The sequence below is a fragment of the Catellatospora paridis genome (assembly GCF_009720365.1).
GTDB lineage: Bacteria > Actinomycetota > Actinomycetes > Mycobacteriales > Micromonosporaceae > Catellatospora > Catellatospora paridis.
In genome coordinates this window covers 296591-757963 of sequence record NZ_ML769313.1, presented here as the reverse complement: position 1 = coordinate 757963, position 461373 = coordinate 296591, and the positions used below count along the sequence as shown (strand labels likewise).

Below are 461373 nucleotides of genomic sequence, written 5' to 3'. Positions count from 1 at the left end.
GGTGGCGGTGCGGATGACCACGGCCAGCGGGCAGGGCACGGTGACCATCTCCGTGGCTCCCACCATCGCCTTGCCCGATCAGCAGCACTGCGTCCGGCTCGCCATCTGCCGACTGTCCAGCGTCACCGAGGAGGGCTGGGTCCTCGAACAGTACGGCGTGCACGAGACGCCGGAGGCGCGGGCGGCCGGACACCGCCTGGGCACGGACGCGGACTGGTGGTCGGTGGCGGCCTACACCGGTCACAGCCTGGTCCTGGTGACGATCACCAACACGCCGGACGTCCGCGCGGCGCTGCCGGCCAGCGCCCAGTACACGCCGCTCGGCGAGCAGGTGACGACGCTGGCCACCGATCCCAGGCTCGCCGTGTTCGACCCGCCCGCCTCCAGTCCACCGCCCGCCACGGCAGGTCCGGCGGCTGGTTGAGCGGCCGTCAGTGGACCTGGAACTCGTCGTACGGGAGGCTGTCCCACAGCGTGTGCGCGCGTTCGCGGACGATCCCGAACACGGGCCGGGTCAGCACGACGTCACCGGCCCGCTGCACTCGGATGAGCAGCCCGAGCTCCTCGGGCGCCAGGTCGCCCTCCGGCGCATACCGCGGCGCGATGCCGCGCGGCAGGGCGTAGGCGAGGAAGTCCGCCTCCCACTCGGACGGCACGCGGCCGACGAGCCGCAGCCCGTCGAGGGTGACCTGCGGCCCGCACCGAGCGTCGACCACCACGCAGTACAGCCCCTCGACCCGGCTGTAGTACGCCGTCACCGCGGGCTGGACCGAAGGGCGGTCGCGCACCGAGCGAAACTCGGCTTTACGTGTGTCGTCGCGCTCACGGAACGTGCCGTCGACGACCACCGCGAACCAGTCCATCACCACGGCCGCCTCGTCGTGGCTCATGCCGAACCGCAGCGGCCCCACGCCGACCGACGGCATGAACGTCCACTGCTCGCGCTCGACGTCGGCCAGCACCTCCCACAACGACATGACCTACCGCTCCTGTCCGGCGATCGCTCGTCAACGCGATGAGCCTAGGCTTCGTCGAGTCTCGCGGGCCGCCCCGAGGCGTCGACAGCAGCTGCGCGGCTCAACCGTCACTGAGCCGGTCGTAAGGCAGGCTGTCCCACAACGTGTTCGCACGCTCCCGGACGACGCCGAGCGCCGGCCTGGTCAGGACCGCATCGCCGACCCGCTGGGTGCGCATGATGAGGCCGAATTCGTCAGCTCCCGGTTCGCCGCTGGGCGCATACTGCGGCGTGATGCCACGCGAAAGCGCGTAGGCGAGGAAGTCCGCCTCCCATTCCGACGGCACCCGGCCGACCAGCCGTATCCCGTCCAGGTTGACCTGCGGCCCGCACTGCGCGTCGAGGATCACGCAGAACAGGCCCTCGGACCCGGCATACCAGGCGGTCACCGCCACGTCTTGGCGGAGGCGGTCGGCAAGCCGGAACTCGGCCTGCCACGTCTGCTCGATGGCCCGCCGCGCGAGGGCGAGTTCGCCGACGAAGCCATCCATCACCGCTGCCGCCTCGTCGTGGCTCATGCCGAAGCGCAGCGGCCCCACGCCGACGCCCGGCGTATAGGTCCACTGTGCTCGTCCGGCATCGGCCGGCACCTCCCACGCCGTCATGACCTGCCTGCTCCCGTCTGGTGCACCGCCTCCACCGCGCGCCGACCCTGGCCCTGATATGCATCAAGCCACTGTCATGCACTCCGTCGGCGGGAAGCGAGGCTCAGCTCAGCGGGAGGACCCGCGCGATCCGGATCGACCTGCTGCTGCCACCCGCGGCGGGGTAGGCGGCGCTGCCGTCCGAGTATGCCTTGAATGCCTGGTAGTCGTGGTCCCGCACGTTGACGGTGAACTTCGCGCCCACGGCCTTGCCGGTGGCGGCGTCGTACACCTGCGCGGCGAGCGAGGAACCCGACGCCCAGGCGAGCAGCATCCGGCCGGTCCCGTAGCTCACCAGGTGCGGATGGCTCGACTTGGCCGCGGTCTTGACGGTGAGGTTGGACTTGCCGGTGGTGAAGCGCTCCAGCCGCACGCCGCCGCTCTGGCTCCACGCGGTCCAATAGCCACTGGTCGGGGCTAGCACGAGGTCACCGCCGAACAGGCTGCCGTCGCAGGCGCCCGCGGCCACGGTCCGGTACGGGTCCGGCTGCGCGATGCGGCATGCGTTGTCGGTCGCGCAGACCATCGCGTAGTGGCTGGTCCGCGGATCCCACACGATGCGGGTCGTCCAGCTGTGACTGCACCCGACCTCGAAACTGTCGCGGTGCCCGGACACCAGCTTGCCGTTCGCGTCGACCACCTGCATCCGGTCGCCCTCGTGGATGTCGACGCAGGAGCCGTTGCGCACGGTGATGGCGACGCCGAAGTATGCCGCGTAGTTCTTGCCGTCGGTGGCGAGCCGGCCGTGGTGCTGGTACCACCAGACGAACCGCGCGCCGTCGTCGTAGCCGGTGCGGCTGCCGCCGAGGTTGGTGACCTGCCGCTCCCAGACCTGGCGGCCCGAGTCGTCGAACCGGATCATGTGCATGGTGTTGCACGGACTCGACGAGCCGCCGCACAGCTTCCCGCCGCCGCAGTCGCCCTTGCGGGTCAGCAGCACGACCCCGCCGGTGCGGTCGGCGTGCACGTCCTGCAGGTCGATGCCGACGAAGCTGGTGGGCGTGCCGACGAGCTTGTCGTCGCAGTCGAGCCGGCCGAGGTACACCCGCCCGTTCGTGCCGAGCCACGCCAGCCAGGAGCCGCCCGCGGGCCGCTCCGCGAGGGCCATCGGCAGCGGCTCGGTGTCGCCCTCGCGCCCGTAACCGGTGACGGCGGTGCTCATCTTGACCTCGGTCACCTTCACGACCGGCTGGGGCCCCGCGGGACGGGCGCAGGGCCCGACCGTCGGCGCCGACGCGGACGCGGCGGGGCTCGGGGTCGCCGACGCCGACGGGCCCGGGGCGGCCGAGCCCTGTGCCTGCGGCGGGGACGGCGGGTCGGACCCGAACCAGGTGCCCGGACCGCCCGACGCGACGGTGAACGCGGCCGTGGCCAGCACCGCGGCCGCGAACAATCCCGCCACGACGAGCACCAACCGACGCTTCGACGCGCGGCTCCGCTGCCGCCCAGTGCTGGATGAGGCAGTGTCGCCGATGCTCATGAGTTTCCTCGCGTGACAGTCCGCCGCCGACCGAACCGGGCACGGGTCCGGGGCGACTCTACCGGTGGCCCGCACGGTGTCCACACCGGACAACCGATGGCAGCGACCCGAACGGCGGCCCGACAGACATGCAACGGCCTTCGCCACGGCAGGCGCCACAACCACCCGGTGAACCTGCACGCCCGCGGCGGACGATCACGGTTCTCGCGGTCGATCGCGGTGACAATTTCGCGAAGACATCTCCGCTTACGGGCGGTTTTTACTAGTCTGCCGTACATGAACAGGTTTGCGCATTCAGGGCAGCGTCTCATCCTCGCGGCCGCCACCGCGGCGCTGGCGATCCCCTTCATCGCCGCGTCGCCCGAGGCCGCGGCGGCTCACGCCGCGCGGACCGCGACTGTGCCCGCGCATACCGTCACCTGGCGCGTCGCGCCCTGCCCCAAGCCCGCCGGGCCGCGGGTGTCCGCGCCGACGCGCCCCTCGCCGCCCTCGGCCGATCCCGTCCTGCGTGCCGTCGGCGGCGACGAGCTGGCCACCGCGGGCCTGGCCGTGCCCGCGTCCGCCGGCGCGCCGCCCGAGGTGACCGCCACCTCGTGGGTGGTCGCCGACCTCGACACCGGCGCGGTGCTCGGCGCGTGCGGCGCGCACGAGTACGCCACCCCGGCCAGTGTGCAGAAACTGCTGCTCGCGGCGACCATGATCTCGCGGCTCGACCCGAAACGCGTCGTCACCATCACCCGCGAGGACGTCGACATCGAGCCGGGCAGCTCGTCGGCGGGCCTGATCGAAGGCGGCCGGTACACGGTCGAGACGCTGTGGCTGGGGCTGCTGCTGGCGTCGGGCAACGACGCCGCCAACGTGCTGGCCCGCCTGGGCGGCGGCACCACCGAGGCCGGCGTACACGAGATGAACGAGGTGGCGGCAAAGCTGGGCGCGTTCCAGACGCACGCCGTCACCCCGTCGGGCCTCGATGCGCCCGGCCAGTTCACCAGCGCCTACGACCTGGCCTTGATCATGCGCGCGTGCCTGGCCGAGCCGCTGTTCCAGAAGTACGCCCTCACCCGGTACACGCAGATCCCGGACCAGGGCAAGCACCACAAGGGCTTCCAGATCCAGAACCAGAACCTGCTGATCGACAACTACCCGGGTGCGCTCGGCGGCAAGACCGGCTACACCGACCTGGCCCGGCACACCTACGTCGGCGCGGCCGAACGCGACGGGCGGCGGCTGGTCGTCACCCTGCTCGGCGCCGAGTACGTGCCGCTGCGCGGCTGGGAGCAGGGTGCGGCGCTGCTCGACTGGGGCTTCGCCCAGCCCGCGGACGCCTCGGTCGGCCGTCTGGTCGACGCGGGCGCGACGGCGGCGAACCCGTCGGCGGCCGCCCAGGCGGCCGACACCCCGGGCACGGGCACGAACGCGCTCGCGGACGCGGGCGGCACGGGCACACCGTCCCTGCTCGCCTTCGGCGCGGTGGTGGCGGCGGCCGGTCTCGTGCTCTCCGCGGCCGCCCGCCGCCGCCGCGGCAACCACGCCCGGCGCTGACCGGATCAGCGAAGGCTCGCCTGCTCCGTCGGCGCGGGGCGGACGAGCCTTCTGCGTCAGCAGCCGGGGTGGAGTTTGGCCTGCACCGCCTCGGGCACCTTGACCGCGCCGTCGCATACGCCGTCGGAGCCGAGCCCGACCGGAATCCACTTGCCGGTGTTCGGCTCGTACTTGAACAGCACGACCAGCGGGTCCGCGTTCTTGACCACGGTCATCGCGGTCGACCAGCCGTCGGCGCACTTGGGCTCGCCGATGCCGGTGACGCTCTTGTCGATCTCATTGAAGACGGCGGGGGTGGCCTTGAGCCACTCGTACATGAGGTTGACGTCCGGCGGGCAGCCGTCGTCAGCCGAGGCGGCGGGGGCGGGCGAGTCCGCCGGGGCGGAGACCGCCGGGGCCGAGGTCGGGGCGGCAGCTTCGGGCGTATCGGCGGCCGGCGCACAGCCGCCGGCGGCGGCCACCACGGCCGTCGCCACGAAAAGGAGTCCCAAAAGATTGTTGCGCTGCGGAATGAATGTCACCGGGAACTAATACCAGCCGACGACCGCGATGACCTAATTGGACTGTTGATCACGACCGGACACGTTCGCGTACCGGTCACAAAGGCGTCCCGGTGCGCGGGCTGTACCCCCGGGCACCGGGACGGGTCAGGTGAGCCTGTCAAGGCGTCGAGCATCGGTCGGCGAAGTGGGGTGACGCCGCGCGCAACACGGGCCCGGGGCATACCGGCGGCGCGTCCCGCCATCAACACACCGTGCCGATGTGGACCCCGGACGCGGTGGCCCTTCGCCCGATGCCGTCGCGGAACGGCTCTGCGTCTGCCCGAGCCGTGGAAGCGCTCCCGCCCACTGCGACTTCATATTAAGGCAGGTCTATCCCCTTGGCAATGACCCCGGTGGGGTCAGGCGGCCGCGGGGTGGCGGGACAGCGCATCGCTCAGCGCGCCCAGCAGCGCGGCGAGCTGATCGCGCTCGCCCTCGGGCATGGCCAGCTCAGCTATGCTCCCCCGCACCTGGGCGGCGATGCGGTCGTGCAGCTGGCGGCCGCGTGGGCTGAGGTAGGCGCGGATGCGGCGGCGGTCGAGCGGATCGACCCGGCGGTACACCAGGCTGTGCTCGACGAGCTGGTCGACGACCTTGGTCAGGGTGCCGGGCGGCAGGAACGCGCCGTCGGCGACCTCCGTCATCGGGCGTCCGCCCTCGGCCGCGAGCAGCGCCAACACGCGCCATGCCTCGGGCGGGCACTGCTCGGCGCGCAGGATCGCCGACAGCCGCCGCTGCAGCAGGCGTTCCGCGTGGGTGATCAGCTGCAGCAGATCGGGCGTCGGACCGTGGGGCGCTGGGGCGGGCAAGGTCCCTCCTCGGCCGGTGGACGTGACTCATGCTACAGAAGGGCCACATGTTCGGGAACCGTCTGGAGATCATGACCGATGCGGGAGAACATGTGCCCATGCCCGTACCGCCGCAGCGGTTACCCGGCCTGGTCGTCCCCGGACTGCCCGGCCGGCCCACGGGCACCCTCGGCGAGTCCGTCCACGTGGCACTGGTGTTCCCGATGCAGGGCCCGGCCGGGATCTTCGGCCCGACCTGCGAGCTGTGCGCGCAGCTCGCCGTGGAGGAGGTCAACCGCAACGGCGGCGTGCTCGGCCGCGAGCTGAGCCTGGTGCCGGTCGACGGCGGGGCCGCCCCCGAACGGGTCGCCGCCGAGGTCGAGGCCCTGGTGTCGCTCGGCGCGGTGCACGGGGTCACCGGCTGGCACATCTCCTCGGTGCGCCAGGCGCTCGCGCCCCGGATCGCGCACCGCGTCCCGTACGTCTACACCGCCCTGTACGAGGGCGGCGAGCGCACCGAAGGCGTGTTCCTGACCAGTGAGACGCCCGACGAGCAGCTGCTGCCCGCGATGCGGCTGCTGGCCGGGGAGCACCGGGTGAAACGCTGGTTCATCGTCGGCAACGACTACGTGTGGCCGCGCCGGACCGCGGCGGCCGCGCACCGGTACGCGGTGGAGTCGGGCACGCAGGTGTGCGGGCAGGCGTTTTTGCCGCTGGGCGTGCACGGCTTCGCCGACGTGCTCAGGCGCGTCGAGCGCAGCGCCGCGGACGCGGTGCTGATGCTGCTGGTCGGCAACGACGCGGTGCGCTTCAACCGGGCCTTCGCCGCATCCGGGCTGGACCAGCGCTGCCTGCGGCTGAGCACGCTGATGGACGAGAACATGCTGATGGCCAGCGGCGCGCACGCCACCCGTGGCCTGTTCAGCACCGCCGGCTTCTTCGCGACGCTGGTGACCCCGGAGAACCTCGACTTCCACGGCCAGTACGCGCGCCGCTTCGGCATCGAGGCGCCGCAGCCGGGCAGCCTCGGCGAGTCCTGCTACGAGGGCGTGCTGCTGCTCGCCGCGCTGATCAACCGGGCGGGTTCGCTGGACGTGCGGGCCATCGGGTCGGGTGCCGACGCGGTCACCTACGAGGGGCCGCGCGGGGCGATCGCGATGCGCCGGCGGCACGCCCGCCAGCGCATCTACCTCGCCGAGGCCGACCGGCTCGATTTCAACGTGCTCACCCAGCTGTGACGGGCGCGCTCGCGATCAGGTGGAACAGCCGTGCGGTCAGCGGGAACGGCATGCGGTCAGACAGCGCTATCTCCAGGCGCTCCAGCTCGGCGAAGAACGACGCGTCGTACTTGCGCTCGTCGTCGGGGATGTAGTCGCACACCGAGCGGATGCCGTAATGGCCGAGCACACCCGCGCCCAGGCGGCGCAGCGCGGTGCACACCTCCTCGGCGGTACGCGGGTAGACCGGGGTGTTGAACGTGTGGGTGAACCGTTCGGCGGCGTCGAGGGTCTCGTACGCCGCGGTCAGGTCCATGTCGCGGATGGCCGCGCGCAGCGGCTCGGAGTGGGCGTTGCCGGCGATGATGCTGAGCAGGCCGCCCTCGGCCAGCGGCGCCATGACGGTGGACAGCGTGGACTCCACGTCGGCCACGTACGGCAGCAGGTTGTGGCACAGCACCAGGTCGTAGCCGCCCTGCTCGACGACGTCGCCGAGCTTCGCGACGTCGGACTCGATCACGGTGACCCGCTGTGCCACGCCGGTGGACTCGGCCAGCGAGCGCGCGGAGACCAGCATCTGCGGCGAGTAGTCGACGAGGGTGATCTGGTGCCCCGCGGCCGCGTAGCGGACCGCCTCCACGCCGTTGCCGCCGGCCACGTCGAGGATGCGCAGGCGGCGTCCGTCGAGGTGGCGCGCGATGTTGTGCTCGGCGAGGGTGTAGCGCAACCGGCCCCAGGGCGCGTCCTGCCACTGCCGCCAGGCGGACACCTTGTCGTCGAACACGTCACGGGTCACGTTGCTCATGGGTTCGACCGTAACGGTTGTTAAGCCGCCGGGCACCCCGGAACACGCGTTTACTCCATACGACGTCAGGTGCGGTTTTTCGGTCGTGCTCGGGCGCGGCGGCGGCGCTCGCGTGCCACGGCGGCGAACGCGCAGGCACGGCCGCACCGGCACCGTCCGGTCACGACGGTGCGAGAATGCAGATCGCGCCTCGCTTAAGGAGAAGACTCGATGACGACGGACCCGCAGGCCCCGAGCACCGCCCGGATGATCGACTACTGGCTGGGCGGCACCCGCCACTACCCGATCGACGTCGCCGCCGCGCACGCCTTCGAGGGCGCGTACGGGCCGTGCGCGGAGATCTTCCGCTCGCTGCGGGCGTTCTCCGGCCGGGCGACGCGGCAGCTGGCCGCCGAGGGCGTGAACCAGTTCCTCGTCTTCGGCGCGGGCATCCCCGCCCAGGGCAACGTGCACGAGACCGCGCCGGACGCGCGGGTCCTCTACACCGACGTGGACCCGGAGATCGTCGCGGCCGGCCAGGCACTGCTGGGCGACCGTCCCGGCGTGGCGTACGTGCTGGGGGACGCCGCCGCGCCGCGGAGCATCGACGCCGCCGCGCTCGACCGGGCGCTGCCCGACCACGCCACCCGCCCGGTCGGGCTGATCTTCCTGGGCCTGGCCGCGTTCCTCGACGACACGACCCTGGCCCGCGCGCTGGACGCGATGTACGACCTGGTCCCGGCGGGCAGTCGGCTGGCGTTCGACTTCGACGCCATGGAGCTGGCCGCCTACCCCGCGGCGCTGGCGATGATGGGCCCCGGCTTCCACATGCGCGAACCCGCCGACTTCGGCAAGCTGCTCGGCCGCTGGCAGGTCACCGCCGACGGCATCGTCCCGGTCGCCGACTGGCGCCCCGACGGCACCCCCGAGCAGGTCCCCGACGCGTTCTGGGGCGGCGTCGCGACCAAGTGACCCGCCCATGATCGCTCGACCTGCCGGGCACCTGTGCGTATCTTGAGCGCGCATCAGCCCACCTGCCTGGCAAGTCGAGCGATCATGACGCCCGGCCGGGGCCGGACGCGGCGGAGCGCTTGACAGCGGTCGATGGGAGCTTGATCCTTGGTGCCGGGTGCGGCGGCGCGCTCCCCTGACCGATCGTCTGCCGATCAGGAGCGTCCCATGCCGTACACCCGCCGCCATGTCCTGCGCCTGGGCACCGCGACCCTGGTCGTCGCCGCCGTCCCGGCCGTCTCGCTACCCGCCCTGGCCGCCGCCGTCGTCACCGCGGACCTGGTGATCTACGGCGCGACCTCGGCCGGCATCGCCGCTGCGGTCACCGCGCGGCGGCTGGGCCGCAGCGCGCTGATCGTCGAGCCGGGCTCCCACGTCGGCGGCCTGTCCACCGGTGGCCTCGGCATGACCGACAGCGGCGTCAAGACGGCCATCGGTGGCCTGGCCGGCGAGTTCTACCGCCGGGTGTACGCGAAGTACAACGGCACCGCCGTCACGCCGACCTCACCGGCCCGGTTCACGTTCGAGCCGCACGTCGCCGCCGTGATCTTCGACGAGCTGCTGGCCGAGGCGGGCGTGCCGGTCTACCTGAACACCCGGCTGACCGGGGTGACCATGGCCGGCAACCGGATCAGCGAGCTGGCCTGCGACAGCGGGCAGGTGTTCCGGGGCCCGATGTTCGTCGACGCGACGTACGAGGGTGACCTGCTGGCGCGGGCCGGGGTCGGCTGGACGGCGGGGCGCGAGGCCAACAGCGTGTACGGCGAGACGATCAACGGAGTGCAGTTGCGCAGCGGGCACCAGTTCAACCGGTTCGTCGACCCGTACGTGACCCCGGGCAGCGCGGCCAGCGGGCTGCTGCCGGGCATCTCGGCGGCCCCGGTCGCACCGGCGGGCAGCGGGGACGGGCGGATCCAGGCGTACAACTTCCGGATGTGCCTGACCCAGGCGGGCAACCGGATCCCGTTCGCCAAGCCGGTGGGCTACGACGCGATCCGCTACGAGCCGCTGGCCCGTTACGTGCAGGCCGGGTACACCGGGCCGTTCTTCACCACGCACCAGGTCGGCGGCGGCAAGACCGACTCCAACAACGACGGGGCGTTCTCGACCGACTTCATCGGCCAGAACTACGGCTACCCGACCGCCTCCTACGTCGCACGCGCGAGCATGGTCGAGGAGCACCGCGTCTACCAGCAGGGACTGATGTGGTTCCTCGCCAACGACCCGCGGCTGCCCGCCTCGATCCGCAGCGCGACCGCGTCGTGGGGGCTGGCCGCGGACGAGTTCACCGGCAACGGCGGCTGGCCCACCCAGCTGTACGTCCGGGAGGCGCGGCGGATGGTCTCGGCGTATGTGATGACCGAGGCGGACTGCCGCGGCGGCCGCCTGCCGAACGACTCGGTCGGGCTGGCCAGCTACACCATGGACTCGCACAACTGCCAGCGGGTCGTCGTCGCGGGCGGGCTGAAGAACGAGGGCGACGTGCAGATCGGCGTGCCACAGCCGTTCCCGATCAGCTACCGGGCGATCACCCCGTACGAGTCGCAGTGCGCGAACCTGCTCGTGCCGGTGTGCCTGTCGGCGAGCCACATCGCGTACGGCTCGATCCGGATGGAACCCGTGTTCATGATCCTCGCGCAGTCGGCGGCGACCGCCGCACACCTCGCGATCACCGCCGGGTCGGCCGTGCAGCAGGTGCCGATCGCCGCCCTGCAGGCCCGACTGCGCGCCGACGGCCAGCTGCTGACCTGGCCGCCGACCGCGCCCGGCGAGATCATCCTGGACAGCTCGACCTCGGCCGGGGTCACCCGGGCGGGCGTCTGGCTCAAGTCCACCTCGATCGCCGGGTATCACGGGCCGGACTACGAGCACGACGACAACACCGGCAAGGGCGTCAACCGGCTGCGGTTCACCCCGACCATCCCGGTGACCGGCTCCTACCAGGTGTTCCTGCGCTGGACCTCGCACGCCAACCGGGCGAGCAACGTGCCGGTCGACGTGTGCGCGGGCGGCACCGTCACCACCCGGACCGTCGACCAGCGCACCGGCGGCGGCCAGTGGGCGTCGCTGGGCACGTTCACGCTGCCCGCGGGCTCCTCGCCGGCCGGGGCGAGCGTGCTGATCCGCACCGAGGCCACCGACGGGTACGTGGTCGCCGACGCGGCCCGCTTCGTCCCGGCCTGACGCGACGCCCGCCGGTCCGTCCCGAGCAACCCCGTCCGGGCGGGTCGGCCGCCATGAGAGGATCGGCCGCGTGACGACTCCCCGTCTCGGCCCGGTGTCGCGGGTCGCGGTCCTGGCCGACGTGCACGGCAACGTGCCCGCGCTGATGGCCGTGCTCGACGAAGTCGCTGCCGTCGGTGTCGACCTGATCGTGTTCCCGGGCGACCTGAGCTGGGGACCCGAACCGCAGACCACTGTCGACCTGGTGCAGGAGCTGGGACGGCGGGCGGTGTTCGTGCGTGGCAACGCCGACCGCGCCGTCGTCGAGCTGGCCCGTGGCGAACGCGAGCACGCCCGTCCGCGTGATCCGTGGATGGTCCGGCAGCACACGCCCGAGGCGGTCGAGTTCCTGGCGACGTTCCCGCTCAGCATCGTCGTCGAGGTGGCAGGCCTGGGCGCGGTGCTGTTCTGCCACGGCTCGCCGCGCGACGACACCGAGTGCGTGACCCCGCGGACGTCCGAGGAGCGCTTCGCCGAGCTGTCCCGCGACGTCGCCGCGCAGGTGATCGTCACCGGCCATACCCACCTGCAGTTCGACCGCCAGGTCGCCGGGCGGCGCAGCGTCAACCCCGGTAGTGTCGGCCTGCCCTACCACCTCGGTGCACCCGGCACGGCGTACTGGGCGCTCCTGGGACCCGACGTCGAGCTGCGCGAGACACGCTACGACGTGCAGGAGGCGGTCGACCGGTGCCGGACGACCGGCGACCCCAGCGGCGACACGGTCGTGCGCTACCTGCTGACCCCGCCGACCCCGGACGAGGTCATCGCCGACGCCGAGGCCCGCGTCTTCGCCGATTGATCAGGCGCGGCAACCCGTGCCGGCGCACCAGGCTGATCGGCTCGATCGGACCGCGCCTGCGGGAACGGCGCCGGCACGCGCCGTTCCCGCAGGCTGCCGTCAGGCCTGGGCGGCGACGGCGCGCAGCTGGCCGAGCGTGGTGCGGAAACCCTTGCCGGACGCGGCCGGGTCCTCGGCGAGCAGGCCGCTGACCGCCATCGCCTGCGAGCGCGTGGTCGCGGCGGCCGCGTCGTCGGAGCCGGTCACATCGAAGACGCCGAAGTCGCCGCTGAGCGTCGCGAACGCGTCCGCGGCCGCGTCCTTCGCCAGGTAGAGCACGACCGTCTGGCCGGGCTCCAGCTTCGACATGTGCGCCATGTCGACGGTCTGGCCGTTGAGGCCGGTGAGGGTGATCCGGTCACCGGCCTTGGCGGAGGCTCCGTTCGCAGCGCGCAGCACCTCGTCGACCCGGAACCCGTTCGCCTCGACCTGGCCGCGGGCGACGAGGTCGGCGGCGGCGGTCAGGTCCTTGACCGTCGTGTACCCGCGCAGCTTGCCCTTCACCGGCGGCGCGGCAGGCTCGCTCGGCGCGGCGGCCGCGCTGGTGGCCGGAGCCGCCGCCGGGGTGGCCGGGTCGGCGCTGCAGGCGGCCAGCCCGGCCGCGGCGAACAGGGCCGCGGCCGCCGCCAGAGCGCGGGTGCGGTGGGGGTGGTCGATCCTTGCCATGGAACGCTCCTAGCGTCTCGGCGCCGGCCCGTGCGGTTCCCGCCCGGACCACGGCGCTGCTTTCGCCATGTATCTGTGCGCTCCCGCCGCCGAGTTCCCGAATTCCGCCGCCGAATTTCTCAGCCGCGTTCGCGGGCGAGGGCGCGCAGCTCCGCCAGCGTCGCGGTGAACCTGCGGTCGCGGGCGGTCGCGTCCTCCTCCCGCAGGCCCGTCACCGAGAACATCGACGAGCGCGCCGTGGCGCTGTCGCCCGCGACGTCGAACACGCCGAAGTCGCCGCTGAGCGGGGTGTAGGCGGGCAGAGCCGCCTGCGGGTCGTCGGCGGCGAGGTAGAGGACTGCGTGCTGACCGGCGGCCAGCCCGGACATCAGCGACATCTCGGGCACTCGCAGGGTGATGACGGCGGTCGCGGGCAGCTGGGGCAGCCGGTAGAGCACCTCGGCGACCCCGAACACGGCCGTTCGGTCGGCGCCGGCGCCGTCGACGCGCAGCACGTCGCCGCGCACCACCAGGTCGGCGGTGTCGGTGAGCTGGCGGACGGTGCCGTACGCCCGGATCTTGGCGGACACACCGCCGCCGGTGGGTTCCGCGGTCGGCGTGGAGGCACCCGGCGTCGGGATCGCCACCACGGGCTCGTTGTCGCCGCCGGTCGCGATCACCGCCGCGACCGTGCCCGCGACGGCGACCAGCGCGGCCGTCGCCAGTACGGGCCGCAGCAGGCTCCACCGGGGCGTCCGGCGGGCCGGCACGACGGCACGCTCCGGCTCGGTGATCGCCGACAGCAGGCGCGCACGGTGCAGCTCGTGCCGGCCCGGTGGCAGCTCGCGGTGGCCGGGGTCGGGCAGCAGCTCGGCGAGCTCCGCCCACTCGGACGGATCCAGCGGCGGGTGCTTCATCGGTGGCCCTCCTCTGCCAGACGAACGGTGTTGTCCTTCATCTGTCCGGCAGGACCGGCCGGGTTCCGGGTCGCCCGCGGTCTCTCGTCGACGAGCTGCCGCAGCTTGGTCCTCGCCCGCGAGAGACGGGACCGCACGGTGCCGACCGGGATGCCCAGCGCCTGCGCCGCCGACTCGTAGTCCAGGCCCTCCCACAGGCACAGCGTGATCACCTCACGCTCCTGGCGGCGCAGCGACGCCAGCGCGTCGATCGCGGCGGTGATCCGGCCGCTGTCGTCGAGCCGCCCGGCCACCTCGTCGGCGTGGTCAGGCGCGGTGAACTCGGCCGCGTGCAGCGCCGACGCCGCCGCGCGGTAGCGGCGGTTGCTGCGGGTGTGGTTGCGCGCCTCGTTGGTGGCGATGCCCAGCAGCCACGGCCGCAGCGACCCGCCGTCGTCGTTGATCCGCTCGCGCGAGCGCCAGGCCTGCAGGTACGTGGCGGCCATGACGTCCTCGGCGGTGGACCAGTCGGCGGTGAGCCGGAACGCGTGGTTGTAGACCGACCGCGCGTACTGGTCGAACAGCTCGGCGAACGCGCTCGCATCACCCGCCCGGATCCGGGCGCGCAGACTCGACTCCATGACCACTTCTCTGTCCGGCGAGCCGCACGAGTTCCTGTGATCCAGGCCACTGCCGACGCATCGCTTGGTACCCGCCGACCATATCCACCTGCGGTCCCGGCCCGCCACCAGCGCGTCGGGAGCGAGAGCCGCCGATCGCCGATCGGCTCGACGTTGCCTGGACGCGTGGAGAGTCAGTCCCATATCGACCGTGGGACGGACGGTGAGACACCACTGACAGTCATCGCGTGTTAGCTTGCCGACAAGCCGCGGTCGGGGAGGGGCGAGTTGGCTGGTCTGTTCGATGGCAGCCTTGAGGATGCCGAACGCCGCATCGACCGGTGGGAGATGTCGCTGGAGCAGCGTGCCGCCAATGCTCGCCTCCTTGCCGAGCGGCTGCACGATCTGCAGGTCACAGCGGAGGTTGCCGACGGCGCGGTGAAGGCGACCGTCGACACCGCAGGTCGGCTGGTGGCGCTGAAGCTCGGGGATGCGGTCAAGGCCTGGTCGCCGGAGAAGATCGCGGCTGGTGTGCTGGCCGCCACCGGACGGGCAAGCGTGCTGGCCACAGCGGAGATCGCTCGTATCCGCGCCGAGGTGACGGATGGCCGTTGACCCGGGCGCAGGCACCGGCGTCGAGGTCGTCTCCGACCAGTTGCGCCGCCATGCCCGCACACTCGACGACCTGAGCGGCCACGAGGAACGCGTACGGAACGCGGCTGAGCACGTGACGCTCGACGCCGACGCCTACGGGCAGATGTGCCAGTTCATGCCAACCCTGTTCCGCCCCCTCCAGGAAACCATCGTCAAAGCGGTGAAGCAGACCACGACGAGCCTTTCCGCGACCGCCGCCGCACTACGGCACGCTGCCGACGAGTACGACCTGACCGACAAGGCGGCCGCCGACAGTCGCCAGACGCCGCGATGACCGACGATCTCATCGCGCCCCGAGTCGACTCCACGACCTGGTATTCCGGCGTCGGCATCGCCGAGAGCTTCGACGGCCTCCGCCAAGGCGTCGAAAGCGGGAACTGGATCGACATCGGCATCGGCGGCGTCGCCACCGGCCTGGAAGCGCTCAACTGGGTGGTCAACCCCTTCGAATCGGTGCTCGCGGCCGGCCTGGGCGCGCTCATCGAGCATGTCGGCCCGCTCTCGGACGCGCTCGAATGGCTGGCAGGCGACCCCGATCAGATCCGGGCGTACGCCGAGACATGGCGCAATGTCGCACGCGAGCAGGCTGTCCTTGCCGAGGACCTGATCGGCGCCGTACGCAGCCAGATACCCGACTGGTCCGGCAGCGCCGGCAGCACGTACACCGCTCACGCCCAACGCACGAGCGACCTGCTGGACGCCCTGTCCCAAGGGGCACAGACCATGGGCACCATCGTCGAGACGTCCGCGCTGCTGGTCGCCCTGGTCCGGGAGATGGTGCGCGATCTTCTCGCCGAGTTCGTCGCGGCGCTGATCGTCCTCGCCGCCGAGGAGATCTTCAGCCTCGGATTCGCGACACCGCTGGTCGTGGCTCAAGCGACCACGCTGGCCGCGAAATGGGGCGGAAAGATCGCACGGCTGCTGCGCCGGCTGATAACCAGCCTCCGGAACCTGGTGCCGGTCGTACGCCAGTTGGACACGGGCATGGGCACGATCCTGGTGCTGATGCGCCGGCAGGAGCCCGACCTTCCTGGCGGGGGCGGCGGAACGCCCACCGGCTCGTCCGGCTGGAACGACCCGTGGGTGCAGTCGAGCCCGTGGCCACCGCCGCGGGCCGACCAGATCAGCGTCCCTGCGGGCCGCCGGATCCACATTCTGGATGGCGACGGCCTGGGCAACGGTGGCCACGCACCGGGAACCGGCATCCCCGGCAAGACGGAGTTCCCGGAGTCATGGGACGACGACAAGATCATTGACGAGATCCTCGACGTCGCCAGGAACCCGGACAGCATCCCACCGCCGACCCGCCAGGACCACGGCACATGGATGGTGACGGGCACGCGTGACGGCGTGAAGGTTACTGTGATCATCGGTGATGGCGGCGAGGTCATCAGCGGCTTCCCCGAGAGCGGGCCTGGCGTAGTGAGGAATCCCGACTGATGGACGTCGAGCGCTACCGCGCATTCACGGCACTGGCCCGCGACGTCGTCGGCCGTTTCGGCAGCCGGGTCGACGACCGCACGATCCGCTACCTCGGCTCGCTGGCCCAGGGCGGCGAGTGGGGCCTCGCGGTCGCCGGGCTCGCTGCCGCGATCGATGCGCAGCAGATTCCGATCACCGCCGCCGACTATGCCGATTTCGAGAAGCTCTTCGCCTTCCTGGAGCCGGAGCGGCACTGGCTCGACAAGTTGGGCGAGCACGTCGTGGCGAGCTGACCGGTCCAGCAACTGCCCACCATTGCCCGAACTACCGGCCGCACCAGTGCGGAGGCCGCTTCTGGGCGAATGCGCTCGCGCCCTCGCTCGCGTCCGCGGACTCCGCGACCGGCAGCACGAGCGGGTCCTGCATGGCGAAAGCCTCAGGCAAGGCCGCTCCCTCGGTCGATGCCACGATGCGGCGGGTGGCGGCGACGGCGAGGTCACAGGCCAGCGCCAGTTCGCACCCGCCGGCCACGGCGTAGCCCTCGACCGCGGCGATGAGCGGTTTGCCGCGGTCCGCGCGGGTCAGCCCGGCCAGCCCGCGGTCGCCGACGAACGGGAAGCCCTCGGTCAGGAACGCCTTCAGATCCATACCCGCGCAGAAGTTGCCGCCAGCACCGGTGAGCACGCCGGCCGACAGATCGCGGTCGGCTTCCAGGCGGTCCACTCCCGCGCTGATTCCCGCCGCCACCGCCCGGTTGACGGCGTTGCGGGCCTCCGGCCGGTTGATCACCAGCACCAGCACCCCGGCGGTGACGTACGAGTCGACCGCGAGTTCTTCTACGAACACGGTGTTCCTCCGCTAACCGAGCATGACGGGAAGCCGTTCCAGGCCGCGCATCACCCGCGACGGCCGCCAGCGCAGGTCTTCGACCCGGAACGCGAGGCTGACCCGCGGGCAGCGCGCCAGCAGCAGGCCGAAGGCGACCCGGGCCTCCATCCGGGCCAGTGCCGCGCCGATGCAGAAGTGGGGACCGCGGCCGAAAGCCAGGTGATCGTTGGGCTGACGGGCCAGGTCCAGGCGGTCGGGTTCGGCGAAGTAGCCGCCGTCGCGGTTCGCCGAGCCGATGAGCAGGCTGACGATCGCTCCGACGGGGATCACACCCCCGGCCAGCTCGACGGGCGCCGTGCTTACCCGGAAGGTCGCGTCGCGTACGGGCGAGTCGTAGCGCAGCAGTTCCTCGATCGCGGTCGGCATCAGCTCGGGGTTCTCGCGCAGGCGCAGGAGCTCCACGGGATGGCGCAGCAGCGCGAGCATGCCGTTGCCGATCAGGTTGACCGTGGTGTCGTGCCCGACGAGCAGCAGCAGGTAGGCGGTGCCGATCAGCTCCTCCTCGCTGAGGTGGTCGCTGCCGTCATGGGCCGCCACCAGCGCGCCCAGCAGGTCGACCTCGGCCAGGCCCGCAGCGGCGTGTGCCCGCTTGTGCGCGACCAGCGCGAGCAGGTAGTCGCGTAGCTCCTGCTCCTGCACGGCCCGCTGGGCGGCGTCGGCGGAAGGCACGACCGTCGCGGCGAGGATCTGCCTGGTCCGTGCGGTGTTGAGCTCGTCCGGGACGCCGAGGATCGTGCAGATCAGGTTGAAGGTCAGCGGCATGGCGAACTCTTCGATCAGGTCGACCACACCGAACTCGGGCAGCCGGTCGAGCAGGCCCTGCGCGGTCCGCGCGATCAGCGGCTCCAGCGCGGCGACCCGGCGCGGGATGAACGCCGCGTTGACCAGCCCCCGCAGCCGGGTGTGCTCGGGAGGGTCGGCGTGCACCAGGTGCCGGTTGAGACCGGCGGGGCCGGGCACGTACGTGGGCACCAGTTCCGGGCGCTTGCTGAGCCGGGCGTCGGACAGCAGTGCCCGGACGTCGGCGTAGCCCGCCACGTGCCAGACCGACAGGCCGCTGCGCTTGCGCTCGTGCAGCAGCGGCGCGCTGCGGCGCAGCCACGCGAAGAACGGGTACGGGTCGCTGTGGCGCATCTGCAGCAGGTGCGCGGGGACGTCCTCCACCGCTGCCCACGGCTCTGCCGCGTCCCGCACATAGGCGTCCCCGGGTGTCAGACCCATGCGTTCCCCATCTCGATCAAGCCGCTGACCTGCGCAAACTCGGCGATCGTATACACAACGGGCACAGCTCTCAGAGCGGGCGATAGACGGCGAAACGCCGACTATGATCATCGTCACATTCCTCACCGCGCCGACGACAGAACCGAACACGAATACACAGAGATCCTCATCGGATGATCACTGCATCGACACGTGTCGAACGCCGATAAGTTTCGGGAAGATGACGCGCAACCCTTGTGAGCGTTCGCCTGACGCCCTAACCTCAGATCCACGGCGAGTCCGGGATCGTCGACAACCGATCCCGGGCAGGGTTGGGACACCGCAGCCACCCAGCGCCGCAGCACCGGCGCAACGCCCGTTCACGTGCCCCGCAGGCTCCGCTTCCTGCCGGGAACCCTCCATATCGCACGACCCTGTTCTCCAGCCAAAAATGTGAGCGCTCACAAGGAGCCGAACAGCAGAAAGCAACACAACACCACGCACACCAACAGGACCGGCACCGACGGCGCCGGGCCCGACCACGCCTGTGCCCGCATCCGGCAGCCGCCCGGCCGCGCCGCGGACACGGCACCGCTCCCCGGAAGGACCACCATGACCACCAGACGCGAGCTGCTGACCGGCCTGCTGTCCACGGCCGCGGCCACCGCGACCGGCGGGCTGGCCATCGCCGCCGCCGGCTCCCCCGCCCAGGCTGCCGGGCCGCTGACCGGATACGTGATGGGCTACTTCACCGAGTCGCCCAACCGGCTGGCCAACAACTACGGCCTGCACCTGGCCGTCAGCACCGACGGCCTGAACTGGACCCCGCTCAACCAGAACAACCCCGTGGTCACGCCCACCGCCGGCACCGGCGGCCTGCGCGACCCGTTCATCCTGCGCAAGCGCGACGACACGTTCGTGGTGCTCGCCACCGACCTCGCCGGCACCGACTTCACCCAGCCGAACCAGTACATCCACGTCTGGGACTCGGTCGACCTGCGCACCTTCACCGGCTACCGGCGGGTCCGGATGCACACCATGAACACGCACACCTGGGCGCCGGAGGCGTTCTGGGACAACGCCCGCGGCCAGTACGGCATCGTCTACTCGGCCTACAACGGCACCCGTGACGTGTTCATGGTCAACTACACGAGCGACTTCGTGAACGTCGGCGCGGCGCAGGTGTTCTTCGACCCCGGCTTCAACGTCCTCGACGCCACCATGCACCTGGGCAGCGGCACGAACTACCTGTACTACAAGAACCTCGCCGACGGCAGGCTCTACGGAGCCCGCTCGAACAGCCTCAACCCCAACAGCTTCAGCACGTACACCAGTGGCATGGTCAACGGCGGCATCGAGGCGCCGATCGTGGTCAAGGCCAACGACCGCAACGAGTGGTGGCTGTGGGGCGACTCCTACAGCCCCGTCAACGGCGAGTTCTACGTCTGGCGCAGCGGCGACGTCAACGCCAACGCGTGGACGGCGCTGGACAAGGCCCAGTACACCCAGCCGCTCAACGCCAAGCACGCCACCATCGCGGCGATCACCGCCACCGAGCACGCCAACCTGCTCACCCGCTGGGGCGCGCCGGCCTGGAACCGGATCAAGTCCTACAACTTCCCGGACCGGCTGATCCGCCACGCGAGCAGGGTCGGGCGCATCGACCCGTATCCGTTCGACCCGTACGCCGACAGCCAGTGGCGGCTGCGGCCCGGCCTGGCCAACTCGGCCGGGGTGTCGTTCGAGTCGGTGAACCTCCCCGGCAACTACCTGCGCCACAGCGGCTACGTGGTCGGGCTCGCCGCCAACGACGGCACCGCGCAGTTCGCCGCCGACGCGACCTTCGCCCGCACCGCGGGCCTGGCCAACAGCGGCTGGGCCTCGTTCCGCTCGCACAACTTCCCCGACCGCTACCTGCGCCACAGCAACTACCTGCTGCGCATCGACGTGCTCGGCACCGGCTCGCCCGCCGCCGACCGGGCCGACGCCACCTTCCAACTCGGCTACTGAGAGGACCCGGACATGCCCCCGCTCCCCGAGAAAGAAGCGATGCGGCGCTGGTGGCGGTTCGCCGCCATGACGGTGCTGTGCGCGCTGGCCGCCACCGGCCTGCACGCCTCCGCAGCATCGGCCGCGCCCGCGGTGAACTACACCAACCCGCTGGTCAACCAGCGCGCCGACGCGCAGATCTACAAGCACACCGACGGCTACTACTACTTCACCGCCACGGTGCCCGAGTACGACCGCATCATCCTCCGCCGCGCCACCACCCTGCAGGGCCTGTCGAGCGCCCCGGAGACGGTGATCTGGCGCAAGCACAGCAGCGGCATCATGGGCGCGCACATCTGGGCGCCGGAGATCCACTTCATCGACGGCAAGTGGTACGTCTACTTCGCCGCCGGCGCGACCAACGACGTCTGGGCGATCAGGATGTACGTCCTGGAGGGCACCGGCGCGAACCCGCTGACCGCGAGCTGGGCCGAGAAGGGCCAGATCACCACCCCGTGGCAGACGTTCTCGCTCGACGCGTCCACCTTCGTCGCCAGCGGCGTGCGCTATCTGATCTGGGCGCAGGCCGAACCCGGCATCGCCACGAACACCAACCTCTACATCGCCCGGATGTCCAATCCGTGGACCATCACCGGCGCGACCACCCGCCTCACGGTGCCCACGCTGGCCTGGGAGACCCGCGGCTACAAGGTGGCCGAGGGGCCGACCGTCATCCAGCGAAACGGCAAGCTGTTCATGACCTATTCGGCCAGCGCCACCGACGCCAACTACTGCCTGGGCATGCTCACCGCGACGGCGGGCAGCAATCTGCTCAGCGCGTCGTCCTGGACCAAGTCGGCGAACCCGGTGTTCGCCAGCAACTCGGCCACCGGGCAGTGGGGGCCGGGCCACAACTCGTTCACCGTGTCCGAGGACGGGGCCAGCGACATCCTGGTCTACCACGACCGCAACTACCGGGACATCAGCGGCGACCCGCTCAACGACCCGAACCGGCGCACGCGCCTGCAGAAGCTGTACTGGAACGCCGACGGCACTCCGAACTTCGGCATCCCGGTGCCCGACGGCGCGACTCCGGTGCGGCTGAAGTCCTACAACGTCCCGGACCGCTTCGTGCGCCACTGGGAGTACCGGGCCCGCCTCGACGCCAACGTCACCAACCTCGCCGACTCCCAGTTCCGGATCGTCACCGGCCTGAACGGCGGGGGCAGCGTGTCCCTGGAGTCGACCAACTTCCCCGGCTACTACCTGCGCCAACGTGCCAACGGCGAGGCGTGGGTGGACCGCAACGACGGCTCCGCGGCGTTCCGCGCCGACGCGAGCTTCTTCAAGCGGGCGGGCCTGGCCGCCTCGTCGGCGGTGTCGTTCGAGTCGCAGGCGTATGCCGGCCGCTACCTGCGGCACAGCAATTACCTGCTGTACGTCCAAGCGGTTACCGACACGGTCGGACGCGCCGACGCCACCTTCGTCCTCGAGTGAAGCCCAAGGAGTGACCATGATGCTGACCTGGCCACGTGCCCTCACCCGACGAGCCCTGTCGCTCGCCTTCGCCATCCTGCTGGGCGTGTCGCTGGCCGTCGCCGTCCACCCCGGACGCGCCGACGCCGCGCCCGGCCCGACGTTCCGCAACCCGGCCGTCGACGTGCCCAACAGCGGCGACCCGACGCTGACGTACTACAACGGTTACTACTACTACGTCGCGACCACCTGGTCGTCCGACGTGGTGATGCGCCGGGCCCGGACCATCTCCGCGCTGCGCGGGGCTCCTGAGCAGGTCGTGGTGCGCACCGGCGGGACGACCATGTGGGCGCCGCACCTCGAAATGATCAACAACCGCTGGTACCTGTACTACTCCGTCGAGCAGAGCGGCGGCGCGCGGCGCACGCACGTCGCCGAGAGCGCCGGGACCGACCCGCTGGGCCCGTACACCATCCGGGGCATCCTCAACCTGATGCCCAACAACGGGTGGGCCATCGACGCCGCGATCCTCAAGCTCAACGGCGCGAACTATGTGATGTTCTCGGCGTTCCACCCGAGCGACAACCTGCAGTCGCTGTACATCTCCCCGCTGACCAACCCGTGGACGGCCGGGGCGTTCGGCACCCGGATCTCCGCGCCGACGCTGTCCTGGGAGACCCAGAACGGCGCGGTCAACGAGGGCGCGTTCGCGTTGCAGCGCAACGGCCGCACCTGGATCACGTACTCGGCCAGCCACTGCAACGGCCCGAACTACAAGCTCGGCATGCTCGAATACCGCGGCGGCGACCCGCTGGCCGCATCCTCGTGGACCAAGGCCGCCAACCCGATCTTCCAGCGCAACGACGCCAACGGCGTGTACGGGCCGGGCCACCACTCGTTCTTCACCTCACCCGACGGCACCGAGACCTGGATCGCGTACCACGCCAACAGCTCCGCCTCGCAGGGCTGCGGCACCACCCGCACCACCCGCGTGCAGAAGATCTCCTGGAACTCCGACGGCACCCCCAACCTGGGCGTGCCCGTATCGCTGTCGACCGTGCTGCCCGGACCGGCCGGGGAGACCGGCGCGACCCCGGTGGAGATCCGCAACCGGCACAGCAACCTCTGCCTCGACGACTACAACCACGTGACCACCCCGGGCGCCGAGGTGCGGCAGTGGACCTGCAGCACCGCGACGGTGCAGGACTGGTATCTCACCCCGTTGGCCGACGGCTATTACCAGATCAGCAACCGCAACAGCGGCCTGTGCCTGGACAACAAGGACTGGGGCACCGCGGCCGGCTCACCCGTACAGCAGTGGACCTGCAACGGGCTGGCCGTGCAGCAGTGGCGCACGACCGACGCCGGCAACGGCTACGTCACCCTCGTCAACCGGCACAGCGGCCTGTGCCTGGACGACTACAACTGGGCCACCGCTCCCGGCGCGGAAGTGCGCCAGTGGACCTGCCTGAACAACAACGCCCAGCACTGGCGGATCGCCTAGTACGGGCAGCGCGGGTGCCGGCGCGAATCCCGCGCCGGCACCCGCCACGCCGTGGCGTCAGGGGGCGCTGCGGGCGATCTGCATGAGGAACTCTGCGTTGCTGCCGGACTTGCGCAGCCGGTCGACGAGCTGCTCGCCGGTCTGCTGGCTGTCCATCGTGTGCAGGGCCCGGCGCAGGCGGCGGACCAGGTCCAGCTCCTGTGCGCCGACCAGCAGCTCCTCCCGGCGGGTGCTGGACGAGTCGACGTCCACGGCCGGGAAGATGCGCCGGTCGGCCAGGCCGCGCAGCAGCCTCAGCTCGGCGTTGCCGGTGCTCTTGAACTCCTCGAAGATGACCGTGTCGCCGAGCGAGCCGGTCTCCACCAGTGCAGTGGCGATGATGGTCAGCGAGCCGCCTCCCTCGATGGTGCGGGCCGCACCGAGGAAACGCTTGGGCGCGTGCAGCGCGCCGGCCTCGATGCCACCGGACATGACGCGGCCGTTGGACGGCGCGGCGAGGTTGTAGGCGCGGCCCAGGCGGGTGATGGAGTCCAGTAGTACGACGACGTCGCGGCCCTGCTCGACGAGGCGCTTGGCGCGTTCGATGGCGAGTTCGGCGACCGCGATGTGGTCGGCCGGCGGCCGGTCGAAGGTGGACGAGACCACCTCGCCGCGCACGGTGCGCCGCATGTCGGTGACCTCTTCCGGGCGCTCGTCGATGAGGATGGCCATGACGTGCACGTCGGGGTGGTTGACCGCCAGCGCGTGGGCGATCGCCTGCAACACCATGGTCTTGCCCGCCTTGGGCGGCGACACGACCAGGGCGCGCTGGCCCTTGCCGATCGGGGTGAGCAGGTCGATCACGCGGGTGGTCAGCACGTGGGGCTCGGTCTCCAGGCGCATCCGCTCCCGCGGGTAGATCGGCGTCAGCGCGTAGAAGTCGGGCCGTTCGCCCAGGTCCTCGACGGGTGCGCCGTTGACGGTGTCGATCGCGGTGACGGTGGGCCGCTGGGCCCGGCGCGCGTCGGCGCGCTCGCCCGTGCCGGTCCGCCGGTTCGCGGCCGCCTGCGCCGCGACGCCGGTGACGACGTCGCCGCGGCGCAGGCCGAGGCGCTGCACCAGACCCGGCGGCAGGTACGGGTCGCCCGGGTCAGGCAGGTAGCCGTCGAGCCGGACGAAGAAGTGCTTGTCGCGGGCGTCGACGACGCCGTGGACGGCCGTCGCCGGAGCGGCGCTGGTCGCACCCTGCTCGGCGTCGTCGTGCTCAGCGCGGTCCGCCGCGTTCGGGCGGGGACGCGCGGCGACGCGGCGTCGGCGGGTGGAGGTCGCTGGTCCCGTCGCGCCGTTTCCGGCGGCGGGGTTCCCGGTTGCTGCGGCGGCGGGCCACAGGTCGAGATCGGTCATGGGTACTCCTCGGAGACGGTGCGCCAGGGCACGGGCGTGCTGGGGCGCGATGGGCACCGAGCGCCTGTTCACGAAAGCCGAGCGCGGATCGGGAAACGTCGCGATTCACTCGGCCGCTGGGGCAGCGGTGCGGTGGGAAACCGATCCCGGCGGAACGCGGACGCGTCGCCGATCATCGGGGAAAAGGACATCCTCGGGGCGGGAACTCCACGCCTGCATCGAGAGATGCTTGATCAAAGGTACCCCACCCGGCCGGTTCCGGCAAGCGGGGTGCCGAGGCTCCATGATCGTGTCGCGTCCGGCGCGGGTGGACGCGCGACCGACGCCGGGTGACCGCCGGTGGGCGCGTCACAAGGAGAGCGGCCTCGGGCCGCTCCCCTTGTGCCCCCGTTACGCCGCTGTGCAGGCACTCGCCCCCGAACGCCTGCCTTGCCCGCGCTGAGCCGCGGCCCGCGCGGTCCTGTTCGTCCAGACCCCTAACGCCGGCGGCGCACGGCTTTCGGCCGTGCTCGCAAAATTGAGTCTGGGACCTCGACAGCATAGGCTGTCGACTATGGATTATGTCAACCACAGCTAACACTTCTGTGGTTGGCGTCAGCTGCAGATGACTGAGGGGCGTCATGGGCGAGAACAGCGGCCCAGGAACGGTCGCCGAGCGCTTGACCAGGCTCTTCGACACCGTCACCAACCCGCGCACGGCGAAGCGCTACACCGACCGGGAGGTGGCCGCGGCAGTCGGCTGCTCCCATACGCTCATCTTCGACCTGCGTAAGGGGAATACCCCGCCCGAGAAGACCCAGGCGGGCATCCTCATGCGGCTGGCCAGGCATTTCGGGATGGACGACAATCACCTCATGCCGGCCGGCTCCGGCTCGGTCGACCCGGAGGTATGGTCCTTCGCCATGCGTGTGAAGACCATCTCGCCGGCGGGTCTGGCGATGCTGAACGGTGTCCTGGATCACATCGCCGAGCTGGAGGCTCGCGCGGCCCCCCGGCCGAGCGCGATCGATGACGCATCGATCTAGACTGTCGCCCTATGCCACCCAGCCGCGCGGTCCTCGCCGAGTGCAGCAGTGCGCTCGAGGGACTGGCCATTCCCGACCCCTGGGACGTGGTGGCGCTGGTCGAGTGGCTCGGGCAGCAGCGCGGTCGCCCGATCATCCTGATCCCGTGGCCGACCGCCGGCGGTGTCACGGGCTGCTGGGTGGCGGCGGCCCACCAGGACTACATCGTCTACGAGCGCACCGCCACCCCGCTGCACCGGTCGGTGATCGTCTGCCACGAGGTCGCGCACATCTGGCTGGGCCATCGCGGACACTCCACGACCGCCCTGGCGCACGAGTCCGCGCTGCCGCACGACTACCGCGACGACGAGGAGATCCGGGCGGAGACCCTGGCCGAGCTCATCCTCGAGAAGGCCGCCCTGCCCGCCCCCAAGGTGCCGGCTGACGTGCTGAGGGTGATGAAGACACTGGATCAAGGAGTGACCGTTGATTCCCTGGCTGACCAGCGGGGCGTTTCTGCTCGCCGCCGTCGTCGTTGGCTCGGTCCTCGCACGTAGGCCGCAGGCGCGCACCCCCGCGGGCAAGGCACTGCTCACGTGGAACCTGTTCGGCGCCGTGGCGCAGGTCGCGACGATCCATCCCGTGTACCAGGCCGTCAGCTCGCTGGTCGGCCACCACAACACGGCCATCGTGATCAGTCACGGCCTCGGGCTGGTCGCCGCGTTCTTCGCCGAGATCATGATGCTGTGCTGGACCCGGGGCGCCGACGGTGCCCGCGCGGCGGCCCGCTACCGCGCCGCGATCACCGGCGGGGCCATCGCCGTGCTCGCCGTGCTGTTCGCGCTCACCCCCGAGGTCGCCGACACCCCGTCGAGCTGGCGGCTGGACAACATCGAGCGGCCCACCGTGGCCCTGTACTCGGTGGCGTACGCCCTGGCGTACTCCTGGGTGCTGCTGGACCTGTGCCGGCTGAGCGTGCGCTACTCGCGCATGGTCGTCACGCCGCAAACCAGGATCGGTCTGCAGCTGTTCACGGTCGGCACCGCGTTCGGCCTGGCCTACCAGCTGATGGCCGCGGTCGACGGGCTGGTCGGCGTGACCGGGCACCGCTTGCCCGCGCACACCCCGCTGAGCCTGGCCCTGGTCTGCATCGGGGTGGTGTTCCTCTGCCTCGGCGCGGTCGTCCCGCTGGTCGCCACGGCCGTGATCGAGTTCGCGCGGCGCTGCCGGCAGGCCTGGCTGTGCCACCGGATGGAACCGCTCTACCGCGACCTGGCGACCGAATACCCGCAGGTCCTGAAAGGCCCCGTCTGGTACGGCACCACGGGCTGGCTGGTCAACTGGTACGGCAACGGCCGCCGGTTGATGCAGCGCACCATCGAGATCCACGACGGGCTGTCCGAACTGCGGCCCTGGATGGACGACCTCGCGTACCGGGTCGGCGCGGCCGAGGCGATGAAGGAGGGCTTCGACGCCGAAGCCGTGGCACTCGTCGCGCAGTCCGTCCAGGTGGCCGACGCCCTGCGGACCAGGCGCGGCGGCGCGCCGGGCCACCGGATCCACGTGGAGATGGTCGAGGTGGCCAAGGACCACGAAGCGGTGTGGCTGGCGCGGCTGGCCCAGACCTACCGCACGCGCCTGGTCGGACATACGCTCGACGCGCTGGCGTCCCGGCGCGACCCCGCGGGCCAGCAGGCCGTGCGGAACCCGTCGTGACCTCGCCCGCGGCCCGCGGCACGGGCCACCCGGACCTCTCGGCCGAACACCTCGCCGTCTACCGGCGCCTGGCCCTGCGCGAGTTCGGCGCCGACCTGCGCATCGGCCTGAACCTGGCCTTCTACCGCACCTTCGCGGTGCCGGCCATCGCCCGGCTGCTCGTCGACACCGGCGAGATGACCGAGCGGACCCGCAAGCGCGCCGACGACACCGGGCTGATGATGTACGAGCTGATCGCCCACGGCCCGCACCATCCGCGCGGCCGCCAGGTGATCGCGTCGCTCAACCGCATCCACCGCGTCTACGACATCACCCCGGACGAGTACCGGTACGTGCTCGGTACGTTCGTCTTCATCCCGACCCGGTGGATCGACCGCTACGGCCCGCGCCGGCTGCGCCCGCACGAACGCGAGGCGACCTGGCACTTCTGGTGCGAGGTCGGCCGGCTCATGAACGTGCGCGACGTGCCGGACACCTGGTACGGGTTCGAACAGTGGTTCAACGCGTTCGAGCAGGCTAACTTCGGCCACGACGACGCCGCCACCCGGCTCATCGACGCCACCCGCGATCTGCTGGCGACCCGTTTCCCGAAGGTGCTGCGCCGGTGGGCCGGGGCGGCGAGCGACGCCCTGCTCGACGAGGACGTGCGCCTGGCCCTCGGCGTGCCCGCACCCGCCCGCACCATCCGGATCGCCGTACGCGGTCTGCTGCGGGTCAACGCGTTGACCCGACGGTTCAAGGCCCTGCCCCCGGAGTTCTTCACCCCCGGCCAGCCGACCCGGCACTACCCCGCCGGGTACGCGCTGGACGAGTTGGGACCGGACCCGGTGCGGCCCGCTCCCCGGCGCTGATCAGAGACCGAGCAGCCGGGCGACGGCCGGCGCGTGTTTGCGCCGGGAGACCCGCGCGTACGCCACCCTGGCGTGCGGCAGCAGCCCGGGATGCTGTCCGAGCTCGGCCTTCAGCACGGCATGAGCGGCGGTGCGCACCTCGGGCACCCAGTCGACCGCGCGTTCGATCAGGAACGGCACGTGAGCCGTCCGCAGTCGGCGGGCCATCGCGACGACGGCGGCTTCGCGGACCCGGCCGTCCGGGTGCAGGCTCGCCAGCGGCGGGACGAGCACACCGGCGCCCCACCGCCCGAGGCGGTCCGCGAAGGCCGCGACGCTGATCTGGCGACGTCGACAGTGCACGAGCAAGCCGTTCATCAGCTGTTCGTCGGCCGCGATCGCGTCCAGCGTGATCCGGCCGCGCCGACGGGACCAACGCGGGAGGCCCTCCACGTCTGCCAGCGTCCGCAGCAGCCAGACGTAGCCGTCGACGTTGCCGCGCCTGAGCTGACGCAGAAAGGGCCCGATGCGGGCGCGCGCCTTCTCGTCCACCAGTGCTCGCCGTCCGGCCTCGGTGCCTACCAAGCCGAAACCGAAGAAGAGCCATACCAGAATCGCCATGACGGAAGGCTCCACGACGAGGATCAGCGTCGAGGCCGCGGTCATCAGGTAGCAGCAGAACAGCGGGACATAGACAGTGAGCATTCCACTTTCGGAGGAGTCCGGGCGGTACTCGGCAGGCAGCTTGTGCACCGGCGAATGATAGACAGTCCACCCGTCCTCGGCTGGACGACGCCGGGCAGGCCGAGGAGCCCTGCCGCAGGGCAGGGCTCCTCGGGAGGTCCGGTCAGGCCGGCATCTTGTAGGTCAGCAGGTCCACCGGATTGATCTTCGGTGGCGGATCGAACAGGTCCGCGCGGGCCTCCAGACCCTGGCGCACCTTTCCGGCCAGGTGGAACTGCCTGTCGTCCTCGTTGTTGAAGGCGTCGAAGATGCGGAACGACGTCGGGCCGACCTGGAAGGCGTACCAGACGATCGTGCCGGGTTCGGCGTCCACCAGCGCTTTGGCCTGCCGTAGGAATTCGGCGACCTCGCCCTCATGACCGGGCTTGGCTTCCATCTCGACGAGAAAACCCAGTGTGAGCACGGGTTGCTCCCCTCCTGCCGGACCTGGGTCAGCCCTTGAGGAAGGCGAGCAGGTCGGCGTTGAACTCGTCCTGGTGGGTGGCGAACAGGCCGTGCGGTGCGCCCTTGTACACCTTGAACGTGTTGTTCGGGATGAGCTTCGACGACTTCATTCCGGACGCGACGATCGGCACGATCTGGTCGTCGTCACCCTGGATGATCAGCACCGGGACGTCGATCTTCTTGCAGTCCTCGGTGAGGTCGGTCTCGGAGAAGGCCTTGATGCAGTCGTAGGCGGCCTTGAAGCCCAGCGTCATGCCCTGGAGCCAGAATTGGTCGCGCAGGCCCTGACTCACCTTGTTGCCGTCGCGGTTGGCGCCGAAGAACGGTGCGCTGAGTTCCTTCCAGAACTGCGACCGGTCGCGCTCGACACCTTCGCGCAGCCCGTCGAAGACGCTGCGGGGCAGGCCCTCGGGGTTGGCGTCGGTCTGCAGCATCAGCGGCGGGATCGCGCCGACCAGCACGGCCTTGGAGACCCGGTCGGTGCCGTGCCGGGCCATGTAGCGGGTGACCTCGCCACCGCCGGTGGAGTGGCCGACGAGGACGATGTCCCGCAGATCGAGCTTCTCGATCACGGCGGCGAGGTCGTCGGCGTACGTGTTGAGGTCGTTGCCGTCCCACGGCTGGCTGGAGCGGCCGTGCCCGCGGCGGTCGTGCGCCACGCCGCGGAAGCCGTTGGAGACGACGTACCACATCTGGTCGTCCCAGGCGTCGGCGGTGAGCGGCCAGCCGTGACTGAAGACGACAGGCTGTCCCGTGCCCCAGTCCTTGTAGAAGATCTGGGTCCCGTCCTTGGTGGTTGCCATGCCGGTGCTCATGGGGCGACTCCCTGCTTCGAAAGGCTGGAAACGAGTACGTCGCGGCACACCGTCGGGCCGACCCTCCGAAGCTAGCATCACGGGCTTATCGGACTTGTCGGTTTAGAGATGAAACAACCTACCTGTTCTTCTGCCACATTTCAGGGTTTTTCGCCCAGTTTCACGCACCGTGGCACACCGCGGGCAAGGCTGCCGATCAGTGGCCTCGCCGGACCGGCGTCACGGACGCGCGGCAGCCGGCTAGCGTCAGCCGTTCGGTTGGTCATTATTTCCCAATTCGGGCATATGTCTTGTATACCGAGGCCCCGCGTAGCAAACCCTTGAAAGTCTAGCGGATTAGTGGGATATTCGTTTCGTGGTCGTCCGGATCACGTCCCCACCGGGCACCCACCGGAGGTCGTGGCATCGGAGCCCGACGTCGCACGTGCCGGCCGACCATGCCCCACCACAGAACTGCACCCCCAAACATTGATGATTACCGATCACGCCGGACTCTCGGCGTTATTCGGTGTGCGCGTTTGCGCCCGAGGAGGACAGGTTCCGCATGAAGAACCGGATCAGAGCAGCCGCCGTACTCGCCGTCACCGCCGTCCTGGCGCTGTCGGCCTGCGGTGGAACTGACAACGGCGGCACCACGGGATCGAGCACCACGCTGAACATCGTCGGCTTCGCCGTGCCGGAGGCGGCGAACAAGGCGATCGCAACCGAGTGGAACAAGACCGACGCCGGCAAGGGCGTCAAGTTCCAGACGTCGTACGGCGCGTCCGGCGACCAGAGCCGCGCGGTCGTGGCCGGCCTGAAGGCCGACTACGTGCACTTCTCGGTCTCCAGCGACGTCACCCGGCTCGTGGACGCGAACCTGGTGGCCAAGGACTGGAACGCGGGCCCGAACAAGGGCATCGTGTCCTCCTCGATCGTGGTGCTCGCGGTACGCCAGGGCAACCCGAAGAACATCCAGGGCTGGGACGACCTGATCAAGCCGGGCGTCCAGATCGTCACCCCGAACCCGGCGTCCTCGGGCGCCGCCCGCTGGAACGCGCTCGCCGCGTGGGGCCACGTCACCGCCAACGGCGGCACCGACGCGCAGGCCACCGAGTTCCTGACGAAGCTGTTCGCCAACGTCGTCGCCCTGCCTGGCAGCGGCCGCGACGCCACCACCAGCTTCCTGGGCGGCACCGGCGACGTGCTGCTGGCCTACGAGAACGAGGCCATCCTGGCCACCCAGGCGGGCGAGAAGTTCGACTGGGTCGTGCCCTCGACCACCATCCTGATCGAGAACCCGGGCGCGATCCTGACCAACGCCGACCCCAAGGCCAAGGACTGGCTGAGCTTCGTGCTCAGCAAGGACGGCCAGCGACAGTTCGCCCTCAAGGGCTTCCGGCCGATCATCGAGGGCGTGGACACCACCGGCATCGAGGGCGCCAAGGACCCGGCCAACCCGTTCCCGACGCCGCAGAAGCTGCTCACCGTGTCGAAGGACTTCGAGAGCTGGTCGGCTCTGTCGAAGAAGTTCTTCGACGAGAAGGCGGGCATCATCGTCAAGGTCATCGCAGCCTCGGGCAAGGCTAAGTGACCTCGACCGCGCTCTCCCCGGACCGGCCGGCGACCTCTCGCCGGCCGGTCCGGTCCGGCCGCCCGCTGACCCGAGTCTCCGGACTCGGCCTCGGCGTGGCGATGATGTGGTTCAGCCTGCTCGTGCTCATCCCGCTCGCCGCCGTGGTGGTCACCGCGTCGGCGGGCGGGTGGAGCACGTTCTGGCAGGCGGTGACCAACGAGCAGACCGCCGCGGCGATCGAGCTCACCGTGGGCACCGCGTTCGCCGTGACACTGGTGAACATCGTCATGGGAACCATGATCGCGTGGGTGCTGGTCCGGGACCGGTTCTTCGGCAAGCGCGCGCTCGAAATCCTGATCGACATCCCGTTCGCGCTGCCCACCATCGTCGCCGGGTTGGTCCTGCTGTCGCTGTACGGCAGGAACAGCCCGCTCGGCGTCGACATCGCCAACACCCGCCCCGCGGTGTTCCTCGCGTTCCTCTTCGTCACCCTGCCGTTCGTGGTCCGCACGGTGCAGCCGGTGCTGGCCGAACTGGAGCGCGACGTCGAGGAGGCGGCGATGTCGCTGGGCGCGAGCCGCTTCACCGTCTTCCGGCGGATCATCCTGCCCAGCCTGACGCCCGCGATCGCCGCGGGCGCCGCGCTGTCGTTCGCCCGCGGGGTAAGCGAGTACGGCTCGCTGGTCCTGCTGTCGGGCAACCTGCCGATGAAGACGGAGGTCACCTCGGTGCGCATCCTCAGCAGCATCGAGAACGACAACCTGGACAGCGCGGCCGCGGTCGCCACGATCCTGCTGGTCATCTCGTTCGCCGTCATCGTGCTGCTCGACGTCATCCAGCGCAGGATGGTGCGCCGTGGCTAGCCACCCCAGCACCCGTACGCGCCGCGGCCCGGTCACCTACCTGGTCCGCCTGCTCGTGATCGCCTACCTGTTCCTGCTCGTGGCGTGGCCGGTGTACCTGGTCGGCAAGAACACGTTCGCCGACGGCATGGACAACATCAACGGCATCCTCGAAGACCCCGACATCGTGCACGCGATCAGCCTCACCGTGCAGGTCGCGATCATCGCGGTGATCATCAACACGCTGTTCGGGGTGGGCATCTCACTGCTGCTCGTCCGATACGACTTCCCGGGCAAACGGCTGCTCAGCGCACTGCTGGACATGCCGCTGTCGGTATCGCCGATCGTCGTCGGCCTGGCCCTGGTGCTCGTCTACGGCGGCCGCAACGGCTGGTTCGGACCCGGCCTGGAGAGCATGGGCTTCCAGGTCATCTTCGCCACCCCCGGCATCGTGCTGGCCACCGTGTTCGTCGCGCTGCCTTTGGTGATCCGTGAAGTGGTGCCCGTACTGGAGGAGGTCGGCGAGGAACAGGAGCAGGCCGCCCGCAGCCTGGGCGCGAACGCGTGGCAGACGTTCCGGCGGATCACCCTGCCGTCGATCAAGTGGGGCGTCGTCTACGGCGTCGTGCTGAGCCTGGCCCGCTCGCTGGGCGAGTTCGGCGCGGTGAAAGTCGTGTCGGGCAACGTGCTCGGCGAGACCCGCACCGCCACCCTGGTCGTCGAGGAGAAGTACCTCAACTTCGACAAGGGCGGCGCGTACGCCACCGCGTTCCTGCTCGCCCTGGTGGCGGTGGCCTGCATCATCATCGTCTCAGTCATTCGGCCGAAGGAAGACCGTTGAGTATCGAGATCGTCAACGTTTCCAAGCGCTTCGGGGATTTCGTCGCACTCGACAACGTCTCCGTGAGCATCCCGTCCGGGCAGCTCACCGCCCTGCTCGGTCCGTCCGGCGGCGGCAAGTCGACGCTGTTGCGCATCATCGCCGGCCTGGAGACTGCCGACAGCGGCCGCATCGAGATCGAGGGCGTCGACGCGACGAAGCTGTCGCCGCAGAAGCGCAACGTCGGCTTCGTGTTCCAGCACTACGCCGCGTTCAAGCACCTGTCGGTCGCACGCAACGTCGCGTTCGGACTGGAGATCCGCAAGCGGCCCAAGGACGAGATCCGCGAGCGGGTCCACGAGCTGCTCAATCTCGTGCACCTGTCCCAGTTCGCGGACAGGCTGCCCTCGCAGCTGTCCGGCGGCCAGCGCCAGCGCATGGCACTGGCCCGCGCGCTCGCCGTGCAGCCGACCGTGCTGCTGCTCGACGAGCCGTTCGGCGCGCTCGACGCCAAGGTCCGCAAGGAGCTGCGCGACTGGCTGCGCCGGCTGCACGACGAGGTCCACGTGACGACGGTCTTCGTCACACACGACCAGGAGGAGGCACTGGAGGTCGCCGACGAGATCGTGGTCATCAACGAGGGCCGCGTGGAGCAGATCGGGTCGCCCGACGAGCTCTACGACTCCCCCGCCAACGACTTCGTCATGCGCTTCCTCGGCCCGGTCACCGAGCTGGGCGACCGCCTGGTGCGTCCGCACGACCTGCAGCTGCTGACCGGCGGCGGCGAGCCGGACGCGGTCCCGGGCCGCATCACGCGGATCACCCGGGTCGGCTTCGAGATCAGGGTCGTGGTCGCCGTGGGCGAGCAGCTGGTCACCGTCACCCTCACCCGCAACGAGTTCCTGTCCCTGGACCTGCAGGTCGGTTCCGAGGTGCAGGTGCGCGTCGCGCCCGAGGTCGCCGCCACGGTCGGGCAGCCCAGGCTGCTCGGCGCGGTCTGACGCCGCAGCATGGGGGCCTCCGGGCGGTATGGCACGGTCCTAACGCGCCATCACCCGGAGGCCCCCGTGCGCGGTGGTCCGCCGCGCCACGGTCATGAGCGTTGCCCCGTGGTGCCGTCTGCCGCGGTGTCGCGATCGGTTGGCGGCCCGGACCCCTGACCGTCGCCGAGCAGGTCGAGCAGCGTGGTGCTGTCCAGCAGGTCACTGGTGAACGTGTGGACCGACTGCCAGAGTCCGGGCAGCGCGACGGCCGCGCCGGTGTACGTGATGGTGTGCGGCGGGCGGCCGCGGACGCTGGCCAGCGCCCCGCTGACCGCCCGCATGATGTCGCCGACGCTGATCTGCTCGAGCTGCCGGGCCAGGCTGAACCCGCCGTCCGTGCCGGGCCGGCTGCTGAGCAGCTCGGCGCGCCGCAGGTCGGCGAGGATCGACGGCAGATAACTGGCGGGTATGCCCTGCATGACGGCCAGATCGCTCGTCTTCACCGGACCGCCGCCCGCCGCGGCGATGGCCAGCATGGCCTGCACCGCATAGTCGTGTCGCGCTGAGATGTGCACGGCCCCATGGATTCCTGCTCGTGACGGCGCGGCCGGCAGCAGGCGCGCAGCGTGCGATGTCCGCCTAATCCTATAACTTCGATAGATAATATAGGGGATCACGGGTCGGGGCAATGCCGGTCACGATCCGATCTCGACACCGGCTCAGGCGGCACCCTTCGGCTTCGGCCGCGCCCGTAGGTGCGCGCGTTCGCCCTGGGTGCCGAACAGGCTGAGGAATTCCACCGGCTCGGAGCCGGCCGCGCCGAACCAGTGCGGCACGCGGGTGTCGAACTCGGCCGCCTCACCGGGCACGAGCACCAGATCCTGCTCACCCAGCACCACCCGCAGTTTGCCGTTGAGCACGTACAGCCATTCGTAGCCCTCGTGGGTCTTCGGCTCCGGGGTCCGGCGTCGGCTGTCGGCGGGGATCACCAGCTTGTACGCCTGGATGCCGCCCGCCCGGCGGGTCAGCGGCAGCATGGTCATCCCGTGCCGGCTGACCGGGCGCAGGTGGATGCGCGGGTCGCCGGTCGGCGGGGCGTCGACGAGCTCGTCCAGCGTGACGCCGTGTGCCCTGGCCAGCGGCAGCAGCAGTTCGAGCGTCGGCTTGCGGGAGCCGGACTCCAGCCGGGACAGGGTGCTCACCGAGATCCCGGTCGCCGCCGACAGGTCGGCCAGGGTGGTCTCCCGCTGCTGGCGCAGCGCGCGCAGCCGGGGCCCGACCGCACCGAGGGCTTGATCAAGGTCGTCGTCCATGCACCCACTTTGCCAGATCAGCAACAGGATTTGCGAATGTGGCCGCTCGCCTCGCATGGTTGTCACCTGGCCACGGCCCACCGTGACCAGGGTCGAGGCAAGCGCGGAAGGGACCGGAATGACCGAGGAGTTCAGCAAGGCGTACTGGGAAGGCCACTACCACGGCCCCGCCGCGGGCCATCCGAAGCCGCCCAACCCGCACCTGGTCGCGGAGGCCTCGGCGCTGACCCCCGGCACGGCGCTGGACGCGGGCTGCGGCGAGGGAGCCGAAGCGATCTGGCTAGCCTCCCAGGGCTGGCAGGTCACGGCGGTGGACATCGCCGACGGCGCGCTGCACAAGGCACGCGCGCACGCGCAGGCCGCCGGCGACACGGTCGTCGCCCGGATCGACTGGCTCCAGGCCGACCTGTCCGACTGGGCCCCGCCCGTGGCACGGTTCGACCTGGTCTGCTCCCACTACGCACACCCGACGTCTTCCCGCGAATCGCTGGTCGACCGGCTGGCGGCCGCGGTCGCGCCGGGCGGCACCCTGCTGATCGTCGGCCACCACCCGTCGGACCCGCGGCCCGGCGTGTCCCACACCGCCGCCCGCGATGTTCACTTCACCGCCGACGACGTCGCAGCCGGACTCGACCCCGACCGCTGGGAGATCCTCGTCGCCGAAGACAGGCACCGCCCGATCACCGGACACCACGACCACGCCCACAGCCTCCACGACACAGTCCTACTCGCCCGCAAACGCGACTGACCACCCACCTGCGAAAGGGGTTGTCGAGCCGGTCGGGCGCACCGGGTTCATCCGGCCACGCGAGCGCGCTCCAGCGAGCGTATGACCTCCGCTTCGGCCTCCGCGCGGCCCGCCCAGACGCCGCCCTCGGTGTCGGCGCTCTTTCCCGGTTCGAGATCCTGGTAGACCTTGAAGAAATGCTCGATCTCGAGCTTGTGGAAGTGTTCCAGGTCGGTGATGTCGACCAGCTGGGCCAGGCGCGGGTCGGCAGTGGGGACGCACAGGACCTTGAGGTCGGGTCCCTTCTCGTCGCGCATGCGGAACATGCCGATCGCCCGGCACCGGATGACGCAGCCGGGAAAGGTCGGCTCCTGCACGAGCACCAGGGCGTCGAGGGGATCGGTGTCCTCGCCGAGGCTCTGCTCGATGAAGCCGTAGTCGGCCGGATACTGCGTGGCGGTGAACAGGGTGCGATCCAGCCTGATCCGACCGGAGCGGCGGTCCATCACGTACTTGTTGCGAGTCCCTTTGGGGATCTCGACGGTGACGTCGAACTCCATGCCCGCGATCACCCCAGCGGACGCCGGCGAGGGCGCGGCGACGTTTCCGCCGGATGCAGTGGACATGCTCGTCCTCGTCCAGGACCGCATACCCCGATCGCGCAGGCAGTCCCTGGTAGGTAGATGTTGCGGATTGCGGCCACCGAGGTCCTGAGCGACAGGCCAAGCGTACGCCCATGCAATCGGACCCGGCACAGCCGCGTCTGCCCGGGCCCGGGGCAGCCGCAAGCTGCCCGCCATCGGCGGCATGGGGCGGCGGCCGCGGGATTGAAGGTCCGGGGCGAAGGGTAGACAGCAGGTACCGGCGAAGGAGCAGCATCGATGACCGACATCATCCATTTCACCATCGCGACCGTGGCCGAGCAGAGCGCCGACTTCCGGCGCGTGCTGTGGACCGGCGGGCACACCCAGCTCGTCATCATGACCATCCCGCCGGGCGGCGAGATCGGCGACGAGGTCCACCCCGGCACCGACCAGATCCTGACGTTCGTCAGCGGGACCGGCGAGGCCGACGTCGCCGGGCAGACGCGGCCCGTGGCGCAGGGCGACCTCGTGGTCGTGCCAGCCGGCACCCGGCACAACTTCCGCAACACCGGGGCGAACCCGCTGGTGCTCTACACCGTGTACGGCCCGCCCGACCACGCCGACGGCGCGGTGCACGCCACCAAGGAGCAGGCTGAGGCCGCCGAGGAGGCGGGCCGGGACGAGCCGCCCACGGCCTGACCGGCAGACGTTGACCGCGGCGAATACGGTGGGAGCATGGCAGATGGCTGGAGCCGGTTCTTCTGGGCCGCGGCAGGACTGTTCATCTTCTACTGGATCGTCCGCAACGCCGTGGCGCACGGCATGTGGGACGCCTGGGAGCGGCGCGCCAAGCACGAACGCAAAGCCGTGCACCAGGCCGCGATCCGCGCGTCCGGAGACGTGCCCGACCCGGCCGCCCCGCAGGCTGTCGAGTGAGTCGACAAATGCAGCGGTAGCCGCGCTGCCAGGTCCGCTCAGGGCGGCGGCATCGTGGACAGCAGCTCCGCGGCGGTGGCCAGCAGCTGGTTGGCGCGGACAGCGAGCGTCGTGGCCAGGCCGTGCGCGGTGCCCCCGGCGGTCTCGGCCAGCGCCCGCAGCGCGGTCAGGTCCTGGTCCAGCCGGGCAAGCGCGCCGACCAGGTCGGCCGCCCCCGCGCTCTGCAGGTGTGCCGCGATGTCGTCGAGGGCCATGCCGCTGGACTCCAGCCGCTGCACGGTCGCGATCTGCTCGACGGTCGCCGGGTCGTAGAGCCGGAAGCCGCCGGTGGTGCGCGAGGCAGGGGTGATCAGACCGAGGTTGGTGTAGAAGTCGACGGTCCGGTTGCTCACGCCCGCGGCAGCGGCGAGCTCGCCTATCCGCATCAGCGCCATGAGCAGCCTCGTTCCAGCAACCGTACAGTTTCACGTGTTAGTGTCAACCTCGTGGCTGATCATACCGCCGGCCGCCGCGAACGGCACCGGTCCCGACCGCCGGCGAGGAGCCCGCGGCTGAGGCGAGGAGCGCCGGCATCGCCGTGCTGATCCCCCATCGAGGCGGCCACCGCCCCCGACGGCCTGATCGCCGGCCGCCCGGCAACTGCCACCGCCGCGGCTGACGCCGGGCGGCGTTCCACCAGGAGAGGAAGCACATGGTCTTCAAGAAACTGCTCGCCGGACTCGGGCTGGGCGGCGTCGAGGTCGACACCGTACTGTCGTCGCACCCCGCGGTCCCGGGCGGCTCACTGAGCGGCCAGGTGAATCTGCGCGCCAAGTCCGACACCGAGATCACCGCGATCTCGCTGCTGCTCACCGCGACCGGGCCGGCGGGCGAGCTGGAACTGGCCCGCTACCAGGTCGCGCAGCACCTTCGGCTGCCGTCGGGAACCAGCCAGGCCGTCCCGTTCTCGGTGACGGTCCCCGCCCACGCCCCGTTCACCGCGCTGTACGGCCGGGCGCTGCCGGGTGTCTCGATCGGTGTGCGCACCGAGGTGTCGGTCGCCTCGGGCAGCGCCAAGGGCGACTTCGATCCCGCCCGCATCGACGCCTCCCCGGCGCAGCAGCAGATCATGGACGCGCTCGGCGCGATCGGGTGCCGATTCGTACGCAACGAGCTGCGCCCCGGTGGCATGGCCGGCCTGCCCGTGCCCGCCGCGCAGGCGATCACCTGCTACGCCCCGCTCCCCGAGGGCGGACAGCACGGCCCGCACATCCCGCTGCTCACCTTCACCGTCGCCGCGGTCGGCGAGGGCCTCGTCGTGCTGGCCGAGCTCACGGGCCGGTTCGGCGCACCCGACCGCCACGACCTGTCGGCTGCCGACCTGCAGCGGCTGGCCGCGACCGAGGGCGGCTGGATCGCCGAGGTCGACCGCTGGCTCACCACCGCCCTGGACAAGCTCGCCTCGCCCACGGCGGCACCGGGAGCGTTCCTGCAACCGCCCGCCCAGCCCGGCTACGGCCACGCGCCCGGCGGCCACGGCCACGGCCACGGCCACGGCCAGCAGGGATACGGGCAGCAGGGATACGGGCAGCCGGGGTACGGGCAGCAGGGCCGTCCGGGGTACGCCTACGGCGGCCACGGCGGGCAGCACGGCGGCTACAAGTACGGCGGCTACCGGGGCAAGCCCAGCATGGCCGGCGCGATGGCAGCCGGGGTCGGCGGCGCGGCGCTGGGCTTCCTAGGCGGCATGGTGATCGGCGACATGATCGGCGATGCGATGGCCCCTGACCTGGGCGACGCCGCGTCCGCGGCCGGACTGCCGGACACGGGTGCGGTCGACACCGGTTTCGACGACTTCGGCGGCGGGGATTTCGGAGGCGACTTCGGGGACTTCTGACCGCCGAACCGGGTGGTGCGGGCCTGTCCTAGCCGGAGGCCCGCACCACCCACCCCTCACGCACACCGCCCGTAGACGAAGGAGACCCTGAGTGAAGTCCTCTAACCCGGTGCTCGGGCGGATCACCGCCGCCGCGCAGCAGCCGACCTACAGCGTGCCCGGCGGCCAGCCCTACAGCTACGGCGGCCAGACCTACCAGCAGCCCGCCGGGTACGGATACCCGGAGACCGTCCAGTCGTCCCGTGACGTCATGACGATCGACGACGTCGTGGTCAAGACCGTGTCCCTGATCGGCGCGGCGGTGGCCGCGGCCGCCGCGACCTGGATCCTGGTGCCGACGCAGGCGCTGGTGCCGACCTGGATCGCCGCGATGCTCGTCGGGCTCGTGCTGGGCCTGGTCATCTCGTTCGCCCAGATCACCAACCCGGTCATCCTGTTCACGTACGCGGTCGTCGAGGGCGTGTTCCTCGGCGCGGTGTCCAAGGCCTTCGAAACCCGCTGGAACGGCATCGTCCTGCAGGCGGTCATCGCGACCCTGGGCGTCTTCTTCATCATGGCCGCGCTGTACCGGGCCCGGATCATCCGGGCCACGCCGAAGTTCATGAAGGTCGTGATCGGAGCCGCCGCCGGGCTGGCCGTGGTCATGCTGGTCAACTTCGGCATCAGCCTGTTCACCGGATCGGCCGGGCCGCTGCGCAACGGCGGCACCATCGCGATCATCTTCTCGCTGATCTGCATCGTCGTCGCGGCCCTGATGTTCGTGATCAGCTTCCAGCAGATCGAGGACGGCATCGCCGCCGGGCTGCCCCGCAAGTACGGCTGGCTCGGCGCGTTCGGCATCCTCGTCGAACTCGTCTGGCTCTACCTGGAGATCCTGCGTCTCATCTCCTACTTCCAGGAAGACTGACGCCGGCCAGGCGGCCCGGGCGTCCTCCCCTGCCCGGGCCGCCGCACGGAATGCCGTCATTGACCGGGTATGGCATCCTTCCCGCCCCGATACTGATCGTTGGACCAGGTCCGGCCTCGGCCGTGCCTGCGACGACCACGGAACGGGGAGACCCATGCGAGCCACGTTGATCTACGGTGCCGGTGACGTACGGGTGGAGGACGTGCCCGACCCGGTGCTGCGCGAGCCCACCGACGCCCTCGTACGCGTGCTGCGCTCCTGCATCTGCGGCAGCGACCTGTGGCCCTACGGGTCACGACCGGCCAGCGAGCAGGGCGACCGGATCGGCCACGAGTTCCTCGGCGTCGTCGAGGACGTCGGCGCGGACGTCTCCGGGCTGAAGAAGGGCGACGTCGTGGTCGCGCCGTTCGTCTGGGCCGACAACACCTGCGACTTCTGCCGCGAGGGCCTGCAGACCTCCTGCCGCCACGGCGGCTTCTGGGGTGCGAACGGCGTCGACGGCGGCCAGGGCGAGGCGGTCCGCGTGCCGCAGGCTCAGGGCACGCTGGTCAAGCTGCCCGTCGGCGAGGATTCGGCGTTGCTGCCTTCGCTGCTGTCGCTGTCGGACGTGTTCCCGACCGGCCACCACTGCGCGGTCACCGCCGGAGTCGGCCCGGGCACGACGGTGACCGTGATCGGCGACGGCGCGGTCGGCCTGTGCGCGGTGCTGGCCGCCAAGCGGCTCGGCGCGGAACAGATCATCCTCATGGGCCGCCACCAGGGGCGCACCGACCTGGGGCGCGACTTCGGCGCGACCGACGTGGTGGCCGAGCGCGGCGACGAGGGCGTCGCGAAGGTGCTGGAGCTGACCGGCGGCGACGGCTCCCACGCCGTGCTGGAATGCGTGGGCCTGCTGACCGCCATCGAGACGGCGCTCGCCGTGGCCCGAGCCGGGGGCAAGGTGAGCCGGGTGGGCGCGCCGCAGTATCCGGAGGTGCCGCTGGGCCTTCCGGTGTTCTTCCGCAACGTCACGCTCACCGGCGGCGTCGCCCCGGCCCGCGCCTACATCGAGCAGCTGCTGCCCGACGTGCTCGACGGCAGCGTGGAGCCCGGCCGGGTGTTCGACACCACGATCGGCCTCGACGGGGTGCCCGGCGGCTACCAGGCGATGGCCGACCGCAAGGCGCTCAAGGTGCTCATCCGCCCATGATCGTCAGGGCAGCATGCGCGGGTCGGCGGCGAGTCCGGCCAGCCCGGCCTGAGTGAACGTGGCCGCGTCCACCGCGGGACGGCCGCCGCCGTCCAGCACCGTCCACGGCTGGGCGCTCGCCGACGGCGACACGGTGGACCAGGTCATGGGGCTCCACCGGATGGTGAGGTACCCGCCCGCCAGGAACCGGGTGGCGGCGACGGCCCGGTCGGCGGTGGTGTCGACGCGCACCGCCGCACCGCCGACCGACATCACGGCGCAGGTGCCGGGCCCGGCGGAGCTGTACTCGGCGAGCCGGTCGGTCACCGCGGCGGCGCAGAGGTCACCGTCCGGCACGGCGTGTCCGTCGCCCGCGAACGCCGCCGACAGCACCCCCTCGCCCGCGCCGTCGGAGACGATGAGCCGGGTCTGCGAGATGTAGCGGGGCGTCGCCGCGGTGTCCAACCGCCAGGTGGAGGTCGCGTCGGCCGGCCTGCTCGTGTATCCCGCCGGCACCGCGTCGGCCAGCAGCTGGGCGATGCGCCCGCCGTGCGCCTGGGCGGCGTCGGGCCCCGGCACCGGCGGCACCGCCGCCGCGGACACGAGGGCGGTGGCCGACGGAGGCTGCGCGACGGGAAGTTCCCCGGTGGTCCGGGGCAGTGCCGCCGTCACCACCACCGCGGCCACGGCGGTGCAGGCCAGTCCGCCGACCGCGGCGGTGAGCCGGGCGCGCCGCTGCGCCGCGTGCCGGGCGACGGCCAGCACCTGGGCGCCGTCGCGTAGCGGGGGCGCGGGCTGGTCGAGGATCCGCTCGCAGAGGTCCTTCACGTCGTTCATCGATTCCCCCACGGATGTCCGTCGGTGCCGACAGTGCTGTCGCCGAGCAGTTCACGCAGCTGAGCCAGGCCGCGGGCGGTCTGACTCTTGACCGTGCCGGTGGAGCATTCCATCGCCTCGGCCACCTGCTCGACCGACATGTCCGCCCAGAAGCGCAGCACCAGCACCGCACGTCGTCGGCGCGGCAGCCGGACCAGCGCGGCGTGCAGCGCGGAGCCGTCGTCGGCGTAGGAGTCGCGCACCGTGCTGTCCAGCGCGGCGCTGCCGGGTTCGGTGGCGTACTCGCGCCGCCACGGCCGCCGCCGCTCGTCCAGGAACGCGCGCAGCAGCACCCGACGCGCGTACTGGTCGAGTGCGTCGTGCCGGTCGATGCGATGCCAGGCCCGGTAGAGCTTGGTGAACACGGTCTGGGTCAGGTCCTCGGCCAGGTGCCAGTCCCGGCACAGCAGGTACGCCGTGTTGCGCAGGTGGTCGCCGCGCTCGGTGTAGAACGCGACGAAGTCGGCCTCGTGGGCGCGGCGGTCCCGCCATCCCAGCAACCCCACCGCGTGCCACCTCACGTTCCGCGTCGCGCCGTCCCTGACCGCCCCCATGGGCGGTGCGCGGGTAAGACACGGAGCCCGGACCCCGCCAGGTTGCCCGGCGCGCTATGACCACCGCCACAGCCGCTGCGCTCCGGCACCGGGCAACCCGCTGGGGCGAGCGCTACGTGTCTTGCCCGGCGCGGAACCCACCGCGCTTTCGGAGAGGACCATAGACGATGCGTACACGCAGGTGGAGCGCGGTGCTGATGCTGGCGATGCTGGCGAGCGGCTGTTCGGGCGGCGACGCCTCGCCGGGTGTCGCGACGGCGGGCACGCCCGGCGCGAGCGCCCCCACCGCCGCGCCCAGCGGGCCGTCGGACGATCCCGTGCAGCGCGAGCTGGACTTCGTCGCGTGCATGCGCGCCGCGGGCGTGGTGGACATGCCCGACCCGGTGCCCGGCGACAAGTCGGGCCGCAGCGCGCTGCTGCACGCCATGGACGACCTGGGCATGGGCCTCAAGGACTCGTTCCAGACCGCGCTGGACGGCTGCACGAAGTTCCTGCCGCCGGCGGCCGAGCCCAGTCCCCGCACGCCCGACGACGTGACGAAGCTGCGGGCGTACGCCCAGTGCATGCGTGACAACGGCGTCGCCGACGTGCCCGATCCCGACCCGGTGACGGGGCAGCTGAACCACTGGCTGCGGCAGGACGACAAGGCCGCCATGGCGGCGCTGGAGAAGTGCCGCAACCTGCTGCCGCCCGCCCCGACCGCGGCGCCCAAGCCGTGACCGGCTCCAACCGTGGCGCCGACCCGGCCGGCCGCGACCGCACCGGCCTCGACCACAGTGGTCTCGAACTCGCCGGTCTCGGTCGCGGCGGGCGCGGCACGCGCGGGCTGGGGCGGGTTCGGGTCGGCAGGCGGGCCGTGCTCGGGTCGGTGGCCGCCGGGGCGGTCGGGATGGTGACCGGGTGCGACGGCGAGCCGGCCCCGGCCGGAATCGCGTCGCCGCCGCAGACGGTCGCGGTGACCCGCGGTGACCTGGTCGACTTCACCGACGTCGAGGGCGAGTTCGGCTTCGGCGAGGCGGTGCCGCTGCGTTACGTACGCCCGGCGGCTGACGGCGACGCACCGGCCGACGGTGCGGGCGGCGGTGGGCTGGGCCTGGTCACCTGGCTGGCGCCGGTCGGGTCGACGGTGGTCCGCGGCCGGCCGCTGCTGCGCGTCGACGACCAGCCGGTGGTGCTGCTGTACGGGGCGCTGCCCGCGTACCGGAAGCTGATCACGGGTTGCCGCGGCGGTGACGTGCGGCAGCTCGAGGCGAACCTGCGGGCGCTGCGGATGGGTGACCTCACCGTCGACACGGCGTTCACCCCGGCGACCGCGGCGGCGGTGAAGCGCTGGCAGCGGTCGCTGGGTCTGGCCGACACCGGCACGGTGGAACCGCAGCGGGTGGTGTACGCGCCGGGGCCGGTGCGGATCGCCGCGCACGCGCTGCGGGTGGGCGACCCGGCCGACGGCGAGGTGCTCAGCCACACCGGCGCGACCCGCTCGGTCACCCTGCGGCTGACGGAGCAGCGGCGGCAGCTCGCCGTGCCCGGCACCGAGGTGACCGTGCGCCTGGCCGCCGGGGCGGAGGTCCCCGGCACGGTCGACCGGGTGGGCCTGCCCGCCGAGTCCGACGGCGGCGAACCGGCGATCGAGGTGTACGTGCTGGTCGCCGACCAGTCCGCGGTGGACGGCGCGGCGGGCCGGGTGACCGTGCGGTTCACCGCGCAGCGGCGCGACGGTGTGCTCACGGTGCCGGTGACCGCGCTGGTCGCGCTCGCGGAGGGCGGCTACGGGGTGCAGGTCGCGCAGGGCGGCACGACGCGCTACGTCGCCGTGCGGACCGGCCTGTTCGCCGGCGGGCGGGTCGAGGTCGTCGCGGGCGAGCTGGCCGAGGGCGTTCAGATCGTGGTGCCGCGATGACCGCCGTCCTCCAGCTCGACGGGGTGACCAGGACCTATCCCGGCGGGGTCACCGCCATCGACGGGGTCGACCTGACCGTGGACCGCGGCGAGCTGGTCGCGGTCGTCGGCCCGTCCGGTTCGGGCAAGTCCACCCTGCTGCACCTGGTCGGCCTGCTCGACCGGCCGACCGCGGGCACCGTTCGGGTGGCCGGGTTCGACACCGGCGCGCTGCGCGACCGGTCACTGTCGGCGCTGCGCGCCCGCGCCATCGGGTTCGTGTTCCAGCAGTTCCACCTGGCCCCGGGCGTACGCGCGCTGGACGCCGTCGCGGACGGCCTGCTCTACACCGGAGTCCCCCGCGCCGCCCGGCGCGCCCGCGCGGCGCAGACGCTGCGGCAGGTGGGCCTCGCCGAGCGGCTCACGCACCGCCCGCACGAGCTGTCCGGCGGCGAACGCCAGCGCGTCGCCATCGCCCGTGCCCTGGTCAAGCAGCCGGAGGTGATCCTGGCCGACGAGCCGACGGGCAACCTCGACTCGGTGTCCGCGGCGGCGGTGCTCGACCTGCTGCGGCAGTCGCACGCCGCGGGCACCACGGTCGTGGTCATCACTCACGACCAGGGCATCGCGCAGAGCCTGCCGCGCCGGGTGGAGATGCGCGACGGCCGGATCACCCGTGACACCGCCGACCGGAAGGCGTACGCCTCATGACTCTCATCGCACCCCGGCCGGCCCGGCTGCGCGGCACGGATCTGCTGCTGCTCGGCGGCAGCGGACTGCGCACCCGGCCACTGCGGGTGGTGCTGTCCGCGCTGGGTGTCGCCATCGGCATCGCCGCGATGCTCGCCGTGCTCGGCATCTCCGCCTCGTCACGCGCCGACCTCGACCGCACCCTGGCCAAACTCGGCACCAACCTGCTCACGGTGTCCCCGGGCGAGGGCGTGTTCTCCGGCGAGCCCGCGGCACTGCCCGCCGAGGCGGTGCCGATGATCCGCCGGATCGGCCCGGTCACCTCGGCGAACGCCGTCGGGCTGCTGCGCCAGGCGCGGGTGTACCGCAACGACCGCATCCCGGCGCAGCAGTCAGGTGCGATCGCCGTACTGGCCGCCGACCTGGGCCTGCTCGACACGGTCGGCGGCCGGGTCGCCGCGGGCGCGTGGCTCAACCCGGCCACGGCCGACTTCCCGGTGACGGTGCTGGGCGCGACCGCCGCCGAGCGCCTCGGCGTCGCCGACGCCGGCGCCCAGGTGTGGCTCGGCGGGCAGTGGTTCACCGTCGCCGGCATCCTCGACCCGGTGCCACTGGCCCGCGAGCTCGACTCCGCGGCGCTGGTCGGCGGGCCGGTGGCGGCGTCCCGGCTCGGCTACGACGGGCACCCGACCACCGTGTACTGCCAGGCCGCGCCGGATCAGGTGCTCGCGGTCCGGGCCGTGCTGGCGGCCACCGCCAACCCCGCGGACCCGCTGTCGGCCCGGGTGTCGCGCCCGTCGGACGCGCTGGCGGCGCAGCAGGCGACCGACCGCGCCTTCACCGCGCTGCTGCTCGGGCTGGGCGCGGTGGCGCTGCTGGTGGGCGGCGTCGGCGTGGCCAACACGATGATCATCTCGGTGCTGGAGCGGCGCGGCGAGATCGGGCTGCGCCGGGCGCTCGGCGCGACCCGGCCGGCCGTGGCCGTGCAGTTCCTCATCGAGGCGCTGCTGCTGTCCGGCCTCGGCGGCGTCGCCGGGGCGCTCCTCGGCGCGGCGGTCACCGCCACGTACGCGACCACGCAGGGCTGGCCGGTCGCCGTGCCAGTCTCGGCGCTCGCCGCCGGCCTGGGCGTCACCGTCGTCGTGGGCGTGCTCGCCGGTCTCTATCCCGCGCTGCGCGCCGCCCGCCTGTCCCCAACCGCCGCCCTCGCCACCCAGTAGTCCGCCTGCCTTTGCCGAGCCGTCTCGTGTCCTGGTTTATGCAGTTTCAACGAAATTGCATAAACCAGCCGGGTATAACAGCAATTTCCCCGAAATCGCATCAACAGCCGCTCGGCGCACTGACGAAGGCAGTCGCCGCAGTACGCGGAAGTGCCGGGTCGAAGGTCGTTCGGCCGTTAGCCTTACAACCGGTACAAAACGTGCAGAGTAGCTGGCGGGGCTGGTGACGCAGTGAACCAACCGCAGGACGGGTCCACCGAGCTCGACCGGACGGTGACCAAGCGGGCCGTCTATCCGGTGTTCCAACCGGTCATCTCGCTGCGCAGCGGCCGGGTCGCCGGATACGAGGCGCTGGCCCGCGGCCCAGCCGGCTCGGAGCTGCGCAATCCCGCCGAGCTGTTCGCGCAGGCGCAGCGCGCGGGTCGGCTCACCGAACTCGACTGGGTCGCCAGGGCGGCGGCGTTCCGGGCCGCGATGGCCGCCGGCCTGCCGTGGGACGTGCCGCTGTTCGTCAACGTCGAACCGTCCACCATGGGCAGCGCCTGCCCGGCCGGGCTGACCGACACCATCGAGACGGCGAGCCGCGAGCTCCAGGTCGTCATGGAGATCACCGAACGGTCGCTGAGCGACGACCCGGCCGCCCTGCTCACCTCGGTGGCCCGGGTACGCGGCCAGTCCACCCGCATCGCCCTGGACGACGTCGGCGTGAACCCGGCGAGTCTGTCCCTGCTGGCGCTGCTCAGCCCCGAGATCATCAAGCTGGACCGGCACGTGGTGCAGGGCCGCCCGACCCACGAGACCGCGCAGGTGGTCAACGCGGTGCTGGCGGAGTCCGAACGCACCGGGGCGATCATCCTCGCCGAGGGCATCGAGACCGAGCGCCACCTCGCGGCCGCGATCTCCATGGGCGCGACCCTCGGCCAGGGCTGGCTGCTGGGGCGGCCGGGTCCGCTGCCTTCGGATTTCGAACGGCCGGACACCGACCTGCCGTACAGCACGGCCCCGGACACCGGGGCGCGCACGCCGTTCGAGGTCGCCCGGCGGCGACGCCGGGCCACCCGAGCCACCAAACGGCAGCTGATCCCGCTCAGCAAGCACCTGGAGAGCATGAGCGAACACGCGCCCGAGGCCACGGTGCTGCTCGGCGCGTTCCAGGGCGCCCAGCACTTCACCGAGCACACCCGCCACCGCTACCTGTCCATCGCCGGCAAGGGGGCGCTGACCGCGGTGTTCGGGCACGGCATCGCGCCGCAGCCCGCTCCCGGCATCCGCGGCGGCCCGCTCGCCGACGACGATCCGCTGACGGCGGAGTGGACCGTGATCGTGCTGGGCAGCTACTTCTCTGGCGGGCTGTTCGCCCGGCAGCTGCCGACGACGTGCGAGCGCGAGGCCGACCGCGAGTTCGATGTGATCATCAGCTACGACCGGTCGCTGGTCGCCGAGGCCGCCCGCACCCTGCTGAGCCGGCTCGCCCCGGTCTCCTGACCGTCCGGTCCGCGGACCTCCGTGTCGCGGGGCGGGTCAGAGCAAGGCCGCCAGGCGGGTGAGGATCGCGGCCGCCGGTTCGGCGGTGGCCTGGCGGAAGCCGGTGCCGGCCCACAGGTGCACCCGTTCGGCGTCGCCGGCCGCGGCGGCCGCCCGGCGCAGACCGGCTGTGAGGTGGTGCACGGCGGGATAGCCGTACGGGGCGAGGTCGCCGTACCGGTCGATGAAGTCGTTGCGCAGCGCCCGCGCGGGGCGGCCGGTGAACGCGTGGGTGACGACCGTGCCGGACCGGGCCGGGTCGGCCAGCGCCGCCCGGTGCACCGCCGAGGTGCCCGCTTCGTCGCACCGCAGCAGCACGGTCCCGACCGCGACGGCGGCCGCACCCGCCCGCGCCGCAGCGGCGACGTCCGCCGGGTTCGCCACACCCCCGGCTGCGATCAACGGCAGGTCCACCGCATGCCGGATCGCGGCGACGAGGTCGGGCAGCGTCGTGTCGGGCACCGGCCGAGTCGGGGTCAGCGTGCCCGAATGACCGCCCGCGGCCGGGGCCTGCACGGCGAGCGCGTCGAGGCCGGCCTCCGCGGCGGCCTTCGCCTCGTCCACGCCGGTGACCGTCTGCACCAGCAGCGCACCCGTGGCACGCAGCGCGGCCAGGTCGTCGCGACCCGGGATGCCGAAGGTGAAGCTGACCAGGGGCACCGGATCGGCGCGGAGGACGTCGAGCTTGTCGTGCCAGTGGTCGTCGTCCTCGACGGGCGCCGCGGGCAGCGTAACGCCGTGCCGCTCGGCCTCGACCGCGAGCAGTTCGGCGTAGCGCCGGTAGGCCGTCGGGTCGACCGGCACGGGGTTGGGCGCGAACAGGTTCACGCCGAACGGCACGGACGCCGCGGCGACCGTCACGATCTCCTCCGCGAACGCCTGCGGTGTCTTGTACCCGGCGGCGAGCAACCCGAGCCCACCGGCGCGCGCGGCCGCGATGACCAGGGCCGGTGTCCCCGCGCCGCCCGCCATCGGCGCAGCGATCAGCGGCAGGCTCACGCCCAGCGCGCGGGTGAATGCGATGCTCATCAGTGCTCTCACTCCCACGTGGATGACGATCTGTCACGCCGCCGTGCTCGGCCGTGCCGGGTCAGCTTGCTCGACCTGCCAGGCCGCCATGCTCGGCCGTGCCGGGTCAGCTTGCCCGGCCGCGCCAGAGCGGCGTGCTCGGCCGTGCCAAAGCGGCGTGCTCGGCCGTGCCGGGTCAGCGTGGCGGCTGGCCCGGGTCGTTCGGGTGCGGCGTCAGCGGCGTGACGTCCTCGGTCCGCCAGGCGCGCAGCGGCATGGACGCGAGCACGGTCTCCAGCTGGTCCGCGTCGTCTGCGCGGAACAGGCCCCAGGTCCGCCACTCGCCCGGGGCCAGCGGCGGCCGCCACAGCCGCAGCAGGTTGCCCTGCGCCACCAGCTCTGCGGCGCGCACCGCCTCGCGCCGACGCATGTCGGCGACCTCCTCGTCGGTAGTGCCCGTCGGCACCGTGGTCCGCATGTCGACCATGTATTCCACCGCCGCGCCCCCTTCCCGCTCACCCGGCCACCGCCCGCACGACCGCACGACCGCACGACCGCACGACCGCCAAGAGCATCGGACTTGCCTGGCACCTGTGCGTATCAACGCTCAAGATACGCACAGATGCCAGGCAAGTCGCGCGATCTTGGCGGCGGCGCGTGGGCGACGGCGCGTGTCGGGCCGGGGCCAGGAACGGGCGGGGCGGGGGCGGGCGGGGCGGGAGCGTGAGCGGACGGGTCAGGGTTTGCGGGAGCGGAGGCCGAGGATGCGGCGGCCGGCGGCGAGCAGGTGCCGGCGCAGCATGTCGGCGTCGTGGTGCTGCATCACCGGCGACGAGGCCGTGGTGGCGATACCGGCCAGCGCGAGCGTCGCGTTGATCTCGGCTTCGGCCGAGTCGTCGAGCGCCATCAGCTCGCCGGGGCGGCGGAACAGCTCCACCACGTCCGGGTGGCTCTGCAGCGCGCTGGTGACGCCGGGGTCCGTACCGATCATGGCGATGAGCCCGCGGTGCTTGACGGTCAGGTCGACCAGGCCGGACAGCATCGCGTCGGCCCGGGCGGACGGGGTGCGCTGCGCCTCGGCGGCCGTGATGATGGCGTGCATCTCCTCGATGGCCGGCTGGATCACCGCGGTCAGGATGTCGTCGCGAGTCTTGAAGTGGTGGTAGACCGCGGCCTTGGTGACCCCGAGGGTGTTCGCGATCATCTGCAGCGAGGTGCCGGCGAAGCTGTGCATGGCGAACAGCCGGCAGGCCTCGTCGAGTAGGCGCTGCCGGGTGCGTTCCGGGCCGCGCGAGTCAGCGTGTGTCGCAGCTCTCACGGCACCCTCCTTACCAGATCATCGACGGCGGGGGAAGTCACCCGTCCTGAGCAAATCTAGCTGATCAGCGGCCATCCGCCTAGCCGGTCGACAAGCTGGAAACCAGCCGAACGACTAGCTGAAAACTTGCCGATCGACAGGTTCACTCCTTGCCGATCGGCTTGCTCACTCCTTGCCGAACGGCTAGGGTCGGCCGTGGTGCGGCGACCCCTGAACAGGCTGGTGAACAGCATGTTTCGCCGCGATGACAGCCACCCATCCCTCGTTTGGAGTACTCGACGTGGCGACATTCCTGTACCGGATCGGCCGGTTCTCGTACCGCCGACGCTGGATCGTCCTCGGCCTCTGGGTGCTGCTGCTCGCGCTCGCCGGGGCCGGCGCGGCGACGATGTCCGGCAAGATGTCCAACGATTTCAGCATCCCGGGCACCGAGGCCCAGCGGGCCATCGACCAGCTCACCGAGCGCTTCCCCGAGGCGCATGCCGGCGGGGCGGGCGCCCGGGTCGTGTTCGTGGCGCCCGAGGGCAAGACCGTCGCCGATCCCGGCGTGCAGGCGGCCATCGGCCAGGTGGTGGGCGCATTGAACGGCGCGCCGCAGGTCGCGCGGGTCGTCGACCCGTACACCGCGAAGTCCATCTCCCCCGACGGCCGCTACGCCTTCGCTCAGGTCACCTACGGCGTGCAGGGCATGGAACTGACCGATGCCGACCGTGACGCGCTGCAGGACGCCGCCGCCCTCGGCCGCGACGCGGGCCTGACCGTGGAGATCGGCGGCGACGCGCTGCGGGCCAACCCGAAGACGGGCGTCGTCGAGGTCATCGGCATCGCCGTGGCTGCCCTGGTCCTCATCATCACCCTGGGCTCGCTGGTCTCCGCCGGGCTGCCGCTGCTCACCGCGGTCGTCGGGATCGCCATCGGACTGGCCGGAGTCGCCATCGCGGCCCGGTTCGCCGACATCAACTCCAACAGCCTGATCCTGGCGCTGATGCTCGGCCTGGCCGTCGGCATCGACTACGCCCTGTTCATCGTCTCCCGGTTCCGGCACGAGCTGCTGGTACGCAAGGACGGCGCCGAGGCGGCCGGGCGCGCCGTCGGCACGGCCGGCTCGGCCGTCGTCTTCGCCGGGCTCACCGTGATCATCGCGCTGGCCGCGCTGGCGATCGTCGGCGTCCCGCTGCTGGCCGGTCTGGGCCTGTCCGCTGCGGCGACCGTCGCCGTGGCCGTGCTGGTCGCGGTCACGCTGCTGCCCGCGCTGCTCGGCTTCACCGGCGACCGGCTGGTCAAGGGCCGCCTGTTCGGCCACGCCACGCCCGACCCGGAGTCCGACTCGGGCCCGGTCCCGATGGGCGAGCGCTGGGCACGCTTCGTGGTCCGGTTCCGGGTGCCCGTGCTTATCGTGGCCGTCGCCGCGCTCGGCGTGCTCGCGATCCCGGCCGCGGACCTGCGCCTCGGCCTGCCCGACGACGGCATGCAGGCCACCGACACCACCCAGCGCAAGGCGTACGACATCGTCAGCACCGGGTTCGGGCCCGGCCTGAACGGCCCGCTGGTGGTCGTGGCCGAACTGCCCGCCGGGGCGGACCCGCAGGCCACCCTCGGCCAGCTCGTGACCCGCCTGTCCGGCATGGACAACGTGCTCTACGCGGCGCCCAACGGGATGAGCGGCGACGGGCGCACCGCGCTGCTGGCCGTCATCCCGAAGACCGGCCCGAACGACGTGGCCACCGCCGACCTCGTGCACACCATCCGGGAGCGGAAGGCGGCCATCACGGCCGGGACCGGGGCGACCATCGCGGTCACCGGCGTCACCGCGCTGGCCATCGACGTGTCCACGCGCCTGGACGAGGCGCTGCTGCCGTACCTGGCGGTCGTGGTCGGGCTGGCGTTCCTGCTGCTGCTGCTCGTGTTCCGGTCGGTGCTGGTGCCGCTGAAGGCGACGCTGGGCTTCCTGCTCAGCCTCGCCGCGACGTTCGGCGCGGTGGTGGCCGTGTTCCAGTGGGGCTGGCTCGGCGACGTGTTCGGCGTGCACGAGACCGGTCCGATCATGAGCATGCTGCCGGTGTTGCTGATCGGCATCCTGTTCGGCCTGGCCATGGACTACCAGGTGTTCCTGGTGACCCGGATGCGCGAGGACTTCGTGCACGGCGCGACGGCGCGGGATGCGGTCGTCACCGGGTTCCGGCACGGCGCGCGGGTGGTCACGGCCGCCGCCATCATCATGATCAGCGTCTTCGGCGGCTTCGTGTTCTCCGGTGAGACGCTCATCCAGTCGATCGGCTTCGCGCTGGCGTTCGGTGTGCTGGTGGACGCGTTCGTGGTCCGCATGACCATCGTGCCGGCACTGATGTCGCTGCTGGGCCGGGCGGCGTGGTGGCTGCCCCGCTGGCTGAACCGCATCCTGCCCAACGTGGACGTGGAGGGCGAGAAGCTGCACCAGGCGCAGGAGCCGGTGCGCGAGCCGGTGACCGCCGGCGTCTGACCGACGGCGAATGACGAGGGGGTGCAGGCTCTTGCCTGCACCCCCTCGTCATTCCCTGCGCCGGAAGCCGTCGCGCGCCGGCGGGCCGCCTGGGAAGACGCTCTGCCAGGCCGCCGCAGTCCGGCGAGGCGGACTGCCGCCCGCTCCCGTCAGCTCCGCCGGACTGCGATCAGGACGGCGTCGTGAATGGTGACCGGGTTCCCGTCGGGGTCGGTGACCTCGCGGGCGGGCGTTTCGGCCCGGATCTCCCAGTCGCGCTCGTCCAGCGTGGCCTCGACCTGCTCCGCGGTGAACATCAGCTCCGGCAGCCGCGGACGGCCGAGGGTGGTCTCCAGGTCCGAGGGGTGATGCCCGACGATGAGCAGCGTCCCGCCGGGACGCACCGCCGCGGCCAGCCGCCGGTGCAGCGCCTCCAGCGCGGGCCGGGGCAGGTGCATGAACTGCGCAGACACCAGGTCGTACCGGGCGGGCGCGGGATCCCAGGACAGCACGTCGACCTGTTGCCAGGTGATGCGCTCGGCAACCCGTTCGCCCCGCTCCGCGGCATGCGCGGCCGCGCGCCCGAGCGCCACCTTGGACACGTCGACACCGGTCACCTGCCAGCCCTGGGCCGCCAGCCAGACGGCGTCGGCGCCCTCGCCGCTGCCGACGTCGAGCGCGTCACCCGGTGCGAGCCCGGCGACGGTGGTGACCAGATGCGGGTTCGGGTTGCCGCTCCATACCCGGTCGGTCGAGCCGTATCGCTCGTCCCAGAACTCCGCCGTGAACATGATCTCGGTTGCCTGCTGGGTCTCGGTTGCCTGCTGCGCGTGCGCGTCGGTCATGGCGACCACCTCCACCGCCACCCTGCCGCCGCCGCCCGACCGCACGCAAACTACCTTGCCGTTCCAGCAAACCAGGAGCCCGGAGCGGGTGACGGCTCGTCAGCCACCACCGCGCCCCGGGCTGCGGCCACCACCGCGTCGATCATGAAGTTGTGTCACCGACACACCGTCGAGCCGTGCCACAAATTCATGATCAACGCAGGGGTGGGGGGTGCGGGTCAGAAGTCGTCGGGGGTGCGGATGCGGTCGCGGATCCAGGTGCCGGCGGGCTTGAGGCGGGTGGTGCCGGAGAATTGGCCGGTGGCGCAGGTGCCGGTGGTGAAGACGGCGCCGGAGCGGAAGTCGTCGGAGAAGTTCCAGTTGGTCCAGCTGACCTTCTTGGCGGCCATCAGGTCGAGGTAGCGCTGGGCGTTGGTGAAGTCGTTCGGGCCGTCGCCGGTGGCCTGCTGGGTGCCGAACTCGGTGACGAACATCGGCAGGGTGTCCACGGCCTGGGCGAAGGTGTTGTAGTACGCGTTGCCGTGCGAGGCGGCGTAGAAGTGGAAGACGTACATCAGGTTGCCGGCGGTGACCGGGTTGGCGGTGATGGTCGCGACGCCGTTGCCGTCGCCGGACACCGACAGCGAGGACCAGTCGGGCGTGCCGACGAGCACCACGGCCTCCGGGTCGCGCTGGCGGATCACGGGGATGACCTGGTCGGCGTAGCTCTTGATGGCGGACCAGCTGACCTCGCTGGGCTCGTTGGCGATCTCGTACAGCACGTTGACCTTGTTCGCGTGCCGCTGCGCGATCTCGGCGAAGAAGGTCTTCGCGCGGGCCAGGTTGTAGTTCGGGTCACCGGGGTCGAGCATGTGCCAGTCCACGATGGCGTACATGCCGCGGGCCGTGGCCAGCTCGATGTAGTTGTGCACCAGGTCGGTGAAGCGGCGCGGGTCGGTCTCGTAGCCGTCCTCCTGGATGTACATGGAGATGCGCAGCACGTCGGCCTTCCACTCCTGCGCCAGCACGTCCAGCGAACCGGCGGTCGCGCAGCTGGCGTACCACTGGATGCCGTGCGTGCTCATGCCGCGCAGCTGGATCGCCTTGCCGTTCTTGTTGCACAGCTGCCGCCCGCACACCCGCAGCTGGCCGTTGGCGGCAACGGGAGTGCCGGGGTTCGCGGTCGGGCTGGTGCTGGGGCTGGCCGACGGCGGGGTCGACGGTGCCGCGGAAGGCGACGGCGGCTTCGAGGGCGAGGCGGACGGCGACGGCGGCCGCGGCGTCGAGGCCGACGGGCTGGGCTGGGTGCCGCCGGCGCACGGCTGGCCGTTGAGCAGGCAGCCGGTGGGGCTGCCGGAGCCCGTGCCGATGAAGCCGAAGACGACCGAGGCGCCGGGGGCGATGGTGCCGTTCCAGGACAGGTTGGCGAAGACCACCTGCTGGCCGCTGCCCGAGCGGGCGGCGTCCCAATGCGAGCTGACGGCAGTGCCGGCCGGCAGGGTGAACGACACCTGCCAGGAGTTCATGGTGCTGGTGCCGCCGTTGGTGACGGTGTAGCGGCCCTCGAACCCGGAGCCCCACTCGGACACCTTGGTGAACGTGGCGGTCGGCGTGGTGGCAGCACTGGCGGAGCCGACCGCGACGGCCAGCGACACCGCGGCCAGCACGGACACCGCACCGGCGACCAGGACGTTTCTCAGCTTTCGTGACATGCGCGCCTCCACGGGGGCGTCGTGTGCGGACGTGGCGGGCGGCATCGAAAGCCGACCCGGACATCTGTTAGGAAGATTAACTTACTATCCATCACCCTAAGTTCATCAATGGGACGGCGTCAAGGCGGGGCGAACTTAATGATCGCTTAAATCAACCTTCACCTGCCACGCAAGCAGATCCACGCCACGCAACCGCGCTCCACATCGGACGGCGGGGCGGTTGAGGCAGGTGCCGGTCCTGCCGGGGGGTGTTGACAGCGATGCCCGCAGACTCGATCCTCGACGCAATAGTTAGTCAGTCTTCCTAACAGTGTTGCGGTCTTCGGGGAGGCCGTCGCGCCGCCGGCACCGTGACATGCCCTGACGCGGCGCCGATTCGACAGCGAAGGAGCCTTTACGTGTTCACCACCGATGAATCCCGACGCACCACCGGCGCGCGGCCGCGCGCACCCCGGTTGCTGGTGACAGCACTGGCGGCGGGGCTGCTGGCCACGGCCGCCTGCACCCCGGGCGAGCAGGCCGCGCCGCTGGCCAGTCCTGGCGTCGAGGCGTCGGGCGAGGTCGAGCTCTGGCACTTCTTCACCGACCGCGAGGCGAACGCGATCGCCGAGATCGTCGAGGACTTCGAGGCCGAACACCCCAAGGTGAAGGTCACCGTGAAGGGCGGCCAGGACGACACCAAGATGCTGCAGGCCATCGGCGCGGGCCAGGGACCCGACGTCGGCCTGAGCTACTCCACCGACATCGTCGGCAAGTTCTGCTCCTCCGGCGCCTGGACCGACCTGACGCCGTACCTGCAGCGCGACGGGATCGACCTGAAGCGCTACCCCGAGGTGATCCGGTCCTACACGGAGTTCCGGGGCAAGCGGTGCGCCATGCCGTTCCTCGCCGACGTGTACGGCCTGTACTACAACAAGAAGATCTTCGCCGAGGCCGGCGTCGCCGGGCCGCCGAAGACCCTGGCCGAGCTGACCGAGCTGGCCAAGAAGCTGACGGTACGCAAACCCGACGGCACCATCGAACGCGCCGGTTTCCTGCCCTCCTTCGGCTTCTACGAGAACTCCCCGTCGCACCTGGCCCCGACGGTCGGCGCGAACTGGCTCAACGCCGACGGCACCTCGGCCATCGGCAGCGACCCGAAGTGGCAGGAGCTGATCCGCTGGCAGAAGGACCTGGTCGACTGGTACGGCTACGACAAGCTCGAGAAGTTCCGGGCCGGCCTGGGGGACGAGTGGTCTGCCGACAACGCCTTCCACAAGGGCAAGGTCGCCATGAACGTGGACGGCGAGTGGCGCATGGCGTTCCTGCGCGACCAGGCCAAGGACGTGTCGTTCGGCGTCGCGCCGCTGCCGGTGGCCGACCCGGCCCGCTACGGCGGCGGTTACGTCACCGGCAACGTGATCGGGGTGTCGCGCACCGCGAAGAACAACGAGGCGGCCTGGGCCCTGGTGCGCTTCCTGACCACCGAGACCAAGGCCATCGTGAAGCTGAGCAACGGCATCCGCAACGTGCCCAGCACCACCGACGCGCTGACCAGCAAGGAGCTGGTGGTGGACCCGGAGTTCCAGGTGTTCCTGGACATCTTCGCCCACCCCGCCACGGTCACCACGCCGCCGAGCGCGATCGGGGCGGCATACCAGGAGGAGCTGTCCGGGTTCCTGCAGTCCTATCAGGCCGGGACCACGACCGACCTGGCCGGCGGGTTGACGAAGGTGGACCAGCAGATCAACAACCTCGTCAAGCTGGCGGGCTGATGTCGCTGCCGCTGCTCGGGGGTGCGGGCACGTCCCGCACCCCCTCCCCCAGGCTCACCCGGCTGCGGCGGCGGCTGACGCCGTATGTCTTCGTCGCGCCGACCCTGGCCGGGCTCGCCCTGTTCCTGGTCTACCCGCTGGTGTCGGCGGTGTACTTCTCGTTCACCCGGTTCAACCTGATCCAGGCCCCGGAGTGGGTCGGGCTGGACAACTGGCGCTTCCTGTTCGAGGACGACAACGTCGTGCGGGCGGCCAAGAACACGCTGTGGCTGGTCGTGGTGATGGTCCCCGCGCGCATGCTCGGGGCGCTGCTGACCGCGCTGCTGCTCAACCAGGTCAAGCGCGCCCGCGGGGTGTACCGCACACTGTTCTACCTGCCCGCGCTCGCCCCGCCGGTCGCCGCGACGCTGGCGTTCGTGCTGCTGCTCAAGCCCGGCACCGGCCCGGTGAACACGGCACTGTCGGCGCTCGGCGTGGACAACCCTCCACTGTGGTTCAACGACCCCGCCTGGGCCAAGCCGTCGCTGGTCGTGCTGGCCATGTGGGGCATCGGCGACCTCATGATGATCTTCATCGCGGCGCTGCTCGACGTGCCCGCCGAACTGCACGAGGCCGCCGCCCTGGACGGCGCGGGCAGCTGGCAGCGCTTCCGGTACGTGACGCTGCCGAGCATCTCTCCGGTGCTGGCATTCGCGGCGATCACCGGGATCATCGGCACGCTGCAGTACTTCACCCAGGCCGCGGTCGCCGCCAGCGTCGCCTCCGGGCAGGTCACCGGTGGCGGCGGCATCTCGGACACGTTCGGCTACCCCGAGGGCTCGACGTTCACCTATCCCCTGTGGCTGTACGTGGTCGGCTTCCGCTACCACGTGCTCGGATACGCCAACGTGCTGGCCGTGGTGCTGTTCGTGGTCTCGATGACCGCGACCGTGCTGCTGCTGCGCCGGTTCAAGGAGTTCACCCGATGACGCGACGGACCGTGCTGCTCTTCGTCGCCCGGCACGCGGTGGCGATCGCGCTGTCGGTGATGTTCCTGGCCCCGGTGGTGTTCCTCGGGCTCACCTCGTTCATGACCAGCGACCAGACGCTGACCTCGCAGCTGTGGCCGACCTCGTGGCACCCGGAGAACTACGCCGAGGCGTTCGCCAAGGCCCCGCTGCTGCGCTACCTGGTCAACACGCTGCTGTACGCGGCACTGGCCACCGGCTTCATGCTGCTGGCCAGCGTGCCCGCCGCGTACGGGCTGGCGAAGCTGCGCTGGCGCGGCCGGTCGGTCACCATGGTCGCGATCGTCTGCATGATGATGCTGCCGCCGCAGGTCACCACCGTGCCGCTGTACCTGTTCTGGGCCGACGCCGGGTTGACCGGGTCACTGTGGCCGCTGATCCTGCCCATGCTGGCCGGTGACGCGTTCTCCATCTTCCTGCTGCGCCAGTTCCTCGTCACCATCCCCGACGAATACCTGGACGCGGCCCGCGTCGACGGCGCGGGCGAGTGGCGCACCCTGCTCAAGGTCGTCCTGCCGATGGCCCGCCCCGGCATCGCCGCCGCCGCCATGTTCCAGTTCTTCTACGCCTGGAACGACTACTACGGGCCCCTGCTCTACACCAGCGAGAACGAGCAGAACTGGACCGTCTCCCTGGGCCTGGCCAGCTTCCGCAGCATGCACCACGTGGAATGGCACCTGGTCAGCGCCGCCACCATGCTCACGATGATCCCGGTCGTGGTCCTGTTCTTCTTCGCCCAGAAGGCTTTCGTCCAGGGCGTCACCCTCACCGGAGTCAAAGGCTGACGGGGCCGTGGATCCATCCTGGCTGCCCTAGGATTCGCTGATCAACTTCGGCTCCATCGATGGGAAGCACGTGGCCTTGCACAAGCGCAGGATCTATCTGAGTCTGGTGGTGTCGGCCGTTTCCGCCCTGGCCGTGTCAGTCACACCGGCCGAGCCCGCGGCGGCGGTGACGACCACCAAGACGCAACTGCAGTACTTCCTCAGCCCGCACCCGGACGACGTCTTCATGGCCTGGTCACTGGTGCAGAACTCGACCGCCAACTATCCGGTCTTCATCACCCTCACCAAGGGCGAGTCGACCGGCTACTGCAAGGGCACGTACGCAACCCCCATCACCATCGCGAACTGGGGAACCTACGACCGGGCCATCGCGGAAGACTGCAAAGCCGCTCGAATGGCCAGTCTGAACAACTGGTTCGACGATCAGTCGGACGCCGACTCCAATCTGAACGACTACTCTCGCGCCGCCGGCCACACCTCCGGCTACCTCATGGTTCCGGAGACCGTCGAGGCGCCGGCCGGCGGCATCGACACCGGCGCACCCACCCCGTCGGGGATGGGCGGTTGCGCCCCGACCTGGGGCAGCGGCTCCTGCGCGGGCGCCAATCCCAACGTGGGCAGGCCGATTCCCGACAACTTCTCCACAACGGGCGACCCGTCGCAGGCCCGCCAGGTCACCTGGTGGGTCGGCGAGACGTCCGCGCGAGTCGAATTCGATCTCGGCGACGGCAACCTCACCAATGCCGAGGTCATCTGGGCGTTCGAGTACGTCCGCGCCAATCGGGCCGAGAAGCTGCCGCTGACGACCGAGTACGGCGTGGTCGCAGCGGGCTTCTCCAACCTCGGACAGCACTACACGGCGTGCACCGACTACAGCCACCACGACCACCGGGCCATCCACGAGGCCGTCCACGGCACCGACCTGATCCCCGACGAGGGCAAACACCCCCAATGGGGGGCGACCTGCGGCAGCCGGACGACGACCGTCGGCATCGACACCGAGGCGCTCCCGGCCAACGGCGGCCGGGCCGATGAGATCACGCCCGCCTTCTACAACGCCAACATGGCAGGCTCCTCGGCGTACTTCCAGAAACGGTTCGGCTGGCTGCGCGGCGGCAACCTGTGGCCATCCGGCACAGACCCGACCCACCCCGTCATCTTCGCCCGCTGGAACTACTTCTGGCGCCGCTTCTAACCCCCGCGACGATCTTGCGCGAACCGTGGTGACGACACACTCCATCCGGGCGTATCGGCAACAGTTCGCGCAAGATCGTCGCGATCTTCGCCCGCGGCGACAGTGCCGCGCGGACAGTCAGCGCAGCGCTCTGACCTCGGCCAGGTTCAGTGCGGTCGGCGTGCTCGTCACGAGCTGTATGCGCACGTATCGGCCGCTGCCACCGACGGTGACCGTGGTCGGTCGAGCGGCGGTGCCGGTGTGGCGATATGCGGTGACGCCCGGTTGGGCGAGCACGGCGGCGAGCGTCCCGCAGCCTGCGCATGACTCTCCTTTGAGCAGCTTGCGCGGAGTTCCCCGGCCGCCGGGCGACGGCTGGGGTCGAGCACTGTAGCGGAGGCGCGGTCGAGGGGCGATCAGGTGGCGCGTCGCGGTCTTCGCCCGCGGGACGGCGGCGTCAGGACCGACGGCGCCGCCCCGCAGGGCCACTCAGGCGGCGGGGGTGAAGGCGGCGAGGTCGTCGAGGTCGTACCGGGTGGTGCCGAGGGTGAGCAGGTGGCCCTCGGTGGTGGCGACCGGGGGCGTGCCCGCGCCGACGGCCAGCACGATGCGGAAGTCGGCCGCCGTGCCTTCCTGGCGGACCTGCAGCGCGCCGTTCACCGTGGCGAAGGTGATCGCCTCGCCGCCGACGACCCAGCCCTTGAGGTAGGCGTCGCCCTTGGTGAGCAGGAACGTCGCCGCCCCGTTCTCGGTGGCGCCGTGGCTGATCTGTACGCCGGGCTCCGGTGACAGTTGCCAGGCGTAGGCGTGGCTACGAGCGTCGGCGAAGGTGTCGTGGAGCGCGAGCACCGTGTCCGCGCCGCCGACCGGGCGCAGGTCGACCGCGACATCGCGGCGGGCCGTGGCCAACTGGTAGTTGCCGCTGCCGTCCAGGGACAGGAACCCGCCGTGCTGCCCGGGATAGCAGCGCGAGGCGAGGGTCACGCCTCTGCCGACGGCCGGCTCGACCTTGCCGTCGACCAGCGGCTTGGAGAACAGTTCCAGCTTGGCGTAATCCTTGGCGGGCTGCCGCGCCCACGCCGTGCCGTGCCCGATCAGGCCCAGGCCGAAGGTGTCGGTGCCGTTCCAGCCGAGGTGGTGGGCGTTGCGGTTCTGCAAGCCCACCAGCACGTCGTCGGCGTCGGAGTGGCGGCTGCGGAACTGGTACGCCCCGGCATGGTCGTCGTACAGCGGCGCGGTCACCTCGGCCGGACCGAGATCCGGGTCCTGCTCCCGGACGCCGACCGGCCAGTACAGGATCGCGGACAGGTCCTGACTGCCGCCGACGCGCGGCACCGGGGCCAGGCGGCCGACGGTGCGCTCGTAGTGCCACAGGTACGCGGGAAGCTGCGCGGACGGGGTATTGGTGAAGAACAGCGGAGCGGCCGCGACGGTGCCGTTCGCAACGCCGACGCCCCACTGCAGCCGCTGCTGGCCGGGCGCGGCCGACATCGAGTGCATGAGCAGGTTCGCGAACTGCGGCCGGTGCCAGGACGCGTCCAGCGCCCCGATGCCGGCGTCGAGCGAGCCGATGATGCCGGGCACCGCGATGGTCAGGCCGTAGCTGAGGTAGTCCAGGCCCTCCTGGTCCCAGCCGGTGTCGGCGTACGCGGTGTCGAGGTGCTGCCGGAGCTGGTCCACGAGGCCCGCGATGCGCCGCTCCTGGAGCCCGAACCCGCCGTCGCCGCGCACCGCGAGCTGCATCGCCAGTTCCGCGCCGCGGATGACGGCGACCCAGTTGCTGGCCCTGTCCGGCAGGTCGATGTTGGGGTGGTGGCCGACCTCGAAGAAGGCCTGCGCCCGCTGGAAGGCCTCGATCGCCTGCGCCCGCTGAGCTTCGGACCACGCCGGGTAGGACCAGTCGTAGATCTGGGCCAGGCGCGCGATGCAGTTGGCGGACTCCAACAGGTTGGTCGTGGTCAGGTACGGCAGTTGCCGCTCGGACTCGGTGAACGCCGTGAAGCCCGCGCGGCGTACGCGACGTCCCCGGTGACCTGGTACGCGAAGGCGGCCTCGGCGCCGTGCTGGCACCAGGCGGCGTACCCGGTACCGGTGGGACCGGCGGCGACGCGGGCGAGCAGGGCCTCCCACAGCAGCTTCGGCGTGCCGTCCTTGATCGCTTTGCGGGCGTCCTTGAGCCGGTCCTTCGTCGCCTCCGAGCGCGGGTGGGCGAGCCCGGCCGGGCTCGCGGTGGCCAGCACCGTGCCCGCGGCGTCGGTCAGCGCGTAGTGCTTCGAGCCCTTGCGCTGGTTCGGGGCGAGGGTGACCCCGTCGGCCGTGGTCGCGAACACGCCCAGCGCGCGGGCCTTGCGCAGGTCGCTGTCGGACAGGTCCTGCTGGTCGCCCCAGAGGGTCACCGGCCCGGTGGTGCCGGCCGCGAGGCGCCACGCGACACGCACGTCGTGGCCGAGTCCGGTCGCCGAGAGCACGGTCGTGCGCTGGTCGTCGGCGAACGTGGCGGGCAGCGTCACCGCGCCGGGCACGGTGACGCCGAGCTGCGCCCCGGCGGGGTCGAGCGCGACCACCTTGTAGAAGTAGGACGCCGACGGCTGTGCCGTGGCATCCTCGGCCTGGGTGAAGCCGGTGAGCGTACGCAGCAGCGTCGCCGGGCCGGGCACGAAGTCGGCCGCGCTCCCCCGGTGAATCTCGTAGCGGTGCGGGGTCAGCCCGGCGAAGTTCCAGCTCAGCTCGACCTCGCCGGTCGGCTGGGCGCTCGCGGTGACCACCCCGGCGGCGTCCACCGCGGCGATTTCGAGGTTGTCGATCAGGTAGCGGCCCTTGGCGCTGTCGAGCATCGGCTCGATCGACAGCTGGGTGGTGCCCGCGGGCGCGGCGACGTACTCGGTGACCTGCCGCCAGTCGTGGGTGCCCGAGGTGCGGGCGGCCAGGGTCAGCGGCACCCCGCCGTTGACGTACTGCACGCGTACGGCGGCGGCGTACCCGCTGATGTTCTCGGCCTTGACGTCGACCGAGACCCGGAAATAGCGCACCCGGGACGGGTCCGGGTTGTCGATGCGCTGGCCGACGGCGGTGCGGTCGTCGGTGGAGTCGTTGAGCAGTTGCAGCGCCCGGCTGCCGTCCGGCCCCTCGGCCAGTGAGATGACGCCGTTGCCGGCCGGCTTCCACGGGCCCCAGCCCTCCGGCTGCCCGGTGGCGGTGACCCGCTCGAAGTCGCCGTTGATCAGGGCGGTGGCGGCGAAGGCGGGCGCCTGCGCCCCCGTCGCCGCCAGCACCGCGGCCGTCGCGGCGAGCGCGGTGGCGCGTTTGAGCACACGCATGGCAGGTACTCCTTCCGAAGGGGACGGTCAGCCTTCGCCGTGGCCGCGGTAGAGGTCGAGTTCGCCCTCCAGCTGCAGCGCCAGGACGGTGGCGTAGGGGTCGACAGCGGTAGGGGCGTCGATACGGACGACGCCGGGCACGTTGCGGCTGGGGAAGCCGCCGACGACGCGATGGCCGAGCTGCTCGCCGGTGCCGAGCACCCGGATGTCGCGGACCTTGTTGTGCAGGCCGCGCAGCTCGACGAACTCCCGCGGGGTGTCGAAGCAGAACAGGTAGAGCGTGCAACGGTCGGCGGACAGGGTGGACGGGCCGTAGTGGTGGCCGTACGGCAGGCCCGCGCCGGTCGGGTACACCGCCTCGTCATGCCGGGCGATCCACCCGCCCAGGCCTTCCAGCCGCTCGACGTGCTCGGGCACGAACGTGCCGTCCTCGCGCGGGCCGACGCTGAGCAGCAGGTTGCCGCCGCCGCCGATGGTCTCGGAGAACACCCGGACCAGCTCGCGCACCGACTTGACGTTGACGTCGTCGGGCCGGTGGCCCCAGAAGTCGCCGAGGGTGTAGCACAGCTCCCACGGCACGTCCGGCGGATTGATCGGCACGCCCAGCTCGGGCGTCAGGTAGTCGCCGTGGCCCATCATGCGGCCGTTGAGCAGGATCTGCGGCGAGTGCTCCCGGATCTGCCCGGCCAGCTCGCCCATCCGCCACTGCTGTTCGTCGCGCTCCCAGGAGCCGTCGAACCACAGCAGGTCGGGGTGGTAGCGGTCGAGCAGCTCCCCGACCTGGGCCCGGTGCACGTCGGTCAGGTAGCGCTCGAACGCGGCCGGGTCCTCCTCGCCCGGCGCGGGCATCGCGAAGCGGTTGTCGACCCACGGCCGGTGCAGGTGCGACGGGCGCACGGTCGGATAGTCGGGGTGGCTCCAGTCGTTGTGCGCGAAGTAGAGGCCGACGTGCAGGCCGCGTCGGCGCAGCGCGTCGGCGTATGGGCCGACCAGGTCACGGGCCGCGGGCGTGCGCTTCACCACGGACAGGTCGGTGGCGGCGGTGTCCCACAGCGCGACGCCGTCGTGGTGCTTGGTGGTGAGCACCGCGTAGCGGGCCCCCGCGCGGGCGAACAGGTCCGCCCAGGCGTCGGGGTCGTAGTTCGCGGCGGTGAACCGGTCGAGCTGGGCGAGGTACTCGTCGCGGGTGAGTTCGCCGGCGTAGAACGACCACGACTCGGCCACGCCGTCGACGGCGTAGACGCCCCAGTGCACGAAGATGCCGAGTTTGGCCTGGGTGAACCAGGGTTGCATGGTCATGGTGAAACGGGCTCCTAGCGAGAGTGGGTCCCGGCGGCGGCCGCAATGACACCGCCGGGACGGTCCGGGGGTCAGGCGAGTGTCACGGTGATCTTGTGCAGGCGGCCGTTCCTGCCGCTGGTGTCCACCCGCAGCTGCAGCGAGGAGCCGCTGCCGAGCACGGTCACGGTGGCGTCCTTGAACACCACGGCGGCGACCGGGCGGTGCCAGGTCACGTCGATGCTGGTCTGCTGCTGGGTCGGGTTGGCGATGGACAGCGTCGCACTGTTCCCGCTCTCGCGGATCATGACGCTGGCCGGGCCGACGGCCAAGACGCCGCCGACAGTGCCGTTGCCGAAGAAGTTGACCGCGGTGTAGCCCAGCGACGGGATGCGTACGCCCTGCTGGACGGCGCTGTTGGCGAGCACCTGCAGCCAACCGGTGTCGGCGGCCCGAGCCGCCGTCGCGGCGATGTCCGCGCCTGGCATCAGGATGTACGCGTACCCGGCTCCGGACGGGTTGACCCCGTGGTCGAACCACAACGTCAGGTAGCGCCGGGTGTGCTGGGTCGTGGAGCCCATCAGCGCGTTGATGTCGTGGTAGGAACCGGTGCGCTGCGAGCGCAGGGCCTTGACCGTCGCGCCGCCGGGGAACACGTAACCCGCGAAGCCGGCCAGGTTGGCCCAGCCGGCCCCGGTCAGGGTCGCCGACCAGCCGGTGGTGGACGGCTGCGCCACGCCGTCGACGGTGAGGGTGTGCGTGCCGCCCGAGCCCAGGTTGCGGTTCTCGACGATCGACTCGACGCCGGTGCCGTCGGCGCAGCCGATGCCCGCGCCCAGGCACACGATCGCGTCGTCGACGAAGAACCACGACTTGCGCCCGCCCAGTGTCGACTGCAGGCCGCGGATGTCCATGCCGGCCACCGCGAACGTGCCGTCGCCCGCCCCGCCGACCCAGCTCGACGTCGGGCACGGCGCCCCGAAGTCGCCGCCCGCGCCGTCGGCGAGGGTCTTGGCCGACACCGTGGTCCCGGGCAGCCGGTAGGGGTCGACGGTAGGCCAGAACGCGTCGCTGAACTGGCCGAGCGTCTGCTCCTTCCAGTGGTAGAGCATGCCCGAGCCGGTGTGCCAGCCGCGTTTGTTCTCGGTGTTGCCGTATGCGTAGAAGGAGATCCGGTGCGAGCTCATGCTCAGCCCGGCCGCCCAGCCCGCGCGCCGGTGGGTGACCCGGTCGGTGGCCGGGAAGACCCGGTTGGCGACGGGCTCGGCCAGCGCGGTGACCGCGGGGTCGGCGACGATGGCCCGCAGCCGGGCGAGGGCGGGCACGCCGAGGTTGGCGTTGCTGGTGTACGGCAGGTAGTAGTCGCGCTGGAGCCAGCCCTTGACCAGGCCCTTCCAGCGGTTGCGCTCGGCCGCGCCAGCCCCCTGGGCGAGCACCGCGATGGAGTCGATGATGCCGTGGCCGCGGACATGGTCACCGGTCTCGCGGCTGATCGCGCGCCCGGAGACGCCGTCCATCACCAGCCCGCAGTAAAGGAAGGGGGCGAAGGTCTTCTCGACCGCGTCGAACACGAGCTGCCGGTTCGGGTCGGTGACCGCCCAGGTGGAACCCGCCAGCAGCGCGAACAGGTTCGCCAGACCGCCCAGCAGCACCGCACCGTAGGAGCCGGCGTACGGGTGGCGCACGTGCTGGATGAACGAGCCGTCGGCGTAGAAGCCGTCGCTCGTGGTGACGAGCGGGAACACCGGGGACAGGGCGTCACGGGCCAGTGTCATCTTGGCGCTGTTCTTGACCAGCAGCCCGGCCATGAGGATCGAGCGGCACAGGTCGACGCGGTTGGCGCTGGTGCTGGTGCCGCTGTAGGTCGCCACCCGGGAGTCGGGCACGAAGTGGAACACGGCGTTCGTGTAGTTCGCCAGCTGGGCCGCCGACAGGTGGTCGTACATGATGACGGCCAGGTCGGTGAGGTGGTGGGCGGAGCCGATCTGGGTGTTCCACCACCAGTTGCCGTTCGGGTTGAACGACGCGTTGTAGACGTTGGCGTGCACGTGGTCCAGGCCCGCGACGATCTCCACGGCCAGCGCCGGGTCGCCGGTCAGGCCGGTGCCGGGCTGCGCGTACGCCATGGCCATGGTCTTCAGCCGTGAGTAGGTCGCGCTGACCTGGTCGCCGTTGGAGGCGGTGTAGGGCAGGTCCGGCCAGAGTGAGGCGCTGGTCGGGGCCATGGTCGAGCGGAATGCCGCCGCGTCGGCGCCGCGCGTGGCGAGCCGTCCGGCGTAGAGCGGGTCGGCCGGGTCGTAGCCGGTGCCCAGGAGCATGTCGCGCCAGCGCAGGCGCAGGGTGTCGTACTCGTCGGCGGCGTGGGCCGGGCCGGGCAGCAGTGCCCCGGCGCCGGTCGCGGCGGCGGTGACGCCGGCGGCCTGCAGCAGCCGGCGACGGGACAGGGACGGATGTGCCATGGGAGCTCCCAACATCTTTGTCAGGCGGGGGTATGGCGGTGCGGCCGGTGCCTGGCCGGACGGCGGGCTACCGTCCGGCCGGGCACCGGTGTCTAGCTCTTGCTGCGTTCACGCGCCCCCGTGCGGGCCGGGCCTACTCGCCCTGGGCCGCCGAGTACTCCTTGGCGAACTCCTCGGCCGCGGCCGCGCCGCCGATGCCGTTGAAGTCCTTGACGATCACGTCGAGGTCGGACACCGGGCGGCGGCCCCAGCCGATCGCGGTGATGCCGTCACCGATGATCTTGTTGAGGTTGCCGGCGTTCTTGCTCCACGACGCGGAGATCAGGCCCACCGACGGGTCGGGTGTGCTGGTGGGCAGCGTCGCCTTGGTGAAGTCGTACAGGCGCTGCGCGGCCTCCGGCTGGCCCGGAATGAAGATCGGCCACGGGGCGTCGGCGATGTAGCGCACGCCGAGCGCGCTGGGCACCTCGGTGGTGGTGGCCAGGTCGGTCGGCTTGATGCCGATCGCCGCGTCGCGGGTGAAGTGCACGCCCTCGACGCCGTAGTGCGACAGCTCGTACTCCTTGGTGCCGAACGGCGCGGCCAGGTAGTCGCAGACGCGCAGCAGCAGCTTGATCCGGTCGGCGGAGGCCTTCTTGAACACGGTGAAGCCGAAGATGCCACCGCTCTGCCAGTTCGCGCCGGTGCCGTAGGGCAGCGCGTAGTCGATCTCGAACCGGCCACCGATCTTGGTGATGGTGTCCAGGCTGTACCCGCCGAAGCCCCAGAACTTGGCGGCCACGGTGCCGTTGATGAAGTCCGCGGCGGTGTCCTTGGACAGGCTGTCCGGGTGGAACGAGCCCTGCTCGACGGCCTTGCGGTAGGTCTCCAGCGCGGCCTTGAACTGCTCGGTGGCGATGCCGGGGACGAACTTGTCGCCCTGGCGCACCCACGCGCCCTTCACACCCTCCGAAGCCGCGTAGTACAGCGCCTGGCCGTAGGCGGTCAGCTCGCCCTGCGACGTCGAGGTGCCGTACTTGCCGTTCCCGGACAGCGCCTTGAGGCCGTTGAGGAACTGCTCGCGGCTGGCCTGCCGCGGCACCCCGGCCGCGTCGAACGCGGTCTTGTTGATGAGCAGGCCGCCGGGCGACAGCGGGCGGCCCACCGGGACGCCGTAGATGCGCCCGCCGATGCGGCCCATCTTCTGCCAGGTGACGGTCGGGATGTTGGCCAGGTTCGGGTAGTCCTTGACCGCGTCGCCGGACAGGAACTCCGACAGGTCCGCGCACTGCGACAGGATGAACTCGTTCTTGCGCGGGATGTCGTTGCTCATGATGATGTCGGGCAGGTCGCCGCCCGCGGTGATGGTGGCGATCTTCGCCGCCCAGTCGGCGGCCGGCACGATGGTGAGCTTCAGGTTGACGCCCAGCGCCTTGTTCAGCTCCTGCCACAGCTTGTTCTGCTCCACCGGCGAGGGCGGCGTGCCGTAGGTCAGGTAGACGGCGGTGACGTCGGAGCCGTCGCCGACCTTGTCGTGCACCGACTGCGCGAGCTGCGCGGGGTAGCTCTTGTACAGCGGCTGCAGGCCGGTGGCGTCACCGGGCGCGTCCGGGGTGGGGCCGGCGAACGGCACGTACGTCGGCCACGCGGCGAGGTCCTTGCCCGCATTGCCGGCGTCGCCGACGTCACCGGTGGCGCAGCCGCTGAGCAGTGACGGCGCGGCGACGGCGGTGGCCGAGACGCCGACGGCCTTCAGCAGCGTCCGGCGGTGGAAAATGGTCATGCCAGTTCCTCTCATCGAAAAGTGGTGCGAGGGATTGGTTGCGCTATTTCAGGTGATATCCGGCGCAGGGTGCGCGCCAGTCAGCCGGACCGTCCGGTCAGGACGGCCCGAGGTCGGCTCGGGTCAGGCTTTGACGGCGCCGGTGAGCACGCCCTTGACGAAGAACCGCTGCACGAACGGGTAGACCACCAGGATCGGCACGGTGGCCAGCACGACCACGGCCATCTGCACCGACACCGGCGCGATCTGGCTGCCCGCCTCGCCGGTCGCGTCGGCCACGGACAGGCCGCCGCTGGTGAACGAGCGCAGCAGGGTCGCCATCGGCCACATGCTCGAGTCGTCGAGGTAGATGACGCCGTTGAAGAAGTTGTTCCAGTACGACACCGCGTAGAACAGGCCGACCACAGCGATCACGGCCTTGGACAGCGGCAGCACCAGGCGCAGCAGGATCCGCAGCTCCCCTGCACCGTCGATCTTCGCGGCCTCGATCAGCTCGGACGGCACCGACTGGAAGAAGCCACGCATCACGATCAGGTTGAACGCGCTGAGCAGCATCGGCGCGAACAGCGCACCGAACGTGTTGAGCAGGCCGGTGCCCTGCACCACCAGGAACAGCGGGATCATCCCGGCCGGCATCAGGAACGTGAACAGCACCATCAGCAGCACCGGCTTGCCGCCGAACACGGCCGGGCGGGACAGTCCGTAGGCCAGGCCGATCGTCAGCACCAGGCTCAGCGCCGTCCCGACCAGCGTGACCCCGAGGCTGACCAGCAGCGCCCGCGGCACCATGCCGGCCGCGAAGATCCGCTCGTACGTGCCGGAGGTCCAGTCCGACGGCCAGATCACGAAGCCGCCGTTGGCGACGACCTCCTCCGCCGGGGCGAAGCTCGTGGCGAGCACGACCCACATCGGGAACACCATCAGCGCGACGATGACCGTGATCGCGATGCCCTTGGCCGCGGTGGTCAGCCGGGAGGGCCGGCCCATCCAGGCGGGGCGGTTGGCATGGCTCATCTCGTGTATACCCCCTGCTCGCCCAGCCGGTGCGCGACCTTGTTCGCGGTGTAGATCAGCACCGCGCCGACCAGGCCTTTGAACAGACCCGCGGCGGCGGCGTAGCCCAGGTCGCCGCCTTGGAAGCCGGTGAAGAACACGAAGGTGTCCAGCACCTCGCCGGCCTCCGGGCCGACGGCGTCGCGCTGTAGGAAGAACTGCTCGAAGCCGACCGACAGGATCTCGCCGAGCTTGAGGATCAGCAGCAGCATCAGCACCGGGCGGATCGAGGGCAGCGTGACGTGCCACAAGCGCCGCCACCAGCCGGAGCCGTCCATCGCGGCCGCCTCGTAGAGCTGCTCGTCCACGCTCATCAGCGCGGCCAGGAAGATGATGGTGCCCCAGCCGCACTCCTTCCAGATCATCTGCACGATCACGAGCGGCTTGAACATCTCGGCGTTGCCGATGATCTGCACCGGGTCCATGCCGGCCTCGGCCAGCCAGCCGTTGAGCACCCCGGCGCCGCCGAGCATCTGCGTGAACAGCGCGACGACGATCACCCAGGACAGGAAGTGCGGCAGGTAGACCACGCTCTGCACCCACCGCTTCACGGTGGACCCGGCGACGGAGTGCAGCAGTAGCGCCAGCCCGAGCGCGGCCGGAAAGAAGAACACGATCTGCAGCAGCGAGATCGTCACCGTGTTGGCCGTGGCGTTCCAGAACCGGTCGTCGCCGAACAGCCGGGTGAAGTGGTCGACGCCGAACCACGGCGACTGCCATACGCCCAGGAACGGCACGTAGTCCTTGAAGGCGATCACGTTGCCGAACGCCGCGCCGTACGGGAACACCAGTAGCCAGACCACCGCTGGGATCATCAGAGCCACCAGGACCCGATCTCGCCGCAGCCGCTGCCACCACGCCCGCGGGGCACGCGGAGCCGGAGCGGGGGATGCCGGTTCGGCCGGCGCCTGCGCCGGCGGGTCGTCGACCGCCAGAACCACCATGTCTCTCCTCTCCGCCCGACCGCGCATGGACCGCACAGCCTGCCTGAGCAGGCAATGTGTTGTCACATCGGGTCGGAAAATGTGCGATCTTGCAACTTCGTGTGTGCACGGCGTTGCGGTTGCGTGAAATCTTGAGCGATCGTCACGATCGAAGTCAAGTTTTTCGGAAGACGTTTTCTTTTTGTGATCGCAACTGTGCGGAGGGAGCGTTCTCCGAGCCTCCTCGCGCGTCGAGTCGCGCAACGCCGCGCCGCACCCTGGGCCCAGGCAGGCAAAAGGCCCCGCCGCGCGCCCAGGGGCAGCACGAGCGGGGCCTTTTCGGGGAACCCTGGTTCAGCGGGGCAGCAGCCGCCCGCAGGAGACGCGCAGCCGCAGCTCGGGAAGCAGATCCAGGTGGTAGCGCGGGATGCCCTTGCCCTCCGCGCTGAGCCGTTGCAGCAGCAGGCGGACCGCGGCCTCGCCGACCGCGTGCTTGGGCGGGGCGATCGCGGTCAGCGGCAGGTCGGACAGCGCGGCCACGTCGTCGTCGTAAGCCACGAGGGCCAGGTCCTCGGGCACCCGGACGCCGCGCGCCCGCAGCGACTGCACGATCAGCAGGGCGTCCACGTCGCCGACCACCAGGGCGGCGCTGATCCGGCGCTCACCCACCGCCGCGGCCAGCGTGTCGGCCACCGCCTCGATCCGCTCCGGCACCACGTCACCGGCGTACAGCTCCACCGGCGGCATCGGCGCGCTCAGCCCCAGCGCCGACAGCGCCGCCTCGTAGCCGCGCCGCACCTGCACCTGGGTGGCGCTGATGCCGGACACCAGCGCGATCTGCCGGTGTCCCAGCGAGGCCAGGTGGCGCAGCGCCAGGCCCGCGCCCGCGGCGTGGTCCGAGCAGACCCGATCCAGCTCGGCCGCGATCGTGCCCGGCGTGCCACGCCGTTCCACCAGCGCGGCGGGCACACCCAGCTCGAGCCAGTCGGCACTGCCCGAGTCCTCCCCCGTGATCCAGCTCGGCACTAGGAGCAGGCCGTCCACACCCGCGGCGACCAGCCGCTCGGCCTGCGCGGCATCCTGCGACGGCTGGTAGTTCGTCACGGCGAGCACGAGCCGTCCGCCGGCCGCGGCCGTCGCGTCCTGCGCGCCCCGGATGACGTCCGCGAAGTAGTGCGTGGCCTGCGGCACCACCAGGCCGATCACCGCGCCGGCGGCGGCCGGGGCGATCAGGTGTCCGCGGCCCTCCGGCGTCTCGGCGTGCGGCCAGGACACGGAGCCGCGCACCCGCTCCAGCCTGCCCTGGACCGCCAGCTGCTCGACGTCGCGGCGCAGCGTCACCGTCGAGATGTCGAGCTGCTCGGCCAGCTCGGTGACACGCAACGTGCCTGCGGCGCGGACCAGCTCCAAAATCCGCTCGTGCCGTTCCTCCACGGTGTACCGCATCGACTCTCCCCCAGATCCCTCTGCGCGCCCGTGGTACCACACCACGCGGCGCGCACACCAGCCAGCGGAGTGATCGTACCGCCTTGACGATCGAAACTGCGATCGGTACGTTCGTTTAGCAAACGTTTACTACCGAACGAAGGGCGCCGCCATGCCTCGTCCGCGTGTGCTCGTCGCCATGGATCCTGCCGTGGTGCCGCACATCCTGACCCCGCGCACCCGCGCCGCACTGGAGGCTGTCGCGGACGTCTGCACGCCGGTGGCCGACGACTTCGGCCGGGCCGACGTCCGCGCCGCTCTGCTGCGGGCGGAGGTGCTGTTCACGTGCTGGGGCTGCCCGCCGCTGGACGAAGCGGTGCTGGCCGCCGCGCCGCAGCTGCGCGCGGTCGTGCACGCCGCTGGCACGGTGCGCCACCACGTCACCGAGGCGTGCTGGGCGCGCGGCATCGCGGTGACCAGCGCGGTCGACGCCAACAGCGTGCCGGTCGCAGAGTTCACGGTCGCCGCGATCCTGATGTCGAACAAGGGCGTGCTACGTGCTCGAGACCTCTACCGCGCCCGGCGCGGCGAGCAGGTCGACTGGCGCGGGGAACTGCCGCACGTCGGCAACTACCGCCGCACCGTCGGCATCGTCGGGGCGTCGCGCATCGGTCGCCGAGTGATCGAGCTGCTGCGGCCGTACGACCTGACGGTGCTGGTGCACGACCCGTACCTGTCCGCCGCCGACGCCGCCGGGCTCGGGGTGCACGCGGTCGGCCTGGACGAGCTCTGCGCCGCCAGCGACGTGGTCACCGTCCACGCCCCCGAACTGCCGGAGACGTTCCACCTGATCGGCCAAGCGCGGCTGAAGCTGATGCGCGACGGCGCGACGCTGGTCAACACCGCCCGTGGCTCCCTGGTCGACCAGAACGCGCTGCTCGCCGAGCTCGTCACGGGCAGGTTGCAGGCGGTGCTGGACACCACCACGCCGGAGATCCTGCCCGCGGACTCACCGCTCTACGAGCTGCCGAACGTGTTGCTGACTCCGCATTTCGCCGGATCCATGGGCACCGAAGTGCAGCGTATGGCCGACGCCGCGGTCGCCGAGGTGGCCCGGTATGCCGCCGGCCTGCCGTTCGCCCACCCGGTGCGCCCCGAGCAACTGGCCCACAGCGCCTGACCCATCGGGCGGTGTTCGTGCCGCTCGTCCACCGATATTCGGCCTCCGGCGCAGCGGACCGCGCGGGTGCGCCGGTCGCAGGGCACGGGGGCCGGGCCGCCGGACGTGGGGCCGGCGGGTGGATCGCGACCAGCTCCTCCGGCACAATGATCCGGTGGGAATCGCCAGGAACCGACGGACCGCCGGCCGGATGCATCAGGAGCCTGCCTTCGACGGCGGCGGCACGCCCGTGCCGCAGCCCGACCAGCCCGAACCCGACTCGGCGTTCGACGATCGCCCGGCCGAGGGCGAGCACTGGGGCCCCTTCGCCCGCCGCCTGCAGGCGACGCGGCATCCGCGAGCGCTTCCGGCACTGCTGGAGGCACACGACGCCCTGCGCCGCGAGCCGCGGTTCTGCTGCGTCGGCGCCGTGCGGGCCGCGATCTACGAGGTCGCGACGGCGCGCGAGAACGCCGCCAGCGGACAGGTCGCCGACCTCGTGAGCCGGTGGTGGGATTCGCCCGACGCGTGGGAGGAGATGGTCGCGGTCACCGCCCGCGCGGGCACGCCGGAGGAGACAGAACGACCCGCGCTGCTGGAGAAGGTGCGCTCGGCCCGGCCGGCAGTGGCCACCGCTGCCATCGAAGGCCTGTGCGGCATGTCCGACGCCGCCGAGATCGAGGCGCTACGCGACGTCGTCAGCCGCCCCGACCCGACACTCCGCTGGGCCCACGACGCCGCGTCCCGCCGACTCGCCGAAATCGGCACCCCCGAAGCCCAAGCCGCCCTGACCCACCGCTATATCGACCCCACCGAACACCTCTGGCACAAGACCCAACCCTGACCGCCCGGCGACGATCTTGCGCAAACCGTGGGTACGACAAGCACTATTCGGGCGTATGCCCAACGGTTCGCGCAAGATCGTCGCGATCTTCGCCGGTGGCGGGGCGCCGATCGGCGGCCTGTTGTGGCACATTGTCCGGTATGGATGCCGATAGCAGGACGACCCGCATCGGCGTGACCGGGCACATCGACCTCACGGCCGAAACCGCTGCGCTGGTCGCCGCGGCGCTGGGTGAACTGCTGGCCGATTACCGCCCGGAGGAGCTGGCCGGAGTGTCCTGCCTGGCCGCGGGCGCGGACACGATCTTCGCCGAGGCGGTCGTGGCGTACGGCGCACGGCTGGAAGTCGTGCTGCCCGCCGCCGACTACCGGGACCGGCAGGTCGCCCCGGAGCACGCCGCGGCCTTCGACCGGCTGGCCGGGCACGCCGCGTCCGTGCAGGTGATGCCGCACGCGCAGGCCGGCCCGGCCGCCTACGAGGACGCCAACGCCGCCATGCTGACCGGCTGCGACCTGCTCGTCGCCGTCTGGGACGGGCAGCCGCCCGCGGACCGAGGCGGCACCGCGGCCGTGGTCGCCCGGGCACGAGCACTGGCCCTGCCCGTCGTGGTGGTCTGGCCCGAAGGCGCTCGCCGCACCTGACCCGCCAAGACCGTCCGACTTGCCAGGCAGGTGTGCGTATCTTGGACCGCCATTCGCACACCTGCCTGGCAAGTCCAGCGATCATGCGGCGGCGGGCCGGCAATCGCGAGCACGGGTGGGGGCGGCCCACGATCGGGCGATCTTCCGAGGTGATCCTGCCGGGTTCGCCGTGTGTCGGTGCTTTCGGCGGAGCCGGAGGGGTGCCGCAGGACATACTGTGAGGACTCGGCGCGGTCGTGATGGGACGGTCCGGCCCGGGGAAGGCGGAGGTGGCGGCGTGTACGCGGTGATCGATGTGGAGACGACCGGGCTGCGCACGACCTGGCACGACCGGATCTGCGAGATCGCGATCGTGCACGTCGACGCGTCCGGGCGGATCACCGGCGACTGGTCGAGCCTGGTCAACCCCGAGCGCGACCTCGGCCCGCAGCACGTGCACGGCATCACCGCCGCCGAGGCCCGCCGCGCCCCGGTCTTCGCCGACCTCGCCGGGCAGGTCGGGGCCATGCTGCGGGAGCGGGTGATCGTGGCGCACAACCTCGCCTTCGACGCCGCGTTCCTGGTCGCCGAATACTCCCGGCTCGGGCTGCAGGCTCCGGTCGGGCGGGAGTACGGCCTGTGCACCATGCACCTCGCCGCGCAGTTGCTGCCGTCGGCCGGGCGCAGCCTGCGTGACTGCTGCCTGGCGGCGGGCATCCCGCAGCAGCGGGCGCACAGCGCGCTCGACGACGCCCGCGCGGCCGCCGGGCTGCTGTCGCGTTACCTGCACCGGGTCGGCTCGCCGCCACCCTGGCAGCAGCTGGTGCTCGACGCCGCCACGCTGACCTGGCCGCCGCTGCCCGCAGGCATGGTGCTGCCGGTGGTGCGCAGGCACCCGCACGAGGCCGAGGAGCACTTCCTGACCAGGCTCGTCGACCGGCTGCCCCGGGTGCCGACCCCGCCGCAGGCGGACAGCTACCTGTCGCTGCTCGATCACGCCCTGCTCGACCGGCACGTCTCCACGATGGAGGCGGACGCGCTGGTCGAGGCCGCGTACGCGCTGGGGCTCAACCGGGACGAGGTGCTGGACCTGCACCGGCTCTACCTGCAGGCGCTCGCCGTCGAGGCGGCCGACGACGGCCGGGTGACCGAGACCGAGCGCGCCGACCTGCACACCGTCGCCGCGCTGCTCGGGCTGGGCCGCACCGACGTCGACCGGGCGCTGGAACCGGACCCCGACGATCAGCACCGCCGCACCACGCGGCCGCTGCCCGCCCCGGCGTTCCGCCTGCTGCCCGGCGACACGGTGGTGTTCACCGGGCAGACCGCCGAGCCGCGGGAGCTGTGGGAGGAACGGGCACGCATGGCCGGGCTGGCCGTGGGCCGCGCCGTCACCCGGACCACCCGCCTGCTGGTGGCCGCCGATCCCGACACCATGTCCGGCAAGGCCCGCCAGGCCCGCCGGCACCGCATCCCGATCGTGCACCCGGGCGCGTTCCTGAGCATGCTCGTGGCTCTGCGCGTCGCCGAGTAGCCCACTGTGGTGATCACCACGCCCGGGCCTCCGTAATTGCGTTGAGCTCGGGCGGGGCGGCCTTGCATGCTGGGGACCAGATCAAACCAGCTGCAAGGGGCCTGCCATGCGTCTGTTCCGTGACCTGTGGGCCACGTCGCCCCGCCGAACCTTGGCGGTGCTGGTGCTCATCGTGGCCGGCGCCGCCTCCGCCGCACTGGCCGCGGCCCTAGCGGGCATCGTGCTGGTGGACCGATCCACGCTCGCTTTCACCGCGCTGGCCACGGCGCTGGCCGTGGTGGTGCTCAGCGACCTCACCCTCAGCCTGATCATGGCCCGGCTCACCGCCGACTGGGCGGCCGACGTACGCCGCCGGCTGTGCCAGGTCGCCTTCGGGCAGAGCCTGCCCACGCTGGAGGGCACCCCGGTCGGCGAGCTGCTCGACCGCATCGACGGTGACGTCTACCAGGTGGGCTCGCAGCTGCGCGGCAGCGGGGTGCGCCTGGCCCAGTCAGGTGCGGTGGCGGTGCTGTCCGTGGTGACGGCGTTCGTCGTATGGTGGCCCGCGGGCCTGGCCATGCTGGTGCTGTCCCTGGTGCTCGGGTTCGGGCTGCGCCGACCGACGACCGCGATCGGCCCGGCCCGGATGCACGAGGAGGAGGCCTGGTCGGACCTGGCCGCCGTGCAAGAGGAGTCGGTGCACGGGCAGGACGACGTGCGCACCAGCCTGGGCCGCCCGTACGTGCTGCGCCTCTACGCCCAGCGCTCCCGTGAGGTGCTCACCCGCGGCCGTCGCGTGTGGGCGCTGTCCTCGCGGGTGAGCACCATCGCCTCCGGCGTGACCCGGGCGGGCATCGCCGTGCTCGTGCTCGGCGGCGTGTGGGCGCTGTCGGCGGGCCACCTGGGTGCGGCCCGGCTCACCGGCGCGTGGCTGCTGGCGCTGGCCTTCGGCGGCACCGTCGAGCAGGTCAGCCGGATGCTGCCGGAGCTGCAGCACGCGCTGGGCGCGTGGGCGCGGGTGCAGCTGCTGCGCGACACGCCGCAGGAGCCGACCGGCGGCGCGGCGCCCGCCACCGGCAACATCGAGGTACGCGGGCTGACCTTCCACTACTCCACCGACCGGCGGCGGCCGGCGCTGCGGGAGCTGGACCTGACCTTCGCGCCCGGACGCTCGTACGCCCTGGTGGGCCGGACCGGCTCGGGCAAGTCGACGCTGGCCAAGGTGCTGACCCGGGCCGTGGACGTGCCCCGCGGCACGGTGTTCCTGGGCGGGATGGACCTGCTCGACCTGGAGGTCGAGGCGCTGCGGCGCTGGGTCTCGATCGTGCCGCAGCGCACCGAGATCCTGGCCGGCACGCTGGCGGAGAACATCGCGCTGTTCGACCCGGAGCTGCTCGACGCGGCCGGGCGGGCCATGGACGAGCTGGGTCTGACCTCGTGGGTCGACACGCTGCCCGACGGCCTGCAGACGAAGCTCGGCGAGGGCGGCCAGAAGCTGTCGGCGGGCCAGGAGCAGCTGGTCGCGTTCGCGCGCATCCTGGTCCGTGACCCGCAGGTGGTGATCCTCGACGAGGCCACCGCCCGGATGGACCCGGTCACCGAGTCGCGGGTGCAGCACGCCGCCCAGCGGCTGCTGCGCGGCCGGATCGGCGTGGTCATCGCGCACCGGCTGTCCTCGGTGCGTGACTGCGACGAGGTCGTGGTGCTGGCCGACGGCCGGGTCGTGGAGGCCGGGCCGCTGTCGGAGTCGGCGCGGTTCGCGCAGCTGCTGGCCACCAGCCACAGCAGCGCGGCCGACGGCGAGCTGGTCCTGGCGACCGCGTACGGCCTGGAGTCGACCGGCGAGGGCGCGTCGGGCGACGGGCCGCCGGGTGCCCCCGCGCGGCCCGGGATCCCGGCCGCGAGCACCGGCGGCGTCCCTAGCGCGGACCTGGTCGCACCGGCGAAGGCCGACCCGCCGCCGCTGCCGGCCCCGCAGCGGGTGCGCACCCTGCGCGAGATCTTCCGGCTGACCGTCAACGACTTCCGCTTCGGCCAGGTCTCGGTCGCGCTGTTCACCGTCATGGTGCTGTTCGGCCTGGACGGCACGGTGCTGCCGTGGCTGTGGGCCGACGTGGTCGACGGCTCCGGCAGCCCGTGGTGGCCGGCGGTCGGCATCGTCGCCGGGCTGGCCGTGACCACCCCGGCGGGCTACTTCGCGGGCCTGTGGTATCCGGAGTGGTGGGTCCGGCAGATGCTGCGGATCAACCTGCGGCTGGTGCACGGGCAGACCGGGCCGCGCCGGGTCAGCGCGCACACCCCGGCCGAGGTCGTCGCGCAGGGCGGCGACAACGAGCGGGTGGTGATGCTCGCCGACAACCTGGTCGACCAGACCATCAGCATCGTCATGATCGTCGCGATGACGCTGGTGTCCGGCTCGATCGTGCCCGCGCTGTTCTTCACCGGCACGATGGTGGTCTCGGCGCTGGCCGCGACGGTCTTCGCACCGGTGCTGAAACGCTCGGCCGCGCACACCGTGGCGGCACGGGCCGCGTTCGCCACGTTCCTGGTGTCGTCGCTGTCGTCGGCGCGCACGGTCAAGCTGGCCGGCGCGACCCGGCCGGTGCTGGGCCAGCTGGCCCGGCTCGACGCCGCCCGCAGCGAACGCCAGCGCCAGGAGATCGCCATGCAGGTGTGGGCGCGTTCGACGCCGTCGCTGCTGGCGGGCCTGCTGCCGATCGCGGTGTGGGCCCTGTTCATGGCCGGTGACCTGGGCGCGGGCGCGACCCTGGTGGCGGTGTCGACGCTGGGCTCGGCGCGGTGGTTCGCGTGGACCACGGCCTCACTGGTGTCGCAGCTGCCGTCGGCGCGGGTGTGGACCAGGCGCACCGTGGCGATGGCCGGGGTGGGCGCCTACTCGGCGGCGGTGCCGGGCGTGGACCTGTCCGCAGGCACCGCCCCCGGGCCGGTGGCCGCGCCGCGCAACCCGCTGCACCGGCTGGAGCTGTCGAAGTTCGGCGCGGTGCACGAGGACGGCACCGTCGGCGTACGGGGGGTCGACCTCATCGTGGAGCGCGGTGACCTGGTGCTCGTGCTCGGCCCGGTCGGCTCGGGCAAGTCGTCGCTGCTGCGGGCCCTGGCGGGCATCGTGCACCACGACGGCGAGCTGCTGTGGAACGGTGACCGGGTCGCCGAGCCGGAGGTGTTCCTGCGCCCCAACCAGGTCGGGTACGTGGCGCAGCTGCCGCGGGTGCTGTCCGGCACGGTCGGCGACAACATCCGCCTCGGCCATGACGTCGACGCCGCGCAGGCGGTGGCGACGGCGCAGCTGGAGCACGACCTGGCCGCGGCGGGCAGTGGCATGGAGCTGCTGATCGGGCACAAGGGCACCCGGCTGTCCGGCGGCCAGCTGCAGCGGCTGGCGCTGGCGCGGGCCCTGGCGCCGGGCACCGAGCTGCTGATCGCCGACGACGTGTCGTCCGCCCTGGACGTGACCACGGAGCTGGCGCTGTGGCAGGCGCTGCGCGCGCACGGGCTGACCGTCGTCGGCTCGACGTCCAAGCGGGCCGCGCTCGTGCAGGCCGACCGGGTCGTCGTGCTGATCAACGGCGAGGTGGTCGCGCAGGGCTCGTGGAGCGAGCTGGAGGCGGGTTGGGGCCACCTGGCCGGTTGACCGACACGCAGGAAGCCCCGGCCGGAACGCGGCCGGGGCTTCCTGCTTTCCGGACACGTGCCAACTTGAACGCAATCTCAGTTAAGCGTATTTACAGTTAGGACTGTTTAATTTATGTTTTCGTGAACGAGTGTCGATGTCTCCTCTCACGACACCGGCACTCGTCCCTCCCGGTCCGTCCATCCCGCACAGAAGCGAGGAGGAGACATGCGAAAGCGGATCGTCCTACCCGTCCTGTCCATCTTCACGATCCTGGTGTCCGGCATGATCGCCACTCCGGCGAGCGCGCACGGGTACATCTCGTCCCCGCCCAGCCGCCAGGCCAACTGCGCCCAGGGCCGCGTCGCCAACTGCGGCGACATCGTCTGGGAGCCGCAGAGCGTCGAAGCCCCCAAGGGCTCGATGCAGTGCAACGGCGGCGGCAGCCGGTTCGCGGTGCTCAACGACAACAGCAAGAACTGGCCCGCGGCCTCGGTCGGCAACAACGTCACGTTCAACTGGGTGCTCACCGCCCGCCACCGCACCAGCACCTGGGAGTACTTCGTCGGAAGCACCCGCATCGCGGTGGTCAACGACAACGGCGCCCAGCCCGGTGCGACGGTCTCGCACAACGTCAGCCTCGGCGGACGCACCGGCCGCATCCTCGTGCTTGCCCGGTGGAACATCTACGACACCGCGATGGCGTTCTACTCCTGCGTGGACCTGCAGGTAGGCGGCGGTGGCGGCAACCCCACGCCGCCCCCGTCGTCGCCGTCGCCCAACCCGCCCAACCCGCCGCAGTCCCCGCCGCCGACCAACCCCGGCGGTGGCACCTGGGCCGCAGGCACCGCGTACGGCGTCGGCGCCACGGTGACCTACGGCGGGCTCAGCTACCGCTGCCTGCAGGCGCACACCGCGCTCGCCGGCTGGGAGCCGCCCAACGTGCCTGCCCTGTGGCAGCGCATCTGATCACCGCCTGACCCGGTCCGCGGCTCACCCGAGCCGCGGACCGGCCCCCACGAGATCCCTGCGTCCGGTGCCCGCCACGAGGAGCCACCCGCACATGAAGCGCTTCGTCCTGCTTGCCGTCGCCCTGGTGACCCTGGCCGCCTGCGACGCGCCGCCCGGTGTCACCGCCGGCCCGTCGATCGCGCCGTCGTTCGCGCCGCCGTCCGGGTCGCCGCCGCCGCCGCTCGACGAATCGGGTGGGTACAACGACACCGACGTGATGTTCCTGCAGATGATGGCCGCACAGTACGGCCCCGCGGCCGAGCTGCTCAAGCTCGCCGCCGGCCGCACCCAGAACACGAAGGTGCGCGATCTTGCCTCGGCGATGGACGTGACGCAGGCCGACGAGCTGACCGCGGTGCAGGGCTGGTTGCGCGGCTGGGCCAAGCCGCTCACCCCCGCCGCCGACCCGAACCTGCACGCCGGACACGGCGGCCTGCCCGCAACCGGGCCGGACGAGGTCAAGGCGCTGCGCGACGCCCCCGCCGCCGAGTTCGACAAGGTCTTCCTCAACCTGCTGCTCGGCCACCAGCACCAGGCCATCGAGTACGCCCGGATGGAGCTGACCTCCGGCGTCAACCCGAAGATCCTGGAGTTCGCAACCCGCGTCGACTCCTCCCGCACCGCCCAGGTCACCATGATGCTCGGCATGGTGTCCGGCTAGCCGTCACCGCTCGTTCGTGGACGTCCGTCTCGGCCCCCACCGCCGCGTGGTCCGTGCGATGATCGGTCACCGCAGCCGCCGGGATCGACGCCGAGGAGCATCGTGCAGACCCTCATTCCCGCCAGTTGGGCCGCCGTGGGACACGGCATCCCGAGCGTGTGCAGCCGACACGGACTTCCGCCCACGCTGCGGGCTCGCACCAGGTTCGAGTCGGCCCCGGCCGGGTGGACCTACGCGCTGATACCGCTGGGCCTGCTCGTCTTCCTCATCGTGCGCGCCACCACCCGCCAGGTCGTCGATGCGCCCGTGTGGCACTACTGCGGCCGGTGCCGCACCCGGCGACGCCGGCAGCGGGTGTGGTTCGGGCTGCTCACCGCCGTCGGCTTCGCGGTTCCCGTGGCCGCGGTCACGATGAACGTCGGCGAGCCGGCTGCGCCACTGCTGCTGGCCGCTGCGCTGATCATCGTGATCGTCGGCTACATCGGACTGGTCCGCGCCCGATGGGAGGTCATCGCGCAAGCGCGCGTCACCCGCGACGGGCAGTGGATCGCCGTACGCGATCCCGCTCCCGAGTTCGACGCCGAGTTCACCGCGGCGATGAACGCAGCGCACCAGCCATACGTGCCACCGGCCGCTCTCGCCGCCCAGCCCGCGGGCACGGCCGCTCCCGCAGGCACGGGCTGGACCTCCCCGCGCTGACCACGCCGGACCGGCGGCTCAGGGCAGCACGCGCCGGGCCGCCTCCGCCGACCATTCGACCAGCATCAGCGTCGCGTCGTCGCGGGGCGGGCCGTCGCGGAACTCGGCGACCCGGTGGGCCAGCCCGCGCAGCGTCTCCGGGGCGGGCAACTTCGCCTGCGCCGCCCGCTCGGTGAGGTCGGCGAGCCGCTCGACGCCGAACATCTCCCCGCGCCGGTCGCTCGCCTCGACGATGCCGTCGGTGTACAGCAGCAGCTCGTCCCCCGGCTCCAGCATCTCCTCGGCCACCTCGATCGTGCCGTCGTCGAGCCCCAGCGGCAGCCTATGGCCACCGGTCAGCTCGCCGACGGCCCGACCGCGGCGCAGCAGCAGCGGCGCGGGATGCCCGGCGCTTATGTAGCGCAGCCGTCCGGTGCCGGTGTGCAGCTCGCACAGCACCCCCGTGACGTAGGCGGTGTCGTGGAACTGGTCGCGCAGCGCGTCCTCGGTGGCCTGCGCGATGGCGTACAGGCCTCGGTTGTCGCGGCGGGCCGCGCGGATGGCGGCCAGCGCGGTCACCGTCATGACCGCCGCGTGCAGGCCGCGGCCCATGCCGTCGAGCACGCAGAACCACGCCATCTCGCCGTCGAGCGCGTAGTCGAAGGCGTCGCCACCGATGTCGTAGTGCGGTTCCAGCACCGCGCTGATCACGAGCCGGTCGGAGGTGAACGTCATCGGCGGCAGCGTCGACAGCAGCAGCTCGCCCGCCACCGTCATCGGCCGGGTCCGCCGGACCTGCTGCAGCGAGTCGCCGTACGGCATCTTCACCGCCAGCAGGTGCCCGACCAGGTTCACGTAGCTCTCACACCAGTCCTGCAGCGCCTCGATGTCGCAGTCGTCGCGGCGCAGCACGACGTCCACCACGCCCAGGCGTTCGGTGCCGTCCACCAGCGGCACCCACAACCGGCCGCCGGCGCCGGCGCCCACCCGCTGGGTGTGCACGCTGGTGAAGGCCCGGCCCGCGATCGTGCCCTCCACGCCCAGCGCGTCGGGCTGCTCCCGGCCGCGCTCCGGCAGCGGGCGCAGGTGGCGCTGCTCCTCGTCGACCAGGTAACAGGTGGTCTCCAGGCCGAGCGGGCGCAGCGCCGCGCTGACACACTCGGCGACCTCGTCGTCCTGCGCCTGCTGGGTCAGGTGCAGCAGATCCAGCAGCGCCGCATGCCACGGGTCGTACGTCACCTGGGTCATCCGCGCACCTCGCCGTCCTGTCACCGGCACCGGTGGTGGACGAATCAGTACTTTTCCACCCCGTGCACCCGACATGACGTTCCCCGGATGCCTGCCTGTTCAAACCCTGGGCCGACGGTCGGCCGCATCTGATCCCGTCCCGCCTCGCATCCGTCGCGCCGGGTGGCTATACGGCTCCGGCCTGCCGTGAATGTTCGGGTTCAGGCCGCGCTTCCCCGGCCACGGCCCGCCGCGTTCGAGGCGAGCGCGGGCAGGGTCGCCGCGGCCACGGCCAGCACGAGGCACACGCCGACGGTCGCGGCCAGCGTGCCCCACGGGATCACCATCGGCACCGGGACACCGAGCTGCACGCTCAACCCGCGGGCGAGCGCCGCCAGCGCGGCGACGGCCACGGCCAGCCCCAGCGCCGCCCCGGTGGCCACCACGACCGCGGTCTCCGCGGCCAGCAGGCCCAGCACCTGACCGCGGGTGGCCCCGGACAGCTTCAGCACGCGCAGGTCCCCGGCCCGGCCCGTGGTCGACATGAGCATCGTGTTCACCACCGCCAGCAGGCCGAACCCGGCCGACACCGCGATCAGCAGCGCGGTGAACACCCATACCAGGCGGTCGTCCTCGTCCTGGCTGCTCGCCGCGTAGGCGGCGGCGGACAACGGCCGCGCGCCCAGGCCGCCGAGCGCGCTTTCCGGCACGGGCTGTCCGGAGTAGACGACGACGGTCAGCGCCGACGGGTCCATCGCGCGCACTGCCGCCCGGTCGAGCAGGATGCCGGCCGGCAGTGGTCCACCGGCGAGCACCGCGACGACCTCCAGCGTGATCGGGCGGCCGTCCGGGCCGAACACGGGGTGCGTGCTGCCCGTGACCCATCCCGCCGAGGCGGCGAATCCCTCGGTCACGGCCACCGGAACGACCGGGCCGACCGACCGTGCCCGGCCCGGCCCGGCCGGCAACGGGCGCGGCAGGCCGACGGCGGGTACCGCCTGCTCGGCAGGACCTGCGGCATCCGACGGACGCACGGGCGGGGGCCGGTGCAGGGCGGTCAGGCTGCCGTCGGCGACGGTCAGCAGGACGTGCTCGGCGGGGGTGACGCCGGCCGCGGGCAGCGGTTCGACACCGTCGTACAGCGTGGTCGGCAGGGCGGACAGGCCGCCCGCGGCGGTGACCGCGGCGTCGGACAGGCCCGGCGTGCCGTCGGGCACGACCACGGCCGTGGCGTCCGCGGCGGTGACCCGGTTGAGCCCGTAGTAGGCGGTGGTGGTCTGCACCATCCCACCGATGAGGACGGTGAACGCCACGCAGAGCAGCACCGGCGCGGCGGCCGCCGCGGACCGCCGGCCCGCGGTGGCGACGTGCTGGCGCACCAGCAGCACGGTCGCGCCCCGGCCGCGCGCGAACGGCGCGGTCAGCAGGCGCACCGCGGGCGGCAGCAGCACCGGGGCCAGCAGGCTGCCCGCGGTGACCAGCGCCATCGCCGCGTACAGCGCGTAGGTGCCCAGGTTCGCGCCGGACGCCCGGGTCGCGGCGACCCCGGCGGCGACGGCCGCGGCCAGCGCCACACCACCGGCGAGCATCCGCACCAGGGTCACCGGGCGGTCGTCGACGGCGGCCGCGCGCAGCGCCGCCAGCGGGCCGACCCGGGCCGCGCGGCGGGCCGCGGCCCAGGCTCCGACGAGCGCCACCAGCACCCCGGCGGCCATCGCGGCAACCGGGACGACCGGCTGGTACAGCACGGTGAACGACGCCGGCTCGAATCCGGTGCGCACCAGCCAGCGCGCCACCGGCCCCGCGGCGAGCAGTCCCACCGGGATCCCGACCGCGCCGCCGAGCAGGCCCAGCAGCACCACCTCGCCGAGCACCCAGCGCCGCACCTGCCGCGGCACCGCCCCGAGCAGCCGCAGCAGGCCCAGTTCCCGTTCGCGCTGGCGGGTCGCGAAGGCGAACGTCGACGCCACGATGAACACCGACACGAACAATCCCAGCGCGGACAGGGCGGACAGCACCTGCATCCCGATCCACCGGGTGCGGGCGTCATCGACTGGTTCCGCCGCGCCGCGCGCGTCGCCGACCAGCACGACGCCGTCCGCGCCGACGATGGCGGTCGCCGCCGCGGCAACGCCGGCATCCCTGCCGTCGCCGTCGCCGTCGCCAGCGTCGGCGTCGGCGTCGGCGTCGGCGTCGGCGTCGGCCGAGGTCAGCAAGCCGATCAAGGGCACACCGCCAGCGCGAGCGCCCGCCACACTGTCGGCCACCCAGGTCCCGGCCCCGCGCACCGTCCCGGTGACCGTGAACTGCTCCGGCCCGGCCGCGGTCAGCAGCTCGACCCGCGCCCCCACCGGCATTCCGAGCGAGGCGCCCAGCACAACCTCCCCGGAACCGGCAGGAGCCCGGCCCGTGGCGAGCACGTGGCCGCCGAGCGCTGCCGCGGACCAGTTGGAGGCGTCGCGTTCTCCCGCGACGGGCGCGCCGTCGCGCAGCACCTGGGCGTAGAAGCGGTGCACCGGCACGGCCGCCGACACCCCCGGCACGGCCGCCAACCGTATTGCCAGCGCTTCGGCCTGCTCCTTCGGCCACGGGCGGGGTTCGGTGAACGCCTCCGGGGCAGCCGGCGGCACCGGACGGATCAGCACAGGGCTCGCCGCGTACCGCTCGGGGGCGACCGGGCGCGCCGAGACGAGCAGCAGGCCGCACACGGTGAGCACGGCGACCGCGACGGCGAGGGTCAGCAGCGTGCCCAGCAGGCTGCGCCAGCGTTCCCGCAGCGAGGCGAGCGCGATCATGCGGCCACCGCCCCGGCGGCCAGCCGGGCCGCGATGCGCGCCGGATCCGCGCCGGTGATCTCGTCGACCAGCCGCCCGTCGGCCAGCACCAGCACCCGGTCGGCGACCGCGGCCGCCGCGGGATCGTGGGTCACCATCACGACGGTCTGCCCGTGCCCGTCGACCAGCCGCCGCAGTGCCGCCAGCACCACCGCCGACGACGTGCTGTCGAGCGCTCCGGTGGGCTCGTCGGCGAACAGCACCGCCGGCCGGGTGATCAGGGCGCGGGCGATGGCGACCCGCTGCTGCTCCCCGCCGGACAGCTGCGCCGGGTAGTGCCCGGCCCGCTCGGCGAGCCCGACCTCGGCCAGCGCCTGCGCGACCGCCGCGCCCTGCGGCGCGCGCCGGGCCAACCGCAGCGGCAGCGCCGTGTTCTGCGCCGCGGTCAGCGCACCGACCAGGTTGTACGCCTGGAACACGAACCCGATCCGGTCGCGGCGCAGCAGCGTACGGGCGTGCTCGGACAGCCCAGCCAGGTCGGTGCCATCGACGGTGATCTGCCCGCTGTCGACGGTGTCGAGCCCGGCCGCGCACTGCAGCAGGGTGGACTTGCCCGAGCCGGACGCCCCCATCACCGCGGTGAAGCTGCCCGCGGTGAACTCGGCGCTCACCCCGTCCAGTGCGGTGACCGTGTGCGCACCGGTCCGGTACGTCTTGCGGACCGCGTGCAGGCGGACCGTCGCCGTTGATGTCATGCGACCACCTCACCCGAACACACGGCCCGGCACACTGGTGCGACGGCGAGGATCGGCACTAGCCCCAGCACTACTGTGCGGGCCATCGGTGCAGGTTAGGGTCGTGCGGTGACCCCTCGCACCGCTCTGTCCGCCGCCGCGACCCCGCCCTGGCGGCTGGCGCGTTCGGCCTGGCCGTGGCGGTCCCTGGTGTATCTGGCCGCCGGGCTGGTCCCGGCGGCCCTGCCGATGGCGCTGCTGGTCGCGATCGAGCTGCTGCGCCCGGGGCGCACCGCGCTGATCGGCCTGCTGGTGGCCGCGCTGCTGATCGTGGTGGCCGCCGGGCCGCTGATCGCCGGGTTCGACCGGCGGCGGCTGCGCCTGGTCGACACCCGCCCGCTGCCGGCGCGCCCGCCGCTGCGCCTGCGCGAGCCCGGCACCTGGCGCGAGATCGGGTACGCCGTGCTCAGCGCCTGCGTGGCCTGGTGGCTCGACGTGGCCGTGGTGCTGCTGTCGCTGCTCCCGCCGCTGATGCTGATGTCGGCCCCGCTGCAGCCGTCCGGCCCCGGCGCCGAACTGCCCGCCGGCCCGTGGTTCGCCGCCATGCTGTGCGCCGCCGGGTTCGTCATGCTGCCGTTCGCCGCGTACCCGATCACGGCCTGGGCCGGGGCGCGTGCCGCGATCGCCCGCGCGGTGCTGGCGCCGACCGACACCGACCTGGTCGAAGTCATGCGCTCGCGGGAGCGGCTGGCCGCGGGCTTCGACTCCGAACGCCGCCGCATCGAGCGCGACCTGCACGACGGCGCGCAGCAGCGGCTCGTCGCGCTGAGCGTCACGCTCGGCCTGGCCCGGCTGCAGGTCGCCGACGAGCACGCGGTCGCGCCGCTGCTCGACGACGCCAAGCAGCAGACCGCGGCGGCGCTGGCCGAGCTGCGCGAGCTGATCCGCGGCGTGCACCCGCAGGTGCTCAGCGACCGCGGGCTGGCCGCCGCGATCCGTGACATCGCGGGACGCTCCCCCGTGCCGGTCGAGCTCGACCTGCGCCTGAACGGGCGGCTGCCCGCACCGGTCGAGGTCACCGCGTACTTCGCAGTCAACGAGGCGCTGGCCAACCTGGCCCGGCACAGCAGAGCGGCCGGCGGCCGGGTCGCGGCGTGGACGCAGGACCGGCGGCTCGTGCTGGAGGTCCACGACGACGGCGCGGGCGGCGCCGATCCGGCCCGCGGCACCGGGCTGACCGGCCTGGCCGACCGGGCGGCGGCGGTCGGCGGTCGGCTGCTGCTGGCCAGCCCGCCCGGCGGGCCGACCCTGCTGCGGGTGGAGCTGCCGTGCGAGCGCTGAGGGTGGTGCTGGCCGAGGACTCGGTGCTGCTGCGGGAGGGCCTGACCAGCCTGCTGCGCCACTTCGGGCACGAGGTGGCCGCCGCGGTCGGCGACGCCGCCGCGCTGCGCGAGCAGGTGCCGCTGCTACGGCCTGACATCGTCGTCACCGACGTGCGGATGCCGCCCGGCTTCAGCGACGAGGGGCTGCGGGCCGCGCTGGCGTTGCGCGCCGAACTGCCCGACCTGCCGATCCTGGTGCTCAGCCAGTACGTCGAGCAGACCTACGCCGCGGAGCTGATCGACGCGGGACGTTCCGCGGGCACCGGATACCTGCTCAAGGACCGGGTCGGTGAGGTGAGCGAGTTCGTGGACGGGCTGGTCCGGGTCGCCGACGGGCACACCGTCCTCGACCCCGAGGTGGTCCGCCAGCTGCTGGACCGCCGCCGCGACCCGCTGCACCGGCTCACCCCGCGCGAGCGCGAGGTGCTGGGCCTGGTCGCGGAGGGCCGCTCCAACGCGGCGATCGCCCGCCGCCTGGTCGTCACCGAGGCCGCGGTGGCCAAGCACATCGCGGGCATCCTCGCCAAGCTCGACCTGCCGCCCGACGCCGACGACCACCGCCGCGTCCTGGCGGTCCTCGCCTACCTGCGCGCCTGATCGCGACAGGGCGCGCCGGCCGCCGGTCGATGCCGCGGCTGGTTGCCCCGCCTTGCCGCGCCTCGCCGACGGCGCAGGTCAGTTCCTCTCCGACGTCACCGCTGGAAGCGCAGCATGGGGGAAGTCAGGGCCGCAGCGTGGCCCGGGCGATCGCGCCGGGCTCGGGACCCGCCTGGGCCAGCACGGCGCCGCCGGGCGCCCATACCGCCGAGCCGCCCGCGGTCTGGTCGAAGCCGCCGCCGGTGGAACCCGCGAAGCTCGCCACGGCGACCCAGACACCCCGGTCGGCGGCGACCCGGCGGCCGCGTTCGGCGGCCAGGTGCGCCTCGTGCAGGTGGTCGACGACGGATGCGACGTAGACGTGCATGCCCAGGTCCGCGGTCGCGGCGTCGTGCTCGGGGAACTTGATGTCGCGGCAGATCGCCAGGCCCAGCCGCCAGCCGTCGACCTCGACCACGGCAGGGCCGTCGCCGGAGCTGAACCGCTGCTCGGATTCGTGGACGTGCACCTTGCGGTAGGCGACGCGCGCCCCGGCGCCGTCCACCGCCAGCGTCGCGATGTACGCGTGGCCTGCCCCGTCCCAGGTGGGCGCGCCCACCAGCGCCACCGAACCGGTGTCGCCGCACGCCGCGACGAGCGGGGCCAGCCGCGGGTCGTCGGCGGTGATCGCGGGCGCGTCGAGCTGGTAGCCGGTGAGCGACAGCTCGGGGAAGACGACGACCCGGGCGGCGGCGGCGCGCACCGTGTCCGCGTGCGCCACGGCGTTGGCCGCCACGTCGTACGCCACCGTCGGCGGCTGTGCCACCGCGATCACCAACGGACTGCGTTCCACCGGCACTCCCCGCTATCGAATACCCGTCATACGTGTACGCGGTGCTCATTCACTTCACGACACCGCGGCCCGGCACAGCGTAGTCCGATCAGGTTACGCCGAACGGGGCGATCGACGGCCGTCACGCAGCGCGGTCACGCTCGCACGTGCGGTCACTTAGTCGGCGTACGCTGGATAGTCAAGCGTTGATGGCGTGGATATTCATCGCTTTGACTCTAGGCACACCCAGCAGCCCGCCTCCGGCAAACCCGCCGGACGACGCGGGCTGCCCGAAAGGATGTGCCAGATGTTGCACCTGCACAGGCGGAAGGCTACCCACCGGTGGGGCGTGAGTGTCCTGACGGTGGCCGCCCTGGCGGCGTCGGGTCTGCTCTCCCAGCCGGCCCAGCCGGCGTACGCCGCCGCACCCGGCGTCGAGCCGTCCGCCGTCACCCGCACCCTCCCGCCCGGCGGCTCCGCCACGATCGCCAAGGTCGTGCACACCCCCGCCGTGCCGCCGAACCCCGACATCGTGTTCCTCGCCGACACCACCGGCAGCATGGGCGGGGCCATCGCCAACGTGAAGTCCAACGCCGCCGCCATCCTGACCGCCGTCAGCGGCGCGCAGCCCAGCGCGCAGTTCGCGGCGGCCAACTACAAGGACGTCAACGACACTCCGCCGTTCGCCGTCAACCAGGGGCTCACCGCGGACCAGGCGCTGGTGCAGGCGGGCGTCAACGCCTGGAGCGCGGGCGGCGGCGGCGACATCGCCGAGGACGGCCTCAACGCCCTCTACGAACTCGCCACGGGCGCGGTCACGTTCCGTCCCGGCGGCACCCGCATCGTCGTCATCTTCGGCGACGCGCCCTCGCACGAGCCGAGCCTCGGGCACACCCGCGCCCAGGTGATCGCCGCACTCCAGGCGGCCGACGTACGCGTGGTCGCGGTCAACGTCGGCGCGGGCGGCCTGAACCAGAACGGCCAGATCCAGGCCGTCACGGACGCCACCGATGGCGTGTTCCTGGACAACGTGCCGGCCAACCAGGTCGCCGACGCGATCCTGGCGGGCATCCAGGCCATCGAGGTGACGGTCACCCCGAGCGTGGACTGCGACGATCCACTGTCGGTGTCGCTGTCTCCCGCGTCGCGGACCGTGACCAGCGGTGACGACGCGGCGTTCAGCGAGACCGTCAATGTGGACGGCGAGGCCGCCGGCGGCACCTTCCAGTGCGAGGTCGACTTCCTCATCGACGGCGCCAGCCGCGGGTACGTGCAGACCCTGACCGTGCACGTGCCCGGCCTGAGCGTGTACGACGTCCAGGTCAACGAGGGGGCCGGCACGGTCGACTTCACCGTCACCCTGTCCAGCCCGGCACCGTTCCCGGTGAGCGTGAGCTACGCGACCACCACCGGCACCGCCGGGGCCGCCGACTACACCGCCAAGAGCGGCCTGCTCACGTTCTCGCCGAACGAGACGCTGAAGACGGTCACCGTGCCGATCGCCGACGACGCGATCGACGAGCTCAACGAGACCTTCAAGCTGGGCCTCAGCTCGCCGAGCGGTGCGGCGCTGACCGATCCGTCCGGCGAGGCGACCATCGTGGACAACGACCGCGACGGCGTCTTCACCTGCTCGGCGACCGCGCTGAACCTGGCCGGACAGCTTTCGGCCCAGGCCAACCCGGCCAACTCGCCGTGCGTGGACGCCACCGCGACCGGCCCCGACAACACGCTCAACGCGGGCCTGGTCACCGTGAAGACGACGGGCCTGTCCGCGAGCACCGACCTGACCCCGAACAGCCAGAGCAGCGCACCGGCAGCGGGCGACAAGGCCGTCTCCACCGCGGCCGCGGGTTCCACGAAGATCACCGTCGCGGGCCTGGTCACCATCGAGGTCGGCTACATCAACTCGACCGCCTCGGCGACCTGCGTGGCCGGACCCGGCGGGCTGGTCCCGCAGTTCGCGGGCTCGTCCACCATCTCCAGCCTGAAGATCAACGGTGCGACGGTGACGATCGGCAGCGGCCCCCTCACCATCCCGCTGGTGGTCGGCAGCCTGAAACTCAACAGCACCACCACCACCGCCACCGGCGTCACCCAGCAGGCCCTGCTCCTGGACACCCTGCTCACCGACGTCGTCATCGGCGAGTCCAAAGTCGGCATCACCGGCACCCCCACCCACCCCACCGGCACCCCCTGCCGCGCCTGATGAAAGGAAGGGCACCTTCACATCGCTATAGGTAATGGAAGGTGCCCTTCCTAACACGGCACCACCGGCGAACTGCCGGGACGCTCGGCCGCGACGGCGGTCCGGGCGTCCTGGCCGTCGCGCGGAACCCGGCGGGCCTCCGCGCGGTCGAAGGTAACGTGAAAACCGTGCGCGTAGTGCCGCTGCTGACCGTCCTGCTGCTCGCCGCGTGCGCGCAGCCCCTCGACACCGGTGCCGACGGCCCGCCCGACGACGGCGCCGTCCTGGCCGGGCGGACCTTCCTGTCCACCGCCGTCGTCCGCGACGGCAAACCCTACGACCTGTTCAAGGGCACCCGCATCCGGCTGACGCTGGACGACAAGGGCCATGTCGGGGCCACGGCCGGATGCAACAGCATGGGCGGCGACGCCGACCTGTCCGGCGGCCGCCTACGGATGACCGGCGACGTGAGCATGACCGACATGGGCTGCGACCCGAAACTGCACGCGCAGGACGAGCTGGTCTCCGGCTTCCTGCAGGCCGGGCCGCGCTGGGAGCTCGCCGGGGACGTGCTGACCCTGCGCACCGACACCCTGGAGGTCACCTTGCAGGACCAGGAGTCCGCCGACCCGGACCGCCCGCTGACCGGCACCCGCTGGCAGGTCGACACCGTGCTCGACGGGCAGAGCGCCAGCTCGGTCCCCAACGGCGCGACCGCCTTCCTCGAGTTCGCCGACGGCAAGGTGCAGGGCCACACCGGCTGCAACAACCTCGGTGGCACGGCCGTGCTCGCCGAGAAGACCATCGCCTTCGCCGACGTGTTCACCACGAAGATGGCCTGCGCCGACGACGTCGACAAGCTGGAGCGGGCCGTGCTGGCCACGCTGAAGGGCGACGTTGCCTGGCAGGTCACCGCCGACCGACTGACGCTCACCGGCCCCGCCGGCCACGGTCTGCAACTGCGCGCCGCGCAGAAGTGAACGTCGCCGTCGAGACGTTCGCGACCTGCGCGAGCTGACACGGGTCCGGCCGTGGCGGAACGTCGCCGCCACGGCCGGAGAGTCACCGGCAGTCCGTCAGACATCGGTCGATGCTCCGAGCACGATGCCGTTCCGCCGGGCGCTCGCGGAACGCCGCGAGGCCCCGGCGGAACACGCAGGTCAGGCCGGGGTGAGCAGGTTGCGGGCGCGGACCGCATTCAGCGACAGCGTGCGGTATCCCACCTCGTCGAACAGCACCGTGATCCGGTCGTTCTCCTCACGCATGACCACGCCCGGTCCCCACTCGGCGTGGGTCACCCGCGACTGCACCGGGAAGCCGGTGTCCACGTCGGACTGCGCGTCGGCGGTGCCCGCGGTGCAGGTGTCGCAGCTGCCGCAGGTCTCCACCAGGTCCTCGCCGAAGTAGCCGAGCAGGAACTGGCGGCGGCAGTCGTCGGTCTCGGCGTACCCCCGCATCATCTCGACCCGGGTCAGCTCGATGGTGCGCATCTGCGCAGCCTCGACCGCGGCCGCCGCGACGGCGTCGGCCAGCTCGCCGCCGGTCCACCGCACGCCCTTGCCGGTGGTCAGCACGGCCCCGGCCTCCTGCAGCAGGTTGACCGAGCGGGTGACCCGCGAGCGGGTGACGTCGAGTTCTTCGACCAGATCGTCGATGCGCACCGGGCCGTCGGCCGCGATGACGCCCGCACCGACGCGGGTGAGCAGTTCCTCGTCGACGGTGCCGGAGGAGAAGAAACGCGGCAGGCGCAGGTCCTCGGGCCGGAAGTAGAGCACGGCGGTGGCCTGGTCGCCGTCGCGGCCGGCGCGGCCGATCTGCTGGTAGTACGAGTCCAGCGACTCAGCGGGCGCGGCGTGCACGACGAAGCGCACGTTCGGCTTGTCGATGCCCATGCCGAACGCGGACGTCGCGACGACCACGACCCGGTCGGAGGCCAGGAACGCGTCGTGCACCGCCGAGCGCTCCGAAGTGCTCAGACCCGCGTGGTACGCGTACGCCTCCTCGCCCGCCTCGCGCAGCGCCTGGGCGTACTCCTCGGTCTCGCCGCGGGTCTGCACGTAGAGCAGGCCGGGCGGGTCGAGGGCGATGATGCGCTCGATGATCTCGCGGCGCTTCTCCCGCTCGGTGATCTCGCGGGACACCTCCAGCCGGATGTTGGGCCGGTCGAAGCCCTTGACCAGCTGGACAGCGTCGCGCATGCGCAGCCGCTCGACGATGTCGGCGCGCACCGGCGGCGACGCGGTGGCGGTCAGCGCCAGCACGGTCGGGTGGCCCAGCCGCTCGATGACCTCGCCGAGGCGCAGGTAGTCGGGCCGGAAGTCGTGGCCCCACGAGGAGACGCAGTGCGCCTCGTCCACCACGAACAGCGACGGCTTGGCCTCCAGCAGCTGCGCCACGACCTCGTCCTTGGCCAGCTGCTCCGGCGCCAGGAACAGGAACTCGGCGTCACCGGCCCGGATCGCGTCGAACGCGGCCGCGTTGTCGCGGGCGCTGCGCGCGGAGTTGACCACGTGCGCGTCGGGCGCGCCGCGGTCGACGAGGTTCTTGACCTGGTCGCGCTGCAACGCGATGAGCGGCGACACCACGATCGTCGGCCCGCCCACGACCAGCGCCGGGACCTGGTAGATGGCCGATTTCCCGGAGCCGGTGGGCGACACCACGATGGTGTCGCGGCCCGCGGTCACGTGAGCCATCGCCTCCTCCTGCGCCGGGCGCAGCGCCGTCCAGCCGTACACCTGTGCCGCAACCTCGCGCAGCCGCTGCAGATCTCCCACCTCGTGCTCCTCCCCAGACTCGAACCCGCATCCTCCCACCCGCCGCGCCAGCGCCGGTCCACCGGGGCGCACAGGTCACCGGCGACCGCCCGAAAAGGTCGGAGCGGCAACGAGACCGTGAAGCGCGTGTAACTTCCATGAAACTGATTACCGTCAATGGTTCTGTTTACAGGCACTTCGACGATGGCCTATGGTGTCCGGTGGAAGCGCTCCCAGTCCTGGCACCTCCCGATCTCTCCTCCCCTGCCCAAGGAGTGACATGCACGCCACGACGAGCAGAAAGCATCGCCTCGCGACAGTCGTCTCAGCCATCGCGCTGACCGTCGCCGCCACCGCCGTGAGCCTCCTCGCGGCGCAGCCCGCCCAGGCCGCGACCATCTGCGAGCAGTACGGCACCGTGGTCGCCGGCAGCTACGTGATCCAGAACAACCGGTGGGGCACCAGCGCCACCCAGTGCATCAACACCACCAGCAACGGGTTCAGCATCACCCAGCAGGACGGCGTCGGCAGCACCTCGGGCGCGCCGGTGTCCTACCCGTCCATCTTCCTGGGCTGCCACTACACCAACTGCAGCCCGAGCTCCCCGCTGCCCAAGCAGCTGAGCACCATCGGCACCGCCAACAGCAGCATCAGCTACTCGTATCCCGGCAGCGGCACCTACAACGCCTCGTACGACATCTGGCTGAACGCCGACACCAACGTCTCCGGCGTCCAGGACACCGAGATCATGATCTGGTTCAACCGGCAGGGCAGCATCCAGCCCATCGGCTCGCAGACCGGCACCGCGAACATCGCCGGACGCAGCTGGGCCGTGTGGACCGGCAGCAACGGCGCCAACAACGTGGTGTCCTACCTGTTCACCGGTTCGGTCATCAACTCGCTGAGCTTCGACGTGATGGACTTCGTCCGCGACACGTTCACCCGCGGCTCGCAGTACGGCACCAACAACTGGTACCTGACCAGCGTCCAGGCCGGATTCGAGCCGTGGATCGGCGGCGTCGGCCTGACCGTGAACTCGTTCTCGGCGGCGGTCACCACCGGCGGCGGCACCCAGCCGCCCGGCACCCCGGGCACGCCGGGCGCGTCCAACGTGACCGCGAGCGGCGCATCGCTGAGCTGGTCGGCGTCCTCCGGCACGGTCAGCAGCTACCTGATCGAGCGCGCCACCGGCGCGAGCAGCACCAGTTTCAGCCAGGTCGGCACGTCGTCCTCGCCGTCGTTCACCGACTCCGGGCTGGCCGCCAACACCACCTACCGGTACCGCGTGCGGGCCTCCAACTCGGCAGGCACCTCGGGCTACTCCGGCATCGTCAACGTCACCACGACCACGGGCGGTGGCACGCAGGTCCCGGGCACGCCCGGCACGCCGAGCGCGTCCAACGTGACCGCGAGCGGCGCGTCGCTGAGCTGGTCGGCGTCGTCCGGCACGGTCAGCAGCTACCTGATCGAACGGGCCACCGGCGCGAGCAGCACCAGCTTCAGCCAGGTCGGCACCTCGTCCTCGCCGTCGTTCACCGACTCCGGGCTGGCCGCCAACACCACCTACCGGTACCGCGTACGCGCCTCCAACTCCGCGGGCACGTCCGGCTACTCCGGCATCGTCAACGTCACCACGACCGGCGGCGGGGGCGGCGGCTCCGGCTGCACCACCACGGCGTCGGTGCAGAGCCAGTGGAACAACGGCTACGTCATGCAGGTGACGGTCACCAACACCGGCTCCAGCACGATCAACGGCTGGTCGTCGACCGCGACCCTGCCGTCCGGCCACGCGCACACCGGCTCCTGGCCGCAGGCCGCCGTGGTCAGCGGGCAGAACGTGACCGAGACCAACCAGAACTGGAACGGCAGCCTCGCGCCGGGCCAGACCGCGTCGTGGGGTTTCCAGGCCAGCCGGCCCAACGGCAACACCTCGCTGCCGACTACGTACTCCTGCACCGCCTCGTAAACCGCATACCACCCGATCACGTGCGGCGGAGCCCTCGGCTCCGCCGCACGTCATGTCGGCCCTGGCGACGCGGGCGACCGGATCACCGCCGCGGCGACCCGCGCGGTCCAGCACGGTCGGCCTGCCGCCGGTGTAGGGTCAGGCTGATCATCTTCTTGGGAGGTCCCCGGTGCGCACCGCTCACCTCGCCTGGGAGCGCCACGGCGGCGAGCCGGGGCTGCTGCTCCTGCACGGCTTCTCCGACTCCGGCGCGTGCTGGGATCCGGTGCTCCCGGCGCTGACCGCGCACACCGGCGCGATCACGCTGGACGCCCGCGGCCACGGTTCGTCCGGGCTGCCGGAGGAGCCCACCGGCACCGCCGCCAACGCCGCCGACGCCGCGCTCGTGCTCGACGGCCTCGGGCTGCCGCCGGTCGTCGTGATCGGGCACTCGATGGGTGCGCTGGCCGCGGCCGCGCTGGCCGCCGCCCGGCCCGACCTGGTCCGGTCGCTGGTGCTGGAGGACCCGCCCGGTCCGCACCACACCCTCGCGGCCGACGGCATGCCGTCCTGGCTGGCCGAGCTGCAGACGCTGGACCTCGACGCGCGGATCGCCAAGGGCCGCGCGGACAACCCCGGCTGGCCCGACGCCGAGTACCGGCCGTGGGCGGTCAGCAAGGGCGAGTTCGACCCGCGGTACTACGACCTGCCGTACGAGCCGGGCCCGTCGCTGCTGCAGTCATTGGCCGGGGTCGCGTGTCCCACCCTGCTGATCTACGGCGAGGTCGCCCGCGGCGGCCTGCTGGCGGAGAGCGACGCCGACGACTGCGCCGACGCCGCCGCAGGGCCGTTCACCGCGCTGCGGGTCACCGGCGCCGGTCACTGCGTACGCCGCGACTACCCGGCCGCGTTCACCGCCGCGATCGGCGACTTCCTGTCCTGGTCATGACGATGCCACGGCGGCGTCGAGGTCGAGCTCGCCGTTGACGGCGGCGATCGCCTCCCGGTGGCCGAGCCGGCCGCCGGCGGCGCAGACCTGCTCGTAGCGCTCGTCGCCGAGCGCCGCGCGCATCTGGGCGTGCCGCTCCTCCCGGTGCCGGCGCAGCATCGGCCACAGGTGGATGCCGGTGCGCCGTCGCAACGCGTCGGCCGCGCAGCCCAGCAGGGTCGCCCGCGCGAAATCCCCGTCGTCTGCGGCGAGTTGCGCATAGCCCGCCAGGCACAGGGTGAGACTGCGCACGTTGTTGGTCCGCACGCCGAGCGTGAGCCCCTGTTCGAGCAGGTCGGCGGCCTGCTCCGGGTGTCCGAGCTGGATGGCCAGGATGCCCCGCTGGCTGCGGACCCAGGAGCACAGCCACGCGTTGTCGATCCCGGCCGCCGACTCGTCGGCCTGGGCCAGGTGGTCGGCGGCGACGTCGTGGTGGCCCAGGTTGCACTCCATGGTGCCGGCGGCGGTGAGCACCAGGGCGGTCCAGAACGGCTCGTCCAGGCCGCGGAACAGGTCCAGGCTCGCCAGCGCCTCGCGCAGCGCGCGGTCCATGTCCTCGGCGAGCGGCGCGGTCCAGGCCATCGCCAGGTGCGCCATCGCCTGCAGGAACGGGTCCCCGATGCGGTCCAGCAGCGGCCCCAGGCGCTCGTACGCCCACAGCGCGCCCGCGTCGTCGCCGGTGTTGTCACCGAGCACCGCCGCCGTCCACAGCAACTCCACCCGGGACTCGACGTCGAACGAGTCGAGGTCGTCCCGCAGCCGGCGCACCCAGGGCCGGATCTCCGCCAGGTGCTCCCACAGCGACCAGAACGGCCACAACTGCCGGAACAGGTGCGGCAGCCGGCCCGGGTCGTGCTCCAGGTGCCAGCGCACCGCCGCGGACAGGTTGCCCGCCTCGGTCTGCAACCGCTCCCCCCACTCGTACTGACCGGCGCCTCTGAGCGGATGGTCGGCCCGCCCGGCGAGCTGCCGGAAGTACTCGGCATGGCGACGGTGGACCTCGGGGCCGTCGTCCCTGGTGGACAGCTGCTCGGCGGCGTACTCCCGGACGATGACCAGCAGCCGCGACCGTGGACCGGCCTCGGTGATGTCGACGTGCACGAGACTGTGCTGGTGCAGCGTGTCGATCATTTCGAGCGTCTCGTGCTCGGGCAGGTCGGCCACGTGGGCGGCGGCGTCGACGGTCCAGCCGTCGACGAACACGGCCACGGTCTGCAGCAGTCGACGCTCCGCGTCGGGCAGGATGCCGACGCTCCACTCGACCGTGGCGCGCAGGGTGCGCTGGCGTTCGGGCAGGTCGACGGGCCCGGTCCCGAGCACGCCGAGCGAGTCGGTCAGCTTCTCCAGCAGGATCTCGGGATCCTTGAGCCGGATCCGGGCGGAGGCCAGCTCGATGGCGAGCGGGATGCCCTCCAGCAGCCGGCAGATCCGCACCACCGCGCCGACGTTGGCCTCGGTGAGGGCGAAGCCGCGGCGCACCGCGCGGGCGCGCTCGGCGAACAGGGCCACCGCCGGGGCGGCGGCCAGCTCGGGCAGCGTCATCGTGTCCGGATCGTCCGGCACGGCCAGCGGCTGGACCTCGTACTCCCATTCGGCCCGCAGCCGCAGCACCCGCCGGCTCGTCGCGACGACCATCGTGCGGGGGCAGCGGGTCAGCAGCTCGTCGATGCCGTGGGCGAGGTCGACCTGTTCCACGTTGTCCAGGACGATCAGCCAGCGGCCGTCGCCGAGGTGGTCGCCGATGGCGTCCAGCGGGGAGGGCCCCGCGCCGATCGACGCGCCGACGGCCCGCCCGATCGCGGCCAGCGCCGGCTCCGGCCGGGTGAACTCGGCCAGCGACACGAACACGGTGCCCTCGGTGAACTGCTCGCCGACCCGTTCGGCGACGGCGAGCGCCAGCCGGGACTTGCCGATCCCGCCGGGTCCGGTCAGCGTCACCAGCCGCACCTCGGGCCGGTCGAGCAGGTCCGCCACCTCCTCGATCGCGGGTTCGCGCCCGACCAGCGACGTCGCCCCCATCGGCAGTAGCCGCGGGCCGCGCGTCGGCGCCATCGGTTGGGCACCGGCTGCCGCGGGCCGAGCCTGCGCTGCCGCGGCGGGTGCACCAGCGGCGAAGCGTTCGCTGAGCAGGGTCGCCAGGTCGTCGCGCACGAGCCGGCCGAGTTCGGTCGCCGTCGCGAAGAGGCGGTACGACGTGGCGGCCTCCTGCTCGACGCCTGCCAGCATGTCGGCGAGCCGGGGGTCGCGCTCGGCGGCGGGGGCCTTCACGTACAGCAGGCGGGGTAGATCCCGGGACAGCTCCAACTCGTCCTGCAGGCCGGAGACGGTCATGTCGGGGCCGACCCAGCCGTACTCCTGCCAGTACAGCCCGATGAAGACGTCGCTCTGCGCCAGGTAGGCCCGGTACAGCTGCCGGGGCGGGTGGGGCCGGGCGCCCAGCTCGAACATCACCGGCGTCAGCCGCATCGCGGTGATCGCCCGCTCGACGGCCCGCCGTTCGGCGGCCAGTTCCCGCAGCGTGGAGCTGACGAAGACCCGTAGCCGCTGGTCCGGGGTTCGGATGTGCGTGTGGTGCGCCGCGCCGCCCACCGGAAGGTCCATGACACCATTTTGACCGAAATGCCCTCCCGGCCAGGCCGGAAGGGCATCCCGCGTCAGGCCGCCAGGGTCTGCTCGGTGACCTCCCACAGCCGCTGCGCGGCGGCGGGGTCCAGGGCGTACGCCGCCACCCCGCGCCGGCTGCCCGCCACGTTCGGCTCGGCCTCGGCGCAGTCCTCGAAGTAGCGCCCGCCGACGCCGTCCAGCAGCGGCGACGTCGCCACCAGGACCGAGGTCGCCGCGCCCTGCTCCGGGGTCTTCCACAGGAAGTCCCCGCCGCCCATCTGCGCCCGCAGCCGGTTCAGCTCCTCCTCGGACACGTAGCGCTGCAGGTTGGTCTGGATCGCGCCGGGCATCAGCGCGTTGACCGTGATGCCGTCCGCGGCCCAGCGCCGCGTCCCCTCGACGGCGAACAGCACGTTCGCGGTCTTCGACTGCCCGTAGGCGGCCCAGGGCTCGTACTCGCGCTCGATGAAGTGGATGTCGTCGAACACCACCGGCGAGCGCAGGTGCGCCGAGGAGCTGACCGAGACCACCCGCGCGCCACCGGCCGCGGCGAGCGCGCCGTGCAGGCCGCGGGCCAGGGCGAAGTGTCCGAGGTGGTTGGTGGCGAACTGCATCTCCCAGCCCTGCGGGGTGCGCATCAGCGGCGACGCCATGATCCCGGCGTTGTTGACGAGGATGTGCAGCGGGCCGTCCCAGTCGGCGGTGAAGGCGGCGACCGAGTCCTGGTCGGCGAGGTCGAGCCGGGACACGAAGACGGCCTTGTTGCCCGTGGTGGCGATGATGTCGGCGGCGGTGCGGTCGCCGGCGGCGGTGTCGCGCACCGCGAGGGTGACCTCCGCGCCCGCGCCGGCCAGGGCACGGGCGGTCTCGACGCCGATGCCGGAAGCGCCGCCGGTGACCACGGCCCGTCGGCTGGTGAGGTCGATGCCCTGCACCACCTCGGCGGCAGTGGACGTGGCGGAGAACGGGGTGGTGATACGTACGCTCATGATCTTTCCGTCCTGATCGACGATGCCGGGTCGGGCCCTCCGGTACAGTCAACAACCGGAGGCCCCTCCGTTACGCCCTCCACGCTAACCGGAGGATCCTCCGTTTTGCAACCGCACCGCCGGCACGCACAATGAGCTGCGTCACCACCGGCCGGAAGGAGGAGCCGTGAACCGGCCACTGCGCGCCGACGCGCAACGCAACCGCGAGCGGCTGCTCGAGGTCGCCGCCCAGGCGTTCGCCCACGACGGGCCACAGGTCTCCATGGACGCCGTCGCCAAGCTGGCGGGCGTCGGCATCGGCACCCTCTACCGGCACTTCCCCACCCGCGAGGCGCTGGTCGAGGCGGCCTACCGCAAGGAGCTGGCCCGGCTGTGCGACGCCGCCCCGGGCCTGCTCGACACCATGCCGCCGGACCAGGCCGTACGCGCCTGGATGAACCTGTTCACCGAGTACCTGACCACCAAGCGCGGCATGGCCGACGCGCTGCGCGCCGTGATCGCCTCCGGCGGCAACCCGTTCGCGCAGAGCCGCGACCGGCTGCTCGGCGCGATCAGCACCCTGCTCGACGCGGCCACCGCCGCGGGCACCGTGCGCGCCGACGTACGGCCCGAGGACGTGCTGGTCAGCCTCAGCGGCGTCAGCCTGGCCACCGCCGACCCGGCGCAGGCCGAGCAGGCCGGACGGCTGCTCGACCTGCTCATGGACGGCCTGCGCTACCGTCCGCCCGCCCGCTGACCCGCGGCCGCGCCGTCAGGCGGCAGCGGCGACCGCCCGTGCGGTGTCCTCGGCGACCAGGTCGAAGTTGATGAACGCGGCCGCCCGGGAGCCGCCCGCCGCCGCGTGGATGACCTGCGCGGACAGGTCGGTGATGTTGCCCGCCACCCACACCCCGGGCGCCTCGGTCAGGCCGCTCGGGTCCGCGGCGACGTGCGCGCCGAACGGGTGCTCGGTCAAGGTCACGCCCAGCGACTCCAGCACCCCCGCCCGCGGCACCATGTGCGCGGACACCACCAGCGCCTCGCACGGCACCACCGTGCCGTCGGCCAGCCGTGCCCCGGTCAGCCGGTCGTCGGCCAGTTCCAGCCCGGCGACCTCACCGGACACCAGCCGCACCCCGCGGGCGGCCAGCTGCGCCGACTCCGTCTCGGTCGGTTCGGGGCCGGTGTGGCGCAGCAGGGTCACGTCCGGAGTCCACTGCCGGTAGAGCAGCGCCTGCTGGGCCGCGTGCGCGCCGGTCGCCAGCACGGCGACGGCCTGGTCGCGCACCTCCCAGCCGTGGCAGTACGGGCACTGCAGCACGTCGCGGCCCCACCGCTCGCGCAGTCCCGGGACCGGGGGCAGCTCGTCGACGACGCCGGTGGCCACGAGCAGCCGTCGGGCCAGGACCACCCGGCCGTCGTCCAGGGTCACGGCGAAGCCGCCGTCCTCGCGTACCGCCGAGACCGCCTGGCCCGACACGATCTCGCCGCCGTAGCCGCGCACCTCCTCCCGGCCGATCTTCAGCAGCTCGCCCGGCGGCATCCCGTCGCGGGACAGGAACGCGTGCATCGCCGCGGCGGGCGCGTTACGCGGCTCACCGCCGTCGACCACCAGCACCGAGCGCCGCGCCCGCGCCAGGGTCAGCGCCCCGTTCAACCCGGCGGCCCCGCCACCGATCACCACCACGTCGTACGCCTCAAAGGTCATCTCGACCACCTCCGAGACCACCCTGCGCCGACACGCGCCATTTCGGCAAAGAACGTTGCCGAACCAGCAAGTCAGGCGGCGTGCTACAGCGGGTGACGGGCCTGGAACGCCAGGCGGGCGTCAGCGTCGCGGGCCAGCCGCTCCAACAGGTCGTCCAGGCGCAGGAACGCCTCCCACGGCTGCTCGCCGCTCGCCGCGCACCACCGGGCCGTGACCTCGTCCTCCAGTCCGCGCACCCGTTTGCCCTTCCACACCTTGTCGGCGAGCACGACGAGCAGATCCTCGGTGCTGAGCCGGTCGTATGCCACGGAGCCGTGATCGCGGGCGAACCGGGCCAGGCGCGGCGCGACGCCCCGCGCTACCAACAGCTCGTAACCCGCCGGCTCGTGCGCCGAACCGGGTCCGGACAGTTCGGACGGATGCACGACCTTGCCGATGTCATGCGTGGCCGCTCCGAACAGCACTTCCTCGGCCGACACGGCGAGCCCCGGGCACGCCTCGACCACGCCGGCCACCAGCCGGGCGGCCACGTCGTGCACCGCCCGCAGATGCGCGCCGAGCCGGGGCGGCGCGTCGAGCTCGGCGAGCAGCACGGCGACGCGTTCCGGCAGCGCGCGCAGGTCCGGGTCGGTGGCTTCGGTCAGGGCGCGCTGGAGCGAGGTGATACGCACCCGGCCGAGGTTAACCCCGCGATGTGAGGGATGCCCTTCCTCACTGGAGGGTGGTGAGGATGCGGGTGAGGATCTCGTAGGTCTTGGTGTCCTCGGGGGTGCCCGTGTGCGGCGCGCGGAAGCGGGCGATGTCGACGGCCAGGTCGGCGATGTCCCAGCGCTGCCGGTAGAGGTCGAGCAGCGGCCGGTGCGGCCGGTGGCCGGTGGCGGCGGCGTACGCGTCGAGGACGGTGTCGTCGTCGGCCGCGAGCAGCCACAGGTCGCGTTCGGGCGGGGCGGTCGCCGCGGTGTCCCAGTCGATGAGGCGCCAGCCGTCGGCAGTGAGCATCGTGTTGCCGGGGTGGGGTTCGCCGTGCGTGAGCACGGCCGCGTGGTCCCGATTCTCGGCGACCAGGCGGTCGTAGCGGGCGAGCAGGTCGCGGACCGGTCGGTCGTGTTCGGCCAGCAACCTGGCCAGCGGCCGGGCGTACGGACCGGTGTCGGGAAGGTCCCTGGCGAGCGCGGCGGCCAGCCCGTCGCGGTGCGGCACGGTGAAGTCGTCGGCGGGCGCGTGGCGGCGGGCGGCCGCGGGTGCGGCATGCACGGCGATCACCATCTCCAGCACGGCCTCGCGGTGTCCGGGCACGTCGTATTCGCCCCAGCCGAAACTACGCCCGTCGAGGTGGGGGTGGACGGCCACGGTGTACCGCTCGCCTGCCCTGGCCAGCGGCTCTCCGCCGCGCGGCGCGACGGGCGCCACGACGAACGCCAGGCCGGCCTCATGCAGCTCGGCGGCCGCGCGCAACGAGCCTCGCAGCCGCTGGTACGCCTCGTCGAGGGTCTCCGCCGAGGTGCGGCGCTTGACGGCCAGGTCGTCGGCGGTCAGGAACCAGCGGCCGCCCGCGGCGTCGGTGACCGCCCAGTGGTGGCTGCCCCAGCCGACGGGCAGGTAGTCCAGCGCGGCCACGTCCATCCCCCAGCCGTCGGCCAGGGTCGTGGCAAGTAGTTCCTCGGGCAGGTCGGCGGGAGGTGTCAGCACGCGGCCACGGTACGGGCCGACCGGAACGGGGCAAACCCATTTTTCGTCGACCGCCTGTTCCGGCGGTCAGAGCTGTGCCCAGGCGGCACTGGCCGCAGCCGCGGAAATCCGGTCGTGGGCGAACAGGCCCAGCGCGCTCACCTTGTCGGGATTGCTCAGCAGCTGGATGGCCGCGAGCCGGCCGCGGTCGGTCTCCCAGGTCATCAGCGACCACCGCATGCCCAGCCGCACCAGTGCGGCTGGTCCTCCGTTGACTTCGAGCAACAGCCACTCGATGTCGGTGTTCTTGGCGCTGACCCCGGCCAGGAAACGTGCCACGCGGGGCGCGCCGACGACCGGGTTGACCGCGGCGCGGGCCTTGCCGCCGCCGTCGCTCCACAGCGTGACCTCCTCGGCCAGCATCGCCTGTAGCGCGGCCCGCTCGCCGGTGGCCGCCGCGGCCAGGAACCGCGCGACGAGGGCCCGGTGCTCGGCGTCGTCCACGCTGAAGCGCTCGCGGTCCTCTCCGATCCGGTCGGCGGCGCGGCGGTGCAGCTGGCGGGCGTTGGTCTCGGTCAGCCCGAGGACGTCCGCGATCTCCTCGTACGGCAGCTCGAACGTCTCCCGCAGCAGGTAGACACCCCGCTCGGGCGGCGTGAGCCGTTCCATGAGCCGCAGCGCGGCCAGCGACAGCGTGTCGCGCTGCTGGGCGGTCTCGGCCGGGTCGCCGACCTGGATCCCGACGGGGATCGGTTCGGGCAGCCACGTGCCGGGATAGGTCTCCCGGCGGTGGCGGGCCGAGCGCAGCTGGTCGAGGGCGAGCCGGGTGGTCACCGTGACCAGCCAGCGCCGCGGGTCCGCGATCGCCTCGCGGTCCGCGCCGTGCCAGCGCAGCCAGGCCTCCTGCAGCACGTCCTCGGCGTCCCACCAGCTGCCGAGCATGCGGTAGGCGACGCCGAGCAGCACCGGCCGGTGCTGCTCCAAGACCGCCACGTCCGCCGGACACAGTTCTGAATGTGCCGTCATCACACCGCCGGGTGCATCCGGGTGGTCACGCCGATGCGATTCCACAGGTTGATGGTGCCGATCGCCAGGATGAGATCGGCGACCTCCTTGTCGGTGAAGGCCGCGCGGGCGGTGTCCCACACCTCGTCGGAGACGCCGTACTCACCCAGTTTGGTCACCGCGTCGGTGAGCGCCAGCGCGGCGCGCTCGCGGGCGTCGAAGCCCGGGAACTCCCACCACGTGCTCACGCCCAGCACCTGCCGCATGTCCTCACCCTGCTTGATCAGGTCCATGCCGTGCAGGTCGACACAGTACGCGCAGCCGTTCAGCATCGACGCGCGCAGCTTCACCAGGTCCAGCAGCCGGGCGTCGAGGCTCTTGTTCAGGTACTTCTCCAGCCCCAGCACCGCCCGGTAGCCCTCGGGTGCGATTTCGCCCAGGTTCATCCGCTGATCCATCGTTTTGCCCCTCCGTGTTCCATTGTCACGGCAACCGGCGGTCGCCGCCTCAGGAACGACGGGACAGCCCGGCCCGGACGTGACACTCGGGGCGGTATTGCGACGCAGCACACGTTCGCCGGACGGCCGTACTCAGACCAGCGCCGGTTCGGCCAGCATCTGCCGGCAGGCGTCGCGAGCGGTCTCGCACGCGTCCGCGGCGATCTCGCAGTGCCGGAACCGGTCGGCCTGGCTGCGGCTCTCCTGCGCGCACACGTCGCAGACGGTCGCGCATGCCTCGATCACGGCCCGCGCCAGCTCGGCGTGGTAGCCGCGGAACCGGTCGAGGATCTCGGCCGCGGTTGCGCACATGTCGGCGCAGTCGAGGTTCGTCCGGATGCAGACCACCAGTTCGGCCACCGCCGGGTCGCCCAGGCAGGCGTCCGCGCAGGAGTTGCAGGCCTGCGCACACAGGTTGCACGCCCGTACGCAGGCGGCCCGCACGTCGTGACGCAGATCTTCCTCGTCGCGGTACATCGGAGTCATCGGCTGCATGTCTGGCCCCCGATCAAGAAAGATCAATTCTACGCGCGGCGGTTCGGGCCTCCCACAGGCGACGATATCGAGCGCCGGGACGGGTCATACCCGGTTCGCGGATTGTCCCCAGGCACGCGAAGGGCGCCCGTGCCCATGGCACGAGCGCCCCCCTTGACGCCGGATGTCACTCCACCCGGACGAGCCCGTCCGGGCGGTCGTCGGACTTCGCCGTCGGCTTGGCGCCGCCCTCGGCGGCGGCCTCGCTGCCGAGGTCGGCGCCGTCGGCGGCCGCCGACTCCATGGCGAGCCGGTCCGCGCCGCTCAGCGTGCTCAGCGGCTTCTCCTTGATGAACAGCACCACGACGAACGCCAGTGCCGCGATCGGCGCGCCGACCAGGAACAGGTCCGCGGTGGCCAGGCCGTAGATCTCGGCGATGATCGCCTTGATCTCCGGCGGCAGCGTGGCCAGGTCGGGAACCTGGCTGCCGCTGCTGCCCGCGGGCGCGGGGCCGAAGCGCTCCTCGCTCAGCGCGGTGATCCGGGCGGTCATCACCGCGCCGAGCGCGCTGACCCCGACCGCGCTGCCCATGCTGCGGAAGAAGGTCAGCACCGAGGTGGTGACGCCCAGGTCGTGCGCGGGCACGTCGTTCTGGGCCGCCAGCACCAGGTTCTGCATGAGCAGACCCACGCCGATGCCGAGCACCGCCATGTACACCGACACCAGCGACACGCTGGTGGTGTGGTCGATGGTGCCCAGCAGCAGCATGCCCACGGTCATCACGACGGCACCGACGACCAGGTAGATCTTCCACTTGCCGAACTTGGTGATCAGACCGCCCGCAACGGTCGACGAGACCAGCAGGCCGAAGATCATGGGCAGGCTCATCAGGCCGGCGACCGTCGGCGACTTGCCCAGCGAGATCTGGAAGTACTGCGACAGGAACACCGCGCCGCCCATCAGCGCCAGACCGACCAGCACGCTGGCGATCGTGGTGAGGGTGACGGTGCGACTGCGGAAGATGCCGAGCGGGATGATCGGCTCCTTGGCCCGCGACTCGACGAACACGGCCAGCGCCAGCAGCACCAGGCCGCCGGTCACCAGCAGCGCCGTCCAGCTGGAGGCCCACGCGAACTTGCTGCCGGCCAGCGTCGACCAGATCAGCAGCGTCGACACGCCCGCGGTGATCAGGAACGCGCCCAGGTAGTCGATCTTCACCTTGCCGGGCGGGGTCGCCGGCAGGTGCAGGGTGCGCTGCAGCAGGTAGATCGCGAGCAGGGTGAACGGGACGCCGATGAAGAACGTCCAGCGCCAGCCCAGCCAGGAGGTGTCGACCAGCACGCCGCCGATGAGCGGGCCGGCGATGGTGCCGATGCCGAACACCGCGCCGAAGATGCCCGAGTAGCGGCCCATCTCGCGGGGCGGGATCATCGCCGCCATCACGATCATGGCCAGCGCGGTCATGCCGCCCGCGCCGACGCCCTGCACGACCCGGCTGACGAGCAGGATCTCGACGTTCGGGGTGAAGCCCGCGATGAGCGAGCCGACCACGAACAGGCTGAGCGAGAGCTGGATGAGCAGCTTCTTGCTGTACAGGTCGGCCGCCTTGCCCCACAGCGGGACGGTGGCGGTCATCGCCAGCAGCTCGGTGGTGACGATCCAGGTGTAGACGGACTGGCTGCCGTCGAGGGCGGCGATGATGCGTGGCAGCGCGTTGGCCACGACCGTGCCCGCCAGGATGGACACGAACATGCCCAGCATCAGGCCGGAAAGCGCCTGCATCACCTCGCGGCGCGACATGGGCACCGTGTCGGGGTCCGGTCCGGCGTTCTGCACCGGTATCTCGGTCGCGGTCATTCTCTTCCTCACGTGGTGCGACTACCGGGTGAGGATCACCCGGGGGGAACAGGGGCGCCGGCGCGCGGGCGCGGCGGCGGAATGTCAGGGTCGGGCAGCCCGGCGGCCAGCCCCGAGAACGCCTCGTCCACGAGCGCGCCCAGGGACAGGCGGCCGGCCGCGGCCATCCAGCGGGTGGCGGCGACCCGGAAGGAGGCGCTGGTGGCGGCCACGACGAGCGCTGGGTAACCGTGGGCGATCGGGTCGACGCCGAGGTGCGCGGCGATCTGCTCGGTGGTGGCCCGCTCGGCCTCGGCGTTGCTGAGCACCAGCCTCGGCAGCAGCTGCGGGCTGCGCTGGATGATCTCCATGCGCAGGAACCAGTGGTCGCGGTCGGCCTCCATGGCGGCGACCACCAGCAGCACGGCGCGGCGCACCGCCTCCAGCACCGGCATCGTGGGCAGGAGCACGGCCAGCCGGGCCCGCATCGCGTCGACCTCCACCAGGTGGTCGCCGAGCACGGCGTCCTCCTTGGAGGCGAAGTAGTTGAAGAAGGTGCGTGAGGACACGCCCGCCTCGGTGCTGATGTCGTCCACGGTGACCTGGTCGAAGCCGCGCAGCGCGCACAGCCGCAGCGCCGCGCCGGTCAGCGCGGCGCGGGTCTGCTGCTTGCGGAGGTCGCGCCGACCCAGCGGCGCGTCCTGTTCGATCGGGGTCACGCGCCGATCAAACCTTAAACTTGCAGTGGCTGCAAGTTTATTTACGCCCGTGTCCCCCGGCCGGGCGGCACCGCTACGGAAACCGGGCAACGCGGTTGCCCGGGGACGGAAGCGCCGCTAGGGTCATGCGCTGTGACTGCCGGGTCGGCCCAGTGCCGTGATCAGATGAGGCATCCGGCTGAGCCGTGATCGCCCGGCGGGCCCGTGGCCCGCCCTCCTTTCGTCGACGCCCGCGAAAGCGGAGCCTGCCGAGGAAGGAGGTGATCGCATGTCCCGCTTCGAAGAACTCAACGCCGGTGACGTCCTGGTAGGCCAGGTCGTCAAGATTGTGCCGTTCGGTGCTTTCGTCAGCATCGCCGACGACGCCCACGGGCTGCTGCACGGCGAGACCGGGCCGCAGGTCGGTTCGAGCGTCACGGTACGGATCCTCGAGATCGATCGTGAGCGCAACCGCGCCAGCCTGACGCTGGCGTGATCTCGGCGGGGGAGGCGGCGACCGCCGCCTCCCCCGCTCCCGCCGGTCACCGGGCCAGCAGTGCGACGAGATCGCTGCCGGTCACCACGCCGACGGCCACCCCGCGGGTGTCCACCACCGCCACCGCGTCCACGCAGGCCGTGCGCATCAGGCGCGCGGCGTCCACCACCGCCGCCCCGGTGGCGACCACCGCCGGCGTGCGGTCCAGCACCGACGAGACCCGCCGGTACGACAGCGTGGCCGGCTCGGCGGCCCACGCTGCCACGATGGACCGGTCCGCCAGCACGCCCACGCATCGGCCGCCCTCGTCCGTGACGACCAGATGCCGCAGCCCGTCGCGCACCATCACCGCGAGCGCGTCGCCCAGCGTCGTCGACGTCGCGACGCAGTGCGGCGGCGTGCTCATCACCTCGCTGATCTGCCGCCACGCCAGCCCCGCCGCCCGGTCCGGCCGGCCCTGTGCGATCCGCCTGTCCATGACCCGCTCCTGACCCACCCCGGCCACCCGCCCGGTCCGGCCCGCCTCACGACGGGTGGCGCACCACCAGCACCGGGCAGGCCGCGTGGTGCAGCAACTGCTGGCTGACCGAACCCAGCAGCAAGCCGGTGAACCCGCCCCGGCCCCGCGCGCCGACGACCATCAGCTGCGCCTGCTCACTCAGGCGCACCAGCTCCCGGCCGGCCCGGCCGGTCACCAGCTGCGTGTGGACCCGGACGTTCGGGTGGCGCTTCTGCTCGGCGTCGAGGGCCGCGTCGAGTTCGTGCTGCTCGGCCGAGCGCGCGGCGTCGGCGTCGTAGAGCGCGGGCACCGAGTAGGACAGCGTCGTGGCGGCGTCGTACCAGACCCGCACCGCCAGCAGCTCGGCGTCACGCTGCCGGGCCTCCGTGAACGCCTCCCGTACGGCCGCCGCCGATCCCGGTGAGTCGTCGACCCCGAGCACGATCGGACCGGGCCGCCCCTCACCACGTACCACCAGCACCGGCGTGGTGCAGTGTGCCGTCACCTCCACCGCGACCGAGCCCAGGAGCAGGCCGGTGAACCCGCCCAGGCCCCGGTCGCCGAGCACCAGCAATCGCGCGGCCCGGGCGGCCGCCAGCAGCACGCCCGCGGGACCACCCGTGACCAGGTCGGCCGTCACCTCGACGCGCCCGTTGGCGGCCTTCGCCGCCGCGGTCGCCTCGGCCAGGATGCGCTCGGCGTCGTGGCGCAGCCCGCCCTCGGGCACGGCCTCCGACGCGCGTGTCTCGACATGCATGAGCGGCCAGATGAAGGCGTGCACGATACGCAGCCCGCACCCGCGCCACGCCGCCTCGCGGGTGGCCTCAAGCACCGCTGCCAGGGCCGCCGCCGAACCGTCGACGCCGACCGCGACCACCATCGCCTGCTCGCTCATCGCGTCTCCCCCACCCCATTATCGATCAGGCTGGCGGGACACGCGCTCACACCGTCATCGGGGCCTAGAAGTCGCGGTCGTCGAACCACCGCTCGGCGAGTTCCACGGGCACCGCCGCGATGGCTGCCAGCTCGAAGAACGCGTCACCGGCCTCCTCCCGCCGGATAGTGTCGATCATCTCGTACCGCTCGTCGATCCTGTTCAGTTCCGCGACCAGCCCACGCAGCGCCCGTTCAGCCTGCTCCAGCCCGTCCGGAGATCCCGGCGAGATCGCGTCCACCGCCTTGCGGGCCGTGGCATATGCCCTGCATGCGGCCGCGCCGAAGCGCGCCGAGTCGTCGGCCCAGTCCCGGAACGGGTTCGTGAGGTTGCTCGCCAGCCAGGTATCGGATTTGGCCCCCGTGATCAGGAGCTCGACACCGGATCCGCGATAACGCGCCTCCAGACCCTGGGCGACGCTGCGCCGCAGTCCGTGTATCTCCAGGCGGCGCAACGTCTCCAGGTCGGGCAGGGTATCGGCGTCGAGTCCGTAAGCGTTGTGCAACGCCAGCGTGTGCATCCCGCGATACGCCGACAGGTGCTCGGCCCCGACGAGCACGCCCGGCGGCCCGTCGAAGGTGACCTGGAGCCGGGCGATCCCGGTCAGGGCGGACAGGCCGGACAGGCTGAAGGCGCCGCCGGCGTCGACCTGGACATCGCGCACACCGCCCAGGCCTTCCGGCGCGTCGAGACCTTCCTGCCTGGTTCGCATGGCAAGCCTGAGTCGACGGCCCTCGTCTGCTGCCCGGACCCGCAGACCGCGAGCTGGTTCGCTGAGGTGCAGGGAGCACGCGGCCTGCGCCAGTGCGACCTGCCCGGTCGCCCCCGACAGGCGCAGATCGGTGATCCACGTGCGGGAGAGATCGATGTCCGCAGGCCCGTCCCGCCAGTCGAGGAAGGTGATCAGCGGCCGCTCGGCCACCGCCGCCACCAGCCCGCGATCCGGGCCCCTCCACAGCACGCTGCTCACCCGGGGCAACCGGTCCAGCGCTGACCAGGCCACCGTCCCCGACTCCGGCGCACTCACGAAGCCGGCCCCGGTGAGATCAAGGCGTCCCGTGCCGACCTTCGTCCGCGCCTGCCCCGCCCCGAAGTCGACGGTGACCATGTCCCCGCTTCCCGCCGCCCGGTAGCCGTGCCGCACGGTCTCCGGCAGCGCGTCCCAGCGCCGCTGGGCCATGACCTGGACCGGAAGGTAGCTCCAGCCGCTGTAGGAGTTCGACTGCGTGGGAATGTCCGGGCCGACGGGCAGCCTGCCGAGCCATACGAAGTCGAACGGGTCGTCGTCGCGGCCGACATTGATCACTGCGGGGTGGCCGCCGTGGACGTGGTGCTCCACGATGAGCGGCCCCACGCCCGCCAGTTCCGGCAACGTGGGCAGGTCCGGGGAGTGCCACGCCAGCGCGCAGGCCAGCGTCACGTCGCCGTCCACCCGGACCACCTGGCACGCGCCGTATCCACGGTCACCCGGCAGCGGCATGGCCGCCACGTCGCCACCGGACCGCACAGTCCTCGTCCGCTTGCTCGTCACGCCGGGCAAGCTACCCGGTGGCCCCGACGATCCGTACGCGAGAAGGGGCACGATGAATCCCCGAAAGCCAGGCCGGTGGCACCGGCTCAGGGCACATTGGTAAGGGTGGAGACGGGCAAGGGGCTGGACGAGAGCACGTTCGCGCAGACGGAGTACGCCCCCGATGTCGTCGAATCGAACGCCGCCCTGGGGGCGGTGGTCCGGGAGATGGGCTGGCCGCCGGAAAGCGTGCAGGCATACCGCGTCCAGGCCCGCGAGCGGCTCGCCGGCCTGTCACCGGGCGGGGTCCTGCCCCGCTCCCCACTCGCCCGCGAGATCACGGTGCCGCTGCCGGCCGGGTCCATGCCGGCCCGGGTGTTCGACGCGCCCGCGCCGACCGGCCTGTACCTGCACGTCCACGGCGGAGGCTGGACCGTCGGGGCCGCCGACGAGCAGGACGCCTACTTGGAGGACCTGGTGAACGGCACCGGCCAGACCGTGGTCAGCCTCGACTACCCGCTCGCGCCCGAACGGCGTTTCCCGGGCCTGCTCGACGACTGCGAGGCGGCCGCCCGGCACCTGCTCGACCACGCGTCGCAGGAGTTCGGCGTCACGGCGGCGACCCTGGGCGGCGAGTCGTCCGGAGCCAACGTCGCCCTGGCGGTGGCGCTGCGGTTGCGCGACCGGCCGGCCGCCGTGGCGCTGCGGGCGCTGAACCTGTGCTACGGCGTGTACGACCTGACCCTCACGCCGAGTGCCCGGACCTGGGACGACACGCGCGGCGGCGTGCTCACCACGGCCCGCATGCGCTGGTACGCCGAGCAGTACGTGCCCGACCTCGCCCGCCGTGGCGACCCTGCCGCCTCCCCGCTCTACGCCCAGCTCACCGGGCTGCCACCGGCGCTGCTCACCGTCGGCACGGAGGACCCGCTGCTCGACGACACCCTGTTCCTGTACGCCCGGCTGCTCGCCGCCCGTTCGCCGGTGCAGCTCCAGGTGGTGCCGGGAGCCGGTCACAGTTTCAACATGATGCCGCTGTCGGTCACCGGGCCGGCCAACGCCGCCGCGCACCGCTTCCTCGCGGCAGCGCTCGCCGCCTGAGGACGGCCGCGCACGGGCCACTGTCGCGAACCCGTCGAAGATCTTCTCGCAGGTCGGCCGTTGCGGCAGCGGGAACCGGTCGGACAGCTCTCGCCGTGGACACACCGTGGTGGGATGATCGGCGCGCCGCTCGCACGGCCCCGTCCGCGACATGCCCCTCAGCACAACCGGATCGGTGCCGCGCGACCCTCGCAGCACCGTACGTCCACCTCGGCCGGACCTCGTCCGAACTGGACTTCCGCGGCCGCAGGGGCCCCGCGTCGCGGGAGCGCCGGCGCGAACGGTATCGGTGAGGGAGGAACGCTGTGACGCAGGCAGAAGCCGGCGCATTCAAGATTCTCAAGGGCCTGGGCATCGCGATCGTGATCGTGGTGTCCCTGGTGCTGATCGCGGTGTACTGGCAGCCCGTGCTGTCCACCATCGTGGACATCTGGAACTACCTGATCGACCGCATCCCGTCGGATGGCGGCCAGCGCACGGCGGTGCTGGTCTACATGATCGCAGCGGTGGTGATGGGTGTGCTGTTCTCGCAGGCCGGCCACTTCACCGCGTACGGCATCGCGATGGGCCTGGTGCCGCTGCTGTGGGTGCTGTTCTGGGAGGGCTTCCCGCCGCTCGGCCTGCACCCGGTGTGGACGTCCAACATGGGCGTCGCCCACCTGAGCCCGAGCCAGGTCGCGCTGTGGGCGGTGGTCGCCGCGGTGCTCACCACGCTGGTGTTCGTGCCGCTGGAGATGCGCGAGAAGTGGCAGCGCCGCCGGCGCTCCCGCCGGGGCTGAGAAAAGCCGGGGCGGGTGGCGCCGGCATCGTCGGCGCCACCCGCCTGGCCCGGTCCGGCCCCCGAGGCTACGCGAGAGCCGGCTCGGTCTGCGGGCGCCTCACACGTAGGTCACCGTGTCGATGTAGAGGTACACGTCGTCACGGACCATGAGGTGGGGCGCGGTCATGGTCTCCTCCACGACACCGGAGTCGCCGCCGCAGATGACCACGGCCTTGTCCGGTGAGATGTCGGAGATGATCCCCGCCTGCCACTTCCGCTCGCGGTACACCCAGACCCGGTCTCCGGACTGGTACGAGTCAGTGGCCGCGATCTCGGCGGAAGCGCGCCGGGCGGGGTTGATCCTGGGAGCTGGCATACGTGCCTCACTGCGGCGAACGTCGTGCTCGCGGATGGGGGGGTGGAGCCGGCCGGTCCGGTTGAGTCCGTGCCGTCCGCCCGGTGGGGTGTCGCCACACCATCCGGGCCACAGATGCAAGTGCCACAATGCAAACGTCAGGTCGTTGCGCTTCCCATCATGCAGATGATCCTGTGCAGGCGCAAGCGCCGGATGCACGTGCAGATGACTTTTGGCATTCCTCACCCGTACAGAGCGTCACCTGCCTGGCGTAACGCGGGCGACATCCGGATGAGATATGGCGGTCACCGGGCTGGCCGACGTCCCAATCGGTGGGAAAAGATCGACAGGTGACCCTTGTGCGCTCCGTCCGGCCCGACGACCTGCCCGCGCTGCTCGCCCTGATCGCCGACCACGCCGCGTACGAGCGGGCCGCGCCCGTGTCGCCCGACCTCGGCGAACGGCTCGCGCCCGCGCTGTTCACCGACCCACCGCCGCTGCGCTGCCTGGTCGCCGACGACGCCGGGACGCTGGTCGGCTACGCGACCTGGACCCGCGACTTCGCCACCTGGACCGGCCGCCACTACACCCACCTGGACTGCCTCTACCTGGCTGACACCCAACGGGGCCGCGGCCTGGGCAGACAACTGCTCGACGCGGTGATCGCGACAGCCGATGGCGACGAGATCCAGTGGCAGACTCCGGTCTGGAACACCGACGCCCAGCGCTTCTACGAACGGTTCGGCGCACACCCGGCAGCCAAGGTCCGCTACACCCTGCCAGCGTGACCTGCGCGCGACGCCACCCCCGCCGCATCGAAAAGCAGGTGCGCCGAGCGGGGCTCCTACGGCGCCGTCTCAGCGGATGCCGGGCCGGGCACCGGCGCGGACTGCGGGACGCCTCCCGAAGGCGCCTGGCCCAGCTCCCCGAACCGCGCGAGCGCCAACGCACCGCCGACCGCCAGCAGGAAGCCGCCGACGGCGACGGGCACCCAGCCCTGCCGCGCCTCGTCGCCGAGCACCACGACCCCGACCACCGCGGGCAGCACGGTCTCCCCGATGACCATCGCGGCGGTGGCCGTGGTGACCGAGCCGCCCGACAGCGCCATCGTCCACAGCACCAGCGCGATGAGGCTGGACGCGGCCACCAGGTAGGTCGCCGGTTCGCGCACCATGCGCGCCGGATCGAGCTCGGGCAGGGTGCGCGCGGCCAGCGCCAGCACCCCGAAGCACAGACCCGCGCACAGCCCCAGGGTCACGGTCCGCCACCTGCCCGGCAGGCGCCCCGCGCCCGCGCCCAGCACGGCGAGCCCGATCAGGCAGGCGGCCAGGGCCGTGTAGAAGTCCGTGTGCGCGCGGTTCGCGCCCTCGGGACCGGCGGACACGCCCAGCAGCGCCAGTCCCACACAGACGGCGGCCACCGCGCACTTCTCCCCGCGACCCAGCCGCTCCTTCATCACGACGGCGGCCGCGATCGCGGTCACCGCCAGCGCGGACGCGATCGCGGCCTGCACCAGGAACAGCGGCAGATGTCGCAGCGCGACCAGTTCGAAACCGAAGCCGAGCAGGTCCAGGCCCACGCCGACGAGGAACGGCACGGTCATCCAGGCACGCAACATGGATTTCGGTTCGAGCTCGCTGACCGGCCCCGCCCCGCGCATGCCGACGGCCTGCAAGACCGACGACAACCCGAAGCACACGGCCGCCGCCAACGCCCCGCACAGGCTCAACACCAGCACCGGCTCATCGTTTCACGGCATGATCGGCCGGACCCCGGGTTCGGCGGCAACCGGGACTCGGCTCAGATTTCCTATACGATCCTCTTGTGTAACCGGTTACTGTTGCGGCACGCTGCTACGCGGTGACAACCCCACCGCACCACGGCGAGGAGCTCGCGCATGACCACTGTCCCGACCGCCGGCCAGCTCGCCTGGCAGGAGGCCGGCTTCGGCCTCTTCCTGCACTTCGGCCTCAACACGTTCCACGGCAAGGAGTGGAGCGACGGCACCCTGGACCCGGCCACGTTCGACCCCGCCGACCTCGACGCGGCCCAGTGGGTCGACGTCGCGCGGCGGGCCGGCGCGCGATACCTGGTCCTCACCGCCAAGCACCACGACGGCTTCTGCCTCTGGCCGACCGACACCACGACGTACTCGGTCGCCTCGTCGCCGTGGCGCGGCGGGCACGGCGACGTGGTCGGAGAGCTGGCCGAGGCCTGCCGCGCCGCCGGCATGCCGCTGGGCCTCTACCTGTCGCCCTGGGACCGCAACGCGGCCTGCTACCCCGACCCGGCCGCGTACGACGAGTTCTACCTGCGCCAGCTCACCGAGCTGTGCACCCGCTACGGGCCGCTGTTCGAGCTGTGGTTCGACGGCGCGGGCTCGGAGGGGCGCGGCTACGACTGGGACGCGATCATGAAGGTGGTCGACACGCACCAGCCCCAGGCCATGGTCTTCAACATGGGACGGCCCACCATCCGGTGGGTCGGCAACGAGGACGGCCTGGCCGCCGACCCGTGCACGTACGCCGTCGACCGGCTGGGCAGGTCGATGTTCACCGCCGATGCCGACAGCCTCGACGGCGTCCGCTACCTGCCGCCGGAGTGCGACGTGCCGATCCGGGCGCACTGGTTCTGGCAGCCCGACGACCTGGACACGCTCAAGAGCGCCGAGCACCTGCTGGCGATCTGGTACCGGTCGGTCGGGCTGGGCGCGGGACTGCTGCTCAACGTGCCACCGGACCGGCGCGGGCGGCTCGACGAGCACGACACCGCCCGGCTGCTGGCGGTCACCGCCGAGCTGCGGAGGCGGTTCGCGACGCCGCTGCCCGCCCGGCTCACCCACGAGCCGGGCCGGGTCGTCGCCGAGTTCGAGACCGAGGTCGAGCTCGACCACGTCGAGCTGCGCGAGGAGCTGGCCACCGGTCAGTGGGCGGGCGCGCACGAGGTCCGCTGCGGCGAGGCGGTGGTCGCGACCGGCCACACCGTGGGCGTACGCCGCTGGCTTGCCTTCCCCACGATCCGCACCCGGCGGCTCACCATCACCCTGGACGACCCGCGCGCCCGGCTGACCGCCGTCACCGGCTTCCGCACAGGCCACCAGTCCCCGCCCGTGCTGGAGGAACAGCCGGGTCTGGAAGTGTCGAAAGTCGACTGAGCGCGCCACCCACCTCCGGTGTTGCCCGACGCGTCCATCTGCTGGACGCGTCGGCGGCGAAGGAGGGGGCATGGCCAACGATCAGGACACCGCCGCCCCGGTGCGGGCGGCGACGCCGCGGCGGCCGGAGCTGGATGCGATACGCACGCTGGTGGTCGTGGGTTTGATCTTCTTCCACTCGGCACTGGTGTTCGACGAACGCGACGACTACTACGTCAAGAACGCCGACACCACCGAGGTCACCACGATCCTGTCCGGTTTCGCCGTGGTGTGGGCGATGCCGGCGCTGTTCCTCATCGCGGGGTTCGGTGCACGCCACTCGCTGCGCCGACGCGGGCCGGGCGGCTTCGCGGCGGAACGCCTGCTGCGGCTGGGGGTGCCGCTGCTGTTCGCGATCGTCGCGCTGCTGCCGATCCCGCAGTGGCTGCGGCTCAAGGCCGCCGACCCCGGCTACCACGAGTCGTACTGGCGCTTCCTGCCGCGCTTCTTCGACGTAACGCTCGACCTGCGCGAGTTCCCGTTCGTGCTGCAGGGCGAGCACTTCGAGACCGGTCACCTGTGGTTCGTGGTGCTGCTGCTGGTCTGGGCGCTGATGCTGGCGGGCGCGGCCCGCGTGCTGCCCCGCGACCGGCTGCGCCGGGTCCGCGACCGGCTGGCCGACGCCGCCGGGCAGCGCGGCCTGGTGCTGCTGCTGCCCGCGCTGCCGCTGGCGCTGGTCAGCGCCCTGGACGGCATGGAGGAAGCTCTCGCCGGCTGGAGCCGCTGGGCCTACCTGCTGTTCTTCCTGTACGGCGTCGTACTGGCCGCCGACGAGCGGTTCCGCGACGCGATGCGCCGTGATGCCGTGCTTGCCGCCGTGGCCGGAGTCGCGCTGATGGGCGTGGGCATGCCGCTGTTCTTCGTCGTCAGCGAGGGCGGCGGCGACCCGTTCACCGACCTCACCGGTCCGGCCCTGGCCATGCGGGCGCTCTACGGCATGACCGGCTGGTGCTGGGTGGTCGCCATCCTCGGCCTGCTCGACCGGCGCGGGCACCGGCGTCCGACGACCGGCGCGCCGCCGGGCTTCAGAAGCAAGGTCTACGTCTATCTCGCGCTCGGCGCGCTGCCGATCTACGTGCTGCACCAGCCGATCGTGGTGGCGGTGGCCTACGGCGTCGTGTCCTGGCAGGCCCCGATCGCCGTCAAATACCTGGCACTGGTCGCCATCGCGCTCGTGCTGACCCTCGCCGTCTACGACCTGCTGGTGCGGCGTAACCGGATCACCCGATTTCTGTTCGGCATGCGCGAACCGTTCGTCGCCGGTCCGAACCCGACAGATCGTCCTGGCGAGTGAGGAGTACCGTGCACGGCATGTCACCGACGATCAAGGTCGAGGAGCTGCGCAAAGCCTACGGCGAGCTGCGCGCCGTCGACGGCGTCTCCTTCGACGTCCAGCCCGGGGAGTTCTTCGGCATCCTCGGACCCAACGGCGCGGGCAAGACCACCACCCTGGAAATGATGGAGGGGCTGCGCAAGCCCGACTCGGGCAGCGTCACCCTGTTCGGCGAGAGCCCCTGGCCGCGCAACCCGCGCCTGCTCCCCCGCATCGGCGTGCAACTGCAGGCCAGCGCGTTCTTCGAGCGGCTGACCGCGCGCGAGCAGATCCGCACCTTCGCCTCGCTGTACGGCGTGTCCGCCCGCAAGGCCGACGAGTGGCTGGCCGTGGTCGGGCTGGAGGACATGGCCGGCAAGCGCAACGAGGACCTGTCCGGCGGCCAGCAGCAGCGCCTGTCCATCGCCTGCGCCCTGGCGCACGGGCCGGACCTGGTGTTCCTCGACGAGCCGACGTCGGGCCTGGACCCGCAGGCCCGCCGCAACCTGTGGGACGTGCTGCGCGACATCAGCGCGCAGGGCCGCACCGTCGTGCTGACCACGCACTACCTCGACGAGGCCGAGTCGCTGTGCGACCGGGTCGCGATCATGGACCACGGCCGCATCCTGGAGTCGGGTCCGCCCGCCACGCTCGTGCGCGACCTCGACGCGCCCACCCGGATCTCGGTGGAGACCGGCACGATCACCGCCGAGGCGGCGCGCGGGCTCGCCGACGGGCTGGAGGTCAGCGACGACGGGGTCTCGCTGACCATCGCGACGCGTACCCCCGCCCCCGTGCTCTCCGCCCTGGCCGAGCGGGACGCGCTGCGCGGCCTGTCCGTGCGCGGCGCGACCCTGGAAGACGTCTTCCTGCACCTCACCGGACGGGAGTACCGCGCGTGACCAGCTTCGTCAGCCTCTCCTCGGCGATGGCCCGCGGCTTCTTCCGCGACCGCACCGCCCTGTTCTTCACCATCCTGTTCCCGCTGATGTTCCTGGTGCTGTTCGGCGGCCTGTTCAAGGACGCCGGCGCGTCCAAGACCGACATCCTGCAGATCGGCGCGGTGCCGGTCGTCGACCAGCTGCCAGCCGAGGCCGCCGCCGGGCTCGACCAGGTGCTCGCGGTGACCCGCACGTCCGACCGGGCCGCCGCGCTGGAGGAGGTGCGCAAGGGCGACAAGGCCGCCGCGATCGAGCAGGTCGGCGGCGAGCTGATCGTGCACTACTCCGCCGCGGACGCGGTCAAGGCCGCCACCGTGCGCGGCATCGTCGAATCGCTGGTCCAGCAGGCGAACCTCGCCGCCGCGGGGGTCACCACGCCCGCGGTCACCCTGCGCACCCAGCCCGTCGAGGACCAGTCGCTCAAGGCGATCCAGTACATGACCCCGGGCCTGCTGGGCTGGGCGATCGCCACCGGCGCGACGTTCGGCGCGGCGCTGACCCTGGTCACCTGGCGGCAGAAGAAGATCCTGCGCCGCCTGCGGCTGTCGCCGGTGCCCCTCGCCTCGGTCATCGGCGCGCGGGTGGCGGTCAGCATCGCCATCGCGGGCGCGCAGTGCGCGATGTTCATCGGCGTGGCCCTGCTGCCCTACTTCGGCCTGCAGCTGTCCGACCAGTGGTGGGCCTTCATCCCCGTCATGATCGCCGGCACGCTGGCCTTCCTGTCCATCGGCCTGGTCGCCGGCGCCGCCTCCAAGACCCCCGAGGCCGCCAGCGCCATCGCCAACCTCATCACGCTGCCCATGGCCTTCCTGTCGGGCGCCTTCTTCCCCCTCGACGGGGCCCCGAAGTGGCTGCAGCAGTTGTCCGAGTTCTTCCCCCTCAAGCACCTGGTGTCCTCGATGCAGGACGTGATGGTCCGGGGTGAGAGCTTCGCCGTCACCCTGCCCGACATCGGGCTGCTGCTCGGCTTCACCGTCGTCCTGGCCGGTATCGCCGCCTTCCTCTTCCGCTGGGATGACGCCTGACACCGAGCAGGGGAAAGGGCCTCGACCCAGGCGGCTACGTCACAGCCGTCCGGGTCGAGCCCCGGCTCGACCAGCGGGGTCATGTAGGTATGAAGGTATGACAGCACCACCCCTGCACACACTGGGGCAGCTCGCGGTCGCGGCGAACCGCCGGTACTGGACCGGCTGGGCCTGCGCCGAAGCCGACCCGGATGCCGATCTGACCGTCTACCGTTCCGACATCGCGCACAGCAAGCTCAACGGAATCCTGCGAGTCCGCGACCAACCGCTGGACGCAGCGATCGCGGAAGCCCGGCAGCGGCTCAAGGGCACGCCGTGGATCTGGTGGGTCGGCGCCGACAGCGACCCGGGCACCGCCGACGGTCTGCTCGCACGCGGCGCCCGGCAGGTCAGCGACCTGCCCGTGATGGCGATCGACGTCACCGCCGGCGCGGACTTCGACGCCCCGGCCGACCTGGCGATCCGCACGGTGACAGACCCGGCGGAGATGAGCAGCTACGTGCAGGCGTACGCGGAGCCGATGGGTTTCGACAGCGACGACCTCACGCCCGTGGTCGAGCGCGAACTCGGTTTCGCGTACCCCGAGGTGGTCCGGCTCGCCGCCATCATCGACGGCAGGACGGTCGGCACCTGCACCATGTCGCTGGGCACCGACGTCGGCGCGCTCTACTGCATCACCACCGACCCGCGATACCGCCGGCGTGGCATCGCTTCAGCGCTGACCCTCGAAGGGCTGCGTTTGACCCGCGAGTCCGGGCGCAGTATCGCCACCCTGGTGGCGAGCAGCGCCGGCGAGCCGGTGTACCGGCGCCTGGGTTTCGAGACCGTGTCCCGCTACGGCCGGTTCACCCTGCCGGACTGACGGACGGGGAGGGTCGACCCGGCCCTCCCCCACCCGGTGGCGCAGCGTCCTGCTTTGAATTCGGGCAGCTGCCCATCGCCGTTCAGGGAGCGTCCCCTCGTGCTTCACGAGGGGACGCCACCGTGAAGCGCCTGCTGCCCTCGCAGGTCGGATCGCCTGGTGCAACCTTGCGACGGGGACGCCACGACGTAATGGTCGTGCGGACGCGACTTGCGCAACCGCAGTGGTCCGGTCGTCCCGCGCCTACCCTCAGGGAATCCAGTGAGCACTTTCCACGTCGTGGGGGCCGGAGCCGCCGTAATCGCGGTTGTGCTGGTCCTTGTCGCGTTCCTCGGACGCCGCATCTCGTCGGCCGAAGGGCGGGCAAACCACGGGCTCTGCCACCTCGCTGCCGGAACCGCCTGGTGCGTGGAGTGCGGGGGCTGAACCGCCCGGTTCAGGCCGCGCCGTTGAGGTAGGCCAGCACCGCCAGCACCCGCCGGTTGTCGTCATCGGACGGCGCGAGGTCGAGCTTGCCGAAGATGCTGGCCGTATGCTTGCCGACCGCGCTCTCGGACAGGAACAGCCGCTGCCCGATCGCCGCGTTCGAGCGCCCCTCCGCCATCAGCTCCAGCACCTCCCGCTCGCGCGGCGTCAACCGGGCCAGCGGCACGTTGCGCACCGGCTGCTGCATCAGCTTCGCGATGACCTCCGGGTCCATCGCGGTGCCGCCCCCGGCGACCCGGTGCACCGCGTCGACGAACTGGTCGGCGTTGAACACCCGGTCCTTGAGCAGGTATCCGATCCCGCCCGTGCCGTCGGCCAGCAGCTCGCGGGCGTACAGCTGCTCGACGTGCTGCGACAGCACCAGCACCGGCAGTCCCGGCACCTGCCGCCGCGCCGTCAGCGCCGCCTGCAGCCCCTCGTCGGTGTTCGTGGGCGGCAGCCGCACGTCGACGACCGCCACGTCCGGCCGGTGCGCCAGCAGGGCGTCGAGCAGGTCCGGGCCGGTCTCCACGGCGGCCACGACGCTGAAGTCGTGCGCCTCCAGCAGGCGGACCAGCCCTTCCCTCAGGAGGTAGAGGTCCTCGGCGAGGACAACGCGCACGGTATCTCCAGGGTCAGCACGGTGGGGCCGCCCTGCGGGCTGTGCAGGGCGAGGGTTCCGTCGAATGTAGCGAGTCGCCGGCGCAGCCCGTGCAGCCCGCCGCCGTGTGACGGGGCCGCCCCGCCGCGGCCGTCGTCGGTGACGGTGACCCGCAGCAGCCCGCCGGTGTGCCGGATGTCCACGCCGACCCGGCTGGCCTGCGCGTGCCTGGTGGCGTTGGTGAGCGCTTCGGCGACGGCGAAGTAGGCGGCCGTGGCGACCGGCGCGGGCGGCTGCCCGGTCAGCTCGGCGCGCACCTCGACCGGCAGCGCGGCGTCCAGGGCGAGCGCGCGGACCGCATCGGCCAGGCCGCGCTCGGCGAGCACCGGCGGGTGGATGCCGCGGACCAGGTCGCGCAGCTCGGCCAGGGCCGCGGCGGAGGTCTCCCGGGCCTGGGCCAGCAGCACGCGGGCGGCGGCCGGGTCGCGGTCCATCAGCTGCTCGACGGTGCCCAGGCTCAGCCCGACCGCGACCAGCCGGGCCTGCGCGCCGTCGTGCAGGTCGCGTTCGATGCGGCGCAGTTCGGCGCTCTGCGCGTCGACGGCCTCGGCCCTGGTCTGCGCCAGGTGCTCGACCCGCTGGGTGAGCCGGGCGGAGCGGCTCGGCGCGAGCAGCAGCCGCGCCCAGCCGGCTATCAGCCGCAGCACCGGACCGGCCAGCAGCACGCCGAGCAGGCCGAGGGCGAGGCCGATCGGGATGGACACCCACCCGGGCAGCACGTCGAGGGCGGGCATGCCCAGGGTCGTCAGCTGCCAGACGTACCAGGGGCTGATCCACACGCCGGTGATCAGGCCGAACGGCACCGCCCACAGCGGCCAGAACAGGGCCTGCCAGAACAGCCCGAAGTAGCCCGCGCCGATCAGCACGCCGGGGACCACGGCGAGCAGCGCGACCAGCGGCGCGGTCGCCATCCAGGCCAGGTCGCGCCAGGTCGCCGGGTCGCCCAGGATCCACGGGAAGAAACCGGCGCGGCGCGCGCCGTCGCGGGTGGCGTAGAGGGTGCGCCCGACGCGGTAGCGGCCGTCAGGGCCGGGCTCCGGCACGCCTTCGCGCTGCCGATACGGGTCGGGCATCGGTTCGCCGCCGCCCCACGTCACGCACAGCCGCCGGTAGTGGTTGAGCATCGGCCGGATCGCGTACGACACCCAGGCGATGCCGAACCCACCGCTGACCAGGGTCAGCAGCAGCGTCAGCAGGAACATGGCGAACCCGGTCAGCGACAGCCCGAGCAGCAGCGCCGCCTTCCACGTGTCGTGGCCGCCGCGGCGCAGCCAGGCCCCGATCCCGGAGGACTGCCACCAGGTCAGGCCCGGGTGCCCGAGCCAGTACCGCGCCCACCGGCCGTGGGCGCGCAGCAGCGCGGGGCCGGCCAGCACACCGGTGACGACCGCGGCCACGCCCGCCGCGAGCACGGCCCACCCGGGCACGGCCAGGAACGGCCAGGCCACAAGCTCGGTCAGGCCGGCGTCGTCCAGCGCCCGCCGCCCCGGGCCGGTCACGCCCGCGGCCAGCAGCACCCCCGCCACGACCAGTCCCGGCGCGAGCAGCGCGACCAGACCGCCGATCGGGCCGAGCAGCAGCAGCCACATCCAGTCCCGGGCCGTCGCCGGATCGCCGCTGAGCCACTGCATGCGCAGGAAGAACGCGGGGTAGTGCCGGGTCTTGAACAGCTGGCCGTCGTGCTCGTACCAGCCGTCGGGGCGGCGCGGCGGCAGCGGCACCGGGCCCTCGCGATACGGCGGGTCGATCACGATGCCGCCCCAGGCGCGGGCCAGCCACCGCGACAACCCGGCCAGCCGGCGTACCACCTGCAGCACGTGCGGGTAGGTGACGACCGCGCCGATCGCCATCATCAGCGGCAGCGAGGCGGCGAATCCGAAGACCGCGAGCAGCGCGAGAGCGACGCAGCGCAGCGGGGCGAGGGCGTACGACCGGAACATGCGACACATCGTCGCCGATCGGCCGGGCTCGTGGCACTGGGTGTGAGCCCCGGGAAAGGGTGGGGTTTCCTACACCCCCGCTCGGTGCGCAGCCGCATACCGGCGCTGGCGCCGCGGACCTAATGTCTGTCGGCATGACAGTCATCGAAGTCAACGGGCTCACCAAGCGGTACGGCGACCGCACGGTCGTCGACGGCGTCTCCTTCACCGTCGCCGAGGGCGAGATCTTCGGCATCCTCGGCGAGAACGGCGCCGGCAAGACCACCACGGTCGAATGCATCTCCGGCCTGCGCACCCCCGACACCGGCAGCATCAGCGTGTTCGGCCTGGACAGCCGCACCGACCGGGAGCAGCTGCGCCGGCTCATCGGGGTGCAGCTGCAGGAGAGCCAGCTACAGGACCGGCTGCGGGTCGGCGAGGCAATGCAGCTGTACGCCTCCTTCTATCCCGACCCCGCCGACTGGCGCGAACTGCTCGCCGCGGTCGGTCTGAGCGAGCAGGTCAGGATGCCGTACGCGAAGCTGTCCGGCGGGCAGAAGCAGCGGCTGTCGATCGCGCTGGCACTGATCGGCAACCCGCGCCTGGCGATCCTGGACGAGCTCACCACCGGCCTGGACCCGCGGGCGCGGCGCGAGACGTGGAAGCTGATCCGCCAGATCCGCGACCGCGGGGTGACCGTCCTGCTGGTCACGCACTTCATGGACGAGGCCGAGCGGCTCTGCGACCGGCTCGCCGTGCTCGACGGCGGCAGGATCGTCGCGCTCGACACCCCGGCCGCGCTGATCGCCAACGTCGGCGACGTCGACGGCTACCGCGCCAACCTCGAGGACGCGTTCCTCGCCCTGACCGGCTCCGGCCGCGACAACTGAACAGGAGCGACCATGTCTTCCCTGACCCGTCTGGCCGGCAGCGAGGCCCGGCTGTTCGTGCGCGAACCGATGAGCGTGTTCTTCGCACTGGCCTTCCCCGCGGTGCTGGTGGTCGTGATGGGCAACGCCATCCCGGCCTTCAGCGAGCCGTCCGCCGACTTCGGCGGCGAGCTCCCCATCAACCTTTACCTGCCCATCGTGCTGGCCCTGGCCGTCGGCACCGTCACCATGACCAGCCTGCTCACCGTGCTCTCGCAGTATCGCGAACGCGGCGTGCTCAAGCGGCTGGCGACCACCCCGGTCAAGCCGTCCGCCCTGATCGGCGCGCAGCTCGTGGTGAACATCGGGGCCCTGCTGGCCGGTTCGGCCCTGATGATGGTGGCCGCGGCCGTCGCGTTCGGCAGCCGCGGACCCGAGAATTGGCCGGCGCTGCTGGTCGCGTTCCTGCTCGGCAGCGCGGCGATGATCGGGGTGGCGCTGTTCATCGCCGCGGTGACGCCCAACTCCCGCGCCTCGGCGGGCATCGGCAGCCTGGTCTACTTCCCGATGCTGTTCTTCGCCGGGGTGTGGACCCCGGGCGACATGATGCCCGAGGGTGCGCAGCGCGTCGCCGACTTCACCCCGCTGGGCGCGGCGTCGCAGGCCCTGCAGGCCGCCTGGTACGGCGACTGGCCGCAGCCCCTGCACCTGGCGGTCACTGCCGGGTACGCCGTGGTCACCGGCTTCCTCGCGATCCGGCTGTTCCGCTGGCAGTGACCGGTCGCAGGCCTCGGCCGAAGCCGCATCCCACATCGGGGTGCGGCTTCGGCCTGTCGTTCAGCCCGTCGTGGCCGCGTCGAGCAGGACGAGCACCTTGCGGTCGAGTTCCGCGGCGACGGCCAGGGCGCGCTCGTCGCCGTACGGCCGCAGCGCGCTCGTGACGGTGTCATAACCGACCCGGACCCCGTCCGGCGCCTGGTGGACGAGGATCGTGACGGGGGCGTACGAGCCCGCATCCGGCACGTACCGTGACATCTCGCTCATCGTCAGCGGGTTGCCCGCGATGATCCGGACCAGGCGGAACGCGGTGATCTCCGGGTTGATCGCCAGCGCGGCTCCCTCGTCGAGTTCCAGGAACCGCATCAGGTCGCTCGGCCCCACCGCGTCCTCGACGATCCGCCGGTACTGCCCGAAGTCCTTCGCCGCGGCCAGGTCATGCAGGAAGGCGCCCAGGTCCGGCCGCCCGATGCCCTGGTAGATGCCTGCGACGACGTCGTCGAAGGCACGCTGCGAGGTGAACGTGACCCGCTCCAGCGGAACGGTCGTCGTCGTCCTGGCGCTCATCTGACGCTCCCCGGTGCTCGGCCGGCCTGCCCACGGCGGCCCTCGGTCAAGTCTTCCCGGTGCTCGTGCGCGGCGAGCCCGAATCCGCCGACCTTCGCGGGTCCGGGCGACGCGCTTTGGCCGACGTCGCCCGGACCGGCCCGTGCTCTGGTTCACTGGCATCCGGGGCACCCGACCCCGACCTCAACCGCGGAGCACCAATGGCGTCTCTCACCTGGTCGACCTACCTCGCCCCGCCGAAACCGGTCGTGGCCGAACGGTTAGCGCCCGGCGAGACCGCCGAGTTGTGGTCGCCGACCAGCGCCACCCTGATCCAGGGCGAGCGCGACGCGGTGCTGGTCGACGCGCTGCTGACGATGAGCGAGGGCCGGGCGCTGGCCGACTGGGTCGCCGCCGCCGGCCGGAACCTCACGACGATCTACATCACGCACGGCCATGGCGACCATTTCTTCGGCGCGGCGGCCGTGCTGGCACGCTTCCCCTCGGCGCGTATGGTCGCCGTTCCGGCCGTGCTCGACAAGATGCGGACGCAGGTCGACGGCCAGGTCCTGGACGGGCTCTGGCGGAAACGATTCCCCGGGCAGATCGTCGAGCGGCCGCCCATCGCCGACCCGCTGGCCGGCCACACCATCGAGCTCGAAGGCGCGGACCTGATCGCGGTCGAACTCGGGCACACCGACACCGACGGCACGACCGCGCTGCACGTGCCGTCGATCGGGCTCGTGGTGGCCGGGGACTCCGTCTACAACGATGTTCACCTGCACCTCGCCGAGTCCGGTGGTGGCGGGATCGGGGCGTGGCTCGCGGCCCTCGACACGATCGACGCGCTGCGGCCGTCGACGGTGATCGCCGGGCACAAGCGTGAAGGAGCCGCCGACAGTCCGGACCACATCAGGCACACCCGCGACTACCTTCGCTATTTCGACGAAGCGCAGCAGCGTGTGGGCAGTGCCCGGGAGCTGTACGACGTGATGATCGAGCACTACCCCGACCGATTCAACCGCGCTGTGGTGTGGAGGGCCGCCCAGGCGGTCAAGAACTGACCGGCCGCACGACCTGGACAGGGCGGAAGGCGGGGCCCGTCACGGGCCCCGCCTTCCGCTGAAGACGGTCAGACCGTGCCGGGGGGCACGGGGTCGCGGGTTTCTTCGATGACCTGCCGCTCGACGGGCGCAGTGGTCACCACGCTGCGGCGGCGGCTGCTCCAGATGGTGAGGGTCAGGACCATCCCGACCACGCCGACGACCATCAGGATCCAGCCGACCACGTCCAGGTCCAGCCCGCTGATGCTCACATCCAGGGCGAACGTGAGGATCGCACCGAACGCGATCAGAAACAAGCTCGCGCCGATACCCATGTCAGCCTCCTTCTGGCGACCTTCGCCTCGCCAGCGGCTATACCCGGTCGTGCACGCCGCCAACCTGGTTTCCGGGATCGCGATGGTGGTTCAGCACCGCGTGCGGGTCGGCGGGCGCCCCCGCCGGATCGGCGTGCACCATGGCCGCCGTGAGCTTCGGCACCGCGTGCAGCAGGCGGTGCTCGGCGTCGACCGTGATCGCGTGCGCGCGGGCCACGGTCAGCTCGGCGTCGACGGCCACCGCGCACTCCGCCCGCAGCCGGTGCCCGATCCAGCGCAGCCGCACCTCGCCCACGTCGAGCACGCCCGGGGTGCCCCGCAGCGTCTGCTCGACCGCGTCGACCAGCTTCGGGTCCACCGCGTCCATCAGCCGCCGGTACACCTCCCGCGCGGCGTCCTTGAGCACCACCAGGATCGCCACCGTGATGAGCAGGCCCACCACCGGGTCCGCCCACCACCAGCCGAGCGCCGCGCCGCCCGCGCCGAACAGCACCGCCAGCGAGGTGAAGCCGTCGGTGCGCGCGTGCAGCCCGTCCGCGACGAGCGCCGCCGAGCCGATGCGCCGCCCGACGACGATGCGGTATCGGGCGACCAGCTCGTTGCCCGCGAACCCGATCAGCGCCGCGGCGGCGACGTAGGGCAGGTGGCGTACCTGCTGCGGGTCGAGCAGGCGGCGGAACGCCTCGTACCCGGCCAGGGCCGCCGAGGCCGCGATCGTCAGCACGATGAAGATGCCGGCGAGGTCCTCGGCCCGGCCGAAGCCGTACGTGTACGAGCGGGTCGGTCTGCGGCGGCCGAGCAGGAACGCCACGCCCAGCGGCACCGCGGTCAGCGCGTCGGCGACGTTGTGCAGGGTGTCGCCGAGCAGGGCGACCGAGTGGGAGAAGTACACGACGACGGCCTGCATGACCGCGGTGATGCCGAGCACGACCAGCGAGATCCACAGTGCCCGCAGGCCTTCGCGGGAGGACTCCAGCGCGGAGTCCACCTTGTCGGCGGTGTCGTGCGAATGCGGGCTGAACAGGTGTCCGACCTGGTGCCTCAGCCGCGAGAACAGGCTCGCGTCAGCGTGCCCGTGCCCGTCCGGCCCGTGGTCGTGCGTGTCGTGCTCGTGGCCGTGGTCGTGGTCGTGCACGCCGTGATCGTGCTCTGCCCGGTCGTCGTCGTGGCCGTGCGGGTGGTCGTGCTCGGCGTGGCTGCTGCGGCCGTGGCGGTGCTCGTCACTCATGGCGTGCCTCCCGCGCCCACTAAAGCAGAAGTCGATCGTGCGCGCTCCTCAGCGCGCCGTCCCGCTCCCCCGCCTTGTCGACGGCCCGTCAACACTGCGAGGCAGGCATCCCGCACCCGCGCAGGCCGCTCACGACTCGCCCTCGATCCGGTCGGCGAGCCGATCGACCGCGGCCATCACCGCGTCCCCTTCGAACAGCACCGCGTCGTTGTGATCCGCGCCCTCGACCGGCGTGATCTCGACCGCGCCGGCCGCGGCCTTCGCGACCGCGAGGCTCTGCTCCGCGGGCACGATCGAGTCCTCGGTGCCGTACACCACCGCGGTCGGCACCGTGATCCCGGCGATCTGCTCGGCCACCGGGAACCGGTCGCGCAGCATGAGGCGCACCGGCAGGAACGGGTAGTGCTCCGCGGCGGTCGCGGCCAGGTCCGTGAACGGCGAGCGCAGCAGCAGCCCGGCGGGCGGGTGCTCGACGGCCAGGCCGGTGACGACGGCGCAGCCCAGGCTCTCTCCGAAGTAGATTATCCGATCCGGGCGGACCTTCGCCTCGTCCACGAGATGGCGGTACGCCGCCCGGACGTCCAGCGCGAGGCCGGCCTCGCTCGGGCTGCCCGGGTTGCCGCCGTACCCGCGGTAGTCGAGCAGCAGCACGGTGAACCCGCGGGCCGACAGCGCCCGCGCGACTGGGGCCCGGCCGCCGCGATTGCCCGCATTGCCGCCCGCGACCAGCACCGTCATGTCCCGGCTCGGGCCCGACGGTGGCACCAGCCAGGCGGTCAGCGCCAGCCCGTCGGTGGTGTGCAGGGTGACGTCGCGCCCGCCCGAGATCGTCTCGGCGGCCGGGCCGGGGTGCCCGGTGTCGGGCAGGAAGATCAGCCGTCGCTGCAGCAGCCACAGCGCGGTCACCAGCACCGCGATGACCAGCAGCACGATCAGCGCCGGGCGCACCAGCGACGAGGCCTTCAGCACCACTCCATTCTCACCCGGCAGTGCCTGCCGCCATGCGGCCACCCTGTTCCGGCGGCCCACCACACCAGGATCGCCCCGAATCCGGTCCGTCATTCTGAACGGATCTCTTTGCCGCCTGCGAAGAAGTCGAGGTAGGCCCGAGCCAGGGCGGTCGGATTCTCCAGCGCGATGTTGTGACCGGACGCGGGGATGACGACGCCGCGGACGTCGCGGGCCACTTGCACGAGCTGTTCAGATACTGCGTCCCCGAGATAGGCCTGCGCACCGACGGCCAGAACAGGGCAGCTGATCGGGTCGGCGTAGTGCGGGCGGTTCTGTTCGGCGTCGGTCTGGCGGGCACGGAACATCTCCAAGATGGCCCTGGTGCCGCCCGGCTGCTCGGCCGAGCGCACCATTTCGTCGATGTCCTCCTCGGTCAGCGCACTGGGGTCCCACATCTGGCGTCTGGCGTAATACGTCCAGAACGGCCGTTCCTGCCCGGCCAGCAGCAGCTCGGGAACGTGCGGCAGGCCGAAGAAGCTGAAGTGCCAGCCGGTGCGGCCATCGTCGGCGGCCAGCGACGGGTCGTGTTCGCCGCCCGGCAATCCCGGGCCGGCCGGCAACCCCGGTAGGAGCGTTTCCTGGAACACCAGTTGCCGCACCCTGGGCCGGTGGAAGGCCGCGACCGCGTAGGCGATGGCCGCGCCCCAGTCCTCGCCGGCGACGCGGAACCGCTCGAAGCCCAGGTGGGTGGCCAGTTCGGCGACGTCACCTGCCATCGTGGCGGTGTCGTAGCCGGTCAGAGGGCGCTGGGAGCCGCCGCAGCCACGGTTGTCGACCGCGATGACGGTGTGGTGCGGGGTCAGCAGCGGCACGACGTGGCGCCAGTACGACATCGTCTTCGGCACGCCGTGCAGCAAGAACACCGGCTCGCCGGCGCCGCCCATCGCATAGTGGATCTCCACGCCGTTGACCTTGGGCTTGCCGTGTGTAAGCCGTACTCCGGCGTGGTCAGTGAGGTCCATCGCGGCGAACTCCTTCTCCTCTTCGGCCATGCAGGCGCCGCCCGGGGTAGTGGATCTTCCGGAGCGGCACTTCGGCATCCTCTTCTTGGCGGCGACGGCCGTGGGGCCGGCGTCCGGTCGGCATGGAGGTTTCGCCCGGTACAACCGCGACTGGGTGGTCGCCGATGTCGCCTACGTCGCACATGTCTCAGATGGAGTCCAGCTGACGATCGGGTGGGCGCGGCACGAGCACACCGGCAGCCGCCCCACTTCCGCATCGGCAGGGCTGCGCTGGCCAGGAAGCGCCACGTAGAAGAGGCCGACCGTGGGGTTGAGCAGGTTGGTCAGGCAGCCCGCGCCGAACGCCCGCCAGGTAGACGCCGCCGACCGTGCGCATCGCCGCGTACGCGGTCGTGCTGGCCGGCAGCAGGGCGCAGACGCCGGCTGCTCTACCTGGTGCCGTGCTGCTGCCCGGTGCGCAGGGCCGGGTAGTCCGGCAGGTCCAGCGCGTTGGTGCGGTCGTCGGCAGACTTCAGCAGCAGGTTCATGAAGTACTGCCGGTTGAGCAGGGCGTTGCGGGCGCGCGCCGTCCAGGCCCTGCGTGGTGCGAGGAACCTGCCGGTGTTCTCGCCGCCCTGCTGCCCGCGCCGGGCGTAGCCACCGAGCAGCGCCTCGTACCGTGCGAACGCGACGGTGTGGTCGTCGCCCGCGGCGGCCAGCTCGCCCGCCAGCACGTACGCGCCGACGATCGCGGTCCCGGCGCCCATGCCGCCGATCGTCGCCCCGCACGCGGCGTCGCCGAGCAGCGCGATCCGCCCGCGCGACCACGGCGTGACGTCGACGCGGCAGATCGCGTCGAAGTACAGGTCGGAAGCCTGCGGCAGGGCGGCGAGCAGCCGCGACGCCTGCCAGCCCATGCCGTCGAGCGCGGCCGTGATGATCGCGCGCTGCCGGTCGAGGTCGCGGCGTGGGTAGTCGATCGGCGGCGAGGCGAAGACGGCGAAGGCGTACGCCCGGTCGGGGTCGCGGTGGTCCCCGCCGACGCTGATCATGCGCCCGGGTTCGTTGTAGAGCAGGCTGCCGCGGCCCAGCCCGGAGAAGCCGGGCACCTCCCAGCTCGCCACGTGGTAGCCCTGGTGCGACACGTACCGCTCGTGCGGGCCGTAGGCCAGCCGGCGCACCGTGGAGCGCACCCCGTCGGCACCGATGACCAGGTCGAATGTGCGCGCTGGGCCATGGGCGAACGTCGCGTCGACACCGTCCGGCGTCTGCGTCAGCGCGGTCACCGTGTCGCCGAAGACGTACTCGGCGTACGGGCGGCTGTGCTCGTAGAGGACCCGGGCGAGGTCGCCGCGCAGCACCTCGACCTCTCCCCCGGCGAAGTCGCCAGGCAGTTCCATCAGCCGCCGGCCGTCGGCGTCGACGAAGCGCATCGGGCTGCCGCCGGTCTGCTCCTCGCGCAGCGCGTCGAGCACGCCCATCCGCTCCAGCACGGCCAGGTGTCCGCCCCGGAAGTCGACGGCGCTGCCGCCGCGGCGCGGGGCCGCTGCGACCTCCACGACCGTCGGCCGGTATCCCGTCCGGCCCAGCCAGTACGCCAGAGCCGGTCCGGCGATGCCGGCCCCCGAGATGAGCACGCTGCGCATGACGCCTCCCCTAATTGTGTCCACCGGACACTGTTTCAACTGTGTATGCTAGACACAGTTTTCGGAGGAGGGCAAGCCGGTGTCGATGGAGTTCCTCTGGGGCGCCCGCGCCCAGCCCACCCGCGGGCCCAAACCCTCGCTCACCCTGCTCCAGATCACCGACGCGGCGATCGCGGTCGCCGACGCCGAGGGGCTCGCCGCCGTCTCCATGCAGCGCGTATCCGCCGAGCTCGGCTTCACCAAGATGTCGCTGTACCGATACCTGCCCGGCAAGGGCGAACTTGTCGCGCTCATGGCCGAACGGGCGATCGGCACGCCGCCCCCGCCGAACCCCGGTGACTGGGGCGCGGCGCTGCGCGAGTGGGCACACGGGCTGCTCACGGCATACCTGCGGCACCCCTGGGCGCTGGAGGCGACCGTGGGACCGCGTCCGCTGGGCCCGCACGAGCTGGGTTGGCTGGAGTGCGCGCTGACCGCGCTGGCGGACACCGGGCTGTCCGGCAGCGAGCGCCTCGACGCCATCGCGGTGCTGGCCGGGCACGTCCGCATGATCGCTCAGCAGGCGGCCGCGATGCGCGATCCCGACGCACAGTTCAGCGCCGGCGTCGTCGCCGTGCTGGCCGAGCACGGCGACCGCTTCCCGCTGCTGGCCGCCACGATGGCCGCCGTCGCCGTCGAGGGCGGCCAGGACCAGGCCTTCGAGTTCGGGTTGGACCGCATCCTCGACGGCCTGCAGACCCTGATCGCGTCCAGGCGCAAGGCGCTCCGCTGACGCGTCCGCGCGCGAACCACCGCTCCCATCAAGGCGGGTGCGGATCGGGTCAGGCGAGCGACAGCGCTTCGATCATGCGGTGGCCTTGGGCTTCGAACTGCTCGTCGCCCACCCGGTAGGCCCAGGTCGCCGTGCCGATCGCCTCGCGGACCTGGTTGCGGTGCCAGGCGTCGGCCTCGCGCGGATCGGTCCCATAGCCGTCGAGGAAGGCCGTCTCGAGCGCCGGGTTGCGGCGGAAGTCCTGGACGGCCAGCCGAGCGAAGTCCGTCAAGGCAGGCCGCAGCGCCGCGCGACCGAAGTCGATGACGCTCACGACATCCTCGTGGACCAGCCAGTTTCGGGGCTGCCAGTCGCCGTGCGTAGGCACGAGGGTCGCGGCCGGCGTCGGCCATGCGGCGATCTCGGCGCTTAGTCGTTCCACCGTGGCCGCAGCGATCCGGTGTGCCCCGCTGAGCGACGCCAGTGCCTTGTCGTTCTCGCGTCTTTCGTAGTCGTCGTCTTCGGCCACGGCTTGGGCGTGGAACAATGCCAGCAGCTCGCCTGCCTGCCGGTAGGTGGCACAGGTGTCGGCATGCTCGCTGCCGAGCACCAGCCTGCCGGGCAGGTATGTGGTGACGAGGAGCTTCGCCTCGGTGTCACCGTGCGCCAGAATCGGCGCGCGGCCACTCCTGGTCCACGGGGCCGACCAGTGGCGATGGGCGTGAAGCTCGCGCTCGATATGACTGTCGGTGTGGCCGCCGGCCTTCACGATGAACCGCGACCCCGCGTACGTCAGCTCGAGGACCGTCGTCGCCACCAGGCCCCAGCTGTGGTCCCGCTCGACCCGCGCGCCCGGAAGCCACCGGTCCAGCAGCCTGCGCTGCTGCGGAGTGAGGTTGTCGAGCCCAGAAGTCACAGCGGGATCCTATGAGCCCGCGACCGCACCGTTGCCCGGGCGTGCCCACATCCGCTGACCTCAGCGGACCGGGTCGGTGGTCCACCCGCTCTGGTCGGCAGGCTGAGCGACGGTGGCCAGGCTGGTGGTGCCGAGCACCTGGACGCGGCGGTAGAAGCTGACCAGGCCGTCGCCGCCGAACAGGCTCGTGGTCGCCGCGTCGCTGGTGGTCATGACCGTGTAGGGGCCGGGGTCGTCGTACACGGCAAGGGTGGTCTGGCCGGTCGGGGACTGCTGTTTGACGGCACGGTGGCCGTCGACGGTCGCGTTGCTGTGGTCGCCTGTCCAGCCGTACCCGGGGATGATCGCCTCGACCCGCACGGCGAGCGCGTCCTTGGGCGCCGCGTTCTCGCCGCCGCAGTAGGGCCGCGCAGTGAACACCAGGCCGCTGCTCCAACCGACCTTCGAGCGTTCGGTCACCGATGCGACGGCCAGGTACATACGCTGCGGGATACCGCCGACCGCCAGCGGGAAGCGCAGCGACTCCCAGCCGTAGCGCAGGTCTTCGGCAATCTCGACCAGGGCGGGCAGGTTCTTGACGGCGTCCTCGCCCGCCCCGTCGAGCAGGTCCTTGCCGACGGCCTCGGCCCAGCCGCCGGGTGCGTACTCCCAACGCAGCCGCCCGTCGATCAGTTGCGCCGGCTTGCCGCGCACCGCCGGGGCCGCGGCGACGGTCGCGGACGCCGTGCGAGTGTGGACCAGGTTCGCCGCGGCCAGGCACTCGCGATGCGGCGTCACGCCGCGCGGGAAGAACGTGACTGCCACCTGCGCACCGGTGCTGCGGTCCGGCAGCCCGGCCTCGATGGTGTATCCGCCCTGTTCCCTCGCCTGCACCACGGTGGTCCGCGGCACCATGCCCGCCGGCAGTCCGCCGAACCGAGCGAAGCGCACCACCGGGTGGAAGGAGAGCAGAGCCTTTGCGGGCGGCGTCGGGGTGAACGCGATGGGGACGGCCGACGCGTCGGCGGCAGCGAGCTCGCCGGAGTGCGCTGTGGCGCTGGCAGCGGGCTGCGCAGCGCCGTGGTCGACGGCGACGTCGCCAAGCCGCATCGCGCCCACCGTCACCCCGACCCCGACGAGTGCGCCGACACTCGCGATCACCCATCGGGCCGGGCCACGGCGGGTCGGCGCGGCGGGGACGGCCAGGGCGATGCCCGTCGGGTCGGGCAGGCCATCCGGACCTGGCGAGGCGGTGGGCTCGGGCAGCTGGCTCATGGCGTTCTCCGTGGTCGCATCGGGACGGCGAGGCCTGTTGAGCACTCGCTCAAGGGGCAGGATAGTGCTCTTTGAGCGTTCGCTCAAGTCCATCTTGACCTGCGACGACAATGCGACAGGGGCGGTCGGGATCGGAACCGTTTCGCGGGCCGTGACGGGGGTACCGTCGTTGCCATGCCACTTCGCATCGAGGACTACGCGGTCATCGGCGACACCCAGACCGCTGCGCTCGTCGGCAACGACGGGTCGATCGACTGGCTGTGCCTGCCCAGGTTCGACTCCGGCGCGATCTTCGCGGCGCTGCTCGGCGACCCCGACCACGGCCGCTGGCAGATCGCCCCGGCGACGCCGGTGCGCGCGGTGCGGCGGCGCTACCGCGGGGACACCCTCGTGCTGGAGACGGAGTTCGACACCGACGAGGGCACCGTGCGGCTGGTCGACTTCATGCCGCCGCGCGGCGAGGCCGCCGACGTGGTGCGCATCGTCGAGGGCGTGCACGGCCGGGTGCCGATGCGGATGGACCTGCGGCTGCGCTTCGACTACGGGCACGTGGTGCCCTGGGTGCGCCGCGTCGACACCGACACGGTCGCCATCGCCGGGCCGGACGCGGTGTGGCTGCGCACCCCGGTCGCGCTGCACGGGGAGAACCTGTCCACGGTCGCCGACTTCAGCGTCGGCGCGGGGTTCCACGTGCCGTTCGTGCTGACCTGGCGCGAGTCGCACCTGCCCACCCCGCACCCGGTGGACCCGATCGTGGCCCTGGAGGGCACGGTCTCCTACTGGGAGGAGTGGATCGCGGGCTGCACCTACGAGGGGCCCTGGCGCGAGGCCGTGGTCCGCTCACTGCTCACCCTCAAGGGCCTGACCTACGGCCCGACCGGCGGCATCGTCGCCGCGGCGACCACCTCACTGCCCGAGGAGCTGGGCGGGGTGCGCAACTGGGACTACCGCTACTGCTGGCTGCGCGACGCCACCATCACCCTGCAGTCGCTGATGTACGCCGGGTTCGTCGACGAGGCACGGGCCTGGCGGGCCTGGCTGCTGCGGGCCATCGCGGGCGACCCGTCCCAGCTGCAGATCATGTACGGCGTCGCGGGCGAGCGCCTGCTCACCGAGCGCATCGCGGAGTGGCTGCCCGGCTACTGCGGCAAGCCGGTCCGCATCGGCAACGCCGCCTCCGAGCAGTTCCAGCTCGACGTGTACGGCGAGGTCATGGACGCGCTGCACCAGGCCCGCAAGGCCGGGCTGGAATACGACCAGCACACCTGGGACCTGCAGCGGGCGCTGATGAGCTTCGTGTCGGAGAACTGGACCCGGCCCGACGACGGCATCTGGGAGGTGCGCGGCGGGGCGCAGCAGTTCACCCACTCCAAGCTGATGGCCTGGGTCGCGGCCGACCGCGCGGTCAAGGACGCCGAGCAGTTCGACCAGACCGGCCCGGTGGAGCACTGGCGCGAGCTGCGCGAGCAGATCCGGGCCGACATCCTCGACAAGGGCTGGGATCCGCGCCGCAAGACGTTCACGCAGTTCTACGGCTCCGCGGAGCTGGACGCGTCGCTGCTGATGATGCCGCTGGTCGGCTTCCTGCCCGCCACCGACGAGCGGGTGCGCGGCACGGTCGCCGCGATCGAGCGCGAGCTGATGAAGGACGGTTTCGTGCAGCGCTACACCCAGCACCCGGGGTCCACCGTGGACGGGCTGCCGCCCGGCGAGGGCTCCTTCCTGGCCTGCACGTTCTGGCTGGCGCAGAACTACGCCCTGATGGGGCGGGTCGACGAGGCCCGCGAACTGTTCGAGCGGCTGCTCGACCTGCGCAACGACGTGGGCCTGCTGGCCGAGGAGTACGACTCGGACGCGCGCCGCCAGGTCGGCAACTTCCCGCAGGCGTTCAGCCACGTGCCGCTGATCGACACCGCCCGCCACCTCGCCGACGCGATGGGGCCGGCGGAGAACCGGCCCCGCGAGTGACCCGATTCCCTCATCCGGACGGGGGCCGGATGAGGGAACCGGTGGTCAGCGGACCGGCTGGAAGTAGTGCTTGGCGCCGTAGTAGGCGACCTTCTTGCCGATGACCGCACCGTGGTGGTCGGCGGTGCGGAAGTGGATGCCGGCCCACACCCGGGCGTCGATGATCTCCTTGCGGGCCTGGGAGAACCGGGTGAAGCTGCGGGTGGTGCCGGTGACCGCGTTGAAGCCGGAGAAGGCGACCTTGTCGGTGCCGAAGAAGTCGGTCAGCGCGTAGGACCAGGCGGAGATGTTGCAGGAGTGCCCGGACGAGTGCTCGTACCAGGGCGGGGTGTCCAGCAGCGGGACCCAGGAGGGGTCGGGCGCGGTGGCCGGGTTGCCGTCGTTCGCGGCCTCGTGGATCGCGGTGACCGGCCGCCAGGACTTCCAGTGCGCCTTGTCGTTGTGGCAGGCGATCACGGCGTCCGCGGTGGACAGGCCGACCTGCGCGAACAGCCGCGCGCTGGCGGCGGCGGACAGCCCGTGGCCGGTGGCCAGCGCGCGCAGCATCGCCTCCTGCGGCACCGCGGCCCACCAGCGGGCCGCGTCGGTCTGGTCGGCGGTGCGGGTGGTGCTGGTGCGCGAGCCGACCGACTTGACCTCGTTGAACTCCTCCGCGTATGCCGCGCTGGTCAGTGGGTTCGGGCCGCCCGAGCGCAGCGCCGCCACGTCGGGGACGAGGAACGGCTTCACGTCGCCCGCCCACGGCGCCGGGTCGATCGCGAACGCGGGCGGCGTGGGCCGCCACTGCCCCGGCTCGGTGCCGATCACCACGTCGGCCGGGCCGCCGCGCCCGTCCCCGGTGCGCGCCTCGATCATCGCGGTCGCGGCCTGCTCGCCGTCGGTGATCCCGCCCAGCTTGGCGGGACCGTCGGGCACCGCCGCGAGCGCGGTGTCGTACTTGCCCTGCAGCGCCGCGGACTGGGCCGGGAACAGGTGCGTCAGCATCCGGAAGGCCGCGGTGGCCGCGGCGGCGTCGACCGAGTCGCCGGGCTGCGCGTCGACCTGCACCAGGTACGGCCGGTGGGTGCGGGCGATGCCGTTGACCGCGTCGTAGACCGCGCCGTGCACCATGGCGCGGTTGATCAGGGCGACGTGCGGCACGAACGGTCCGGCGTTGCGGATCGCGTCCTCGGTGTGCTGGTTCCACACCACGACCGCGTTGGCCGCGGACACGGCGACCGCGGGCGCGCCGGCGGGAACGAGGGCCGCACCTGCCGCGGCGAGGACGGTGAGGACAGCGCCGGAACGGCGGACTCGGAGCCGCATGGACACTCCCGAGGGCACGTGCCCGCCCCGGATGGGCCGGCAGCAACGTGTCCATTGTGCAGCCTTATGACCGGAAAACGAACAGGCCGTGCCGACAGTTCACCGGAAAGATGCAGGTCAGCCACCTGCCGGCGCTCCCATCGCTCGGACCGCCGTGCGCAACGCCTGCGCCGCTGGGACGGCGGCGAGGAGCCCGAGGGCTCCCCTGGCGGGGGGAGCCCTCGGGCGGGCCGGTCACGCCGGCGGGGTGCCCCAGGAGAGCACGCCGCCCGCGTATCCGGGGATGGTGGGCGCGTCCGCGAACGCGGTGTTGGTGCCCCGGCTGTAGTCGCCGACCTCGTTGAACGGGCTCCAGTCGGCCTTGTGCAGGCGTAGCTGAATCTCGCCGGTCGACGCGCCCGCGGCGAGCGTGCCGCCGGTGAAGGCGACCTCGACGTAGGTGTCCGCACCGGCCACCGGGCTGGGCAGGCTCACCACGGTGGCTCGCACGTTGGCGCAGCCGATCTGGGCCCAGTCGCAGTACGCCGTCACGCCCGCCGCCCCGTCCCGGGTCAGGTAGTAGCGGGCGGTGACCGTGGTCAGGCCGATCGCGGCGGTGCCGCTGTTGACGAGCTGCAGTCCGAACCGGATCGAGTTGTCCGTCGGCGAGCCGTCGTTGTTCTTGTAGCGGACCGTCAGCCCGCCGCCGGTCGGCGGGGCGGACGTGGTGGCGGTGATCGGCGGTGACCACACCGACGCGTCACCGGCGGCGTTGCGGGCCTGCACCGTGTACGTGTAGGCCGTGCTCGGGCTCAGCCCGGTGTCGGTGTACGAGGTCCCGGTCACCACCGCCACCTGGACGGTGCCGCGCCGCACGGCGTAGGACACCGCGGTCGGCACCGGGTCCCAGGTGATGGTGAGCGTGCTGCTGCCCGCCGCGGTGACCCGCAGGTTCGCCGGGGTCGCGGGCGGCACCACGTCGCCGCCCTGGGTCGTCGCGGTCACCGCCGTCGACGCGCCCGAGACGTAGCCGCCCGCATCGCGCGCCCGCACCGTGAACTGATACCCGGTCGACGGGGTCAGACCGGTGTCGGTGTGGGACGTGCCGGTCGGCGTGCCGACCTTGACCGTGCCGCGGTAGACGTCGTAGCCGGCGACGCCGACGTTGTCGGTGGACGCGTCCCAGGCCAGCGAGACCGTCGTCGCCGACGTCGCGGTGACCCGCAGGTTGGCGGGCACGGTCGGCGGGGTGACGTCCACCGGCGGGGTGCCGCCGGGCAGGTCGGCCGCGTTCCGGTCGAGGTGGGTGGCCACCCAGACCAGCGGGGCGTTCCAGTTGACGGTGTTCTCCTTGGAGCCCCACGCGTCGGGCGCGGTGTTCTTCGGCGCGTAGGACTTCGCCGCCGGGCGGCCGGTGGGCGTGGCCGGGTCGTTGATCAGCTCGTTGTTCGGCCCGCCGGCCAGCCAGCCCTTCGGGTACGCCAGCCCGGGGTACTTCCCCCACGCCCAGCGGTCGTGCAGGTCGGTCTCGGCGTACTCGCCGTAGCCGGTGACATACGACAGGCGCATCGCGTTGTTGCCCATCAGGTAGTCCATGGCCCGGTTCATCGCCTTGAGGTAGGCCAGGCTGCCCGAGTCGTCATAGGCGACGCCGAGCACCAGCATCCGGTTGGCGATGAACGAGTTCGAGCCCCACGGGTACGCCGACGCGCCGCCGATCAGCGACGGGTAGCCCTCGCCGCGCAGCGTGGTGACGATCTGGTCCGCGAAGGAGCGCACGTTCGCGCGCATCGTGGCCAGGTCCGCGGCGGGCAGGTCGTTGGACACGCTGACCAGTGACAGGGTCCCGGTCGCGGCGACCTCGGCCCAGTCGAACTGCCCCATCTCCCGGTAGTGCGGCGAGCCGGACACCGCGCTGCGGTAGCTCGACAGCGCGGTGTCGCTGCGCTTGAGTGCGGTCAGGTACAGCTCGGCCGCGGCGGCGTAGCGGTCGTCGCTGTTCTTGGTGTCGCCGTAGTCGCCGCCGCCCTCGGCGTCGGAGGCGGTGTTGTAGTCCACGTTCGGCTGCGCCTCAGCCCTGGTCCAGGCGTCCTTGGCGATACCCCACAGCGTCGCCGCGCGCGCCGCGTCATACGGTGCCAGCACCCGCGCAATCTGCGCGTTGGTCCGCGCCACGGCGTACGTCGCGTTCGTCGACGGCCCCATCGCCGAGCGGGTCAGCCCGTTCTCGGCGTCGACCGAGGTCACCGGGAACGCGCTCCAGGCGTGGTTGTGCACCTTGTGCGAGGCCAGGCCGGTCGACGGCAGCAGGCCCGCCATCCAGCGCGAGCCGAACTCGACCTCGTCCAGCAGGTCCGGCCGGCCGTTGGCCCGCTCGGGGATCGCCAGCGACCCGTCGCCGTACGCGGCAGGTTCCCGCTCCAGCAGGTTGAGCAGCGTCCACGCCGACACCGCGTGGTTGACCGCGTAGATGCCGAAGTCGCCGGCGTCGGCCCAGGAGTAGCGGACGTTCAGGCGCTGGCTGCCGCACCAGCTGTTGTAGCAGGGCACCGACTCGTCGCCGGGGTGCAGCGCGGCGTGGGCGTGCCCGGCATTCTGCAGGAACTGGCCCTCGACGGGCGCGCCCATGCGGTGGAAGTAGAAGTACTGCATCGCCTCGCGGCCCAGGGCCGGGTAGAGCGAGGACGCCGAGACGGTGAACGGCACGCTGGTGCCGACCCCGTCGACCCACAGCACGTAGTCGCCGGGCGTGCTCAGCGCGCTGAAGTCGGCCTGGTGCACGGTGTCGCCGGAGGCGCGGTCGCTGCCGTACACGGTGGTGGTGCCGGACGCGACGACGGCGCCGCCGGCGGCCTGGCGCACCTGCCAGGCACGGGCGCCACCCGTGGTGACCACGGTGGCGATCTTGTCGGCGCCGGTGAGGTAGCCGATCTGGTTGACCCGCACGGGGCTGGTGTCGACGTCGGCCGCCGCGGGCGCGGCGGGCAACGGGAGCAGGAGGGCGGCGGCCGCGGTGGCGAGCACCAGGCGAAGCCGCCGGTAGGTGGGGCGTCTCATCGTTGACTCCGGTGATCGGCTGGATGGTCGGTGTTCCCACGCCCGCGGAACGCGCCGGGGGAGGACGGCGCATTCCGCGGGCCGGGCGGCCCGGCCGGGCCACGGGTCAGGGCGCGAAGCTCTGACGGGCCGCTTCGGACAGGCGGCGGACCGGCCGGCGGCGGGGAGGGGCCCACCGCCGGCCGGGGTGGTCACGGCACGGCGATGGCGCAGCTGGTCACGGTGACCGAGCCGGAGCCGCTGGCGACGAACCCGAAGGTCGTGCTCGTCGCCGGGGCCAGCGAGCCGTTGTGCGGCGCGTTGGTGACCGTGTTGCCGGTCCGGTTGCCGTTCCACAGGTTGCTGATGGTGAGCGTGGCCGGGATGTTCAGCACGACCGACCAGGCCGCCGACGTCATGGTGCTGGTGTTGGTGACGGTCACCTCGCCCTGCATGCCGCCCTGCCAGGAGCCGATCACCCGCATGGTCGCGGTGCAGCCGCTGCCGCCGCCTCCGCCGCCCCCGGACGTGGTGCCGGTGACCGCCGCCGACGCCGCCGAGACGTTGCCCGCGGCGTCCCGCGCCCGCACCGTGTACTGGTACGCGGTCGACGCGGACAGCCCCGTGTCGGTGTAGGTCAACCCGGAGACCGTCGCCACCTTGGTCCCGGCGCGGTAGACCTCGTACGCGGTGACGCCGACGTTGTCGGTGGCCGCGCCCCAGGACAGCGACACCGAGCTGCTGGTGACGCCGGTGACGGACGGGTTGCCGGGCGCGGACGGGGCGATGGTGTCGCCGCCGGTGCCCCCGCCGCCGTACACGTCGGCCAGGTTGTAGCCCGTGGTGCTGGTCGCGCCGCCGAGCCGGACCTGGTGGTCGAGGCTGACGAACTTGCCCTGGTGCTGCCACAGCGCCGGCTTGAGCAGGTTGTACTTGGCGGTGTCCCAGGTGGCCCAGTCGTCGAGCAGCAGGCCGCCGGTGTCGCCGGAGTTCGGGTTGAGCACCCAGAACGTCTGGTGCAGGCGGTACTGCACGATCAGGTCACGCAGCGCGGTCATCCACTTGTCCTGGCGGGCGTCCTGGCCCAGGCGGCCGCCCCACTCGCCGATCAGCAGCGGCGCGATGCCGTCCTCGTGGATGTAGAACCAGTTCGGCCGCCACACGTCGTTGGTCAGCGAGGTCTTGTCGAACGTGCCCTGGAACCACGGCTGCTCATAGACCAGCGGGCCGTAGTCGTGCGGGGAGTACATCAGCTGGTCCTGGTTGGCGCCCAGGTTGACCGGGTTGGTGCGGACCCCGCGCAGGTTGCCGCCCCACCAGTTGTAGAAGTAGTTGGGCGTCAGGTCCGGGTCGGTGTTCGGGGAGCTCCAGGTCTCACCGGGGCGCGGATAGACCTCGATGCCCTCGCACAGGATCAGCACGTTCGGGTTGATCGCCAGGATGCGCTTGCCCGCGGTCTCGCAGGCGTACTTGAAGTTGTCCTGGTCGGTGCTGTTGTCCCACTTGGCCCGCGGGGGCTGGTTGGGGGTGCCGTGCGGCTCGTTCTTGATGTCCATCGCGACGATGGTGTCGTTGGTCTTGTACCGGTTGGTCACCCACTCCCACGCCTGGTAGAACTGCTCGACCGTGATCGTGCCCTTCCACCACACCGGGTGGATGTGACCGGAGTTGTCGGCCTCGGCGCTGTGCACGTCGAGCATGACCTTGATGCCGTACTGCTCGCACAGCTGCAGCCAGTAGTCCCAGATCTGCAGGTTGTTCTTGCCGGCCAGCTCGGGGTTGGCATACGTGTTCACGTTCGGCGCGGCGACCGTCTGGCCGTTCTTCCACTCCAGCAGCAGCTGGGTGGAGATCGGCACGCGGACGAGGTTGATGCCGCGGTCGGCCATGCCCTTGGTGATGGTGGTGATGTTGCCCGACCACAGGCCGTGGAAGACCCGCTCGGAGGCGTTGAAGCCGAACCAGTTGACGCCGGTCAGCCAGACCTCGTTGCCGGCCTCGTCGACCACCTTGTTGCCCTGGACGTGCAGCCAGTCCTTCTCCGGCACCGCGGCGGCGGCGGTGGTCGGGGCGAGCACGGCCGCGCCGGCCGCCAGCGTGGTGGCCAGCGTGGCCAGCGCGAGGGGGATGCGCAGTCGCCTGCGGATCCCCGCCTTCCTACTGAGTGCCATGGAGAACCTTCCGGAAGCGGTGGTGCGGTCGGCGATCGGTGGCCGCCGCAGGTCGGGAGCGCTCCCAGGCACGGGCCGGACCTGCCCGCTCCCCCGGCGGGCACCGGGGGTGGCACGGGCCGCCCACCTGGGCGGAGTTACCGGCTCGCGATCCCTGCCGACGAGCATCCGGAGTGGACCAGACATCGAGGACAGTGAACGGGAGCGCTCCCATTTGTGTTGGAGCGTAAGGCTCCCGTAACCCGGACGCAACAGTCTCCGTCAATCCCGTGCCCCGACGGGTCGATGGACCTTGCAATGGGAAGCGCTCTCACGGCACCATCCGACCCATGCGCAGCATCACCAAGCCCGTCCTGTCCGAAGCCGACATCGCCCGCCTGATCCGGCAGGGCCTGGGCGAACACACGGCCGTCGAGGGGCACGAGGAGTTCACCGACGGCTTCTTCAACGCCGCCCACGCCGTGCGCCTGTCCGACGGCCGCGAGGTGGTGCTCAAGGTCGCGCCGGAAAAGGGGCTGACGATGCTGACCTACGAGGTCGACCTGATGCACACCGAGATCGAGTTCTTCGAGCGGGCCGCCGCGGCGGGCGTGCCGCTGCCGAAGATGTGGCACGCCGACGCCGAGGGCGGGGTCATGGTCATGGACCGGCTGCGCGGGGTGTCCTTCGAGCAGGCCAAGCAGACCATGGCCGCCGAGCACGTGCTCGCGGTGCGCCGTGAACTGGGCCGCATCGCCGCGGCCGTCACCGCCGTCACCGGCGAGCGCTTCGGCTACCCGCGCCGCGACGGGCGCACCCGCTCGGCGTCCTGGCGGGAGTCGTTCCTGTGCTTCGTCGACGACATCCTGGCCGACGCGACGGCCACCGACCGGCCGCTGGCCCGGCCCGCCGAGGAGATCCGCGAGCTGGTCGCACGCCACGCGCCGCTGCTCGACGCGGTGACCGCGCCCGCGCTGGTGCACTTCGACCTGTGGGACGGCAACGTGTTCGTGCTGGCCGACGGCGACGGCTGGCGGGTCGAGGCCATCATCGACGGCGAGCGGGCCTTCTACGGCGACCCGATCGCCGAGCTGGTCTCGCTGGCGACGTGGATTCCCGAGGAGCAGGCCGCGGCGGCGATCGACGGCTTCCTGGGCCGGCCGCTGACCGCCGACGAGCAGACCCGCCTCACCCTGTACCGGATCTACCTGTGGCTGATCCTGGTCGCCGAGACGGCCGTGCGCGGCTACCCCGAGAAGGAGAACGCCGAACTGCTCGCCATGGCCGGTGGACAGCTGGCCGCCGATCTCGACCGCCTCGCCGCGGCATGAAAGTTACAGATGTGACCGGCGGTGTCATTGTGATCAACACGCCATGGAAACGGCCGCCGAAGGTGTTTTGATAGGTGACATGAGCACTCCGGCGATCCTGACCGTGGACGACGACCCGAACGTCTCCCGCGCGGTGGCGCGTGACCTGCGCCGGCATTACGGCGAGAACTACCGGGTGGTGCGGGCGAGTTCGGGCACCGAGGCCCTCGACGCCCTGCGCGAGCTGAAACTGCGCGGGCAGCAGGTGGCCGTGCTGCTGGCGGACTACCGGATGCCGCAGATGAACGGCATCGAGTTCCTGGAATCGGCGATGGACCTCTACCCTCGCGCCCGCCGGGTGCTGCTGACCGCGTACGCCGACACCGACGCGGCGATCAACGCGATCAACCTGGTCGACCTGGACCATTACCTGCTCAAGCCGTGGAACCCGCCTGAGGAGCACCTCTACCCCGTGGTGGACGACCTGCTGCAGTCCTGGCTGGCGACCCCCGACGCGGCCACGGCCGAACTTCGCGTGGTGGGCCACCGCTGGTCCGCGCACTCTTACAAGATCCGCGACTTCCTGGCCCGCAACCTGGTCCCGTTCCGCTGGTACGTCGCCGACGACCCGGAGGGCGCGCGCCTGCTGGCCGCGGCCGGGCTGACCGCCGACGACGTGCCGCTGGTGGTGACCGCCGAGGGCAAGGCGCTGGTCCAGCCCAACGAGGCCGAGCTGGCCGGCAACATCGGCCTGACCACCAACCCGGCCTCCGACTTCTACGACGTGATCGTCGTCGGGGCGGGCCCCGCCGGGCTCGGCTCGGCCGTGTACGCCGCCTCCGAGGGCCTGCGCACCGTGCTCGTCGAGCGGCGCGCGACCGGCGGGCAGGCCGGGCAGAGCAGCCGCATCGAGAACTACCTCGGCTTCCCCGACGGCGTCTCCGGCGCGCAGCTCACCGAGCGGGCCCGGCGCCAGGCGCTGAAGTTCGGCGCGGAGCTGCTGTCGGCCCGCGAGGTCACCGCGCTGGAGACCTGCGGCTCGGCCCGGGTGGTGCACTTCGCCGACGGCAGCCGCATCGCCGCGCACAGCGTTGTGCTGGCCACCGGCGTGTCGTACCGGATGCTCGACGTGCCCGGCTGCGCCGACCTGACCGGCCGCGGCGTGTACTACGGCTCGGCGGCCACCGAGGCGCCCGGCTGCAAGGACCAGGACGTCTACATCGTCGGTGGGGCCAACTCGGCGGGCCAGGCCGCCGTCTACTTCTCCCGGTACGCCAGCCGCGTGCACATGCTGATCCGCGGCGAGGACCTGCGCCGCTCCATGTCGCGCTACCTGATCGACCAGATCGAGGCGATCGAGAACATCACCGTGCACCCGTTCACCCAGGTCCGCGAGGGCGGCGGCGACGACCACCTGGAGCACCTCACCCTGGTCGACACCCGGACCGGTGAGCAGACCAGTGTCGACGCGTCCTGGCTGTTCATCTTCATCGGCGCGGAGCCGGGCACCGACTGGCTGAACGGGGTGCTCGCCCGCGACGAGCACGGCTTCGTGCTGACCGGGCCCGACCTGCTCAGCGGTGGCAAGCGCCCCGCCGGGTGGCGCCTGGACCGCGACCCCTACCACCTGGAATCCAGCGTGCCGGGCGTGTTCGCCGCCGGCGACGTGCGGTCCGACTCGGTCAAGCGCGTCGCCTCCGCCGTCGGCGAGGGCGCCATGGCCATCTCACTCGTACACCGATACCTGGAGGGGCAGTGACCATCGAACTCACCCCCGAGCTGCTACGCGGGCTGTTCCTGTTCGAATCGCTCGACGACGCCCAGCTCGCCTGGCTGGCCGAGCACGGCCGCCTCGAGTGCATCCCCGCCGGCCCCGTCTTCGCCGAGGGCGACGAGGCCAGCTGTTTCTACGTGCTGCTGTCGGGCACCGTCGCGCTCAGCCGCCAGGTGCACGGCGACAGCATCGAGGTCAGCCGCACCGACCAGCGCGGCGTGTACGCCGGCGCCACCCAGGCATACCTCGGCGACCGGGTGCCGCAGAAGTACGTGCACTCCCTGGTCGCGATCAGCGACACCGAGTTCTTCGTGCTGCCCGCCGCCGACTTCGGCACCGTGATGCGCGAATGGTTCCCGATGGCGATGCACCTGCTCGAAGGCCTGTTCTTCGGCATGCGCAGCATGCAGACCCTGGTCGGCGAGCGCGAACGCCTGCTGGCCCTGGGCTCGCTGTCGGCCGGGCTGACCCACGAGCTGAACAACCCCGCCGCCGCGGCGGTGCGGGCCACGTCCGTGCTGCGCCAGCGGGTAGCCGGGATGCGGCACAAGCTGTCGCTGATCGCCGACGGCCGGCTCGACGGCACCCGGCTGCGCCAGCTCGTCGACCTGCAGGAGGAGGCGGTCAAGCGGATCGACGGGGCGGCCCAGCTCACCCCGGTGCAGACCTCCGACGCCGAGGACGCGCTGGCCGACTGGCTGGAGGAGCGCGACATCACGGGCGCGTGGGACATCGCCCCGACGCTGGTCGCGGGCGGTGTCGACGAGGAGTGGCTGGAGCGGGTGTCCGACACGGTCGGCGCGGAGAACTTCGAGTCCGCGGTGCGCTGGCTGACCTACACCCTGGAGACCGAGCTGCTGATGGGCGAGATCGACGACTCGGTCACCCGCATCTCCGGCCTGGTCGCCGCGGCCAAGCAGTACTCGCAGCTGGACCGCGCGCCGTACCAGGTGGTCGATGTCAACGAGCTGGTCAAGGCGACGCTGGCGATGTTCGCCGGCAAGGTCACCAAGGATCTCACCGTGGTGAAGGAGCTGGACCCCACGCTGCCGAAGATCCCCGCGTACGCCGCCGAGCTCAACCAGGTCTGGACCAACCTCATCGACAACGCGCTGGGCGCGATGCACGGCGCCGGCACGCTGACCATCCGCACCGGGCGGGACAACGACTGCGTGTTCGTCGAGATCGGCGACACCGGCCCCGGCATCGACCCGGGGATCCGGCCGCGCATCTTCGAGCCGTTCTTCACCACCAAGCCGGTCGGCGAGGGCACCGGGCTGGGCCTGGACATCTCGTACCGCATCGTGGTCAACAAGCACCACGGCGACATCCGGGTCACCTCCGAGCCCGGCGACACGCGCTTCCGGGTGGTGCTGCCGATCGAGGCGCCCGCCGAGTAGCACCCGGCCGCGGCGGCTAGTCGAGGTCGCGCAGGATGCCCTCCAGGATGCCCGCGGTGTCCTGGGGCGGCGCCGCGTCGACGCACAACTGCTCCATGACGGCGGCGTACTGCTCGACGTCCTCGCGCTTGTCGAGGTAGAGCGCGCTGGTCAGCTGCTGCAGGTAGACCACGTCGGGCAGGTCGTGGTCGGGGAAGCGCAGCAGCGAGAACGCGCCGCTGTGCGCCGCGTGGCCGCCCTTGTCGAAGGGCATCACCTGCAGCGTGACCTTCGGCTGCTTGGTCGCCTTCAGCAGCGCTTCGAGCTGTCCGCGCATCACCGCGCGCCCGCCGACGGGCCGGCGCAGCGCCGCCTCGTCGACCACGGCCCACAGGTGCGGCGGATGCTGCCGGTGCAGGACCTGCTGCCGGGTCATCCGCAGCTCGACGCGGCGGCGCACCTCGGGCTCCGGCTTGCCGCCGTGGCCGAGCATGATGACGGCACGGGCGTATTCCGCGGTCTGCAGCAGACCGGGCACGAACTGCACCTCGTAGGTCCGGATGATCTGCGCGGCGGACTCCAGGCCGAGATAGGACTGGAACCAGGCCGGGTAGACGTCGCCGTACTGGTGCCACCAGCCCGGCTCGTTGGCCTGCCGGGCCAGGGCGGCCATCGCCTCCCGCTCGGCCTCGTCGGTCACCCCGTAATAGGTGAGCAGGTCGGCGACGTCACGCTCCTTGAAGCCGACCCGGCCCAGCTCCATCCGGCTGATCTTCGATTCCGAGGCCCGGATCTGCCAGCCCGCGTCCTCGCGGCTGATCCCGCGGGACTCCCGCAACCGCCGCAGCTGCGCCCCGAGCAGCATGCGCAGCACGGTAGGACCGCCGCCCGACCCACTGTCCGGGTCTGCCGCCATACGTGCGCCCTCCGCCTGCCCGCCCGTGTGCACTCCTGCGCATACTGTCGCAAAGCCCGGGCTGACTGTCGAGAATCAACGGTCAAGAAAGTAGATCGTCGAAGTCGCCGTCGTACACACCCAGCAGAAACGCGTTCATCTCCGCCCTCGTGTAGAGCAGCACCGGCCCCAGCGGATCCCGCGAATGGCGTACGGCGAAGCCCGACCCCCCGGGCAGCCGGCCGATCTCCACACAGTTCCCGTCAGCTCCACTGCGTACGCTCTTGCGCCACGCGATCGCGGCGAGCTCCGGTGCCCCGCCGTGTATGTGCGTCATCGCGATCCTCCGCCCCCAGAGAGAAAACGTCACGCCCCGTGCAGATGACACGATCATCTGCACGTGCATCAGCGCTTGCTTTTGCACAGGATAGCCGTGCATCATGGGGTCGGCTAAGCGAACACAGTCAATGGAAGCGCTACCGTCGGCCACCCCTTCGGCTGCGCTACCCCCTCCACCTGGGCAGACGGCACGGACCCCTCCCGGACCGGCAGGCTCAGCCTTCTCGGGATGCGGCTACCTCCCGGGCGCGTCGCGCTACGCGGTGTGACCGAAGGCGGCCTTGTCCACGGGCGTGGGGAGTCGCCGGCACACGCGGCACGAGCCACGTTCGGATTGTTCCGCCCCACAGGAGGACACCCGATCCATGGCACCACCGAAGACACACCCCGACTCGCGATCCGTGGCCGACGTCGTACCCACCGACGCGTACGCGCCCCACGACCGGGTCTGGGTGTACCGCGACGGCCAGTGGCGCGCCGGCATCGTCTATGAGGCCAGCAGCCACGCCGCCACCGTCATCTGCCGCTCGCCCACGGCGCGCGGCACGGAAGTCGAGATCAGAACCGCGCGCTACGTCGCCCGGCGCGATCGCATCGACCTGTCGATCGACGCGTTGAGCTACGTCTGACCCTCCTCAGGTCACCGCCGGGCGGGGATGGACGACGGTGCGAGTCGTCCTTCCCCGCCCGGCGGCGGGTCGTCCACGACGACCGGCAACCCGGTCTGCAGGTCAGCGCTTGCGGGCCATGCCCGCCCAGTAGAAGGCGCCGTTCGGGTCCTCGAGATCGCTGTCGGGGTGCCAGGCCATGACCGGCACGACGCCCGGCTCGACCAGGTCCCAGCCCTCGAAGAAGCGCGCCACGTCCACCTTGGTGCGCGGGACCACCGTCATACCGCCGCGCTCGGCCGAGGAGCGGATGACCTCCATCGCCTCCTCGTCGAACTCGCGGCCCGGATGGGTGATGGTCAGGTAGCTGCCCGAGGGCAGCGCGTCCATCAGGTCGCGGGTGTGGCCCCACGGGTCCTCGGCGTCCTTGAGCAGCATCAGCACGGCGACCATCATCAGCGCCACGGGCTTGCTCAGGTCCAGCGTCTGCAGCAGCGCCGGGTCGGACAGGATCTCCTGCGGCTTGCGCAGGTCGGCGTGGATGTACTCGCTGCGGCCCTGCTCCGAGCTGACCAGCAGCGCCCGCGCGTGGGCAAGCACGATCGGGTCGTTGTCCACGTAGACCACCCGGGTCTCCGGCGCGATCGCCTGCGCGTCCTCGTGCAGGTTGGGCCGCGTCGGGATGCCGGTGCCGATGTCGAGGAACTGCCGGATGCCCGCGTCGGCGACCAGGTACTTCACCGCGCGGCCGAGGAACCTCCGGTTCTCCTTGGCCATCGTCTTGATGGTGGGGATCGCCTGGATGAAGGCGTCACCCATGGCCCGGTCCGCGGCGAAGTTGTCCTTGCCGCCCAACCACCAGTCATACATCCGCGCCGAGTGCGGCGTGCTCGTGTCGACGCCCGGAGGCGCGACCTCCTCGCCACCCGCACCCGGACCGCCGCCCTGCGACACTGACGCCTCCATTGACCGTCGTGGTGATGCAGCGGAAGCATAGACCCGAGCGGTCGCGTCAGGCCACACCCACAGCCACGGAAGTGCTACGCACAGATCATCAGAGTGCTCCACCCAGGACGGCCGGTTGCGCCGCGGCGGCCCGCGGGCGAGTGATCAGAGCCGGCACCTCCGCGGTGAGCGTGGCCGCGGGCCCGTCGCGGTGGTCGAGAACGGACTGCAGGATCTCCCCCGCCCGCACCGCGGTCGCCGACAGCAGCGAGGACGTGATGCCGTGCGAGTGCTCCGTGCCGCCCTGCAGGTACACACCGCAAGCCAGATCGGATCCGGCGGCCAGGCGGTAGTCACGCCCGGCGGCCAGGCGGCCGTCGCCGTCGCGGCGCAGATGCCCGGCCAGGTCCCCGAGCAGCCCCGACGGATCGGCCTGGCGGTAGCCGGTGGCGCACACCAGGATGTCCGTGTCCAGGGTGGTCTGCTCGCCGGTGAGCAGCGAGGACACCTCGACCTGGACCCGGTCGCCGCCGTCGCGCACCGCGGTCATCCGGCTCGCGTTGAAGATGCGCAGCCGCTCCTGGCCGAGCACCTTCTCCTGGTAGACCCGCCGGTAGAGGTCGTTGATGAGGTCCAGGTCGACGACCGAGTAGTTCGTGCTCCGGTGGTAGTCCAGCAGCATCTGCTTGGTCTGCGGCGGCGCGGTGAAGAAGTCGTCGACCGCGCCCGGGTCGAAGATGCGGTTGGCGAACGGGCTGTCGTCGGCCGGGCTGTAGCCGTACCGCGAGAAGACCGCACAGATCTCGGCCGCCGGGAAGCGGTCGTGCAGGAACGCCGTCGCCTCGGCCGCGCTCTGACCCGCGCCGACCACCACGAAGCGCTGCGCGCCGGACCACTGGCCGACCTGGTGCAGCAGGTCCTGGCTGTGCCAGACCCGCGACGACGGCGCGACGCCGTCCGGCAGCTGCGGGGACAGGCCGGTCGCGAACACCACGTTGCGCGCCCGCAGCGCCGTCGCGGTGCGCGGCCCCTGCGCGACCACCATCAGGTGGTCGGCCCGGCCGCGCTCGTACACCGGGTGCACGTCGACGACCTCGTGCCCATAGCGGACCATGCCGCTGACCTGCGCCGCCGCCCACTCGAGGTAGTCGTGGAACTCGACCCGCAACGGGTACAGGCTCTTGTGGTTGATGAAGTCGATCAGGCGACCCCGGCTGTGCAGGTAGCACAGGAAGCTGAACCGGCTCGCCGGGTTGCGCAGGGTCACCAGGTCTTTCATGAACGAGACCTGCATCGTCGCGTCGTCGAGCAGCATGCCCCGGTGCCAGCCGAACGCGGCCTGGCGTTCCAGGAAGACCGCGCTCACCGGTGCGGGGCTCTCCGCGGCGGCGATCGCCAGGGCCAGGTTGGACGGACCGAATCCCACGCCCACGATGTCATGGACGACGTCCCCGCCAAACGATTGTTCTGTCATTGCGGTCCCGTTCCTAAGCATCGCCGGCGCGCCTCCTCGCCAGCACTTAGGTTAGGCTAACCTACGCCAATGGCCTTGCCAATACGGGGCCGCTTTCAACGCAGGTCGTGAATGGAATTCTCATCCACGCCGATGAATTAGGCAAGGCGAACCTCAGAGACGCGTGGGCGTAGCCTCCGCCGTCCCGGAGGTCGCGTCGCCGGACCGGCCGCCGAGCGCGGACAGCGCCGCAGCCCCGGCATAGGCGACCGTGAGCAGGAAACCCGGCAGCAGCCAGTACGGCTCCGCGCCCGTCATGCCGAACCCGGCGCCCGCGCACAGCAGCAGGACGCCCGCGGCCGTGCCCGCCAGCGAGACCAGCCACGGCCGCGGCAACCGCAGCGCCCAGGCCAGCAGCGCGCCGACCAGCGGGCCGACCACTACCCCCACCAGCGCGGCCAGGAGCAGAGCGGCCGCGGCGGCCAGCGGCGTGTCCCCGTCGTAGCCGGACGACATCCCGCCGGCGGCCTCCACCGCCACCACCAGCAGCACGGTCATGGCCAGGCCGATCAGCAGGCCACGTGCGGCGAAGGCCAGCGCCCGGTCAGCGGCGGCGGCGATCCTGGTCTCGTCCGGTGTCATGCCACCCAGTTTGATCAACGACAGGGCGCCAGGACGCTTTCGGCACCGGATCTTCACGAAATGCTCCCGGTTCAGGCGTACAGATGCTCCGGGACCAGGCCGAGCAGGCGGTCGGCCAGGGACAGGTCGAACGGGACGGTGCGGCCCGGCATCGGCGCGCGCCGCGGCACCCCGGGGTGGAAGCGGTCGAGCAGCTCCTCGGTCGGCAGCGCGGCGAGTGTGATCGGGGCCGCCACGAAGATCTCATGAGCGCCGGACAGCGGCCGGGTGAGCGCCAGCCAGTTCGCCGTCGCCGCGTCCCGGTCCTCCAGGTATGCCCACAGGGACCGGGCGCCCTGCACCGGGTCGGCGCGATAGTGCGAGGCGAACGTGGGCAGCCGCTCGGTCATGCCGCCCAGCAGCGGGAACCGCAGCGTCACCACGGTCATGCCGTAGCGGCGCGCGATCATCTGGCCGATCTGCTCGTCGACCTGCTTGCTCAGCGCGTACGGGTCGGCGGCCAGCAGCGGGTGCGCCTCGTCGACGGGCAGGTACAGCGGTGCGATCGGCTGCGGCGACCAGGCGAACCCCAGCGCGGACTGGCTGCCCGCCAGCACCGCCCGGGTCACCCCGGCCTGCGCCGCCTCCTCCAGCACCACGAAGGTGCTGCGGGTGTTGCCGCAGAACACGTCCTCCGGCGTGCCGAGCGTCGGCGACGGGATCGCGGCGCAGTGCACCACCGCGTCCACCCCGGCCAGCGCCTCGCGGACCGCCTTCACCTCGCCGGTGTCCCCGACGACGACCCGCGCCGCGGGCAGGTCACCGGGATCGTGCAGGTCAAGCGCCGTGGCGGCGATCCCCTCCCGGGCGAGGAGGTCAAGCGTGGCCCGACCGAGGCGGCCTGCCGCCCCGGTCACCAACACGCGATTCACCGATGCCACCGGCCGACCCCACTGCGAATAATCACGACACTGTTCTACCCCGCCGACCTCGCGCACCCCGCACCCGGCCACCCCGATCTGGATCTATAAGAGTGGTGGTCGTTCCAGCGACCACCACTCTTATAGATCCCCGCACGGCGGCCACTGAAACGGACAAACGCCTCAAGTCAGCGTCGGCGGTCGTTGGCCGAGCGTGGCATGCTTGGCAGTCCGACCTTCGAACGAGGAGTACACGTGTCGACTGGCGAGGCCGTACAGGCCGCCCCGGCACGGCGGTCCCTGCGACCGCTGCTGTTCGGCCTGACCGTGACCACCGTGCTGGGGCTGCTGTTCGGCGTGCCCTGGTGGACGCTGCTGCTGGCCGGCGCGCACTGGCCGACCCCGGTGGTCGCCGGCGGCACCGCCCTGTTCGCGCTGGCGGCGCTGGCGTTCCCCGTGCTGATGTTCCAGGGTCACGCCCGCGGCAAGGACTGGGCATCCCGGATCGCCGACACCACGCTCGGCGTGATCTGGGTGCTGTTCGTATGGGCGCTGCTCGGCAACGTGCTGCGGGCCGCGCTGGCGCTCGGTGGCGTCGCCGACCCGCTGCGTTCCCGCATCACCGCCGCGGCGGTCGCGGTGGTCGCCCTGGTCCTGGTCCTCTGGGGGTACGCCGAGGCCATGCGCGTGCCTCGGGTGCGCCGAGTCGAGGTGGTCCTGCCCCGGCTGGGTAAGGGGCTCGACGGTCTCAAGGTGGTGCTGCTGACCGACACGCACTACGGCCCGATCGAGCGTTCCCGCTGGTCAGCCGGGGTGACCAAAGCGGTCAACGCACTGGACCCCGACATCGTCTGCCACACCGGCGACATCGCCGACGGCACCGTGGCCCAGCGGACCGCGCAGGCCGCGCCGCTCGGCGACATCCGCGCCAAGCTGGCCCGCACCTACGTGACCGGCAACCACGAGTACTACGGCGAGGCCGAGGGCTGGCTGGCGCACATGCAGAACCTGGGCTGGGAGTGCCTGCACAACCGCCACCTCGTGGTGGAGCGCGGCGGCGACCGCCTGGTGGTGGCCGGGGTCGACGACATCACCGCCTCGCACTCGCGCACCGGGCACTCCATGGACCACGCGGCCGCCCTCGCCGGAACCGACCCCGACCTGCCGGTGCTGCTGCTCGCGCACCAGCCGAAGCAGATCGACGCGGCCGTCGCGCACGGCGTCGACCTGCAGATCTCCGGGCACACCCACGGCGGGCAGATCTGGCCGTTCCATTACCTGGTGCGCCTGGACCAGCCCGCGGTGCAGGGCCTGTCCCGCCACGGCGCGCGCACCCAGCTCTACACCAGCCGCGGCACCGGCTTCTGGGGCCCGCCCCTGCGCGTCTTCGCCCCCAGCGAGATCACCGAACTCACCCTCCGCACCGCCTGACCCTGCCCCACCCGTTCGCCGCTCAAGCTTCGCCGTCGGCTTCGCGGCGGGCTTTGGCGCGGCGTTTGCCCTCGTGCATGGCCTGGACGCGGGCGATGGGGATGGTGTGGCCCTCGGCGATCAGGTCGGCGGGCAGGGCCTGCGGGGCGGGCATGAGGTCGGCCCACGGGTCGGTCTTGGCGACCAGATCGGGCACGGTGCGCATGGTGAAGTCGGCGGGCGTGACACTCTCCAGGTCCGCCCAGGTCACCGGGAAGGACACCGGCAGGCCGGGCCGGATGCGCGGGCTGTAGACGGCGACCACGGTCGCGCCGCCGGAGCGGGTCGCGTCGAGGAACACCTTGCCGTGCCGGTCCTCGCGGATGAACGCGGTGGTGGCGAGTTTCGGGTCGAGCCGTTCGGCGCGGGCGGCCACGGCCCGGGTCGCCGCGGCGACCTCCTCCGGGTCGGCCTTGCCGTCGAGCGGCACGAACACGTGCACGCCCTTGCTGCCGCTGGTCTTGACCGCGCCGTCGAGCCCGCAGTCGGCCAGCGCCTGGCGTACCAGCAAAGCGCCCTGCACCGCCTTGCCGAACGTGTCGTCACCCTCCGGCGGATCGAGGTCGAGGATCAGGTGGGTCGGCGAAAGCGGGAACTCGACCAGGGACAGCGCCGCGTGATACTCCACGGCCCGCTGGTTGGCGAACCAGATCAGCGTGCGCCGGTCGTTGCCCAGGGCGTACGTCACCTCGCGGTGCGAGGCCTCGGCCCAGACCGCGGCCCGCGGCACCCAGTCGGGCGTGTACTTGGGCAGGTTCTTCTGCATGAACGCCGGCTGACCGGGGCGGATCCGGATCACGGACAGGGCGCGGTCCCGCAACGCGGGGATGATCCGCTCATGCACCGCGTCCAGGTAGTCCACCAGGTCGCGTTTGGTCGCCCCGGACTCGTCGAACAGGGGCTGGTCGAGGTTGGTCAGCGCCACCCCGTCGCGGGTCTCACCGTCTTTCGGCATGTGATCACCATTACCCGACGGTGGCCGCGCGTCAACGCGAGTACGGAAAACGGGGTGGACGGATGTCCACCCCGTTCTCGTCAGCGGGTCACTTCGCCGGGGCGCGCTTGACCTCGGTCGCCGGGTCGCCGTCGACCGCCGCGGCCAGCTGCGGCACCAGGCCGTCGAGCAGGTACGGCAGGCTCAGCGGGGTGATGAACGAGGTCGCGCCGCCGAGCAGCTCGCCGTTTTCCAGGAACACCTCGCGGGCCTGGGTCTTGACCTCGAGCTTGGCGTACAGGGGGTCGGCGTGGATCTTCGCCCGGTCGGCGTCGTGCTTGTCGACCAGCCAGATCATCACGTCGGTGTCGAGCAGGTCGGTGCGCTCGCGGCTGATGCTCTTGCCGAACTCCTTGCCGGTGATCGCGTCGAGTCCGTCGGGCATCTTGAATCCGAGGTCCTGCAGCAGGCGGCCGCGCGGGTCCTGCGCGCCGTACACGTAGTAGCCCTCCCACTGCGTCGCGACGAGCGCGGTGGCCCCGGCGAACTTCGGATTGGCGTCCTTGGCCGCGGCGAACTTGGCCTCGACGTCGGCGACGACCTGCTCGGCCTTGTCCTTGCGCCCGACGGCGGTGCCGACGATGCGGGTGGCCTGCTGCCAGGAGACGCCGTAGTCGATGGTGTCCTTGGGCTGGGCCAGCGTCGGCGCGATCTTCGACAGGGTCGCGTAGTCCTCCGCGGTGAGGTTCGAGTACAGGCCCACGATCAGATCGGGGCGCAGCGCGGCGACCTTCTCGAACTTGATGCCGTCGGTGTTGGTCAGCACCTCGGGCTTGGCGGCCGAGCCGAGCTCGTCGCTCGCCCAGGGCCAGACCGCGCCCGGGTGGCCGCCGAACCACTCGGTGGTGGCGACCGGGACGACACCCAGTGCCAGCAGGGCGTCCTGCTCGACGAGGCCGACCACGACGACCCGCTTGGGCTCGGCCTTGACCTCGGTCGTGCCGTACTTGTGCTCGATGCCGACGGGGAAGGCCGCCGAGGTCGCGCCCTGGCTGCCGGAGGTGCCGGACGGCTCCTGGTCGGTGCCGCACGCGGCGAGGCCGAGGCCGAGGATCACCGCGGTGGCGGTGGCCGTCAGCGTACGGACGGGAGAGAGAAGCCGCACGGGTGGTCCTTTCTGTGCTGGTGGGAGCCGCCCCCTGGCAGGTCCCGCCGAGGAGCATAGGTTAGCCTGCCCTAATCTCGAACCCGGGGTTGATCTCAAGGAGCGGTGATGACCCAGACGACCGGCGTGCTGCCCGCGCCGCACGCGGCCGAGCCGGTCCGTGCGCCTCGCGCGGGCCACGCCTGGCGGCGCGGCGGGCTGGTGCTCGGCGTACTCGCGCTGGCCTGCGTGCTCGCGCTGAGCATCGCGGTCGGCAGCCGCACCATCCCGCTCGACACGGTGTGGCACGTGCTCTGGCACGACGACGGCTCCGCGCAGTCGGACATCGTGCACCAGCTGCGTATCCCCCGCACGCTGCTCGGCCTCGGCGTCGGCGCGGCGCTCGGGCTGGCCGGCGCGCTGATGCAGGCGCTCACCCGCAACCCGCTCGCCGAACCGGGCCTGCTCGGGGTGAACCTGGGCGCGTCCTCGGGCGTCGTCGTCGCGATCGCGTTCCTCGGCCTGACCTCGCCCAGCGCGTACGTGTGGTTCGCCTTCGGCGGCGCGGCCCTGACCGCCACGGCCGTGTTCGCCCTCGGCGGGTCCGGCCGCTTCCCCACCCCGGAACGCCAGGTGCTGGCCGGGGTGTCCATCACCGCCGTGCTCGGCGCGCTGGTCTGGGCGGTGCTGGTCACCAACCGCGGCACGTTCGACCGCTACCGGCACTGGGACGTCGGCTCGCTGGCCGACCGCGACAGCGACACCCTGCTGCGCGTCGCGCCGTTCCTGATCGCCGGGATCCTGCTCACGCTGACCCTGGGCGGCCGGCTCAACGCGTTGAGCATGGGCGACGAGGCCGCCACCGCGCTCGGTGCGCACCCGGGCCGCATCCGCGTGCTCGGCGTCGCCGCGATCACGCTGCTGTGCGGCGCGGCGACCGCCGCCTGCGGACCGATCTGGTTCCTCGGGCTGGCCGTGCCGTACATCGCGCGACTGGTCACCGGCCCCGACCACCGCTGGATCCTCGCCTACGCAGTGGTACTCGGCCCGATCCTGCTGCTCGGCGCGGACGTGCTCGGCCGGGTGCTCACCGCGCCGTCGGAGCTGCAGGTCGGCATCGTCACCGCGTTCCTGGGCGCGCCGGTCTTCATCGCGCTGTGCCGCCGCCGGAAGCTCGGTGCCCTGTGAACGTGATCACCAAGCCTGGCCGGCGCGCGCGGCAGTTCGTGCTGCGTACCCCGGGTGGCGCGCTGTCGCTGCGGGTGCGTTCCCGTGCCCTGCTCGTCGGCGCCTTGCTGCTGCTGGCGGCGGCCGCGATCGCCGTGGTGAACCTGTCCAGCGGCGACTTCCCGATCCCCGTCGGCGACGTGCTGCGCAGTCTCGTCGGGCGGGGCGATCCGGGAACCGACTTCATCGTGCAGGAGCTGCGGCTGCCCCGTGCCCTGGTGGCGCTGCTGGTCGGCGCGGCGCTGGGCGCGAGCGGCGCGGTGTTCCAGGGCCTGACCCGCAACCCGCTGGGCAGCCCCGACTTCGTCGGCATGACGGTCGGCGCGGCCACCGGCGCGCTCGTGGTGATCCTGCTGCTCGACGGCAGCGGCCTGGAGGTCGCCATCGGCGCGATCGTCGGCTGCGTGCTCACCTCGATCGCCATCTACCTGCTCGCGTTCCAGCGCGGCACCCAGGCGTTCCGCCTGATCCTGATGGGCGTCGGGGTCTCCGCGCTGCTGGAGGCGGTCAACTCGTACCTCATCGTGAAGGGCCGCCTCGACGAGGCGCTCGCCGCGCAGGTCTGGCTCATCGGCAGCCTCGGCGGCCGCGGCTGGACCGAGGTCACCATCGTCGCGGTCACCCTCGCGGCGCTGCTGCCCGTGGTCCTCTACTACGGCCGCCACCTGAACATGCTGGCGCTGGGCGACGACACCGCGACGCTGCACGGCGTACGCGTCGAGCGCAGCCGAGCCGTGCTCGCCCTGGCCAGCGTGGGGCTGGCCGCGGGCGCGACGGCTGCCGCAGGCCCGATCGCGTTCGTGGCGCTGGCCGCGCCGCAGTTGGCCGCGCGGCTGACCCGCTCCCCCGGGCCGGGCATCCTGCCCGCGTCGGCGATGGGCGCGGCGCTGCTGGCCGGCAGCGACTGGGCGGCGCAGCGGGTGCTGCCCGACAACGACATCCCCGCCGGCGTGGTCACCGCCGCGATCGGCGGGCTGTACCTGACCTGGCTGCTGGCCCGCGAATGGCGGCGCGGCCGATGAGCACGAAGGAGCACGCGATGCAGACACGGCTGCGGGCGCAGGAACTGACCCTGGCGTACGACCGCCGGGTGGTGGCCCGGGACCTCGGTGTCGAGATCGCCGACGGGTCGTTCACCGTCATCGTCGGCCCCAACGCCTGCGGCAAGTCCACCCTGCTCAAGGCGCTATCGCGCGTCCTGAAGCCGCAGGCGGGCACGGTCTATCTGGACGGCGCGGCCATCGCCTCGCTGCCCTCCAGGCAGGTCGCCAAGCAGTTGGGCATGCTGCCGCAGTCGCCGGTGGTCCCGGCCGGGATCGTGGTCGAGGACCTCGTCGCCCGGGGTCGTTTCGCCCACCAGCGCCTGCTGCGCCAGTGGTCGGCCGACGACGAGGCCGCCGTGCGCGACGCGATGGCCGTCACGGAGGTGTCCGATCTGGCCGACCGGTTCGTCGACGAGCTGTCCGGCGGGCAGCGCCAGCGGGTGTGGCTGGCCGTCGCACTCGCCCAGCAGACGCCGATCCTGCTGCTGGACGAGCCGACCACGTTCCTGGACCTGGCGCACCAGTTCGAGGTCCTGGACCTGTGCGCGGAGCTGCACGAGCAGGGCCGGACCGTGGTCGCCGTGCTGCACGACCTGAACCAGGCCTGCCGCTACGCCACCGACCTGGTCGTCATGCGCGGCGGCGAGATCGTCGCCCAGGGCGCGCCCGAGGCGGTCATGACGGCCGACCTGGTCGAGCACGTCTTCGGCGTGGCCAGCCAGGTGATGACCGACCCGCAGACGGGCACCCCGATGGTCGTACCCGCCGATCGTCACCGCCGCCGCACCACCCGCCCCCCGCAGCCGATCGTGTCCTAGCCCTGTCGCAACTCTTGACGACTTGCGGCCTCCGAGCGCTTCGGAGGCCGCGAGTCGTCAAGAGTTGCCGCTCGTGTCAGGCCAGTGCGGGCGATGCGAGCCGGGTTAGCGAGCGGGCGATCTCACCGGCGCGCACGGCGGTGTTGGACAGCAGCGTGGAGCTGATGCCGTGGGTGTGCTCGGTCGGGCCCTGCACGTAGATGCCGCAGCGCACGTCGCCCGTGGTGGCGACCCGGTAATCCCGCTCGACGTGCAGCTGCCCGTCGTCCCGGCGTACGCAGTGCTCGCCCAGCTCGCCGAGCAGCTGCAGCGGGTCGCTGCTGCGGTAGCCGGTCGCGCAGACCACCGCGTCGGCGTCCAGCACGGTGCGCTCGCCGGTGGGCAGGAACTCCACCACGACCCGCACCCGGTCGGCCTCCTCGGCCAGCTCCACCACCCGCGACGCGTGCATGATGCGCAGGCGCTCCTGACCGAGCACCTTCTCCTGGTACATCCGGCGGTAGAGGCCCTGGATGACGTCCAGGTCGACGACCGAGTAGTTGGTGGACCCGTGGTAGCCCATCAGCACCCGCTTGACGTGCTCGGGCGCGTCGTAGAAGTGGTCGACGGCCTCGGGGTCGAAGATGCGGTTGGCGAACGGGCTGTCGTCGGCGGGGGTGTAGCCGTACTTGGCGAACACCGCGCAGACCTCGGTCTGCGGGAACGTCTGATGCAGGTGGTCGGCGACCTCCGCACCGGACTGGCCCGCGCCGATGACCAGCACACGGCGCGGGTCGCGCAGGCCCGGCAGGCGGCGCAGCAGGTCACTGCTGTGCCAGACGCGCGGGCCGGACCGGATGCCGTCGGGCATGCGGGCCTCCAGGCCGGTCGCGACGACCAGGTTGCGGGCGCGGCGGGTGACCAGGTCGCCGCCCTGGCGCGCGACGATCTCGCAGCCCGTGATGGCGTCACCGTCGCGCATCGGACGCACCGCGACGACCTCGGAGCCGTACTCGACCTGGTCGGTGAACCCGGCGGCGGCCCATTCGAGGTAGTCGTGGAACTCCACGCGCGACGGGAACATCGTCTTGTGGTTGATGAAGTCGATCAGCCGGTCCTTGGCCTTGAGGTAGCTCAGGAAGCTGTACGCACTGGCCGGGTCGCGCATCGTCGCCAGGTCCTTGAGGAACGAGACCTGCATCGTGGTGCCCTCGATGAGCATGCCGCGATGCCAGCCGAACCGCTGCTGCTTCTCCAGGAACACCGCGTCCACCGGACGGTCCAGCTCGCGTAACGCGATGGCCAGGGCCAGGTTGGATGGGCCGAAGCCGATCCCTGCGAGATCGTGGAGATGTGCGTCCGACGTGGACATATGACCCCTTCCGTGTGCGGCCCCCGAAGATTACATTAGGGTTACCTTAGCAAGGTAAGCCTTGCCTTTCGTTTCCGTCCAGAGGAGGGCACCCATGCGGGTCGCGATGTTCGGTTACCAGACCTGGGGGCACCGCACGCTCCAGGCGCTGCTGGAAGCACCTGACCTCGAGGTGGTCCTCGTCGTCACGCATCCCCGGAGCGACCACGCGTACGAGCGGATCTGGAGCGACTCCGTCGCCGACCTCGCCACCGAGCACGGCGTGCCCGTGCTGATCCGCGAGCGCCCCGACGACGAGGAGCTGATGGCCGCGCTCAAGGAGGCCGACCTCGACGTCATCGTGGCCACCAACTGGCGCACCTGGATCCCGCCGCAGGTCTTCAACCTGCCCCGGCACGGCACCCTCAACATCCACGACTCGCTGCTGCCGAAGTACGCCGGCTTCTCCCCGCTGATCTGGGCGCTGCTCAACGACGAGCCCGAGGTCGGCGTGACCGCGCACATGATGGACGACACCCTCGACGCGGGCGACATCGTGCTGCAGCGCTCGGTGCAGGTCGGCCCGCGGGACACCACCGCCGACCTGTTCCACAAGACCCTCGCCCTGTTCGGGCCGCTGACGGTCGACGGGCTGCGCCTGATCGCGTCGGGCCGCACCGACTGGACGCCGCAGGACCGCACGCAGGCCAGCTTCTTCCACAAGCGCGCCGACGAGGACCTGCGCATCGACTGGACGTGGACCGCACAGGAGCTGGACCGCCTGGTCCGCGCCCAGTGCGACCCGTACCCGAACGCCTACACCTACTACCGCGGTCAGCGCATCCGTGTGGTCAAGGCCTCGGTGTCGGAGGCCGTGTACGGCGGCACCCCCGGCCGGATCTTCTACCGCGAAGGCGACGGCGTCGCCATCGTCGCCGGCGCCGAGGCCCGCCGCGGCAGGAGCAAGGGCCTGGTCATCGAGCGGGTACGCCTCGACGACGGCACCGAACTGGCGGCGACCGAGCTGTTCCGGACCATGGGCGGCTACCTGGGACACTTCCCGGCATGACGGAACTGACCGAGCTGCTGGCCGACCTGGTCCGCATCCCCAGCGTCGGCGGCTCGCCGCACGAGGCACGCATCCAGGCGGTGCTCGCCGACTGGATGCGTGCCGAGGGCCTCGAGGTCGACCTGTGGGAGCTGGCACTGCCGGAACTGACCGCCCAGCCGGCCTTCCCCGGCATGGAGGTCCCCCGGGAACGGGCGTACGGGCTGGTCGGACGGCTGCCCGGCACCGGCGGCGGCCGGTCGCTGATGTTCAACGGACACGTCGACGTGGTGCCGCCCGGTGACCTGGCCGCCTGGACGGACGACCCGTTCAGCGGCCGGGTCGACGGCGACCGCCTCTACGGCCGGGGCGCCTGCGACATGAAGGGCGGCCTGGTCGCGGCGCTGTTCGCGATCCGCGAGCTGAAACACGACCGCCCCCGCGGCGACGTGCTGATCGCGTGCGTGGCCGGCGAGGAGGACGGCGGCCTCGGCACGTACGGCCTGCTGGACCGGGGGTGGCGGGCCGACGCGTGCGTCATCCCGGAGCCGACCGGCCTGGCCGTGGTGCCCGCCAACGCGGGCGCGCTGACGTTCCGGCTGCGCGTGCCGGGCACGTCGGCGCACGCGTCCCGACGCACCGCGGGCGTCAGCGCGGTCGAGAAGTTCCTGCCCGTCTTCACCGCGCTGCGGGAACTGGAGGCGACCCGCAACCGCGACGTCGACCCGCTGATGAAGCGCTGGGACGTCCCGTACGCGCTGGAGATCGGCACCGTGCACGCCGGCGACTGGTCGTCGTCGGTGCCCGATCTGCTGATCGCCGAGGGCCGCTTCGGCGTCGCCCTCGGCGAGTCCCCGCAGCAGGCCAAGGCGGCACTGGAAGCGGCCGTCGGCAAGGCCTGCGCCGCGGACCCGTGGCTGGCCGAGCACCCGGTCACCGTCGAGTGGTGGGGTGGGCAGTTCCTGCCCGGCCGCAACCCCGACCCGGCGTTCACCGCGGCCGTCGTCGGGGCCACCGGGGTCACGCCCGAGCAGTGGGGCGCGCCATACGGCAGCGACCTGCGACTGCTCGCCGGGGCGGGCATCCCCACGGTCCAGTACGGACCCGGCTCGATCGAGCTCGCCCACGCCCCCGACGAGTACGTGCCGATCTCGGAGGTGGTCGCGGCCAGCGCTACCCTGGCCCGGCTCGCCGCGGCGCACTGCCGCTGACCGAAGCCGCCCCAGGCCCCGCCTGCGGCGGCGCACCGTCACCGGCGGCGGGCGCACGCCGCCGGTCCGGGCACCGATCATCATCCGCACGCACGCGGTGCGACCTGCCGCCCCGACAGACCGACCCCCAGGAGGGGACATGCCACAGCTGACCGGCGGCCGCGTGCTGCGCGAAGCCCTGCGCGGCCAGGCGGGCCGCATCACCGGCAGCGCGCTGCTCAGCACCGGCCACCAGGCAGGCGAGGCCATGGTGCCGGTGGTGATCGGCGTGGTCGTGGACCGCGCCGTCGGCACCGGCTCCAGCTCCGAGCTGCTGCTGTGGCTCGCCGTGCTGGGGGCGGTGTTCCTCACCCTGTCGTTCAGCTTCCGCTTCGGCGCGCGGCTGGGCGAACGCGCCGCCGAGCAGGCAGGGCACGTGTTGCGGGTACGCCTCACCGACCGGGTCCTCGACCGGCGCGGCGGGGCGGACACCGGCCGGCTGCCGGGCGCGCTGGCCAGCGTCGCCACCAGCGACGCCGGACGGGTCGGCATGGTCGCGCTGGCCCTGCCCCTCGGTGTGGCCGGCATCCTGGGCCTGGCCGTCGGCGCGGTCGCGCTGCTGCGGGTGTCCCTGCCGCTCGGCCTGCTGGTGCTGCTCGGCACCCCGCTCATGATGGGGCTGGCCCACCTGCTGGGCCGTCCCCTGCAGCGGCGCAGCGAGGTGGAGCAGGACCGGATCGCGCACACCGCCGGGCTCGCCGCCGACATGGTCGGCGGCCTGCGGGTGCTCAAGGGCATCGGCGCCGAACGCGCGGCCGCCGAGCGCTACCGGCTCAGCAGCCGCGCCGCGCTCACCGCGACCGTGCACGCCGCCCGCGCAAAGAGCTGGCACGACGGCACCCTGCTCGCCGTGAACGGGCTGTTCCTGGCCGTCGTGGCGCTGGTCGGCGGGCGGCTGGCCGCCGACGGCACGATCAGCGTCGGCGCGCTGATCGCCGCGGTCGGCATGGCGCAGTACCTGATCGGGCCGCTGTCCATGCTGGTCTGGGTCAACGGGGAGCTCGCCCAGGGTCGCGGCAGCGCCGTGCGCATCGCCGAGGTGCTGGCCTCACCCGCTGCCGTCGGCGGCGACGCCCCGCTGCCCGGCCCGGTCACCGGCCGCCTGGCCGTACGCGGCCTCACCCACGCCGGGCTGCGCGACCTCGACCTCGACGTCGCCGCCGGCCAGCTCGTCGGCGTGGTCACCGCCGACCCCGCCCACGCCGAGGCCCTGGTCGACCTGCTCGGCCGCGAACGCGAACCCGAGTCGGGCACTATCACCCTGGACGGCCACGACCTGTCCACCCTGGACCCCGACGCGGTACGCGCCGCGCTGCTGGTCGCCGCCCACGACGCCGACCTGTTCGAGGGCACCCTGCGCGACAACGTCGTGGCCCCGGCCAGCATGGGCCTGCCTCACCAGCGCACCGGCACCGCGGACCACGGCGGTCTGCTCACCGCGGCGCTGGCCGCCTCCGGCGCGGACGAGGTCGCCGCGACCATGGCCGGCGGCGTCGACGGGGCGCTCGCCGAGCGCGGCCGGTCCCTGTCGGGCGGGCAGCGCCAGCGCGTCGCCCTGGCCCGCGCGCTCGCCGCCGACACCCCGGTGCTGGTGCTGCACGAGCCCACCACCGCCGTCGACGCGGTCACCGAACTGCGCATCGTGCACGGCGTACGCAGCCTGCGCGCCGGGCGCACCACCGTCGTCATCACCACCAGCCCGGCGCTGCTGGCCGCCGCCGACACCGTCCACTTCGTGGCCGACGGCGCGCTCACCGCGTCCGGCACCCACGAGCAGCTCGTGCGCGAGCACACCGGCTACCGCGCGACGGTGCTGGCATGACCGGCCAGGAGGCGACCCCCATGACCGAGCAGCGGGAACTGCTGCCCACCGCCACCGGCCGGCAGGCCGTCGCGGCGCTCCGCGCGCTGCTGCGGCCGCGCCGCTGGCTGGCCGCGGCCGGGCTGTTCGTGCTGACCGCCGCCACCGCCGTCGGGCTGGCCGTCGCGCCGCTGCTCGGCCACGTCGTCGACCTCGTCACCACCGGCGCGCCCGCGTCCGCGATCACCACCCCGGTCGTCGCCCTCGCCTTAATCGCCGTCCTGTCCGGAGCCGCCACCGCGTACGGCCTCACCCTGATCGCCCGGCTCGGCGAAGGGGCCCTGGCCGAGCTGCGAGAACGTTTCCTCAATCGGGCGCTGCGGCTGCCACTCGGGCAGGTCGAGCGGGCCGGCTCCGGTGACCTGACCTCCCGCGCCGGCAACGACCTCAACGCGGTCGCCTCCGTGGTCCGCTCCGGCCTGCCCGAGCTGGCCCGGTCGCTGCTCGCGATCGGCCTCACCATGGCCGGGCTGGCCGTGCTCGACTGGCGCTTCATGCTCGCCGCCCTGCTCGCCGCACCCGTGCAGCTCTACACCGTCTGGTGGTACGGCGGCCGGGCCCTGCCCCTGTACGCCCGCCAGCGCATCGCCGTCGGCGCACAGCAGCAGCAGCTCCTGGAGACCATCGGCGGCGCGCCGACAGTCCGCGCGCTGCGCCGCCGCGAGCAGCACCTGGGCCGGGTCACCGGGCGCTCGCAGGACGCCGTCGACCTGACCATGCGCGGGGTCAACCTGGTCACCCGTTTCTACGCCCGGCTCAACCTGGCCGAGTTCATCGGCCTTTCCGCGGTGCTGGCCACCGGCTTCCTGCTGGTGCGCTCGGGCGAGGTCACCATCGGCGCGGCCACGGCCGCGGCGCTGTACTTCCACAACCTGTTCACGCCGGTCAACATCGCGCTCGGGCTGATCGACGACGTGCAGGCGGCGACGGCCGCGCTGGTCCGCATCGTCGGCGTCGCCGACCTGCCCGAGCCCGTGGCGCCGCCCGCGCCGCGCACGCCCGCCGACGCGTCGCTGCACGCCGACGCGGTGAGCCACGCGTACACGGTCGACCGTCCGGTGCTGCACGCCGTCACCATCTCGGTGCCCGCCGGGCAGCGGGTGGCGCTGGTCGGTGCGAGCGGCGCCGGCAAGAGCACCCTGGCCGGGCTGTTCGCGGGCGTGCACGAACCGACGTCGGGCAGCATCCGGGTCGGCGGGGTCGGCCTCGGCGACCTCGACCCGGCCGGCCGCCGGGCCGTCGCGCTGATCACCCAGGAGGTGTACGTCTTCGCGGGCACCCTCGCCGAGGACCTGCGCCTGGCCCGCCCCGACGCCGCCGACGCCGACCTGACGGCCGCGCTGGAGCGGGTCGGCGCGACGGAATGGGTGAACGCGCTGCCGGACGGCCTGTCCACCGTGGTCGGTGAGGGCGGGCACCGGCTCACCGCCGCGCAGGCGCAACAGCTCGCGCTGGCCCGGCTGGTGCTGGCCGACCCGGCCGTCGCCGTGCTGGACGAGGCGACCGCCGAGGCGGGCAGCGCCGGGGCACGGGTCCTGGAGGCGTCCGTCGCGGCCGCGCTGCACGGGCGCACCGGCCTGCTGGTCGCGCACCGGCTCACCCAGGCGGCGCTCGCCGACCGGGTGGTGGTGCTCGACGAGGGCCGCATCGTCGAGAGCGGCTCCCACGACGAGCTGCGCGAGGTCCCCGACGGCCGCTACGCCGAACTCTGGCGCGCCTGGTCCGGCCGCCGCGACTCATGAGCGCCGGGATTCCGGTCGACACGATCCGCTTCCAGTTCGAACTCCGGCCGGTGGCCGAGGTGCCGCCCTGGGGAAGCCACGTCGCCAACCTGCACTGGTTCGGCCTGACCAGCGGCTGGTACTGGATCGAGGTCGGCGGACACCAGCTGCTGCGATACCGCGACGAGGCCGTGGCGCGCTGGGAGCTGGAGCGCCCATACCCCGACTATTACGTAGTACGGCTCTGGGAGGACATGTTGATCCTCCGCGCGGCGCTGCACGAGCCCGTGCCCGACGACCTCATCGCCTTCGTCGACGGAACATCCCCACGTCGGGACTACCCGGAAGACGACTGGAGCGAAGACGTCGACAAGGCTCTCGACCTGCAGAGCGACTTCGACGTGTACTGCGGCTATCTCACCGACGCGCCGGTCCTGCGGGCCTGGCGGCACGTCACCGACGGGCAGGACGTGGTGAGCGTCTGCCAACGCATCCTGCCTGCCGAGGAAGGCACCTTCGACGGACCGGAACGGCTGGTGGTCACCGTGCCGACGGAGGAGTTCTTCGCCGCGGTCGACGACTTCGACCGGCGGCTCATGGCCGCGATGGACGAACGCGTCACCGAACTCGAACGCACCGGCCCGCCACCGGACATCGAACTCGACGTCGCGCACCTGCGGGTCGAACACGGGCAGCGTTGCGGCTGGCTCGCCGCGCGGCTGGCCGCGCCCCGGCACGTCGACTGGGCGAGGGTCCGCGCCGGTGCCGCCGAGATCGCGACCTGGCCGCCGTGGACCGGCGACGAGGAGAGCGAGCCCGACAGCTGAGCCCCACGCTCAGGCCGCGTCGTCGACTCCGTCGGTCTGCGCACCGTCCTCGCCGGACCGGGCCGCGATCGCGGCCTGGATGCGGCGCTGCGTACGCAGGGCCTTCTTCGCCGCGACGCTGACCCAGCCGTCGAACACCGTCTGGCCCTTGTCCTGATCCATGAGGCGCTCCAGCGTCGGCACCACGCTCGGGTCACCGGTCGAGCCGAGCGCGACGGCGGCCCAGTACCGCAGGTCCGGGTCGTCGTCGTCGGCTGCCGCGAGCAGCCTCGGGACGATGTCGGGCGTGAACTTCGACAGCGCGCTGGCGACGTAGCCGATCCGGGTGAAACCACGGTGCTCAAACGCCTCCCACAGGGCCGTCAGCGCCTCCTCGCCGCCGATCGAGGCCAGCGCATCGGCGGCGCGCTCGCGCAGCCACTCGGGCTCGGACCACAGCGCCGGGACCAGCGCGGGCACCGCGGACTCGTCGCCGATCCGGCCCAGCGCGCGTACCGCCTGCTCCTGAGCCATCCAGTCGCCGCGTTCCAGCAACGCCACCAGGCCGGGCACCGCCTCGGGCAGCCGCAACGCGGCGCAGCCCATCGCCGCCCAGGCCTGGCAGTTGTAGCGGGTGTCGGCCAGCGCGGCGAGCAGCGGCTCGGCCAGCGACGCGTCGACGAAGACGTCGGCCTGGTTCATTGCCCGGCTGTAGAGCGAGCGGTGGTAGTTCGGGTAGTCGCGCGCGAGGGCGCGCAGTGCGGCCAGCGCGGATGCGTCGCCGTCCGCCTTCGCGCGGTCGAGGAGGCGATACAGGTGCTCCTCGCGCGTGTCGAGGTCGCCGTCCTTGAGAGCGCGCTGATCAGGGTCCACCCGACAACGGTAGTCCCCGCTGCTCGCAGCGGTGCAGTCGGTGCCGCCCGCGTCCGTCGACGGGTTCATCGGGATCGGGCGAGCGGAGGCGCACCGCTGCCCGACGCCACGGCCACGTCACTGGATCACCTGGTCCGCGTCGGGAACACTGGTGCTGGCCGGTCGCGGCTCGCAGGGCGGTGACCGGCGCACAGGCACAGGAGGGACACCGATGACCGGCCGCCGGGTCCTGATCTCCGGCGCGAGCATCGCCGGTCCCGCGCTGGCCCACTGGCTGCACGAGTATGGGATGACCGCGGTGGTCGTCGAGCGGCATGGCGCCATACGTCCCGGCGGTCAGACCGTCGACCTACGCGGCGCGGGCCGCACCGTGGCCCGGCGGATGGGCATCGAGGACGCCGTCCGGGCCCGCTCCACCGGGGAGGACGGGGTCGCCTTCGTCGATGCGCGCAACCGGGTCAAGGCAGCGTTCGCCGCGAAGGCGTTCGGCGGGGAGGGTTTCGTCGCCGAGCTGGAGATCCTGCGCGGCGAGCTGGCGGACCTGCTCCACGACCGCACCCGCGGGCACACCGAGTACGTCTTCGGCGACCGCATCACCGCTGTCGACGACCGCGACGACGGGGTCCGGGTGTCGTTCGCGCACGGCGCGGACCGGGCCTTCGACCTGGTCGTCGCGGCCGACGGCATCGGCTCGACGACGCGGGGGCTGGTGTTCGGCGGCGAGGCGCGGGTGGTGCCACTCGGGCTCTACACGTCCTATCTCACCGTCCCCCGCGCCGCCTCGGACGGCTCGTGGGCGCGCTGGCACAACGCGCCCGGCGGCCGGGTCGTCGCGCTGCGCCCGGACAACCTCGGCTCGACCAGGGCACTGATGTCCTTCCTGTGCCCGCCCCGCGGCTACGAACGGCTCCCGGTCGGCGAGCAGAAGGAACTGCTCCGGCGCGTCTTCGCCGGTGTCGGCTGGGAGGCGCCCCGGGTGCTGCGCGCACTCGGCGACGCCGACGAGTTCTACTGCGAACTGGTCGGCCAGGTGCACGCGCCGCGCTGGAGCAGGGGCCGGGTCGCCCTGGTCGGCGACGCGGGCTACTGCGCCTCACCGATCAGCGGCATGGGCACCAGCCTGGCCCTGGTCGGGGCGTACGTGCTGGCCGGTGAACTGGCCTCGCACACCTCGCACCGCGACGCGTTCGCCTCGTACGAGCGCATCATGCGGCCGTACGTCGCGCAGGCTCAGCACCTGCCGCCGTTCACGCCGCGCATCGCGCACCCGCGCAGCCGGGTCGGGATCGGTGTGCTCAACGCGCTGCTGGCCACCGCCGCCAACCCGGTGGTGCAGCGCGTCGCCGCACGCTTCATGTCGCCGCCCGCCGACCGGATCGACCTGCCGGACTACACCAGCCTGCGCAAACGATAAGCCCGGCTCACGCCAGCACGGCAGCGCTGACGGTGTCGGCGTACCAGCGTTCGAACTGTTCGATGGACCAGCCGCGCGTGCGTACCAGCCAGTCGTAGTTGCGCGCGTCCATCGCCAGCCACAGCACGTCGGCGACGCTGTCCACATCGTGTTCGGGACGCACTCCGCCGGTCGCGACGAGTTCCGCGGCGAACATGGTCATGCCGCGCCGCCGCTCCTCCACGTTCTTGCGCCAGATCGCCGCGGCGTCGGCGTCGGCGGTCGCCGCTCCCGCGAGCGCGACCATCACCGCGGCGTTGCGCTGGTGGACCTCGGTGATCTGCCGGGCATAGCGGACCAGCTTGGCCCGCGGGTCGGCCAGGGCCTGGATCTCGGCGACGAAGGCGCGGTCGGGCAGTGCCACCGGCTCGTCGTCACCGGCGGTCGTCACGTCGACCAGATCGGACAGCAGCTGGCGCTTGCTGCCGAACACCGCGTAGACGGTCTGGACCGCCACGCCGGCCGCGGCGGCGATCGCCGTCAGCGGGGTCGCGGCGTATCCCGCCTCGGCGAACAGCCGGCCGGCGGCGTCCAGGATCGCGCGCCGGGTCTGGCGGGCCTGTTCCTGTCGCCGCTCCGACTCGTACCGCCTCTTGACAGCCACCGGCTCACTGTAGTGCTCTATTCGTTAGAGCGTAACTCTAACCAAAGGATGTGGTCGTATGCCGTTCGGTGTGCTCCAGGAGATGCCCGGCGTGAGCGAAGCCGAGTACCGGCTGGTCGAGCAGCATCTGGGCCCGGACCGTCCGCCGGGCCTGCTGGCCCACGTCGCCGGGCCGACCGAGGACGGCTGGCGGATCATCAACGTCTGGCAGGACGAGGCGGCGTTCCGGCGTTTCCAGTCCGAGCGGCTGGTGCGCGCTGCGGGCCTGGCCGCCCAGGCGGAGGGCTTCGACGCCGGCAAGAGCGCCGGGTTCCGGGCGATGACCGTCGACGGCGCAGAGCTGCCGTTCTGATGGCCGACACCGCCGGGCTGCGCGCCCGCAACAGCGCGTTCTGGGCACAGGCCGCACCCGGCTGGATCCGGCACGCTGACCGCCAGGACGAGCTCGGCAGGCCACTGGGCGCGGTCGCGATGGCCCGGCTGAGCCCGCGGCCCGGCGAGCGCGTGCTCGATGTCGGCTGCGGCTGCGGGGGCACCACCGCCGAACTGGCGGCGGCGGTGGGGCCGACCGGCGCGGCGCTCGGCGTGGACCTGGCGGAGTCCATGGTGGCCGCGGCGGGGGCCCGGTTCCCTCCCGAACGCCATCCAGGTCTGCGGTTCGCCGCCGCCGACGTCGAGACCGTGGCAGGCCTTCCGGAAGCGCCGTTCGACGCGGCGTTCTCCCGGATGGCGTTGATGCTGCTCGCCGACCCCGTCGCCGGCTGCGTCAACCTCCGGCGCGCGCTGCGTCCCGGTGGACGGCTGGCCGCGACCGTCTTCCGGGACGGCCCGGCCAACCCGTGGCTGCCGCTCGCGGTGCTCGGCACGGCGCCCCAGGTGGCGGCGCTGCCGCCGCTGCCCGTCGGCGACGAGCCCGGCCCGTTCGCGTTCGCCGATCCGGCCCGGGTTCGCCGGATCCTCGCCGCGGCGGGCTTCGACGCGATCACCGTCGAACCGCACGACGTGGTCATGGATACGCCCGACGACCCCGACGGCGTGGCCGAATGGCTGATCGAGATCGGACCCGCCGGGGCCGGGTATCGGGCAGCCCCGGCACCACGGCAGGCCGCCGCCCGTGCCGCGGCGGCCGGGCTGCTCGAGCGGTTCCGTCGACCGCAGACCGGCTATCGACTGCCATCCGGACTCTGGCTCATCACGGCGACGGCGCCGTGACGGCGTCGAGTCTCCCCTCCAAGCTCGTCCACACCTGCAGAACGGTGACCACATGAGATCCCACAGCCGAACCGCTTCCCTGCTGGCGTCGATGGCGCTCAGCGCGTCCCTCGCCCTGACCGGCTGTGGCGGCGAGGCGGACACTCCGCCTCCGGCGGCGACCGGCGCATCGGCCGCGGCGCTGCCGCCGGACTCCTGTGGCGGCGTCGGCGACCTGGTGAAGGACCACCTCAAGAGCACCCAGGTCCGGTCGGTCGTCGTGAACGGGCAGTGCACCTCGGTCGTGGTCGGCACCTCCCTCGGCGACGACGATGACGCCACGGCACTGCGGCTCTGCGCATCCGCGGCCGAGGTCGCCTACACCGGAGACGTCAACGCCGTCACGGTGCTGGCCGCCTCCGGCGCGGAACTCGCCATCGGCATCTCCGGCGCGAAGTGCATGGCCTGAGGGCTCCCCGCAGGCGGTGCTCCCCACCTGGGGGCACCGCCTGCAACGCATCGCGCCGGTCTCCGGGGTCGACTCCGGCGACCGGCCGTCCGCCTCGTGCCGTTCAGACGCCGTCTGAGCCCTGCGGTTCGTGGATCAGCTCATAGGTCAGCTCGGCGATCTGGCCGTCCTGCACGATGCGGGTCAGCCGCACCTGCGACGACAGCAGCCGCCGCGGCAGCAGCGGCGCTCCCCCGCCGAGGAAGACCGGCGTGACCCCCATGATGATCTCGTCGAGCCGGCCCTGGTCGGCGAATCTGCCGACCAGCTCGCCGCCGCCGACCAGCCACACGTTCGCCGCACCGGCGGCCGCGAGCATCGCGTCGTGCACCGGGGCGACGTCACCGGACACGAAGTGCAGGTTCGCGCCCGGGATCGCGGGCAGGTCGCGGTGGCTGAACACCCAGCAGGGCGTATCGCCGTAGTACGCCTGCCACTTCTCCGGATGGTCCAGCAGCTGGTCGTGGGCGAGCACCCACTCGTACGTCGTCGCGCCCATGCACATCGCGCCGACCCCGGCGAAGAACTCCTTGAACCGGTCGGGGCCGTTGCGGTCGACGACGAACAGCCAGTCCAGCGAATTGTCCTGGTCGGCGATGAAGCCATCGGCGCTGGTCGCCGTGTAGTACTGCGTCTTCGTCACCGTCCCAGCCTGCCACGGACGACCGACATCACCCGGCCGACCAGCCCGTGCGGCGGCCCGGAACGCCTGGCGTGAAACGGCTTCACGTGACCGCCACGGGCGCATGGACAGTGATACATGGCGATGACACCATATGTCGATGCGTCGCATACCCCTCCTGTGCGTGCTCGCCATGCTCGGCACCACCGTGCTGGCCGCACCCGCATCCGCTGCACCCGTCGCGCTGCTCAGCGACCCGGTCTACGACTACGCCACCGCCATCCGCGAGACGGTGTACGTCGAGACGACCCTCGACAACGACGGCAACGGCACCCCCGACAAGGTCGTCGCGGACATCATCCGACCCCGCGAGGCCGCCACGGCCGGGGTGAAGGTTCCGGTCATCATGGACGCCTCGCCCTACTACCAGTGCTGCGGGCGCGGCAACGAGTCCGAGAAGAAGGCCTACGCCGCCGACGGCACGGTGACCAAGTTCCCGCTGTACTACGACAACTTCTTCGTGCCGCGCGGCTACGCGTTCGTCGCCGCCGACCTGGCCGGCACCAGCCGCTCCACCGGCTGCGAGGACGTCGGCGGCACCGAGGAGGTGCAGGGCGCCAAGGCGGTGATCGACTGGCTCAACGGCCGCGCCGTCGGGCGCACCGCGAGCGGCACCGTGGTCAACGCGACGACCTGGACCACCGGCAAGGTCGGCATGATCGGCAAGTCGTGGGACGGCACCGTCGCCAACGCGGTCGCCGCCACCGGCGTGCAGGGCCTGGAGACCATCGTGCCGATCGGGGCGATCTCCAGCTGGTACGACTACAACCGCGTCAACGGCATGGTGAACCCGAAGGTCAGCTCCGTGCCGAGCCTGCACACCACCGTCAACGGCCGACCCTCGGGCACCTGCACCGCCGTGTCCAGCGCCCTGAGCAGCGGGGCCGTCAGCAACGGCAACTACAACTCGTTCTGGGCCGCCCGCAACTACGTCCCCGCCGCGGCGTCGGTGCACGCGAGCGTCTTCGTCGTACACGGCATGAACGATCTGAACGTGCAGGGCGTGCACTTCGGACAGTGGTGGGACGCGCTCGCGGCCAACAACGTGCCCCGCAAGATCTGGCTCTCGCAGGAGGGTCACGTCGACCCGTTCGACTTCCGCCGCGCCGCGTGGGTGGACACGCTGCACCGCTGGTTCGACTTCTGGCTGAAGGGCATCGCCAACGGCATCATGAGCGAGCCGATGGCCGACGTCGAACGGGCCGCCGACGTCTGGCAGACCAGCGCGCAGTGGCCGCCGTCGGGCACCACCACGGCCAACTACGTGCTGCAGGGCACCGGCAACCCGGGCGTACTGGCGTCGTCGGGCGCGGGCTCGGGCAGCCTGTCGCTGACCGACGCGCCGTCGCTCAGCGAGGCCAACGCGGTCAGCTCGCCGACGACCGCCCGCACCGGCCGCAAGGTCTACCAGACCCCGGTGCTGACCTCTGACCTGCGCATCTCCGGCACCCCGACGATCACGCTAAGGGTCCGGTCGAGCAAGGCCACCACCACCCTGACCGCCAAGCTCGTCACGTACGGCACCGCCACCCGGGTCAACTACCGCGCCTCGGGCGAGGGCATCAGCACGCTGACCACCGAGTCCTGTTGGGGTTCCTCGTCGAGCACCGACGACGCCTGCTACAAGAACACCGCGAAGGTCGTGTCCAGCGCCGCGTACCAGGTGCTGTCCCGCGGCTGGATGGACGGCCAGCACCGCGACTCGCTGACCAGCACCACCGCCATGAACACCAGCACCTACTACACGATCACCTGGAAGCTGCGCCCCATCGACCAGATCATCCCCGCCGGCCAGCGCCTCGGCCTTGTCCTCACGCTGACCGACCCCGAGTTCGCCACCGCCCACTCCACCGGCGCAACAGCCACCATCGACCTCACCGCCAGCGTCCTCAAACTCCCGATCGCCCCCGCCGCCGGCTTCACCGCCCAGTCCCTCTCCCCCCAGACCGCTCCCCCCGTCGTCGTAGACGGCACCTGGAGCCCCACCACCGGCACGCGCTTCCAGTAACAAAGTAAGGAAGGGCACCTTCTTATCGGATTCCGTAGAAGAAGGTGCCCTTCCAAACACCAGCCGGCTATCGCCTGGCGTGGGCGGCCCACCGGAGGCCGAGTTCGCCGCGCGCATCGACGTTGAGGTTGCCGCAGACAACGAAGCCGTCATGCGTCCCGTCCGACACCGTGAGGTACGCGTACCGGTGCCGGAACCGCTCCGGAACCTCGGGAAAGCCGTCGACCTCGGTGAGGTCGCCCAGGTCGGCGATGAATAGCTCGCGGTAGTGGGCCCTGGTGTTCATGGCGAGCACGTCCACGAACACGACGTCGACCGACTTCTCGAACCTGCTCGTGCCGTGACCAGGGTCGGTGCGGCCGTGACTGCGCAGGACGAGGGTGCGGTGCGACACCGTGTACACCCACGGCTGGAACGGGCGCTCAAGTTGCACTGGCAGGGTCTGCCAGAGTTGACGCACGACAATCCCTTCAGCGTTCGGCGGGGACGCCTTCGCGGGCGTCGAGCAGCTCGTCCCAGTGCTCCCGCGCCCACGCGCACGCCGCGTCCATCGGGGCGAGCATGCTGCGGCCAAGCAGGGTCAGCTCGTACGACACCTGTCGGTCCGCGACGCGGCGTCGCACCAGACCGTCGCGTTCCATCGAGCGCAGCGACTTGGTCAGCACCTTCGCGGTGACGCCGCGCAGCGGCACCCGCAACTCCGAGAAGCGCCGCGGGCCGTCCTCCAGGCAGCGCATCACCATGCCGGTCCACTTGTCACCGAACCGGATCGGCGACAGATCGGACGGGCAGATCTCGTCGAACATGTCCGGGGCCAGGGGCGCGATCACGCGGGCGATGGTAGCCGGTATCCGAACGGATACCACGCGTCTGGATAACGTCCGCTGTGTGGCCGGAACACGCCCGGCCCACACCACCGAGAGGCGGCACCATGAGCAGGATCGTCATCTTCGGAGCCGGCGGCAGGGCGGGCCGGGCCGTCGCGGCCGAGGCACGGCAGCGAGGACATCAGGTGACCGCGGTGGTACGCGATCCCGCGCGCCACGTCGACCTCGCCGCCGACGAGGTACTGGCCGGTGACGTGACCGACCCCGCCGACGTCGCCCGGGTCGCGGCCGGTCACGACGCGGCGGTCAACGCCTCCGCCGACCTCGCCGCGGACCCCGCGACGTTCTTCCCGGCGGCGGCACATGCCCTGCTCGACGGGCTGCCCCGGGCCCGGGTCAGCCGGCTCGTCACCGTCGGACTGGCGTCGGTGCTGGACACGGCATCTGGCACACCCCTGATGGACACGCCCGGCTACCCGCAGGAGTACCGGACCTTCTACCTCGGCCACGCGGCGGGCACAGCGGTGCTGCACGCGGCGACGACCGACCTGGACTGGCTGGTCCTGAGCCCGGCCGGGGACTTCGACCACGCCGCCGGACGCACCAGCCTGTACCGCGTCGCCGCAGCCGACGCCGCCAGCCGCATCAGCTACCCCGACTTCGCCGTCGCCGTGCTCGACGAGATCGAGAACCCCGCCCGCCACCGCGTCCACCTGGGCGTCGAAGCCGGATGAGCGCCGAGGAGGTCATCGACAGCCCGGTCCCCTGGGTGGCCGGGCACATCCGGCGCCTCGTCGAGACCGGCGGCCACGCCCGGCCCGGCATGAACGACCTGCTGCTGACCACCCGTGGACGCAGGACGGGCACCCTGCGCCGCACCGCACTGGTGTACATCCGCAACGGCGAGCGCTACCTCGTCGTCGCCTCCAACGCCGGAGCGGACCGGCACCCGGCCTGGTATCTCAACCTGGTCGCCGATCCGGCCGTTATCGTCCAGGTCGGCTCGCAGACGTTCGCGGCGACCGCCCGCACCGCCACGGCGGCGGAGCGGCCGCGCCTCTGGCGGCTCATTGTCGAGACCATGCCGAGCTACCAGGGGTATCAGGAGTCGACCGAGCGGCAGATCCCGGTGGTCATCGTCTCCACTGAGGCGGTCTTCGGCGAGGTGCCGACCATGTGAGAATCGAGGAATGCAGTCTGTCGACGGCATGGTCGACGACGTCGTCCGGTCGGCCGCCCGGTTCACCGCATCCGCTGCGGCGCTGACCGACACCGGCCTGCGAGCTCCTTCGGGCCTCGCGCGTTGGACACGTGCCCATGTGCTGGCCCACCTCGCCGGGAGTGCCGACGCCTACGTGCGCCTGCTGCGCTCTGCCCGCGCGGACCACCGTGCGCCCCGCCGTCCAGCGGATGCCGCTGCGCTGGCCCATGCGGTCGAGGAAGACGCCGCCCGGCCTGCCACCGAACTCGTCGGGCGACTGAACGACAGTCTGGAGCGGTTCGTGCACGAGGCCCGGACCATGTCGACGGAAGCGTGGGATGGCATGGTCACGGCACTGACGGGCTGGCGTCACCCTGCCTGGTACACACTCCGCCGGTGCCTGCGCGAACTCGAAACCCATCACGTGGATCTCGACGTCGGCTACCGAACAGCAGACTGGCCGGCCGGATACGTCACGTGGGCGCTCACGGAAACGCTCGCCGCGCTGAAGGCGCAAGGCTTTCCGCTTGCTCGCGTCAGGGCGACCGATCTCGGTCGGACCTGGGACGTGGACGGCGACGGCCCCGCGGTCGCCGCCCCGGGACACGTCCTGCTCGGCTGGTTCAGCGGCAGGGCGCCCGCCGACGGGCTGGCGTCGGACCATCAGCTGACGGCTCTGCCGACCCCGCCGACCTGGCCGCAGCCAGCCGTCCCCGGCTGGGGTCACGACCGTTCGCGGAGTTGGCCGCCGGTGGTGTCGGCATCGTGACCGAGGAAGGTTTCACGCTCAAACTGACACATGACCAGGCGCTTGTTCTATCCGACTGGCTTGACCGGATGATTGGCACCGCGGACTTCGACACGTTCGTAAACCAGGATCGCGCGGTCTGGTCGCCGCTGTATCGGATCTCCGGAGCCCTCGAGACGTCACTCGTGGAGGTCTTCTCACCCGATTACGCTGCTCTTCTGGCGGCCGCTCGGGAGCGTTTACTCGACACGCTGGGTGAAGTGGGTCGGCCGGTCGAAGACGACGGCCAGCCGTAGTCCGCTGCGCGAGTGGTCACAGTTAGCGACGTACCCGTTCGCGGATGGCGAGTAGGCCGAGGGCGAGCAGCAGCGGTGCGACCAGGCGCAGCACCAGTTCGATCCAGTCGCCGGTCGGGGTGAGCGCCACGTCCGAGCCGCGCAGCAGCGTGGAGGCGGCGCGCAGGGTGTAGCGCAGGGAGTCGCCGTACCCGGTGGGGGTCTGGAAGCCCCAGCGGGCCAGGGCCGCGCTCGCGGCGGCGGCGACGAGGCCGAGGGTCACGAAGGCCCGCCAGGCTCGCTGGCCGTAGCCGGACAGCAGCCAGTACAGGCACAGCAGCAGCCACTCCCCGAGGGTGCTGAACGCCGCCCGCCAGTCCCGGGCGCGCAGGTCGGCGCGCACGCTGCGGCGCAGGCCGATGCGGCGCATCTCCATCTCGCCGTAGTAGAAGTCGGACGCGGCCCGCTGGTCCTTGCGGTCCTGCATCATGCTGCGCAGCGAGTGGTAGTCGGCCTGCACGCTGTCGACCGAGGGCGCTTCACGGCCGTCGGTGCCGGGCAGCGCCCACCGGACGTGGCCGCGTACGCGGTGCTCGTCGGCGAGGGTGACGCGGTGGGTGACCCAGAGGCCGCGCGGTGAGGTACGCCAGCTGTGCCAGTCGTCGACGGTCAGTTTGTCCAGATGGTGCGCGCCGGTGAAGGAGCACTCGGACAGGTCCACGTAGGACAGGCGGAGCTGGCTGAGGTCGGTGCCGAGGGTCCGCCCGAGCACCGGCCGGTCCTGCATGCGCCAGGCCTCGACGGTCGACGCGGCGGCGGCGATCGCGGACGGGCCGCCCAGGTCCACTTCGAGCAGGTCGAGGCGAGTCGGCCCGGCGCAGGTGAGGCGGACCCCGCGATGGAAGCCTGCCCGCTGCATGTCGACGCGGGGCACGTCGCCGAGTTGTAGCAGGGCGCGGTGCTGGAAGGTGGTGCGGCGCAGGTCCAGGCTCTCGGCCCGCAGGTCGGTGATCTCGACGGATCCGGCGAGCGTCGCGCGGGCCAGCGAGACCACGCTTTCGCAGGCCACCTCGGCGATGAAGACGTCGCGCTCCAGCACCGCGTCGCGCAACCGCAGCACCCCGCCGACGGCCAGGTGCGCGATCGAGACGTAAGCCTGCATCCGCGCGCTGTTGAAGTCGGCGAGTCCGCCGACGGTGACGTTCCTGATCCGCAACGAGCCGCGGAAGGTGGTGCCGGCGCAGTTCAGGCCGCCCGTGATCACGAGGTCGGTGAGCTGGACGTCGTCGAGGCGCTGCCCGCTGAGGTCGAGGTCGGCGAGCACGTGCCGGCCGTCGTCGTCGGTGGGGCAGTTCTCGATGTGGTGCGCCAGGCACCGTTCCTCGACGACGGCCTCGTTCGAGCACTGCACGCAGTTCGCCACGGGCGCGACCCTAACCCATGCGCACGAGCCCACCGACAGCCGTCTGTCCATTACGGAGCACGGCCCGCGCCCGGTCAGCGACGGTTGGGCAGGCGCACCACGCTGACGAAGAAGTCGTCGATCTGCTTGACCACGGAGATGAACCGCTCGAAGTCGACCGGCTTCGCGACGTACGCGTTGGCGTGCAGCTGGTAGCTGCGCAGCACGTCCTCCTCGGCCTGCGAGGTGGTCAGCACCACGACCGGGATGCGGCACAGGTCGGGATCGTTCTTGATCTCACGGAGCACCTCGCGGCCGTCGCGGCGCGGCAGGTTGAGGTCCAGCAGGATCAGATCGGGGGTGTTGGCCTCGGCGAACTCGCCCTCCTTGCGCAGGTAGGCCAGCGCCTCCACGCCGTCGCTGACGACGCGGAGGATGTTGCGCATCTTGTACTCCTCGAACGCCTCCCGCGTCATGAGCACGTCGCCCGGGTCGTCCTCGACCAGCAGCACCTCGATCGGGTGGCCGACCTCGTGGTCAGACATCATGCGGTCAGCTCCTTGTGCTGGGTCGGCACGGCGGGCAGCGTCGCCGCGCGGGAGTTCTCACTGATCGGCAGCGAGAACGTGATGGCCGCACCGTCGGTCCGGGAGGAGTCCACCCAGATGCGGCCGTCGTGATACTCCACGATCTTCTTTGCGATGGCCAGTCCCATGCCGGTGCCCGGATAGGCGTCCTTGGCGTGCAGGCGCTGGAAGATGATGAAGATCTTCTCGGCGAACTCGGCCTCGATCCCGATGCCGTTGTCACTGACCGTGATGTCCCAGGCACCATCCGTGCGCACCGCGTCGACCTGGATGCGCACCGGCACGTCGGTCCGGCGGAACTTGAGCGAGTTGCCGACCAGGTTCGCCAGCAGCGTCCCCAGCAGTGCCTGCTCGCCCGCCACCGTCGGCAGGTCTGACCAGGTGACGGCGTCGGCGCCGTACTTCTCCTCGATGTTGAGCTGCTCGGCGACGTCGCGCATCACGGCGTCGAGCGAGACCTGCTGGAAGCCACTGGTGTTGCGGCCGATCCGGGAGAAGGCCAGCAGGTCGTTGATGAGCCGCTGCATCCGCTGCGCGCCGTCGACCGCGAACAGGATGTACTGGTCGGCGCGCTCGTCGAGCTGCCCGGCGTAACGGCGCTGCAGCAGCTGGCAGAAGCTGGCCACCTTGCGCAGCGGCTCCTGCAGGTCGTGTGAGGCGACGTAGGCGAACTGCTCCAGATCGCGGTTCGACCGGGTCAGCTCGGACGCCTGCAGCTGCAGCTGCTGGTTGATCGCCTCGACGGCCTGCCTGGCCTGGCGGACCTCGCTCAGGTCGGCGGCGATCTGGCGGCGCATCGCGTCGACGTCCCGGCCCAGCCGCTCCAGCTCCGGCGAACCCGTGGCGGCGATCTCCATGTCGTACGCGCCGGCGGCGACCTGGCGCACCTGCTCGGCGAGCTCCGTCACCGGCCGGCTGACCATCCGGTTGATCAACAACGCCAGGCTCGTGCCCATGACCAGCACCACCAGGCCCGCTGCGACAAGCAGCACGACCAGGTTCTCACTGCCCGACTGGACGCTGGCGACCGCCGCGTTGCGCAGCGTGACGATCTCCTGCTGGAGCGTCGCGACCTGCGCACGTGCCTGGTCGAACCGCTCCCGCCCACCGACCTCGTTGAGCAACTGCTGGCCGGCTTCGGGGCCCTGGTCGCGGGTCGCCGTGACGGCGGGCTCGGCGACCGTGGTGCGCCAGGTGGTGGCTGCGGCACGGGCCCGCTCCAGCTGCGCCCGGACCTCCGGCTCCTCCGCCAGGAGCGGGATCATCGTCTCGTAGAGCCGCTCCTCGGCCTCCCGCCCGGTGCGGTAGGGGCCGAGGTCGGCGGCGTCTCCGCTGAGCGCGTATCCGCGTACACCGGTTTCCTGGTCGACCAGGGCCATGCCGAGCTGCTCGCCCGACAGGCGCAGCACGCCGGTCTTGTTGAGCACCACGTCGAGCTGGTCCAGGTTGGCCGTGGCCAGCAGCGCGGCACTGACGGCGAGCACGGCCAGCAGCGCCGCAGTGGCGCTGGCCAGCGCCGTCACCCGGGCGCGCAGGGACCAGGTCCGCGGGTGGGTGAACTGCACGCGCTTGATCACGAGGTTGGTTCCTTACTCAGCAGGACGATCGCGATGTCGTCGGCCATCGGGCCACCGTTGAGCGTCTCCGCCGACTCGACCAGGCTCGCGGGCAGACGTTCCATGGTTTCACCTCGGGCCAGCCGGGTGCCGCACAGCCCGACCAGGCCCTCGTCGCCGAGCCGGTCCGGGCTGTCGCCCAGCCGGCCCTCGACCAGGCCGTCGGTGTAGAGCAGCAGTGACCAGTCGGCGGGCAGGTCGGTGTCGGCCCGCTCGCGGGACGCGTCGCCCACCCCGAGCAGCAGCCCGTATGGCACGTCGAGCGGCGCGGCACGCGTGCCGGACAGCAGCAGCGGCGGCGGGTGCCCGGCCAGCCAGCACGACGCCCGCGAGGCGGCCAGGTCGATCCGCACCACCGCCATCGTCGCGAACGTGCTCGGGTGGCTGCGCTCGCTGCTGAGCACCTGCTCCATCGCGGTCAGCGTCTGCTCGGGCGCGACCCCGGCCAGGGTCAGCGCCCGCCAGGCCACCCGCAGTTCGACGCCCAGCGCCGCGCCGTCGACGTCGTGGCCGCTCACGTCGCCGATCATCACGTGCACCGTCTCCGGGCTGGTCTGCACCACGTCGAAGAAGTCCCCGCCGAGCACCCCCTCGTAACGGCCCGGCCGGTAGAAGGTGTGCACGGCGAGCTGGTCCGTGGTCATCAGTGGCTGGGGCAGCAGGCCGCGCTCCAGCCGGGCCGACTCGGCCTGGCGCAGCTCGACCTCGCGCAGGCGGCGCGCGTTCTCCTCGGCGTACTTGCGCTCGACGGCGTACTGCACCGCACGCTCCAGCAGCGCGCCGTCGACCTGGCCCTTGACCAGGTAGTCCTGTGCGCCCTCGGCGACCGCCGTGATGCCGATGTGGGTGTCCTGCTGGCCGGTGAGCACGCACACCGCGGTGCCGGGCGCGGCGGAGAGCACACGGCGTAGGCCGTCGATGCCCTGCGCGTCGGGCAGCCCCAGGTCCAGCAGGATGCAGTCGACCTCGCCCAGCAGCGCCCGCGCGTCGCGCAGGCTGCGGGCGACGGTGAGCTGGATCGCCGCGTCCTGCTCGCGCAGCAGCTCCTCGACCAGGAACGCGTCGCCCTCGTCGTCCTCGATGAGCAGCACGCGCAGCCGGGTCAGCCGAGCCGGTCCCCGCGGCTGGGTCGGCACGGATGCAGCGGTGAACATGAATTCCCCAACGTCTCGTGTCGCAGGCCGGCAATGAACACGGTTTCCCCACCGCAGTGCAGATCATGCCTGCGCCGGGCGGCTCCGCACAACTCACGGGAGCGGGCCCATGCCGAAGCGTTATGCCGTCCCAAGTGGCTGATCAGCCTCCTGGCGGCCGTTCGCCGACGACCCGCCGAAAGCCCTTGTGCGGCTTGCACGGTGGACGCATTCTCAAGGTGATCGCGGGTGACGCGCGGACCCTGCACCGCTCGGGTGCATTGCCCGCAGATCGCCTGATATGACGTGGTTTGCGGGGCTCGGGCCTGCGCACCTGACCTGAGGCGGTGACCTGATGAGCTCGCGCTACCGCAACCCGCTGGTCAACCTCGCGTCCATGCTGATCTGCGGACTGCTGGCCGGGGTGGTGGTCGCCGCGGCGGTCTTCCCCGCGGTGGCGCTGTCCGGCATGGCCGCGATCGTCGGCGGAGACGCCTTCGGCAAGCTGCCCGACGAGCTGATCGTCAAACGCTCGCCGCAGCTGAGCTACCTCTACGCGGCCGACAGCAAGACCCTGCTGGCCACCATGTACGACGAGAACCGGCGCGACCTGCCGCTGGCCGACGTCCCGCTGATCGTCCGCCAGGCCGTGCTCGCCGCGGAGGACCAGAAGTTCTACGAGCACAACGGCGTCGACGTCAAGGGCATCGCCCGCGCCTACATCGCCAACAAGAAGGCCGGCGACGTCGAGCAGGGCGCCTCGACGCTGACCATGCAGTTCGTCCGGCTGTCGATCTCCTACTCGGCCGACACCGCGCAGGAGGTCGTCGACGCGACCGAGGACACGGCCAGGCGCAAGGTCCGCGAGATGCGCTACGCGATGGCCATCGAGCAGCGGATGAGCAAGGACGACATCCTCGAGGGCTACCTCAACACCGCATACTTCGGCAACCGGGCATATGGCATCTTCGCCGCGGCGCAGGTCTACTTCGGCAAGGAGCCGAAGACGCTGACCGCCGCCGAATCCGCGTTCCTGGCCGCGCTGGTCAAGTTCCCGGGCGGCTTCGACGTGATCAGCCTCAAGGGTCAGGCGCTGGCCGTGGACCGGCGCAACTACGTGCTCGGCGAGATGGTGGAGACGGGCGCGCTCACCCCGCAGCAGGCGGCCGTGGCCCAGAACGAGCCGCTGAAGGTGACCGGCAAGTTCACGCCCAACGGCTGCGTGCAGTCCACCAACATCAAATGGGGCTTCTTCTGCGACTTCTTCCAGCGCTGGTGGAACCAGCAGCCGGTGTTCGGGGTCACCCCGTACGACCGCGAGCGCTCGCTGAAGTCGGGCGGGTTCCGGATCATCACCTCGCTGGACGTCACCGCGCAGTCCGCGATGGACCGCGGCATCGACCGCTCGGTGAACAAGAACCCTGACCTGCCCGGCGGCAAATGGAAGTATCCGTCCGACGCGGTGCTGCTGGCCGCCGTGGAACCCGGCAGCGGCAAGGTGCGCGGGCTGGCGGCCAACCGCAACTTCCGGATCGACAGCAAGGAGAAGCCGCAGAACGGCAAGGCGTCCAACCCGGCGCTGGCCCGCCGCGGTCTGCGGGGCAGCTACCCGAACACCACCAACCCGCTGCTGACCGGCGGCCCCGACATCGGCGGCTACCAGCCCGGTTCCGTCATGAAGATCTTCACGCTGGTGGCGGCCCTGGAGAGGGGCTACCCGCTGTCGACGATCATCAACACCCGCGCGCCGTACGTCTCCCGTACCCGGATCACCGGCTCCCCGAACTGCGGCGGCTACTGGTGCCCGACCAACTCCGGCGGGCGCAACTTCGGCGCGCAGAACATGTGGAACGGCTTCGGCAGCTCCATCAACACGTTCTTCGTGCCGCTGTTCGAGATGACCGGCGGGTCGCGGGTCATCGACACCGCCAAGCGGATGGGCCTGACCTTCTACGACAACCCGCGGGCGACCCTCGACGACTTCTACTACTCCACCCAGGCCGCCGACGGCTGGGGACCGTTCACCCTCGGCGCCTCGGACCACACCCCGCTGCAGATCGCCAACGCCTTCGCCACGCTGGCCGCCGACGGTCTCTACTGCGAGCCGATCCCCGTCGAGTCGATCACGACCAGCAAGGGTGAGCAGCTGAACGTCGGCGACCCGCGCTGCAAGCAGAACATCGCCGTCGACGTCGCCCGCGCGGCGATCGACGCAGCCCGCTGCCCCGTCGGCGACCAGTCGCTGTACGGCAAGTGCCAGGGCGCGACCGCGCGCGACTCCCGCGAGATCATCGGCAAGTACATCGCCGGCAAGACCGGCACCACCGACAACTCCAAGTCGGTGACGCTCACCATCACGACCAAGCAGCTGGCCATCTCCGGTTTCCAGACCGACCCCGACTGGGCGCAGGTCAACCATGCGATGTCGCACCGCGTCATCAACCCCGCGGTGCAGTACGCGCTGCGCGACGCGATGAAGGACAAGCAGTCGATCCAGTTCTCCCGGCCCAGCAACACCCGCCTGATCACCGGTTCGCAGGTCGCCATTCCCGCGGTGAAATGCAGGACGCTGCCGCAGGCCCGCTCGATCCTCAACGGCAAGGGCTTCAAACCCGAGGTCGCGCCCAAGCAGGTCGACTCCGACTGTCCGAAGGGCACCGCGGCCGGCACCAGCCCGTCGGGCCGGACCATCAAGAACGGCGTCGTGGTGATCGAGATCAGCAACGGCAGCAAGGCCAAGCCGTCCGCCCCGGCCGGCCCGCCCCCGAGCCCCGGCAACCCGGGCAACGGCGGCAATCCCGGCAACGGGCCGAGCCCGCCGCCCGCGCCGAACATCGCTGCGGCGTTCGACGGATGACGCAACGGGCCGCCCACTTTCGAAGGTGGGCGGCCCGCTCCGTCACGACCTGAAGGGGCGCTCTCAGGCGCCCTCGGGAAACGCCGCGCCTGCCGCCGGGGTCGGGGTGAACGTCGCCGGCATGCCGATGTAGCCGTTGATCGCGCCGATGGAGGGATAACGCTCGGTGGCGTCCTCGTCGATGACGTAGTCGGGGATGCGGCGCAGGATCTCGTCCAGCATCACCACCGCCTCCACCTTCGCCAGGTGCGCGCCGACGCAGCGGTGCACCCCCGAACCGAACGCGACGTGCCGGTTCGGGCTGCGGTCCAGCCGCATCTCGGCGGGGCAGTCGAACGCCGCCGGGTCCCGGTTCGCGGCGGCGAAGGCCAGCATCACCCGTTCGCCCGCCGCGATGCGCTGACCGCCCAGCTCCACGTCGCGGGTGGCCGTACGCGACATGAACTGCACCGGGGCCAGCACGCGCAGGAACTCGTCGACGGCGCTGGGCAGCAGTGCCGGGTCGGCGATCAGCCGGTCCCGCTCGGCCGGGTTGCGGTGCAGCCAGTGCAGTGCGTGTGACACCAGGGCCGTGGTGGTGTCCACTCCCCCGGCGACGACCAGCCCGGCGGTCGAGACGACGTGATCCAGCGGCAGCAGCTCGCCGTCGTCGCCGGTGGCCGTGGCCAGGACGCTGACCAGGTCGTCGGCGGGCTCGGCGCGGCGGGCTACGACCAGCGCGCCGAGCACCGCCATCATCTCGCCGACCGCGGTCATCGCCTCCGCCCAGGTCGGGCTGCCCGGCGGCGAGTAGGTCAGCAGGTGGATGGGCCCGGCATAACGCTCCCAGTCAGCCAGCGGCATGCCGAGGATGCCGAGGGTGACGATCGCCGGGACGGGGTTGGTCAGCTCGGTGACCAGGTCCGCGTGCCCCTTCTCGGTGAACCGGTCCAGGCACGCGGCCGTGACCTGGCGGATGAACGGCTCGCGGCGGCGGGACTGCTGCGGCGACAGGGGTCCGTTGAGCAGCCGCCGGTAGACGGTGTGCAGCGGCGGGTCCAGTTCCTGCGGCACGTTCAGATACGGGATCGGCGGGTTGCTGGTGCCCCGCATCGGGCCGGTCGGGTCGGTGTGGTCCTGGAAGGAGGAGAACACGCTGTGGTCGCGCAGGGCCTCCACCAGCGGTTCGTAGCCGGAGACGACCCAGGTCCCGCCGTACGCGGCGGTGTGCGCGACCGGGCACGAGGCCACGTTGCCGTCGGAGATCTCCTGCCACCGGTCGCGGTAGTCCGCGCCGTGATGGTCGAGTTCGATGGTCGGCCGGGTCGTCAGGTCGCGTACGGCGTCCGAGCGGTGTGCCTCCATGGCAGCCCTCCTCTGTCACCGTCCATCATGGACTCGGATCACGCCCCGCACCCGCCTCCACAAATGGCGTGGTTCCCGGCGAAGTGCCATCATCTCCTCATGCTTGTCGGTCGTCGCACGCTGCTGGGAGCAGGCCTGGCCGCGGTGGGTACCGCCGTCACCGGATGCGGCGAGCCTGCCCCGAGCACCACGCCCGCCTGGGTCGAGCCCGACGGCGTGCCGACCACCGCCGACCTGATTCCCCCGAGTTCGGCCCCGACACCCTCACCCAGTGCCTCAGCCTCGGCTACCCCGTCGACCCAGGCCGCGTACGCCGCCGACGTCACCAAGGCGCTCCGCCGCCACCTACCGGCGACCTCGCAGACCGTGCAGCACCACGGCTTCCCCGGCGCGGTCGCGCTCGTCCTGGTCGACGGCAGGGCCACCGTGCACGCCGCCGTCGGCGAGGCGCTGCGTTACGACGCCGGCCCGAAGCTGCTGCCCGCCGACCGGCGGGTGCCCATGCGCCCCGACTCGATCTTCGACCTGGCCTCGGTCACCAAGGTCTACACCGCGATCCTGCTCCTGCAGCAGGTCGACCGGGGCAAGGTCGCACTCGATGCGCCGGTCGTGGAGTACCTGCCCGGGTTCACCGGCGCCGGCAAGAGCGCGATCACCGTCGCCATGCTGCTCACCCATACCGGCGGACTGCCCGTCGGCGCGAAGGTGGCAGGCCTGCCGGACGCCGCCGCGCGGTGGCAGGCCGTGCTGGCCACTCCCCTGGTCTCCGGCGCGACCCCCGGCAGCACGTTCCGCTACTCCAGCGTCGGTCTCATGGTCGCCGGGAAGATCGTCGAGAAGGTCACCGGCCAGCGCCTCGACCAGGCACTCAACACCAACCTCACCGGCCCGCTCGGGCTGCGCGACACCGGCTTCACCCCGAACAGCCGGCTGTCGGCCGGCACGCGGAGCACCCGGCTGGTGGCCACCGACGCCCGATCCTCCCGGGGCCTGCTCCGCGGCACCGTCCACGACGACGTCGCCAACCAACTGGGCGGCATCGCCGGGCACGCCGGCATCTTCGCCAGCGCCGCCGACGTCGCCGCGATCGGGCAGCTACTGCTCGACGGCGGCGTCTACCGGGGCAGGCGGATCCTCGCCGAAGCCACCGTCCGGAAGATGCTCACCAACGCCAACACCGGCAAACCTGCGATCGACCCGGAGCGCCCGAACCGGACCTCCGCGCACGGCCTCGGCGTGGTGCTCGACCAGCGCTGGTTCATGGGCCGTCTCAGCGGCGCCCGGACGTTCGGCCACACCGGTTTCGCCGGCCCGTCGCTCGTCGTGGACCCCACCCGCAGGCTGGTACTGGCCCTGCTGACCAACCGCGCCCACCCCAACTGGAGCTGGGCCGACCCGGACCCGGCCCGCGTCGCCGTGGCAGACGTCCTCGCCAAGGCCGTCGGCTGACCGGCCCTGACCGGTGGCTCAGCTACGCAGGTACGACGCGCCGTTGAGGTCGATGATCGTGCCCGCGGCCCACTCCGCCTGCGGCGAGGCGAGCCAGTGCACGGCGGCGGCGACCTCCTCCGGCTGGGCGACCCGGCCGAACGGGCTCTGCGCCCGGATCTCGTCGGCGCGGTCGGACTTGAGGTGCTCGCTGACCATGTCCGTCTCGACGAAGCCCGGTGCGACCGCGGCCACGGCGATCCCGTACGGGGCGAGCGCCACCGCGAGGGACTGGGTCAGCGAGTTGAGGCCGGCCTTGCTCGCGCCGTACGCCACCTGACCCGGTTCACCGCGGAACGCGCCGCGTGAGGACACGTTGACGATCCGGCCGCCGTGCTCGCGCATGTGCCGGGCCGCGCACCAGATCGTGTTGGCCGCGCCGACCAGGTTGGTGTCGAGGGTGACCCGCCACTGCTGCTGCCAGTCCTCGTACGAGGTGTCGAAGATCGGGTGCGGGGTGAACACCCCGGCGTTGTTGACCAGCACATCCAGCCCACCGAGCGCCGACGCGGCGCCGTCGACCATGACGCGGACCGCGTCCGGGTCGGCCAGGTCGGCCTGCACCACGACGTGGCCGTCGCCGGGCAGCGAGTCCCGCAGCTCCTCGGCTGACCGCACCGACTGTCGACAGTGGATCGCCACCCGGTCGCCGCTGTCCGCGAACGCTTTCGCCACAGCCTTTCCGATACCTCGGGAAGCCCCTGTCACCAGCACCGCGCGCCCAGTCATGTCGATCATCCTGCCAGGGCGCGCCCCGGCTGCCTCACCGGGCCAGCCTGTGATGTGCTGAAGTGGACCGGTGGACGCCAGGGACATCGCCGCGCAGTTCGATCTCGGTGTGGGCGCAAGGCTGTCGGCAGGGCCGGTCGCCAACGGCCGCCAGGGTGCCGTGTGGCAGCTGGAGACGTCCGACGGCCGCTGGGCGGTGAAGGTGCTCTTCCAGCCGGTCGGCGAGGACGAGGTGCGTCCGGCGACCCTGTTCCACGAGGCCGCCCACGCCGCCGGGGTCCCGACGCCGCGGGTGTGCCGGACCGTGACCGGGACCGTGTTCGCCCGGGTCGGCGACGCGCAGGTCAGGGTGTACGAATGGAAGGATCTGAAAGAATGCGACCCCGGCCTCGATCCGGCGCTGGTCGGCGAGGTGGTGGCCGCCGTCCACCAGGTGCCGTGGACCGAGGACGGGCCGGTGCACCCGTGGTATCGCGAACCCGTCGGCCCCGACCGCTGGGACGAGCTGGTCGGGCAGCTGTCCGCCGCCGGGGCCCCGTTCGCCGGGCGGCTGGCCGGGCTGCGTGACGAGCTGGTGGCGCTGGAGTCGTGGCTGGAGCCGCCCACCGCGCTGCGGACCTGCCACCGTGACCTGTGGGCCGACAACGTGCTGCCCACCGCCGACGGCGGCGTGTGTGTCATCGACTGGGAGAACAGCGGCCCGGCCGACCCGAGCCAGGAACTGGCCTGCGTGCTGTTCGACTTCGCGCGCACCGACCCGGGGCGCGTGCGCGCGCTGACCTCCGCCTACCGGCAGGCGGGCGGGCCGGGCGTGGTGTCCCGGCGCGGACATTTCGCCATGCTGATCGCGCAGCTCGGTCACATCACCGAGATCGCCGCCACCGACTGGCTCCACCCGAACGCCAGGAACCGCCGGCGGGAGGACTCTGCCGCATGGATCGGTGAGGTCCTCGCCGAGCCGCACACCCGTGCGCTGCTCGACGGCCTGCTGCGCGTCGACACCGCCGATTCGCACGATCGGTAGGATCAGGCAAGAGGCGGGGAGCATGATTCTAACGTTCCCCCTGGTCAAGTTGATTAGCTGGTTACGTCGATAAAGCAGGGGCACGAGAGTGCTCCGCGAGTGAATCAGGCGGAAACCATGCAGATCGCGATCATCACCGGGGCCAGCTCCGGCATCGGGCAGAGCGCAGCCGTCCAGCTCGCCAAGCGCGGCGCGGGAGTGATCCTGACCTACCGCGGCAACCCGAACGGGGCGCTGGACACGGTGGCGGCTGTCGAGAAGGAGGGCGGCACGGCCGTCGCGCTCCCGCTCGACGTCGGCGACAGCGCGGCCTTCCCGGCCTTCCGCGCCTCGGTCGTCGCCGCGTTGCGCGACACCTGGGGCCGGGACACGTTCGACTACCTGGTCAACAACGCCGGCTTCGGCCGAATGGCGATGTTCGAGGACACGTCCGAGGAGCTGTTCGACACGTTCCTGCGGGTCCTGCTCAAGGGACCGTACTTCCTGACCCAGACGCTGCTGCCGCTGCTGGCCGACGGTGGCGCGATCGTCAACGTGGCCAGCAACTCGGCGCTGCTGTCCGGTATGGAGCCCGGCTACTCGGCGTACGCCTCGATGAAGGGCGGGCTGCTGGTGCTGACGCGATACCTGGCCAAGGAGCTCAGCCCACGCGGCATCCGGGTCAACGCCGTCTCCCCCGGCCCGACCCGCACCGGCATCGCCGACTGGGACCAGCACACCGAGGCGATCACCGCGATCACCGCCCGGACCGCGCTCGGCCGGATGGGCGAACCCGACGACATCGGCGTGCTGATCGCGGCCCTGCTCGGCGACGAGGGCCGCTGGGTCACCGCGCAGAACATCGAGGTCGCGGGCGGCTACAACCTCTGACCGGTGACCTGCCGGGAGCCCTCGCGCCGTGCGGGGCTCCCGGCACGTCCGGTCAGATCAGGGCGGGCGCCGTGCCGAACACCGCGTCGCGCAGGCGTACGGCGTCCTGGCTGGGCGGCGCGCCGAACTGGCGGCGATACTCCCGGCTGAACTGCGATGCGCTGTCGTAGCCGACCCGCGCGCCGACGCCGGTCACGTCACTGGGGTTCGTGGCCAGCAGCAGCCGGGCCTCCTGCAGCCGGATCTGCTTCTGGAACTGGATCGGGCTCATCGCCGTCACCGCCTGGAAGTTGCGGTAGAACGCGGACACGCTCATCCCCGCCAGCTGCGCCACCTCCTCGACCCGGAACGCCTGGGCGTAGTGCTCACGGATCCACCGGACGGCCCGCGCGACGTGGGTGAGGCTGCTGTCAGCCAGGCCGAGCTGGCGTACGACGGAGCCCTGCTCCCCGGTGATCAGCCGCCACAGGATCTCGCGTTTGATCAGCGGCGCGAGCACCGCGGCGTCGCGGGGCCGGTCGAGCAGGCGCAGCAGCCGGATCACCGCGTCCAGCAGCTCGTCGGGCGCGTCGCTGACGGCCAGGGCCGACGGTGTGCCCGCGGCTGGGGACGGCACGTCACCGGGGGCGGCCTGCAGCAGCAGCTCGGCCACGGTCGCCGGGTGCAGGACCAGGCCGAAGCCCAGCGCGGGCCGGTCGAAGCTGGCCTTGGTGAAGTGGCCGGTGACCGGCAGATCGACCGAGGCGACGAGGTACTGGCCGGCGCCGTACTCGTAGACCCGGTCGCCGAGCGCGATGCGTTTCGCGCCCTGGGCGATGAGGGCCATGACACTGCCGGTCATCGACGGCGCGGGCTGGCTCTGCCGGTCGACCTTCGAAACGAGCACGCCCTCGATCGCGGTGCTCATGTCGGGCCGCGCATGCCGATCCAGCAACGCACGCAGCTCACCAAGACCCATGAACCGATTGAAGCACGCACCGGCGCTCCCCATCGCACGCCCGCCGGTGGCTCCATGATCGCCGAACTTGCCAGGCACCCGTGCGAATCAACGTGCAAGATACGCACAGGTGCCTGGCAATTCGGATGACCTTGGACGGGCGGTGGCGCGGTCAGGCCGCGGCCGCCTCCATGCGTTCGCGCAGGGTGCGCGGGCGCAGGTCGGTCCAGTGGGTCTCGACGTAGGCCAGGCACGCCTCGCGGGTGTCCTCGCCGAATACGGTGCGCCAGCCCGTCGGGACGGCCGCGAACGCCGGCCACAGCGAGTGCTGGTCCTCGTCGTTGACGAGCACGAGGTAGCGGCCGTCGGCGTCTTCGAACGGGTTGGTCATTACTTCATCTCCTGAACATCGGTGCCGGCCGGGGCCGGCGGGAACTCTGCGAGCGGGGCGAGCCCCGACAGGGTCGTTGCGGGCGACGCCACCGCCGCGGTGAGCACGCCCACCAGGTCGGCCGCGATCCGCTGCGCGGTTGACCGATCGAAGCGGGCCGTGGCGTACTCCAGCTCCACGTGCACCGGGCTGTCCCCGGCGGGCTCGTAGAAGCTGACGGTCAGCTCGGCGCGCACGGTGCCGGTCGGGATCTGGTCGAAGCGCAGCGCGCCGTCGCCCAGGCTCGCCTCCTCGTGGTGCACCACCATCACCCGCGGCCCGTCCAGCCCCGGCGCGACGGCGTCGAGCACGGCCGCGAACGGCACGTCCTGGTGGTCGAGCGCGGCCAGGTCGGTCGCCCGGACCCGGTCGAGCAGCGCGCCGAACGTCGGGTCGCCGGAGGTGTCGGTGCGCATGACCACGGTGTTGTAGAAGCACCCGGCCAGGTCGGCCAGCGCCTCCTCGGTCCGGCCGGCGACCAGGCTGCCGACGGGCAGGTCCATGCCGCAGCCGTACCCGGTGAGCAGGGTCGCGAACGCGGCCTGCACCACCATGAACATGCTGGTGCCGGTGCGGCGGGCCAGCTCGTCGACGCCGCGGTGCAGGTCGGCGTCGAGCAGGAACTCGACCGTCTCGCCGCGCCGCGACACGACCCCGTCGCGGGCACGGTCGGCGGGCAGGTCCAGGTCGGGCATCCCCGCCAGGGTCTGGCTCCAGTACGCCAGCTGCCGCGCGTGCCGGCTCGCCGGGTCCTGCGGGTCACCCAGCAGGGTGTACGCCCACCGGGTGTAGTCGGCGTAGTCGACCGGCAGCGGCTGCCAGTCCGGGGCCGCTCCCCGCTGCCGGGCCTGGTAGGCAGTGGCGAGGTCTCGCATCAGCGGGACGACCGACCACTCGTCCACGCCCAGGTGGTGCGTCGTGAGCAGGAGCGCGCGCTGCGGCGTGCCGTGTTCGTCGGCACCGATGACCAGGCGGGCCCGCAGCGGCGCTTGCCCGGTCAGGTCGACGGTCTCCCCGGCCAGCGCGTCCAGCCGCTGGGCCAGCGGGGTGCCGTCGTCGGCGACCGGTTCGAGCACCCGCTCGCCCAGCACGCAGCGCAGCGTGCCGTCGGAGCCGGTCACGGTGTGCAGCGGCTGGTGCCGGGTGACCACATCCCGCAGTGCCGCCTCCAGCGCCACCACGTCCAGCTCGGACGCGGGCACCGCGAACGCGATGTCCCAGCCGGGCCGGTCCACGGCCCGGTGCAGCCGCCACGGGTGCAGCTGCACCGGCGCGAGCCGATCGGCGAGCCCACCCGTGCCGCCCTGGCCGGTTTCGGCCACGGCCTCGCCGATGACACCGATGTCGGCGGTGGCCGCACCGAGCACGTCGGTGTCGGCCGATGCGGTGCGGACCAACTGCGGCCGGTCCTCCGCGACAGCCCGGTCGAGGCGTTCGGCCAGTTCGGCGACGGTAGGGGCGTCGAAGACGTCCCGGATCGCGAGGTCGGCGCCCAGGGCGGTGCGCACGCGGCCGATCAGGCGCATCGAGGCCATGGAGTGGCCGCCGAGGTGGAAGAAATTGTCGTGGATGCCGACCTCGGGCAGGCCGAGGACCTCCGCGAACAGTTCCGCCAGCTGATGCTGTCGGGCGGTGACCGGCTTGGCGTCACCGGCCAGCGAGCCCCAGTCCGGCGCGGGCAGCGCCCGGCGGTCGACCTTGCCGTTCGGGTTGACCGGCAGCGGCCCGTCGAGCACCACGACCAGCGAAGGCACCATGTACTCGGGCAGCACCGCGCCGACGTGGGCGCGCAGCACGGCCGGGTCGGCGGGGCCGTCCGGGGACACGTACGCGACAAGTCTGGTCGTGTCGCCGGTGCGGTCGGCGACCACGGCGGCCTGGCGGACCGTGTCGTGCCCGGCAAGCACGGCCTCGATCTCGCCCGGCTCGATCCGGAAGCCGCGGATCTTCACCTGGTTGTCGGACCGGCCCAGGAAGTCGATGTTGCCGTCGGCCTGCCAGCGGGCCCGGTCACCGGTGCGGTACATGCGCGCCCCCGGCCCGGCGAACGGGTCGGCGACGAAGCGCTGCGCGGACAGCCCCGGCTTGCCGAGGTAGCCGCGGGCCAGGCCGCGACCGCCGACGTACAGCTCGCCGACGACGCCGACCGGCACCGGCCGCAGCCGCTCGTCGAGGATGTAGGTCAGGGTGTTCGGGTCGGGGCGGCCGATCGGCACCGGCGCGTCCCACTCGGGCACGGCCCGCCACAGGGTCGAGTTGACCGTGGCCTCGGTGAGGCCGTACGCGGCGAACAGTTTCAGGTGCCCGGCCCAGCGGTTGATCAGGCCGGCCGGCACCGTCTCCGTGCCGACCAGCACGCACAGCCCCTCGGGCAGGTCGGCGTCGGGCGGCAGGATGGAGACCAGGGACGGCGGCAGGATCGCGTGGGTGACCCCGTGGGCGTACAGCAGCTCGGACAGCGCCGCGCCCGGCGTACGGGCCTCGTCGGGCGTGATGACCAGCGCGGCCCCGGTGCACAGCGCCATCGACACCTCGAACGCGAACACGTCGAAGCCGATCGAGGCGAACTGCAGCACCCGGCTGTCCGCGGTGACGCCCATCGGGTCGACCGCGGTCTCGACGAGGCTGCCGATGCCCTCGTGCGACACCGTCACACCCTTGGGGCGGCCGGTGGAGCCGGAGGTGTAGATGACGTACGCGGCGTGGTCCAGGCCCTTCGGTGCGGGCAGCACCGGGCGAACCGGGGTCACCTCGGTGATGTCGTCGAGCACCAGCACCGGCGCGGCCGTCTCGGGCAGCAGCCCCTTGGCCTTGCCGGTGGTCACCACCAGCGCCGCGCCGGAGTCCTCAATCATGTACGCGAGGCGGTCGGCCGGGTGGTTGAGGTCCAGCGGCAGGAACGCGGCGCCCAGCCGGTTGACGGCGAGCACGGTCACGATGGTCTCCAGCGAGCGGGGCACGGCGACGCCGACCACGCTCTCGGGGCGTACGCCCTGGTGGGCCAGGACCCGGGCGAGCCGCCCGGCGCGGGCGGCCAGCTCCACGTAGGACACCTCGCGCTCGCCGTCGATGACCGCGACGGCCTCCGGGGCCCGGGCCACCCGCAGCGCGAACGCCTCGGGCAGGGTCAGCTCGGCCACCGGCCGCGCGGTCGCGTTGAACCCGCGCAGCACCTGGTCGAACTCGCCGTCGACGAACAGGTCCAGGTCCGCCAGCGGCTGGTCCGGAGTGGCGCAGACCGCCTCGGCCAGCCGCGCCAGCCGCCGCCCGAGCAGCTCCACGGTGTCCCGGTCGAACAGCGCACTGCGGTAGGTGAGCAGGCACTCCAGCTCACCGTCGGCACCGTCGAGCAGCTCCACGACCAGGTCGAACCGGGCGGTCGTGGTGTCCAGCGGCTCGTCGGTGACCTCCAGCCCGGCCAGGCCGGACCAGTCGCCGGTGTGGTTGCGGTGCACGACCATCACCTGGAACAGCGGGTTGCGGCCCGGTGAGCGGGCCGGGTTGACCGCCTCCACGACCGCGTCGAATGGCACGTCGGCGTTCGCGAACGCGGCCAGGTCGATCTCCCGTACCCGGGCCAGCAGTTCGGTGAACGACGGCGTTCCGGTCAGGTCGGTGCGCAGCACCAGCGTGTTGACGAAGAACCCGACGAGGTCGTCCAGGCCCTCCTCGCCCCGGCCCGCGATCGGCGCGCCCAGCGGCAGGTCGTCGCCCGCGCCGACGCGGTGCAGCAGCGCCGCGGTCAGCGCGTGCGCGGCCATGAACATGCTCGCGCCGGACCGGGCGGCCAGCTCGTGCAGGCCGGTGGCGACGGTTGCGGGCAGGCTCAACGTGACCGAGCTGCCACGGGCGTCCGGCACCGCCGGGCGGGCCCGGTCGGTGGGCAGGGTCAGCTCCTCCGGTGCCCCGGCCAGGGCCTTCGTCCAGTACGCGAGCTGCTTGGCGGCGAGGCTGTCCGCGTCGGAGGGATCGCCGAGCAGGTCGCGCTGCCAGAGCGTGTAGTCGGCATACTGCACCGGCAGCGGCGTCCAGTCCGGGGCGTGCCCGGCGATGCGGGCCTCGTAGGCGGTGGCCAGGTCGCGCAGGAACGGGCCGTCGGACCACTCGTCGGTAGCGATGTGGTGCAGCAGCAGCGCCAGCACGTGCTCGTCCGGCCCGGCCTCGATCAGCGTGCCGCGCAGCGGCAGCTCACTGCCCAGGTCGAACGGCCGCGCGAGCACGGCGTCGATCAGCTGTGTCACGAGCGACGCAGCGGCCGGCGCCGCGTCCCGCCGAGTTCCGGCCTCGCCGGTCGCGGACTCCCCGCGACCGTCCATGTCGGCGGCGACGGGCAGCCCGCTCCGGGCGACATCGGCAGCCGTGACGAGGTCCAGCGCCGGCCGGGCCTGGTCGGTGGGCAGGATGTGCTGGTGCGGCTCACCTTCGACCGCGGTGAACACGGTGCGCAGTGACTCGTGCCGGGAGACCACGTCGTGCAGCGCGTCGTGCAGCGCGGCCCGGTCCACCGGGCCGCGCAGGCGCACGACCAGCGGGAAGTTGTACGCCGCCGACGGACCGGCAAGCTGGTCCAGCAGCCACAGCCGCTGTTGCGCGGCCGACAGAGGCAGGACGCCCTCGCGGGGACGGGCGACCAGTTCGGCCCGCGCGGTCGAGGCCGCCGGGTCGATCCGGGCGGCCAGCTGCGCCACCGTCGGAGCCTCGAACAGGTCCCGGATGGACAGCTGCGCCCCGAGCGCGGTGCGGGCCCGGCTGACCAGGCGGATCGCGAGCAGCGAGTGGCCGCCCAGGTCGAAGAAGCTGTCCTCGACGCCGACCGCGGGCAGGCCCAGCAGCTGCGCGAACAGCTCGCACAGCGTCTGCTCGGCGGGCGTGGCCGGTGGGCGGCTCGCCGCGCCGGTGACCACGGTCGCCTTCGGCAGGGCGCGTACGTCGAGCTTGCCGTTGACGGTCAGCGGCAGCCGCTCCACGGCCATCAGGGCCGCGGGCACCATGTAGTCGGGCAGCGTGCGCTTGAGGTGCTCGCGCAGCGCGGGCAGCACGACCTCGTCGGCTCCGTCCCAGCCGGGGCCGCGTACGACGTAACCGGCCAGCCGCTTCGCCCCGTCGCCGGAGCTGTCCACGATCACCGCCGCGTGCGCGACGGCGGGGTGGGTGCCGAGCGCCGACTCGATCTCGCCCAGCTCGACCCGGTACCCGCGGATCTTCACCTGGTCGTCGGTGCGGCCGAGGAAGTCGATGTTCCCGTCCGCGCGGCGGCGCACCAGGTCACCGGTGCGGTACATACGCTCGCCCGGTGCGCCGAACGGGTCGGCGACGAAGCGCTCGGCGGTCAGGTCCGGGCGCAGATGGTAGCCGCGGGCCAGGCCGATACCGGCGATGTACAGCTCACCGGGCGAACCGGGCGGCACCTCGCGCAGCATCGCGTCGAGCACGTAGGCGCGGGTGTTCCAGATCGGCGCGCCGACGGTCGGGGTGTCGCTGTCGAGGGTGCCGCCGCCGAGGGTGTTGATGGTGTACTCGGTCGGCCCGTACAGGTTGTAGCCCAGCGTGCCGGGGGTGTCGCGCAGCGCGGCCCAGACCGCGTCGGAGACGGCCTCGCCACCGAGCAGCACCAGCGGCGGCCGGTGCCGGCCCGGCCCGTCGGCCAGCAGCCCCTCCTCGATCAGGTGCTGGGCATAGGTCGGGGTCACGTTGACGACGTCGATGCCGTGCCGGTCGCAGTAGGCCACCAGCGCGGGCGCGTCGCGGCGCAGCTGTTCGTCGCAGACGTGCACCTCGTGGCCTTCGACCAGCCAGAGCAGTTCCTCCCACGACATGTCGAAGGCGAACGACACCGTGTGCGCGACCTTCAGGCGGCGTCCGCCCGCGGCCTCGATCACCGGGTTGAAGATCGCTTCCCGGTGGTTGAGCTGCATGTTCGTCAAGCCGCGGTACGCCGTCACGACGCCCTTCGGCCGGCCCGTCGACCCCGACGTGAAGATCAGGTAAGCGGGGTGGTCCAACCGCCCCGCCACTCCCGGCGCGAACAGCGGCCGCTCCGCGTCGGCCAGGTCCCCGCCGGCGTAGGCGGCCAGCTCGGCGCGGGTGTCCGCGTCGTCCAGCAGCACCAGGTTCGCCAGGCCGCCGGGCAGCCGGTCGGCGACCGTTGAGGTGCTGAGCACACACATCGGCGCGGTGTCTTCGATCATGAAGCCGAGTCGTTCGGCGGGCAGGTCCAGTTCCAGCGGCAGGTACGCCGCACCGGTGCGTAGCACCGCGAACAGCGCCACCACCATGTCCACGGTGCGCGGCAGGGCCAGGCCCACCACGGTCTCCGGGCCCGCGCCCCGCGACAGCAGCAGCCGCGCCATCCGGTTGATCCGCGCGTCGAACTCGGCGTAGGTCAGCGTCAGCGCCCCGTCGACCAGCGCGGTCACGTCCGGGGTCCGGCCCGCCTGCTCGGCGAGCAGGTCCGCGACGGTCAGCTCACCGATGTCGTGCGCGGTGCGCGCCCACTCGGCGGTCTGCGTGGCACGCTCGCCCGCCAGCAACAGATCCAGCTCCCGCACCGGTGCGTCCACGTCGGACACGAGCCGGTCCAGCACCGCCAGCAGCCGGTCCAGCACCGCCTGGGCAGCCGGGCCGTCCACGATGTCAGTCCGGTGGTCCAGCGCGACCCGGATGGCCCGCTGCGGCGTCACCACCAGCGTCAACGGGTAGTGCGTGGCGTCGACGCCGTCGACGGCCTCGATGCCGTGCCGCGCGCGCAGGTCGGCGCTGCCGTCCTCGTCCACGAAGTTCTGCAGCACGTAGAGGGTGTCGAACAGGGTCGCGTGCCCGCTGTCGCGCTGCACCTGGCCCAGGCCGACATGGTCGTACGGCATCAGCGTCAGGCGCTGCTCCTGCACCCTGGCCAGCAGGTCGCCGACCCGCTCGCCAGGCGCCGGTGCGATCCGCATCGCGACGGTGTTCAGGAACAGGCCGATGACGTCCTCGACCCCTTCGACCTCGCTGTGCCGTCCGGCGACGGTCATGCCGAACACGGCGTCCGCGCGGCCGGTCAGCGCGCCCAAGGTCAGGCCCCATGCGCTGGTCAGCACCGTGTTCAGGGTCAGCCCTCGCGCCCGCGCCACCTGGCGAACCCGGTCGCTGATCTCCTCGGCCAGCACGGCCTCGACGCGCTGCGGCACGGCCGGCGCCGGGGTGCGGTCCGCCGGGCCGATCAGCGTCGGCTCGGCCAGCCCCGCCAGCGCCTCCCGCCACGCCGCCGCGGCCTCCTGCTCGTCCTGCGCGCCCAGCCACGCCAGGTGATCGCGGTACGAGCCCGGCACCGGCAGCCCTGTCGCGTCGCCGTCCCGCTCGTACAGGGTGAACAGCTGCTCGACGAAGAGCTCCTCGGACCAGCCGTCCCACAGGATCAGGTGGTGCGTGATGACGAGGCGGTCCCGGCCGCTCGGCATCCGGATCAGCAGCATCCGGCACAGCGGCGGCCGGGCCAGGTCGAACCGGGCGACCCGGTCCGCGGCCATCAACTCGGCGGTACGCGCCGCGGCCTGCTCCTCGCTCAGGTCCGCGAGGTCGGCCTCGGTGAGCGGCAGGTCCAACCCGTCGGCGACGAACTGCGCCGGGCGGGACAGGCCCTCGCTGGTGAAACCCGCCCGCATCGCCGTGTTGCGGGCCAGCAGCGCCCGGCCCGCCCGCCGCAGCCGGTCGGCGTCGACCCGGTAGCCGAGGTCGAACGCGTCCTGTCCGGTGTAGACGTCCAGCGTCGCCGTGTCATAGCTGGCGTGAAAGAACAACCCCTCCTGCAGCGGCGACAACGGCCACACATCCGACACCGGCCCAGGGCTGACCTCCGCCAGCCGCCCCATCTCCTCCGCTGTCAGCTCCAACAGCGGCCGTGGACGGTCCGCGCCTGCAGTTTCGGGGAAACTGCAGGAAAGCGGTCCGTCATTCGTGCTGTTTCCCTGCAACTGCACGTCGCCGGCGGCGGTCGCCAGTGCGATCAGGGCGTCGTGCCAGAGGGTGGCGAGGTCGGCGATGTCGGTGTCGGTGAGGGTGTTGGGGGGCCAGGTCCAGTTGGTGGTGAGGGTGGTGCCGTGGGGGCCCTCGGCGGCCACGACGTCGAGTTGGAGCAGGTGGGTTGCGGGCAGGCCGCCGTTGACCGGGGTGATCGCGGCGGACTCCGGGGCGGGTGACCACGGCGCGCCGGTCGCCGCCGGGAAGCGGCCGAAGTAGTTGAACAGCACTTGCGGCGTGGCCAGGCGGGCCAGCAGCGGCGCGGTCTGCGCGTTGAGGTGGCGCAGCATGCCGTGGCCGATGCCGCCGTCGGGCACCGCCCGCACCCGCTCGCCGACGGCCGCGATCAGCGCGGCCGGGTCGGCGTCGGCGACCGGCAGCCGGACCGGCTGCACGCTGGTGAACCAGCCGACGGTACGGGACAGGTCCAGGTCAGGTTCCACCTGCTCACGCCCGTGGCGCTCCACGTCGACGAGCAGCTCGCCGGCCACCCGGCCGCGCCTGGCCTGCCAGCCGCCCACCGCCGTGGCCAGCGCGGCCAGCAGCCCGTCGGTGATCTCGCCACCGAGTGCGGGCACCGCCGCCAGCAGCGACGCGGTCACGTCCGCGGGCAGCGTCGTGATCCGGCTGGCGACGGCGTCGGCTGCGGTCACGCCCGGCAGCAGGTCCGCGCCGGGGGCGAGGGTCCGCGCCCAATGCTCCAGTTCGGCCAGGCGCTGCGGCTGCTGGGCCTGGGCCGTGACGGCCTGCCCGAACCTGCGCAGTGAGGTGTCCACGGGCGGCAGTGCCGCGGCGGCGCCCGAGGTGGCCGTCTGCCAGGCGGTGGCCAGATCCTCGAAGAGGATGCGCCAGGACACGCCGTCGACGGCGAGGTGATGCACGGCCAGCAGGAGGCGGCCCGGACGGTCGCCCGCATCGAACCAGACCGCGCGCAGCATCGTGCCCGCGTCGGGGTCGAGCAGCGCGGTGGCCGTCGCGGCGTGCTCGGTCAGCAGGCCGGGCAGCGCGCCTTCGTCCACGCCGGACACGTCCACGCGGACCAGCAGGTTGGTCGCGGTCAGCGTGTCGGCGGCCTCGGTGCGCAGCGTCCACAGCACGGACGCGATGCGTTGCAGCCGCAGTCGCAGTCCGTCGTGGTGGTCGAGCACCGTCTGCAGCGTCGCGGCGATGGACCTCTGGTCCGCCCCGGCGGGGGTGACCAGCAGCATGGGCATCGTGAACCGGCCGATCGCCGCGCCGGTGTCACGCAGCCAGTGCACGATCGGCAGCAGCGCCACGTCGCCGACGCCGTCCCCCGCGGTCCCCGCCGCCGTGGCGGCCATGTCGGTATGCGGCCGCAGCACGGATGTTGTGGCCACCTCAGTTGTGCTGTGCAGCGGCGGCTGGACACCTGCCGCGGCGGCGACTTCGACCAGGCGGCGCGGGGTGCGGGCGGCGAGCACGTCGCGTGGGCTGACCGGCAGCCCGGCCCGGCGGGCGCGGCTGGACACGCCGATGGACAGGATGCTGTCGCCGCCGAGGGCGAAGAAGTCGTCGTCCGGCCCGACCGCCGCGATCCCGAGGACCGCCCCGACGATCTCGCAGAGCACCGCGACCGGTCCGGTCACGGCCGCGCCGGTGATCGTCGGAGTTGCCTGGCACTCGTGCGTATCTTGGGCGTGCTTTCGCCCACATGCCTGGCAAGTCGGGTGATCGAGGGACGCCGGCCTCGGCGAGGTCGGGGCGGGCAGGGCGGCGCGGTCGAGTTTGCCGCTGGAGGTGCGCGGGAGGGCGTCGAGCACCACGAACGCGGCCGGGACCAGGGCCGGGGGCAGCGCGGACATGGCCGCGTCGCGCAGGGCGGCCGGGTCGAGCACGCGTCCGGCGGCCGGGACCGCGTAGGCGACGAGCTGGACACCGGGGCCGTCGGCGCGGGCGATCACGGCGGCCTGGACGACGTCGGGACGGCTGGTCAGCCACGACTCGACGTCGGCCGGGTCGATGCGTACACCCCGGATCTTGATCTCGTGGTCGGTGCGGGCAAGGTAGGTCAGCGTGCCGGCGGCGTCGCGGACGACCAGGTCGCCGGTGCGGTACATGCGCTCGCCGGGTGCGCCGGCCGGGTCCGCGACGAACCGCGACGCGGTCAGCGCGGCGCGGCCGAGGTAGCCGCGGGCCAGCTGCGTGCCGGAGACGTACAGCTCGCCGGGGACACCGACGGGCACCGGGCGCAGGCAGTCGTCGAGTACGTGCAGGCCGGTGTCGGCGACCGGGCCGCCGATCGGCACGGCCGCGCCGTGCTCGCCGTCGGCGGGCCACCAGGTGACCTGAACGGCAGTCTCGGTGGGGCCGTAGAAGTTGTCCAGGCGGGTGCCGGTCGCCTGGGCCCAGCGCCGGGCCAGGTCACCGGTCAGCGCCTCGCCGCCGCAGGAGACCCAGCGCAGGTCATGGGCCCACGAGCGGTCGGCGAGCACGTCGTCGGCGAGCAGGAACGCCTCCACCATGGACGGCACGAACGTCGTGGCGCTGACCCGCTGGGCGCGCATGAGCGCGGCCAGCTCGGCGGGGTCGTGCTGCGCGCCGGGCTCCGGCAGCACGACCGCCGCACCGGCGGTCAGCGGCCAGAACAGCTCCCACACCGAGGTGTCGAAGGTGGCCGGGGCGAGCTGCAGCATCCGGTCGGCGGCGTGCAGCCCGAAGGTGCGCTGCGACCACTCCAGCTGGTTGCCGATCGCCCGGTGGGTGACCAGCACGCCCTTGGGCCGCCCGGTGGAGCCGGAGGTGTAGATGACGTACGCGGGGTGCTCGGGGTCGACGGCGACGGGTGTGCCCGCGGTCTCGCCGGTCCCGGCGAGCACATAGGACAGTCCGGCGCGCCGGGGCAGGCGGGACAGCAGGTCGGGGGTGGTCACCACGGTGGTGACCCCGGCGTCGGCGAGCACGGCGTCCAGGTTCGGCTGCGTGGGGTCGACCGGCAGGTACGCGGCTCCGGCGTACAGCACGCCGAGCATGGCCGTGACCTGGCGGGCCGAGCGCGGCAGCGCGACGGCGACGACGTGCTCCGGCCCTGCGCCCCGGGCGGTCAGGCGCGCTGCCAGCGCCGCGGCACGACCGGCCAGCTGGCCGTAGGTGAGCTGCTCGTCGGCCGCGATGACGGCGACCGCGTGCGGGGTGCGGGTCGCCTGCGCGGCGACCAGCGCGGCCAGGCCCAGCCCGCTCGCGGCGGCGGGTTCGCCGCGCAGCGGCTCGGGCGCGCCGCCGAGGTCGACGGCGCCAGCGGCCAGGTCCGGCCTGGTCAGCACGGCGTCGAGCAGCGCGGGCAGCCCGGTGCGCAGCCGTGCCAGGGTCGCCGCGGGGAGGCGGGCCGGGTCGTACTCGATGACCAGCGAGAGCCCTTCGCCCGGGGTGGCGAGCAGGCTGACCGGGTAGTGCGTGGCCTCGCGGTAGGACACGTCCGCGACCCGGACCGTGCCGGAGGCGTCGCGCAGGTCGCCGCCGGCGGGCAGGTTCTCCACGGTGACGAGGCTGTCGAACAGCTCACCGCCGCCCGCGAGGCGGGTGATCGCGGTCAGGCCCAGGTGCTGGTGGTCGAGCAGGGCGGTCTGCGACTGCGCGAGCCGGGACAGGATCTCGCGCAGCGGCTCGTGCGGAGCCCAGCTCACCCGGACCGGCACGGTGTTGATGAACAGCCCGATCATCGACTCGACGCAGGGGGTGTCGCCGTCGCGGCCGGACACGGTGCTGCCGAACAGCACGTCCCGGCGTCCGGTCAGGCGGCCGAGCAGCAGGCCCCAGACGCCGTACAGCAGGGTGCTCGCGGTCACGCCGTGCGCCCGTGCGGCGGCGGCCAGCCGCGCGCCGGTGCCGTCGGCGACGGCGACCTCCACCTGACGCGCCTGGGCGGCCGCGTCCGTGGCCGCGGGAGCCGATCCCGTGCGCGCCTGCTCGGCCTGCGGAACGGATGCCGGCACGGGCGAGGCCCCGGACTCCTGCACGACGAGCGTCGGGCCGTCCACGCCGGACAGCGCCGTACGCCACGCACCCTCGGCCGCCGCCTGGTCGCGGGCCGCCAGGCGGCCCAGGTGCTCGCGGTAGGGCGTCACGGCGGGCAGCCGGACCGCGACGTCGCCGGTCGTGTACAGCGCCATCAGCTCGCGCAGCGCGACCGTCGCCGACCAGCCGTCGGTGACGATGTGGTGGTGCGTGAAGACCAGCGTGTGCCGGTCGTCGCCGTGGTCGACCAGCAGGTGGCGCACCAGCGGCGCGACGGCCGGGTCGAACGCGGCGTCCTTCTCGTCTGCGAGCAGGTGCGCGAACAGCTCCGCGGCCGCCGGGGCTTCCATCCGCGACAGGTCCACCTGCCGCCACGGCGCGACGGCCGCCGTGGAGATCGCCTGGACGAGGCGGCCGTCGGCCAGCTCGTGGAACGACGCGCGCAGCGGCGCGTGCCGGGCGACGATCGCGTCGACGGCGCGGCGGACCGCGTCGGCGTCGACCGGCCCGTGCAGCTCCACGACCTGCTGCACCTGGTAGCTGCCGTCCCCGGTGTACGCGTGGAACAGCAGCCCCTCCTGCAGCGGGGACAGCGGCAGCACGTCGTCGAGCCCCGGCACCAGGGCAGCGAGCCCGTCGACGTCGGCCTGGCACAGCTCGACCAGCGGGAAGTCCGACGGGGTGTGCCCGCCCGCGCCCGGCGCGGCGGCGGCCTCGGCCAGCTCGCCGAGCGCGGCGAACCAGCCCTCGGCCAGCTCGCGCACCGCGTCCTCGCTCAGCAGCTCGGCCGGGTACGCCCAGGTGACCCCGAGCGCCGGCCCGTCCGGGCCCTCCTGCGCGAACGCGTTGACCTCCAGCGTGTACGGGGCGACCGGCATCGCGGCGTCGTACCCGCCGGCCAGCATGCCGACGCCGGGCAGCGCGGTGAAGTCGCCGGCTTCGTCAACGCCGAAGCGGCCCAGGTAGTTGAAGCTGAGCTGCGGTTGCGGCAGGGCGGCCAGCAGCGGGGCGGTCTCCGGGTTCAGGTGCCGCAGCAGGCCGTAGCCGATGCCGTGGTCGGGCAGGGCGCGCAGCCGCTCCTTGACGTGCTTGAGCGCCGCGCCGAGGTCGTCGGGGTCGGGGCCGAGGTCCAGCCGCACCGGGAAGATGCTGGTGAACCAGCCCAGGGTGCGGGACAGGTCGGCACCGGGCACGACCTCCTCCTCGCGCCCGTGGCCTTCGAGGGCCACCAGCACCGGCGGGGTCGCGGTGTTCCGGGCGGCACGCCACCGGGTGACGGCCGTGGCGAGCGCGGTGAGCAGCACGTCGTTGACGCCTGCGTGCCACGTGGCGGGCACGGTGGTCAGCAGCGGTGCGGTCGCGGCGGCGGGCAGGTGCAGGGTGAGGTGGCGCACCGAGGCCAGGTCGCCGACCGGGTCGAGGGCGCGGTGTGACAGCGCCGGGTCGTCGCCGGTGAGCATGCCGGTCCACAGGTCCAGTTCGGCGAGCCGGTCTTCGGCGGCGGCCGTGAGCTGCTGCGCCCAGGTGCGCAGCGGGGTGCCGACCGGGGCGACGCGGGGCAGGCGTCCCGCGGCGGCGTCGGCGTACGCGGCGGCGAGGTCGGGCAGCAGGATGCGCCAGGTGACGCCATCCACGATCAGGTGGTGCAGCATGACCAGCAGGTGTCCGGGCCGGTCGGCCCCGGCGTCGAGCCATACCGCCTGGAACATCACGCCACCGGCCGGGTCGAGCCGCTGCCCGGCCTCGTGCGCGGCCGCGTCGAGTCGCTCGTGGAGCGTGTCAGCCGATGGTGCGCCGCTCGGTTGACCGTGGGTGCCGTGGTCGGCGGCGGGCCGGATCGTGTCGGCGGGCTCGCCCGTGGCGGAGCTGACTGACCGCAGGCCGGTCGGCTCGAGTACGGCGGTCAGGTCGACGCGGTGCAGGTGCCCGGCTGCGGCGACGGCACCGGGCGCGGCGACGACGAGTCGCCCTGCCTGGCCTGGGGCGGCCCGGTCCAGTCGGGAGCGCAGCACGTCGTGGCGGTCGGTGACCGCCTGCAGGGCTGCGGCCAGGGTCTCGCGGGTCGCGCGGGCGGGCACGCGAACGGCGAGCCACTGGCTGAAGGCGTCGATCTCGCCACCGCAGCCGTCCAGCCAGGACATGATCGGCGTCAGGGGCAGCTCGCCGACCCCGGCGAGCGGGTCGTCGGCGCGGGCCGGGTCGGCGGCGACCGCGACCAGGGCCAGCCGGGCGACGGTGCGCTGCTCGAAGACCTGCCGCGGGGTGACCGTCAGCCCGGCACGGCGGGCCGCGATGACGAGCTGGATGGACACGATGCTGTCGCCGCCGAGGGCGAAGAAGTCGTCGTCGACGCCGACGCCGGTCAGGCCCAGCACGTGGTCGTAGAGGTCGCACAGCAGCTGCTCGCGGGCGTCGCGGGCGGCCTGCCCACCGGTCAGCGCGGTGAAGTCGGGCGCGGGCAGCGCGGCCCGGTCCAGCTTGCCGCTGGTCGTCACGGGCAGCCGGTCCAGCACGACCACGGCCGCGGGCACCATGTGCTCGGGCAGGAAGCCCTGGGCGTACGCCCGCACCTCCGCCGGCGCCACGGCCTGCCCGTCGCGGGCCACCACGTACGCCACGAGCCGGGTGTCGCCGGGCCGGTCCTGGCGGACCACCGCCACGGCCTGCCCGACGGTCTCGTGCTGCAGCAGCACCGACTCGACCTCGCCCAGTTCCACCCGGTACCCGCGGATCTTCACCTGGTCGTCGGTGCGGCCGGTGAAGTCCAGGCGGCCGTCGGGCTGCCAGCGCACCAGGTCACCGGTGCGGTAGAGGCGCTCGCCGGGCGCGCCGAACGGGTCGGCGACGAACCGGGTCGCGGTCAGGCCGGGCCGGTTGAGGTAGCCGCGGGCCAGGCCGGGCCCGCCAAGGTAGAGCTCTCCCAGCTCGCCGACGGGCACCGGGCGCAGCTCGGCGTCGAGCACGTAGCAGCGGGTGCCCGGGTCGGGCACGCCGATCGGCACGCTGGCCAGCGGGTCCATGTCGGGGTCGCACAGGCCCAGCGTCGAGTTCACGGTCGCCTCGGTGGGGCCGTACGCGTTGAACATCTCGCGGCCGCGGGCGAAGCGCGCCACCAGCGCGGTCGAGATGCGCTCGGTGCCCGCCAGCAGGGTCGCGCCCTCGGGCAGGTCGCAGCCCTCCGGCAGGGCGGCCAGCAGTGCCGGGGGCAGGATCATGAAGGTGATGCCGTGGGCGCGGGCGTATTCGGTCAACTCCGGTCCGGGCACGCGGCGCTCGGCGGGCACCACGACCAGCCGCGCTCCGGTCAGCAGACCTAGGCACAGGTCGAAGAAGGCGACGTCGAAGCTGGGCGACGCGAACTGCAGCACCCGGCTCTCCGGCCCGACGCCGAGCCGCTCGGTAGCCGTGGCCAGCAGCTTCACCACACCGGCATGGGACACCACGACACCCTTGGGCCGCCCGGTCGAGCCCGACGTGTAGATCACGTACGCCGCGCCGAGCGGGCTCAGCGGCCCTCCGCGCTCCTCATCGGAGGGCGTCGTCTCGGGTGACGCGGACAGTTCGGCCTGCAGGCAGACATCGTCGAGCAGCAGCACCGGCACGGCCGACCCCTGCGTCGGGTCCGGCACGGCGGTCGCCGGGTCGGCCTGCCCCGGCAGGACAGCGGCGAGGTCGACGGTCGTGACCAGGCACACCGGGCGCGCGTCGTCGACCATGTACGCGATGCGGTCGGCCGGGTAGTCGGGGTCGAGCGGCAGGTAGGCCGCGCCGGCCTTGAGCACGGCCACCTGCGCGACGATCATCTCCGCGGAGCGGGGCAGGCACAGGCCCACCACCCGCTCCGGGCCCGCGCCGCGCGCGATCAGCGCGTGCGCGAGGCGGTTCGCGGCCGCGTCGAGCTGGCCGTAGGTGAGGCTGGTCTGCTCGTACACCAGCGCGATCTCGTCGCGCCGCCCGGCGACCTGGTCGGTGAACAGCTCCGGCCAGGTCGCCGGCGGTTGCCCGCAAGCGGTGTCGTTCCACGCCACGAGGATGCGGTGCAGCTCCTCGTCCGATACGGGCTGGGACACGGTCTCGGTCACGGGGAGACACCTTTCGGGGGCGGTACGGGTGGCGCGTTTGGTAACGGTGGGACGGGCTCAGCCGAGCAGTGGGGCCAGCTGGTCCAGCGCGTACGGGATGCTCAGCACCGTGCTGAAGGACAGCGCGGCGCCCAGTGGCGGCGTCTCGTACGGCAGGAACACGGCCCGGTTCTCCTTGGCGACCTTGAGCGTGGTGTAGACCTTGTCGGCCTTGACGGTCGTCTCGGTGGACGCATCGGCGGTGAGAAAGACGAGCTTGTCCACGTCGATCAGGTCGAGCCGCTCGGAGCCGATCTCCGCGGCGTACTCCTTGCCGGCCGCCTTGACGATGGCCTCCGGCACGGTGAAGCCGAGCTGCGTCAGCAGCACGACCTTCGGGTCACTCGGCGCGAACACGGCGTACTTGCCGGGCTCGTACGGCTCGACCACGGCCACGGTCTTGCCCGTGAACTGCGGGTTCTTGGCCTTGAGGTCGGCCAGCCGCTTGTCGATCGCGGCGATCAGCTCGGCGGCCTTGGCGGGCTGCCCGAGCGCCCGGCCGGCGTGCATGGTCATCTCCTGCCACGGCGCGCTGTAGTCGTCGTAGCCCTTGACCTGCGCCACGGTCGGCGCGATCTGGGTGAGCTTGGTGTACTGGTCCTGGCTCATGCCGGAGTACATACCGATGATCAGGTCGGGGTTCAGCGCCGCGATCTTCTCGAGGTTGTACTCGTCGCGCTCGCCGACGACCTCGGGGGCCTTGCTGCCCCACAGCGGCTGCGCCCACGGCCACTTGCCGTAGGGGCGCTCGCCGAACCAGTCGATGGAGCCGACCGGCACCACGCCGAGGGCGAGCACCGGGTCCTGGTCGCTGAGCCCGAGGGTGACCACGCGGGTCGGGGCCTTGTCGATGACGGTGTCGCCGTACTTGTGGGAGACGGTGACGGGGAAGGTTGCGCCCTGAGCTGCGGAACCGCTCGGCGCGGGCGTCGCGGCCGGGTCACCGCCGCAGGCGGTGAGGGCCAGCGCGGCCACCGCGAGCGCTGCGGTCATACGGCCGGTGACCGACCACAGACGACGTGCGCGCGGAGGGCCGGCGTGCTTCGGCAGGGTGGACATGACTTCCCCTCGACGTGGGTGGGCAACTGAGGGGATGGTAAAGTAAGGCTAACCTAATTTCAAGATTCACGGCATTTGCCCAGCTCATGCCCTGTCGTGCAGTAAGGCAAGCCTCACCTTAAGATGGCCGCCATGAGGTCGAAGTGACCCCCGCTCCCCCGCCACCCGCCCCGCTGCGCCGCGCCATCGCCTACCTGCCCGCCGCGGCGCTGCTGCTGGCCGTGCTGTGCCTGCTCTCGCTGACCTTCGGCAGCCGCGCCGTCCCCATCGGACAGGTCGCCGAAGCGCTGTTCGACCGCGCCCGTGTCGACCCGCAGATCGAGGCGATCGTGTGGCACGTGCGCCTGCCGCGCACCGCCACCGGGCTGCTCGTCGGCGCGGCGCTCGGCCTGGCCGGCGCGCTGATGCAGGGCCTGACCCGCAACCCGCTCGCCGACCCCGGCCTGCTCGGGGTCAGCGCCGGGGCCTCGTTCGCCATCGTGCTCGCGGTCGCGGCGTTCGGCGCGAGCACCGCACCCACCAACCTCATCTGGTACGCGTTCGCCGGCGCGCTCGCCGGCGCGGTCAGCGTCCACCTGCTCGGCGGCCTCGGCCGCGGCGGCGCGACCCCGGTCAAGACCGCACTCGCCGGGATCGCGGTGACGTTCCTGCTCGGCTCCTTCACCAGCGCCCTCGTGCTGCAGAACCCGCTCGCACTGGACCGGTTCCGGTTCTGGGCGGCCGGATCCCTCACCTCCGCCGACGCAGGCACGCTGTGGCAGGTGACTCCGCTGCTGGCCGCTGCGGCGGTGCTCGCCCTGGCCACCGCACCCGCCCTCAACAGCCTCGCCCTGGGCGAGGACGTCGCCGCGGCGCTGGGCCGCCGGGTCGGCCTGATCCGCCTGCGCGCGACCCTGGCCATCACCGTGCTGGCCGGCACCGCCGTCGCGCTGGCCGGGCCGATCGTCTTCATCGGACTGGTCACCCCGCACCTGGCCCGCATGGTCACCGGCCCCGACCACCGGCGCATCCTCGCGCTGACCCTGCTCGGCGCGCCGAGCCTGCTGATCGCCGCCGACGTGCTCGGCCGCGTCGTCGCCCGCCCCGAGGAGATCCAGGCCGGCATCGTCGTGGCGTTCCTCGGCGGGCCGTTCTTCATCGCGCTGGCCCGCCGCCGACGCCTGGCCGAGATGTGAGCACCGTGACCGCCACCGCCGTCGAGGACCGGCCGCGCACGCTCCGGCCGGCGGTACTGGGCCTGCCCCTGCGTCCGCGCCTGGTCGTCATGTGCGTCGGCACCGCGCTCGCCGCATTCGGCGTGTTCTGCCTCGGGCTGGCGCTCGGCGACTACCCCGTGCCGCTGGTCGACGTGGTCCCGGCGCTGTGGCGCTCCGGCGCACGCGGCACCGTCTTCGTCGTCCACGAGGTGCGGCTGCCCCGCGCGCTCACCGGCGTGCTGGTCGGCGCGGCGTTCGCGGCCTCCGGCGCGGTGCTGCAGGCGATCACCCGCAACGCCCTGGCCAGCCCCGACATGGTCGGCATCAACGCCGGGGCCACCACCGCGGTCGTAGCCGGGATCGTGCTCGGCTTCGGCGACACCCTCGGCACGCCCACCCTGGGCCTGGCCGGCGGGCTGCTCGGCGCGCTCGCCGTGTACCTGCTGGCCTGGCGGCGGGGCAGCACCGGGTTCCGGATCGTGCTGGTCGGCATCGGCGTGTCCTGGATGTGCACCAGCGCCACCGACTACCTGCTCACCCGGGCCAAGATGCACCAGGCGCAGGAGGCGGTCGGCTGGCTGGTCGGCAACCTCAACGGGCGCGGCTGGGAGGCCGTACGCCCGCTGGGTGTCGCCGTCGCGGTGCTGCTGCCCGCGGCCCTGCTGCTGGCCGGCTGGAACCGCAACCTGCAGCTCGGCGACGACGTCGCCCGCGGCCTCGGCACCCCCGTGCAGCTCGCCCGCGGCCTGCTGCTGCTGGTCAGCGTCGCGCTGGTGTCGTTCGCCACCGCGGCGGCCGGGCCGGTGCTGTTCGTGTCGCTGGCCGCGCCGCAGATCGCCCAGCGCCTGGCCAGGCTGTCCGCGCCGCCGGTCCTGCTGTCCGCGCTGACCGGCGTCCTGCTGGTGTCCGGCAGCGACCTGCTGGCCCGGCACCTGCTCCCCGACACGGACCTGCCGGTCGGGGTGGTGACCGGCGCCATCGGCGCCGGGTTCCTGCTCCGGCTCCTGGTCCGCTCCAACCGCGCCGGCAGCGGAGGCTGACGTGACCTCTTCGTTCCCGCCACCGCCCGCAGGCGGCCCTGTCCACCAAGGAGGTCCGGTGACGCTCCGGGCCGAGAGCCTGACCCTCGCCTACGACGACCGGACCGTCGTGTCCGGTCTCGACCTGCAGATCCCCGAGGGCCGGGTCACGGTCGTCGTCGGGGCCAACGCCTGCGGCAAGTCGACCCTGCTGCGCGCGCTCGCCCGGCTGATGCGCCCCGCGCACGGCGCGGTGCTGCTCGACGGGCGGGCCATCCACGCGCTGCCGACCAGGCAGGTCGCGCGGCAGGTGGGCATCCTGCCGCAGACTCCCGCCGCCCCGGAGGGCATCAGTGTGCTCGACCTGGTCGGCCGGGGCCGCTCGCCGCACCAGACCTGGTGGCGGCAGTGGTCCGCCGCCGACGAGGAGGCCGTCGCCGCGGCGCTGGCCGCCACCGGCATGACCGACCTCGCCCACCGGCCCGTCGACGAGCTGTCCGGTGGGCAGCGGCAGCGGGCCTGGATCGCGATGGCCGTCGCCCAGCAGACCCCGGTGCTGCTGCTCGACGAGCCCACGACCTACCTGGACCTGGCCCATCAGGTCGACGTGCTGGACCTGGTCACCGACCTGAACCGGCGCGACGGCCGCACCGTGGTGATGGTGCTGCACGATCTCAACCAGGCCTGCCGGTATGCCGACCATCTCGTGGTGATGCGCGACGGGCGGATCGCGGCCGAGGGCGACCCGGCCACGGTGGTGACGGCGGAGCTGGTCACCGAGGTGTTCGGGCTGGGCTGCCAGGTGGTGCCCGACCCCGTCACCGCCACCCCGATGGTCATCCCGCTGAGCCGCCACCACTCCGCCCGGGCCGTCACGGCGTGATGCGCGGCGGCGGACCTGCGGGCACCTCGTCTCCACTGCCCGCGTCTGCGCTGCCGAACGAAGCCGGCCTGAGGCCGACCGCCGTACGGGTACCGGTGCCCGCCGACCCGGCAGCGCCGCGGTCACGCACGGCGGTGCCCTGGACGGCGGCGGACACGGCCGCACGGTCGCCGTGGGCGGCCGGCCACAGGGCCGCCATGATCAGCAGACCGGACAGCGACAGCAGGTCCAGTGACACGGGCGGCGCGACGATGCCGACGAGCAGGACGGCGGGGCTCCACCACGGCAGCCGCCGGGCGCGGGCCGCCAGGATCGTCAGCACCAGCAGGCCGACGAAGAACAGCTGCGGCCCCACCTGGTAGACGACCAGGTCGACGCCCGGGATGTCGCCGAAGTCACCGGACAGCGCCTGCATGCCGGCCTTGTCCTCGGCCCGCAGCGCGAACCAGATGTCGGCTCCGAACTGAACCGTCGAGGCCGCGAGGCCGAACAGCGTCACGGCGACCGTGCCGGACCGCCACGGACCGCGGGGCATCAGTCCGCCCAGGTGCAGGACCCCCGGCACGAACAGGAGCACACCGGCGAGGGCGAGCAGGTGCGCGGCCTGCCAGTCCAGGCCCGGCCCGTAGACGCCGTCGGACTTGCCGATGATGCGGACGAGCCCGTAGGCGGCGAGCAGGAGCGGCGCGGCGAGCAGCGCGATGGCGGCAGGTTTCTTCACTCCCTGATCCTCTGCGCGTACCGCATGGTCTGCCTCCGGGTCGGTCCCCGACCGCGACCCCGAAGTGCCGCCAGGGGATCCACTGAGCCGGATCTCGCGCGGGTGTTCCACATCGCACCGCGGCACCGGCGCGTCCACGAACGTTCACGGGCTCCTCACGCCCAGGTCACGGCTGGTATCGGGTGGGCACCTACGGTCAGTCGGTAAGTAGATCTTGAGGAAACCGAGGTACCCCCATGTCCCTACGTCACGTCCTGGCCGCCCTGGCCGTGGTGCCGGCGCTCGCCGTGCCGACCGCCGCGTTCGCGTCGCCGCACGGCGGCCACGGTCCGCTGCCCCACAAGACGCACTTCGACCTGCAGGCCCACCGCGGCGGCATCGGCATGACCACCGAGGAGTCCCTCGAAGGCTTCGCCAAGGCGCTGCGCCTCGGGGTCAGCACGCTGGAGCTGGACACGCAGATCACCAAGGACGAGAAAGTCGTCGTCACCCACGACCGCAAGGTCAGCGCGCAGAAGTGCGCCGACACCGCGCCGGTGACGCCCGGCGACCCGATGTATCCATACGTCGGCAAGTACCTCAAGGACCTGACGCTGGCCCAGGTCAAGACGATGGACTGCGGATTTCAGCAGCTGCCGGGCTTCCCCGAGCAGGAGCAGATCAAGGGCCAGCGCATGGCCGAGCTGCGCGACGTGCTGGACCTGGTCAAGCGCTACCGTGCCCACCAGGTCACGCTCAACATCGAGACGAAGGTCGAGGCGGGCGCGCCGGAGCAGACCGCGCCCCGTGAGCTGTTCGTCCGCCGGGTGTTCGAGGAGATCCGCCGGTCGGGCATCGAGAAGCAGGTCAGCATCCAGTCCTTCGACTGGGGCGCGCTGATGGCGATGCACCGCCTCGCCCCGAAGTGGCCGCTGGTGGCGCTGACCAACTACGACTTCCTGCAGGTCGGTCAGCCGGGCGCGTCGCCGTGGCTGGGCGGCATCGACGCCGACGACTTCGGTGGCGACTTCGTGGCCGCGGCCGCGTCGATCAAGGGCGTCACCGCACTGTCGCCGAACTACGGATTCCCGCAGAACGGCAAGATCGGCGACCCGGGGTTCCGGTTCTACCCGGACAAGGCCATGGTCGACCGGGCACACGCCCGGGGCCTCAAGGTGATCCCGTGGACCTGCGACGACATGCCCACCGTCGCCGCGCTCATGGACATGGGCGTCGACGGCATCATCACCGACTACCCGAACCGGGTGCGCGACCTCATGGCCGAGCGCGGCATGAAGCTGCCCAAGGCGTACAAGGCGCGCTGACACGCTGGGCGACGGGCGGACGTCCTCCCCGACCACCCGTCGCCGGTCCGCCGACCTGCACTGACTCAGGCGGCGCGGTCGACCCTCATGCGAACACTCGTTCGCATGAGGGTCGACCGTTTTGTCCATCTCGGCTCACCGAGCCATGGCTGCCGCCTCCCGGGACCGTCCCCGACAAGGGACGATCTTGCTCGGCCCGGTGTTGGGCGAGTGATCCGACTCACTGATGTCACAAACCGCCGAGCGCGCGGTGTCTTGAGGCCGCACCTTGAAGACGAAGGAGAGGTCAATGGCTGAGAACACCAAGGTCATCGTGGTCGGCGGCGGATACGCCGGCGTGGTGGCGGCCAACCGCCTGACGCAGCGCGACGACGTGGCAGTGACCCTGATCAACCCCCGCCCGGCCTTTGTCGAGCGGATCCGCCTGCACCAGCTGGTCACCGGATCCGACGACGCGCTCGTGGACTACCGGCGGATTCTGGCCCCCCGCGTCCGGCTGGTCGTCGACACCGCGACCTGGATCGACGCGGCCGGGCGTCGCGTGACCTTGGCGAGTGGCGGCACCCTCGACTACGACTACCTGATCTACGCCGTGGGCAGCGGCTCCGCCGCACCGAGCGTGCCCGGCGCGGCCGAGCACGCCTACCCGATCTCCACCCTGGAGGAGGCCCAGCGGCTACGGCCGGTCGTCGACGCCGCACCGGCCTCGGCCGTGCTGACGGTGGTCGGCGGCGGCTCGACCGGCATCGAAACCGCATCCGAGCTGGCAGAGCAGGGCCGGAAGGTCACCCTCGTATGCGGCCGGGTGTTCGGGGCTTACCTGCACCCGCGTGCCCGGCGCGCGGTGGCCGACCGGCTCACCAAGCTCGGCGTGACCGTGCTCGAAGGCGCCGGCGCCACCGTGACGGGTGCGACCGGTGAAACCGTCCTGCTCGCCGACGGCCGCGAACTGCCCAGCGCCGTGACCATCTGGACCGCCGGATTCGGCGTCCCGGACCTGGCCGCCCGCAGCGGGCTGAGCACCGATGCCCTGGGCCGCCTGCGCACCGACGAGACGCTCACGAGCGTCGACGACGTGCGCATCATCGCCGCCGGGGACTCGGCGGCGCCGTCGGACCTGCCGGTGCGGATGAGCTGCCAGTCCGCGATGCAGATCGGCCCGCAGGCCGCCGACACGGTGCTGAGCCGGATCGCCGGCAAGCGGCCCGCCGACTTCCACGTCGGCCTCTTCGGCCAGTGCATCAGCCTCGGCCGCGGCGCCGGAGTCGTCCAGTACGCAAAGAAGGACGACTCCGTGACCAGGGTTTACCTGCTGGGCGGCAAGCCCATGGCGATGCTCAAGGAGGGCGTGTGCAAGAGCACCGTCTGGCAGATGACCCACGAGGCCCGCAAACCGGGCTCGCTCAACCTCTGGTTCAAGGACAGCAGCCGCCGGACGGCACTGCGCGTCAAGGCCGGTGAGGCACCGGCCGCCGCCCGGCGGGCCTGAGGAGGCGCCGAGATGAGCGACCATTCGGGTGACCAGGCGACCGAGGCCTTCGTCGAGCACCGGAACCTGCTCTTCACCGTCGCCTACGAGATCCTCGGATCGGCGGCCGACGCGGAGGACGTGCTGCAGGAGACCTGGCTGCGGTGGGTCAAGGTCGATCTGGATCAGGTACGGGACCAGCGCGCCTACCTGATCCGGATCACCACCCGCCAGTCGCTCAACCGCCTGCGCACCCTGCAGCGGCGCAGGGAGTCCTACGTCGGACCCTGGCTGCCCGAGCCGCTGCGCACCGCGCCGGACACCGCCGACGACGCCGAGCTGGCCGAGAGCGTGTCGATGGCGATGATGCTCGTCCTCGAGACGCTCTCGCCGACCGAGCGCGCCGTCTTCGTGCTACGCGAGGCGTTCGAGGTCAGCTACGACGAGATCGCCGCGGCCGTCGACAAGAGCCCGGCGGCCGTACGCCAGATCGCGCACCGCGCCCGGCAGCACGTCGACGCCCGCCGCCCCCGCAAGCTCGTCTCCGCGGGCGAGCGGCGGGCGGCGCTGGAGGCGTTCCAGCGTGCGGTCGAGACCAGCGACCTGCAGGGCCTGCTCCACGTGCTCGCACCCGACGTGGTCGTGGTCAGCGACGGCGGCGGCCTCAAACAGGCCGCGCTGCAGCCGGTCTTCGGGGCGGAGAAGGCGATCCGTCTGTTCGTCGGCAGCATGCAGAAGGTCGGCGGCACCCTCACCACCGAACCGACCGTCATCAACGGCGGCCCGGCGCTGGTGTTCCGCCTCGACGGACAGATCGACGGCGTCGCCGCGCTACGGATCGAGGATGCCCGCGTCACCGGCATCTACTACGTCCGCAACCCGGAGAAGCTGTCCCGCATCGAATCCGAGACGCCCCTGGCCCTGCACTGAGCCGCACCTCGCCCGGTGACCCCTTTCAGGCCGCCCAGGGCATGGGCAGCGGCGGCGGGAACGCCGACGAGACCTCGACCGGGGTTCCGGTCCGCTGGGACTGCGCGGCGGCGGTGAGGATGTCGACGATGTGGGCGGCATGCTCGGCCGAGCAGCGGTGCGGGCGGCCCTCGTTGATCGCGGCGACGAACTCGGCGATGCCGCGGCCCCACGGGATGCCCCGGTAGGGGTCACCCAGCAGGGCGACCGGCTCCGGGGGCAGCCCGACGCGGATCTCGGAGTCGAAGTTCGTCCAGTCGGCGATGTGGATGGAGCCGCGCTCGCCGTGCAGCTCGATGCCGGACTGGCGGGTGCCCGCGCCGACGTAGAAGTTCGCGGTCAGGCGCACCGTCGCGCCGCCGGCCAGTTCCAGGACGACGACCGAGAAGTCGGGGGCCTGCGGGGAGAACATCTCACCGGACAGGGTCACCCGGTCCGGCTTGAGGATCGTGCCGTACGCCCACACCTTGCGGGCCGGGCCGAGCATCGCGGTCAGCGCCGTCAACGAGTAGACGCCCACGTCGAACAGCGGCCCGGCCCGGTACGGCCCCTGCGGAGCCGGATGCCAGGACTCGATCCGGTCGTGGTTGACCTCGGCGTACACCAGTTTGATCGGCCCGACGGCGTCGTCGCGGACCAGCTTCCACGCGGTCTGGATCGCCTCCCCCAGGTACGTGAACGGCGCGCAGCCCAGCCGCAGCCCGTGCGCGGCCGCCTCGGCGATCAGCGACCGCGCCTCGTGCGCCGTCGGCGCGAGCGGCTTCTCGCTGAACACGTGCTTGCCGGCGCGCAGCGCCGCCCGGGTGACCGGGACGTGCGCCGACAGCGGCGTCAGGTTCACCACCACGTCGACCTTCTCGTCGCCGAGCAGCTCGTCGAGGCTGCCGTAGATCGGCAGGTCGTGCGCGGCCGCGAACGCCGCGGACTGCGCCGGGTCGTTGTCGTAGCCGCCGACGACCTCGATGCCCGGATAGGTGCGCAGGTCGGTCAGGTAGCCGGCGGCGATGTTGCCGGTGCCGACGATCGCGAGTGTGGTCACGGCGCCTCGATCCCCCCGTCGGGCCGGCGTACCCGGGCCGACCATCGTTCGTGCAGGTGGGTGACGGCTGGGTACTTCGCCGCCGCCTTCTCGTCGACCTCGATGCCCCAGCCGGGGGCGTCGTTCGGATAGAGGTAACCGCCGCGCGGGTCGAGCGTGCCCGGGAACACCTCGCGCACCGGGTCGGGCCACAGGTGGCCCTCCTGGATCGAGAACGCCGGGCTGCTCACGTCCAGTGCCACGTTGCAGGCCGCGCCGATCGGCGACACGTCTGCGGGCGCGTGCCAGGCCGTGCCGACCCCGGTCAGCTCGCACAACGCGACGAGTTTGCGGGCCGGGGTGAGGCCGCCGATCGCGGAGATGTGCAGCCGCAGCAGGTCCACCCCGCCGCCGAGGACGAGGCGGGCCGCGTCGGCGACGGAGGCGACCTGCTCGCCGACCGCGATCGGCATCGGCGCGGCGGCGCGCAGCTCCGGCAGGCGGTCGTACAGCTCCAGCGGGATCGGGTCCTCCAGAAAGAACAGCCGGTACGGCTCCAGGGCGCGGGCCAGGGCCACGGCCTGCTTCACGGTGAGCCGGTGGTGCACGTCGTGCATCAGGTTCGGGGTCTCGCCGAGCACCTCGCGGGCGGCGGCGAACAGCTTCGGGGTGTCGCGCAGGTACTGCTGCACGTCCCAGCCGTCCGGGTAGGGCGCGTCGGGGTAGCCGCCGGGCGTGCCGGGTGCGCCGTAGGTGCCCAGACCGGGGCCGCCCGCCTGCAGGCGTACGTGCCGGTAGCCGGAGTCGAGGATCTCCCGCGCGTGCTCCAGGGTCTGCTCGATGGTCGCGCCCGCGGCGTGCAGGTAGGTGTCGGCGGCGGCGCGCACCCGGCCGCCGAGCAGCTCGTACACCGGCATCCCGGCACGCTTGCCGGCGATGTCCCACAGCGCCTGGTCCACCCCCGACAGGGCACTGTTGAGAACGGGGCCGCCCCGCCAGTACGACGACAGGTGCACCATGCGGGTGATGTCCTCGATGTCGGCCGGGTGCCGCCCGATCAGCATCGGGCCGACGTGCTGGTCGACGGCTGCCACGACGGCGTGGAAGCGCTGCGTGAACGTGGCGCAGCCGTAGCCGTACAGGCCGGGATCGCTGGTGTCGACGCGGACGACGACCAGGGGCAGGCCCTCGGGGGCGGTGACGATCGCGCGTACGCCGGTGATCCGCAGACCGTCCCGCGCCGCCCACGGCGCCTGCGTCTCCTCCATCACGGCCGGCGGGTCCGCCGTCTGCTCCTGCAACATGGCTGTCCTTCAGGTGCGTCTCAGTGGCCGGGTGACGTGAGCGGGCGCCGTCCGGCAGGGATCATCGCGACCCTACCCGCAGCAGGGCATTCCGCAAGATCGGGTCCACGGGTGGGGACAGCCGGGCGCGCCGCTCGAGGTAATCACCCGTTCGAGTAGAACGGCAGATCACGATTCGGCCTGGCACGTCCACGTCGTGGCGAAACCGACTTAGTCGATGGAGAATATCGAGCGAAGGGCACGCCGGGCGGCTCGGCCACCCGGCAGCTGACATGGGGAGGACGAAAGGTGAATCAGACACACGAACAGCGGTTGACAGCCCTCGAAAGCGAGGCTTTCCGCAACAACACCGCAGGGTTCTCCGACCCTGGAGACCAGGTGACGTTGCTCCGCGGCGCAGTCAACGAACTCTCCGCCGACCTGCGCGAACACCGCCACGACACCAAGGAGCAGTTCGCCGGCGTGAACCAGCGCCTCGACGGCATCGACGGTCGGCTCGATGGCATCGACGGTCGGCTCGACGGCATCGACGGCCGGCTCGACGGCATCGACAGCCGGCTTGACGGCATGGATCGGCGTTTCGACGGCGTGGATGGGCTGCTGCGGCAGATCCTGGCCGTGGTCACACCGGCCACACCCGAGGTGGTCCGGCAGCACATCGGCGCACCGACCGGCTGACGACCGGCGTACACGGTGAATCGCGTGGCCATGCCCGCAGCCGACTGCTGGCTGCACGTCGACGTCGAGCTCGGCACTTCCCCCATCGCCGGCAAGGGTCTGTTCGCGCGTGCCGCCCTCCCGGCCGGGACCGTCGTGTCCCGGCTGGGCGGGCACCTCGTCAGCTGGGCGGAGTTGCAGGAGCTGTTCACGCGGGCGGCTCGGGAGCAGCGCTACGTCGACACCGTCAGCGTCGCCGACGACCTGCACCTGGTCCTGCCGCCGCGCCGTCCCAACGGGTACGGCAACCACAGCTGCGACCCGAACCTGTGGTGGGTCGACGCGTACACGCTCGCTGCCAGGCGCGACATCGCGGCCGGTGAGGAACTCACCAACGACTACGGCACGAGCACAGCGGTGGGGGGCTTCCGCATGGACTGCGCCTGCGGCGCGTCGCTGTGCCGCGGCGTGATCACCGGCGACGACTGGCAACTGCCGGACCTGCGCGAACGCTACGACGACCATTGGATTCCGTTGCTGCTCGACCGCATCCGCGCGACCTGACGACGAGTCCCGCCCCGCCGATGCCCCCGCCACCGTGCACCCGGCCTGAGGGGTCGGCGCCGAGTTGGTCGCTGCTGAAGGTCGAGGCTGCCGAGCTCATCGACGACGACTGGCCCGGGCAAGCTCGTCGTGTCGACGGCGATCGACAGCGTGACGAGCGAGGACGGCCGCGACGAGTTCCACGTCCGCCCGGATCAGATCGAAGCGCCCCATGGTGTTGGGCAAGATCGTGAGCGGACTCCGCCCGTGACGGATCCCGGCCGCCGGCGGATTCCGCCCGCGGCCGGGGACTGCCGAGCTGCGTAACGATCAGCAGGTGGCGAGCATGCCGTTGAGGGCCGACTTCTCCGCGCTGTCGACGGTGAGGTTGTAGTACCACTTCACCTGGATCCAGGCGCGGGCGTAGGTGCAGCGGAACGAGGACAGCGACGGCTGCCACTCCGCCGGGTCCTTGTCGCCCTTGGACTGGTTCACGTTGTCGGTGACCGCCCACAGTTCGGGCCCGCCGAGGTCGTTGGCGTAGGTCTGGCGCTGCGCGGTCGACCACGCCCAGGCGCCGGAAGCCCACGCCTCGGCCAGCGGGACCATGTGGTCGATGTCGACATCGGAGGCCGCGGTCCAGGTGGCGCCGTCGAACGGGCTGTACCAGGACCCGGAGGTCGCGGCGCAGCTGCTGTTGACCACGACGCCGACACCGTCGCGCTTGAGGACCTGCTCGCGGGTGTTGCAGGCGCCGGTGATCGTGATCCAGTGCGGGAACAGGTCACGGTTGTACGTGGAGCCGTGCGACTCGGCCGTGACCGTCAACGCCGCGAGGCGGCTCACGGCGGTGCTGTAGGAGGGGATGTTGGGCGGGGTGGCGTGGGCCGGTGTCGCGGTGAGGGTGAACGACATGGCCAGGGCGGCCGCGGTGGCGGCCAACGCCTTCAGGACACGGGACATTGGAGGGTCTCCCGACTGTCCGTCGCCGCGGCCGGTGGGGGGTCCGGCTGGGGTCACGACGACGACAGATGGACCATCTCAAATGTGTGGCCGTTGATCCAGACCGGAGCCGTACGACGGCATGAATTTCTTGTGAAAGCACCGTCCCCGCCGACCGGTCTGCATCGGACTCCGCACAAGGACACGTCATGCCATGCAGGTCAGCGGCGTATGGCGTTATGAAGGGCACCTTCCGCTACGCAGAGCGACGTGAAGGTGTCCTTCCTTTGGTCAGGTGGTGGCGCGGGGGGTGAGGTGGAGGACGTCTTCGATGGGGACGGGGGTGGCGCGGTCGCCGGCGAGGCGGGCGACGGCGGCGCGGGCCAGGTGGCGGGCGGTGGCGGCCGGGGCCACGGTGATGGTGGTGAGGGGTGGGGCGCTGTAGGCGGACAGGGGGATGCCGTCGACGCCGATGAGTGCCATGCGGGTGGGGACGTGCACTGCGAGTTCGCGCAGGCCGTGCAGGACCGCGAGCGCCACCTCGTCGTTGTACGCGCAGATCGCGGTGACCTGGGGCGCATCGGCGAGCAGGGCGCGTACCGCGGGGACGACGGCGGACGGGTCGTCCGGCACGGTGAAGGTCGCGGGCACCGGCAGGTCGCGCTCGGCGCAGGCCTGGCGCACGCCGTCGTGGCGGGGGTCGGCGAAGACGGACAGGCGCGGGTCGGCGGGCAGGGCGTACGCGAGCCGGGTGTGTCCCGCCGCGACGAGGTGCTCGACCTGCATCCGGCCCTGCCTGCGCAACAGTGCGGAGGTGGCGAGCCCGTCGGACTCGGTGCCGGCCGGAACGACGCGGATGCCCATCCGCCGCAGGGCGGCGTTGTCGGCGTCGGGCAGCGGGAACAGGCTGAGCACGGCGCGCACCGACAGCATCGCGGCCAGGCGCGGCAGCCGGGGCGCGGACGGCACGTCGAAGTGGACGACCAGGGTCAGGCCCTGTGCGGCCAGCGAGCGGGTGACCGCGTCGACGAATCGAGAGGTCAGCTCCCCGGACGGCGCATCGGGCATGGCCAGCAGCACGATGTCGCTCTGCCCGTTGGCCAGCGTCCGTCCCGCCAGCGACGGGGCGTAGCCCAGCCGCGCGGCGGCGGCGAGCACCCGTTCCCGGGTCGGCTGGGCGATGCGCTCGCCCGGGGCGTCGTTGAGCACGTAGCTCACCGTCGCGCGGGACACCCCGGCCTCGCGGGCCACGTCGGCGCTGGTGGGGCGGCGTCCGGTCATTGCCGCCGGGCCCGGGCGAGCCGGCCCAGGCCGCGCAGCCAGTGCCCGTTGACCAGGTCGAGCAGCCCTTCCTGGGCCGGGCGGCCGACCTTGCCGCGGCTCATCATCGACAGCAGGCGCAGCGGTGACTCGTCGAGCATCGCGCCGATGAGCAGCGCCATCGGGCTCTTCGGGTCCTTGACGAGGCCGCGGGCCTGCCGCCGGGCCGAGGCCTGCAGCAGCCGGGTCACCGGGGAGCTGCGCATGTCGTTGAGCGGGGTGTTCAGCGTGAACGCGCCGGGTGTGTCCGCGGTGTTGTCGGGCAGCGGGCGGCCGAGGAGGGCGGCGAAGCGGTCCCGGTCCCACTGCTGCCCGGCGGCGGGCACCGGGTAGGCCGGGGCGGGCGGGCCGTCGCCGGTCACCTCGACGGTGGTGGTGGCGCGGATGTCGCGCGACGACGCGCCGACGCGGATCTCGTACCGGCCGCCGGTGACGGCCCAGCGCGCGCCGGCGACGTCGTACCAGGCGAAGGCGCGCCGGTCGAGGCTGATCGTGACGGCGCGCGACTCCCCCGGTGCGAGGCGCACCTTGGCGAAGCCTTTGAGTTCCTGGTCGGGACGCGCCCCGGCGGCGGCCGGGTGGTGCACGTACACCTGGACCACCTCGCTGCCGGTGCGCTCGCCGGTGTTGGTGACGATGGCGGTGACCTCGACGGGGCCGGTTCCGGTGGCCGTGACGTCCGCGAAGGCGAACGACGTGTAGCTCAGCCCGTGGCCGAACGGGAACAGCACGTCGGCGCCCGCGGTGTCGTAGTAGCGGTAGCCGACGTAGACGCTCTCCCGGTATTCGGCCTGCCGCGGACCGGTGGGCAGCGCGTGCACCGGGTTGTCGGCCCAGCGGTGCGGGAACGTCTCGGCCAGCCGCCCACCCGGCTCGCACCGGCCGAACAGCACGTCGGCCACGGCGCTGCCGCCGGCCTGCCCGCCGAGGTAGGCCTCGACGATCGCGGGCACGTCGGCGTGCCAGGGCAGCTCGACGGGCGCGCCGTTGTGGAGCACCACCACGGTTCGCGGGTTGGCCGCTGCGACGGCGGCGACGAGGGCGTCGTGGCTCGCGGGCAGGCGCAGGTGGGTGCGGTCGAGGCCCTCGGTCTCGTAGCTCTCGGTGAGGCCGACGTACAGCAGCACGGTGTCGGCGGCGCGCGCCGCTTCGACCGCCTCGGCGAGCAGCTCGTCGTCGGTCTCGTCGGAGTCGCGCCGGTAGCCGGGGGCGTAGGTCACCTCGGCCAGGTCGGACAGCCGGGTGTACGGGTCGTCGAGGCGGTGCGGGTTGATGTGCGAGCTGCCCGCGCCCTGGAAGCGGGGCTGCTTGGCGAACGCGCCGATGACCGCGATCCGCCCGCCCGACGCCAGCGGCAGCAGTCCGCCGTCGTTCTTGAGCAGCACCGTGCCCTCGGCGGCGACCCGCCCGGCCAGCGCGTGGTGGGCGTCGCGGTCGTAGGAGTGCCCGCCCGCGCGGGCCTGCGCGGTGCGCTCGATCAGCGTGAGGAAACGCGCGACGGTCCGGTCGAGCACGTCGACGGGCAGCAGGCCGCTGTTCACGGCATCGACGATGAGCTGGTCATGGTGGCCGCCGAAGCCGGGCATCTCCAGGTCGAGCCCGGCGGCGAGGCCGTCGACCCGTTCGTTGACCGCACCCCAGTCGGAGACCACGATGCCGTCGAAGCCCCACTCCTGGCGCAGCACCCGGGTCAGCAGCCACCCGTGCTCGGCGGCGTAGACGCCGTTGACCCGGTTGTAGGCGCACATGACCGTCCACGGCGCGCCCCCGGCGACAGCTCCCTCGAACGCGGCGAGGTACACCTCGCGCAGCGCTCGTTCGTCGACCAGTGCATCGACGCTGAACCGGCGGTGCTCCTGGTTGTTGGCGGCGAAGTGCTTGAGCGAGGCGCCCACGCCCTGGCTCTGCACGCCGCGGATCCAGGCCGCGCCCATCCGCCCGGCCAGCAGCGGGTCCTCGCTGAAGTACTCGAAGTTGCGGCCGCACAGCGGGGTGCGCTTGATGTTGACGCCGGGGCCGAGCAGCACGCTGACGCCTTCAGCCCGCGCCTCGGCTCCCAGCGCCCGGCCGACCTGCTCGATCAGCTCCGGGTCCCAGGTCGAGGCCATGCCCGCCGAGGTCGGGAAGCAGGTGGCGGGGACGCTGGCGCCGAGCGGCACCTGCTCGGTGCTGAGCTCCTTGCGCAGCCCGTGCGGGCCGTCGGCGACGAGGATCTCGGGGACGCCGAGCCGGGGCACGCCGTACAGGGACCAGAAGTCGCGCCCGGCGCACAGCGCCGCCTTCTCCGCGAGGGTCATCGACGCCACGAGCTGGTCGGTGTCCGCCGTCGCCGTCATGAGCGCTCCCCATCTCGTGGTCACCGGCCAACAGTGATGGTTACGCGCGTAACCACCACCGTCAAGGCCCCAACGTGTCGGAAGAAGTTGACACGTCGGAATTCTCCGACGTATTGTCACCGACTGTGACCACTGACGTGTTCAGCGCATTGGCCAATCCGGTACGCCGGCAGCTGCTCGACTCGCTGCGCGAGGGCCCGCGCGCGGCCGGCGAGCTCGCCGGGCAGTTCTCGCTCAGCCGGCCCGCGGTCTCGGAGCACCTGCAGGTGCTGCGCGGCGCGGGCCTGGTGCGCGAGGAGCCGCGCGGCCGCCACCGGTACTACCACCTGCAAGCGCAACCCCTGGCCGAGGTCGGGCAGTGGCTGCATCCCTACGAACACTTCTGGCGCGAGCGGCTCAGGTCGCTGCGCGACGTACTCGACGAGGAATTCTCATGACCGAACCAGGTGTCATCCGCTGCGACCAGTTCCTCAGCCACCCGCCCGCGCGGGTGTGGCAGGCACTGACCGATCCCGAGCTGCACGCGAAGTGGTGGGCCGCGGGCGACGTGCGGCCCGTCGTCGGCCACCGTTTCACCCTCGACATGGGCAACTGGGGGCAGCAGCCCTGCGAGGTGCTCGTGGTCGAGCCCGAGAAGCTGCTGAGCTACAGCTTCGCCACCGGCTCGCTGGACAACACCATCACCTTCCGCCTGGAGCCCGAAGGCACCGGCACCCGGCTGTTCTTCGAGCAGGCGGGCCTGGACCTCGACTCCCCGGTGGGTCGCACCGCCTTCGAGGGCATGTCCCGCGGCTGGCCTGGCCTGCTGCGCCGCATCGAATCCGCGCTCGCCGCCTGACGCCCGCCGCTCCCGCGACGATCTTGCACGGATGTCCCCACGGCACGCCCGAAGAGGGCCACTCGCGCAAGATCGTCGCCGGTGGACGGAGTCAGGCCTCCCGGTTGCTCGGACCCGCACCGCGGCGTGGACCCACCGGACGGCACGCGTGCCGGTCAGCCCGTCAGCGCGACGGCGCGCGCGACCACGGCAGCCTGCCGCGGGTCGAGCAGTCCGCCGACCCGGGCGGCGGCATCGCGGTAGAGGGCCAGCGCGGCCCGGCAGGCGTCGTCGGGCGGCAGGTCGCGCAGCCCGAGCGCGGCATCCTGCAGGTCAGCCCACGCGCCACCGGCCGCCGCCGCGACCAGGTCCCAGACCTCATTCTCGCTGTCGTACAGCAGGCCCAGGTGCACGGCGAGCACCATGGGCAGGCGCAGCACCAGCACGTTCCGCTGCACGGCGGCCATCCGTGCACGGCCCGTACGCAGCGCGGCGGCCACCTTGTGCGCCTCCTCGGCCAAGCCGGTGACCTGCTCGGCGACCCACTCGTCCGCCTGCGCGGCCAACGCCTTCCAGGTGAAGGCGAGCGCCTGCGCGCGCAGGCCGGCCGCGATGCCCTCAGCGTCCTGGACGACCACGCCGGCGCGCCAGGCGGGCACCTCGGCCACCGCCGACGCCGGGGCGGCGAACCGCCGCCGCTGCTCCTGCGGAGTGCGCCAGGACAGCGCGACCAGCCGTTCGCCGATCACCTCCAGCAGATACTCCGGACCCTGCCCCAGCACCAGGAGATCCACGTCGGACTCCGCCGTCGCGGTGCCCCGCGCGTGGCTGCCCACCAGCACCACCGGCTCGCCGTGCAGCTGACCGCGCACGGTCAGCTCCGCGACGGCGTGCGCGCAGAACTCCATCATGTCCGGCATTCCCAGCTCTCCGGTCCCATAGCCATCGACACCCGTCCGACCTGGCATGATGCCCGACATGACCGCCCCTGTCACGCCTAATCCCGTCCGGCTCGCGCCCGTCGACGCCGTCAACTGGCGCGCCGTCACCGCGCTCACCGTCGCCGAGTCGCAGTCGGACTGGGTCGCCGCGCCCGCCTACTACCTGGCGCTGTGCCACTACGGCGAGTTGGGCTGGCAGCCGTTGGCGGTGCTCGACACCGAAGGCGACGTCGTCGGTTTCCTCATGTGGACCGTCGACCCCGCCGACGGCGCGGCCTGGCTCGGCGGGATCATCATCGACGCCGCACGGCAGGGCCGGGGCTACGGCCGGGCCGCGGTGCGCGCCGCGATCGAACTGCTGTCCACCGAGCACGGGATCAGCAGGTTCGCGCTGTCGTACGAGCCGGCCAACGTCGCCGCCCGGCGCTGCTACGCGGGCCTCGGCTTCACCGAGACCGGCGAGACCGAGGACACCGAGGTCGTGGCGCGACTGCAGGTCACCGCCTGAGGGACGGCACGGCGACGCCGCTGGTGCTAGCCTGCCGCGCCATGGCGCAATCACAGCCCGCCCCGGCCGACACCGAGCTCGACGCGTGGTGCCTGCGCTGGCTCGGCTCCGGCGTCTCGGAGACCCTGTTCACCACCGCGCACCTGTCGGCCGTCGTCGGCGTACGGCTCAAGGACGACCGCAAGGTGGTCGTGAAGGTACGGCCGCCCGCAGCCCGGCTCGCCGTGTGCACCGCGGTGCAGCAGGCACTGTGGCACTCGGGGTTCCCGTGCCCGCGCCCGCTGCTCGGGCCGGTGCCGTTCGGTGCCCACGCCGCCACCGCGGAGGTGCTGGTCCCGGGTGGCGACCTGCTGGCGCTCGACGGCGTGGCACAGTACGCCGCGCTGCTCGCCCGCCTGGTCCGCCAGGCACCCCGACCGCAGGCCGCGGACATGTTCGCGCCGCACCCGCCGTGGACCGCCTGGGACCACGAGCTCGGCCGGATCTGGCCACCCGCCGACGACCGTGCTGCCGACCTCAACGCCCTGCCGGACACGGCCTGGCTGGACGAGGTCGGCGACCGCGTCCGCCGTCGGCTGCGCCGCGGTCTGGCGGGACCGACGGTGGTCGGGCACGGCGACTGGGGCGCGCACAACCTTCGCTGGCGCGGCGGGCAGCCGTGGGCGGTGCACGACTGGGACAGCCTGATCAGCGCGCCGGAGCCGGTGATCGTCGGCCTGGCCGCCGCCTGCTGGCCCACCGGGGTCGTGCGCCGACCGGCCACGCTGGACGAGTCGGCGGCGTTCGTCGAGGCGTACCAGCAGGCCGCCGGCTCCTGCTGGAGCGCCGGGCAGGTGCAGGCGGCCTGGGCGGCGAGCCTTTGGATCGACGCGTTCAACGCTAAGAAGCTCGCTCTCGACGGCGTCGCGTGGCTGTCGCCCGAGGAGGCCGATCGCCGGCTCACCCTAGCCGGAGCCTGAGCGCAGGCCGGCACACGCGGCCGGGCGCTCGTCCCGGATCGGCGCCGGCTCGATGCCGGCGGCAGCGCGGCTGGACCGTCCCGGCGCGCGACGCCGGCGGGGCGTCGGCGATGCTGTGGGCGTGGAGTACGTGTCCAGAGTGCCGCGACCGCCGCTGGACGGGCTGATCGACGACCTCTACTACCTGGAGGGTACGTCGCCGTACGCCCGGCTGACGCTGCCGCCAGCGCCGTCGGCGCTGCTCGTCGTCAACCTCGGGGCGCCGTTCCGCATCCGCGCCGGCGCCGACATCGAGACGGCCGAGTACGCTGACGGCTGCGTGATCACCATGCCCACCCGCGCGTGGGAGTTCGGCTACCCGGTCCGTACCCGGTCCGTCGGCGTGCACTTCAAGCCGTGGGGGCTGGCGCCGTTCCTGCCGATGCCCGCGGCCGAGCTGTGTGACCGGCCGGTGACGATAGAGCAGGTTTGGGGCCGGCCCACCACTGCTGAGCTGCGAGACCGGCTGGCCACGGCGGACGGACCACACGAGATGCTGACGCTGCTCGAGGAGCAACTGATGCGACGGCTGTGCGAGACCGCCGGCCTGGGGCTGGTCCGCCATACGAGCAGCGTCATCGCGGCGGCCGGCGGGGCGGTGGCGATCGGCGACCTGAGCGTGGCAGCCGGTGTCAGCAGCACTCACCTGGCACAACGGTTCAAGGAGCTCATCGGTGTCACGCCGAAGCGGCTGGCCCGCACCTACCGATTCACCGCCACCGTGTTCGCGATCAACCCCGCCGAACCGATCGACTGGGACGACCTCGCCAGTGGCGCAGGCTACTTCGACCAGGCCCACTTCGGCCACGAGTTCCGGGGGTTCACCGGGCTCACACCGACCCGGTACCTCGAAGCCAGGCGGCGGTTCCTGCGCGAACATCCCGGCCACGCGTTCGACGGCTGGCCGCTGCCGGCCGATTGATTTCTTACAAGACCGGCAGCTCACGGCACACTAACTTTGGGGGTAACCCGAAGCAAAGGAGAGTCCCGTGGGCAAGGTGGTCATGTACGCCTCGGTATCGGTGGACGGCTTCATCGCGGACGAGAAAGACCAGCCCGGACCGCTGTTCGACTGGTTGACCAGCGGTGACGTCCCGTTGGACGAGAGCGGCGCGCTGAAAGTGTCACAGACGTCCTACGACTACACCCGGCCGTACTGGGACCAGATCGGGGTGACGATCGCCGGCCGCCACGTCTTCGACATGACAGACGGCTGGGACGGCAAGCCTCCGGGCGGGATCGACCACGTGGTCGTCGTGACGCACCGGCCGGCGCCCGAGGGCTGGGACCCCGAGGCGCCGTTTCACTTCGTCGACGGCGTCGAGGCAGCCATGGCCAAGGCGCAGGAACTCGCGGGTGACCGCATCGTCGAGGTCGCCGCCGGCGACGTCGGTGGCCAGGTGCTTGCCGCGGGCCTGGTCGACGAGGTGCGCATGGACGTCGTACCCGTCGTGTTCGGGTCCGGCAAGCGCTACTTCGGGTCGGTCCACGCGCAGCACCTGTTGGCGGATCCTGACGCGGTGATTCAGGGCAACCGGGTGCTTCACCTGCGCTATCGGGTGCGCCGTTGACCGATCTGAGGAGTCACGGCGCGGAGGTGCCCGCCCGGCATCGGACCGGCAGCCCGCGGGCATGGCATCATCGCGCTGTGCGCGATGCCGACGCCTGCGGGACACCGTCCACCATCCTGGTCGTGATCAGGGGGAACTCCGGTTCCGGCAAGTCGTCGATCGCACGGGCGGTGCGGCTGGCGTGCGGCCGCGGCTGCGCCCTCGTCGAGCAGGACCACCTGCGCCGGATCATCCTGCGCGAGCTGGACGGCCCCGGCGGCCTGGCCCCGGACTTCATCGACCACACCGTGCGCTACCTGCTCGACAACGGCTACCACGTGGTGCTGGAGGGCATCCTCCGCGACGACAAGTACGGCGACATGCTGCGGGCGCTACTGGCCGCACACCGCGGCACCAGCTCGGCGTTCTACCTCGACATCCCGTTCGACGAGACGGTGCGCCGCCACGGCACCCGACCGCAGGTCACCGACTTCACCCCCGACCAGATGCGCGGCTGGTACCGCGAACGCGACGTGCTCGGCGTCGACGGCGAGCACGTCATCGGGCCGGAGTCGACGTTCGACGACAGCGTCGCGCTGATCGCGGCCCGCTCCGGCCTGGCCGCGGCCGGCTCGTGCGGCGAGCCCGTCGCGCCCCCGCCGCAGCGGCGGTAATGGCGTTGCGCCCGGCTGCCCAAGGTCACCAGGATGACCGGCATGCCGATGCTGGAGTTCGCCGTGACGTCCGCCATCGACGAGTTGCTGTCGTTGACGGCCGAGGAGGACGAGGACTGCTGGTGGGACCTCGTATGGTGGTTGCAGGGGCACGGCGGCCGTCATGCGCTGGACGCCGCGTCGCGGCTGTCCGGGCATCCCGAGCCGTCGCACCGGCAGGCGGCCGCGGACATCCTCTGCCAACTGGGCGCCGGACCGGGCCGGGCGCCGCTCGACAGCCCGTACCGCGATGAGGCGCTCGCTCTACTGCTGAGCATGGTCGAGCGCGAGCACGATCCACAGGTGCTCAACTCGATCACCGTCGGCTTCGGGCACCTCGGGGACGAGCGATGCCTGGCGTCGCTGTCACGGCTGCACACGCATCCTGACGTGACAGTCCGGGAGGGGGTCGTGTTCGGGCTGCTCCGGCGACCCGAAGCGGCCGCCCTGGACCTGCTGATCACGCTGTCTTCCGACAGCGCGCCCGAGGTCCGCTACTGGGCCACATTCGGGCTGGGCCAACAGACCGAACAGGACTTACCGCGGCTGCGGGACTCGCTCGCCGCCCGGCTCGCCGACGACGACCCCGACACGCTCGCCGAGGCCGTCAACGGGCTGGCGCTGCGCGGCGACGAACGGGCCATGCCGGCGCTGCTGGCCGCGCTGGAGCTCCCGGCGCGGAGCCACGGCGTCGATCTCACCACCGAGGCGCTGTACGCGATGGCTGCCACGACCGCCGATCCCCGGCTGTACCCGCACCTGCTCGCCCACCGGGACGACTGGCTGCAGAATGCGCCGGACGAGGAGCTGCCGGAGGAGTTGCTGGCGGCGCTGGCCCGCTACGCCACAACCGGGGAGACCGGCTGAGTCAGCGCAGGTAGGGATCGAGCAGCTTGCGGGCGCCGAGGGCCAGCAGCTCGTCGGCGGCCTGCCGGCCGAGCGTGGGCGCGGCGGTGCGGTCGCCCGCGACGACGGTCGCCAGCAGGCGGTCGCCCTCCGGGGCGTACACCGCGGCGCGCAGGGTGACCGTGTCCCGCTCGACGGTCGCGTGCCCGCTGACCGCGCTGTTGCAGCTCGCGCCGAAGCGGTACAGCAGCGCCCGCTCGGCCAGGCTCGCATCCCGGCTGTCCGGCTCGTCCAACGCCATGACCAGGGTGTACGCCTGTCCGGATGTCCGCGTGGTGACCACGATCGTGCCCGCGCCGACGGCCGGGCCCATCAGCTCGGCGTCCAGCAGCTGCGTGATGCGGTGCGCCTGGCCGATGCGGTGCAGCCCGCACGCGGCGACCACGATGGCGTCGACGTCGCCGGAGTCCAGGCGTGCGATGCGGCTGTCCACGTTGCCGCGGATCGGCTTGACCCGCAGGTCGGGGCGGGCCCGCTGGAGCTGCGCCTGGCGGCGCACCGCGCTGGTGCCGACGACCGCGTCCCGGGCGAGCTGGTCGAGCCGCAGGCCGTCGCGGCTGATCAGCGCATCGCGGGGGTCGTCGCGCGGCAGGTGGGCCGCGATGCAGATGCCCTCGGGCAGGGCGACGTCGCCGGGGATGTCCTTGAGGCAGTGCACCGCCAGGTCGATGTCGCCGGCCTGCAGCAGCGCGTCGATCTCGCTGGTGAACGCGCCCTTGCCGCCGGCTGTGGCGAGGCTGCCGGTCCAGCGGTCGCCGTGGGTGGACACGGGCACGATCCGCACCGCGAGGCCCGCGTGCGCGGACTCCAGCTCGCGGGCGACGTGGCGGGCCTGCGCCAGGGCCATGGTGCTGCCCCGGGTGCCGAGGCGGACGGTCGTCGTCACCTGAGGAACCCTACGGCCAGCCGACGTGAACAGGCCGTGAAGCGATCCAGGCGTGTCGTGCGGAAGGTTTTCTTCGGCGTTAACGGTGGCATTGACGTACTTCGCCGACCGTGATCTGATCTCGCGAACCGTTCTCACATTCCACTTCGGAGAGGAAGCTCAGTGCTGAGACTTCGCAAGGCGATGGCGGGCGCCGCCGCCGTCGCGCTCGGCTGGGCCGCGTTCGCGGTAGCCGCCGCCCCTGCCACGGCCGCCCTGCCCACGGCGGCCGTCGCCATCGGTGACAGCTTCATCAGCGGCGAAGGCGCGGGCGCGTACACCGCCGTCGTCGACGTCAACGGGGTCGCCCAGGGCTTCCCCGGTTGGTCGGGGGCGAACGCCAACGCGTACTTCTGCCACCGTTCGGCCAACGCGTCGCTGAACAAGGCCGCGCTGTCGGGCATCTCCGCCCGGTTCAACCTGGCCTGCTCGGGCGGCCAGCCGCACGACATCGCCGCCGCCTCGAACACCCGCACCAGCGGCCGCCAGGTCGCCGCGCAGCTCGACCAGCTGCGGGCCGTGGCGCAGACCCACGACATCGACCTGGTGCTGGTCGGCCTCGGCTCCAACAACAGCTCGTTCACCTTCGGCGACGTGGCGACGCTGTGCGCCAACCGTTTCATCGCCGACGCGTGGACCGGCTGGTGGGAGTTCTGGGCCTACCTCAACGGCCCGGTGCCGCAGGAGCCGTGCACCGACGCCGACCTGGCCAGCGCGGCCGAGGTCGCCGCGGCCACCGCGGAGACCACCACCGCGCTCCGCCAGCTGATCACCACTTTGGACCAGGTCGACGCCGACGGCCAGCACCGCATCGTGTTCCAGGACTACACCAACCCGCTGCCGACGGACGTGTACTCCTCGTTCATCGAGCAGGACGGACGGCAGGACGACCGGGACAAGTTCCGCGAGCTGGGCGCCGAGCGGTACGCGGCCGGCTGCCCGATCCACCGCGCGAGCCTCGCCCCCGGCCACCGCTTCTCGGCCAACCTCGGTGTGGTGGTGCGCAACTCCCACGCCAACCTGACCGCCGAGTTCCCCGGCGCGGACCTGGTCTACCTCAACGTGCAGCGTGCCTTCGACGGCGCCCGGCTCTGCGAGAACGCCAACAGCCCCACCGGCACGCTGGCCACCCCGGTGCGCGTGATGGACGGCCCCACCGGCACGCACATCACCAACCTGTCCGGGTACGACAAGATCGCCATCCAGCGCATGGCCAACGCCTGCGTGACCTACTTCCAGACCTGCCAGGAGTCCTGGCACCCGAACGCGGCCGGCCACGCCGTCCTCGGCCAGTGCCTCGCCGCCGCCTCCACCACCGCCAACCGCACCATCGCCTGCATCCGCAACCCCAACGGCACCCTCACCTTCCAGTGACGAAGGAAGGGCACCTTCCGATCGCCATGCGTGGAGGAAGGTGCCCTTCTTAATGCGAGTGGGCCGCTGACCTGCTACGCCGGGAACAGCCAGCGCATCGCGGCGTGGCACCGGCCGACAAAGCCGTCCCGCCCGGTCTCCACGCCGTAGGCCAGATCCTCGAAGACGCTGCACCGGGCGTAGAAGACCGCGCGTTCGACGAGCGCCGCGACGTCGGCGGCGTCGCTGCGGCACCGGCCCACGGCAGCCCGCAGCGCGTCCGGACCGAAGTCCCGATACAGCAGGCCGTAGTCGTACGCCGGATCCACCAGCGCGGCGTCGCTCCAGTCGATGACACCGGTCACTGTCCACCCCGCCGGGTCGACGAGCACGTGCTCGATGCCCAGGTCGTTGTGGGAGAACACGAGACCGCGGACCGCAGCCGGCGGCGGTGAGTCCAGGAACGCCTCCACCGCGCGGCGGTGCGCCACCGGGACGTGCCCGGCGACCGACCGGTAGAGCTCGGCAGCCTCCCCGAGCCACTCGGCCAACGGCTGGTCGTCGACGTCCGCCAGACCCTCCCACCGGTCGACCGGCGCTGCGTGCAGGGCGTCGAGCATCCCACCCAGCACCGCCGCGATCGACGTGCCGTGCGCCGACCACCCCGGCCGGGGCAGCTCCGCCAGGGGCACACCGGGAAGTCTCGCGTAGGCGAGGCAGCCCTGCTCCGGGGCCGTGAACACGGGTTCGGGCACCGGCAGCGGGCAGACCTCGGCGACGGCGGCCAGTAGTCGGGCCTCCCGCTCGACCAGCGCGGCCCGCACCACCGGGTCGGGCTCCCGGCTGAACCGCACGACCAGCTCACCGTCGACCTCGTACGCCACGTTGTCCAGGCCCGAGCCGAGCTCGATCACCGAACGGATCCGGCGATCAGGCAGGTGAGCAGCGATGACGTCGCGGACGTCGGCAGTGGGGTGGCGGCCGGACACACCTCACCCTACCGAGCGCCGTCATCGCGGCGGGACCGCTACGGCGCGGCGGCGAGCGCGGTGCGCAGGTCGCCGACAGCCGCGAGCGCATCCGCCGGGTCGCCGGTGTCCTCCCACAGCTCACGCCACTCGGAGTCGTCGCCGACGACCCGGTCCAGGGCCCGCACCGCGAGCGCCGCGACGTCCTCGGGGACCACCAAAGACCCGCCTTCGAGGAGGAACTCCGGCGCGTACGGCGAGGTCAGCGGCTCCGCGCCGGGCCGCTGCGACACGATGACCGCCGCCGCCGCGACGGCCCGCACCCCGAGCCGGTCGTCGAGGTATCCGGCATGGTCGGCCACGGCGGCCAGCGTCTGCCGGACCACGCCGAGCCGGTCGGCCGGATCGGCCTCGTCCAGGTCGCCGCACCAGTCGGCGGCGCCGTCGTTGTCGAACGGACCCGAGTCCCATGTGCCCACCAGTGCCTCCTCCGCAGGGCGCAGCGGGAAGGTACCGGCCGCATGCGACACTCCCCGAGCCGCGTGTCCGGCCTGTTCGGCCACGCGGACGCCGCCGCGGCCGGGACACTCGACAGATGGCACGTGAGCAGGCGACCGAGGTGACCGAGTTCCGCAACGTCCGGGTGTTCGACGGGGTGGACCCGGCGCTGTCCCCGCCGACCACGGTCACCGTCTCCGGTGGCCTCGTCACCCGCGTCGGCGGGCAGGCCGAGGCCGGTGCCGCCCCGTCCGGCACGGGCGACGCCCCGTCCGGCCGGACCGCCGGACAGACCGGCGCAGCGGACCGCCGGCCCGGCGGACATCCGGCCGTCACGGTCGTCGACGGCGGCGGCCGGGTCCTGATGCCCGGCCTGATCGACGCGCACTGGCACGCCATGATGGCCGCCGTGTCGCTGCCGGTGCTGGCCACCGCCGACCCGGGCTACCTCCACCTGATCGCCGGCCGGGAGGCGGAACGGACCCTGCTGCGCGGGTTCACCACCGTGCGCGACGCGGGCGGCCCGGTGTTCGCGCTCAAACGGGCCATCGACGAGGGGATCGTCGCCGGTCCGCGCATCTACCCCAGCGGCGCGTTCATCAGCCAGACCGCCGGGCACGGCGACTTCCGGTCGCTGCTGGAGGTGCCGCGCGAACCCGGCGCGCCGCTGACCATGGTGGAGCGCACCGGCACCGCGGCCATCGCCGACGGCGTCGACGCGGTGCTGCGGGCGACCCGCGAGCAGCTGATGCGCGGCGCAAGCCAGATCAAGGTGATGGCCGGCGGCGGGGTCGCGTCGCCGTACGACCCGATCGACGTCACCCAGTACACGTTCGCGGAGCTGGCGGCCGCGGTGGAGGCGGCCGGGCACTGGGGCACCTACGTGATGGTGCACGCGTACACCCCGGCGTCGGTGCAGCAGGCGATCCGGGCCGGGGTGCGCTGCGTCGAGCACGGGCACCTGCTCGACGACCAGACCGCCGCACTGATGGCCGAGCGGGGCGTGTGGTGGTCGATGCAGCCGTTCCTCGACGACACCGACGCCATCCCGATCCTCGACCCGGCCGGGCGGGAAAAGCAGCTCGCGGTCACCGACGGCACCGAGACCGCATACCGGCTGGCCCGCAAGCACGGGGTGCGGCTGGCCTGGGGCACCGACACCCTGTTCGACGCCGGGCTGGCCACCCGCCAGGGCGCGCAGCTGGCGAAACTGGGCCGCTGGTTCTCCCCCGCCGAGGTGCTGCGCATGGCGACGTCGGAGAACGCGGCCCTGCTGGCCATGTCCGGGCCGCGCGACCCCTACCCGGCCCCGCTGGGCGTGGTGCGGGCGGGCGCGTACGCGGATCTGCTGCTCGTCGACGGCGACCCGCTGGCCGACCTGGCCGTGCTCGCCGATCCCGACAACCTCCGGGTGATCATGAAGAACGGTGTCGCGGTCCGGAACACCCTGCCCTGACCGCGACCGGGTCATCAGCTCCGTAGTCTGGGCCCATGGCCGTCGACGAGCTCCCACACCCCGTCGCGGCGGTGTCCCCGGCGCGCCGTCGCGGTCCCCGGCGCATCCCGGTCTTCCTGATCCTGCCCGCCGGGCTGGGGCTGGCGTTCCTGGTGCTGCCGCTGGTCGCGCTGCTGCTGCGCACCCCGTGGCGGGAGCTGCCGCAGCACCTGGCCGAGCCCGCGATCCTCGCCGCACTGCGGCTGTCGCTGCTCACCGCCTCACTGGCCACCCTCTGCTGCATCCTGCTGGGCGTGCCGCTGGCCTGGCTGCTGGCCCGGGTCGAGTTCCCCGGGCGGCGGCTGGCCCGCGCGCTGATCACCGTGCCGCTGGTGCTGCCGCCCGTCGTCGGCGGCGTGGCCCTGCTGCTGCTGTTCGGCCGCCGCGGCCTGATCGGGTCGTGGCTCGACGAGACCTTCGGCTTCACGCTGCCGTTCACCACCGCAGGCGTCGTCGTCGCCGAGGCGTTCGTGGCGATGCCGTTCCTCGTCATCGCGGTGGAGGGCGCGCTGCGCGGCGCGGACACCCGCTACGAGGAGGCCGCCGCGACGCTGGGCGCCGGCCGCTGGACGACCTTCCGCCGGGTCACCCTGCCGCTGGTCGCACCCGGCATCGCCGCCGGCGCGGTGCTCTGCTGGGCGCGGGCGCTGGGCGAGTTCGGCGCGACGATCACCTTCGCGGGCAACTTCCCCGGGCGTACGCAGACCATGCCCCTGGCCGTGTACCTGGCCCTGGAGACCGACCTCGAGGCGGCGATCGTGCTCAGCCTGATCCTGCTCGTGGTCTCGGTGACCATCCTGGCGAGCCTGCGCGACCGGTGGATCAGCAGCCCCTGACCGGCTCCGCGGCCGCCGCCACATGATCGGCGCGCACGATTGCGTACTAGGCTGGCCGGTATGCAGATCACGGCACGGGACCTGGTGTTCGACCTCCACGCGGGCGGCCCGGCGGACGGGCCGGTGGCACTGCTGCTGCACGGCTTCCCGCAGCACGCGGGCGAGTGGGAGCCGGTCGCCGACCGCCTGCACGACGCCGGCGTACGCACCTACGCGTTCGACCAGCGCGGCTACTCCCCCGGCGCGCGCCCCACCGCCGTCGCCGACTACGCCATGGGCGAGTGCGTCGCCGACGCGCTCGCGGTGCTCGACGCGCTGGGCGTGGACCGGGCACACGTGGTCGGCCACGACTGGGGCGCCGTGGTCGCCTGGCACCTGGCCGCCGCGCACGCCGACCGGGTGCGCACCCTCACCGCCCTCTCCGTGCCTCATCCGGTGGCGTTCGCCAAGACCATCGCCACCGACCCCGACCAGCAGCAGCGCTCGGCCTACATCGGACTGTTCCAGCAGGAGGGCAAGGCCGAGGACCTGCTGCTGGAGCACGACGGCCAACGGCTGCGGGAGATCTTCACCGGCGTGCCCGCCGAGCGGGTCGAGCGCTTCGTCACCCCGATGCTGGACCGCGCCCGGCTCACCGGCGGCCTGAACTGGTACCGGGCGCTGACGCTGGGCTCCGGCTTCGCCCCGGCCGGCCGGGTCGCGGTGCCGACCACGTTCCTGTGGAGCGACGGCGACTGGGCGATCGGGCCGAAGGCGGCCGAGAGCTGCGCCGACTACGTCACCGGCGACTACCGCTTCGTCACCCTGCCCGGGGTCAGCCACTGGATCCCGGACGAGGCGCCCGACGACACGGCCCGCGAGATCCTGGCCCGCATCGCCGCGCAAGCCTGACCGGAGGTCATCGTGTTCGTGAAGATCTGCGGACTGTCCACCGCCGAGACCGTCGCCGCCGCCGTGGACGCCGGCGCGGACGCGGTCGGTTTCGTGCTGACCCGCAGCCCACGCCAGGTGACCCCGGACACCGCGCGACGGCTCGCGGAGGCCGTCCCGCCGCACGTGCTGACCGTCGCCGTCGTCGCCGGGGCGGATGTCGCGACCGTACGGGACCTGGTCCGCGACACCGGCCTGCGGGCGCTGCAGCTGCACGGCGACTACTCCCGGGCCGACTTCGCGGCCGTCGCCGACCTCGGCCTGACCCTCGTGCGGGCGACCAGCTACGAAGCTCCGGAGCTGCGCATCGGCGCGTACGGCGAGGACCTGCTGCTGGTCGACGCGACCGAGCCGGGCTCGGGCGGCGCGTGGGACTACGCGCTGCTGCGCGAGCGCGGCCTGGGCGAGGGCTGGATCCTCGCGGGCGGGCTGAGCGTCGACACGGTCGCCGACGCGGTCGCGCTGTCCGGTGCGGGCGGCGTGGACGTGTCCAGCGGCGTCGAGTCCGCCCGCGGCGTCAAGAGCGAGGCTCTGATCAGGGAGTTCATCGCCGCCATACGCAAGGCGGGCTGACCGCCCGGACGCGGAGTTTGCCTGCCGCGACCATGATGGGTCGGTGCCCCGCGGCGCGTTTCGGCCGCCGGCGGCGCGAACATGTCGACGGGGATGGGGTGAGGTCGGGTGGCACTCGGCCCGGAGGAGGAGAGTCGGCTCGCGGAGCTGGCCGAGCGCACCCGCGCGGAGGACCCGCACTTCGCGCTCGGGCTCGGCGCCGGCGAACCGCGTCCGCCCGCCGAATACCGCAAGCGGCGCCGGTCCGGTCTGCGGATCGCGCTGAGCCTCACCGGGTTCGCGCTGGCCGTGTTCCTGTTCGCGACGGGCGCACCGGGCGGCGGCTTCCTCGCCGCACTGGGCGCGGTGCTGGCACTGGCGGCGGTCGGCGACGGCTTCGCCGACCCGAGCGACTGACGCGCCGGCTAGCCTGCCGCGCGATACGCCCGGCCGGCCGCGGTCGGGCTGTCCCCGTCGCGGTAGAGCGCGGTGCCCTGGTGGCCCTCGGTCGGCCAGGGCAGCGCGAACCACGCGTAACGCTCCACGTAGGACAGGCCCTGCATCATCTTCGTCGAGCCGGTGACGAACGCCGACTGCTGCGCGTCGCTCGGGTACACCGCCCCGTTCGCCCCCCACTTGATCAGTGCGTACTCGGTGACCCAGATCGGCATCCGGTAACGCTGGTACACGGCCTGCAGGTAGTTCCTCAGGTGCCCGACCGCGGCCGCGGAGAAGTCCGCGCCGTACCAGTGCACGGTGATGAAATCGACCCGGTAGCCGCGCGCCTTGGCCCCGCTGAGGAACCGGTCCAGCCAGCCGCCCGCCTTGTCCGCGCCGACCGCGACGGCCGGGCTGCCCATCCGCAGGCCGGTCGCCTGCAGCCGCGGCCACAGGTCCAGGGCGCGCTCGACGGTCATGTTGGCCTGGCTGGCGAAGTCGGGCTCGTTGAAGCCCAGCAGCACCTTGCCCGACTTCTTCGCCCGCGCCAGCTCGGCGTCGGTCACCGACTTCTCGCCCCAGATCATCGGCACGAACGCGGCGCTGGTGCCCGCGTCCTTGCTCGGGCCCGCGGACCAGTTGTAGTACCAGCTCGCCCGCACGTCGGTCAGCGCCGCCTTCAGCCCGACGGAGTCCCATACGCTGACGCCCTTCTTGGCCGACGTCTTAGCCGGGCCGCCGGGCTGAGCCTGCGGACTCGGTGACGTCTTCGTGCTCGGCGACGCCGACGGCCGCGGTGTGGCGGACGCGCTCGCCGACGGCCCCGCCGACGCGGCACCGGACACCGCCGGATCCGCCGCGCCCTGGGTCACCGCCGCAGGCTCCCCCGGCTCGGCCGCCGCGCTCGGCTGTTCTCCGCTCCACAGCCGGACCGCCGCGAAGGAGCCTCCGATCAGGACCGCCACCACCAGCGCCACCGCCAGCCACAGCTTCCTGTGGTCGCGCCGCACGTGCCTGCCCGGTTGCCGCTGCGAGGTCTCGTCCACGAGGCGACACCCTAGCCGCCGCGGATGAACGCGGCACGCCAGGGCACCGACCGTTCTCACGGAACGGCAGGTGCCCTGGCACACCGCCCCTACGGTGTCCTAGGTAGCTGGGTCGATGTCGTTCGCCGATCGCGCCGGGACCGGCTGCCGATCGGCAAGCGCCCGGACCGGCGTTCGGTGCGGCCGCCGGGTCAGGCCGTGACGCGGGCCGCCCAGTCGATGCGGTGGTCGAACTGCCAGGCCATCTTCTCCGGCTTGGCCAGCAGCTTCATCGCCGTGGGCAGCAGCGCGTCGCGCAGCACCCGGGCCAGTGGGCCCGCGGCCTTGTCGCTGTTGGTACGTGCCGCCGCCGCGATGATGCGCTCGACCCGCTCCCGGCGCAACCGCTCGTACGCCGCGAACGCCTGCTCGGCGGGCAGGTCGCGCAGGCAGCGGGCGAGCTGCACCGCGCTCTCCGCGGCCAGCGAGGCGCCCTGGCCCGACGACGGCGACGTGGCATGCGCGGCGTCGCCGACCAGCACCATCCGGCCGCGGCGCCAGTGCGGCACGCGCGGGATGTCCTCCATGCCGCCGATCGCGACGAACTCGGACTCCTCGGACGCGCGCAGGATGTCGAGCACCGGCATCCGGTCGTCGGTGAACGCCTCGGTGAGCTGCCGCATCCACTCCCGCGGGCTGGTCCGGTTGGCCTGCGCCCAGGACATCGGCTGCGGGTGCGGCAGGTTGGCGAACCAGCCGCAGCGCCCGTCGTCGAACACCTGGTATCCGAAGAACGCGCGCTTGCCGAACATCATGTACATCGCGTCGCCCGTGCTCGGCAGGCCGGTGCCGGTCGACCAGCCGCCGAAGCCGAGCAGGCCGGTGTAGCGGGGCTGGGGCGCGGACGGGTCGATGACCGTACGCACCGTGGAGCGGATGCCGTCCGCGCCGATCAGGACGTCCGCCTCGGCGGCGGTGCCGTCCGCGAAGTGGGCGCGCACGCCCGAGGGCGCGGTCGGCGAGCCCAGGTGATCTGCGGAGACCAGGCGCTTGCCGTGCTCGACGGCGATGCCGCGGCGGGCGGCTTCGCCGTACAGCGCCCGGTAGAGGTCGGGCCGCATCACGAACCGCTGCGGTTCCATGCCGCTCGGCCCGCCGAACTCGGCCAGCCGCTTGCCGGTCCAGCTGTGGATCACGATGCTGGACATGGGCAGGCCGATCGCGCGTACCACCTCGTCCGCGCCGATCACCTTCAGCGCGGCCAGGCCGTTGGGCGCGATGCTCAGTCCTCCGCCGACGTTCTCGGCCGTGCTGCCGTACGCCTCGTACAGGCGCGCTTCGATGCCCGCCTGCTGCAGGGCCATCGCGGCCACCGGGCCGGCGATGCCGCCGCCCACGACCAGTGCCGTCTTCACCTTCGTCATGACTGTCTGCTCCCCAGGGGTAGCCGGCCGGTCGGTCGACCGGCTCGGGTTCGGATCGGTGCACACCGAACGGGCAGGGGAGCCCGGCTATCCTTTGGTTGCCACCTCTCGTGGCCGGGCCCCTGCGGTGCGGTGCGAGGGTTGAGGTCTCCGGTGGCGTGTTGGCGCACGCCGCCGGGGACCGCTCTTCAGGGTTGCTGCGGGTGCAGCCCCCTCTCCATCAGCTCGGCCAGCTCCGGCGGGACGACCCCGGTCTCGCTGAAGACCTGCCAGTCCGCCAGGCCCGGGAACGTTCCCGAGGTCAGCTCGCCGAGCAGGCCGCGCACGAAGCCGACCTCGGCGTCGGCGACGGCGAGCTCGTACTCCTCCTCGACGAGGAACAGCCGCGGCACTTCGCGGGCCGCCTCGGCCAGGGCCGCGCGGCGGGCGGCGAGCCCCTTCTCCAGCGCGGTGAGCCGCTGCGCGAGCAGGTCGGCCGACTCGGCGGGCGACAGCACCGCCATGACCGACAGCGCGGCCGTGAACCGCGACTGCTCCTGCTCCGGCGTGGCCAGCAGCTCGCGCACCCAGTCGGTCAGCTCGACTCGGCCCGCCTCGGTGATGCCGTAGACGGTCCGCTCCGGGCGGCCGCCCTGGCGCGTGCTCTCGGTGGCCTCGATCAGGCCGTGCTTCTCCAGGTTCTGCACGACCGTGTAGAGCGAACCCCACTTGATCTTCATGTTCTGGTCCTTGCCGTGCTCACGCAGGACCGAGGCCATCTGGTACGGGTGCATGGGCCGCTGGACGAGCGCGGACAGCACGGCCAGCGCCATCAGATTGCCGACCTTGCGCCGCTTCGCCACGCCCGCCGCCACCCTTCGTCTTGATTACTCGTCCCCGAGTATACGCATCCGAGCAAGGGCCGCGCCACCTGTCGCCGACCCGCTAACCTGCCGCGTATGCGACTGCTGATCCTCGGCGGCACCCGCTTCCTCGGCCGGGCGCTCGCCGCCGACGCCGTCGGCCGCGGCTGGCAGGTCACCGCGTTCCACCGCGGCGTATCGGGTGCCCCGCCGGCCGGGGCCGCCTCCGTGCGCGGCGACCGCACCCAGGTCGCCGATCTCGCCCCGCTCACCCACCGGACCTGGGACGCGGTCGTGGACACCTGGGACGGTGCGCCACACGTCGCCGCTCTCGCCGCGACCGCCCTGGAACCGGCCTGCAGCCGCTACGTCCACGTGTCGAGCCGCTCCGTCTACCGCGACCTGTCGACCTGGGGCCTCACGGAGCAGTCGCCGCTGACGGGCACCGACGGCTCAACCCTGGGCGCGGTCAAGGCGGCCGCCGAGCAGGCGGTGCGCGACACGTTCGGCGACCGGGCGCTGGTCGCCCGGCCCGGCCTGATCCTCGGTCCGCACGAGCAGCCCGAACGCCTCGTCTGGTGGCTGCGCAGGCTGGCCCGCGGCGGTGACGTGCCGGTCCCCGGACCACCCGACCTGCCACTGCAGTACATCGACGTGCGGGATCTCGCCGGTTGGCTGCTCGACGCCGCGCACGCCGGGCTCGGCGGGACCTACAACGTGGTCAGCCGACCCGGCCACACCACGATGGGGGCGCTGCTGGCGGCGTGCGCCGACGCGACCGGTTGCCGGGCCCGGCTGCGCTGGGTCCCGCCCGCCGCGGTCCTTGCGGCCGGTGTGCAGCCCTGGTCCGAGCTGCCGATCTGGGTGCCGGCGGACAGCGCTGTACGCGGTCTGCACGAAACCGACGCCGAGCGCGCGCACGCGGCCGGTCTGGGCTGCCGTCCGATCGCGCAGACCGTCGCCGCCACCTGGGCCTGGCTGGCCTCGACTCCGGGCCCGGTGCCGGCCGACGGCCTCGGCCCGGAACGGGAGGCGGCGATCCTGCGCGGCCTCGACGAACGCTGACGCGGCGCACCGCGCGACAGCTCAGGCGAGCGCGGCGGCCCAGACTGCCGTGTGCCGGTCCAGGTAGGCGGCGGTGTCGCGCCAGTACGGGCCGTCCTCGGTGAAGATTCGCGCCCAGGGCTGCCGGTTCTCCCGGAATCCGGTCTCCAGCAGGTCGTACATGGCCCGCGCCCGGCGGCCGAGCAGCGCGGCCAGTTCCGGACCCTGCGCGGGGTCGAGACCGTAGCCGTCGGTGTAGGCGCGCAGCCGGGCGGCCGACTCCGCCGGCTCTCGGCGCGGGCTCATCCCCGCCATGCTCTGCGCCGCGTACGCCAGGTCCCACAGCCGGGAACTCGGCGCCGCGCCGTCCCAGTCGATCAGCACCCAGCCGTGGTCGGCGCGCACCAGGTTCCAGGGCGCGACGTCGTTGTGGCAGACCAGTTCGGTACGGTCGGGCGGGATCGGCGTCTCCCACCGGGTCCCGGCATCGGGGACGAAGGCCGCCGCGGCGTCGTGCAGCGCGCGTTGCATCCGGCCGATCTCGGCCAGCTCCGAGACCGAATAGGTCCCGGTCGCGTCGCCGATCTCACCGGACACGTACTCCAGCACCTGGCGGCCCTGCTCATCACGGCCGAGCGCCCGGGGCGCGCCGGTGAACCCCGCTCGCTCCAGGTGCAGCAGGAACGCATCCACGCCCGCCGTCCACGGCCCGGCAGGCCGCCGCACCGTCTGCCCCACCCGCACCACACCGGCGGTCACATTCCCGACCAGCGCCTCTTCGTCCTCCAGCACACCGTGATCCTCTGCAGCGCGTCCGGCGATCGCAAGCGCATTCCCGACCGGCCGGAGCGCCCGCACGCCGCCACGATCACTCGACTTGCCAGGCAGGTGGGCGAATGCGCGCCCAAGATACGCCCGATTGCCCGGCAAGTCGGACGATCTTGACGGGGTGGGCGGCCTGGACCGGGCGAGGCGATCTTGACGGGGCGGCGGGGCGGGCAGCGGGCGGGTCAGCGGCGGCGGGTGAGGCGGGCCAGGATGCGGCCGGGGGTCATCGGGACGACGGAGATCATGAGGCGGCCGGACGGGTCCTTGGCCGGGGTGATCGCGTACACCCGCAGGCCGCGACGCCAGATGAGAGGTCGCGGCAGGCGCAGGCCGGCGGCGCGCAGCGGCGCGGAGCCCTCCTGACCGCGCGCGTGCACGCTCACCCGCACCGAGCGGCGCTGCCCGCTGACGGCGCTGGCGTTGACCACGTCGGCGACGGCGAACTCGGCCTGCACCACGGTCGCCGGGCGGCTCTCGGTGACCTGGACCGGCGCGGTCAGGTCCTCGGCCTGGACCCGGATCTCGCCCTGCGCGGCCAGGTCCGGCAGCGGGCTGCGGGCCGAGATGGCCAGCACCGTCGCGCCGTCGGCCCGGCGTCGCCACACCGCCTGGGTGGCGTCGAGCTTCGCGGCCCAGCCGGCCGCCTGCGCGGTGATCTCGAAGACCTCGTCCGGGATCGACGAGCCCGGGGTGCGGAATCCTGGGTAGGCGGCATACCAGCGGTCGTCCTCGACGACGATCGGGGCGACACCGTGCTGCACGTCCTGGCGGATGACGGCGAGCAGGTCGTCGACGTCGCCGGCCTGCACGACGGCGATGCGCAGCCGGGTCTCGACCTCCAGCTCCGCGCCGGTCTCGGCGGTCAGGTGCCGGTCGGCGAGCTCGCGTACGCAGGCGTGCACCGCCTCCTGCACGGAGCGGTCGACGTTGATCAGGTCGTCGCGCAGCACGACGGCGACCTCGAGCGCGAACAGCCGGGACAGCACGGCGTCGCGGTCCTTGCCGGGCGGCATCAGCCCGACGGTGAACTCCATCAGGCGGCGCATGCAGTAGAGCCGGTCGGCGGCGTTGCTCAGGTGGGTGACGTTCTGGGCGTTGAGCCGGCGCACCGCGTAGTAGCAGTCGTAGTCGGCGACGACCGAGATGCGCGCGGCCCGGTGGCAGGCCTCCAGCGTGAACGGGAAGTCGCTGCCGATCGGCATGTCCTCGGGGTAGCGGATGTCGTGCCGCTCGATCAGGTCGCGGGAGAACAGCTTGATGTTGGCCAGCGACCAGGGCAGCCCGGAACCGGCGAAGCTGATATCGGCCTCGTTGCGGGCGAAGACCTGCTGGTAGATGAAGCGGCTGTTGACGCCGACGGTCTTGCCGAGCACGACCTCGGCGCCGTGGTGGTCGGCGGCGTCGACCATGCGTTCCAGCGCCTCGGGGCCCAGGTAGTCGTCGGCGCCGACGAAGAAGACGAACCGGCCGGTGGCCAGCCGCAGGCCGTGGTTGCAGGGGCTGGCCGGGCCGCCCGAGTTGGGCTGGCGGACCACCTTGACGCTGCCGGGGTAACGGTCGGCGAAGCGTGCCAGCTCCGCGGCGCTGCCGTCGGTCGAGCCGTCGTCCACCGCGATGATCTCCATGCGGTTCAGCCCGAGGGTCTGCCCCACCAGCGAGTCCATGCAGCGCCGCAGATAGGGCATCGTGTTGTAGACCGGGACGATGACACTGACGTCGACAGGGGTCACGTATTCGCTCCAGCGCTCGGCAGGGGTGCCGGGGTCGGCGTGGAGACACCCGGGTGCGGCTTGCTGGCGACTACGGTAACAATAAGCCGGCAGTACGCGTAGATCAGGAGCGGACGCGCGCCGGCAGTCCCGTAGGCTGCGGTCCGCCCGGCACCGGCATCACCCAGAGAGGCGGACCATGGGAGTCGAACGTCGCGGCCGTGGTCGTGTGGTCATGATCGTCGACACCGGGGTCCACGGCGACTCGCGGGTGCAGAAGCAGGCGATCTCCGCGGCCGAGGCCGGCTGGGACGTGACGCTGATCGGCCGCTCCCCGACGAACGAGCCGCAGCAGTGGCAGCTCGGCGGCGCGCAGGTGCGGCTGGTCGTGGTCGGCGGCGGCTCGGGGTCCGGGGGCGCGGGCGGTGGCGGGGGCGCCAAGGCGGCGCTGCGGCGCGTGCGGACGGCCATGCCCGGCGCGGTGAAGCAAGCCCGCCGCCCGGTCGACGCCGCCCTGGTCTGGTACTGGCAGCGCAAGCTCGGCGACAAGTCCTGGCGTCGCCTGGAGCCGCAGCTGTGGAGCTTCGAGGTCGCGTTCGGCAAGGTCATCGACGAGCTCGACCCCGACCTCGTGCACGCCAACGACTTCCGGATGCTGGGGGTGGGCGCCCGCGCGGTGCAGCGCGGCCGGGCGCGGGGACGCGACGTCAAGCTGGTCTGGGACGCCCACGAGTACCTGCCAGGTGTGATCCCGTATCGCGACCACGCCCGCTGGCTGCCCGCGCACCTGGCCTACGAGCGCGAGTACGCCCCGGTCGCCGATGCGGTGATCACGGTGTCCGACGAGATCGCGGCCCGGCTGCAGCGCGACCACAGGCTGCCGGTGACCCCGGCGGTGGTGCTCAACGCGCCCGAGGTCAGCCACGATCCCGGCCAGGCCGACGGCCCGACGCTGCGCGAGCTGTGCGGCATCGGGCCGGACGTGCCGTTGATGGTCTACAGCGGGGCGGCGTCGCCGCAGCGCGGCCTGGGCCTGGTCATCGAAGGGCTGCCCCAGCTGCCGGGCCTGCACCTCGCGATGATCATCAACCAGCCGGACGGGCCCTACGCGACGACGCTGAAGGAGCGGGCCGCCGAGCTGGGCGTCGCCGACCGGATCCACCTGATGGGCTACGTCCAGCACGACCGGGTCGTGCCGCTGCTGGCCACGGCCGACCTCGGCGTGATGCCGATCCGCCACCACCTCAACCACGAGATGTCGCTGGCGACCAAGTTCTTCGAGTATTCGCACGCCCGCCTGCCGATCGTGGGCAGCGACGTGCGCACCCTCGCCGCGACGGTGCGCAGCACCGGGCAGGGCGAGGTGTTCCGCGCCGACGACGTGGCCGACTTCGTCCGGGCGGCCAAGGCCGTGCTCGCCGACCCGGAGCGCTACCGGGCCGTCTACGACAAGCCCGGCCTGCTCGACGGCTGGACCTGGCAGCACCAGGCCGACGTGCTGGAGCGGGTCTACTCCTCGCTGCTGCCCGGCCACTGACCGACCGCGACCACGCGACACGGGCGGCGCTCCCTCGGGACGCCGCCCGCGTCGCGTGTCAGTCGCCGTCGCCGTACCAGCGGCGGGCCGTGCCGTGCCAGAGGTCTTCCCGTTCGGGCTCGGTGCACTCGGCGAAGACCTGCTCGTAGGCGTCGTACAGGTGGGTGAAGCCGCCGCGCAGGCGCTCGATGGGCAGGTCCGAGCCGAGCATGCACCGGCCCGGGCCGAACGCGTCCAGGGCCGCCAGCAGCCAGGGGCGTACGCGGTCGGCGGTCCAGTCGCCGAACACGGTGCCGAGCGCGTCGACGCGGGTGGCGGTGTTCGGCGCGGCGGCCACCTCGGCCAGCCGCGCCGCGTGCGCGCGTGAACCGGCGACGGTGAGGTCGGCAGGCCAGCCGAAATGGTCCAGCACCACGCGGATCCGCGGCAGCTCGCGGGCCAGCCGCGCCACCTCGCCGAGCTGGTCGGCGGCGGCCTCGACGGTGAGCGTGAGGTCGTGCTCGGCCAGCAGCCGCAGGTGGGCCAGGGCGTCCCCGGCCAGCGCCGTGCCGCCGCCCAGCCCGCTGACGAGCCGGATGCGCACCCCTGCGGCGGCGGGCAGCTCGGCGAAGGAGCGCAGGAACGCGGGCCAGCCCGCCGAGGCGGGGTCGCCCAGGGTCACCAGCAGCACGTCCAGGTCGGCGGCGTCGGCCTGGCGCTGGACCCAGGCCGCGGCGTGCAGCGGGTCGGCGCTGCCCGCATCAGACCAGACCACGCCGTTCACCGGGTGCGCGGCGGTCTCGGCGCGGTAGTCGGCCAGCGTGTAGACCTCGGGCAGGCAGTCGTAGTCGCCGAGCAGGTCCCGCACCGCGGTGCGGTCGGCGAGCCAGCCCACCGGGTCGTCGCGCTGATCCCACAGATGCACGTTGCAATCCATGATCGGCCTCACCGGCCGACGGTATCGGCCGGATCGCCGCGGACCCGGCGGACACGCGGGGTTACTCCAGGATCTCGACGTGGCACGTGCAAATTTTGCGCCACGCGTTGACAGCATCAGCGTCATGGGTGCAAATTTGTGACTGCCTCGAAACATCGGTGCAATCCATGCGCCGCAACGGCTCTGCCGCACCCTGCTCCGCCGCACCGCTCCCCTCCGGGGCCGCTCACCCGCGCCAGGGGTTTCCCACGTCCGTCCCCGACGAGGAGACCGTCCATGCCCCTCGCGTCATCGTCCCTGCATCCACCCCTGTCCAGGCTGCTGCGCCTGCTGGCCGTAGTCGTGCTGGCCGCGGCCGCGGGCCTGCTCGCCGTGCCGCAGCGCGCCGACGCGGCCCCGTTCTCGGTGCTGGTGTTCTCCAAGACCGCCGGGTTCCGCCACGACTCGATCCCGACCGGCGTCACCGCCATCCGCAACCTCGGCACCGCCAACGGGTTCACCGTCGACGCGACCGAGGACGCCACCGCGTTCAACGACACCAACCTGGCCAAGTACGCCGCGGTGGTGTTCCTGTCGACCACCGGCGACGTGCTCGACGCCACCCAGCAGGCCGCCTTCGAGCGCTACATCCGCGCGGGCGGCGGCTTCGCGGGCGTGCACGCCGCCTCCGACACCGAATACGGCTGGTCCTGGTACGGCAGCCTGGTCGGCGCGTACTTCTCCAGCCACCCGGCCGAGCAGACCGCCACGGTGAAGGTCGAGGACCCGGCGCACCCGTCCACGGCGGGCCTGCCGCCGCTGTGGTCGCGGTTCGACGAGTGGTACTCGTTCCAGACGAATCCTCGGACGAATGCGCACGTGCTGGCGAGCCTCGACGAGCGCAGCTACGCCCCGGGCAGCTCCGCGATGGGCGCGGACCACCCGGTCGCCTGGTGCAAGCCGTACGACGGCGGCCGGTCCTGGTACACCGCGCTCGGGCACACCGCGGCGGCGTACAGCGACACGAACTTCCTCAACCACCTGCTCGGCGGCATCCGCACGGCCGCGGGCCAGGTCGCGGGCGACTGCACCGCCACCAGCTCGGCGAGCTTCCAGAAGGTCGCCCTGGACAGCAACACCAGCAACCCGATGGAACTGGACGTGGCCGCCGACGGCCGGGTCTTCTACATCGAGCGCGACGGCCGGGTGCAGATCATCAAGCCGAGCACGGGCACCACGGTGACCGCGCTGACCCTGCCGGTGTTCACCGGCAACGAGGACGGCCTGCTCGGCATGCGCCTGGACCCCGGGTTCGCGAGCAACGGCTTCATCTACCTGTACTACTCCCCCACCACCGGCTCGGCCCGCAACCAGCTGTCGCGGTTCACCGTCTCCGGGGACACGATCAGCACGGCCACCGAGAAGGTGCTGGTCCAGGTCGCTACGCAGCGCAACACCTGCTGCCACGCGGGCGGGTCGATGACCTTCGACGCGGCGGGCAACCTCTACCTGGCGACCGGCGACAACACCAACCCGTTCGAGTCCAACGGCTTCGCGCCGCTGGACGAGCGGGCGGGCCGGTCGGACTTCGACTCGCAGAAGAGTTCCGGCAACACCAACGACCTGCGCGGCAAGGTGCTGCGGATCAGGCCGCAGGCCGACGGGACGTACACCGTCCCGAGCGGCAACCTGTTCGCGCCGGGCACCGCGCTGACCCGGCCCGAGATCTACGCGATGGGCTTCCGCAACCCGTTCCGCATCGGCACCGACCCGGCGACCAACACGCTGTACGTCGCCGACTACGGCCCCGACGCGGGCGCGACCGACCCCAACCGCGGCCCCGAGGGCACCGTGGAGTGGAACATCATCGGGCAGGCGGGCAACTACGGCTGGCCGTACTGCATCGGGGCGAACTACGCCTACAACGACTACGCGTTCCCGTCCGGGCCGTCGGCGGCGAAGTACAACTGCGCGGCTCCGGTGAACAACTCGCCGAACAACACCGGCCTGACGAACCTGCCGGCCGCGCAGCCCGCCACGGTCGACTACGACTACGGCGGCAACCCGCTGTTCCCGGAGATCGGGGGCGGTGGCGCGCCGATGGGCGGGCCGGTCTACCGGTACAACGCGGCGTCGACGTCGGACCGTAAGTGGCCGCAGTACTTCGACGGCAAGGCGATCTTCGGGGAGTGGAACCAGAACAAGCTGTACACGATGCAGGTCACCCCGAACGGCAGGTCGCTGGTCGACATCAACCAGCTGTTCGGCTCGATGAGCTTCCTGCGGCCGATGGACCTGGAGTTCGGGCCCGACGGCGCGATGTACCTGATCGAGTGGGGCACCGGCTTCGGCGGCAACAACGCCGACTCGGGCGTATACCGGATCGACTACATCGCCGGGGACCAGAACCCGATCGCGGTCGCCTCGGGCAACCCGACGTCGGGCGGGGTGCCGCTGACCGTGCAGTTCTCCAGCGCGGGATCGCGTGACCCGGCCGGGCAGCCGATCACGTACGCGTGGACGTTCGGTGACGGCGGCACCTCGACCGCGGCCAACCCGTCGCACACGTACGCGACGGCCGGCAACTTCAACGCCCAGCTCACCGTGCGCGACCCCGGTGGGCGTACCGCCGTGGCCAACGTGCCGATCGCCGTGGGCAACACCGCGCCGACGGTGACGCTGACCGCCCCGGCCGACGGCGGCTTCTTCGCCTGGGGCGACCAGGTGCGCTTCACGGTGACCGTGACCGACCCCGAGGACGGCACGATCAACTGCTCTCGGGTCAACGTGCAGTACTACCTGGGTCACGACGCGCACGCGCACCCACTGCAGGGATACACCGGGTGCACCGGGGTGATCCAGACGTCGATGGGCACCGGCCACGGCGACGACGCGGACATCTTCGCCGTGATCGAGGCCAGCTACACCGACCTGGGCGGGGGCGGCGCCGCGCCGCAGACCGGCCGGGCCACCGTCAAGCTGCAGCCCAAGCACAAGCAGGCCGAGTTCTTCAACAGCACCGGCCGCGCGCCGGGCGCGATCGGCGGCGGCGACCCGGGTGTGCAGCGGGAGACGACCACGGACACCGCGGGCGGCTTCCAGAACATCGGCTTCATCGAGGACGGCGACTACTGGTCGTACACCCCGGTGAACCTGCGCAACATCACCTCGGCACGCTTCCGGGTGGCCTCGCCCGGCAGCGGCGGCCGGATCGAGGTCCGCACCGGCGCGCCGAACGGCCCGCTGGTCGGCACCGCCACCTTCGGCGGCACCGGCGGCTGGCAGACCTTCGCCGATGTCACCGCGACCCTGTCCGCGAGCACCACCACCGGCCCGCTCTACCTGGTCGCGAAGAATCCGGTCGGCGACACCGGCCAGGGTTCGATCTTCAACGTGAACTGGGTCGACTTCATCGGCCAGGGGGTGGCCGACGGGTCGCAGCTGCAGATCACGCCCGGCAGCCTGGCCTTCGGCTCGGCGAACGTCGGCACGACCACGGCGGCGCAGACCGTCACGGTCAGCAACCCGGGCACGGCGGCGGCGAGCATCAGCGCGATCACCGTCTCCGGCCAGTACACGCAGACGAACACGTGCGGCAGTTCGCTGGCCGCCGGGGCGTCCTGCACGGTGAGCGTGCGCTTCGCGCCCACCTCGGCCGGGGCGCAGAACGGCACGCTGTCGGTGGCCAACTCGACCACCGCGTCACCGCTGACGGTCTCCCTGACCGGCACCGGGGTCAGCAGCACCACCAACCTCGCCATCGGGGCGGCGATGTCGGCCAGCACCAGCAACGGCGGCTTCCCCGCCTCGGCCGCCAACGACGACAACACCGGCAGCTACTGGGAGTCCAACAACAACGCGTTCCCGCAGTGGCTGCAGGCCGACCTGGGCAGCGCCAAGCAGGTCAGCTCGGTGACCCTGAAGCTGCCGCCGCCGGCGGCGTGGGGTGCCCGCACCCAGACGCTGTCGATCACCGGTAGCACCGACGGCACGAACTTCAGCACGCTGAAGGCGTCGGCGGGTTACCTGTTCGACCCGGCCACGGGCAACACGGCGACCGCCACGTTCACCGCGGCCTCGGTGCGCTACCTGCGGGTGACCATCACCGCGAACACCGGCTGGCCCGCCGGTCAGATCGCCGAGCTGCAGATCTTCGGCGGCGGCGGCCAGCCCGGCCCGGCCGTGCTGGCGGCGAACCCCACCTCGGTCGCCTTCGGCAACCAGAACGTGGGTACGACCAGCGGCGGCTCGCCGGTGACCATCACCAACACCGGCAGCACCGCGGCGGTCATCTCGGCGGTGTCCGCGTCGAGCCAGTTCGGCGCGAGCGGCTGCGTCGGCACCCTGGCCGCCGGGGCGACCTGCGCCATCACGATCACCTTCAGCCCGACCTCGGCCGGGGCGAAGACCGGCACGCTGACCGTGGCCAGCAACGCGTCCAACCCGTCGCTGACGGTCGGCCTGACCGGCACCGGCACCACGGTGCAGACCCCGGCCACGCTGGCGGCCAACCCGACGTCGATCGCGTTCCCGAACACGAACGTCGGCAGCACGGTCACCCGTACGACGCAGATCGGCAACACCGGCGGCACCACCGCCTCGATCTCGTCGGTGACGGTGTCCGGGACCGGGTTCAGCCTGTCGGCCAACGGCTGCGGGTCGGCGCTGGCACCCGGGGCGAGCTGCACGGTCACGGTCGCCTTCGCGCCCACCTCGGCGGGGGCGAAGACCGGCACACTGACCGTGGCCAGCAGCGCGTCCAACCCGTCGCTGTCGGTCGGACTGACCGGCACCGGCACCACGGCGACCAGCTCCAACCTGGCGCTGGGCAAGCCGGTGACCGCGAGTCACGTGCAGAACTACGTGCCCGGCAACGCGGTCGACGGCGACGCCAACTCGTACTGGGAGAGCCCCAACAACGCGTTCCCGCAGTCGATCACGGTGGATCTGGGCGGCAGCGCGTCGCTCAGCTCGATCGTGCTGAAGCTGCCGTCGGCGTGGGGTGCGCGCACCCAGACGCTGTCGGTGCTGGGCAGCACCAACGGGTCGACGTTCACCACGATCGTCGGCTCGGCGGCGTACCAGTTCAACCCGGCGGGCAACACGGTGACGATCACCCTGCCCGCGAACACGACGGCCCGCCACGTCCGGCTGACCTTCACCGCGAACACCGGTTGGCCCGCGGCTCAGCTGTCGGACTTCCAGGTCATCGGGCTGCTGAGCTAGCCCGTCGCCGTGGCGGGGGGGCCGGGGGCGCCGGGCGGGAGGCCCGGCGCCACCGGCACGGTCGGCCGTGTCCGGGAATGGTTTCCTTCCGCTCCCGGATGGTTCACGATGTGACGATGCGAATCTCCTGGCGTGTCGCGGTCGGCGGGGCGGCCGGTCTGGTCGGGGCCGTGACGTGGGCCGTCAGCTCGGCGGTGTACCAACCGATCATGGAACCGGCCGACCTGCGGCACGCCGGCGGCCCGGTGGTGCAGAGCACCGTGGAGAGCAACACCTACTGGCCGCGCGAGCTGCGCCACCTGGCCGTCCTGCTGGCGGTCGCCGGGATCGTCGTGCTCTGCCGCGCGGCCTCGCGCGCCGTCGCCACGGCGGTCGTCGCCGCAGGCGGCTGGCTCATCGCCGATGTGCTGCTCGACCGGTTCGACGTGCACGGCACCGCCACCGCGGTGGTGCTGGCAACGGCCGCCACCGCGTACGTCGCCGCCGCCGCGTTCTTCGCGGCCCGCCTGTCCCGTGCGGACACCGGCGGCCCGGCGGTCCGGCACGTGGTGGCCGGCACCCTGGCGCTGCTCGCCGTGACCTCACTGCTCGTGGTCACCCCTTGGCTCGAGCAGACCACACCGGCCCAGATCAGGGCCGAGATGACCGTGCTCAAGGTCGTGGTGTCGGTGCTGTTCGCCGTGCTCGCGGCCGTCACGGTCGGCCGACCCGCGGCCCACGGCGGTGCCACGATCGGTTTCGGGCTGGTCGCCGTCGTGGCTGGGGTGTTCGTCGCGGTCGGCGAGTACCAGTTCGTCTTTTCGTACGCCCTGCTCATCGCCGTCGCCGCGGCGCTGGTCGCGGTCGTGGCGCCGCGGGTCCGCAGCGTCGCCGGGCTGGTCGGCATGACCGTGCTCAGCGCCGTCTGCGCCGTCGCCGCGTTCGCTGTGATGATCATCGGCGGCATGGTCGTGGGCAGCGTGCTGACCAGCCTGGCCGGCAACCCTCCGATCAACAGCGCGGACACCGACATCTCGACGCCCCTGGTGGTGACGCTGCTCGGTGTCGCGATGTCGCTGCTCACGCTCGCCGTGACCGCGCTGCCCGCGGCGCTGCGCGCCGTCCAGGCCGGACCGCCGGGGAGCCCCGCCGCAGCCGGGTGACCTGCTGGATCCCGGTGCCCGGCACGGCCTTACCATCGATGCGAGTGCTGGTGACGGACTCCGCCGCGTCGTGCGGCTCCCGCAGCCCGCCACGCCTATACGCTCGGCAGATCGACACGGCGAGGAGACCAAGTGATCCGCTGGACGTACGCGTTCATCGACCGGCCCGCTGACGTGTTCACCGAGGCCGCGTCGTTCTGGTCCCGGGTGACCGGCACGCACCTGACCGCACGCCGGGGCGAGCACGGCGAGTTCGCGACGCTGCTGCCGATCGGGGCGGACGCGTGCGTGAAGCTCCAGGCCGTGCACGAGGGCGGCGGCGCGCACCTCGATCTGAGCGTCGACGACCCGGCGGCGCTGGCGGCCCGCGCGGTGGAGCTGGGCGCGACCCACGTCGCCGACCTGGGCTACCAGGTGCTGCGCTCGCCCGCAGGCCTGCTGTTCTGCGCGGTGCCGTGGCACGACGAGTTCCGCCGCCCGATGGCGCACACCACGCCGGACGGCGCGCTCAGCCGCCTCGACCAGGTCTGCATCGACGTCGGCCCGGCCGCATACGACGCCGAGGTCGCCTTCTGGGCCGAGCTGACCGGCTGGGAGTCCTCGTTCGGCTCGCGGCCGGAGTTCCACGTCGTCGCGCCGCCCGCCGAGCTGCCGGTGCGCATCCTGCTCCAGCGGCTCCAGCAGGAGCGGCCGACGTCGGCGCACCTGGACCTGGCCTGCTCGGATGTCGATGGCGTGCGCGCCTGGCACGTCAAGTGCGGGGCGACCCACGTGGCCGACGGCGCGCGCTGGGTCGTCATGAGCGACCCCGCCGGGGGCGTCTACTGCCTGACCGCGCGTGACCCGCAGACGGGCGGCCTGCCCGGAAAGTGATCACCCGGCTGCGCCGTGGCCCGCCGGTGCGGTATCTTTGGCGATTCGAGCACAAAAAAAGAACGACACGCTGAAAGCGTCCGTTCGGGCTTCAGTATAGACACGAAGGAGCCAGGTTTGTCAAGCGACGCCGCCGACGAGATTCACCGCGAGCAGGAATACGTCTCCGACCTGTACCGCCGCCTCGACGGCCTGCGCGAGCAGGCCGAGCGCAGATTGTCGCAGGCGCTGCTGCAGACGGGCGGCACCCAGCAGGAACGCTCGCAGCGCGAATCGACGGTCGCCCTCTACACCGACCAGCGGGCCTCGCTGGGCGCGGTCGAGAACGGCCTCTGCTTCGGCCGCCTCGACCTGATCGAGGAGGGCGCGCGCTACATCGGGCGCATCGGCATCTTCGACGAGGCCGCCGAGTACGAGCCGCTGCTGGTGGACTGGCGTGCCCCCGCGTCCCGGCCGTTCTACCTGGCCACGGCCGCCTCGCCGCAGGGCGTGCGGCGTCGCCGGCACATCCGCACCGCCGAGCGCACCGTCACCGCGCTCGACGACGAGGTGCTCGACCTGGCCGACGCCGCCGCGGCCGCGCCCCACCACGAGGGGCTGACCAGCGAGGCCGCGCTGTTCGCGGCGATGGACGCGGGCCGCACCGGCCGCATGCGCGACATCGTCGAGACCATCCAGGCCGAGCAGGACCACATCATCCGCGCCGACCTCGGCGGGATCATGGTGGTGCAGGGCGGCCCCGGCACCGGCAAGACCGCGGTCGCGCTGCACCGCGCGGCCTACCTGCTGTACACGTACCGCAAGGAGCTGTCGACCCGGGCGGTGCTCGTGGTCGGCCCGAACACGACGTTCCTGAAGTACATCTCCCAGGTGCTGCCGTCGCTGGCCGAGACCGGCGTGGTGCTGCGCACCGTGGGCGGGCTGTTCCCCGGCGTCACCGCCACCAGCGTCGAGCCCGACGAGACCGCCGAGGTCAAGGGCCGCGCCGTGATGGCCGAGGTGCTGGCCGCGGCGGTGCGTGACCGGCAGCAGGTGCCCGACGACACGGTGGAGGTCGAGTTCGACCAGGAGCCCCTGATCCTGGACCGGGCCGCCTGCGAAGCCGCCCGGGAGGTCGCGCGGCGCAGCGGCAAGCCGCACAACCTGGCCCGGCAGCTGTTCGACGTCGAGATGATCCACGCGCTGTCGATGCAGCTCGCCGACCGGATCGGCACCGACCCGTACGCCGACGACCCGCTCGGCGGCGGGGACGCCCCCGGCGACCCGCAGCTGCTCGACGAGGCCGACCTCGCCGAGCTGCGCCGGGAGCTGCAGGCCGACCCGAACGTGCAGACGGTGCTGGACTGGCTGTGGCCGGTGCTGACCCCGCAGCGGCTGCTGTCCGACCTGTACGCGAGCGAGGCACGCATCGCCACCGCCGCGACCATGCTCACCGATGCCGAGCGGGCCCTGCTACGCCGCAGCCGCGACGCCGGGTGGACCCCGGCCGACGCGCCGCTGCTCGACGAGGCCGCCGAGCTGCTGGGCGAGGACGACCGCGACGCCGAGGAGCTGGCCGAGCGCCGCCGGCGGCAGCGGCTGGCCTACGCCGAGGGCGCGCTGGAGATCCTGCACGGCTCCCGCTCCATCGACCTGGAGGACGAGCTCGACCCGGAGATCCTGACCGCGGCCGACGTGCTCGGCGCGATGGAACTCGGCGAGCGCCAGGAGGACGAGCGGCGGCTGACCGCGGCGGAGCGGGCCGCCGCCGACCGCCGCTGGGCGTTCGGGCACGTCATCGTGGACGAGGCGCAGGAGCTGTCGCCGATGGCCTGGCGGCTGCTGATGCGCCGCTGCCCGAGCCGCTCGATGACCATCGTCGGGGACGTCGCCCAGACCGGCGACCCGGCGGGCACCTCGTCCTGGGACGCGGTGCTGCATCCATACGTGGCCGACCGTTGGCGGCAGTCGCAACTCACCGTCAACTACCGCACGCCCGCCGAGATCATGGACCTGGCCGGCCAGGTGCTGAAGTCGATCGATCCGGCGTTGGAGCCGCCGCGTTCGGTGCGCCACACCGGCCAGGCTCCGCAGCTGACCGAGGTCGGTCCGGAGGACCTGGCGGCACGGCTGGCCGAGGAGGTGCGCCGCGAGGTCGCCGCGCTGGGCGACGGCACGCTCGGTGTGCTCGTGCCGGCCGGCAGGATCGACGAGCTGGGTGCGGTGGTCACCGCGGCGCTGCCGCAGGCGCGGGTCGGGGAGCTGACCGAGCTGACCGACCCGGTGGTGGTGCTGACCGTACGCCAGGCCAAGGGGCTGGAGTTCGACGCGGTCGTCATCGCCGACCCGGGCGCCATCGTGGCCGAGTCCCCGCGCGGGCACAGCGACCTGTACGTGGCGATCACCCGCCCCACCCAGCGGCTGACCGTGCTGCACCACGGCGACATGGACCTCTGAGGCGCGTCGCCGCGGGTCCGCCGTCCCGGCACGGCGAGCCGCGGTCGCGCCCGTCCAGGCCGGGTAGGAAGGGCGCCTGCTGCAACGCGGAGCGTTGTGCAGGCGCCCTTCCTACCGCCTGGTCCCGCTTGCAGGGTGCGGGTTAGTGAGATGGGTCGATGTGGACGGTCCGCGGACCGTAGACTGCGACGATGGGATCGCGCTGGGTAGCGCTCGCCGTCGTCGCCCTGCTCACGGTGGCGGGCTGTGGCGCGCCCGCGGGCCAGGCCCCCGAGCCGCGACCCGCACCGCAGGCCACGGTAGTCCGCCTGGAACTCGCCATGGACGCGACCGCGCCGCAGCGCACCGCGATCGAGTCCTGGCTGCGGACCCGGCCCGAAGTCGCCTCGTTCACGTTCGAGACCCGCGAACAGACACTGGCCAGGTTCCGGGAGGCCTACCGCGACTCGGCCGAGCTCGTCGGCTCGATCAGCGCGGCCGACCTGCCCGAGTCCTTCACGGCGACGCTCGCCGCGGGAGCCGACGTCGACGGTTTCGTGGCGGCGGCACAGCCCCTGGCAGGCCTCGACCACGTCGGCCGCGACGCCGACGAGCCGCCACCGGGCTGAGCGTCCCGATCCTGCAGCGGATACGGACGCGGCTCGAGGACCGGCCGCCGGGTGGCGGATATCGGGTGGCGGATATACAGCGTTGCCGCGTTCTGCGACGCTGCGGGTAAGCGCGGCGCAGGTCCGCGGCCATCGTGGAGGTCACCATGGCGGACTCGCCCTCTGTCCCGGCCAAAGTCGTAGGAGCGCTCGGCATCCTCGCGCAGCTCGTCCTGCTGCCCTTCTTCCTCTCCAGCGGCCTGGCCACGCCACTGTGGGGGCTGATCCTCCTGATGATGATCTGGACCGCGCTGCTGGTGGTCGCGATCCGGCTGTGGCGCACCCGGCCCTTCCTGGTGCCCCTGGTCCCGGTCGTGGCGGTGGCCGCCTGGTTCGCGGTGCTCAGTGCCGGCGGAGCCTGGCTCGGTTGGACCGCCTGACCGGCCACCGCCCGCGCCCGACAGCGGACCGGCGCGGCGTCCGCCGGCAAGGTTCCGGTCCTTTCCCAACCGACGGTATGGCGACAGACCGGAGCCCATCCGGCGGATGCTTTGCCAACCTGGGGGCGACGTGACGTCACGCCCTGCCCGGACGGCGTCGCGTCGGAAGGGAGTCGGCCATGAACGCCACCGGCGCCCGCCCGGCGACCGCACCCACGTACGCGGGCAACGCCGGGGTGCGCATCCTCGGGCCCATCGAGGCGGCCGGTCACGACGGCCCGGCCGTGCTCACCGGCGCGCGCCAGCGGGCCCTGCTCGCGGTGCTGGCCGTGCACGCCGGCACCGTCGTGCACCAGTCCCGCCTGATCGACGCGCTCTGGGGCTGGGACCCGCCCCGCACCGCGGTCAAGACGCTGCACAGCCACATCGCCCGGGTACGCCAGGCGCTCGACGCCTGCGGCCTGCCCGCGGCCCTGCACACCCGGCACGCCGGGTACCTGCTCGACATCCCCGCGCTCGAGGTCGACGCCCACCTGTTCGAGTCCATGGTGGCCTCGGCCCGCCGCCACCTGGGTGACAGCGTGCCCGAGACCGCCGCCCGCGAGCTGCGCGAAGGGCTCGCGCTGTGGCGCGGCGACGCGCTGGCCGACGGCGAGCCCACCGGCTGGGCGGCCGCGGAGGCGGCGCGGCTCAACGAGGTGCGGCTGTGCGCCGAGGAGGACCTGTGGGAGGCCGAGCTGCGGCTGGGCCGCCACCGCACCGCCGTCGGCGAGCTGGAGCGGCTGCTGGTCAGCCACCCGCACCGCGAGCGCCTGGTCGGGCTGTCCATGCTGGCGCTGTACCGGTGCGGGCGGCCGGCGGAGGCCCTCGACACGTACCGGCGGGTGCGCGCCCACCTCGCCGACGAGCTCGGCACCGACCCGGGGCCCGACCTGCAACGGCTGCACACCGCGATCCTGCGCGAGGACCCGGCGCTGCACCCGGCCACGCCCGCCGTCGCGAATCCACCCGCGACCTCCGAGCTCGCCGGGCACACCCCTGCGCCCGCCTCCGCGCTAGTCAGGCCGGCCGCGCCGAACGCCGAGCCGGTGCCCGCCGAGCTGCCCGCGCCCGCGGGGCACTTCGTCGGCCGCGACGAGGAGCTGTCCGCCCTGGACCGGCTGCTGGAGCAGGAGGGGCCGCAGCCGCGCATCGGGTTCGTGGCGGGTCCGGGCGGCATGGGCAAGACGGCACTCGCCGTCCGGTGGGCGCACACCGTCGTGCCCCGGTTCCCCGACGGCCAGCTGTACGTCGACCTCGGCGGGCACGACCCGGCCACCGCGCTGCCGCCCACGCAGGCGCTGGCACAGGTGCTGGCCAGCCTGGGCGTGCCTGCCGGGCGCATCCCCGCCGAGCTGCCCGCCCGGTCCGCGCTCTACCGCACGCTGCTGAGCGAGCGCCGGATGCTGGTGGTGCTCGACAACGCGGCCGGACCGGACCAGGTGCTGCCGCTGGTGCCGCCGACCGCGGCGAGCCTGCTGCTGGTCACCAGCCGCAGCCGGCCGACCGCGCTGGCCGTGCACCACGCGGTGCACGCGGTGGCACTGGACGCCCTCGACCGGCACGCGGCGGTCGCGCTGCTGGCGCAGGTGCTCGGCCGGGCCAGGGTGGACCGCGAGCCCGCCGCCGCGGTCGAGCTGGCCGAGCTGTGCGGGGGCATGCCGCTGGCGCTGCGCATCGCCGCCGCGAAGCTCGCCGCCCGCCCGGGCCGCACCCTGGCCGAGCTGACCGCGGAGCTGGTCGACGACGACCGGCTCGACGAGCTGTCCGTGCCCGGCGACAGCCGCAGCGTGCGCACCGTGTTCGGCTCGGCGTACCGGGCCCTGCCAGGCCCGGCGGCGCGGCTGTTCCGGCTGCTCGGCCTGCACCCGGGTGCCACGTTCACCGGGCACCTGGCTGCCGCGGCCGCCGACCTGACCCTGCCCGCGGCGCGGCGGGTGCTCGCCGAGCTGGTGTCCGCGCACCTGGTTGGCGAGGTCGCCCCGGACCGCTACCGCTGCCACGACCTGCTGCGCCTCTACGCCCGCGAGTGCGCGGCCACCGACGAGACCGCCGCGGCCCGCGATGAGGCGCTCGCCCGCATCGTGGACTGGCACCTGGCCGTCGCCGACGCCGCGAACCGGCTCGTCGACCCGGGCCGCGACCGGGTCCGGGCCGCGCCCGCACACCCGCCGGCGCAGCTGCCGTTCGCCGACGACCCGGTCGCCGCGCTGGCCTTCCTCGACGGCGAGCGGGCGGGCATGCAGTCGGTCGTCCGGCACGCCGCCGAGCACGGGCGCCACGCCGCCGCCTGGCAGCTGACCTACCTGCTGACCGGGTTCTTCGACTCGCGCGGGCACTGGGCGGAGCGGGTCGAACTGTGCCGCCTGGGTGTGGCCGCCGCGGCGCGCTGCGGGGATCCCGGCGCGGAAGGGCTGATGCGCAGCGGGCTGGGCGTGGCCCTGATCATGACGCGGCGCTTCGACGAGGCGCTGGACGTGCTGCAGTCGGCGCTGGCGCTGACCCGCCGGTGCGGCGACACGCGCGGCGAGGGCCACGTGCACAACAACATCGCCGTGGCCAACGCCGGGCTGCGCCGCCACGACGAGGCCGTGGAGGCGTACCAGCAGGCGCTGGCGCTGCACACGTCGATCGGCAGCGCGCTCGGGGTGGCGCTGGGGCTCAACAACATCGGCGACGCGTACGTCCGGATGGGACGCGCCGAGCTGAGCCTGGAGTACCTGGCCCGGGCCCTGCCCGCGGCCCGGGAGCTGGGTAACGCCCGGCTGGAGGCGGCGGCGCTGAGCGGGCTGGGCCAGGCCCACGCGGCGCTGGGCGACCTGGACGCCGCGCTGGACCACCTGCGCCAGGCCCTGGCCGTACGCAAGCACCGCGGCGACCGCCGCCACGAGGCCGACACCCGCAACACCATCGGCACCGTGCACCTGCGCCGCGGCGACCAGCGAGCGGCGCTGGACGAGTTCGGCCGGGCGCTGGAACTCAGCCGGGAGATCGCCGACCGGCACCTGGAGGCGACCGCGCTGGCCAACCTCGGCCGCACCCACCTGGAGCGCGACGACCCGGTGGCCGCCGCCGGCTACCTGCGCCTGGCGCAGGCCCTGCGCAGCCGCGCACCGGACCACTTCGAGGCCGCCTGCATCGCCCGGGACCTCGGCGAACTCGCACGCCGCAGCGGTGACCCCGGCGAGGCCCGTACGCAGTGGCAGCTCGCCGTCGACCTGTTCCGCAAGGCCAACGCCCCGGCCGAAGCCGAGGCGCTGGCCGACACGTTCACCTGACCGGGACCTAGTGCGCGGCGGGGTCGAGGACGGTGACCGTGGACGTGGCGAGCACCCGGCCGTCCCCGTCGACGAACTCGACGGCGAACGTCTCCTCCCGCTCCCGGGCCGCGTCTCCCGCGACGAACACCCGCACCGCGGCACCCGCTGCGGTCAGGGAGACCTCCCCGGACGGCACCGCGACGTAGTCGCCGGGCGCGGCCGCGGTCCCGTCGGCGGTGCGGTAGTTCAGCACCGACCCCGCCGCCGGCACGGTGCCCTTGACCACGATCGGCACGGCGCACCACTCCTTCTCCCAGCAGACCGCGTCCCGGTTGAGGGCCACGCACTGGGGTCCGCACGGGATGCTGCCGGCGGCGGACGCGGGCTGCGGCAGCAGCACGATCATCGCGAGGAGAGCCAGGGCTGAGGCGGTGAGCCAGCGTGCGATACGAGTCATGGCCCGCACGGTAGGCGGGCCGGGTTGTGGAAAGGTTGTGTGCCTGGCCACCGGCCCTGCGACCGGCGGCCAGGCACGGGCGGGCCTAGTAGAGCAGGCTCCAGCCGCGCAGGTGGCTCTGCTCGCCCTTGACGACGTCCTCGACGATCAGCGTCCACTCCCCGGCCTCGGCGACCCCGCCCAGGCGCACCTGGTAGACGTCGGCCAGGTCAGCCGCGCGGTCCCTGGCGTCGGGGGCCTTGAGCAGGTAGGACCGGCCGGCCGGGGAGACCAGCTCCAGGCGCAGGTCACCGCGGCGCGGGTGGGTGAGGTTGACGGCGACCTCGGCGACCTCCAGGGTGCCCTTCTCCTGGACCTTGGTGATCCACTTGATCGGGCCCGGGTCCAGGATCGGCGGCTGCGGCCACTCCTCCCAGACCAGGTTCCACTTGGGGATGCACAGCTTCCACGGGTAGCTGTAGGTGCCGACGCCGACGGCCGCCCACGCCGTCGCGACGGTCCGGTAGGTGCTGCCGCACTTGCCGTAGAGGTCCGCGGTGGCTGCGAGGGTGTCCGCGCGCGCCTCGGCGAACGTCTCGTCGCTGGTGAAGTAGTTGGCCAGCGCGTGGTACCAGATCTGGGTGGCGCGGTCGCGGCCGATGCCGACGACGGACGAGCCGTTGCAGGTGGGGCTGGTGCCGTACGGCGTGTTCCCGCTGCCCTCGGCGGCCAGGAAGAAGAAGTGGTTGGCCACACCCGAGGAGAAGTGCGGGTCGAGGTTGGCGATGCCGTTGTACCAGCAGTCCTTGGAGATCCCGTCCAGCGACGGCTGGTACATGTAGCGCAGCGGATCGCCGGTGCCGAAGATGTCGATCTCCTCGCCGAGCAGGTAGTCCGGCGTGTCCACGGCGTTGTTCGCGTAGAACTCGGCCATCGTGCCGAGGATGTCGCTGGTGCCCTCGTTGAGGCCGCCGGACTCCCCGGAATAGATCAGGCCGCCGACGGCCTGGGTCACGCCGTGCGACATCTCGTGCGCGACGACGTCCAGTGACACCAGCGGCCGCAGCCCGTTGCTGCCGTCGCCGTAGCGCATCACCTTCTGCGTCGAGCTCCAGCTGGCGTTGGCCCAGTCGACGCCGCGGTGCACCTGCGAGGTGGTGCCGACGCCGTCGTCGAAGATGCCGTGCCGGCCCAGCACATTGAGGTAGAAGTCCCAGGTGTTGGCCGAACCGTAATGCACGTCCACGGCCGCGCTCTGGTTGTGTGCCGGGTTGCCGTTGCCCCAGATGTTGTTGGCGTCGGCGAACGTCACACACGGGCCGGTCGTGGTGTGCTGCATGTCGCAGGTCTTCGAGTTGCCGCGCAGCGGGTCGATCATCTTGTAGTCGAAGATCGTCTGCGTGGTGCTCAGCGACACCTGGCCGCCGTAGACGCTGTGCCCGGTGCCGGTGGCCGTGTGCTCCAGCGCCTGGCTGCGCAGCACCCGGGGCTCGACGGCGTCGACGACCGCCTCCGCCTCCCCGGTCGCGACCGTCACCGGCAGCCGCCAGGCCAGCCGGCCCGTGCCGCCGACCCCGTCGACGATCAGTTGCGGCGTGCCGACCTCGGTCGCCCGCAGGGCGTCCCGGGCCGTGGTCGCCGCCTGGGACGCGGTGACCCGGGGCTCGGTGGCCACGGCGACCGGCGCGTCCAGCGACACGGACACCCCGTCGAGGGCGCCGTCCGGAGCCACGTGCACCACGAAGTCCCCGCCCGCCACCGGCAGGCCCTGGAACAGCCGGTTGAACCGGACGTGGGCGGAGCCGGTCCGGGTGACCGCGGCCCGGAGCACCTCGTAGCGGTCACCGTCGGCGGCCCGTACCGCCGCGGGGTTGAGCCTGATCAGCTCCTGCGCGCGGGCGATCGCCGCGTCCTCGGGTGATCCGGCGGCCTGCGCCGGCGCGGTCAGCGCGACGGCGCCGCCGCACAGCAGCACCGCCGCGAGCGCCATGGAGATCCGTCTCATGACGACCTTCCCTTCCCTGTCAGCCATGGCCACAGGGGTACGCGGCCGCGGCTGTCATGCGGTTGTGGAAGGGTTGTGCGGCAGGTCGGCTCGGGTGCAGGAAACTGCAGCGATCGGGGGTTACCCCGGGGCCGGGGCGGCTGGCATGATCCTCGCCATGACCGAGGGAAGCGAAGCCGACCAGTTCGGCCACGTCCGGCTCACCACCGTGGAGCCCGACGGCCAGCTCATCACCGAGGTGCTGCCCGGGAAGTCGCTGTCGGGCGGCCTGGTGGAGCTGCTGGGCAGCCCCGGCCTGGTGACCGGCGCGGCCGCCGGGGACGTGCTGGTGCTGCAGGCCAGTGGCTTCCAGGTGGTGCGCCGCGGCCCGAACGACAGCGTGCAGGTGTACGCCGACCCGCCGCTCGACGACCACGCGATGGCATGGCTGGCCAAGGCCTTCGACACCGTCGGCGGCTACGTCGAGGCTCCGCCGCAGCGGCAGTTCGCCGTCGCCACCGTCCCGACCTCAGCGGGCCGCGAGCACGTCGAGGCGATCATGACCGAGGCCGGCGACCACATCCCCGGCCTGGAATGGCAGTTCGGCACACCCTGACGAGGAGTCCGATGCGCACCCCCGCCCTGCCCGCGGACGCGCTGGCCGCCCTCCCCGGGCTGGCGGCGTTCGGCCGTACGGCGACCCGCCTGCACCCGCGCCCCGGCACGGTCACCGCGCAGGACAGCCACGTCGGCGGTCCGCTGCGCTGGCCCGCCGACGAACCCTGGCCGCTCTGCGAGCACCCGCACATGGTCAATGAGGAGGTGCCGCTGCCGCAGGAGCTGCTGGACCGGCTCGCCGCGGCACAGCGGGGACGCACGCAGCACAACATCATCACCGACGAGGAGGCCGTGCTCCACGAGGAGCTGGCCACGCTGGTCGGGCCGGGGTTCGCCGGCTGGGGCAGCATGGGCGGCCCGACCATGGGCTTCCGGTACGTGCCCCGGCCGCACGCCAATCCGATGCTGGCCGTCGCTCAGCTGCGGGCCGCCAACGTGCCCGACCTGCCCACACCGGGCGGCGCGGACCTGCTGCAGGTGCTGTGGTGCCCGTTCGAGCACGCACAGGACGACGAGGGCGTGTGGGGACCGACGATGCGGCTGGTCTGGCGGCGCGAGGCCGACGTGACCGGCCCGCTCGCCACCGCTCCGGACTCCGCGGTCGGCGACGACGGCTACGTGCCTGCGCCGTGCCGCCTGCACCCCGAGCAGATCGTCGAGTACCCGTACCCGCAGGAGCTTCCGGAGCCGTTGCAGGACCAGGCGAAGAACTGGCCCGGCGACTACGTGACCATGTTCATGGCGCCGGGCTGGAAGGTCGGCGGGTATGCCAAGTGGCAGCTCACCGATCTGCGGCCGACGCCGTGCCGGGTCTGCGCCGGGCCGACCCGGCTGCTGCTGGTCATCGACTCCGGCGAGAGCAACGCGACCGCGCGCTGGCGGCCGGTCGAGGAGGCGGGCGCCGACCCCGGCACGCTCGGCTACGACGCCGACGAGCCGACGGGCGTGGTCGTCGGCCGGTGGGGCGCGCTGCGGGTCTTCGTGTGCCCGACCTGCCCCGGCGCCCCGTTCCGGCTCGACCAGCAGTAGCTCAGCCGCCGACCTCGGCGAGCTGCTTGAGGGCCGCGGCGGTGCTGTCGGGGTGGGCGTCGAGCAGCGGGAGGCGTACCGCCGGGGTCGGGATGCGGCCCTGCGCGTGCAGCGCGGCCTTGACCACCGTCGGGTTGGGCTCGGCGAACAGGGCCTTGGACAGCGGCGCGAGCCGGTGCCCGAGCGCTCGGGCCCGGGTCGCGTCACCGGCCTGCCACAACCGGATCAGCTCGGCGAACTGCGCGGTCGCCAGGTGTGCCGAGGACAGGATGCCGCCGTGCGCGCCGAGCGCCAGCAGCGGCGAGATGAACGTGTCGTCGCCGCCGAGCACGGCGAAACCTGCCGGCGGGTCGGCCATCAGCGCGACGGTGTCGTCGTTGATGCCGCCCCCGGCGTACTTCACCCCGGCCACGTTCGGGATCGCCGCCAGCCCGCGCAGCGCGCCCGCGGTCAGGTACTGCCCGGTGCGGTACGGGATGTCGTAGACGACCAGTGGCACCGGGCTCGCCGCGGCGAGCCGGGTGAAGTGGGCGAGCACGCCCGCCTCGCCGGGGCGCACGAACGGCGGCACGACGGTCAGCGCAGCGACGGCCTCGGGGACCGTGGCCAGCCCGGCGAGCGCCTCGGCGGTGGCCGCGCCGATGATCAGCGGGGCCGACCGCTCGCGGCACACCCGGGCGGCGGTGTCGACCACGGACTGCTTCTCGGACTCGGTGAGCGAGCCGGGCTCGCCGGTGGTGCCGAGCGCCACGAGGCCGGTCGCGCCCTCGTCGAGCATCTGGTGGGCGAGCCGCTCCAGCGCGGCGAGGGCGACCGCGCCATCGACGTCGAACGGGGTGACCAGCGGGATGTACAGGCCATGCAACGAAGTCATGCCTTCATGCTGCCGAAACCGTTCCGGAAGGACCAGTTCCGGTTCCTGACGCAACCCGTAAGCTGAGCTGATGCTTGATGTCCGCAGGCTGCGGCTGCTGCGCGACCTGGCCCGGCTGGGCACGATCGCGGCGGTCGCCGAGGCCCACACCTACTCCCCGTCCGCGGTCTCGCAGCAGCTGGCCACGCTGCAACGCGAGGCAGGCGTGCCGCTGATCGAACGCACCGGCCGCGGCGTGACCCTCACCCCGGCCGGCACCGCGCTGGTACGCCACACCGAGACCGTGCTCGCCGCGCTGGAGGCCGCGTCGGCGACGCTGGCCGCGGCCCGCACCGGCCTGCACGGCACGGTGCGCATCGGCGCGTTCCCGACCGCGGTGCGCACGCTGCTGCCTGCGGCGCTGGTCGCGCTCGCCCGCGACCATCCCGCGCTCGACCTGACGGTCACCGAGCTGGACCCGGTCGCGATGCCCGACGCGCTGCGCGAACGCCGCCTCGACGTGGCGCTGCTGCACGACTACGACCTCGCCCCGGTGGTGCCCGACCCGACCGTCGACTCCACCCCGCTGCTCGACGAGACGGTGTACCTCGCGGTGCCCGACGGCTTCCCGGTCGGCGACGACCCGGTGCACGCGGCCCGCGACGCCGACTGGATCGTGGGCACGCCCGGCACGCTGTGCCACACCGTCGCGATACGGGTCTGCCAGGCCGCGGGCCACCCGCTGCGGGCACGTCACCACGCCGACGACTTCACCGCCGTGCTGGCCCTGGTCGCGGCCGGGCAGGGCGTGGCCCTGGTGCCGCAGCTCGGCGCGGTCCAGCCACCGCCGGGCGTACGGCTGGTGCCGCTGACCTCACGGCGGCGCACCCGGATCGCGTACCGCCGCGGCTCCGCCGACCACCCCGCCGTCGCCGCCTGCATCGCCGCCATCCGCACCGCCACCACCGCCTTCCTCGCCCAGCAGCCATGAAGGAAGGGCACCTTCCACAACGCATAGCGATGTGAAGGTGCCCTTCCTTTCGCTACACGACGACGACCGTGTGCGGGCCGCGCATGACCTCGATCGAGTAGTACGTCGGGCACAGCCGCGGCACCCCGCCCTCCCGGACCACCTCGAAGAAGCGGAGCTGACCGCGACGGTGCACAAGGTCGAGGTGGTCGAACACGGTCACCACGACGAACTTGCCGTCCGTGTCGAACGCGACGCCCTCGGGCCGCAGGCCGTCGAACAGCTCCTCGCCCACGGTCTCCAACCGGCCGCTGACCGGGTCGAAGGTGAGCAGGCTCAGCGAACTCTGCCGGTCCAGCCGCGGATCGCCCCAGGCGAGATGGCTCATCCGCAGGTTCGAGGTGACCGCGAGGCGGCCGTCGCGGCTGACGGCCAGCCCGCCGGGATTGCGGCCCACGCCCGCGTCGCCGATCTTCTCCCCGGCGCCCGTGGCCGGATCGATCCGCAGCACCGACAGGCGCCCCTCGCCCGGACAGCCCTCCACGGCCTCGGCCTTGCTGCCCCACAGCACGTCCGTGGTGAGGAAATGACGCCCGTCCGGGGTGAACCGGCCGGTGAACGGGAACCTCCCGGTCCGGATCGGCGGCCCGACCGGCTCGATCCACAGCTCGGGCACCCGGTGCGCCGCATACAGCCGCACCTCGTCCCGCCAGGGAAAGCACGCCGCGAACAGCTCGCCGGACGGATGCCACTCCACGTAGGACGGCACCATCGGCTCGCCGTCCTCGCTGTGCGGCACCAGCACTGCGGCGTCGCCGAAACCGCCCGGCCCGACGGGGATCAGCCGCAGTGACGGGTGGGGTTCCGGGCCGAGGATCGCGAAGACGTCCCCGCACGCGATGGCGAGCAGCCCACCGTGCGGGTGCAGCGACACGGCCTGCGGCATGTGCCCGGCCGGGTAGGCGTACAGCAGCTGCGGCTTCGCCGCGTCCCTGATGTCGTACGCCCGGACCGTGCTGCCGGCGTCGAGGTCCGTCAGCAGGTGCGCGTCCGGGCCGCGCTGGCCGAGGGTCTCCACGACGTACGCGTGCGAGCCCTCCTCGTCGACCGCGAGCACGCTCGGCGGCGGCGTCACCGAGTTCGACGCGGCGATGGTGCCCATCGTCGGCGGGGTGCCGTCGAAGGCCAGGGGCAGCGCGATGACGGTGAGCGTGTCCTCCTGCCCCGCCTCACGGGGGCCGAGGTGCGCCTGCATCGGCGCGGACGGCACCGCGTCGGCGTCGCTGACCACCACGATGCGGCGTCCCTGGAACAGGCCGGCCGCGGGCGGACCTTGCAGCGGCTGGACACCGGCGGACGTACTCATGTGCGGCTCCTTCGGCGACAGCGACCGAGGACGGAGACTGCGGGCGCACCGCGTCCGGGCGAGGCCGGGCAGTCTGCGCGCTCACGGCTCAGGCTATGCCCGCCCGCGTCGCACGGACCGGCGATCGGAGGATCTGACGGTCGTCCGCCACCCCACCGGCACCTCCCGTCACACGTCGTACCGGGTGCCGGTCATGGCACGGCGGTCGGTGAGACGGTCGTCGAGTTCGGCGTGATGACGAACCGTGCCACCTTCCATTCCGACCCGACCCGCTCGAGGGTGATCTGGACCTCGCTGTGCGTGATCTCCACCCCGGCCAGGCGGTTCGATGTGCGCCGCTGAGTGACGTAGGCCTTCAGCTCGGCCTGCTGCCGCCCCCGCTGCCGAATGCCCACCGAGGGGTCGGCCACGGTCACCACGGTCTGTTCCGCAAGCACGGTCGTGCGCAGCGAAGCCATGGTGCGCGGGTACTCGGCGGCGAAGTCTCCGGTGAGGAAGGACTGCCCACGCGCCACGGCACCGTCGAAGTCGCGGTAGTCGTATGCCATTACCGCGCGAACCGCGGGCCTGACCACTGCCGCGTACTCCGGCAGGGCGGCCTGATTCGCCTGCGCTTCCTGCCGATTCTGGTACTGCACCAGAAGCGGCCAGCTAACGAAGACGACCAGCGCGACCACCACCGCCAGCACCAGCACGATCCGAGCCCACGTACGCCGACGCCGACGCCCGGTCTCCTCCACCCGCGACATGTTCCGTCTCCCCCGCTCCGGCCACCTGTGGCGCGGTCATCCTAGTGGGCACCTGCCATGACTCGCGCCACTTCGGACCGGCCGACAGCCTAGGCTGGATGGGTGCGGCTGGTGGTCATGGCGGACACGCATGTGCCGAAGCGGGCGCGGGACCTGCCCGCGCCGCTGTGGGACGCGGTCGACAGGGCGGACGTCGTGGTGCACGCCGGCGACTGGGCCGACGTGCCGCTGCTCGACGCGCTGGAGCAGCGGGCGAAACGGCTGATCGCGTTGTACGGCAACAACGACGGTCCCGCCCTGCGGGCCCGGCTGCCGGAGACGGCCCGCGCCGAGCTGGCCGGTCTACGGGTCGCCGTGATCCACGAGACCGGCCCGGCGGCCGGCCGCGAGCGGCGCTGCGCCACCCTGTTCGCCGACAGCGACGTGCTGTTCTTCGGCCACTCGCACATCCCGTGGGACACCACCGCCCCGTCCGGGCTGCGCCTGCTCAATCCCGGTTCACCGACCGACCGTCGCCGCCAGCCATACGCCACTTTCCTCACCGCGGAGATCAAAGACGGCGGGCTCTCCGCCGTCGAACTGCATCGCATCGGCGGCTAGGCGATGGCGGCGGCTCACCGACACCGGTTTACCGCCGCTGGAACGGCAGCGGTCTCCGGTCGAGTCCGCGGATTCGCCGCACCCGCCGGCCCGGCCCCGGAAGTACCTCTCCAGCGCATTTGCTCTGCACCCATTCGCTTGCTCTGCACCCGCATACGCAACGGGGGCGCGTGCCTGTTGCGCCGGTGGGTGCAGAGCAAGGCTTTGGGTGCAGAGCAAATACGGTTGGCGGGTATGTCATGAGGTGGCGGCAGGCAGCGCGAGCCGTGATCTTCGCGGCCGGCCGTGATCCGGCGGACCGGGCTCAGTCGGCCGAGTTGGACCAGGACCGGGTGCTCAGGACAAGCCGGTAGCCGTCAGGGTCGGCGACGGTGACACCCCACCGGTCCCAGTACGGCCCCTGCGAGACCCGGACACCCCCGGCGGCGACCAGGCGTGCCACCAGCGCGTCGTCGACCGGCCCGGCCAGGTAGAGGACGAGCAGGTCCTCGGCGGTCGGCGCGGGCGGGGCCGCGAGGTTCTCCCCAGCAACCAGTTCCAGGTGCCAAGGCGCGTCGGGCCAGCCGAGCATCAGCAGGTCGTGCTCACCGGGGCGGTAGCTGTCCCGCGGTAGAGGACGTGCAGGCCGAGCCCGTCGGCGTAGAAGCGCTCGGCGGCCGCGAGGTCGCGGCTGGGGCGGGCCAGGCGCAGGTGCGCCCGCGGGTCGATGGTCATCGCGACTCCCGTGCGGTCGGTGGTGCCGACCAGCCTGCCTGCTCAAGCGTGCTTGAGGTCAAGGCCGCGGGAGGCCGATCCCGGGTCCTGGACGCCGGTGCCGTGGCGCGGGCGGACCGGGGATCGGCCGGACGAGGTCAGCGGACCAGGCCGATGCCCGTGACGGTGCGGTCGTACTCGGTGAAGGTCTGGTTGTTGTACGGCCCGTAGATCCAGGTGTGCAGCGAGTTCGCCGCGGTGTCGATCTCGACCAGGCGCACCGGGTTGGTCGTGTTGGAGTGGAACGTCTGCAGGAACGTGTAGATCTTGTTCCCGTTGACGCCGGTGTCGACCCGGTTGCCCGCGACGCCGGTGTGGCCGGAGAACACGAACTTCACGTTGGCGTACTGCTTGACCAGGTTGTCGTACAGGTACTGGGGGCTGGTCTCGCCGTAGCCGGCGCTCTGCTCGATGTTGCCGTTGCCGTCGATGTAGTCGTGGGTGACGATCACGACGTTGTGCCGGGGATTGGCCGCGACGACGCTCCTGGCCCAGTTCACGACACCGGTCCGGGGCCACAGCTCCAGGACCATGACCAGCCACTGCACGCCGCCGGCCTGGTAGGTGTTGTACGAGTTGTCGACCTTGCCGGCCTCGTACTGCCCGCGGACCGCACCGTACTGGCCGGCGGTGAAGTACTGGTTGAACACGGTCGTGTCGCGGACCAGCTCGCGGGTGCGGGCGGGGTCGCGGGCCGAGCCGCCGACGCCGGTGGCCTGGGTGTCGTGGTTGCCGATGGCCAGGTTGTACGGGATGCCCGCCGTCTCCAGCGGCCGCATCGCGTCGCGGGCGATGACGTACTGGGCGTGGTCGGGGGTGTCCCAGTTGACGACGTCCCCGGAGTGGGTCACGAACCGCAGGTCGAGCGCGGCGCGGTTGTCGACCAGCCAGTCGGTGCGGTTGCGGAAGCGCGTGTCGGCGGCGTTGAGCACCTCCTGCTGGGTGTCGGGCAGGACGGCGAAGGTGAACTTCGTGTCGGTGGTCGCGAACTCCATCCGGGCGTACCCGATGTGCAAGTTGCGGTCGCACGAGGCCGAGTTGAAGTCGTTGACCAGCTGGATCTTCACGGTGTGCGTGCCTGCCGCGACAGCCGGGCCGACCGGGTAGGTGCCGTACTGCGTGGCGCTGACGATGGTGGTGCTGCCCGCGACGGTCCCGTCGACGGTCACCTGCACGGTCGGCCAGCCCTCGCAGTTGTCGCCGATCGCGCCGAGCTGCACCCGGCCCGAGCCGGTGATCGTGGTGGTGGCGTGGCTGGAGTTGCCCCACAGCGAGGCGTGGGTGCCGGAGGCCGGCACGGGGGTGCCGGTCGCGGTGCGGATCGCCCCGTTGACCACGGCGAACTGCGACGGTTCGGCGGCCTGGGCGGAGCCGGTGAGAGCCGCGGCGGCCAGCAGCGTCGCCGCCGCCACCCCCAGGCTCGCGGTTCTGGTTCTGCTCAGAAGCATCGTCGGTCCTTCCTGCGCGCGACTGCCCTGGACGGACTCCGACGGTAGGAACGTCCGATGTGGCGCACGCGAATGCCCGGAGTACGGCCGCGATACGGCGGCTGTACTCCGGGCACGGGCGCGGCCGGTCAGTGCGGGATGGGTCGGCGGGCCCGAGGGCGGTCCAGGCCCTCGCGGTACTCCTCGATGGCCAGGGCGACCTCCGCGCGGGTGCGGGTGTGTTCGAGCCGGGGCAGGTAGTGCACGTGCCGGGCCAGGCCGTCGAGGTCCACCGTGAAGTACATCGCCATCAGCGGGTTGACGAACAGCTCCGTGCCCTCGGTGCGGGCCAGGGTGTGCACGTCGCCGAAGTCGCCCCGCACCGCCGAGGCGATCTGCGTGTTGACGATGCTGGCGGTCTGCGGCGTGACGGCGGCGGCGTGCGCGACGGCGTCACAGTAGGCGGCGGCCTCGGCGCTGCCCGGCGGGATCGAGAACGCGCCCAGGAACGCCCCGTCCCGTTGCAGCGCCGCCAGGTTCTCCAGCACGTGCGCGTGGCAGACGCCGTGGTGGGAGTCGATGCCGAAGCCGAGGCTGACCACCAGCTTCCGCGGCACGGTCAGGCCCGCGACGGCGGCGAGGCTGGTCATGTCCTCCTCGGGGGTGCCCAGGCCGGCCTCGTCGCCGCGCATGAGGATGTCGGTGCCGCCGTCGGCGAGCACGATCGCGTCGATGCCGAGCAGGTCGACGAGCTTGCGGTACGCGGCGCGCAGCGGGCGCACGCCGGTGCGCGCGAAGGCGTACACGATTGGATCGTGGCCCTGTGCCGCCAGCCAGCGGGCCAGGGTGCGCTCCGGGAAGTAGCGGTCGTTGCCGGCGCTGTCGGGGCGCACCGCGGCCAGGCCGGTGCGCACCCAGGACGACGGGCTCAGCGCGCCGAGCTCGCTGACCGCATAGCTGGCCAGGGTGACCCGGGTGCCGGCGTTGCGCAGGGCGAGCGCGAGCGGCAGTCCGGCGTACACGTCGAAGCCGCCGCCCGCGCCCGCGATCAGGACGTGTTCGGCGTCGCGCAGGCGGGCGGACAGCGGCGGTTCGAAGACGGCGGGCATGTCCGGCAACGGTAGTTCGCGGTGGCGAAGGGGGCACCTGCTTATCCGCATAGCCCCGAGTGAGCACACATCCGTCATCTAACATGAAAACGGATCATAGGGATTAAGGCGGATCAGGTGGACGTGCTCCGGACAGTCGGCGCCAAGGCGTGGGCGATCGTCGGCATCGCCCTGGCCACGGCCGTCCTCGTGTTCGTGATCATCCTGCTCAAGCCGCTGGTCATCGCCCTGGTCGGGGCGCTGATCGTCTCGCTCGCGCTGTCGCCCGCCGTGGAGGCTCTGGCCCGCCGCGGCATGCGCCGTGGACTCTGCGCCACCCTTGGGATCCTGTTCCTGCTCACGCTGGGCGCCGTGGTGACCTTCCTGGTCGTGAAGGGCCTGGCCAGCCAGTGGACCGAGCTCAGCGCGGCGCTGGGCAAGGCCGTGCAGCGGCTGCACGAGACGCTCACCTCGCTGGGCGTGCTGGGCTCCAACGCGGAATCGGCGCGGGACTCGTTGAAGGGTCACAGCTCGACGCTGGTGTCCGGGATCATTCCGGCGCTGGGAAACCTGGCCGGCACCACCGCCAGCGTTTTCATCGGCACGTTCGTCTTCCTGTTCACCACGTTCTTCATGCTCAAGGACGGGCCGTCGATGGCCCGGGCGGCCGAGCCCTGGATGCCGCTGGGCCGCCCCTGGATGGATCAGGTCGGCCGGATCATCCGCGGGTACGTGGTCGGGCTGACCCTGCTCGGGGCGTTCAACGCGACGGTGGTCGGGTTGGGCGCGCTGGTGCTGGGGGTGCCCCTGATCGCCACCCTCGTGATCATCACGTTGCTCGGCAACTACGTGCCCTACCTGGGCGCCTGGGTGGCCGGGGCGTACGCGGTGCTCATCGCGCTCGCGTCGGGCGGGGTGCAGACCGCGCTGCTCATGGCGGTCGTGGTGTTCCTGGCCAACGGCACTTTGCAGACCATGCTCCAGCCGTTCGCGTACGGGGCCGCGCTGCGCATGCGCCCGTTGACGATCCTGCTGTCCACGGTCGTCGGCGGGCTGGTGGCGGGCATTCTCGGCGTCATGCTGGCCGCGCCCGCCGCCGCCATCATCCAGCACACGGCCCAGCTCATGCGCTCGCGCGGGGACGGCGGCGGCGCCGCGGGCGAGGTCGAGGGCGACGGGCCCGACGGCGACGACGGGCCCGGCGATCTCGCACGGCTGGTGGCCGACACGCCCGATTGAGACGTGCCGCCGCACCGCGTGCGTGATCGCCGGGGACCGGTCAGTAGGTCAGGCCGTAGCCGTACGCGAACAGGGGTGTCTTCTCGTCGCCGGTGTTGACGGGCTCCTGGGCCACGGTCGCGGGCCAGGACATGGGCAGTTTGCCGGTCGGGGCGTACGCCCCGAACAGGACGTCGGCGACGCCCGCGCCCTCGGTGCCGGGCAGCCAGGCGGCCAGCAGCCCCTGCACCTGCGGCAGCGGTGCGGAGACATCGACGGGACGGCCGGAGACCAGCACCACCACCACCGGCACGCCCGCCTTGCGCAGCGTGGCCAGCGTGTCCAGGTCGACCTTGTCGAGCGTGACCCCGTCCGGCCGGTCGCCCTCGTACTCGGCGTACGGCGTCTCGCCGAGCACGGCGATGGCCACGTCGTAGCCGCGGTTCACCCCGGAGCCGTCGGCGCTGTAGGTCACCGTGCCGCCGGGCTCGACGGCCTCCTTGATGCCCTGCAGGATGGTGGTGCCCTCGGTGATCGGGCCCGAGCGGCCCTGCCAGGTCAGCGTCCAGCCGCCGGACTGGTTGCCGATGTCGTCGGCGTTGCGCCCGGCCACGAAGACCTTGCCCGTCTTCGGCTTCAGGGGCAGCACGCCGCCGGCGTTCTTCAGCAGCACCTGCGACTGGCGTACGGCCTGGCGGGCCAGTTCCCGGTGCGCCGCGGACCCGACCTGGTCGAACTGCGAGCGGTCGGCCATCGGGTGCTCGAACATGCCGAGCTCGAACTTCTTGGTCAGGATGCGCCGGTTGGCGTCGTCGATCCGGCTCAGCGGCACGGTGCCCGCGTTGACCTCGTCGCGCAGCACGCCGATGAACTCGCGCCAGCGCTCGGGCACCATCACCATGTCGATGCCCGCGTTGATCGCGGTGCTGACCTCGGCGGGGGTGAACGCGTCCCGGACGCCGTCGATCTGGTCGATGGCGTTCCAGTCGGAGACCACGAAGCCGGTGAAGCCGAGTTCGCCCTTGAGCACGTCGGTGAGCAGGTACCGGTGGCCGTGCAGTTTCTCGCCGTTGAACGAGCTGAAGGAGACCATCACCGAGCCGACGCCCGCCTTGACGGCCGCCTGGAACGGCGGCAGGTGGACCTTGCGCAGCTCCTCCTCGGAGATCTGCGCGTCGCCCTGGTCCTTGCCGCCGAGGGTGCCGCCGTCGCCGACGTAGTGCTTGGCGGTGGCCAGGACCGAGTTCGGGCCGCCCAGCTTTTCGCCCTGCAGCCCGGTCACGATCGTGGTCAGCGCGGAGGCGATCTCCGGGTCCTCGCCGAAGGACTCGTAGGTGCGGCCCCAGCGGGCGTCGCGGGCCACGCACAGGCAGGGGGCGAAGTCCCAGTCCAGGCCGGTCGCGACGACCTCGGTGGCGACGGCCTCGCCGATCTTGCGGACCAGCTGCGGGTCACGGGTCGCGCCGAGCCCGATGTTGTGCGGGAAGATCGTCGCACCGCTCACGTTGTTGTGCCCGTGCACGGCGTCCACGCCGTAGATCATCGGGATGCGCAGCCGGGTGGCCAGGGCCTCGGTCTGGAAGCCGTCGTACATGTCGGCCCAGCCCTGCGGGGTGTTGTCCGCGGGCACCGATCCACCGCCGGACAGCAGCGAGCCCAGGGCGTACGTAGTGACGTCGCCCGCGGTCACCTCGCGGCGCTCGGCCTGCGTCATCTGGCCGATCTTCTCGTCGAGGGTCATCCGGCCCAGCAGGTCGTCGACCCGCTCGGCCACCGGGCGCGACGCGTCGAGATAGGGCGCATCGAGGTCGTAGCCACCGCCGTCGGTGTCTCGGGTCAGCCAGTAGACGGCGGCCGCGGCCGCCAGCAGGAGCACGAGGCCCGCGGCGAGCAGCCGGCCACGGCGGCGGCGGGACGGGGGCGGCGGAACCGCCGGGGTGGCGGTGACGGTCGTGGTCATGATGCCTTCCAGAGGGGGTCGCGGCATGGCGTGGACGTGCCGCCGCGAGTGCCCCTCATCGCGACAACGGCCTCCGACAGCCAACACTTCCCGCGTTTCGGTGTCAATGGATTGCTGGAACATAATGCTGCGCTGGTGAAACAGAATATGTAACAAGGCGTGGGCGCGCCTCGGTCCTCATAGGTGTACGCCGCGGACGGCCACCGTAGTGGCTCCCCGAGACGACGAAAACGCATCGACACACTTGTGCGGTGGTCCTAGCGTTCGCACCATGACCTATCAGCATCCACTGGCCTTCCTGGTCGGCCTGGAGGGCGTCGCACTGCTGCGCGCCTTCGCCGGCGACGAAGGCCTCGACCGGGCCTTCGTGCAGGCCCGGCTCGACGAGGTGCGGCGGCTGCTCGACGAGGCCGCCCCGGAACTCGGCGACGGCGTCGAGACCGGACACGTCGGCACCGTCGACGGCTACCGCATCTGGTCGCAGACCTACGACGACCCCGGCAACCCACTCATCGAGGTCGAGGAGCCGGTCGTCCACCGCATCCTCGACGAGCTGCCCGCAGGCGTCGCGCTCGACGCGGCCTGCGGCACCGGACGGCACGCGGAATACCTGGCGGCGCGGGAGCACCAGGTCATCGGCGTGGACAGCTCACCCGACATGCTCGACCGGGCCCGCAAACGGGTGCCCGACGGGGAGTTCCACGAAGGGGACCTGCACGCGCTGCCGCTGCCGGACGGGTCCGTCGACCTCGTCGTCTGCGCGCTCGCGCTGACCCACGTGCCGGACCTCGCGCCGGTGCTCTCCGAGTTCGCCCGCGTGCTGCGGCCCGGTGGGCACCTGGTGCTGTCCGACATCCACGTCGCGTCGCTCTACCTGGGCGGCGTCGCCCACACGGCCGGTCCCGACGGCCGCCCGGATCTGCTCCCCGCCAGCCGCCACCTCGTCGGCGACTACCTGAACGCGGCCGTCCCCCTCGGCCTGCGCCCGGTCCGCTGCGAGGAGCCCCGCTGGCCCGCCAACCCCTGGGCCGGCGGCCCTCAGGCCAAGCAGTGGTGCCCCGACGCCGCCGCGGCAGCCTACGAGGCCACCCCGGCCGCGGTCATTTGGCACTTCCAGCGGCCCTGACCGGGCGCGACCCCAACACCGGGAACACGGGGCACCCGGTGACGCGATCATGAGGCGCTCGGAGTAGGCCGGGCATCTGGTTCAGTCAGGACGGCACCGGACCACGACAGGTCCGGTGCCGCTACGCGCACACGGCGTTCGACCTCCGACCAGCACGACTGAGGACCGGCGTCAGAAGGCTCCGGCCTTGACGGAGATGGCCATGCGGCGGCCCGCGTACTCGGACACCGTCCAGAGCTCGTCGGTGTTGCTGCGGTAGGTGAAGTCCTCGGTGCCGACGGGCAGGGTGTCGTAGTGCATGACGACGCTGCCCCCGGGCGTCCAGGTGCCGAGGTCGCCGTCGTTGCTGTCGCCGTCGCTGGTGGACAGGAAGTACTTGCCGTTGAGGCTCAGCGCGCCCTGCATCGAGGTCACGTCCACCCGGTAGGCCCAGCTCGCGGTGGAGTCGGTGGTGGAGCCGCTGTCCTGGACCAGCTCGCGGTCGGTGTAGTCGACGCCCCAGCGGACCAGGCGGGTGCCCGTGCCCGGGTTGCCGTACTCGCCCACCAGGAAGCTGTCCGGCGCGGTGGTCCGGTCCAGCGAGATGAACGAGAAGCGCAGCCCGCCCGTGCCGACCTGGTCGTAGGCCAGCGACTGCGGGAGCACGTATTTGTAGCCGAAGGCCTGGTAGCTGCCGTCGGACTGGCGACCGCAGGCCGTCGACACCGTGCTGGACACCTGCCACAGGTGGTTCAGGTCGAACACGCGCAGGCCGTTGCTGGTGTCGACGACGTAGAGGTGGTGGCCGTACCAGGCGATGCCGCCCGCGTGGATGTTCACCGGGCGGTAGCTGTGCACGCCGCCGGAGGTGTACGGCTCGACGAGCAGTACGTGGCGGTAGACCGGGGCGAGCGGGTCGGTGCGGTTGACGAAACTGACGCGTACGCCCTTCTGGCCGTCGACGCCGGTGGAGTACCAGGAGACGAGCACGGCCTTGCGATCCTCGTACACGCCCGCGTCGAGCGCGTCGGAGCTGGTGGTGATGCCCTGCGGGATCCACTCGGCGGTGTTGTCGTCGCCGCTTTCGAAGTGGAAGCCGGCGGCGAAGTTGGTGACCAGGCCCGCGCCCTCGCCCGCGGTGATGCGGGTGGCGGCACGGTTGCCGTCGTCGAGGACGTGCTGGACGCTGACGTTGGGCAGGGCCGCGTCCAGCCCGGCGATTGCGGTGGCGTAGGAGCCGGCGCGGCGGCGCAGCTTGAACGCGGTCCGGTCGATCGAGGCGGGGGCGGCCGCGGCCGGGCTCGCGCCGATCAGGGCGCCGGCCGCACCGGCGGCGGGGATGGCGATCAGTCCGGTCAGGAGGGATCTGCGGGGAATCGACATCAGACCACCCTAAAGGAAATGAAGGGAACCTTCACCACGTAGAATCGGATGAAGGTTCCCTTCGAATCGTCAGTGGCAGGTGCCGGTGCCGCTGTCGTTGTAGGTCTTGCCCGCCTGCGGGACGAACTGCCAGTCGTAGCTGTTGGCGTGCAGGGTGAACTTCAGGACGCCCCAGGTGTCGCTGTTGCGGGCCTGGCTGTTGGGCTGGATGGTGCCGAAGCCGTAGAAGCCCGCGCCGCCCATGCCCGCCACGAACGAGCGGATGCCGCGCGAGCTGTCCGCGCCGCCGCTGGGGTTCGTCGGTGCGAAGCGCTCGTACTGGTGGTTGTGGCCCCACACCACGACGTCGGCGTTGTAGTCGTACAGCGCCTGGTACAGCGGCCGGGTCGAGGTCGACGGGGCGTGGTTGGCGCCCGAGGTGAACAGCGGGTGGTGCCAGTACGCGATCGTGCACGGCTTGCCGCTGGCGGCCAGGTCGTTGCGCAGCCAGGTCTCCTGGGCCGAGCCCGCCGACATGCTGATGTTCGAGTTCAGCGACACGACGTGCCAGTTACCCAGGTCGTACGAGTAGTAGCCCTGTCCCGACGGGCCGGCGACCGAGCCGAAGTAGTTGTAGTAGCCGGTCGCGCCCGAGGTGTTGTAGTCGTGGTTGCCGGGCGCCGGGCGGGTGCGCGCCTTGTGGCGGCCCCAGGTCGGGTTGTAGTAGCTGCTGAACTCCGACGCGGTGCCATTGGTGTAGACGTTGTCGCCGGTGGTGAAGACCGTGCCGGAGATCCCGTCGAGCAGTGCCGCGGTGGCGGTGTCGCCCGAGCCGGAGTCGGCGATGTCACCCGCGCCGACCAGCACCGGGTCACCCGACGGCGGCGGGGTGGACGGGCTCGGCGACGGGGTGGTGCCGGTGGTGACCACCAGCTGCGGCGAGTCCGCGCCGGTCTCGCGCGTGTCGTAGTAGGCGCCGTCGCTGTTGGTCGAACTCGCGCCGATGCTGAACGTGCCGTTGCCGGTGACGTACGAGGTCACGTCGACCTCGTACCACCCGTTGGCGACGACGGAGCCGAGGCTGCCCAGCGACACCCCGTCCAGGGCGGGCTTGTTGTTCCAGGTCGTGCCGGTCTCCGACCACGACGTGTTCGACACCGCGCGGAACGTGCCGCCGGCGGCGCTGCCGTCGTTGCCGCTGATGTGGCGCAGCCGCAGCTTCGCGCTGGTCACGGTGCCGCTGACACCGCTGACCGTGAAGCGCAGGAACATCTGGCGCTGCGGCGAGCTGTCCACGGTGATCTGCACCGAGGTGCCGTAGTTGGTCGACGCGGTGTCGGCCTGCACGTACGTGTCGGCGACCGGCGTGAACGTGGTCGTCGCGGCGGCGGCGGTCTGCGCCGACACCGTCAGCACGGTCGCGACCGTGGCGGCGGTCAGCACGAACGCCGTGCCGGCCGTCAAAGCCAAGCGGCCCTTGCGGATTCCCATGACTCGAGCCCTTCTGGGGGTGTACGGCCACGCGGTCGGCGCGGCCGTGCGAGGAATGTAGGGAGTCCCGGAAACGGCGGGCACACGTTCGGGTGAACGACATGGGTGAGTCGGATGAGCGTCCACAGCCGACCGGCTGCTGTGACACCGTCTGTTCATCGGAAGCACGCCCCGTGGTGGTGTGCGCGAGGGCCCTGCGTACCGCGGGCGGCTCAGGATGTGCCCGACGCGGGGTGCCCGCGGTGTGCCGCGACAGCGGTGGCCGCCGGACGGTCCGGGTCGACCCATCTGCACCGTCGTCGCGGGCGCCATGCCGCGGGAGGAGCGCAACCGCGTGTACCTGTCCACCGTCACCAGTCCGACCGCCACACCCCCGGCGGAACGATCCGGACGACGCCGGTTCACCAAGGTCAGCGCGAACGTCTTCGCGCTGGGCACGGTCAGCCTGATCACCGATGTGTCGTCCGAGATGGTCACCGCGGTGCTGCCCCTGTATCTGGTGCTGGGGCTGCAGCTCAGCCCGCTGGCGTACGGCATGATCGACGGCGTCTACACCGGAGCTACCGCGCTGCTGCGGCTCGTCGGCGGGTACGTCGCGGACCGCACCCGCCGCCGCAAGGCCGTGGCGGGCATCGGTTACGGCCTGTCCGCGGTGGCGAAGCTCGCGCTGTTGGCGGCGGGCCGCTCGGTGCCCGCGATCGGGTTGGTCATCGCCGCCGACCGCACCGGCAAGGGCCTGCGGGCCGCACCGCGGGACGCGATGATCACGCTGTCCACCCCGCCGGAGTCGCTGGGCCGGGCGTTCGGCGTGCACCGCGCCATGGACAGCGTCGGCGCGTTCCTCGGCCCGCTGGTCGCGCTCGGCGTACTGGCGCTGGCCGCGAACTCGTTCGACGCCGTGTTCGTGGTCAGCTTCTGTGTCGCCGCGCTGGGCGTGATGGTGCTGGTGCTGTTCGTCCGCGACCGCCGCGAGGCCGTGCCCGCCACGGCGAAGGTGTCCCTGCGCGAAGCCGCGGCGCTGCTGCGCGACGCCCCGGTGCGCCGCCTCGTGCTGGCCGCCTGCCTGCTGGGCCTGGCCACCATCGGCGACGGTTTCGTCTACCTGCTGCTGCAGCGCCGCGAGGAGCTGAGCACCGTCTGGTTCCCGCTGCTGGCCGCCGGGACCAGCCTCGGCTATCTGCTGCTGGCCGCGCCGCTCGGCGTGCTCGCCGACCGGATCGGCCGCCTGCCCGTGATGCTCGGCGGCTATGTCGCGCTGACGGCCGCGTACCTGCTGCTGTTCGGGCCGCTGGGCGGCTCGCCGCTGCTGGTGGTGACGCTCGGCCTGTACGGGCTGTTCTACGCCGCCACCGACGGGATCCTGATGGCGCTGGCCGGGCCGGTGCTGCCGGACCGGCTGCGCACCACCGGCATCGCGTTGATCCAGACCGGCCAGGCGCTGGCCTACCTGGTCTCCTCGGTCCTGTTCGGCCTCGCCTGGCAGACCTGGGGACCGGCCACCGCCTCCCGGGTCGCCGCGCTCGCCGTCGTCGTCGCCGTCGCGGCGACGCTGCTGCTGCTCAGGCCCGCGGGTCGCGGCGCGGCGGACGACAGCGGTCCGGCCGGCTCGCGCCCGCTGCCCGAACCCGACGACCCGAGCGACCCCGCGCCGCCGCCGCGGGCAGCGACGAGCACAGACCGCTCGAACCAGAATGCCGAGGTCGAGCGATGACCGCACTGTCCACCCGCGCCCGCGTCGCCATCGCCGCGGCCGTCACCGTGCTGCTGGCCGCCGTCGCCGTCGGCTACATCCAGCAGGCCTTGGGCGAGGCCGCCACGGCCGACACCGTTCCTGCCGCGGAGATCACCCTGGACCCGGGCCCGCGGCTGCTGGTCGTCACCGACCGGCGCGCCGCCACGGTCTCCCGCGCCGATCCGTCCGGCCCCCGGCTGGTGTCCGGCCTGGAGTGCGTACGCGTCTACGCCGCCGCCGGCACCGGCGTGTGCATCCACCCCGACACCGCCTGGTCCTACCAGCTGACGGTGCTGGACCGGCAGCTGCGCGCGACACGCACGTTCGCCGTGCCCGGCCTGCCCAACCGCGCCCGGGTGTCGGCCAGCGGCCGGATGGTCGCCTGGACCACGTTCGTCGGCGGCGACTCCTACAGCACCGGCGGCTTCTCCACCCGCACCGGCATCCTGGACACCCGCACCGGCACGATGGTCTCCACGCTGGAGGATTTCGCGGTCACCCGCGAGGGCCGGCCCTACCGCAACGTCGACGTGAACTTCTGGGGCGTCACCTTCACCGCCGACGACAACGCCTTCTACGCCACCATGGCGACCGGGGGCAAGCGCTACCTGGTCCGCGGCGACTTCGCGGCGCGCACGGTACGCACTCTCACGGACAACGTCGAGTGCCCGTCGCTGTCACCCGACGGCACCCGGATCGCGTTCAAGCAGGCGATCGGCGGCGACCCGCAGCGCGGCTGGCGGCTGTCCGTGCTCGACCTGTCCACCCTGGCGGTGACGAACCTGGCCGAGCCGGAAAGCGTCGACGACCAGGCCGCCTGGCTCGACGAGCACACCGTCGCGTACACCCTGCGCGCCCCCGACGGCACCCCGACGATCTGGTCCGTACCCGCCGACGGCACAGGTGCCCCGACGAAACTCCTCGACGGAGCCGAATCCCCCGCCGCCCTCGGCTGACCGTCCGGGCGGTTGCGCCGCAAGATCGCTGTTTCGTGACAGTCGTCCTCCACCGCAGCTGTGGACACGAAACAGCAATCTTGGCCCGAGCCGGTCAGCGCCACCAGGGGCGGCGGCGCTGGTCGGCCAGGGCGTGCGCCGGCGCGACCAGGTCGGCCAGGTGCAGCTCCAGGTGCCGCAGGTGCTCGCCGACCCAGCGGCGGCGCAGCCGGTGCAGGGGCGTGCCGTCACCGCCGGCGCCGAGGACCTCGTCGTCGGGCGGGCTCGGCGGCGCGAGCAGCGGCGGCATCGGCCCGGTCGGCTCGCCGATCTGCTCGGCGAGGCCCGCGTAGAAGGCGGCGAGCGCGTCGGCGTGGCGCAGCAGCGCATCGCAGCGCGGGTCCGGGGCGGCGTCGCGCGGGGTCAGGTCGTCGAGCGCGTTCGCCGTCTGCCGCAGCCGGACCCCCGAGATGACCAGCCGCCACAGGTCCTGCCGGTCCATCCGCTTCGACCCGGGTTCGGCGAGGTAGCCGCGCAGCGCATCCTCCAGCCGGAACGCCGACGCGGCCGCACGGACCTCCTGTTCGGGCGGGCCTGCCCGCCGCCCCAGTGCCCACGCCACCGCCTCGGTCAGGTGCAACCCGCCGACCTTGAACATCTCCGCGACGTCGTCACGGACCAGATCCCCGGCCCCGCGAGGCCAGACCAGCAACCCGGCGACCAGGCTGACCAGGCAGCCGATGGCGACGTCCTGCAGCCGTACCAGGCCCAGCGTCCAGCCTGTCGGCGCGAGGATGTTGTAGAGCACCAGGATGACCACGGTGAACGCGGCCTGGCTCACGATGTCCGGTATCTTGCCCGGCCCGTACGCCACCACGGCCACCGCGACCGCCAGGGCACCCCAGCTCGCCCACGGCGACGGGCCCAGCAGCGGCAGCAGCGCCGCGCCGACCGCGACCCCGGCGGCGGTGCCGACGACCGTTTTGACGGCCTGCGTGCCCGTCGACGCGGCGCTCGTGCGCAGCACCGACAGCGCGCCCAGCAGCACCCAGAACCCGCTGCGCACCTCGCTCACCTGCACGATCACCACCGCGGCGGACAGCGCCAGCGCGCCGCGCAGTGCGTTGACGAACCACACAGAGCGCAGGCTCGCGTTGCGCAGCACGATCCCGGCGACGCCGGCCAGCGTCACCAGCCGGCGCAGCGGCGGCCGGTCCGGCCGGGACAGCCCGTACCAGCGGCGCACGCTGCTGGCGGCGGTCAGCGGATCGGCGCCGCGGGTGGCGATGAGCACGTCGGTGGCGAAGGCCCGGACGCAGTTCGCCGTGGTCTGGCCGTAGAAGGCGACCACCAGGTCCATCGCGTCCGCGTCCGGCTGTCCGGCGCCGGTCAGCCGGGCCACGCTGTCGGCGCAGGTCTGCTCCAGGCCCTTCAGGTCAGGGTCTACCGGCTCGCCGCGCAGCACCGCGGCCGCCTCCCGCAGCACCTTCGCCGACGCCTCCAGCGGGGCCCGCACCGTCAGCGGCGCGTCGCGCAGGTCGCCGACCCGGTCGATGCCGTCGCTGACCAGGCCTTTGCACCATTCCAGCTGGTTGACCGCGCCGGCCATGGCCTGATCGGCGATGACCAGCCCGCTCGGCCGGTACGGCGCGGACACGAACAGGGCCATCATCCGGTGCGTGGCGTCCGCGACGGCTGCCCGCAGCTCCGGCAGCGCAGCCCGGAGTGCTCCCGCCTCCAGCAGGTCGGCCAGCCCGGTGGCCAGCGTGGCGGTGGCCTGGCGCAGCTCCGCGCCCGCCGAGCGCGGCGCCATCAGCACCACCGCCAGGCCGCCGACGCCGGTCGCGAGCACCCACCCGGCGACCCGGTCGCCGATGACGCCGACCGGGGCGGCCGCCGACGCCGCCAGCATGTACGGCAGCATCGCCGCGGCCGCGCCCGAGGCGTCGTTGGGCCCGATGACGGCGGCGAAGTAGGACGTGAACGCGACCACCGCGGTGGCGATCGCGGCGGCCACGACGGAATGGCTGACCAGGGTGCCGATCACGATCAGCACCGCGCCCGCGGCGGTGAGCATGGCGTGTGCCACGGCCCGGTCCCGGCGCGTGCCGCCGAACGCCGCCAGCACCAGGCCCGCGAAACCGCCGAACGCCGTGAACGTGGCCACCTGCGGCGACTTGATCACCAGCAGCGCGAACGCGAACAACGCCGGGACCAGCACCGCCGCCCGGATCGCCCGCAGCGCGGCGGCCGGCGACCACAGCGCACGCCACCGGCTCACGCGGCCGCCTCCCCGGCCGCGGCGCGCGGCAGGGGACCCGCTCCGTGTCCGGTGCCAGGTGCGCAACGCCCAGCCGGCTCGACCCGCCCGCTCACCCCCTCAGCGTCTCCCGGATCGGGCGGCGGCGCGGTCAGTTCCGCACGAGCGGGGTGACCTCCTGCGCGACGAAGGCCACGAAGCCCTCCGGGTCGGGGTCGTCGGGCGTGGGCTGCAGCACCACCGTGTCCACGCCCGCCTCAGCCCACGTGCGCACCGCCTCGGCGACCGCCTCCGCGCCCCCGGCCACGCCGTGGCCCGTCATGGTGTCGTAGCCCCAGCGCACGCGTTCGGCCTCCAGCCGCACCGCCGCATCCGGGCCGGTCGCCGCATGCAGGTAGATCACGATCTGGTGGTGCCCGGAGCGCCCGGCCTTCGCCCGGCCCTCATCGATCAGCCCGCGCGCCCGGCGCACCTGCTCGACGGTGGTGCCGCCGGTGAGGATGGTGCCGTCGGCGACCTCGCCGGACAGCCGCAGCGTCCGGTCGCCGGTCGCCCCGGCCAGCAGTTCGGAACGCCGCGGTGGCGGCCAGTCCAGGGCCACCCCGTCCAGGCGGACATAGCGGCCCCGGGTGGTGACCCGCTCGCCGGACAGCAGCGCCCGCAGCGCCGTCAGGTGCTCGCGCAGCAGCGCCATCGGGGACTCGACCCGCGCGCCGACCTGGGCCATCCAGTCCTGCACGCCGTGCCCAACACCGACCCGGGCCCGTCCGGGGAACAGCCGGTGCATGGTCGCCAGCTCCATCGCGGTGATCGCGACGTTGCGCAGCGGCACGGGCAGCAGCCCGACGCCGACGGTGAGGCGTTCGGTCCAGGCCAGCGCCGCCACGGCCGCGGTGATGCCGCTCTCCAGGAAGCAGTCCTCCCAGAGCCACAGCTCGTCGAGCCCCGCCTGGTCGGCGGCCTGTGCCACGGACCGCAGCCGCTCCGGCGGCAACTGCGGCACGAAAACCGCGCCCACTCTGGTCTCAGGTCGTGCGTTCAACTCGGTCACCCGGAAATGATGCCGCAGCGCGAGCCGTCACGGGCGCCGAAGGGTCACGCCGCTGTCGGAGGGTCGGGTTAGCCTCCAGGCGTGTCCGAAGCCGACGCCCACCCCCGCCTTGCCGGCATGACCGAGGACGAGCTGCTCGACCGCATGCGCGCCCGCCTGGCGGAGTCCCGGTCCTGGGCAGGCCCGGCCCGGCTCGCCACCCCCGCGGAGATCGCCGAGTCCGAACAGCTCATCGGCTTCGCCATGCCCCCGCTGCTCCGCCGGATCTACCTGGAGGTCGCCAACGGCGGCTTCGGGCCGCGCGACAGCGTCCTCGGCGTCGGGGACGGTGCCTGGACGGACGACGATGCGGACATCATCGCGATGTACCAGGGGTTCAGCGGACGGCCCGGCGGCCACCCACCGGGTGTGGTCCCGCTGTACGACGTGGGCTGCGCGATCTTGTGGATGGTCGACTTCCGCGACCCGGCCGGCCCGATGTGGGGATGGGACCCGCACGGCTGCTGCCTCGACCACGTCCTCGCACCGCAGGGGCTGACCTTGGCCGAATGGCTCGTCGAGGCCCACGACGGCCGCGACGCCCGCAGGATCGAGCCGCAGTGGGTGTGCAAGCCGAAGCCGGTCTGGCCGCCCGAGCGCCGGCCCCGCCGGGTGCCGCGCGCCGATGACATCGCACCGGCCGGGCCACCCGCCGTGGCCGCCCCGCTGACCAGGCGAACCACCCAACGCCAGTGGCCTCCGGCGCACGTTCCGCCGCGCCCCGCCCTCGGTCGGGACCCCCGGCGCGGCGGGCGCTGACCAGCCGCGGGCGCTGGCCGGGGCGGCTGCCACCGTTTCGGCACGATCGTGCCGGTCGGCCCGCTAGCGTGGACAGAGGGCCGCCGCCTGTCGCCGACCGTGCCCGATGATCGCGCCGGCTGGGCGTGGTGCGGCCCGCCGCGATTCGGACGGGGGCACCGAGATGGCCACATCGACGATCGAGCAGTTGCGTACCCGCGTGTCCGGGCAGGTGATCACGCCCGGCGACGACGGCTACGACCAGGCCCGGACCGTGCACAACGCCATGTTCGACCGGCGGCCCCGCGCGGTGGTGCGCTGCACGAGCACCGCCGACGTGCAGGCCGTGGTCGACTACGCCCGGGAGAACGGCCTGGACCTGGCGGTACGCGGTGGCGGGCACAGCGTGCCCGGGTTCGGCACGGTCGACGACGGCATCGTGGCCGACCTGTCCGGCATGCGCGCCGTCACCGTCGACCCGCACGCCCGCACGGCCCACGCCGGCGGCGGCGCGACCTGGGGCGACTTCAACGCCGCGACCGGCGAGTTCGGCCTGGCCTCGACCGGCGGCATCATCTCCACCACGGGCGTCGGCGGGCTCACCCTCGGCGGCGGCATCGGCTACCTCGCCCGCGGCCTGGGGCTGTCCTGCGACAACCTGCTGTCGGCCGAGGTCGTCACCGCCGACGGCCGGGCCGTGGTGGCCAGCGAGAAGGAGCACGAGGACCTGTTCTGGGCGCTGCGCGGCGGCGGCGGCAACTTCGGGGCGGTGACCTCGTTCGAGTTCGCGCTCAGCCCGGTCGACGAGATCTACGGCGGCCCGATCTTCTTCGAGCTGGCGCACGTCCGCGACCTGCTGGCGTTCTTCCGCGACTTCATCGCCGACGCCCCCGAGCAGTACGGCGGCTTCCCGGCGTTCCAGATCGCGCCGCCGCTGCCGTTCATCCCGGTGGATCGCCACGGCGAGCCGTTCATCGCCATGGTCAACTGCTGGACCGGGTCGACGGCCGACGGGCAGCGCATCATCGACCGGATCCGCGCGGTCGCCCCGCCGGTCGCCGAGATGATCGGCCCGATGCCGTACGCGGCGCTCAACACCGCCTTCGACGGCCTGGTCCCACCGGGGCTGCAGCACTACTGGAAGGCCAGCTTCGTCAAGGAGCTGACCGACGACGCGATCGAGGCCCACCTGACGCACGGGCCGAAGGTGCCGGTGGTCAACTCGACGGTGCACATCTACCCGATCAACGGGGCCTGCCACCGGGTCGCGCCCGACGCGACCGCGTTCGCCTACCGGGACGCGAACTTCGCCGTGGTCATCGCCGGGATGTGGCCCGACCCGGCGGAGAACGAGGCCAACACCGCCTGGGTGCGCGACTACTACGCGGCCACCGCCCCGCTGTCGGAGGAGGGCGGGTACATCAACTTCATGGCGGGCGACGACCAGGACCGGATCCGGGCCAACTACCGGGGCAACTTCGACCGGCTCGTCGAGGTCAAGCGCGCCTACGACCCGGACAACCTGTTCCACCTGAACCAGAACATCCGCCCCTGAGACGGGGACGTCGCTTGACAACGTACAACCGTTTGGTTGTATGTTTGAGGCGTGACCGATCGGAGCGAGGACCAGGCCGACGCCTTCTTCCACGCTCTGGCCGACCGCACCCGGCGCGACATCATGCGCCGGGTTCTGGCCGGACAGCACTCGGTCTCCGCGCTCGCGGCGAAATACGACATGAGCTTCGCCGCGGTGCAGAAACACGTCGCCGTGCTCGAGAAGGCCGGCCTGCTCACCAAGCTCCGCAGCGGGCGTGAGCAGCTGGTCAGCGGCGACGTGGCGGCGGTGCGCTCGGTGGCGTCCATGCTCGCCGAGCTGGAGCAGGTGTGGCGCGGCCGCATCGCGCGCATCGACGACCTCATCGCGTCCGATCCCGACCAGGAGGACTGACCCATGCCCGTGACCGACGTCCGGCACGACCTCGACAACCTGACCCTGACCCTCGTCGCCGAATTCGCCGCGCCGGTGGAGCGCGTCTGGCAGGTCTATGCCGACCCGCGCCAGCTGGAGCAGGTGTGGGGACCGCCGACCTACCCGGCGACCGTGGTCGAGCACGACCTGCGGCCCGGCGGACGCGTGAACTACTTCATGACCGGCCCCGAGGGCGACAAGCACGCCGGCTACTGGCTCGTCACGGCCGTCGACGAACCGACGAGTTTCGCCTTCGAGGACGGTTTCGCCGACCTGGACTTCAACCCGAACCCCAACCTGCCCGTATCCCAGAACGTGTACAGCTTCGCCGCGCACGGCGGCGGCACCCGCGCGACGTACGTCGGCACCTACGCGTCCGCCGAGGCCCTGCAGCAGGTGCTCGACATGGGCATCGTCGAGGGCGCCTCGCTGGCGATCAACCAGATCGACGCCCTGCTCGCCTCGTAAGCGGCCTGCCGCCGTCCGGCGGTGCGGTCACGACGACGGCTGTGCCGCGACTTCGCCGGCCTCGTCGATCAGGGCCACGCCGCCGCCGAGCCGCAGCTCGCGCCGCAGGTCGACCGGCTGCTCGCGTTCGGCCACGGTGTGCTCGGCCGCCGGCGAGGAGCAGCGCACCCGCAGTTCGCCGTGGGCCGTGGTGTCGCCCGCGGTGAGCGCGGTGAGGCGGCCCGCCTCGACGACGGCCGCCAGCGCGGTGACGGTGAGCTGCAGGGTGACCGCCGCGGTCAGGGTGGTGACGACGGAGCCGTTGACGACCACGTCCACCTCGGCTTCGTACTCCCAGGGCATGGTGAAGGTGCGGATGCTCACCTCCCGTCGCAGGCCGGGCGTCGCGTGCGTCTCCCGGGCCGCGGTCAGCAGCGCCGACCTGGTCTTCCACGCGCCGACGAACACGTCGGAGATCTCGATGTCCAGCAGTTCGGCGACCTTGGTCAGCACCGCGCGCGCCAGCGCCGCCGCGGGCGCCTGCGGCTGGTCGGCGACCACCCCGGCCCCGGCCAGCCTCTCGGCGGCCGCCTCGACCTCCCCGGCGGCCTCGCCGGGCTTACCCGGGATGAGCTCCCCGAAGACGATGTCCCGGACGGTCGTCACAGGTCCTCCCGGTACGCGTCGTCGCGGTAGCGGAAGCGGGCCGTCCGGACCACGACCTCGATGCCCGGCGCGGGTGGCCCCGACCGTCGGCCGGACCGGCGCAGGGCCAGGATCGCCAGCAGGATCAGCAGCAGCAACCCGAGCAGGCCGCCGCCCAGCGCCAGCGCCTTGTTCAGCCGCGCGCCACTGTCCGGGAGCAGATCGCTGACCGGCTCGCTCGGACGGACGACACTGCCGAGGCAGACCTGCTCCACGCGCACCCGGACCCGGGTGTCCTGCGCGGTGGTCCCGGTGACGCGCACGGTCCAGCCGCCCGCCGACGCCGGTCCGTCCACGACGGCGGCCTGGCCGGTCAGCGGCCCCCCGGACACGATCAGGTAGCCGCCGCCGGTCAGCGCCGTCCCGTCGGGACACCGAGCGGCCCCCGATCCGGACTGCGGCACCACGCATACGTTCGCGGCCGCGCCGACGACGCACACCGGCGAGGCCTGCAACAGGTCGAACTCGGCGGGCTCGGCGGCGACGGCCGCCACCGGGCCGGTGTGGCAGACCACGAGCGCCGTCACCGAGGAGCGGGCGGGCAGGTTCGCGGCCACGGTTAGGTCGACCGCCCAGCCCCGCCCGCCGGTCGGATGGCTGCCGTCGATGCGGGCCGCGCCGAGCCGGGCGTACCAGACCGCCCAGTAGCCGCCGCCGGTGCGCACCGTGCCCTGCGGGCAGGCTGCCTCGACGGTGGTGTCGGCCGGGTCGGACTGGGTGCCCGCGTACACCCCGGCGGTGCTGTCGCCACCGGTCAGGCAGGTGGCGAAGACCCGCAGCGTGCGCACGGCCTGGCCGGTGTTGACCACGCCGACGGTCCACGCCCGCGGCGCGGCACCGTCGGCGATCGGGGTCCCCTGACCGTCGGACGGGTGGCTGGCGACGACTCTCAACTGCGGATCACCGCCCGCGTAACCGCCGCTGACCAGCTGCTCTTCCGCGGCACAGGCCACCGTGAACTGCTGCAGCGCGGCACCGGGGCCGAACTCGGCGGTCCCGCTGTGCACCGACACGCGGCCGACCTCGGCGTGGGCGGGTGACGCCATGAGCACGGACGCTGCCAGGACGACCAGCGGCAGCGCGGCTCGGAGCAGCGCAAGGGTACGCATCGCGCCCAGGGTCCCATGCGGACGGTCGCACCGCTGTCCCCCGGCCGACAGAGCGGTTCACCGCCACTCGCGCAGCGCCGGCGGTGCCGCGGTCGCGGCGGCCAGGCGCAGCACCGCCGCGACGCCCCACACCGTGGACAGCAGGCTGTCCCGCGCACACGGCCGCCGTGCCGGACGCGCCGGGGGCGAGGCCGGTCCGGCCCGGCGGCCGCGGGGTGTGGCCCGCGGTCCGACGTTCGGCGTCGTGGACCGCGGGCCGGTCTTGGCCGCCGGGGACGGCGGCGGTCAGCTGGCCCAGACCTCGAACTCCGAGAGCTGCCCGGCGGGCCAGCCGGTGTTGGCGGTGAAGTTCAGCCGCACGTACCGGGTGGAGGTCGCCGGGAAGGTGATGGTCACGGTGTTGCCCGAGGACGGGTTGAACGTGTATCCGGCCGAGTTGACGACGGTGCTGAACGTCGACCCGTTGGCGCTGCCCTGCACGGACAGCGTCTGGGTGCGGCTGGCCCACGCCGCGGGCGGCGGCAGCTTGAGCACGATGCGGCTGACGGTGGTCGCCGCGCCGAGGTCGACCTGCAGCCACTGCGGGAACGCGCTGTTGGCGCTCTCCCAGTACGAGTCGGCGTTGCCGTCGACGGTGTTGCCCGGCCCGTAGTTCTGCGTGTAGCTGCTGGCCTGGGTGGGCTTGTTGCGGGCCAGGTTCGACGCGGGCGCGGAACCGGTGGTCGCGGTCGCGGTGTTGGACGGCGACGAGGTGTTGCCGGCCGCGTCCTGGGCGGTGACGGTGAAGCTGTACGTCGTCGCCGGGCTCAGCCCGGTCACCGTGTACGACGTCCCGGTCCCGCCCGCGACGACGTTGCCCGCCTGGCGAACCTGGTATCCGGTCACGCCGACGTTGTCCGAGGACGCCTGCCAGGACAGCGACACGCTGTTGCTGGTCTGCCCGGTGACGGTGAGGTTGCCCGGGGCGCTCGGGGCCTGGGTGTCGCCCTGCGGCGCGGTCCCGTACACCTCCAACGTGGACAGCTGGGCCGCGGGCCAGCCGGTGTTGCCGGTGACGTTGATCCGCACGTACCGCACGGTCGTCGCCGTGAAGGTGATGGTGACCGTGTTGGCCGCGCCGGGGTCGAAGGTGCGCCCGGCCGAGGCCGACAGCGTGCTGAACGACGAGCCGTCGGTGCTGCCCTGCACGGACAGCGTCTCCACCCGGCTGCCCCAGCCCGCGGGCAGTTTCAGCACGACCCGGCTGACCGTGGCGGCCGCGCCGAGGTCGACCTGCAGCCACTGCGGGAAGGCGTTGTTGACGCTCTCCCAGTAGGTGGCCGGGTTGCCGTCGACGGCGTTCTGCGGCACGAAGCTCGCGTTGACGCTGCTGGCCGTGACCGGCTTGTTCAGCGCCAGGTTGCTGTCCACCGGTGGCTGCCCGCCGACGACCGGCTGGGTCGGGCGCACCGCGGTCAGCGCGAGCTGGCCCTTGAGCATGCGGCCGCCGTCGGCGGTGATGCGCAGGTAGTAGTCCGACGAGCAGACCGTGCCGTCCTCGTCGAGGGTGACGATGCCCGAGTTGGTGGGCACCTGCGAGGCGTTCTCGGCGGTCTTGGCGATCTGGTTGCCCTCGTTGTACTCGTCGAACATCGACACGTACAGGCCCTGCGCGCCGACCCGGATCATGTTGTACAGGTGCCGCCAGTAGAAGTCGCCGTGGAAGCGGTGGTGCGAGGACAGGTCGCCGGGCATCACGCAGGGCTGGTAGTCGATGCCCCGGTTGTTGCACTCGGCCTGGTCGGGAACGTTGACGTTGTTGTAGAACCAGTCGAGACCGGCGACGTCGCCGGTGCGGCCGACCATCCACGGCGAGATCATGTTGAAGGCCGTGTACACGTTGAAGAAGCCCGGCCGGGAGTCGTTGATGCCCTGCCGCCAGTAGGTCGGCACACCGCCGATGACGTAGCAGCCCTGGGCCTTGAACCAGTTCACCACTTCCAGGCAGACGTCCGGCGCGAACGGGCGGCCCGGGTCGTTGAAGCCGAAGCCCCAGATGCAGACGACCGGCTTGCCGTTCTGGCGGGCGTACGCCGACGACGACGTGTACGCCGACATCTTCGTGGTCCAGTCGGTCTTCAGCTCCGACTGCATGTTCGCCCAGTTGGTGACGTCGTACATGATGTAGAACTTGCGCCCGTTGGCCTCGGCGGCGGTGCGCACCTTGGCGGCCATCGCGTCGCGGGTCGGGCCCTCGCCGCCGAACGGGTTGAACCGCTGCAGCGCCGCGGTGTCGCAGCCGTGCTGCTGCATCCACTGGAAGTGCAGGTTCACCGTCGACTGGTCGTAGGACGAGAACAGCTTCGCGGGCTGGCCGCTGCCGAGGTTGGCGTATGCGGTCTGGTACTGGGCGGGGTAGTCGCGCATGTCCGGCCAGGACACGATCGCGTTGTTGCTCGGCGAGGGCGGCTGGCCCCAGTTGTTGCTCCAGTGCCACCAGCCGTTGATCGGGGCTCCGTCGCCAGTGCAGGCGAACCACCCCTGGTAGCCGACCGAGATCTTGCCGACGACGTCGCCGGGCGGGCTGGCCGCCGCGGCCGGGCTCACCGCGGTGAGTCCTCCTGCGACGGCGCCGCCGGTGGCGGCCAGCGCTGACCCGGACGCCACGGAGGTCACGAACCTCCGCCGGGATACTGCCATGACGCACTCCCTTCCTGCACAGCCGGAGGGGCGTGGCGCGGGGAGCGTGGCACCCTCCGTCGCCGGACATCGGATGTCCGGCAGCGAACGGCGGTGAGCGGGACCGCATCCCCGGGCGGGGATTGGCCAAACCCTATGCCCGGGTCCGGGGCACGGCAAGATGTCGACGGAAACAATTCCAAAACCGACTCGCAACATCACCGTTTGTAGCAACGGTTCGTGCAACTGTTTGCACTCGGCGAGTCATCGGGTCAGTGCGCGGGCCACCTCGTCCGCCGGGTACGGCGTCTGCATCGCGCCGTCGAACAGCTGCCAGTAGAAGTCGTTCATCAGCGCGGCGACCGGCGCGTACCGGACGATCATGTCGGCCAGCTCGGGCGGGACGCCCTCCGGCCGCCTGCCCACGGCGCACTCACGGATGTAGGCGTTGCGCTCGACTGGCCCGCCGTCGTCCGGCACCGGCACGCCGACCACGTGCTGGACGAGCCAGTTGACCAGCCTCATCCGTACGTATCCGGCGTCGTGGGTGGCGTGGTGGGCCAGGAACACCGACTCCCGCGGCGACAGTGCGAACCGGGGCGACACCGCCAGCCCGAAGTCGACGAAGTAGACGTGGCGGCCGTCGGTGAGCAGGTTGCCCAGGTGCGCGTCGAAATGGTGCAGCTCGTACGCCTGGAGGAAGTCCACGCCGCCGACCAGGCCCTGCTCCATCATCCGGCAGGCCGCGACCAGCTCGTCCCCGCCCGCCGCGAGCGGTCCGGCCAGCCAGTCGCCGAGCCGATGCGGGAGGTGTTCGAGGAACAGGACCAGGCTCGCCGAGGCCCCCGCCAGCGCGTCCAGGCGGTCGCGGACGGCCGGGTCGCCACCCATGAACGCGACCACGCCCTCGACGTCGGAGTGTTCCGCGGGGACGACCGGGGCGCCGGGCAGCACCCGCCAGTGGTACATCAGCGGGAAACCCGGATGCCGGCCGGCCAGCACCCAGTTGGTGGTCAGCGTGTTCGCGGCCAGCTCGCGCCAGGCGCCGAAGCCAGGCGAGACGATGCCGTACTGGCAGTGCGGCGGCAGGCCGTGCAGGTTGGCGGTGGAGCGCACGTGCTCGGGACGGCGCTCCAGGTCGGTCAGCGGGATGCGCTTGACGAAGACGGGCGTCCCACCCAGGTCCAGCCGGGCCGTGACGCCGCCGATGCCCGCGCCGACGACTTCGGCCGCGGCCACCCGGTCGGCGAGTTCGGCGTCGCTGAGCAGCGCGAGCGCGGCCGATGCCGTGTAGTGGCGGGCCAGCCGCGCGCCGTACGCCAGGCCGTCGTTCTCCGGTGGCATGGTGGTCCTCCCCGTCGTCGTGACGGGAGGTTACCTCCAGATGATCACTTTCGCTCGTCGGCGAAGGTCAGTCCGCGCTCGGCGAGCGCCTCGCGCAGGATCCGGATCGCCTTCGGCCCGACGCCGTGCAGGTCGAGCAGGTCTTTCTTGGTCAGCTGCGCGATCGCGGTCAGGGTGGTGTGTCCCGCCAGGGCCAGCGCGTCGTTCGCCGGCCTGCTGATCTTCGGAATCTCGTCCCCCGCCGCTGCGCTCATGGACCTGATGGTAGATCAGCGCCCGGACACCGCCCGGTACGACGATGATGGAGGCGTGGACACCATGGCCGCGTGGGAGGTCGCCGCGCCCGGTCCGATCGCCACCCGGCCGCTGCGGGCGGTGCGCCGCCCGGTGCCGGTCCCGGCCGCCGACGAGCTGCTGGTACGGGTACGCGCCTGCGCCGTGTGCCGCACCGACCTGCACGTCGCGGAGGGCGACCTGCCGCCCCACCGCAGCCCGGTGATCCCGGGTCACCAGGTCGTCGGCGAGGTCACCGCCCGCGGCGACGCCGTGACCGGGTGGGCCGCCGGCGACCGGGCGGGCATCGCCTGGCTGCGCCACACCGACCAGACCTGCGTGTACTGCCGCCGCGGCCAGGAGAACCTGTGCCCGTCCTCCCGCTACACCGGCTGGGACGCCGACGGCGGCTACGCCGAGTACGCCATGGTGCCCGCCGACTACGCCTACCGCCTGCCGGACGGGTACGACGACGTGCACCTCGCGCCGCTGCTGTGCGCAGGCATCATCGGCTACCGGGCACTGCGCCGCGCCGAGCTGCCACCGGGCGGCACCCTGGGCATCTACGGCTTCGGCTCCTCCGCGCACCTCACCGCGCAGGTGGCCCTGGCCCAGGGCGCGACCCTGTACGTGATGACCCGCTCCCCCGCCGCCCGCGAGCTGGGCCTGAGTCTGGGCGCGGCCTGGGCGGGCGGCGCGGACGAGCAGCCGCCCGCGCCACTGGACGCGGCGATCCTGTTCGCCCCCGTCGGCGACCTGGTGCCACCGGCACTGTCGGCCCTGGACCGGGGCGGCACCCTTGCCATCGCGGGCATCCACCTCACCGACATCCCGGTGCTGAACTACGAGCGACACCTGTTCGAGGAGCGCCAGCTGCGCAGCGTCGCCGCGAACACGCGGGACGACGGCCGGGAGTTCCTGGCCCTGGCGGCGGCGCACCCGCTGTCGGTCACGACCACCGTCTACCCGCTGGACCGGGCCGACGAGGCACTGGCCGACCTCGCGGGCGACCGGTTCGAGGGCGCGGCGGTGCTCGTCCCCTGAAGTTTATAATTTGCTCGGACATGTAAATTTCTTGCAGATTTTCGATCTCGTTCCTACGCTGACGGCTGTGTCAGACGTGATCGCACAAGCCACGGGGCTCGTCAAGACCTACCCGCCGCGGGACAAGCGTGCCGCCCCCTTCACCGCCGTCGACGGCATCGACTTCACCCTGCACCGGGGCGAGGCCTTCGGCTTCCTCGGCCCCAACGGCGCGGGCAAGTCCTCCACCATGCGCATGCTCGCCTGCGTGTCCCCGCCCACCGCGGGCACGCTGCGGGTGCTCGGTCTGGACCCCGCCACCGACGGCCGGCGCATCCGCGCCCGGATCGGCGTCGTGCCGCAGGACGACGCTCTCGACACCGAACTCAGCGTGCGCGAGAACCTGCTCATATACGGCCGCTACTTCGGACTGTCCACCGACGTCATCGACCAGCGGGCGACCGGCCTGCTCGACTTCGCGCAGCTGTCCGACAAGGCCGCCGAGCGGGTCGACGCACTGTCGGGCGGCATGCGCCGACGGCTCACCATCGCCCGCTCCCTGATCAACGAGCCCGAGATGCTGCTGCTCGACGAGCCCACCACCGGCCTGGACCCGCAGGCCCGGCACGTGCTGTGGGACCGGCTGTTCCGGCTCAAGCAGCAGGGCGTCACGCTCGTGCTGACCACGCACTACATGGACGAGGCCGAGCAGCTGTGCGACCGGCTCGTGGTGATGGACGGCGGGAAGATCGTCGCGCAGGGTTCGCCCGCCGAGCTGATCGCCGCGCACGCCACCCGCGAGGTCCTCGAGCTGCGCTTCGGCATCGGCGAGCAGGCCGCCGCGCTCGACAAGCTGCGCCAGGCCGTCACCGGCGACCGCATCGAGGAGCTGCCCGACCGGCTGCTGTGGTACACCGCCGAAGGCGACGCCGCGCTGGCCGCCGCGCACACCCTCGGCCTGGCCCCGGTCACCGCGCTGGTGCGCCGATCGAGCCTGGAGGACGTGTTCCTCGCCCTCACCGGCCGGACACTGGTCGACTGATGACGACCGCCGCCGCGCCGCGGGGCATGGCCCTGCGCTTCTACCGCTACTGCTGGCTGCACTACCGGCGCAACTGGAAGGGCACCATCGTCATCAGCGTGGCCAACCCGCTGCTGTTCCTGATCGCCATCGGCGCCGGGCTGGGCACCCTGGTCGGCTCGGACGTCGCAGCCCTGGGCGGCGTCAGCTACCTGGCGTTCTTCGCGCCCGGCATGCTCGCCGCCGCGTCCATGCAGAACGGCATGATCGAGTCGGCGTTCCCGGTCAGCTACCACCGCATGCCGGGCCGGGCCTACCCGGTCGCGGTGGCCACCCCGCTCGAACCCGTCGACGTGCTCAACGGCCACGCGCTGTTCATGGCCGTGAAGGTCGTCATCGGCGCGGCCGCGTTCTGCACCGTGATGTTCGCGTTCGGCGTCGCGACCTCGCCGCTGGCGGCGCTGGTGCTGCCCGCCGCCGCGCTGACCGGGTTCGCGTTCGCGATGCCGGTGACCGCGTGGGCGGTGACGCTGCCCGACGTACGCCCGGTGCAGACGCTGTTCAAATGGGTGGTGATGCCGCTGTACCTGTTCTCCGGCACGTTCTTCGCCACCACCCAGCTACCGGAGGCGGCACAGCACCTGGTCGCGCTCACCCCGCTCTGGCACGGCGTCGAGCTGTGCCGCACCCTCACCCTCGGCACCGCCACCTGGGCGGGCAGCCTCACCCACACCGCGTACCTGTCGGCCATGGCGCTGGCGGGCTACCTGCTCGCCCGGCGCAACTTCCGCCGCCACCTGCACCCGTGAAGGGGACCATGATGCCCGCCGCGCACGTGATCGTCCTGCGGCACCTGTGGGTGCTGCGCAAGGGCCGGCCGTGGAACCTCGCCGTCAACGGCGTGTTCGAACCGTTCCTCTACCTGATGTCCATCGGCGTCGGCATCGGACAGCTCATCGACGGCGACGGCGGCGCGGTGGCCTATGCGGCGTTCGTCGCCCCCGCGCTGCTGGCCACGTCCGCCATGAACAGTGCCATCGCGGAGACCACCGGGGCGGTCTGGTGGCGGCTGCGCTTCGAGAAGTTCTACGACGCGATCATCACGACGCCGCTGACCGTGCGCGACATCGCGTACGGCGAGATCGCCGCGTCGGTGCTGCGCAGCACCCTGTCCGCGGCCTGCTTCCTCGTCGTGATCGCCGCGTTCGGGATGGTCCACTCATGGTGGGCACTGCTCGCGCTGCCCGCCTGCGTGCTGATCGCGTACGCCTTCTCCGCCGCCGGCATGGCCGCGATCACCGTGATCCGCGAGTTCCACCACCAGCAGTACCTGCAACTGGTCATGCTGCCGATGTTCCTGTTCGCGACCACGTTCTACCCGCTGTCGGTCTACCCCGCCGCGCTGCGACCCGTGGTCGCCGCGCTGCCCCTCTACCAGAGCATCGAACTCCTGCGCGGCATCACCACCGGCCGGCTCCACCCAGGCATGCTCGTCGCCGTCGGCTACCTGCTCGCCATGGCCGCCCTCGGCTCCTGGCTGGCCACCCGCCGCCTCTCCCGCCTACTACTCCCGTAAGGAAGGGCGCCTGCGAACGCAGGCCGGAGCGCATTTCCGCACGCGCGCCGGGGTCGGCTCCGCTTGTGGCCATCCATCGACAGGTCTAACATCTCTGCCGGGAGCAGGGCACGCTACCGCCCAAAGGGCGAAACGGATGCACCGGGCATGCATCCGAGCAAACGCCGGTCAGGCGTCGACTCCGTCAACCACCGCATCGGGCCGCGACACACCGCGCGCCCGCGACGGACCCGTGACCCCGCCGGCACCCGCCCTGAATGTCCGTCCCCCGATCACCGTGCCGGGCGTCTGCCCGGTCCACACCCATCCCTCGGGAGAGGCATATGCCCACACGTACCCGACGGCGGCTCGCGGTGCTCACCGCCGCCACCGTCACCGTCCTGACCGCGGGCGTCGTGACCGCGGTCAGCGCCCAGGCGGCCGCCGGCTGCCGCGTCGACTACGCCGTCACCAACCAGTGGGGCGGCGGCTTCGGCGCCAACGTCACCGTCACCAACCTCGGCGACCCCGTCAACGGCTGGACCCTGACCTGGGCCTTCACCGCCGGGCAGACCGTCACGCAGCTCTGGAACGGCAGCTTCACCCAGTCCGGCACGAATGTCTCGGTCACCGACGCCGGCTACAACGCGCCCATCGCCACCAACGCGAGCACCGCGTTCGGCTTCAACGCCTCGTGGAACAACGCGTCGAACCCGGCCCCGGCGAGCTTCGCGCTCAACGGCACCACCTGCACCGGAGCGCCCGCGCCGACCTCGGCCGCGCCGTCGCCTTCCGCGTCGGCGTCCCCGCGGCCGTCGGCCTCCCCGTCGGTGTCGCCGTCGGTGTCGCCGTCGGCGCCCGCCTCGCCCAGCCCGTCACCGTCCGGCCCGCCGCCGTCCGGGGCCAAGCAGATGGAAGACCTCAACCGGGGCCTGGTCAGCGTCCGCTCCGGCAGCGCCAATCTGGTCTCCTGGCGGCTGCTCGGCACCGAGTCCTACAGCACCGGCTTCAACGTCTACCGCGGCGGCACGAAGGTGAACGCCTCGCCGATCACGAACTCGACGAACTACCTGGACAGTGGGGCCGCCGCCGACGCGTCGTACACGGTGCGCGCCGTCGTCAACGGCACCGAGCAGGCCGCCTCACCGGCGTCGCTGCGCTTCGCCGGCGGCAACTACCTCGACGTGCCGATCTCCGCACCGGCGAGCGGCTACTCGGCCAACGACGCCTCCGTAGGCGACCTCGACGGCGACGGCCAGTACGAGATCGTGCTCAAGTGGGACCCCGACAACGCCAAGGACAACTCTCAGGCAGGCGTGACCGGCAACGTCTACGTCGACGCATACCGGCTCAACGGGACCCGCATGTGGCGCATCGACCTGGGCCGCAACATCCGCGCCGGAGCCCACTACACCCAGTTCCAGGTGTACGACTACGACGGCGACGGCCGCGCAGAGGTCGCCATGAAAACCGCCGACGCGACCCGCGACGGCGTCGGCACCGTGATCGGCAACGCTAGCGCCGACCACCGCAACGCCGACGGCTACGTGCTGGCCGGGCCCGAATACCTCACCATGTTCAACGGCCTGAACGGCGCGGCCCTGTCCACCGTCAGTTACGAGCCGGCGCGGGGCACCGTGTCGTCCTGGGGCGACAACTACGGCAACCGGGTCGACCGCTTCCTGGCCGGCACGGCCTACCTCGACGGCGTCCGCCCGTCGCTGATCATGTCGCGCGGTTACTACACCCGCACCGTCATCGTGGCCTGGGACTTCCGCAACGGCTCGCTGACCCGGCGCTGGACGTTCGACTCCAACAGCGCCGGCAGCCAGTACGCCGGGCAGGGCAACCACCAGCTGTCCATCGGCGACGTCGACGCCGACGGCCGCGACGAGATCATCTTCGGCGCGATGACCATCAACGACAACGGCACGCCGCTGTGGAACACCGGCCGCGGCCACGGCGACGCCATGCACGTCGGCGACCTGGTCCCGAGCCGCGCCGGCCTCGAAGTGTTCAAGGTCAGCGAGTCCACCAGCCAGCCCGGCTCGTGGCTGGCCGACGCGCGCACCGGCCAGATCCTGTGGAGCACCGCAACCGGCGCGGACAACGGCCGCGGCGTCGCGGGCGACATCTGGGCCGGCAGCCCCGGCGCCGAAGCCTGGTCGGCCAGCGACACCACCCTGCGCAACACCGCCAACGGCGCGTCCCTCGGCCGGGAACCCAGCTCGATCAACTTCCTGGTCTGGTGGGACGGCGACCCGGTGCGCGAACTGCTCGACGGCACGCACATCGACAAGTACGGCACCAGCGGCGACACCCGCCTGCTCACCGGCAGCAACGTCGCCTCCAACAACGGCACCAAGTCCACGCCCGCCCTGTCGGCCGACCTGTTCGGCGACTGGCGCGAGGAGGTCATCTGGCGTACCAGCGACAACACCGCGCTGCGCATCTACGCCACGACCAACACCACCGACCGGCGCATCCACACGCTGATGCACGACCCGATGTACCGGGTCGCCATCGCCTGGCAGAACACGGCCTACAACCAGCCGCCCCACCCGAGCTTCTTCCTCGGCGACGGCATGAGCACCCCGCCCTCTCCCAACATCTACGTCAGGTGAAATCCCTTTCGGCCCGATCGTGGTAATTAGGCCGTCGCGGTGCCGTCAGGACCGTCCCCGCCGGACAGATCGTCGATCGCGCGGTGGGTACGGTCCTGGCTGCCCGGCATCAGGTGGGTTCCGCCCTGGCACGGCCCTCGGCTGTAGCCAGAATGTACAAAATGTGTAAGTCGCCTTCGTAGATTCGCCTCACCGTGCACATCAGCTCCATCCTCGGGGAGGGAATCCATGTCAAGGAGAGTCGGGCGCGTGCTGCGCGCCATCGGCGTATCCGTCGCGATCGCCGTGGTCGGCGTCGGCGCCGCCGCGGCGCCGGCCCAGGCGGCATCACGCGACGGTGTCTGCGACAGCGGCGAGTTCTGCTACTACTACAACAGCGACTTCGCCGGGTCGGTCTCCGACCATGGCTCGTCGCTGGCCGACTACGGGGCCACCCAACCGTCGTGCTACGAGTTCAAGAGTGCCGGCAACGGCCAGGGCTTGTGCGTCAAGAACAACGCGGCGTCGGCGTGGAACCGCACGGGCTCCACGATCCGCGTGTACTACAACAGCGACTTCGGCGGCGCGACGCAGGACATCGCGTCGGGCGCGAAGGTCAACCTGAACGCCACGCTGAAGAACAACAACGCCTCGCACCAGCCCGCCCCGACCGGTGGCGGCGGCAGCTACCCCGCGAAGGACGACTACCCCTACCGCGGGCAGACCACCGGTGTCGACCCGTGGAACTTCTACAAGGGTCAGTGCACGAGCTTCGCGGCCTGGGCGGTGCGAAGCCGGCTGGACATCGCCTTCCACAACTACTACGACGGCGTGCATTGGGGCAACGCGAACAACTGGGCCAACGCGGCCCGCAGCGCAGGAATCCCGGTGTACGGCAGCCCGAAGGCCGGTGACGTGGCGGTCCGCCTCGGCGGCACCTTCGGCCACGTCGCGTTCGTGACCAAGGTGAACACCAATGGCACGTTCGAGGTCGACGAGTACAACTACAACGGCGGGTCGGCCTACAGCCATCGCACCGTGTCGGTGGGTACGGCCAACAGCCAGTTCTCCCAGTTCGTCCGCTTCAAGTGATCCTCTCCGGGTGACTCTCGCGGAGTACCCGGGCCCGAACCGTGACGCAGCAGGTCCCCGGCGCGCTCGAGCCGTGGACCTGCTGCGTCACGACGACCGCTACGGCTCGGAAATTCGGGCACGGAAGTTCGGTGCATGCGCAACCCGGAGAGCGGTCATCGATCGCGAGGCGGGCACGTCCCTGACGGACCGGCATCAGGTGGGCATACCGATTGTTCCTGGTCCCGTCCGCGGGTAAGCAGGTGTTCGATGTACAGCAGCACGACGCTGACTGCGACCGGCACGGCCAAGCTCCACCAGGCGCCATAGGTGAACCCGAGGACGACCGCCACCGGCAGCCCGAATCCCAATGCGATGCCGATCGTCCAGCCGAGCACCGTGACGTCCTCGTCGGCGACATGTGCAGGCGGGTTCTGCGGCCGGAGGTCGGGATGGGGCAGGGGAAGGTCGGCGAAGACCCGTAGCAGTTCAGACTCGGTACGCGCCACCTCGCACGCAGCGCAGCGCTCCTCGTACTCGGCTTCGTCCAACCGCTCGGCGGCGAGATGCTCCTCGAGGGCCGTACGTGCGGCCTCCCGCTCCGGCGTACCGACCCTCCGCTCGGTCGCGGATCCGGCGGGGGTCTCAGCTAGGCTGTCGGCGCTGTTCACTGCTGGAGAGTAAGGGCGGTACCGCGACGGCCGCCAGCTACTTGATTCTGGGCAGCCGCTTGGCGCCGGACTGTGCCGACGAGGCCCGCAGTGCGCGGTCCCACGCCGGAGCCCGCAGCGGCTCTCCTGCGCCCTGTACCTGCCCGTCGTGCTGCCCGAGCAGATCGGCGACGACGAGCTGTCCACATCGGCGGAGACCATACGCTGGGGAACCGCGACATTCACCGTTGTCACACTGCGGTGGCAGACTGTCGCGCACAGCCGGTCGTCGATGGCGAGGAGGGCCGATGCCTGCCGACGTGCAGCTGCATCAGGAAGTGCATGTCTGCTACGGGCAGATCTACGTGGAGAGCCGCAACGCCCGGCTTGACGGCGACCTGTCCCACTCGTTCCGCGGGCAGGTCAACGGCCTGTGTGGGGCAGCCATTCCCGGAACACTTTTCCTGATGACCGGCACGCACACCGGCCGCGTCGGCTTCACTGTCGCGCTGCACCGCCGCGAGCCGCCGCCTCCGGACGAGTCGTGGGAGGACGCCGTCGAGGCGTCGTTCAGAACCGACGGCACGGAGCTGGGGCTCGCCGAGTGGGGCGGCGCGGGGTGGTATCCACTCCACCTCCCGGATGGCGACTACCGGGTCCGATACTGCGGGCGCGGGATGGCACAGGGGCAGCAGGGCGGCATGCCCCAAGACGGTGAACCGCCACACGACAGCTACCTGCTGCAGTTCTGGCCGGCGCCGCCTGCCGCCGACCGGGTGCTTCGGGAAACGACAGCTCAAGCCGCGTACTGGCATGAGCACGCGCGGTCGCTTCCGCCGCCGCCCACACCCGACGAACTCGCCGAAAAGGCACGCCTGGAACGACTGGAGCAGGAGCGCCGACAGGCGGATCGGAGAGCCGCCGCCGACCGCCGCCGTTGGGGTGATCGGGTGCCCAACGACCGGCTCCGCCGGGTACAGGGCAATGTGCTCGGCATGGAAAAGCTCGACCTGGAACTGGTGTTCGCCGTGGCCGAGGCCGACACTCGGACGCAGCGGGCGGTGGCCCGATGGGCGGCCGAGAAGGCGTATGCGACGGCCGGTCTGTCCGAGCTGCCATGGGTGGTCCCGGCGCTGGCGGCGCTGCGGGACGGCCGACCGCTCCCACCGCCGTTCGATGATCCGCTCGCGCTGTGGCCGCGCTTGAACGGGATGCCGATCACCACGGTGCGCTCGTACGACGGTCGGCACGAGCACGTGTCACAGCAGCACATGGCCGTCCCGGCACTGCTCGGCGCGATGGAGCCGGACTCGCTGCAGGCTGCGCTGGACGCCCTGTTCGCCGCGGCCGTCACGCACGGCGACGGCTACCGGGCGCTGCTCGCGGATGCACGGAAGGCGTTCCCGCAGCTGCGCACCGGTGCGCGGTGACCTGTCCGCCGGGACGCGACCGGCGGCTCCACCGCGCGGAGGACCACGAGGGCTACCGCTGGATGTTCATGCAGCGCTGGCGTCTCCGGGCTCGGGCAGGGCATCCGGCACGGCAGCTCCGCGGTCTGTCTGCGCCGAGGTGCGGAACAGGGGCGTGCACAGCGCGGTCGCGGCGGTCGCCGTGCACACCACGCCCGCCCCGATCAGGGTCGCCGACGAGCCGTACCCGGCGGCCGCCGCGGTCAGCGCTGCCGCGCCCAGCGGGGTCAGGGCCGAGTGCAGGGTCCAGAACGCCGAGGTGACCCGGCCGAGCAGCGGGGCCGGGGTCACCTCCTGGCGCAGTGACATCGACACGATGCCCGCCACGGCGGTGCAGCCGAGCACGGCGGTGGCCGCGGCGGCCACCAGCGGAACCCGTCCGGCCAGCCCGATGCCGGCCATGGCGACGCCGCACAGGGCCCAGGCCCCGGTCCACGTCGGCGCGAAGCCGTACCGCCGCCGCAGCCGCGCCGCCGCGACCGAACCCAGCAGCGTGCCCACGATGCCGACCGCCAGCACGTAGCCGACGGTGCCGTCGCTCTGGCCGAGGTCGTGTTTCAGCCGGTAGATCACCACATCGGTGAGGCCGAAGGTGAGGCTGCTCAGCACGGTCAGCAGCACCGTCACCGGCCGCAGGACCGGATGCCGCACGATGAACCGTGCCCCGGCGAGCAGCACGTCGATCGGCCGTTCACCGTCGGCCGGGCGCGCGGGCGCACCGGTCGGCCGCAGCCGCAGCAGGACCAGCACCGCCGCGGACACGGCGAAGGTCGCCGCGTCGACCGCGATCGCCACCGTCGGGCCGAACCGGCCGGAGAGCAGACCGGCCAGGGCCGGGCCGACCAGGTATGCCGTGGACGAGGCCGCGAACAGGCGGCTGTTGGCGCGGGTGATCTCCTCGGCGGGCACCAGGCCCGGCACGACGGTCACGTGCGCCACCCGGAACACCATGCCGAAGGCGCTCGCCAGCGGCAGCACCAGGTACAGCAGCCACGCCTGCGGACCGGCCAGCCAGGCCAGCGGGATGCTCGCGTACAGCAGCAGTCTGGCCAGGTCGCAGCCGACCAGCAGCCGCCTGCGGTCGAACCGGTCGACGACGACCCCGGCGAACACGCCGGTCACCAGTGCTGCCGCGCCGCCGAGCGCGGTGACCGCGCCCATCTGCGCGACGGAACCGGTGCTGTGCAGGACGAGCAGCGGGATCGCGACGTACGAGAACGAGTCCCCGAGCGCGGACAGTGTCTGCGCCACCAGAAGCGGCCACAGGCCACGCCTGCGCTCGGGCCGCGAAGGTGGACTCGTCTCTGTCGCTGTCAGCGCTGCCTCCCCCGCCGTTGCCTGCCGCGAACCTATCGGGAGGCCGCGCCGCAGCGGTAGCGGGCATGCGTGCCCTGCTTTTCAGACCAGGGCCTGCCACCAGGGGTCGAGGGCGGGCGGGGCGGTGGCGTCGACGCGTTCGCCGGGGCGGGGGACGGCGAGGTTGACGTCGCGGGCCTTGGCTTCGGCCCAGAGGCGGTCGACGGGCTCGGCCCACGGGTGCAGGGCCAGGTTGAAGGTGGCCCAGTGGACGGGGATGAGCAGGTCGCCGCGCAGGTCGAGGTGGGCGGCGACGGCCTCCTCGGGGAACATGTGGATCTCGGGCCAGCCCTTGTCGTACGCGCCGATCTGCATCAGCGTGGCGTCGAACGGGCCGTGCCGCTCGCCGATCGCGGCGTAGCCGTCGAAGTAGCCGGAGTCGCCGGTGTAGAAGACCCGGCGCTGCTCGCCGGCGATGACCCAGGAGCTCCACAGGGTGCCGTTGCGGCGCAGCGTGCGGCCGGAGAAGTGGCGGGCCTCGGTGGCGGTCAGGGTCAGCCCGGCGACGTCGGCGCTCTCCTCCCAGTCCAGCTCGATGATCCGGTGGTCGGGCACGCCCCAGCGCTCCAGGTGCGCGCCGACGCCCAGCGGCACCAGGAACGGGGCCTGCTGGCTGCGGGTCAGCGCCTGCACGGTGGGCATGTCGAGGTGGTCGTAGTGGTCGTGCGAGATGACGATCGCGTCGAGGCGCGGCAGGTCTGCCAGCGCCACGGGCATCGGGTGCAGCCGCTTCGGGCCGATGCCGGGGGTCGGCGAGCACCGGTCGCTCCACACAGGATCGAGCAGCACCCGTGCGCCCTCGATCTCGACCAGCACGGTGGCGTGGCCGTACCAGGTCAGGTGCAGCCCGTCGGCGGACGTCGCGGGCTCGCCGGTGACCAGCGGCACCGGGGCGCTCGGCCGGCGGCGCTCGCCGCCGGTGAGGAACTCACGCACGCTGGGGCGGCTCTCGCCACCGACCATGGTGCGGGTGGGCGTGCTGTTCCGGAAGGAGCCGTCGCGGAAGTGCGGCGACTGGCGTACCCGCTCGGCGCGGGCTCCGCTGGGTGTCGCGCCCAGTGCGGCGAGGATGGCGGGCATCTCGGTGTCCTTAGTGGTCGGTTGGTCGGTCAGACGGGGAAGGTGACGCCGGTGAGCTGGAGCGACTCCTGCCAGAGGCGGCGCTGGGCGAGCTTGTCGTGCGAGCGGGCGGTGGAACCGACGCGCTTCGGGAAGCCTTTGACTTCCCCGAGACCGTCCGGTCCGTAGTATTCCCCGCCGCGGGCGAACGGATCGGTCGCCGCGCGCAGGGTCGGCAGCGCGCCCCGCTCGGCGCTCTGCGTGACCAGCGGCTCGAACAGCGGGTACAGGAACCGGATCAGCGGCGGGGAGTTGCGCACGAGCTCGGTGCCCGCGCCGCCGGGGTGGGCGGCCAGCGCGGCGGTGTGCGCGGCGGCGGTCTCCAGGCGGCGCTGCAGTTCGTACGTGAACATCAGGTTGGCCAGCTTCGAGGCCGCGTAGGCGCGATGGCGGCCGTAGGAGCGCTCGGACTGCAGGTCGTCGAAGTCGAGCTGCCCGGTGCGGTGGCCCATGCTGCTGACGGTGACCACGCGGGAGCCGACGACCGGCAGCAGCCGGTCGAGTACCAGGCCGGTGAACGCGAAGTGGCCCAGGTGGTTGGTCCCGAACTGCAGCTCGAAGCCGTCGGCGGTGGTGCCGCGCGGCGGCCACATCACGCCGGCGTTGTTGACGAGCAGGTCGATCTCGGGGTGGCGGCCGCGCAGCTCGGCGGCGGCCTCGCGGATCGAGGCGAGCGAGGACAGGTCCAGGCGCAGGAACTCGACGCGGGCTCCGGGGGTCGACGCGGTGAGCCGGGCGAGCGCGTCCCCGGCCCGGTCAGGGTTGCGGCAGGCCAGCACCACGGTCGCGCCGCGTGCGGTGAGCACCTTGGCGGCCTCGAAGCCGATGCCGGTGTTGGCGCCGGTGATCACGGCGACGCGGCCGGTCTGGTCGGGCACGTCCGCAGCGGTCCAGCGGCCCGCCCTGGTGGCTGTGGCGTTCATGGCGTCTCCTCGGAGTGCATATAATCGGAACGTGCGCCCCACTTACTATACGGAACGTGCGCCCCGGTTAGCCAGTGACCCACGTCTCCCCCGTCGGGAAGCACGATGACCGGCGAGACCGTGCGGCCGCTGCGTGCCGATGCCCGCCGCAACCGTGCCAAGGTGCTGCAGACCGCGTACGAGGTGTTCGCGGCCGAGGGCCTGGGCGTGCCCATCGACGAGATCGCGCGGCGGGCCGGGGTCGGCGCGGGCACCGTCTACCGGCACTTCCCCACCAAGGAGGCGCTGTACCTGGCGATCGTGGTGGACCGGGTGGACCACCTGGTGAACACGGCCCGTGAACTGGCCGCGGCCGCCGACCCGGGCGAGGCGTTCTTCAGTTTCTTCGATCTGATGACCACCGCGGGCGCGACCGACAAGGGCCTGGTCGACGCGCTGGCCGGGGAAGGCTTCGACATCGAGGCCGCGATGCCCGAGCACGAGCAGGCGTTCAAGGACGCGATGCGCGACCTGCTGGTCCGCGCGCAGGCCGCGGGCGCGGTCCGCGCCGACGTCACGGTCGCCGACGTCAAGACCCTGATGGTCGGCTGCCAGGCCATGCAACGGTACGGCGGGGACGCCGCACCCGCCCGCGTGCTCGAGGTCGTACGCGAAGGGCTGCGGCCCGCCCGCTGAGTGCCGCCCCGCGGCCGCCGCCAGGCGCGGCGGATCCGGGTGCGTCACGGTGCCGGACCTGTGACCTGCGCCGGGCAGGATAGGTTCGGCTGATGAACGACTACGAGCATGTCGACGTCGGTGGGGTTCGGCTGGCATACCGGGTGTGGGGCGAGCCGGACGCGCCGCCGATGGTGCTGCTGCACGGGATCGGCGGCGGCGGGCCGGGCGACTGGGATACGGTCGCTGCGCAGCTGGCCGACCGGTGGCGGGTGTACGCCGTCGACCAGCGCGGCCACGGCCACGGCGACCGGACGTCCGGCTACGCGATCGACCTGCTCGTGGCCGACGTCGCCGGCCTGCTGGACGCGCTCGGCCTCAAGCGTGTCGTCCTGATCGGGCACTCCCTGGGCGGCGTGGTGGCGTACCTGTTCGCGGCCCGGCACCCGGAAAGGGTCGACGCGCTGGTCGTGGAGGACGCGGGCCTGATGTACCCGCGCACCCCGGTGCCGCCGCAGCGGCCCGAGGGCGAGCTGTCGTTCGACTGGGACGCGGTGCTGGCGCTGCGGTCGCAGATCGACGAGCCCGACCCGCGCTGGCGCGACGAGGCGCGCGGCATCACCGTGCCGACGCTGCTGATCTCCGGGGGCCCGGCCAGCTACGTCCGCCAGGAGACCATCGCCGAGCTGGCGCAGGCGCTGCCGCACGGCGAGCTGAGCGTCATCGACGCCGGGCACATGGTGCACCAGGAGCGGCCGGCCGAGTTCGTCGCCGCCGTGCGCGGGTTCCTCACTTCCCGTACGTGACGTAGTCCTGGTCGTCGTCGGGCGGGTTGCCCAGGCGGCAGATCCGGCCGTACTTGGCCAGGACCAGGCGGCCGTCGCGGGCGTCGGACTCGTCGTCGAATACGTGCAGCACGTTGTCGTCGTCCTTGACCCGCCAGCCCTGTCCGCCGCCCATGTCGTTGACCTGCAGGTTGCCCCGGTCGTACGACGAGCACGCGTCGTCCTCGCCGGGGATGGTGGTGCTCCTGCCGGAGGAGTCGCGCCAGTAGTCGAAGACGTAGGCGTTGGCGTCCTCGCGGCCGTTGCCGCGCCCGATGAAGCAGTGCCGCTTGTAGCGCTTCGCCAGTGCCAGGCCCTGGTCGCCGACGTTCTCGTCGGGGCCGCCGTGCAGCCGCGCGACGATCTTCGAGCCGTCCATGACCTGGTGGATGCCGGCCGCGTACTGCACGGTCAGGTTGTTCGGGTTGTAGGAGACGCAGTCGGCCGGCGACGGCCAGGACGGCGCGGCCGGCGACGGACGGGCCGAGGAGCGCACCGGCGACGGGGCGGCGGACGGCGACTCGGCCGGGGCGGCGGTCGGGCTGACCACGGTGGAGAACGTGGGCGCGGTGACCGGATCGCCCTTGTCGGAGCCGCAGGCGGTGCCGGCGGCCAGCACGCAGGCGGCGGCGAGCAGAAGGCGAGGGGTACGGCGCATGCCGGGAGCGTAGGCGCGCCGGCCCGTCACCTCAGTCGCCTAACCGTCTCCCCCACCGAATCGCGCCGATCCGACACCACCGGCGCGGCGGACGGGGCGACCGGCGTGCCACCGCCGCCGCCGCGCGGCGGGTCAGTTCATCTGGGCGATCTGGATCAGGTTGCCGCAGGTGTCGTCGAGGACGGCGGTGGTGACCGGGCCCATCGACGTCGGGGGCTGGGTGAACACGACGCCCAGCTTGGTCAGCCGCTCGTACTCGGCGTGCACGTCGGTCACGGCGAACGAGGTGAACGGGATGCCGTCGTCGACCAGGGCCTCCTTGAACGGCTTGGCCGCCGGGTGCTGGTCGGGCTCCAGGACCAGCTCGACGCCGTCCGGCTCGTCCGGCGAGACGACGGTGAGCCAGCTGAACTCGCCCATCGGGATGTCGTTCTTCTTCACGAAGCCGAGCACGTCGGTGTAGAAGGCCAGCGCCTTGGCCTGGTCGTCGACGAGGATGCTGGCAAGGTGGATTCTCATGGTTTCTCCTGCGGTTTGGTCCGGATCCAGCGCTCGGCGATCTGCGCGAGCGGGCGGGTGTCGAGGGTGTGGAACTTGTAGCGCCCCTCGCGGCGCGTATGCACCAGGCCGGCGGCCTCGAGCAGCTCCAGGTGCTGGGAGACCGCCTGGCGCGAGGAGGTGAACTGATGTTTGCTGCCCAACCGGGCGCATATCTCGAACAGGGTCTGGTCGTCGCGCTCGGCCAGCTCGTCGAGGATGTGCCGCCGGGTCGGGTCGGCCAGTGCCTTGAAGACGTCACCCACGTCAACCACTATAGGCAAGTCATTACTTGCCTATCAAGTCGCCCCGCCGGTGAGCACGTCAGCGCCTCCCGCGACCCGGCGGCCCGGTCGGATAGGTTGCCGGGATGGTGACCTTCGAACCGGGTGAGCTGGTCTGCGTCCGCCACTTCCAGAACCGGCAGATCGGCGGGCTGTACCCGATGCGGGCGGTCCGCCACGACGAGCGCGGCCTGCTGCTGTGGTGCAGCCGTGGCACGTACGGCTGGCACCTGAACCGCCTCGACGATCTCCCGATGTCGCAGGTCCCGCTCGCGGAGTGGGTCACCGGCCCGAAACGGCCGATGGCCTTCGTCGCCCGGCACAGCGTGCTGTCCTGGCACGCGACGGACGCCGACTACTCGATCCGCTGGTTCTTCGACGCCGACGGGCACTTCCGCAACTGGTACGCCAACCTGGAGCGCCCCGGCGTCGCGTGGCGCGACGCGCACCTGGCCGGACTCGACACCGCCGACTGGGACCTCGACATCTGGGTGGAGGCCGACCGCACGTGGCGCTGGAAGGACGAGGACGTGTTCGCCGAGCGACTGGCCCAGCCCGAGCACTACTGGGTCGAGGACGAGGCCCGGGTGCGCCGGGCCGGGCGTGAGGTGATCGAGCTGGTCGAAGCGGGCGCGTTCCCGTTCGACGGGACCTGGCGCGACTTCCGGCCCGACCCGGCCTGGGGTGCCGAGACCGCCGACGAGCCGCCACCCGGCTGGGACCGCCCGCGGAGCTGGTGACCACGGGCGGCGCGGCGGATCAGCGGGCGAAGATCTCGTCGAGGAAGGCCAGGCGGACGGCGTCCTGGACGGCTTCGCCGCCCTCGTGGCCGTTGAACGGGTACACCTCGATGCGCTTGGGCGCGGCGTAGCGGTGGTAGGCGGCGTAGACCGTCGACGGCGGGCAGCTCGCGTCCATGTGCGCGACGCTGAACAGCGCGGGAGCCGTCGCCCGTTCGGCGAACAGCACGCCGTCGCTGTAGGACAGGGTGCGGAACACCTGGTCCTCGTGGTCGCGGTGCACCGCGAGGTATGCGGTGACCTCGCGGTACGGCCCGGCAATGGCCAGTTCTGCCCCGCGCCGGTGGTCGCACAGGAACGGCACATCCGGCGCGACGGCTGCCAGGTCGGGCACCAGCGCCCCGACGGCCAGGGCCAGCCCGCCGCCCTGGCTCTCCCCCGTGGTCGCGACCCGTGACGCGTCGACCAGCGGGAACGCGCGGGCGGCGGCGACCGCGCGGACCGCGTCGGTGATGACCCGGCGGTAGTAGTGGGTGTCGGGGTCGAGCACCCCGCGGGTCATGAACCCGGGGTGCTGCGGCCCGGTCCCCACCGGGTCGGGGGTGTCGCCGTGGCTCCAGCCGCTGCCCTGGCCGCGTACGTCCATGAGCAGGTGGGCGTAGCCGGCGGCGGCGTAGAGCAGGCACTCGTGCGCCAGCCCGCGACCGCCGCCGTAGCCCGGGAACTCGACCACACAGGGCAGCGGATGCGTGGTCCCGGCGGGCAGGGCCAGCCAGGCCTTGACCGGATGCCCGCCGAACCCGGCGAAGGTGACGTCGTGGACCTCGATCGTGCGCCGCCAAGCGGGCGTGAAGCTCGCGTTCAACGCGAACGCGTCAGCCTCGGCCAGCGTGCGCGCCCAGTGCTCGTCGAAGTCGTCCGGCGCCCGCAGCGCGCTGCGGTACTCCCCCGGGTTCGGCTCGGTGATCGGCATGGTTATCCCTTGAGACCCGTGTGGGCCAGGCCCTCGATGAACTGGCGTTGCGCGATCACGAACACCACCAGCACCGGCAGCGCGGTCAGCGACGCCGCGGACAGCTGGATGTCCCACATCGGGCCGCCGTACGCGTCGACGAACTGGGTCAGCGCCTGCGGCAGGGTGAACATCTCCGAGCTGGACAGGAACACGATCGGTTCCAGGTACAGGTTCCAGCTGTGCAGGAAGGTGAAGATGGCGACCGCGCCCAGGGCCGGGCGAGCCAGTGGCAGCGCGATCAGCCGGAAGATCGCGAAACGGCCGAGGCCGTCGACCTTCGCGGCCTCCTCCAGCTCGCCGGGCAGGGCGAGGAAGAACTGCCGCATGATGAACGTCGCCAGCACGCTGGGCGCGCCGAGGATCGGCACCAGGATCAGCGGCCAGTGCGTGTCGACCATGCCCCAGGCGTCGAACATCTTGAACAGCGGCACGATGGTGACCTCGCTCGGGATGAGCAGGCCGACCAGGATCACCACGAACCAGGCGTTCGCGCCCTTGAACCTGATCCGGGCGAACGCGTATCCGGCCAGCGACGACACCGCGAGCGTGCCGACGGTGACCAGCGCGGCGATGTACATGCTGTTGAAGTACTGCCGGGCGAAGGGTTGCAGTTCGAAGGCCTTGGCGTACGCGTCGAAGCTGACGTCGGAGGGCCACAGCGTCGGCGGGAAGGCGAAGATGTCGCCGACCGGCTTGAGCGACGAGGTCACCATCCACCAGGTCGGGAACAGGAACGGCAGCGCCAGCAGGCACAGCACGCCGTACACGGCGGTCTTGGCCTTACGACTCATGGAACACCCACTTCCGGCGCATACGCCACTGCACGAGGGTCAGCAGCAGCACGATCGCGAACAGCAGCACGGACAGGGTGGCCCCGTATCCGAAGTGGTGGAACTGGAACGCCTGCTGGTAGAGGTAGTAGACGAGCACCGTCGTGGAGGTCCCCGGGCCGCCCTGGGTGAGCACCGCGATCTGCGCGAACACCTGCAGCGAGCCGACCACCGTGATGATCGACGTGAGCAGGATGGTCGGGCTGATCATCGGCACGGTGATGCTGAGGAACTGCCTGCGGCGGCTGGCGCCGTCGACGGTGGCCGCCTCGTACAGGTTGGCGGGCACACCCTGCAGCGCGGCCAGGAACAGCACCATGTTCAGGCCGACGTTCTTGACCACCTGCACCACGATCACCGCGATCATGGCGGTGCCCTCGCCGCGCAGCCAGTTCGGCCCGTCCACGCCGACGGTCTCCAGCAGGCCGTTGATGCCGCCGTTGTCCTGCAGCAGGAAGCTCCACACGATGGTCCAGGCGACCAGGCTGACCACGACCGGTGAGAAGAACACCGTCCGGAAGAACACCGTGCCTCGCAGCCGCTGGTTGAGCAGCACCGCCAGCAGCAGCGCCAGGCTCAGGTTCAACACGACCAGCCCGGCGGAGAAGAAGCCGGTGGCCACGAGCGCGTCGGCGAGCTTCGGGTCGTCGGCCAGGGCCTGGTAGTTCTCACCGCCGACGAAGGTGAACGTGTCGGCGAGCACGTTCCACTCGTGCAGGCTGTACCAGAACACCAGGCCCAGCGGCACGAACACGAACAGCACCGAGCCGATGAGCTGGGGGGCGATGAACAGGTAGCCGGCGAGGGTGTCGCGCCGGCTACCCGTCCAGAAGCGAGTGCTCACTTGGCCAGTAGGGGGTTGATGGCCGAGCAGACGCCGCCGAGGACCGCCTTGACGTCGGCGCCGGGCTTCCACAGCGGGTCGAGCGCGGCCCGCACCGCCTGGGCGATCTCGGCCTGGCCGGTGTGGCTGGGCTTGACGACGCCGCTGGAGATGCCGTCGATGACGACCTGCTGCAGCTGCTCGGGCTTGAGCAGTGGGTTCGTCTTGGCCAGCGTCGCGGCCGTCAGCTGCGAGGTGCGCGGCGGCGGGAAGTACGCGGCGAGCTTCGCGGAGTTGTCGGGGTTGGTGAAAAAGGCCAGGAAGTCGGCGGCGACGTCGGCGTTCTTGCCCTTCTTCAGCGCGCCCAGACCGGCCTGGCCGATGACGGCGTACTCGCCCTTCGGGCCGGTCGGCAGCGGAACCAGGTCCCAGCCGAACTTGGCCTCCTTGAGCAGCGACGCCCGGGAGATCTGGGTGATCGTCATGGCGGCCTCACCGGCGAAGAAGTCGGCGGTGGTGCCGGGACCGGGCAGCGCCTTGTCCGTGAAGATCGCCTTGTGCAGGAACGTCATCGCGTCGACCATGGGCTGCTGGTCGAAGCCGCAGGTCTTGCCGTCCGGGCTCCACGCCTGCGCGCCCCAGCCCGCCCACACGGTCGACAGGTTGTCCCAGCCCTTGTAGTCGAAGTCGCGCACCACCAGGCCGGCCTTGCCGCTCTTGGCCGACGACGCCGCGGCAGCGGCCACCGCCTTCTCCCAGGTCCACTGGTTGGCGGCGATCAGCTCCGCGGGGGTCTGCTGCCCGGCGGCCTTGAGCATGTCGGTGTTGACGAACACCCCGAACGGCGAGGTCGAGAACGGGTACGCGAACAGCTTGCCGTCGGCCTTCCACAGCGACGTCGCCGACGGGCTCAGGTCGGCGGCGTTGTAGCCCTCGGCCTTGCCCAGCGTGTCGTCCAGCGGCACCAGCGCGCCCGAGTTCACGAAGTCCGGGGCCGAGTTCTCCAGCAGCCAGGCCAGGTCCGGGCCGTTGCCGCCCGCGATCTGCGTGGTCAGCGTGGTGGTGTAGCTCTCGAACGGTATCGGGTCGAACTTGACCTCGGTGACCCGCGGGTTCTTCGCCTTGTAGGCGTCGGCGATCTCGTTGAACAGCTTCAGGTGCGCCTCGTTCGAGGACCACACCGTCATCCGCAGCGACACCGGGCCGGTGCTCGGCTCCTCCTCGCCGCCGCCGCAGGCGGCCAGTCCGAGGGCGAGCGCGCCGGCGGTCGCGGCGGCGAGGATAACGCGTATCTTCATCGATAACTCCAACTCAAGGTGGCCGGTCAGTAGCCGGAGACGTCGGGCCAGCGCAGTTGCACGCCGTCCCGGATGAGCTGTGCCTGGAACCCGGACAGGTGCTCCGGGGTGTTGCGCACGCCGCGCGGCGACTGGCCGTTGTTCAGGCAGTACGCCGCGAGCGCCCCCGCCACCTCGCCCACGTTCCACTCGACCGGGTGCAGCCGGTACGAGCCGTTGGTGATGTGCGTGGTGCCGATGTTCTTGCCCGCGGGCAGCAGGTTCTCCATGCGGCGCGGGATGAGCGCGCCGAGCGGGATCTCGAAGGGACAGGAGCCGACGTCGATGTAGTTGTCGCCGCCGGTGGAGGGGTGCAGGTCGATGCGGTACATGCCGACCCCGACCGCGTCGGGGTACTCCACCGCGCCCTTGTCGCCGCGTTCGGCCAGCGACAGGTCCTGCTCGACCACGGTGTACTCGGCCCGGATGCGCCGTGACTCCCGGATGTAGGGGGCCATGGCCAGACCGTCGGCGCCGCCGGTGACGTCGCCGCGCAACCGCAGGCCGGGGAAGCCGGCCTCGGTCTGCAGCCAGTAGAGGACCGACAGCGACAACTGCTTCGCGTTGGCGATATGCGTGCCGGCATCGGGCACGTCGATGACCGGGCTCTCGAAGTAGTCGATCATCGGCCAGTTGACCAGGCAGATGTCGCTCTCATAGGTCCCCGGCGCGAACAGCTTGCGGGCCGCGATGCGCCGGAACGTCCACAGGTTGCCGTCGCCGGGGTTGACCCGCTGGTCGGCGACGACCGACAGCGGGTCGTCGTCGGGGTTCGGGGTGAAACTCCGCTCGCTGATGGCCAGGGTGCGCGGGTTCGGCGAGCGGAACGACAGCAGCCGGTCGCCCCAGAAGTCCGGCTGATACGTGCGCCAGAAGTCGTACTGCGCCGGCTTGTCGATCGTGTGGTCGCCGTCGACGTGGTCGATCGCGAAGCACACCGACACGGCCTGCATGTTCATCGGCTGCGCCGTGTCCGGCGCGCTCGGCTCGCCGGTCTCGTGCTGCGACTCGAACCCGGTGACGTACTCGGTGCCCGTCAGCGGCAGCAGTTCCCCGGTCTCGGTCGCGTCCAGGGTGTACGCCGCCTCGATCGTCAGCCGGTCGCCGGTGCGCACGTGCTCGACGGCCACCGCGGTGACCCGGTCGCCGTCGGTGTCGGCGGCCACCGGCCGGTACGGCTGCAGCACCGTCAACCGCCCTGACGAGCGGTACGGTGCCAGCATCGCCTCGATCACCGCGACCGCGACCCGTGGCTCGTGGCACAGCCGGCTGACGTGGCCGCCGCCCGGGTTCAGCTCGCGCCACGCCCGCGCGGCCGGGACCAGCGGGTAGTTGGCCCGGTAGTAGTCGCGGATGCCCTCACGCAGCGCGCGGTAGCTCGCGGTGACGCCGAACTGCTCCACCCAGCTGTGCTCGTCCGGCGGCACGGCCTGGCTGGTCAGCTGCCCGCCGAGCCAGTCGTACTCCTCGGTGAGCACCACGCGCCGGCCGGCCCGCAACGCGCCCAGCGCCGCGGCCACCCCGCCGAGGCCGCCCCCGACCACCAGAATCTCGGCCTGCATCGTCAGTTACCTCTTTCGCTGAGCGTCTCGCCGGGCACGACCTCGCACGGCAGCAGGCGCTGCCGGTCGCCGGGCGTGCCCTCGATCAGGGCGGTCAGGACCTCGACGGCCTGCGCACCCATGGCCTGGCGCGGAATGCGCAGGCTGGTGAACTCCACCGCCGTCGGCAGCGCGGCCCGGGTCGGTTCCCCGAGCGTCGCCACCGACAGCGCGACCCCGCGTTCGCGGGCCAGCTCGAACAGCGCGACCCCGTCGGCGTGCTCCTCGGCGATCACCGCGGTCACGCCTGCGGCCAGCGCCGCGTCGAGCACGGCGGCGGTGTCCCGCACGACGGTCGCAGTGTCGCCCGCCGCGCTCGACGTCAGCGGGCTGGCAGCCGTGTCTCCAGCCGCCTGCTCGTCGCGCGCGTGGGCGCCGCGCTCCGGCTCACCGGATGCCGGGGTCGCATAGTGGCCGCCGAACACCCCGGCCGACGCGACCGCCTCACGGAAGCCGCGGCCACGGTCGGCCCACGATTCCGGACCCGCACCAAGGCCCAGGTAGGCGAGCCGGTCGTGGCCGAGGGCGACGGCCTGGCGCACGATCTCGGCGGTCGCGGCGGCGTAGTCCGCGCCGACGTAGGGCACCGGGCCGCCCGCGTCGTCACGACGGCCGATCGAGACGAACGGGATCTCCTCGGCCAGCAGCCGGGCCAGGTCGGCGCGGTCGATGGTGCGACCGAGCAGGATGCTGCCGTCGGCCAGCCGCAGCCGGTTGTCGCCGTGGAACAGCCGCCGCCGCCCGTCGACCACCGGCGTGCTGGTCATCAGCAGCAGGTCGCAGCCGAGCACCTCGGCCTGCTGCTCGATGCCGACCAGGAACGGGTGGTAGAAGTCGCTGTTCGCGCTGGGGAACACCGGCTCGTAGGTGAACACGCCGATGATGCGGTTGTGCCGCGCGGCCAGCCGCCGGGCGATCGGGTCGGCCACGTAGCCGGTCTCGGCGATGGCCCGCAGCACCTTCTCGCGGGTCTCGGCCGAGAGCTTGACGTCGGCGTCGGACCGTCCGTTGAGGACGAGCGAGACGGTCGCCTGGCTGACGCCGGTCATGCGGGCGATGTCCTGCTGGGTCACCCGCCTGCGGGCTCCGGTCACGGTGCGTGTCCAATCCTCGGGCTAATGCGCATTAGTTGTTTCGGTGAGATGAGATCCTGCGGCCTTCCGGGCGCTTCGTCAAGGCCCACAACGAAAATCGTCCGCACAGAAGTTCCTGAACTAATTCGTATTAGCCCCTTGACGGCCGCGCGCCGCGAGCCTGAGACTCACCGTTACTTTCGGTTATATCCATCGATGGGAGGCACCACCGATGAAACCGCTCCTCAATCGCCGGCAACTGCTGGTCGCGGGCGCAGCCGCGGCGGCAGGCGGGCTCACCGGGACGGCACTGGGCAGCCCGGCCCAGGCCGCGCCCGCGGGATTCCCGACGTACCAGTACCTCGGAACCCCGTTCAACAAGGCCAACCTGCGCTACAACCCCACCAACGAGCTGATCTTCCCGTGCATCCGCGGGGTGTACGACAAGATCGCCTCACCGCTGGGCAGGTACTACCTGTACTACGCCCCGCACGACGCGCCCGGCGGCATCTGCCTGGCCTACGGCAACTCGCTGAGCGGCCAGTTCACCGAGTACCCGAACAACCCGATCATCTCGAACAACTGGTCGCCGCATTACTCGGTCAGCCACGTGTCGAGCGCGCACGTCATCTGGAACGCCGCGAACAGCAAGTTCTACCTGTACTTCCACGGCGAGAACACCACCACCCGGATGGCCTGGTCCACCGACGGCGTGCACTTCACGTACTTCGGGCGGGTGCTGCACACCGGGGTCATCCCGAACTGCACCGAGACGTCGTACGCCCGGGTCTTCGAGCACACCGTGCCCGGCCTGGGCAACAAGTACGTGATGGTGTTCATGGGCGTCACCAACGGCACCCGCAAGATCTTCTGGGGCTGGTCTAACGACGGCAAGACCTTCTCCTTCGACCCGACGCCGCTGGTCACGCCGGGCCCCGACGGGCAGGTCGACATCGCCGCGCCGCACGTGCTCAAGCGCAACAACACGACGTACGTCGTCTACCACGGCAACGGCGGCGACATGTACCTCACCGAGGTCGGCAACAGCTTCGACCGCGAGGTGCACCTCGGTGTCTTCCACTACGCCATGGACGGCGGGCCCGACCGGGGCCGCAGCGCCGCGGCGAGCTTCGGCACCGACGGCGGCGTGGAGTACATGTTCTACGAGGCCGGCCCCCGCCTCGACGCCACCATCGCGGTGGCCAGGGCCGTGTGACGGCTCACATGATCGCCGTTTCCGGGCAGAATCTGTGGTCTGGCATCACTTTCTGACCGGAGACGGCGATCTTTCTTCCGCCCACGCGGAATTGGCCACTCCCGCAGCGCGGGGAAGCGGGCTACGGTCGCGGGCGTGACCCCCGACTCCTGGTTCCTGTCCGCCGACGAGCGCGGCAATCCGGCCACCGGCATCGACCGGCGCCGCGGCGACGGACTCGCCTGGAGCCGCGGCAACCTGGCCCGCCCGCTGGTGCACGGGGCGACCTACTTCAGCGAACTCGTCGACGTGCTCGACGGCACGCAGGCTGGGGACGTCGTCATGTTCACCGACTGGCGCGGCGACCCGGACGAGCAGCTCGACGGGCCACGCACGCAGGTCACCAAGGTGCTCGGCGACGCCGCGCGGCGCGGAGTGCAGGTGTACGGCCTGCTCTGGCGCTCGCACCCCGACTGGCTGCACTTCAGCTCCCCGCAGAACCGCCAGCTCGCCGAGGAGCTGCAGGCCGCCGGCGCGCACGTGCTGCTCGACATGCGGGTCCGGTTCGGCGGCTCGCACCACCAGAAACTCTTCGTGGTACGCCACCCCGGCCGACCGGAACGCGACGTCGCCTTCGTCGGCGGCATCGACCTGTGCCGGGGACGCAACGACGACGCCGAACACCACGGCGACCCGCTCGCGCCACCGATGGCCGAGGTCTACGGCCCGAACCCGCCCTGGCACGACATCCAGCTGGAACTGCGCGGACCTGCGGTCGGCGACGTCGAGCACGTGTTCCGGGAACGCTGGGACGACCCCAGCGCACTGTCGCTCAACGTGCTGGACCTGGTCCGCGACAAGCTGTCCCGGCTGCGCACCGAGGTCCCCCCGCTGCCCGCGCCGCTGCCGGACCCGCCCGCCCGCGGCCCGCACAGCGTGCAGACACTACGCACCTACCCGCGGCGGCGGCTCGGGCGCTACCCGTTCGCGCCGCGCGGCGAGCGCAGCATCGCCCGCGGTTACCTCAAGGCGCTCGCCCGCGCGGAGAAGCTCATCTACGTCGAGGACCAGTACCTGTGGTCGGCGCGGGTCATCCGGCCGTTCGCGCAGGCCCTGCGGGACAACCCTGAGCTGCGGCTGATCTGCGTGGTGCCGCTCGCGCCCGACGCGGCCTCCCCCGCCATCTCCCGGGCCGAGTCGTGGGGGCGCAAGCAGGCCATGAAGGTGCTGGGCAAGGCGGGCGGCGACCGGGTCGCGGTGTACGGCCTGGAGAACGCCGCCGGCACGCCGATCTACGTGCACGCGAAGTCCTGCATCGTCGACGACGTGTGGGCGACGGTCGGGTCGGACAACTTCAACCTGCGGTCGTGGACCTACGACTCGGAACTGACCTGCGCCGTGGTGGACGAGTCGGCCGACCCGGCGTACGCGCGGGAGCTGCGGTTGGCTCTGATGAGCGAACACCTCGGCCGCGACGCGCCCGACCCGCGGCTGGGCGATGGCCGGGAGGCGTTCGACCTGTTCGCGGCCGCGGCGCGGGAACTCGACGACTGGTACGCCGCCGGTCAGGTCGGCCCCCGGCCACGGACCCGGCTGCGCCGCTACGACCCGCCGAAGGTCCGCGGCTGGCGGCGGCTGCCCGCCCGGCTCGTCTACGAGCTGATCTGCGACCCGGACGGCCGGCCCAGCACCATGCGCGTACGCAACCGCTTCTGAGCGCTCACCAGTACGCGGCGCTGCCGAACGCCTCCCGGCGCGGGCGGCGCAGCACGCCCGGACTCAGCACCGCCTCGAACACCGCCACCTGGTACGGGCACGAGTCGCTGGGCTGTGCCAGCCACTCCCGCACCGGCACGCCCGGCACCACCTCGGCGGCGGCCCACCACTGGTCGCCGTGCTCCTGCCAGAAGCCGTCGTCGAACTCGACGTCGAGCAGCCGCAGCCGCCGGACAGCCGGCACCGCCTCCCGGACGAAGTCGTCCTCGTCGGCGGCGTCCTGCCGGGCCATGGCCTGCTCCAGGTCATCGTCATCGCCCGCCTCGTCACCGTCGGTGAGCAGGCGTAACACGAACCGTCGCGCGGCGTCGCGACTCTCCTGGTCCTCGGCGTACGGCGGCAGTCCCGCGTCCGGATGCACCGTCACGCACTCGACCACGACCCGCTCACCACCGACCCCCGCGAGCTGCGCGAATTCCGACTCGCCAGTCGTCACCGGCGCACGCCCCAGCACCCGGGCAAGGTAGAGAGTGCTCACCCGGCAGAGTATGGCCGAGCTGCACAACCGAGGCCGCCACCCACGGGCCGAACGGATCACCATTATCGTTTCGCCGCATGACCGAGACCACGTTGTCCGATGCCCGGGCGGCACATGCCGCTGAAGATCCGGTATCGGTCGACCTGACCGACGCCGAACGCCACCTGCTCGTCCGCGGCTTCAGCGAGTGGGGCGGGCCCGCCCACGCCACCGACGCACTGGCGGTGGCCATGGGCTTCGAGGGTGTCGAGGACATGTACCGGCAGGTCCGCCGCCTCACGGCGTCCATCGAGGCGGGGCAGCCGCTCAGCCGGCGGGACTGGCGACGATCGCTGATCGCCACGGAGTTCGTCTTCGCCAGCGACATCTTCGGCTCAGGCTATGAGTGGTCGACCACCACCGGTCTGTCCGACGAGGAGACGATGAAGACCCTGCGGGAGTTGCAACACAAGCTCGCGAGGCAGGCGCGCGTGCACACCGCCTGACAGCGTCGCCGAACGCCTCCTCCGCACCGGTGCTCTCCATGCGCCGTTGAGCGGACGTTCTCGGTGGGTTCAACCGGGATGTCTAACGTCCGGGGCGATTTCCCGTTCGAGGAGGATTCATGACACGTCTGCCCCGGCTGGCCCTGACCGGTCTCACCGTGCTGACCCTGGCGGTCGCCCTGCCCACCGGCGGTTCGGCCGCCCCGGCCGAGGCGGAGCGATCCGGTGACTTCGGGCCGGCCGTGCTGACCGGCTTCGCCAAGCTGCCCGCGCTGACCTTCGTCCCCGCCAGTGACCCGTCCGGTTCGCTGCTCGGCACCACCCCGGTCAACGGGGTCACACCGCCGTTCGCCGACCAGCCCGTGCAGGGCTTCAGCGGCATCGCCCGCAACAGCGACGGCAGCTACGACGTGCTGTCGGACAACGGCTACGGCAACATCACCAACAGTGGCGACTTCGTGCTGCGCATCCAGCGCGTCATCCCCGACTTCGGCACCCGTGGCGTCGACGTCGTCGGCGGCGTCAACCTGACGGACCCGTCCGGGTTCGTGTCGTGGCCGCTGACCCGCGCCGACCGGGTGCTGACCGGCGCCGACTTCGACGTCGAGTCGATCGTCAAGGCCAAGGACGGCAGCTACTGGATCGGTGACGAGTTCGGTCCGTACCTGCTGCACTTCGACCGGGCCGGGCGGCTGCTGGCCGCACCGGTGCCGCTGCCGGGCGTGAACGCCCCGGAGAGCGCCGCCCGGCTGGGCGTGACCGCGAACCTGGGCAGCAGCAAGGGCTTCGAGGGCATGGCCGCCTCGGTCGACGGCAAGTACCTGTACCCGCTGCTGGAGGGCACGGTCAACGGTGACACCGCGGGCACCCTGCGCATCAACCAGTTCGACCGCAGCGCGAACGCGTACACCGCCAAGCGCTGGACGTACCGGCTGGAGTCGCCCGCCAACGCCATCGGCGACTTCATCGCCGTCGACAAGCAGCGTTTCCTGGTCATCGAGCGGGACAACAACCAGGGCGACGCGGCCGCGTTCAAGAAGATCTACCTCGCCGACCTGGCCGACCGCGACCGGAACGGCCAGGTCGACAAGACGCTGGTCGCCGACCTGCTGAACATCGCCGACCCGAAGCACCTGGGCGGCACCGCCGACACGTTCCGCTTCCCGTTCCAGACGATCGAGGACGTGCTCATCCTCGACAACCGGACCCTGGCCGTGCTGAACGACAACAACTTCCCGTTCTCGTCGGGCCGCACCCCGGGCCGCCCGGACGACAACGAGTTCATCACCATCCGCCTCGACCGCTCCCTGCACGCCGACCACCGCGTGCTGGACTGAAACCCGTACGGCCGGGTCCGGGCCACACTCCCGGACCCGGCCGTCGGTGACACACCACGTGCCCGTCGACGGCGATGATGCTCACTTGACGAAGTGATAGTCAGGGTGAATCAGCCAGGCCGCCATGGCCGCCGCGTCCAGGTAGGCGGCGTTGCCGACTTCGATGCAGCGGCCCACGCTCGACAGGTGGCGCAGCAGGCGCGCCGAGGGTGGGACCCGGAACTCGATGAACACCCAGCCGTCGGTCCGCCGTACCACCCGCTGGGCGATGCGGGCCAGGGCGGGACCGTCGGTCGGGTCGCTGACGAGGGTGTGCAGCACGACGTCGCACCGCATGGGCGCGCCTGCGACCTGCGCGATGAGCTGCAGCTCCGCTGGTTCGATCTCGTAGTCCGGTACCTGAAGCCAGTACTCATAGGCCAGCCCACCTGCGGTGAACCAGTGGCCCGGGTAGCGTTCGTCCTGGACCATGCCCTCGGCCGCCAGCTCCTCCATCAGGACCGGCTCCGCCTGCTCAGCGGTACAGGAAGTCAGGAAACTCAAGGTCGTTCCGGCCACGGCCGACAGGCTATCGCAACCCGGCCCCGAATCCTGTTGGCGCTCGGCAGTCAAGCTCACGTTGGGTACGCTGCTCGCCGACACCTGTCGTCGGGAGGGCACGCATGGGTACCTGGGGCAGCGGCAACTTCGACGACGACACCGCAGCCGATCACCTGTCGATGGTGACGGACCGGCTCATCACCGAGGTGGCCGAAGCGATGTCCGGCGACCCCGTCCGGATCGAACCCGACGAGTACTGGGGCGTCGCGGTGCCGTGCAACCTCGAACTGCTCCACCTCATCGCACAGCAGGGCCATGTCGGGGCCGACCTGCCCGATCCCGACGTCATCGCCGACTGGAAGGCTCGGTACCTGGCCGTGTGGGACGGGGCCATCGACGGGCTGGAACCGAAGCCCGCCTTCAAGGAGCAGCGGCGGGCCGTCCTGGTGCGGACCTTCGACCAGCTGTCCGAGCTGGCCGAACGCGAGCGGGACTAGCTTGGCGCACCAGAGCGCGCTCCGCAGTGAGCAGGGCGGCTGGTTCGGGCTGCAGGTCACCGTGCCTGACGTCGACCGGGTCCGGCTGCTGATGGAACTACGTGCGGCGCTGAAGCTTTCGCTCGACGAGGTCACGCTTCCTGGCGGTGCGCACGGGTCCACAGCTGTGCAGGCTGGAGATAGAGATGCGCCACGTGGAGTCCCTCGTGCGTTCGGCACTACCGCACGCCGTGACGAGCGTCGAGCGCGTCACTGGCTCCTCGGCTTGCGCACAAGCCGTCACCAGTCGCCTGTGGCTGTCAGACTAGTCGGCGACGTGTATGACGATCTTGCCGCGGCGTTTGGCCTCCAGCGCCTCGTAGCCTGAGCGTGTCTCGGCCAGCGGCAGCACGCGGTCCAGCACCGGCCGCACCCGGCCGTCGTCGACGAGCTCCGCGATCGAGCGCAACCCCTCCCGGTCTGGTTTGACGATGAAGTAGGTCGCGCGTACCCCGTGGCGGGCGGCTTCTTCCTGGTCGGGCGGTATGGACGCGGCGACCAGGATGCCGCCCGGCTTCAGAACGGACCAGGCCTGCGCCTGGGCGGCCGCGCCGGCGAGGTCGACCACGACGTCCACGTCGTGGACATGGTCCTCGAGGCGTTCGTCGTGGTAGTCGATGACCTGCTCGGCGCCCAGTCCTTCCACGAACTCCAGGTCGGCGGCCGCCGCCGTGGCGCTCACCTGGGCGCCGAGTGCGGCGGCGAGCTGCACCACGTACATGCCCACGCCGCCCGCGCCGCCCAGGACCAGCACATGCTGACCGGCCTGCAGTCCTGCGTGCTCCCGCAGGGCCTCCCAGGCGGTCAGCGCCGCCAGCGGCAGCGCCGCCGCGTGATCATGGTCGACGGTCTGGGGTTTGGTCGCCACGACAGCGGCGGGCACGGTGACGTACTCGGCGGCCGCCCCGTTGCGACTGAACGGGATCAGCCCGTAGACGGCGTCGCCTACTGCGGGGCTGCTCACCCCCGGCCCGCTCGCTGCGACGACCCCGGAGAACTCGTGTGACGGGATGACCGGCGTGCGCTCGGGTCCTGTCCCGTCCGGGGTGTATGTCCATGTTTCGGGCCAGGTGAGCTCTTGCGGTGTCATGGAGGCGGCTTTGACGGCCACCAGCACCTCGCCCGGCCCCGGCTCGGGCCGCGGGGCCTGCTCGTACACGAGTTGCTCCGGCCCGCCTCTGGCATGCGCCCTCACGGCGAACATCGTGCTCATCCGGCGCTCCTCTCCGACCGTGTGCAGCCCTCATTATCCGGCCGACAGCACCCCACCCGCCGCGGTTCGCGCTCCTGCCCGGCGATCGCGCCCTCCGGATCGGCGGGTGCCGGAGGCGGGTGTACCTACGCCGATCACAGCGACGCGGCTCTATGCTGTGCTTCCCGCCGGACAGCGCGACCGGCGGGGAGTCAGCCGTGGAGGGGACCTTGACCGAGCCGGTGCGGGCGACCCGATCCGGATTGGACACGTCGGCGAAGAGTCACCGGGCGGACCTGGTCAGGCTCATCGCGGCCGAGGCCGTCTCCAACATCGGCACCCGGATGACCTTCTTCGCGGTGCCCTGGCTGGTGCTCGTCACGACCGGCGATCCGGTGAAGGTCGGCCTGGTCGCCGGCGCCGAGACGCTGACCTATGTGGTCAGCGGCGTGCTCGCCGCGCCGTTGCAGGACCGGGTCGGGGCGCGGCGCACGTCATTGTGGTCGGACGTGGGCAGCGTCGCGGTGACCGCGGCCGTCGCCATGGTCGGCACGCGGGGCTTCGGGCTGCTGCTGGTCCTGGTCGGGGTGCTCGGGGTGCTGCGGGCGCAGGGCGACCGGGCGAAGGCGACCATGGTGGTGCCGCTGATGGGCGCGGCGGGCAGCGACTACGCGCGGGTCGCCGCGGTGCGCGAGGGCGTGCTGCGCACCTCGACCCTGGCGGGATCGTCGCTGGCCGGGATAGCCGTCGTGGTGTTCGGGCCGATCGGCGGCATCTGGATCGACGCGGCCACGTACGCGGTCGCGGTCGTGCTGATGATTCCGGTGCGGGCCGCGGTGACGGCGGCGGCCGACGCGACCACGGCGGTGCCTTACTTCACCGCGCTGCGCGACGGGTTCACCTGGTTCCGGCGCAACCGGCTGATGCGCGCCGTCACCGGGATGCTGTTCTTCACCAACCTGTTCAACCAGGCCAGCGCCGTCGTGTTCGTGCCGCTGTGGGTGTACGAGACGATGGACGACCCGGCCGCGCTCGGCGCGGTCGCCACCGCGTACGCGCTGGGGCTGATCGCAGGCAATGTGCTGGTGGCGTGGCTCGCGCCGATCCTGCCGCGCTATCCGATGCTGGTCGCCGGATACCTCATCGGCGGGGTGCCGCGCTTCATCGTGCTGGCGCTCACCGACGACCTGCTCGTGATCGTCGTGGTGACGCTGGTCGGCGGCATCGCCATGTCGTCGCTCAACCCGACGGTCAGCGCGATGATCTACCAGCGGACGCCGAAGGAGATGCTGTCGCGGATGGGCGGCATCATCACGGCAGTGGCGTTCGGCGGCGCGCCGCTGGGCGGCCTGCTCGCCGGCTTCCTCGTGCAGTACCTTGGCCTGACCGACGCGATCCTGGTCGCCACCGGCCTTTACTTCGCGGTCACGCTGACTCCGGTGATCGGGCACCGGTTGTGGCGCGAGCTCGACGACACCGCGCCCCCGCCGCCCAGGATCGGTGACGGCAAGCCGCTGCCCGCGCTGTACGGGCGGGCCGGGGCAGCCGCCGGGCCGCGGGTCAGCCTCCGCTATGCCGAGGGCCGGTGGACCGTGCGGGCCCGGCACGGGCTGCGCCGACTGCTGCCCGAGCGGCCCGTGCCGCCCGGGACCGCGGTCGCGGCGCTGGCCCGGCTGGAGGTCGAGCCGGTGCGGGCGGCGCTGCGGGCGACGATCGACCACGACCGCGACCTGGCCGAACACCGGACCCGCACGGTACGCGCGCGGCTGGCACACCTGGAACCGCAGCTGGCCGAGCTTACCCGGGCCCTGGAACGCGGTTAGGTACCCGACGGACGGGTGGACACCGTCGACACCCGACCCCAGGATGTTCACCATGTTTGATGTGACAGACGAGCCGTCCCTCAACGTCCGCCCGTCACATCTGGTCGAGCTGCCGCTGACGCCGCTGCAGGCCCGATGGTGGCTGCTCTGCACCAGCTACCCCGGTGGCATGTCGCCGCTGGTGGACCTGGTGCACCGGTTCCGTGGGCCACTGGACGCCGACGCGTGGGCACGGGCCGTCGACGCGGTCGTGAACCGGCACGAGATCCTGCGCACGCTGTTCGTCGCCCGGCCCGATGGACCGGTGCAGGTCGTCGGCACCGCGAACGGCGTCGCGCTGGAGGTGCTGGACCTACGGGACCTGCCGGCGGAGCAGCGCGAGCAGCGGGCCCGCGAGCTGCTCGACGAGCGCCGGACCCTGGCTCTGGACCTGCAGACCGGTCCCCTCGTGCACACGTCGCTGCTGCGTCTGGCCGACGACGACCACGTGTGGCGGATGACGATCCACCACATCCTCGCCGACGGCGCGTCGCTCGGGGTCATCGACCGCGAGCTGGGCGTGCTCTACCCGGCACTGGCCGCGGGGGTTCCGGCGGACCTGCCCGAGCTGCCCGTCCAGTACGGCGACTTCGCCTGGTCGCAGTCCGTCGCCGACACCGAGAAGGAGGACGAGGACCGGGAGTACTGGCGCGAACAGCTCGCCGGGCTGGCCCCGCTGGAGCTGCTCGACGCATTGCCCCGGCCCGCGGAGAAGGGCGCGCCCGCGGCGCAGCTGGCCCGCATCCTCGACCCCGAGCTGGTCCGGCGGGTCGAGGAGCTGGCCAGATCGGCGCGCTGCACTCGGTTCATGGCGCTGCTCGCGGCGCTACACGTGCTGCTGTTCCGAGCGAGTGGCCGGGACGACTTCGCGATCGGCATCCCGGTGGCCGGGGTCGGCCGCACCCGGCCGGAGCTGGCGCGGCTGGTGGGCCTGTTCAACAATGCGCTGGCGCTGCGCGGGGACCTGTCCGGCGACCCGACGTTCCGGCAGGTGCTGGCGCGCACCCGGGAGACGGTGATCGACGCGCTGGACCACCAGGACCTGCCGTGGGGGCAGGTGGTCGCGGCGCTGGACGAGCCCGCGCATCCAGGCCGGGCGCAGGGCTTCCAGGCGATGTTCCTGCACGAAGAGGTCGAGGTCGCCAGCCGGCTGACCCTGCCCGGCCTGCGGGTGGAGGACTTCCCGCTGGGCATCCCGAAGGTGCTGCACGACCTGATGGTGTACGCCCGGCCCGGACCGGCGGGCCTGTCGACGACGTTCGTCTACGACACGGGGCTGCTGACGCACGACACCGTGGCCGGGCTCGCCGACGGCTACGAGCGCCTGCTGCGCGCCGCCGTCGACGATCCTGACCTCCCGGTGTCGGAGCTGGTCAAAGAGGTCTGAGCCACGGTCACACCTTGGCGGCTCGGCGCTGTTCGATGGTCCTGGCCATCGCGTCGAGGGTCGGCGCGTCGAAGATCAGCCGCATCGACAGGCGTACCCCGAATGAGGCCCGGACCTGGGCGACGAGCTGCACAGCCGTCAGCGACGTGCCGCCGATGGCGAAGAAGTCGTCGTCGGGCCGGATCCGCTCGATGCCCAGCAGCGACGACCAGATCGGCGCGAGCACGTCGGCCACCCCTGGTTCGGCCGTGTCCCCACCGGCCGCGACGGTTACGCCGGTGACCGGGCCACCGCCGGCGGCCATGGGCGCGGTGCCGGTGACCGGCGGCAGGGCGGGCGTGGGCGGATCGGGGTCGATCCAGTGCCGAGTCCGCTCGTAGGGATAGCCGGGCAGCGCCACGCGCCGTCCCATGCCGCCGAAGGTCAGCGGCACGCCGTGCGCCCACAGCCTGCCCGCGGCGGTGTAGCAGGTCACCAGGTCGCGGGCGGGGTCCGCGACGGTCGAGTCGATGGTGGCGGGCAGGCTGTGCAGCGGTGGGACGCCGTCTTTGGGCGCCTGCATCTGTGCGAGACCGGCGAGCCGACGGCCGGGTCCGCACTCCATGAACACGCTCGCGCCACCGGCCAGCGCGGTGGCGATCGCCGGTCCGAACAGGACGGGTTCGCGGAGCAGCCCGGCCCAGTACGCCGGGTCGCGGGTCTGCTCCGCGGTGACCGGCAGGCCGGTGCGGCAGGACAGGTAAGGGCTGCTCGGCGCGGACGGGCGCGCGGTCGCGACAGCGGCGGACAGCTCGGCGACCATCGTCTCGGTGACGGCGGACGGGGACGGGTGCACGGTGCGCAGCCGCCGTGTGCCGATCTTGCGGCCGGACGGTTCGGTGAGCCGTTCCAGCAGCTCGGCCGGGCCGGTGACGACGCAGCTCGCCGGCCCGTCGACAGCGACGATCGACGCCTGTGGCGGCAGCAGGGCGGCGAGCTTCTCGGCGCTCGCCGACACGGTGAACGCGGCGTCGGCGGCGGCCTCCCGGTGTAGCCGTCCGTGCAGCGCGACCAGGCGTAGCGCGTCGGACAGGTCGAACACACCGGCCAGGGTCGCCGCGACGTACTCCCCCGCGCCGTGGCCGAGCATCGTGGCGGGGCGAACGCCCCACGACTGCCAGAGCCGGGCCATCGCAAACCCGACGGTGAACGACGCCAGCAGCGGGTCGGCCAGCAGGTCACGGGCGTCGCGACCGGCTGCCGCCGCGCACCGGTCGACGGCGTCGGCGAAGGCCGGTTCGGCGGCGTACAGGCCGAGCCCCGAGGGCACGGCGGACTGGTCGCCGAAGAGCAGGACCACGCGCGGCGTCGCGGCGGCGACGGCCGACAGGCGGCGCTGCGGGTCGCGCAGCGCGGCCGCGGCGTCGGCGACGCCGGTGGCGACGACCGCGGCGCGGTACGGGTGCTCGGCCCGGCCGACCCGCAGCGTGTGCGCCACGTCGGCGAGGTTCAGGTCAGCGGTCGTCGCGAGATGGTCGGCGAGCCGCGCGGCGGCCGTGTCACGGGCCGTGGCGGAACGCGCGGAAACCGTCAGGATCTCCGGCCTGCCTATCGACGATCCGGGCGACGCCGGGGAGGTGTGCGGCGCGCTGCCCGCCGACGATCCGGGCCGCGACGGCAGAGCGTGTGACGTGCTGCCCACCGACGAGCCAGGCCGCGACGGAAGAGCGTGCTGCGGGCTGCCTGGGTCATTGGCGGGCAGCACCCGGACCGCGAGCTCCGGCGCCCGGACCGGGGCCTGCTGGAGCACGACGTGGGCGTTGGTGCCGCCGATGCCGAACGAGCTGACCGCCGCGCGGCGCGGTGTCGCGCCGGACTCCCAGGTGGCGAGGGTCGCGTTGACGTAGAACGGCGTCGTGTCCAGGCCGAGGGCCGGGTTCGGGGCCGTGTAGCCCAGGCTCGCCGGGATCAGGCCGTGGTCGAGGGCGAGCGCGGTCTTGATGAGACCGACGACGCCCGCGCCCTGGCTGAGGTGGCCGATGTTCGACTTCACCGAGCCCAGGGCGCACCACTGCCGGTCGGCGCGGCCGCGGCCGTACACGGAGGTCAGTGCCTCGACCTCGATGGCGTCGCCGAGTGGGCTGCCGGTAGCGGAGGCTTCGACGTAGGTCACGGTGCGCGCGTCGACCCCGGCGGTGGCCAGCGCATTGGCGATGGCGGCGGCCTGCCCGGCGACCCCGGACGCGGTGAAGCCGACCTTGGCCGCGCCGTCGTTGTTGACCGCGTTGCCGAGCACGACCGCGTACACGTGATCGCCGTCGTCGACGGCGTCGGCGAGCCGCTTGAGCAGCACGACTCCCCCGCCGCTGCCCGCCACGACCCCGGAGGCGGCCGCGTCGAACGGGCGGCAGTGCCCGTCGGCGGAGTCGGCCGCGCCCTCGCGGTGCAGGTAGCCGCGATCGGCGGGCAGCTCGATGCTGACGCCGCCGGCCAGGGCCATGTCGCACTCGCCCGCGCGCAGCGCCTCGGCGGCCGTGTGCACCGCGACCAGCGAGGTCGAGCAGGCCGTGTAGACGCCGACGCTGGGACCGCGCAGGTTCAGGTGGTACGAGGCGAGCGTGGTGAACGTGTCGGCGTGGTTGCCGTTGCCGATGGTGGTGTGGTCGGTGACCGCCATGACCGCCCGGTTGGCGTGGATGTGCTGCCAGCGGTAGGTCTCCATGCCCCGTCCGCCGTAGACGCCGATGTCGCCGGGGTAGCGGGCCGGGTCCCAGCCCGCGTGTTCCAGCGCGGCGTGGCACAGCTCCAGGAACAGCCGGTGCTGCGGGTCGGCCAGCGCGGCCTCGCGCGGGGTCAGCCCGAACAGGCCCGCGTCGAAGTTCTCGACGTCGTCGAGCAGGTAGCCGACCGGTACGAAGTCGGGGTCGTCGACCTGCTCCGCCGGGACCCCGGCGCGCAGCAGGTGCTCGCGGCTCAGCTCGGTGCGCGCGCTCCGCCCGGCGACCAGGTTGTCCCAGAACCGGGCGAGGTCGGCGGCGCCCGGCACCCGGCAGGCCATGCCGATCACGGCGATGGGCTCGGGTCCGTCGGTCAGGTCGTCGGTCACTGGGGCTCTCCTTCGCTTGCGGCGCGGTGCCGGGTCCGCGCGCGCCGGGCCGCGCCCCGCCGCAACGCCTGTGCGACCGCGTCGTCGGTGCCGTCGGCGGCCGTCGCGCCGTCCAGGAACGACGCCAGCGCCCGGACGGTCGGATAACGGAACAGGTCCACGACGCGCAGTTCGCGGCCCAGCATCCGGTTGAGTCGCTGCTGCACGGTGACCGCGGCCAGCGAGCCGCCGCCGGAGTCGAAGAAGTTGTCCACGGCCCCGACGGCCTCACGGCCCAGCACCTCGCACCACACGGCGGCGACGGCGAGCTCGGTCGCCGTCACCGGCGGCACACCGACGGATTGGTCCGGCCGCACTGGTCGCACACGGGCTCGGGGAACCTCGACGGCGACCACGCCACGCGAAGGAGCGAGCTCGCCGCCGGTCAGGTCGCCGTCGGCGACACCGCGTGTGATCACCTGCCGTAGCGAGTCGAGCAGCAGGTCCATCCGGGACGTGTCGTAGAGGTCGCTGTTGTGGACGACCTCCAGGCGCATCCGGCCGTCGCGCTCCACGCCGTAGAGGGTCAGGTCGAACGCCGAACCCGGCGCGGGCACCGGCACCGGCTCGCTGACCAGGCCCTTGAGGTCCAGCCGGGGCGCGGCGAAGTTGAACACGTTGAACAGCACCTGGACCAGCGGGCTGCGGACCGTCTGGCCGCCCAGCCTGAACGCCTGCACCAGGCGTTCCAGGGGCGCTTCCGGGTGGGCCAGCGCGGCGATCAGCTCGTCGCGGGCCGCGCGCACGTGGGCGGCGAAGCTGCCGCCGGGATCGGTGTGCAGGCGCAGCGGCGTGATGTCGACGAAGAACCCGACCATGGGCTCGAAGTCGGGGTGGCGGCGGTCGACGGCCGGGGTGCCGACGACGAGTTCGTCCTGCCCGGCCCAGCTCGCCAGGACCAGCCCGAACGCGGCCAGCAGCACCGCCGACGGGGTCGCGCCGTGCACGCGGGCGAAGCGGTGCAGGTCGGCGGTGGTGTCGGTGTCGAGCCAGGTGCCGCAGTATCCGGCGGGGTAGGTCTGCTCGGCGGGGCGCGGCCGGTCGCCGGACACCTCCAGCACGGTCGGGGCGCCGTCCAGGTGGGACGTCCACCAGTCGAGGTCGCTGTCGGCGCGCTGCTCGCGCCGGTCGGCCCGCCAGGCCACGTAGTCGCCGTAGGTGGCGGGCAGCGGCGGCAGGGCCGTGCCGGCGTACGCGGTGGCCAGGTCGTCGTAGAGCATCGCCTGTGACCAGCCGTCGAACACGGCGTGGTGGGCGGTGACCGCCCACACGTGCTCGTCCTCGCCCAGCCGGAACAGCCGGTGCCGCCACAGCGCGTCGGCGGCGAGCCGGAACCGGCCGCCGGCCTCGGCGGCCAGCTGTGCGGCGAGCTCACGTTCGCGTTCGGCCGGGGGCAGCGCGCTCAGGTCGGTCACCGGCAGCGGCACCGGACCGACCGGGTCGACCACCGCGTACGGCACCCCGTCCGCGTCCGGGATACGCCAGCGCAGCACCTCGTGGCGGGCGGCGACGGCGGTCAGCGCGTCACCGAGCGCCTGCCGGTCGAGGGGTCCGCGCAGGCGTTCGGCGAGCACGATGTTGTAGGCGGCCGCCGCTTCGGGCGAGTAGCGCTCCAGGAACCACAGGCGCTGCTGCGCTGGCGACAGCGCGGGCGGGCGTCCGCGTACCGGCGGCTCGTCGCCCAGCGCGGCCGCCGCCGACGCGCGGGCCGCGATCGCCCGCAGGGTGCGGCCCTGCAGCACGTCCTCGATGGCCACGTCGCGGCGCAGCCGCGGGCGCAGCGCGGCGACCAGTCGCATCGCGGTGATGGAATGCCCGCCGGTGTCGAAGAAGTCGTCGTCGCGGCCGACCCGGGCCAGGCCCAGCAGCTCGGCCCAGACGGCGGCGACCTCGGTCTCCACCGGCGTGGCCGGCGCGGCGAACGGCGTCTCGTCGACGGGCGACGCGGTGTCCGCGACGAGCCGGTCGAGGTCGACCTTGCCGCTGGACAGCAGCGGCAGCCGCGGCACGACGGTGATCCGGGTGGGGACCATCGCGGCCCCGAGCCGGGCGGCGCAGTGCTCGTGCAGCTCCTGCGGGCTCGCGGCACCGGTCGTGAACGCCGTCAGCGTCGTGCCCCCGGGACCGTCCACCGCGGCGACGGCCGCGTGCCCGACCGCGGGATGGCTGCGTAGCACCGCCTCGACCTCGCCGATCTCGACGCGCTGACCGCGGATCTTCACCTGCCGGTCGACCCGTCCGAGGAAGTGCAGCAGCCCGTCCGGTTGCCGGACCACCAGGTCGCCGGTGCGGTAGAGCCGCGCGCCGGGCACCCCGGAGAACGAGTCGGGCACGAAGCGCTCCTCGGTGAGGTCCGGTGCGCCCAGGTAGCCGCGGGCCAGCCCCGCGCCCCCGGCCAGCAGCTCGCCCGGCACGCCGTCGGGGACCCGGCGCAGCCGCTCGTCGACGACGTACACCCGGTGGTTGGCGGCCGGGCGGCCGATCGGCAGCGGCCGGTCCCAGTCGCCGCTCGCCTCGAACCAGGTGACCAGCACGGTCGTCTCGGTGGGCCCGAACAGGTTGAGGAAGCGGCGGCCGCCTGCCGTCCAGCGGGCCACCTGCTCCGGGCCGGGAGCCTCGCTGCCGGTGAGCACCACCCGGAGGTCCGGCAGGCCGGACGGGTCGAGCACCGGCAGCACCGCCGGGGGCACGAACGCGACCGTGACCCGGTGCTCGGCGCAGAACCGCTGCAGCCGGGTCGGGTCCGCCCGGTCGGCCGTCCCGGCGAGCGCGACCGTGCCGCCCGCCGCGAGCGGTGCCAGCACGTCGATGACGGAGGCGTCGAACCCGATCGACGCGAACCCGAGCGAGACGCTGTCGCGGCGGAGGCCCGTGAGGTCGGCGAGGCTGGTGACGAACTCGGTCAGCGCCTCGTGCGAGATCATCACGCCCTTCGGACGGCCGGTCGACCCCGACGTGAACATCACGTAGGCGAGATCGTCGGCCGCCGCGGCACCGCCGAGAAGTCCGCGATCGGCCGAGGACGCGTCGGCCGATCCGTGACCGGCTGGTGCGTGACCGTCTGATGCATGATCGCCTGGCGCGCTACCGGCTGGCGCGCTACCTGCCGGGGCGCGGTCGGGCGTGCCGTCGCTCGACGGGCCGGGAGACGGCGCGTCGGGGAGGGGCAGCAACTCCAGGTCCGCATCGGCCAGCAGGTTCGCGCCCAGCGGGTCGCAGAAGACCGTGCGCAGGCCCGCCTCGCGGGCGATGTCGCGCAGCCGGGCGGGCGGCAGGGCCGGGTCCAGCGGCACGTAGGCAGCGCCCGACGCCAGGACCCCGAGCAGGCCGGCGACCAGCATCGGCTGCCGATCGGCACACACCCCGACCAGCGGCTGCGGGCCGTGCGCCCGCAGCCGGGCAGCGATTTCTCCGGCGGCCGCGCCCAGCTGCCGGTACGTGAGCACGGTGTCCCACTGCCGGACCGCGACCGCGTCCGGGGACCTCGCCGCGTGGTCGGCGACCAGGTCGGGATACCTGCGGTCGGGGTAGGACAGGACCGCACCGTGTTCCGTCGACATGATCATCTCCTCGTCGGCGCGGACGCCGGGTCGCGGATCGCCATCCGCAGCTCGCTGAAGTAGCGCCGGCCGGCCGCGTCCGGCACCCACGCCTGCTCGGGGCCCGGCAGCATCTCGGAGACCGTCAGCGGCGTGCGGCTGCCGCCGGTGCGCGACGCGGCCCGGACCATCGCGACGAAGGCGGCCACGTACGCCGGGCTGGTGAAGTCGACGTAGACCGGTTTCACCTCGGTGCCGACCCGGACGAACACCTGCTCGGGCAGCCCAAGGCGGTCCCGCCACCGGCGTACGGCCAGGTAGCGGGCAGCCTCGTCGGCGAGTTCGGGGTCCACTGCGCAGTCCGCGACGGTGGTGCGCCAGGTCTGGCGGTGCACGACGAGGCGGCCGATGCTCACCCGCGGGGTGTACGCGCCGTCGGCGGCGACCTTGAACGCGTTGACCGCCCGCGACGACAGGAACGGGCCGAACAGTTCCAGCAGCGGCCAGGTCCGCCCGTCCGGGGCCCGGCCGGTCAGCTCACCGTCCACCGGCGACACGGTCACCGCGGCCAGCGGCAGGACCTGCGCCGGATCCGGCACCGGCGCCGGGGTGTAGCCGAGCCGGACGTCGTCAGGACCGTCGAGGGTGAACGCGATCCGGGCCGTGAACTCGGGGAAGTCCGTCGGGTAGAGCAGCAGGGTCCGGTCACCCAGGTCGCGGTGCAGCGCGGCGCGCAGCGCGCCGGGATCGGGGTGGAAGCGGGTGAGGGTGCCGCTGTCGCAGGTGAGCCAGGAGACGTGCAGCTCGCCGAGCACCACGGTGAAGTCGCCGTCAGCCAGGGTCTGCGCGTTCGGCGCGCACAGGTGCAGGTCGGGGCTGTGCAGACGGGCCGCGGTCCAGCCGGGCGCGGCCGCGCCGAACAACCGCGCGACTCCGGCGCGCACCTCGGCCGGATCGAGGGTGATCGGGCCGGAGCCGGTCCCGTCCAGCTCACCGGCCGGATCGAGGGTGATCGGGCCGGAGCCGGTCCGGTCCAGCTCATCGGGCGCGCTCGACCCGGTCAGGCCGAGCAGCCGCGTCCACCGGGAGGTGAAGTCGGCGAGCACGTCGGCGACCGGCCCCTGCCCGAACAGGACACCGAGGGCGGCGTCGAAGATGTCGCCCAGCGCGACCGGTCTGTCAGCAGCGGCATCGTCGTACAGCTCGCGCAGCGCGGCGGTGAACGCGGCGGCGATCGCGGCGGTCAGCCACCGGGCAGCCTCCAGCAGCGGCACGAGCGTGTCGGCGAGCATGGTCAGCAGCGGCTCGCCGAAGGAGACGTCGAGGTCGCGCAGCGTCTCCTCGTAGGCGAGACCGCGCCCGGCGTAGGTGGCCCCGGGGCGGTGGAGCACGTCGCCGCCGGTCACCGCGACGAACTCGTTCTGGAGACGCAGCAGGGCTGCCCGGACCGCGTCGGCGTCGCCCGCCGCGTCCGCGAGCCCGTCGCGGGCGGTGAGCAGCCGGGCCAAACCGGCGAGCGCCTCGTCGCGCAATGCCGGGTGGGCGATGGCGGCCAGGCGTCGGCGCAGTTCGGCTTCGGCGGCGACGGTCAACGGCAGCTCGACGCCCCGGCGCAGCAAGCCCTGGTCGGCCAGTTGGGCCAGCGCCAGCAGGGCGTCGGACGCGACGCGCAGCCCGGTCCGCGGATCGGCGAGCGCGAGCGCGGCCACCTCGTGGGCGCTGCGCGTGCCGTCGCTCGCGCCGAGCAGGGCGGCCTGCGCCGGGGTCAGCGGGCGCGGCGGCAGGCCCGCCTCCAGCAGCTCGTCGCCGCGCACCGCCAGGTGGGGTTGCCGGGTCACGGGCAGCCACGGCCCGAAGCGGGGGTCGGCGGCGAGCCGGTCGGCGTACGCGGACAGGACCCGCCGTTCGAGGTCGACCACGCGGGCGCGGACCAGGTCCGGACCGGGCTCGACCCGGGCGGCGACATCGCCGTCGGTGAACGACGCCCAGCAGACGGGGCCGAAGAACCCGATGGTGTCGTTCTTGGCGCAGTAGCGCTGCCAGTAGCGGGTCACCAGGATCTCGCGCGGGCGGTGGCGCGAGTTGCGGTTCGCGTCCGGACCGGCGCGCAGCAGTCCGTCGAGGGCTTCGACGGCGTTGAGGCTCTGCCAGGTCACGGCCTCGCGGAACAGCGGATCGGCGGCGATGTCGTGCAGGCGCGCGGTCATCCGCCGGGTCGCGGCCGCGAACACGCCGTCGAACGCGGCCCGGTCGCCGCCCGTGCCGAGCAGCGCGTCGGCCTCCTTTGCGCACTCGGGCGCGGCCAGCAGGTCCAGGCCCGTCGCCGGGAAGCCGGGTGCGCGCAGCACGGCCGACCGCCACACCTGCCACCCGGTGTCGCCCAGCGGCACGAGCCCGTCCGGCGGTAAGTCACCGGCCACGACGGGCCGCCCGACCGCGCGCACCCAGCCCGGGTCCGGGGCCACCTCGAGTGGTTCCTTCGGCCGCCCTGCCTGGTCCGGCTCACGCATGGCCGGCCGCCACGGGCTCGATCCAATGGCGGCTGCGCTGGAACGCGTAGCCGGGCACCGGCATCCGCGGCTCGGCCGACACGTGCGCGGGAGCCTGCGCGACGAGCACGTGCGCATTGGTGCCGCCCAGCCCGAACGAGCTGACCCCGGCCCGGCGCGGACCCGGCCAGTCGCGGACCTCGGCGCTGACGGTGAAGGGCGACGCCGCCAGGTCCACATCGGGGTGCGGGTGGCGGAAGTGCAGGGTGGGCGGGATCTGCCCGTCGCGTACGGCGAGCACGGCTTTGATCAGGCCGAGCACTCCGGCGGCGGCGTCGAGGTTGCCGGTGTTGGGCTTCATCGAGCCGAGCACGCATCGTCCCTGCTGCGCGCCCGACGCCCGGAAGGCGCGGGTCAGCGCCTCGACCTCGATCGCGTCGCCGAAGGGCGTGCCGCTGCCGTGGCCCTCGACGAAGCCGACGCTGCCCGCGTCCCAGTCGGCGGCGGCCAGGGCCTCGGCGACCACGGCCGCCTGACCCGCCACGCCGGGCACGCTGAACCCGGCACGCGCCGAGCCGTCGTTGTTCACCGCCCAGCCGGCCAGCACCGCGTACACGTGATCGCCGTCCGCGACCGCGTCGGCCAGCCGCTTGAGCACCACGGCACCGCCGCCGTTGCCGAAGACCTGCCCGGTGGCGTCCGCGTCGTACGGGCGGCACACCCCGTCGGCGGCCCACGTCCCGCCGGGGCGGTAGCGGTAGCCGAGCTGCCGGGTCGACACGACCGCCGCCCCGCCCGCGATCGCGGCGTCGCAGCGGAAGTCGAGCAGGCCCTGTGCCGCCTGGCACACCGCGACCAGCGACGACGAGCACGCCGTCTGCACGGCCACGGCCGGTCCGGTCAGCCCCATCGCGTACGCGACCCGGGTCGGCAGGTAGTCACAGGTGCCCCCGGCCAGCGCATCGTCCCAGTCGTCGGGCAGTGCGCCCGCCGGTTTCACGGCCGGGTTGCCGAGCAGGTGGTGGCGCAGGTAGCGGTTCACGCCGCAGCTCGCGAACACCCCGATCGGGGCCGGTGCCCGCGCGGGGTCGAGCCCGGCGTCCTCCAGCGCGTGCCAGGCCGTCTCCAGGAAGATCCGGTGCTGCGGGTCCAGCAGCGCGGCCTCGTGCCCGCCGTATCCGAACAGCGCGGCGTCGAAGTCCTCCAGCCCGTCCAGCAGGCCGAACGCGGGCACGTACGTGCCGTCCACGGGCAGACCCGCGGCCGCCAGCTCCGCCGGCGTGGATCGGCGGACCGCGTCCACCCCGTCCAGCAGGTTGCGCCAGAGCGTCGCGACGTCCGGCGCACCGGGCACCCGGCAGGCCAGGCCGACGACGGCGATCAGGTCGTCGTCGCTCATGACGCCGTCTCCACCTGTGCCGCCGAGCCCTGCCGCGCCGCGCGCCGGCGACGCATCCGATCGGCGACGTGCGCCTGCCCGGCGTCGGCCGTGGCGGGCACATCTGCCGTGGACGGCGCGCCTGCCGACCCGACGTCCACCGACGGCGGCGCGTCGGCGGCAGCCGTGAGGCTGGCGGGTCGCAGGTGGGCGGCGAGTCCGGCGACGGTCGGGAACTCCAGCAGCCGCAGCATCGAGATCCGCTCGCCGAGCACCGCCGCCAGCCGCTCCTGGACCAGCGCCAGCAACAGCGAATGCCCGCCGAGGTCGAAGAACGCGGTGTGCCGGTCGACCTGGGCGACACCGAGCGCTTCGCACCACGCCGCCGCGATCACCTGCTCCAGCGGATCAGGCCCGTCCGGGCCGCGGCGCGGCTGCGCCGGGACGGCGGCAGGTTCCGGCAGTGCCCGCACGTCGAGCTTGCCGGTGTCGCCCATCGGCAGCGCGCCGACCACGACCACGGCCCGCGGCACCATGTACTCGGGCAGCGTCTCGGCCAGCGCCGCCCGCAGCCGGTCCGGCTCCACGGCCGCGTCGCGCGCGGGCACGGCGTACGCGATGATCTCTTTGGTGCCGTCCCTGGCCGGACGGGCGACGACGGCGGCCTGGCCGACGCCGGGCAGCGCGGCCAGCCGCGACTCGACCTCGCCCAGCTCGACGCGGTAACCACGGATCTTGACGAGGCGGTCGGCGCGGCCCAGGAAGACCAGCCGCCCGTCCGGCAGCCGCCGGGCGACGTCGCCGGTCCAGTAGGCGCGCGTGCCGCGATACTCGCGGAACCGACCGGCGGTCAGCTCCGGCTGCCCGTGGTAGCCGAGCGCCACGTGCGCGCAGCGGACCACCACCTCGCCGGTCAGGCAGGCCGGACGCCCGGCGGCGTCCACGAGCACCACGTCGATGCCGGGCAGCGGGTGCCCGATCGGCACCACCGCGTGCTCCAGCGCGGCGCCGGGACCGAGGTGGTGCTGCGCCGCGAAGCTGATCTCCGTGGTGCCGTACCCGTTGACGAACACCGCCCCGGCGGCGAAGTGGCGGCGGCACAGCTCCACGTCGTGGCGGGTGACCTCCTCGCCGCCGAGCAGCACCGCCCGCACGCTCGGCAGCCGTCCGCCGGCGCCGAGCCCGGCGATCAGGTAGCGGTAGACGGTCGGGGTGGAGTGGTAGACCGTCACCGCGTGCCGGGCGATGGTCTGCGCGAGGTGGCCGAGGCCGTGCTCGCGGATGTCGGACGGCACCGCGGCGGCCCCGGACAGGATCGCGCCGAACAGGTCGGTGACCGCCATGTCGTACCCGAACGAGGTCAGCACGCTGGTCCGGTCGGCCGGGGTGAGCGCGAAGTTGCGGATGTGGTTGGCGACCCCGAACAGCACGTTGCCGTGGCTCTGCACCACGGCCTTGGGCGCGCCGGTCGAGCCGGAGGTGTAGAGCAGGTACGCCGCATCGTCCGGCGTCGCCGGTCCGACCAGAGCCGCCACCAGCTCGTCGAGGTCACCCGGCGGGGCCGTCGTGACGATGTGGACCGTCGTCAGGTCCGGGCGGCCCGCCTCGGCGGCGATCCGGTGGGCCAGGTCGGCATGCGCGGCGTCGACGAGCAGCACGTCGGCGTCGCTGTCGGCGAGGATGTGCGCCAGGCGCGCGGCCGGGAAGCTGGGCTCCAGCGGCACGTACGCCCGGCCGCTCGTCAGCGCCGCGAGCAGCCCGGTGACCGTGGTCGCGCCGTGGCGGCACAGCAGCGCCGCCCGGCGCGTGCCGCCGCCGTCACCGGCCGCGGCTTGAACGGCCGCCGCGGTGGCGACCACGGCCGATCCGAGCTGCCGGTACGTCGGCTCCCCGTCGTCGGCGAGCACCGCGGCCCGGTCCGGGTGCCGGGCCACCTGCGCGGCGAACGCCGAACAGATCGTGTCCCCCGGCCCCCATCCGGTCGGCTCCCGGCGCGGCCCGCCGTGCAGCGCCGCCCGGTCGACCGGGCGAGCGTCCTCGTACGCGGACTCCGGCAGCAGGTCCACGGTGGACCGCTCCGGCTCGGCGGCCATCACGGCGAGCAGTGTCGCCATGTCCGCCGCGAACGGCGCGGCCAGCTCCGCCGGGCAGCCGGACACGACCAGACCGCCGCCGCCGGGCAGCACGGCCAGGTCGGCGAGCTGTTCGCCGCCATGCGGCGCGACCTGGTCCCGGACAACCTCATCGGTGGCGACCAGGTCCCGGACGGCCTGGTCGGTGGTCAGGTCGAACGTGGCGATGCCGTCGGGCGACCGCACGGTCTGCACGGCGCGACCGGTGTAGCGGCGGGCCAGCAGGGCCACGGCTGCGCGGGCGGCGTGCTCGGCGGGCACGGCGCAGGCACGGGCCAGCGCGTCCAGCGCCGCCCGGGGCACGACGATCGCCATCAGCGGCCGCCCAGGACCGCCGCCGCGATCTCCTCCACCGTGGACACCTCGGCGTCCGGCTCGCACACCGCGTAGTCGTCGTCGCGGTAGCTGCCCGAGCCGTGCACGACGATCTCCCGCCCGGCGGGCACGAGCCCCCGGTCGATGGCGTTGAGTACCCCGGTGAGCGCCATGACGATCGACCATTCGCGCAGGTCGGCCGGGTCTGCGGGCAGCTCGCAGGGAGTGTTGCGCAGCCAGTCGCGCAGCTGCGGGTAGCGGGCGACGCACTCGTGCCGCGACACCGTGATGCCGTCGCCGCCGTACCGGGCGATGAGGTCGTTCATCGCGGGCGAGGTGACCGGCTGGTGCGTGTAGAAGGTCGGGTCGAGCACCTCGCCGGGGTCGCCGGTCACGGCCGGGAAGTGCGAGTCGGCGTCCTGCGCCCACAGCCCGGTCGCGGCGTCCCTGCGGTATGCCGGCAGCCGGTCCCGGGAGAACGAGCCGTGCCGCAGGTTGAGGACCATGTCCGGGGTGCCCAGATGCTGCACGAGCAGGAATCCGGGACGCGGCGAGCCGTCCGCGCGGCCCGAGTCCTCCAGCACGTCGCGGCCCAGGTTGTAGCCCAGCAGGCCGAACGCGCTGGAGACGGCGTGCGCGTGCCAGCGCGGGGCGGCGGCGATCGCCGGGGCGGCGTCCAGCTCGAACGCGGCGCGGGCGGCGTCGGCGACGAGGTAGTTCGGCAGGGCCAGGGAGAACCACAGGGTGGTGCCGTGCTTGTCGTACGCCTCCTGCGCGTATGCGTCGACGAAGGCCCGGCCGAGCGCCTTGACCCCCTCGGGCTCGTCGCCCCCGAAGCGCAGCAGCGGGTTCGCGACCCGCAGCGCGGCGTCGGCCGACAGCGGGTCGCGGCGGAACTTGTGCCGCGTCGAGCCGGGGGCGAGCACGACGACGCGCAGCTGCTCGGGCGTGACCAGCTTCGCGGCGATCGCCCGGCCGACCGCGTCGCGCAGGGCGATGCCCTTGTTCGCCGAGGTGGGGGTGAAGATGCAGATCGACTCACCGGTGCGCCGGATGTGCTCCACCGCCCGCGCCACGATGAGCATGGACGGGAACGTCTTGGTGGTGTGCGTGCCGGGGTTGCCGGTCAGATCCATGAACTGCACGCCGTGGCCGCCGTGCGCGCCCAGCTCCCGCCACGTCGCGGTGGCCGCGGCGAAGAACTGGCGCACGTCGTCGGTCAGGGCGGGCAGGTCGAACCCGGGTGCGAAGGCGGCGGTGCCCGCCGCGCCGCCGGGGCCCGCGCCCAGCCGGTCGACGGCGGCCGCGATGACCTCGTAGTAGTCGACGATGAGATTGCGGGTCACCGGGACGGTCGCTGTCGTGAGCACCGTTGCTCCTTCGTGAGGTCGGCTCGATGGTTCGGTCAGATGAGTGCCGGGCGCGGGCTCGTGGCCCGCAGCCGTCGGCGCAGCACGCGGAACAGGTCCTGCACCGCGTCGTAGTCGGTGGCGTCCCAGCCCTGCGCCAGCTCGGGCAGGTGGGGCTCCAGGGCGGAGACCGCCGCCGGCAGGTGCCGGACGCGGCCGCCGCCGAGCTCGATCCCGTCCCGGCGGCCGGCGCGCACGTTCCACTCGATCGCCTCCGCCGGGCTGAACCCCGGCAGGTTCAGCGCGAGGCCGCCGTCGGCCAGCCGGACCGGGTAGCCGCCGGGCAGGCCGAGCGGTCCGGGCAGGCTGGTGTACACCTCCGCGCCCGACAGCAGGTCGATGAGCAGGCGTGCCGCGGCGTGCCCGGCGATCGCGTTGAGCGCCGGACGCGGCAGGGCCCGGTCGGGTGCCAGCAGCGCCGACACCCCGGACACCGGCCTGCCGTCGCGCCACGCCAGCACGTCGTCGCCCGGATCGTCCGGGGCGTCGAGGTGCGCGTGGTGGCCGAGCACCGCGAGGCGGCGCTGGTCGGGCAGCCCCAGCGCCGCCTGCAGGCAGGCCGCCAGGGTGGCGACGTTGCCGATGCCGCAGAGCACCGGCAGCCCCATGGCGGCCAGCAGCGGGTTGACCGCGTCGGGGAAGCAGCCGTTGATCAGCGCGGTGTGCGGGCTGGCCGTGCCGATCGCGCGGGCCAGCCGCACCGCGACGGTGGCCTGCAGCGGCAGCGTCGCCCCGAACCCGGCCGCGGCGGTCAGCGCGGTCCACGGCGACGGCCGGTGCACCTTCTCGTACGGCGACTGCGCGGACGCGCAGCACACCAGGTAGGTCGGCTGCAGCCGGGCCAGGGTGGCGGTCTCGTCGCCGAGCCGTTCGCCGGTGAAGCTGATCGCCGTGCCGGCGACGGCGGCCCGGGCCCGGCACTGCCGGGCGATCACCGCCACCGCGTCGGGGTTGCGGGCGAGCACGGTGACCTCGATCGGGGCCGCGTTCAGCGCGCCGAGCGGCGGCGCGAGCGAGGCCAGCGACTCGCAGATCGAGGTCGCCAGCGCGCCGCTGCCGACGACGGCGATGTGGTGCCGGTTAGTCATGGCTCAGACGGCGGGATCGCTGTGCACCGAGGCGATGCGGTTGGCCTCGTCGACGAAGACGACCTTCGGCTTGGCGTCGCGCGCCTCGTCGTCGGTCATGAGCGCGTACGCCGCGATGATGACCAGGTCGCCCGGGTGGATCAGGTGCGCGGCCGCGCCGTTGACACAGACCACGCCGCTGCCCCGCACACCCTCGATGACGTATGTCTCGAGCCTGGCCCCGTTGGTGACGTCCAGGACGTGGATGAGTTCACCGGGGAGCAGGTCGGCGGCGTCCATCAGGTCGGGGTCCAGCGTCAGCGAGCCGACGTAGTGCAGCTCGGCCTGGGTGACGGTGGCCCGGTGGACCTTGGACTTGAGCATGGTGCGGTACATATTCCGCGCAGCCTCCGATGACACGAACACGTCCGAGTGGGGGTTCGACAGCGAAGGCCCCGTCCTTCGCGGAAGCCATTGTCACATGGAAATACTCGCACTGATAGTTGCTGTCACAGATATGCCAGAGCGCGCTCTATCGCGCGACAATACCCCTGTTTTCCAGGTATTTCTCCCGCAGCAACCGTTTGTCGATCTTGCCTAGCGCGGTCAGTGGAAGGCGCTCCACGATGTCCGCGGTCTGCGGCGCCCATAGTGAATTGAGGCGCTCCACACACCATTGCCGCAATTCGTCGACGTCGACCGAGACGCCCGGATGGAGCTGGAGCACCGCGTGCACGGCCTCGCCCCACTCGTCGTCGGGCACGCCGATCACCGCGGCGGCACTGACCGCCGGATGGGCGGCCAGCACGTCCTCCACCGTGCGGGAGTACACGTTGGACGAGGTCAGGCCGGTCACGATCATGTCCTTGGCCCGGTCGACGAGGTACAGGTAGCCGTCCGCGTCGAAGTAGCCGACGTCCCCGGTGCGCAGCCAGCCGTCGACCAGCGTCTGCGCGGTCAGTTCGGGACGGCCCCAGTAGCCGGAGGTCATCAGCCGCGCCGCCGCCCACACCTCCCCCACCTCGCCGACAGCGGCGGGCCGGCCCGCGCCGTCGCGGATCTCGACCCGGGACGGGGGCAGCGGCCTGCCGCACGAGGCCAGCCGCTCGGGACGGCCCGGATCGTGCTGCGCGGTCGGGTACGCGGCGAGCAGCGTCGCCTCGCTCATGCCGTACGCGACCAGCAGCACCGGCCCGAATCGCGCCATGGCCTGCGCCAGCCGGGACGGCGCGATCGCGCTGCCCGCGCACGACAGCATGGTCAGGCTGCCGGTGTCGGTGCCCGCCAGGTCGGGATGGTCGAGCACCTGGTACAGCATCGGCGGCGGCAGCGTCGCCACGGTGATCCGCTCCCGCTGCACGGTGGCCAGGAACCGCCCCGCGTCGAAGCCGTCGTGCTGCACCAGCAGCCCGCCGCTGAACAGGGTGATCAGGCCCGCGGCCTGCTGGCTGGAGTGCCAGAAGCCGGCCACCGCCAGCTGCCGCAGCCGCGGGGCGTCGGCGTCCAGGTGCCGCTGCGCCGCGGCGAGCACGCCGGCGAAGAAGTCGTGCCGGTGGTGCACCAGTTTCGGCAGGCCCGTCGTGCCGCCGGTCTGGAACAGCGACTGCGGCTCGGCGTCGGCGGCCGGCGGCAGCGCGGCACCGGACGACCCGGCCAGGTCGGGTCCGGTCCCGCCCGCACCGATGCACAGCACCCGCAGGTGCGGCAGCTGACCGGCCAGTGCCGCGCCCGGCGCGGCATGGGTGCGGGCGTCGTAGACGAACCCGTCCACCTCGGCCAGCGCGAGGTACTGCGCGCTGAGCGAGGGCGGGGCGTTGGGCGCCACCCACACCGAGCGGCAGCCGAGCAGGTGCAGTGCCAGCTGCACGTACACGGCCTCGGGCTGGTTGCCCGCCAGGACCGCGATCGCCGAGCCCGCCGCGACGCCGTGCCCGCGCAGCCGCTCGGCCATGCCCAGCACCCCCGCGCGCAGCTGCGCGTACGTGATCCGCCGGTCGCCGTGCACGATCGCCTCGGCCGTGCCGTGATGCGCGAACAGCTCCAGCCCGCGCCTGACGTAGTCGCCCTCAGACACCATGGCACGCGACGGTGAGCGTGTCGTGTCCCCGCAGGATCAGCGGCTTGGGCGCGTTGCCGGGCTGCTGTGCCAGGGCCAGCTCGGGGAACCTTTCGAACAGCGCCGGGAACGCGACCTGGCCTTCCAGGCGGCTCAGCGCCGCGCCGAGGCAGTAGTGCGGGCCGAAGCCGAAACTGAGCGACCCCGGGTCGGGCCGGGCCGGGTCGAAGGCGTCCGGGTCGGTGAACCGCGCCGGGTCCCGGTTCGCCGCGCCGATCATCACGAGCACCGCCTGGCCCGCCGGGCAGGGCACGCCCTCGATCTCGGCGTCCTCCGGCGCGTACCGGACCAGGATCTGCACCGGCGGCTCGAACCGCAGCATCTCGTCCACGTAGGACCCGACGTTGTGGGCGGCCAGCTCCGCGCGCAGCTGCGGCCGTTCCAGCAGCATCGTCAGGCCGTTGCCGAGCAGGTGCGTGGTCGTCACGAACCCGGCGTTGAAGGTGGTGATCAGGTTGGCGACGAGCGCGTCGTCGCCCAGATCGGTGGCGGCCAGCAGGCTGATCAGGTCGTCGCGGGGCTCCGCGCGCCGCAGCGCGACCAGGTCGGCGAAGTACGCCGACAGCTCCCGGGCCGCCGCGTCGGCGCGGACCATGTTGCGCCAGTTCGCGCCGTCGAGTTCGAGGATCGCCCCGATCGCCAGCACCCGCGGCCGGAACCAGGCCAGGTCATCCTGCGGCACGCCCAGCAGCTCGGCCATCACGCTGCTCGGCAGCAGGTAGGCGAACTCGCCCATGAACTCGACCGGCCCGTCGGCGGCCAGCTGCGCCAGCCGGTCGAGCAGCCGGTGGGTGAGGTCGGTCATCGCGTGCTCCAGCGCGGCCACCCGCCGCGCGGTGAAGGCCCGCCCGATGATCTGCCGTACGCCGTCGTGGGCAGGGCCGTCGGTGAAGAACATCGAGTCGCGCAGCACCCTCAGCGCGGGGTGCCGCCGCCACTGTGGGGTGTGCAGGTCCAGGTAGGCCGCGTCGAGCTGGCGGAACCTGGAGTCCTTGAGCACCTGGCCGACCGCCTCGAAGCCGTACACGGCGACGGCGAAGCCCTGCGCGTTCTCGTCCACGGCCTGCGCGACGCCCTCGCGGTGCAGGCTCGCGTAGTGCGCGGGCGGATCCACGCGTCCCTGCTCGGAAAGGAGCATCCCCAGGTCCATGGCGACAGTCCTACCACACGGCGGATTGTCGAGGGAACGGGACTCGTCTATGGACGACCTCTACGTCGACACGTTCGTTTCCTGTTCACGCTGCACATCCCAGCGACGCCGCTACATATCGGACAGCACGGTCCCGGCCAGCCACGGATGCCCGTCGTGCAAAATCTTGAGAGCTTTGACCTATAAATATTTCGAATGAATGTCGGTATCTTGCATCCAGGTATCGACAAGATTACCGTTCGCTCCATTCAGGCCGAACGGTGCCCGCCGCCACGGCCATCCGGATCCGCCGGTCTCCGGTGCCTCACCGAGGAGCAGGTCGTGCATCTCTCCACCCGCATACGTCGATTGCTCGCCGGGCTCCTCCCAGGAACGCTGCTCCTGGCCGCCGTCCTGGTGCTGCCCCGCAACGCCTCCGCCGACGAGACCACGATCTCGGTCGACACCCTGCGCACCGGCTGGGACCAGAACGAACCCGGCCTGGCGCCCTCGGCGGTGTCGGCCGCCGACTTCGGCCAGCTGTTCTCGACCGCGGTCGACGGCCAGGTGTACGCCCAGCCGATCGTCGTGGCCGGCACCGTCATCGCCGTCACCGAGAACAACTGGGTCTACGGCCTCAACGCGGTGACCGGCGCGGTCACCTGGTCACGTAACGTCGGCCCGTCCTGGCCCGCCTCGGCCATCGGCTGCGGCGACCTGGTGCCCAACATCGGCATCACCAGCACTCCGGTGTACGACCCGGCGACCAACGCCGTGTACTTCATGGCCAAGGTCAATGACGGCCCGGACACCGCGCACCCCCACTTCTACCTGCACTCGGTCAACCCGGCGACCGGCGTCGAACGGGCCGGCTGGCCGGTCACCATCCAGGGCTCGCCGACCAACGACCCGGCCAACGTGTTCAACCCGCGTACCGCCGCCCAGCGGCCGGGCCTGCTGCTGCTCGACGGCGTGATCTACGCGGGCTTCGCCAGCCACTGCGACTACGGCCCGTACGTCGGTTACGTCGCCGGCGTCCGGACGAGCACCCCTGCCATGTCGACGCTCTGGTCGACCGAGGCCGGCCGGTCCAACGGCATGGCCGGCATCTGGCAGTCCGGCGGCGGTCTGGTCTCCGACGGCCCCGGCCGGATCATCGTGGCCACCGGCAACGGCGTCTCCCCCGCGCCCGGCCCCGGTTTCAGCCCGCCCGGCACGCTGGCCGAGTCGGTCATCCGGCTGCAGGTCAACGGCGACGGCTCGCTGACCGCCCGCGACTTCTTCAGCCCGTTCAACAACACCAGGCTGGACCAGGACGACACCGACTTCGGCTCCGGCGGCCCGATGGCGCTGCCCGCCGGGTTCGGCACCCCGGCGCACCCGCGGCTGCTCGTGCAGACCGGCAAGGACGGCCGCGTCTACCTGCTCGACCGCGACAACCTCGGCGGCAACGCGCAGGGCCCCGGCGGCACGGACGCCTCGGTCGGCGCACCCGCCGGGCCGTACAACGGCGTCTGGGGCCATCCCGCGTTCTGGGGCGGCGACGGCGGCTACGTCTACAACGTCGAGAACCAGGGCTTCCTGCGCGCGCTGAAATACGGCGTCAACGGCAGCGGACTGCCCGTGCTCAGCTCCGCCGGCACCAGCTCGTCGACGTTCGGCTACACCTCGGGCTCGCCGGTCGTCACGTCCACCGGAACCACCTCGGGCACCGCCATCGTCTGGGTCGTCTACAGCGACGGGTCCACCGGCGCGAACGGCCAGCTGCGGGCGTACGACGCGCTGCCCGTCAACGGGCGGCTGAACCTGCGCTACTCCGCGCCCATCGGCACCGCCACCAAGTTCGCCACGCCCGCCACCGACAACGGCCGCGTCTACGTCGGCACCCGTGACGGCCGGATCTACGGCTTCGGCCGGCCCACCACCTCGGCTCTGAACAGCCCGCCGACCGACTTCGGCAACGTCGCGGTCGCCAGCACCGCCAACGCCACCGTCACGGTGACCGCCACCCGCGCGGTGACCATCTCGGCGATCACGACCGCGGCCCCGTTCGGGGCGACCCCGCCCGCGCTGCCGCGCAGCCTGTCCACCGGGCAGACGTTGGCCGTGCCGGTCCGGTTCACCCCGACCGGCACCGGCGGCGCGACCGGCAGCCTGACCTTCACCACCGACAGCGGCGTCGTGTCATTCGACCTGCACGGCACCGGCACGCAGACCGGCCTGGGCGCGACGCCGTCGGCGCTGTCGTTCGGCACCGTGCCGACCGGCGCGAACAAGACGATCAGCGTGAGCATCGCCAACACCGGCACCTCGGCGGTCACCATCACCGGTTCCACCCCGCCCGCGGCGCCGTTCACCGCCACCGGCTTCCCCGCCAACGGCTCGACCCTGGCCCCCGGCGCGTCCGTCTCGGTCTCGGTGAAGTACACCCCGACGGCCGCGGGCAACCAGACCGGCTCGCTGACGGTGACCAGCAACGCGGGTGCGGTGACGGTGCCCATCTCCGGCACCGCGGTCACCGGCGCGCCGCACCTGACCATCACCCCCAACCCGGTCGCGTTCGGCTCGGTGCCGGTCGGCCAGACCGCCACGCACACCTTCGACATCGCCAACACCGGCAACATCACCCTCACCCTGACCAAGGCCGCGCCGCCGGTCGGCGCGTTCAACACCACCACCCCCGTCTCCGAGGGCCAGCAGCTCTCCCCCGGCGACGTCATCCACCAGACGGTCACCTTCACGCCGTCGGCCGTCGGGGCCCAGTCCGCGGTCTACTCGATCACCGGCGACGACGGCCAGGGCGCCATCGCGGTCCAGCTCACCGGCACCGGCGTCACCGGGACCGGCACCGTCAACGTCGCGGCGGGCAAGCCGACCTCGGCCTCCTCGGCGCAGGGCGGCTACCCGGCAGGCAACGTCACCGACACCGACGCCGGCTCGTACTGGGAGAGCGCCAACAACGCGTTCCCGCAGTGGGTCCAGGTCGACCTCGGTGCGTCGACCAGCGTCGGCAAGGTGACGCTGAAGCTTCCGCCGCCGGCGGCCTGGGCGACCCGGGTGCAGACCCTGTCGGTGCAGAGCAGCCTCGACGGGTCGAACTTCTCGACCGTCGTCGCGTCGACGGGCTACACCTTCGACCCGGCCACCGGCAACACGGTCAGCATCGTCTTCCCGGCCGTCAACGCCCGCCACCTGCGGCTCAACATCACCGCGAACACCGGCTGGCCCGCGGGCCAGCTCTCGGCCTTCGAGGTGTACGCCACCGGCACGGGCACCGGGTCGGCCACGTTCGCGACGAACCCGTCGTCGCTGACGTTCGAGCCGACCACCGTCAACGACAACAGCGAGTGGCAGACGGTCACGCTGTCCAACACGGGCACCGCCACCGCCACCGTCTCGTCGATCACCGCGACCGGCGACTACACCCTGGTCACCACCTGCGGCGCCACCCTCGCACCCGGGGCGAACTGCACCGTCACGGTCACGTTCCACCCCACGGCGGCCGGCGTCCGCAACGGCACGCTGACCATCGCCGGCAACGCGACCAACAGCCCCAGGACGGTCGCGCTGACCGGGACCGGCACCACGAACGGCACCGCGTCGGTGTCCGCCGCCCCCACCGCGATCACGTTCGCGGCGACCACCGTCGGCGGATCGAGCACCGGCCAGACGGTCACGGTGTCGAACAGCGGCACCGCCGCCGCGACCGTCTCCTCGATCACGGTGACGGGTGACTTCACGCAGACCAACAACTGCGGCAGCACCCTCGCGGCCGGGGCGTCCTGCCTGGTCACCGCGGTGTTCCGGCCGACCGCGACCGGCACCCGCACCGGTGCCCTGACCGTCACCAGCAGCGCGGTCAACAGCCCGGCCACGGTGACGCTGAGCGGCACGGGCACCCCGGCGGCGAACGTCAACCTGGCCCTGAACAAGGCGACCAGCCAGTCGTCCAACACCCAGAACTACGGCTCGGGCAACGTCACGGACGGCAACGCCAACAGCTACTGGGAGAGCAACAACAACGCGTTCCCGCAGTGGGTGCAGGTCGACCTGGGCTCCGCGCAGACGGTCGGCCGGGTCGTGCTCAAGCTGCCGCCGGCCACTGCCTGGGCCACCCGCACCCAGGCCGTCGCCGTCACCGGCAGCACCGACGGGTCCACTTTCAACACCCTGAAGGCGACCGCGACCTACACCTTCGACCCGGCCACCGGAAACACGGTGACCATCACCTTCCCGGCGGCCGCGGCGCGACACCTGCGGCTGACCGTCACCGCCAACAGCGGCTGGCCGGCCGGGCAGTTCTCCGAATTCGAGGCGTACACCTCATAACGCCGGCCCGTCCCGGTGAGCCGGTGCCGCGCAACCGCGTGGCACCGGCTCACCGCTGTGGCAGGCCGTTCACCAGCGGGAGTTGAAACGCACGTCACGGCGGGTGGCGTCGGGAGCCGCGAACGCGAGCAGCCGCTCGCCCTCCTCCGTCAGGTCCTGCACGTCCCTGGTCGGTATCTGGAACAGGGGACGTACGACCAGCGTCACCACGCCCTTCTTCCTGGTCATCGTCCAGATCGCCTGGACGAAGCCGTCGACCAGGACCGTGCCGGGCACGACCCCGGGCACCGCGAAGATGTCGCGCCGGTCCCGGTCGTCCATGATCCGGGTGCTGTCGTCGTACGCGTCCAGCATCGCGTCGAACTCCGCGAGGTAACGCGCGGGCGCGGGGGTGTCCGGGTGCGGCAGCGGGCCGTCGGGCAGGTCGAGCAGCTCGGCTCCCTGCTCGTCGCGGTCGGCCACCAGCCGGTCGCCGAGCCGGTCGACGACCTCGCCCAGCCCGCCGAGCCCCGACCAGGTCTGCATGTCCCGGACCGTCGCCGGCCCGAACGCGGCCAGATACCGCAGCACCAGGTCGTCGACAGTGGCCGGCGGCCCGTCGCCCGCGCCGAGCCAGTGCTCAGCAGTGGTGTAGGCGGGCTGCCCGACCGCGCCCCACAGGCTGTGCGGCGGCACCTGCACCAGCGGCAGGCCGGCCCGCGCCGCCGCCCCGAGCGCGGCGGGATCGGCGTCGGGCCAGCGCTCGGCGAGCGCGGCGCCCAGCTCCTTGACCGTGTACGGCCGCTGCTCGACCAGCGCCCGTCCCGCCGCGGCGATCTCGCCGAGGTCCGCTCCGCGCACCCGCTCGCGGTGCGCGGCGCTGAGGTGCCGTTCCTGCACACCCTGCAGCAACGGGCGCAGGCCCCGGGCGTCACGGGCGCCGACCAGGTGCGGGGTGGCCCGCATCAGCCCGATCCGGACGGCCGCGCGCGAGGTGAGCAGCTCCGACAGGTCCTCGATGCGGAACTCCCGCAGCCGCGTCCACAGCCCGAGGTAGGGCGGATTCGGCGACTGGGCGGGCAGGCCGGCGAGGTGCTCGATCGCCTCCAGCGGGCCCAGGGGCGAGCGCTCCAGCAGCAGCTGCCGCGCGAGCAGGGCACGGTTGAGAGCGCGTCGGGTCAGCATGGGTGGATCATTTCACGCGGCAGGTCAGCACCGGCGGTGCCCGGCGGCGAAGTCGGTCTCCAGATCGACGAGCGCGTCCCAGTCCTTGGCCTGCCAGAGCGCCTCGATCTGGTCGAAGATCGCGGTCTGCTCCGCAGGTCCCTCGTGCGACGAGCCACTGACACCACCGCAGACCCAGACCAACCCAGTGACCCGATCCGGCTGCTCCAGGGTGAAGTCGAGGCTCTGCTGACCGCCGCGCGAGCAGCCGACGAGCACGGCCTGTCCTATCTCCAGGTGGTCGAACACCGCGCGCAGGTCGTCGACCGGGGAGAACTCGACCGCATCCGTCCTCGACCGGCCGAAGCCCCGGCTGTCGAAGCACACCACCGTATGGTCCCTGGCGAACTCGTCGACCTGCGGTTTCCACATGGTCAGGTCCGCGATTCCCGCATGTACGAACACGATCGGCGATCCGCGGCCGATTCGCTCGAAATAGAGTGCCCCGCCGGGCACGGAAACATGACCGCTGTCCATCCGGCGAGCCTAGGCGATCTTCAGCGCACCCGGCGTGCCCGGAAACGGCCTGGAGGGCGCATCTCGCGCTGATCGGCTGGCGGAAACACCGACCGCGGCCGACGTACTACGAACATGAAGTGCGAAATGCGATGTCTGTGCGCAGTGGTAACGACTGTGTTCGGGGAAAACGCAGCACGTGGTAGCTGACGTCGGCGGCTTCCAGGGCGAAGCCTGAGCACGGCGGGTACGGGTTGGCGCCGGTGACCCGCAGCGTCAGCCAGATCATGACCTGGTCGTCCGGGCTGACGGTCACCGGCCGGAACGGCCCGGCGTCTTCAGGCCGGCAACACTCGGCGCTCTCGCCGGCGTGTTCGAGCATCGTCACGGCGTCGACAGCCACGTCCGGGCTCCTGAGCGCGACCTCGTCGACGGCTATCGGCAGCGGCCCCGGATTGCGGACCGTGATGGCGATCCGCACCGTGTTGCCTGGTCGAAGCTCATGCACGGCGACGCCTTGGCTGGCTTCCTCGAAGACGGCCCCTTCCCCCACGTTCCAGCTGTCGCCGTGCTCCAACTCGTAGGTCAGGCATGCGAACAGACCGCCCGCCGCTATCCCGAGCAGCGCGATCGTGCCCGTCCACATCCACCGTCTGCGCGCTCGGCTCACGTCACGACTCTAGGGCGACGAGGCGACCTTCGGTTGCCCGGCGAATGGTGCACATTTGGTGCAATACGACGGGCGACCGGTGCGCGAAGTTCGCTGGCAACCGCTACTGTCGGCGTATGTCCGGCCCTGGCGACGTACCAAACGAGATCCTGGACCGGCTGCGACAGATCTGCCGACAATTGCCCGACACGTACGAGGAACCGGCCTGGATCGGCGTCCGCTGGCGGATCCGCGCGCGGACAGTCGCCCACGTCTACACGCCGGACCCGGAACGTTTCCCGGTCTACGCCCAGCAAATGATCGCCGGCGAGGCGCCGACCGTGATGACGTTTCGCGCACCCGTGGCCGACCTCCTCAGCCTGACCACCCGCGGCTTCCCGTTCTTCCGCGCCCCCTGGGGCCACAACGTCGCCGCTGCCATCCTCGGTGACCACACCGACTGGACCGAGATCGCCGAACTGATCACCGACAGCTACTGCGAGATGGCCCCGAAGTTCCTCGTCGCCCGGGTCGCTCTCCCCTCGCCCAACAGCTGATCGTGGCGGGGTAGGCGTTGGCATACTCTGGCTCGGTGCCTCATGCCTCTGATGGCGGTCTCGGGTCGGCCCGAGCGGTTTATCCAGGGACGGTCGATCCCTTCACGCCGGGTCATTTTGATGTTGTCGACCGGTCGCGCCGCATGTCGTCCACCGCCGTGCGGGCTTTGCGAGCCTGAGGTGTCCAGGACCGGCCAGGAACGTGATCGCCTTCCGGCGAGAGCAGGACCAGACTCGTGATCAGGGTGCCCGAGCAGTTCGCCGAGTGGCGTACGCGCGTCGGCGGCGAGCCCGGGCGCAGGTGGGTGCGGTCGCTGCCGACACTGGTGGAGCGGCTTCGCGAGCGGTGGGACCTAGTCGTCGACGACACCGAGCCGCTGCATGGCGGCCAGAGTCTGGTGGTGCTGGTCCGTCGTCGCGAGCAGCCGCTGGCCCTGAGGCTGACCTGGCTGAAGGACTCCGTCGCGGAAGAGGTCCGCGCGCTGCGGGCGTGGCGGGGCCGAGGTGTGGTCACGCTGGTGGATGCAGCACCCGACGCGGGTGCCCTGCTGCTGGAGCGCCTGGACCACACGAGATCCCTGCACACGCTGCCGCTGCCGGAAGCGGCGGAGGTCGCCGGCTCGCTCATCCGCACCCTTGCCGTCGCGCCGCCAGCGGGGCTGCGCACGCTGTCCGACGTCGCGGCGGGAATCCCGGAATCGGTGACCCGGCGCCAGCGGGCTCTCGGCTTCCCGATCCCACCGGGGTGGGTGGAGGCGGCCTGCGGCCACGCCCTCGAGTGGGGGGAGGCCGGGGAGCAGGTTCTGCTCCACGCCGACCTGCACTATGGCAACGTGCTGGCCGCGGCACGGCAACCGTGGCTGGCCGTCGACCCCCGGGCCCTTGTGGGCGCCCCGGAGTACTCCGTGCCCGAACTGATGTGGACCCGCGCCGACGAGTTGCACACCGATGCCGACGTGCGGCGGATTCTCGACATCGTCGTCGCGGCCGGGGACCTGGACGCCGAGGCAGCCCACGGCTGGACCGTCACCCGCTGCGTCGACTACTGGCTCTGGGGCCTGGAACACGGTCTCACCATCGACCCCGCCCGCTGCGAACGGATCCTGAGCGCACTCGTCCGCCGGTAGTGGGACGAGCTGTCAACCGCCGGGCCGTGGTGGTGCCGACGGATCAGGTCCGCGGCAGCGCTCCGCCGACGTCCGCGAAAGGAACCGGCCTCTTACGTGCCGCCGGTCGATGTCAGACCTGCGCTCTACCTTGCATCCATGACTCGTGGCCGACTCGACCAGCACATCCTCGACGCGGTGCGCAGTGACGTGGCGGCGGCCGAGCGGGAGTTCGACGACGCGCGCGCATGGCTCGACGCCGCGGCGCAAGAACCGATGCAGCCTCTGGGAGCCGAGGCGTGGGTGTTCGACCCGGAGTTCACCCAGGTCGTGCTGGTCCGGCACCCCTGGCGGGCCTGGGTGCCACCGGGCGGCAAGGTCGAGCCTGGGGAGACGCCTCGCGAGGCCGCGGCGCGAGAGTTGTTCGAGGAGACCGGGCTGCAGGTCGAGCTCCTGGCCCAGCCGGCGGCGGTGGCCGTGCGCTCGTTCCATCCCGAATTGCCGGCGACGCTGTCGCTCTCCTACGTCGCGGTCGTCGACCCCTCGACGCCCTTGACCGGCGAGAGTGGGCAACCCGCCGCCTGGATGAGGCTGGATCAGGGCTGGGAGAGCTACTTCCCTGACGACGAGTCCCGCATGCGTGACCTGGTGGCGAGATGGCGCTGATCGCCCCCACCGGTTCGGCACCACGCCTCTGACGACCTGCGGTGCACGGCCACGGATCGGCGGATCAGGTCAGCGGCAGCACGTCGCCGACCGCGGCGAGATCCGCCTCGGGCACGGCGAGTTCCAGCGAGCGCTCGCCGATCCGCACGGCCAGGATCCGGCACGACGGGTTGACGTCCCAGCTCTCGCCCATGGCGACCGGACGGTTGCCGTGCACGGTCACCCCTGGGGTCCGAGCGGGATGCGACGGGTGTTCATGCCCGGCGGGGTCCACCACGCGCCATCCGCCGTGATGAGCAGGTCACCATGACGCCACTGGGTCTGCCCGGCGCCGGTGTCCCTGATCCCGCACGGCACGCGCACGGGCTCGCCCGCGGCGAGCGCCGCCCGTCGCGCCTCAGCGCGCCGAACTTCGCTCCGCTCGGCCCAACTCCCACCGATCAAGCCGCCGATCAGCCCTGCCACCAGGTCAAACACCCGTCACCCCCACCCGTCGGGGCCAGACGATAGCCGATGTCCGCACCGAGCAGGGTCGCCGTGCCTCACGTTCGGGCAGGTGAGCACGAATGATGGCTGATCTGCGCAGGAATGCCCGGATTTGGGTTACTCCCCCGCCGAGGGCCGTGGCGGAGACGGTTCCACCACGGCCCAGGAACCACTAACCGATGCCGATGGCCATGGCCAGCTCGGCGGCCGACTCCGGATACCGGATCAGCAGGTCGTTGACCGGGCCGGTGCCCGGTGCCTGCTCCGGCTCCGCCCAGGTGCCGTCGCAGCCGAGCAGGGCGGCCAGCGCGTCGGTCGGCTCGGGGTGCGCGGCGAGCAGCACCGCGACCGGACCGGCTTGGCCACGCGGCGCGGCGGCCGCGGCCGCGGGGTCCACGGCCGTCGCCGACCAGGGCGGCGTCCACGCGTCCAGTGCCGCCAGATCGCCCGGGAACACCCGGCCGGCCTCGCGGACCAGCAGGCCGACGTGGTCGCCGCCCTCCTTGCGCAGGGTCGTGATCAGTGTCGGCAGCCAGGGCAGCAGCACCGCGTCGGGCAGGCGCCCGAACGCCTGCGAGATCGCCTCGACCACGAACCCGGCCAGCGCCGGCACCGGTTCCAGGGCCTGCACGAACCCGCTCAGATACTGCGGATACGCGGGCAGCACCAGCGGGTTGTCCAGCAGTTGCGCGCAGCGTTCGCGCAGCTCGGCCCGGGGCAGCACGCCGAGCTGGTGCTGTGCGGCCCACAGCAGCGCGGTCTTGCCGGGCGTGGTCGGGTGCGACTGCGCCACGGCCAGCTCCAGCTGGGCCCGGTCGCAGCCCAGCGACAGCGCCAGGCTCTCCATGCTGAACAGGAAGCCCAGCATCGCGGCGACCTGCTTGGTGCCGGTCTCCTCCTCCACGAAGGCGTTCGGCAGCAGGGTGCAGTAGTGCGCGTACCCGGCCTTGACGAACGCCTCCAGCCAGGCGGGCAGCACCGGCTCGGTGGCCCGGTAGTGGGCCAGCAGGCGGCGGGCCCGGCGCAGCACGTCCGGGGCGTCGTCGACGGTGCGCTCGGCGGCCAGCAGGTCGACCGCGCGGGCGCCCAGCTCGTCGGCGAAGCGGCGGCTGCGCAGGTACAGCGTGGCGTCCTCGACCGCGCCGAGGGCGACCGCGGCGGTGGCCTGCGGGCCCCATACCGAGCGGCGCAGCCGCTGTTCGAGCACCTGCTCGACGGTGATGCCCTCGTAGCCGAGTTCGATCAGCTCCCGCTCGTGGGTGCCGAGCGCCAGGTCCCAGGACTCCTGGATGGCCCGGTGGCCGAGCCGCCGCTCGCCCATGATCGGGCGGGCCGCGCCTTTGGGCAGCAGGTGGCGCAGGATCCACAGCAGGTCGGAGCACCTGCCCAGCACGGGATCGCCGGCGATGTCGAGCAGGGCCCGCTGCACGCCGCGCTGCTCCAGTTTGAGGCCGAGCGGCGCGAGCCGGTCGTGCACGTCGCGGGCCAGCGGCGGCAGCGACTCGTAGCCGACCTGGCCGATCCGGTCGCCGCCGAGCATGATCTCGCAGAGCCGCCGCACGTCGCGGCGGCCGGGCACGGACTCCTTCTCGATACAGGTGACGGCCGCATCCTGGAAGTCGTACGGCGTAGGACGGGCACGGCCGCGCATCCCGGCGAGCAGGATCGAGGTCTCGAACACGGCGATGGCGTCGGCGGTGCTGGACAGGTAGCCGTTGCGCCGGGCCAGCCGGACGATCTCCACGGACCAGCCGAGCAGCTCGTCCTCGTCGAGCGTGTCGAGCACCGGCGGCCGGGCGAGGAACCCGGACAGCCGGTCGGCGACCTGCTGCGACTGCGCCAACACCGGCGGAACCGGCTTGGCCTTCTTCTTCGCCGCCCGGCCGCCCTGCTGGCCCTCCAGCTGGTACGGGACCACGCCGGTGCGGGTCAGCGACTTGGCGAAGACCGCCGCTGCGATCGACACCGAGCCTGAGGCCAGCCCGAACTGGGCCTCGATCGAGGAGTGGCTGGACGGGATCAGGCCGTAGTGCCACTTCGTGGCGGTGCGGGGGCTGATCTCGTAGGTGTCCGCGCCGTGCAGGCCGAACTCGTCGACGTGGCTGGCGGCGTGGAACGCCCCGCAGACGTAGAGGGTGTCGGCCGCGTCGACGCCGGATGCGGCGAGGTGCTGCCGCATCCGGGTCCACATGTAGCGCTCGCGTTCCTCGTCGGAGGTGACCCGGTGGTGCGCGCCCGGGGCCAGGCGCCGGAACAGGCTGCCGATCAGGACCATGACCTGCCGGTACGTGTCGTAGTCGGCGTCGCCGAGGGGCTGCTCGACGTACTGGTCCCACCACTCCGACCAGTGCCGCACCTTGCCGTGGTGCAGCAGGTGCTCCTCCAGTTCGGCGAAACGCGGCCGCAGGTCGCCGATCTCCACGCCGACCGCGTCACCGTGCAGGTCGGCGTCCTCGGCGGGTTCCGTGCCGGGTTCGGCGGGCTGCTCGGCCGCTTTGTCCTTGCGCGGCTGCCACTGGAACACGTGGTCGGTGGACCGGTCCACGAGCACCAACTCGACCCCGGGCGTGTCCAGGGCGTACCCGATGGCCTGGTATTCGGCCGACGCCTCGGTGATCGGCGCGACCACCGACAGCGGCGCCCAGTCCTGCGGGAAGCCGTCCAGTTCGGACGCGAACGCCTGCACCGCCACCGGCAGGCGGCAGTTGCGCAGCTCGGTGAGCAGCGGCGTCATGTCCTCGCACAGCTCCAGGTAGATGACCTTCGGCTGCTTCTCGCGCAGCCGTCGGGCCATCGCCATCGCCGACGCGGGCGAGTGGTGGCACACCGGGAAGATCTCCAGCGGCTCGGCGAGCGCCCGGTCGACGTCGTCCACGATGCCGGACAGGATCCCGGCGAGCGCGTCCGGGCCGTCGGCCAGCGCCGCCGCCGCGTCGAGCAGCTGCGAGCGCAGCACTCCGAAGGTCGGTGTGCTCATGACAGGGTCTTGATCGCTTCGCGGCCGCCTTCGAGGAACTCGGTCCACGACCCGCCCTCGGCCTTGCTGCGCGGCTCGACGACCCCGTGCCAGTACTTGTTGAGGATGGCCAGGTCCTCGGGGGTGCGGCGGGCCAGCGACCCGACCAGCGAACCGGCGAGGGTCTGCGCCCGCAGTGACCGGTCGCCGAAGAAGTTGCTGTGCAGGATCGCGTCTTCGAGGACGCCGATCTGCTCGGCGGTGGACAGCGCCGACTCCAGCTTCTCGTCGTCGCTGCCCGCCGACGCCGCGGCGGCGCGCAGGTCGGCGAAGCTCTGCAGCAGGATGTCGAGCAGCGTCGGCGGCACGTCCAGCTCGATCTGGTGACGTCGCAGCAGTTCGACGGTGCGGAACCGTACGATCTCGGCTTCGCTCTTCTTGTTGGTGACCACCGGGATACGCACGAAGTTGAACCGGCGCTTGAGCGCCGACGACAGGTCGTTGACGCCCCGGTCGCGGCTGTTGGCCGTGGCGATGATGGAGAAGCCGGGCTTGGCGAACACGATGTTGTCGTCGTCGAGTTCGGGGATGGAGACGTACTTCTCGGACAGGATCGAGATCAGGGCGTCCTGCACGTCGCTGGTGGAACGGGTCAGCTCCTCGAACCGGCCGATGACGCCCTGCTCCATCGCCGTCATGATCGGCGACGGGATCATCGAGGCGCGGGACTGGCCGTTGGCGATGACCGCGGACACGTTCCAGGAGTACTTGATGTGGTCCTCGGTGGTGCCCGCGGTGCCCTGCACGACCAGCGTCGAGTTGCGGCTGATCGCGGCGGCCAGCAGCTCAGCCAGCCAGCTCTTGCCGGTGCCCGGGTCGCCGATGAGCAGCAGGCCCCGGTCGGAGGCGAGGGTGACGATGGCCCGCTCGACGAAACTGCGGTCGCCGAACCACTTCTGGGCGACGTCGCGGTCAAGGCCGTCGGCGCGCTCGCTGCCCAGGACGAACAGCCGCACCATCTTCGGGCTCAGCCGCCACGAGAACGGCCTCGGGCCGTCGTCGATCGACTCCAGCCAGTCCAGCTCCTCGGCGTACTTGGTCTCGGCGGGGGCGCGCAGCATTTCGGTCATCGGTCGGTTCTCCTAGGCCAGGAAGTTCTTGAGTTCGAACACGAGCTTGCGGATATGGCCGGACACGACCGGCGTGCCGAGGTCCTTGAAACGCTGACGGAACCACGGGTTGACGATGTTCTGGCCGGAGCTGGTCACCGAGCCGACGGGGATGAACCGCACCCCGGAGCGCTGCACGGCGACGATGCTGTCGTACAGCGGCTGGGATGCGCCGAACTCGTAGAAGTCCGAGATCCATACCATCGCGGTGTTGGCCGGTTCGGCGATCTTCGGGCGGGCCATCGCCATCGCGACGGGGCCGTCGTTGCCGCCGCCGAGGTTGGTGCGCAGCAGGACCTCGAACGGGTCGTGCACCCACGGAGTCAGGTCGATGGCCCGGGTGTCGTACGCGATCAGGTGCACGTCGACCTTCGGCAGCCCGGCGAAGATCGAGGCCAGGATGGTGCAGTTCACCATCGAGTCGACCATCGAGCCGGACTGGTCCACCACCACGATCAGCCGCGACGGCGTGGTCTTGCTGGCGGTGTGGCGGTAGAACAGCCGGTCGACGTAGAGCTTCTGGTCGTCCGGGCTCCAGTTGGTGAGGTTCTTCCAGATGGTGCGGTCCAGGTCCAGGTTGCGGAACACCCGCTTAGGCGTCACGCTCCGGTCGATCTTGCCCGTCGCGGTGCGTTCCACCTGCGTACGCAGCACCGCCGCGACGTCGTCGACGAACCGCCGGATCAGCGACTTGGCGTTGGCCAGCGCGAGCCCGGACAGGTTCGACTTGTCGCGCAGCAGCTGCTCGATCAGCGACATGCTCGGGGTGAGCTGCGCGGCGAGCTTCGGGTCGGCCAGCACCTCGCGCAACTGCATCCGGCTCACCAGGTCACCTTCCAGCTCGCCGAGCGTGCCGCCCATACCCTGCCCGCTGCCCCCGCCACCCTGGCGGCGCAGGCTGCCCGGCTCCTCGCCGACGGCCCGCTCCAGCCAGCCCGCGTCGGACTGCCAGCGCGCCAGCTGCGTCGCCGACACCGCACCCGACCCGGTGTCGAACACGTTGAGCAGCAGCTTCGCCGCGAGCGCGGCCCGCCGCACCTCAGCGGCCGCGTCGCGACCGACCTCCTCCGGCGGCGCGGCCGCTAGCTCACCGACGGTGGCCGTGGCGTCGTCGTGTGCCGCGGGTCCGAGGTTGTCGGCCGCCATCAGGCCGTCGAACTCCTTGGCCAGGTCGGGGAAGCGCTGCACGATGTTGTCGATCGACACCGACGGGTCGAGCAGCGCGGCGGGCAGGCCGATGTCCTCGATGACGGCCAGGCTGGCCGCTTCCAGGGTGCTCTGCTCCTCGCGGCTGAACAGCCGCGCGATGAGCCGCCAGTAGATGACCTGGCGGCGGTTGAAGTCCGCGCCGACCGTCATCTGCGCAGCAACCTTCCGGCCCGCTCGCGCAGCACCTTGACCGCGTCGGCGGCGGCGGCCTCCGCCTTGGCTCCGGCGGCGTCACCGGCCCCGCCCGCCCACGCGCCCGCGTGCACGGCGACCGTCTTGCGCTTGACCGCCGCCTCGACGGCGAGCGGCTGGATCGTCCAGCACCCGTCCCAGCGCAGCAGCCCGATGCACGCTGTCGACGTCGCGACCAGCGCGGGCGTGAGCGGCCCGGCGCTGTGCATCCGCTCGACGTCGACCTCGATGGTCAGCCCTGGCAGGGCGAGCGTGACGCCGTCGTCGTGCGGCGTCACGGTGTACCCCTCCAGGAGAACGGGCTCCGCCAGGCGCACCGGGTGCCGCTCCAGCGGCGGGACCGGTGCCGCGGCTGCGGTCGCGAGCTGCACCCGGGCCGTCGCGAACGGCTCGGCGGGCGCGCCCGGTCTCGCGTGCCCGTCGGTCCAGATCAGGTCGCCTCCCGCGGTGACGGGCATGTCGACCAGGTCCATGGCGCGCTGCTCGGTGACGGCCGCCAGCAGCGAGCTGTGGCCACGCAGCAGCTGCCACACGCCCGACCCGACCAGCGTGTCGACCTTCGGCGCGGCGACGCTCGCGCGCACCAGCCGCGGACCGTCGGCCGTCTCCAGCACCGCGTGCACCTGCGCCTGCACGGCGGTCGGGTGCTCGTGCAGGTCGATCCCGAGCGGCAGCAGCCGCCCCGACACCGTGCCCGCCTCGGCGGCGGCGAGCGCGCCCGGCTGGGCCAGCAGCAGCGCTCGTGCCCACAGGTCGGCCCAGCGGCGCACCGGCACCCGCGGCATCGTCGCGCCCGGCGCGCAGGCCCGCAGCTCACCGGCGAACCCGTCGAGCAGCGCGCCGAGCCGGCGCAGCCGCGGTTCGGCGAGCAGCGCCTGCACCGCTTGGTCGGCGTGCGACACCAGGTCGTGGTCGATGCCGCGCCAGCCCGCGATGGCCAGATCGGACAGCCAGGACCGTGCGGCGGCCAGCAGGTTTTCCGCACCCGCCGGGGCGCTGGGCACGGCCGCGGGCCACAGGTCGCGGCTGCGCCCGGCCGCCTCGTCGAGCTGGGCCAGCAGGGCGTCGTGGGCCGCGCCGAGCAGCGCCGACCGGGCCGCGACCAGCGCCGCCAGGTGCTCGTCGGAGATCGAGCCGGCGACGGTCTTGTCCACCGCCTCGGCCACCCGGGCGGCCAGCGGCGTGCCCGACACGGCTGCCGCGAGCCCGTGCAGCGCCGCGATCTGCTCCGCCCCCGGCCGCAGCAGCCCGGCCACCAGCGTGCCGTCGAACCCGCCCACCACGTCGTACGCCTCGGACACCCCGTCGACCGGGGCCGTCAGCAGGTCGAACCTCATCAGCGCACCGCCCCGCCCGCCGGGAACCAGTGCAGCTCAGGCATCGGCTCGGTCGTGGCCGGCAGCTCCAGGTAAGCCAGGTGGCGCAGGAAGCGGCTGAACACCGGCGCACCGGCCGACGGCTCGTGCCACGCGTTGACCGCCGCCAGCACCGCTGCGCCGGTCGTGGCGTCGGCGGCCACGTCGGCGCGCAGGTAGCGGGCGACCCGCTCGACGCCGTACTGCAGCACGGCCTCGTCGGCCAGGGCGCGCAGGTGGTTGCAGCCGCCGGAGCGGATGCCGCCGCAGGGGCGGTTGTTGTTGGTGCTGCAGTGGAACGAGTGGTTCGCGGCGGTCAGCGAGGAGACGTACACCCGCTCGATGTCCGAGCCGCTGGACACCACTCCCTGCAGCCGGCCGTCGGCCAGCTCCACGAACGGCACCTTGGCGAGTTTGCGCGGCCGCGCGGGCGCGACCACGCGCGCGGCGCTGCGCTCCTCCCACGGTTTCTGGGCAGCGTTCACCCTGCCTGCACCTCCTTGAACGGCGGTTCCACCGGCCAAGGTCGGCTCCGGCGGCGCGGTGAAATTACCGTCGCCGCCCGACAATTTCCATTCGGGCGCCCGTCGTTCGTGGACTACGACAGTTCGAGCACGTCGTAGGGGTCGAGGATGCCGGTGTAGCGGTCCGGGTGGAAGGTCGCCAGAGTCGCGCCGAGGTCCTGGACGACGGCGACGGCGTGGGCCGGGCCGTGCCCGAGCGTGCGGGCCGAGGCGGCCACCGCGGGGACCAGGTCGGTGTGCATCGGCAGCACCTGCACCGGGCTGTCCGCGCGCCCGATCAGGTCGGTGACCAGGTTCTGCTCCTCCTTGCCGAGGTCGGGCCACAGGTCGACCAGGGCGAGGACCGGTATCCCCGCCAGGTCGCCGTCCTCGGCGACCGTCTGCAGCAACTCCCCCACGGACACGCTGTCCAGCCGGGCGTAGGCGCGCAGCGCGGAGGCGTCCAGCACGACGGTGATGTTCACGCGGCCTGCTGGCGGCGGTTGGCCCGCTCCCGGCGCACCCGGTGCAGGCGGTCGCGCATGGCCGCCACGCCGTCGTCGGTGATCGCCTGGTCGCCGGCGTATCCGTGCTCGACCAGCATCGCCTTGATCCGGTCGAGGCGGCGGTCCTTCTCGATCAGGCTCGCCAGGTATGCCGAGGTGTTGCCGTTGCCCTTGGCGCGGGCGTATTCGGCCAGGTCCACAGGCAGGCTGATCGAGGTGCGGTCCACCTGTTCTCTGTTCATACGATAACTGTATACCGTAATACTGATCAACTAGCTTCGGCGCTGCCGACGGTGATGACGACGTTGCCGGTCTTGTGGCCGGTGTCGACGTAGCGATGCGCCTGGGCGATCTGCTCCAGCGGATAGGTCCGGTCGATGACGATCCGCAGCCGGTCCTGCTCGATGAGGTCGCGCACGTAGGCCAGCAGTGCGGTCTTGTCCACGGACATGCCGCCGACGACGCGGCGGCCACCGGACAGCCTGGTCAGCCAGGTCAGCGGAACGTTGCGCAGACCCGTCGTCGGGGCGTAGCAGCCCCGAGCGGTGAGGGACGCCCGGCTGGCGCCGAAGGAGCTCCGCCCGACCGTGTCGAAGACGACGTCGTAGCGCTCGCCGTTGGCCGTGAAGTCATCCTTCGTGTAGTCGATGACGTGGTCCGCGCCGAGCTCGGCGACCAGTGCGGTGTTGCGGGTGCCGCACACCCCGGTGACGTGCGCGCCGAGGTGCTTGGCCAGCTGGACCGCGTACGTGCCGACGCTGCCGGACGCGCCGACGACCAGCACCCGCTGGCCCGGCCGCACCCGAGCCAGGTCTCGCAGGAAGAACAGCGCGGTGGTCGCCCCGTCGACCGCGGCGGCGGCCTGCTCGAAGGTCACGTTCGCGGGCATGACCGCGAGCGAGCGCTGCTCCGGCATGCACTTGTAGTCGGCGTACGCGCCCAGCCCGAAGCCGGTGAAGCCGAAGACACGGTCGCCGGGCCGGAAACGGGTCACCTCCGCGCCCACTGCGGCGACCTCGCCGGCCAGTTCCATGCCGAGCCGGCGCATCCGCCGGCGCGGCCGGGTGAACCCGAGGACCACCCGGCCCCAGCGGGGCTCGCCGCGCCGCATCGCGCACTCGGCCGCGGTGACGGTCGTCGCGACGACCTTGACGAGGACGTCGCGGTGGCCGGGCACGGGAATGTCCACCTCGGCCAGGCGCAGGACGTCGGGGGAACCGTAGGCGGTGTGCACGATCGCTCGCATGGAGGTCCCCAACCGTGAGACGGCATTGGACGGACGACGTCGGCCGATGTCCGCCACGTTAGGTCCGCCCACGGGACCGCCGCATCGGCGTGAACCCTGAACCCGCCCCCTAATAGGACGGCGGAGGCGGGGGGGGGGGGGGGGGGGGGGGGGCGGGCCACGCCTCGTGTGTCTACAGGTCAGGCACCCGGACGGGGCCGGATGGTCTTGACGCCCGACTCCTCGAAGTCGTAGATGGTGTCGTTGATCCGCAGGCCGTCGACGGCGCCGACCCAGATGAAGTCCCGGCCCTTGCCCACCGCGGCGGTGTAGATGGTCGCCGGGGCACCGCCGTCCGCGAGCGCGGTCTGCACGGCGGCGAAGGTGCACAGGGTGGTCTGGTTGCAGCCGGTCACGGTGCCCGCGGCACCGGTGAGGAACCACCTGCCGGTCAGGGTGGCGTCGAGGAACGGGCTCCAGCCGTTCGGCGTGGGGGACTCGTCCGGCACCCACACCAGCGAGGAGTACGTGGTCGTGTTCGCGGCCAGATTCGGGTTGATCTCGAACCGGATGTTCGGCATGTTCACCGTCGTGCCGCCGTACGAGATGTTCTCGCCCGTCTGGAACACGTGGAAGCCGACCCGGGTCAGGTCCGCCACGGGCTTGCCGAAGAAGTCGACCTCGTTGCCGAAGTCGACCTTCTCGCTGGACGGGCTGAGGGTGGTGGAGTCGTTGGCCACCTCGATGCCGAGGCTGCCCTGGCCGTACGGCGGACGCACCAGCGTGCCGGTCGCGTTGAACCTGGTGAACGGGCCGTTGCGCAGCTCGGCGACGGGGGAACCGATCGTGTTGCGGGCGATCACACCCCAGTAATCACGCTGGTCCCGATGGCCGCCGCCGCCGTCGGGTCCCGCGGACGCGGATCCGGGAGCCACCGCGGCGATGATGGCGAGCAGTGGCAGGGCCAGCAGCGCCGTGGCCCAGCGGCGCGCACCGATGCGAGTCTTCATACACACTCCTTGTGGATCCGGGTTGTCAGAGCCCGGTCACACTATCTGACGCTGCGTAGTTGTTCGACTACGACATGCGACGTGTTCGCCTCATTCACCCGCATGTGCACATGCTCGCCGACCCTCGCGCGCCATCACCGTCTGTTACCGATGCACTCTGACATCGACTTTCCGTGAGGTGACAACTGCGGATAGTGACGTAGCTCACCGGCCGTCACAGGCTCCGCGGCTGCTCTGTCTTAGCTGTTCGAGCAGGGCAAACCTTACGAACTGGAGAACAACATGACCGACCACAAGCCGACGGTCGTCCTCGTGCACGGCGCCTTCGCCGAGTCCGCGAGCTGGGCCGGGGTGGTCCAGCGGTTGCAGGAACGCTCGATCGACGTCGTCGCGATCGCCAACCCGCTGCGCAGCGTGTCGGGCGACGCCGCCTACGTCCGCGACGTGATCGCGACTATCGACGGGCCGGTGGTGCTCGTCGGCCACTCGTACGGTGGCATGGTCATCACCGAGGCCGCCTCCCGCAACGACAAGGTCGCCGGCCTGGTCTACGTGTGCGCCTTCGCGCCCGACACGGGCGAGTCCGCGTTCGAGCTGTCGACCAGGTTCCCGGGCAGCACCCTCGGCCAGGCGCTGACCGCCTACCCGGTCGCGTCCGGCGGCCAGGAGCTCGCCATCCGACCCGACGCCTTCCACCACCAGTTCGCCGCCGACGTGGCGCCCGCGCGGGCCGCCGTCATGTGCGCGACGCAGCGCCCCGTCACGGAGATCGCCCTCACCACGGGGCTGCCGACGGACGCGCCCGCATGGTCGTCGATCCCGCCGTGGTTCGTCTTCAGCGACGCCGACCTGTGCATCCCGGCCGCCCTGCAGCACTTCATGGCGAACCGGGCGGGCGCCAAGGGCATCCGGGAGGTTCCCGGTGCGTCCCACGCGATCAGCGTCTCCCAGCCCGACGCCGTGACGGCGTCGATCATCGAGGCCGTGGACGCGGCGTAACCCGATCCGGGGGTGAGGTTCCCTCCCCGAGGCCTCACCCCCTCCACCCGGCGACAGCGGCAAGAAGGGCGGTAGCGCGGTGAAAGCCAGTCGGCTGGAGGCGTTCAGTGACGGCGTGCTCGCCATCATCATCACGATCATGGTGCTGGAGCTGAAGGTGCCGGAGGGCCACGACCTCTCGGCCTTCCTCCACTCGAGCGGCACCGGGCTGCTGACGTACCTGCTCAGCTTCGTCTACGTGGGCATCTACTGGAACAGCCACCACCACATGTTCCACCTGGTGCAGCGGGTCAGTGGCGGCGTGCAGTGGGCGAACCTGGCGCTGCTGTTCTGCCTGTCGCTGTTCCCGTTCACGACGGCCTGGGTGGACGAATCCGGGTTCGAGCAGACCCCGGTCGTCGTCTATGGACTGAACCTGCTCGCCTCGGCACTCGCCTACGTCGTGCTCCAGACCGTGATCATCCGGCAGCAGGGACCGCACTCACCGCTGCGCCGGGCCGTCGGCGACGACCGCAAGGGCAAGATCTCCCTGGTGCTCGACGTCGTCGGCATCCTCAGCGCCCTGGTCATCGGCGGCCATCTCGGCGTATGGATCGCGCTGGCCTGCTTCGTCACTGTCGTGATCATGTGGGTGGTTCCCGACCCCCGCATCGACCGGATGTTCCGCGAGCATGAGGCTCGGGACGCCGCCCCGGCTCGGTCGCAGCACGAGACTGCCCCGTCGGCGCAGCCGCATCGGGAGTCCAGGCCGACCTGACCTGGCCGACCCCACGCGGCCGACGGCCATCCACTACGTTGGCCGCCATGGGATTGCTGGGAAGGTTGTTCGGATCGCCCCGGGACAGGTTCGCGGCCGAGGCGCTCAGGATCACCCGGCAGGCTCCGGGGGTCCGGCGGGCGAGCTACGACGCGGGCAGGTTCGCCATCGCGGCCTGGCGTGACGCCGCCACCGGCCCGGTGTGGATCTACCTTGCGAACGTCTTCGCCGAGTGCGAGGGCGCCGGGGCGTCCGCCCGGCACGCCCGGATCACCCAGCTCGTGCGCATCATCATGACCCCGCACGAGGACGAGACCTGGGAGCAGGTGCGCCCGCGGCTGCGGCCGGTGCTGCGCGCGGCGACCTTCGGGCAGGGCGGCCCGATGGGCATGGTGCCGCCGCTGTCCCGAGCGGCCCTGCCGCACCTGCGCGAGCTGGTCGTCGTCGACCGTCCCGAGTCCATGGCCTACGTGACCCCGCCCCGGCTCGACGACTGGAAGGTCACCGCCGACGAGGTCTTCGCCGCGGCCCGCGAGAACCTGCAGCGCATCGCCGAGCGCTCGCTGAGCCGCGCCTGGCCGGACGCCGGCGCGCTGATCCGCATGGTCGACACCGGTGACGGCTACTTCACCTCGCTACTGCTGGCGCCCGGCTGGCTCGCCGGGATCAGCGAGGCGATGCAGGCCCAGGTCGTCGCGTTCGTGCCCGACGTCAACACGGTGCTGCTGTGCCCGATCGGCGAGGGCGGCATGCCGGGCCTGTTCTCCCTCATCGAGAACGAGTTCAACGAGGCGACCCGCGGGATCTCGCCGGTCGGCTACATCGCCGACGAGCGCGGCCGGGTCACCTCGTACGCGCCGCCGCCCGGCCACCCCGACCACGTGCCCGCACGACGGGCTGCGGTCGTGCTCGCCCACAACGAGTACGGCGCGCAGACCCGCTGGCTGTCCGCCCAGTACGCCGAGCACGACATCGACGTGTTCGTTGCCGCACTCATCGCCGCGGCCCGCCCCGACGAGCCCGCGATCACCGTCACCACCTGGACCGACGGCATCACCTCGCTGCTGCCGGAGGCCGACTTCATCTCCTTCGTCCGCGACGGCGAGGCCTGGGGCCGCGTGCCGTGGCGCGAGGTCGCCCGGCTCGTCGAGCTGACGCCCGAGCCGCTGCTCGCGCCGGCTCGCTACCAGGTCGGCGACTGGCCTGCCCCGGCCGTCATGGAGCAGCTGCGCGCCCATGCCGTCGACTGAACAGCTCCACGTGGCTTTCCGTGCTCACACCGCATTCCCCGCTCAGATCGGGCTAAACGCCATTAAATGGTCCGATTCGAGCGGAACGGGATCACGTGAAGATGCTGACGCCTCCGGGGCCTACCAGCAGGCCGACGACGATCAGCACGATGCCCCAGAGGATCTCCCTGCGAATCAGGGCGAAGATACCCGCGACCACTAGCACGACCGCGAGAATCCACAGCAGCGTGGCCATCTCTTGCTCCCTCGGGTGACCTGCCGGCCCCGGTTGGGCCCGACTCCGGTTGGCGAACCAGGTCGATCAAATCTGGCCGACCGAGCCCGCATGACATTCCGGGTACCCCAGGTTGAAACATGTCAAACTGATCGAGCCGACGAGTCGCCTCACGCGCCTGCGGTTCCGAAAGCGAAGGCCACCGCGCTGCCCGGCGCCATGCCCCGGCCCGTGGCGCGGGCCTTCTTGAAGGGTGCTGCGCCCATCTCGGCCGGCAATACGACGAGCATCCGGTCGTAGTGTGGTCGTTCGTCGGGAGGCCACTGCGCGCCGGCGGCTTCCATCATGGACTCGGCGGCTCCCAGCAGGGTCGCCGCGCGCTCGAACTCCCCCCGGTCGGTGGCTATCGCCGCCAGACCATTGACGTTGTACGGCATGGCCCAGTCGTCGCCGCGCCTGTAGGTGATCTCCAGGGCCTCGTGTGCCAGCCCTTGCGCCACCTCGAGGTTGCCGAGCTGGCGCTCCACCATGCTGAGGTTGCTGCACTCTGCGCTGACGGCCGCCAGGTTTCCGGCCTGTCTGGCCAGGGCGATCCGCTCGTTCATGAGTGTGCGCGCCGCCGCGAAGTCGCCTGCCATCTGCGCGGCGACTCCCATGACATGCAGGGCGCCCGATCGGCCGGTGCGATCCTCCGCACCGTCGCTGACGGCGAGCGCCTCGCGACACAACCGGCGGGCTTCGTCGACATCCGAGCGCAATGCGATCCTCGCCAGGCCGGTCAGGGCCAGGGCGGTGACGTTCGCGTCGCCCGCGTCCCGCCCGATCGTCAGCGCCTGGCGATGAAGCGACGCCGCTTGGCCGTCATCGCCCGCCCAGAAGACCAGCAGACCTTGCTCGAAGTAGGCCCGGCCACGCACGGCGGCGATACCTCCCGGGGCCGCGAGCGCCTCCTCAAGGCACGCCGATCCGTCGGCGAGAAGCTTGTTCGCCATCCAGAACGGAGCCAGTGACGATCCGAGCCGAAGGGCCTCGTCCGTGCGACCCTCGTCGAGGAACCAGCGTATGGCGGCCCGCACCGCGTCATAGCGCCGATCGAGGTCGGCCAGCGCCGCCTTGCCGCCGAGGCCCATCAGTTCCCGCGTCGCGCGTTCGGCGTAATCCCGCAATGATTCCGCAGTCCGCGCATCCATGAGGCGATGGTACGGACACCGAGCGATCGCCAAGGACACACCGCCCGCGTCCGGGCGATCACCGGGTCGGTCCACCACGCCGCGGCAGCAGCCAGGCATCCCGACTCATGGAGCCGGCGGTCAGCCGACCTCGACCGGGTCGAGGCGCAGGCGCTCGATCAGGTTCGCGCGGTGCATGTTCGCGACGGGGGCGACCAGGTCCGGGTGGCGCAGCAGGGCGGCGGCGCGGCTGTCCTCGGCGTCGGGCGCGGTGAGGCGGCCGAAGTCCCGCGGACCGGCCTCGGCGTGCTCGCAGTCGGCGGTCGCGGCGACCGCGTCGGCGGCCAGGCGCGGGTCGGACAGCAGGCAGGACGCCCAGCTGGCGACGACCTCGTCGACCCAGCCCCGCCAGATGCGGTCGTTGGCGTCGTCCTCGACGTGCTCGTCCCGGCGCATGACCCGGTCCAGCCCGCCGGAGCCGCCCGTGCCGACCATCGCCAGCAGCCCGGCATCCACCGACGTCGGGTAGCGCAGCCAGGCGGCCACGGTGGCGGCCTGGCGCGCCTGCGCGAGCAGGCGGGCCGCCTGGGCAGGCCCGCCGTCGGAGGGGTACGCCCGGGTCAGCCAGTGGGTGGTGGCGGCGATGACGGGGGCCAGGCCTGCGGTCACGACTACCTCATTCGGGGTGGCACGAGGCCGCGGCGGTGCGGCCTGCCCCGCTGGGGCCAGCGAGGATCAGCAATGTTAGCCAGGACCGAGCCGGGCAGCGTTCCATGATCTTGATTGCGTACGCTCAGCGGGCCGCAAGGATGTGACATGTCCGATACGACGGGGTACAACTCGGGGGTGACCCGGGACGCCGCCGCCGACCTGCTGGCCATCGCCGTCGAGCTGGAGCGCGCTGGGGAGGCCGGCTACCGCATCCGGGCTTTTCGCCGCGCCGCGCAGACCGTCGCCGGCACCGACCCGGCCGAACTGGCCGACCGCGCTGCCCAGGGCACCCTGGCCAAGCTGCCCGGCCTGGGCGAGGTGACCGCCCGCTGCGTGGCCGAGTCCCTGGCCGGGGAGGAACCCGTCTATCTGCGCCGCCCCGCCTCACCGTCGCCCGCGGCCTCACCGCACAGCGCCTGGAGCAGCAACTGGCCGAGGTCGAACGCCTCAACGCCGGTTACGGCGACGGCTTCCGCCTGCTGTCCGGCATCGAGGTCGACATCCTCGACGACGGGTCGCTGGACCAGACCGACGAGCTGCTCGGCCGCCTCGACGTCGTGGTGGCCAGCGTGCACAGCAAGCTGCGCGCGCCGACCGAGGTGATGACCCCGCGGATGCTCGCCGCCGTCGCCGACCCGCACACCGACATCCTGGGCCACTGCACCGGCCGTGTGCTGCGGCGCGCCGGCGGCGGCACCGCCACCGAGACCAGGCCGGAGAGCGCCTTCGACGCCGAGGTCGTCTTCGCCGCGTGCGCGGACCGCGGCGTCGCCGTCGAGATCAACTCCCGGCCGGACCGGCTGGACCCGCCCAAGCGGCTGCTGCGGCTGGCCGTCGAGGCGGGTTGCCTGTTCGCCATCGACTCCGACGCCCACTACGGCGTCCAGCTGGACTGGCTGCGCTTCGGCTGCGAGCGGGCCGCGCGGTGCGGCGTGCCGGTGGACCGGGTGGTCAACACCTGGCCGGTGGACGGGCTGCTGGCCTGGACCCGCCGCGAGCGGTCCTGACCGTCAGCGGGTGCCCTCCCGGTGCTCCAGGCCGACCCCGTCGCGCAGCTCCACCATGTCCTGGACCCAGCTGCTCCTTGTCCTCGCTGTGGGCCTCCATCAGGTCGGCCAGCCCGTCGGCGATCACGTTCAGCTTGTGCTGCACCGCCTCGTTGGCCCGAGTCTGGACCGGCCGTCCCGTCGTCGCGACACCACCGGGTATTGCCCGCCCGCGGCGCATGCCATGCCTGGACCGCCGCCCGGTTCCGGAACACACCGAAAGTCCGGATTCGGGTAAGGGAACCGCGAGCCGCCCGCGAAGGTCAGTAACGGTGGTCCACCCGCAAGATCCGCACAACGGAGGTGCCCCGCACGATGCCTGACGAGCTGGAGTTGCTCCCCGCGCTGGAAGAACACGCCTACCGCATCCTGGTGAAACTGGACCGGGCCCGGCCCGACGAACTCGCCGCGCTCACCACCCTGTCGTTCGCCGAGGCGACCCGGGTGCTGCACGCACTACAGGCCCGGGGCCTGGCTGCTGCGCAGCCCGGCGAGGACGCCGTGTTCCGGCCCCTGCCGCCCGACGTCGCCCTCGGCAACCTGCTGCTGCGCCGCCACGAGGCCCTGGAACGGGCCCGGCAGCTGGTCGCCGAGCTGAACGACGAGTACCGGACCGGGGTGCGCCGGTTGGAAGCCGACCACCTGGTCGAGGTGATCATCGGCGGCGGCGCGCTGCGCGACCGGTTGCAGCAGTTGCAGGACGGCGCCCGCGAGGAGATGCTCTGGTTCTGCCGGTCCAACCCGGTGGCGCTGCCCAGCGGCGAGAACACCGCCGAACTGGACGCGCTGCGTCGAGGGGTGCGCTACCAGGTGATCTACGACCGCGAGTTCCTGCAGTCCCCCGGCGTCCTGGACAACGCGCTGGCCGGCGTGCGGCTCGGGCAGCAGGCGCGGATCCTGCCGAGCCTGCCGATCCGGGTCGCCATCGCCGACCGCACCACCGCGATCTGCCCGCTGGTCCGCGAGACGGGCGCCGGCGAGACCACCGCCGCCGTGATCGGCCCCAGCGAGCTGCTCAACGCCCTCACCGCGCTGTTCGACGCCTACTGGGCCATGGCCACCCCGGTCCACGCCCCCGGCGAGACCGACACCGCGACCCCCGACGCCCCCGACGACGCCGAGCTGTACGTGCTGTCCCTGATGATCGGCGGCCTGCCCGACAAGGCCATCGCCTCCCAGCTCGGCGTCAGCCGCCGCACCGTCCAACGCCGACTCGACCGGCTCATGGCGCTGGCCCGCGTCGACACCCGCCCCGGCCTGGCCTACCACGCCGCCCGCCACGGCTGGCTCTGAAGCGAGGCGGACAGGTCCGCCCGTGCCCGTCGTGGCGGCCGCATCGTGCCGCTGGCTAGGATCGGGCCATGCCGTTGACCGCGGAAGACGTCGACCGGTTCGAGGCCTCCAGACCCCGCCTGGAGGCCGTGGCCTACCGCCTGCTCGGCTCCGCCGCGGAGGCGGAGGACGCCGTGCAGGAGACGTTCCTGCGCTGGCAGGCCACCGACGTCGACCGCATCGAGGTCCCCGAGGCCTGGCTGACGAGAGTCCTCACCAACCTGTGCCTCAACCAGCTCACCTCCGCGCGGGCGCGCCGCGAGTCCTACGTGGGCGAGTGGCTGCCCGAGCCGCTGCTCGGCGGCGACCCGATGCTCGGCCCCGCCGACACGGCCGAGCAGCGCGAGTCGGTCTCGTACGCGGTCCTCACCCTCATGGAGCGCCTGTCCCCCAACGAGCGCGCGGTGTACGTGCTGCGGGAGGCGTTCGACTACCCGCACCGGGAGATCGCCGAGATCCTCGACCTCACCGAGGCCGGCAGCCAGCAGATCTTCCACCGCGCCAAGCAGCACGTCGCGAACGGCAAGGCCCGCACGGAGATCGACGGGGCCGCCGCCCGGCGGATCGTCGAGGAGTTCCTGGCGGCCGCGGCCAGCGGCCGGACCGAGCCGCTCGTACGCCTGCTCACCGCGGACGCCGTCGCGATCGGCGACGGCGGCGGCAAGGTCCCCGCCCGCGCCAAGGCGTTCGAGGGGGCGGTCGCGGTCGCGAAGTTCCTGTGGGGCCTGTTCAAACCCGGCGCGGCCAAACGCGCCCTGGTCGGCGGCACGCCCGAGGTCCACGCGTGGACCGCCAACGGCGACCCCGCCGTCGTGGCCGTGCTGGACGGCCGGGTCGTCGGCATCATGTGCCTGGAGGTCACCGCCGACGGCATCGCCGCGTTCCGCAACCAGGTCAACCCTGACAAGCTGGCACGCGCGACCACGCAGTGGGCGGCCGCCGACCACGGCCGCCCCCTCTTCCACGCGTTCTGACCGCCACGTGAGGTGCTTCACACCGCTTCCTGTCAGGAAACGGCGGGCCGCCCGGTTCAAGAGGCGAACCCGCGAAGGACAGGAGTAGGAACATGCAGCACCGCATCATCGTCCTCGGCGCCGGATACACCGGCGCGATCGCCGCCGGCCGCCTCGCCAAGCGGCTGCACCGCGACGACGTCGCCATCACCCTGGTCAACCCCGAGCCCGACTTCGTCGAACGCGTCCGCATGCACCAGCTCGCGGTCGGTCAGGACCTCAAGCCCCGGCCTTTCACCGAGATGTTCGCGGGCACCGGCGTCCAACTGCGGCTCGCGAGGGTCACCGGCGTCGACGTCGAGCGCAAGACCGTCGCGGTCACCGACGCGAACGGCGCCGACGAACTCGCCTACGACACGCTCGTCTACGCCCTCGGCAGCGGCTGGAACGCCCAGGGCGTGCCCGGGACCGCCGAGCACGCCTACGAGGTCGCCGGCCGCCCCGGAGCACTCCGGCTGCGGGAGCGCCTGGCCCGCCTCGACGCCGGGCAGACCGTGCTCGTCGTCGGCGGCGGCCTCACCGGCCTGGAGGCCGCGACCGAGATCGCCGAGGCCCGCCCCGACCTCAGCGTCGCGCTCGCCGCCCGCGGCGGCCTCGGCGACTGGCTCTCCCCCAAGGGCCGCGAGCACCTCGGCAAGGTCTTCGGCAAGCTCGGGATCACCGCGTACGAGCACGCCGCCGTCACCGCCGTCGCCGCCGATCACGTCGCCACCGCCGACGGCCGGGCCATCCCGGCCGCCGTCACCGTGTGGACCACCGGCTTCGCGGTCCACCCGATCGCGCAGGCGACCGCCCTGGAGGTCACCGGCACCGGCCAGATCGTGGTCGACGGGACCATGCGCTCGGTCTCGCACCCGGACGTGTACGCCGTCGGCGACGCGGCCATGGCGTTGGGCGCCGGGGACAAGCCGCTGCGGATGTCGTGCGCCTCGGGAACCCCGATGGCATGGCAGGCCGCCGACGCCATCGCCGCGCGCCTGACCGGCGGCAAGCTCCCCGACGCACACCTGCGCTACTTCAACCAGTGCATCTCGCTGGGCCGCAAGGAAGGACTGATCCAGTACGTCACCGCCGACGACCGTGCCGTGTCGGCCGTGCTGACCGGGCGGCTCGCTGCCGCGTACAAGGAAATGATCTGCAAGGGCGCAGCCTGGGGCGTGGCCAACCCGATGCTCGGACTCCCGACCCGCCGCCACCGCGTCGCAAAGGACCGGGCCGCCGCGGGCTCGGTCGCCGGGGTGACGGCGTAGCGCGCGAACGCGGAGCGGACGCCTCGATGCGAGGACGTCCGCTCCGCCGTCGGTTCACTCCTCATGGAGCTGGTAATGGCGTTGCTGGGGCAATGATGATCTGCAATGGTCGGGGCAGCGTGGCGCGCTGATCGTGGAATCGCCGCGGTCTCGTTCGTGGGGGGGGCAGATGCGGCGGTGGTCCTGACTCTGGTGTGGGCTTCAGCGGCCGCGTTCAGCTTGGCGCTGTTGTCGGGAGTCGCCGGCTTCGGCGGGGGTGTGTTGCTGCTGCCGGTGTTCACCGGCCTGTTCGGACTACGGGTCGCCGTTCCGGCGCTCACGATCGTGCAGTTTTCCAGCAATGCCGGGCGGGTCTGGCTCCACCGCCGCGAACTGAACCGGCAGCTGATCGGCCGATTCGCCATCGGTGCGGTGCCCCTGGCCGTCACCTCGGGGCTGCTCCTCGCGCACGCGCCCCTGTCCCCGCTCAAACGACTGCTGGGCGTCTTCCTGCTGGCGGTGGTGGTGTGGCGGAGAGCGAATCCGCACCCGAAGCCGCTCTCCGACAGGGCGTTCGTCGCCGTGGGGGCGGCTTCCGGATTCGGCTCCGCGCTGCTCGGCTCCGTCGGCCCGCTCACCGCACCGTTCTTCCTCGCCAAGGGCCTGCGCCGCGCCGCCTACCTCGGCACGGAGGCCGCGTGCGCGCTGACCCTGCACGCCGCGAAGATCACCGCCTACGGTGCCGGCGACCTGCTCACCGGTCAGGTACTCCTGCTGGGTGTGGCCCTGATCCCCGCGACCCTGGCCGGAGCCTGGGCCGGCAAGAGGCTCGTCGGCAAGATCAGCGACAAGGTGTTCGTGCACCTCGTCGAAGGCGGCCTCGTCATCGCGGGGCTGCTGTTCCTCACGGGACTCTGACGGGACACGGCGACAACCGCTGCCGAGGGAGCTCGTCAAGGCGCAGGATCGTTTCCTCGATCTCCGATCAGCGAGGCTCGACACAACAGCAGCATCGGACAGTCGGTGACGAATCGACACCCGCACCTGCGCAGATCGGGCGTTGAATCGAGCCGCGGCCGCTGTGCGGTCGTGCCGCATTGAACGCGGTCAGTGTGGTCGGGTCTCCCAGACCGGCTGCCGGGGCTCGTCGTTGTGCACGATGATGTCGACATGATCGGTCGGGCGGACCGCAGCGAAGTAGAACTGCTGGGAGGGGATGTACCGCTCGCGCCAGCGCCGTTCGACTTCGGCCCGAGATGACACCTGGCGCTCTCGGATCACGGCACGATCCACGGTCTTCTCGAGCGCGGTCGACACGAAGACACGCAGCTCCCACCGATCGATCAGTTCCGGGCGCATGAGGAAGACGCCGTCGAAGACCAGCACGGCGTCGGCGGGGGCAGTCGTGATCGGCGGGGACAGCGCAGTATCCGCTGCGTGGTCGTAGACCGCGTGTTGGAAGCGTCGATCTCCGCCCGGGCCGAGCGGATCGAGCAGAACCCGGTTCAGCGCGTCGTAGTCGTGGGCGTCGAAATAGCAGCCTTCGGCCGAGTACTCGCCGCGCGGATAGCGCTGTGCCCGGGGGAAGAGGAAATCGTCGATCGTCGCGCGGATGACGCAGCGGCCCTGTTCGCGCAAGACGACGGCCAGTTCGTCGGCGAGCGTGGTCTTGCCTGCGGCGGGCGGTCCGTCGACGGCAACCCGCGTCGGGTGTGCGGCGGTGACGGACCCGACTGCCTCAGCCAGGCGGCCGAGCAGCTCGTCGCGGGTGCCCTGGTCCATGTCCTGCCCCGTCCTGGTTCCGCGAAGGACGCCGTGTCGAGCCGACCTTATCCGCCGTCCGGCACGCACTCGGCGCGGCGGGTCCGTCCCGTAGCACGGGTGAAGGGGATAAATGGCTTGCACAGGCGTCGGCCTGGGAGTTTGACTGCTCGCCATGCCTTCCGCCTCACCGATCTTCGTTGCTGGTACGGGTCGTTCGGGAACGTCACGGATCGCCGACATCATCGGCCAACATCCGCTGATCCATCGGATTCCCATGGAGACCAAGTTCATCATCGACCCGGGTGGCCTGCGTGACCTGGCCGACGCGCTCACCGATCGATACGATCCCACCGTCGGTGAGGACGCCCTGCACCGGTTGAGCGACTTCCTCACCGTGCGGGTGCCCGGCCGGCGCGACGATCGCGGCAAAACCGTTCCCGAGCTGGTCGGCGAGCAGCGCTACCGGGACGCGGTGCAACAGCTCTGGCCGCAGTTGATCGCGTACACATTTGACGAACCTGCGCCCGCGGAAGGCTTCGGGAACGGCGACCGGCCTGCCGGGCCGTTCGAGCCGCTGAGCCGCCGGCGGGTGGTTCCCAGGTTCTTCAGCGACCGGGGCGAACTGCTGGGCATCCTGCGGAACCTGGTCGACACCATGTTCGGCGGAGCAGCCGCCGACGCGGGCAAGCCGACCTGGTGCGAGAAGACACCGTTCAACCTGCTGTGCATGGAGTTCCTCTGGGAACTGGTCCCCGAGGCGACGATCGTGCACATCAAGCGTCACCCGGTCTCCGTGCTCGCATCCCACCTGGCCCAGCCATGGGCACCGTCCACCGTCGATGGGGCGCTCGCCTACCTCAAGCCGGTCTACCACCAATGGCTCACCTGGAAGAACACGGTCGATCTGACGGGCAGGCGGTACATCGAGGTGAAGGCAGAGGATCTCGCAGCCGACTGGCCAGGGCAGCGCCGCGCCCTGTTCGAACGGCTCGACGTCGACGACTTCGCCACCCGTTCGACGTTTGAGTCGCACAAGCTGATGAACCGCAACAACCAGTTCGACGACGAAACCCGCGAGTTCGTCGAAGAAGCACTCGGCAAGATCATCCCGGCAATGGGGTATGAGTGACGGCTCTGGCCCTCCACGTTGACGACGCCGCGTCGCGCCGGATGGGCGCCCTCCCGCTCAGAGGACGCCCATCCTGTCCTGCTAGCGCAGGTCGTACGCGTGGACGACGGTCTGGGTGACCGTGTTCCCCGCCCCGTCGGTGGCCCGGGTCCGCAGCGACACGTTGCCGGCACCGGCCGGGATGTGCGCGGTGTACGCGTCACCGCGCCCCGTCACCCGCACGGCGCGCCAGCTCGTGCCCTCGTTGAACGACACCTCGACGACCAGCGTCGTGTGCCGCGGCGCGGGCAGCCCCGCCTGGTGGCGCAGCCCGATCCCGACGGTGTGCGGCCGTCCGGCGACCGAGCCCTCGAGCCCGGCCGGCGCCTGGTAGTCGACCTGCAGCAGCGGCAGCGGCGCTGCCTTGTCGCCGGACACCGTCGCGGACCGGAAATCCCAGGTCGTGTCAGTGTGGGTCGCCCGCGCCCACTCGGTGGTCGCCCGCGCGGTGGTGAGCTGGAGCCGGTAGCCGGCCGCTCCGGCCGGGACCTCCACGTCGGACATGGCGTGGGGCAGGTCGGCGATCGGTGTGCCGTCGCGCCACAGCTTGGCCGCGACCTGGTCGCCCTCCCGGAATCCGGCGTGGCCGTCGGCGTCGACGAACTCGGGCACCCGCAGCGACAGCACGTCGCCCCGGCGGGCGGAGACCAGACCACTGACCGCGGCCGGACGGACCACGGGCCCGAACCACGTCTCCTGCGTACGGCCCGGCCGGTAGCTGCGCGGCTGGTCGGTGATACCGCCGGCCAGCGGACCCCAGCCGCCCCACGGGTACTCCTGGTGCACCCGGTGCTGCCACACCGAGTCACCGGCAGACACCCACTCCTCGCGCACGGACGGCGTGGCGACGAACCGGGTCGTGTCGTTCCAGGCGTAGTCCTGCCACGGCCGCCACCCGAAGCGCTGCTCCCGCGCGAACGGCTCGCCGCCGTTGTGCGCGTAGCGGGTGTCGACGCGCATCGAGTTGGCGGCGGTGACCCGGTGCACGATCTGCTGTGGGATGCGGCCCTTCTCGACGTGCATGACGTCGTACAGGTAGGGGCTGACCGTGGTCACGGTCAGTTCGATCGTCGCGCCGGGCCGCATCGCTCGGGCCAGCAGCTTCTGCCCGTCGTCGTAGGCGGCCACCATGGCCGGGATCGGCTCCCGCTCGCCCTGCGGCTCCCACACCGTCCATGCCGACCAGTCGGCGGGCCGCACGATGATGATCGCCGCCGCGCCCGCGGCGGCCGCTGCCGCGATCTGGTCCTGCTCGGTGCGGTCGGATGCGGTCTCGACCAGCGCGACCGCGCCGCGTACGCGTGCCGCCGCGAGCTGCTGCGCGGTGCCGGTGCCGGCCCGGACCAGCTTCAGCCGCCGCGGGCCGTCGTAGCCGGGCGACAGGTGCAGCAGGTTGATGTCGAGCGGTCCCTTGACCCCGTCGACCTCGGCCTGCACGATCGGCGCGGCCAGCTGCCAGCGGGAGGAGAACTCGTACGTGCCTGCCGTGACCGGCTTGGTCGGGGTGACGTTGACCTGCTGCACGGTGCTGAAGTGCATGACACCGTGGCTGATGGTGCGGCCGTTGCCGTGCACCCGGTGCACGTAGTAGCTGAGGATCGCCTGCTGCTCGGCGGGCTTGGGCGTCTCGACGCGGATCGGGGTGCCCTTGCGCGCGTCGAGCAGGACGGTCATGTCCCGGGTGACCTTCAGCTCCGGGTCGGTGACCAGGGTGACCTGCTCGTCGAGGGGCGCGCCGTGTTCGATGAGGCCCTGCAGCAGGTAGGTGCCCTCCTCGACCTCGACGGTGCCGTCGTTGCCGACGAGCCAGGTGAGGGTGTCGGAGCGGCTGTCCTCGCCGTGCAGCATGACGACCGGTGCGGTGCCGGGGTTTCCGGCCGGGTCGAGCGCCCGCAGGGTGACCTTGTGGCGCGGGCCGGTCATGGTGACGCCGACGGCGGTGCGCAGGGCGATGCCGCCAGGGCCGGTCGCGGTGATGACGCCGCTGTGGCGGCCCCGGTCCAGCTTGGCCGGGTCGAGGGTGGCGGTGACGTCGGCGGTGCCGCCCGCCGGGACGGTCACCTGGGACGCGCCGGTGGTCAGCGCGTCGGCCTCCGCGACGCCGCGGTCGAGGTTGCGCACGTCGACCTTGAGGTCGAGGGTGACCGCGGCGCTGCCGGTGTTGGTGAACGTCAGCGTACGGCTCGCGGCCTGCGCCGACGGCGCGACGGTGATCAGGCCGAAGTCGGCGGTGGCGGTGCCGTACACGGTCTGCGCGACGGCCCGGGACAGGTCGACCCGGCCCGCGCCCTGCTGGAACACCGTCAGCGCGGCATTGGCGCGGGCGGTGCTGACCAGGGCGTTCTTCAGCTGCCCGGCCTTCCAGCCCGGGTGGGCCTGGGCCAGTAGCGCGGCCGCGCCCGCCACGTGCGGGGTGGCCATCGAGGTGCCCGACGCGGTCGTGTAGTTCGCGTCGACCACGGTGCCCATCGACGTCCCGGCCGCGCGGGCCGCGACGATGCCGACGCCCGGGGCGGTGATCTCGGGCTTGAGGCCTTCGTCGCCGAGGCGCGGGCCGCGGCTGGAGAAGTCGGCGAGGTTGTCGTCGCGGTCCACGGCCCCGACGGTCAGCGCGGAGGCGGCAGCGCCGGGCGAGCCTACGCTGTACTCGCTGCCCTCGTTGCCCGCGGCGATGACGAACAGCGTCCCGCTGGCGGCGGTCAGCCGGTCCACGGCCAGGCTCATCGGATCCTGGCCGTCGGTGGCCGAGCCGCCCAGGCTCATGCTGACGACCTCGGCGCCGGACTCGACGGCCCATTCCATGCCCGCGACGATCCACGACTCGTAGCCGGACCCGCCGTCGTTGAGCACCTTGCCCACCAGCAGGTTCGCGGCAGGGGCGACGCCCTTGCGGGTGCCGCCCGAGGCGGCGCCGGTGCCGCCGACGGTGGCGGCGACGTGGGTGCCGTGCCCGTGCCGGTCCACCGCGTCCGGGCTGTCCGTGAAGTTGCGGGCCTCGCCGATCCGCCCGGCCAGGTCGGGGTGGTTCGCGTCGACGCCGGTGTCGAGGATCGCGACGTCGACGCCCTTGCCGTCGTAGCCGGCGGCCCAGGCCGCGGGCGCGCCGATCTGCGCCACGCTGCGGTCCAGCGCGGCCTTGACGCGGCCGTCGAGCCAGATCCGCGCGATGCCGCCGCCGAGGCGTCCGGCCTCACCACGCGTGCGCGCGCTGCCCGCGGTGGACGCGGCGGCCGCCGTGTCCGCCGCGATCGGCGCAGTCGGCGCGGTGGCCCGCCAGAACCCGGCGAGCCCGTCCCGGCCGGCGGTCAGTGCCGCGCCGCCGATGCTGGGCAGGTCGCGCACCGCGGTGACGCCGGTGCTGGTACGCATGGCGTTGGCGCCGCCCTCGGCATACCGGACGATCAGCGGCAGGCCGGTCGCGGACGCGTCGCCGTAGCCGGCGGCGAGCAGCTCCTCCACGTCGAACAGGTCGGCGTCGACCGCGCCGGAGGACACGTATGGCACCACATCGGACGGCATCACCCGCAGCCCGCCGTCCACCTCCACGGTGTGGAAGGTGATCCGCTCACGACCGGCCGCGGGGCGCACCGCGGCGGTGTGCCGGCCACCGCCGACGTCGCTCAGGGTGACGACGTCACCGGTGATCAGCGTGACGGACTGCGAACCGGCCGTCGGGGTCGCCGCGGTCCGGTCGGGCGCGGACGCCGCAGCGGCAGCGGTCTGCTGCGCCGTGGCGACCACGGTGAAGGTGAGTACGGCCGCCATACCGCCGGCGGCGGTGGCGCGGCCCAGGGGTGACCACATCGTGTGCAGCTCCTCACGATCAACGCCGCTGGCCGCGGCGAAGTTGATCGGATTCTTCAGCGGCAACGTGTCCAAGGTCACCACTGTGCGGGCTGCGCAAAGGCGACATGTCACCAGGTGGACAACCGGCGTTCACCGCCGCACCACGCACGGTCGCCCGGCTGCGGTATGTCCGGCCAGGCCCGCGCCCACGGCCCCGGCAGGCGGAATGCGCCGGGGCGGCCGTTTTCAGCGCGAGCCGAGAACCGCCAGCTGCGCCAGGATCGAGGGGTCGGTGATCTTCTCGTCCTCGGCCAGCAGCAGCACCTTGCTGAGCACGACGCTCGTCATCGGATCGTCGTCGGCGAACGGCAGGAACAGCCGCCGGTGCGGCTTGCCGCCGAAGCCGTCCGGGACCACGCACAGGTAGCCGCCCGGCTCGACGTGGATGCTGCCACTGGTCAGGTGCACCCGGTACACCGCCCGCGAGCCGTGCACCACGGCGGTCGTGCCCTCGACGATGACCCGGCGCAGGCCGAGATCCTCGATGAGCGCGGTGAGCACCTGCGCGCGGCTCTGCGCGCGGGCCGGTGAATCCAGCCGCGCCGGGTCGGTGCCCGCCACCGAGACGACCAGGTCGAGATCGCGCATGACCTCGGAGAACACGATCGGCGGCACGTCGGCCAGCGGCACGGTGTCGCGTCCGGACAGGAAGCGCAGCTCGCCGATCTCCACGTCGCCCATGCCGAAGTAGCCGTGGAAGTCGCAGCGCAGGGCCGCCGTCAGCCCGCCTCCCGCCGGCCGGGTGGCCTGGTGGTCGGCGTAGTAGTCGTGGGTGCGCCAGCCCCGCCCCGACAGCAGCTGCCCGGCGACCCGGCCGGAAACGGTGTGACCCGCGAACCGCCGCGAGGCGTCGACCGCGTCGCGTTCGGCGGGCGTCAGCACGTACAGCTCGCGGAACGCCTGCTTGACGGGCTGGCGCAGGCGGCGGCGCACCACTTCGGCCTGCCAGTGGGCGAGCTGTCCTGCGGCGTACAGGTCGTGGGAGTGCACCGCGGTGACCGGGCCGGTGGTGTCGACGCCGTCGAGCAGCCCGACCCGGCCGGTGTGGTCGCGCCACAGCAGCGCGGGCAGCATCGACGCGCCCGCGGGCAGCCGCCGCAGCGCGGCCAGCTCGTCCGGGGCGACCGCCGCGCCCGTGGCGACGAGCCGTTCGATCACGCCGGTGCGCAGCCGCCGGGCCTGGTCGCGCAGCAGGTCCTGGTATTCCCGGCTCGCCGTGTAGCGGGCCTCGGCGCGCACCGCCGCGGGCACGCTCTTGAGGGTCCTGTCACTGCTCGTCACCGTGATGACCGGGTCGGGACCGTCCATGACCACGGCGACCGTGTGGTCGCCGACCGACCACGGCGGCGGGATGTCGTCGGCGAGTCGCGCCTCGCAGTCGGTCTCCAGGCGGCTCGCGTCGGGCAGGCCCGCGACCTGCGCCAGGTGTTCCAGGGCGACCTCGACCGCGGCGGCGTGGCTGTGCCGCCGGCTCGGGCCGAGCTTCGGCCCGCGCTTGGCGACCTCACGCAGCGCCGTGTACCGGTCCAGCAGCGTCTCGGCCTCGGCGAGCGGCAGCATGCCGTACGCGGAGATGCCCGCCAGGGCGTTGTGCTTGACCCGTTTGAGCAACGCCGCTCGGTTGCGCCCCAGGGCCGCGCTGACCAGCTCGCATGGCGTCTGCGCGAGCAGCCGGGCGGTCGCGTCGGGTCCGGCCGCCGCGGCCGCCGCCAGGATCGGCTCGCGGTCGTGGCGGACCACCCCGCCCGCCTCGATCCGGTCCACCAGCCGCAGCAGCGCCGCCGCCGGAGCGAGCCCGAGCAGCGGCAGCAGGGCCTCCGCGTCGCCCGCGGGGCGGCGCAGGTGGAAGGCGCGCAGCCGGATCTCCGGCGGGCGCTCGGCCAGGTGTGCGAGCAGCTCGGCCAGCTCGGCTTCGGTCAGTTCGGCCGCGCCGAGCCGCCGGCCGGTCTTGTCCTCACCCGTCCAGTCCAGCCCGCGCAGCATGAACCGCAACCCGCGCGGCACGATCACCTGCGGCAGTTCGTCGTCGGGCACCCCGGCCGAGGTCATCCGCCACAGCATCTCGTCGACGTACGGCCGCACGGCGTCGGCGCACGGCGCGGGCGGAGTCGGCGGACCGCCCGCCGGATCACGGCCCACGATGGTGTAGCCCAGCCAGCGGTCCACGGTGAAGGCATGCTCGACCAGTTCCTGGTCGAGCGCGTCGTGGGCGTGCAGGGCGTCGAGCAGCCGGGTCACCGCGGGCCGGTTCAGCCGCCCCAGCGGCGTCAGCACCAGCACCCGCATCGCGGCGACGTCACCGGCCGCGATGAACCGCTCGGCCGTCTCGTCCAGCTGCGGGGTGACCCAGACTGAGGGGCATCCCAGCAGCGCCCGCAGCGCAGCGCCGCGAGACGCGGTCGGCCAGGGCGTGTCCAGCACCGTACGCAGGTCCGCGTCGGGGGCGAGCGGGAACGCCTCGTCGTAAGCGTCGCTGAACGCCTGGTCGAGGTCCGGGATGCGGCGGTCCAGGTGGCCGCCGACGCGGTCGTCGCCGCGGCGCAACTGCTCGCGGACGATCGGCCCCAGCTCGCGTACCAGCGCCAGGTCGCCGTCCTTGACCGCGGCGCGCACCTGCTCGACCCGCTGCCACAGCGCGGCGCTCTCCTGCGCGAACGCCTCCAGATAGATGTCAGGGATGGGATGGTGCACGTCAGCCGCCGACCAGCGCGGTGAGGCGCACGAACACGATCGGCTCGCCCAGGCGCAGCACGATCTCCTCGTCCAGCAGGTCCACCTGCCGACCGCCCACGAACAGCGCGAACGCGCCGCGCTCGAACGCCCGCCAGGCGCGGGCGACCTCGGCTTCGACGTCGGGTTCGCCGTGCTGCCGGTCGGGCAGGCGCACCACTCCGGTCGCGGCCTGGGCGCGGATGTCGTCGTCGGTGAGGTACTGCCGGTCCAGCAGGGCGCGGCATCGCGAGCTGTCCGCCTGCCAGGCCCGGACCTGCTCGGCGACCGCGGCACGGACCAGCTCACGCACCGTCGTCCGTTCCTGAGCCAGTTCCACGAGCACATCGGGCAGGCGGTCCCCGCCGGGAATCCTGCTGCGCACCTCGACCTGCACCACGTGCCTCCTCACCTATGCCGGCCCCGACCCTAACCGGGCCGTCCGACATCAGCGGATCACTCCGAAAGGGACGTAACGGCGTCGGGCCGGTGATCGCGGTCACGGTGTGTAGGCATACCTAGACCGGTCTAGGCATGCCTCTAGGTAGGTCTGGGCCAGGCAAGATACGCCGTCGCTGCGGATGGGGCGGGGCCGTCTGGAGAGGAGTATTCATCTCGTCAGCAAGACACAGAGTCAAGGACTGAGGAGTCTGCGATGTTCGGATCGCCCGAGATGTACTTCGATCTCGCGAAGTTGCATCACCGAGAGCTCATCGACGAGGCCGCGAAGGAGCGGGTAGCCAACAGGCTGCACCGTCACGGCCGCAAGCGCCGCCAGGCGCGCGACCACACGGCGCGATGAGCACGAGCAGACAGGCCCGGGAGCCGCACCACGGCCCCGGGCCTGTTCTTTTGCCCGTCGTCCGGCCCCACAGGCCGTTGCGTCCGATACGAACGTGAACGTGTCCGCCTGACGGCGGCCGACCGGCGCAGACGCGGCGAGGATCGAATCCAGCAGCGGCAGCCGCCGCCACCGTCCTTGGAGGTCTCCTCGATGCTCATCGCGATCCTCGATTTCCGCACCGCCGCCGCCGACCGCGACGCCGCCCTCGCCCAACTCGACGGCGAGAGCGCAGGGGTCCGCGCCATGGCAGGCAACGTCGCCTTCCGGGTCTACGCCTCCCGCGCGGACGAATCCACGATCACCGTCGTGCACGAATGGGCCGACGAGGAGTCGTTCGCCCGCTACCTGGCGTCGGAGGCGTTCGCCCGCTCCGGCGAGGTGATCCGCCCGATGATGACCGCGCCGCCGGTGAGCCGCCGATTCCACGCCGAACTGCTGGAAACGGTGGCCTGACCACCTACGATGGGTCCGTGCGAGGCCGCCGATGACCCGTAAGGCGTACAGCTTCGTCCGCACGTTCCCGGCGGAGCCCGCTCGCGAGCTCCGCGTCGACCGCCACTACCTGCTCTGCGCCTCCGCCGGCACGCTCCGGCTGGAAGCGCAGGGCCAGGCGTGGCTGCTGCCCCCGGCGCGGGCTGCCCTGATCGAGGCGGGCCGGCCGATCCAGGTCAGCATCCCCCAGCCGGTCACCACGGCGTCGGTGCTGTTCGACACCGGGTTCACCGCCGCGCCGCCGTCGCCGCTGACCGTGTTCGACCTCAACCCGCTGGCCCGGGCGCTGGTCGAGGAGTGCGGCACCTGGGGCGAGAGCGACGAGCCCCTCACCGCGTACGCCGAAACGCTGTTCGCAGCGCTCGCGGCGGTGACCTGGCGGCTGGCCGAACAGCCGAGCCCCGTCGTCGTGCCCGCGGGGCGGTCGCCGGAACTGCGCCGGGCGATCGCGTCGACCGAGCGGCAGCTCGCCGGGGAGGTCCGCTTCGAGGACGTCGCCGCCGAGGTCGGCCTGGCGCCGCGCTCGCTGGCCCGGCGCTTCGCGGAGGAGACCGGCCTGACCTGGCAGGCGGTCCTGCGCCGGATGCGGGTGCTGCGCGCGATCGAGGAACTGGCCGCGGGCGACACCCCGGTCACCCGGATCGCCCACACCGTCGGCTACACGTCGCTGTCGGCGTTCAACGCCGCCTTCCGCGAACTGACCGGCCGCACGCCCACCCAGTACCGGGCGTCCTTCCGGCCCTGATCCGGCCGGCGCCGGCCCGGCGCCGACCTGCCGGTCAGCTGACAGCGGCGGGGCCACCCGAGTGGTGCCGGGCGGCCCCGCCGGGTGTCGTCAGTGCGCGACGGGGCAGCCGCCCGTGAGCTTGCCGAGGAACTGGTTCGGGTCGTAGTAGTGCTCGACCTCCAGCAGCTTCAGGTCGTCGCTGACCTTGGCCACGCTGATCCCGAACATCTCGATGGTCTTGCCGTCCGGCTGGTGGCCGTGGTACTCGCCCTCGAACGCGCCCCAGTGCCGCCACTTGAACGTGACGACCGGCGGCGGGCTGATGACTTCCAGGACCTCCCAGTAGAACCCGCCCGGGAACGCCTTGTGGAAGATGTGGTGCGAGGACTCGAACGACTCCTGGCCGCTGCGGTAGAACGGGCTGTCCCCGATGAGGATGTTGTAGCTGCCGATGTCGACGATGTCCTGCGCGCTGGCCCACGGCCCGCCGTTGACGTTGGTCCGGAAGTGCTCGGTCACCATCGACACCCAGGTGGCCGGGTCCTTCTTGTAGGAGACCTCCATCTCGAAGACCTGCACGATGCTCTCGACGATCGCTTCGAGCGAGTCGGGTGCGTGCTGGGTGCTGCGCTGGCCCGGCATGACGCTGTGGGAGAGGTGGTAGTCGGGGGTGGTGCCGTCACGCCAGGCCGAGGAGTCGGCCGCGTCGATGACGGCGGTGCGGCCCTGCAGCCACAGTGGGGTTTCAGACACGATGCGGTCCCGTCCTTTCACGAACGGTGAGGTGACAGCAGGCCGGCCGCCTGCCCGAAGCGGGAGAGGAGTCATACGGCCGCGAACCACGGGCGATTGCCGGCGGTGCGTGTCGGCGCAGGGTCGACGCGGGCGGTCCGGTCTCGAAGCCAGTGCCCGCGCAGGTGGCAGCGGATCCGGTCGCCGTCGTTGATGTGCGTCTCACCGGTGCGTCGCACGGTGTGCCCTCGCCTGGGCACCCGGCCGTGGCACCTGTCTGCGTCCGCGCCTGGCAGGCGTCAGTGCCCACCGGAACCTCCCCCGTTCGGTAGTCGCAGTGAGGATATCGACGCTGCGACATCAATGGAAGCCCGGAGGCGGGGTTCTCAGCGCCTCGCCTGCGACCTCGGCGGATCATTCCGAAAGGGACGTAACGGCGTCGGGCCGGTGATCGCGGTCACGGTGTGTAGGCATACCTAGACCGGTCTAGGCATGCCTCTAGGTAGGTCTGGGCCAGGCAAGATACGCCGTCGCTGCGGATGGGGCGGGGCCGTCTGGAGAGGAGTATTCATCTCGTCAGCAAGACACAGAGTCAAGGACTGAGGAGTCTGCGATGTTCGGATCGCCCGAGATGTACTTCGATCTCGCGAAGTTGCATCACCGAGAGCTCATCGACGAGGCCGCGAAGGAGCGGGTAGCCAACAGGCTGCACCGTCACGGCCGCAAGCGCCGCCAGGCGCGACCACACGGCGCGATGAGCACGAGCAGACAGGCCCGGGAGCCGCACCACGGCCCCGGGCCTGTTCTTTTGCGCGAAGTCCGGCGCGCCTGCCCCGGCGGAGGCCGGCCCGGCGCGTTCGCGGTCAGCGCCACGGCTCGTCAGGGCCGTCGGCGCGCCGCCGGTGGTGGTCCAGCAGCTTGGACAGCAGCTCGGTCAACCGCTGACGCTCCTCCGGTGACAGCGGGTCCAGCAGCTCGTCCTGGCACTCGGCCAGCCTCTTCTCCAGTCGCCGCAGCTGCCGCTTGCCCGCGGCGGTCAGCGAGATGATGTTGCGCCGCCGATCGGAGGGGTCCGGGGCGCGCTCGACCAGGCCGCCGTCGGCGAGCTCGTTGATCGTCGCGACCAGGTCGCTGACATGGATGCCGCTGCGCCGGCTCAGCGCGGCCTGACTGGCCGGGCCGGACTCCTCCAGCGTCGCGAGCAGGCGGTAGTAGTAGCCGCGGGCGTTGACGGACGAGAACCCGTCAGTCACCAGGCGCTGCGCGTGGCCGGCGGTCTGGGTGAGCAGCCAGCTGGGCAGGCTCTCCCACCTGGCGGGCGTCTGCTCGGTCGGATCCTCCATGTGACCAGCTTAACGAATCGTTGGGGGCACCAATGACTGTGGTATCGTTCGGCCACCAAACGTTAGTCGTCCTAACGTTTAGGCACCCAACGAATCCCCTGGAGCGCGGACCATGATCAAGCCGTTCCGTATCGACATTCCCCAGGCCGACCTCGACGATCTGAACGACCGACTCGCCCGCACCCGCTGGCCCAACGAGGTCGCCGACGCAGGATGGGACTACGGCTTCCCCCTCGCGCGGCTCAAGGAGCTGGCCGAACACTGGCGCACCGGCTACGACTGGCGTGAGCACGAGGCCGGGCTCAACGAGCTGGCGCACTTCACCACCGAGATCGAGGGGCAGCGCATCCACTTCGTGCACGTCCGCTCCGCGAAGCCGGACGCGCTCGCGCTGATCCTCACCCACGGCTGGCCCGGCTCGTTCCTGGAGTTCCTCGACGTGATCGAGCCGCTGTCGCGCGACTTCCACCTGGTCATCCCATCGATCCCGGGGTACGGCTTCTCCGGGCCGACCCACGAGCGCGGCTGGGACATCGTCCGGGTCGCGCGGGCCTGGGCCGAGCTGATGCGCCGCCTCGGATACGAGCGCTACGGCGCGCAGGGTGGCGACTTCGGCGCGGGCATCTCACTTGCGCTCGGCGCGGTGGCACCGGAGCAGGTCGTCGGGGTGCACGTCAACTACCTGCCGACCCGGCCGGACCCGGACGCCGGCCTCGAACTGTCCGCGGCGGACGAGGCCCGGCTGGACAAGATCAGGAAGCTGATGGCGAACCGTCCGCCGTACCAGACGCTGCAGGCCACCACCCCACAGACCATCGGTTACGCGCTGACCGACTCGCCGGTCGGCCAGCTCGCCTGGATCGCCGAGCGCTTCGCGCAGTGGACGGACCCCCGCTCGCCGATCAGCGACGATCGCATGCTCACCGACATCTCGCTGTACTGGCTGACCGCCACCGCTGCCTCCTCGGCGCGACTGCACCGTGACACGCCGCGGCGGGTCGAGCCGTGCCCGGTGCCGATCGGCGTCGCGGTGTTCGCGCACGACATCACGCAGTCGGTGCGGCCACTGGCCGAGCGGCTGTACGACATCAGGCACTGGTCGGAGTTCGAGCGCGGCGGCCACTTCGCCGCGATGGAGGTGCCGGACCTGCTCGCCGAGGACGTCCGGGACTTCTTCCTGGCCCGGGTCGAGACCGGCCGGCTTGGGGTTTGACCTCGGATGCGCTTCGCGTGCTGCGCCGGTCACCGAGCAGTGCCGGGCGGCCCGGTGGCGGACAGTGCCGCCTCGACGATCCGGATCGCCTGGGTGGGATCGATGCCGACGCTGGCGATGAGCGCCGCGTAGTCACGGGCGGCGCGGCGGGCCTGCTCGAGGGCGGGCTCGCCGGCCGCCGAGACGAACGAGCCGGCCCGTCCGCGGGTCTCGATCAGCCCGGCCTCCTCCAGCTCCCGGTATGCCCGGCCGACGGTGTTCACGGCGAGGCTGAGGTCGGCCGCGAGGCGGCGGATCGTCGGCAGTCTCGTGCCGACGGCGAGCGAGCGGTCCTGGATCTGCCTGGCGAGCTGGGCTCGGAGTTGTTCGTACGGCGGCGTCGGCGAGCCCGCGTCGATGACGATCATCGGGTGGCCATGGCCCGCCGTGCCGCCGTCCCGACGTCCGCGGTCCGGAATTGGACCAGGCAGAGCGCGAGGACGCCGGCCACCACGAGCGCCACCGAGACCGCGTTCCACCAGCCGAGCGATTCCCCGTACAGGAAGATGGCCGGTAGCGACCACACCAGGCTGGGCGTGACGAGGGCGCGGGCGTCCTCGACCCGCATGATGACATCGGCCGTGAGCGACGCCTCGTCCTCGGCCACGGCGGGGCTCGCCAGCACCTGGCGCAGCTGCAGGACGACACCGACGCCGGTGCCGCAGAGGCCGATCAGCACGACGATCGCCCCGTTGCGCAGCGTGGAGTCCGCGATCGGCAGCACGCTCAGCGCGAGCAGCAACGCGCCGGTTAACGTGGCGACCGCGAACACGGCATGCGGGCGGCCCAGCACCGCCTGCCAGCCGAGCTCGACCGGATGGGCCACCCGCCGGGGCAGTTCCCCGCCGGCCTGCTGGTCGACGCGGCGCACCCACCCGCCGAGCAGCCACTGCGCCACCAGCAACCCGACCACCAGTGTCGCCAGCACCAGCAGCGGCAGCCAGGACGTGCCGTCGGCGGGCAGCGACAGCGCGTGGGTGAGTGCCGCACCGATCAGGAACGCCGCCAGCAGGAGGCTGTCGGCGACCTTGGCACGCCGCCGCACCGCCAGGCGCGTCGCGAGCAGCGGGGTCGGCTCGACGTCGGCCAGGCCGCGCTGGGTCAGCCACTGCTTGACCTCTGTGTGATCTGCCTGGCGCATGCCGGCACCTCCGATACGTCGCAAGCTTTGTCTCAATACGATGAGTCATAACATGCGACAAAGTCAACCCCGGGTCTCCCGGACCGGCCGCGGCGACATGCCAACCCGTGGTGCCCGCTCCCCCGACGCACATCAGATGTCGCCGCCGCGCCATTCCGGCCCGGCGGCGACACACGTCCTGTCAGCGGCTGCGGGTCAGTCGGAAGCGCTGGTGGGCCGCCGCCGGAGCGCCGTGCCGAGGGCCGCGCCGCTCGCCGTGCCCGCCAGCCAGAAGACGACCATCATGACCAGGAACTCCAGGCGCAGCACGTCGAGAACCGCCGATTGCCAGGTCGGCGGCACGGCGTCGCCGGTGCTCAGGTAGCCGGCCTGCCGGTTGGCCCAGACCACGGCCTCGGGAATGCTCACGGCGAGCACTGCCACCAGGGCGGCGAGCCCGGACAGGACGCCGGCGCGCATCCCCGAGCCGAAGGAGCGGCTGCGCCAGGCCGTGCCGAGTGCGACAGCAAGCAGCAGCACGCTCGGGAAGGCGACCCAGAAGTCGAGTACACCGCCGCGGTCATGGGCGAGGGACCACCGCGAGGCGGCGAAGTTGCCGGCCGCCACCGCGACCGCCACCACCGCGACCATCGCCCACGTGCCGCGCGGCCGCCCGGAGCGCAACGCGGCCCACGCTCCGCCGAGGGCGAACCTGCGCCGCTCGGCCCGTGGGTCGATCGCGGCCAGCTCGGCCCGCAGCGCGGCACCCCAGGCGGCCCGGTTCTCGGGCAGGTCGGCGGTGGCCATGTCGAGCAGGAGCTGCCAGACGTCGCGCGGCGCGAGTCGGCCCGCTGTCACCGCCCTGGCGCCGAGCGCCGCGCCGAGGACGGTCCACGGCATGGCCCAGACCAGCACGGCGGGGAACATGTCGAACGGCACCAGCAGGTCGCCGTCACCGAGGTTCGGTACGGCAGGGAAGCTGCCGGGGTCCGCTCGGTAGGCGGCGCGCAGCGGCAGGTGCGCGGCCGCCGTGCCGACCGCCACGGCGACGAGGGCCAGCAGCCCGGCGATGCCGCCCGCCCCGAATCCGCGGACCCGGGCCACGGTGGCCGCGGCCAGGCCGGCGAGGCCGCCGCACACGACCGCACCGAGCAGTCCGAGCACGATGGTCAGCAACGCGACGTCGGATCCCCACCGCGGGCCGTTCGCGACCGTGGCGAGATAGAGACGTTCCAGACCGAAGGTGAGCAGCCCGGCACCGGCGACGACGGCCAGTAGCGCGGCCCACACGGGGCGTCGGGTGCCGTCGCGCCACGCGGCGCGGGTGCGGGCCGGGAGGGTGCGCGCGCCGCCCCGGCGGACGGCGTCACGCAGCCGGACCGCCAGCACCACGATCGCGAGCACGGGCGGGGCGAGGATCACCAGAACGAGAAGGAGGAGGGCGAACATCGAGGCCTCCGAGCGGCAAGGGCGGGTCCGGGATGGATCGGTCGACGGTCAGGCCGTCCTGGGCGCGAGCCGGGCCGCGCCCGGGGCTGGAGTGCCTTCGGCGGCACGCGCCGCCGCAGCTACGGTGCGGGCGAGTTCGGCGCCGGCAGCGCTGAGCCGGTACAGGTGACGGGGCGGCCGGCCGCGCGGCGGGTCGGTCTCCCAGGAGGTCTCCACGTGCCCGCGCTCGGCGAGACGGATGAGGATCGGATAGACGGTGCCCGCCTTCAGATCGAGAGCGCGGCACAGGTCGTAGCCGTGGCTCCAGCCGTCTCCGGTCTCAGCGAGGGCGATGAGCACGGCGGCGGTCTGCGGGGAGGGCTGTCTCGCACGTACCATGCCTCCAATATCTACCTAGATAGAGTTAGTGCGCAAGACCCCGCCGCGGCTCAACGCGCGCTCGCCCGCTCGACCTCGTGTGACGTGCCGGACAGGGCCACCAGCAGCGCCGCCGCGGCACCCGCCACCGACGCGACGGTGAGCACGGTGCCGTCGAACCCGGCGGACTCGGCGACCTCGACCGCCAGCGGGCCGAGGGCCTGTCCCGCCAGCAGCACCGTGGCCAGGCCGAGCAGCGCGCAACCGGCGACGTCGGCGGGTGCGCCGTCCGCCGCGGACGACACCCGGATCAGGCCGGCGCTCAGCGCGAAGCACAGGCCCACCACGATCAGCAGCGAGCCGGCCGCCGTCCAGAGGTCTCCCTGTCGCGGACCGACCGCGTGCACGAGGATGCCCGCAGCGACCGTCCCGGCGCCGAGCGCGTCCCACGGCAGCCGCCCGGCGGCGCGGATCGCGGCGAGCGCACCGAGCCCGGCCGCCGCGGCACCGGCGGCGAACAGCCAGGCCAGCCCGGCCGTCAGGTAAAGGCTGTTGGTCGTCACGGTGTGCAGCGGCGCGGCCAGCGCGAGGCACAACACCGTCCACCGGGCGGGCTCGGCGTGCCCGCGCCGGTAGGCCTGCCGGCTCAACACCAGGGTGATCGCCGCCGCGAGCACGACCATGCCGTAGCGGACGGCGTCCGGCACAGCCGGCCGGTCCCAGAAGCCGAGGTCGACGCCGGGCGGCGGCTGCTCGATGCCGGTGCGCAACACGAGGTTTCCGGCGTACAGCACGACGACGGCGGAGCCGATCGGGGCGACGGAAGCCCAGCTGCCGGCAGGCTCGGTGCGCGGCTCGTCCGCAGCGGGCCCGACCGCACCCGGGCGGATCATCGCCGTCGCGGCGGCGACCGCGGCCAGCGCGAGCGCCGTCCCGGGGAAGAAGTGCTCCGGGATGAAGACCCGCGGAAGGTCGCTGGGCGGCATGACGACCGTGAGGATGTACGGGCACAGCACCAGGCCGACGACGAACCCGGACACGATGGCTGTGCGGACCGCGACCGGCGCCTGGACGGCGGCGAGCAGCAGCCCGGCGAGCATGATGCCCAGCCCGACCGACGCGAGCGCCGGGGAGACGATGTCATTGCCTGGCGTGTCGGCCAACTCCACGCACGACCCGACCAGGACCAGCGGCAGCCCGCCGGCGCTGATCGCCCACCCGTTGAGCCACCACGGAAGGGACCGCAGCCCGGCCACGAGCAGGGTGAACGCGGCGGCGATCGCGATGCCCGCCGGCTCCAGCGCGCCGACGAGAGGCGGCTCGATGTCGGCGTAGCCGATGAAGAGCCGCAACGGCGTGGCGCCCAGGCCCCAGTGGGCGAGCATGATGCCGGCCGCCCACGCGGCGAACGCGGCCGCGACGGCCGTAGGCATTGAGGATCGGCTGTGCGGTTGCCCGGTCATGCCGGCAGATCGTGCCACACCGCAGGGCACGGATGGGGTAGGCCGGCCAGGCGGCCCCGGTCCATCCCGAGGTCGCCTGGCCGGCCGTCGGCCGGTTACTGGAAGGTGATGTGGTCGATGGTGATGGTGGAGTTGCCGCCGTACCAGAAGCCCATGGCCAGCTGGGACGGCGAGTTGCGGTTGATGCCGTTGGCGGCCATCGGGATGCGGATGTCCTGATAGCCGGTCGTGATCACCGGGTGCGCTCCCCCGTCGAGGGTGAAGTCGGCGAACACCTTCGTCGACCCGCCCAGGCCCAGGTTGAAGTGGGTCTGCTCGCCACCGGCCGCGCCCTTGATCCGCACGACCAGATACGTGTAGGCGCTCAGATCCACGCCTACGTCCGAGCCGAACCAGCCGCAGTTGTTGTAGCGCAGGCTCAACGCCCCACCCGTGACCACACCGGAACCGCCGCCGTCGAGGAAGCAGTTGGCTCCGGTCCACTTGGCGAGGTCGTTCTGCGAAGACGACGGGTATGCGGGCGTGCCGTCGAAGTTGTCCAGCACGAGGCCGGTCGGCGGCTGCGGGGTCGCCTCCGTGGTGACCGTGACGGTGTTGCTGGCCGCCGACCGGTTACCGGCCGCGTCACGCGCCTTGACCGTGTAGGCATAGGCGGTCGACGCGGTCAGACCCGTGTCGGTGAACGAGGTCCCCGTCGGGCTGCCGACCAGCGTCGCACCCCGGAACACCTCGTACCCGGTCACGCCCACGTTGTCGGTGGACGCCGTCCACGACAGCGACACCGACGTGTCGGTCTTCGCAGGTGAGGACAGGGTCGGCGTGCTAGGGGCGGTGCAGTCGCCCGAACAGCCGGTCGTGGTCGCCGACACGGTGGCCGACGAACCGGACACGTTGCCCGCGGCGTCCACCGCCCGGACCGTGTACTGGTACGTCTGCCCCGGCGAGCGGCCGGCGTCGGTGAACGTGGTGCCGGCCGGGGTGCCGACCTGCGTCGACCCGCGGAACACCTGGTAGCCGGTCACGCCGACGTTGTCGGTGGACGCCGTCCACGACAGCGACACGCTCGTGTTCGTCACCCCCGACACCGTCAGGCCCGTCGGCGTCGACGGGGCGGTGCAGTCGCCCGTGCAGGAGCCGACGGTGACCCAAGAGGCCAGCACGTTGTAGCCCTTGGCCGCGTCCCAGGTGCCGGTGTTGGCCAGCCGGATCGAGTACTCCGGGCGGCCCTGCAGCGCCGAGGTCGGGTCCGGCAGCCACAGGGCCAGCTTGTAGTTGCCCGCGACCGCGCCGCCGGGCACGGTGACGCTGCTGGTGACGGTGCTCGCGCCGGCCAGCCAGGAGCGCGGGTCGACGCCGTTGAGCGGCAGGTTGTAGCGGTTGGTTCCGTTGTCGAGCACCAGGTAGGCGGTGCGGCCCTTGATGAGGCCGGACCAGCCGTCGTTGTTGAGGTGCGCGGTGAGAGCGAGGCTGCCGCCGGGTGCCACGGTGGTGGGGAAGGTGGCGTCGAGCAGCCTCAGCCGGTACCCCATCTTGCGCTTGATGCGCGTGAAGCAGGTCTCGGCCGGGTCGTTGCCGCCGGCGGCGAGGTTGGCCGCCTTCCACTTGTCGGTGTTGACGGCGGCGTAGTCCTCGTTGATCTCGGTGAAGTTGAGCTTGTTCATCTCGGTCTGCGCGTTGACGCAGGCGGCGTCGTTGTAGCCGTCGGCGCCGCAGGTCTCACCGCCGACCATCTTGTTGAACCCGGTCGAGGTGGCCAGGTCGTACATCCACTGCTTCTTCTGCTCGATGTAGAACCAGCCCATCCAGGACGGGTTGTCGTAGGTGCCCATGTCGTTGAGGTCGGCCAGGAAGCAGTCGTTGTGGAAGCTGATCCGGTCCTTCTGCGCCTGGGTCAGCGTGCAGCCCTCGGGCACCACGCAGGAGGTCGGGTCGACCATCTCCTTGATGTAGATCGGATACCGCATCGCCAGCGGGATGCTCGCCGGAGTGGTGTCGGCGATCTTCTTGACGATGCGGTACCGGGCGGGCGCCTCCTCGACCGAGGACGGGTTGGTCAGGCCGCCGGTGTGCCACTCGCCCCACGCGCCGAGGTAGCCGGTCTCCAGGTGCAGGACGACGTCGGCGTTCGCGGTGATCACGGCGTTGATCTGGGCGATGTGGGCGAGGATCTGTGACTCGGCGACGGTGGCGTAGCCGTCCCAGGTGTAGGCGGGCCGCAGCACGATTTTCATGCCCGCGGTGCGGACCGCGCCCAGGCCGGAGGCCAGATTGTCCAGCAGTGCCTGGGGCAGGGCCTGGGTCTTGTACTTGTCGAGGTGCACGTAGCTGTGCACCAGGGTGTTGCCGTTGGCCTTCGCGCGAGCGAAGGTCCGGTCCAGCAGGTCCGGGTTGAAACCGGGGATGGTGGCGGCGTTGACGTAGTCGTTGACCGCCGGGTCGTTGATGATCTCGTAACGGTTGTGGTAGCCGCGTTCCGGGTTGGCGAACGCGGTGGACAGATCTGCCTGGTAGGTGACGGTGGCCGCCTGGGCGGGCGCGGCGCCGACCGTCACGACCGCGAGCGCGGCCAGTAACGTGGTCGCGGTGAACATCCGCAGACTGCGGGTGGGCATGGTGGCCTTCCTGTGCATCGGGAGGGTAGGCCGCCTGGCCGGGTCGGGAGCCCTGCCAGGCGGCCGGCTTGCGCTACTGGAACGTGATGTGGTCGATCGAGATGGTCGAGTTGCCGCCGTACCAGAAGCCCATGGCCAGCTGGGACGGCGAGTTGCGGTTGATGCCGTTGGCGACCATCGGGATCTTGATGTCCTGGTACGCCGTCGTGATCACCGGATGCGCTCCCCCGTCGAGGGTGAAGTCGCCGAAGACCTTCGTCGACCCGCCCAGACCCAGGTTGAAGTGGCTCTGCTCGCCACCGGCCGTGCCCTTGATCCGCACGACGAGGTAGGTGTACGAGTTCAGGTCCACGCCGACGTCGGAGCCGAACCAGCCGCAGTTGTTGTAGCGCAGGCTCAGCGCGCCGCCGGTGACGACGCCGTTGCCGCCGCCGTCGAGGAAGCAGTTGCCGCCAGTCCACTTGCCGAGGTCGTTCTGGTTCGACGACGGGTAGGCCGGGGTGCCGTCGTAGTTGTCGAGCACCAGGCCGGTGGGCGGCTGCGGTGCGGCGCTGGTGGTGACGGTGACCGTGTTGCTGGCCGCCGAGCGGTTGCCCGCCGCGTCACGTGCCTTGACGGTGTAGCTGTAGGCCGTCGACGCGGTCAGACCCGTGTCGGTGAACGAGGCCCCCGTGGGGCTGCCGACCAGCGTCGATCCTCGGAACACCTCGTAACCGGTCACGCCCACGTTGTCGGTGGACGCCGTCCACGACAGCGACACGCTCGTGTCGGTCTTGCCCGGCGAGGACAGAGTGGGAGAACTCGGGGCAGTGCAGTCACCCGCGCATCCCGTGGTCGTCGCGGACACCGATGCGGACGAATTGGACACGTTCCCGGCGGCGTCGACCGCCCGGACGGTGTACTGGTACGTCTGCCCCGGCGAACGCCCGCTGTCCGTGAACGTGGTGCCCGTCGGTGAACCCGCCAGGACCCCGTCTCGGAACACCTGGTAGCCGGTGACCCCGACGTTGTCGGTCGACGCCGTCCACGACAGCGACACGCTCGTGTTCGTCACCCCGGACACGGCCAGGCCGGTCGGGGTCGACGGAGCCGTGCAGTCACCGGTGCAGGTGCCGGAGGTCGACACGCTGCCGAGATTGACCCAGCCGTCGGCGCCCTGGTTGGCATTGGCGAACGACAGCGGCAGGCGCGGCCGCCACTGGTCGATGATCCAGTCGGTGAGCCTGCTGGCGGCCGGGCGGGCGCGCAGCACGTCCGCGGTGACCGCTTCAAGCGGGTTGCGCACCTTCAGGACCAGGCTGTACGCGCCCGCGGGCACGCCCGCGGTGCTGACGGTCGTGGAGAAGTTGACCGGCCGACCGAAGTCGAGGTACTTCGGGTCGGCCCCCACGTTCCAGTCCGGGAACGCGCGGATCTTCAAGGGCTGCACGGTACGCAGGTCCCAGCTGGTGTCCCAGGTCTTCACGACCGCGCCGGCGCTGTTGCGCAGGCCGAGCTGCACCGTCCACGGGTAGTAGAACGGGGCGACGCCGTCGTTCTGCATGGTGACGCCGACCTTGAAGTTGCCCGAGGCGGTCGCGTTGAAGTTGGCCTGCGGGATGTGCAGGTTGTAGCCCATCTTGCGGACGCCCGCGGAGACCTTCGGGTCGGACGTGCTGTAACCGCCCGCACCGGTCTGGTTGATCATCCAGGTGATGTGGGTCAGCTCGGTCGCGGCGAGCACGTCGTCGACCTGCCCGGAACCGCCGGGCCAGTTGGCGTACAGGCTGCCCTGGATCTCGGGCCGGGCCTCACCGCCGATGGACTGGGTGACCCACCGGTTCTCGGTACCGGTGTTGAGCTGGAGCTGCAGGAACGCGTCCTCCCAGCCGTTCATCGACATCGGCAGGGTCATGCTCTTGAGCTGCCCGCCGTTGCGGAACTCCTTGTACGGCCAGGAGTCGTCGTGGAACCCGATGTTCGCGGTCTCGGTGCCGGCGAGCGGGTAGCGGACCTCCAGCTGGATGTTGTCGAACGCGGTGTCGTACGCCCCGATGATGGTGCGGATCGTGGCGTCGGTCGGCATCAGGTTCGGGTAGCCGTCGGCCAGGTCCCGGTCGTACGGCCAGGTGTGCCACTCGCCCCAGAGGCCGACCAGGCCCAGGGACATGAACCCGATGCGCGGGTCGGCCGTGCCGCCCGGCCCGGCCTTGTCGTAGCGGGCGGCGAACGCGTTGATGAAGGTGACCAGCGCGTTGATGACGTCCGGGTCGTCGTAGTCGGGGCTGACGGTGCCCCAGAACCCGTTGGTGCGCAGCGCCATCTTGCCGTTCAGGCACGGCGGGATGCCGTTACCGGGGTGGGTGCCGCTGCCGCCCGGGTACTCCAGGTAGAAGCGGAACGCGGTCTGGCGGCTCCAGACGGCGGCCTCGTCGAGCGCCTTCTCGAACACGCTCCAGTCGATGTTCGCGCAGCTGGTCGGATCCTTCATCACCTCGTTGAGGGCGAAGTAGCTCCAGACGATGCCGCCGGGATATTTGGTGGACAGGTTGTCACCGGGGAAGAGGTAGGGGGCGAACCCCTTCAGCGGCTGGCCGAGCGCGGCGTCGGCATAGGTGTAGGTGTGGGTGGCCAGGCTGGTGTCGGGACCCGGCCCGGCCGGCGGGCGCGGCGGCGGGCCCGCCGGTGCGGCGGCCGCGCTGGTGGCGACCAGCGCGAGGGTCAGCGCTGCCGCGGTCGCGGCGAGCATTTTGCGTAGGGATGGCATGAACCGTTGTTCCCTTCGGGGACGAAGTTCAGGAACAGGAAAGGGTTCGGTGCTGGGTGCCGTCAGCGGGCTGCCGACGGCACCCGAGGTGCGGTGGTGCGGGTGCCGTCAGCGCACTGCTGACGGCACCTGGGTGCGGCGGTGCCGTCAGCGGGTGGTGACGGCGCCGAGGTGCAGCCAGCCGGTGTGGGTGTCCTGGCTGGTGTTGGCGAACCGCAACGGGATGCCGTTGGGCAGCGGGTTGGCCACGCGCAGCACGATGTCGTAGCTGCCGGCGCGCAGGCCGCGGGTGTCGATGCGGGTGGTCAGCTCGGCCGGGGCCTGGCCGGGCTGGATGCCGTCCACGGTCCAGCCGGTGTGCCAGCGCTTGACGATGCGGCCCTGGCTGTCGACGGCGGCCAGCTCGGCGCGCCAGTCGTAGTAGAACGGCGCGGTGCCGCGGTTGGCCACGCGCACCGAAACGCGGTCGCGGGACAGCGCGGCCTCGGTGACGGTCAGCTCGTAGCCCAGCGACTTGGCCGCGGCCAGCGCGCGGAAGTACTCGTCGCCGGTGTAGCCGTCGGGGGCGAACGCCGCATGGTTGATCATCCAGCTGATGTGGGTCTGGTCGACGGACTGCGTGAAGTCCTCGTACTGGCCGCAGCTGACGGGCTGCTCGAACAGGCAGGACTGGATCTCGGGGCGCAGCTCGCCGCCGATCGGCTCGCGCTGCCACTTGTCGGTGACGCCCTCGTCGATGAGCCGCTGCACGAAGTGCCATGACTGCACCGGCAGCGTCTCGAAGGCGAACGAGTCGTCGTGGTAGCCGATGCCGAGTTCCTTGTTCTGCGGGCTCGGGTAGCGGGCCAGCAGCCTGGTCTTGTCGAACGCGGTGTCGAAGGTGTTCAGGATGCCCGCGAGGATCTCGGTGGAGGGCATCCAGTTCTCCGGCTTGGTCCAGCCGTCGTAGGGCCAGGTGTGCCACTCGCCCCAGAAGCCGATCAGCCCGAGGGTGAGGAAGCCGATGCGCGGGTCGCCGTCGTACTTGCGCCCGAGCGCGGTGATGAAGTTCTGCACGGCGGTGACCAGGCGCGGGTCGCTGTAGTCGGGGGCGACGCTGACGCCGTTGTTGCCGAAGTCGTCGTAGGGGCGGGTGAGCAGGCCCTGGTCGAGCAGGTACTGCGGGATGCCGGTGGGTTTGCCGGGGTAGTCGAGGTAGAACCGGAACACGGCCTGGTGGCCGCGCGCGGCGATGGCGTTGAGCTGGCGTTCGACGGCGTCCCAGCGGAACTGCTTAGGGCCGGTCATCACGTCGCGGACCGGCAGGTAGAACCATTCCATGCTGTACGGGAAGGTCTGGTAGCTGCCCGCATACGGCATGAAGCCCTTGAGGGGGTTGTCCGCAGGCGCGGACGTGTAGGTCAGCGGTGCCCATCGGGGAGCGTCGGTAGGGGGCTTGGCCAGCGCGGGCGTGGCGCCGGCCACGGTGAGCGCGGCAAGCAGCGCCACAGTGAAGCGGAGAACTCTTCTCACGGGAGGCTTCCTCGGGTGAAGGCCGGCCAGGCATGAGCACAGCGCCCGGCTGGGCAGGTTGACGGCCGGCCGGGCACCAGTGCGGTGCCCGGCCGGGCGGGGAGGGATGTCAGCTGACGGTGATGCGGTCGAGATCGGGCGCCCAGCCGGAGGGGTTGCTGAAGTTGATGGTGTTCGTCCCGGCGGACAGGGTGAGGGTGATCGTGATGGAGCCGATGGTGTTCCAGTCGGCGGTGGCGGGGAAGTTGACCGTCTGCCCGTTCACGACAGCCGAGCGGGCGACCGCGGCGCTGTAGTAGATGGTGATGGTCTTGGCGCCACCGGACCCTGCGGCTATGCCGTTGAAGGCGAGGGTGGCGCCGTTGCCGAGGTAGCCGACCTTCGACCCGCCCGAGCACGTGGCGCACGCGGCGGTCACGGCCCCGCCGGCAAGGGTGTTGCCGGACGCTTCGGCCTCGTAGCTGACGGGCGTTCCACCGCCCGCGCTGGTCGTCACGGTCAGCGGGCTTGAAACGGCCGAGTAGTTCCCGGCGGCGTCATAAGCCCTGATCGTGTAGGTGTAGGCGGTTGACGCGGCCAGCCCGGTGTTGGTGAAGCCGGTGGTCGGCGACGTCCCGACCGGGCTGCCGCCACGCAGGATCTGGTAGCCGGTCACGCCGACGTTGTCGGTGGAGCCGTTCCACGACAGCGAGATCGAGGTGGCGGTCTTGCTCGGCGAGGCCAGGCCGGTGGGGGCGCTCGGTGCTGTGGTGTCGCCTCCGCCGCCTGCCGCGGGCACGGTGATGCGGTCGATGTCGGGAGCCCAGCCGGAGGGGTTGGCGATGGTGATGGTGTTGCTGCCGGCGGCGAGGTTGAGCGTGACGGTGGTGGAGCCGACAGTGGTCCAGCCGCCGCTCGACGCGAAGTTGACGGTCTGCCCGTTGACGACGGCGGTGCGCGCCTCGGCCGACAGGTAGTAGATCGTCACGGTTCGCGAGCCGCCGGTGCCGCCGGCGACGTTGGTGAACGCCACCGATGCTCCGTTGCCGAGGTAGCCGACCTTCGACCCGCCCGAGCAGGTGGCGCAGGACGCCACCAGGGCGCCGCCGGACAGCGTGTTGCCCGACGCCTCAGCCTCGTAAGTCGCTGTACCGCCGCCGCCGCTTGCCGAGGTGGAGACGGTGACCGTGTTGCTCGCCGCCGATCGGTTCCCGGCGGCGTCGCGGGCCTTGACGGTGTAGCTGTAGCTCGTCGACGCGGTCAGGCCGGTGTCGGTGAACGACGTCCCGGTCGGGCTGCCGACCAGGGTCGCGCCACGGAAGACCTCGTAGCCGGTGACGCCGACGTTGTCGGTGGACGCGGTCCAGGACAGCGAGATCGACGACGAGGTCTGGCCGGTGGAGGTCAGCCCGGTCGGGGTGCTCGGGGCGGTGGTGTCGCTGCCGCCGCCGGTGCCGACGGTGACCGCGCCGAGGCCGAGCCAGCCGTCGGCGTTCTGGGTGGCGTTGGCGAAGCGCAGCTTCTTGGCGTTGGCGTTGACGGTTTCGAGGGGGTTCTTGACCCGCATGACCCACTGGTATCCGCCCTGGGCCAGGCCGGACAGGTCGGCGCTGTGCTGGAAGTACTGCCGGTAGCCGAAGTCGCGGTAGCTCGGGTCGGACCCGGTGTTCCAGTCGGGGAAGTTCCTGATCGTCAGCGGCTGGACCTTGCGCAGGTCCCAGCTGGTGTCGAAGGTGCGCACCACGGTCCCGGCGCTGTTCTTCAGGCCGAGGACAACCGTCCACGGGTAGTAGAACGGGGCGGCGCCACTGTTGCTGATCTGCACGCCGACGCTGGTCGCACCGCTGGCGGTGTCCTTGAAGTAGGCGTTGTCGACGGTGAGGTTGTAGCCCATCGCCCGCACCGCGGCCGAGACGTTCGGGTCGGTGGGCGAGTAGGCGGCACTCCCCTCGTTGATCATCCAGGTGGCGTGGGCGAGCTCTATGCACGCCTTGAGGTTGTCGACGTTGCCGGAGCCGTTCGGCCAGGACTGGAACGCATAGGTCTGGATCTCGGGACGGAGCTCACCGCCGATCGAGCTGGTGATCCATTTGTTCTCGGTGCCGGTGGCGATGTTGCGCTGCAGGTGGGCGTAGGAGGCGCCGCCCAGGGAGCTGGGCAGGGTCACGCCCTGCAGGGGTGAGCCTTCCCGGTAGCAGAACGAGTCGTCGTGGTAGCCGATGTCGCGGGTGTTGGCCGCTCCGCCGGCCGCGTCGGGGTAGCGGATCTCGACCTTGGTGGTGTTGAACGCGGTGTCGAAAGCGGCGACGAGTTGCGCCCCGTTGGCGTCGGTGGGCATGTAGTTGGGCAGCCCGTCGCCGGTGTCGACGTCGTAGGGCCAGGTGTGCCACTCGCCCCACAGTCCGACCAGACCCAGGTGGATGAATCCGAGCCGGGGGTCGCCGTCGTAACGGGCCCCGAACGCGGCGATGAAGTTCTTCAACGCGTTGATCAGGAACGGGCTGTCGTAGTCGGGGTGCGTGACGTTCCAGGTGGCGTCGGCGCGGGTGGGCACGTTGCCGTTGAAGCACGGCGGGATGGCGTTGGCCGGGTGGCTGCCGGTGCCGCCGGGATAGGTCATGTACACGCGGATGGCGGCCTGGTTGCCGTAGCCGGCGGTCTCGGCCAGCATGCTGTCGATGATCGACCAGTTGTAGCTGCCGCAGTTCCCGGCATTGTTCATGATCTCGGACAGGCCGAAGTAGCCCCAGGTCAGCGCATGCGGGAAGCCGTTGTTCTGGTCACCGCCGGGCGAGTAGAACCTGGCCCAGCCCTTGAGCGGGTTGTCCACCGGTCCGGGGGCGGTGGTCAGTGCATGGGCCTGCAGGGTGGGGTCGGGGCTCGCGGGGGCGGCGGGACGCGGGGGCGGGCCGGCCGGGGCGGCGAGCGCACCGGTCGGACTGACCAGGGTCAGCGCGGCGGCGACGGCTGCGCAGGCGAGTGCGGCCAGGACGGTTCGGCCGCGTGAACGTGATTTCACGGTGATCTCCGGTGGGAGTCGGGCAGTTCTCCGGGTGGTACGGGGCATGTGCCCGCGCGGGCACACCACTGAGCCGACGCACAGGGTCCATATAGTCCCTGGTCGGAGCTTTGGCGCAGCGGTTCTGAGCTGGTCGCCCCCCTCGTCGTTACCGAAGTAATACGAAGAGGTGTTGACAAAATTTCGAAGGTCTACATCATTATTCGAGAGCGGGGCGGCTGGCAAGAGCCGACCGATAGACGGATCCGAGGACGTGGATGAGCGCGACAAAACCGCGGGACGACCGCCGGGCGGCGTGGTGGTTCCTGGCACCGGTGCTGGTGGGGTTCGCCGTCTTCTACGGCTACCCGGCCGCTCGGGGCGTGTGGTACTCGGTCACCGACTACAACATGCTCACCACCGCGTCCTACGTGGGCACCGAGAACTACGCCAAGCTGTTCGCCGACGCGAAGTTCTGGAACTCCATGCTGGTCACCGCCTGGTACGTGGTGCTCAACATCGGGTCGCAGACGCTGCTGGCGCTGGGCGTCGCGTCGCTGATGCACCGGCTGACCCGCTCGGTCGTGCTCCGGGCGACGCTGCTGCTGCCGTGGCTGGTCCCCAACGTCACCATCGGCCTGCTGTGGATGTGGCTGCTGGACACCAACCTCGGCTTCGTCAACCAGCTGCTGCACACCTTCGGCCTGGGCCCGGTCGGCTTCTTCACCGACGAGACCTGGGCGATGCCGACCGTGGCCGGCATCAACACCTGGGCCTACACCGGCTACACGGCGCTGCTGCTCTACGCCGGGATGCTGCAGATCCCGCAGTACCTCTACGAGGGCGCGGCGATCGACGGCGCCGGGGAGTGGCGCATGTTCCGGGGCATCACCTTGCCGCTGCTGCGCCCCGTGCTGGCCCTGGTGCTGGTCGTGTCGATGATCGGCTCGTTCCAGATCTTCGACACCATCGCGGTCACCACCAAGGGCGGGCCCGTCTCCGCCACGCAGGTCATCTACTACTTCATCTACCAGCAGGCATTCAAGTACTTCCACATGGGTTACGCCGCCGCGGCGGCGATCTGCCTGGCCCTGATCCTCGGCGTGCTCACCGCGATACAGATGCGCATGCTGCGTGCCTCGCGCTCGGACCTGGCCTGAGAGGGGACGACAGACATGACACGCAGGACTTTGCGCCCCGGACGCGCGCTGGCGTGGGTGGCGATGGCCGTCTTCGTCGTGGTGACCGTCTTCCCGTTCTGGTGGATGATCCGCACCGCGCTCACCCCGGCGGCCGACATCTACACCGACAACGCCGGCCTGCTGCCCGAACACCCGACGCTGATCAACTTCACCCGGGTGCTCGGACTGACCACCGAAGCCGAGGCGCGCGCCGCCGGCGGGTCGGGCGCGCACATCAACTTCGCCGGGTACCTGTGGAACTCCGTCGTCTACTGCAGCCTCATCGCCGCGGTGCAGACGCTGTTCTGCGCGATGGCCGGGTACGCGTTCGCCCGGCTGCGCTTCCCCGGCCGCGACCTGGTGTTCGGCATCGTGATCGCGGCGCTGATGGTGCCGCCGATCTTCACGCTGCTGCCGAACTTCATCTTCGTCAAAGACCTCGGCCTGATGAGCACCATGGCCGGCATGGTCGCCCCGACCGTCCTGATGACCCCGTTCGCGGTGTTCTTCCTGCGCCAGTTCTTCCTGTCGCTGCCCCGCGACGTGGAGGAGGCCGCGATCCTCGACGGCAACGGGCCGTGGGGCATCTTCTGGCGCATCGCGCTGCCGATGAGCCGCGGCCCGCTGATCACCATCGGGCTCACCACCACCGTGTGGGCCTGGAAGGACTACCTGTGGCCGCTGCTGGTCGGCCGCGACGAGGAGAACCGCCTCGTCACCGTCGCACTCGGGGTGTTCCTGCAGCAGTCGCCCAACACCCAACCCGACTGGACCGGCCTGATGGCCGCCTCGACGCTGTCGGTCCTGCCCGTCCTCGTCTTGCTGATCTTCATGGGCAAGCGGCTGGTCCAGTCCCTGAACTTCACCGGCAGCAAGTGAACAACACCCACCCCCAAAAAAGAAGGAAGGCACAGATGAACCGCAGATCACGGGCCGGAGCAGCGCTGCTGTCCCTGGCCGTGGTGGCCGGCCTGGCCGCTTGCAGCACCGCCGAAGAGGAGCCCGGCGCCGCCGTCACCCTGGACTACTGGCTCTGGGACGACAACCAGAAGGCGTCGTACCAGCAATGCGCCGACGCGTTCCACACCGCCAACCCCAACATCACCATCAAGATCAGCCAGGCGGCCTGGACCGACTACTGGCAGAACCTGACCACGCAGATCGCCGCGGGCGACGCCCCGGACGTGTGGACCAACCAGGGCTCGTACTACCCGCAGTTCGTCAGCTCCGGGCAGATCCTCGACATCCAGCCCTTCGTCGACGCCGACAAGGTCGACCTGTCCCAGTACCAGGGCGGCCTGGCCGACCTGTTCACCAAGGACGGCCAGCGCTTCGGCCTGCCGAAGGACTGGGACACCATGGCCCTGGTCTACAACACCGAGCACCTCAAGGCCCAGGGCATCGACGCGGCCGGCCTGGCGAACCTGACCTGGAACCCGACCGACGGCGGCACGTTCGAGCAGGCCATCGCCAAGGCGACGGTCGACGAGAAGGGCCGCAACGGCCTGGACCCGGCGTTCGACAAGACCAAGGTCAAGGTCTTCGGCTTCCTGCCGGAGTGGGCCGACGGCTCGCAGGGCCAGAACGGCTGGGGCAACCTGGCCGCCAGCAACGGCTTCACCTACCTGGACAAGAACCCGTGGGGCACCCAGTACAAGTACGACGACCCGAAGCTCGCCCAGACCATCGACTGGTTCAAGTCGCTGAGCGCCAAGGGTTACGCCCCCGCGCTGGACAAGGCGTCCACGCTGAGCCGTGACTCCCTGCTCAACGCGGGCAAGGGCGCCATCACGTTCGCCGGTTCCTGGATGATCAACAGCTACCTGGGTGAGGGCGCGAAGCTGAAGTTCGCGTTCGCGCCGCTGCCGGCGGGCCCGCAGGGCCGCAAGACGGCGATCAACGGCCTGTCCGACGCGATCTGGTCCGGCACCAAGCACAAGGACGAGTCCTGGCAGTGGGTCAAGTTCCTGGGCTCCGCGGACTGCCAGAACATCGTCGGCGGCAACGGCGTGGTCTTCCCGGCCATCAAGTCCGCCAGCGAGAAGGCCCTGGCCGCCCACACGGGCAAGGGCCGCGACGTGAAGGTGTTCGTCGACGAGGCCGCGGCGCCCGGCGGCACGTTCTTCGTGCCGATCACCGAGAACGGCAACGAGGTCAGCCAGATCGTGCAGGACGCCATCCAGTCGGCGATCCTCGGCCAGACCGACTCGGCGAGCGCCCTGAAGAAGGCCAACGACCAGGTAAACGCCCTGTTCAAGTAGCCCTTACGACGAACAGGTGCGGCGGGACGCATGGCCGCGTCCCGCCGCACCACCACCTGCGACTCATCTGCATCTCACCCGCCAAGGAGAACCATGGCACTGCTCATCGAGCTGGCCGGCCACACTTTCGCCCTCGAACACGACGGCCCCGGCAGCCCGCAAGCAGCCGACGGGGGCCTGGTCCTGCCACCGGGACGGGTCGCGTTGCTGCACGGACTGGGCGATGCCCTGTTCTACCGGCACGGGCACAACTCCTGGAGTCCCTGCGGCTGGCGGCAGCTGAGCGAACCGCCGCTGCGCATCGCGAACCCGCAGCGCCGCCTCACCGCCGACGACACCGTCTGGGACGACCCGGCCCGCCACCACTCCTCCGCGGTGGCCGCCCTGGACGCCGGTGACGGCAACGTCCTGCTGCTGGGCGCACTCGGCCTGGGTGTGCCGCGGCTGGCCGCCGACCGGGACACCCTGTCCGGCTGGTACGAGCACGGCGCTGCGCCCTGGTTCGCCGCCTACGGCCCCGAGGACGAGGTCTTCGCCGCGTACACCAGGCAGCTGGCGCAGCGGCTGGGCAGCAGCACCCGCCGCGCCGGCAACGTCTGGTGCTCCTGGTACGCCTACTACGAGACCATCACCGAGCAGCAGCTCGCCAAGGACGTCGACGACCTGCGCGGGCTGCCCTTCGACGTGGTGCAGGTCGACGACGGCTGGGAGCGGCTGGTCGGCGACTGGCAGCCCAATCACAAGTTCCCGTCCGGGATGAAGGCGCTGGCGGACCGGATCGTCGACGCGGGCATGACGGCCGGGCTGTGGCTGGCCCCGTTCATCGCCCTGCCCGGCTCGGAACTCGCCCGGCAGCGCCCCGAGCTGCTGCTGTGCGACCACCGCGGCGAGCACGTGATCGCGGGGAACAACTGGGGCAGCGGCTACCACGCCCTCGACCTGTCCCGGCCCGCCGCCCGCGACTACCTCAGCGAGCTGACCCACCGGGTGGTGCACGAGTGGGGCTTCAAGTATCTGAAGCTCGACTTCATCAACGCCGGTGCCGCACCGGGGGTGCGGGCCGAAGGCGGTGAGCGGGAGCAGTCCTACCGCGACGCGCTGGCGCTGATCCGCGAGGTCGCCGGCGACGACGTGTACCTGCTGGGCAGCGGGGCGATGCTGCTGCCGTCGCTGGGCATCCTCGACGGGATGCGCAGCGGTCCCGACGTCGCGCCGATGTGGCAGAACTACGCCAGCGACGACCCGTCCGACGCGATGGCCCGCAACGCGGTGGTCAACACCCTGCACCGCCTGTGGCACCAGCCGCTGGCCGAGGTCGACCCTGATGTCATCTACTTCCGCAGCCGGTTGAACCTGCTCACCGAACAGCAGCTGGTCTGGTTGCGCGACCTGGCCGACATCTGCCGGTTCCGGGCCGTGTCCGACCCGCCGAGCTGGCTGTCGGCCACCGAACTCGACGACATGGTCGGCTATCTGGCGGCGCAACCGGAGATCGCGCGGCTGGGTCGTTACGAGTACACCGTCGGCGGGCGCCGGGCGGACTTCACCGCGGCGGTCACGCCGGCGGCGCAGGCCTATCCGATCTCCTGACCTGGTGCCGGCTTCGACCGGACCGGCCCGGTTGCCCTCCCCCGGGTGAGCAACCGGGCCTGGGCTGTCATCCCGGCAGGTCGGGGTGCGGTCCGCAGACGGCCCTCGCAGTGGTGTCCAGCACCGGCCCTCACCGAGGGTGGGCTTGCCATCACTCGGCGGTTTTGTAAAGATCAAAGCGTATTGCGCGGGCTCGACCGCACGCAAACAAGGGACAGAACGTGACAGAGCTAGCAACAACCGGAACGGATCTGCCGCGGCTGCGCGAGCTCAACTCCCTGAGCATCGTGCGCGCGCTGCGCGACCACCCGCCGTCCACCGTCACCGAGCTGTCCCAGCGCACCGGGCTGTCCCGCCCCGCCGTCGACGTCATCGCCCAGGGGCTGGTCTCCGACGGCTGGGCCACCGTGCTCGAACCCGGCGCCAGCAGCGCCGTCGGCCGCCCGGCGCGCCGCTACCAGTTCCGGGCCGGCGCCGGTTACGTGCTCGGCGTCGACGTGGGCGCGCACAAGATCCTGGCGCTGCTGGCCGATCTGGACGGCAACATCGTGCAGACCGTACGCCAGTCCGTGGCCGCCGAGGCCGAACCCGCCGAACGCCTCGCCGTGCTCGACGAGGTCGTCACCGCCTGCGTGGCGGGGGCCGGCAAGACGGCCTCCGACATCTGGGCCGTCACCGCCGCAGTCACCGGCGCCGTCGACGCGTCCGGACGCACCAGCTTCTTCACCCCGCTGCCCGGCTGGAAGAGCGTCAACCTGCCCGCGCACCTGGGCGCGCACTTCTCCTGCCCGATCGTGGTGGAGAACGACTGCAAGCTGGCCGCCCTGGCCGAGCGGTGGAAAGGCGCGGCCACCGACGCCGACGACATCGTCTACCTGCTCGGCGGTATGCGTACCGGCGCGGGCCTGATCATCGACGGCGTGCTGCGCCGCGGCTTCGGCGGCGCGGCGGGCGAGATCGGCGCGCTGAAGCACGTCCGCTGGCTCAACGCGCCTGAGCACCTGCAGAACTGCCCCGGCGTGCCGGAGACCGTCAGTCCCGACGACGCCGCCGCCTGGGTCTTCAACGCCGCCCGCGAAGGCGACCGGGCCGCGCGCGGCGCGGTCAACCGCTACGTCAAGGACCTCGCCGTCGGCGCGGCCGCCCTCGTGCTCACGCTCGACCCGCAGGTGGTCGTGTTCGGCGGTGGCTTCTCCCGGTCCGCCGATCTCGTGCTCGACCCCCTGCGCAACGAACTCCAGCGCCTGTGCCTGCGCATGCCCGACGTACGCGCGTCCACCCTCGGCGCGGACTCCGTCGCCCTCGGCGCGCTGAAGCTGTCGCTCAACGAAGTCGACGTGCGGCTGTTCAGCGCCGGCCTCTCCGCCCCCGTGGCTCCCCGGCGGCAGTGACGTCGCGCCTCCCGCGACGGCCACGGCCGGGAACGGCTCAGGTGACCTGGAAGTAGGTGTCGCGTGCCATGGTGATGGCGGCGCCACCCACGACCCTCAGCTCACCGGCGCCCGCGAGCAGGGACGGGCGCTGCGTGCGCGCGTTCTTGATTTTGAAGGTCGACCCCTGCTGGACGCTGTCGCCCCAGGGCTGCGCGACGTAGAACTTCTCGGATCCGCCGAAGGACCACCGGCCGTCCGCGGTTCTCGCGAACAGGCACACCTCGCCGCTCCCGGCTGCCGCGATCGCCACGGCCCGGCCGCCGCCGTCGGGGATGAACGCCCAACCCGCGGAGTACGAGTCGCCGCCGCTGCACAGCGCGACGAAGATGGCGTGACCGCTGCGGTTGTGGATCGTCAGGTCGCGGTTCGTGCCGGCGGCGAGCCACGTCCCACCGCCGACGCCGGTCTGCAAGATCGCGAATGGGTCCATGTGCCGCCGTTTCGACAGGCTTCAAGAATGGAACCGATCCTATCGATACACATGAACCGCCGGCGAGCGTTGCCGTGACAACTGAGTGTCCTGGCGGTTTCACCGGAGTGGTCGATCATGCCGGCAGGCGGGCGGAGGTTCGCTTGTGGATGCCGGTCGACCGTCCCGCGGTTCGCCCGTCAGCGGTTCTTGGCCGCGGTTACCTCGGCTCGTGCCAGTTCTGTGAGCTTGGCGATGTTGTCCGGCGTGGCTTCGTAGCCTGCGATCGTCGCGCCCAGCACCAGCTTTCCGTCGAGCACGCCCAGTCCGACGTGCGTCTGGCCGTGCTGCGTCACGCTTCCGGCGAAGGCCTGCTCGCCCAGGCTCGGCACCGGCACGGCCTTGACGTCGGGAACCGCTCGGCTGAGTTCTACGGCCTTTTGATAGCCGGTGGCAGCGTCCGCCGGAGTCGCGTACTCGTCGACGGAGATCGTCACCTTCTTCGAACCGTCGTCGTTCGTGTACGCCACGCTCCTGGTCGCCGTGGGATTTCCGGAGGCGGTGGAGTTCCAGCCCGTGGCGGCTTCCTTGGTCACGTCCGGAAAGAACGGCTGCACCTGGTTCAGGCCGAGCACGACATCGCGCGGTAGCAGGGCGCCGGTGGCCGAGGGTTCGGCGACCCGGGACGCCGTCGCGGAGGTGACCGGGCTCGCGCATGCCGGCAGCACCAGAACTCCGAACGCGGCAGCCAGGAGCACCGCCGACCTACCTCGGCCCGCTTTCCCCACCCGCACGCTCATGCTCGCCCCCGCCCTCGCCGACCCGCTTCAGGCAGCAGTCTGCCAGCGAAAGCGACGCAAAGTAGACGATTCCGCCGCATAGGGCTCCGCTTCGGCGATCAGCACGCGGCGATCAGCGGGCCGTCAGATACTCCAGCACCAGGTCGCCGAGCATCTGCCGGTGGTGCTCACGCCGGGCGGGGTCGAGCATGTCCCGCTTGAAGATCGCGTTGAAGGTGTACCGGTTGGCGGTGCGGAAGACGCAGAACGAGCTGATCACCATGTGCACGTCGACGGGGTCGACGTCGTCGCGGAACCGGCCGGCGAGACGGCCGCGGTCGAGGATGCGCGTCAGCACGTTCAGCGCCGGGTCGGCCAGGCCCGGCAGGATGTCCGAGCGGATCAGGTGCTGGGCGCGGTGGATGTTCTCGATGCTGACCAGGCGGATGAAGTCGGGATGCGCCTCGTGGTGGTCGAAGGTCAGCGACGCCAGCCGCCGGATGGCGTCGGCGGGGTCCAGGTGGTCGACGTCGAGCTGCTGCTCCAGCGTGCGGATCCCGGCGTAGGCACGCTCCAGGACGGCGATGTAGAGCTGCTCCTTGCCGGTGAAGTAGTAGTAGATCATCCGCTTGGTGGTACGAGTCTTGGCGGCGATCTCGTCCACCCGCGCGCCCGCGTATCCCTTGTCGGCGAACTCGTGCGTGGCGACGTCGAGGATCTCCGACCGGGTCCGGTCGGCATCGCGCACCGACGGCCCCACCGCGACCTTGGGCTGTGCGGCCAACTGCGCTCCCTCCATCATCGACGCCCACTGTAGTCAGTCCTGCCGGGCGCCGGAACCTTCCCCGTCGGTCGCCCCGAGTGTATAAGTAACTATCCGGTACGTTCATATCGGCCACGGCGACTGCCGCCCCGCGCGAGGGAGAGTCCCATGCTCACCACGGAAAGGCACCCCACGGCGGACCTCGCAGCTCGACCGCGACCGGCGCTCGGCCCGGCGATCGCGACCGGCTGCCTGTCCGGAACGTTGGAGGACAAGCTCGCGGCCGCGGCGGCGGCCGGTTTCCAAGGTGTCGAGATCTACGAGAGCGACCTCATCGCCTCGCCGTGGTCGCCGCGACGCGTCGGCCAGGAGTGCGCCCGCCGCGGCCTGTCCATCGTGGCCTACCAGCCGTTCCGCGACTTCGAGGCCGTCCCGCCGGACGTGCTGCGGGCCAACCTGCGCCGCGCGGAACACAAGTTCGACCTGCTCGAACAGCTTGGCACCGACACGATGCTGGTCGGCTCGTCGGAGTCGGCAGACTGTGTGGACGACGACGACCTCGCCGCCGAGCAGCTGCACCAGCTGGCCGCCATGGCAGCCGAGCGCGGCAAGCGGATCGCGTACGAGCCGCTGGCCTGGGGCAGGTTCGTCAACACCTGCCAGCACGCCTGGCGGATCGTGCGGCACGCCGACCATCCCGCTCTCGGCCTGTGCCTGGACAGCTTCCACGTGCTCTCCCGTGGCGGCGATCCGGCAGGCATCCGCGTCATCCCGGGCGCGAAGATCTTCCATTTGCAGCTGGCCGATGCCCCGCGCCTGCACCTGGACCTGGATCTGGTCGAGTGGAGCCGCCATCACCGGCTGTTCCCGGGCCTGGGTTCGTTCGACCTGACCGGTTTCGTGGGCCACGTGCTCGGCACCGGATACGACGGACCGCTGTCGCTGGAGGTCTTCAACGACGTGTACCGGCAGGCCGATCCCCGCCACGCGGCCATCGACGGCATGCGCTCGCTGCTGAGCCTGCAGGAACTCGTCGGCACGCACGGGCCGGCCCCGGTACGCGAGCGGCTGCGGATGTCCGGCCTACCGCCAGCGCCGCCGCTGGGCGGCCACGTCTTCACCGAACTGGCGGTCGACGACATCTCCGGCCCGGGCGTGGCACGTACGCTGGGCGCGCTCGGCTTCGCGCACACCGGGCAGCACCGCTCCAAGCCGGTGCAGCTGTGGCAGCAGGGCGAAGCGCGGGTCCTGCTCAACTTCGAGCCGCAGCGCACCGTCGCGCCGGGCACGGCGGCCATCTGCGCGCTCGCCGTGGAGAGCACGGACCCAGCCGCCTCGACCCAGCGGGCCGTCCGCCTGCTGGCCCCGGTGCTGCCCCGCACCAGGCGTCCCGACGAGGCCGAACTCAGCTCCGTGGCGGCTCCGGACGGCACGGCGGTCTTCTTCTGCCGCGACGGCTCGGACAGCGGCGGCTGGCTGGCCGACTTCACCCCGACCGGCAGCAGCGCCCGGACCGACGGTTTCGTGACCGCGACCGACTACATCTCGCTGACCGAGTCCATGGACGACTTCGACCAGGTGGTGCTGTTCTACAGCCTGGTGCTCGGCCTGCGTTCAGGCGCCGCCACCGAACTCGCCGCGCCGTTCGGGCTGATCCGCAGCCGGGCCGCGGGCGACCGGACCGGCCGCATCCGCATCATGCTCAACACCGCGCCGCTGCGCCGCGGCGACTGGGCCCCGGCGGTCGCCAGCCCCCAGCACATCGCGTTCGCCAGCGACGACGTGATCGCCAGCGCCCGGGCGATGCGCGCCATGGGCGCGCCGGTGCTGCGCATCCCCGACAACTACTACGACGACCTCGACGCCCGGCTCGCGCCGCCGCCGGAGCTGCTGGCCGCGATGCGGGAGTTCTCGATCCTCTACGACCGGGACGAGCACGGCGAGTTCCTGCACTTCTACACCGAGATGCTCGGCTCCCGGGTCTTCTTCGAGGTGGTGCAGCGCATCGACGGGTACGCCGGCTACGGCGCGCCGAGCAGCGCGCCCGTACGCATGGCGGCGCACCGGCTGCGTCGTCTGATCACGCTGCGCGACTCCGACCGGCCACGCGGCGAGCAGCGGCACGACTACTCGCTGGCGCATCTCACCGCGCTGAGCCTGGCTCCGCCGGACCTGGTCGAGGCGGCGGCCGCGGCCGGCTACCGATACGTCGGGCTGCGCCTGAACCGCGTCACGCCGCAGGAGCCGCACTACCCGCTGGCCACCGATCCGGCGCTGATGCGTTCGACGAAGGTGCGCCTGGCCGCGACAGGCATCGAGGTGCTCGACATCGAGCTGGCCCGGATCAGCCCGCACGACGACCCGCGGGAGCTGCAGCGCTTTCTGGAGGCGGGGGCCGAACTCGGCGCCCGCCACGTGATCGCGCAGCTGCCCGATCCCGACCGGGCCCGCAAGATCGCCCGGTTCGCCCAGCTGTGTGAGATGGCCCGACCGCTGGGCCTGACGGTCGATCTGGAGTTTCCGTCGTGGACGGAGACCCCGGACCTGGCCGAGGCGGCGCGGGTGCTGCGCGCGGCGGATCAGCCCAACGCGGGCCTGCTGGTCGACCTGCTGCACTTCGCCCGATCAGGTTCCAGTGTGGCCCACCTGCGCGAGCTGCCCGCCGAGTGGTTCCACTTCGCCCACGTCTGCGACGCGCCGGCGGCCGTGCCCGCCACGAACGAGGGCCTGATCCACACGGCCCGCTTCGAGCGCCTGTTCCCCGGCGAGGGCGGCATCGACGTGCACGGGATCCTGGCCGCGCTGCCCGCCGGGATCCCGTACGCGCTGGAGATCCCGCGGGCGACGCTGGTGGCGCAGGTGGGAGCCAAGGAGTACGCGCGTATGGCGCTCGCGGCGGCCCGCGAACACCTCGACGCCGCACGGCGTCCCGGCGGCTCGGGACCGGCGTGACGAACGCGGCGGCCGACCCACCGGGTCGCAGCGGCAGTGCGACGGCCGACCGGTGCTCAGCGGGCCCGGCCGGCCGTCGTGTGCACGCCTCGGCGGACCTCAGAGGCCGAGGTAGATCTTCCTGACCCGGGCGTCGTGGGACAGTTCCGCCGAGGTTCCGGACAGCACCACCTCGCCGTGCTCCATCACCAGGCAGGTGCCGGTCGCCTCGAAGGTCAGCTTGGCGTTCTGCTCGACCAGGAGCATGCTCAACCCCTGGCCCTGCAGGCGCTGCAGCACGGCGAGGATCGTCTCGACGAGTTTCGGGGACAGGCCCATCGACGGCTCGTCGAGCAGCAGCAGCTTGGGCTGCGACATCAGCGCCCGGCCGATGGCCAGCATCTGCTGCTGGCCGCCGGACAGGGCGCCCGCCAGCCGGTCCTTCATCTCCTCCAGCACCGGGAACAGTTCGTACACCTCGGCGAGGCTCGTCCTGGTCGCGGCGTCCCACTTGCGCGCGTAAGCGCCGAGCAGGAGGTTCTTCTCGACGGGCAGGCCGGCGAAGACGTGGCGGCCTTCGGGCACGTACCCGATGCCGTGGCGGACCATGTCACGTGCCTTGACCCGGGCGAGGTCGGTGTCGCCGAACCGGACGGCGCCGACCTTGCGCGGCACCAGGCCCATGAGCGCCCGCAGCGCGGAGGTCTTGCCTGCGCCGTTGGCGCCGATGAGGCCGACCGACTGCCCGGCGGGCACGGTGAGGCTGATCCCGTTGACCGCGCAGACCCCGCCGTAGTGCACGGTCAGGCCTTCGACGGCGAAGTCCGGGCCGGTCGTGGTGGCGGGCGGGTCGGTGTCGATGCTCATCACGCTGCCTCCGTCGCGGTGGCGACCGGCACGTCGGAGGACATGGCGGAGTCGCCGAGGTATGCCTCGACCACCTGTGGCGCGCGGGCCACCTCGGCCGGTGTGCCGTCGGCGATGACGCGGCCGCTGGCGAAGACGGTGACCCGCTCGCACAGCGACATGACCAGGCCCATGTTGTGCTCGATGAGCACGACGGTGACCCCGGCCGCGCGGATCGACCGCACGATCTCGCTGAGCTGGCGGACCTCCTCGCCGTTGAGACCGGCGGCGGGTTCGTCGAGCAGCAGCAGGCGCGGACTGCGGGCCATGGCGCGGGCGATCTCGACCCGCCGCTGGGTGCCGTAGGGCAGCTCGCCGGGTGCCGCGTCGGCGAACGCGGTGAGGCCGAAACGGTCGAGCAGTTCGTCGGCCTGTCGGCGCAGGGCCCGGTCCTGGCGCCACACGCCCGGCTGCCACAGCGCGTACCGCCAGCTGCCGAGCACGGAGGTCTGGTCGAGTGCCACGAGCAGGTTCTCTCGCACGGTGAGCAGCGGGAACAGGCGCAGGTTCTGGAAGGTGCGGGCGATGCCGGCGCGGGCCAGGGTGTGCGGGCGGGCGGCGGTCATATCCTGCTCCCCCAGCCAGACCCGGCCCGAGGTGGGCCGGTAGAGCCCGCTGACCACGTTGAACAGTGTGGTCTTGCCGGAGCCGTTCGGGCCGACGATGCCGCGGATCTCCCCGGTGCTGATCTCCATGGTCACCTCCTGCAGGGCCTTCAGGCCGCGGAAGTGCATGCTCACGTCGTCGATGCGCAGGATCACCTGCTCGGCCGGGCGCTCGACCGCGTCGTACGGCCGGAAGTCGCCGAGTTTCGGTGGCGCGCCGGTGTCGCGGCGCAGCCAGCCGAGACGTTGCAGCAGCCCGCGGGCGCGGACGGGCAGTCCGGCCAGGCCGGTGGGGGCGAACACGACGGTCAGCACCACGATGGTGCCGTAGGCCACCTGCGCGTACGTCGGGTAGTCCACGAGCACCTCGCGCAGCAGGGACAGCGCGACCGCGCCGACGACACAGCCGACCAGGCTCTGCCGCCCCCCGATGATCACCATGGCGAGCAGCAGGAACATGTTGGCGATGCTGAACGTCTCCGGCGCCACGTAGCGGATGAGGCCCGCATACAGCACACCCGCGACGCCGCCGTAGAGGCTGGCCAGGAAGAACGCCGTCATGCGCAGCTGCGGCACCTCCACCCCGACCGCGCCGGCCGCGAGGGAGTCGTCGCGCATCGCGCGCATCTTGCGCCCGAGCGGCGTGCGCACCACGAACAGGCCGAAGGCCAGCGCGAGGGCGAACACGACGAGCTCGAGGTAGTAGAAGAAGTAGTCGTTGCGCAGGTCGATGCCGGGCAGCGTCGGGGCGGGGATGCCGGTGATGCCCTCCGCGCCACCGGCGATGTGGGCGTTGGTGACCCAGTTGGTCAGGGCCAGGGCGAGGCCGAGGGTGACGATGCCGAGGTAGTGCGACTGCATACGCAGCGCCGGGGTGCCGATCAGCAGCCCGATGGCGGCGACGATGAGCATGGCCAGTGCGGCGGCCGTCCAGAACCCGAAGCCGGCCCGGGTGGTCAGGATGGCCGTGGCGTAGGAGGCCACGCCGAACAGCGCGACCTGGGCCAGGTTGATCTGCCCGGCGATGCCCATGACCAGGCCGAGGCCGATCGCGAGGATGGCGAACAGGATGACCACGTTCGCGACGTGGATCAGGTAGGAGTCGAGCTGATAGGGCAGCAGCCAGGCGAGGACCGCCAGCACGCCGATACCGGCGACGCGCAGCTTCATGCGCGGTTCACCGTCCTCTCGCCGAAGATTCCGGTGGGCCGGATCATGATGATCACCGTGAAGACCAGGAAGGTGACCAGCTCCGAGTAGCCCTGGAAGTGGCCCGCGGTGAACGCGTCCAGCACGCCGATCGCGAAGCCGCCGACGATCGCGCCGGGAATGCTGCCGAAGCCGCCCAGGATCGCGGCGGCGAAGCCCTTGATGCCCAGCGCGCCGCCCATGGTGGGGTTGACGTAGAGCAGCGGGCCGACCAGGCCGCCGGCCAGCGCGGCCAGGCCCGCGCCGAGCATGAAGGCGATCGCGTTGCTGCGTCCGACGTGGATGCCGACGGCGGTGGCCGCCTCGTGGTCCATCGCGACGGCCTGCATGGCCGCGCCGCGTTTGGTGGACTGCAGGAAGAAGACCAGCAGCACGGCGGCGGCGGCCGCGATCGCGAGCACCACCAGGTCGTATGTACGGATGCGCAGCCCGAGCACCTCCAGCGGGCCGGTGGGCACCGGGTTGGGCACGGCGTTGCCGGTCGCACCCCAGATGATGATCGCGACGGCTTCGAGCACGATGCCGAACCCGATGGTGCCGATCAGCATGAGGTCGAAGTCCTTGTTCTCCAGCGGGCGCAGCACCCGCTCGATGATCACGCCGATCAGCCCGGTGCCGCCGATCGCCAGCGCCATGGCCAGTGCGAAGGGCAGCTTCGTGGAGAGGTAGAACGTCGAGGCGAGGTACGCGCCGATCATGACGACGTTGCCGTGCGAGAAGTTGACCAGGCCCATCGTGCGGAAGACGAGCGAGAAGCCGAGCGCCACGAGTGCGTAGATCGCGCCGAGGCTCATCCCGCCGATGAACGTTTGAAGAAAGACCTGCATGGCACTCCCTGTGCGCAGAGCGAGGGGAACGGGAGCGGCCGCCGCGGGCGGGGTGACCCGCCTGCGGCGACCGCTCGGGTGGTCATCAGCCGGCGGCGACCAGCTTGCCGGCCTGGATCGTGCCGATCCTGGTGGCGAAGATGCCCACGCCGGTGTCGTCGAAGGCGAAGTCGCCCAGCAGGCCGGCGTACTTGGTCGCGCGGATCGCGTCGGCCAGCGCCTGTCCCGTGGCGACGTTGCTGGTCTTCAGCGCGTTGAGCAGGATCTGTGTGCCGTCGTACGCCTTCGCGCCGTGCATCTCGGCGTCCTCGTTGAACTTCGCCTTGTATGCCGCGGCGAACTTCTTCGACGCCTCGCTGACCTCGTTGCTCAGGTAGGGCGAGCTGACGATGGTGCCCTCGACGTTGGCCGTGCCGGCCGTGTCGGCGAAGACCGGGGTGCCCTGCGGCGCCGCGCCGGCGAACGGCACGGTGATGCCGAGGTCGCGGGCCTGCTTGACGATCAGGCCGGACTGGACTTCCTCCGCGCCGATGAAGATGACCTGCGGATTCTTCTGCCGGATCGTGGTCAGCGCGGCGCTGAAGTCCTTCTGGTCGGCGGTGACGACCTGGTCCTCGATCGGCTTCACGCCGCGGGCCTGCAGCGACTTGGTGAACGCGTCGTGCTCGCCCTTGCCGTAGCCGCCGTTGTTGGTGATCATCGCGATGTTCTTGAGCCCCTTGCCGTCCACGATGTACTTGGCGAGGGTCTCGTCGTAGGTGACGCTGGTGGGGCCGTTGAGGAACAGGAACGGGCTCTTCACCGCGACCAGGCCGGGCGACTGGCCGGACGTGATGTTCGGGATCTTGGATTCGCGCAGGATCGGGGCCATCGCGATGGTGACCGCGCTCTCGGCCGTGCCGATCATCGCGATGTAGCCCTCGCTGGCGATCTTCCGGGCCAGGTTGGTGCCGACGGTCGGGTCACCCTGGTCGTCGAAGACGCCGAGCTCGATCTGGCGGCCGTTGATGCCGCCGGCCGCGTTCCACTCGTCGATCGCCAGGCGGGCGCCCTTGAGCTCCCAGGCGCCCAGCGAGCTGAGCTGCCCGCTCTGCGCGTCCACGAGCGCGATCTTGATCGGACCGTCGGTCTTGTTCGTGTCGCCCTGGTCACCGCCGGGTGCGGAGCAGGCCGCGAGGGCGACCGGAAGGGCGAGTCCGAGGAGCATGACGGCGGCGTGGCGCCGCAGGGACGAGAACATGCACATCACCTCTGTTGTGGGGAGGAACGGAGACGGGATGCGTTACCTGGTCGGGTGCGGGCCGCGCGGCTCGCACCCTGTGTCGACGTGCTGTTTCACTCGAATACGCCGTGGTAGATGTCCTTGATGTTCCAGTGCCCCGGGGTCGGCACCGGCTCGTTGACCATGGGCACGTCCAGGACCGCCGGTCGGCGGCGCTGCACTGCCGTGCGCAGCGCGGCTACGAGGTCCGCCGGCTGCGCGATGTCGTATCCGTCGGCCCCGCAGGCCCGGCCGAGCGCGGCGAAGTCGGGGCTGTAGGGGTTGCCGTCGGGGTCGCGGAACTCGCAGCCGTAACTGCGGCCGAAGTTGGCCGCCTGCAGGTCGGCGATGGTGCCGTGGGCGCGGTTGTTCATCACCAGGAAGATCACCGGCAGGCCGCGTTCGACCGCCATCGGCAGCGCGGGCAGCTGGGCGCTCATCCCCCCGTCGCCGATGAGCGCGACCACGACCTTGTCCGGCGCGGCCAGCTGCACGCCCAGCGCGGCGGCCGGGCCGAAGCCCATGGTCGACGCGCCGCCTGGGGTGATGAAGCGGCCGTCGGCGGGCAGCGGGTAGCACTGCGCCACCCCGTTCTTGTTCCAGCCGACGTCGGTCACCAGGATCGCGTCGGACGGCAGTGCCGCCCGCACGTCGGCGAGGATGCGCTCGGGGCGTAGCGGGAACTGGTCGCTGCGCCCGCGTTCCGCGCTTCCGGCGAACAGCGCCGAGCGGGCGGCCGCGATGTCGGCGCGCAGGTCGGGCCGCGACCGGCCCTGCGGCAACTGGTCGAGCACCTGCCCGGTGATCGCCTGCACGGCCAGGGTCGCGTCGGCCACGACGCCGATCTCGACCGGGTAGTTGCGCCCGATCTCCGCCGGGTCGATGTCGATCTGGATGAGCCGCGACGGCGGGAAGCGCCAGGTGTAGGCGGGATCCCAGGAGCTGGCGTCGGTCTCGGCGAAGCGGGTGCCGATGGCGAGCACCACGTCGGCGCTCAGCGCGTAGCCGTTGGTGCTCTCGGTGCCCCAGAAGCCGGGCATGCCCAGCAGCAGCGGGTGCTCGTCGGGGACCGCGCCCTTGGCCATCAGCGAGTGCGCGATGGGGATGTCGAGGTGCTCGGCGAGCGTGAGCAGTGCCGCACGCCCGGCGCCGGGGCCCAGGCCGCCGCCGAGGTAGATGAGCGGCTGCCGCGCCGACACCAGCTCACGGGCGATGCGTGCCGCGTCGTCCGCCGGGAGCCCGGGGGCCGTCGTCTGCGCGGGCAGCGGGTGCCGGTCGGTGTGGTGGTCGGCCAGCGGCCGGGAGAACAGGTCCATCGGGACGTTGAGCAGCACCGCGCCGGGGCGGCCGGAGGTCGCGGTCCAGAACGCGCGCTCGGTGAAGCGCGGCAGGTCCTCGACCCGGTGCGCGTGCCAGGCGCGCTTGACGAACGGCCGGAAGATCGCCGTCTGGTCGGCGTCGGCGTGCAGGTTGACCTCTTGGTGCGGGTGCCTGCCGTGCAGGTAGGACGGCACGTCCCCGGCGATCGTCACGAGCGGCACCGAGTCCAGCGCGGCGGTGGCCACCCCGGTGACGGCGTTCATCATGCCGGGGCCGACGTGCACCAGCAGCACGCCGGCCTTGCCGGACACCCGGGCGTATCCGTCGGCGGCGTGCGCGGCGGCCTGCTCGTGCCGCGCGATCACGAACTCGATGCCGACCTCGTCGAACGCGGCCAGCAGCGCGATGTTGGTATGGCCGCAGGTGCCGAACACGTACTCGACGCCGTACGCCTGGAGCTGCCGGGCCATGGCGAGGGCGCCGGTGCCGCGCGCGACGTCGTCGGCGGGCAGCGCGCGGGCCTGGGTGTCTGTGCTCATCGGTGCTCCTCTGTCGCTCGTGCGAAGGCTGCTCACCCGTGCTCACCCCAGATCGACATGCCGCGCAGCAGCATGGTCTTCACCGTGGTGAAGTCCTCGATCATCAGACGGGGCGACTCGCGGCCGAAGCCGGAGTCCTTCACCCCGCCGAAGGGCACGTGGTCTAGGCGAAAGTTGGAGGATCCGTTCACCACGAGCCCACCGACCTCCAGCTCGCGCCATGCCGTGAGCGCCCGCCCCAGGTCGCGGGTGAACAGCCCGGCCTGCAGGCCGTAGCGGCTGTCGTTGCAGGTGGCGAGCACGGCGTCGAAGTCGTCATAGGGCAGCACGGCCACCAGCGCCCCGAAGACCTCGTGCACCACGACGAAGGCGTCGGCGGGCGGGGCGGCCACCACGGTGGGGTACACGGTCGCGCCGTCGCGGCGGCCGCCGGTCGTGATCGACGCTCCGCCCGCGACGGCTTGCGCGGCCCAGGACACGACGCGCTCGGCGGCGGCTTCGTCGACCATGGAGCCGACGTCGGTGGCCGGGTCGAGCGGGTCGCCGACGACCAGCGTCTCGACCTCGGCGGTGAGCGCTTCGAGGAACTGCGCGTAGCGGTCGCGGTGCACGTACACCCGCTGCACCGAGATGCAGCTCTGGCCGGAGTTGGTGTAGCCGGTGCGGGCGCAGACCCGGGCGGCCGCGGCGATGTCGGCGTCCTCGCACACGATGGTGGCGGCGTTGCCGCCCAGTTCCAGGACGAGGCGCTTGGCTCCCGCGGCGCGGGCCACGGCGGCCCCGGTCGCGGCGCTGCCGGTGAAGCTCACGACGCTGACCTCGGTGAGCGCGCACAGCGCCGCGCCGACGTCGCCGCCGCCGTGCAGCAGCTGCACCGCCTGCTCGGGCGCGCCGGCCTCGAGCAGCAGCGCCACCACGGCCGCGGAGACCGCGGGCGCCTGCGGCGGGGCCTTGACGATGGTGGTGTTGCCCGCCGCGAAGGACGCGCCGAGTTTGTGCGCGAGCAGGTTGGCCGGGGCGTTGAACGGCGTGATCGCCAGTGCCACGCCCGCCGGGGCGCGGTAGGTGAGCGCGGTGTTGCCGATCCCCCGTCGCCAGCCCGCGACCGGCAGCACCTCGCCGCCGATCTGGCGGGCCTCGGCGGCGCAGACCGTGAAGGTGTCGGCCACCCGGTCCATCTCGCCCAGCCCGTCGCGCAGCGGTTTGCCGAGCTCCAGCGCGATCACGCGGGCGAACTCGGCGCGGTGGGCCTGGGCCAGCCGTCCTGCCGCGTCGAGCACGTCCGCGCGGGCCGCCGGAGCCAGCCGGGCCATGTGTCGGGCGGCGTCGCGCGCGTATGCGGCAACCGCGTCCACATCGCCCGGTGCGGTGACCGGCGCTCGGCTGACCACTCTGCGGACGTACGGTCCCACGCGCTGCTCACAAGGTCCATCCACGACCCAGCTCCCGGCCACCAGATTTGCTGCCGTATGCACGGCGTCAGCGTCCGGCTTGAGCATGGCATCGAGCACCGGATCCTCCTTCGTGGACCACTCTGTGGTTCTACTGGACCGCTCTACGGACTGGGTGTAACGTACGGGCGTCCGCTGGATCTAGCAAGGGGTCGAGTCCAGAACGTTACGGACGCGTGAATGCACCACCAGGCCCGCAGGTCATCGAGACTCGTGATGGGATGCTCATCCGCAGGCCATCGATGTGGACACGACGAAAGCGAGGAACCGTGGCGGCGGCAACGGGACATGACAGGGCGGCCGGACGGCAGCGAACCGCGCAGGACGAGCCCGCGGCACCGCAGCCGCCCGCCGACGGCGGCGACCAGCAGGGGGTGCGCAGCGTCCAGCGGGCGCTGGACATCCTCACGCTGCTCACCGCCGAACAGCCGACCGTGACGGTCCGCGAGATCACCGAGGCCACCGGCCTGGCGAAGACCACGGTGATCCGTCTGGTCTCGACACTGGAGCAGAGCGGCCTGCTCTGGGCCACCGCGAGCGGCTACATGGCCGGACCCGGCCTGTGGCGCTGGGCGCACCTGGCGCACAGCAGCTGGGAGCTGCCGCCCGAGACCCAGCGCGGCATGCGCGAGCTCGCATCGCGCATGCGCGAGACGGTCAACGTCTACGTCGCCCGCGACGTCTTCCGGGTCTGCATCGCCCAGCAGGAGAGCCCGCAGGCGCTTCGCCACGTCGTGCACGTCGGCGACGAGCTCCCGCTCTGGGCCGGCGCCACGGCCAAGGTGCTGCTGCGCGACGCGAGCCCGGCGCTGCTGGCACGCGTCGCCCGCAGCTCGCCCTACGGGCCCGGTCACGTCAAGCGGCTGCAGGAGTGGATCGACGAGGCCACCGTCGCCGGATACGCCGTCAGCCACGGCGAACGCGACGAGGGCCTGTCGGCGGTGGCCGCCCCGATCCTGGGCCGCTCCGGCGCGGTCGTGGCCGCACTCAGTCTCAGCGGGCCCACGCTGCGGTTCACCGAGGCCCGGGTCGCCGAGTTCGCGGCGGAGGTCAGGCGGATGGCGCAGCAGGTGTCCGAGCGCGGCTTCGACCACCCGCTCGGCACGTCCCGCTAGGCCGCGCCGCGCCGACATGCCCCGCGTCAGCCAGCCCACCCGAGGAGACCCTGCATGGCGCATCGACCGCTCGCCGGCATCCGCGTGCTCGACCTGACCAACGTGCTCGCCGGGCCATACTGCACGTATCAGCTGGCCCTGCTCGGCGCGGAGGTCCTCAAGGTGGAGATCCCCGGCGTCGGGGACCTGGCCCGCCGGCTCGGCCCCGATCCCGAACTCAACGACGCCGCCCTGGGCGCCTCGTTCCTGGCCCAGAACGCGGGCAAGAAGTCGGTGGAGCTCGACCTCAAGGACGACGACGACCGGGCCGCCTTCGTGGACCTGGTCACGGCCGCGGACGTGCTGGTGGAGAACTTCCGGGCCGGGGTGCTGGCCCGGATCGGCTTCTCCTGGGAGCGCCTGCGAGAGCTGAACCCGCGGCTGGTCTACTGCGCGATCAGCGGCTTCGGGCAGAGCGGGCCGATGAGCCAGGCTCCCGCATACGACCAGGTCATCCAGGGGCTCTCCGGGATGATGAGCATCACCGGCACGCAGGACACCGCGCCGCTGCGGGTCGGTTTCCCCATCAGTGACTCGCTGGGCGGGCTCACCGCGGCCTTGGCCGTCACGGCCGCCATCGCCGGCCGGGAGCGCCACGGCCGCGGCTCCTTCCTGGACGTGTCCATGCTGGAGGCGTCCGTCTCCGCGATGGGCTGGGCGGTCTCCAACCACCTGGTCGGCGGGGTGCCCCCACAGCCGATGGGCAACCAGAACCCGACCGCCGCCCCGTCGGGCACCTTCCACGCCGCCGACGGCCCGCTCAACATCGCGGCCAACCGGCAGGAGCAGTTCGAGAGCCTGTGCCGCTGCGTGGGCCGGCCGGATCTGGTCACCGACCCGCGCTTCGCCACCCGGGAGCAGCGCAAGGAGCACCGGGACGCGCTCAACGCCGAACTCGACGACGCCCTGCGGGCGCGTCCGGCACTGGTCTGGGAACAGGAGCTCAACCGGGTAGGCGTGCCCGCCGCCCGGATCCTGACCGTCCCGCAGGCCGTCGAGCTGGACCAGCTGGCCCACCGCCGGTTCTTCGCCGACGTGCGCTTCCCCGGCCCGGCCACCGACCGGCGGCTGCGCCTGAGCGGCACGGGCGTGCTCGTCGACGGCGAGCCGATGCATCCGGTGGGCGCGCCGCCGCTGCTCGGCGAGCACAACGACGAGCTTCCGGAGATCACCCGCCGCTGGCGCAAGCCCGGGTCCTGACATACGGTCGGCTCCCCCTCTCCGTCACGACGTCGCCGCGGCGGTGAGGGATGAGAAGTGCCGGTACATCCGCTCGAGGTCGGGCGACAGCCCGGTGATCAGGTGGAACGTCTCAGCGGCCTGAGCCACGACCATGCCGCCGCCGTCCAGGGTCCGGCAGCCGGCGGCGCGCGCCTGGCGCAGCAGTTCCGTCAGCAGCGGCCGGTAGACGATGTCGGCGACCCACATCTCCGGGCGGAACAGCCCGGCCGGCAGCGGCGTCGCCCCGTCCCCGCTCATGCCCACGGGTGTGGCGTTGACCAGGCCGTCCGCCGCGGCCAGCCGATCGCGGATCTCGTCCACCGTGCGGGTCGTCCGGACGGTCACGGGCCGGTCCGCCGCGGCGGCCCGGCGCACCACCTCGGCGAGCTGTTCGGCGCGTTCCACCGCCAGGTCCACCACGGTCAGCTGCCGCACACCGAGGCGTACGAGCGCGAACGCGACGGCGGTGCCCGCTCCCCCGGCGCCCAGCAGCACGACGTCGCCGACCGCCGCGCCGGGCAGTCCGCGCCGGAACCCGGTGAGGAAGCCCGACCAGTCCGTGTTGTGCCCGACCGCCCGTCCCTGCCGGAACACCACGGTGTTCACCGCGCCCAATGCCGCGGCGTCGGCGGAGAGCTCGGGGAGATACTTCACCACCGCCTGCTTCGAGGGGTGCGTGATGTTGAGGCCGGCGAACCCGAACTGCCCCGCCTGCGCGACGAGCGCGCCGACGTCCTCCGCGCCCAGGTCGAGCACGTCGAGGTCGAGGAGCTGGTACAGGTAGCGCACGCCCAGCTCGTCGGCCTCCCGCTCGTGCAGCGCGGGGCTGAGCGACGGCCCGAGGTCGCCACCGATGAGCCCCACCAGAAAGCGTCGTCCTCGGGCCACCGGGCCTCCCCGCTTGTTATACGAGCTAGTACGTTAATTAGCTGTACGGCGGTGGGCGAAGTCAAGAGCTGCGACCCGCTCTCGAGCGGGCGGCACCGTCCGGTCCAGAGGATTCGCAGGCCGGCTCGCGTGATGCGGGCGGGCGACGTGAGCAATGTGCACCACGGGACATGGGATTTCGGACAGAAATCCGTACAGCGGACCTACTAGCCCGCTCTACGGACTGCACGGTAGGTTCGGCGATGGTCGAACAGTCAGTCCGGACACCACTGGAGGCGACGTGAGCACCACGCAGGACACGACCGCGGCAATGGTCGCGGACTGGTGGGCCACGTCCGTGTCCCGGATGGCACCCGGCGTGATCGAGCTGCGCGGCCGCCCGGTGCAGGAGCTGATCGGGACCACCGGCCTCACCGACATGATCTGGTTGATGCTGCGCGGCGACGTGCCCGACCGGCGGCAGTCGGCGCTGCTGGAGGCCGCGCTCGTCGCCGGGGTCGACCACGGCCCGCACGCACCGTCGATCGCCGCCGCACGCATGGCCGCGACCTGCGGCATCGGTTTGAACAACGCGGTCGCCACCGGTGTCAACCTGCTCGGCGACTCGCACGGCGGCGCGGGGCAACAGTGCGTCGAGGTGCTGACCGACATCTGCGCCCGCCAGGACGCCGGCGCCGATCTCGACACCGCGGTCGGCGACGCGCTGACCGCCTGGCGCGCCCACTCGCGCTACGTTCCCGGGTTCGGGCACCGCTTCCATCCCGTCGACCCCCGCCGCGATCCCCTGCTGGGCCTGGTCGACGCCGCCGTGCGCGACGGCGTGGTCGAGGGCCGCCACGCCACCGCGGCCCGGGCCGTGGAGGCGGCACTACAGCGACCGGGCCGGCGGCCGGTGCCGATGAACATCGACGGGGCGACCGCGATCATCTACGCCGAGCTCGGCTTCCCGGCCCCGCTGGCCCGCGGCCTGTTCGTGCTCAGCCGCAGCATCGGCATCCTGGCCCACGCCTGGGAGGAGACCCAGCAGGGCCGGCGCAACAAGGGTCCGATCCCAACCGGGATCCTGCCGACCTACCTCGGGAACTGATCGGTCCAGTCCTCGCCGCGACGGCCGGCACCGGCCGTCGCGTGCCACCGTGTCCGCCCCAAATGACCGCGACGACACATTCCGGAAACCTCGCCTTGCGCCGCAGCGGGGTCGGTCATATATTGAGCCGTGCCTCTAGATGGCCTATTTGGACCGCCTAGTGGACCTCATGATTGTTAGTCGGATTCGCTGACGCACAACGCGTTGCACGCGACGCTTCCAGCCCGCTGACCGCCGCAATCGCGCAGCCGGTCACGCCTGCCCGCGGTCGCCACGCATCGGCATGCGGATCCGCCCCGAGCGCACAGGACGCGCCACCGCAGACAGACCGCCTTCAGCACAGGAACGAGGTCAGCATGGCAGAGATCCCACGTCGGGCATTACTCACCGGAGCAGCGGCGACAGCCGTCGGCGCGGCCCTGACACCGGCCGCCGCCGACGCGGCACCCGAACCCGCGGGCCGACCTGGCGGGCACGGCGGCTCACGCTGCACGACCCCGGGTGCCGCCGACTTCCCCAAGGTCGGCGGCAACTACGGCAACCAGAACTACACCTCGCTGCACCGGATCAACCGGCGCACTGTCGACCGCCTGGGCGGGGCATGGCTCAACCGCATCGAAGGCGGCATCGACACAGGCACCAACCAGAGCACCGCGGTGGCCGTCGACGGCGTGCTCTACATCGAGTCCGCGTTCGGCAACGTGTTCGCCGTCGACGGCGCCACCGGCGTCACGAAGTGGGTGTATCGGCAGACCCGCGGCACGGTGACCCGCCGCGGTGTCGCGGTCGGCGACGGCAAGGTGTTCACCCACGGCCGCGGCAGCTGGATCATCGCACTCGACCAGGAGACCGGCGCGGTCGCCTGGGAGCGGCAGGTCAGCGAGTACGGCAACATGGAGAAGGTCGCCGTCACCCACTACGACGGCATCCTCTACGTCGGCACCCACGACAGCGACCGCGCCGCGGCACTGGCCCTGGACGCCCGCAACGGCGACGTCGTCTGGCACTTCTGGGGCGCCCCCGAGCCGGGCGAGTTCGGCAACGAGACGTGGGAGGGCACGTCGTGGCAGAACGGCGGCGCGGCGCCCTGGATGCACCCCGCGCTCGACCCCGACCTGGGCCTGGTCTACTGGACCTTCGGCAACCCGCGCGGCAACCGGTCCTCCCAGGACGGCTCGCAGCGCGGCGGCCTGAACCTGTTCTCCAGCTCGATCGTCGCCATGGATCTGAAGACCGGCCGGTACCGGTGGCACTTCCAGTCGATCCACCACGGCATCTGGGACATGGACAACACCATGGCCCCGGTCCTGGTGGACACCAAAATCCGCGGCCGTGACCGCAAGCTCGTCGTGTACGGCAGCAAGTCCGGCATGTACTTCATCCTCGACCGCGAGGACGGCTCCGCTCCCCTGGGCATCGACGAGGTCCCGGTGCCGCAGGAGCCGCGGCAGAAGACCTGGCCCACCCAGCCGTTCCCCCGGCAGGGGGCCTGGACCGAGACCCGGGTCGTCGACCAGCCGCTGGGCACCGCGATCCCGGGCGACCCCAACCGCGCCGTCCCCAACTACGTGCAGGGATCGCTGTACGACCCGCACTGGGACGTGCCGATCCTGTCCATCCCGGGGCACGGCGGCGGAGCCGACTGGAGCCACCAGTCGTTCAGCCACAGCACCGGCCTCGTCTACACCGGATACGGCTACGTCGCCGCGGCGCACTCGCTCACCGAGGCCAGCAACGGCCTGCGCCCGCCGGGCGAATACCAGACCGGCGGCGTCGTCGCCGTCGACCCCGCCACCAACCGGGTGCGGTGGAAGAAGCACCTGCCGTACTCGCTGGCGCACGGCAACGGCATCCTCACCACCGCCGGTGACCTGCTGTTCATCGGCCAACCCGACGGGAACCTGCTGGCCCTCGACGCCCGCAACGGGCGCGAACTGTGGCGCTTTCAGACCGGGGCCGCGATCAGCAGCAGCCCGATCAGCTACGAGATCGACGGCGAGCAGTACCTCGCGGTCTACGCCGGCGGCACCGGCATCCCCTACGGCAACTCCGCCCCGCGCGGCGACCACCTCTGGGCTTTCAAGATCGGCGGAACGGTCGCCGCCGCTGCCGCACCGCCCCCGCCGGTCGTACGCCGGCCGGTGTCCGGCGGTCCGGTGGAGGGCAGCGCCGTCGGCAACACCGTGGTTCTGGCACGGATCTACAACCCCGCGACCGGGACCGTGGGGACCGTCGAGTCGACCGCGGTCAACGCCATGGCCCCGACGCACCTGCGGGTGCCGGTCGGCACGACCGTCACCTTCGTCAACCCCGCCGACAACGTGAACGTGCACGGCGCCACCCAGTTCTTCGAGGGCCTGTTCGACATCAGGCTCCAGCCCGGCGAGTCGTTCTCGTACACCTTCACGGCCAAGGGCGAGTACTTCTTCAACGACTCGTTCAGCCCCAGACCGACCGGCAAGGTCGAGGTCTACTGATCGCCAGGAGAGGCAACGACGTGCGCAGACTTCCGATGAAGAACCGGCTGACCGTGGCCCTGACGGCTCTGGTCAGCGTCCTGGCCACCCTCGCCTTCGCGGCGCTGACGGGCCTGCCGTCCGCCGCACACGACGACCGGGGCCGGGCGAAGGGGGCCCAGCAGCTGGGCGACCCGGACTACGGCGTGTGCCGCGGCACCGACGAGCGGTGCTATCACGACTGGGGCAACTTCGACCCGGCCGCCGGCCACAAGGTCCTGCTGTACACGCGTACCGCCGGACCGCGGCACGCCAATCTCGGCCCGGCCCTGGCCGCGGGCCTGAACCCGCCGCTGACCGAGGCCAACGTCGTCCACCACGCCATCATCAAGATGGGCCAGGACAACGGGTTCGGCGTCGACTACACCGAGGACGTCACGCGGCTGGGCTCGGCCGGGCAGCTGTTCGGCTACAACGCGATCATCTTCTTCAGCACGTCCCGGGACACCCTCGACGACGGCGCGCAGACCGCGCTGCGCCAGTACCTCCGGGGCGGCGGCGGGTTCGTGGGCATCCACAACGCATTCGGCACCGAGTACAACTGGCCCTGGTACGAGGGCCTGCTCGGCGGGGCGAACTACTACGACCACGGGCCCAACCAGCCGGCGACGGTGCGGACGCTCAGCCGCCGGGACGCCGCCACGGCCGGGCTTCCGGCGGCCTGGACCTTCACCGACGAGTGGTACAACCTGGTGCCGTTCCCGTCCGACGTGCGCATCCTGGCCGCCGTGGACGAGTCGACGATGCTGCGCGGCGTCGCCGGTTCGATGGGCCACCCCGGCCACGGCGACGTGCACCCGGTGGCCTGGTGCCAGTACTACGACGGCGGACGGGCGTTCCTGACCACCCTGGGACACGACGCCCGCTCGTTTTCCACCGACGGCTCCTTCCCCGGGGCCGCCGAGTTCCAGCAGCTGATCCTGGGCGGGATCCAGTCCACCATGGGCAAGGTCCCGTTCTGCCGCTAGCAGCCGTGCGACTCGTGCCGGTCGTGCTCACACGATCGGCACGAGTGCGGCCGGACCGGCCGACCGGTGCGCGTGGTTCGCCGAGTAGCGGTCGTTGGAGTTCCTGCCGTGCGGAGCGGGATGTCATGATCTACCGCGTGATCGCATCCCTGGACGGGCGCCGTTTCGCCGCCGTGGCCGACGTCGCCGGCGGCGAGGTCGGCACGCAGACGGTGTTCACCTACCACGAGCACGACGGCATGATCTGGGCCGAGTACACGGGTGGTGCGATCCGTCGCGGCTTCCTCGTCGGCACCCGCGACGGTGACCGGCTCGATTTCCGGTACACACAGCTCAACAACGAAGGGCAGACCTCGACCGGGCACTGTGTGTCCACGCTGTCCCGACTGCCCGACGGACGGCTGCGGCTGGACGAGACCTGGCAGTGGGAGTCGCGTCCCGGCTCCGGCACCAGCGCCGTCGTGGAGCAGCCTTGACATGGCTGATCACCGCCGGGAGAGGATGAGGCGTGAAGGCAACACTTTCGACGCCGCCCGCCATCCCCGCCGGAACACTGTCCGCCGGCCCGCAACCAGTGATCTCCGCCCCGGGTGAGCTGGTCATACGCCCCTGGGAGCCTGCTGACGCAGCAGTCTTCCACTCCGCGTACCAGGACCCGGAGATCCGGCACTGGCACACCCGCCAGCCCTCGTCCGAGGACCAGGTTCGCGAGTGGTTCGAGCAGTACCGCCAGGCCTGGGCGCAGGAGACCGGCGCGAGTTGGGCGGTGACCCGCGGCGGCGACGAGGTGCTGGGACGCCTGGCCATGGGGTCCTTGAATCTCGACGACGGTGTCGCAGGGTGCGCCTACTGGGTGCTTCCGGCCGCCCGCGGAGCAGGTGTCGCCTCTCGTGCACTGACGGCTCTGAGCACCTGGGCACTGGGCGAGGCCGGTTTCCACCGGCTGCACCTGGATCACTCGACCCGCAACCACGCCTCCTGCCGGGTCGCCGTCAAAGCCGGGTTCCTCCTGGAGGGCACCAAGCGCAGCGACGCCGTCCACTCCGACGGCCGGCACGACATGCACCTGCACGCCCGCATCCGAGGCGACGAGCTGCCCTCCTGATCAGGCGGCGGTCATCGCGTGACGGTGACCGTGTACGCGCCGCGGGCACAACCGGTGACCTGCCAGCCGCCGGGCACCTTCACCGACGCCGCGTCGCCGACCCCCTGGGTGGCCAGCCGCGGCTGCGCCTCACCGGGCACCCAGATGTCGAGCGCGCAGTTCACCCCGTCGGCGCCGACGGTCGCGGCGAACGTCAGTCCCCCGTCGCCCGGGGTGGCCTCGAGCCGGTCGAGGCGGCCGGGGAACGCCCGCGGATACGCCCTGGTCAAAGGCTGCGCGAAGCCGGTCGGCGGGGGGATCGCGGCGCCGGTGACGCAGTCGATCCGGGCGAGGTTGCCCGATGTCTCGGCGTCGGCACCGGTCTCCGGCGATCCGCAGCCCTGCTTCCACACCCAGAACGCGCCGCCGATGCCGAGGCGGTCCTGGGCCGCACCGAAGCGGGTCACCTTCGCCCCGTCCACCGCCGGGTCGCCGAACCAGCCCCACTCGCCAGGCCAGTACGCCGCGCCGTAGGACGCCGCGGCACGGGCCGACACCGCCAGGTTCCGCTCGATCGAGGCGATCGTCAGCCCGAAGCTCTGATCCATCGTGATCGACTCGCTGTACGGGTGCGGCGCGAACACCAGTTGCCGGTCGCCGGTGAAGCCCGGCGGCGGCGCCACGTCGAAGGCCAGCCCCGACCAGAGCACGCTCGGCTCGAAGAAGACCAGGTGCGCGAAGCCCTGCCCGGCCCGCTCCGCGTCGCGGATCGCGGTGATGGCGGCGTCGTAGTACCTGCCCAGCAGCAGCCCGGAGCTGATCGGCGGGTTCGCTCCGATGCCGGGCTCGTTGAGCAGGTCGTATCCGGCGACGGCGGGCTCGTTCGCGAACGCCCGCGCAACGAAGGCCCAGGCGCGGACGAGTTCGCTCTGGATCCCGTCGCGGTCGGTGTAGAAGTTGCCGAACGCCGTCGCGACCGCCGGGGCGAGGTCGCGGGCCAGGAACTGGCAGTGCAGCGTCCCGTCGGTGATCGTCGCCCAGGCCGGCGCGCCGTCCCAGCCGGTGGTCGGGCTGGTACCGCCGCCGCACTGCTCCCCCGGCCGGGCCAGGGCGTTGCCCCAGGCGTCCTGGTGCATGTCCAGCACGACGTAGACGCCGTGCGCCTTGGCCGAGGCCACCGCAGTGCTGATCTGCTGAAGGTAGGCCTGGTCGAACTCCCCGCGTCGCGGCTCCAGCCGGGACCAGGACATCCCCAGCCGTACGACGTTGAAGCCCATCGCGGCAATCTGGGCGAAGTCCGCGTCGGTCAGCGGCTCGGTGGCCGGAACCGCAGGGTCGCGCAGGTGGTAGTCGATCAGCTGGTTCACGTTGACGCCCCGCAGGATCACCTGACGGCCGGTGACGTCGCCGATCGTGGGCAGACCGTCCTCGGTCGCGGCGGGAAGCAGGTGCAGGCGCTGGAGTCCGGCGGACGCCGGCACCGGCGCGACCGGTTGCGGTCCGGGCACCGCGGAGGGCCCGATCACCAGGGGCAGGGCCGCCAGCAGCACGGCCACGGGTGCGCCCACGGCCCACCGGCGCGACCCGGAGAGACGGGCCGTGACCCGGCCCGGACGCCACCGCCACGCCACAGCCGCACCGACCGCCCCGATCAGGCCGACCGCGATGCCGTAGCCGATGCCGGTCCCGACACCGAGCAAGGTCGTGCCGATCCACCAGCTGTCGGGTCCGGCGTCACGCAGCCCGGCCGAGGCGAGCGCCGCCGCGACCGCGCAGACCACGCCGATGCCGAGGCCGGCCACCGTCGAGGCCAGCCAGACCGTCACCGCCGCGGCCGACGAAGTGTGGCGCACGAGCCGCTGCTGCATCGCCCGCACCGTCGCGCCGAAGACGCCGAGGAACAGCACCACACCGCACAGGTAGCCGACCACGCCCGCGGCGGCACTGGGCGCCGGCAGCAGACCGGCGAACGCGTAGCCGACCGGCCCGCCCCGCCACCACGACGCACCGAAGGCGGCCGCCGCCAGCGTCACCACCACGAACATGACCGCCACGCAGACACCGACGGCGGACGCGGGCCGGTCGGCGTCGGGATCGACAGTGTCCGGCTCGGTGTCGCGGACGACCGGGTCGTGTTCGTCCGAGCTCGCGGCCAGCGGCAGGCGGCCGTGAGCGAGCGCTGCCGCGGCGGCGACCAGCGGGCCGGCCAGGAGGAACTTCATCGCGGCGAACCCGCTGGTGGCGAAGGCGAACCTGAGCGCGGAGCCGACGGACAGGTGCGGCCCGATCAGCGGCAGGGCGCTGACGAATCCCGTGACGGCGGCGGCCAGCGCGGCTGCGCCGGCCACGGCGGTCCAGGTGACGAGGAAGATCCACCACCTTGCCCGCCGCACCCGGCCACCGCCGATCGCGAGGACCGGCACGGAGGCGGCGAGCAGCATCGTCGGCAGCCCTACCAGCAGCGGAGCCCAGCGGTAGACACCACCGCCGCCCATCAGCGGCAGGCCTCGACCGCTCACGGGTGCCAGCAGGCCGGAGGGGTCCCAGGCGGCGCCGGCCGCGACGATGAGAACCAGCGCCACGGCCGCCGCGGCCGCGGCGCGGCCCGCGGGACTCCGCAGACGCGAGAGCCGGGTCGTGGGCATCGGTGACGTCAGTACGCTCATAGTGATCGCGAAGCGTAATGGGTGCCGAGCATCCGCGCCTGCCCCCGGTTCGGCCCACCTCCTGGCACCGTCACGTCCGCGCCCGCCGCTGAACGGCCGAGGAATGTGGCCCTGGATCACCTCGTTGATCCTGGTATGAGCGTTTCCACCGACAGGGCTACCCGCATCCGGATCGAGCACGGCGCCAAGCGCGTGCGCACGTACTTCAATGGCCAGGTCGTGGCCGACACGAGCAGGCCGGTGCTCGTCTGGGAGGTGCCGTACTACCCGGCCTACTACATCCCGCTCGCCGATGTGCGCAGCGGGCTGCTCGAACCGGCGGGCCGCACGGTCCAGTCGCCGGGTCTGGGTGAGGGCGATCTGTACACCGTGCGGGTCGGCGACCGCACCGCCGAGGGCGCGGCACTGCGCTACGAGCACTCGCCCGTGGAGGAGCTTCGCGATCTCGTGCGGTTCGACTGGGCGGCCATGGACGCCTGGTTCGAGGAGGACGAGGAGGTGTACACCCACCCGCGCGATCCGCACACCCGGGTGGACATCCTCGCCAGCTCGCGGCACGTACGCGTCGAGGTCGACGGGGTGACCGTGGCCGAGTCGCACCGGCCGACGGTGCTGTTCGAGACCGGCCTGCCGCCGCGCTACTACCTGCCGAAGACCGACGTCCGGCTCGATCTGCTGGCGCCCACCGCCACGGTCTCCCACTGCCCGTACAAGGGCCAGGCGGAATACTGGTCGGTGCGGGCCGGCGACACCGTGCACGACGACCTCGTGTGGTCGTATCGCACGCCGCTGCACGAGAGCCGGAAGATCGAGGGACTGGTCGCCTTCTACAACGAGAAGGTCGACCTCTTTGTGGACGATGTCCTGCAGAAACGCCCCAGGACGAAGTTCAGCTGACGGCCGCCACGGTCAGGTCGACACGGTCCATGTCATCGCCGATGATTCCTTACCACGATCATCGATCATTGCTCCATTGTCGAATGTCGACCTGCTCCTTAGATTTGGCGGCATGACGGGAGACGGTCGGCCGCCGAAGGTGACGCGGTACAACAGCTTCCGGCCGGGGCTCCGGAGACTCGCTGCGGGCGCGATCTTGTTCGGCGCCGCGCTGTGGGCGCTGAGGACGGCGGCCATCGGCGCCTTCGACGTCCACGCCTCCGCAGCGGCGCTGATGATCGGCGCGCTGGTGACGCTCGCGTCGGGCTGGGTCAGCGCCGCCGAGAACCATCCGCCGCTGCGCTCGGTGAATTACGTCATGGGCCCGGTGGGGATCGCCGCGGCGGTGGCCGGAGTCCTCGGGCAGGGCTGGCTCGTCACCCTGCTGGGCGGCTTGATGCTGCTGCTGTCCGGCGCCTGGTTCCTGCTCGACGGCTACACCGACGTCCGGGTCAGGATGATCTTCAAGCGTCGAGAGTAGACACCGGACGGCCAGCCGGGGCGAACCCGTCCGGGCTTGCCGTCCCGAAACACTGGTGCAACGATGCAGTGAGGCTGTTCGCCAACCCGCGGACCTCAAGTCTCATCCGCGGTGGAGCCGCTTCGATGGAACGGTGACCCGCAGCATGCCCCTCATCACCAGGAGTCGCTCATGCCCAACATCACCGTCGAACTGCTTGCGGGACGCACCCTTGACCAGCGGCGGCAGTTCGTACAGGCGGTCACCGAGCAGGCCGAGGCGATCCTGGGCGCCCGGCGCCAGGACGTGCGGATCCTGTTCGTGGAGATCAGCGGCGAGCTGGTCGCCAAGGGCGGGGTGCTGGCCGTCGACGCCGAATGACACCACCGCGCGAGCGATGCGCCCGATCGGGCGCATCGCTCGCGCGGTGAAGAACCCGTGCCGCGGGTCAGCGGTCCTCGTGCGGAGCCGCCAGGTGCAGGGCGAGCAGCAGCGGCAGCGTCGGACCGAACAGCAGCGGCCCGACCGCGAGCGGCAGTGCGACCAGCGGCGCGGCCACCGCTGCGGCCAGCAGCAGCAGTCCTCGCCGCGGCGACCCGAACGCCAGCACCAGCGCGCGGCGGCGCAGGCCCGTCCGGTCGGCGTGCGGGCCGTCGACGGCGGCGGCCGCGGCCAGCGCCAGGTGGTACGGCACGAACGCGGCCAGCACCCCGACCTGCGCGGCCAGCAGCGCGAACGCCGTCGGCGAGGGCTGCCCGGCGAGGAACACGACGTTCACGACGAGCACTGCGAAGGCCAGCGTGGAGGCCAGCGAGTGCCGCCACAGTGCGCGCCAGTAGCCGCCGAAGGCGCGCAGCGTGCCGGTGAAGCAGCGCTCGTCCTCGCCGGTGCGCCACCGGTGCAGCGCGTGCCCGGCCGCGGCGTACGCCGGCAGCCAGCTGACCACGGCCAGGCTGAGCAGCAGGAACGCGAGCCCGGCGAGGGCCGGGTAGGCGATCCAAGCCATGGCCCGCAGGGCGAGACCGTACCAGTTCTGCCCCCGCGGGCGCCGCCGCGACGGGCCAGCGGCGGGCAGGGCGGTCGACGGCGTCATGACGGTCATCCCAGCACACCCGTCCAGGGCTGCGCAGAGGCGTGCAGGGTGACGCCGTCGCGGATCACGCTCGTCGCGGCGACGACGGCCACCCGGTCACCGGAGATGATCACCGCGGCCGCGGTGGCGACCACGCCCGCGTCGTCGATCTCCCGGGACAGCGGTGCGACGAGCACAGTCTCGTCGCCGAAGGCCACGCCCTGGTGCAGCGCTGCTGCCCGGGCCGGTTCCGGTTGCAGCGCTGCGGTGGGCTCCAGCGCGGTGAGGAACGCGGTGCGGGGCACCCGGGGGCTGGTCGCCCGTACCGTGTGCAGGGTCTTGGTGATGCGCAGGCTAGGCGTGGACGAGGTCGGGTTGGCGTCGATGACCGTGGTCCCGGTGGTGAGCGTCGCACCGGCCGGGGCGAACCGGGTTACCCAGGCCTGGCCGGGACCGGAGCGCAGCACCAGGCGTGATTCGTCGAGCTGCGCGGCGGGCCAGTCGCTGTGCAGCAGCATGGTCCATTCGCGGGGCGCGGTCGCGGCGAGCTCGTCGAGGATCACGATCCGGCCGTGCGGCGTCGTGACGAGGGTCCGGTCGCAGCGTACGACGCCGAGGCCGCGGTCGAACATCGCGCCGACCTCGGCGGTGGCGTGGACGAACCCGGCCTCGGCGAGCACGTCGCGGACCCTGGCCTGGTGCTCGAACGGCAGGTCCTTATATATGTGGTAGCGGTCCTCGTTGGCCCAGCCCTGGCCGTCCACGAGCACGGTGTTGTGGTACTCGGCCCGTTTGCGGTTGCAGTAACCGTCGTCGACGGCCAGGAACGCCCCGTGCGAGGCGAGCACGAACGCGCCCGCGTCGGGGTGGTGGTGGCCGGCGTTGAGGGTGGTCCAGCCCCGCTCGTTGCGCAGCCGCTCGGCGGTCTCCCAGGCGTGGTGCCCGCCGCCGGGGCTGGCCTTGAAGCTGACGAAGGTGGCGTCGTCGTGCCAGCCGGTGCGGGCGACGACCTGCCCGAGGTCGGGGAAGTAAGCGGTGGTCGGGGTAGTCGCGGCCGGGTCGACGGCGGGCACGCTGGGGTCGTACCACAGCAGTTCCAGGTAGGCCTCGGCCATCACGCCGGGCTTGACCCCGGACGCGTACGCCTCGCGCCAGAAGAACTCGCGGGCGACCTTGTCGGCGAGCCACTGCGCCTCGCCGATGCGGTACGCGGAGGCGAGCTTGTAGTAGAGCGCGACGCTGTGTCCGCTGCGCCGGTCGTGGCAGTCGCCGTGGTCGACGTTCTCCTCGAAGCCCGGCGCGCACTGGTGGAGCCGCCAGTCGAAGGTGTTGCGCAGGAAGCCGCCGTGCTGCCACAGGTCGTCGCCTTCGGCGTGCTGGACCAGGTCGGCGTAGACGGCCAGCCACGGCACGCCGTAGCGCCAGTAGACGACGCCTTCGGAGTCGGAGCCGTCCGCGGGCATCAGCTCCAGCACGGTCTCCATGCCGGCGCGGGCGCGCTTGGTCCAGTCCGGACGGTCCAGCACGTAACCGGCCGCGGCCAGGCCGGTGTGGCAGATCCAGTGGTGGTTCTGCCAGTAGCTCGACGACCACCAGCCGCCCTCGGTGGCCACGGCGTAGTCGTACAGCCGCTGGCCCTGCAGCTCCAGTTTCTCGCGCAGCAGCTCGGCGCGTTCGGGGCCGAGGTCCTCGCGCAGCCAGCTGTAGGCCAGCGAAAGCCCGTGCAGCAGCCAGCCCGCGTCCAGGTCGTGGTCGGGCAGGTTCGCCTTGCCCCAGTGCGGGTACGCCACGCAGGTGGAGATCCAGCGCCACGCCTCGTCGAGGTAGCCGCGCTGGCCGGTGAGCCGGTACGCCAGGGCCAGGTTGGCCGCGGCGGGGCCGAAGTAGGTGATGCTGGCCGTGGGGTGCTCGGCGGGCGGGTGCTGCAGCCGGTACCACTCGCACTGCTCGTAGAGTCGCCGCCACTGCTCTCGGTGAGTGGTGGACAGCGATGCGCGCAACTGGTCGAGACGGTCGGCGATGAGCAGCATGGTCAGCTCCTGTCCTGCGGGATGGTGCGGTACACCGAGCGGAAGGTGACCTCGGTGGCGTCGTGGGCGGTCCAGTCCACGTGGGTGCGGCAACGTTGCGGGTCGTCGGCCGGGCCGGGGCCGGGCCGGGCGGTGAAGAACGCGGCCGTGTCCGCGGTGTGCGTGCCGCGCAGCATCTGCACGCCGTCCCAGACGGTGGTGACGGCGTCGCCGACGGCCTGTACCCGCAGGTCGGTGTCGGGGCGCAGGTGCAGGGCGATCCGGCGGGGCCGATCGGTGCGCACGGTCAGCTCGTCGATGAGGCTGCCGTCGTGCAGGGTGAGCCGCCGGGTCGCGGTCACGCCGGGGTATGCGCTGTCGCAGCCGACCTCTACGCCGTGTGCGTCGGCGCGGACGAGCAGGCCGGCGCATTCGGCCTGCTCCTGCCCGTCGACGGAGAACGCGGGGTGGGCGGCGGTGGAGGCGTAGTGCTCGCGCCAGCCGGGATGCCCGTAGGGGACCTGGCCGGGGTCGGGTTGCCAGGGGGTGTGCGGGCCGTAGAGGTAGAGGGCGAGCTTGTCGCGGTGTCCGTGGGAGCCGCCGTGCGGCCCGAAGTCGACGATCGCGGTGAGGTCGGGTCCGCGCAGGACGGCGTACCCGGCGTCGCCGAACACGGTCACCGGTTCGGGTTCCCCGGGTGCCGGCAGCAGCTGCGCACTCAGCTCGGCCAGGTCAGCCAGTTCCTGGTCGTAGGCGGGCCGCCGGTACGGGCCGTCGTGCAGGGCGGGCAGCTGCCCCGGCCGGGCGATCACGGTCAGCGTGCGGGCCATCGCGGCCAGCCGCGCCGCGACGTCACCGGGCACGGCCACCTCGGGGCAGGCCCGCAGCGCCAGCAGGTAGGCCCGCAGCACGAAGGCGTGGTAGTACGTGCTGGCCTCCCATTCCCAGCCGTCGGGTCCGGTGGCGGCGAGCACGTGGCTGAAGACGCCGTGCTCGCCGGTGAGCCAGTCCGGGTCACCGGTGCATACGGCTCCTGCGGCCAGGTGCCAGGCGGTGTAGTTGGAGCGGAACCGGTCCTGGGCGACCAGGGTGTCGCGGGCGAGTGCGGCGCGGGCGGCCAGGGTGCGGCGCAGCGGTCCGGCGGCGCCGGCGCGCATGGCGGCCTCGCCGATGGTCACCGCCCAGATCGATTCGGTGAGGGCCTGCTGGAACAGGTGCCCCCGGTGCATCCACGCGTCGGCGTCGGCGTGCTCGGTCGCGCCCAGCTGCTCGTACAGTGCGGTGTAGCGGTCCAGCAGGTCGACGGCGGCCGCGCGGTCACCGGATGTGCCGGTGCGGGCCAGGCGGCGGATCTCACGGGCGCAAGCCTGGTGGGCCAGCACCGTCCACGCGCCGCGCACCTCGGGGGTGTCGATGCGGCAGCCGTGCGCGCAAGGCGCGCCGTCGGCCGGGAACTGCCCGCCGAGCAGGCCGACGTGGTCGAGTTCGACGCCGTGGGCGGGGCAGACGTAGCGGTGCCACCAGCCGCCGCGCTGCTCGGGCAGCACGACGGCCGGTGGCGAGGCGACCGTCGAGGTCACCGGAACCACGCCCCGCCGTCGATGTCGACGGTGGACCCGGTGGTGTATCCGGCCGCGTCGGAGCTGAGCCACACGACCGCCCCGGCCACCTCGTCGACGGAACCCGGGCGCTTGAGCGGCACCCCGGCGACGATGTTCTGCTGGGCCTGCGGCGGCGTGAACGTGTTGTGGAACGCGGTGTCGCCGATGAAGCCGGGTGCCAGCGCGTTGACCGTGATGCCGTCCGCGGCGAGTTCCTTGGCCAGGCCCTTGGTGAGGCCGCGGATGCCGGCCTTGGCTGCGGCGTACACGGCCGAGCCAGGGCCGCCGCCGTTGTGCGCGGCCAGCGACGACATGGTGATGATCCGGCCGCGGGCGCCGGCCTTGCGCAGGTGGGGCAGGGCCGCGCGGACGGTCCGGAACGTCGCGCCGAGGTTGACGTCGACGACCCGGGCGAAGTGCTCGTCGCTCATGTCGGCGACGGGCACCCGCCCGACGAGGTGGCCCGCGTTGCAGACGACGATGTCGAGGCCGCCGAGAAACGCGGCCGCGTCCTCGACCAGCCGGTCGACGGCGGCGCTGTCGGTGACGTCGGCCTGCAGCGCGACGGCGCGGCGGCCGGCCGCGACGATCTCGGCGACGACCTCGGCCGCACCGGTCGCGGACTGCCCGTAGTGGACGGCGACGTCGGCACCGGCCTGGGCCAGGGACAGGGCGATGGCGGCGCCGATGCCGTGGCCGGCACCGGTGACCAGGGCGCGGCGGCCGGTCAGGTCGAACATGGGGTGGTGACTCCTCACTTGATGCCGGCAGTGGCGAAGCCCTGCACGAAGTAACGCTGGGTGAACAGGAACAGGACGATCATCGGGATGGTGGCCAGCGTGGACCCGGCCATCAGGTAGGCCCACTCGGTCTTCTCGACCTGCTGGAACGCGGCCAGCCCGACCTGGATCACCCGCAGGTCGTCGCGGGTGGTGACGATCAGCGGCCACAGGAAGTTGTTCCAGCTGTTCTCGAACGTGATCAGCGCGACCGTGGCGATCGCCGGCTTGACCAGCGGAGTCATCACCTTGCCGAAGATGGCGAACTCGCCCATGCCGTCGATGCGGGCCGCCTCCTCCAGCTCGGCCGGCAGCGACAGGTAGAACTGCCGGAACATGAAGATGGCGAACGGGGTCAGCGCGCCGGGGACGATCAGCACCCACCACGAATCCAGCCAGCCGAAGCCGCCGCGACCCAGGTAGTCGTTGCCGCCGAAGAACGGCATACCCTTGGCGATCAGGTATTGGGGCACGATCTTGGTGTACGTCGGGATCATCATCGTGGCGAGAATCGCCATGAAGATCAGCGACCTGCCGCGGAACGGCACCCGCGCCAACGCGTAACCGGCCATGGTGGCCAGCGCGAGGTTGATGACGGTGTGCCCGACGGCGATGAGCAGGCTGTTGCGGAAGTACGTGCCGAACGGAGCGAACCCCATGGCGTTGGGGTAGTTGGACCACACCCACTCGGTCGGCCAGATCACCGGCGGGTAGGCGGAGATCTCGGCGTGGCTCTTCAGCGACGAGATCAGCATCCAGGCGAACGGCACGATCATGATCAGCGCGCCGATTGCCAGGATCAGGTGCAGCAGCACCCGCGAGGGTTTAACGCGCATCGTCGTCCTTTCCCGTCAGACGCCTGCTGATCACGGTCAGCACCAGCAGGAACGCGAACAGCACCAGGCTCTGCGCGCACGCGGTCGAGATGCGGAACTCGCTGAACGCGGTCCGGTAGATCTCGAAGGTCATCACCGTGGTGGCGTTGGCCGGCCCACCGTCGGGGGTGAGCACGTAAACCTGGTCGAAGACCTGGAACGCGTCGATCATCGACACCACGAAGACGAAGAACGTGGCCGGTTTGAGCAGCGGCAGCGTGATCGACCAGAACCGGCGCGGCCCGGACGCCCCGTCGAGGTCGGCCGCCTCGTACGTCTCCGGCGGGATGCTCTGCAGTGCGGCCAGGTAGATCAGCATCTTCAGGCCGACGCCCTTCCACACGCTCACCACGATCACCGCGGCCATCGCGAAGGCCGGGTCGGACAGCCACGCCGGGCCGTTCACCCCGAACATGGCCAGTACCGCGTTGAACAGGCCGATGTTCGGCTCGAACATCCACATCCAGACCAGCGCGATCGCCACCGTGGCGGTGATGTGCGGCAGGAAGAACGCCGCGCGATACCAGGCTCGCGCGCGCATCTTCGCGTTGAGCAGCACCGCGATGACCACTGCCAGCGCCATCGCCACCGGGACGGTGAAGAAGGTGTAGACGACGGTGTGCAGGATCGAGGTGTTCCAGGTCTCGTCCGCGAAGATCTCCGTAAAGTTGTCCAGGCCCGCCCAGGTGATCGTGCCGGCGAGCACGTCGTAGTGGGTGAAGGCCAGCACGAAGGTGGCCAGCACGGGGATGCCGATCCACCAGGTCAGGTGGATCAGTGCCGGGGTGAGCATGAGCCAGGCGGCACGCCTGCGTTCGTAGCCCAGGCGGCGCCGACGGCGCGGGCGGGTGGGGCCGGCCGGGGCACCGGCCGCGGGCGCCTTGGCCGGCAGCGAGGTCACCGTCACCGGTTCTCCTTCCAGATTGCGGCCGCGGGCACGGCAGTCGGGGCGCCGTGCCCGCGGCGGATCAGCAGGATCCGAACGGCGTCAGGAGCGCGCCATCACCTGGGTCGCCTTCGCGGCGAGCTCGTCGAGGGCCTGCTGCGGGGACTTCTTGCCCAGCAGCGCCGACTCGATGGCGGCCTTGAAGTCGCCGCGGATCTCCAGCCAGGCCGGCACGCCGCCCTCGGAGAAGGCGGAGTCCAGGTTGCCCATCGCGAACTGCACCGACGGGTTGGCCTTGACGTATTCGCTGCTCTCCAGCGCCTTGAGCGCGGGCACGTTGCCGCGCTGCCGGCAGGCGGCCAGCGCGGCGTCGCTGTCGGCGAGGAACTGCACCAGGGCCTTGGCCGCGGCAGGGTGCTGCGACTTGGCGGCGACGGTGCCCAGGGTGCCGCCCTGGAACATGGCGGCCCGGGTGTTGGCGATCGGGAAGAAGCCGATCTTGGAGTCCTTGACCAGGTCGGGGGCGTTCTTCTCGATCTCGAGCCAGACGTTGTTGTGGCCGACCATCATCGCCGCCCGGCCCTGCACCAGCGGGATGCCGGTGGCGGCGCCGGGCTGGGTGTAGCCGAAGTCCTCGGTCTTGTCGGTCACGATGATGTCGGTCATGAGCTGCAGTGCGGCGACCGACGCCGGGGAGTTGAAGGCGACCTTGCCGTCGGGGGTGAACAGCTCGCCGCCGTTGGCCCACATCAGCGGCAGGAACGTCTGGCGCAGGTCGTTGGACAGGATGTCCACACCCGCGCGGACGAGCTTGCCGCCCTCCCGCTTGGTCAGCTTGCGGCCCATGTCGCGCAGCTCGTCGAAGTTCTTCGGCGCCGCGGACAGCCCTGCCTCGGCGAAGATGTCCTTGCGGTAGATGCCGAATCGGGTGTCCAGCATGATCGGCAGCGCGTAGACCTTGCCCTGGTAGACACCCGGGTCGACCACGCGCTTGTTGAACCGGGAGGTCAGCGCGTCGGCGTTCTCGCCGAGGTCGGCCAGCACGCCCTTGGCGGCGAACGGCGGGATCCAGCCGACACCCATGAGCATCACGTCGTACGGCCGGCCGCCGGCGATCGAAGTGGTCAGCTTCTCGTTCAGCTTGGCGTAGGTCGTGTAGTCGACCTCGACGGTGACCTTGGGGTACTTCTGCTTGAAGGTCGCCAGCAGGCCTTCCAGGGTCTTCTGGCCTTCGGCGCCTTCGAAGATGGGGGTGAGCAGCCGGATCGCGCCGGACGCCTCGCCGGTGTCGGTCGAACTGCTCGGCGCGGGGCCGCCGCAGCCGGCCGCGGCCGCCACGCCCAGGCCGAAGGCCGCACTCAGGACGGTGCGACGGGTTACCGCTGTTGTCTGCGAAGCCATGTGCAAACTCGCCTTCCGCGGCATCGATGCCGCCGTGCAGGTGGGTTCAGGGGATGGTGCCCGAGCCAGGCCCGCCGGGCGGGCCCTACAAGCCGCCGGCCAGAAGGCCGGGCAGCATTCATGCATCGATTTACTGGTGCAACGGTGCACTTAACCTAGGACCGAGCCTCTTCCTTGTCAACGGACCCGTGACATCACGTTCATATAAAGGAAACAGCCACATCCAGCATCTGGTGCTGGAGCAGTACGCCGGTACACTACGTTCACTCCGGGCCGGCAGCCCGAGGCTCAGCAAAATGGAGGCAGCACGTGTCCGGTGTGACGATCTACCAAGTGGCCGAGGCCGCCGGCGTGTCCCCCAGCACCGTGTCCAACCTGCTCAACGGCCGCCCCGGCCGGATGCTGCCGCAGACCCGCAAACGCGTCGAAGAGGCCATCAGCCAGCTCGGCTACCGCCCCAACCGCGCCGCCCGCCAGCTGCGCACCGGCCGCATCCAGGTCATCGGCCTGGTCGTGCCGTCGGTCGCCAACCCGTTCTGGGGCACCTTCGCCCGCCACCTCGAGCACGCCGCCCTGGCCGAGGGCTACCACGTGCTGCTGTGCAACAGCGAGCGCGACCCCGCCCGCGAGCGGCGCTACATCGAGGAGCTGTGGTCCGACGGCATCCGCGGCATCGTGCTGTGCTCCTCGCTGCCGTCCCTCGAACACGTCATGCCGCTGGTGCACCAGGGACTCAGCCTGGTCGCGTTCGACCGCACCGCCCAGGCCGGCGACCCGCCGTCACTGGTCAACATCAGCGTCGACAACGTCATCGGCGCCCAGCTGGCCACCCGCCACCTGCTGGAACTCGGCCACGAGCGCATCGCGTTCGTGTCCGGCTCCGTGCGCAGCGTCAACCGCCGCGAGCGCTACCGCGGCTTCACCGACGCGCTCACCGACGCCGGCCTCGACCCGCAGCAGGCCATCGTCTGGTCGGGCGCCTCCGAGGAGCCCTACGGCGACCTGGACGTCGCCGGGCTGGGCCGCACCGCGGTACGCGACCTGCTCGCCGGTGACCGGCGGCCGACCGCGATCGTCGCCATCAACGACATGTGCGCCCTGGGCATCAGCGCGGGCATCCGCGACGCCGGGCTGGAGGTCGGCCGGGACATCTCGGTGGTGGGCTTCGACGACATCGTGCTGGCCGACCTGGCCTCGCCGGCGCTGACCACGGTGCGCCAGCCGCTGGCCGACATGGCCGCCGAAGCCTTCTCCCAGCTGCGTGAACGCCTCACCGGCGAGGCGGCGGTGGGTCACTCCATGCTGGTACGCCCGGAACTGATCGTGCGCGCCTCCACCGGCCCGGCACGCTGAGACCTGCCGGCAAAAGGCGTTGGTGCCGTCGGGGCTTGCCCGGTAGCGTCGCCAGGCACGGCAGAAACGTCCGGGTCAGCCCGGCGGGAGCCGCACCGGGCCGATTCAGCATCGGCGCTGGTAGCCCAGCAGCACCGGGTGCGGCGGGAAGGACGTTCTGGTGCGTGCCACCGTCCGCTGCCAGCCGAGTTTCTCGTAGAAGCGGATCGCCCGGTGGTTCTCCTCGAAGACGCGCAGCCGAGCCAGGCTGACACCGGAGGCGGCCAGGCGCTGGAGGATCTCGTCGTGGGCGGCGACCGCCAGTCCCGTCCCCCATGTGTCCACGGCGGTGCCGAAGTGCAGCAGTTCGTCACCTCGGGTGGCGGCGAATCCGCTGACCCGTCCTGCATGCTCGATGACGTAGGCCTCGATGCCCGGATCGGCGATCTCCGCGGCCCAGCGGGCGAAGATCTCGTCTCGCGGGAACGGGTAGGCGTCCTGCGGGAAGATGCGCGCGAGCGCCCGCTGCGCGCCCTCCTGTTGCACGTCCAGCAGGTCGCCAAGATCCTCTCGCGCGGCAAGGCGCAGCAGCATCCCGGTAGCGTCGCCTGCCTTCGTGCTCACCGCAACCGAAATCAGCCGCCCTCGGCGGTGGGCTAGGGTGGCAACCCGCACGTCACAGCCACGGACACCGGGGACAGGGAGATCAGATGGGCCAGCCAGCGGGTGACCGGACAGCGTCGCCGAGTCGGACGTCGCGGTTGTTCGTGATGGTGCTCGCCCTGGCCGCCGGGGTGGTGGCCGTCGACCAGCTGACCAAGTGGTGGGCGGTGGGGCTGGCCGGCCGGGCGCCGATCAACGTCATCGGCGAGCTGCTCCGACTTCGGCTCACCTACAACCCGGGTGCCGCGTTCTCGATCGGCACTGAATACACCTGGGTGCTGACCCTGTTCGCCGCGGCGGCCGTCGTGGCGATCCTCTACATCGCCCGCCGGGTGGCGTCGCGGGCCTGGGCCATCGGGTTCGGGCTGATGCTCGGCGGAGCGGCCACCCACCTGCTGGACCGGCTGTTCCGCGAGCCCGGGTTCGCGCGGGGGCACGTGGTGGACTTCATCGACTACGGCCCGTTCGTGGGCAACGTGGCGGACATCGCGCTGGTGGTGGGCGTGGCGCTGATCTTCGTGCTCAGCCTGCGCAACGTCCCGATGGGCGCGACGCCGGCCCAGACCGTGCCCGACCGGACCGACGACGCCGCGTAGCCGCGCCACGTCTGCCCCGGCGGCGGTGGCGAAGGCCGGGCGCCTTCGCCACCGCGAGCCGTTCAGCGCCGGTTACGAGTGGCTGACGGTGACGCTGTAGATGACGACCTGCCCGTAGTTGCTGCTGCTGCAGGGCGAGGAGTTCGTGCAGTTCGCCTGGGTGTAGGCGCCGGCCTTGAAGTAGGCGCCGGAGAAGCTCTTGCTCAGCGTGGCCTGCAGGGTCCCGTTGTAGTAGGCCTTGACCTGGCCGCCGCTGACGACGAACTTGGCCTCGAAGCGGGTGCCGAGCTGGTAGCTGCTGGTGATGAGCTTGTAGTGGGTGTCGTCACCGTTGGTGAGGTAGAGGCTGCTGCCCTCGAGCCGGAAGACGGTCACGTCGTCCTCGGAGTCGTGGATCTGCCCGGCGACGACGTGCGGCTTGGTCGCCGGGAGGTTGGTGACCGCCTGGCTGATGACCAGGGTGTGTGTGCCTGAGGTGGACGACCAGGCGGCGTTGCTCGTGCCGTTGTTGGTCATCTCGCGCAGTTCGGAGCGGGGGTAGCCGGATCCGCTGGTGGTGACGCCGTTGACGGCGGAGCGGAACTGCACGCCGTCACAACTGGCGTTGACCTTGAACCAGGGGTCGACGGCGAACGTGTTCAGCGCCGGCTGCTTGATCTCGGTCGGGCTCTCCGACGAGCCGGTCGGCAGGGTCTCCTTCCAGTTGGTCAGGTTGAGGACCTGCGCCGGGTAGGCGCAGTTGCCTCCCCCGCCGCCGCCGGGCGAGCCCGCGCCGTAGATGTCGGTCTCGGTGATGCTGGTCCACTCGTTGACGGTGTTGCCGTGGCCGACGACGCGCACGTAGCGGGCGGTGCGGTCGGAGAAGTCGTACTCCTCCTGGGCGGTGGTGGTGCCGGAGGAGGTGCGGCCGCCGATGGCGGTGCTCCACGACGAGCCGTCGGTGGACGTCTGGACGTCGAAGGTGAAGGGACGCTCGTTGCCGCGGTGCCAGCCCAGCGCGATCCAGCCGACGGTCTGGCTGGAGCCGAGGTCGTAGCGGATCCAGACCCCGTCGCCTTCGTCGGACCAGCGGGTCGACAGGTTGTTGTCGACGGTGTTGGCGGGCACGTTGCCGTCGTCGCCGCTGGCCGTGATCGCCGAGACGGTCAGCGGGGTCGCGGCCAGCGCGGGCGGCGCGGACATCAGGCTGGCGAGCAGGGCCGCGGCCGCGGTGGCGGCCAGCGTGGCGGGGCGGAGGGTGCGGCGTCGCGGTGTTCGGTTCATGTGCGCCTCTTTCGTCGGAGGGGTATGAACGCGGTTCCTTTGCCGGTCATGGCGCGGTGGAGGAACAGGCATGGCGGCAGGTCGCCGGCCAGGGCCGGACGACTCGTCTGCTCGGGTTCGACGGATCGTCCGGTGTATCGATGCAGTGGTGTATCGATGCCCCAGAAGCTAGACGGGGACCAGAAGGCTGTCAATACCCGGCCACACCACTGAAACGCGGCCGACATGTGGACGGTGCGTCCATACTCCACATAGCTCCTGCGTAGGGGCGAGGTCAAGGACCAGGCCCGGTGCCAGGCCACCACCGCCGGCAGCGCGATGTGTTCGGTGCGACGATCTACCGACATGAGGTGTCATGGCCCTCCGACGGCGCTTGATCCGTTGACAATGAGGACCGTGGCGCTCTAACGTCACACCGCTTACGTACGGCACCGGTGTCCGCGGTGCCATGCGCCCAAGAACAGCTCGGGTGAGGGCGCCTTTCCCCGAAAGGTGCTTGCATGTCTCTGCGTTCCGCCATACCGCGCGCCGCGGCGGTGGCGCTGACCGTCTCGCTGTCGCTGCTGCCCGCGCTCGTGTCCGCGTCGACCTTCGCCGAGGTGTTGCACGTCGACCCGGTGCGCGGCGTCGATGATGCCGCAGCCGGGAGCTTCACCCACCCGTACCGGACGCTGCGCGCCGCGATCGACGCGGCGGCGTCGGGCGCCACGATCATGCTGCGCCCCGGCGTGTACGCCGAGGACGTCTCGACCGTGCGGCCGGGGGTCACCGTCACCGGCCCGGCCACCGCGATCCTGCAGGGCGCCGGGACGTCGTCACGGGTGTTCCAGATCCACCACGACGACACCACCCTCAGCGGCTTCACCATCGACGGCAAGGTCTGCGCCGAACTCGTCGAGGCCTGCTACCGCGACAAGGCCATCTACGTGGTGAGCCTGGTCGCCGGCGACGGCGTGTCCGGCACCCGCATCCTGGGCATGCGGCTGACCAACCTCGGCGGGGAGTGCCTGCGCATGAAGTACTTCGCCACCGGCTCCCTCGTCGCGGGCAACCGGATCGGCCCGTGCGGGATCCACGACTTCCAGGTCCCCAACACCACCACCGGGCAGAACGGCGAAGGCGTCTACATCGGCACCGCGCCCGAGCAGACCTACCTCAACCCCTCCCCCGAGCCCGACGCCAGCGACGGCAACCGCGTCTACGGCAACGTCTTCGACACCCGTGGGGCCGAGTGCGTCGACATCAAGGAGGGCTCCAGCCACAACGACGTCGCGTTCAACACCTGCACCGGGCAGGCGGCACGCAACGGCAACTCCGGCGCGATCGAGTCGCGCGGTTCCCACAACAGCATCCGCGGCAACCTGATCCACCACAACGCCGCCGCCGGCGTGCGCATCGGCGGAGACCTGCCCGGCGACGCCGTCGGCAACGCCGTCTACGCCAACACCATCACCGACAACGCGCGCGGCGGAATCAAGGTCCAGGAGTTCGGCCCGCACGGACGGATCTGCGGCAACACCATGCGCGACAACGTCGGCGGCGACACGGTCGGCACCTACGCCGGCCAGGTCGGCGATCCCACGGCGGCCTGCTGACCGGCGACGTCACACGGCCTGCGGGGCAAGGGGCGGGGCCACCCTCGCGTGGTTGCCGCCCCTTGCCCCGCAGGCCGTGCGCCGCGATCGGCATACCGTCCCGCGGTCACGGGGCCGCCACGCTCACATCGGTCGACTTCACCAGCGCGGTCACCGCGTCCCCGTCGGCCAGCCCGAGGTCCTCGGCCGCCTCCCGGGTGACCGCGGCGGTCAGCGCGCGGCCGTCCTCCATGCTCAGCTTCACGGTCGTCATCACCGCGCCGTGCTCCACGCCGACGACCGTGGCCGGGATCTGGTTGCGGATGCTGACGAGCCCGATCGGGCCGACCCCCACCGCCACCTCGGTCGACTTGATCAGGACGGTGGCCGGTCGGCCGATGGTGAGCCCGAGGTCGTCCAGCGCTTCCACGGTGATCGCGGAGGTGATGGCCGTCCGTTCCGCGAGCCGGACCTTCACCGTCGCCATCGCCTTGCCGCGGGCGATGTCGATGACCTCGCCGTCGAACTGGTTGCGGATGCTCAAACGCATGGTGCCCCGATCCTCCCGTGCCGCCTGTGACAGTCAGTCAACCCGGACGGCAGCCGTTGGGTGACGGCGCACGCCCCGCCGGCCGTCGCCCGCGCGCACGGCAGGTTTCAGTACGCGACGCCGACGCCCTGCCCGATGGTCGCGGGGTCGTCCAGCGCGGCCAGCATGGCGTGTGCCACGTCGGCGCGGGAGATCGTGTGGCCCCCGACCACGTTCCCGCCGACGGCCGTGCGGTAGCGGCCGGTCACCGGCTTGTTGACGAGCTTGGGCGGCCGGACCACCGTCCACTCGGTCGCACTCTGCAGGATCAGCCCCTCCATCACCGCCAGGTCCCGGTAGACGTCCTTGAAGGCGGCACGGATCAGCGGCAGCAGGATGCGGCGGCTGAAGAATCCCTCGCCCTCGGGCGGCGGGGCGAGCGGGGCCGCGCTTACGGCCACGAAGCGCCGTACCCCGCTGTCTGCCATGGCGGCGAGGATGCCGCGCGTCGCGTCGGAGGCCACGGTGCCGGCTTTGCGGCCGCGCGCGCCGACGCCCGACAGGACCGCGTCGCTGCCCGTCAATGCGGGTAGCACGAGTTCAGGGTCGGTCAGACCGGGGACCGTCGCCACCTCCAGGGCGGGGTGCCGCAGGTCGAAGTGGGCAGAGCTGCGGACGACGGCGGTCACCGAGTGTCCGGCGTCCAGGGACTGGCGCACGATGTGCCCGCCGATGCCGCCGGTGGCTCCGAAGACCGTCAGTTTCATCTGGTGCCCTTCCGGAAATGAGGAGTCTCGGTGATTGTTACCGTACAGGACAATTTCGCGGACGTACAATACTTCGGTGCCAGGGCCTTCGAACCGACCGCTGGGCGAGCGGACCAACTTCCTGCTGTCGCAGCTGGGCTTCCACACCGCGGCGCGGTTCACCGATCGCCTGGCCCCGCTGGGCATCCAGCCCAGTCACTTCGGCCTGCTCATGCACCTCGCCCAGGGCGAGGGCCGGACTCAGCAGCAGCTCGCCGAGGCGCTCGGCATCCACCGCAAGGTGATGGTCGGGCTGCTCGACGACCTCGAACAGCGCGGGCTCGCCGAACGCCGGCGCCATCCCGCCGACCGGCGGGCCCATGCGATCCACCTGACCGACGCGGCCCGCACCCTGCTGCCCGAAGCCGTCGCCATCGCCGACGCCGAGGAGGAGGAACTGCTGACCGGCCTGGACGGCGGCGAACGGCGGCAGCTGCTCGCCCTGCTGCAGCGCCTGGCCGAACACAGCGGCTACCCGCGCGGCGTACACCCCGGACTGCGCCGCACCTCCGGGCCGCACGGCACGGGATGAGCGGCGCACGCCGCAAGGCTCGATCGGGACGGCGATTCGGCGACCGTGCCGCTGGGTAGGCCCCTGCCATGACGCATGTCGACGTGGTGGGATTCCCCGAGCCGCCGGCCATCGCCGGCGAGGCCGAGACCCTGCTGGGCTCCCTGGAGAGGCAGCGTGCCACGTTCGCGTGGAAGTGCGCCGACCTGGACGAGGCGGGCCTGCGGATGAGCGTGGGCACCTCGACGATGACCCTCGGCGGGCTGCTCAAGCATCTCGCCTACCTGGAGGACGTCAACTTCACGGGCGACCTGGCCGGGGCCGAGCTGCCGCAGCCGTGGCAGGACATGGAACGCGTCGCCGAGCCCGGCTGGGAATGGCGGTCCGCTGCCGACGACGATGCCGCAGCGCTGTACGCCCTGTGGGAACAGGCCATCGACCGGTCCCGGCGAGCGGTGACCGACGTGCTGCTGACCACCGGCGTCGACACCGTGTACACCGCGCCCGACGGCAGCCTGCTCACCCTGCGACGGCTGCTGGTCGACATGATCGAGGAGTATGCCCGGCACACGGGCCACGCCGACCTCATCCGGGAGGCCGTCGACGGCCGGGTGGGCGAGGACCCGCCCGGCGTCGCGTACCCGTACCAGGTCGCCTGACGTTTCCTCCGGTCTCCGCACGGGCCTACTTGCGCCCAGAAAATAGATATCACTATGCTAGCTCCATGGCGGGTGAGCGGAAGCAGTTGTTGCTGCGGCTCGACCCCGCCGTGCACGACGCGCTGGCCAGGTGGGCGGCAGACGATCTGCGCAGCGTCAACGCGCAGATCGAGTTCCTGCTGCGCCAGTCGCTGGCCCGCGACGGCAGGCTGCCCGGTGGAGTCGGCGAGCCGAGGCGGCGCGGTCGTCCCCCCAAGGATCCAGACTGAAAGAGGCAGACATGGAGCTCACCTCACAGGTCTACCTGCTGGCCTACAACACCGAGAAGCACAAGCTCACCTGCAACGGCTACCTCGGATATGTCCTGCGCGCCGCGGCGCTGACCGAGCTCCTCCAGCTCGGCGCGCTGTCCGATGCGGACGGCAAGGCCAAGCCGACCGGCGTCGGCGTCGCCGACCCCCTGCTCGCCGACGTGCTCCGCGACCTCGCCGCCGCACCCAAGCTCAAGAGCTGGAAGCACTGGGTGCACCGCGCGCAGACCCCGATGTTCCGCGCGGTGCAGCAGCGGCTGGCCGAGGCCCGCCTCATCAGCACCGAGCGCTACCGGTGGCTCGGTCTCTTCCCCGCGACCCGGGTCAAGGTGCACAGCCATCGGCTGGTCAGCGAGCTGCGGTCGACGGTGTCCCACACGCTCGGCGCAGGCAGCGCCCACCCGCAGGAGGGGGCGCTGACGGCGCTCGCCGCGCTCGGGGAGATCAGGATCGCGATCAGTCGCAGGCAGGCCCGCGAGCGCAAGCAGCGCATCGAACAGCTGGCCGGCCAGGCCGGGCCCGCACTGCCCGCGCTCCGCAAAGTCATCAGCGACCACCACGCCGCCACCACTGCAGGCTGATCGCCGCCGGAGTGGGCGCGCGCCGACGGCGGCGGGTGGAGTCCCGTGCCGGGGGGGGGGGGGGCGCGGGGGGGGGGGGGGCCCGGGGGGGGGGGGGGGACAACCCCCAAAAAA

The 461373-nt window shown here is 72.0% G+C and carries 395 protein-coding genes and 3 pseudogenes (1 of these 398 running past the window's edge); 192 read left to right on the top strand and 206 right to left on the bottom strand.

Annotated features, from left to right (window positions below; all coding sequences use genetic code 11):
* Positions 1–424, top strand: partial view of an RNA polymerase sigma factor gene (locus F9C41_RS08250; protein ID WP_155386034.1) — the end only. Its footprint begins 731 nt before the window's first position; the window shows 424 of its 1155 coding nt (coding positions 732–1155); the start codon falls outside the window, past its left edge; it ends in the stop codon at positions 422–424.
* Positions 425–431: 7 nt separating this feature from the next.
* Here F9C41_RS08250 and F9C41_RS41150 read toward each other — a convergent pair whose 3' ends face one another.
* The 3 genes from F9C41_RS41150 to F9C41_RS08235 form a co-directional block, all read right to left on the bottom strand.
* Positions 432–977, bottom strand: coding sequence for a hypothetical protein (locus F9C41_RS41150; RefSeq protein WP_155386033.1), 546 nt, complete (start codon positions 975–977; stop codon positions 432–434).
* Positions 978–1077: 100 nt separating this feature from the next.
* Positions 1078–1620: a hypothetical protein gene (locus F9C41_RS08240; RefSeq protein WP_155386032.1), complete on the bottom strand. Its 543-nt coding sequence runs from the start codon at positions 1618–1620 to the stop codon at positions 1078–1080.
* 103 nt (positions 1621–1723) lie between these two features.
* Entirely contained in the window at positions 1724–3061 is a 1338-nt protein-coding gene (locus tag F9C41_RS08235) for a hypothetical protein (RefSeq protein WP_230689421.1), read from the bottom strand.
* 354 nt (positions 3062–3415) lie between these two features.
* On the opposite strand from F9C41_RS08235, the gene F9C41_RS08230 reads away from it, so the two are divergent.
* Entirely contained in the window at positions 3416–4681 is a 1266-nt protein-coding gene (locus F9C41_RS08230) for a D-alanyl-D-alanine carboxypeptidase family protein (protein ID WP_155386030.1), read from the top strand.
* Between the two features lie 56 nt (positions 4682–4737).
* On the opposite strand, the gene F9C41_RS08225 is transcribed toward F9C41_RS08230, so the two are convergent.
* Both F9C41_RS08225 and F9C41_RS08220 read right to left on the bottom strand, forming a co-directional pair.
* On the bottom strand, positions 4738–5202 hold the full coding sequence (locus F9C41_RS08225) for a hypothetical protein (protein WP_155386029.1): 465 nt from the start codon (positions 5200–5202) through the stop codon (positions 4738–4740).
* A 380-nt stretch (positions 5203–5582) separates the two neighbouring features.
* Positions 5583–6032, bottom strand: coding sequence for a MarR family winged helix-turn-helix transcriptional regulator (locus F9C41_RS08220; protein ID WP_155386028.1), 450 nt, complete (start codon positions 6030–6032; stop codon positions 5583–5585).
* A gap of 98 nt (positions 6033–6130) precedes the next feature.
* Between F9C41_RS08220 and F9C41_RS08215 the strand changes: the two genes are divergently transcribed.
* Complete coding sequence (locus F9C41_RS08215; protein WP_155386260.1) at positions 6131–7249, top strand: substrate-binding domain-containing protein; 1119 nt, start codon at positions 6131–6133, stop codon at positions 7247–7249.
* Here F9C41_RS08215 and F9C41_RS08210 read toward each other — a convergent pair.
* Positions 7236–8033, bottom strand: a complete 798-nt coding sequence (locus tag F9C41_RS08210) for a methyltransferase domain-containing protein (RefSeq protein WP_155386027.1) — start codon at positions 8031–8033, stop codon at positions 7236–7238. The two genes, F9C41_RS08215 and F9C41_RS08210, sit on opposite strands and share 14 nt — an antisense overlap.
* Before the next feature lie 210 nt (positions 8034–8243).
* On the opposite strand from F9C41_RS08210, the gene F9C41_RS08205 reads away from it, so the two are divergent.
* From F9C41_RS08205 to F9C41_RS08195, 3 genes are all read left to right on the top strand, one after another.
* Positions 8244–8984, top strand: a complete 741-nt coding sequence (locus F9C41_RS08205; protein WP_155386026.1) for an SAM-dependent methyltransferase — start codon at positions 8244–8246, stop codon at positions 8982–8984.
* A 207-nt stretch (positions 8985–9191) separates the two neighbouring features.
* On the top strand, positions 9192–11207 hold the full coding sequence (locus F9C41_RS08200) for an FAD-dependent oxidoreductase (RefSeq protein ID WP_230689420.1): 2016 nt from the start codon (positions 9192–9194) through the stop codon (positions 11205–11207).
* Between the two features lie 70 nt (positions 11208–11277).
* Positions 11278–12045 (top strand): metallophosphoesterase family protein, encoded by a 768-nt coding sequence (locus tag F9C41_RS08195; RefSeq protein ID WP_230689419.1) that lies wholly within the window; start codon positions 11278–11280, stop codon positions 12043–12045.
* Between the two features lie 99 nt (positions 12046–12144).
* Here the strand turns inward: F9C41_RS08195 and F9C41_RS08190 are convergent, their stop codons facing one another.
* The 3 genes from F9C41_RS08190 to F9C41_RS08180 all read right to left on the bottom strand — a co-directional run bounded on the left by F9C41_RS08190 (position 12145) and on the right by F9C41_RS08180 (position 14266).
* The gene (locus F9C41_RS08190; RefSeq protein WP_155386025.1) at positions 12145–12750 is read right to left on the bottom strand and encodes a hypothetical protein; all 606 of its coding nucleotides are present in this window, start codon (positions 12748–12750) and stop codon (positions 12145–12147) included.
* A gap of 119 nt (positions 12751–12869) precedes the next feature.
* On the bottom strand, positions 12870–13646 hold the full coding sequence (locus F9C41_RS08185; protein ID WP_155386024.1) for a hypothetical protein: 777 nt from the start codon (positions 13644–13646) through the stop codon (positions 12870–12872).
* Positions 13643–14266: an RNA polymerase sigma factor gene (locus F9C41_RS08180; RefSeq protein ID WP_155386023.1), complete on the bottom strand. Its 624-nt coding sequence runs from the start codon at positions 14264–14266 to the stop codon at positions 13643–13645. Before F9C41_RS08180 ends, F9C41_RS08185 begins: the two co-directional genes overlap by 4 nt.
* A gap of 267 nt (positions 14267–14533) precedes the next feature.
* Here F9C41_RS08180 and F9C41_RS08175 point away from each other — a divergent pair, with 267 nt between their 5' ends.
* The 4 genes from F9C41_RS08175 to F9C41_RS08160 are packed head-to-tail and all read left to right on the top strand — an operon-like array spanning position 14534 to position 16614.
* Positions 14534–14860: a YbaB/EbfC family nucleoid-associated protein gene (locus tag F9C41_RS08175; protein ID WP_155386022.1), complete on the top strand. Its 327-nt coding sequence runs from the start codon at positions 14534–14536 to the stop codon at positions 14858–14860.
* A complete protein-coding gene (locus tag F9C41_RS08170) occupies positions 14850–15173 on the top strand; it encodes a type VII secretion target (protein ID WP_155386021.1) in 324 nt (107 codons plus the stop codon). Before F9C41_RS08175 ends, F9C41_RS08170 begins: the two co-directional genes overlap by 11 nt.
* Positions 15170–16339 carry an EndoU domain-containing protein gene (locus F9C41_RS08165; RefSeq protein ID WP_155386020.1) on the top strand — a complete coding sequence of 390 codons (1170 nt, stop codon included), beginning with the start codon at positions 15170–15172 and terminating at the stop codon, positions 16337–16339. The genes F9C41_RS08170 and F9C41_RS08165 overlap by 4 nt, the downstream gene beginning before the upstream one ends.
* Positions 16339–16614, top strand: coding sequence for a DUF6189 family protein (locus F9C41_RS08160; protein WP_155386019.1), 276 nt, complete (start codon positions 16339–16341; stop codon positions 16612–16614). Before F9C41_RS08165 ends, F9C41_RS08160 begins: the two co-directional genes overlap by 1 nt.
* A 31-nt stretch (positions 16615–16645) precedes the next feature.
* Here F9C41_RS08160 and F9C41_RS08155 read toward each other — a convergent pair whose 3' ends face one another.
* Both F9C41_RS08155 and F9C41_RS08150 read right to left on the bottom strand, forming a co-directional pair.
* Entirely contained in the window at positions 16646–17167 is a 522-nt protein-coding gene (locus F9C41_RS08155) for an enoyl-CoA hydratase-related protein (protein ID WP_155386018.1), read from the bottom strand.
* A 12-nt stretch (positions 17168–17179) separates the two neighbouring features.
* On the bottom strand, positions 17180–18430 hold the full coding sequence (locus tag F9C41_RS08150; protein ID WP_196279673.1) for a cytochrome P450 family protein: 1251 nt from the start codon (positions 18428–18430) through the stop codon (positions 17180–17182).
* Between the two features lie 591 nt (positions 18431–19021).
* Between F9C41_RS08150 and F9C41_RS08145 the strand changes: the two genes are divergently transcribed.
* Genes F9C41_RS08145 through F9C41_RS08135 form a run of 3 tightly spaced genes read left to right on the top strand, consistent with a single transcriptional unit; the run spans position 19022 to position 23378 of the window.
* Positions 19022–20419: a glycoside hydrolase family 43 protein gene (locus tag F9C41_RS08145; RefSeq protein ID WP_155386016.1), complete on the top strand. Its 1398-nt coding sequence runs from the start codon at positions 19022–19024 to the stop codon at positions 20417–20419.
* A gap of 12 nt (positions 20420–20431) precedes the next feature.
* Positions 20432–21895, top strand: coding sequence for a family 43 glycosylhydrolase (locus F9C41_RS08140; RefSeq protein ID WP_230689418.1), 1464 nt, complete (start codon positions 20432–20434; stop codon positions 21893–21895).
* Between the two features lie 16 nt (positions 21896–21911).
* Positions 21912–23378, top strand: coding sequence for a family 43 glycosylhydrolase (locus F9C41_RS08135; protein WP_155386015.1), 1467 nt, complete (start codon positions 21912–21914; stop codon positions 23376–23378).
* 57 nt (positions 23379–23435) lie between these two features.
* Here F9C41_RS08135 and rho read toward each other — a convergent pair.
* Positions 23436–24572, bottom strand: a pseudogene (gene rho / locus F9C41_RS08130) (transcription termination factor Rho); the annotation flags it as partial.
* Positions 24573–25381: 809 nt separating this feature from the next.
* Here rho and F9C41_RS08125 point away from each other — a divergent pair.
* The 4 genes from F9C41_RS08125 to F9C41_RS40600 are packed head-to-tail and all read left to right on the top strand — an operon-like array spanning position 25382 to position 28332.
* On the top strand, positions 25382–25786 hold the full coding sequence (locus F9C41_RS08125; protein ID WP_155386013.1) for a hypothetical protein: 405 nt from the start codon (positions 25382–25384) through the stop codon (positions 25784–25786).
* Between the two features lie 11 nt (positions 25787–25797).
* Positions 25798–26322 (top strand): ImmA/IrrE family metallo-endopeptidase, encoded by a 525-nt coding sequence (locus F9C41_RS08120; RefSeq protein ID WP_155386012.1) that lies wholly within the window; start codon positions 25798–25800, stop codon positions 26320–26322.
* Positions 26252–27481 carry an MAB_1171c family putative transporter gene (locus F9C41_RS40605; RefSeq protein ID WP_196279672.1) on the top strand — a complete coding sequence of 410 codons (1230 nt, stop codon included), beginning with the start codon at positions 26252–26254 and terminating at the stop codon, positions 27479–27481. The genes F9C41_RS08120 and F9C41_RS40605 overlap by 71 nt, the downstream gene beginning before the upstream one ends.
* Positions 27478–28332 carry an oxygenase MpaB family protein gene (locus F9C41_RS40600; protein WP_196279671.1) on the top strand — a complete coding sequence of 285 codons (855 nt, stop codon included), beginning with the start codon at positions 27478–27480 and terminating at the stop codon, positions 28330–28332. Before F9C41_RS40605 ends, F9C41_RS40600 begins: the two co-directional genes overlap by 4 nt.
* On the opposite strand, the gene F9C41_RS08110 is transcribed toward F9C41_RS40600, so the two are convergent.
* The 3 genes from F9C41_RS08110 to F9C41_RS08100 form a co-directional block, all read right to left on the bottom strand.
* Entirely contained in the window at positions 28333–28977 is a 645-nt protein-coding gene (locus F9C41_RS08110; RefSeq protein WP_155386011.1) for a hypothetical protein, read from the bottom strand.
* A gap of 181 nt (positions 28978–29158) precedes the next feature.
* Positions 29159–29458 (bottom strand): putative quinol monooxygenase, encoded by a 300-nt coding sequence (locus F9C41_RS08105; RefSeq protein ID WP_203736429.1) that lies wholly within the window; start codon positions 29456–29458, stop codon positions 29159–29161.
* A 28-nt stretch (positions 29459–29486) separates the two neighbouring features.
* Positions 29487–30314, bottom strand: a complete 828-nt coding sequence (locus tag F9C41_RS08100; RefSeq protein ID WP_230689417.1) for an alpha/beta fold hydrolase — start codon at positions 30312–30314, stop codon at positions 29487–29489.
* A gap of 544 nt (positions 30315–30858) precedes the next feature.
* Between F9C41_RS08100 and F9C41_RS08095 the strand changes: the two genes are divergently transcribed.
* From F9C41_RS08095 to F9C41_RS08080, 4 genes are read left to right on the top strand one after another with little or no spacing between them, the layout of a single operon-like run.
* On the top strand, positions 30859–31887 hold the full coding sequence (locus F9C41_RS08095) for a sulfate ABC transporter substrate-binding protein (protein ID WP_155386010.1): 1029 nt from the start codon (positions 30859–30861) through the stop codon (positions 31885–31887).
* Positions 31884–32732 carry a sulfate ABC transporter permease subunit CysT gene (cysT, locus tag F9C41_RS08090; RefSeq protein WP_155386009.1) on the top strand — a complete coding sequence of 283 codons (849 nt, stop codon included), beginning with the start codon at positions 31884–31886 and terminating at the stop codon, positions 32730–32732. Before F9C41_RS08095 ends, cysT begins: the two co-directional genes overlap by 4 nt.
* Positions 32725–33552, top strand: coding sequence for a sulfate ABC transporter permease (locus tag F9C41_RS08085; protein WP_155386008.1), 828 nt, complete (start codon positions 32725–32727; stop codon positions 33550–33552). The genes cysT and F9C41_RS08085 overlap by 8 nt, the downstream gene beginning before the upstream one ends.
* Positions 33549–34532: a sulfate/molybdate ABC transporter ATP-binding protein gene (locus F9C41_RS08080; RefSeq protein WP_155386007.1), complete on the top strand. Its 984-nt coding sequence runs from the start codon at positions 33549–33551 to the stop codon at positions 34530–34532. Before F9C41_RS08085 ends, F9C41_RS08080 begins: the two co-directional genes overlap by 4 nt.
* A 92-nt stretch (positions 34533–34624) precedes the next feature.
* Here F9C41_RS08080 and F9C41_RS08075 read toward each other — a convergent pair whose 3' ends face one another.
* Positions 34625–35089, bottom strand: coding sequence for an RrF2 family transcriptional regulator (locus F9C41_RS08075; protein ID WP_155386006.1), 465 nt, complete (start codon positions 35087–35089; stop codon positions 34625–34627).
* Positions 35090–35233: 144 nt separating this feature from the next.
* Entirely contained in the window at positions 35234–35827 is a 594-nt protein-coding gene (locus tag F9C41_RS08070) for a helix-turn-helix domain-containing protein (protein ID WP_155386005.1), read from the bottom strand.
* A gap of 118 nt (positions 35828–35945) precedes the next feature.
* Between F9C41_RS08070 and F9C41_RS08065 the strand changes: the two genes are divergently transcribed.
* Positions 35946–36575: a class I SAM-dependent methyltransferase gene (locus F9C41_RS08065; RefSeq protein ID WP_155386004.1), complete on the top strand. Its 630-nt coding sequence runs from the start codon at positions 35946–35948 to the stop codon at positions 36573–36575.
* Positions 36576–36622: 47 nt separating this feature from the next.
* Here F9C41_RS08065 and F9C41_RS08060 read toward each other — a convergent pair whose 3' ends face one another.
* Complete coding sequence (locus F9C41_RS08060; RefSeq protein ID WP_155386003.1) at positions 36623–37114, bottom strand: inorganic diphosphatase; 492 nt, start codon at positions 37112–37114, stop codon at positions 36623–36625.
* A gap of 321 nt (positions 37115–37435) precedes the next feature.
* Between F9C41_RS08060 and F9C41_RS08055 the strand changes: the two genes are divergently transcribed.
* Both F9C41_RS08055 and F9C41_RS08050 read left to right on the top strand, forming a co-directional pair.
* Complete coding sequence (locus F9C41_RS08055) at positions 37436–37837, top strand: cupin domain-containing protein (protein ID WP_407924674.1); 402 nt, start codon at positions 37436–37438, stop codon at positions 37835–37837.
* A gap of 36 nt (positions 37838–37873) precedes the next feature.
* A complete protein-coding gene (locus F9C41_RS08050) occupies positions 37874–38074 on the top strand; it encodes a hypothetical protein (protein WP_155386002.1) in 201 nt (66 codons plus the stop codon).
* A 38-nt stretch (positions 38075–38112) separates the two neighbouring features.
* Here F9C41_RS08050 and F9C41_RS08045 read toward each other — a convergent pair whose 3' ends face one another.
* The gene (locus tag F9C41_RS08045; RefSeq protein ID WP_155386001.1) at positions 38113–38508 is read right to left on the bottom strand and encodes a MerR family transcriptional regulator; all 396 of its coding nucleotides are present in this window, start codon (positions 38506–38508) and stop codon (positions 38113–38115) included.
* 257 nt (positions 38509–38765) lie between these two features.
* Between F9C41_RS08045 and F9C41_RS08040 the strand changes: the two genes are divergently transcribed.
* The 3 genes from F9C41_RS08040 (at position 38766) to F9C41_RS08030 (ending at position 42046) form a co-directional block, all read left to right on the top strand.
* The gene (locus F9C41_RS08040; RefSeq protein ID WP_155386000.1) at positions 38766–39950 is read left to right on the top strand and encodes a sporulation protein; all 1185 of its coding nucleotides are present in this window, start codon (positions 38766–38768) and stop codon (positions 39948–39950) included.
* Positions 39951–40041: 91 nt separating this feature from the next.
* Positions 40042–40857, top strand: a complete 816-nt coding sequence (locus F9C41_RS08035; protein ID WP_155385999.1) for a Bax inhibitor-1/YccA family protein — start codon at positions 40042–40044, stop codon at positions 40855–40857.
* A gap of 154 nt (positions 40858–41011) precedes the next feature.
* Positions 41012–42046, top strand: coding sequence for a zinc-binding dehydrogenase (locus F9C41_RS08030; RefSeq protein ID WP_155385998.1), 1035 nt, complete (start codon positions 41012–41014; stop codon positions 42044–42046).
* Between the two features lie 3 nt (positions 42047–42049).
* On the opposite strand, the gene F9C41_RS08025 is transcribed toward F9C41_RS08030, so the two are convergent.
* Entirely contained in the window at positions 42050–42862 is an 813-nt protein-coding gene (locus F9C41_RS08025; protein ID WP_155385997.1) for a hypothetical protein, read from the bottom strand.
* A complete protein-coding gene (locus tag F9C41_RS08020; protein ID WP_330164739.1) occupies positions 42859–43407 on the bottom strand; it encodes a SigE family RNA polymerase sigma factor in 549 nt (182 codons plus the stop codon). The genes F9C41_RS08025 and F9C41_RS08020 overlap by 4 nt, the downstream gene beginning before the upstream one ends.
* 215 nt (positions 43408–43622) lie before the next feature.
* Between F9C41_RS08020 and F9C41_RS08015 the strand changes: the two genes are divergently transcribed.
* The 5 genes from F9C41_RS08015 (at position 43623) to F9C41_RS07995 (ending at position 48728) form a co-directional block, all read left to right on the top strand.
* Positions 43623–44174, top strand: coding sequence for a hypothetical protein (locus F9C41_RS08015; protein ID WP_155385995.1), 552 nt, complete (start codon positions 43623–43625; stop codon positions 44172–44174).
* The gene (locus F9C41_RS08010; protein ID WP_155385994.1) at positions 44171–45355 is read left to right on the top strand and encodes a peptidoglycan-binding protein; all 1185 of its coding nucleotides are present in this window, start codon (positions 44171–44173) and stop codon (positions 45353–45355) included. The genes F9C41_RS08015 and F9C41_RS08010 overlap by 4 nt, the downstream gene beginning before the upstream one ends.
* The gene (locus tag F9C41_RS08005) at positions 45352–46044 is read left to right on the top strand and encodes an ABC transporter ATP-binding protein (RefSeq protein WP_155385993.1); all 693 of its coding nucleotides are present in this window, start codon (positions 45352–45354) and stop codon (positions 46042–46044) included. Before F9C41_RS08010 ends, F9C41_RS08005 begins: the two co-directional genes overlap by 4 nt.
* Positions 46041–47243, top strand: coding sequence for an ABC transporter permease (locus F9C41_RS08000; protein ID WP_155385992.1), 1203 nt, complete (start codon positions 46041–46043; stop codon positions 47241–47243). Before F9C41_RS08005 ends, F9C41_RS08000 begins: the two co-directional genes overlap by 4 nt.
* Positions 47244–47474: 231 nt before the next feature.
* Positions 47475–48728: a sensor domain-containing phosphodiesterase gene (locus tag F9C41_RS07995; protein ID WP_155385991.1), complete on the top strand. Its 1254-nt coding sequence runs from the start codon at positions 47475–47477 to the stop codon at positions 48726–48728.
* 36 nt (positions 48729–48764) lie between these two features.
* Here the strand turns inward: F9C41_RS07995 and F9C41_RS07990 are convergent, their stop codons facing one another.
* The 3 genes from F9C41_RS07990 to F9C41_RS07980 all read right to left on the bottom strand — a co-directional run bounded on the left by F9C41_RS07990 (position 48765) and on the right by F9C41_RS07980 (position 51093).
* A complete protein-coding gene (locus tag F9C41_RS07990; RefSeq protein ID WP_155385990.1) occupies positions 48765–49796 on the bottom strand; it encodes a nitronate monooxygenase in 1032 nt (343 codons plus the stop codon).
* Positions 49797–49971: 175 nt separating this feature from the next.
* Positions 49972–50262 carry a muconolactone Delta-isomerase family protein gene (locus F9C41_RS07985; protein ID WP_230689416.1) on the bottom strand — a complete coding sequence of 97 codons (291 nt, stop codon included), beginning with the start codon at positions 50260–50262 and terminating at the stop codon, positions 49972–49974.
* 249 nt (positions 50263–50511) lie between these two features.
* Positions 50512–51093, bottom strand: coding sequence for a TetR/AcrR family transcriptional regulator (locus tag F9C41_RS07980; RefSeq protein ID WP_230689415.1), 582 nt, complete (start codon positions 51091–51093; stop codon positions 50512–50514).
* A gap of 280 nt (positions 51094–51373) precedes the next feature.
* Here F9C41_RS07980 and F9C41_RS07975 point away from each other — a divergent pair, with 280 nt between their 5' ends.
* The gene (locus F9C41_RS07975) at positions 51374–53572 is read left to right on the top strand and encodes an MMPL family transporter (protein WP_155385988.1); all 2199 of its coding nucleotides are present in this window, start codon (positions 51374–51376) and stop codon (positions 53570–53572) included.
* 149 nt (positions 53573–53721) lie between these two features.
* Here F9C41_RS07975 and F9C41_RS07970 read toward each other — a convergent pair whose 3' ends face one another.
* Together F9C41_RS07970 and F9C41_RS07965 are read right to left on the bottom strand one after the other, a co-directional pair.
* Entirely contained in the window at positions 53722–54396 is a 675-nt protein-coding gene (locus F9C41_RS07970) for a class I SAM-dependent methyltransferase (RefSeq protein ID WP_230689414.1), read from the bottom strand.
* 218 nt (positions 54397–54614) lie between these two features.
* Positions 54615–56087, bottom strand: coding sequence for a cellulase family glycosylhydrolase (locus tag F9C41_RS07965; protein WP_155385987.1), 1473 nt, complete (start codon positions 56085–56087; stop codon positions 54615–54617).
* Between the two features lie 398 nt (positions 56088–56485).
* On the opposite strand from F9C41_RS07965, the gene F9C41_RS07960 reads away from it, so the two are divergent.
* The 4 genes from F9C41_RS07960 to F9C41_RS07945 all read left to right on the top strand — a co-directional run bounded on the left by F9C41_RS07960 (position 56486) and on the right by F9C41_RS07945 (position 60828).
* Positions 56486–57841 (top strand): ABC transporter substrate-binding protein, encoded by a 1356-nt coding sequence (locus F9C41_RS07960; RefSeq protein WP_230689413.1) that lies wholly within the window; start codon positions 56486–56488, stop codon positions 57839–57841.
* Positions 57841–58809: a carbohydrate ABC transporter permease gene (locus F9C41_RS07955; protein WP_155385986.1), complete on the top strand. Its 969-nt coding sequence runs from the start codon at positions 57841–57843 to the stop codon at positions 58807–58809. The genes F9C41_RS07960 and F9C41_RS07955 overlap by 1 nt, the downstream gene beginning before the upstream one ends.
* Positions 58806–59633, top strand: coding sequence for a carbohydrate ABC transporter permease (locus F9C41_RS07950; RefSeq protein ID WP_155385985.1), 828 nt, complete (start codon positions 58806–58808; stop codon positions 59631–59633). The genes F9C41_RS07955 and F9C41_RS07950 overlap by 4 nt, the downstream gene beginning before the upstream one ends.
* A 133-nt stretch (positions 59634–59766) precedes the next feature.
* The gene (locus tag F9C41_RS07945; protein ID WP_155385984.1) at positions 59767–60828 is read left to right on the top strand and encodes a hypothetical protein; all 1062 of its coding nucleotides are present in this window, start codon (positions 59767–59769) and stop codon (positions 60826–60828) included.
* A 117-nt stretch (positions 60829–60945) separates the two neighbouring features.
* On the opposite strand, the gene F9C41_RS07940 is transcribed toward F9C41_RS07945, so the two are convergent.
* The 9 genes from F9C41_RS07940 to F9C41_RS07900 all read right to left on the bottom strand — a co-directional run bounded on the left by F9C41_RS07940 (position 60946) and on the right by F9C41_RS07900 (position 73045).
* Entirely contained in the window at positions 60946–61104 is a 159-nt protein-coding gene (locus F9C41_RS07940; RefSeq protein ID WP_155385983.1) for a hypothetical protein, read from the bottom strand.
* A gap of 192 nt (positions 61105–61296) precedes the next feature.
* Positions 61297–62751, bottom strand: a complete 1455-nt coding sequence (locus F9C41_RS07935) for a hypothetical protein (RefSeq protein WP_155385982.1) — start codon at positions 62749–62751, stop codon at positions 61297–61299.
* A 14-nt stretch (positions 62752–62765) separates the two neighbouring features.
* Entirely contained in the window at positions 62766–64124 is a 1359-nt protein-coding gene (locus tag F9C41_RS07930; protein ID WP_155385981.1) for a fibronectin type III domain-containing protein, read from the bottom strand.
* A 27-nt stretch (positions 64125–64151) separates the two neighbouring features.
* The gene (locus F9C41_RS07925) at positions 64152–65423 is read right to left on the bottom strand and encodes an alpha-L-fucosidase (RefSeq protein ID WP_155385980.1); all 1272 of its coding nucleotides are present in this window, start codon (positions 65421–65423) and stop codon (positions 64152–64154) included.
* Between the two features lie 71 nt (positions 65424–65494).
* Positions 65495–67861, bottom strand: a complete 2367-nt coding sequence (locus F9C41_RS07920) for a polysaccharide lyase 8 family protein (protein WP_155385979.1) — start codon at positions 67859–67861, stop codon at positions 65495–65497.
* A gap of 133 nt (positions 67862–67994) precedes the next feature.
* Positions 67995–69623 (bottom strand): extracellular solute-binding protein, encoded by a 1629-nt coding sequence (locus F9C41_RS07915; protein ID WP_196279670.1) that lies wholly within the window; start codon positions 69621–69623, stop codon positions 67995–67997.
* A 123-nt stretch (positions 69624–69746) separates the two neighbouring features.
* Positions 69747–70637, bottom strand: a complete 891-nt coding sequence (locus tag F9C41_RS07910; RefSeq protein ID WP_155385977.1) for a carbohydrate ABC transporter permease — start codon at positions 70635–70637, stop codon at positions 69747–69749.
* Positions 70634–71620 (bottom strand): ABC transporter permease, encoded by a 987-nt coding sequence (locus F9C41_RS07905; protein WP_230689412.1) that lies wholly within the window; start codon positions 71618–71620, stop codon positions 70634–70636. The genes F9C41_RS07910 and F9C41_RS07905 overlap by 4 nt, the downstream gene beginning before the upstream one ends.
* Positions 71621–71953: 333 nt before the next feature.
* A complete protein-coding gene (locus tag F9C41_RS07900) occupies positions 71954–73045 on the bottom strand; it encodes a substrate-binding domain-containing protein (protein ID WP_155385976.1) in 1092 nt (363 codons plus the stop codon).
* A 151-nt stretch (positions 73046–73196) separates the two neighbouring features.
* On the opposite strand from F9C41_RS07900, the gene F9C41_RS07895 reads away from it, so the two are divergent.
* From F9C41_RS07895 to F9C41_RS07860, 8 genes are all read left to right on the top strand, one after another.
* Positions 73197–74204: a hydroxyacid dehydrogenase gene (locus tag F9C41_RS07895; protein ID WP_155385975.1), complete on the top strand. Its 1008-nt coding sequence runs from the start codon at positions 73197–73199 to the stop codon at positions 74202–74204.
* 154 nt (positions 74205–74358) lie between these two features.
* Positions 74359–75027 carry a HEAT repeat domain-containing protein gene (locus tag F9C41_RS07890; protein ID WP_196279669.1) on the top strand — a complete coding sequence of 223 codons (669 nt, stop codon included), beginning with the start codon at positions 74359–74361 and terminating at the stop codon, positions 75025–75027.
* 140 nt (positions 75028–75167) lie between these two features.
* Positions 75168–75668, top strand: a complete 501-nt coding sequence (locus F9C41_RS07885; protein ID WP_155385973.1) for a hypothetical protein — start codon at positions 75168–75170, stop codon at positions 75666–75668.
* A gap of 277 nt (positions 75669–75945) precedes the next feature.
* On the top strand, positions 75946–77181 hold the full coding sequence (locus F9C41_RS07880) for an exonuclease domain-containing protein (protein ID WP_196279668.1): 1236 nt from the start codon (positions 75946–75948) through the stop codon (positions 77179–77181).
* 106 nt (positions 77182–77287) lie between these two features.
* Positions 77288–80812, top strand: a complete 3525-nt coding sequence (locus F9C41_RS07875; protein ID WP_155385971.1) for an ABC transporter ATP-binding protein — start codon at positions 77288–77290, stop codon at positions 80810–80812.
* Between the two features lie 207 nt (positions 80813–81019).
* Positions 81020–81760, top strand: coding sequence for a lytic polysaccharide monooxygenase (locus tag F9C41_RS07870; RefSeq protein ID WP_155385970.1), 741 nt, complete (start codon positions 81020–81022; stop codon positions 81758–81760).
* 94 nt (positions 81761–81854) lie between these two features.
* Positions 81855–82463 (top strand): DUF305 domain-containing protein, encoded by a 609-nt coding sequence (locus F9C41_RS07865; RefSeq protein WP_155385969.1) that lies wholly within the window; start codon positions 81855–81857, stop codon positions 82461–82463.
* Positions 82464–82565: 102 nt separating this feature from the next.
* On the top strand, positions 82566–83162 hold the full coding sequence (locus F9C41_RS07860) for a hypothetical protein (RefSeq protein WP_155385968.1): 597 nt from the start codon (positions 82566–82568) through the stop codon (positions 83160–83162).
* An 18-nt stretch (positions 83163–83180) separates the two neighbouring features.
* On the opposite strand, the gene F9C41_RS07855 is transcribed toward F9C41_RS07860, so the two are convergent.
* From F9C41_RS07855 to F9C41_RS07845, 3 genes are all read right to left on the bottom strand, one after another.
* The gene (locus F9C41_RS07855; RefSeq protein WP_196279667.1) at positions 83181–84389 is read right to left on the bottom strand and encodes a PP2C family protein-serine/threonine phosphatase; all 1209 of its coding nucleotides are present in this window, start codon (positions 84387–84389) and stop codon (positions 83181–83183) included.
* 200 nt (positions 84390–84589) lie between these two features.
* Positions 84590–87163, bottom strand: coding sequence for an ABC transporter permease (locus F9C41_RS07850; protein WP_196279666.1), 2574 nt, complete (start codon positions 87161–87163; stop codon positions 84590–84592).
* Entirely contained in the window at positions 87160–87897 is a 738-nt protein-coding gene (locus F9C41_RS07845; protein WP_155385966.1) for an ABC transporter ATP-binding protein, read from the bottom strand. Before F9C41_RS07845 ends, F9C41_RS07850 begins: the two co-directional genes overlap by 4 nt.
* Positions 87898–88005: 108 nt before the next feature.
* On the opposite strand from F9C41_RS07845, the gene F9C41_RS07840 reads away from it, so the two are divergent.
* Both F9C41_RS07840 and F9C41_RS07835 read left to right on the top strand, forming a co-directional pair.
* Positions 88006–89217, top strand: coding sequence for a sensor histidine kinase (locus F9C41_RS07840; protein WP_155385965.1), 1212 nt, complete (start codon positions 88006–88008; stop codon positions 89215–89217).
* Entirely contained in the window at positions 89205–89855 is a 651-nt protein-coding gene (locus F9C41_RS07835) for a response regulator (protein WP_155385964.1), read from the top strand. The genes F9C41_RS07840 and F9C41_RS07835 overlap by 13 nt, the downstream gene beginning before the upstream one ends.
* A gap of 124 nt (positions 89856–89979) precedes the next feature.
* Here the strand turns inward: F9C41_RS07835 and F9C41_RS07830 are convergent, their stop codons facing one another.
* On the bottom strand, positions 89980–90687 hold the full coding sequence (locus F9C41_RS07830; protein WP_230689411.1) for a carbon-nitrogen hydrolase family protein: 708 nt from the start codon (positions 90685–90687) through the stop codon (positions 89980–89982).
* Positions 90688–91015: 328 nt separating this feature from the next.
* Between F9C41_RS07830 and F9C41_RS07825 the strand changes: the two genes are divergently transcribed.
* Together F9C41_RS07825 and F9C41_RS07820 are read left to right on the top strand one after the other, a co-directional pair.
* Positions 91016–92875, top strand: a complete 1860-nt coding sequence (locus tag F9C41_RS07825; RefSeq protein ID WP_230689410.1) for a Calx-beta domain-containing protein — start codon at positions 91016–91018, stop codon at positions 92873–92875.
* 167 nt (positions 92876–93042) lie between these two features.
* A complete protein-coding gene (locus tag F9C41_RS07820; protein WP_196279665.1) occupies positions 93043–93834 on the top strand; it encodes an META domain-containing protein in 792 nt (263 codons plus the stop codon).
* 180 nt (positions 93835–94014) lie between these two features.
* Here the strand turns inward: F9C41_RS07820 and F9C41_RS07815 are convergent, their stop codons facing one another.
* Entirely contained in the window at positions 94015–95628 is a 1614-nt protein-coding gene (locus F9C41_RS07815) for a RecQ family ATP-dependent DNA helicase (RefSeq protein ID WP_230689409.1), read from the bottom strand.
* Between the two features lie 259 nt (positions 95629–95887).
* Here F9C41_RS07815 and F9C41_RS07810 point away from each other — a divergent pair, with 259 nt between their 5' ends.
* Both F9C41_RS07810 and F9C41_RS07805 read left to right on the top strand, forming a co-directional pair.
* A complete protein-coding gene (locus F9C41_RS07810; protein ID WP_196279664.1) occupies positions 95888–97573 on the top strand; it encodes a GH12 family glycosyl hydrolase domain-containing protein in 1686 nt (561 codons plus the stop codon).
* 169 nt (positions 97574–97742) lie between these two features.
* A complete protein-coding gene (locus tag F9C41_RS07805) occupies positions 97743–98501 on the top strand; it encodes an alpha/beta fold hydrolase (RefSeq protein ID WP_155385960.1) in 759 nt (252 codons plus the stop codon).
* Here the strand turns inward: F9C41_RS07805 and F9C41_RS07800 are convergent.
* Both F9C41_RS07800 and F9C41_RS07795 read right to left on the bottom strand, forming a co-directional pair.
* Entirely contained in the window at positions 98496–101141 is a 2646-nt protein-coding gene (locus F9C41_RS07800; RefSeq protein ID WP_155385959.1) for a DUF4062 domain-containing protein, read from the bottom strand. The genes F9C41_RS07805 and F9C41_RS07800 overlap by 6 nt on opposite strands.
* A gap of 53 nt (positions 101142–101194) precedes the next feature.
* Positions 101195–102133: an SDR family NAD(P)-dependent oxidoreductase gene (locus F9C41_RS07795; protein WP_155385958.1), complete on the bottom strand. Its 939-nt coding sequence runs from the start codon at positions 102131–102133 to the stop codon at positions 101195–101197.
* A 166-nt stretch (positions 102134–102299) separates the two neighbouring features.
* On the opposite strand from F9C41_RS07795, the gene F9C41_RS07790 reads away from it, so the two are divergent.
* Entirely contained in the window at positions 102300–102869 is a 570-nt protein-coding gene (locus F9C41_RS07790) for a TetR/AcrR family transcriptional regulator (RefSeq protein WP_155385957.1), read from the top strand.
* 15 nt (positions 102870–102884) lie between these two features.
* On the opposite strand, the gene F9C41_RS07785 is transcribed toward F9C41_RS07790, so the two are convergent.
* The 8 genes from F9C41_RS07785 to F9C41_RS07750 form a co-directional block, all read right to left on the bottom strand.
* A complete protein-coding gene (locus tag F9C41_RS07785; RefSeq protein ID WP_407924673.1) occupies positions 102885–103829 on the bottom strand; it encodes an NAD(P)/FAD-dependent oxidoreductase in 945 nt (314 codons plus the stop codon).
* Positions 103830–103903: 74 nt separating this feature from the next.
* Positions 103904–104491, bottom strand: coding sequence for an HD domain-containing protein (locus F9C41_RS07780; RefSeq protein WP_155385955.1), 588 nt, complete (start codon positions 104489–104491; stop codon positions 103904–103906).
* Positions 104492–104531: 40 nt separating this feature from the next.
* The gene (locus tag F9C41_RS07775; RefSeq protein WP_155385954.1) at positions 104532–105509 is read right to left on the bottom strand and encodes a phosphotransferase; all 978 of its coding nucleotides are present in this window, start codon (positions 105507–105509) and stop codon (positions 104532–104534) included.
* Positions 105510–105575: 66 nt separating this feature from the next.
* The gene (sigJ, locus tag F9C41_RS07770; protein WP_230689408.1) at positions 105576–106472 is read right to left on the bottom strand and encodes an RNA polymerase sigma factor SigJ; all 897 of its coding nucleotides are present in this window, start codon (positions 106470–106472) and stop codon (positions 105576–105578) included.
* 41 nt (positions 106473–106513) lie between these two features.
* On the bottom strand, positions 106514–106939 hold the full coding sequence (locus F9C41_RS07765; RefSeq protein ID WP_155385952.1) for a carboxymuconolactone decarboxylase family protein: 426 nt from the start codon (positions 106937–106939) through the stop codon (positions 106514–106516).
* A gap of 144 nt (positions 106940–107083) precedes the next feature.
* Positions 107084–107485 (bottom strand): four-helix bundle copper-binding protein, encoded by a 402-nt coding sequence (locus F9C41_RS07760; RefSeq protein ID WP_155385951.1) that lies wholly within the window; start codon positions 107483–107485, stop codon positions 107084–107086.
* 166 nt (positions 107486–107651) lie between these two features.
* Positions 107652–109322 (bottom strand): MDR family MFS transporter, encoded by a 1671-nt coding sequence (locus tag F9C41_RS07755; protein WP_230689407.1) that lies wholly within the window; start codon positions 109320–109322, stop codon positions 107652–107654.
* A 35-nt stretch (positions 109323–109357) separates the two neighbouring features.
* Entirely contained in the window at positions 109358–110020 is a 663-nt protein-coding gene (locus F9C41_RS07750) for an acyl-CoA-like ligand-binding transcription factor (RefSeq protein WP_155385950.1), read from the bottom strand.
* A 268-nt stretch (positions 110021–110288) separates the two neighbouring features.
* On the opposite strand from F9C41_RS07750, the gene F9C41_RS07745 reads away from it, so the two are divergent.
* Positions 110289–110495 (top strand): S1 RNA-binding domain-containing protein, encoded by a 207-nt coding sequence (locus F9C41_RS07745; RefSeq protein WP_155385949.1) that lies wholly within the window; start codon positions 110289–110291, stop codon positions 110493–110495.
* A gap of 46 nt (positions 110496–110541) precedes the next feature.
* Here F9C41_RS07745 and F9C41_RS07740 read toward each other — a convergent pair whose 3' ends face one another.
* From F9C41_RS07740 to F9C41_RS07730, 3 genes are all read right to left on the bottom strand, one after another.
* The gene (locus F9C41_RS07740) at positions 110542–110973 is read right to left on the bottom strand and encodes a CBS domain-containing protein (RefSeq protein WP_155385948.1); all 432 of its coding nucleotides are present in this window, start codon (positions 110971–110973) and stop codon (positions 110542–110544) included.
* Positions 110974–111019: 46 nt separating this feature from the next.
* Positions 111020–111889 (bottom strand): universal stress protein, encoded by an 870-nt coding sequence (locus tag F9C41_RS07735; protein WP_155385947.1) that lies wholly within the window; start codon positions 111887–111889, stop codon positions 111020–111022.
* A gap of 64 nt (positions 111890–111953) precedes the next feature.
* Entirely contained in the window at positions 111954–113459 is a 1506-nt protein-coding gene (locus F9C41_RS07730) for a hypothetical protein (RefSeq protein WP_155385946.1), read from the bottom strand.
* A gap of 105 nt (positions 113460–113564) precedes the next feature.
* Here F9C41_RS07730 and F9C41_RS07725 point away from each other — a divergent pair, with 105 nt between their 5' ends.
* Both F9C41_RS07725 and F9C41_RS07720 read left to right on the top strand, forming a co-directional pair.
* A complete protein-coding gene (locus F9C41_RS07725; RefSeq protein ID WP_155385945.1) occupies positions 113565–114539 on the top strand; it encodes an alpha/beta hydrolase in 975 nt (324 codons plus the stop codon).
* Between the two features lie 305 nt (positions 114540–114844).
* Positions 114845–115318, top strand: a complete 474-nt coding sequence (locus F9C41_RS07720) for a hypothetical protein (RefSeq protein ID WP_155385944.1) — start codon at positions 114845–114847, stop codon at positions 115316–115318.
* A gap of 99 nt (positions 115319–115417) precedes the next feature.
* Here the strand turns inward: F9C41_RS07720 and F9C41_RS07715 are convergent, their stop codons facing one another.
* On the bottom strand, positions 115418–115675 hold the full coding sequence (locus F9C41_RS07715; RefSeq protein ID WP_155385943.1) for a hypothetical protein: 258 nt from the start codon (positions 115673–115675) through the stop codon (positions 115418–115420).
* 329 nt (positions 115676–116004) lie between these two features.
* Here F9C41_RS07715 and F9C41_RS07710 point away from each other — a divergent pair, with 329 nt between their 5' ends.
* The gene (locus F9C41_RS07710; RefSeq protein WP_155385942.1) at positions 116005–116442 is read left to right on the top strand and encodes a GNAT family N-acetyltransferase; all 438 of its coding nucleotides are present in this window, start codon (positions 116005–116007) and stop codon (positions 116440–116442) included.
* A gap of 56 nt (positions 116443–116498) precedes the next feature.
* Here F9C41_RS07710 and F9C41_RS07705 read toward each other — a convergent pair whose 3' ends face one another.
* Complete coding sequence (locus F9C41_RS07705) at positions 116499–117392, bottom strand: hypothetical protein (protein WP_196279663.1); 894 nt, start codon at positions 117390–117392, stop codon at positions 116499–116501.
* A 159-nt stretch (positions 117393–117551) separates the two neighbouring features.
* Here F9C41_RS07705 and F9C41_RS07700 point away from each other — a divergent pair, with 159 nt between their 5' ends.
* The 5 genes from F9C41_RS07700 to F9C41_RS07680 all read left to right on the top strand — a co-directional run bounded on the left by F9C41_RS07700 (position 117552) and on the right by F9C41_RS07680 (position 122987).
* The gene (locus F9C41_RS07700; RefSeq protein ID WP_155385941.1) at positions 117552–118808 is read left to right on the top strand and encodes an alpha-L-fucosidase; all 1257 of its coding nucleotides are present in this window, start codon (positions 117552–117554) and stop codon (positions 118806–118808) included.
* A 70-nt stretch (positions 118809–118878) separates the two neighbouring features.
* Complete coding sequence (locus F9C41_RS07695) at positions 118879–120141, top strand: acyltransferase family protein (RefSeq protein WP_155385940.1); 1263 nt, start codon at positions 118879–118881, stop codon at positions 120139–120141.
* 17 nt (positions 120142–120158) lie between these two features.
* Positions 120159–121061 carry an ABC transporter ATP-binding protein gene (locus tag F9C41_RS07690; RefSeq protein ID WP_155385939.1) on the top strand — a complete coding sequence of 301 codons (903 nt, stop codon included), beginning with the start codon at positions 120159–120161 and terminating at the stop codon, positions 121059–121061.
* Positions 121058–122125 carry an ABC transporter permease gene (locus F9C41_RS07685; protein ID WP_155385938.1) on the top strand — a complete coding sequence of 356 codons (1068 nt, stop codon included), beginning with the start codon at positions 121058–121060 and terminating at the stop codon, positions 122123–122125. The genes F9C41_RS07690 and F9C41_RS07685 overlap by 4 nt, the downstream gene beginning before the upstream one ends.
* Positions 122126–122222: 97 nt before the next feature.
* Entirely contained in the window at positions 122223–122987 is a 765-nt protein-coding gene (locus F9C41_RS07680; protein WP_196279662.1) for a GNAT family N-acetyltransferase, read from the top strand.
* A gap of 436 nt (positions 122988–123423) precedes the next feature.
* Here F9C41_RS07680 and F9C41_RS07675 read toward each other — a convergent pair whose 3' ends face one another.
* Entirely contained in the window at positions 123424–124074 is a 651-nt protein-coding gene (locus F9C41_RS07675) for a response regulator transcription factor (RefSeq protein ID WP_155385936.1), read from the bottom strand.
* Positions 124038–126053 carry a sensor histidine kinase gene (locus F9C41_RS41145; RefSeq protein ID WP_230689406.1) on the bottom strand — a complete coding sequence of 672 codons (2016 nt, stop codon included), beginning with the start codon at positions 126051–126053 and terminating at the stop codon, positions 124038–124040. Before F9C41_RS41145 ends, F9C41_RS07675 begins: the two co-directional genes overlap by 37 nt.
* Positions 126054–126187: 134 nt before the next feature.
* On the opposite strand from F9C41_RS41145, the gene F9C41_RS07665 reads away from it, so the two are divergent.
* Positions 126188–126922 (top strand): ABC transporter ATP-binding protein, encoded by a 735-nt coding sequence (locus F9C41_RS07665; RefSeq protein ID WP_155385935.1) that lies wholly within the window; start codon positions 126188–126190, stop codon positions 126920–126922.
* A gap of 12 nt (positions 126923–126934) precedes the next feature.
* Positions 126935–127678, top strand: a complete 744-nt coding sequence (locus F9C41_RS07660) for an ABC transporter permease (RefSeq protein WP_155385934.1) — start codon at positions 126935–126937, stop codon at positions 127676–127678.
* Between the two features lie 60 nt (positions 127679–127738).
* Here F9C41_RS07660 and F9C41_RS07655 read toward each other — a convergent pair whose 3' ends face one another.
* On the bottom strand, positions 127739–128245 hold the full coding sequence (locus F9C41_RS07655) for a DUF302 domain-containing protein (RefSeq protein ID WP_155385933.1): 507 nt from the start codon (positions 128243–128245) through the stop codon (positions 127739–127741).
* 200 nt (positions 128246–128445) lie between these two features.
* On the opposite strand from F9C41_RS07655, the gene F9C41_RS07650 reads away from it, so the two are divergent.
* Positions 128446–129288, top strand: a complete 843-nt coding sequence (locus tag F9C41_RS07650; protein WP_155385932.1) for an MBL fold metallo-hydrolase — start codon at positions 128446–128448, stop codon at positions 129286–129288.
* A gap of 68 nt (positions 129289–129356) precedes the next feature.
* Here F9C41_RS07650 and F9C41_RS07645 read toward each other — a convergent pair whose 3' ends face one another.
* The 5 genes from F9C41_RS07645 to F9C41_RS07625 form a co-directional block, all read right to left on the bottom strand.
* Positions 129357–129602: a DUF6458 family protein gene (locus F9C41_RS07645; RefSeq protein WP_155385931.1), complete on the bottom strand. Its 246-nt coding sequence runs from the start codon at positions 129600–129602 to the stop codon at positions 129357–129359.
* A gap of 37 nt (positions 129603–129639) precedes the next feature.
* Entirely contained in the window at positions 129640–130830 is a 1191-nt protein-coding gene (locus F9C41_RS07640) for a cation diffusion facilitator family transporter (RefSeq protein WP_155385930.1), read from the bottom strand.
* 129 nt (positions 130831–130959) lie between these two features.
* Positions 130960–131799: an alpha/beta hydrolase gene (locus F9C41_RS07635; RefSeq protein WP_230689405.1), complete on the bottom strand. Its 840-nt coding sequence runs from the start codon at positions 131797–131799 to the stop codon at positions 130960–130962.
* 89 nt (positions 131800–131888) lie between these two features.
* Entirely contained in the window at positions 131889–132833 is a 945-nt protein-coding gene (locus F9C41_RS07630; protein WP_230689404.1) for an alpha/beta fold hydrolase, read from the bottom strand.
* Between the two features lie 398 nt (positions 132834–133231).
* A complete protein-coding gene (locus F9C41_RS07625) occupies positions 133232–134428 on the bottom strand; it encodes an FAD-dependent monooxygenase (RefSeq protein WP_155385929.1) in 1197 nt (398 codons plus the stop codon).
* Between the two features lie 85 nt (positions 134429–134513).
* Between F9C41_RS07625 and F9C41_RS07620 the strand changes: the two genes are divergently transcribed.
* Complete coding sequence (locus tag F9C41_RS07620; protein WP_155386242.1) at positions 134514–135200, top strand: TetR/AcrR family transcriptional regulator; 687 nt, start codon at positions 134514–134516, stop codon at positions 135198–135200.
* A gap of 49 nt (positions 135201–135249) precedes the next feature.
* Here the strand turns inward: F9C41_RS07620 and F9C41_RS07615 are convergent, their stop codons facing one another.
* Positions 135250–135996, bottom strand: a complete 747-nt coding sequence (locus F9C41_RS07615) for a phosphotransferase family protein (RefSeq protein WP_230689403.1) — start codon at positions 135994–135996, stop codon at positions 135250–135252.
* Positions 135997–136155: 159 nt separating this feature from the next.
* Positions 136156–137349, bottom strand: coding sequence for a hypothetical protein (locus tag F9C41_RS07610; protein WP_155385927.1), 1194 nt, complete (start codon positions 137347–137349; stop codon positions 136156–136158).
* A 174-nt stretch (positions 137350–137523) separates the two neighbouring features.
* Between F9C41_RS07610 and F9C41_RS07605 the strand changes: the two genes are divergently transcribed.
* Complete coding sequence (locus F9C41_RS07605; protein ID WP_155385926.1) at positions 137524–139317, top strand: glycoside hydrolase family 15 protein; 1794 nt, start codon at positions 137524–137526, stop codon at positions 139315–139317.
* Positions 139318–139362: 45 nt separating this feature from the next.
* Here F9C41_RS07605 and F9C41_RS07600 read toward each other — a convergent pair whose 3' ends face one another.
* The 3 genes from F9C41_RS07600 to F9C41_RS07590 all read right to left on the bottom strand — a co-directional run bounded on the left by F9C41_RS07600 (position 139363) and on the right by F9C41_RS07590 (position 145808).
* A complete protein-coding gene (locus F9C41_RS07600) occupies positions 139363–140622 on the bottom strand; it encodes a vanadium-dependent haloperoxidase (protein ID WP_155385925.1) in 1260 nt (419 codons plus the stop codon).
* Positions 140623–140856: 234 nt separating this feature from the next.
* Positions 140857–143658, bottom strand: coding sequence for a glycoside hydrolase family 9 protein (locus F9C41_RS07595; RefSeq protein WP_155385924.1), 2802 nt, complete (start codon positions 143656–143658; stop codon positions 140857–140859).
* A gap of 191 nt (positions 143659–143849) precedes the next feature.
* The gene (locus F9C41_RS07590; protein ID WP_155385923.1) at positions 143850–145808 is read right to left on the bottom strand and encodes a cellulase family glycosylhydrolase; all 1959 of its coding nucleotides are present in this window, start codon (positions 145806–145808) and stop codon (positions 143850–143852) included.
* Positions 145809–146137: 329 nt separating this feature from the next.
* Here F9C41_RS07590 and F9C41_RS07585 point away from each other — a divergent pair, with 329 nt between their 5' ends.
* The 3 genes from F9C41_RS07585 to F9C41_RS07575 all read left to right on the top strand — a co-directional run bounded on the left by F9C41_RS07585 (position 146138) and on the right by F9C41_RS07575 (position 150271).
* Positions 146138–147118: a phosphotransferase family protein gene (locus F9C41_RS07585; protein WP_155385922.1), complete on the top strand. Its 981-nt coding sequence runs from the start codon at positions 146138–146140 to the stop codon at positions 147116–147118.
* Between the two features lie 79 nt (positions 147119–147197).
* Positions 147198–148856: an NAD(P)/FAD-dependent oxidoreductase gene (locus F9C41_RS07580; RefSeq protein WP_155385921.1), complete on the top strand. Its 1659-nt coding sequence runs from the start codon at positions 147198–147200 to the stop codon at positions 148854–148856.
* Complete coding sequence (locus F9C41_RS07575; protein ID WP_155385920.1) at positions 148853–150271, top strand: ATP-binding protein; 1419 nt, start codon at positions 148853–148855, stop codon at positions 150269–150271. Before F9C41_RS07580 ends, F9C41_RS07575 begins: the two co-directional genes overlap by 4 nt.
* Positions 150272–150287: 16 nt before the next feature.
* Here the strand turns inward: F9C41_RS07575 and F9C41_RS07570 are convergent, their stop codons facing one another.
* Positions 150288–151166, bottom strand: coding sequence for a helix-turn-helix domain-containing protein (locus F9C41_RS07570; protein ID WP_155385919.1), 879 nt, complete (start codon positions 151164–151166; stop codon positions 150288–150290).
* An 82-nt stretch (positions 151167–151248) separates the two neighbouring features.
* Positions 151249–151482, bottom strand: coding sequence for a DUF397 domain-containing protein (locus tag F9C41_RS07565; RefSeq protein WP_120322024.1), 234 nt, complete (start codon positions 151480–151482; stop codon positions 151249–151251).
* Between the two features lie 403 nt (positions 151483–151885).
* Here F9C41_RS07565 and F9C41_RS07560 point away from each other — a divergent pair, with 403 nt between their 5' ends.
* Entirely contained in the window at positions 151886–152113 is a 228-nt protein-coding gene (locus F9C41_RS07560; RefSeq protein WP_155385918.1) for a hypothetical protein, read from the top strand.
* Positions 152114–152215: 102 nt separating this feature from the next.
* Here F9C41_RS07560 and F9C41_RS07555 read toward each other — a convergent pair whose 3' ends face one another.
* From F9C41_RS07555 to F9C41_RS07540, 4 genes are all read right to left on the bottom strand, one after another.
* The gene (locus F9C41_RS07555; RefSeq protein ID WP_269058902.1) at positions 152216–153046 is read right to left on the bottom strand and encodes an SAM-dependent methyltransferase; all 831 of its coding nucleotides are present in this window, start codon (positions 153044–153046) and stop codon (positions 152216–152218) included.
* A 100-nt stretch (positions 153047–153146) separates the two neighbouring features.
* Positions 153147–154511: a lysine N(6)-hydroxylase/L-ornithine N(5)-oxygenase family protein gene (locus F9C41_RS07550; RefSeq protein ID WP_155385916.1), complete on the bottom strand. Its 1365-nt coding sequence runs from the start codon at positions 154509–154511 to the stop codon at positions 153147–153149.
* Positions 154512–154664: 153 nt separating this feature from the next.
* Positions 154665–155132, bottom strand: a complete 468-nt coding sequence (locus F9C41_RS07545) for a hypothetical protein (protein WP_155385915.1) — start codon at positions 155130–155132, stop codon at positions 154665–154667.
* A gap of 71 nt (positions 155133–155203) precedes the next feature.
* Complete coding sequence (locus F9C41_RS07540) at positions 155204–156043, bottom strand: NAD-dependent epimerase/dehydratase family protein (protein ID WP_230689402.1); 840 nt, start codon at positions 156041–156043, stop codon at positions 155204–155206.
* Between the two features lie 243 nt (positions 156044–156286).
* Between F9C41_RS07540 and F9C41_RS07535 the strand changes: the two genes are divergently transcribed.
* Positions 156287–157462 carry a metallophosphoesterase gene (locus F9C41_RS07535; RefSeq protein WP_230689401.1) on the top strand — a complete coding sequence of 392 codons (1176 nt, stop codon included), beginning with the start codon at positions 156287–156289 and terminating at the stop codon, positions 157460–157462.
* A gap of 22 nt (positions 157463–157484) precedes the next feature.
* Here F9C41_RS07535 and F9C41_RS07530 read toward each other — a convergent pair whose 3' ends face one another.
* The gene (locus F9C41_RS07530) at positions 157485–158456 is read right to left on the bottom strand and encodes a DNA polymerase domain-containing protein (RefSeq protein WP_155385913.1); all 972 of its coding nucleotides are present in this window, start codon (positions 158454–158456) and stop codon (positions 157485–157487) included.
* 88 nt (positions 158457–158544) lie between these two features.
* Positions 158545–159600, bottom strand: coding sequence for an iron-siderophore ABC transporter substrate-binding protein (locus F9C41_RS07525; RefSeq protein WP_155385912.1), 1056 nt, complete (start codon positions 159598–159600; stop codon positions 158545–158547).
* A gap of 108 nt (positions 159601–159708) precedes the next feature.
* Between F9C41_RS07525 and F9C41_RS07520 the strand changes: the two genes are divergently transcribed.
* Genes F9C41_RS07520 through F9C41_RS07510 form a run of 3 tightly spaced genes read left to right on the top strand, consistent with a single transcriptional unit; the run spans position 159709 to position 162667 of the window.
* Positions 159709–160767 carry a FecCD family ABC transporter permease gene (locus F9C41_RS07520; protein ID WP_155385911.1) on the top strand — a complete coding sequence of 353 codons (1059 nt, stop codon included), beginning with the start codon at positions 159709–159711 and terminating at the stop codon, positions 160765–160767.
* A 2-nt stretch (positions 160768–160769) separates the two neighbouring features.
* Positions 160770–161828, top strand: coding sequence for a FecCD family ABC transporter permease (locus F9C41_RS07515; protein WP_230689400.1), 1059 nt, complete (start codon positions 160770–160772; stop codon positions 161826–161828).
* 17 nt (positions 161829–161845) lie between these two features.
* On the top strand, positions 161846–162667 hold the full coding sequence (locus tag F9C41_RS07510; RefSeq protein ID WP_230689399.1) for an ABC transporter ATP-binding protein: 822 nt from the start codon (positions 161846–161848) through the stop codon (positions 162665–162667).
* Positions 162668–162743: 76 nt separating this feature from the next.
* Here the strand turns inward: F9C41_RS07510 and F9C41_RS07505 are convergent, their stop codons facing one another.
* Positions 162744–164018 (bottom strand): lysine N(6)-hydroxylase/L-ornithine N(5)-oxygenase family protein, encoded by a 1275-nt coding sequence (locus tag F9C41_RS07505; protein ID WP_155385909.1) that lies wholly within the window; start codon positions 164016–164018, stop codon positions 162744–162746.
* Positions 164019–164112: 94 nt separating this feature from the next.
* Here F9C41_RS07505 and F9C41_RS07500 point away from each other — a divergent pair, with 94 nt between their 5' ends.
* The 5 genes from F9C41_RS07500 (at position 164113) to F9C41_RS07480 (ending at position 170704) form a co-directional block, all read left to right on the top strand.
* Positions 164113–165066, top strand: a complete 954-nt coding sequence (locus tag F9C41_RS07500; RefSeq protein ID WP_155385908.1) for a methionyl-tRNA formyltransferase — start codon at positions 164113–164115, stop codon at positions 165064–165066.
* A complete protein-coding gene (locus F9C41_RS07495) occupies positions 165063–166256 on the top strand; it encodes an ArgE/DapE family deacylase (protein WP_155385907.1) in 1194 nt (397 codons plus the stop codon). The genes F9C41_RS07500 and F9C41_RS07495 overlap by 4 nt, the downstream gene beginning before the upstream one ends.
* A gap of 139 nt (positions 166257–166395) precedes the next feature.
* A complete protein-coding gene (locus F9C41_RS07490; RefSeq protein WP_155385906.1) occupies positions 166396–168117 on the top strand; it encodes an ABC transporter ATP-binding protein in 1722 nt (573 codons plus the stop codon).
* On the top strand, positions 168114–169898 hold the full coding sequence (locus tag F9C41_RS07485) for an ABC transporter ATP-binding protein (RefSeq protein ID WP_230689398.1): 1785 nt from the start codon (positions 168114–168116) through the stop codon (positions 169896–169898). The genes F9C41_RS07490 and F9C41_RS07485 overlap by 4 nt, the downstream gene beginning before the upstream one ends.
* Positions 169895–170704: a DUF5984 family protein gene (locus F9C41_RS07480; protein WP_155385905.1), complete on the top strand. Its 810-nt coding sequence runs from the start codon at positions 169895–169897 to the stop codon at positions 170702–170704. Before F9C41_RS07485 ends, F9C41_RS07480 begins: the two co-directional genes overlap by 4 nt.
* 9 nt (positions 170705–170713) lie before the next feature.
* Here the strand turns inward: F9C41_RS07480 and F9C41_RS07475 are convergent, their stop codons facing one another.
* On the bottom strand, positions 170714–171556 hold the full coding sequence (locus F9C41_RS07475; protein ID WP_196279660.1) for a HEAT repeat domain-containing protein: 843 nt from the start codon (positions 171554–171556) through the stop codon (positions 170714–170716).
* A gap of 211 nt (positions 171557–171767) precedes the next feature.
* Here F9C41_RS07475 and F9C41_RS07470 point away from each other — a divergent pair, with 211 nt between their 5' ends.
* Positions 171768–172970: an FAD-dependent monooxygenase gene (locus F9C41_RS07470; RefSeq protein ID WP_155385903.1), complete on the top strand. Its 1203-nt coding sequence runs from the start codon at positions 171768–171770 to the stop codon at positions 172968–172970.
* 7 nt (positions 172971–172977) lie between these two features.
* Here the strand turns inward: F9C41_RS07470 and F9C41_RS07465 are convergent, their stop codons facing one another.
* Positions 172978–173613: a TetR/AcrR family transcriptional regulator gene (locus tag F9C41_RS07465; protein WP_230689397.1), complete on the bottom strand. Its 636-nt coding sequence runs from the start codon at positions 173611–173613 to the stop codon at positions 172978–172980.
* A gap of 58 nt (positions 173614–173671) precedes the next feature.
* On the opposite strand from F9C41_RS07465, the gene F9C41_RS40595 reads away from it, so the two are divergent.
* The 3 genes from F9C41_RS40595 to F9C41_RS07455 are packed head-to-tail and all read left to right on the top strand — an operon-like array spanning position 173672 to position 175273.
* Positions 173672–173965 (top strand): hypothetical protein, encoded by a 294-nt coding sequence (locus F9C41_RS40595; RefSeq protein WP_196279659.1) that lies wholly within the window; start codon positions 173672–173674, stop codon positions 173963–173965.
* Entirely contained in the window at positions 173965–174825 is an 861-nt protein-coding gene (locus F9C41_RS07460; protein ID WP_196279658.1) for a class I SAM-dependent methyltransferase, read from the top strand. The genes F9C41_RS40595 and F9C41_RS07460 overlap by 1 nt, the downstream gene beginning before the upstream one ends.
* Positions 174826–174877: 52 nt before the next feature.
* Positions 174878–175273, top strand: a complete 396-nt coding sequence (locus tag F9C41_RS07455) for a hypothetical protein (RefSeq protein WP_155385901.1) — start codon at positions 174878–174880, stop codon at positions 175271–175273.
* 103 nt (positions 175274–175376) lie between these two features.
* Here F9C41_RS07455 and F9C41_RS07450 read toward each other — a convergent pair whose 3' ends face one another.
* Positions 175377–175955 (bottom strand): dihydrofolate reductase family protein, encoded by a 579-nt coding sequence (locus F9C41_RS07450; RefSeq protein ID WP_155385900.1) that lies wholly within the window; start codon positions 175953–175955, stop codon positions 175377–175379.
* Positions 175956–176094: 139 nt separating this feature from the next.
* On the opposite strand from F9C41_RS07450, the gene F9C41_RS07445 reads away from it, so the two are divergent.
* Positions 176095–178002 carry a Xaa-Pro dipeptidyl-peptidase gene (locus F9C41_RS07445; protein WP_155385899.1) on the top strand — a complete coding sequence of 636 codons (1908 nt, stop codon included), beginning with the start codon at positions 176095–176097 and terminating at the stop codon, positions 178000–178002.
* A 67-nt stretch (positions 178003–178069) separates the two neighbouring features.
* Here the strand turns inward: F9C41_RS07445 and F9C41_RS07440 are convergent, their stop codons facing one another.
* Both F9C41_RS07440 and F9C41_RS07435 read right to left on the bottom strand, forming a co-directional pair.
* Entirely contained in the window at positions 178070–178462 is a 393-nt protein-coding gene (locus F9C41_RS07440; protein WP_155385898.1) for a hypothetical protein, read from the bottom strand.
* 10 nt (positions 178463–178472) lie between these two features.
* Positions 178473–178832 (bottom strand): winged helix-turn-helix transcriptional regulator, encoded by a 360-nt coding sequence (locus F9C41_RS07435; protein ID WP_155385897.1) that lies wholly within the window; start codon positions 178830–178832, stop codon positions 178473–178475.
* Between the two features lie 101 nt (positions 178833–178933).
* Here F9C41_RS07435 and F9C41_RS07430 point away from each other — a divergent pair, with 101 nt between their 5' ends.
* Genes F9C41_RS07430 through F9C41_RS07415 form a run of 4 tightly spaced genes read left to right on the top strand, consistent with a single transcriptional unit; the run spans position 178934 to position 181074 of the window.
* A complete protein-coding gene (locus F9C41_RS07430; RefSeq protein ID WP_155385896.1) occupies positions 178934–179563 on the top strand; it encodes an NAD(P)-dependent oxidoreductase in 630 nt (209 codons plus the stop codon).
* On the top strand, positions 179560–180009 hold the full coding sequence (locus F9C41_RS07425; protein WP_155385895.1) for a nitroreductase/quinone reductase family protein: 450 nt from the start codon (positions 179560–179562) through the stop codon (positions 180007–180009). The genes F9C41_RS07430 and F9C41_RS07425 overlap by 4 nt, the downstream gene beginning before the upstream one ends.
* A 10-nt stretch (positions 180010–180019) precedes the next feature.
* Positions 180020–180799 (top strand): maleylpyruvate isomerase family mycothiol-dependent enzyme, encoded by a 780-nt coding sequence (locus F9C41_RS07420; protein WP_155385894.1) that lies wholly within the window; start codon positions 180020–180022, stop codon positions 180797–180799.
* A complete protein-coding gene (locus F9C41_RS07415) occupies positions 180796–181074 on the top strand; it encodes a hypothetical protein (RefSeq protein WP_155385893.1) in 279 nt (92 codons plus the stop codon). Before F9C41_RS07420 ends, F9C41_RS07415 begins: the two co-directional genes overlap by 4 nt.
* A gap of 22 nt (positions 181075–181096) precedes the next feature.
* On the opposite strand, the gene F9C41_RS07410 is transcribed toward F9C41_RS07415, so the two are convergent.
* From F9C41_RS07410 to F9C41_RS07395, 4 genes are all read right to left on the bottom strand, one after another.
* Positions 181097–182476: a hypothetical protein gene (locus F9C41_RS07410; RefSeq protein WP_155385892.1), complete on the bottom strand. Its 1380-nt coding sequence runs from the start codon at positions 182474–182476 to the stop codon at positions 181097–181099.
* Between the two features lie 74 nt (positions 182477–182550).
* Positions 182551–183003 (bottom strand): response regulator, encoded by a 453-nt coding sequence (locus F9C41_RS07405; RefSeq protein WP_230689396.1) that lies wholly within the window; start codon positions 183001–183003, stop codon positions 182551–182553.
* Positions 183000–184619: a sensor histidine kinase gene (locus F9C41_RS07400; RefSeq protein ID WP_230689395.1), complete on the bottom strand. Its 1620-nt coding sequence runs from the start codon at positions 184617–184619 to the stop codon at positions 183000–183002. The genes F9C41_RS07405 and F9C41_RS07400 overlap by 4 nt, the downstream gene beginning before the upstream one ends.
* Complete coding sequence (locus F9C41_RS07395) at positions 184616–185812, bottom strand: PP2C family protein-serine/threonine phosphatase (RefSeq protein WP_155385891.1); 1197 nt, start codon at positions 185810–185812, stop codon at positions 184616–184618. The genes F9C41_RS07400 and F9C41_RS07395 overlap by 4 nt, the downstream gene beginning before the upstream one ends.
* 334 nt (positions 185813–186146) lie before the next feature.
* On the opposite strand from F9C41_RS07395, the gene F9C41_RS07390 reads away from it, so the two are divergent.
* Entirely contained in the window at positions 186147–188648 is a 2502-nt protein-coding gene (locus F9C41_RS07390) for a transglycosylase domain-containing protein (protein ID WP_155385890.1), read from the top strand.
* A 63-nt stretch (positions 188649–188711) separates the two neighbouring features.
* Here F9C41_RS07390 and F9C41_RS07385 read toward each other — a convergent pair whose 3' ends face one another.
* Positions 188712–189992, bottom strand: a complete 1281-nt coding sequence (locus F9C41_RS07385) for a cytochrome P450 (RefSeq protein ID WP_155385889.1) — start codon at positions 189990–189992, stop codon at positions 188712–188714.
* A 99-nt stretch (positions 189993–190091) separates the two neighbouring features.
* Here F9C41_RS07385 and F9C41_RS07380 point away from each other — a divergent pair, with 99 nt between their 5' ends.
* Positions 190092–191441, top strand: coding sequence for a serine hydrolase domain-containing protein (locus F9C41_RS07380; RefSeq protein WP_155385888.1), 1350 nt, complete (start codon positions 190092–190094; stop codon positions 191439–191441).
* Positions 191442–191459: 18 nt separating this feature from the next.
* On the opposite strand, the gene F9C41_RS07375 is transcribed toward F9C41_RS07380, so the two are convergent.
* Positions 191460–192209, bottom strand: coding sequence for an SDR family NAD(P)-dependent oxidoreductase (locus F9C41_RS07375; RefSeq protein WP_155385887.1), 750 nt, complete (start codon positions 192207–192209; stop codon positions 191460–191462).
* 70 nt (positions 192210–192279) lie between these two features.
* Between F9C41_RS07375 and F9C41_RS07370 the strand changes: the two genes are divergently transcribed.
* Both F9C41_RS07370 and F9C41_RS07365 read left to right on the top strand, forming a co-directional pair.
* Complete coding sequence (locus tag F9C41_RS07370) at positions 192280–193233, top strand: phosphotransferase enzyme family protein (protein WP_155385886.1); 954 nt, start codon at positions 192280–192282, stop codon at positions 193231–193233.
* A 117-nt stretch (positions 193234–193350) separates the two neighbouring features.
* Positions 193351–194103 (top strand): SDR family NAD(P)-dependent oxidoreductase, encoded by a 753-nt coding sequence (locus F9C41_RS07365; RefSeq protein WP_155385885.1) that lies wholly within the window; start codon positions 193351–193353, stop codon positions 194101–194103.
* A 52-nt stretch (positions 194104–194155) separates the two neighbouring features.
* Here F9C41_RS07365 and F9C41_RS07360 read toward each other — a convergent pair whose 3' ends face one another.
* The 4 genes from F9C41_RS07360 to F9C41_RS07345 all read right to left on the bottom strand — a co-directional run bounded on the left by F9C41_RS07360 (position 194156) and on the right by F9C41_RS07345 (position 212620).
* On the bottom strand, positions 194156–195061 hold the full coding sequence (locus tag F9C41_RS07360) for an AraC family transcriptional regulator (RefSeq protein ID WP_155385884.1): 906 nt from the start codon (positions 195059–195061) through the stop codon (positions 194156–194158).
* 151 nt (positions 195062–195212) lie between these two features.
* Entirely contained in the window at positions 195213–195431 is a 219-nt protein-coding gene (locus tag F9C41_RS07355) for an MbtH family protein (RefSeq protein WP_155385883.1), read from the bottom strand.
* On the bottom strand, positions 195431–211522 hold the full coding sequence (locus F9C41_RS07350) for a non-ribosomal peptide synthetase (protein WP_155385882.1): 16092 nt from the start codon (positions 211520–211522) through the stop codon (positions 195431–195433). Before F9C41_RS07350 ends, F9C41_RS07355 begins: the two co-directional genes overlap by 1 nt.
* A gap of 57 nt (positions 211523–211579) precedes the next feature.
* Entirely contained in the window at positions 211580–212620 is a 1041-nt protein-coding gene (locus tag F9C41_RS07345) for an iron-siderophore ABC transporter substrate-binding protein (RefSeq protein WP_155385881.1), read from the bottom strand.
* A 143-nt stretch (positions 212621–212763) separates the two neighbouring features.
* On the opposite strand from F9C41_RS07345, the gene F9C41_RS07340 reads away from it, so the two are divergent.
* The 3 genes from F9C41_RS07340 to F9C41_RS07330 are packed head-to-tail and all read left to right on the top strand — an operon-like array spanning position 212764 to position 215718.
* A complete protein-coding gene (locus F9C41_RS07340; RefSeq protein ID WP_155385880.1) occupies positions 212764–213795 on the top strand; it encodes a FecCD family ABC transporter permease in 1032 nt (343 codons plus the stop codon).
* A 5-nt stretch (positions 213796–213800) separates the two neighbouring features.
* Positions 213801–214856 carry a FecCD family ABC transporter permease gene (locus tag F9C41_RS07335; protein WP_230689393.1) on the top strand — a complete coding sequence of 352 codons (1056 nt, stop codon included), beginning with the start codon at positions 213801–213803 and terminating at the stop codon, positions 214854–214856.
* Positions 214857–214914: 58 nt separating this feature from the next.
* Positions 214915–215718: an ABC transporter ATP-binding protein gene (locus F9C41_RS07330; RefSeq protein ID WP_230689392.1), complete on the top strand. Its 804-nt coding sequence runs from the start codon at positions 214915–214917 to the stop codon at positions 215716–215718.
* On the opposite strand, the gene F9C41_RS07325 is transcribed toward F9C41_RS07330, so the two are convergent.
* On the bottom strand, positions 215708–216439 hold the full coding sequence (locus tag F9C41_RS07325) for a hypothetical protein (RefSeq protein ID WP_155385878.1): 732 nt from the start codon (positions 216437–216439) through the stop codon (positions 215708–215710). The two genes, F9C41_RS07330 and F9C41_RS07325, sit on opposite strands and share 11 nt — an antisense overlap.
* 236 nt (positions 216440–216675) lie before the next feature.
* Here F9C41_RS07325 and F9C41_RS07320 point away from each other — a divergent pair, with 236 nt between their 5' ends.
* From F9C41_RS07320 to F9C41_RS07310, 3 genes are all read left to right on the top strand, one after another.
* Positions 216676–217743, top strand: a complete 1068-nt coding sequence (locus F9C41_RS07320) for a glycerophosphodiester phosphodiesterase family protein (protein WP_155385877.1) — start codon at positions 216676–216678, stop codon at positions 217741–217743.
* Positions 217744–218032: 289 nt separating this feature from the next.
* A complete protein-coding gene (locus F9C41_RS07315; RefSeq protein WP_155385876.1) occupies positions 218033–219232 on the top strand; it encodes an NAD(P)/FAD-dependent oxidoreductase in 1200 nt (399 codons plus the stop codon).
* A gap of 12 nt (positions 219233–219244) precedes the next feature.
* Entirely contained in the window at positions 219245–220141 is an 897-nt protein-coding gene (locus tag F9C41_RS07310; protein WP_155385875.1) for an RNA polymerase sigma-70 factor, read from the top strand.
* A gap of 25 nt (positions 220142–220166) precedes the next feature.
* Here the strand turns inward: F9C41_RS07310 and F9C41_RS07305 are convergent, their stop codons facing one another.
* A complete protein-coding gene (locus tag F9C41_RS07305; RefSeq protein ID WP_230689391.1) occupies positions 220167–221219 on the bottom strand; it encodes a Gfo/Idh/MocA family protein in 1053 nt (350 codons plus the stop codon).
* Positions 221216–222502, bottom strand: coding sequence for an enolase C-terminal domain-like protein (locus F9C41_RS07300; RefSeq protein WP_230689390.1), 1287 nt, complete (start codon positions 222500–222502; stop codon positions 221216–221218). Before F9C41_RS07300 ends, F9C41_RS07305 begins: the two co-directional genes overlap by 4 nt.
* Positions 222503–222880: 378 nt before the next feature.
* On the opposite strand from F9C41_RS07300, the gene F9C41_RS07295 reads away from it, so the two are divergent.
* The gene (locus F9C41_RS07295; RefSeq protein WP_155385873.1) at positions 222881–223180 is read left to right on the top strand and encodes a hypothetical protein; all 300 of its coding nucleotides are present in this window, start codon (positions 222881–222883) and stop codon (positions 223178–223180) included.
* A 30-nt stretch (positions 223181–223210) separates the two neighbouring features.
* Positions 223211–223723: an SET domain-containing protein gene (locus tag F9C41_RS07290; RefSeq protein ID WP_230689455.1), complete on the top strand. Its 513-nt coding sequence runs from the start codon at positions 223211–223213 to the stop codon at positions 223721–223723.
* A 309-nt stretch (positions 223724–224032) separates the two neighbouring features.
* Here F9C41_RS07290 and F9C41_RS07285 read toward each other — a convergent pair whose 3' ends face one another.
* The 3 genes from F9C41_RS07285 to F9C41_RS07275 all read right to left on the bottom strand — a co-directional run bounded on the left by F9C41_RS07285 (position 224033) and on the right by F9C41_RS07275 (position 228300).
* The gene (locus F9C41_RS07285; RefSeq protein ID WP_155385871.1) at positions 224033–224665 is read right to left on the bottom strand and encodes an HNH endonuclease family protein; all 633 of its coding nucleotides are present in this window, start codon (positions 224663–224665) and stop codon (positions 224033–224035) included.
* Between the two features lie 270 nt (positions 224666–224935).
* Positions 224936–225925, bottom strand: a complete 990-nt coding sequence (locus tag F9C41_RS07280) for a LacI family DNA-binding transcriptional regulator (protein WP_155385870.1) — start codon at positions 225923–225925, stop codon at positions 224936–224938.
* Entirely contained in the window at positions 225922–228300 is a 2379-nt protein-coding gene (locus F9C41_RS07275; RefSeq protein ID WP_269058901.1) for a glycoside hydrolase family 3 C-terminal domain-containing protein, read from the bottom strand. Before F9C41_RS07275 ends, F9C41_RS07280 begins: the two co-directional genes overlap by 4 nt.
* A 125-nt stretch (positions 228301–228425) precedes the next feature.
* Between F9C41_RS07275 and F9C41_RS07270 the strand changes: the two genes are divergently transcribed.
* Together F9C41_RS07270 and F9C41_RS07265 are read left to right on the top strand one after the other, a co-directional pair.
* On the top strand, positions 228426–228737 hold the full coding sequence (locus tag F9C41_RS07270) for a metalloregulator ArsR/SmtB family transcription factor (protein WP_155385869.1): 312 nt from the start codon (positions 228426–228428) through the stop codon (positions 228735–228737).
* Positions 228734–229138 carry an SRPBCC family protein gene (locus F9C41_RS07265; protein ID WP_155385868.1) on the top strand — a complete coding sequence of 135 codons (405 nt, stop codon included), beginning with the start codon at positions 228734–228736 and terminating at the stop codon, positions 229136–229138. Before F9C41_RS07270 ends, F9C41_RS07265 begins: the two co-directional genes overlap by 4 nt.
* Positions 229139–229293: 155 nt before the next feature.
* On the opposite strand, the gene F9C41_RS40590 is transcribed toward F9C41_RS07265, so the two are convergent.
* The gene (locus F9C41_RS40590; protein ID WP_230689389.1) at positions 229294–230037 is read right to left on the bottom strand and encodes a nucleotidyltransferase family protein; all 744 of its coding nucleotides are present in this window, start codon (positions 230035–230037) and stop codon (positions 229294–229296) included.
* 58 nt (positions 230038–230095) lie between these two features.
* Here F9C41_RS40590 and F9C41_RS07255 point away from each other — a divergent pair, with 58 nt between their 5' ends.
* The 6 genes from F9C41_RS07255 to F9C41_RS07230 all read left to right on the top strand — a co-directional run bounded on the left by F9C41_RS07255 (position 230096) and on the right by F9C41_RS07230 (position 234694).
* The gene (locus F9C41_RS07255; RefSeq protein WP_155385867.1) at positions 230096–230566 is read left to right on the top strand and encodes a GNAT family N-acetyltransferase; all 471 of its coding nucleotides are present in this window, start codon (positions 230096–230098) and stop codon (positions 230564–230566) included.
* Between the two features lie 41 nt (positions 230567–230607).
* Positions 230608–231525, top strand: coding sequence for an aminoglycoside phosphotransferase/kinase family protein (locus F9C41_RS07250; RefSeq protein ID WP_155385866.1), 918 nt, complete (start codon positions 230608–230610; stop codon positions 231523–231525).
* A 121-nt stretch (positions 231526–231646) separates the two neighbouring features.
* Positions 231647–232486 carry a helix-turn-helix domain-containing protein gene (locus F9C41_RS07245; RefSeq protein ID WP_230689388.1) on the top strand — a complete coding sequence of 280 codons (840 nt, stop codon included), beginning with the start codon at positions 231647–231649 and terminating at the stop codon, positions 232484–232486.
* Between the two features lie 67 nt (positions 232487–232553).
* Entirely contained in the window at positions 232554–233135 is a 582-nt protein-coding gene (locus tag F9C41_RS07240) for a dihydrofolate reductase family protein (RefSeq protein WP_155385865.1), read from the top strand.
* 77 nt (positions 233136–233212) lie between these two features.
* Positions 233213–233788, top strand: coding sequence for a kinase (locus tag F9C41_RS07235; RefSeq protein WP_155385864.1), 576 nt, complete (start codon positions 233213–233215; stop codon positions 233786–233788).
* 33 nt (positions 233789–233821) lie between these two features.
* Positions 233822–234694: a HEAT repeat domain-containing protein gene (locus F9C41_RS07230; protein WP_155385863.1), complete on the top strand. Its 873-nt coding sequence runs from the start codon at positions 233822–233824 to the stop codon at positions 234692–234694.
* A gap of 1 nt (position 234695) precedes the next feature.
* On the opposite strand, the gene hemC is transcribed toward F9C41_RS07230, so the two are convergent.
* Entirely contained in the window at positions 234696–235619 is a 924-nt protein-coding gene (gene hemC, locus F9C41_RS07225; RefSeq protein WP_230689387.1) for a hydroxymethylbilane synthase, read from the bottom strand.
* 183 nt (positions 235620–235802) lie between these two features.
* Between hemC and F9C41_RS07220 the strand changes: the two genes are divergently transcribed.
* A complete protein-coding gene (locus tag F9C41_RS07220) occupies positions 235803–237032 on the top strand; it encodes an SGNH/GDSL hydrolase family protein (RefSeq protein ID WP_155386230.1) in 1230 nt (409 codons plus the stop codon).
* Positions 237033–237106: 74 nt separating this feature from the next.
* Here the strand turns inward: F9C41_RS07220 and F9C41_RS07215 are convergent, their stop codons facing one another.
* Both F9C41_RS07215 and F9C41_RS07210 read right to left on the bottom strand, forming a co-directional pair.
* Complete coding sequence (locus F9C41_RS07215; protein ID WP_230689386.1) at positions 237107–237925, bottom strand: phosphotransferase family protein; 819 nt, start codon at positions 237923–237925, stop codon at positions 237107–237109.
* A 113-nt stretch (positions 237926–238038) separates the two neighbouring features.
* Positions 238039–238458, bottom strand: coding sequence for a DUF4259 domain-containing protein (locus tag F9C41_RS07210; RefSeq protein ID WP_155385861.1), 420 nt, complete (start codon positions 238456–238458; stop codon positions 238039–238041).
* A gap of 116 nt (positions 238459–238574) precedes the next feature.
* Between F9C41_RS07210 and F9C41_RS07205 the strand changes: the two genes are divergently transcribed.
* The 5 genes from F9C41_RS07205 to F9C41_RS07185 all read left to right on the top strand — a co-directional run bounded on the left by F9C41_RS07205 (position 238575) and on the right by F9C41_RS07185 (position 242707).
* Positions 238575–239933, top strand: a complete 1359-nt coding sequence (locus F9C41_RS07205; RefSeq protein WP_155385860.1) for a metal-dependent hydrolase family protein — start codon at positions 238575–238577, stop codon at positions 239931–239933.
* Between the two features lie 35 nt (positions 239934–239968).
* Entirely contained in the window at positions 239969–240808 is an 840-nt protein-coding gene (locus F9C41_RS07200) for an ABC transporter permease (RefSeq protein ID WP_155385859.1), read from the top strand.
* Positions 240809–240868: 60 nt separating this feature from the next.
* Positions 240869–241699, top strand: coding sequence for an alpha/beta fold hydrolase (locus F9C41_RS07195; RefSeq protein WP_155385858.1), 831 nt, complete (start codon positions 240869–240871; stop codon positions 241697–241699).
* Positions 241700–241711: 12 nt separating this feature from the next.
* Positions 241712–242311, top strand: coding sequence for a phosphoribosylanthranilate isomerase (locus F9C41_RS07190; RefSeq protein WP_155385857.1), 600 nt, complete (start codon positions 241712–241714; stop codon positions 242309–242311).
* Between the two features lie 108 nt (positions 242312–242419).
* Entirely contained in the window at positions 242420–242707 is a 288-nt protein-coding gene (locus tag F9C41_RS07185; RefSeq protein ID WP_155385856.1) for a DUF3040 domain-containing protein, read from the top strand.
* Between the two features lie 8 nt (positions 242708–242715).
* Here F9C41_RS07185 and F9C41_RS07180 read toward each other — a convergent pair whose 3' ends face one another.
* The 3 genes from F9C41_RS07180 to F9C41_RS07170 form a co-directional block, all read right to left on the bottom strand.
* Positions 242716–243774 (bottom strand): glycosyl hydrolase, encoded by a 1059-nt coding sequence (locus tag F9C41_RS07180; protein ID WP_196279657.1) that lies wholly within the window; start codon positions 243772–243774, stop codon positions 242716–242718.
* A gap of 191 nt (positions 243775–243965) precedes the next feature.
* Positions 243966–245177 (bottom strand): FAD-dependent oxidoreductase, encoded by a 1212-nt coding sequence (locus F9C41_RS07175; protein ID WP_155385854.1) that lies wholly within the window; start codon positions 245175–245177, stop codon positions 243966–243968.
* 188 nt (positions 245178–245365) lie between these two features.
* Complete coding sequence (locus tag F9C41_RS07170; protein ID WP_155385853.1) at positions 245366–246019, bottom strand: PadR family transcriptional regulator; 654 nt, start codon at positions 246017–246019, stop codon at positions 245366–245368.
* A 96-nt stretch (positions 246020–246115) separates the two neighbouring features.
* On the opposite strand from F9C41_RS07170, the gene F9C41_RS07165 reads away from it, so the two are divergent.
* Positions 246116–247084 (top strand): NAD-dependent epimerase/dehydratase family protein, encoded by a 969-nt coding sequence (locus F9C41_RS07165; protein WP_155385852.1) that lies wholly within the window; start codon positions 246116–246118, stop codon positions 247082–247084.
* Positions 247085–247105: 21 nt separating this feature from the next.
* Here the strand turns inward: F9C41_RS07165 and F9C41_RS07160 are convergent, their stop codons facing one another.
* Together F9C41_RS07160 and F9C41_RS07155 are read right to left on the bottom strand one after the other, a co-directional pair.
* Complete coding sequence (locus F9C41_RS07160) at positions 247106–247855, bottom strand: phosphotransferase (protein ID WP_155385851.1); 750 nt, start codon at positions 247853–247855, stop codon at positions 247106–247108.
* A 218-nt stretch (positions 247856–248073) separates the two neighbouring features.
* Positions 248074–249621, bottom strand: coding sequence for a glycosyltransferase family 2 protein (locus tag F9C41_RS07155; RefSeq protein WP_155385850.1), 1548 nt, complete (start codon positions 249619–249621; stop codon positions 248074–248076).
* 214 nt (positions 249622–249835) lie between these two features.
* On the opposite strand from F9C41_RS07155, the gene F9C41_RS07150 reads away from it, so the two are divergent.
* Entirely contained in the window at positions 249836–251137 is a 1302-nt protein-coding gene (locus F9C41_RS07150; protein WP_230689385.1) for a glycosyltransferase family 4 protein, read from the top strand.
* Positions 251138–251195: 58 nt separating this feature from the next.
* Here the strand turns inward: F9C41_RS07150 and F9C41_RS07145 are convergent, their stop codons facing one another.
* Positions 251196–252041: an amidohydrolase family protein gene (locus tag F9C41_RS07145; protein WP_230689384.1), complete on the bottom strand. Its 846-nt coding sequence runs from the start codon at positions 252039–252041 to the stop codon at positions 251196–251198.
* 288 nt (positions 252042–252329) lie between these two features.
* Between F9C41_RS07145 and F9C41_RS07140 the strand changes: the two genes are divergently transcribed.
* The 7 genes from F9C41_RS07140 to F9C41_RS07110 all read left to right on the top strand — a co-directional run bounded on the left by F9C41_RS07140 (position 252330) and on the right by F9C41_RS07110 (position 266053).
* Positions 252330–257258: a ThuA domain-containing protein gene (locus F9C41_RS07140; RefSeq protein WP_155385848.1), complete on the top strand. Its 4929-nt coding sequence runs from the start codon at positions 252330–252332 to the stop codon at positions 257256–257258.
* A 116-nt stretch (positions 257259–257374) separates the two neighbouring features.
* Positions 257375–258400 (top strand): hypothetical protein, encoded by a 1026-nt coding sequence (locus tag F9C41_RS07135; RefSeq protein ID WP_155385847.1) that lies wholly within the window; start codon positions 257375–257377, stop codon positions 258398–258400.
* Positions 258401–258532: 132 nt separating this feature from the next.
* Positions 258533–259273, top strand: a complete 741-nt coding sequence (locus F9C41_RS07130; RefSeq protein ID WP_155385846.1) for a VOC family protein — start codon at positions 258533–258535, stop codon at positions 259271–259273.
* 117 nt (positions 259274–259390) lie between these two features.
* Positions 259391–261709, top strand: a complete 2319-nt coding sequence (locus F9C41_RS07125; protein WP_155385845.1) for a HelD family protein — start codon at positions 259391–259393, stop codon at positions 261707–261709.
* A gap of 191 nt (positions 261710–261900) precedes the next feature.
* A complete protein-coding gene (locus F9C41_RS07120; protein WP_155385844.1) occupies positions 261901–262317 on the top strand; it encodes a permease-like cell division protein FtsX in 417 nt (138 codons plus the stop codon).
* A gap of 146 nt (positions 262318–262463) precedes the next feature.
* Positions 262464–262736: a hypothetical protein gene (locus F9C41_RS07115; RefSeq protein WP_155385843.1), complete on the top strand. Its 273-nt coding sequence runs from the start codon at positions 262464–262466 to the stop codon at positions 262734–262736.
* Between the two features lie 179 nt (positions 262737–262915).
* The gene (locus tag F9C41_RS07110; RefSeq protein ID WP_230689383.1) at positions 262916–266053 is read left to right on the top strand and encodes an AfsR/SARP family transcriptional regulator; all 3138 of its coding nucleotides are present in this window, start codon (positions 262916–262918) and stop codon (positions 266051–266053) included.
* Between the two features lie 7 nt (positions 266054–266060).
* On the opposite strand, the gene F9C41_RS07105 is transcribed toward F9C41_RS07110, so the two are convergent.
* Positions 266061–266492 carry a hypothetical protein gene (locus tag F9C41_RS07105; protein WP_155385842.1) on the bottom strand — a complete coding sequence of 144 codons (432 nt, stop codon included), beginning with the start codon at positions 266490–266492 and terminating at the stop codon, positions 266061–266063.
* Between the two features lie 85 nt (positions 266493–266577).
* Positions 266578–268476, bottom strand: coding sequence for a M4 family metallopeptidase (locus F9C41_RS07100; RefSeq protein ID WP_196279656.1), 1899 nt, complete (start codon positions 268474–268476; stop codon positions 266578–266580).
* A gap of 157 nt (positions 268477–268633) precedes the next feature.
* On the opposite strand from F9C41_RS07100, the gene F9C41_RS07095 reads away from it, so the two are divergent.
* Positions 268634–269071: a DUF4265 domain-containing protein gene (locus tag F9C41_RS07095; protein ID WP_196279655.1), complete on the top strand. Its 438-nt coding sequence runs from the start codon at positions 268634–268636 to the stop codon at positions 269069–269071.
* 11 nt (positions 269072–269082) lie between these two features.
* Complete coding sequence (locus F9C41_RS07090; RefSeq protein WP_155385839.1) at positions 269083–270102, top strand: hypothetical protein; 1020 nt, start codon at positions 269083–269085, stop codon at positions 270100–270102.
* Position 270103: 1 nt separating this feature from the next.
* On the opposite strand, the gene F9C41_RS07085 is transcribed toward F9C41_RS07090, so the two are convergent.
* Positions 270104–270976: a 4-hydroxy-tetrahydrodipicolinate synthase family protein gene (locus F9C41_RS07085; protein ID WP_155385838.1), complete on the bottom strand. Its 873-nt coding sequence runs from the start codon at positions 270974–270976 to the stop codon at positions 270104–270106.
* 70 nt (positions 270977–271046) lie between these two features.
* Between F9C41_RS07085 and F9C41_RS07080 the strand changes: the two genes are divergently transcribed.
* Positions 271047–271946: a LysR family transcriptional regulator gene (locus tag F9C41_RS07080; RefSeq protein ID WP_155385837.1), complete on the top strand. Its 900-nt coding sequence runs from the start codon at positions 271047–271049 to the stop codon at positions 271944–271946.
* Between the two features lie 52 nt (positions 271947–271998).
* On the opposite strand, the gene F9C41_RS07075 is transcribed toward F9C41_RS07080, so the two are convergent.
* Positions 271999–273291 carry a lactonase family protein gene (locus F9C41_RS07075; RefSeq protein WP_155385836.1) on the bottom strand — a complete coding sequence of 431 codons (1293 nt, stop codon included), beginning with the start codon at positions 273289–273291 and terminating at the stop codon, positions 271999–272001.
* 191 nt (positions 273292–273482) lie between these two features.
* Positions 273483–273986 (bottom strand): hypothetical protein, encoded by a 504-nt coding sequence (locus tag F9C41_RS07070; RefSeq protein ID WP_155385835.1) that lies wholly within the window; start codon positions 273984–273986, stop codon positions 273483–273485.
* Positions 273987–274142: 156 nt separating this feature from the next.
* On the opposite strand from F9C41_RS07070, the gene F9C41_RS07065 reads away from it, so the two are divergent.
* Positions 274143–274640, top strand: coding sequence for a metallophosphoesterase family protein (locus F9C41_RS07065; protein ID WP_155385834.1), 498 nt, complete (start codon positions 274143–274145; stop codon positions 274638–274640).
* Positions 274641–274944: 304 nt separating this feature from the next.
* Here the strand turns inward: F9C41_RS07065 and F9C41_RS07060 are convergent.
* From F9C41_RS07060 to F9C41_RS07050, 3 genes and pseudogenes are all read right to left on the bottom strand, one after another.
* A pseudogene (locus F9C41_RS07060) lies at positions 274945–275354 on the bottom strand (VOC family protein).
* Between the two features lie 137 nt (positions 275355–275491).
* Positions 275492–276841 (bottom strand): carbohydrate-binding domain-containing protein, encoded by a 1350-nt coding sequence (locus F9C41_RS07055; protein ID WP_155385833.1) that lies wholly within the window; start codon positions 276839–276841, stop codon positions 275492–275494.
* Between the two features lie 128 nt (positions 276842–276969).
* Positions 276970–277929: a DUF1152 domain-containing protein gene (locus tag F9C41_RS07050; RefSeq protein WP_155385832.1), complete on the bottom strand. Its 960-nt coding sequence runs from the start codon at positions 277927–277929 to the stop codon at positions 276970–276972.
* Positions 277930–278046: 117 nt separating this feature from the next.
* Between F9C41_RS07050 and F9C41_RS07045 the strand changes: the two genes are divergently transcribed.
* Positions 278047–279147, top strand: coding sequence for an AI-2E family transporter (locus F9C41_RS07045; protein ID WP_196279654.1), 1101 nt, complete (start codon positions 278047–278049; stop codon positions 279145–279147).
* Between the two features lie 40 nt (positions 279148–279187).
* Here the strand turns inward: F9C41_RS07045 and F9C41_RS07040 are convergent, their stop codons facing one another.
* The gene (locus tag F9C41_RS07040; RefSeq protein WP_155385830.1) at positions 279188–281086 is read right to left on the bottom strand and encodes a glycoside hydrolase family 3 protein; all 1899 of its coding nucleotides are present in this window, start codon (positions 281084–281086) and stop codon (positions 279188–279190) included.
* Between the two features lie 271 nt (positions 281087–281357).
* On the opposite strand from F9C41_RS07040, the gene F9C41_RS07035 reads away from it, so the two are divergent.
* The gene (locus F9C41_RS07035; RefSeq protein ID WP_155385829.1) at positions 281358–282212 is read left to right on the top strand and encodes a class I SAM-dependent methyltransferase; all 855 of its coding nucleotides are present in this window, start codon (positions 281358–281360) and stop codon (positions 282210–282212) included.
* A 171-nt stretch (positions 282213–282383) separates the two neighbouring features.
* On the opposite strand, the gene F9C41_RS07030 is transcribed toward F9C41_RS07035, so the two are convergent.
* On the bottom strand, positions 282384–283574 hold the full coding sequence (locus tag F9C41_RS07030; RefSeq protein WP_155385828.1) for a hypothetical protein: 1191 nt from the start codon (positions 283572–283574) through the stop codon (positions 282384–282386).
* Positions 283575–283643: 69 nt separating this feature from the next.
* Complete coding sequence (locus F9C41_RS07025; protein WP_155385827.1) at positions 283644–285044, bottom strand: CBM96 family carbohydrate-binding protein; 1401 nt, start codon at positions 285042–285044, stop codon at positions 283644–283646.
* 310 nt (positions 285045–285354) lie between these two features.
* Here F9C41_RS07025 and F9C41_RS07020 point away from each other — a divergent pair, with 310 nt between their 5' ends.
* Together F9C41_RS07020 and F9C41_RS07015 are read left to right on the top strand one after the other, a co-directional pair.
* Positions 285355–286755 (top strand): MFS transporter, encoded by a 1401-nt coding sequence (locus F9C41_RS07020; protein ID WP_155386227.1) that lies wholly within the window; start codon positions 285355–285357, stop codon positions 286753–286755.
* Positions 286752–287732: a PD40 domain-containing protein gene (locus F9C41_RS07015; RefSeq protein WP_155385826.1), complete on the top strand. Its 981-nt coding sequence runs from the start codon at positions 286752–286754 to the stop codon at positions 287730–287732. Before F9C41_RS07020 ends, F9C41_RS07015 begins: the two co-directional genes overlap by 4 nt.
* Before the next feature lie 94 nt (positions 287733–287826).
* Here the strand turns inward: F9C41_RS07015 and F9C41_RS07010 are convergent, their stop codons facing one another.
* Positions 287827–289992 (bottom strand): FUSC family protein, encoded by a 2166-nt coding sequence (locus F9C41_RS07010; protein ID WP_155385825.1) that lies wholly within the window; start codon positions 289990–289992, stop codon positions 287827–287829.
* Between the two features lie 130 nt (positions 289993–290122).
* Positions 290123–291022, bottom strand: a complete 900-nt coding sequence (locus F9C41_RS07005) for an LLM class flavin-dependent oxidoreductase (protein WP_230689380.1) — start codon at positions 291020–291022, stop codon at positions 290123–290125.
* 81 nt (positions 291023–291103) lie between these two features.
* Here F9C41_RS07005 and F9C41_RS07000 point away from each other — a divergent pair, with 81 nt between their 5' ends.
* The 4 genes from F9C41_RS07000 (at position 291104) to F9C41_RS06985 (ending at position 294236) form a co-directional block, all read left to right on the top strand.
* On the top strand, positions 291104–291820 hold the full coding sequence (locus F9C41_RS07000) for an SMI1/KNR4 family protein (protein WP_155385824.1): 717 nt from the start codon (positions 291104–291106) through the stop codon (positions 291818–291820).
* A gap of 163 nt (positions 291821–291983) precedes the next feature.
* Positions 291984–293354: an FAD-binding oxidoreductase gene (locus tag F9C41_RS06995; protein ID WP_155385823.1), complete on the top strand. Its 1371-nt coding sequence runs from the start codon at positions 291984–291986 to the stop codon at positions 293352–293354.
* A gap of 51 nt (positions 293355–293405) precedes the next feature.
* Positions 293406–293747, top strand: coding sequence for an ArsR/SmtB family transcription factor (locus tag F9C41_RS06990; RefSeq protein ID WP_120320570.1), 342 nt, complete (start codon positions 293406–293408; stop codon positions 293745–293747).
* Positions 293748–293750: 3 nt separating this feature from the next.
* Positions 293751–294236 carry an SRPBCC family protein gene (locus F9C41_RS06985; protein ID WP_155385822.1) on the top strand — a complete coding sequence of 162 codons (486 nt, stop codon included), beginning with the start codon at positions 293751–293753 and terminating at the stop codon, positions 294234–294236.
* Between the two features lie 27 nt (positions 294237–294263).
* Here F9C41_RS06985 and F9C41_RS06980 read toward each other — a convergent pair whose 3' ends face one another.
* The 5 genes from F9C41_RS06980 to F9C41_RS06960 form a co-directional block, all read right to left on the bottom strand.
* Complete coding sequence (locus F9C41_RS06980) at positions 294264–294881, bottom strand: hypothetical protein (protein WP_155385821.1); 618 nt, start codon at positions 294879–294881, stop codon at positions 294264–294266.
* Complete coding sequence (locus tag F9C41_RS06975; RefSeq protein WP_155385820.1) at positions 294878–296029, bottom strand: hypothetical protein; 1152 nt, start codon at positions 296027–296029, stop codon at positions 294878–294880. The genes F9C41_RS06980 and F9C41_RS06975 overlap by 4 nt, the downstream gene beginning before the upstream one ends.
* A gap of 285 nt (positions 296030–296314) precedes the next feature.
* Positions 296315–298708 (bottom strand): discoidin domain-containing protein, encoded by a 2394-nt coding sequence (locus F9C41_RS06970; RefSeq protein ID WP_155385819.1) that lies wholly within the window; start codon positions 298706–298708, stop codon positions 296315–296317.
* Between the two features lie 243 nt (positions 298709–298951).
* The gene (locus tag F9C41_RS06965) at positions 298952–300031 is read right to left on the bottom strand and encodes a serine/threonine protein phosphatase (protein ID WP_155385818.1); all 1080 of its coding nucleotides are present in this window, start codon (positions 300029–300031) and stop codon (positions 298952–298954) included.
* A gap of 44 nt (positions 300032–300075) precedes the next feature.
* A complete protein-coding gene (locus tag F9C41_RS06960; RefSeq protein ID WP_155385817.1) occupies positions 300076–300285 on the bottom strand; it encodes a helix-hairpin-helix domain-containing protein in 210 nt (69 codons plus the stop codon).
* Between the two features lie 64 nt (positions 300286–300349).
* Between F9C41_RS06960 and F9C41_RS06955 the strand changes: the two genes are divergently transcribed.
* From F9C41_RS06955 to F9C41_RS06930, 6 genes are all read left to right on the top strand, one after another.
* Entirely contained in the window at positions 300350–301348 is a 999-nt protein-coding gene (locus tag F9C41_RS06955) for a zinc-binding alcohol dehydrogenase family protein (protein WP_155386225.1), read from the top strand.
* A 67-nt stretch (positions 301349–301415) separates the two neighbouring features.
* A complete protein-coding gene (locus tag F9C41_RS06950) occupies positions 301416–302369 on the top strand; it encodes an ABC transporter ATP-binding protein (RefSeq protein ID WP_407924672.1) in 954 nt (317 codons plus the stop codon).
* The gene (locus F9C41_RS06945; protein ID WP_155385816.1) at positions 302369–303157 is read left to right on the top strand and encodes an ABC transporter permease; all 789 of its coding nucleotides are present in this window, start codon (positions 302369–302371) and stop codon (positions 303155–303157) included. The genes F9C41_RS06950 and F9C41_RS06945 overlap by 1 nt, the downstream gene beginning before the upstream one ends.
* Positions 303154–303924, top strand: a complete 771-nt coding sequence (locus F9C41_RS06940; RefSeq protein WP_230689379.1) for an ABC transporter permease — start codon at positions 303154–303156, stop codon at positions 303922–303924. The genes F9C41_RS06945 and F9C41_RS06940 overlap by 4 nt, the downstream gene beginning before the upstream one ends.
* Before the next feature lie 323 nt (positions 303925–304247).
* On the top strand, positions 304248–306527 hold the full coding sequence (locus tag F9C41_RS06935; RefSeq protein WP_155385815.1) for a rhamnogalacturonan lyase family protein: 2280 nt from the start codon (positions 304248–304250) through the stop codon (positions 306525–306527).
* A 228-nt stretch (positions 306528–306755) separates the two neighbouring features.
* Positions 306756–307598, top strand: a complete 843-nt coding sequence (locus F9C41_RS06930) for a CHAP domain-containing protein (RefSeq protein WP_155385814.1) — start codon at positions 306756–306758, stop codon at positions 307596–307598.
* A 155-nt stretch (positions 307599–307753) separates the two neighbouring features.
* On the opposite strand, the gene F9C41_RS06925 is transcribed toward F9C41_RS06930, so the two are convergent.
* Positions 307754–308248, bottom strand: a complete 495-nt coding sequence (locus F9C41_RS06925) for a DUF1707 SHOCT-like domain-containing protein (RefSeq protein ID WP_196279653.1) — start codon at positions 308246–308248, stop codon at positions 307754–307756.
* 287 nt (positions 308249–308535) lie between these two features.
* Between F9C41_RS06925 and F9C41_RS06920 the strand changes: the two genes are divergently transcribed.
* Positions 308536–309657 (top strand): hypothetical protein, encoded by a 1122-nt coding sequence (locus F9C41_RS06920; protein WP_155385812.1) that lies wholly within the window; start codon positions 308536–308538, stop codon positions 309655–309657.
* A gap of 66 nt (positions 309658–309723) precedes the next feature.
* Here F9C41_RS06920 and F9C41_RS06915 read toward each other — a convergent pair whose 3' ends face one another.
* The 3 genes from F9C41_RS06915 to F9C41_RS06905 form a co-directional block, all read right to left on the bottom strand.
* Entirely contained in the window at positions 309724–310947 is a 1224-nt protein-coding gene (locus tag F9C41_RS06915) for an MFS transporter (RefSeq protein WP_196279652.1), read from the bottom strand.
* Positions 310948–311094: 147 nt separating this feature from the next.
* Positions 311095–312132: an MBL fold metallo-hydrolase gene (locus F9C41_RS06910; protein WP_120320550.1), complete on the bottom strand. Its 1038-nt coding sequence runs from the start codon at positions 312130–312132 to the stop codon at positions 311095–311097.
* A 29-nt stretch (positions 312133–312161) separates the two neighbouring features.
* Positions 312162–313094: an SDR family NAD(P)-dependent oxidoreductase gene (locus F9C41_RS06905; protein WP_155385810.1), complete on the bottom strand. Its 933-nt coding sequence runs from the start codon at positions 313092–313094 to the stop codon at positions 312162–312164.
* A 105-nt stretch (positions 313095–313199) separates the two neighbouring features.
* On the opposite strand from F9C41_RS06905, the gene F9C41_RS06900 reads away from it, so the two are divergent.
* Both F9C41_RS06900 and F9C41_RS06895 read left to right on the top strand, forming a co-directional pair.
* The gene (locus tag F9C41_RS06900) at positions 313200–313769 is read left to right on the top strand and encodes a TetR/AcrR family transcriptional regulator (RefSeq protein ID WP_155385809.1); all 570 of its coding nucleotides are present in this window, start codon (positions 313200–313202) and stop codon (positions 313767–313769) included.
* Positions 313770–313861: 92 nt separating this feature from the next.
* On the top strand, positions 313862–314554 hold the full coding sequence (locus tag F9C41_RS06895; protein WP_155385808.1) for an alpha/beta fold hydrolase: 693 nt from the start codon (positions 313862–313864) through the stop codon (positions 314552–314554).
* On the opposite strand, the gene F9C41_RS06890 is transcribed toward F9C41_RS06895, so the two are convergent.
* From F9C41_RS06890 to F9C41_RS06880, 3 genes are all read right to left on the bottom strand, one after another.
* The gene (locus tag F9C41_RS06890; RefSeq protein ID WP_155385807.1) at positions 314538–315230 is read right to left on the bottom strand and encodes a hypothetical protein; all 693 of its coding nucleotides are present in this window, start codon (positions 315228–315230) and stop codon (positions 314538–314540) included. The two genes, F9C41_RS06895 and F9C41_RS06890, sit on opposite strands and share 17 nt — an antisense overlap.
* A 132-nt stretch (positions 315231–315362) precedes the next feature.
* The gene (locus tag F9C41_RS06885; RefSeq protein WP_155385806.1) at positions 315363–315749 is read right to left on the bottom strand and encodes a VOC family protein; all 387 of its coding nucleotides are present in this window, start codon (positions 315747–315749) and stop codon (positions 315363–315365) included.
* Positions 315746–316042, bottom strand: a complete 297-nt coding sequence (locus F9C41_RS06880; protein ID WP_230689378.1) for an ArsR/SmtB family transcription factor — start codon at positions 316040–316042, stop codon at positions 315746–315748. The genes F9C41_RS06885 and F9C41_RS06880 overlap by 4 nt, the downstream gene beginning before the upstream one ends.
* Before the next feature lie 95 nt (positions 316043–316137).
* Between F9C41_RS06880 and F9C41_RS06875 the strand changes: the two genes are divergently transcribed.
* Entirely contained in the window at positions 316138–316791 is a 654-nt protein-coding gene (locus F9C41_RS06875; protein ID WP_407924671.1) for a ribonuclease FAU-1 family protein, read from the top strand.
* 19 nt (positions 316792–316810) lie between these two features.
* Here the strand turns inward: F9C41_RS06875 and F9C41_RS06870 are convergent, their stop codons facing one another.
* The 6 genes from F9C41_RS06870 to F9C41_RS06845 are packed head-to-tail and all read right to left on the bottom strand — an operon-like array spanning position 316811 to position 323470.
* Positions 316811–317764 (bottom strand): acetylxylan esterase, encoded by a 954-nt coding sequence (locus F9C41_RS06870; protein WP_155385805.1) that lies wholly within the window; start codon positions 317762–317764, stop codon positions 316811–316813.
* Positions 317765–317766: 2 nt separating this feature from the next.
* Positions 317767–318597 carry a carbohydrate ABC transporter permease gene (locus F9C41_RS06865; protein ID WP_155385804.1) on the bottom strand — a complete coding sequence of 277 codons (831 nt, stop codon included), beginning with the start codon at positions 318595–318597 and terminating at the stop codon, positions 317767–317769.
* Positions 318587–319480: a carbohydrate ABC transporter permease gene (locus F9C41_RS06860; protein ID WP_196279651.1), complete on the bottom strand. Its 894-nt coding sequence runs from the start codon at positions 319478–319480 to the stop codon at positions 318587–318589. Before F9C41_RS06860 ends, F9C41_RS06865 begins: the two co-directional genes overlap by 11 nt.
* The gene (locus tag F9C41_RS06855) at positions 319477–320757 is read right to left on the bottom strand and encodes an ABC transporter substrate-binding protein (protein WP_155385803.1); all 1281 of its coding nucleotides are present in this window, start codon (positions 320755–320757) and stop codon (positions 319477–319479) included. Before F9C41_RS06855 ends, F9C41_RS06860 begins: the two co-directional genes overlap by 4 nt.
* A 26-nt stretch (positions 320758–320783) precedes the next feature.
* The gene (locus F9C41_RS06850) at positions 320784–322358 is read right to left on the bottom strand and encodes an FAD-dependent oxidoreductase (RefSeq protein ID WP_155385802.1); all 1575 of its coding nucleotides are present in this window, start codon (positions 322356–322358) and stop codon (positions 320784–320786) included.
* A 2-nt stretch (positions 322359–322360) separates the two neighbouring features.
* Entirely contained in the window at positions 322361–323470 is a 1110-nt protein-coding gene (locus tag F9C41_RS06845) for a LacI family DNA-binding transcriptional regulator (protein WP_230689377.1), read from the bottom strand.
* A gap of 232 nt (positions 323471–323702) precedes the next feature.
* Between F9C41_RS06845 and F9C41_RS06840 the strand changes: the two genes are divergently transcribed.
* Together F9C41_RS06840 and F9C41_RS06835 are read left to right on the top strand one after the other, a co-directional pair.
* Positions 323703–324686 carry a hypothetical protein gene (locus tag F9C41_RS06840; protein ID WP_155385800.1) on the top strand — a complete coding sequence of 328 codons (984 nt, stop codon included), beginning with the start codon at positions 323703–323705 and terminating at the stop codon, positions 324684–324686.
* Between the two features lie 135 nt (positions 324687–324821).
* Positions 324822–326381 (top strand): phospholipase D family protein, encoded by a 1560-nt coding sequence (locus tag F9C41_RS06835; protein ID WP_155385799.1) that lies wholly within the window; start codon positions 324822–324824, stop codon positions 326379–326381.
* Positions 326382–326385: 4 nt separating this feature from the next.
* On the opposite strand, the gene F9C41_RS06830 is transcribed toward F9C41_RS06835, so the two are convergent.
* Positions 326386–326919 (bottom strand): hypothetical protein, encoded by a 534-nt coding sequence (locus F9C41_RS06830; protein ID WP_155385798.1) that lies wholly within the window; start codon positions 326917–326919, stop codon positions 326386–326388.
* A gap of 77 nt (positions 326920–326996) precedes the next feature.
* On the opposite strand from F9C41_RS06830, the gene F9C41_RS06825 reads away from it, so the two are divergent.
* A complete protein-coding gene (locus F9C41_RS06825; RefSeq protein ID WP_155385797.1) occupies positions 326997–327404 on the top strand; it encodes a hypothetical protein in 408 nt (135 codons plus the stop codon).
* Positions 327405–327523: 119 nt separating this feature from the next.
* Entirely contained in the window at positions 327524–328741 is a 1218-nt protein-coding gene (locus F9C41_RS06820) for an esterase-like activity of phytase family protein (protein WP_155385796.1), read from the top strand.
* 81 nt (positions 328742–328822) lie between these two features.
* On the opposite strand, the gene F9C41_RS06815 is transcribed toward F9C41_RS06820, so the two are convergent.
* The gene (locus F9C41_RS06815) at positions 328823–329299 is read right to left on the bottom strand and encodes a hypothetical protein (protein WP_155385795.1); all 477 of its coding nucleotides are present in this window, start codon (positions 329297–329299) and stop codon (positions 328823–328825) included.
* A gap of 104 nt (positions 329300–329403) precedes the next feature.
* On the opposite strand from F9C41_RS06815, the gene F9C41_RS06810 reads away from it, so the two are divergent.
* Complete coding sequence (locus F9C41_RS06810; RefSeq protein ID WP_155385794.1) at positions 329404–329778, top strand: DUF4259 domain-containing protein; 375 nt, start codon at positions 329404–329406, stop codon at positions 329776–329778.
* 304 nt (positions 329779–330082) lie between these two features.
* Here the strand turns inward: F9C41_RS06810 and F9C41_RS06805 are convergent, their stop codons facing one another.
* Positions 330083–331030, bottom strand: a complete 948-nt coding sequence (locus F9C41_RS06805) for an NADP-dependent oxidoreductase (RefSeq protein ID WP_230689376.1) — start codon at positions 331028–331030, stop codon at positions 330083–330085.
* Positions 331031–331227: 197 nt separating this feature from the next.
* Between F9C41_RS06805 and F9C41_RS06800 the strand changes: the two genes are divergently transcribed.
* Positions 331228–332832, top strand: coding sequence for an MFS transporter (locus F9C41_RS06800; protein ID WP_196279650.1), 1605 nt, complete (start codon positions 331228–331230; stop codon positions 332830–332832).
* A gap of 52 nt (positions 332833–332884) precedes the next feature.
* The gene (locus F9C41_RS06795) at positions 332885–334258 is read left to right on the top strand and encodes a condensation domain-containing protein (protein WP_196279649.1); all 1374 of its coding nucleotides are present in this window, start codon (positions 332885–332887) and stop codon (positions 334256–334258) included.
* Positions 334259–334265: 7 nt separating this feature from the next.
* On the opposite strand, the gene F9C41_RS06790 is transcribed toward F9C41_RS06795, so the two are convergent.
* The 10 genes from F9C41_RS06790 to F9C41_RS06745 all read right to left on the bottom strand — a co-directional run bounded on the left by F9C41_RS06790 (position 334266) and on the right by F9C41_RS06745 (position 352977).
* Entirely contained in the window at positions 334266–337343 is a 3078-nt protein-coding gene (locus F9C41_RS06790) for a type I polyketide synthase (protein WP_155385791.1), read from the bottom strand.
* The gene (locus F9C41_RS06785; protein ID WP_196279648.1) at positions 337340–340942 is read right to left on the bottom strand and encodes a non-ribosomal peptide synthetase; all 3603 of its coding nucleotides are present in this window, start codon (positions 340940–340942) and stop codon (positions 337340–337342) included. The genes F9C41_RS06790 and F9C41_RS06785 overlap by 4 nt, the downstream gene beginning before the upstream one ends.
* Before the next feature lie 2 nt (positions 340943–340944).
* Positions 340945–343386, bottom strand: a complete 2442-nt coding sequence (locus F9C41_RS06780; protein ID WP_230689375.1) for a lantibiotic dehydratase — start codon at positions 343384–343386, stop codon at positions 340945–340947.
* Between the two features lie 37 nt (positions 343387–343423).
* Entirely contained in the window at positions 343424–344809 is a 1386-nt protein-coding gene (locus F9C41_RS06775; protein ID WP_155385788.1) for a beta-ketoacyl [acyl carrier protein] synthase domain-containing protein, read from the bottom strand.
* Positions 344806–347235, bottom strand: a complete 2430-nt coding sequence (locus F9C41_RS06770) for a non-ribosomal peptide synthetase (RefSeq protein WP_155385787.1) — start codon at positions 347233–347235, stop codon at positions 344806–344808. Before F9C41_RS06770 ends, F9C41_RS06775 begins: the two co-directional genes overlap by 4 nt.
* Positions 347235–348605 (bottom strand): DUF6002 family protein, encoded by a 1371-nt coding sequence (locus F9C41_RS06765; RefSeq protein WP_155385786.1) that lies wholly within the window; start codon positions 348603–348605, stop codon positions 347235–347237. The genes F9C41_RS06770 and F9C41_RS06765 overlap by 1 nt, the downstream gene beginning before the upstream one ends.
* Positions 348606–348640: 35 nt before the next feature.
* Positions 348641–349732: a potassium transporter TrkA gene (locus F9C41_RS06760; protein ID WP_155385785.1), complete on the bottom strand. Its 1092-nt coding sequence runs from the start codon at positions 349730–349732 to the stop codon at positions 348641–348643.
* A gap of 3 nt (positions 349733–349735) precedes the next feature.
* The gene (gene panD, locus F9C41_RS06755) at positions 349736–350107 is read right to left on the bottom strand and encodes an aspartate 1-decarboxylase (RefSeq protein WP_155385784.1); all 372 of its coding nucleotides are present in this window, start codon (positions 350105–350107) and stop codon (positions 349736–349738) included.
* A gap of 136 nt (positions 350108–350243) precedes the next feature.
* The gene (locus F9C41_RS06750; protein ID WP_155385783.1) at positions 350244–351788 is read right to left on the bottom strand and encodes an AMP-binding protein; all 1545 of its coding nucleotides are present in this window, start codon (positions 351786–351788) and stop codon (positions 350244–350246) included.
* Positions 351778–352977, bottom strand: coding sequence for a cytochrome P450 (locus F9C41_RS06745; RefSeq protein ID WP_155385782.1), 1200 nt, complete (start codon positions 352975–352977; stop codon positions 351778–351780). The genes F9C41_RS06750 and F9C41_RS06745 overlap by 11 nt, the downstream gene beginning before the upstream one ends.
* 321 nt (positions 352978–353298) lie before the next feature.
* On the opposite strand from F9C41_RS06745, the gene F9C41_RS06740 reads away from it, so the two are divergent.
* Positions 353299–357285, top strand: a complete 3987-nt coding sequence (locus tag F9C41_RS06740) for a choice-of-anchor D domain-containing protein (RefSeq protein ID WP_155385781.1) — start codon at positions 353299–353301, stop codon at positions 357283–357285.
* Between the two features lie 69 nt (positions 357286–357354).
* On the opposite strand, the gene F9C41_RS06735 is transcribed toward F9C41_RS06740, so the two are convergent.
* From F9C41_RS06735 to F9C41_RS06725, 3 genes are all read right to left on the bottom strand, one after another.
* A complete protein-coding gene (locus F9C41_RS06735) occupies positions 357355–358449 on the bottom strand; it encodes a winged helix DNA-binding domain-containing protein (RefSeq protein WP_155385780.1) in 1095 nt (364 codons plus the stop codon).
* 24 nt (positions 358450–358473) lie between these two features.
* Positions 358474–358965: an alpha/beta fold hydrolase gene (locus tag F9C41_RS06730; RefSeq protein WP_155385779.1), complete on the bottom strand. Its 492-nt coding sequence runs from the start codon at positions 358963–358965 to the stop codon at positions 358474–358476.
* Between the two features lie 106 nt (positions 358966–359071).
* Positions 359072–359614, bottom strand: coding sequence for a hypothetical protein (locus F9C41_RS06725; RefSeq protein ID WP_155385778.1), 543 nt, complete (start codon positions 359612–359614; stop codon positions 359072–359074).
* 116 nt (positions 359615–359730) lie between these two features.
* Here F9C41_RS06725 and F9C41_RS06720 point away from each other — a divergent pair, with 116 nt between their 5' ends.
* From F9C41_RS06720 to F9C41_RS06710, 3 genes are all read left to right on the top strand, one after another.
* Positions 359731–360150 (top strand): MmcQ/YjbR family DNA-binding protein, encoded by a 420-nt coding sequence (locus F9C41_RS06720; RefSeq protein WP_155385777.1) that lies wholly within the window; start codon positions 359731–359733, stop codon positions 360148–360150.
* 236 nt (positions 360151–360386) lie between these two features.
* The gene (locus F9C41_RS06715) at positions 360387–361277 is read left to right on the top strand and encodes an aminoglycoside phosphotransferase family protein (RefSeq protein ID WP_155385776.1); all 891 of its coding nucleotides are present in this window, start codon (positions 360387–360389) and stop codon (positions 361275–361277) included.
* Positions 361278–361415: 138 nt separating this feature from the next.
* Positions 361416–361922 carry an NUDIX domain-containing protein gene (locus F9C41_RS06710; RefSeq protein WP_155385775.1) on the top strand — a complete coding sequence of 169 codons (507 nt, stop codon included), beginning with the start codon at positions 361416–361418 and terminating at the stop codon, positions 361920–361922.
* A 64-nt stretch (positions 361923–361986) separates the two neighbouring features.
* Here F9C41_RS06710 and F9C41_RS06705 read toward each other — a convergent pair whose 3' ends face one another.
* The 11 genes from F9C41_RS06705 to F9C41_RS06655 all read right to left on the bottom strand — a co-directional run bounded on the left by F9C41_RS06705 (position 361987) and on the right by F9C41_RS06655 (position 372533).
* Positions 361987–362139, bottom strand: coding sequence for a hypothetical protein (locus tag F9C41_RS06705; RefSeq protein ID WP_155385774.1), 153 nt, complete (start codon positions 362137–362139; stop codon positions 361987–361989).
* A gap of 2 nt (positions 362140–362141) precedes the next feature.
* Complete coding sequence (locus F9C41_RS06700) at positions 362142–362399, bottom strand: hypothetical protein (protein ID WP_155385773.1); 258 nt, start codon at positions 362397–362399, stop codon at positions 362142–362144.
* Between the two features lie 181 nt (positions 362400–362580).
* Positions 362581–365385 (bottom strand): DUF5682 family protein, encoded by a 2805-nt coding sequence (locus F9C41_RS06695; protein WP_155385772.1) that lies wholly within the window; start codon positions 365383–365385, stop codon positions 362581–362583.
* On the bottom strand, positions 365382–366494 hold the full coding sequence (locus F9C41_RS06690) for an ATP-binding protein (RefSeq protein WP_155385771.1): 1113 nt from the start codon (positions 366492–366494) through the stop codon (positions 365382–365384). The genes F9C41_RS06695 and F9C41_RS06690 overlap by 4 nt, the downstream gene beginning before the upstream one ends.
* Positions 366495–366506: 12 nt before the next feature.
* Complete coding sequence (locus tag F9C41_RS06685) at positions 366507–367892, bottom strand: VWA domain-containing protein (protein ID WP_155385770.1); 1386 nt, start codon at positions 367890–367892, stop codon at positions 366507–366509.
* A complete protein-coding gene (locus F9C41_RS06680) occupies positions 367889–369271 on the bottom strand; it encodes a hypothetical protein (protein ID WP_230689374.1) in 1383 nt (460 codons plus the stop codon). The genes F9C41_RS06685 and F9C41_RS06680 overlap by 4 nt, the downstream gene beginning before the upstream one ends.
* On the bottom strand, positions 369271–369774 hold the full coding sequence (locus tag F9C41_RS06675; protein ID WP_155385768.1) for a hypothetical protein: 504 nt from the start codon (positions 369772–369774) through the stop codon (positions 369271–369273). The genes F9C41_RS06680 and F9C41_RS06675 overlap by 1 nt, the downstream gene beginning before the upstream one ends.
* 113 nt (positions 369775–369887) lie before the next feature.
* Complete coding sequence (locus F9C41_RS06670) at positions 369888–370277, bottom strand: hypothetical protein (protein ID WP_155385767.1); 390 nt, start codon at positions 370275–370277, stop codon at positions 369888–369890.
* Entirely contained in the window at positions 370274–370540 is a 267-nt protein-coding gene (locus tag F9C41_RS06665; RefSeq protein WP_144127589.1) for a CopG family transcriptional regulator, read from the bottom strand. Before F9C41_RS06665 ends, F9C41_RS06670 begins: the two co-directional genes overlap by 4 nt.
* A 26-nt stretch (positions 370541–370566) precedes the next feature.
* Positions 370567–371544: an NAD(P)-dependent alcohol dehydrogenase gene (locus F9C41_RS06660; RefSeq protein WP_155385766.1), complete on the bottom strand. Its 978-nt coding sequence runs from the start codon at positions 371542–371544 to the stop codon at positions 370567–370569.
* A 179-nt stretch (positions 371545–371723) separates the two neighbouring features.
* Entirely contained in the window at positions 371724–372533 is an 810-nt protein-coding gene (locus F9C41_RS06655) for a hypothetical protein (protein WP_230689373.1), read from the bottom strand.
* A gap of 282 nt (positions 372534–372815) precedes the next feature.
* Here F9C41_RS06655 and F9C41_RS06650 point away from each other — a divergent pair, with 282 nt between their 5' ends.
* The 3 genes from F9C41_RS06650 to F9C41_RS06640 all read left to right on the top strand — a co-directional run bounded on the left by F9C41_RS06650 (position 372816) and on the right by F9C41_RS06640 (position 375539).
* A complete protein-coding gene (locus F9C41_RS06650; protein WP_155385765.1) occupies positions 372816–373532 on the top strand; it encodes an alpha/beta fold hydrolase in 717 nt (238 codons plus the stop codon).
* A gap of 79 nt (positions 373533–373611) precedes the next feature.
* Positions 373612–374289 (top strand): TMEM175 family protein, encoded by a 678-nt coding sequence (locus F9C41_RS06645; protein WP_155385764.1) that lies wholly within the window; start codon positions 373612–373614, stop codon positions 374287–374289.
* 47 nt (positions 374290–374336) lie between these two features.
* Positions 374337–375539 carry a DUF1444 domain-containing protein gene (locus F9C41_RS06640; protein WP_155385763.1) on the top strand — a complete coding sequence of 401 codons (1203 nt, stop codon included), beginning with the start codon at positions 374337–374339 and terminating at the stop codon, positions 375537–375539.
* Between the two features lie 91 nt (positions 375540–375630).
* Here F9C41_RS06640 and F9C41_RS40585 read toward each other — a convergent pair whose 3' ends face one another.
* The 3 genes from F9C41_RS40585 to F9C41_RS06630 all read right to left on the bottom strand — a co-directional run bounded on the left by F9C41_RS40585 (position 375631) and on the right by F9C41_RS06630 (position 377591).
* Positions 375631–375774, bottom strand: coding sequence for a GPGG-motif small membrane protein (locus F9C41_RS40585; protein ID WP_170213354.1), 144 nt, complete (start codon positions 375772–375774; stop codon positions 375631–375633).
* Positions 375775–375923: 149 nt separating this feature from the next.
* Entirely contained in the window at positions 375924–376943 is a 1020-nt protein-coding gene (locus F9C41_RS06635) for a tetratricopeptide repeat protein (RefSeq protein ID WP_155385762.1), read from the bottom strand.
* A 120-nt stretch (positions 376944–377063) separates the two neighbouring features.
* A complete protein-coding gene (locus F9C41_RS06630; RefSeq protein ID WP_155385761.1) occupies positions 377064–377591 on the bottom strand; it encodes a hypothetical protein in 528 nt (175 codons plus the stop codon).
* A 147-nt stretch (positions 377592–377738) separates the two neighbouring features.
* On the opposite strand from F9C41_RS06630, the pseudogene F9C41_RS06625 reads away from it, so the two are divergent.
* The 5 genes and pseudogenes from F9C41_RS06625 to F9C41_RS06605 all read left to right on the top strand — a co-directional run bounded on the left by F9C41_RS06625 (position 377739) and on the right by F9C41_RS06605 (position 383171).
* Positions 377739–378640: pseudogene (locus F9C41_RS06625) on the top strand (PHP domain-containing protein).
* A 354-nt stretch (positions 378641–378994) separates the two neighbouring features.
* Positions 378995–379972, top strand: a complete 978-nt coding sequence (locus F9C41_RS06620; RefSeq protein WP_155385760.1) for an HTH domain-containing protein — start codon at positions 378995–378997, stop codon at positions 379970–379972.
* A 68-nt stretch (positions 379973–380040) separates the two neighbouring features.
* On the top strand, positions 380041–380985 hold the full coding sequence (sigJ, locus tag F9C41_RS06615; RefSeq protein ID WP_155385759.1) for an RNA polymerase sigma factor SigJ: 945 nt from the start codon (positions 380041–380043) through the stop codon (positions 380983–380985).
* Between the two features lie 92 nt (positions 380986–381077).
* On the top strand, positions 381078–382274 hold the full coding sequence (locus tag F9C41_RS06610; protein ID WP_155385758.1) for an NAD(P)/FAD-dependent oxidoreductase: 1197 nt from the start codon (positions 381078–381080) through the stop codon (positions 382272–382274).
* 105 nt (positions 382275–382379) lie between these two features.
* Positions 382380–383171 carry a sulfite exporter TauE/SafE family protein gene (locus tag F9C41_RS06605; protein ID WP_155385757.1) on the top strand — a complete coding sequence of 264 codons (792 nt, stop codon included), beginning with the start codon at positions 382380–382382 and terminating at the stop codon, positions 383169–383171.
* 189 nt (positions 383172–383360) lie between these two features.
* Here the strand turns inward: F9C41_RS06605 and F9C41_RS06600 are convergent, their stop codons facing one another.
* Positions 383361–384035, bottom strand: coding sequence for a nucleoside/nucleotide kinase family protein (locus F9C41_RS06600; RefSeq protein ID WP_155385756.1), 675 nt, complete (start codon positions 384033–384035; stop codon positions 383361–383363).
* 154 nt (positions 384036–384189) lie between these two features.
* On the opposite strand from F9C41_RS06600, the gene F9C41_RS06595 reads away from it, so the two are divergent.
* Positions 384190–385146 carry a sulfotransferase family protein gene (locus F9C41_RS06595; protein WP_230689372.1) on the top strand — a complete coding sequence of 319 codons (957 nt, stop codon included), beginning with the start codon at positions 384190–384192 and terminating at the stop codon, positions 385144–385146.
* An 81-nt stretch (positions 385147–385227) separates the two neighbouring features.
* Here the strand turns inward: F9C41_RS06595 and F9C41_RS06590 are convergent, their stop codons facing one another.
* From F9C41_RS06590 to F9C41_RS06580, 3 genes are all read right to left on the bottom strand, one after another.
* Positions 385228–389064, bottom strand: a complete 3837-nt coding sequence (locus tag F9C41_RS06590; RefSeq protein WP_230689371.1) for a S8 family serine peptidase — start codon at positions 389062–389064, stop codon at positions 385228–385230.
* A 153-nt stretch (positions 389065–389217) separates the two neighbouring features.
* Positions 389218–391722 (bottom strand): DUF4132 domain-containing protein, encoded by a 2505-nt coding sequence (locus F9C41_RS06585; RefSeq protein ID WP_155385755.1) that lies wholly within the window; start codon positions 391720–391722, stop codon positions 389218–389220.
* A gap of 1 nt (position 391723) precedes the next feature.
* Positions 391724–392140, bottom strand: coding sequence for a hypothetical protein (locus F9C41_RS06580; protein WP_155385754.1), 417 nt, complete (start codon positions 392138–392140; stop codon positions 391724–391726).
* A gap of 255 nt (positions 392141–392395) precedes the next feature.
* Here F9C41_RS06580 and F9C41_RS06575 point away from each other — a divergent pair, with 255 nt between their 5' ends.
* From F9C41_RS06575 to F9C41_RS06565, 3 genes are all read left to right on the top strand, one after another.
* Positions 392396–392542 carry a hypothetical protein gene (locus tag F9C41_RS06575; RefSeq protein ID WP_155385753.1) on the top strand — a complete coding sequence of 49 codons (147 nt, stop codon included), beginning with the start codon at positions 392396–392398 and terminating at the stop codon, positions 392540–392542.
* A gap of 192 nt (positions 392543–392734) precedes the next feature.
* Complete coding sequence (locus F9C41_RS06570; protein ID WP_155385752.1) at positions 392735–393037, top strand: putative quinol monooxygenase; 303 nt, start codon at positions 392735–392737, stop codon at positions 393035–393037.
* Between the two features lie 31 nt (positions 393038–393068).
* Positions 393069–393821: an AraC family transcriptional regulator gene (locus F9C41_RS06565; RefSeq protein WP_155385751.1), complete on the top strand. Its 753-nt coding sequence runs from the start codon at positions 393069–393071 to the stop codon at positions 393819–393821.
* Positions 393822–393911: 90 nt separating this feature from the next.
* Here F9C41_RS06565 and F9C41_RS06560 read toward each other — a convergent pair whose 3' ends face one another.
* Together F9C41_RS06560 and F9C41_RS06555 are read right to left on the bottom strand one after the other, a co-directional pair.
* Positions 393912–394556 (bottom strand): SnoaL-like polyketide cyclase, encoded by a 645-nt coding sequence (locus F9C41_RS06560; RefSeq protein ID WP_155385750.1) that lies wholly within the window; start codon positions 394554–394556, stop codon positions 393912–393914.
* An 842-nt stretch (positions 394557–395398) separates the two neighbouring features.
* Positions 395399–395878, bottom strand: a complete 480-nt coding sequence (locus F9C41_RS06555; protein ID WP_155385749.1) for a MarR family winged helix-turn-helix transcriptional regulator — start codon at positions 395876–395878, stop codon at positions 395399–395401.
* A gap of 112 nt (positions 395879–395990) precedes the next feature.
* Between F9C41_RS06555 and F9C41_RS06550 the strand changes: the two genes are divergently transcribed.
* Positions 395991–397091: an epoxide hydrolase family protein gene (locus tag F9C41_RS06550; protein ID WP_155385748.1), complete on the top strand. Its 1101-nt coding sequence runs from the start codon at positions 395991–395993 to the stop codon at positions 397089–397091.
* A 29-nt stretch (positions 397092–397120) separates the two neighbouring features.
* On the opposite strand, the gene F9C41_RS06545 is transcribed toward F9C41_RS06550, so the two are convergent.
* The 9 genes from F9C41_RS06545 to F9C41_RS06500 form a co-directional block, all read right to left on the bottom strand.
* Positions 397121–397498 carry a GntR family transcriptional regulator gene (locus F9C41_RS06545; RefSeq protein WP_155385747.1) on the bottom strand — a complete coding sequence of 126 codons (378 nt, stop codon included), beginning with the start codon at positions 397496–397498 and terminating at the stop codon, positions 397121–397123.
* On the bottom strand, positions 397495–398271 hold the full coding sequence (locus tag F9C41_RS06540) for a hypothetical protein (RefSeq protein ID WP_155385746.1): 777 nt from the start codon (positions 398269–398271) through the stop codon (positions 397495–397497). Before F9C41_RS06540 ends, F9C41_RS06545 begins: the two co-directional genes overlap by 4 nt.
* 195 nt (positions 398272–398466) lie before the next feature.
* Entirely contained in the window at positions 398467–399699 is a 1233-nt protein-coding gene (locus F9C41_RS06535) for a hypothetical protein (RefSeq protein WP_155385745.1), read from the bottom strand.
* A gap of 48 nt (positions 399700–399747) precedes the next feature.
* Entirely contained in the window at positions 399748–400077 is a 330-nt protein-coding gene (locus tag F9C41_RS06530) for a PadR family transcriptional regulator (protein ID WP_155385744.1), read from the bottom strand.
* Positions 400078–400127: 50 nt separating this feature from the next.
* Positions 400128–401489 (bottom strand): hypothetical protein, encoded by a 1362-nt coding sequence (locus F9C41_RS06525; RefSeq protein WP_155385743.1) that lies wholly within the window; start codon positions 401487–401489, stop codon positions 400128–400130.
* Positions 401490–401614: 125 nt separating this feature from the next.
* Positions 401615–404131: a DUF4832 domain-containing protein gene (locus tag F9C41_RS06520; protein ID WP_196279646.1), complete on the bottom strand. Its 2517-nt coding sequence runs from the start codon at positions 404129–404131 to the stop codon at positions 401615–401617.
* Positions 404132–404204: 73 nt separating this feature from the next.
* Positions 404205–406877: a fibronectin type III domain-containing protein gene (locus F9C41_RS41990; protein ID WP_155385741.1), complete on the bottom strand. Its 2673-nt coding sequence runs from the start codon at positions 406875–406877 to the stop codon at positions 404205–404207.
* A 147-nt stretch (positions 406878–407024) separates the two neighbouring features.
* Positions 407025–408389 carry a DUF4832 domain-containing protein gene (locus tag F9C41_RS06510; protein ID WP_230689370.1) on the bottom strand — a complete coding sequence of 455 codons (1365 nt, stop codon included), beginning with the start codon at positions 408387–408389 and terminating at the stop codon, positions 407025–407027.
* Positions 408390–408498: 109 nt separating this feature from the next.
* On the bottom strand, positions 408499–411387 hold the full coding sequence (locus F9C41_RS06500) for a fibronectin type III domain-containing protein (RefSeq protein WP_230689369.1): 2889 nt from the start codon (positions 411385–411387) through the stop codon (positions 408499–408501).
* A 257-nt stretch (positions 411388–411644) separates the two neighbouring features.
* Between F9C41_RS06500 and F9C41_RS06495 the strand changes: the two genes are divergently transcribed.
* The 5 genes from F9C41_RS06495 (at position 411645) to F9C41_RS06475 (ending at position 417789) form a co-directional block, all read left to right on the top strand.
* Positions 411645–412526 carry a carbohydrate ABC transporter permease gene (locus F9C41_RS06495; protein WP_155385740.1) on the top strand — a complete coding sequence of 294 codons (882 nt, stop codon included), beginning with the start codon at positions 411645–411647 and terminating at the stop codon, positions 412524–412526.
* A gap of 15 nt (positions 412527–412541) precedes the next feature.
* Positions 412542–413426 (top strand): carbohydrate ABC transporter permease, encoded by an 885-nt coding sequence (locus tag F9C41_RS06490; RefSeq protein WP_155385739.1) that lies wholly within the window; start codon positions 412542–412544, stop codon positions 413424–413426.
* 35 nt (positions 413427–413461) lie between these two features.
* Complete coding sequence (locus F9C41_RS06485; protein WP_155385738.1) at positions 413462–414808, top strand: ABC transporter substrate-binding protein; 1347 nt, start codon at positions 413462–413464, stop codon at positions 414806–414808.
* A 93-nt stretch (positions 414809–414901) separates the two neighbouring features.
* Positions 414902–416398, top strand: a complete 1497-nt coding sequence (locus F9C41_RS06480) for a glycoside hydrolase family 36 protein (RefSeq protein WP_155385737.1) — start codon at positions 414902–414904, stop codon at positions 416396–416398.
* A gap of 221 nt (positions 416399–416619) precedes the next feature.
* On the top strand, positions 416620–417789 hold the full coding sequence (locus F9C41_RS06475; RefSeq protein WP_155385736.1) for an ROK family transcriptional regulator: 1170 nt from the start codon (positions 416620–416622) through the stop codon (positions 417787–417789).
* A 37-nt stretch (positions 417790–417826) separates the two neighbouring features.
* Here the strand turns inward: F9C41_RS06475 and F9C41_RS06470 are convergent, their stop codons facing one another.
* The 3 genes from F9C41_RS06470 to F9C41_RS06460 all read right to left on the bottom strand — a co-directional run bounded on the left by F9C41_RS06470 (position 417827) and on the right by F9C41_RS06460 (position 419821).
* A complete protein-coding gene (locus F9C41_RS06470; RefSeq protein WP_155385735.1) occupies positions 417827–418261 on the bottom strand; it encodes a hypothetical protein in 435 nt (144 codons plus the stop codon).
* A gap of 179 nt (positions 418262–418440) precedes the next feature.
* Positions 418441–418998 (bottom strand): hypothetical protein, encoded by a 558-nt coding sequence (locus tag F9C41_RS06465; RefSeq protein WP_155385734.1) that lies wholly within the window; start codon positions 418996–418998, stop codon positions 418441–418443.
* A 154-nt stretch (positions 418999–419152) separates the two neighbouring features.
* Positions 419153–419821: a TetR/AcrR family transcriptional regulator gene (locus F9C41_RS06460; protein ID WP_230689368.1), complete on the bottom strand. Its 669-nt coding sequence runs from the start codon at positions 419819–419821 to the stop codon at positions 419153–419155.
* Positions 419822–419950: 129 nt separating this feature from the next.
* Between F9C41_RS06460 and F9C41_RS06455 the strand changes: the two genes are divergently transcribed.
* Complete coding sequence (locus F9C41_RS06455) at positions 419951–422734, top strand: TIM barrel protein (RefSeq protein ID WP_155385733.1); 2784 nt, start codon at positions 419951–419953, stop codon at positions 422732–422734.
* Positions 422735–422833: 99 nt separating this feature from the next.
* Here the strand turns inward: F9C41_RS06455 and F9C41_RS06450 are convergent, their stop codons facing one another.
* From F9C41_RS06450 to F9C41_RS06425, 6 genes are all read right to left on the bottom strand, one after another.
* The gene (locus F9C41_RS06450; RefSeq protein WP_155385732.1) at positions 422834–423580 is read right to left on the bottom strand and encodes an ABC transporter ATP-binding protein; all 747 of its coding nucleotides are present in this window, start codon (positions 423578–423580) and stop codon (positions 422834–422836) included.
* On the bottom strand, positions 423580–425394 hold the full coding sequence (locus F9C41_RS06445) for a branched-chain amino acid ABC transporter ATP-binding protein/permease (protein ID WP_155385731.1): 1815 nt from the start codon (positions 425392–425394) through the stop codon (positions 423580–423582). Before F9C41_RS06445 ends, F9C41_RS06450 begins: the two co-directional genes overlap by 1 nt.
* Positions 425391–426260: a branched-chain amino acid ABC transporter permease gene (locus F9C41_RS06440; protein ID WP_155385730.1), complete on the bottom strand. Its 870-nt coding sequence runs from the start codon at positions 426258–426260 to the stop codon at positions 425391–425393. Before F9C41_RS06440 ends, F9C41_RS06445 begins: the two co-directional genes overlap by 4 nt.
* Positions 426261–426345: 85 nt before the next feature.
* Positions 426346–427500 (bottom strand): ABC transporter substrate-binding protein, encoded by a 1155-nt coding sequence (locus F9C41_RS06435; RefSeq protein WP_196279644.1) that lies wholly within the window; start codon positions 427498–427500, stop codon positions 426346–426348.
* Between the two features lie 95 nt (positions 427501–427595).
* Positions 427596–429380: a thiamine pyrophosphate-binding protein gene (locus F9C41_RS06430; RefSeq protein WP_230689367.1), complete on the bottom strand. Its 1785-nt coding sequence runs from the start codon at positions 429378–429380 to the stop codon at positions 427596–427598.
* A 32-nt stretch (positions 429381–429412) separates the two neighbouring features.
* A complete protein-coding gene (locus F9C41_RS06425) occupies positions 429413–430792 on the bottom strand; it encodes an aldehyde dehydrogenase family protein (RefSeq protein ID WP_196279643.1) in 1380 nt (459 codons plus the stop codon).
* A gap of 308 nt (positions 430793–431100) precedes the next feature.
* Here F9C41_RS06425 and F9C41_RS06420 point away from each other — a divergent pair, with 308 nt between their 5' ends.
* Both F9C41_RS06420 and F9C41_RS06415 read left to right on the top strand, forming a co-directional pair.
* Positions 431101–431946, top strand: coding sequence for an IclR family transcriptional regulator (locus F9C41_RS06420; protein ID WP_230689366.1), 846 nt, complete (start codon positions 431101–431103; stop codon positions 431944–431946).
* Positions 431947–432000: 54 nt separating this feature from the next.
* Positions 432001–433185, top strand: a complete 1185-nt coding sequence (locus F9C41_RS06415) for a CaiB/BaiF CoA transferase family protein (RefSeq protein ID WP_155385726.1) — start codon at positions 432001–432003, stop codon at positions 433183–433185.
* A 24-nt stretch (positions 433186–433209) separates the two neighbouring features.
* On the opposite strand, the gene F9C41_RS06410 is transcribed toward F9C41_RS06415, so the two are convergent.
* Positions 433210–434094, bottom strand: a complete 885-nt coding sequence (locus F9C41_RS06410) for a shikimate dehydrogenase (protein WP_155385725.1) — start codon at positions 434092–434094, stop codon at positions 433210–433212.
* A gap of 280 nt (positions 434095–434374) precedes the next feature.
* Here F9C41_RS06410 and F9C41_RS06405 point away from each other — a divergent pair, with 280 nt between their 5' ends.
* The 5 genes from F9C41_RS06405 to F9C41_RS06385 all read left to right on the top strand — a co-directional run bounded on the left by F9C41_RS06405 (position 434375) and on the right by F9C41_RS06385 (position 439770).
* The gene (locus F9C41_RS06405) at positions 434375–435181 is read left to right on the top strand and encodes a citryl-CoA lyase (RefSeq protein ID WP_230689365.1); all 807 of its coding nucleotides are present in this window, start codon (positions 434375–434377) and stop codon (positions 435179–435181) included.
* Between the two features lie 356 nt (positions 435182–435537).
* Positions 435538–437658, top strand: coding sequence for an outer membrane protein assembly factor BamB family protein (locus tag F9C41_RS06400; RefSeq protein ID WP_155385723.1), 2121 nt, complete (start codon positions 435538–435540; stop codon positions 437656–437658).
* Positions 437659–437678: 20 nt separating this feature from the next.
* Positions 437679–438665 carry a ThuA domain-containing protein gene (locus tag F9C41_RS06395; protein ID WP_230689364.1) on the top strand — a complete coding sequence of 329 codons (987 nt, stop codon included), beginning with the start codon at positions 437679–437681 and terminating at the stop codon, positions 438663–438665.
* Between the two features lie 137 nt (positions 438666–438802).
* Positions 438803–439141, top strand: coding sequence for a hypothetical protein (locus F9C41_RS06390; protein WP_155385722.1), 339 nt, complete (start codon positions 438803–438805; stop codon positions 439139–439141).
* A 32-nt stretch (positions 439142–439173) separates the two neighbouring features.
* Positions 439174–439770 (top strand): GNAT family N-acetyltransferase, encoded by a 597-nt coding sequence (locus F9C41_RS06385; protein ID WP_155385721.1) that lies wholly within the window; start codon positions 439174–439176, stop codon positions 439768–439770.
* 11 nt (positions 439771–439781) lie between these two features.
* Here F9C41_RS06385 and F9C41_RS06380 read toward each other — a convergent pair whose 3' ends face one another.
* Positions 439782–442394, bottom strand: a complete 2613-nt coding sequence (locus F9C41_RS06380) for a cellulase family glycosylhydrolase (protein WP_155385720.1) — start codon at positions 442392–442394, stop codon at positions 439782–439784.
* A gap of 156 nt (positions 442395–442550) precedes the next feature.
* Between F9C41_RS06380 and F9C41_RS06375 the strand changes: the two genes are divergently transcribed.
* The 3 genes from F9C41_RS06375 to F9C41_RS06365 all read left to right on the top strand — a co-directional run bounded on the left by F9C41_RS06375 (position 442551) and on the right by F9C41_RS06365 (position 444192).
* Positions 442551–443312, top strand: a complete 762-nt coding sequence (locus tag F9C41_RS06375; RefSeq protein ID WP_155385719.1) for a DUF427 domain-containing protein — start codon at positions 442551–442553, stop codon at positions 443310–443312.
* A gap of 76 nt (positions 443313–443388) precedes the next feature.
* Positions 443389–443832, top strand: coding sequence for a hypothetical protein (locus tag F9C41_RS06370; protein WP_155385718.1), 444 nt, complete (start codon positions 443389–443391; stop codon positions 443830–443832).
* 171 nt (positions 443833–444003) lie between these two features.
* Entirely contained in the window at positions 444004–444192 is a 189-nt protein-coding gene (locus F9C41_RS06365) for a tautomerase family protein (protein ID WP_155385717.1), read from the top strand.
* 67 nt (positions 444193–444259) lie between these two features.
* On the opposite strand, the gene F9C41_RS06360 is transcribed toward F9C41_RS06365, so the two are convergent.
* The 7 genes from F9C41_RS06360 to F9C41_RS06330 form a co-directional block, all read right to left on the bottom strand.
* Positions 444260–444913 (bottom strand): hypothetical protein, encoded by a 654-nt coding sequence (locus F9C41_RS06360; RefSeq protein WP_230689363.1) that lies wholly within the window; start codon positions 444911–444913, stop codon positions 444260–444262.
* The gene (locus F9C41_RS06355) at positions 444910–446913 is read right to left on the bottom strand and encodes a heparinase II/III domain-containing protein (protein WP_196279641.1); all 2004 of its coding nucleotides are present in this window, start codon (positions 446911–446913) and stop codon (positions 444910–444912) included. The genes F9C41_RS06360 and F9C41_RS06355 overlap by 4 nt, the downstream gene beginning before the upstream one ends.
* A 2-nt stretch (positions 446914–446915) precedes the next feature.
* A complete protein-coding gene (locus F9C41_RS06350; protein ID WP_155385716.1) occupies positions 446916–448472 on the bottom strand; it encodes a heparinase II/III domain-containing protein in 1557 nt (518 codons plus the stop codon).
* A complete protein-coding gene (locus F9C41_RS06345; RefSeq protein WP_155385715.1) occupies positions 448469–449233 on the bottom strand; it encodes an SDR family NAD(P)-dependent oxidoreductase in 765 nt (254 codons plus the stop codon). Before F9C41_RS06345 ends, F9C41_RS06350 begins: the two co-directional genes overlap by 4 nt.
* Positions 449234–449247: 14 nt before the next feature.
* Positions 449248–450108, bottom strand: coding sequence for a carbohydrate ABC transporter permease (locus tag F9C41_RS06340; RefSeq protein ID WP_155385714.1), 861 nt, complete (start codon positions 450106–450108; stop codon positions 449248–449250).
* Positions 450098–451054, bottom strand: a complete 957-nt coding sequence (locus F9C41_RS06335) for a carbohydrate ABC transporter permease (protein ID WP_230689362.1) — start codon at positions 451052–451054, stop codon at positions 450098–450100. Before F9C41_RS06335 ends, F9C41_RS06340 begins: the two co-directional genes overlap by 11 nt.
* A gap of 81 nt (positions 451055–451135) precedes the next feature.
* Positions 451136–452434 carry an ABC transporter substrate-binding protein gene (locus F9C41_RS06330; RefSeq protein WP_155385713.1) on the bottom strand — a complete coding sequence of 433 codons (1299 nt, stop codon included), beginning with the start codon at positions 452432–452434 and terminating at the stop codon, positions 451136–451138.
* 318 nt (positions 452435–452752) lie between these two features.
* On the opposite strand from F9C41_RS06330, the gene F9C41_RS06325 reads away from it, so the two are divergent.
* Entirely contained in the window at positions 452753–453787 is a 1035-nt protein-coding gene (locus tag F9C41_RS06325) for a LacI family DNA-binding transcriptional regulator (RefSeq protein ID WP_230689361.1), read from the top strand.
* A 105-nt stretch (positions 453788–453892) separates the two neighbouring features.
* Here F9C41_RS06325 and F9C41_RS06320 read toward each other — a convergent pair whose 3' ends face one another.
* On the bottom strand, positions 453893–454360 hold the full coding sequence (locus tag F9C41_RS06320; RefSeq protein WP_155385711.1) for a GNAT family N-acetyltransferase: 468 nt from the start codon (positions 454358–454360) through the stop codon (positions 453893–453895).
* A 116-nt stretch (positions 454361–454476) separates the two neighbouring features.
* Here F9C41_RS06320 and F9C41_RS06315 point away from each other — a divergent pair, with 116 nt between their 5' ends.
* Positions 454477–455025 carry a signal peptidase II gene (locus F9C41_RS06315; protein ID WP_230689360.1) on the top strand — a complete coding sequence of 183 codons (549 nt, stop codon included), beginning with the start codon at positions 454477–454479 and terminating at the stop codon, positions 455023–455025.
* 72 nt (positions 455026–455097) lie between these two features.
* Here the strand turns inward: F9C41_RS06315 and F9C41_RS06310 are convergent, their stop codons facing one another.
* Complete coding sequence (locus tag F9C41_RS06310) at positions 455098–456288, bottom strand: polysaccharide lyase family 7 protein (RefSeq protein ID WP_230689357.1); 1191 nt, start codon at positions 456286–456288, stop codon at positions 455098–455100.
* 500 nt (positions 456289–456788) lie between these two features.
* Here F9C41_RS06310 and F9C41_RS06305 point away from each other — a divergent pair, with 500 nt between their 5' ends.
* Entirely contained in the window at positions 456789–457883 is a 1095-nt protein-coding gene (locus tag F9C41_RS06305) for a right-handed parallel beta-helix repeat-containing protein (RefSeq protein WP_155385710.1), read from the top strand.
* 106 nt (positions 457884–457989) lie between these two features.
* Here the strand turns inward: F9C41_RS06305 and F9C41_RS06300 are convergent, their stop codons facing one another.
* Positions 457990–458412, bottom strand: a complete 423-nt coding sequence (locus tag F9C41_RS06300; protein WP_155385709.1) for a TOBE domain-containing protein — start codon at positions 458410–458412, stop codon at positions 457990–457992.
* Between the two features lie 107 nt (positions 458413–458519).
* A complete protein-coding gene (locus tag F9C41_RS06295; RefSeq protein ID WP_155385708.1) occupies positions 458520–459158 on the bottom strand; it encodes an NAD(P)-dependent oxidoreductase in 639 nt (212 codons plus the stop codon).
* A gap of 76 nt (positions 459159–459234) precedes the next feature.
* On the opposite strand from F9C41_RS06295, the gene F9C41_RS06290 reads away from it, so the two are divergent.
* The 4 genes from F9C41_RS06290 to F9C41_RS06275 all read left to right on the top strand — a co-directional run bounded on the left by F9C41_RS06290 (position 459235) and on the right by F9C41_RS06275 (position 461259).
* On the top strand, positions 459235–459729 hold the full coding sequence (locus F9C41_RS06290) for a MarR family winged helix-turn-helix transcriptional regulator (protein WP_230689356.1): 495 nt from the start codon (positions 459235–459237) through the stop codon (positions 459727–459729).
* A 68-nt stretch (positions 459730–459797) separates the two neighbouring features.
* The gene (locus F9C41_RS06285) at positions 459798–460367 is read left to right on the top strand and encodes a mycothiol transferase (protein WP_155385707.1); all 570 of its coding nucleotides are present in this window, start codon (positions 459798–459800) and stop codon (positions 460365–460367) included.
* 65 nt (positions 460368–460432) lie between these two features.
* A complete protein-coding gene (locus F9C41_RS06280; protein WP_155385706.1) occupies positions 460433–460636 on the top strand; it encodes a type II toxin-antitoxin system antitoxin in 204 nt (67 codons plus the stop codon).
* An 11-nt stretch (positions 460637–460647) separates the two neighbouring features.
* On the top strand, positions 460648–461259 hold the full coding sequence (locus F9C41_RS06275) for a GOLPH3/VPS74 family protein (protein WP_155385705.1): 612 nt from the start codon (positions 460648–460650) through the stop codon (positions 461257–461259).
* Positions 461260–461373: the final 114 nt, after the last annotated feature.

Coding starts and splice junctions, on each gene's coding strand:
- F9C41_RS41150 (WP_155386033.1), bottom strand. CDS start 977: ATGTCGTTGTGGGAGGTGCTGGCCGACGTCGAGCGCGAGCAGTGGACG.
- F9C41_RS08240 (WP_155386032.1), bottom strand. CDS start 1,620: ATGACGGCGTGGGAGGTGCCGGCCGATGCCGGACGAGCACAGTGGACC.
- F9C41_RS08230 (WP_155386030.1), top strand. CDS start 3,416: ATGAACAGGTTTGCGCATTCAGGGCAGCGTCTCATCCTCGCGGCCGCC.
- F9C41_RS08215 (WP_155386260.1), top strand. CDS start 6,131: ATGCCCGTACCGCCGCAGCGGTTACCCGGCCTGGTCGTCCCCGGACTG.
- F9C41_RS08210 (WP_155386027.1), bottom strand. CDS start 8,033: ATGAGCAACGTGACCCGTGACGTGTTCGACGACAAGGTGTCCGCCTGG.
- F9C41_RS08205 (WP_155386026.1), top strand. CDS start 8,244: ATGACGACGGACCCGCAGGCCCCGAGCACCGCCCGGATGATCGACTAC.
- F9C41_RS08200 (WP_230689420.1), top strand. CDS start 9,192: ATGCCGTACACCCGCCGCCATGTCCTGCGCCTGGGCACCGCGACCCTG.
- F9C41_RS08190 (WP_155386025.1), bottom strand. CDS start 12,750: ATGGCAAGGATCGACCACCCCCACCGCACCCGCGCTCTGGCGGCGGCC.
- F9C41_RS08185 (WP_155386024.1), bottom strand. CDS start 13,646: ATGAAGCACCCGCCGCTGGATCCGTCCGAGTGGGCGGAGCTCGCCGAG.
- F9C41_RS08180 (WP_155386023.1), bottom strand. CDS start 14,266: ATGGAGTCGAGTCTGCGCGCCCGGATCCGGGCGGGTGATGCGAGCGCG.
- F9C41_RS08170 (WP_155386021.1), top strand. CDS start 14,850: ATGGCCGTTGACCCGGGCGCAGGCACCGGCGTCGAGGTCGTCTCCGAC.
- F9C41_RS08165 (WP_155386020.1), top strand. CDS start 15,170: ATGACCGACGATCTCATCGCGCCCCGAGTCGACTCCACGACCTGGTAT.
- F9C41_RS08160 (WP_155386019.1), top strand. CDS start 16,339: ATGGACGTCGAGCGCTACCGCGCATTCACGGCACTGGCCCGCGACGTC.
- F9C41_RS08150 (WP_196279673.1), bottom strand. CDS start 18,430: ATGGGTCTGACACCCGGGGACGCCTATGTGCGGGACGCGGCAGAGCCG.
- F9C41_RS08145 (WP_155386016.1), top strand. CDS start 19,022: ATGACCACCAGACGCGAGCTGCTGACCGGCCTGCTGTCCACGGCCGCG.
- F9C41_RS08140 (WP_230689418.1), top strand. CDS start 20,432: ATGCCCCCGCTCCCCGAGAAAGAAGCGATGCGGCGCTGGTGGCGGTTC.
- F9C41_RS08135 (WP_155386015.1), top strand. CDS start 21,912: ATGATGCTGACCTGGCCACGTGCCCTCACCCGACGAGCCCTGTCGCTC.
- F9C41_RS08125 (WP_155386013.1), top strand. CDS start 25,382: ATGGGCGAGAACAGCGGCCCAGGAACGGTCGCCGAGCGCTTGACCAGG.
- F9C41_RS08120 (WP_155386012.1), top strand. CDS start 25,798: ATGCCACCCAGCCGCGCGGTCCTCGCCGAGTGCAGCAGTGCGCTCGAG.
- F9C41_RS08110 (WP_155386011.1), bottom strand. CDS start 28,977: ATGACCGCGGCCTCGACGCTGATCCTCGTCGTGGAGCCTTCCGTCATG.
- F9C41_RS08100 (WP_230689417.1), bottom strand. CDS start 30,314: ATGAGCACCGGCATGGCAACCACCAAGGACGGGACCCAGATCTTCTAC.
- F9C41_RS08095 (WP_155386010.1), top strand. CDS start 30,859: ATGAAGAACCGGATCAGAGCAGCCGCCGTACTCGCCGTCACCGCCGTC.
- F9C41_RS08070 (WP_155386005.1), bottom strand. CDS start 35,827: ATGGACGACGACCTTGATCAAGCCCTCGGTGCGGTCGGGCCCCGGCTG.
- F9C41_RS08065 (WP_155386004.1), top strand. CDS start 35,946: ATGACCGAGGAGTTCAGCAAGGCGTACTGGGAAGGCCACTACCACGGC.
- F9C41_RS08060 (WP_155386003.1), bottom strand. CDS start 37,114: ATGGAGTTCGACGTCACCGTCGAGATCCCCAAAGGGACTCGCAACAAG.
- F9C41_RS08055 (WP_407924674.1), top strand. CDS start 37,436: ATGACCGACATCATCCATTTCACCATCGCGACCGTGGCCGAGCAGAGC.
- F9C41_RS08050 (WP_155386002.1), top strand. CDS start 37,874: ATGGCAGATGGCTGGAGCCGGTTCTTCTGGGCCGCGGCAGGACTGTTC.
- F9C41_RS08045 (WP_155386001.1), bottom strand. CDS start 38,508: ATGGCGCTGATGCGGATAGGCGAGCTCGCCGCTGCCGCGGGCGTGAGC.
- F9C41_RS08040 (WP_155386000.1), top strand. CDS start 38,766: ATGGTCTTCAAGAAACTGCTCGCCGGACTCGGGCTGGGCGGCGTCGAG.
- F9C41_RS08030 (WP_155385998.1), top strand. CDS start 41,012: ATGCGAGCCACGTTGATCTACGGTGCCGGTGACGTACGGGTGGAGGAC.
- F9C41_RS08025 (WP_155385997.1), bottom strand. CDS start 42,862: ATGAACGACGTGAAGGACCTCTGCGAGCGGATCCTCGACCAGCCCGCG.
- F9C41_RS08015 (WP_155385995.1), top strand. CDS start 43,623: ATGCGTACACGCAGGTGGAGCGCGGTGCTGATGCTGGCGATGCTGGCG.
- F9C41_RS08005 (WP_155385993.1), top strand. CDS start 45,352: ATGACCGCCGTCCTCCAGCTCGACGGGGTGACCAGGACCTATCCCGGC.
- F9C41_RS08000 (WP_155385992.1), top strand. CDS start 46,041: ATGACTCTCATCGCACCCCGGCCGGCCCGGCTGCGCGGCACGGATCTG.
- F9C41_RS07990 (WP_155385990.1), bottom strand. CDS start 49,796: ATGAGCATCGCATTCACCCGCGCGCTGGGCGTGAGCCTGCCGCTGATC.
- F9C41_RS07985 (WP_230689416.1), bottom strand. CDS start 50,262: ATGGTCGACATGCGGACCACGGTGCCGACGGGCACTACCGACGAGGAG.
- F9C41_RS07970 (WP_230689414.1), bottom strand. CDS start 54,396: ATGACCGACGCGCACGCGCAGCAGGCAACCGAGACCCAGCAGGCAACC.
- F9C41_RS07965 (WP_155385987.1), bottom strand. CDS start 56,087: ATGTCACGAAAGCTGAGAAACGTCCTGGTCGCCGGTGCGGTGTCCGTG.
- F9C41_RS07955 (WP_155385986.1), top strand. CDS start 57,841: ATGTCGCTGCCGCTGCTCGGGGGTGCGGGCACGTCCCGCACCCCCTCC.
- F9C41_RS07950 (WP_155385985.1), top strand. CDS start 58,806: ATGACGCGACGGACCGTGCTGCTCTTCGTCGCCCGGCACGCGGTGGCG.
- F9C41_RS07930 (WP_155385981.1), bottom strand. CDS start 64,124: ATGCGTGTGCTCAAACGCGCCACCGCGCTCGCCGCGACGGCCGCGGTG.
- F9C41_RS07925 (WP_155385980.1), bottom strand. CDS start 65,423: ATGACCATGCAACCCTGGTTCACCCAGGCCAAACTCGGCATCTTCGTG.
- F9C41_RS07920 (WP_155385979.1), bottom strand. CDS start 67,861: ATGGCACATCCGTCCCTGTCCCGTCGCCGGCTGCTGCAGGCCGCCGGC.
- F9C41_RS07915 (WP_196279670.1), bottom strand. CDS start 69,623: ATGACCATTTTCCACCGCCGGACGCTGCTGAAGGCCGTCGGCGTCTCG.
- F9C41_RS07910 (WP_155385977.1), bottom strand. CDS start 70,637: ATGAGCCATGCCAACCGCCCCGCCTGGATGGGCCGGCCCTCCCGGCTG.
- F9C41_RS07905 (WP_230689412.1), bottom strand. CDS start 71,620: ATGGTGGTTCTGGCGGTCGACGACCCGCCGGCGCAGGCGCCGGCCGAA.
- F9C41_RS07900 (WP_155385976.1), bottom strand. CDS start 73,045: ATGCGGTACACCGTGGAGGAACGGCACGAGCGGATTTTGGAGCTGGTC.
- F9C41_RS07895 (WP_155385975.1), top strand. CDS start 73,197: ATGCCTCGTCCGCGTGTGCTCGTCGCCATGGATCCTGCCGTGGTGCCG.
- F9C41_RS07885 (WP_155385973.1), top strand. CDS start 75,168: ATGGATGCCGATAGCAGGACGACCCGCATCGGCGTGACCGGGCACATC.
- F9C41_RS07875 (WP_155385971.1), top strand. CDS start 77,288: ATGCGTCTGTTCCGTGACCTGTGGGCCACGTCGCCCCGCCGAACCTTG.
- F9C41_RS07870 (WP_155385970.1), top strand. CDS start 81,020: ATGCGAAAGCGGATCGTCCTACCCGTCCTGTCCATCTTCACGATCCTG.
- F9C41_RS07865 (WP_155385969.1), top strand. CDS start 81,855: ATGAAGCGCTTCGTCCTGCTTGCCGTCGCCCTGGTGACCCTGGCCGCC.
- F9C41_RS07855 (WP_196279667.1), bottom strand. CDS start 84,389: ATGACCCAGGTGACGTACGACCCGTGGCATGCGGCGCTGCTGGATCTG.
- F9C41_RS07850 (WP_196279666.1), bottom strand. CDS start 87,163: ATGATCGCGCTCGCCTCGCTGCGGGAACGCTGGCGCAGCCTGCTGGGC.
- F9C41_RS07845 (WP_155385966.1), bottom strand. CDS start 87,897: ATGACATCAACGGCGACGGTCCGCCTGCACGCGGTCCGCAAGACGTAC.
- F9C41_RS07810 (WP_196279664.1), top strand. CDS start 95,888: ATGCACGCCACGACGAGCAGAAAGCATCGCCTCGCGACAGTCGTCTCA.
- F9C41_RS07800 (WP_155385959.1), bottom strand. CDS start 101,141: ATGGACCTTCCGGTGGGCGGCGCGGCGCACCACACGCACATCCGAACC.
- F9C41_RS07795 (WP_155385958.1), bottom strand. CDS start 102,133: ATGAGCGTACGTATCACCACCCCGTTCTCCGCCACGTCCACTGCCGCC.
- F9C41_RS07765 (WP_155385952.1), bottom strand. CDS start 106,939: ATGAACCTGGGCGAAATCGCACCCGAGGGCTACCGGGCGGTGCTGGGG.
- F9C41_RS07760 (WP_155385951.1), bottom strand. CDS start 107,485: ATGCAGCCGATGACTCCGATGTACCGCGACGAGGAAGATCTGCGTCAC.
- F9C41_RS07755 (WP_230689407.1), bottom strand. CDS start 109,322: ATGACCGCGACCGAGATACCGGTGCAGAACGCCGGACCGGACCCCGAC.
- F9C41_RS07745 (WP_155385949.1), top strand. CDS start 110,289: ATGTCCCGCTTCGAAGAACTCAACGCCGGTGACGTCCTGGTAGGCCAG.
- F9C41_RS07740 (WP_155385948.1), bottom strand. CDS start 110,973: ATGGACAGGCGGATCGCACAGGGCCGGCCGGACCGGGCGGCGGGGCTG.
- F9C41_RS07735 (WP_155385947.1), bottom strand. CDS start 111,889: ATGAGCGAGCAGGCGATGGTGGTCGCGGTCGGCGTCGACGGTTCGGCG.
- F9C41_RS07715 (WP_155385943.1), bottom strand. CDS start 115,675: ATGCCAGCTCCCAGGATCAACCCCGCCCGGCGCGCTTCCGCCGAGATC.
- F9C41_RS07700 (WP_155385941.1), top strand. CDS start 117,552: ATGACCACTGTCCCGACCGCCGGCCAGCTCGCCTGGCAGGAGGCCGGC.
- F9C41_RS07695 (WP_155385940.1), top strand. CDS start 118,879: ATGGCCAACGATCAGGACACCGCCGCCCCGGTGCGGGCGGCGACGCCG.
- F9C41_RS07690 (WP_155385939.1), top strand. CDS start 120,159: ATGTCACCGACGATCAAGGTCGAGGAGCTGCGCAAAGCCTACGGCGAG.
- F9C41_RS07680 (WP_196279662.1), top strand. CDS start 122,223: ATGACAGCACCACCCCTGCACACACTGGGGCAGCTCGCGGTCGCGGCG.
- F9C41_RS41145 (WP_230689406.1), bottom strand. CDS start 126,053: ATGTTCCGGTCGTACGCCCTCGCCCCGCTGCGCTGCGTCGCTCTCGCG.
- F9C41_RS07665 (WP_155385935.1), top strand. CDS start 126,188: ATGACAGTCATCGAAGTCAACGGGCTCACCAAGCGGTACGGCGACCGC.
- F9C41_RS07660 (WP_155385934.1), top strand. CDS start 126,935: ATGTCTTCCCTGACCCGTCTGGCCGGCAGCGAGGCCCGGCTGTTCGTG.
- F9C41_RS07655 (WP_155385933.1), bottom strand. CDS start 128,245: ATGAGCGCCAGGACGACGACGACCGTTCCGCTGGAGCGGGTCACGTTC.
- F9C41_RS07650 (WP_155385932.1), top strand. CDS start 128,446: ATGGCGTCTCTCACCTGGTCGACCTACCTCGCCCCGCCGAAACCGGTC.
- F9C41_RS07645 (WP_155385931.1), bottom strand. CDS start 129,602: ATGGGTATCGGCGCGAGCTTGTTTCTGATCGCGTTCGGTGCGATCCTC.
- F9C41_RS07640 (WP_155385930.1), bottom strand. CDS start 130,830: ATGAGTGACGAGCACCGCCACGGCCGCAGCAGCCACGCCGAGCACGAC.
- F9C41_RS07630 (WP_230689404.1), bottom strand. CDS start 132,833: ATGGCCGAAGAGGAGAAGGAGTTCGCCGCGATGGACCTCACTGACCAC.
- F9C41_RS07625 (WP_155385929.1), bottom strand. CDS start 134,428: ATGCGCAGCGTGCTCATCTCGGGGGCCGGCATCGCCGGACCGGCTCTG.
- F9C41_RS07620 (WP_155386242.1), top strand. CDS start 134,514: ATGGAGTTCCTCTGGGGCGCCCGCGCCCAGCCCACCCGCGGGCCCAAA.
- F9C41_RS07610 (WP_155385927.1), bottom strand. CDS start 137,349: ATGAGCCAGCTGCCCGAGCCCACCGCCTCGCCAGGTCCGGATGGCCTG.
- F9C41_RS07605 (WP_155385926.1), top strand. CDS start 137,524: ATGCCACTTCGCATCGAGGACTACGCGGTCATCGGCGACACCCAGACC.
- F9C41_RS07600 (WP_155385925.1), bottom strand. CDS start 140,622: ATGCGGCTCCGAGTCCGCCGTTCCGGCGCTGTCCTCACCGTCCTCGCC.
- F9C41_RS07595 (WP_155385924.1), bottom strand. CDS start 143,658: ATGAGACGCCCCACCTACCGGCGGCTTCGCCTGGTGCTCGCCACCGCG.
- F9C41_RS07590 (WP_155385923.1), bottom strand. CDS start 145,808: ATGGCACTCAGTAGGAAGGCGGGGATCCGCAGGCGACTGCGCATCCCC.
- F9C41_RS07585 (WP_155385922.1), top strand. CDS start 146,138: ATGCGCAGCATCACCAAGCCCGTCCTGTCCGAAGCCGACATCGCCCGC.
- F9C41_RS07580 (WP_155385921.1), top strand. CDS start 147,198: ATGAGCACTCCGGCGATCCTGACCGTGGACGACGACCCGAACGTCTCC.
- F9C41_RS07570 (WP_155385919.1), bottom strand. CDS start 151,166: ATGGCGGCAGACCCGGACAGTGGGTCGGGCGGCGGTCCTACCGTGCTG.
- F9C41_RS07565 (WP_120322024.1), bottom strand. CDS start 151,482: ATGACGCACATACACGGCGGGGCACCGGAGCTCGCCGCGATCGCGTGG.
- F9C41_RS07550 (WP_155385916.1), bottom strand. CDS start 154,511: ATGACAGAACAATCGTTTGGCGGGGACGTCGTCCATGACATCGTGGGC.
- F9C41_RS07545 (WP_155385915.1), bottom strand. CDS start 155,132: ATGACACCGGACGAGACCAGGATCGCCGCCGCCGCTGACCGGGCGCTG.
- F9C41_RS07530 (WP_155385913.1), bottom strand. CDS start 158,456: ATGCCGAAAGACGGTGAGACCCGCGACGGGGTGGCGCTGACCAACCTC.
- F9C41_RS07520 (WP_155385911.1), top strand. CDS start 159,709: ATGACCCAGACGACCGGCGTGCTGCCCGCGCCGCACGCGGCCGAGCCG.
- F9C41_RS07510 (WP_230689399.1), top strand. CDS start 161,846: ATGCAGACACGGCTGCGGGCGCAGGAACTGACCCTGGCGTACGACCGC.
- F9C41_RS07505 (WP_155385909.1), bottom strand. CDS start 164,018: ATGTCCACGTCGGACGCACATCTCCACGATCTCGCAGGGATCGGCTTC.
- F9C41_RS07500 (WP_155385908.1), top strand. CDS start 164,113: ATGCGGGTCGCGATGTTCGGTTACCAGACCTGGGGGCACCGCACGCTC.
- F9C41_RS07495 (WP_155385907.1), top strand. CDS start 165,063: ATGACGGAACTGACCGAGCTGCTGGCCGACCTGGTCCGCATCCCCAGC.
- F9C41_RS07490 (WP_155385906.1), top strand. CDS start 166,396: ATGCCACAGCTGACCGGCGGCCGCGTGCTGCGCGAAGCCCTGCGCGGC.
- F9C41_RS07485 (WP_230689398.1), top strand. CDS start 168,114: ATGACCGGCCAGGAGGCGACCCCCATGACCGAGCAGCGGGAACTGCTG.
- F9C41_RS07480 (WP_155385905.1), top strand. CDS start 169,895: ATGAGCGCCGGGATTCCGGTCGACACGATCCGCTTCCAGTTCGAACTC.
- F9C41_RS07470 (WP_155385903.1), top strand. CDS start 171,768: ATGACCGGCCGCCGGGTCCTGATCTCCGGCGCGAGCATCGCCGGTCCC.
- F9C41_RS40595 (WP_196279659.1), top strand. CDS start 173,672: ATGCCGTTCGGTGTGCTCCAGGAGATGCCCGGCGTGAGCGAAGCCGAG.
- F9C41_RS07460 (WP_196279658.1), top strand. CDS start 173,965: ATGGCCGACACCGCCGGGCTGCGCGCCCGCAACAGCGCGTTCTGGGCA.
- F9C41_RS07455 (WP_155385901.1), top strand. CDS start 174,878: ATGAGATCCCACAGCCGAACCGCTTCCCTGCTGGCGTCGATGGCGCTC.
- F9C41_RS07445 (WP_155385899.1), top strand. CDS start 176,095: ATGCGTCGCATACCCCTCCTGTGCGTGCTCGCCATGCTCGGCACCACC.
- F9C41_RS07430 (WP_155385896.1), top strand. CDS start 178,934: ATGAGCAGGATCGTCATCTTCGGAGCCGGCGGCAGGGCGGGCCGGGCC.
- F9C41_RS07425 (WP_155385895.1), top strand. CDS start 179,560: ATGAGCGCCGAGGAGGTCATCGACAGCCCGGTCCCCTGGGTGGCCGGG.
- F9C41_RS07420 (WP_155385894.1), top strand. CDS start 180,020: ATGCAGTCTGTCGACGGCATGGTCGACGACGTCGTCCGGTCGGCCGCC.
- F9C41_RS07405 (WP_230689396.1), bottom strand. CDS start 183,003: ATGATGTCTGACCACGAGGTCGGCCACCCGATCGAGGTGCTGCTGGTC.
- F9C41_RS07395 (WP_155385891.1), bottom strand. CDS start 185,812: ATGTTCACCGCTGCATCCGTGCCGACCCAGCCGCGGGGACCGGCTCGG.
- F9C41_RS07390 (WP_155385890.1), top strand. CDS start 186,147: ATGAGCTCGCGCTACCGCAACCCGCTGGTCAACCTCGCGTCCATGCTG.
- F9C41_RS07385 (WP_155385889.1), bottom strand. CDS start 189,992: ATGGAGGCACACCGCTCGGACGCCGTACGCGACCTGACGACCCGGCCG.
- F9C41_RS07380 (WP_155385888.1), top strand. CDS start 190,092: ATGCTTGTCGGTCGTCGCACGCTGCTGGGAGCAGGCCTGGCCGCGGTG.
- F9C41_RS07375 (WP_155385887.1), bottom strand. CDS start 192,209: ATGACTGGGCGCGCGGTGCTGGTGACAGGGGCTTCCCGAGGTATCGGA.
- F9C41_RS07365 (WP_155385885.1), top strand. CDS start 193,351: ATGCAGATCGCGATCATCACCGGGGCCAGCTCCGGCATCGGGCAGAGC.
- F9C41_RS07360 (WP_155385884.1), bottom strand. CDS start 195,061: ATGGGTCTTGGTGAGCTGCGTGCGTTGCTGGATCGGCATGCGCGGCCC.
- F9C41_RS07355 (WP_155385883.1), bottom strand. CDS start 195,431: ATGACCAACCCGTTCGAAGACGCCGACGGCCGCTACCTCGTGCTCGTC.
- F9C41_RS07345 (WP_155385881.1), bottom strand. CDS start 212,620: ATGTCCACCCTGCCGAAGCACGCCGGCCCTCCGCGCGCACGTCGTCTG.
- F9C41_RS07320 (WP_155385877.1), top strand. CDS start 216,676: ATGTCCCTACGTCACGTCCTGGCCGCCCTGGCCGTGGTGCCGGCGCTC.
- F9C41_RS07315 (WP_155385876.1), top strand. CDS start 218,033: ATGGCTGAGAACACCAAGGTCATCGTGGTCGGCGGCGGATACGCCGGC.
- F9C41_RS07310 (WP_155385875.1), top strand. CDS start 219,245: ATGAGCGACCATTCGGGTGACCAGGCGACCGAGGCCTTCGTCGAGCAC.
- F9C41_RS07300 (WP_230689390.1), bottom strand. CDS start 222,502: ATGTTGCAGGAGCAGACGGCGGACCCGCCGGCCGTGATGGAGGAGACG.
- F9C41_RS07290 (WP_230689455.1), top strand. CDS start 223,211: ATGCCCGCAGCCGACTGCTGGCTGCACGTCGACGTCGAGCTCGGCACT.
- F9C41_RS07285 (WP_155385871.1), bottom strand. CDS start 224,665: ATGTCCCGTGTCCTGAAGGCGTTGGCCGCCACCGCGGCCGCCCTGGCC.
- F9C41_RS07280 (WP_155385870.1), bottom strand. CDS start 225,925: ATGACCGGACGCCGCCCCACCAGCGCCGACGTGGCCCGCGAGGCCGGG.
- F9C41_RS07275 (WP_269058901.1), bottom strand. CDS start 228,300: ATGACGGCGACGGCGGACACCGACCAGCTCGTGGCGTCGATGACCCTC.
- F9C41_RS07265 (WP_155385868.1), top strand. CDS start 228,734: ATGACCGAACCAGGTGTCATCCGCTGCGACCAGTTCCTCAGCCACCCG.
- F9C41_RS40590 (WP_230689389.1), bottom strand. CDS start 230,037: ATGCCGGACATGATGGAGTTCTGCGCGCACGCCGTCGCGGAGCTGACC.
- F9C41_RS07255 (WP_155385867.1), top strand. CDS start 230,096: ATGACCGCCCCTGTCACGCCTAATCCCGTCCGGCTCGCGCCCGTCGAC.
- F9C41_RS07250 (WP_155385866.1), top strand. CDS start 230,608: ATGGCGCAATCACAGCCCGCCCCGGCCGACACCGAGCTCGACGCGTGG.
- F9C41_RS07230 (WP_155385863.1), top strand. CDS start 233,822: ATGACCGGCATGCCGATGCTGGAGTTCGCCGTGACGTCCGCCATCGAC.
- F9C41_RS07220 (WP_155386230.1), top strand. CDS start 235,803: ATGGCGGGCGCCGCCGCCGTCGCGCTCGGCTGGGCCGCGTTCGCGGTA.
- F9C41_RS07205 (WP_155385860.1), top strand. CDS start 238,575: ATGGCACGTGAGCAGGCGACCGAGGTGACCGAGTTCCGCAACGTCCGG.
- F9C41_RS07200 (WP_155385859.1), top strand. CDS start 239,969: ATGGCCGTCGACGAGCTCCCACACCCCGTCGCGGCGGTGTCCCCGGCG.
- F9C41_RS07195 (WP_155385858.1), top strand. CDS start 240,869: ATGCAGATCACGGCACGGGACCTGGTGTTCGACCTCCACGCGGGCGGC.
- F9C41_RS07175 (WP_155385854.1), bottom strand. CDS start 245,177: ATGACGAAGGTGAAGACGGCACTGGTCGTGGGCGGCGGCATCGCCGGC.
- F9C41_RS07165 (WP_155385852.1), top strand. CDS start 246,116: ATGCGACTGCTGATCCTCGGCGGCACCCGCTTCCTCGGCCGGGCGCTC.
- F9C41_RS07150 (WP_230689385.1), top strand. CDS start 249,836: ATGATCGTCGACACCGGGGTCCACGGCGACTCGCGGGTGCAGAAGCAG.
- F9C41_RS07140 (WP_155385848.1), top strand. CDS start 252,330: ATGCCCCTCGCGTCATCGTCCCTGCATCCACCCCTGTCCAGGCTGCTG.
- F9C41_RS07135 (WP_155385847.1), top strand. CDS start 257,375: ATGCGAATCTCCTGGCGTGTCGCGGTCGGCGGGGCGGCCGGTCTGGTC.
- F9C41_RS07120 (WP_155385844.1), top strand. CDS start 261,901: ATGGGATCGCGCTGGGTAGCGCTCGCCGTCGTCGCCCTGCTCACGGTG.
- F9C41_RS07115 (WP_155385843.1), top strand. CDS start 262,464: ATGGCGGACTCGCCCTCTGTCCCGGCCAAAGTCGTAGGAGCGCTCGGC.
- F9C41_RS07110 (WP_230689383.1), top strand. CDS start 262,916: ATGAACGCCACCGGCGCCCGCCCGGCGACCGCACCCACGTACGCGGGC.
- F9C41_RS07105 (WP_155385842.1), bottom strand. CDS start 266,492: ATGACTCGTATCGCACGCTGGCTCACCGCCTCAGCCCTGGCTCTCCTC.
- F9C41_RS07100 (WP_196279656.1), bottom strand. CDS start 268,476: ATGAGACGGATCTCCATGGCGCTCGCGGCGGTGCTGCTGTGCGGCGGC.
- F9C41_RS07095 (WP_196279655.1), top strand. CDS start 268,634: ATGACCGAGGGAAGCGAAGCCGACCAGTTCGGCCACGTCCGGCTCACC.
- F9C41_RS07090 (WP_155385839.1), top strand. CDS start 269,083: ATGCGCACCCCCGCCCTGCCCGCGGACGCGCTGGCCGCCCTCCCCGGG.
- F9C41_RS07085 (WP_155385838.1), bottom strand. CDS start 270,976: ATGACTTCGTTGCATGGCCTGTACATCCCGCTGGTCACCCCGTTCGAC.
- F9C41_RS07080 (WP_155385837.1), top strand. CDS start 271,047: ATGCTTGATGTCCGCAGGCTGCGGCTGCTGCGCGACCTGGCCCGGCTG.
- F9C41_RS07075 (WP_155385836.1), bottom strand. CDS start 273,291: ATGAGTACGTCCGCCGGTGTCCAGCCGCTGCAAGGTCCGCCCGCGGCC.
- F9C41_RS07055 (WP_155385833.1), bottom strand. CDS start 276,841: ATGCTTCTGAGCAGAACCAGAACCGCGAGCCTGGGGGTGGCGGCGGCG.
- F9C41_RS07050 (WP_155385832.1), bottom strand. CDS start 277,929: ATGCCCGCCGTCTTCGAACCGCCGCTGTCCGCCCGCCTGCGCGACGCC.
- F9C41_RS07040 (WP_155385830.1), bottom strand. CDS start 281,086: ATGACCACGACCGTCACCGCCACCCCGGCGGTTCCGCCGCCCCCGTCC.
- F9C41_RS07035 (WP_155385829.1), top strand. CDS start 281,358: ATGACCTATCAGCATCCACTGGCCTTCCTGGTCGGCCTGGAGGGCGTC.
- F9C41_RS07030 (WP_155385828.1), bottom strand. CDS start 283,574: ATGTCGATTCCCCGCAGATCCCTCCTGACCGGACTGATCGCCATCCCC.
- F9C41_RS07025 (WP_155385827.1), bottom strand. CDS start 285,044: ATGGGAATCCGCAAGGGCCGCTTGGCTTTGACGGCCGGCACGGCGTTC.
- F9C41_RS07020 (WP_155386227.1), top strand. CDS start 285,355: ATGCCGCGGGAGGAGCGCAACCGCGTGTACCTGTCCACCGTCACCAGT.
- F9C41_RS07015 (WP_155385826.1), top strand. CDS start 286,752: ATGACCGCACTGTCCACCCGCGCCCGCGTCGCCATCGCCGCGGCCGTC.
- F9C41_RS06995 (WP_155385823.1), top strand. CDS start 291,984: ATGGCCACATCGACGATCGAGCAGTTGCGTACCCGCGTGTCCGGGCAG.
- F9C41_RS06985 (WP_155385822.1), top strand. CDS start 293,751: ATGCCCGTGACCGACGTCCGGCACGACCTCGACAACCTGACCCTGACC.
- F9C41_RS06975 (WP_155385820.1), bottom strand. CDS start 296,029: ATGCGTACCCTTGCGCTGCTCCGAGCCGCGCTGCCGCTGGTCGTCCTG.
- F9C41_RS06970 (WP_155385819.1), bottom strand. CDS start 298,708: ATGGCAGTATCCCGGCGGAGGTTCGTGACCTCCGTGGCGTCCGGGTCA.
- F9C41_RS06965 (WP_155385818.1), bottom strand. CDS start 300,031: ATGCCACCGGAGAACGACGGCCTGGCGTACGGCGCGCGGCTGGCCCGC.
- F9C41_RS06960 (WP_155385817.1), bottom strand. CDS start 300,285: ATGAGCGCAGCGGCGGGGGACGAGATTCCGAAGATCAGCAGGCCGGCG.
- F9C41_RS06955 (WP_155386225.1), top strand. CDS start 300,350: ATGGCCGCGTGGGAGGTCGCCGCGCCCGGTCCGATCGCCACCCGGCCG.
- F9C41_RS06945 (WP_155385816.1), top strand. CDS start 302,369: ATGACGACCGCCGCCGCGCCGCGGGGCATGGCCCTGCGCTTCTACCGC.
- F9C41_RS06935 (WP_155385815.1), top strand. CDS start 304,248: ATGCCCACACGTACCCGACGGCGGCTCGCGGTGCTCACCGCCGCCACC.
- F9C41_RS06930 (WP_155385814.1), top strand. CDS start 306,756: ATGTCAAGGAGAGTCGGGCGCGTGCTGCGCGCCATCGGCGTATCCGTC.
- F9C41_RS06920 (WP_155385812.1), top strand. CDS start 308,536: ATGCCTGCCGACGTGCAGCTGCATCAGGAAGTGCATGTCTGCTACGGG.
- F9C41_RS06910 (WP_120320550.1), bottom strand. CDS start 312,132: ATGCCCGCCATCCTCGCCGCACTGGGCGCGACACCCAGCGGAGCCCGC.
- F9C41_RS06905 (WP_155385810.1), bottom strand. CDS start 313,094: ATGAACGCCACAGCCACCAGGGCGGGCCGCTGGACCGCTGCGGACGTG.
- F9C41_RS06900 (WP_155385809.1), top strand. CDS start 313,200: ATGACCGGCGAGACCGTGCGGCCGCTGCGTGCCGATGCCCGCCGCAAC.
- F9C41_RS06895 (WP_155385808.1), top strand. CDS start 313,862: ATGAACGACTACGAGCATGTCGACGTCGGTGGGGTTCGGCTGGCATAC.
- F9C41_RS06890 (WP_155385807.1), bottom strand. CDS start 315,230: ATGCGCCGTACCCCTCGCCTTCTGCTCGCCGCCGCCTGCGTGCTGGCC.
- F9C41_RS06885 (WP_155385806.1), bottom strand. CDS start 315,749: ATGAGAATCCACCTTGCCAGCATCCTCGTCGACGACCAGGCCAAGGCG.
- F9C41_RS06875 (WP_407924671.1), top strand. CDS start 316,138: ATGGTGACCTTCGAACCGGGTGAGCTGGTCTGCGTCCGCCACTTCCAG.
- F9C41_RS06870 (WP_155385805.1), bottom strand. CDS start 317,764: ATGCCGATCACCGAGCCGAACCCGGGGGAGTACCGCAGCGCGCTGCGG.
- F9C41_RS06865 (WP_155385804.1), bottom strand. CDS start 318,597: ATGAGTCGTAAGGCCAAGACCGCCGTGTACGGCGTGCTGTGCCTGCTG.
- F9C41_RS06855 (WP_155385803.1), bottom strand. CDS start 320,757: ATGAAGATACGCGTTATCCTCGCCGCCGCGACCGCCGGCGCGCTCGCC.
- F9C41_RS06850 (WP_155385802.1), bottom strand. CDS start 322,358: ATGCAGGCCGAGATTCTGGTGGTCGGGGGCGGCCTCGGCGGGGTGGCC.
- F9C41_RS06840 (WP_155385800.1), top strand. CDS start 323,703: ATGAAACCGCTCCTCAATCGCCGGCAACTGCTGGTCGCGGGCGCAGCC.
- F9C41_RS06825 (WP_155385797.1), top strand. CDS start 326,997: ATGACCGAGACCACGTTGTCCGATGCCCGGGCGGCACATGCCGCTGAA.
- F9C41_RS06820 (WP_155385796.1), top strand. CDS start 327,524: ATGACACGTCTGCCCCGGCTGGCCCTGACCGGTCTCACCGTGCTGACC.
- F9C41_RS06810 (WP_155385794.1), top strand. CDS start 329,404: ATGGGTACCTGGGGCAGCGGCAACTTCGACGACGACACCGCAGCCGAT.
- F9C41_RS06805 (WP_230689376.1), bottom strand. CDS start 331,030: ATGAGCACGATGTTCGCCGTGAGGGCGCATGCCAGAGGCGGGCCGGAG.
- F9C41_RS06795 (WP_196279649.1), top strand. CDS start 332,885: ATGTTTGATGTGACAGACGAGCCGTCCCTCAACGTCCGCCCGTCACAT.
- F9C41_RS06785 (WP_196279648.1), bottom strand. CDS start 340,942: ATGTCGACGGAACACGGTGCGGTCCTGTCCTACCCCGACCGCAGGTAT.
- F9C41_RS06775 (WP_155385788.1), bottom strand. CDS start 344,809: ATGAGCGACGACGACCTGATCGCCGTCGTCGGCCTGGCCTGCCGGGTG.
- F9C41_RS06770 (WP_155385787.1), bottom strand. CDS start 347,235: ATGGCGATCGTCGTGCCCCGGGCGGCGCTGGACGCGCTGGCCCGTGCC.
- F9C41_RS06760 (WP_155385785.1), bottom strand. CDS start 349,732: ATGACTAACCGGCACCACATCGCCGTCGTCGGCAGCGGCGCGCTGGCG.
- panD (WP_155385784.1), bottom strand. CDS start 350,107: ATGTACCGCACCATGCTCAAGTCCAAGGTCCACCGGGCCACCGTCACC.
- F9C41_RS06750 (WP_155385783.1), bottom strand. CDS start 351,788: ATGGTGTCTGAGGGCGACTACGTCAGGCGCGGGCTGGAGCTGTTCGCG.
- F9C41_RS06745 (WP_155385782.1), bottom strand. CDS start 352,977: ATGGACCTGGGGATGCTCCTTTCCGAGCAGGGACGCGTGGATCCGCCC.
- F9C41_RS06735 (WP_155385780.1), bottom strand. CDS start 358,449: ATGCTGACCCGACGCGCTCTCAACCGTGCCCTGCTCGCGCGGCAGCTG.
- F9C41_RS06730 (WP_155385779.1), bottom strand. CDS start 358,965: ATGGACAGCGGTCATGTTTCCGTGCCCGGCGGGGCACTCTATTTCGAG.
- F9C41_RS06720 (WP_155385777.1), top strand. CDS start 359,731: ATGTCCGGCCCTGGCGACGTACCAAACGAGATCCTGGACCGGCTGCGA.
- F9C41_RS06710 (WP_155385775.1), top strand. CDS start 361,416: ATGACTCGTGGCCGACTCGACCAGCACATCCTCGACGCGGTGCGCAGT.
- F9C41_RS06695 (WP_155385772.1), bottom strand. CDS start 365,385: ATGAGCACACCGACCTTCGGAGTGCTGCGCTCGCAGCTGCTCGACGCG.
- F9C41_RS06690 (WP_155385771.1), bottom strand. CDS start 366,494: ATGACCGAAATGCTGCGCGCCCCCGCCGAGACCAAGTACGCCGAGGAG.
- F9C41_RS06685 (WP_155385770.1), bottom strand. CDS start 367,892: ATGACGGTCGGCGCGGACTTCAACCGCCGCCAGGTCATCTACTGGCGG.
- F9C41_RS06680 (WP_230689374.1), bottom strand. CDS start 369,271: ATGAGGTTCGACCTGCTGACGGCCCCGGTCGACGGGGTGTCCGAGGCG.
- F9C41_RS06665 (WP_144127589.1), bottom strand. CDS start 370,540: ATGAACAGAGAACAGGTGGACCGCACCTCGATCAGCCTGCCTGTGGAC.
- F9C41_RS06660 (WP_155385766.1), bottom strand. CDS start 371,544: ATGCGAGCGATCGTGCACACCGCCTACGGTTCCCCCGACGTCCTGCGC.
- F9C41_RS06655 (WP_230689373.1), bottom strand. CDS start 372,533: ATGAAGACTCGCATCGGTGCGCGCCGCTGGGCCACGGCGCTGCTGGCC.
- F9C41_RS06650 (WP_155385765.1), top strand. CDS start 372,816: ATGACCGACCACAAGCCGACGGTCGTCCTCGTGCACGGCGCCTTCGCC.
- F9C41_RS06640 (WP_155385763.1), top strand. CDS start 374,337: ATGGGATTGCTGGGAAGGTTGTTCGGATCGCCCCGGGACAGGTTCGCG.
- F9C41_RS40585 (WP_170213354.1), bottom strand. CDS start 375,774: ATGGCCACGCTGCTGTGGATTCTCGCGGTCGTGCTAGTGGTCGCGGGT.
- F9C41_RS06635 (WP_155385762.1), bottom strand. CDS start 376,943: ATGGATGCGCGGACTGCGGAATCATTGCGGGATTACGCCGAACGCGCG.
- F9C41_RS06620 (WP_155385760.1), top strand. CDS start 378,995: ATGCCTGACGAGCTGGAGTTGCTCCCCGCGCTGGAAGAACACGCCTAC.
- sigJ (WP_155385759.1), top strand. CDS start 380,041: ATGCCGTTGACCGCGGAAGACGTCGACCGGTTCGAGGCCTCCAGACCC.
- F9C41_RS06610 (WP_155385758.1), top strand. CDS start 381,078: ATGCAGCACCGCATCATCGTCCTCGGCGCCGGATACACCGGCGCGATC.
- F9C41_RS06605 (WP_155385757.1), top strand. CDS start 382,380: ATGGTCGGGGCAGCGTGGCGCGCTGATCGTGGAATCGCCGCGGTCTCG.
- F9C41_RS06600 (WP_155385756.1), bottom strand. CDS start 384,035: ATGGACCAGGGCACCCGCGACGAGCTGCTCGGCCGCCTGGCTGAGGCA.
- F9C41_RS06595 (WP_230689372.1), top strand. CDS start 384,190: ATGCCTTCCGCCTCACCGATCTTCGTTGCTGGTACGGGTCGTTCGGGA.
- F9C41_RS06575 (WP_155385753.1), top strand. CDS start 392,396: ATGTTCGGATCGCCCGAGATGTACTTCGATCTCGCGAAGTTGCATCAC.
- F9C41_RS06570 (WP_155385752.1), top strand. CDS start 392,735: ATGCTCATCGCGATCCTCGATTTCCGCACCGCCGCCGCCGACCGCGAC.
- F9C41_RS06565 (WP_155385751.1), top strand. CDS start 393,069: ATGACCCGTAAGGCGTACAGCTTCGTCCGCACGTTCCCGGCGGAGCCC.
- F9C41_RS06555 (WP_155385749.1), bottom strand. CDS start 395,878: ATGGAGGATCCGACCGAGCAGACGCCCGCCAGGTGGGAGAGCCTGCCC.
- F9C41_RS06550 (WP_155385748.1), top strand. CDS start 395,991: ATGATCAAGCCGTTCCGTATCGACATTCCCCAGGCCGACCTCGACGAT.
- F9C41_RS06545 (WP_155385747.1), bottom strand. CDS start 397,498: ATGATCGTCATCGACGCGGGCTCGCCGACGCCGCCGTACGAACAACTC.
- F9C41_RS06540 (WP_155385746.1), bottom strand. CDS start 398,271: ATGCGCCAGGCAGATCACACAGAGGTCAAGCAGTGGCTGACCCAGCGC.
- F9C41_RS06535 (WP_155385745.1), bottom strand. CDS start 399,699: ATGTTCGCCCTCCTCCTTCTCGTTCTGGTGATCCTCGCCCCGCCCGTG.
- F9C41_RS06530 (WP_155385744.1), bottom strand. CDS start 400,077: ATGGTACGTGCGAGACAGCCCTCCCCGCAGACCGCCGCCGTGCTCATC.
- F9C41_RS06525 (WP_155385743.1), bottom strand. CDS start 401,489: ATGCCTACGGCCGTCGCGGCCGCGTTCGCCGCGTGGGCGGCCGGCATC.
- F9C41_RS06520 (WP_196279646.1), bottom strand. CDS start 404,131: ATGCCCACCCGCAGTCTGCGGATGTTCACCGCGACCACGTTACTGGCC.
- F9C41_RS41990 (WP_155385741.1), bottom strand. CDS start 406,877: ATGCCATCCCTACGCAAAATGCTCGCCGCGACCGCGGCAGCGCTGACC.
- F9C41_RS06495 (WP_155385740.1), top strand. CDS start 411,645: ATGAGCGCGACAAAACCGCGGGACGACCGCCGGGCGGCGTGGTGGTTC.
- F9C41_RS06490 (WP_155385739.1), top strand. CDS start 412,542: ATGACACGCAGGACTTTGCGCCCCGGACGCGCGCTGGCGTGGGTGGCG.
- F9C41_RS06485 (WP_155385738.1), top strand. CDS start 413,462: ATGAACCGCAGATCACGGGCCGGAGCAGCGCTGCTGTCCCTGGCCGTG.
- F9C41_RS06480 (WP_155385737.1), top strand. CDS start 414,902: ATGGCACTGCTCATCGAGCTGGCCGGCCACACTTTCGCCCTCGAACAC.
- F9C41_RS06470 (WP_155385735.1), bottom strand. CDS start 418,261: ATGGACCCATTCGCGATCTTGCAGACCGGCGTCGGCGGTGGGACGTGG.
- F9C41_RS06460 (WP_230689368.1), bottom strand. CDS start 419,821: ATGATGGAGGGAGCGCAGTTGGCCGCACAGCCCAAGGTCGCGGTGGGG.
- F9C41_RS06455 (WP_155385733.1), top strand. CDS start 419,951: ATGCTCACCACGGAAAGGCACCCCACGGCGGACCTCGCAGCTCGACCG.
- F9C41_RS06450 (WP_155385732.1), bottom strand. CDS start 423,580: ATGAGCATCGACACCGACCCGCCCGCCACCACGACCGGCCCGGACTTC.
- F9C41_RS06445 (WP_155385731.1), bottom strand. CDS start 425,394: ATGAAGCTGCGCGTCGCCGGTATCGGCGTGCTGGCGGTCCTCGCCTGG.
- F9C41_RS06440 (WP_155385730.1), bottom strand. CDS start 426,260: ATGCAGGTCTTTCTTCAAACGTTCATCGGCGGGATGAGCCTCGGCGCG.
- F9C41_RS06435 (WP_196279644.1), bottom strand. CDS start 427,500: ATGTTCTCGTCCCTGCGGCGCCACGCCGCCGTCATGCTCCTCGGACTC.
- F9C41_RS06430 (WP_230689367.1), bottom strand. CDS start 429,380: ATGAGCACAGACACCCAGGCCCGCGCGCTGCCCGCCGACGACGTCGCG.
- F9C41_RS06415 (WP_155385726.1), top strand. CDS start 432,001: ATGGCGCATCGACCGCTCGCCGGCATCCGCGTGCTCGACCTGACCAAC.
- F9C41_RS06400 (WP_155385723.1), top strand. CDS start 435,538: ATGGCAGAGATCCCACGTCGGGCATTACTCACCGGAGCAGCGGCGACA.
- F9C41_RS06380 (WP_155385720.1), bottom strand. CDS start 442,394: ATGCCCACGACCCGGCTCTCGCGTCTGCGGAGTCCCGCGGGCCGCGCC.
- F9C41_RS06375 (WP_155385719.1), top strand. CDS start 442,551: ATGAGCGTTTCCACCGACAGGGCTACCCGCATCCGGATCGAGCACGGC.
- F9C41_RS06365 (WP_155385717.1), top strand. CDS start 444,004: ATGCCCAACATCACCGTCGAACTGCTTGCGGGACGCACCCTTGACCAG.
- F9C41_RS06360 (WP_230689363.1), bottom strand. CDS start 444,913: ATGACCGTCATGACGCCGTCGACCGCCCTGCCCGCCGCTGGCCCGTCG.
- F9C41_RS06355 (WP_196279641.1), bottom strand. CDS start 446,913: ATGCTGCTCATCGCCGACCGTCTCGACCAGTTGCGCGCATCGCTGTCC.
- F9C41_RS06345 (WP_155385715.1), bottom strand. CDS start 449,233: ATGTTCGACCTGACCGGCCGCCGCGCCCTGGTCACCGGTGCCGGCCAC.
- F9C41_RS06340 (WP_155385714.1), bottom strand. CDS start 450,108: ATGCGCGTTAAACCCTCGCGGGTGCTGCTGCACCTGATCCTGGCAATC.
- F9C41_RS06330 (WP_155385713.1), bottom strand. CDS start 452,434: ATGGCTTCGCAGACAACAGCGGTAACCCGTCGCACCGTCCTGAGTGCG.
- F9C41_RS06320 (WP_155385711.1), bottom strand. CDS start 454,360: ATGCTGCTGCGCCTTGCCGCGCGAGAGGATCTTGGCGACCTGCTGGAC.
- F9C41_RS06315 (WP_230689360.1), top strand. CDS start 454,477: ATGGGCCAGCCAGCGGGTGACCGGACAGCGTCGCCGAGTCGGACGTCG.
- F9C41_RS06310 (WP_230689357.1), bottom strand. CDS start 456,288: ATGAACCGAACACCGCGACGCCGCACCCTCCGCCCCGCCACGCTGGCC.
- F9C41_RS06305 (WP_155385710.1), top strand. CDS start 456,789: ATGTCTCTGCGTTCCGCCATACCGCGCGCCGCGGCGGTGGCGCTGACC.
- F9C41_RS06300 (WP_155385709.1), bottom strand. CDS start 458,412: ATGCGTTTGAGCATCCGCAACCAGTTCGACGGCGAGGTCATCGACATC.
- F9C41_RS06295 (WP_155385708.1), bottom strand. CDS start 459,158: ATGAAACTGACGGTCTTCGGAGCCACCGGCGGCATCGGCGGGCACATC.
- F9C41_RS06285 (WP_155385707.1), top strand. CDS start 459,798: ATGACGCATGTCGACGTGGTGGGATTCCCCGAGCCGCCGGCCATCGCC.
- F9C41_RS06280 (WP_155385706.1), top strand. CDS start 460,433: ATGGCGGGTGAGCGGAAGCAGTTGTTGCTGCGGCTCGACCCCGCCGTG.
- F9C41_RS06275 (WP_155385705.1), top strand. CDS start 460,648: ATGGAGCTCACCTCACAGGTCTACCTGCTGGCCTACAACACCGAGAAG.